Raw genomic sequence first — 454,322 nt, 5'->3', positions numbered from 1 at the left:
AAGAAAAACTGGTGGAGATGAGCAATGGCTGCATTTGCTGCACCTTGCGTGAAGACTTGCTTGAAGAGGTGGGAAAACTCGCCAAAGAAGGTCGTTTCGATTACCTGCTGATCGAATCCACCGGTATTTCCGAACCTTTGCCCGTGGCCGAAACCTTCACGTTTCGCGATGAAAACGAGCAAAGCCTAGCCGACATTGCACGCCTGGACACCATGGTCACTGTGGTCGACGGTATGAATTTCCTGCTCGACTACCAGGCTGCAGAAAGCCTGGCTTCACGGGGCGAAACCCTCGGTGAGGAGGATGAACGTTCCATCACCGACCTGTTGATCGAACAGATCGAATTCGCCGACGTCATCCTGATCAGCAAGATCGACCTGATCAGCAGCCGCGAGCGCGAAGAACTGATGGCCATCCTCGAGCGCCTCAACGCCCAGGCGGAAATCATCCCGATGGTCATGGGCGAAGTGCCGCTGAACAAGATCCTCAACACTGGCCGTTTCGACTTCGAACGCGCCGCCCAGGCCCCGGGCTGGTTGCAGGAATTGCGCGGTGAGCATGTGCCGGAAACCGAAGAATACGGCATAGCGTCCACGGCTTACCGTGCGCGCCGGCCTTTCCATCCACAGCGGTTTTTCGACTTTATCGACCGCCCCTGGGTCAACGGCAAGCTGTTGCGCTCCAAGGGTTTCTTCTGGTTGGCGAGCAAACATCAGGATGCGGGCAGTTGGTCCCAGGCGGGCGGGCTGATGCGTCATGGGTTTGCCGGGCGTTGGTGGCGGTTTGTGCCGAAAAGCCAGTGGCCTCAGGACGAAGAAAGCGTGGCGGCGATCATGACTAACTGGCAGTTGAGCACGGGTGACTGCCGTCAGGAACTGGTGTTTATCGGGCAAAACATCGATTTTGTCCAGATGCGTACCGAGTTGGACGCCTGCTTGCTCAACGATGAAGAAATGGCCCTGGGCGTCGAAGGTTGGCGCCAGTTGCCCGACCCGTTTGGCCCTTGGTATGAGCAGGTCGCCTGATGCTGGCCCCGGTCATTCCCCTGCGCCCCGTCATCCGCCAGACACATGGGGAAACGCCGCTGGCGCTGTCCGATATCCTCAATGACGGCGTCAACCTGGCCATCTGGCAGCGCCAACTGCCCCTGCATATCGCTGAGTTTGGCGCTTTGCTGGTGGCGCTCAATGAACCGTTGGCCGAGTCTTTGGTGGTCGAGTTGGTTAGCGAAGACTGCGTGCCGAACTTGCAAGGTTTGGCGTCCAGTTGTCACGATCTTGAAGGCTATGATGGGTTTATCGCCGATGTGTCGTGGCTGGTCAGTGCATTCGCCTGTCTGCTGGGCGCCAAGCGCATCGGCGTGCGTTTACGGCTATTGGACAAGGCCATGTGCCCGCGCTTTCACGTCGATCACGTGCCGGTTCGGCTGATCACCACCTACGCCGGTATCGGTAGCCAATGGTTGCGTGAAGGCGTCATGGACCGGCGCACATTGGGCCAGGCGGATGCCGAGCCCACTGAGCGCATCGAGCAGATCCACTGCGGTGAAGTGGCGCTGCTCAAAGGCACCAAATGGCACGGCAATGAAGGGCACGGCCTGATCCATCGTTCGCCGGCGCTCAAGGCCGATGAGCGACGGTTGATCCTGACGCTGGATTGGCTGGCATAACCGCGTAGGATCAAACGCTCTAAACGGCCTGAACCATGCCTCTTATGCTGCAGAACATTCCTACCCATGTGATTGCCGGGCCATTGGGCGCCGGCAAGACCAGCCTGATCAAGCACCTGCTTGCCCAGCGCCCGGCCAACGAGCGCTGGGCGGTGCTGATCAACGAGTTCGGCCAGATCGGCCTGGATGCAGCCTTACTCACCCAAGACGATGACGGTATCGCCCTGGGCGAGGTGGCAGGCGGCTGTTTGTGTTGTGTGAACGGCGCACCGTTCCAGGTAGGGCTGGGCCGCTTGTTGCGTAAGGCTAAGCCGGACCGGCTGTTTATTGAACCCTCAGGCCTGGGCCATCCGGCGCAATTGCTCAAGCAACTGCGGCAGGCGCCATGGCAAAACGTGCTGGCCGTGCAGCCTTGTGTGCTGGTACTCGATGCCCAGGCGTTGGCGGCGGGCAGGCCGTTGCCCCAGGCACAGCAGGAGGCGTTGACCAGTGCCGGCCTGCTGGTGCTGAACAAGGACGAGACGCTGACTGCCACGCAACGTCAGGCGATCGAAGCGCAATTACCCGATTGCCCGCGCCATTGGACACGCCAGGCGCAATTGCCACTCGACCGGTTGCCCGGTTTGAAAGCACAGGCCCAAAGCGCTGTGGATAACTTTGCGGTGCCTGAAGCAGTGGGGCAAATGCCGGCGATCTGGAGCGACCCTGGGCTGCCGATCTGTTTGAGCCAGAGCCAGGATGGCGGCTGGAGTATCGGCTGGCGCTGGCACCCAAGCCAGCGATTCGATGTTAGCCGTCTGCATCAGTGGCTATCGAGTTTGGGCTGGTGCCGGGCCAAATTGGTTATCCACAGCATTGACGGCTGGGTGTCCGCCAACGCTGTGGATAACAGCCCACTGCACTGGCAACCCAGCGCTTGGCGGCGCGATTCACGTGTTGAGTTGATCTTCAGCGCACCACAGGACGTGGCCGCATTGCAAAGCGCCCTGGCAGCCTGCCGTTACTGATGTTTCTTGCTGGCGTGGTCCTGGCGCCACTGGCTCAATTCGATGATCTCGGCGCTGGGCAGCGGCTCCTTGGTTTCGAACGGGTAGGGCGCCAGTTCGATCTGCGCGCTGTGGGCGCCGAATTGGGTGATGACCCCGGCGTGCCGGGTTTCGCCGGTCACCGTAAACTCGAAATTATAGATGCGCGCCAGGCGTCGGCGGCCATTGGCATCCTTGACGAAACCGATGCGTTTGAGCGCCACGGCACCGTCGAGCAGCTCGATATCGAGCTTGGCGCAATGCTGCTTGACCCGCGCCAACGCCCGTTCACGCAAGCCGTGGTTGTGCCAAACCCAGGCGGCGCCGGTGGCCAGCAGCATCAAGACGAAGATGTTTCCCAGGGTCAGCATTCCATGAACTCCAACAAAGTGAGCGCAGCTTAACTGTGTCGCCGGTCTGTCGTACAGGCTGCGTTTAGTCGCATACTGCTCGGCCAGAAATTCAACGGTTTTACGGAAATCTCCCGCATGAAACGTACACCTCACCTGCTTGCGATCCAGTCTCATGTGGTCTTCGGCCACGCCGGAAACAGCGCCGCCGTGTTCGCCATGCAGCGGGTCGGGGTGAATGTCTGGCCGCTCAACACGGTGCAGTTTTCCAACCACACACAGTATGGACAGTGGGCGGGCGAAGTGTTGGCGCCGCTGCAAATTCCTGCGCTGGTGGAGGGTATTGCCGCGATTGGCGAGCTGGGCAACTGTGATGCGGTGCTGTCCGGATACCTGGGCAGTGCAGACCAGGGCCGTGCCATCCTCAGCGGTGTGGCACGCATCAAGGCGATCAACCCCAAGGCGCTGTACCTGTGCGACCCGGTGATGGGCCACCCGGAAAAGGGTTGCATCGTGCCGCAGGAGGTCAGCGATTTCCTCTTGGATGAGGCTGCCGCCATGGCGGACTTCCTGTGCCCCAACCAACTGGAGCTGGACAGTTTTGCCGGGCGCAAGCCGCAATCGCTGTTCGATTGCCTGGCGATGGCCAAGGCCTTGCTGGCGCGCGGGCCCAAGGCTGTGTTGGTCAAGCACCTGGATTACCCAGGCAAACTGCCAGAAGGGTTTGAAATGCTGTTGGTGACGGCCGACGGCAGTTGGCACTTGCGTCGGCCCCTGCTGGCGTTTCCGCGTCAGCCAGTGGGCGTGGGCGACCTGACGTCCGGGCTGTTCCTGGCGCGGGTACTGTTGGGGGATAGCCTGGTGGCCGCTTTTGAGTTCACCGCTGCGGCCGTGCATGAAGTGCTGCTGGAAACCCAGGCCTGCGCCAGTTATGAACTGGAACTGGTGCGGGCCCAGGACCGTATTGCCCACCCTCGTGTGCGCTTCGAAGCCACACCGATCAGCCTGTAAGCACACAAAACCCAATGTGGGAGCGGGCTTGCCCGCGATGGCGGTATCTCAGTCAAAGCGATGTCGACTGAACCACTGCTATCGCGGGCAAGCCCGCTCCCACATTTTTTTGAGTTGATTCGCCGCTTGGAGTTTACGGCGCGTCGGCTTTGATTTCCCGGTAGCGCTTTTCCAGTTCCTGGCGAATCTGCCGACGTTGCTGAGCCTGCACAAAGCGGCGCTTGTCCTCGCTGTTCTGCGGCTGCAAGGGCGGTACGGCGGCAGGTTTGCGCTGGTCGTCCACGGCCACCATGGTGAAGAAGCAGCTGTTGGTATGGCGCACCGAGCGTTCGCGGATATTCTCGGTCACCACCTTGATGCCCACTTCCATCGACGTATTGCCGGTGTAGTTGACTGACGCCAGGAAGGTCACCAGCTCACCGACATGAATCGGCTCGCGAAAAATCACCTGGTCCACCGACAGCGTGACCACATAACGACCGGCATAACGGCTGGCGCAGGCGTAGGCCACTTCGTCGAGGTACTTGAGCAGCGTGCCGCCGTGCACATTGCCAGAGAAGTTGGCCATGTCAGGGGTCATCAGTACCGTCATCGACAGCTGGGCGTTTCCGGGTTCCATAGCACACTCACGGGTTGTAGGCATTGGTTGAGGGGAGGCACCTCTGCGGGTACTCAAAGTCTTTGCAGCGCCATCCCTAACGGGACGCCGTCAGGCGGCTTGCCGTCACGCGCGCAGCGATCTGTTTCCATATATTGCACCGGCTTTCCAGCAGAAGTCGCGGTGTTACCCTTCAAAAGCCCTTCTCAGGGCTTTTCTTACGATCAAGGCAGACTTTTCCGATCCTTCAAAGGCGCGGCCGGAAGTGGGAAAAGCGCCGGCACCCTCAAGGAGCCCCTCGCCATGCACGCCATCAGCTTTATCCAGGACTTGGCCGTGATCATGCTGGTGGCAGGGGTGGTCACTATCCTGTTTCACCGCTTCAAGCAGCCGGTGGTGCTGGGCTACATCGTTGCCGGCTTCATTATCGGCCCCCACACCCCGCCGTTTGGCCTGATCCACGATGAAGACACGATCAAGACCCTGGCGGAGCTGGGGGTCATCTTCCTGATGTTCTGCCTGGGCCTGGAATTCAGCCTGCGCAAGCTTTTCAAGGTAGGGGCCACGGCGTTTATCGCGGCGTTCCTGGAAATCGTGTTGATGATCTGGATCGGCTACGAGATCGGCCGCTGGTTCGACTGGAGCACTATGGACTCGCTGTTCCTCGGCGCGATCCTGGCAATCTCCTCGACCACCATTATCGTCAAGGCCCTCAACGACCTGAAGATGAAAGACCAGCGGTTCGCCCAGCTGATTTTCGGCGTGCTGATTGTGGAGGACATCCTGGGTATCGGCATCATTGCGTTGCTGTCGAGCATTGCGGTGAGTGGCACGGTCAGCTCCGGCGAGGTGTTCTCCACGGTCGGCAAGCTCTCGCTGTTCATGATTGTCGCCCTGGTGATTGGTATTTTGCTGGTGCCGCGCCTGCTGGCTTATGTGGCCAAGTTTGAAAGCAACGAGATGCTGCTGATCACTGTATTGGGGCTGTGCTTCGGTTTCTGCCTGTTGGTGGTGAAGTTGGAATACAGCATGGTGCTCGGGGCCTTTTTGATCGGCGCAATCATGGCTGAATCCCGCCAGTTGATTAAGATCGAGGGCCTGATCGAGCCCGTTCGCGACATGTTCAGCGCAATTTTCTTCGTGGCGATTGGCTTGATGATCGACCCGCAGATTCTGCTGCAATACGCCTGGCCCATTGCGGTGATCACCGTGGCCGTGGTGCTGGGCAAGATGCTGTCGTGCGGGCTGGGCGCGTTTATCGCCGGCAACGATGGTCGCACCTCGCTGCGGGTTGGTATGGGGCTGTCACAAATTGGCGAGTTTTCTTTCATCATCGCGGCGCTGGGGATGACCCTGCAGGTCACCAGCGACTTTCTGTATCCCGTGGCGGTGGCCGTTTCGGCGATCACTACACTGCTGACGCCCTACCTGATTCGCGGGGCCGACCCGCTATCATTGAAGATCGCCGCACTGATGCCCACGCGAATGAGCCGAGTGTTCGGCATGTATGGAGAATGGTTGCGCAGCATTCAGCCCCAGGGCGAGGGGGCGATGTTGGCCGCGATGATCCGCAAGATCATCCTGCAAGTCGGGGTAAACCTGGCATTGGTGATCGCAATCTTCTTTGCCGGCAGCTTTTTCGCAGGGCGCATCGGTGGGTATCTGGAAGGCTGGGTCAGCGATCAAAGCTGGCAGAAGGCGTTGATCTGGGGCGGGGCGCTGCTAGTGTCGTTGCCGTTTCTGATTGCGGCGTATCGCAAGCTCAAGGCGCTGTCGATGCTGCTGGCGGAGATGAGCGTGAAGCCAGAGATGGCCGGGCGTCATACCCAGCGTGTGCGAAGGGTGATTGCGGAGCTGATCCCCCTCTTGTCGCTGCTGGTGATCTTCCTGCTATTGGCAGCCTTGTCGGCCAGTATTCTGCCGACCAACAAGTTGCTGGTGTTGATTGCCGTGGTCACGGCGGCGGTGGCTGCAGTGCTCTGGCGCTGGTTTATCCGTGTGCATACGCGGATGCAGGTTGCGTTGCTGGAGACGCTGGACAACCACAAGGATACGGAACACTGACTGGCGTTGGCGGGGGCTGCTTTGCAGCCCAGCGGGAGCAAGCTCCCTCGCCACAAAAGCTATCAAGTATCAGCTTTCCAGCCAGACGTCCCGTGCCCAGTGCCACACCGATTCCCAGGTTTCTTCGGTGACCAATTCTTCTTCGGCGGACCACAACACCACGGTGCCGTCTTCTTCGACGCAGTAGTAGTCGTCGCCGTCCTGGCAGATCGGGATCAGGCTGCGATCAACACCGGCATCCCAGGCGTTGGCCGCAACGTCCGGCAGGTAAGTGTGGGACTGCGGGTCGGTGACGGTCACTGGCTCCAGGCTGCCATAGACTACGTCGCTGACGGTCAGCAAGAATTCACGGAAGACAAAGGGGATGTCGATGAACAGTTGTTCCTCGATTTCCACCAGCAGGTCTTCGTCAGGTAGCTCCAAAGGAACCGGGACCGGTTCGTTGGCTTCACGCAGTTGTTCGATGATTTCTTCCACGGCCGGGATCCTCTTGCTAGATGGCGCGGTTTATAGGGGCGTTTTATACAGTAGCTCGCTATAAGTGCAACCGTGAAATAGAAAACCCCGGACATGTCCGGGGTTTTTGTTACCGCTTGCTCAAACGCGCAGGTATTAGCCGTTCTGGCGGATACCGGCGACCAGCCATGGCTGGTCGTCGCCCTGGGCGCGTTCCATGTTCCAGCTTTCGCTGAACACTTCGCCCTGGTCGAAACGCGAGGACTTCGACACACCGCTGAAGGTCAGGGTGGCGATGGTCTTGTCGGCACGATCGTCCACGCCATCGAGCTGTACGCGCAGGTCGTCGATGTAGGTCGACTGGAAGGCGTCACCGATCTCGGCACGTTCGCGCTTGAGGAACTCCAGCAGTTGCGGGGTCACGAACTCGGAGATCTTGTCCATTTCGTTGGCATCCCAGTGCTGCTGCAGGGACTGGAAGTGGCTGCGGGCCGCTTCGACGAAACGCTCTTCGTTGAACCAGGCCGGTGCGTTGATCACCGGACGGGCGGCAGGGGCTGCCGAACCACCGAAGATCGAACCCATGGCAGGCTTCTGTTCGAACGCTTCACGCTGCATCGGCGCGCCGGCTGGAGCCAGGTGCTCCTGCTGCTTGCGGCGACGGGCGGCGATAAAGCGGAAGACCAAAAAGGCGATGACGCCCATGATCAGGATGTCGAAGATCTGCATGCCCTGGAAGCCGTCGCCCATGAACATGGACGCGAGCAGGCCACCGGCGGCGATGCCGGCCAGTGGGCCCAGCCAGCGCGAAGCACCGCCGGCCTTGGCAGCAGCGCCAGCGGCACCGGCTGCGCCTGCAGTAGCCGCAGCACCGCCCGCACCGGCGGATGGAGCCATTTGGCTGGTCTGGTGAGTCGGTGCCGCGCCCGAGCTTTTGCCGCCACCGAAGCGTTTGGCGTTGGCGTCGAGGCTCATCGTCAGGCCGATGCACAACGCCATGGCGATGCTAAGAAAACGTTTCATATAGGGAATTCCCATTTGTGGATTGCACGCGCGCCATGTTGCACAGGTGTCGTGGCAGTGGCTAGCGGCATAATGTTTCGGGCTTTTGCGTAAGACCAAATCCGAAGGGTCTGTAGGACTAATTACAGATATTGGCCCGCACGCCTCTAAAACAAGGGAGGGCCAATAATCTTCATGTTACGCAGTGTTTCATGATGGTGGGCTTATTGTGGCCAGCTCAGACCGCTTCGAGCTTGGCGTAACCCATCATCAGCCACTTGCTGCCCTCGGCGAAGTTCACCTGCACCCGGGCCTGGGCGCCGGCGCCTTCGAAGTTGAGGATCACGCCTTCGCCGAAGATCGCATGCTTGACCTGCTGGCCCAGGCTGAACGGGGTTTCCGGTATTTCGGAACCGGCAAACATGCTGCTGGAGTTCTGTTGCTGGCCACCGCCGAACGGGCGGCTGACGCTGTTGGACAAGCGCACTTCCTGGATCAGCCCCTTGGGCACCTCACGTACGAAGCGCGACACCTTATTGTAGGTTTCGCTACCGTACAGGCGTCGGGTCTCGGCGTAGGTCATCACCAGGTTCTGCATCGCCCGGGTAATGCCCACGTAGGCCAGGCGGCGTTCTTCTTCAAGGCGGCCGGGTTCTTCCAGGCTCATCTTGTGAGGGAACAGGCCTTCTTCCATGCCCACCAGGAACACGTAAGGGAATTCCAGGCCTTTGGCGCTGTGCAAGGTCATCAGCTGGATGCTGTCTTCATGCTCGTCGGCCTGGGTATCGCCGGCTTCCAGCGAGGCGTGGCCCAGGAAGGCGGCGAGCGGCGTCAGCTCTTCGTCGTCCTCGGTGTTTTCGAACGCACGAGCAGCGCTGACCAGTTCCTCAAGGTTTTCTACCCGGGCCTGGCCTTTCTCGCCTTTTTCCGCTTCGTGATAGGCGATCAGCCCGGACTGCTCGATCACGGTCTGAGTCATCAGGTGCAGTGGCATCTCTGCGCACTTGGCGGCCAGGTTCTCGATCAGCTCGACAAACACCCCCAACGCCCCGGCAGCACGGCCAGTCAGGCCTTTGTTGGCGATCAGCAAGCGCATGGCTTCCCACATCGACACATCGGCATGGCGCGCATGGTCGCGGATCGCTTCAACGGTTTTCTCGCCAATGCCACGCGCCGGGATATTGATCACCCGCTCCAGCGCCGCATCGTTACCACGGCCCTCAAGCAAACGCAGGTAGGCCATGGCGTTCTTGATTTCGGCACGTTCGAAGAAGCGCTGGCCGCCATAGATGCGGTAGGGGATGCGCTCGCGCAGCAACGCTTCTTCCAGCACCCGCGATTGGGCGTTGGAACGGTACAGAATCGCGATATCGCTACGGGCCAGGCCGGTTTTCAGTGCGCTTTCGATGGTTTCCACCACATAGCGCGCTTCATCGTGCTCATTGAACGCCGCGTACAGGTTGATCGCTTCGCCTTCCCCGCCGTCGGTCCACAACTCTTTGCCCAGGCGCCCGGTGTTGTTGGCGATCAAGGCGTTGGCCGCCTTGAGGATCCCGGCGGTGGAGCGGTAATTCTGCTCCAGGCGGATGGTCACCGCGTCCGGGAAGTCTTCGGAATACTGGTAGATGTTCTCGATTTTCGCGCCGCGCCAGCCGTAGATCGACTGGTCGTCATCGCCCACCACCATCAGGCTGTCGCCGCCCTTGGCCAGCAGGCGCAACCAGGCGTACTGCACGGCGTTGGTGTCCTGGAACTCGTCCACCAGGATATGGCGGAAGCGTTTCTGGTAATGGGCCAGCAAACCGGGGTTGTCGCGCCACAGGTCGAGGGCACGCAGCAGCAGTTCGGAGAAGTCGATGACGCCGGCGCGCACGCAGGCCGCTTCATAGGCCTCATAAATGCTGCGCATGGTGGCCAGGAACAGGTCGCCGCTGGCCTGGATATGTTGCGGGCGCAGGCCCTCGTCTTTCTGGCCGTTGATAAACCACTGCGCCTGACGCGCCGGCCAGCGTTGTTCGTCCAGGCCCAGTTCGCGGATCACGCGCTTGACCAGGCGTTGCTGGTCGTCGCTGTCGAGAATCTGGAAGGTCTGGCTCAGCCCCGCTTCCTGCCAATGCGCCCGCAACAGGCGGTGTGCCAGGCCGTGGAAAGTGCCTACCCACATGCCGGCCGGGCTGATGCCCATCAACTGCTCGATGCGATGACGCATCTCGGCAGCGGCCTTGTTGGTGAAGGTCACCGACAGGATGGAATGCGGGGACGCGTTTTCGACCTGGATCAACCAGGCGATACGGTGCACCAGCACTCGGGTTTTACCGGAGCCAGCACCGGCCAGGACCAACTGACGGCCAACGGGGGCCGCTACGGCCTGGCGTTGGGCATCGTTGAGGGAGTTCAGCAAAAGAGAGAGATCATCGCGCATCGACGCATTCTATGGGCCTTGGGGGGCCTGGGCAAATCCCAATGCCGGATGGTCGGTGCAAAACGCCTGCAGGCTAGCGACGCGGCGAACATTCTGACGGGGGTGATGACCGGTTGGTCATCGGCCGCAACCCGTGCCGTGTCTTGCTCAAGCGGTCTGGACCAAAGGTTTGCGGCCAATCGCAGCAGGTTTTTTATGACTTGTAGCAGTTTGGCCCAGGCGCTTGCTTGTGTATGCTCCGTCGACGTTTCGGGCTCACCATTATAAGAACACCGCCTATGACCCTTAGCACCGACCTGTTTGGCCCCTCGCCGGCCCCAGCACAGGTCATCCGTAAACACTATGCAACCCAAATCGCGGTTGAGCGCACGCGCCTGCTCTATCAGGGCTCGTTGCTGCCGACGCTGCTGATGCTGGTCAACGGCCTGGTCTGCGCCTGGTTGCTGTGGAACCCCAATCAATACCTGCTGGACAGCGTCTGGCTGCTCTGGCTGCTGGCCCTGGTGGCGATGCGCGTGATTCAAGTAGCGGCCTTTGACTCGGCCATGCCCAGCCGGCAGGCCCAGCCCGTGTGGCGCCGTATGTTCATGCTCGGCTCGGCGGTCAGTGGCCTGACCCTCTCGGCTGCGGCCATTGCCCTGGTGCCCACGGACAGTTTCATGCATCAAGCCTGGGTGTTTGGCCTGATCGGCGCCGCCACCTTGTCGGCCAGCGTTGCCTATGCCGTGAGCTTTTGGGCCTACCTGTCGTTTGCCTTGCCGTGCCTGGTGCCGGCCATCGTCTACCTATTCTGGAATGGCACACCGCAGCAACAAGGCTGGGGCGTGCTCGGGCTGATCCTGCTGGCGTCCCTGAGCCTGGTGGCGTGGCAGGTCAACCGCCTGATCCAGCGCGGGTTGTTGCGCCGTTTCCAGAACCAGGCCCTGATCGAGCATTTACAGCAGGCGCAGCAACGCAGTGAGCAGTTGAACCAAGACCTGGTGCGCGAAGTCGAGCAGCGCCGCGAGGTGGAGCAGAACTTGCGTGAAGCCCAAGTCGGCTTGCAAGACCGTGTGGCGCAACGCAGCCAGCAATTGGATGCTGCCAGCCTCGCCTTGAGTAAAAGCGAAGCGCGCCTGGCCATGGCCCTGCAAGCCAGTGAACTGGGCCTGTGGGACTGGAACCTGCAAACCGACGAGGTCCACCACACGCAACTCAAGGAGTTGTTTGGCCTGGAGCCCGAATACGTCACGGCGATGCTCAGCCACCTCAAACCGCGCTTGCACCCCGACGATCTGCCACTGCTCAAGCACGCGCTGGTAGAGCACCTCAAGGGTCGCAGCGAGGACTATCAGGTGGAATACCGGATACGTCATGGCGATGGGCATTGGGTGTGGATCGAAGACCGCGGGCGCGCCGTGGAGCGCACGCCCAGTGGCCGCGTTATCCGTATGCTGGGCACGCGTCGCGATATCAGTGCCAGCAAGGCCGTAGAAGAGCAGCAACGCCTGGCTTCGACGGTGTTCGAGGCGGCCAGCGAAGGCATTGTGATCCTCGACCCGAACTACGCGCTGATCGCCGTGAACCAGGCGTTCAGCCGCGTCACCGGCTTTGACATCGACGACATGCTTGGCCGCAACGTCGTGGAACTGCCCTGCAGTCGCGATGCGCGGCGCCACTTCCCGCTGATCCGCCAGGCATTGCTCAGCCACGGCACCTGGCAGGGCGAATTGGTGGAGACGCGCAAGAACGGCGAACTGTACCCGCAGTGGCTACAACTGAACGTGGTGCGCGATGTGCGGGGAAACGTCAGTCATATCGTAGGCTTCTTCGCCGATCTGTCCGCCCGGCGCGAGTCGGAGGAGCGCATGCGCTACCTCACCCACTATGACGAGTTGACGGGCCTGGCCAACCGTTCGCTGTTTCGCGAACGGCTGCGCGAGGCTCACCAGCGCGTGCGCCAAGGCGGTCGCAGCCTTGCGCTGCTGCATATCAACCTCGACCGCTTCAAATTGCTCAATGACAGCCTGGGCCATGAAGTGGCCGACCAACTGCTGCAGAAAATGGCGCGGCGCTTGATCAACGCGCTGCCGGAGGCCGACACCATTGCGCGCCTGTCCGGTGATGAATTCGCCGTGTTGTTTGACGCCTATGGCAACCTATCGAGCCTGGCGCGGGTGGCGACCCGGCTGCTGGCGAAATTGCGCGTGCCGGTGAATGTGGAGGGGCATGAACTGGTGGTCAGCGCCTCGATGGGCGTCAGCCTGTTGCCGGATAACGCACGGGAAATTTCTGCACTGGTCAGCCAGGCGAATATGGCGATGCAGCACGCCAAGCATTTGGGCGGGAATAATTTCCAGTTCTTCACCGACAGCCTGCAAGCCAGCACCCTGGAGCGTTTGCAGCTGGAAAACCACCTGCGCAAAGCCATCGACGAGCGTCAGCTCACGGTGTTTTACCAACCCAAGCTGTGCCTGGCGACGGGAAAGCTGAAGGCTGCCGAGGCGTTGGTCCGCTGGGAGCATCCGCAGTGGGGCATGGTGCCGCCGAGCGACTTTATCGGTTTGGCGGAAGAAACCGGCTTGATCGTGCCGTTGGGTGAATTTGTGCTGCGCCAGGCCTGCTGGCAGGCCTGCGAATGGCAGCGTCAAGGGCTGGCGCCGATTCGCGTGTCGGTCAACTTGTCGGTGCATCAGTTGCGCCAGGGCAAGCTGGTCAGCCTGGTGCGCCAAGTGCTGGAAGAAACCGCACTGGACCCGCAATACCTGGAGCTGGAACTGACCGAAAGCCAGTTGCTCGACAGCGTTGAACACATCATCGCCACCTTCCAGCAACTGCGTGACCTGGGGGTGAAGCTGGCCATCGACGACTTTGGCACCGGTTACTCATCCCTCAGCTACCTCAAACGTATCCCGGTGGACTACGTAAAGATCGACCAGGCCTTTATTCGCGGGCTTGGCCAGGGGCGCGAGGATGCGGCAATCACCCGTGCGATCATCGCCATGGCCCACGGGTTGGCGCTCAAGGTAGTGGCCGAAGGCGTGGAGGATCAGCAGCAGCTGGATTTCCTGCGCGGCGAGCAGTGTGACGAGGTACAGGGTTACCTGATCAGCCCGCCCATGCGGGCCGAGGGGCTGGCAGATTTGTTACGTAAAAATGCAGATTTTTCTTAGCGCAGCGTAGGCCGCCTTTATGGCTACATAGCGCCTGCCCGCTGAATCAGGGGGGAGCAGGGCGATTTAGTGATGCATCACACGGGCAAAACGACAATTCTTGTAGTATAACTACAAGCTTGCTACATCCCTGGCGCCTGCCAATAACAAGAGTCCTGCCCTTTGAACCTGTTGCAACATATCGCCCAGTCGCGCCACCTGTTACGCAAATCGGAACTCAAGGTTGCCGATCATGTGCTGCTTGACCCTGCGGCCGTGATGCACAGTTCCATGGCCGACCTGGCCCACAGCGTGGGCATCAGTGAGCCGACCATCGTGCGCTTCTGTCGCGCCATTGGGTGCTCCGGGTTTCAGGATCTGAAACTCAAGCTGGCGCAAAGCCTGGCTGCTGGTGCGAGCTTCGGCCAGTTTGCAATCCATGAAGACGACTCCGTCGCCGACTACAGCCTGAAAATCTTTGACACCACCTTGCACACCTTGATGGAAGTGCGCGAGAAGCTCGACCCGGTGGAGCTGCAAAAGGCCGTGACCGCGATGTCCCAGGCCCAGCGCGTCGAGTTCTACGGCTTCGGTGCGTCCGGCGCGGTGGCGGCCGATGCCCAGCACAAGTTCTTCCGCCTGCTGCTGACCGCCGCGGCCTACAGCGACCCGCACATGCAGGCGATGTCGGCGGTGACCTTGAAGCCCACAGACGTGGCCATCTGCATTTCCCAATCAGGTCGTTCCAAAGACCTGCTGATCACCGCCAACCTGGTGCGTGAAAGCGGCGCTTCGCTGATCACCCTGTGCCCAAGCCAGACGCCATTGGCGGAGCTCTCCACGGTGAACCTGGCGATCGACGTGCATGAAGACACCGAAATCTACACGCCGCTGACCTCGCGTATTGCCCATCTGGTGGTCATCGACGTGTTGGCGATGGGCGTGGCCATGGCCCGTGGCCCGAGCCTGGTCAACCACCTCAAGAGCGTGAAGCGCAGTTTGCGCAGCCTTCGCCTCTCGCCAAAATCCGTCAAAGCCCTCGACGACTGAGGGTCTGTGGGAGCTGGCTTGCCTGCGATAGCGGTCTGCCAGTTACCCTCTTCATTGCCTGATACACCGCCATCGCAGGCAAGCCAGCTCCCACATGGATTTGCGCCAGCTTCGCAAGATTCATCATCCTGTAACCCCCGCGCCGCCAAACCGTCATCCCCCGCGCCCATCCTGTACTCCCCGTACTCGCATTGGGAGACTCCAAATGACCCGGCCCTACGAAGACAGCAACAGCACCGTCAAGACCCGTCGTCAGCAGGAAGACCAGCGCCGCATGGCGTTCCGTCGCGCCATCGAAGATCGTTGCGAGGAGCGCCAGTTGCTCCAGAGCATCAGTGACTACCCGGAACTGCATTGGCAGGCACCCGTGGCTGCCCAGCGAAACGCTCAGCCAACGCGCTGATCTGCACCCGTTCGCTGCGAATAAAGCCCAGGAACGCATGGGCCACCGGTGACAGGCGTTTAGCCTTGGCCTGCACCAGGCACCAACTGCGGTACAGCGGCAGTTCTTCCACCGGCAGCTCCTTGAGCCCGCCGGTGGCCAGCTCCAGGTTCAAGGCGTGGCGCGTCAGCAGGGCCACGCCCAACCCTGCCGCCACACACTCACGCTGCGCCTCCGCCGAGGCCACTTCTACCGTTTGGGTGAAGTGCACGCGTTTTTCCTTGAAGTATTCTTCGCAGGCCAGCCGCGTGCCAGAGCCCGGTTCGCGGATGAGCAGGGTATAAGGCTCCAGGTCTTGCAGGCGCAGCGGCCCTTGCAGGCTCAAGGGATGATCCGGCAATGCCACGGCCACAATCGGGTTGTTGAGAAACGGCAGGAACTCCAGGCCCATGTCCTGGGGCACCATGGACATGATCACCAGGTCATCACGGTTGTCCGAGAGCCGGCGGATTACCTGGGCACGGTTGACCACCGTGAGCTGCAATTGCACTTCCGGATGCTGGCGCTTGAAGGCGGCGAACAGGTGCGGCACGAAATACTTGGCGCTGGACTCCACCGCCAGTTTCAGTTGGCCTTGCAGTGAACCCTGCATGTCCGACAGCTGCATATCGAGGTTTTCCAGGCGCCCGAAAATATCGCGGCTGGCCCGTTGCAAGGCTTCGGCGGCCTCGGTCATGTAGAGTTTTTTGCCGACATAGTCGAACAGCGGCTGGCCGACCAGTTCTTCCAGCTGGCGAATTTGCAGGCTGACCGCCGGTTGGGTGAGTGACATTTCCTCGGCGGCACGGCTGTAGGAACGCAAATCACACACTTCATTGAAGATCTGCAATTGACGCAATGTCATACGCATCAATGACTTACGCATTTTATAAGCCCTTAGCTCTCCGGTCGTCCGGCCAACTATAAGTCTTTACTTATACACAACCCAATAATTATTGATTTTTGTTAATTCTCCTGTGCGCATAGTGTGTGTCTCGCGACTGTCATGAAACATTTGGTCACGCGCCGACCCGCCTCAAGCGGGTCGAAGAACGCAGCAATCGGCTCAAGGGAATTTCCAAGTGATAAAAAAGATCCTGATCGCCAACCGTGGTGAAATTGCCGTACGAATCGTGCGTGCCTGCGCCGAGATGGGCATTCGCTCGGTCGCGGTTTATTCGGACGCCGACCGCCACGCGTTGCACGTCAAGCGTGCCGACGAAGCCCACAGCATCGGTGCCGAGCCACTGGCCGGTTACCTGAACCCGCGCAAGCTGGTGAACCTGGCGGTGGAAACCGGCTGCGATGCGCTACACCCCGGCTACGGCTTCCTGTCGGAAAACGCCGAATTGGCAGATATCTGTGCCGAGCGCGGCATCAAGTTCATCGGCCCGTCGGCAGAAGTGATTCGCCGCATGGGCGACAAGACCGAAGCGCGCCGCAGCATGATCAAGGCCGGTGTGCCAGTCACGCCGGGCACCGAAGGCAACGTTGCCGACATCCATGAAGCCCTCACCGAAGGCGACCGTATCGGTTACCCGGTGATGCTCAAGGCCACCTCCGGTGGTGGCGGCCGTGGCATTCGTCGTTGCAACAGTCGCGAAGAACTCGAGCAAGCCTTCCCCCGCGTGATTTCCGAAGCCACCAAGGCCTTCGGTTCGGCGGAAGTGTTCCTGGAAAAATGCATCGTCAATCCCAAGCACATCGAGGCGCAGATCCTCGGTGACAGCTTTGGCAACGTGGTGCACCTGTTCGAGCGTGATTGCTCGATCCAGCGTCGCAACCAGAAGCTGATCGAAATTGCCCCCAGCCCACAGCTGACCCCCGAACAGCGCGCCTACATCGGCGACCTGTCGGTGCGCGCGGCCAAGGCTGTGGGCTACGAGAACGCCGGTACCGTGGAGTTCCTGCTCGCCGAGGGCGAGGTGTACTTCATGGAGATGAACACGCGGGTGCAGGTGGAACACACCATCACCGAAGAAATCACCGGCATCGATATCGTTCGCGAGCAAATCCGCATCGCCTCCGGCCTGCCGTTGTCGGTCAAGCAGGAAGACATCCAGCACCGGGGTTTCGCGTTGCAGTTTCGTATCAACGCCGAAGACCCGAAGAACAACTTCCTCCCAAGCTTCGGCAAGATCACCCGTTACTACGCCCCCGGCGGTCCCGGCGTGCGAACTGACACGGCGATCTACACCGGTTACACCATCCCGCCGTTCTACGACTCCATGTGCCTGAAACTGGTGGTGTGGGCGTTGACCTGGGAAGAAGCCATGGACCGCGGCCTGCGTGCCCTGGACGACATGCGCCTGCAAGGCGTGAAGACGACCGCCGCCTACTACCAGGAAATCTTGCGCAACCCGGAATTCCGTAGCGGCCAGTTCAATACAAGCTTTGTGGAAAGCCACCCTGAGCTGACCAACTACTCGATCAAGCGCAAACCCGAAGAGCTGGCCCTGGCCATCGCCGCCGCCATCGCCGCCCACGCAGGCCTGTGAGGAATATAACAATGAGCAAGAAGATCTTCGTAACCGACACCATCCTGCGCGACGCCCACCAATCGTTGCTGGCCACCCGCATGCGCACCGACGACATGCTGCCGATCTGCGACAAGCTCGACAAAGTCGGCTACTGGTCCCTGGAAGTCTGGGGCGGCGCAACCTTCGACGCCTGTGTGCGCTTCCTCAAGGAAGACCCGTGGGAGCGCCTGCGCCAACTGCGCGCCGCACTGCCTAACACGCGCCTGCAAATGCTGCTGCGCGGCCAGAACCTGCTGGGCTACCGCCATTACAGCGACGACGTGGTCAAGGCCTTCGTGGCCAAGGCGGCGGTCAACGGTATCGACGTGTTCCGCATTTTCGATGCGATGAACGATGTGCGTAACCTGCGCGTGGCCATTGAAGCGGTCAAGGCCGCTGGCAAACATGCACAAGGCACCATCGCCTACACCACCAGCCCAGTGCATACCGTGGAAGCGTTCGTGGCCCAGGCCAAGCAATTGGAAGCCATGGGCTGCGACTCCATCGCGATCAAGGACATGGCCGGCCTGCTCACGCCCTACGCCACTGGCGAACTGGTCAAGGCACTCAAAGCCGAGCAGAATCTGCCGATCTTCATCCACTCCCACGACACCGCCGGTCTGGCCGCGATGTGCCAACTCAAGGCCATCGAAAACGGTGCCGACCATATCGACACGGCCATCTCCAGCTTTGCCTGGGGCACCAGCCATCCGGGCACCGAGTCGATGGTAGCGGCCCTTAAAGGCAGCGAGTTCGACACCGGCCTCGACCTGGAACTGCTGCAAGAGATCGGCCTGTACTTCTACGCCGTGCGCAAGAAGTACCACCAGTTCGAGAGCGAATTCACCGCCGTCGACACCCGTGTGCAAGTCAACCAGGTGCCGGGCGGGATGATCTCCAACCTGGCCAACCAGCTCAAAGAGCAGGGCGCTCTTAACCGCATGAGTGAAGTGTTGGCCGAGATTCCACGAGTGCGTGAAGACCTTGGCTTCCCGCCGCTGGTAACGCCGACCTCGCAGATCGTCGGTACCCAGGCGTTCTTCAACGTGCTGGCCGGTGAGCGCTACAAGACCATCACCAACGAAGTGAAGCTCTATCTGCAAGGCGGTTACGGCAAGGCGCCTGGCACGGTGAACGAAAAACTGCGCCGCCAGGCCATCGGCAGCGAAGACGTGATCGACGTGCGCCCGGCGGATTTGCTCAAGCCGGAAATGACCAAGCTGCGCGGTGAAATCGGCGCATTGGCCAAGTCCGAAGAAGACGTGCTGACCTACGCCATGTTCCCGGACATCGGGCGCAAGTTCCTCGAAGAGCGCGACGCCGGCACCTTGGCTCCTGAAGTGCTGTTGCCGATCCCTGAAGCGGGCGGCGTGGCCCGTGCTGGCGGCGAAGGCGTACCGACCGAATTCGTTATCGACGTGCACGGCGAAAGCTACCGCGTGGATATCACCGGTGTCGGCGTGAAGGCCGAAGGCAAGCGTCACTTCTACCTGTCCATCGACGGCATGCCGGAAGAAGTGGTGTTCGAACCGCTCAACGAGTTTGTCAGCAGCGGCGGCAGCAAGCGCAAGCATGCCACCGAACCGGGCCATGTCAGCACGGCGATGCCGGGCAATATCGTCGATGTGCTGGTCAAGGTCGGCGACGTGGTCAAGGCCGGCCAGGCCGTGCTGATTACCGAAGCCATGAAGATGGAAACCGAAGTGCAGGCAGCGATTGCCGGCAAGGTGAGCGCTGTACATGTGGCCAAGGGCGACCGGGTGAATCCTGGCGAAATCCTGATTGAGATCGAAGGCTGATCACAGCCTTCGAGACTGACGTTTAATCCTCGGGGGGGGCAGGTGCTCCCCTTTTTTTTCGCCTGAAATTCAGGCGTTCCCGGGCTTAGAAGCTCATTTTCCACTGGCCCATCAGGCCTTGTTCGTGGCCATGGTTGCCGGCTTGGCTGGTATAGGTCAGGCCGACGCTGTGTTGGGTGGACAAGGCAAGGTCCAGGCCTGCTTGCAAGTCAAAGCTATCGCGGTCCAGGGCGGTGCCAGTGATGGTGTAACCGTCGATCAGGCCTGGCGCATAGCGCGAGGTTTGGCGGACCTGGCTATTGACGTCGCCATACAGGTGCTTCCAGCTCGTACTTAGGTGAGGCGTGAGGCTCATGTTGTTGTCGAAGCGATACAGCGTTGCCAGGCGCAGGCCAAAGGTGCTGTTCAAGTTTCGCTGGGTTTGTGGGCCGACGTTCAATGCGGTTACGCCGCCGCTCTCTTTGAAACGGTCGCGCTGATAGCGTTGGTAGCCGAGGCCGACGAAGGGTTCGACAGTGGAATCACCGCTGCCCAATTGATAGCCGAGTTCGGAGAACAGTGTCTGGCTGCTGGCGTTGTATTTGCTTTTGAGCGAGTCGTGGTAATTGAGCAGGCTGACGCTGCGTTTGTTCTGCCCGGCATGGTTGCTGTAGATCGCCCCCAGGCGCAGGGCGAAGGGGCCGTCCTGGCGCACGGCGTAGCCGCCCAAGTGCCAGCTGTCCAGGTTGGCGGCATAACGCGGGGCATCGAAGTGGCTGGAGGTCTTGGCGCCCATGACACCCACCCGCCAGGCATGGTCGAGCGCCCAGTCGGCGCCCAGCAACAGGCCTTGGGTATCGTGCTTCAAGCCGGCGCTGCCGTGTTGTGCGTCTAGGCTGCCGCCGTTGCCCAGGCCTTGCACCCAGAAGTGGCCGTCGTCGTCAGTAGGCAGTGTGCGCAGGGTGGCGAGCAATTGGCGGCTCAGGTGCTGGGTGGTGGCCTGGGTTGCGGTGGCCAGGTTGGCGTTTTGGCTGGCGGCCAGTTGCTCAAGGGCTGCGCCGATCCCTCCGGGTTGCTTGCTCAATTGCTCAAGTGATTTTTGCAGCTCCTTGAGGTCTTCCGAGTCCAACTCGCCGGAGGCCACCAGTTGAATCACTGCCGGCTCCAGCACCTTGGCGACCTGCAGGCCGTTGTGCGAAGTGGCCTGCTGGGTGAGGAATCCGTCGAAGGGCGGTGGAATGGGCGGCGCTTCGAACTTGGGTATAAACGCCCCGCTATAGTCGGTGGCGTCGTAGGGATGGTTCTCATAGGGCTTGTATTCGATATCGCCTCGCGCGTGGGCGGGCTGAAAACTCGCGGCCACTGCCAGGCCGATGACGATTGCGGTTCTTTGAAGTGTAAAGGGCATGAATTCCCAACCTCTGATGAATGAGGCCGGGAATTTAGGCGAGGTGCGGGGGGATAACTGTCAGGCTATCGACCACCGTTTTGCGGGAGTTGTCTCTAGTACGGTGCGATTAAAAACTCATCTGCCATTGGCCGGTCAGCGCATGGTTGCGGCTGTTGCTGCCCACTTCGCCGGTATAGCCCAGGCCCAGGCGATGACGGACGGATAAGCCTACGTCCAGGCCCGCTTCGAGCAACAGGCTGTCCCGATCCAGCGCACTGCCTTGCACATTGAAGACGGTGCCACCGGCCAGGAAAGCCTGGCGTGTGGTGCTGTCGACATCGCCATAGGTGTGCTTCCAGCCAACGCTGGCACGAGGTGTGAGGCTGACGCCGTTGTCCAGCTGGCTCAGGTGCGCCAGGCGAAGGCCGAAGGTGCTGCTGAAGTTGTCCTGGGTCTGGCCCTCGACATGCAACGCAGCGGCGCCGCCTTTTTCGTTATAGCCGTCGCGTTGGTAGCGCTGGTAGCCGAGGTTGGCGAACGGTTCTGCGCTCAAGCGGCCACTACCCATGGCGTAGCCCAGTTCAGCGAAAGCCTGCTGGCTGTTGGCGTCATAGTCGCCCTTGGGGCGGTCGTTAAAACCGTTGAAGGCCACCGTGCGTTTACTGTCGCCCTGATGCCCGCTGTAGGCCGCACCCAGGCGCAAGGCCAGTGGGCCGCTCTGGCGCAGGGCATAGACGCCGGCGTGCCAGCTGTCGACGCTGCCGTCCACACCGGTGGTGTCCAGGTCGGTCTTGGAGTAACCGCCCAGCACACCCAGGCGCCAGTCACTATCCAGCGCCCAATCGGCGCCGAGCACTGTACCTTTGGTGCGTTGGGTCAAGCCGTTACTGCCGTGCTCGCCATCGAGCTTGCCGTAGCTGCCGATGCCTTGCAGCCACAGGCGGCCGCGCGCGTTCGGGTCATTGAGGTTGCGCACCTCGGCGGGCACGCCGGTGGCGGCCAGTACCGGCGTATCTTGGTCATTGAGCCCCACCAGCAGTCCCGCACCGCCACCCACCTGGTGCATGGCGGCGAGCATGCTGTGGCCCACTTGCGCACTGGCATTGAGGGTGGCGCTGGTGAGGTTGGCGGTGCTACTGCCCGCCAGTTGCTCGATGGCTGCCCCGGCTGTGGCGCTGGTGGTATTGAGCAGGGCGTTGTACAGCGGGTTGTTCGTGCCCAGGCCTGCCAGGCTGTTGGCGGCGCTGGCGCCATTGCCGGTGCTGGCGAATTGGTTGAAGGCGATGTCGTTACGGGTGTATGTAAGGCCGACCTGAGTGGCGCTGTAATCCAGGGTTGGGGTCAGGAAGGCGTAGTCGCTGGTGACCTTGCCAAACGTGCCATTGATGCTGCCGGCTTGCAGCACGCTGTAATGGCTTTGCCAGGGGTAGGTGCCTTCGCCGGGGTTGACCGCCAGGGTCGCGCCATTGAGGTAAGCGGTGCCGCCGACCTTGATCGGCGCGCTGCTGCCGTCGGCGTTGACGCCATAGGCCAGGGTCGAGCCGCTGCCCATGCGCAAGTCGCGGTTGATGGTGGCGGTGCCCAACGCGGTGTTGGTCTGCAGGGTGCCGTTCACCACCAGGCTGCCCACCGAGCCGCCGCCGGCATACACACCGCCTGTGTCGACCGTCACGTTACCGGTAATCCCGCCTTGGTTGACCAGCTTGGCACCGGTGGAAATCTTGCCGCCGTCGCTGAAATCACCCTGGCCGGTCAACGTCCAGGTACCTTGCTTGACCTCCAGCCATTCAAGGTTGCGGCTGTCGCCAAAACTGCCCCCTGCGACGTCGTCCAGGGTCAGTCGGTCGTAACCACTGCCGCCGTCCACCGTGCCGATAAAGCGGCTGCCGTTGCGCAAGATCAGCTGGTCATCGCCGCCGCCCAAATCCAGGGCCAGGCCATTACTGCCGCTGATCGTGCCGCTATTGATAACCGTGTCGGCATAGTTGCCGACGAACTTCACGCCAAAGCCATCCAGGCCCTGAATCGTGCCGTGGTTCTCCAGGATGGTAGCCGCGAGCCCCGGCCCGTCGCTGCCGTCGTCCACCAGGATGGCATTGTTGGCACCACTGACCAACGCGCCTTTGGCGTTGTAGAGAGAGCCACCGCCCAGGGCGATCCCTTCGCTGCCGTTGGCAAAGCCGTTCTTGTCGACACCCCCGGCGCCGACACCCTGGATGACGCCGTAGTTTTCGATATGGGCGATCTTGTCGATGTCCACGCCGTCACCGTCGCCATCCGGTTGCAGCCCGGAGAACGCGCCGGTGATGGTGCCGTGGTTGATCACAGTGCCGTCGCCATCGGAACCAAAGCCCGAGCCGTTGCGGCCGATCACCGTGCCGTAGTTGGTCAGCGTGGCGCCCTCGTCCGTGGTGATGCCATGGCGGCCACCGGAAATCAGGCCATAGTTGGTCACCGTCACGCCGCTGGCGGAGTCGATGTCCACGCCATCGAACTTGTCATCGCGGGAGAAGGTGTTGCCGGTGGAGATCTCACCGTAGTTAGTGATAGAGGCGTTGGCGCCAGTCTTCATGCCGTCGCTGGCCTCCCCGCGAATCAAGCCACCGGCACGGTTGATGATCGTGGTGGTGACGTTGCTGCTGCGCAGCGCATCCAGGTCCAGCCCTTGGCCGGTGGCCGAGCGAAGGGTGCCGCTGTTGTCGATCAGCACGCTGCCGCTGACAACGTTACTGTTGATGCGCAACGCATCATTGGCACCTTGAATCACCCCACCGGCAAGGTTGTAAACGCTGTACCTGCGCTCCCCGCTGACGTTCCCCGAACTGTCGATACCCCGACCGCCACTGGAGACCAGCTTGCCCGCGTTAGTCACCACCACCCCCGCACCGCGGGTGCCGTCCTTGAGCGTCACCGCCACCCCGGAGGTTGTAATGCTGCCAGGCGCCGACGTGGTCAACGTATCACTGCCACCCAGGGTTTGCCCCTGTGTCGTAGGCGTGTCGATCTGCAGGGTCTTGGCTGCGGCTGCTTCAATGAAACTGCCGCTGGCCAACAGGGTGATGGCGAGCGCGAGGCATTGTGGACACGGGGGCATGCTGGGCGACCTTGTTATGGCAAGCGAGTCGACTGGTATAGCGCAAGGTCGTTGCAGAAATGTGTCGCAGTGATGACGGTCAAGTCGTATGAATTAAATTGCATATCTCCAGGTCTTTCCCCTCCATATCTGCATTTTAATGCATATATAAAGACACTCTATGAGTGAGAAATGCACTATATTGCATGTGTTGCTCTCATCACTGCTTAGCAGGTGCACTAAATTGCAGAAAGACACCGCTTACTCTTTGACGCTGCAAATTTTCACCGCCGGGCACTGGCATGATGCTATGCGGCTTGAATTTCCTGAACCGCAACGGGGTTTTGTCGGGCCCTGCAGGTTTCATTACCGCCAGGATTATCTGGCCGATCACCTCGAAGAGATCCAGCAGCCTTTTTGCTACGCGGCCAGTGCCCGGTTCCCGCTGGATTGGGACGTTACGGTGCTCAAGTCAGCCCCCGCTTTTTTGCACGATATCGCGCCAGCCGGCGCGGCCAAGCGCTTTTTGATGCAGCGTCTTGGTCGTGAGAAACCCCAGGCCATCGATGACGACTTGTTCTTGCTGGGGCGCAGTACGTCGGCGCCGATTGGCAACATGCGGATCAAGGAGTCCATCCAAGCCCTGGGCGGTGAAACCCCGATGGGGTTTGCACGACATGAGGTCGTCAGTCGCGATAGCCGTTTCCTGGAATATGCCTATGAACAAGGTGCTGCCATCGGCGGTGCTACCGGAGCAGGGGGCGAGGCACCGAAATTGTTGATGACCCAAGGCGTAGATGGCTTGCTGTATCCAGACGCGATCCTGAATGACGCTGACGTCGCTCAGCACTGGTTCATCAAGTTCGCGCGCAACCAGGCTACGCAGACTGATCAAGATATCCTGCGAAGTGAGTACCACTATTACCGGGCGCTTGAGTCTCTTGGCATCGAAACGGTCGCCACCCAAGGGCTGGCGCTGGAAGAGGCGACAAAACCCAGCCTGTGGATGCATCGTTTTGATCGCAGGCTGGGTGAGGGCGGTGTTGAACGGCTGGCCGTCGAGTCGATCTATTCCTTGGCCGGTGTGACCACCCCTGGCAGCTACATGGATCATCTGGAGGTGGTGAGGCTGTTGGTCGATCAATGGCGAGCAGTGGGACAAGAGGACCACGTCGCAGATCTGGTCGCAGAGTACCTGCGCCGGGATTTGCTGAATAAAGTGCTGGGTAATTCGGATAACCACGGCCGCAATACATCGATCATCCGCGAGCCCAAGGCGCTGCGCCTGGCCCCCATTTATGATTTGGCACCCATGGTAATGGACGCTGAAGCCGTCACTCGAACCACCAAATGGCCCAAACCCTTGGAAATCGCCGGGGATATCAATTGGCGAGCGGTATGCGAGGCTCTGGCCGACCTCGTCGACCCCGAGCAAAGCTTTGAACGCCTGCGACAAACAGCCGAGCACCTGCGTGCATTACCGGATCTTCTGGTGGCCAGTGGCGTGCCCGCTGTGACCTTGAATCACCCAAGCATCCCATTAGGGAAACTGGACCTGCGTCTCAGGCAGTGGGGGTTGAGATGACGATTAGCATGGATGCTCGTGCGTTGTTGATCGACAGCGTCGAACAAGGCTTGGCCGGTGGCTCGCTTGAGCTGGGCTCCGCCGTACGCCGCCTGCGCATCGAAGTGACCGGCCTGCACCAAAGCCAGTTCGCCAGAATGTGCAAAATTTCGGTGCGTACCCTGGTGCATATCGAACATGGCGATGGCAACCCAACCCTGAAATCGCTGAATGCCGTGTTTCGGCCCTTCGGTTTGCAGATGGGCGTGGTCAAGGTGCGGCGCAACAGGCCCTGACCGTCAACCGCGCCGCACGTAGCCCTTGCCGAAATGCCGCTCCATCCGCGCCTGGATCAATTCCAGCCCCAGGGACATCACCCAATAAATGATCGCCGCCGTCGTGAGCATCTCGATATAGCGGTAGCTTGAGCGGCCATAGGACTGCGCCAGAAACATCACTTCCCACACGCCCATCACCGAGATCAGGGAGGAGTCCTTGAGCATCGAGATGAACTGGTTGGTGGCCGGCGGGATGATGGTGCGCATGGCCTGGGGCAGGGTCACGTGCCAGAAGATCGCCCTGTCGCGCATGCCCAGGGCCAGCGCGGCCTCGCGTTGGCCGTGGGGCACGCCGAGGATGCCGGCGCGGAAAATCTCGCTCAGGTAGGCGCCGTAATTCAGTGACAACGCGATGATCCCGGCGACGATGGCGCCTGGCACCAGCCCCAATTGCGGCAGGCCCAGGTAGATCAACAGGATCTGGATCAGCAGCGGCGTGCCGCGAAAGAACGAGGCGTAGAAACTGGCGATGCCGAACGCCACGGCACTTTTGGACAGGCGCCCCAACGCGGTGATAAAGCCCAGCACCGACGACGCGACAATGGCGCACAGGCACAAGAACAGCGTCAGCGCCGCGCCTTGCAGGAAGCCGTTGGGCGCAAGGTGCAGGCCGACCAGGTTGGGCAGCTTGTCGAGGATGATCGAGAACTTCAGGTCAAAGCTCAGGAAGAAACTCGCAAACAGCGCGAACAGCGCCGCCCAGGTCAGGTAAAGCCGTAGGCGAAAACTCATCGGCTGATATCGGCGCCGATCCATTTTTGCGACAGCGCGCTCAAGGTTCCGTCCTGCTTGAGCTGGGCGAAGACCTCACGCACTTTGCTGTCCCACTGCGGGTCGCCTTTCTCGATGGCCACCGAATTGGGCTCCGAGTACAGCGGCACACCGGCGAGCTTGAAACGCTTGTCCTGGCTCAGGCGCGGCTGTGCGGTGACCAGGTTGGTGAGGATCGCATCCAGGCGCACGCCAGCGCCCAGGCCCAGATCCTGGAACGCCACGTTGTCGGTGTCGTACGGGGCGATCTGCACCTCCTCGAACGGGTACTGCAACTGCGTGTCTTCGGCGCCTTCGATCACCAGGTTCTTGTTCAGGTAGCTTTCGTAGCTAGAGGCGCTAGTGAGGCCGACTTTCTTGCCGCTCAGGTCCCGGGCTTCGTGGATGCGGTCGTCCTTGGCATTGACCACAATCACGGCGGGCGAGGCGTAGTACTCCACCGGGAAGTCGAACACCTCGGCGCGTGCCTTGCTTGGGGTCATGGAACAGATGCAGATGTCGTAGCGCCCGCTCCAGCGGCCGGCGGCGATCACGTCCCAGGACGGAGTTTCCAGGCGCAACTTCACGCCCAGTTTTTGTGCCACGGCCTTGGCCACGTCCACGTCGAAACCGTCGAGCTGGTTCTGGTCATTGAGAAATGAAAACGGTGGATAGCTTTCCATCAGCACGCCGACCAGCTCTTTCTTCTGCTCGACACGATCCAGCGTGGCACCGCCAAAGGCTTGGGTTGAAGCAGCCAACATCGTCAGGCCCAGGGCCAACAGCGGTCTGAATTTCAAAATCGAACACCTGAATAAAAAAGAGGTTGTTATTAACCGAACGGTACGCATTAAATAGTTATAAGAACGACTCTCATAGTGAGTTATTTTCATAAGCATATGAGTAAAAAGCATATGGGCGCAGTAAGCACAGTAATTCTCGATGGTGGCATGGGCCGTGAACTGCAACGCCGTGGGGCGCCGTTCCGTCAGCCGGAATGGTCGGCACTGGCCTTGAGCGAAGCGCCGCAAGCGGTGGAGGCGGTGCACGCGGCCTACATCGACAGCGGCGCCAATGTGATCACCAGCAACAGTTACGCGGTGGTGCCGTTCCATATCGGCGAAGCGCGGTTCGCCCAAGAAGGGCAGGCGCTCGCCGCCCTGGCCGGTGAGTTGGCGCGACGGGCGGTGCAGGCCTCCGGTAAAGCCGTGCAGGTAGCCGGCTCACTGCCGCCGCTATTTGGCTCTTATCGCCCAGATCTGTTCCAGGCCGAGCGCGTCAGTGAGTTGCTCACCCCCTTGGTGAACGGCCTGGCCCCGCATGTCGATCTGTGGCTGGCGGAAACCCAGAGCTCAATCGCTGAAGCACGGGCGATCCATGCCGGGCTGCCTAAGGATGGCAAGCCGTTCTGGCTGTCGTTTACCTTGAAAGACGAAGACACCGACGAGGTGCCGCGCCTGCGCTCCGGCGAACCGGTGGCGGACGCAGCCGAGGCGGCGGCGCAACTGGGGGTGCAGGTATTGCTGTTCAACTGCAGCCAGCCGGAAGTGATCGGCGCGGCGATTGACGCTGCCCGCCAGACCTTCGACCGTTTGGGTGTAGCGATTCAGATCGGCGCCTACGCCAACGCTTTCCCGCCGCAACCCAAGGAAGCCACGGCCAACGATGGCCTGGACCCGTTGCGCGATGACCTCGACCCACCCGGCTACTTGCAATGGGCGGCCGATTGGCAAGCGCGCGGCGCTAGCCATCTGGGTGGATGCTGCGGCATCGGACCGGAGCATATTGCGGTGCTGGCGCAGCGCCTGACCGACTGATTCACCGCTAGTCAAACCTGTGGGAGCTGGCTTGCCTGCGATGGCATCAACTGGTTTTGCCTGATACACCGAGGTGTCTGTATCGCAGGCAAGCCAGCTCCCACACATGTGAGTATTAACCCCGGCACTCTGTGAGTGTCTTCAACTGGCCCGACCCACTCTGGTTCGCCTGCGACAACCACGCCTCAAACCCGGCACCGACCTTCGGCCATTCCGAATTCAGGATCGAATACCACGCCGTATCGCGGTTCTGCCCTTTGACCACCATGTGCTGGCGGAACACTCCTTCAAAACTGAACCCCAAGCGCTCGGCTGCGTACTTGGACCGCGCGTTGCCGTTGTTGCACTTCCACTCCAGCCGACGGTAGCCCTGCTCGAACGCATATTTGGCCAGCAGGTACACCGCTTCGGTGCTTTTCGGCGAGCGCTGCATCGGTGCGCCGAAGGTGACGTGGCCGATTTCGATACGGCCTTGCGCCGGGACGATGGACATCAGGCTGAGGATGCCCTGAACCTGGCCCGTTGCGCGGTCGATCACGCTGAAAAAGTACGGGTCGCTGTGGGCGGCGTGGTTGTTCAACCAGGCGTCGAAGGCACTGCGTTCGGTGAACGGGCCGTAGGGCAAGTAATCCCACAGCTTCGGGTCGGCCCCTGGGCCTTCAAGGGCTTGCCACAGTTGATCGGCATGGCGCGCCGGGTCGAGCTTTTCCAAGTGGATAAAACGCCCTTCAAGCAGTTGCGCAGTCGGCGCCGGGACGCCTTTCCAATCAGCGAGGGAAGTGATCATGCTGTGCTCCTTAAAGACCTTTGCGAAATTGGATGAAGCCTGGGCGTTCGGCGATGCGCTCGTAGAGTTGGATCGCGGTGGCGTTGGTCTCGTGGGTCAACCAGTGCACTTTGCAGCAGCCATCGGCCTTGGCGGTGGCGGAGACGAATTCGATCAGCTTGCGACCTACGCCCGTGCCACGTTGGGTCGGGTCCACCAGCAAATCCTGCAGGTAGCAGGAGTTCTCGATGCTCCAGTTGGAGCGATGGTAGATGAAGTTGACCATGCCCACCGCCTTGCCGTCCTGCCAGGCCAGTGCCGAATGGGTCGGCTCGCGGGGGTCGATCAGGCGTTGCCAGGTGCTTTGGCTGACGGCGTCCGGCAGTTCGGTGTTGTAGAACGCCAAGTAGGCCTGCCACAGCGGCAGCCAGGCGGCTTGGTCGGCGGCTGTAACCTGGCGAATGTCGATCAAGCTCATTCTGAAACTCCTTGGGGAATAAAGCGGGCGAGGGTCTGGTCACGTACATCGGCACTGGCGGCCAGGCCGTCACGCACACCGGCCATGTCGGCGGCGCTGCGGTTCTGGCTGAGCTTGCGTTTGCCCACCAGGCGCTCGATCGGCAGGGCAAAGCCGACGATGGCCTTGAGCATGCCGTCAATGTAGTCCGCCGGTGCGTCGCTGACACGCCAGGGTTGGGCGCGGCCGCTTTCATGGCGGTCGGTGAGGGCGGTGACCACCTTGAGCAAGCGCTCGGCGTCGCTGAATACCGCAGGCGTGCCATAGGCGTGCACGGCGATGTAGTTCCAGGTCGGGACCACTTTGCCGTGCTCGGCCTTGGCGGGGTAAAACGCCGGGCTGATATAGGCGTCGGCACCGGCGAAGATCACCAGCGCTTCACCGCCATTTTGCAGCTCGCGCCATTGCGGGTTGGCTTTGGCCAAGTGACCGTACAGCGTGCCATTGGGCCCTTCATCGGGGTTGAGCAGCAAGGGCAAGTGGCTGGCTTGCAGGCCGTTTTCACCCACGGTTACCAACTGCGCCAGACGGGTGTGCTGGATCAGTTGCTGGATTTCGGGCAAGTCATCGAGAGCAAAGGCGCGGGGTGTGTACATGGAGATTTTCCTTGGCGAATGCCTGCATCCTAGGCAGGCTATTGGTTCGTTGTAAGAGCCATCTAGCGCTATTTTTATAGGTCCAATATGCCGTCTGTTTCGCCACCGTTGTCCTTCAACCCCGCCGGTATCGAGCTAGACCGCCGCCAGGGCCTCACGCGCCAGCTGTATGAGGCCCTGCGCCAGCGGGTATTGGATGGGCGATTGGTCAGTGGCACGCGGCTGCCCGCTACCCGTGATCTGGCGGCGGCCTTGTCGATTTCCCGCAACAGCGTGGTGCGCGCCTACGATCAGCTGTACGCGGAGGGGTTTATCGAAAGCCGGGTCGGTGATGGCACCTATGTTGCCCAATTGCCGATGGCCGAAAAACTATCCACAAAAGTATCCACAGGGTTGTCAACAAGCTTATCCCCAGGCTTATCCACAAAATGGGCGAATATGCCCGAGGATTTAGATGACGAAGTTATCCACAGCGCCGGTTTGGCACGGGTAAAAGACCATCATCTGCCTCAGCCGCCGTTGGGACCGCCCCGGGCATTTCGCGTGGGCGTACCCGCCTTCGATCTGTTCCCGTTTGAGGTATGGGCCAAGCTGAATGGGGCGTTCTGGCGCAAACCCGACCTGGAACAGCTGTGCTATGGCGACCCGGCCGGTGACGGTCGCCTGCGCGGTTTGATCGCCGCGTACCTGCGCAGCTCGCGCGGCATGCAATGCACGGCTGAACAAATTGTGATCACCAGCGGCGCACAGCAGGCCATTAGCCTTTGTGCACAGTTGCTGGTGGAGCCTGGGGATGGCGTGGCGGTGGAAAACCCTGGCTATCGCGCGGCCGGCCATGCATTCGCTTTGGCCGGCGGGCGACTGCATGGCGTGCCGGTCGACGGCGAGGGCATGGATTGCCAGGTGCTCAGTACCCTCAATGATTGCCGCGTGGCGTATGTCACGCCTTCCCATCAGTACCCGCTGGGCGTGGTGATGAGCCTGGCTCGGCGCCTGGAATTGCTGGCCTGGGCCGAACGTTCAGGCGGTTGGATCGTGGAAGACGATTACGACGGCGAGTACCGCTACAGCGGCGCGCCGCTGTCACCGTTGGCCGCGCTGGATCGCAGTGGCCGCGTGCTGTATGTGGGCACCTTCGGCAAGGTGGCGTTCCCGGCGTTGCGCCTGGGTTATCTGGTGTTGCCACCGGGCCTGGTGCAAGCCTTCACCCGGCGCCGCGCCGTGGACGTGCGTCACTCCGAAGTCAGCACCCAGGCGGTGATGGCCGAGTTCATGGCGGCGGGGCACTTCCAGCGCCACATTCGTCGGATGCGTCGCGCCGCGCTCAGCCGGCGCAATGCGTTGTTGGCCGGATGGCCCACCGGGTTGCCCGGGGTCGGCGCGTTGCCAAATGCCGCGGCGGGTTTGCACATCACGGTGCGGGTGGACAGCCTGGCCCGGGAGCAGGCGTTGCTCGCTCAGGCCCGTGCAGTGGATGTCGAGATCAATGGTTTGAGCAGCTATTGGCTGGCTGGCACACGCCCGCCACCGGACCAGCATGCTGGCCTGGTGATGGGGTTTGCCGCCGTGCCGGAGGCGGCCATTGCGCAGGCGCTGGCGCGTTTGCGTCAAGCGTGGAAGGCGTAGCCGATCAGTTCTTGAAGAACAGCGACTTGGCCAGTTGCTCACCGATACTGCGGAGGTGGATTTCTATGATGTCCCAGTCACTGGGCCCGGTACGTTGGTGGGCGCCGCCGAGCCGATGTTGTTCGCGGGTCTTGAGATGATCCTTGGTGAAATTCCCCAATGCAGCGTTCTTGGTTTCATAGTGAAAGTGCGCGTACCACAGCGCCGTGCCATTCTCGTTATCGCGAATCTCGTACTCGTCCAGAAAGTCCTTTCTGGGCCCCTTGAGGGCACGCCGAGTGATGACCTTGACGATGGTGATCAGCCCCTGGCTGTGCAGCCAGTTCACCCGTTCCGCGGTTGGGGGCTGGCGCTTGATCATGTCGATGTAGGTTTCTTTGCCCTGCCGATAGAAACGTTGTGCCGCGTCTTTGAGATGACGATTGGTCACAGCAGCGGAGGTATGTTCGCTTTCTGTGAGATTGCGCTGGGTCAGCGCTTCTTCGATGTTCTTTGACGCGTCTTCCAGCGTCTTCGCATAGTCATCGAACATATCTTGAATGTCTTGCGGAGCATGCCAGGGCTTTGTTGAGAAACCCTTGTATTTGCGAATTTCGGCGTGTTCGCCCTCCAATAGCGTTTGCCCAGCGTTGATGCTGGTGTCCAGGTCCACCGAAACAGGCACGGGTGGGTGCAGCGCAGTTTTGTGCCGTGTGACCCACACCCCTGGCGACTTTTCATGGAATGTGGCGATCACCTTGCCGGTCATGCCGGCCCTGACGTCTACCAGGGAACTGTCGGTTTCACGCGGTTCACCCATTACCAAGCCGTGATGGCGTGTTTTGATTACTTTGCGCCGCGGGCGGGGCTCGGTCTTCGAGCTGCCGGGCTTGGGCTCCAGGGCTTTCTTCGTTCGCAGCAATTGCGCCAGGTCGTGCACGGCCCTTTGGCTGAACTCGCCAATCTGTTGGCGGAAACTTTCCAGGCGGCTTTTGTGCAAGTGTTGTGGGTAATCGGCGTGAAGATCGAGCAGGCGCTGGTCGGCACTGGAAAATTGCTCTACCAGGCTGTTGAGTACATCGATGCGCTCATCCAGCGATGCGCCATTACCGCGTTCCACAATCTCATTGAAACTCTCGACGTTCAGTTCGGCGCTATCGACGATCTGGCCCATCCGCTCGCGCAGCGTGGCGGGGATCTGGCGTTGCTCTTCATCGATACACAAGTAGCGGCCCAGGATGATCTCCAGGGATTTGAGTTCAGTGAGGGTCAGCTGTGGCAACTCCCCGATGGTTTTACGAATGACGGCTGCACCCTCATCTCCCAATGCTCTGAGATCGTTGAAACGGTCGTTGATGAACTGCAGGCGCTTGATGATTGCCTGGTTCAGGGTGGACAGGTCTTGGGCGCTGCGAGCCTGGTTTTTATAGTCGATGTCCACCTCGGCGTCGAGGATTGGGGACGACGACTTCAGGGCCTCCCTATAACTCACCACTTGTTGCTCCAAAGCGATCTGAGTCAGTTGCAATTGCTGTTTCAGGTAACCGCTCATAGTGCTCTGGTAGGTGGGCACCGTGTCGATGATGCTCAAGGACTTCAGTTGGCTGATCGCTTCGTCATACGCCGCCAGCCGGCTGTCGACTTTACCGATGAACGTTGTACGTCGCAGGTCCGTGGACGGGCCAGGGGCAGCGTCCAGCGCAGGCTTTGCCTCAAGCACGTCCAGCTGTTGGCGGGCGGCGACCGCGTCGAAGGCGTTGAGTTGAGTCATAAGTGCCGCAATGCGCGCCGGCTGATCGATCTTGACCGCACGCCGCCGGTTTCGAAGACCGCCGCCGCGTAGCCGCAAACGGACATCGACAAACCATTGCCCCGCGAGGTTGCCGATCAGCGGTGGGCCGGTACGCGAAGGTTCCTTCGGGTCGATGATGACGACGCTGTCGTTGTCATCCACCGTGACCTCGAACCAACGCTCGCTGACCGGTGCGTACCACTTATCTGCAAGCGGATAGAGATTGAGATGGTGACCGGGGTTTTTATTTTGTTCACCGAGTTTTTCGGGCTTGGCGACCTTGAAGCTGTCGAGCGTCTTGGCCAGTCCGAGGCGGCTGTGACTGAGGGCTCCGCGAGTGTGCATGGGGCCTTGATGCTTGGCTGAAAGTTGGCTGTCGGAAATAGTGGCCTGTTGGACTGAAGTAAATGTCTTCTCGGTAACGGACGGCCTGCCTACCGTTTCAATCGTCGTTTTCGTGGGTTCAGTGCCGACCCTGGGGGAAGCGGATCGCTTGGACGCTCGAGGGTGGCGCAGGGCGATGTGCAGCGTTAGGGCCATGCCGAGGTTGAGGAAGACATCCACCAACGCTGTCCAGGAGGCGGGCTGGTCACTCTTGTTCACGGCCTCCTCAGCGGCCTGCAGGTCGTCCATGATTTGCCAGACCCAAGCGGCGATGCCAAGGGTGCGGCCCAGGAAGGGCAGGGCGGCGTTGAAAATTTGCCAGCCGGCCTGTCGAAAGGTCGCCCAGCGTTTCTGTACGTTGGACACCGACTGGCGTGTCGCCAACTCGACCATGGCATTGGCGTTGGCCTTGAACAGCGTGGCAAAAATGTCATTGCCCATTTCTTCATCGCTCAACGTCACCGGGCCACTCATGTACAGCACGGTGAGCGGTTCGACCAGTGCGCGCACCACGGTCCAGGGCGAAGGAAGGGTGTCGGGGAAAACGTATTGGGCGTAGTTGAATCTTTGCGGTTCAGGTAGCCAGGCCAACACCGACTCGCGCAAGGAGCGCTCATGTTTGATGGCATAGAGCAGGTTTTGCCGCGACGCAAATTGCATCAGGGCCGGCTCCAGCAATGGCCGATAGAGTACGCAGGGACCGTTGCCGGAATGCTTCGGGCCAATCACGAACATATTGGTGACCACGTCTTGCTCAGGCCCGGGGCGCAGACTGGGCACGAAGGCCAGGCGGCGGATGACAATGGGGTGCCCGTCGACACGGCGCGCATGTTCATCGGGATGCATGACGGCGGCGACGTAGCGATAACCCAGCTCATCGAAGCCGCCCTGGCTGCGGATTTTCATCTGCAGGGCCAGCAACGGCAGTTGAATCTGCAGGTGGCGGATGTAGAGCTGTTGGCGGTGACTCGACTGGGTGGGGTCATCGAGCAGTTGCTGTTTGACCAGCGCGGGGTAGCGCTGACCGATGTCGATGTCCTCGATCACGTCTTTCAGGTAGCTGTAGGTCAGCCATGCGGGCACGTCACCGCCCCTGCCGTTGTAGTGCACTGTCACGTTGCCGGTGGGCAGGCCGGTGAGGTTTTCCAAGGCCAGGTCGATCAGGCTGCGTCGTGTGGTGTCCACGGCTCCGGGGACGATAAACGTGCCCCACAGCACTGGGCTCTCGATAACGATTTCGATGTTATCCAGGTTCAGGCGCGCCCCCGCTTGGGGGGAGCGGATAAGGTTTTGCAGCTGTGTCCGGGCGTAGTCACGAATGGCTGGAATGCCGTCCTGAAACGTTTCGCCGTGATAATGGCTGTGCAGTTGGGCCAGGTTGATCATATAGCGGCCGTAGGCGGCGATATCGGAGTCCGTTGCCGAAGCCAGCCAGTCTGGAAGTTGTCGGTGAATATCGCGGATATTCGACAGCTGGTGATCGCTCATTTCTTCGATACTGGGCACGATGCGGGCAACCGTGGTCGCGGGCACCTTTGCTTCGGCCAGGTTACTCAGGCCGGATTCGCCATAACTGCCTATGGCGTAGATTTGCAACGAGATCAGATTGCAGGCCAGCGTATCGAAGAAGTTGCCGTCGGGTTCATACAAGCGCCATTGCAAGGTGGCGTCGCTGGCGGGCGCACTCATTCGCGCAGGCAGCGCGGCACCCAATTGTGCCAGTGACTCGAACGTTTCATACCCGCTCACCAACGAGTGCGTCAGGATCATCGGGCGATTGGCGTGCTCGCCCACCAATACGGTGATATCCAGGAAGCTGGCATGGGTGGACCGGCCGGCTTCAAGAATGTCCACGTCGACCAGGTACGCGTGGGTCTTGTAAGGGTCTTTCAGCGAGCGTCTGGCCAGGTCGGGTTCCTGGAAAAATGCACGTGCCATCGCGCTTTCGTGCTCACTCAGGCCTTGCTCTTCGGTGATGTTCCACACCTTCCTCAGTGTGCTGGATAAGGATTGCCAGCGCGGACCGGTGGTGCCATTGGACGCGTTCCAGAAGTCCAGTTGCTGTTCCTGGAATGCAGTGAACAGCAGGTCGGATAGCTCGTTGATCAGGCGTGCGATGGCATCGATTTTCACTGCCAGATGCACAGGAATCAGAGCGTACGGCTGCAAGGTGAGGAAATGTTGGCCGTCGATATAGGTCACTCTCTCGCTGGACAGTGCCTGGCGGGCCAGCACTGAGGTGAGCGATTCGACAGTGGCCGGCGCACGCACGACGTCGTTGCCGACCACCACCCATTGAGGGCTGACGACCATGGCCAGGTCGGGTTCGATATCCAGCGTGGGATATAGCGCCTTGATAGCTGAGCGCAATGCCGTTGCGGCCACTTCGCGGATAGTGGGGCCACTGGTTAACTGGGTCAGCAGTTCATAGGTAGTAGGTGGACGGTGATTGTTGACAGTGTCATTGGGCATGCGCAGCTCCTTTGCATTCAATGGCCCGTACGGGCTTTAAGGAACGCGCAAGGTAGCGAGCGACGTTACCGCAGGGGTGGTAGATACGTCGCGCTGCGGCTGGCTGCGGTCATGAGTCGAGGGCGCGAACGCCCCCGCCTCAGGGGGAGTCATTTCACCGTGAAAAACAACCGCCGGGCCTGGTCTAGATTGATGTCACTGAGATACACCGCGGTTTTCTGCTTCTCGCCAAGGCCGTTGAGGGTGTCGGACTCCGCGCCACGGGCGTGCTCCTGCGGGGTTTTCAGGCGCGCGCGCAGGAATGCCTTGGCGGGCACCCAGTCGGTTGAGTAATGAAAGTGGGCATACCACAGCACGCTATGGTCTTCGCGGTTGTGGATGGTGTACTCGTCCAGATAGTCCTTCTCCGGGCCTTTGAGCCGTCGCCGCGTGACGGTTTTCTTGATGACGACCTCTTGGTTTTTCAGCAGCCATTCCAGAGCATGCACGGTGGGTGGATGCTTTTTGAACAACAACGACTTGTAGCGTGAAGCCTCCTTGTAGAGGGCTTGGGCCGCCTCGTTGAGCTTTCTGTCCACAAGCGCAGCCGAGTCCTTGTGGCTCTCGGTTGCGTTGCCTTGGGTGAGGGCCTCTTTAATATTCGAAGACGCCTGTTCCAGCGCCAATGCGTGCTGGTGAAACAACGTTTCTATGCCGATGGCCGTGCGCTCCGGCTTGGCCGCTTGTTCGGCGGTCCGCTGCTTGAAAGTCTCCAGTGCATCCAACAGGTCCTGTGCCTGTTTGATGCGGGTGGCAACGTCCACGACAACACTGGGTTGTGTTTCGGCGGGCGTTACGCGCTGTACCCAGACGCCTGCGGGCTTTTCGTGGAAGGTCGCCATGATGTCCTGAGTCAGTGGAGATCTGATATCTACCAGACCGGTTTCCTCGCCTGTTGCTGACAGGCGTGGGTCACCGACCAGCACACCGTTGTAACGCGTATAAATGACTTTTTTCCTGGCTTTAGGCGGGGTCGGCGGCGGAGTTGGCCGGTTTCTGATGGCGTCCCGGTCACTGTGCAGCAGCTCCAGGTGGCCAACGGTTTCGTTGTAGAAGCTGCGGATTTTTTCACGCAGGCGCGTAAGGGGGGTGGTCAGTGCAACGTTGGTAAATTCCGCTGGAAAGTCCTGCAGGCGTTCATCAAGGACATTGAACTGTTCGACCAGGCTGCCCACGGTTTCGATGCGTTCGTCCAGACGCGACTCGCTGCGTTCGAACAGGGTTTCACGCAAGGTCTGAATCGACAGATTGGCGCTGTCGACAATACGGTCGATGGCGTTCCAGGCATCCGGAGCCGTGGTCATGCTGTTTTCGTCCACGCACAGATTGCGCGCCAGGGTCACTTGCAGGAACCTGAGGTCGCGGGCCGTGTAAATCGGCAAGCTTTTGCGGTGTTGGCAGATAGCCTTGAAGCCGGATCGCCCCATCGTTCTAAGTTGAGCGAACCGCGACTCTGTGTAGTTCAGGCGTGCGATCATGTCCTGGCTCATCTCGGTCGAGGTTTGGGCGTCCTCGATATGACGCTCCTCGGGATGGCTGGCCTGGCGCTCAATCTGGTCCAGCACGGTTTTAAGCTTCGGTGTGAACGTGACTTGAGCTTCGCGTATACCGGTTTCCGTCAGGTCCAACTGGGCGCCGACGTAGCGCACGACTTGCTCTTGATAATTCGCAGTCGGGGCAAACACATTCAAGATCTTGAGTTGTTGCAGCGCCGTTTCGTAGTTATTTCGCTGGGCCTCGAGCTTTTGCAGGTAGATCTCACGGCGGGCATCGGCCGAAGTGCTGGCCTGGGGGTCCTCCATCTCAGCGCGGGCCGCCTGTATCTCCAATTGCGTGGCGCTCTTGTCTCGCTCAAATTCTGACAATCGCCGCTGGGCTTCCACTGTCTTGACGTCCGCTTCGGATTTGGACCTTTGCTGTTGTTTTTTCGGGCCGCCGCCGCGCAGACGCAGACGCGTGTCGATGAACCATTGGCCCTGGGCGTTGTGAATCAACGTCGGGCCTGTGCGCTCCGGTTGCTTGGGGTCGATGATGACCACTGTTTCATCGTCATCGGTGTTCACCTCAAACCAGCGCTCCCCCACGGGGGCGTAGTAGCGCTGTGCATGCCGGAATAGGTGCTGGTGCTGGCCTGCCGCGCTTTCAGCGGGACCCAGGCCGTCGGGCTTATTGATTTTGAAGCTGTCGAGCAGGGTGGCAAGTTCGCCAGGGGCGCGCTTGATTGCGCCACTGATGTGCAAGTGAGGTGAATGTTTGGACGCCAACGCCTGGGTCAGGGACGGCTGTTGTTTGACGGTGACGTCCGTGGCGCTTGTCGGCTGCGGCAGGGTTGGCTGGGCCTTACGTGGGTAGCCTGGACGGTGGCTGCGGCTGGCGACATGCAGGGTGATGGCCATGCCAAGGTTGAGCAGGACATCGCTGAGCGCCGACCACTCGGCTTGCTGCTCACCGTGCTCCTGGGCCTCGATAAAGTTCTGCAGTTGATCGACCACCTGCCAGATCCACACCGCCGTGCCCACGGTACGACCGAGAAAGGGCAGCACGGCGTTGAATATCAGCCAGCCGGCTTGCTTGAACGTGGCCCAACGGTTTTCGGCATTGGAAACCGATTGCCGATCCGACAGTTCGATCAAGGCATTGGCGTTGGCTTTGAACAGAGTGGAAAATCGGTCGCCGTTAAGCACTTGTTCACCCAGCGCCATGGGGCCGCTCATGGTCCATAGTTTGTCAGGCTCGATCAGGTAATCGGCCACCTGCCAAGGCGTAGGCAGTGCGCCGGGGAATACGTAATTGGCGTAGTCGTTACGCACCGCATCCGGTAGCCAGGCCAGTACCGACTCGCGCAGGGTGCTCGATTGCGAAATCCCATAGATCAGATTGGCCGGAGTCGGGAACTGCATCAGGGGCGGTGTGAACATCGGTCGATACAACAGGCATGGGCCGGCCGTCAGGTCCTCGGGGCCGATCACGTACATGTTGGCAACGGTGTCCAATGTCGCTTCCGCGCGCCGCAGGGGCCGAAACGCCAATGGCCTGAGCACAATGGTTTGCCCGTCAACCTGGCGGTCAGTGGCCTCGTCTTGTAACACCGCCGCCACATAGCGGTAGCCTCGCTCGTCAATGCCTTCTTGCTGGCGAATCTTGGCTTGCAAGGCCTGCATAGGCAGTTGGATACGCAGGTGCTGGCTATAGAGGGTTTTACGGCGTAATGACTCCTGCGGGTCGTCCAGCAGTTTTTGTTTGATCAACGCGGGATAGGCACTGCCGATATCGGCATCGGTGACCAAGTCTACAAAATAGCCTGAGGTCATCCATCCAGGCAGGCTGAACCCCTTATCGATCTCGACAGATCGATTGCCGGTCGGCAGCGCAATCAGGTTTTGCAAGGCCAGTTCTACCACGCTCAAAGAGGTGGTTTCGAACTGACCCGGCACCACGAAGGTGCCCCAGATGACCGGGCTTTTCACCGTCAGGCGGATTTTATCCAAGGGAACGTTGGCGCTGGCAGGATGATCCTTGATCATTTGCGCCTTGATCACCTTCAACGCGTAAGCCTCGATGGAGGGAACGTCGTCGAGGTAAGAGCGGCCGGCGTTCTGGTTGTGCAGGGCGGCGAGGTCCTTCAAGTGCCGGGCAAAGAAGTTCTGGTCGGCGACGGACGCCTTCGTCAGCCAGTCGGGCAACTGGTTCTGATACCAGGCAAGCCCTGGGCCCTTTTCAGGGGCAAGCGGGGCGATGGCTGGCGGCGTGCCGAGGACGACATCGGCGTTATGGGTCTGGCGCAGGTCCGAGAAGTCGATTGCACCCACGGCCTCGACCAGCACGGACACCATTGCGCAGGCCTGATGATCAAAAAAGTCGCCATCAGGCTCGAACAGCCGCCAATGAATTTCCTGGTTCGAAGCAGAGGCTGGCAGGTGCAACGACAATGAATTGCCCAGGTGCTCCAGCGAAGAAAATTTTTCATAGCCCTTGAGCAGTGAATACATGAGGATCGAACGCTGCCCTTCATGTTCGCCGAGCAGTACCGCGATCACCACTTCATTCTGGTGCGTCACGTGGTCAGCGTCGACGCGGTCGATATCGATCAGGCAGGCCTTGAGGTTGTAAGGGTCTTTGCCCTTCCTGTCGGCTTTATCGGGGTGGGTGAACAGGGTGCGCGCCATGGCGCACTCGGTGGCGCTCCAGTCGTCTGCGGTCTCGACATTCCAGACTGCCCGCAACATGCTCGACAACTCGTGCCAATGGGGGCCGCTGCCGTTGGTTTGATTCCAGTAGGCGACCAACTGTTGCTGGAAGGCCCGCAGCATGACAGGAGCCAGCAGGTTGAGGGTTTTGGCGATTTCACAGATACGCACGGGCAAGTGAACCGTCGGCTCGACGATCGGTTGCTGGGTGAGAAAGTGTTCGCCCTCGATGTACAGGGTCGGCACTGACAGAACTGCCTGTTGAGCGAGGATGTCGCTGAGTGCCTGATATTCCGTGGGCCCCGCGACAATCTCGTCGTCAATCAGTCGCCAGGTCGGCGTGCCGACCATGGCGATGTCCGGGTTGATATCCAGCGTCGGGTACTGTTCCCGAAGTGACTGGCGCAACAGAGCCGATGCGGTCTCCCTGAATGAAGGGCCGACATAGAGTTGGGTGAACAGCGCTGAGCGCTCATCCAGCCGTTTGGCGTTCGTGTGGTTATTTGCAGCGGGTGAGGTCATAGAGTGGCTTCCCTGTCTGACCGGTTGATGGAGATAGCCCGAGGTATAGGTTCGGAATTTCCATGCTAGGGCTCGGCCAGACAGGTAGGCGGTGCTTACATAGGCCTGCTGTTAAATGCACGTACGCCAGTACAGCGCTTCACCTCCCGGACTTAATCTTGGTCCAGGCCCTTGTCCTGGCGCGTTCGGCTTTGCTGTCCAGGGGTTTGAGGGTGTAGAGCGTGGTCATGGCCGTGTCGGTCGGGTACAGGTTGGGGTTGTTGCGTATGGCCGGGTCGACCCGCTCGGTAGCGTCCTTGTTCGGGTTGGGATAACCGACAAAATCGCTGACCGGTGCGATGACGTCGGGTTGCAACAAATAGTTGATGAAGGTGTAGGCGTCGCCCGGATTTTTAGCGCCCTTGGGAATGGCGAGCATGTCGAACCAGATCGGCGCGCCTTCCTTGGGCAAGCGCATATCCACGGTCACGCCATTCTTGGCTTCCTTGGCGCGGTTGGCGGCCTGGGAAAAACTGCCGGAGTAGCCCACCGCCACGCAGATATCGCCATTGGCGATGTCCGCCATGTATTTGGAAGAGTGAAAGTAGGTGATGTACGGGCGGATCTTCATCAACAGCGCTTCGGCCTTGTCGTAGTCCTTGGGGTTGCTGCTGTTGGGGTCCAGGCCCAGGTGCTGCAACGCCAGGGGCAGGATCTCCGAGGGCGAGTCCAGCAGCGCGACGCCGCATTGCTTGAGCTTGCTGATGTTCTCTTCCTTGAAGATCAGGTCCCAGCTGTCCACGGGGGCGTTGTCGCCCAGGGCCGCCTTGACCTTGGCTGGGTTGAAGCCGATCAGGATGGTGCCGTACATGTAGGGCACGGCGTATTGATTGCCGGGGTCGTTGGCCTCGATCAGCTTCATCAGCTTGGGATCGAGGTGGTTCCAGTTGGGCAGTTGGCTGCGGTCCAGGGGCTGGAACACGCCGGCTTCGATCTGTTTGGCCAGGAACACGTTGGAGGGTACCACCACGTCATAGCCGGAGTTGCCGGTGAGCAGTTTGGCTTCCAGGGCTTCGTTGGTGTCGAAGATGTCGTACACCAGCTTGATCGACGGGTGCTGGGCCTTGAAGTCTTCCAGCGCCTTGGGCGTGATGTAGTCGAACCAGTTGTAGACCTTCAGGGTTTTTTCTTCGGCCTGGGCTGCGCCGCTGACAACCACGGCGCACAGGGCGAGCGACTTGAGTATGTTCATTGGGCTGCTTCCTCGAAACCTTCCAGCACGTTGACGGCGTTGATGCCGATTTCCTCCACCGCGTAGCCGCCTTCCATCACGAACAGCGTGGGCTTGCCCAGACGGGCAATGCGCGCGCCCATGGCCAGGTAGTCCGGGCTGTCGAGCTTGAACTGCGAGATAGGGTCGTCCTTGAACGTGTCCACGCCCAGGGACACCACGATGATATCGGCGGCGTAGCGCTCGATCTCGGCGCAGGCCTGTTCCAGCGCCGCGCTCCAGGCCTGCCAGCCGGACCCGGCCGGCAACGGATAGTTGAAGTTGAAACCAACGCCGGCGCCCTCGCCATGCTCATCGGCGTAGCCAAGGAAGAACGGAAATTCTGCCTCCGGATGGCCGTGAATCGAGGTGAACAGCACGTCGCTGCGCGCATAAAAAATCGACTGCGTGCCGTTACCGTGGTGGTAGTCCACGTCGAGGATCGCGACCTTTTTGCAGCCTTGACCAAGGAATGCCTGGGCTGCGATGGCCGCGTTGTTGAGGTAGCAATAACCTCCCATCAAATCGCTGGCGGCGTGATGCCCCGGCGGGCGGCACAGGGCGAAGGCACTGTGGGCGCCTTGCGCGATGGCGGCCTGCGCGGTAAGGGCCACTTGCGCCGCGCTGTAGGCCGCTTGCCAGGTGCCGGCGGTGATCGGCGCGCCACCATCGAAACTGTAATAGCCCAATTGGCCGTGCAGGCTGGTGGGAAGCACACGGCGCAACGTACGAGCGGGCCAGGTGTAGGGCAACAGGTCGCCGTCCTGGCCGTACTCGGTCCAGCGTTGCCAGGCGCCTTTGAAGAAGTCGAGATAGTCACGGCTGTGAATACGTTGCAGCGGCGCCAGGCCGAAGTCCTGAGGGGCCTGCACGGGGCCCAGTTCACGGTCCTTGACCCGTTGCAGCACGTGATCGGCACGCGAGGGCATTTCGAAGCAGGGCATCAGTTGCCCGTCCATCAGTTCACAGCGGCCATGGTGCAGGTGGTGATCGTCCGAGTAGATCGTCAGCATTTGTTGTTCTCCGCAGGCTGTATTCGTGAGTGCAGTCTTGCGGCGCACGCGCTTTATGAGAACGACAGGAGCGGCCAAAAGGAGATAAATATGGCCAAAGTGTGTGTCCGCAATTCGCCCCTTATTGGCGCGTCATGCTCGAAATTGGCTCGGCGTGACGCCGCTCCAGCGCACGAACGCATGCCTGAAGCTCGCCGTTTCGCTGAACCCCAGCGTCTCGGCAATCCGGTGGATCGGCCACAGGTCGTTAGCCAACAACTGTTTGGCGCGTTCGAAGCGCAGCTCATCGAGCAGTTCCTGATAGCTGCAACCCAGGTTGTGCAGGTGCCGGCGCAGGGTGCGCGCCGAACAGTTCATCTGCTGGGCCAGGCCATCGAGCCCAGGTGCGGCGTGCAATTGTGCAGCCAGCAACTGGCGGATTCGCCCCAGCCAGGCCTCGCGCCCGGTGAATTCGGTGTTCTGTTTGCGACAACGTTCGACCATGGCCTGGTGGGTGACCGCGTCGGCCAGGGGCAAAGGTTGGGCGAGCCAGCGTTTATCAAAGGCGAACGCGTTGGCTATAGCCTGAAACTGGAGCGGGCAGTCGAAGCTCTCGGCGTAGCGGGCCTGATAATCCGGCGCCTCGTGCTCGAACCGAGCGCCCAACAACGGCAGGGGATGGCCGAGCAGGTCGTCGCAAATGACCTTCAGTGATCCCAGGCACAGCTCGACATTGAAGGCAGTCAGTGCCGGGTTTTCGCGGTAGTCGCCGGCCGTGAACCAGATGCGTTCGCCGTCTTCGTCCAGGCTCAGTTCAAAGAGTGTTCCCAACAGCGCCGGATACCGCAGGGCCAGGCGCAAAGCGTCACCGAAAGTGGCACTGGTGAGCAGGGCATAGCCCAGTAGGCCGTACGAGGAAACATGCATACGCCGCCCAACGATCAAGCCGATATCACGCTGATGGGCCACGGCATTGGCGCACACTTGCATCTCCTGATGTGTGGCGATACGCGTGTCGGCGCGGCTCAAATCCGCCGCACAGATGCCGCTGCCGGCCAGCAATGCTTCATGGGGCAAGCCTTCGGCCTCGAAGGTACGCAGCACCAGGGACACGGCATTGAGGGTGGTGAGGTGGGAATGCAGCATGGGAACTTCCAGCCAGGGGATGGCTGGAAGTGGAGCAATTTACATGCCGGTCAGCTCAGCTCGCCGCACAGGTCCAATTCCACCAGGCGGCGGATTTCTTCGCTGTCCAGCCCCGCGCCGATCAAGGCGTTGAGCTTGCCGAAGGCTGCTTCTCGGGTCATGCCGCCGCCGGACAGTACACCCACGCTGCGCAGGCGGCTGCCGGCTTCGTAGACATCCAGTTCCACGCCGCCTTCATGGCATTGGGTGATTGCAACCACTACCACCTCTTGATCCTGCGCACGTTGCAGGCTGGCGAGGAAGGCCGGATTTTCACTTGGCCCGGTGCCGCTGCCGAAGCATTCGAGTACCAATGCCTGGATGCCGCTGTCGATCAATGCATCCAGTTGCGCGGCAGCAATGCCCGGAACGAGCGGCAGGACGCCAACGTTGGCCGGGGCCTTGTCGTTGCGGTAGGCCAGCGCGGCGGGAAGCCTGTCTGCCAGGGCGACACCGCCGTTGCGCTGCAGTGCGGCAAACGGGTTGCGCCCAAAACTGCGAATCTTCGCGCAGCGAGTCGGCGCCATCAGCGCGCCGTGGAAGTACAGGTGCACACCCGGCTTCAGGCCTTCGCCCAAGGCCGTCAACGCACCGCTGACGTTTTCCCAGGCATCGCTGTCGGGCACACCGGCCGGCAGCATCGAACCGGTGAACACCACCGGCGCCGGGAGGCCCAGCAGCTGGAAGCTCATGGCCGCTGCGCTGTAGGCCAGGGTGTCGGTGCCGTGCAGGATCAGTACGGCATCGCAGCCGGCGTCTACCGCCTCGACCACGGCGCTGCGCAGGCGTTGCCAGTAGGCGGGGTTCATGTTGGCGCTGTCGATCAGTGGTGACATTTCCCGGAAGCGCCACGCGGGCAGGTCTGCGTCGGCAAACTGTTCTCGCATACGCACTTCAAAACCAGACGCGGGCGCCAGGCCATTGGCGCTGGCCTGCATGCCGATGGTGCCACCGGTGTAGAGCACCATGACGTTGTTAGCTGATTGCATCGAAAATCTCCTGAACGAAAAACGCCGCCGGGCCCAGAGCATGCCCAAGGCCGGGCGGCGTGTCATCTAGCCGTGATTAACGTTGCGCTTGAGCGCTCAGTTCAGCTGCCGGAGCCGCCTCGGTTTTCACCGGGTTGGCTGGCCATGCCTTGCGGTCCAGGTCCAGGTCGGGGAACTGGCTGGAGTCGAACACCGGGGTCTTGATGCCCGCTGCGCGCTGGTTGTCGTAGTCATTGAGGATGCGCATGGCAATCTTGAACAGGAACGCCAGGGCAAACAGGTTGACGAACGCGAGCATGGTCATGGTGATGTCGGCGAAGGCGAACACGGTGCTCAGGTTCTCGATCGAGCCCCAGAAAATCAGCACCAGCACCAAGGCGCGATAGCCCATCAGCACCTTGCGGTTATTGCCGACCAGAAAGCGCAGGTTGCTCTCGCCCAGGTAGTAGTTGTACATGATCGAGGTGAACACGAACAACGCCAGGGCCACCGAGATGAACATGCGGCCCCAGTCACCCACCACCGCCGCCAGGGAGTTCTGGGTCAGGGCAATGCCGTCGCCTTCAAAGCCTGGGGTGTAGAAACCCGACAGCAGGATCAGCAACGCAGTACAGGTGCAGATCACGAAGGTGTCGAGGAACACGCTGAACGCTTGCACCACGCCTTGGGCGATAGGGTGTTCTACCGACGCCACTGCCGCCACGTTAGGCGCACTGCCCAAGCCTGCTTCGTTGGCGAACACGCCGCGTTTTACACCCATGATGATCGCGCTGCCCACCAGGCCACCGAAGGCTTGGTCGAGGCCGAACGCGCTCTTGACGATGGTCGCGAGCATGGCCGGTACGTGGTCGAATTGCAGCACGATCACGTACAGGGTCACGGCGATGTACACCAGAGTCTTGACCGGTACCAGCAGGTCGGCAATCGAGGCAATACGCTTGATCCCGCCAATGAACACCAGGCCCAGCAACACCGCCAGCGCCAGGCCGGTGTAGGTGGTGTCGAGGCCAAACGCGTTATTCAACGAGTGCGTTACAGCGTGGGCTTGCAGGCCATTGAAGGCAAAGCCGAAGGTCACCAGCAGCAGGAACGCCATGACCATCCCCAGCCAGCGTTTCTGCAGGCCGTGCTGGATGTAATACGCCGGGCCGCCACGGTAGGTGCCTTCAGCGTCGGTGCGCTTGTACAACTGGCCGAGGGAGCACTCGATAAAGCTCGAAGACATGCCCACCAGCGCGGTGACCCACATCCAGAACACGGCACCCGGGCCACCCAACGTCACGGCAATGCCGACTCCGGCGATGTTACCGGCACCCACCCGGCCGGCCAGGCTGAGCATCAGCGCCTGGAACGAGCTGAGTTGGCCGGCGCTGCTCTTGAGGCTGTCTTTAAACACCGAGAACATGTGGAAAAAGTGACGCAACTGCACGAAACGCGAGCGGATCGTGAAATAACCGCCGAGCCCGACTATGAGCACGATCAGTACTTTCCCTGAGAGGAAGTCGTTGATGACTTCGAGCATGGAGTGTTCCTCGCTGATTTTTCTAATGGCAAACGCAGGACGGTCCGACGCATCGCTCGGCACCAGGCAGTGCACGACGCTCGATCCCCATCCTTTTGCGGGTGTTGTTATTCATGCGCTTTCGCGTGGTTCCCGGGCCTCGTTACCGACAGCCGCAGACGCGAAGAGGGGCGGCACTATACCTAGGCGAGCGTGATCCGTCTGCACGGGGCGATTAAAGGTTTCAGCGCGGTCGCGCAAGGCGAGGAAGGTTTGCGGTGCGATATTAGATTTTTTATGGGCGTCATGGAGCAACCTCAAGGCAAAAAAAAGGGCCTGAAGAACGAGCCTTCAGGCCCTCAAAAGGTGAGAGGTGTCTAGTCCCTCAACCTGGTGAGCGGTGCAACAAACGCTTAGGCCTTCAGCGGGACCAAACGTGGGGCAATCATGTTTTCCGGGCGCAGGATGTCGTCGAGCATGGCGTCGTCGAGCAAGCCTTCTTCACGCACCAGTTCCAGCACGCCGCGCCCGCTTTCCAGAGCGATACGCGCAATGCGGGTGGCGTTTTCATAGCCGATGTACGGGTTCAGCGCGGTGACCAGGCCGATGGAATGCTCCACCAGTTCGCGGCAGCGCGCTTCGTTGGCGGTGATGCCGACGATGCAGTGCTCGCGCAGCATGTCCATGGCGCGTTGCAGCAGGCGGATCGAGTCGAAGATCTTGAAGGCGATCAGCGGCTCCATCACGTTCAACTGCAGTTGGCCGCCTTCGGCTGCCATGGTCAGGGCCAGGTCGTTACCGATGACCTGGAACGCTACCTGGTTGACCGCTTCCGGGATTACCGGGTTGACCTTGCCGGGCATGATCGAGCTGCCTGGCTGGCGAGCCGGCAGGTTGATCTCGTTGATGCCGGTGCGTGGGCCGCTGGACAGCAGGCGCAAGTCGTTGCAGATCTTCGACAGCTTCACGGCGGTACGCTTGAGCATGCCGGAGAACAGTACAAAGGCGCCCATGTCGGAGGTGGCTTCGATCAAGTCGGCCGCCGGTACCAGCGGCTGGCCGCTGATGGTGGCCAGGCGTTGTACGGCCAGGGCCTGGTAGCGTGGGTCGGCGTTGATGCCGGTACCGATGGCGGTGCCGCCCAGGTTCACTTCGGTCAGCAGCTCCGGTGCCAGGGTTTTCAGGCGGGCCAGGTCTTCACCCAAAGTAGTGGCGAAGGCGCGGAATTCCTGGCCGAGGGTCATCGGCACGGCGTCTTGCAACTGGGTGCGGCCCATTTTCAGCACATGGCTGAACTCGGCGCCTTTGGCGGCGAACGCCTGGATCAGGCTGTCGAGGCTGGCCAGCAGCGCGTCATGGCCCAACAGCAGACCCAGGCGGATCGCGGTCGGGTAGGCGTCGTTGGTCGACTGCGCCATGTTCACGTCGTTGTTGGGGTGCAGGTACTGGTATTCGCCTTTCTGGTGACCCATGGCCTCCAGCGCGATGTTGGCGATGACTTCGTTGGCATTCATGTTGGTTGAAGTGCCGGCGCCGCCTTGAATCATGTCCACCACGAACTCTTCGTGGAAATCGCCGCGGATCAGACGCGCACAGGCTTCGCTGATGGCAGCGTGCTTGGCTTCGCTGAGCTGGCCCAACTCGCGGTTGGCGTCAGCGGCCGCTTGCTTGACCATTGCCAGACCGACCACCAATTTCGGGTAATGCGAAATCGGAACGCCCGAGAGGCGGAAGTTATTCACCGCTCGCAGGGTCTGGATGCCGTAATACGCTTGAGCCGGTACTTCGAGTACGCCAAGCAGGTCTTTTTCGGTACGGAATGATGCAGCAGAGGACATGACGGAAATCATCTCAATATGGACCCGGAACTGGCCGGAACGCTGCGAATGCTAGGCTTGTAGAACTTTTTGGGCCAATGCTGTTAAACACTGGCCTATGCACAAACGGCATAATGTGGATGTGACCCGGTTATCTTGGCGGGCGTGTGTGCCAAAATGGTGCATTCCGTGGGAGGCAGTGATGAACCTTGAGAGCAAGTGGTTGGAAGACTTCAGCGCCCTGGCGGCGACGCGTAGTTTTTCCCAGGCGGCTGAGCGGCGCTTTGTCACCCAGCCGGCGTTCAGTCGGCGTATCCGCAGCCTGGAAGCCGCGTTGGGGCTGACGTTGGTCAACCGTTCACGCACGCCGGTGGAACTGACAGCGGCCGGGCAGTTGTTTCTGGTGACGGCGCGCACCGTGGTCGAACAGCTCGGTGAAGTACTGCGCCATTTGCATCACCTGGAAGGCGGGCAGGGCGAAGTCATGCAAGTGGCGGCCGCCCACTCCCTGGCCTTGGGGTTCTTCCCGCGCTGGATCGCGCAGTTGCGCAACGAGGGCTTGAATATCGCCACGCGGCTGGTGGCCACCAACGTCGGCGACGCCGTGCACGCCCTGCGCGAAGGCGGTTGCGACCTGATGCTGGCGTTCTACGACCCGGACGCGGCGATGCAAATGGACGCCGAGATTTTCCCGTCGCTGCACCTGGGCAACACCGAAATGCTCCCGGTGTGCGCCGCCGATGCCGAGGGCAAGCCGCTGTTCGACCTGGAGGGCGAGGGCAGCGTGCCGCTGCTGGCCTACAGCGCCGGCGCGTTCCTTGGCCGCTCGGTGAATTTGCTGCTGCGCCAGAGGGCTCTGCGCTTTACCACCATCTATGAAACCGCCATGGCCGACAGCCTCAAGAGCATGGCGCTCGAAGGCTTGGGAATCGCCTGGGTACCGCAGTTGAGCGTACGTGCAGAGTTGGCGCGCGGCGAACTGGTGGTGTGTGGCGGGCCGCAATGGCACGTGCCGCTGGAGATTCGTCTGTATCGCTGCGCGTTGGTGCGCAAGGCGAATGTGCGGTTGTTGTGGAGGAAGCTTGAAGGTGGGGCGGCGCAAAGCGCTTGAGCCCAGCGCAGAACACATGTGGGAGCTGGCTTGCCTGCGATAGCGGTGTGTCAGCCAACCTATTTTGCGCTGATCCACTGCTATCGCAGGCAAGCCAGCTCCCACAGGATTTCGTGGTGTTTTCGCTGACTCTTAAGTCAATAAAACCGCCACTTTGCGCCGCTAGACAGATGGTCATCCCAGGGGCTGTTTATCTGGATTATTACGGTATACTGCGCGGCCTTCGGCCGGTCCAACCGGCCTTAATTCGTACACCAAGCCACGCCGGTCTCCCGCGTGGCTTGTTGTTTTTTGACGCGCCTGCGGGCGCCCAGAGAGAAGAGGCACGACGATGAGTGCATTGGTTGGCGTGATCATGGGCTCCAAGTCCGATTGGTCCACCCTTAGCCACACCGCCGATATGCTGGAAAAACTCGGCATTCCGTACGAAGTGAAGGTGGTCTCCGCCCACCGCACCCCGGATTTGCTGTTCCAGTATGCCGATGAAGCAGAATCCCGTGGCATCGAGGTGATCATCGCCGGTGCCGGCGGCGCGGCGCACTTGCCTGGCATGTGCGCGGCCAAGACTCACCTGCCCGTGCTTGGCGTGCCGGTGCAGTCGTCGATGCTCTCGGGCGTGGATTCGCTGTTGTCCATCGTGCAGATGCCGGCTGGCATTCCGGTGGCAACCCTGGCGATCGGCAAGGCCGGCGCGATCAACGCAGCCTTGCTGTCCGCCAGCATCCTGGGCGCCAAGCACCCGCAGTTTCATGCGGTGCTGAAAAAATTCCGTGCTGAGCAGACAGACAGCGTGCTGGACAATCCAGACCCACGCATCGCCTGAGGTTGTTATTGATGAAAATCGGTGTAATCGGTGGCGGCCAACTGGGCCGCATGCTGGCTTTGGCGGGTACGCCGCTGGGGATGAACTTCGCTTTCCTGGACCCGGCGCCGGACGCCTGCGCTGCGGCCCTGGGTGAACACCTGCGCGCTGACTACAGCGACCCGGACCACCTGCGCCAACTGGCCGATGAAGTCGACCTGGTGACCTTCGAATTCGAAAGCGTCCCGGCCGAAACCGTGGCCTTCCTGTCGCAGTTCGTGCCGGTGTACCCGAGCGCCGAAGCCTTGCGCATCGCTCGCGACCGCTGGTTCGAAAAGAGCATGTTCAAGGACCTGGGCATTCCGACGCCGGCCTTCGCCGACATCCAGTCCCAGGCAGACCTGGACGCCGCGGTCGCCAGCATCGGCCTGCCGGCGGTGTTGAAAACCCGCACCCTGGGTTACGACGGCAAGGGTCAGAAAGTCCTGCGTACCGCGGCCGATGTGGTCGGCACTTTTGCCGAGCTGGGCAGCGTTGCCTGCCTGCTGGAAGGCTTCGTGCCGTTTACTGGCGAAGTCTCGCTGATTGCCGTACGCGCCCGTGATGGCGAAACCCGCTTTTACCCGTTGGTGCACAACACTCACGTCAACGGCATCCTGAAAGTGTCGGTAGCCAGCACTGACCACCCGCTGCAGGCCCTGGCCGAAGACTATTCCAGCCGTGTGCTCAAGCAGCTGGATTATGTTGGCGTGATGGCGTTCGAGTTCTTTGAAGTCGACGGTGGCCTCAAGGCCAATGAAATCGCCCCGCGCGTCCACAACTCCGGACACTGGACCACTGAAGGCGCCGAGTGCAGCCAGTTCGAAAACCACCTGCGGGCGGTGGCGGGCTTGCCGTTGGGCTCCACGGCCAAGGTCGGCGAGAGCGCCATGCTCAACTTCATCGGCTCTGTACCGCCGGTGGAGCGTGTGATGGCGATCGACGATTGCCACGTGCACCACTACGGCAAGGCCTTCAAGGCCGGGCGCAAGGTCGGCCACGTCAACCTGCGTTGCAAGGATCGTGCGACGCTGCAGGCGCAGATCCTCAAGGTTGAAGCACTGATCGCCGAACAATAAGCCTGGCCACGGCGGGAACCATTGGGGTTCTGCGTCTCTCTGATTGCAGGATGCCAAAGCCTGACTAGGCTTTGGCATGACTCATACCAATCAGAGGGAAATGCCATGGGTATCATCGGAACCATCTTTATCGGCTTGATCGTCGGCCTTCTGGCGCGCTTCCTCAAGCCTGGCGACGACAGCATGGGCTGGATCATGACCATCCTGCTGGGTATCGCCGGTTCCCTGGCCGCGACCTACGGCGGTCAGGCCCTGGGGATCTACCAGGCAGGCCAGGGCGCAGGTTTCATCGGCGCGCTGGTGGGTGCCATCGTGTTGCTGGTGATCTACGGCCTGATCAAAAAGAAGTAATCAGCCGACAAAGTCCTCTGCGCTGCGCAGGCGCAGAGGGCTAGAATGCTCGGCACTTGTATTTGCCGAGCCTCTCCATGCGCCGTCTTCTGTTAACGCTTCTTCTGCTGGGCTCTGGCCTGGCGCACGCTGGCGAACTGCCGGAAACCGACTGGCTCGACCTGATGCCGCTGTCGGATCAGAAAGCTCTCGAAGCCATGCCCGAGATCGACCATAACTCTCCCGAAGCTCAAGGCACGTTCACCGAAAAGGGTGGCTTGAAGCAGAGCAAGGGCCTGCCTGCGGTGATGTATTCCACCAAGACCGTCGCAGCCATGAACGGCAAAAATATCCGCATTGGCGGCTATCCGGTGCCGCTTGAAACGGACGCCAAGGGCCGCAGCACATTGTTCTTCCTGGTGCCTTACCCGGGCGCCTGCATACACGTGCCACCACCGCCGCCTAATCAACTGGTGCTGGTGCGCTATCCCAAGGGGTTGAAGCTGGATGATATCTACACGCCGCTGTGGGTCACGGGCACGTTGAAGGTGGAGAAGGTCAATAACGACTTGGCAGATGCCGCGTACGCGCTGGAGGCCGGGAAGGTACGGGTGGTGCAGGAGTCTGATCTCTAAAGCCCAAAGCATAACCCCTGTGGAAGCTGGCTTGCCTGCGATAGCAGCGCCTCGGTGTTCCTGATACACCCAGTTGCCTGCATCGCAGGCAAGCCAGCTCCCACATTGGGTTGGGTTTACAAGGCCTGGGCCGTGATGCTCACGCCCAAGGTGTGGCTTTCCCCGGGCGCCAGGTTCACCACATCGTCCAGCACGTTGGCCGTCTCGATGCACAACATACCCTGCCAGCCGTCATCGGCCATATCGTCGAAAGCCTTGGCGCGTTCGGTCCAGGGGTTCCAGACCACGGTGGATTTCGAGCCTTCGCTGGTGAGCTGGATACGGCGCTGCCAATCGCTATCGACGATATTCAGCTGTGCCGGCGTATTCAGGTAAATGCGGTCTGTTTCGGCGCTGAAGTGCAGCAGCCCGGCTTGCTGTTTCTCGGCCCACCCGTCGGCGGTATCGATGTAAGCCACGCCATCCAGGCCCTCGACCTGAACCTTGCGCACATCGCTCACGGCGAAGTAGGTGTGCAATGCCTGGCTGAGGGTCACGATGTCGGCGCCGCGGTTGTGGCTGGTCAGGCGGATGTGCAGTTGGTCATCCAACAGCAGGCTCAGCGTCAGGTCTACCTGATGGGGCCAGCCTGGAAAGCCGCCAGCCGGCACCGGCAAAACCAGGTCCACTCGCAGCGTCTGGCCGTCGAGTTCGGTGGTGGCCAATTCCCAGCGGGCGGTGCGCACAAAACCGTGGGCGCCGGCAGGCTGATTACTCTGACGCATGGCTTTGACGCTTTGCGGGTTGCGGTCGAACACCCCGAACCACGGCCAGCACACCGGTACGCCAGTACGAATGCCTTTGCCCTGCTTGAACACGGCCTCAGGGTTCGGCCAGATCAGCGGCTGTTCGCCCTCGCGCTGGTAACTGAAGATATGCGCACCCTGTTGGGCCACCATCAACTCGGCGCCGTTGTGGCGGATGCGCCAGCAGTCCAGCTCGTCGATTTTTACCGTCTCAACGTGGGGCGTAGGCATGACAAAGCTCTCTTAGTGGCAGGCAATGGGGCAATTGACCGTTAAAACCCGGCGAGGTTTAACGCGCCCGTGACGGTACCGAGCGCGTGCGGCCGCTGCCATCGATGGCGACGAACACAAATACGGCTTCGGTCACCTTGCGCCATTCGCTGGACAACGGATCGTCGCTCCACACTTCGACCATCATCTGGATCGAGCTGCGGCCGATTTCCAGGGCCTGGGTATAGAAGGAAAGCTGCGCGCCCACGGCTACCGGCACCAGGAACGCCATGCGATCAATGGCCACGGTGGCCACGCGCCCACCGGCGACCTTGCTGGCCATTGCCGTGCCGGCCAGGTCCATCTGCGCGACCAGCCAGCCGCCGAAGATATCGCCAAAACCGTTGGTTTCACGCGGAAGCGCGGTGATTTGCAGGGCGAGATCGCCTTGCGGGATAGGATCTTCTTGTTCGAGTTCGATCATGCCGAGGGTGCCTCTGACCCGTGACGCTTCATGGGTATTTCAAGTGGATAGCCGTCTTCTCAGAAAAACGTTTCAGCACCAACATACACCGCTCGATGCGTTTCTCGTAAGGCGAACTAAAGGGAAACTCTGCCAAATCGGCTGGATGGTACCCAACAGCGTTTTGGCACAGCAGCCCCTCAAGACAGCGGGTCTGGCGCTTGCACCGGCGAGTATATCGAGACCCTGGCGCCACGACGACCTTCCGACGCTCATTTGGTCGGTAAATAGACGCTGTATTGGGGCTTTTGCGCGCAACTGTGCTCCTGGCGCTGTGCTTTTTCAGGCGATTTGCTATCTTGCCAAACCCGCCGCAAGTCACGGGCGTGCAGTCCTTTACGATGATTACTATAAGAGAAGCCTTGCCATGTCCTCCGTGCCTGCAAGCAGTGCGCAACCCTCGCGCCCGCTGACCCGCAACGACTACAAAACCCTGTCGCTGTCTGCCTTGGGCGGGGCGCTGGAGTTCTACGACTTCATCATCTTTGTGTTTTTCGCCACCGTGGTCGGGAAACTGTTCTTCCCCGTCGACATGCCCGAATGGCTGCGCATGATGCAGACCTTCGGCATCTTCGCCGCCGGCTACCTGGCCCGCCCCTTGGGCGGCATCATCATGGCGCACTTTGGTGACCTGCTGGGCCGCAAGAAAATGTTCACCTTGAGCATCTTCATGATGGCCGTGCCCACCCTGATCATGGGCTTGCTTCCGACCTACGCGCAGATCGGCCTGTGGGCGCCGGTCCTGTTGCTGCTGATGCGCATCATCCAGGGCGCTGCGATTGGCGGCGAAGTACCGGGCGCCTGGGTGTTCGTCTCCGAGCACGTGCCGCCGCGCCACATCGGCTACGCCTGCGGCACCCTGACCAGCGGCCTCACCGCCGGTATTCTGCTGGGCTCGTTGGTGGCTACCGCCATCAATAGCGCCTATACACCGGAACAGGTCTCTGATTACGCCTGGCGGATTCCTTTCCTACTCGGCGGCGTATTCGGCCTGCTGTCGGTGTATCTGCGTCGTTGGCTGCATGAAACCCCGATCTTCGCCGAGATGCAGCAACGCAAGAGCCTGGCCGCTGAACTGCCCTTGCGCGCCGTATTGCGCGATCACCGTGGCGCCATTGTGCTGTCGATGCTGTTGACCTGGCTGCTGTCGGCCGGCGTGGTGGTAGTCATCCTGATGACCCCGACCGTGTTGCAAACTATCTATCACTTCAGCCCCACGGTGGCACTGCAGGCCAACAGCCTGGCCATCGTGACCTTGAGCCTGGGTTGCATCGCCGCAGGCGCGCTGGCCGACCGTTTTGGCGCCGGTCGCGTGCTGGTCACCGGTTGCGCACTGTTGCTGGCGACCTCCTGGACGCTGTATCACAGCCTGATGGCCCACCCGGACTGGCTGTTCCCGTTGTATGCCCTGACCGGCTTGTTTGTCGGCACCATCGGCGTGGTGCCCTACGTGATGGTCAAAGCCTTCCCGCCGGTGGTGCGCTTCAGCGGTCTGTCGTTCTCCTACAACGTTGCTTATGCCGTGTTCGGCGGGTTGACGCCATTGGCGGTGTCGCTGCTGATGAAGGAGAGCCCGATGGGCCCGGCTTACTATGTGGCCGTCCTGTGTGTGATGGGGATGCTGGTGGGCGGGTATCTGTGGAAACGCGGTCGCTGAAGCCTGCACATTCAGATAGTGGCCTTTCATCTAATTGTCATATTTCAGACATAGAGTGTTCACACGGCCTGCCGATACTTGGCCCCGATCCAATTATCCCTATCTGCTAGGAGCAAGGCATGAAACTGAAACGTTTGATGGCGGCAATGACTTTTGTCGCTGCTGGCGTTGCGACCGCCAACGCGGTGGCCGCTGGTGTTGATCCGGCAATCCCGGCTTACGTCAAGACCACTGGTGTGTCGGGCAACCTGTCCAGCGTCGGTTCCGATACCCTGGCTAACCTGATGACCCTGTGGGCCGAGGGTTACAAAAAGGAATACCCGAACGTCAACATCCAGATTCAAGCTGCCGGCTCTGCCACTGCGCCACCTGCGTTGACTGAAGGCACCTCCAACCTGGGCCCGATGAGCCGCAAGATGAAGGACACCGAACTGGCGGCCTTCGAGCAGAAGTACGGCTACAAGCCAACGGCAATCCCGGTTGCGGTGGATGCCCTGGCGGTATTTGTGCACAAGGACAACCCGATCCAGCACCTGACCATGGAACAGGTCGATGCGATCTTCTCCTCGACGCGTCTGTGCGGCGCCAAAGCCGATGTGAAAACCTGGGGTGACCTGGGCGTGACCGGCGACCTGGCCAACAAGCCAGTGCAACTGTTCGGGCGTAACTCGGTATCCGGCACCTACGGCTACTTCAAGGAAGAAGCCCTGTGCAAAGGTGACTACAAGCCAAACGTGAACGAACAACCGGGCTCGGCTTCGGTCGTGCAGTCGATCAGCTCCTCGCTGAACGGCATCGGTTACTCGGGCATCGGCTACAAGACCGCCAGCGTGAAGACCGTGCCATTGGCCAAGAAAGGCAGCACTGACTACATCGAAGACTCCGAAGAGAACGCCCTGAACGGCAAGTATCCGCTGTCGCGTTTCCTCTACGTGTATGTCAACAAAGCCCCGAACAAGCCACTGGCACCGCTGGAAGCTGAGTTCGTGAAACTGGTGCTGTCCAAGCAGGGCCAGGAAGTGGTGGTCAAAGACGGCTACATCCCGCTGCCAGCCAAAGTCGCCGCCAAGGCCCTGGCTGACCTGGGTCTGAAAGAAGGCAACTAAGCCTGCGATACCTGATGTAGACGCATGCTTTTCTGTGGGAGCGGGCTTGCCCGCGATGCTGGCGACGCGGTTTAGCGTTGAAATCGTGTTGATGCCATCGCGGGCAAGCCCGCTCCCACATAAGCAGTCTGCATCCCTAATTTTTTATCCGCTGCCAGCCCTGCTTCGCGGCGGATTTGTTGCGTCACTGCACTGTCATCTTTCTGTCATACAGGATCACTAGGGTGTGCGCATGAATGATCTGGCCAATTCCACCATGACGACGACTTCCCCTCCCAAGCGCATTGATTTCAATACGCCTGAGCTGCAACGCAAGCGCCGCATCCGCGCGCTCAAGGATCGCTTCACCCGTTGGTATGTGCTGGTCGGCGGCCTCGCCGTGCTGGCCGCCATTACCCTGATCTTCTTCTTCCTCGCCTATGTGGTTGCGCCATTGTTCCAGGGCGCCTCGTTGACCAAGGAAGACGCGTTGACGCCCGCTTGGATGCAGGACGCCGGCAAGCCGTTGATGATCTCCCTCGAAGAACAGAACCAGGTCGCCATGCGGGTTTCCGACAAGGGCCAGGCGCTGTTCTTTGCCGTGGACACCGGTGCCGAGCTCAAGCGTGTCGACCTGCCGATTCCGGCCGGTACCAGTGTTGCTTCCATTGGTGAAGATCAGCCGGGCAGCCCGCTGGTGATTCTCGGCTTGTCCAATGGCCAGTCTTTGGTGTTCCGCCACACCTATAAGGTGTCGTACCCCGACGGCAAGAAAACCATCACCCCAGCGATCGAGTACCCCTACGGCGAAACGCCGATCGTGCTGGATGACGCCGGTCGCCCGCTGGAGCACGTCGCGCTCAACGCCACCGACACCTCCCTGGTGGTGGCAGGTTCCGCCGGTTCGCACTTGAACGTGCTGACCCTGAGCCGCGAAGAAAACATGATGACCGGTGAGGTCACCAGCGAGCAGAAGCGTGTCGAGCTGCCGCAGATGACCGAGCCGGTGAAGGCGATCTTCATCGACCCACGCCAGCAGTGGCTGTACGTGATCAACGGCCGTGCCCTGGCCGACGTGTTCAGCCTGCGCGACAAGAGCCTCAACGGGCGCTACAAGCTGCTGGAAGACGCCGACACGGAAATCACCGCCAGCACCCAGTTGGTCGGCGGCATCTCGCTGATCCTGGGTAACTCCAAAGGCGGTCTGGCCCAGTGGTTCATGGCCCGTGACCCGGATGGCGAGCAACGCCTGAAGCAGATCCGCACCTTCCAGATGGGCACTGCACCCATCGTCGAAATCAGCGCTGAAGAGCGCCGCAAAGGCTTCACCGCCCTGGATGCTGCTGGCCAGTTCGGCGTGTTCCACAGCACCGCCCATCGCACCTTGCTGGTGGACCCGGTGGTCGATGGCCAGGGCCTGTTCGGCATGTCGCCACGGGCCAACCGTGTGATCGTCGAGGCGGGTGGCAAGCTGCAACCGTTGTTGCTCGACAACCCGCACCCGGAAGTGTCGTGGAGCGCGTTGTGGAGCAAGGTCTGGTACGAGAACTACGACGAGCCTAAATACGTCTGGCAATCCACGGCCGCCAACACCGATTTTGAACCCAAGATGAGCCTGGCCCCGCTGACCTTCGGCACCTTGAAGGCCGCGTTCTACGCCATGTTGCTGGCGGCGCCACTGGCGGTTGCTGCAGCGATCTACACCGCTTACTTCATGGCGCCGAGCCTGCGCCGCAAGGTCAAGCCGGTGATCGAACTGATGGAAGCCATGCCGACGGTGATCCTCGGATTCTTCGCCGGCCTGTTCCTGGCGCCGTATGTGGAAGGGCATCTGCCGGGCATTTTCAGCCTGTTGATGCTGTTGCCGATTGGCATCCTGGTCGCCGGCTTTGTCTTCAGCCGCTTGCCTGAGTCGATCCGCCTGCGCGTTCCCGATGGCTGGGAAAGCGCGATCCTGATTCCGGTGATCCTGTTCGTGGGTTGGCTCTCGCTGTACATGAGCCCGTACCTGGAAACCTGGTTTTTCGGCGGTGACATGCGCATGTGGATCTCCCACGATCTGGGCATTACCTACGACCAGCGCAACGCGTTGGTGGTCGGCCTGGCCATGGGTTTTGCCGTGATCCCGAACATCTACTCCATCGCCGAAGACGCCGTGTTCAGCGTGCCACGCGGCCTGACCCTGGGGTCCCTGGCACTGGGCGCCACGCCGTGGCAGACCATGACCCGCGTGGTCATCCTCACCGCCAGCCCGGGCATCTTCTCGGCGCTGATGATCGGCATGGGCCGCGCCGTGGGCGAGACCATGATCGTACTGATGGCCACCGGTAACACCCCGGTGATGGAGATGAACCTGTTCGAGGGCCTGCGCACCCTGGCGGCCAACGTTGCGGTGGAGATGCCCGAGTCGGAAGTGGGCGGCAGTCATTACCGCGTGCTGTTCCTCTCGGCGCTGGTGCTGCTGTTGTTCACCTTCATCATGAACACCCTCGCCGAGCTGATTCGTCAGCGTCTGCGCAAGAAATACTCGTCGCTTTAAGAAAGGTAGAAGTCTGTGAAACAGAACTCCCTGAATGGATGGTTCAAGAGCGGCGCCCCCGGCGTCTGGATCAGCGGTGGCGCGGTGTCCATCGCGGTCATCATGACCATTGGTTTGCTGGCTGTGATTGCGGTGCGGGGCCTGGGCCATTTCTGGCCGGCCGACCTGATCCAGGCCAACTACAACGTGCCAGGCCAGGCCAACCACATCGTCATCGGCGAAGTGGTCCAGAAAGAAGAAGTGCCGCGTGAGCGTCTGAAAAGCGCGGGCCTGCCAGTGCCGGACCAAGGCCCGGAATTCATGACCCGTGAGCTGATCAAGGTCGGCAATCGCGACCTGAACGGCAACGACTTCACCTGGATTGTCGGCGAGTGGCTGAAGGACCAGAGCAAGCCTGCGAACCTGATGGCCATCGAGCGTCGTGAGTGGGGCAACTTCTACGGCACCCTGGTCAACGTCAAGCAGGACGGCAAGGTGATTGCCGAAGGCGAGGCCGCGTGGCCGGAGCTGCAAGCTCGCGTGGACCGCGTGAACAAGCTGGCCGCTCAGCTCAAGAGCCTGGAAAAAACCGATATTGGCGCGATCAACGCCGGGTTGGAGCGCATCCGCCTGCACGGTCGCAAACTGGAACTGGAAGGCAAGCTCGACGCTGCCGCCCAGGCCGACATGGACGCCGACCGCGCCGAGCTGAATGCGCGCTACCAGGACATCGAAGCGCGCCTGGCCGACCTGCATGCCCAATTCAACCGCGACGCCCTGACGGCGCGTGACGGCAACGGCAAGGAAGTGGAAATCGGCATCGGCAAAGTGGTGCACGCCTACCAGCCGAACGCCATGGGCACGATGACCAAGATCGGTTTCTACTTCAGCAAGGTCTGGGAATTCCTCAGCGATGACCCACGGGAAGCCAACACCGAAGGCGGGATCTTCCCGGCCATCTTCGGCACCGTGATGATGACCCTGATCATGGCAATGATCGTGACCCCGTTTGGCGTACTGGCCGCGGTGTACCTGCGTGAATACGCCAAGCAGAACACCTTGACGCGCATCATCCGCATCGCCGTGAACAACCTGGCCGGTGTACCGGCGATCGTCTACGGCGTGTTCGGCCTTGGCTTCTTCGTGTATGTATTGGGGGGCTCGGTCGATCGTCTGTTCTTCGCTGAAGCGCTGCCTGCGCCGACCTTCGGTACGCCGGGGCTGCTCTGGGCTTCGCTGACCCTGGCGCTGCTGGCGGTGCCGGTGGTGATCGTGGCCACCGAAGAGGGCCTGGCGCGGATCCCTCGAACCGTGCGTGAAGGCTCCTTGGCACTGGGCGCGACCAAGGCGGAAACGCTGTGGAAGATCGTGCTGCCGATGGCCAGCCCGGCCATGATGACCGGCATGATCCTCGCCGTGGCCCGCGCCGCCGGTGAAGTGGCGCCGCTGATGCTGGTGGGTGTGGTGAAACTGGCGCCGTCGCTGCCGCTGGACGGCAACTACCCGTACCTGCACCTGGATCAGAAGATCATGCACCTGGGCTTCCATATTTATGACGTCGGCTTCCAGAGCCCCAACGTCGAAGCGGCACGGCCTTTGGTGTACGCCACCGCGTTGCTGCTGGTGCTGGTGATCGCCACGCTCAACCTGTCGGCAGTGTGGATTCGTAACCACCTGCGCGAAAAATACAAAGCGCTGGACAGCTAATGCGATCCAATGTGGGAGCTGGCTTGCCTGCGATGCAGACGACGCGGTGTATCAGTAAGACCGCAGTGATGCCATCGCAGGCAAGCCAGCTCCCACAGACACAGAATTTGAGTAAGCCGCCCCGGCGGTTCAACGAATGAATTGGTAGCACAGGGAGCATCCCATGCAACACGAAACCCAATCCCACGGCATCAACATGTCTGCCCTGGGTCGCGACAAGCAGAGCCTGAGCCTGGCCCAGGAAACCGTGGCCATCGAAGTACCGGGCCTGAGTCTGTACTACGGTGACAAGCAGGCGCTGTTCGACGTCAGCATGAACATCCCAAAACAGCGTGTGACCGCCTTTATCGGCCCGTCGGGCTGCGGCAAGTCGACGTTGTTGCGTACCTTCAACCGCATGAATGACCTGGTGGACGGTTGCCGTGTGGAAGGCGCGATCAACCTCTACGGCACCAATATCTACCGCAAGGGCGAGGACGTGGCCGAGCTGCGTCGCCGCGTGGGCATGGTGTTCCAGAAGCCCAACCCGTTCCCCAAGACCATCTACGAAAACGTGGTCTACGGCCTGCGTATCCAGGGTATCAACAAGAAACGCATCCTCGATGAAGCCGTTGAGTGGGCGCTCAAGGGCGCGGCATTGTGGGACGAGGTCAAGGACCGCCTGCACGAATCGGCACTCGGCTTGTCCGGCGGCCAGCAGCAGCGTCTGGTGATCGCCCGTACCATCGCCGTAGAGCCGGAAGTGCTGCTGCTCGACGAACCGTGCTCGGCCCTCGACCCGATCTCCACCCTGAAAGTCGAAGAGCTGATCTACGAGCTCAAGTCCAAGTTCACCATCGTCATCGTGACCCACAACATGCAACAGGCGGCGCGGGTTTCCGACTACACCGCGTTTATGTACATGGGCAAGCTGGTGGAGTTCGGCGACACCGACACCCTGTTCACCAATCCGGCGAAGAAGCAGACCGAAGACTACATCACCGGTCGCTACGGCTAGGAAGCTGTGGTTCTGATTGCACTGACGCTGCGGTTTTCCGCACCTTACCGGACGCTCCAAGGACGCCAACATGATTAGCAAAGAAGGCCTTACCCACCACATCTCCGCGCAGTTCAATGCCGAGCTTGAGGAAGTGCGCAGCCACCTCCTGGCGATGGGCGGGCTGGTGGAGAAGCAAGTCAATGATGCGGTCACCGCGCTGATCGAGGCCGACTCGGGCCTGGCCCAGCAAGTGCGTGAGATTGATGAGCAGATCAACCAGATGGAACGCAATATCGACGAAGAGTGCCTGCGCATTCTCGCCCGTCGCCAGCCGGCGGCCTCGGACCTGCGTTTGATCATCAGCATTTCCAAGTCGGTGATCGACCTGGAACGCATCGGTGACGAAGCCACCAAGATTGCCCGCCGCGCCATCCAGCTGTGCGAAGAGGGTGAAGCCCCCCGTGGCTACGTGGAGGTGCGCCATATCGGCGATCAGGTGCGCAACATGGTGCGCGATGCCCTCGACGCCTTCGCCCGCTTTGACGCCGAACTGGCGTTGTCGGTGGCCCAGTACGACAAGATCATCGACCGCGAATACAAGACCGCGCTGCGCGAGTTGGCCACTTACATGATGGAAGACCCGCGCTCGATCTCGCGGGTCTTGAACATTATCTGGGTGCTGCGTTCCCTGGAGCGTATCGGCGACCACGCGCGCAATATCTCGGAATTGGTGATTTATCTGGTGCGCGGCACCGATGTGCGGCACATGGGCCTCAAGCGCATGAAAGCCGAAGTTGAAGGGACTGCTGATCTAATCCCTAATGTTTCGGGCGAATCTGACGATAAGTAAGGTTGCCCGAGAAATTAACGCCCGGCCTCTGGCCGGGCGTTTTCGTTTGTGGCATCTGAATTTTTTGCACAGCAGGCGCCATAAAGTCCTTCTGTGACCCGCGAGTTTTGGCAAAATGCCATCAGTCAGGCGTTTTGCAGACGTTTTTATAGGATGAAGGGTCGATGAGTAAAGTCAGTGTGTTGGTGGTGGATGACGCCTCGTTTATTCGCGACCTGGTGAAGAAGTGCCTGCGCAATTACTTCCCCGGAATCAAGATCGAAGATGCGGTGAACGGCAAAAAGGCGCAATCCATCCTGATGCGCGAAACCTTCGACCTGGTGCTGTGTGACTGGGAAATGCCGGAAATGTCCGGTATTGAGCTGTTGACCTGGTGCCGCGAGCAAGCGCACCTGAAGGCCATGCCGTTCGTGATGGTGACCAGCCGTGGCGACAAGGAAAACGTGGTGCAGGCCATCCAGGCGGGCGTTTCCGGCTACGTGAGTAAGCCGTTCACCAACGAGCAGTTGCTGAACAAGGTCAAGCAAGCCCTGCACAAGATCGGTCGCCTCGATGCGCTGATAGCCAGCGCGCCGACCAAGATGAACTCAGCCTTTGGCAACGACTCCCTGAGCGCCCTGACCGGCGGCAAACCCGAAGCGGTCAAGCCGGCCGCGGTGGCGGCGCCCAGCAAAGGTTTGCTCAATACACCGCCAGTCAAGGCCACCGCCGCAGCGGCGCCGGCTGGCAGTCGCGGTCAGGGCCAATTGCGCCTCGCAAGCGGCACCCAGCAATGCGTGATCAAGGCCCTGAGCATCAAGGAAGCGTTGCTGGTGGTAAAGCGTGGCGAGGTCCTGCCTCAGGTGCTGGAAAGCGCCGTGCTCGACCTTGAACAGGGCGACAACGCCGAAGTCGCACGGCTCAACGGCTACCTGCACGCCATCGTCGCCTACGAGCCCAAGCCCGACAGCGACTGGTTGCAGCTGACCTTCCGCTTTATCGACCAGGATGCGCAGAAGCTGGACTACATTTCCCGCCTGATCGCCCGTGGCACGGCGCAGAAGCATTTCGTGCCGGGTGCGTGACCCTTCAAGGCGACGCTTAGTCCATGTGGGAGCGGGCTTGCCCGCGATAGCAATCTCTCAGTCAACGATGCGCTGGCTGACCCACCGCTATCGCGGGCAAGCCCGCTCCCACACACAGCACTGCGCTTGCAGTCAGTCCAGCAGCAAGACCTTGGCCAACACGATCTTCGGCCCTTTCATCTTCTTGATGATGATCCGCAAGCCTTCAACTTCCAGCACTTCTTCTTCTTCCGGCACGCGCTTGAGCGTGTCGTAGATCAGGCCGGCCAGGGTTTCGGCTTCGATGTGGTCCAGGTCGACGCCCAGCAGGCGTTCCACCTTGAACAACGGCGTGTCCCCACGCACCAGCAGTTTGCCGGGCTGGTAGGCGAGGATGCCGCGCTCGGCCTTGCGGTGTTCGTCCTGGATATCGCCCACCAGCACTTCCAGCACGTCTTCCATGGTCAGGTAACCGATAATCTTGCCGTCGGCCTCTTCCACCAGGGCGAAGTGCGCGCCGCCTTTGCGGAACTGCTCCAGCAGTTGCGACAACGGCATATGTCGCGATACGCGTTCCAATGGGCGGGTCAATTCGGCCAGGTTGAACGATTCGGGGATATGGTCCAGGGCCGCCAGTTCCAGCAGCAAATCCTTGATGTGCAGCAAGCCGACGAACTCGTTGCGCACCGCGTCATACACCGGGTAACGGCTGAATTTGTGACGACGGAACAGCGCGAGGATTTCCTTGAGCGGGGCGTTGAAGTCCAGGGTCACCAGGTCTTCCCGGGAGTTGGCCCAGTCCACTACTTCCAGCTCGCCCATTTCCACGGCGGAGGCCAGTACACGCATGCCTTGGTCGCTGGGGTCCTGGCCGCGGCTGGAGTGCAGGATCAGCTTGAGTTCTTCGCGGCTGTAATGGTGCTCATGGTGGGGGCCAGGCTCGCCTTGGCCCGCGATACGCAGGATCGCGTTGGCACTGGCGTTGAGCAGGTAGATAGCCGGGTACATCGCCCAGTAGAACAGGTACAGCGGCACGGCCGTCCATAGCGACAGCAGCTCGGGTTTGCGAATCGCCCAGGATTTGGGCGCCAGTTCACCGACCACGATGTGCAGGTAGGAAATCACGAAGAAGGCGGCAAAGAACGACACGCCCTTGATCACTTCCGGCGACTGCACGCCGACCGCGCCCAGCATCGGCTCGAGGATGTGCGCAAAGGCCGGTTCACCGACCCAGCCCAGGCCCAGGGACGCCAGGGTGATACCCAGCTGGCAAGCCGACAGGTAGGCGTCGAGCTGGCTGTGCACGGTACGCAGGATCTGCCCGCGCCAGCCGTTCTTATGGGCAATGGCCTCGACGCGGGTAGCGCGCAGTTTGACCATGGCAAATTCCGCCGCAACGAAGAAACCGTTGAGCAGTACCAGGATCAGTGCAAAAAGAATCATGCCGAAATCGGCGAAGAGTGTCGCGAGGGTGATGCCAGGGGAAGGGTCCATGATGGGGTTTTGCAGGTTCCGTGTGTTCAATAAGGGGTGACAGGTGGGCCTGAAAGGCAGGCACAAGTCGGCCAATGTAGCGGCTGACGGGGCGCTTGCCTAGTGCCCGCTGCCGGGCGGGGCTGCAAAGTCGTGTCGCAGAACCCGTGTGGGAGCTGGCTTGCCTGCGATGGCGGTCTGCCTGCTACCGATAATTTGGCTGACCCGCCGCCATCGCAGGCAAGCCAGCTCCCACAGTGGGCCGTGCTCACTTCCACTTAATCATCGGCCTCGACCGCTCGCGAACGGTTTACCTGCGCCGGCGGAAAGTGACAGGTAAAGGTACTGCCATGCCCCAGCACGCTGCTGATTTCCAGGCGGGCCCGATGGCGCAACAGCACATGTTTGACGATGGCCAGGCCCAGCCCGGTGCCGCCGGTATTGGAGTTACGGCTGGAATCGACACGGTAGAAGCGCTCGGTCAGGCGCGGCAGGTGCTTGGCGTCGATACCGATACCCGAGTCCTGCACACTCAGGTGTGCGCCATGCTCGTCGGCCCACCAGCGAATGCGGATATTGCCCTTGTCCTGGGTGTACTTCACCGCGTTGAACACCAGGTTGGAGAAGGCGCTGCGTAGTTCGCCTTCACTGCCCTTGAGCAATACGGTTGGGTCGGCCTCCAGCGTGATCTGCTGCCCGCGTTCGCCTGAGAGCGCCTGGGCATCGTTCTTGATCGTCTGCAACAGGCTCTGCACCGCCACGGGGTGGTTATCCGAGGGGTAGTCCGTGGCTTCAAGCTTGGCCAGCAACAGCAGGTCGTTGAGCAGGGTTTGCATGCGTGAGCCTTGTTGCTGCATCTGCTGCAGGGCGCGGCTCCAGCGCGGGTTGATCTCATCGACATTGTCCAGCAACGTCTCCAGGTAGCCGCAGATCACCGTCAAGGGCGTGCGCAACTCGTGGGAGACGTTGGCGACGAAGTCCTTGCGCATCTGTTCCAGCTGGTGGATACGGGTCACGTCACGTACCAGCATCAAGTGTTCGTTGTTGCCGTAGCGGGTCAGGTACAGCTGGATGCGCACGCGGTCGTTGGTGGGCGAGGGGATTTCCAGGGCTTCTTCGTAGTTGTCCTGCTCGAAGTACTCCTTGAAGCGCGGGTGGCGCACCAGGTTGGTCACCGGCTGGCCGCTGTCCTGGGGCGTCTTGAGGCCCAGCAGAGTCTCGGCGGCGCGGTTCCACCATTCGAGGTTGCCGTCGCTGTCGAGCATGATCACCGCGTCCTTGAGTGCGGCGGTGGACTCCTGCACCCGGTCGATCACCGCTTGCAGGCGCCCGCGTACCCGTTGGTCGCGGCGTTGCAGGTGGTAGATGCTGTCGAACACCTCGCCCCACAGGCCATAGCCATCGGGCGGTGCTTCGTCGGGTTTGTGCTGGCGCAGCCATTCATGCAGGCGCAGCAATTGTTTGAGGGTCCAGCCCAGGTACAACGCGATGCCGGCGGCCAGGCTCCAGCCGTAATAGCCACTGATCAGCCCGACCAGCAGGCAGGCAGTGATCAACAGAAGCATGTGGCGGATCAGGGTGCCGTGCCAGTTCTGGTTCACTTAAACATGCGTCCTTGTCAGCTGTTTAGGGAGGAAGGGACTGGCTCAGCCTTTGGTAGAAAACCGATAGCCGGTGCCGCGCACGGTTTGTACCAGATTCTCGTACGCATCGCCCAAGGCTTTGCGCAGGCGGCGGATATGCACATCCACAGTGCGCTCTTCCACATAGACGTTGCCGCCCCATACCTGGTCGAGCAGTTGGCCACGGGTGTAGGCACGCTCCTGGTGGGTCATGAAGAACTGCAGCAGGCGGTATTCGGTCGGTCCCATCTCGGCAGGCTTGCCGTCGATGGTCACGCGGTGGCTGATCGGGTCCAGGATCAAGCCGTCGACTTCGATAGGCGCTTCGCCATCGGTCGGGCCGGCGCGGCGCAGCACGGCTTTGAGGCGCGCCACCAGTTCCCGTGGGGAGAACGGCTTGGTGATGTAGTCATCGGCGCCGACTTCCAGGCCCTGGATCTTGTTGTCCTCTTCGCCCTTGGCGGTGAGCATGATGATCGGGATGTCCCCGGTCAGCTCGTCACGCTTGAGACGGCGGGCCAACTCGATGCCTGAGGTGCCGGGCAGCATCCAGTCGAGCAGGATCAGGTCCGGCTTGCGGTCGACGATAATGGCGTGGGCCTGCTGGGAGTTCTCCGCCTCCAGGCAGTCATAGCCGGCCATTTCCAACGCGACGGCGATCATTTCGCGAATGGGCGCTTCGTCGTCAACGATCAGAATGCTCCTGCCAACCATGCTCAATCCTCTTGTCATTTAACTGTCTTGCGCCGCATTAGATAACGGAATTATTGCAGTCGTGTGACAGTAATTTAGTCGCTTGGGCAATTAACGGCACTCTGGACTACCCTTTGGGTCCGAATCCTGACAACCACAAAGGAAGGTTCCGATGACTTACAGCACTGTTTCCTGGAAAGCCCTGCTGGTATCTGCGGTGTTGACGCTGCCAGGCCTGGCGTTTGCGGCAGAGCCGGCGATGACCCAAGACGGGATGTTAGTGGATCACAAGGGGATGACGCTCTATACCTTCGACAAGGACGCTGATGGCAAATCAGTGTGCAAGGACCAGTGCGCGACCAACTGGCCACCGCTGAAGGCAGAGTCCACTGACACCAAGACCGGCGATTGGACGGTGATCACCCGCGACGACCAGACCAGCCAGTGGGCCTACAAAGGCAAGCCTGTCTACACCTACAAGGACGACAAGAAAGCCGGTGACAAGACCGGTGATGGCAAGGGTAGCGTCTGGCACATCATCAAGCCTTAAGTCTGCGGCGCTGCTGAATCCATCGGGGGCAAGCCCCTCCCAATTTTTTGATCTGCGAATACAGTCAAAATGTGGGAGCTGGCTTGCCTGCGATGGCGTCCCAACAGCCACCACAGAATCCTCAGCGAACCGCGTAATCCACCACGATCCCGACAAAAATCGCCAACCCCGCCCAGTGGTTATGCAAGAACGCCTTGAAGCACTTCATGCGGTCCCTGTCACGCGTGTACCAGAACTCCCAGACAAAGCAGCCCGCTGCCGCCAGCAACCCCAGGTGGAACCACCCGCCCAACTCGAACCGCGCGCCGGCCAGCAACAGGCATGCCAGCGCCAGGCCTTGCAGGGTGAGGATGATCACGCGGTCAGCGTCACCGAACAGAATGGCGGTGGATTTCACCCCGATCTTCAAGTCGTCATCGCGGTCGGTCATGGCGTAATAGGTGTCGTAGCCCACCGTCCACAACAGGTTGGCGATGTACAGCAGCCACGCGGTGGCAGGCAAATGGCCGGTCTCGGCGGTAAACGCCATCGGCATGCCCCAGGAAAACGCTGCGCCCAGCACCACTTGGGGGTAATAGGTGTAGCGCTTCATGAACGGGTAGCTCGCCGCCAGAGCCAGGCCGCCCAGGGAGAGCAGGATGGTGCTGGCGTTGGTCAGCAGCACCAGCAGGAAACTGATGCCCATCAGCACGGCAAAAAACACCAGCGCTTCTTTCGAACTGATCTTGCCGCTCACCAGCGGGCGTTGCTCGGTGCGTTTCACATGGCCATCGACCTTGCGGTCGGCCCAGTCGTTGATCACGCAGCCGCCGGCCCGGGTGAGCACCACGCCCAGCACGAAAATCACGATATTGATCAGCGACGGCGAACCCTTGCCGGCGATCCACAGGGCCCACAGCGTCGGCCACAGCAGCAGGTAGATGCCGATGGGCTTGTCCATGCGCGTCAACTGAATGAAATCCCAGGCCCTGGGGTTCAGGCGGTTCAAGGACTTGAGCAGACGTTGGTACATCAGCAGTTCTCCGGATGATCGTGCAACGCGCGCCAGAAACCTGGCAAAAAGACTTCCGCCACCAGCACGCTCAGCGCTCCGCGGTCGAAGCGCGAGCGGCGTGCCCACAGATTATCGGCCTGGTCCGCTGTCGGCAGCCAGGCACGAGGGTAGTGACACACTTCAATGGCCTGGCGGGTGAAGGCGCGGTCGCAGAACAGCAACTCGCCCAGCGAACGGCTGCCCAGCTCGTCCATGTGCAGGCCATCGCCCTGCAAAGCACTGCGGGCCGCCACGCTGCGGGCGAACACCCAAGGCAGGCCGTGCCCGCGCAAATACACCTCGCGTACCCAGCCGATACTGGCCGGCGGCAGGTCCAGGGCGGCGCATTCATCATCGCGCAACGGTTGCCAGCCTTCGAACAGCGGCGTCACGCTGAAAGCCTCGTTGGACAGCCACGTCAGCCGTCGCGTCAGCGAGCCTTCGTCAAATAGCCAGTTGAGGGTCAAGGGCGTGGGCAAGGGGCTCAGAAGGCTCTGGGTCAGCCATTGGCAAGCATCGGGAAGGGCGATTGAGTGCGGCACGGTGAGTCAGTATTGGCAGCAAAAGAGGCGGCGAGCTTACCATGGCACCCTGAACTTTTGCCGCGCCAAACCGGCCGTTTGCGTCGAACGTGCTTGCATCTGCCGGCCCCGATCAGTACAAAACGCCCTGAGCCGCGCGGCAACGCTGGATCCATCGACCGCCGGCCAACACGCCTGAACCTGAGGAAGCACGTAATGAAGAAGTGGCAATGTATCGTCTGTGGCCTTATTTACAACGAAGCGGACGGCTGGCCGGATGACGGTATTGCACCAGGCACTCTGTGGCAGGACGTCCCGGAAGACTGGCTGTGCCCGGACTGCGGCGTGGGTAAGTCGGACTTCGAAATGATCGAAATCGCGTAATCCCGAATTTAAGAAACGTACTACAAGGAGAAAGGAATGAACGCACCTGTCGTGATCATCGGCACAGGATTGGCCGGTTACAACGTCGCCCGGGAGTTTCGCAAGCTCGACAGCGAGACCCCATTGCTGCTGATCACTGCCGATGACGGACGCTCCTACTCCAAGCCCATGCTCTCCACCGGCTTTGGCAAGAACAAGGAAGCCGATGGCCTGAGCATGGCCGAACCCGGCGCCATGGCCGAGCAGCTCAAGGCCCAGGTGCGCACCCATACGCGTATCAGCGGCATCGACCCAGGCCACAAGCGTCTGTGGATCGGCGAGGAAGCGGTGACCTATCGCGACCTGGTCCTGGCCTGGGGCGCAGAAACCGTGCGCGTACCGGTCGAAGGCGATGCGGCTGATTTGATTTTCCCGATCAACGACCTGGAAGACTACGCACGCTTTCGTGCCGCTGCTGCTGGCAAACGGCGCGTGCTGCTGCTCGGCGCCGGCCTGATCGGCTGCGAATTTGCCAACGACCTGATCCTGGGCGGCTATGAAATCGACCTGGTCGCGCCCTGTGAGCAAGTCATGCCGACCCTGCTGCACCCGGCGGCGGCCGCCGCGGTGCAAGCCGGGCTCGAAGGCATCGGCGCGCGCTTTCACCTGGGCCCGGTGCTCAATCGCCTGCAACGCGCCGCTGATGGCCTTGAAGCGCACCTCTCGGACGGCGAAGTGATCCACTGTGACCTGGTGGTGTCCGCCATCGGCCTGCGCCCACGCGTAGACCTGGCCGCAGCCGCTGGCCTGCAAATCAACCGCGGAATCATGGTGGACCGTCACCTCAAGACCTCCCACGCTAATATCTACGCCTTGGGCGACTGCGCCGAGGTCGATGGCCTGAACCTGTTGTACGTGATGCCGCTGATGAGCTGCGCTCGCGCCCTGGCACAAACCTTGGCTGGCAATGCCACGGCGGTGAGCTATGGGCCGATGCCCATCACCGTGAAAACCCCGGTCTGCCCGCTGGTGGTGTCACCTGCGCCACGAGGCACCGAAGGCGTCTGGAGCGTCGAAGGGCAGGGTGCCGACATCAAGGCCCTGTGCCGCGATGCCAGCGGCCGTCTGCTGGGTTATGCACTGACCGGCAGCGCTGTCATGGAAAAACTGGCGCTGAACAAAGAACTTCCGCCGTTACTGGCGTAAATACCACCCGTTCTGTCGCAAACATCACGTTCATACCCCGAGAAAGGCCGCCGCGAGACTGGCGCGGCGCCCGAGGGCGTGCCATCCTCACTCCCGTCTGCCGCAGAGTAGAGCCTGCGGCGCCTTGGCGCTGCTCCACCAGAGAGCAGCACGGACATAACAACAAAAAACCGTCAAAGAGGCTTCACATATGCGTAAACCAGATCTCGCAGCCGCCATCGCTGAAAAAGCCGATCTCACCAAAGAACAGGCCAACCGCGTCCTCAATGCCGTCCTCGAAGAAATCACCGGCGCCCTGCACCGCAAGGACAGCGTCACCCTGGTCGGCTTCGGCACTTTCCTGCAACGCCACCGCGGCGCCCGCACCGGCAAAAACCCGCAAACCGGTGAGCCAGTGAAAATCAAGGCGAGCAACACCGTAGCGTTCAAGCCGGGCAAGTCGCTCAAAGACAGCGTCAACCCGTAAGTTAAGCGGTACCGTCTCGAAGGGAGGCGGGGCGGTAAAGAAGATGGGCACGCCGACTGGGTCGGGTGCCCATTTTTATTGTGCGAGAGAAGCATTTTTGCCACCACAACAGACGTTGCCTCTTGCGTAGATATAAGTGAGTACAGTAGCCATTGATCGAATCGATGTTATAGAGTTTCTATATTGACTCAGTGTGGAACTACATCCAAACGACAGGACACATATAGCGCGAGACTGCAGGGAGCGCTCTCTAAACTCATTTAGAGGTGTATATATGAAAGTTCTTGATCTGCCTTTTGTTCCACCTGTCCAATTACCCCACGAGAAAAAAGTAGAAGCGAAGGCTCCGTCGGCGTCGGGTGCTGCCGGAGCAGCCACCGCTAACGTTGAGGGCGTTTCGAGTGGCGCGGACGAGCAGGTATTTAAATGCATAGCAGCGACCCCGGAGGAGATCGCTGCTAAAAAAAGGCAAATGGGTGCTGCGATTGCTAATAATTTGGGACCCGATCAATTAGACCTTCCTGCCCCCGAAGATCTTAAATTCAAACCTGGCGCTCCAGGCAAACCTCACACTCCAGGCAAACCTAGAACTGGCGGAACTAATGGTGGATCTTCCCCTGCCGTGTCCACACCTAAGCCAACTGTGAAGCCTAAGCCAACGGTAACACCTAAGCCAACTGTGAAGCCTAAGCCAATCACACCTACTCCAACAAAACCAACGGCTGTGCCGAACACTCCGAGTGGTGTAGTGAGCACCGCGCAAAACATTGTGAGTCAGCCCCAGAACTTGCCGCCGGCCCCTCCATCAGTAGCGGCCAGTGTGCGTAATGCTTTTATAACGGCCAGTGCAAACAACATAATCAGCAGCCCCTTCACTGTCGGCCAGCAATTCACGTCTAACTACTTCCATAATAAATTTACAGCGCAAAGTCAGATGCCAGGAGCGCCAGTACAGAATGCAGATGGCACGATTGGAACCGTAGACCCTGCCGCGACGAAAGAGCAAAAAATGGAGGCTCGCCTCACCGGTGCTGAAATAAAAAATGAGGCAACGGCCAACCTGTTTATTTTTCTCAACTTAGGAGCAGAAGCAAATGCGGTGCAGCCGAGCGATCAAGCGCCTAAGGACACAGATGGGCGCCTGAAGAACCTTGAGGCGTCGATGGATGCAATCGAAGAGCAAATGCCGGAGCTCGCTAAACGTTTCAAACTTCTTTACGAACCGTACGAAGCGGCCGAATCATCAGTGGCGCCGACTGAAGAATCTCGTATGGACAATATTGAAAAACGTCAGGAACACATAAATGAAATGATCAATTTATTGAAGATTGTTCAGAATCAGAGATCGCAGAAAACACCAGGCGTGTAAGGGAGATATAGTGTTTATTTAACAAGTGGGGCAGGCAATGCGACGAGCGTTATTGGCTTAAATAACGTTGTCTCTTTTTATGGGCAAGAGCACCAATGAAGGTGACAGGTTTATCTGACTTTTGTGTCGACTTTGATCTGAGTGATCTGCCCATTTTTAGCGTCCTGTCATTAATTTTGGCTCCGATCATCAGAACTTTTAATTCAGGATTGCCCCTCTGTTTTTAAGTGCCCTGAAGAAACTCGATAAATTGTTTGGTGAATTCCGGCCCTTCGTACTCTTCAAGATTCTTGATATTGAAGAGTGCGCCTCGTTGCGTTGTGAGCTTTTGCAGACGGCGTTTCAATAACTTATTGATCGGGTTTTCTGGCTCAGAGATAATCAATGCGAGCGCTTTGCGGGCGCGAACAGACACGTCTTTGAAAAAAATGTGCTGGGGATCTGCAGGAGGAATGATCTGCTCAAGATCACAGTCTGTAAACGTTACCCAATCCAGTTTGCACAATTCAAAATCAACAAGAAGGGGGGTGTTGGGCGGTTCGGATATGAAACTTACCTCTTGTAATTTTCCCGAAAACTTGAGGTTTTTTATTTTGCTGGCATTGAACGAGTTGTCAATGATCTTGCACTGGGTAAATATGCAGTTGCTGAATTCGCAATCTTTCAAAGACGCTTCTCGAAAGTTGCACTTTATGAAAGTGCAGTTCTCGAATTTGCTGTTGCTGAAGCCTGAAGCCTGAAAGTCAACCGTCTTGAAGTGACAATGGGCTAATAAGGTCTTATTGAAAAATCTTGAACCGGAAAAATCACTTTTCTCAAAGCTGCAGCTTTCCAATATACACTGATCGAAAATCGGATCGGAGAGCTTCGCATCTTTTAATTTACAATCGATAACACGTTCTTTTTCAAAACGCGTTTTTTTAGGTAACACAAGCCCGTCTTGCTGTATGCCTGACAGTACGAATGATGGCATTTTGTCATTCACCATAATATTCCTTCATAACCATTGCCCCAGTCCCCATAACGCCGCTGATGCGTGCCTCTTTTCCAATCAGCCTTAGTCGTGAGGTCCCACCAGGTTTTAGTTTTAGTTTCATACACATCGGGAAGACGCTGCCCTGATTTCGATACCTCCAGGTGTCCCAATGATGGATCATTTTTTACTCTGGTTTTGAAGTTTGCATCAATTCTCTGCCCTACATACCTGCGATAGCGAGAACGTGCTTGTCCGAGATCGCCTCTATCATAGGCTCGTTTCACCGCTGCTCTTTGCCTCGGGGTCAATGACCTTTGGGGGTTACTGTAGACAGCCTTCTTCGCTGCATTGGCATGCGCTTGAAGCTTAGCAGTGGTTGAGCCGCACGGTGCCCATCCCAACGGATCGATCCATCCCGAGGGGTTAGGAGAATACTGATAAAGGTTAAAACCTCCTGCTAGCCCGACAGGGTCCGGCGTTGTAAAACGCCCCACGTCGGGATCATAAAACCGGAATGTATTAAAATGCAGCCCCGTCTCCCGATCCAGATACTGCCCTTGGAATCGTAGATTTTGCTCTTCAATGTAATGTGGCTCCCGCACCTCTTCCAAGGTATTGCCCCACACCTGATAAGTCGCACGCCAGGTAATTTGCCCATCGGCCTCGGTCAGTCGCTCCGGCAGTCCGTTAAGATCATTGTGGTAGTAGCGGGTTTTTTGCAGTGGGCCGATGCCGTCAATCCTGGCCAGGGGCACGTAGCTTTCACCTTCGTATAGATACAGACTGGTCTGGCTGTGTTTGAACTCCTGCAACAGACGTAAACCATCCCAGGTGAAGCTCGTCTGGCCCAACGGGCGGCCATTGTAATCATGTTCGGTTTTTTCGATCCGCCGCCCTAGGGGGTCATAGGTCATCCTGACCACGTGGCCGCTCTCATTTCGCACTTCAACCAGCCGGCTTTCCGCATCGTAGGCAAAGCGCTGCAAGCCACGAGCAGAGCTGCGTTTTTCGATCATTCTTCCTAAAGCATCATAGGCATACCGTATGTCTTGATAGACGAGCAGGCGATTATGTCGTATGAGACCACCTTGATTTGGGCGGTCCAGTAGATTGGCCGCAGCGTCATAGGCGTATGTTTCGGTCCGGCCAACTTGGTGGCTTAAAAGGATTCGGTCGGTGCTGTCGTAACCCAGATGTTCTTGATGATCATGTTGGTGGTTTATACGACGTCGCCCGATCAGGTTGTCACTGGGGTCGAAGCTATAGTCCGTCTCGACCAGGGGAGGCAACTGCCAAGGCTGGTCAATGCTGCGACGCTGTCGTGAGCGAACCCTGCCACTTCGGTCGTATGCGGTACTCGTTTTGAGTTGGCCCTGGGTACGCTGTACTTCGCGATGCAAGCGATCACGCTCAAAGTCGCTGATGACTTTTCCATCGATGTTCAACTGATGCAGGTGGCCGCTACCGTAGTACAGCCTGTTCAACCATCGACCGTCGGGCAAGCCGGTTTGAACCAGGTTTCCCAGCTCGTCGTAACGATGCTGCACAGACCCTGCCGAGCTTTGCTCCTCAAGCAGTTGCCCCAGCGCGTCATAGCTGAAACCGAGTAGCTGCTGGCGGCCATCAAGGGCGGTGAAGGTGACACCGACCAACTGGTCGTTCAGGTCGTGTTCATAGACCGTGGTGCCGTCCGCGGTGGTTTTACTGACCAGGCGGCCAACAGGATCGCGCTGAAACTGGTGCGACAACGGCGCTACCGGCTCGCCCTCTGTTCCCGGTAGATAGTCCACGGCAACAATATCGTCCAGTGAATCGTAGGTGTAGCAGCGTCGGCTTTGATCCAGATCCTGCTGCTGGACCATGCGGTCGGCTGCGTCCCACTCAAAGCGATAGCTCTCGCCATTCTCGTTGGTCAGCTTGCGGAGTCGTCCGTAGGCATCATGATCGAACATCACCGAACGGTTATGCGCATCCCGGCGTTGTTTGACCAAGCCACGAACGTCATAGTCATAGCGTGTGGTGCTGCCGGCAGGGTCAACGTGGGCAGTCAGATAACCATTTGCGCTGCGCTGGAACAGTTCGACGCGGCCATCTGGAAGCTGGCATTCCAGTAGTAGCCCCTGAGGACCGTACCGATAGCGCACCGATTCACCCTCGGCATTGGTCTGCACCACCAAATTGCCGAAGGCGTCGTACTGATAGCGAGTGGGATAACCCGAGCAGTCCACTTCTTCGACCAGTTGGCTCCATTCGTTCCAATGCAATGTTCTGGTTTTTTCGGTCGCATCGATGATGCGTACCGGCTGGCCGAAACCGTCATAGACATAGCGCGTACGGTTGCCCAGGGGGTTGATTTCCTCGATGCAGTTACCACGCTGGTCGTAGCGATAATGCCAGCTGTGGCCCGCAGTATCGGTTTCCACCTCGGGCAATGCCCAATGCGCCAGCCACTGCGTGCTGCTGGTTCTGGACAGTGGATCGATGACGGCGCTCAGGTTGCCGCACGCGTCATAGTTGAAACGCCACTGGCCGTTTTGCGGGTCAATCGCACCGAGCAGTTGGCGATCTTCGCTCCATTCAAACTGCCACGTATGGCCGAGGTTATCGATGTAGCGAGTGATCTGGAACTGCGGATTCCAATGCCGAGTGCTGACGCGCCTCAACCCGTCGGTGACGCGCGTAATGCCCGCATCCAAGTCGTAGTCGAAGGTGTATTCATCACCCGCATCTGTCCAGTGCCGACTGACGCGCCATTCCGAGCCGTCTGGGCCAGGTACTTGAGCCCATTGGTAGAAGCAGCGCATGCCACTCGGCAATCGGTGCACGGTCATGCGCCTGCCGCTGTCGTAGGCAAAGCTGCGAAGGGTCGTGCCCTGGGCGTCCAAGACTTCGGCAAGATCGCCGTTGCTGTCATAGCGATAGCTGACGAGCACGTCGCAGCGCCCATCGAAATGGTCTTGGCGCAGGTAACGGCGTTCGATATGGCTTACACGCCCAGGATGCTCTGCGGTGTAGCTTAGGTCGACGTGCATCAAGTCATGGGTGTCGCGCAGGCGGCACAGCCGTCCTTGGGCATCGTAATCAAGGAAGATCCGCCCTTCATTGCGATCACCTAGCAGTTGCAGGCGCATTCGAGAGTGGTTCTGCGGGTCGAGTTCGAACAGCCGATACAGGCCGTCGGTACTCTCGATCAAGACCGCTGCGTCACCACTGCGCCTGACCGCAAGACCTTCGACTGGGTCGAATGCTCCGCCGGACGCAGGGATGTAACCGATCTCCAAGCGCCTTCCCTGTTCATCGATATAAAACAAGTTTTCGTCTTTATCGATCTCGACCGATACCTCATAGGCAACGCTCCAGCCCGCCCCAAAGAGACCGTCGGTCCGTGCGTCGAGGCTGCTGTAGAAACGCTGCCAATCGATGGGAAACAGCCCAGGAAGCACGAAATCCAGTTCATCCTCATCACCTAGAATCTTAGCGCCGGTCGCACTGTGCACGGGGTTGGGGGAGCCGTTCATGGCGCTCTTGAGCGCAGAGGTTATTTTGCTGGTGCCATAGGAGACTCCAGCCCCTACCACCACACTGCCGAACAGGCAGGGCAGTTTGCTCCAAAAGCACTTCACATTGCCGCGTAGCATCAACAAGGCAGTAATCGCCAGCCCCACCCCCGGCGTTTTCCCGCTACGAATCTCCTGCACCACAATGGTCTCACCACCAATGCGCACATCCGGCGAAATCAGGCCCTCAGCCGTCCCAATCTTGGCGTCACAGGTACTGCGATCACCGCTGCGTGCCGCAGGCTGCCCGTTGATGAACACCGAGCTGGAACCTTCGGCAATAAACTGCAGGGGCATGGGCGGATGCTTGTTGCACGCCACGGTGTCCAGCGGGCACGGCTCGGTGCCGGGGGCGGGCGAGGCGACGGTCGGGCGCCACATCTGCGAGAAAAACTCCCCGGCCATATCCAGGAAGCTCGGCGCTGCCGGCTCGCTGGGCGCGACCGGTACAGCCGTCATCTTGCCTGCGGCGCGGGCGGCCTTTTTGCCATTGATGAACACGTTGTGCGAACCGCTGGTGATGAAGGCATCGATCACCGGCGGGAACACCCAGTTGGCGGCGGACTCGCACCAACTGGATATCTTCAAGTCCGCCCCCGTGAGGCCAGCGGTAATACCGACGACCGCGCCCACCACCAACACCAGGGCTACACCGCCGGTGGCGATGGTTGCACCCGTCGCGAGGAACACCGCCCCGGCAACGGCCAGGCAGCCCACGGTGGTGAGCGCCGCATAGGCGGCCACTTCCAGCACGCCGCCGAGAATATCGGCCATCACCGAGGTGTGCAGCAGTGCGTCGCCTTCGCGGGCCGCCCAAAGATCCTCACTCATTGCTCAGACTCGACTCAGGGCGTGGCGAGGAAGTGGAGTGTGTTTTTCAGCGTTGCCCAGTGTGCCGCTTCGGCAGGGCCCAGGGGCTGGGTCTTGACGTAGCTCAGGGCAATCAGATTGCGGGTGCCAGGTATCTGCATCGCCAGCTGATACTGGTAAATGTTGTCGCTGCCTTTGTTGAAGTGGTTCTGCACTTCAAACGCATCGATGTCCTGCGCTGGGCCGACCTTGACCGCTTGTGCAGGGCTATAGCGCAGATCTTTGACCTGCTGCTCGAGTTTTTTCAGCTGGCCTTCAAAATTGCTTTGCAGGCTTTCGCCGTCCGCCAACGGGCTGCGGCTCACCACCAGGGTGGTGCCCAGCTTGGCGAACTTGAGGATATTGATGGAGGTGTCCTGTACCTCGGCGTCGGGAAGGGTGAATTGGGCTTCGTTGATCAGGTAGTTCATGGTGACAAAATCTCGTTATTGACCAGCACCGGGCTTACCGGGGAATTTTGACTCGACGGCGGACTTGATCGTGCTTTGCACGCCCTGGGCACCCGGCGAAGTGCCTTTGTCGCTGCCCAGGTTGATGTCCAGCTTGCCCTTCGTCTGGATCTTGCTGCTGCCGGTGGAAAACAGGTTGAACGAGCCACAGGTCAGGTTGATGTCGCCGCCAGCCTTGAGCTCAATCACGCTGTCGCCGCACACCAGGCGAAGACTCTCGCCGGCCTCGATGGTGTAACTCGTGGCGGCGCTGTCGGACTTGGCACCGCCCACGATCACCGTGTCGTTATTGCGCACAACCCGCAGGCGGTTACTGCCAATGGTCACCGTCTCGTTATGCCCAATATTCTTGTTGCGGTCATGCCCCACCGAGTGGCTTTCATCCACCTCCACCACGATGTCCTGGTTACGCTCGGCATGGATATACAACTGCTCCAAGCCCTTCTTGTCCTCCATGCGGATTTCATTGAAGTTGGCCGGCGTGCCGCCTTTGCTGGAGCGACTTTTCATGCCGCTCTGGGTGGCGTTCTCCGGCAAGTCGTAGGGCACCGTCTGCTCAGCGTTGTAGACCCGCCCGGTGATGATCGGTCGGTCGGGGTCGCCTTCGAGGAAGCTGACGATCACCTCTTGGCCGATGCGCGGAATCTGCATCGAGCCCCAGTTCTTGCCGGCCCAGGATTGCGACACACGAATCCAGCACGAGCTGTTCTCGTTGGATTGGTCGTGGCGGTCCCAGTAGAAATGCACCTTCACGCGGCCGTACTGGTCGGTCCAGATCTCCTCGCCCTTGGGGCCTACCACCAAGGCGGTCTGCGGGCCTTTGACGATGGGGCGGTGAGTATTGGCCAGCGGGCGGAAACTCTGTTGGGCGTCGATGCAGGTCAGGCTGCTTTCAAACTGCGCCGAGCCTGAACCGCCACCGCTTTCCAGGCTTTCTTGCACGATGAAGTAGCGGCAACCGACGATCAGGTACTCGCGGTTCTGGTCCTGGCGACTGAAACCGGTGAGGCTGAACAGATGGCCCGAGCCCAGCCCGCGCGCATTGCCGCTGAACTCAATCTGTTCATGCAGGGTTTGCAGGGCCTCGATGCGGGTGCGCGCATAGTGTTCGCCGTCGGCGCTTTGCACGTAGGTACCGGGGTAGTCGTACAGCGGGTAGTCGCCGGCGGTGTGCGGGCGCGGCATGGCCGAGCGCACGTCGATGCTCGCGCTGGGGCGCTGGAAGTCGTAGTCGTTCAGCTCCAGCGAGCCCGGCTGCACCTCCTGCGCCAGGTGCCAATTGTGCATATGGTCGCGTTCGCGCTGCTGCTCGTCCTTGGGGTAGTAGGGGATCGACGCGTAGCCGGGCACGCTGGTGTGGGCGCCATAGGCGTCGGCCAGCACCAGCACATGGCGGTCCTGTTCATGGCGGAAGAAGTAGTAGATGCCTTCCTGTTCCATCAGTCGGCTGACGAAATCGAAGCTGGTCTCGCGGTACTGCACGCAGTACTCCCACTCGCGATACGGCCGGCTGAGGGCGTCTTCAAAGTCGGAAAAACCCAGGTCACGGAACACCTGCTTGATGATCTGCGGGATGCTCAGGTTCTGGAAAATCCGGCAGTCGGAGGTGCGGCTGAGCAACCACAGCCAAGGGCGCAGGGTGACTTGGTAACTGGCGAACTGGCCTTTGTCGATGTTCTGGCTGCACCGGGCAACGATCCCGTGGAAATGCCGCTCGCCGCCGTCCGCCAGTTGCAGGCCGACGCTCATCGGTTTACCCAGCAATTGGTTCAGGTCGATGTTGGCGTCCAGGGACGTCAGTTGCAGCTCATAGTTGAACAGCCGGCCCAACTCTTCACCGCCGCCCATTTCGTTGAGCAGCAGCACATCCGGCCCGAGGGGGCTGTTGATCTTGGCCAGGCGTGAGGCTTGGTTGAATAGCATCGGTAGTCCCGTAAATACCGTCATCACTGACGGAACCGGATCAACTGTGGGAGCTGGCTTGCCTGCGATAGCGGTGGATCAGTCAACATCAATGCTGAATGTCAGACCGCTATCGCAGGCAAGCCAGCTCCCACACTGACCGTATTCCAACAATAGTTATTCGGTGTCGCTGAAGTCGTAGTGCAGTTCATTATCCCGACTACTGATCCGCACCCCCGCCAGTGCCTTGCCTTCCAACATGCGCGTGAGGAACTCGCGGCTCATGTCCGGCAGCAGGCTGTTGGTCAGGATGGTGTCGATCATGCGCCCGCCGCTTTCGGTCTCGGTGCAGCGCGAGACGATCAGGTCGACCACTGCGTCGTCATACTCGAACGCGACTTTATGGGTGTTCTCCACGCGCTTCTTGATTCGGTTCAGTTGCAGGCGCGTGATCGCTTTGAGCATCTCGTCGCTCAGCGGGTAGTAAGGGATGGTCACCAGGCGACCGAGCAAGGCCGGCGGGAAAATCTCCAGCAGTGGCTGGCGCAGGGCCTTGGCGATTTCCTCGGGCTCGGGGATGTTCGCCGGGTCTTTGCACACCTGTGATATCAGCTCTGTCCCGGCATTGGTGGTCAGCAGGATCAGGGTGTTCTTGAAGTCGATCACCCGGCCCTCGCCGTCCTCCATCACGCCCTTGTCGAACACCTGGAAGAAAATCTCGTGCACGTCCGGGTGAGCTTTCTCCACCTCATCGAGCAGCACCACGCTGTAGGGTTTGCGCCGTACCGCTTCGGTCAGCACACCGCCTTCGCCGTAGCCGATATAGCCCGGAGGTGCGCCCTTGAGCGTGGACACGGTGTGGGCTTCCTGGAACTCGCTCATGTTGATGGTGATGACGTTCTGCTCACCGCCATACATGGCTTCGGCCAGGGCCAGGGCGGTTTCGGTCTTGCCCACACCCGAGGTGCCGGCCAGCATGAACACGCCAATCGGCTTGCTCGGGTTGTCGAGGCCGGCGCGGGAGGTCTGGATGCGCTTGGCGATCATCTGCAGGGCATGGTTCTGGCCGATGATGCGTTTCTTCAGGTGCTGGTCGAGGTTGAGCACAGTCTCCAGCTCATTGCGCGCCATGCGGCCCACCGGGATGCCGGTCCAGTCGGCGACCACCGAGGCCACGGCCTGATAATCCACGGTCGGCAGGATCAACGGGGTTTCGCCTTGCAGGGCGGTGAGGCGCTGTTGCAGGTCGACCAATTGCGCACGCAACTCATCGTTGCCGCTGTCCACCACACCGGCTTTCTCGCGCAAGGTTGCCCGGGTGGCGAGCAGTTCATCCACCAAGGCTTTCTCTTCAGCCCAGCGGCTTTCCAGCGTGGCCAGACGCTCACGCTCGGCGGTCAGCAGCGCTTCGCTATTGGTTTGACGCGCACCAATGGCAATGCCGATCGCATGCTCACGGGCGATGATTTGCAACTCGGTTTCCAGGGCCTCGATACGCCGACGGCTGTCGTCCACTTCCGCGGGTACCGCGTGCAAGCTGATGGCGACGCGGGCGCAGGCGGTGTCGAGCAGGCTCACGGATTTGTCCGGCAACTGGCGCGCCGGAATGTAGCGGTGGGAGAGCTTCACTGAGGCTTCCAGAGCTTCGTCGAGGATCTGCACCTGATGGTGTTTTTCCATGGTGGAAGCCACGCCGCGCATCATCAGCAGGGCCTTGTCTTCCGACGGTTCGGCAACCTGTACCACTTGGAAGCGGCGGGTCAGGGCCGGGTCTTTCTCGATGTGCTTTTTGTACTCGGCCCAGGTGGTGGCAGCCACGGTACGCAAGGTGCCACGGGCCAGGGCAGGCTTGAGCAGGTTGGCTGCGTCACCGGTGCCGGCAGCGCCACCGGCACCCACCAGGGTATGGGCTTCGTCGATAAACAGGATGATCGGCTTGGGCGAGGCCTGCACGTCTTCGATGACCTGGCGCAGGCGCTGTTCGAACTCGCCTTTCATGCTGGCGCCGGCTTGCAGCAAGCCCACGTCGAGGCTGCGCAGCTCCACGTCTTTCAAGGCGGGCGGCACGTCACCGGCGACGATGCGCAGGGCGAAACCTTCGACCACGGCGGTCTTGCCCACCCCGGCTTCACCGGTGAGGATCGGGTTGTTCTGGCGCCGACGCATGAGGATGTCCACCAGTTGGCGAATCTCCTCGTCACGGCCCACGATTGGGTCGAGCTTGCCGCTGCGGGCCTGTTCGGTCAGGTCCACAGTGAAACGCTTGAGCGCTTCCTGCTTGCCCAGCGCGCTGGGCGCCATGGCACCGCTGGCCTCGCCTGGCACACCGGCATTGAAACCGTCGCTGGCGCTCAAGGCATTTTCCGGCGAGTCACCGACGTATTCGTCAAAGCGCTCGCTCAAGGCCTCGGCCTTGATCTTGTCGAACTCGCCGGACAGGCCCAGCAGCGCATGGCGCAGGCTCGGTGTCTTCAAGATGCCCAGCACCAGATAACCGGTGCGAACCTGGCTTTCACCGAACATCAGGCTGCCATACACCCAGCCGCGTTCCACGGCTTCTTCCACATGGGAGGACAGGTCGGTGATCGACGTCGAGCCACGCGGCAGGCGATCCAGGGCTTCGGTGAGGTCGCGGGCCAGGCGCGCCGGCTCCACGTTGAACTGACGGATGATGCGGTGCAGGTCCGAGTCCTGCAGTTGCAGCAACTGGTGAAACCAGTGGGCCAGTTCCACATACGGATTGCCCCGTAATTTGCAGAACACGGTGGCGGCTTCGATGGCTTTGTAGGCCACGCTGTTGAGTTTGCCGAACAGTGCGGCGCGACTGATTTCACCCATGCTCTGGATTCCTTGAGGTGGTGGCGTGGTCGGCGTAATGCCGGGCCAGGATTAGGTCGTTGGCGTCATGCGCAGGTTGGCCGAGCCAGGTGTTGAAGCCCAGGCGGAACTGGCCGTTGAGTTGCAGCGCCGGTACTTCGGGTTGTTGCAAAACCAGGTTCAAGTCCCAGTCCAATTCATGGCCCAGGTACTCGGCCACCCACGCCACCAGCTCGTTGAACGGCTGTTGGCCGGGCAGCATGCCCATGTAGTTATCCAGCGTGAGCGGGCCCAGGCGGATGCGGAATTTGTGCTGGCGGTCCCATACGTGGCTGCCCAGGCAGAAGTCCACGCCCAACTGGTTGGCGCTGACCCCCACGCGGCTGCGTTCGGGCAGTTCCAGCCATTGGCCGACGTATTCCTCGATCTCTACCGGCAGGCCGAAGTACTCGCTGAGGATCGCTTTCAAGCCATCCGGGTAACGGGTTTGCGCCGACAGATGGCCGCTGTAATGCAGCTTCGCGGTATCGGGGATCAGCCCTTGATTGAGCAGGCTCGGCATCCCGCGGCCACTCAGGGCGGCGAGGCGGGCGGACCAGTAGTCATCGTCCGGGCGGTCATGGCTGACCGTTGGCCGCGCCTCGGCCCAGGCCCGATAGAACAGGGTCAACAAGCGATGGTGGAACACATCCAGGAACTGCTTGCTGGTGCTGTCGGCGTTGTTGCGTTGGCGCTCGCGCACGTACTCGGTGATGTGCAGCGGCAGCGGCCCGTTGGGGCCGCCGAGGCCGAAGAAGAACTGCTCCAACCGCGCCGGCTTGCCGTCGCCACCGGGGGCGACCGAGGCGAGGGTGGCGGGTGCGAAGATGCAATCGGCCTGCTGCCCCAGGCGCAGCGGATCATCGGCCAGGCGCAGGGAATGGCCCAGGCGTGGCAGCTCGGGCGTTTCGCACTCGATGCGCCGCAATGCCTGGAAGAAGTCATATTCCCAGGGCTCCTGGTGCATCGCATCCAGGGTTCTCACAGGGTCGGACGCCGTCCGGGCTTGGCTTTCCATCGCATGATCTCGCCGCGTTCGGTGGTACGGATCACCGTCTCGGTAAAGCTGTTGATCGACACGTAGCGTGCCAGGAAGCGCTCCAGCACTGCACCGAGCAGGAACACGCCGGTGCCGCGAAACGCGTTTTCATCGAACTCCAGGGTGATTTCCAGGCCGCGGCCAAACACAATCGGGCCAGGCATCGGCAGGCGTCGGGTCACCGCCTTGCTGCTGACTTCGCGCAGGCCTTCGATCTGCAATTGCAGGGCGGCGTCATTGCTGTCGCCGTACAGGCGCAGCAATTCGCGCAAGGCGCCGGCGCCCTGGCCCTGTTCGCTCAAGGAGAGGTAGTTGAGCGACAACTGGCTGATCAGGCGCCAGGCCTTGGCGTCATGTGCGTGGCTGGCACGCGGGCGGCTTGGCCCGGCGACGCATCGCACGGCCAGTACCGGCGCGCTGTCGGCCAGGGTGAAGTCGGTCTTGCCGTTGCCCACGCTCATGAACAGCGGCAGGTCCCGGTTGGTGCACAGCGCCGTCACGCCCAGTTGGCGCAGGTCATGGCGATACGGCGCCTGGCGGCTGTCCACCAGGCTGACGAAGGTTTCACTGCCCACATAAGTGGAGCGTGGGCCATTGCGGCGTTGGTCGCTGGACAGCACCCGTGGCTCGCGGCGCACGCTGTAATACGCCTGGTCGCGGCCATAGCGCGACGGATCGCGCACTGCGTAGAACGGCAAGAACGGCTGCTCCGGTCCGGTGCCATGGCCGGTAATGCCGCTCAAGGAGTGAATCTCGAAATCCATCGGCCGCGTACGGTCGGCGATCACATGGTGTTCATTGACCCGGTCGGACAAGTGGATGCGGTCCACGCGCTTGGGGAACAGGTTGATGGCGGGCGTGCAGAACGGCAAGAACTGCGCCGCGCCGACACTGCCTTCCAGGCTCGGTTCGTGGCGGTCGAACAACACGATCAGTTCCAGCTCCTGGCCGTCACACCGCTTGACCGCGCGTCTCAACTCGGCGAACTCAACGAACAGGAAGCGATGGGGCAGGGCGAAGTACTCCTGCAACAGGCGATAGCCCTGGAACGCCCGCGCCACCACCGGCATGGCCGCATCGGCATCATCGAACCCCCGCGAGCGCAACGCGCCCTGGGGCAGGCGCTCGACCCAATCGCCACCGGGCTGGCGCGCAAACACCGCGCAGGCATTGCCCAGCAGTTGTTCGTAGAGGCGAAACGGTTGTTCATCAGCGCCGCTCAGGTACAGCGGCAAGGTATCCAGGTCGAGGCTGTTGAACGGCAGCTCGGCACCGGTGCGCAGGGTCAGGCGCAGGCCGGCCTTGGCTTTCGGTTCGCTGGCGGCCAGGCGTCCGAGCACGGCGGCGGGGTTGCCGAAATATTCGGCGTTGCTGACCTGCAACGGCCACAGCGTCACCGGGTGCGCGGTGCGGTACTCGCAGCAGGTCTGGGTTTCACGGCCCAGGGCGGCACGCAGCACCGTGTCCCGGGGCAGCGGGAAACCGCCGGCCAGGGAGCCTTCATCGGGGTCGGTCTGCAATTGCACTACGGTCATCGACGGCGTCGGTGCCAAGTAGTGCGGGTAGGCGATTTCCAGCAAGTTGTGGGTGAAGGTCGGGTACTCGGCGTCGAGCTTGAGCTGCACGCGGGCCGTGAGATAGGCGAAGCCTTCAAGCAAACGTTCGACGTACGGGTCGGCGCAGTCCATGCCGGACAGGGTCAGCCGACTGGCGATCTTCGGGTATTCCTTGGCGAACTCGGCGGCGCTTTCGCGCACGTGGTGCAATTCCTGGTTGTACAGCTCCAGCAGGCGCGGGTTCATGGGCGTCTCCGCTGGTCGGCATTGAGCACGCGCACATGGCCGGACTCCAGGTCCACGTCGGTCTGCAACAGCAAACGTAACGGCACCGGCTGTGCCCACAGGTCGCCTTCAATCTCGAAACTCAGAGCGTTGTGATTCATCTCGCCATGGCCCATGCGCGCCTTGACCCGCAATGTGTGGCGCAAAATACGCGGCTCGAAAGTGGCGATGGCCTGGTAAATCAAGGCTTCCAGGGCTTTGATATCGACGCTCGACGCGCTGTTGCCCGCCAGTGCTGGCAGGCCGTAATTGACCACCGAAGTGCCGGCCGGGGTGTGCAGCGTGGCATCGGTATCGAGTAACGAGGTGGTGTTAAGCAACCACGCCAGGTCACGCAGCACCGAGGCCTTCAATTGGGTCAGGGACAGCACGCGTTTGTCGGCGCTTTCCTTGGGGTTGGTCGGGTCGTCGTCGGTCAACCGGTCCAGCAGGGACGGTTGCAGACGGTCGCGGGAAGCGATTTCAGTTACCACCAAAGCAGCTCCACGGACGGGTTGCGAGAGGGACACAATGGCCGTGGCACCGGGCCACGGCCACAAGGGCTATCAGCGTTTGGTGTTGGAACGGATGTTCCAGCCAAACTTGATGGCGCCGCCGTCTTTGGTGCCGTCGGCTTTCTGCGGCTGGTAGTCGACCATCACTTGGGCGAAGTTCAGGGTGACGTTTTCGGTCAGGCGATCATCGCTGCCCGAACCGCCGGTGCTCAAGGAGGTGACCAGCACTTCTTCCAGGTTGATCACCATGTACTCGACCTGGCTCTCGCCACCGGCCTTGCGCACGGTCAGCTTGACCTTGTCGATGTGCTTGCCGCTGGCGCAGTGCATCATCAGGTTGGGCGAAGCCTTGTCGACGTACTTGGTCAGCGACAGGTCCTGGATATTCACCTTGCCCGCACCACCGCCACCGCCGACGTGCATGTTGCCGGACTGGGACATGCCCCAGCTCCAGTTCAACACATCGATTTCGTCCTTGTGGGCCTTGTCCATGGACTCGCCCTTGATGTCGCCGATCTTGATGAAAATATCAACAGCCATGTTTTCTCCCTGTGTGGCCCATGCCACTTGATTGGGTGATCGTTCCCACGCTCTGCGTGGTAACGCATCCTGTGACGCTACGCGTCACCGGGACGCAGAGCGTCCCGGGCGGCATTCCCACGCGGAGCGTGGGAACGAGCTAGCTCAATCGTTACTTATGCGCTTTTTGCCGAAGGCAGTTTCGATACCAGGCGCAACGACACCGTCAGCCCTTCAAGCTGATAGTGCGGGCGCAGGTAGAACTTGGAGTTGTAATACCCCGGGTTGCCTTCGACTTCTTCCACGATCACTTCGGCCGCCGCCAACGGGTGCTGGGCCTTGGTGGTTTCGGTGGAGTGCGCCGGGTCGCCGTCGACGTAGTTGAGGATCCAGTCCTGCAACCAGCGCTGCATTTCGTCCTTCTCTTTGAAGGAGCCGACCTTGTCGCGCACGATGCACTTCAAGTAGTGGGCGAAACGGCAGGTGGCGAACAGGTACGGCAGGCGTGCGGCCAGGTTGGCGTTGGCGGTGGCGTCCGGGTCGTCGTATTCGGCAGGCTTTTGCAGCGACTGGGCGCCAATGAACGCGGCGAAGTCGGTGTTTTTCTTGTGCAGCAGCGGCATGAAACCGTTCTTCGCCAGTTCCGCTTCACGGCGGTCACTGATGGCGATTTCGGTCGGGCACTTCATGTCCACGCCACCGTCATCGGTAGGGAACGTGTGGGCCGGCAGGTTTTCCACTTCACCACCAGACTCGATACCGCGGATGCGCGAGCACCAGCCGTAGTGCTTGAACGAACGGTTGATGTTCACTGCCATGGCGTAGGCGGCGTTGGCCCAGGTGTACTTGGAGCTGTCGGCGCCGTCGGTGTTTTCTTCGAAGGCGAAGGCTTCTACCGGGTCGGTCTTGGCGCCGTACGGCAGGCGTGCCAGGAAGCGCGGCATGGTCAGGCCGATGTAGCGCGAGTCTTCCGATTCACGCAGCGAGCGCCAGCCGGCGTATTCCGGGGTGGTGAAGATCTTGGTCAGGTCGCGTGGGTTCGACAGTTCCTGCCACGAACCCATGCCCATCACGGTCGGCGAGGCCGCAGCGATGAAAGGCGAGTGCATGGCGGCGCAGACTTTTGACAGCTCGCCCAGCAGTTCCACGTCGGGCGGCGACTGGTCGAAGTAGTAGTCACCCACCAGGCAGCCGTAAGGTTCGCCACCGAACTGGCCGTATTCTTCTTCGTACATCTTCTTGAAGATCGGGCTCTGGTCCCACGCGGTGCCCTTGAATTTCTTCAGGGTCTTGTGCAGGTCTGGCTTGGAGATGTTGAGCACGCGAATCTTCAGTTGCTCATCGCTCTCGGTGTTATTGACCAGGTAATGCAGGCCACGCCAGGCGCTTTCCAGTTGTTGGAAATCCTGGTGGTGGATGATCTGGTTGACCTGGGCGGTGAGCTTGGCGTCGATGGCGGCGATGATCGATTCGATCGACTTGATCGCGTCGTTGGACACCAGGTCGGTTTGCGCCAGGGCCTGTTCAGCCAGGGTGCGCACCGCGGTTTCAACGGCTTCGCGGGCACGCTCGGTCTTGGGTTTGAATTCTTGCAGCAGCAGGTTCGCGAACTCGCTGGCTTCTTCGGTGGTACCCAGGATCTGGCTGCCTTCGCGGGCGGTATTGTCCGTCATGATTACTGCTCCCCTGCAGGCTTGGGCGCGCTGGCAAGTGCCTGAAGCAATGCCGGGTCCTTGATCGCCTTCATGATGATTTCTTCAGCGCCAGTCTTGCCGTCCATGTAGGTCAGCAGGTTGGCCAATTGGGTGCGGGCTTCGAGCAGCTGATTCAGGGAGTCGACCTTGCGGGCCACGGCGGCCGGGCTGAAGTCGTCCATGCTTTCGAAGGTGATGTCCAGGCTCAGGTTGCCTTCGCCTGTCAGCTCATTGGGTACGTGGAACGCGACGCGTGGCTGCATGGCCTTGAGGCGTGAGTCGAAGTTGTCGACGTCCACCTCAAGGAACTTGCGGTCGGCCACGGGGGCCAGCGGCTCGGCAGGCTTGCCGGCGAGGTCGGCCATCACGCCCATCACGAAGGGCAGCTGGACCTTTTTCTCGGCGCCGTAAAGCTCGACGTCGTACTCGATCTGCACTCGAGGCGCACGGTTGCGCGCGATGAATTTCTGAGAACTTTGCTTCGCCACGTTGCTGCTCCTGGTCGCTTGAGCGACGGTGTTGTTACTGCACGGTCCGGCGGCTTACTCGCTTTCGGGGCCGCGCAGGTTTTCAAATTGGGACATGCCATCGGGAATCAGATTGCGCACGATGGCCGCAAAGTCGGCATGTACCAGATTCTTGGCTCGGTTCAACAGCACCGGCAGCGGGCTCGAAGGCTCGTGGCGGGTGTAGTACGCAAGGATCTTGTCGAGGCTGCGCAGCACATCGTCGCGGGTGGCGATGTCGCCAGAAGGGCGAGGAGCTGCGGGCGCGGCGGCGTTATCGACCGAGGGGGCATTGTCTTCACTGACGGCCTCGGGATCGCTGCTGCTGTCGGTGCCTGGCACCGCTTGGTTGAGTAGTTGCAGGGCCTGTTTGAGCGGCTGCTTCAAGGCGCTGAGGTCCACGCCCTGGGCGGAACCGACTTGGTCATTGACCTGTTGCTCAATGGCCTCGCACGCCGCACGCGCCGCGCTCAAGGCGTCACGGGTGGCTTGCAGTTGTTCGGGGTCGCTGTCCAGGAACGCGGCGTTGAGTTGCTGGTTGCCCAACTGCTCATCGGCAAAACTCTGCAGGCCGCTGGCGTTGAGCGCTGCGCGCAGGGTCACGGGCCCGAAGGTGCGCGAGCGCGTCAGGATGCTTTCGCGCAGCAGACGAATATTGGTCTCGCAGGTCAGGCCGGTAAGGGCGTTGATGCGCACGGTGGGGTCGTTGTCATCGTCGGCATCCAGGCGCGGGTGCAGATCGGCCCAGTATTGGCGCAGCAAGGCGTCGATCAGCGTGAGGACTTCGGCCAGCCCGGCCACACCCTGGAGGGCGAGGGTGCTTTGCAGCAGAAAGTGGGTGATGCGCAGGTCTTTGCTGCGCTGCAACAGGTCGAGGCTTTGCTGCTGGATGCTGCGCCACTCGGGCGGCTCAGCGGGCAGGATCGAGTCGCCCATGCTGCGTTCGGGTTGGCCCTTGGCATCACGTTCCAATTGCAGAAATTGCGCGTCATATTCCATGTCCTCGCCACAGGGCGACGTCGCGGAAACGGCGGTGAGCAGCAACGGCACATCCACTGAATTCGATCTCCTTATCGGCCCGCTGGATGGCGGGCAACGCATGCATTAGTTGCGTAATGAACTTTGCATGTTTTCTTGGTCATATACTCAGCGTGCCACTACTGCGCCATCACTGATGTTCAAGAAGTTGTGCATTTTTGGTGTAGTACTTATGGCTTGTCAAGGTAAGCTATTCGCCCTCTGTGACAGATGTGCGGTGTTTAACAACCTGCGCGACTGGCGAGTCGAAAGGCGCGCCCAGAGCGGATTTTTGTCATGGAAGCCAGTTAAGATCAGCGATCATGCTGGTAAAAGCAGATTTTGGCGGTCGTTTGTACGACAGGACGGGACTCTCCAGGGCGGTGCTGCCTCCTGGGTAGACTGCGCGCGATGTATCAGCAAGGAGGCAAGATGTCGCTGTGTTTGACTATCACTAGTTATCACAAGATCACACCTGGGCAATGCCCCGAAAAGTCCATGGATCAGGGCGTGATGGCGATTGGCCGCAGTTCTGACAATGACTGGGTATTGCCCGACCCTGAGCGTCTCGTCTCTTCGCAACATTGCGTTATTCAATACAAAGATGGCCGTTATTATTTGACCGATAACAGCACCAATGGTGTGGAGTTGGTCAAGGCGGGTATTCGTATGCGTCGGGGTAACAGCGAGCCGTTGCAAGACGGTGAATTGATCCGCATCGGCGATTACGAAATCCAGGCGCGTATCGACTTCAACGTGCAGGCCATCGACAGCCAGCCATTTGCCGGTGACTCACCCAATAGCTTTGAAGCGCTGATGGGCGCCGTGGCGAGCCAACCTGCGCCCACGCCGATGATCGCGCCGCAGTTCCAGGGCGCCTCGGCCATGGAAACTTTGCCAGACCTGTTCGACTTCCTCAGCCCCACCGCCGTGCCGCCGCCCACCGTGGCGGACCATGTGCCGTCCGAGCAACACGATTTTCGCCCCCCGGCCCCAGTGGCCGTACCGGCGCCCGAAAAGCCATTGGTGCAAGGCTCGGTGATTCCCGAAGACTGGGACCTGTTCGGCGACGCGCCCGCGCCCGTGGTCAATGCTGCGCCCGCCCCAGACTCGATCATCCCGCCGCCACCTGTGGTCGAGCCTGTTGCGCTCCCCGTGGCCAATGCCGAGCCACAACCGGACCTCCTGCAAGCCTTTCTGCGCGGTGCGGGCCTGGACCAGTTGCGCCTGGACAAAGCCGACGCTTGCGCGCAGATGGAAAGCATCGGCCGCAGCTACCGGCTGATGGTCGAGGGCCTGATCGACGTACTGCGCGCCCGTGCCAGCCTCAAGGGCGAGTTTCGCATGCAGCAGACGATGATCCGCCCCGCCGAAAACAACCCGTTGAAATTCGCCCCGAATGCCGATGAAGCGTTACTGCTGTTGCTGCGTCATGGCAACCAGGCGTTTATGGCGCCGGACCTCGCCGTACGTGACAGTTTCGACGACCTGCGCGCCCACCAGTTGGCCGTGATGGCTGGCGTGGAAGCGGCGATCAAACACCTGCTCACGCGCTTTGAACCGGCGCAATTGGAGGAGCGCATGGGCAAACCCGGCGGCCTCTCGAGTCTGTTCAACGGTTCGCGCCAGGCCCAGTACTGGCAGCAGTTCACCGAGCTCTACAGCAACATTTCCCGCGAGGCCCAGGACGATTTCCAGGACCTGTTCGGTCGCGAATTCAGCCGGGCCTACGAAGAACACAGTGCACGACAGCGACGCTGAAAACGCCTCGCACTAATGGATAAAACGGATAGCTAAATACGTCATTGAGGACGCAGGATGATTCCCAGGTTTTTACTCGCAGCCGCCACCGCGCTGCTGCTGACGGCGTGTGCCAACGACACTGCCAAACCCCAGGCGGCTGCCGAGGCCGAAGCTGACACGGCCGCCGTTGAGCTGCATTTTCATGCGATTGCCGGGCTTAACCCCGGTGCCAACGGCCAGGCCGCGCCGGTGCGGGTGCGCATTTTCGAATTGAAAAACGCCGCGACCTTTTCACGCTCCGATTACTTCGCCCTGGCGGACCGTGCGCAATCGACCCTCGGCCTCGACCTGCTGGACCAGGACGAAGTGATGGTGCAGCCCGGCCAACAACTGAGCCTGCAGCGCGATCTCGACCCGTCCACGCGCCAGATCGGCTTGCTGGTGGGCTACCGCGAGTTGGACCGTGCGCAATGGCGCACGGTCATCAACGTGCCGCCGCGCCAATACAGCGAATACCAGATCAGCCTCGACGTGCATGCCGTGCGCGCCGACGTCGTGGCTTCCCCATCCAGCCCAGCCCAATAACAAGCAATCGGAGCCCCCATGTCCTGGAACAATCGCGTGGTCTGGTCGGAAGGCATGTTCATCGGAACGCAGCACTTCCAGCAGCATGACCGTTACCTGGAAAACCTGATCGATGCCCGCAGCCGTCCGTTGTCAGCGGGTGCCTGGGGGTTCTCCGAACTGCTGATCGACCAGGGCCTGCTGGCCCAGGGCAAGCTGGCGATTGTGTCGGCCCGCGGCCTGCTGCCCGATGGCACGCCGTTCAATATTCCCCAGGACGACCTGGCGCCGAGCCCGTTGAACATCGACGACAACCTGCGCGACGGCCTGGTGTACCTGGCCCTGCCGCTCAAGCGCGCCGGCGCCCGTGACACGGTGGACGAGGGTGAAGCCCTGGAAGCGGCGCGCTACGTGAGCCAGGTGCGTGAAGTGCGCGACGACAACGCCCCGTTCGAAAACCGTGCACCGGTTGCGGTGGGGTCGCGGGCATTGCGCCTGCTGACGGCGCAGGACGGCATCAGCGACTACGCCGCCATCGGCCTGGTACGCATCAAGGAAAAGCGTGCCGACCGTGCGTTGGTGCTCGATGACACTTACATCCCGCCCGTGCTGGACGTGGCCGCAAGCAAGCCGCTGACGGCCTTTCGCAGCGAACTGCTGGGCCTGTTGCACCAGCGTGGCGAAGCCCTGGCCGGCCGCGTGGTGGCCTCGGGTGCCGGGGGTGCCTCTGAGATCGCCGACTTCATGCTGTTGCAACTGGTCAACCGCGCCCAGCCGCTGATCCAGCACTTCAGCCAGTTGAGCCCGTTGCACCCGGAGCGCTTCTTCAGCGAACTGGTCAGCCTGGCCGGTGAGTTTTCCACCTTCTCAACCTCCAGCCGCCGTCCACACGAATACCCGCAGTACCAGCACGACGACCTGGCCCTGAGCTTCATGCCGGTAATGGCGGCCCTGCGTGAAGCGCTGTCGATGCTCATCGACAGCAAGGCCACGCCGATCCCCATTGTGGAGAAAGCCTACGGCATCCATGTGGCGATGTTGGCCGACAAGACCCTGCTCGACAACGCCAGTTTCATCCTCGTGGTACGCGCCGATGTGCCCGGCGAAACCCTGCGTGCGCGTTTCGGCCAGCAGAGCAAGGTCGGCTCGGTGGAGCACATCCGCGACATGGTCAACCTGCAACTGCCGGGCATCGGCCTGCTGCCGTTGCCGGTGGCGCCACGCCAGTTGCCTTACCACGCTGGCAGCACCTACTACGAGCTGGACCGTGGCAGCGAGCACTGGCAGCAGCTGAATAATTCCGGCGGTTTCGCCTTCCATATCGCCGGGCAGTTCCCGGGCTTGAACCTGGCCTTCTGGGCGATCCGAGGATAATTGGCGATGCATCCCAATGATGATGACCGCACCCAGTTCATGCCGCGCCCGGGTGGCCGAGAACCTGCACCCGCGCGTGCCGAACCTGCGCCGCTGTCGATGCCGGCTGCGCCGATCCTCACCGGCAAGAGCCAGGGCCTCAACCCGCTCGAAAGTGCCGCCGGCCCGTTGCTGGCGTTGTTGACGCGGTTGCGCAACACCATTGCCCATCCCGCGCCGGCCAGCCTGCGTGCGCAGTTGCTGGCGTACCTGCGCCAGTTCGAAGAGCGCGCCGAAGCCGCCGGTGTGGCACGCAATGAAGTGCTGTTGGCCCGTTACGCGCTGTGCACTGCCTTGGATGAGGCGGTGCTGAGCACGCCGTGGGGCAGCACCAGTGACTGGGGTAAGCAGAGCCTGCTGATCACCGTGCACAACGAAGCCTGGGGTGGCGAAAAGGTTTTCCAGTTGCTTGACCACTGTCTGCAAAGCCCACGGGAACGCCTGTACCTGCTGGAGCTGTTGTACCTGTGCATGTGCCTGGGTTTTGAAGGGCGTTACCGCGTGATGACCGACGGGCGCAGCCAGTTGGAAGCCTTGCGTGAACGCACCGCCGCAGCGATACGCAGCGCCCGTGGCGAGCACGAGCGTGAGCTGTCGCCGCACTGGCGCGGTGTAACCGTGGCCCGTGATCGCCTGGCGCAATTCATGCCGCCATGGATTGCCGTGGCGATTGGCTTGGCGCTGCTGTTGGCGTTGCTGTTCGGCCTGCGCCTGAAGCTGGCCTCGGACGCCGAGCCGGTGTTCAAGAATATTCATGCCCTGGGCGAGATCCCGGTGCAGGCCATCGACCGTCCGGTGGCGCAGCCCAAAGTGATTGAGCGCCCGCGCTTGGCCGGGTTCCTGGCCGACGACATCAAGGCCGGCCGCGTGGCGGTGGAAGACAAGGTCGACCGCTCTGTCGTGACCATTCGTGGCGATGAGCTGTTCGCCTCGGCCAGCTCCAGCATCGTCGATGACTACCAGCCGCTGATGCTGCGCATCGCTGACGCCATTCGCAAGGTCAAGGGCCAGGTGCGTGTCACCGGGCACAGCGACAACCGCCCGATTGCCACGTTGCGTTTCCCGTCCAACTGGGCGTTGTCCGAAGCCCGGGCCAAGTCGGTGCTGGCGATTCTCGCGGCCAAGACCGGCCAGGCCGAACGCTTCAGCGCCGAAGGCCGCAGCGACACCGAGCCGTTGGCCACCAACAGTACTGCCGAAGGCCGTGCCCGCAATCGTCGGGTTGAAATCACCGTATTGGCGGAGGGCGTCGAGTGAAGGCGTTTTTCAGTTTCATGATTCGCTGGGTGATCCCCGTGCTGGGCCTGATTGCCCTGAGCCTGATCATCTGGTTTGTTGGCCCGCTGCTGGACGTGCTGGTGCCCGAAGGGCGCCGTTGGGCGCTGATCGTGCTGGTGTTTGCGCTGTGGGTGGCCTACCGCGTGTTCCGCATCATCCAGGCCCGTCGCCAGGCCGCCGAAGTGATGCGCAGCCTGGCCGCAGAAACCCCGGTCGACCCCAACAGCGTTGCGACCGCCGAAGAGCTGTCCACGCTGCGCCAGCGCATGGACGAAGCCCTGGCACTCCTGAAAAAGGCCAAGCTGGGCGGCGATGAGCGCCGCAACCTCTACGAGTTGCCGTGGTATGTGATCATCGGCCCGCCGGGCTCGGGCAAGACGACCGCGCTGGTCAATTCCGGGCTGCATTTCCCACTGGCGGCGCAATTGGGCGCCGGTGCGGTGCGGGGCGTGGGGGGGACGCGCAACTGCGACTGGTGGTTTACCGACCAGGCCGTATTGCTCGACACCGCTGGCCGCTATACCACCCAGGACAGCAACTCCACGGTGGACAAAGCCGCCTGGCTGGGCTTTCTCGACTTGCTGAAAAAGCAGCGTGCGCGCCGGCCTATCGACGGTGCCTTTATCGCCATCAGCCTCTCGGATCTGCTGCTGGGCACCGACGCCGAGCGCGCAGCCCATGCTGCCGCGATTCGCCTGCGCATCCAGGAGCTGTATACGCAACTGGGCGTGCGTTTCCCCATCTACCTGATGCTCACCAAGCTCGACCTGGTGCCGGGCTTCATGGAGTTCTTCGACAACCTGAGCAAGGAAGAGCGCGCCCAGGTGTGGGGCATGACCTTTGCCCTGGACGACGGCAAAAACAGCGACAGCCCGCTGGCGCACCTGCAAAGCGAATTCGCCGGCCTGGAGCAGCGCCTCAACGAACGCCTGGTCGAGCGTCTGCAACAGGAGCGTGACCCGGCACGACGCGACCTGATCTACGGCTTCCCGCAGCAGTTCGGCGCGTTGAAAGATTGCCTGCAAAACTTCCTCGAAGGCGTGTTCAAACCCAACGCCTTTGAAGAGCGCGTGTTGCTGCGTGGCGTGTACTTCACCAGCGGCACCCAGGAAGGCAGCCCGATTGACCGCCTGATCGGTGCCATGGCCCAGAGCATGAACCTGGACCGCCAGCACCTGGCGCGCCAGAGCGGCACCGGGCGCAGTTACTTCATCGAAAAACTCTTCACCGCCGTGGCCTTTGCCGAGCGTGGTTTGGTGGGTGTGAACCCGAAGGTCGAACGCCGTCGCAAGTGGATCGCCCGTGGCGTACTGGCGACCACCGTCGCGCTGGTGGTGGTGGTCAGCAGCCTGTGGTGGGTGAGCTATCGCGCCAACCAGGCGTATATCGCCCAGGTCGATCAGAAGGTCGCGCCCCTGGGCCAGACCGTACAGAACCTGAGTCCGGCACAACGGGAAGTGCTCGCCGTGCTGCCGTTGCTCAACGCGGTGAAGAACCTGGCGGGGGATTCGCCGAGCTGGTCCGAAGGGCTGGGGCTGTACCAGGGCGATATGCTCGAAGCCGAGTCCGCCAGCGTGTACCGCAAACTGTTGATCGCCGTGTTCGCGCCACGCCTGGTGACGCGTATCGAAGAGCAACTGCACGGCGGCGGTAACTCGGACTTTCTCTACGAGGGCCTCAAGGCTTACCTGATGCTCGCCGACACCGAGCATTACGACCCGGACTTCATCAAGGCCTGGATCGCCCTGGACTGGGACCGCAACCTGCCCCGCGACCTGCCGGCCGACCAGCGTCAGGCCCTGGCCGGGCACTTGCAGGCGCTGTTCGAACGCCACCCGCCGAGCGCACGCCTGGACCCACGGCTGATCGACGATTTGCGTCGGCAGTTGCAGCAATTGCCGGTAGCCCAGCGCGTGTACGACCGCGTCAAGCGCCAGAAACTGCCCGAAGGTATCCCGGACTTTCGCCTCAACGAAGCCGCCGGTCGCGATGCCGCGCTAGTGTTCAGCCGCAAGAGCGGCAAGCCGTTGGGTGAGCCGTTGAGTGGTTTCTTTACCGCCAAAGGCTATCGCCAGGCGTTCTTGCTCAGCAGCTTGAACCAGACCGGCACCCTGGCCGAAGAGCAATGGGTGCTGGGCCATGAACAGGCCGACCAGCAGAACGTGGTGAGCCTGGCCGCCGACGTGCGCCGTTTGTACTTCCAGGATTACCAGCGCCAGTGGGACGCGTTGCTCGCCGACATCGACTTTGTGCCGATCACCAGCGTGGCACAGGCCGCCGATGTGCTGCGGGTGATTTCCGGTCCCACCTCGCCGCTGAAAAAGCTGCTGGTGGCGGTTGCCAGGGAAACCGACCTGCAAGCCGAAGAACGCCAACTGGCCGCCAAAGGCGTGCCGGTGGAAGGCGGCGTGGACAAGCTCAAGGAGCGCCTCGGCAGTTTGCTGGGCGAGGCGCAACCGACGGCGAATGCACCGGCACCGGCGGATGATCCCGTGACCGCGCACTTTGCCGAACTCAACAGCATCGTCAGCAAAAACGAAGGTGAACCGGCGGCCATCGACGGCCTGCTGTCGGACATGAATGCACTGTATGTGCAGGTCAGTGCCATGGTCGGTGCCAGCGGCGATGCCTTGCTCGGTGAGGCCAAGAACCAGGCGGCGGCTGCGGCCACGCGGGTCAGCCTGAACGCCGAGCGTCAGCCGCCGCTGGTGCAGGGCATGGTCAAGTCGGTGGTCAATTCCACCACCAACAGCATGATGGGCGGGGTGCGTAACCAGCTGAACGCGGCCTGGGTCAGTGAGGTGGTCAACGTGTATCGCCAGTCGTTGGCCGGGCGTTACCCGATGTCGCCGGGCAGTGCGCGGGACGCCACCCTGGATGACTTCGGCCAGTTCTTCGGCGTGGGCGGGGTGATGGACAACTACTTCCGCAAATACCTGCAGCCCTATGTGGACACATCGGCACAGACCTGGCGCTGGCAACCTGGGGCGGCGCAGAAGCTGGGGATTGCTCCTGGCGTGCTGCAAACCTTCCAGCGTGCGGCGTCGATTCGGGACGCGTTCTTCCGCTCCGGTGGCACCCAACCCATCGTGCGTTTCGAACTCAAGCCGGTGTCGATGGACCCTACCATCACTCAGTTTCTGCTTGACCTGGACGGCCAGCAATTGAGCTACGACCACGGCCCGAGCCGGCCGGTGGCGATGCAATGGCCGAACCCGGGCAGCATTGGCGTGGTGCGTATTTCCATCATGCCCCCGTCGGCCAGTGGTCGCTCCGGCATCACTCTGGACGGCCCGTGGGCCTGGTTCCGTCTGCTGGAGCAATCAGACCTCACCGCAGGCAACTCGCCGGATCGTTTCAACCTGCGCCTGCGAGTCGATGGCGCGAGCATCGCCTACGAGTTGCGCGCCAACAGTGCCTTCAACCCGTTCAAGAGCCGCGTGCTCAGTGGCTTCAGCCTGCCGGAGCGGCTATGACGGCCCTGGGTTTCTACGGCAAGTTGGCCAGCCGCGGGGACTTCGTCAGCCGCGCCTTGCCGCAGAGCTTTATCGGCCCGTGGGACAGCTGGCTGGCGGCGGGTTTGCTCGCCAGCCAGAACAGCCTCGGCGCTGACTGGCTGAATGCGTACCTGGTCAGCCCGTTGTGGCGCTTTGTGCTGGCCCCGGGCGTGTGCGGGCCGGACGCGGCGGCGGGCGTGGTGATGCCGAGCATTGACCGGGTCGGGCGTTACTTTCCGCTGGCGGTGGTGACCTTGCTGGATCACGACACCAACCCGGCGTCGCTGGTGGGCGGTTCGGACGCCTGGTTCGAGCAGGCTGAAACCTTGTTGCTCAGCACCCTCGACAGCGGCGCGACCTTCGAAAGCTTCAACGCCGGGCTCGACGAGTTGGGTGTGCCGGCCAGCGAGCCGCGGGCGGTGGACAGCCGTTTCGCCGGCCTGCAAAGGGTGGCAGCCACCGTGCCGCACCAGCGTATGACCGCACTGGCCGAACAGGCGTGCGAGGGCGCAAGCCTGTGGTGGGGGCGAGGCTCGCAGCGTATCTCCCCCGGTTTATTACGGTGCCAGGGCCTGCCTGCCGCCAGCGATTTTGCGCAGTTTTTGCTCGGACAAGAAGGTGTGGTGTAGATGGGCGTGACGTACGAATCCGCGAGCAAAAGCCATGTGGGCATGGTTCGCCAAGTCAACGAAGATGCCTTTCTGGATCTGCCGGAAAACCGCCTGTGGGTGGTGGCCGATGGCATGGGCGGGCACGCGGCGGGCGACTATGTCAGCAGCTTGATCGTCGACAGCCTGCGCCATGTGCCGCTGGGCCGCTCTCTGGATGAATACTCGGCGGCGCTGCGCAATGACCTGCTGCGCATCAACGCGGCCGTGCGCGAAGAAACCGCCAACCGTGGCGTGACCATGATGGGCAGCACCGTGGTGGTGTTTGCCGCGCGCGGCTTGCGCGGGGTGTGCCTGTGGGCCGGCGACAGCCGCCTGTACCGCTTGCGCGACGGCGTGCTGGAAAGCATTTCCCGCGACCACAGCTACGTGCAAGACCTGCAAGACAGCGGCCTGCTCAGCGAAGCCGACGCCCGCACCCACCCGCGCTCCAATATCGTCACCCGCGCCATTGGCGTTGAGGCCCAGTTGGACGTCGCCTCGGTGGACCTGTTGATCGCTCCCGGCGACAGCTATTTGCTGTGCAGCGATGGCCTCAACAAAACCGTCGAAGACCACGAAATCCGCGAGGTGCTCAGCCATGACGCACCGGATGAAATCGTGCGCAGCCTGGTGCACTTGGGCCTAAATCGCGGCGCACCGGACAACATCACCACCCTCGTCGTGAAGGTCTCGTCATGAACATCGTCATCCCAGGTTATGACATCGAAGGCGAGATTGGCGAAGGCGCCATGGCCAGCGTGTACCTGGCGACCCAGCGCTCGTTGGAGCGCAAGGTGGCGTTGAAGGTGATGGCGGCGGCGCTGGCGGCCGACCCGAGTTTCTGCGAACGCTTCCTGCGCGAGGGCAAGACCCTGGCGCGCTTGTCGCACCCGCACACGGTGACCATCCATGACATCGGCAACGTCGGTGAGCTGTATTACATGGCCATGGAATACCTGCCCAACGGCACGCTCAAGGAGCGCATCGCTGCTGGGCTGACCCCGGAGCAGGGCGTGACGCTGATCCGCCAGATTGCCTCGGCCCTGGGCTATGCCCATGCCCAAGGGCTGGTGCACCGCGACGTCAAGCCGGCGAACATTCTGTTTCGCGCCGATGGCACGGCAGTGTTGTCGGACTTCGGGATTGCCAAGTCGCTGGACGATCGCACCCAGTTCACCCAGGCCGGGTTTGCCGTGGGCACGCCGAGCTACATGAGCCCGGAGCAGGCGCGGGGCCAGGAGATCGATGGCCGCGCCGACCTCTACGCGCTGGGCGTGGTGCTGTATGAAATCCTCGTCGGCAAGCTGCCTTATAACGGCACCGATGCGCTTTCCACGGCGCTGGCGCACCTGACCGAACCCTTGCCGGAATTGCCTGTGCACCATGGGCGCTATCAGGGCGTGCTGCGCAAGTTGTTGGCCAAGGACCCGGCGGAACGTTATCCGGATGCGGCAGCGTTGTTGTTGGCGCTGGATCAACTGCCGGCTGATGAATCGGATGCCACGCTGGTGCGGCCGCTGCCGATTCCATTGAGCTTTGATCTGGCGGGTATGACCCCTGTCACCATCGACATTCCGACGGATAAACCGCAGCCGCAGCCAATAGTGCGTCAACCGGTGGTGACGCCGACGCAGCACAATGCCCCGTCCGAGCAGCGCCGTGGGCCGGTATTGGCTTTGGCCGCCGTGGCAGTCGCCGTCGCGTTGGCCATTGGTGGCGCCAGCTACTGGTGGTTGAGCGGCGGCGATGAACCGGCCAAGCCGCCAGCCGCCGTGGTGCCCAAGGTGACGCCGCCCGTGGCTGTCGCTGAAGTGGATGGCGGTCAGCGCCCGTTGCTGATGGCAGGCAAGAAAACCTTGTTCCAGCGTGTACTCAGCAAACCCGGCGCCCAGCTTTCAGCGGACGCCGGGAGTACGCCGGGTAAAGCGCTGCCGGCGTTTTCCGTGCTCTACGTGTACCAGCGCAAAGAGGTCGATGGCAGCCAGTGGGTACGCGTCGGCGCGGCCACTGATGGTCGCAGCGACGGTTGGCTGCCAGCCTCCCAGGTCAGCGACTGGAAACAAAGCCTGGTGCTCAAGTTCACCGAGCGCTCCGGCCGGGCTCCCGTGATGTTCCTGCGCCAGCCCGGTGAGGTGGAAAAACTGCTGGCCGACCCTGCCGCAGCGAAAAGCGCCTTGGCCAAGGCGCAGAACAACCGTGAAGACAACCAGCAAGTCCTGGCCCTGGAACCCACCGCCAGCGCGGTGCCGCAGAACCAGTTCTACCTGTTGCCGATCTTCGATTCCAAGGAGAGCTTCGACGACAACGGCCAGCCGGTGCAGTTGCTCAACGTGGCCTCCATCGACCCAGGCAGCCGCGCCGCTGCCAGACCCGCCAGCCCGACGCTCAGCGCCAATGCCGACGCGTTCCGCACGGCGGTGGTGCTGGTGGTGGACACCACCGTGTCGATGCAGCCCTACATCGACCAGATTCGCGACGTGGTGCATGAGCTGCAAACCCGCATTGCTGAGCGTGGCGAGTTGGACAGCGTCAGCTTCGGCATGGTCGGCTTTCGCAGCAGCATCCAGAAAACGCCGGGCCTTGAGTATGTCGCCAAGACCCTGATCAGCCTCGACCAAGGCCGCGACCCGCAGCGCTTTCTGGATATGGCGCGCCAGGTCAAAGCGTCGACGGTGTCCAGCCACTCGTTCAACGAAGATGCGTTTGCCGGGGTGATGCAGGCAGTGGACGGCATGGATTGGTCCGGCTACGGCGGGCGCATCATCCTGCTGGTCTCCGATGCCGGCGCGCTGCGCAAGAACGACCCGTTCGCCGCCACCCAGATGAACGAAGCGGAAGTGCGCCAGGCGGCGCTGGGCAAGCAGATCAAGATCTACGCGCTGCACCTGCGCACCGATGCCGGCAAGAAAACCCATGCCGGCGCCGAGAGCCAGTATCGCGTCCTCACCGCCGACGCCAACCCGCAGATCGGCGACCTGTACACGCCGGTGCCAGGGGGCGATGTGCGCAAGCTGGGTGAGCGCGTCGATGAGATCGGCACGGTGTTCGCCAACCTGGTGCATCAGGTGCGCAGCAACACGCCGCAGCCCGTGCCGTTGCTCAGTGCCGCGCCGAGCCTGGCGGACAAGTCCGCCGCCGTCGGCTATGCCATGCACATGGACTTTCTCGGGCGCAAGACCGCGAGCCAGGCACCGCAATTGGTCAGCGCCTGGACCGCTGATCGTGACCTGACCAACCCGGCGCTGCCAGCGTTCCAGGTGTGCGTGATGTTGACCAAGCTGCAACTCAACGATCTGCAACAATCGTTGAAGTTGATCGTGGATGCGGCGCGCAAGACCCAAAGCTCGCCCAAGGATTTCTTCCAGGAAATCGCCAGCGCCTCGGCCTATATGAGCCGCGACCCGCAGGCCCTGCGCAAGGGCGGCAACCTGGCTGACGGCGGCCTGCTCGGTGAATACCTGGAGGGCCTGCCGTACCGCAGCAAGTCGCTGAACATGACCCAGGACCTGTGGTTGTCATTGAGCGTGGCCGAGCAGGAAGACTTTATCGACGAGCTGGATTCGAAAATCCGTCTGTATGAAACCTTCCATAACGACGTGGCCAACTGGGTCCGTTTCGGCGATGCCGAACCGGGCGATGCGTTGTATCGCGTGCCGCTGTCGACGCTGCCGTAATGTTGAACCTGAGCGCGGTGCACAAGAGCCGGGGCGTCGGTAGCCAGCGCTACAGCCTGGTGATCCCTGCGTTGCAGCTGGGCGCGGGTGAACAACTGGCAATTGTCGGCCCCAGTGGTTGCGGCAAGAGCACCTTGCTCGACCTGCTGGCGCTGGTGTTGGCGCCGGATCAGGTGGGGCAGTTTGCATTCAACCAACACGACGTCGGCGCGCTGTGGCGTGCCGACCGGCAATCGGCGCTGGCCGCGTTACGCAGCCAGCACTTGGGCTATGTGCCGCAGACCGGGGGGTTGCTGGGGTTTCTGGACGTGCGCGGCAATATCGCGCTGTCGCGCCAACTGCTGGGCTTGCAGGATGACGGCCGCGTGGCGCGCCTGGCTGAGCAGTTGCAGATCAGCGATCAGTTGGCCAAGCGCCCGGCGGCGTTGTCGGTGGGCCAACGCCAGCGGGTCAGCTGTGCACGGGCCCTGGCCCATGGGCCGCAACTGGTGCTGGCTGATGAGCCGACGGCGTCCCTGGACCCGCTCAACGCCGAACGCGTGATGCAGGCGCTGCTGGCCCAGGCCCGCGAACACCGTACGGCCTGTGTGATCGCCACCCATGATGAACCGCTGGCCCGCGCCAGTGGCTTGCAGGTGCGGCGTATCAGTTGCCAGCGCGATCCAGACGGCGGCGTCACCGCAACCCTCGGGGAGGCGTGCTAATGCGCATCGGCCTGGTTGCTTCGCTTGCGTGGCAGGACTACCGCAACGATGGGTGGTTGTCGGCCTGTTCTGTGTTGGCATTGGTGGCGGTTATCGCGCCATTGCTGGTGTTATTCGGGCTGAAATTTGGACTGGTTAGCAGTTTGACCGAACGCTTGGAGACCGACCCCGCCAGCCGTGAAATCATCCCATTGGGCGGTGGTCGATTCAGCGCGGCGTTTATCGCGCAACTGGGTGAGCGCAGCGAGGTGGCGTTTGCTGTGCCGCGCACACGGCAAATTGCCGCCACGGCGCAGGTGGGCACCCTGACCCTGGAAATGCTGCCGACTGCCGCAGGCGACCCGTTGTTGGCAGGCTTGCCGATGCCCCACGGCCTGGACCAGATCGTGCTCAGCCATACCGCCGCCGAAAAGCTCGCGGCAAGGCCCGGTGACTGGCTGGAAACCAGCTTTGCGCGGCAAGTGGCGGGGCGCGTCGAGGCCCAGCGCACGCGGTTGCAGGTGCTGGCGGTGTTGCCGCTGGAGGCCTTCGTTCGCGAGGGCCTGTTTGCCGATCTGGCGTTGTTGGAGGCAGCGGAAGATTATCGCGATGGCCGTGCGGTGCCGGCGTTGGGTTGGGCCGGTGAAGCGGCGAGCGTGAGCGAACAGCGTATCTACCCGGCGTTTCGCCTGTACGCGCGCAGCCTCAGTGATGTGGAACCGTTGCGGGTGTATTTCGCCGGGCAGAACCTGTTGGTTTCAACCCAGGCGCACACCATCGCTCAAGTGCAATCGTTGAGCCGCAACCTGTCGATTGTGTTCTGGATCATCGCCGGGTTGGCGTTGGCCGGGGCGTTTGCGGCGATTTTCGCGGGCACCCTGGCGGCGGTAGCGCGTAAGCACCGTGAACTCTCGGTGTTGCGCCTGTTGGGGTTTTCCACCGCCGCCTTGTTGCTGTTTGTGCTGCTGCAAGCGCTATACAGCGCGGGTTTTGCCGCTGTGCTCAGCGTTGGGCTGTATGGCCTGGCTGAGGCGGCGTTGAACAAGCTTTTTGTGCAGGTGCCGGGCGAGTACGCCAGCCACCTGTTGGCGCGCCATTATGGCCTGGCCCTGGTGGCGGTGCTCGGTGTCAGTGCCGTGGCGGCCGCCTGTGGTGGTTGGCGGGTGGCACGTATCCAGGCTTCTGAAGGAATCAGAGATGTATAAATTACTGGGCGCCTGCGTGGCGCTGAGCCTGGCCTCGCTGGCCTGGGCCGATGAGGCAAGTGACAAGCTCGACAACCCCAAGCCGTTGCCGGACGACGTGAGCCTGCCGCTGCCCTGCGAAGGTAACATGGTATTCCGCTACGCCTACATTCTGGCCCAGGGCACCCTGGATGACCGTGAAATCAACCTGGGCTACCCCTTTGCCGAAGGCGAGGCGGGTTATCAGCAGTCGTTTATTTCCGGCTACCGGCGCGACTTCATCAACGGCCAGTTCACCCTCAAGGACTTGCCCAAGGACTGGAGCAAGGTCATCGCGCCGCAGATGCCGAAGACCGACGCCAAGACCCCGCTCAAGCCCATGCTGTACTTTATCGGCAAATACGAAGTGACTGCTCGCCAGTACGCCCAGGTGATGGCCCAGGCGCAATCCCTGGCCAGCGGAGAACCGGCTCCCGCATGTGAGGCGCCCAGCGGCATGGCCGGGCGTTTGCCCAAGGTGAAACTGTCGCGCTTTGAAGCCGAGCGTTTCTCGGCGGTGTACAGCGCCTGGCTGATGAAATACCACCGCGAACTGCTGCCGGTAAGCGGGCGCGGTGCGTCGGCCGAAGACGGCGGCCTGGGTTTTGTGCGCCTGCCCACCGAAGTGGAGTGGGAGTACGCCGCACGCGGCGGCCAGGCGGTGAGCCGCCAGGACCTCGAAGGCCGTCTGTATCCACGGCGCGCCGAGGGCAGTGAAAGCGATGGTCCGCTGGCCGATTACGCGGTGTTCAACCAAGTGGCCGGCGGCACCGGCCAGGCGGCGCGGTTGATGCCCATCGGTACCAAGTTGCCCAACCCCATTGGCATGTTCGACGTGATCGGCAACGCCGCGGAAATGGTCCAGGAATCCTTCCAGCTGGTACACGCTGGCCGCCGCCAGGGCACCTACGGCGGCTTTGTGGTCAAGGGCGGCAACTACCTGGAAGGCGAGGGCACGTTGTTCACCGGCATGCGCCGCGAATACCCGTTGTTTGCCGCTGATGGCACCGAGCAAAGCAACGAGACCACCGGCTTTCGCGTGGCGATTGGCGCGTTGTCGGCGCCGCGCTCGCGCTACAAGGAATTGTTTGCCCAATGGCAGAAGGAAGGCCGTCTGGCCGCGCTGACCGATGCCATCGACGACGCCCAGGACCCGACCAAGCGCCTGGACAGCATCATCGCCGCCAGTGTCGATCCCAAGCTTCAAGCCGAGCTGGGCCTGGTCAACGAAGAGCTCAAGCGCAACGTGTCGCTGATCGCCCAGCAACGCGAAGAAGCCGCGGGCAATTTGATCCAGTCGGCGGCGTTGGTGGCCGAGACCATCAGCAACTACAACATCCGCCTGGCCAACCTGCAGAAGAGTCGCCAGCAGGCGGTGGACAGCAAGGACGAGGCCAGCGCGCAGCTGTTTGACATGGCCATTACCAATGGACGCAGCGCGTTGGACGGCGCGGTGGCGATTTACATCGACAACCTGGCCACCGGCACGCGCTACACCGATGCGGTGATCCAGGCGCAGTTTCAACGGATCAAGGAAGAGTTGGATCGCAAGCCAGTGCTCGGCAAGAGCCTGGTGACGCGCGCGACACTGTTCGTTCGCCATGTCGGCAACTACCGCAAGCAACAGCGGGCCGACCCGGCAACGATCTTGAAGGAATTGCTCGCAGCGAGCGGTCAGCGGTCTTGATCGTTGGCTGTCTAGCGAGCTTGGAAGGGACTCAGGCGGCGGTGGGCCGTGCTGGGCAAGTCAAACTTAACAGAGATCACATCTATGCTTTTTTCCCGTAAGGCGGTTTCCAAGCGTCACCTGCTGCTGATCGCAGCTGGTTTCAGTACCGTGTTGACTGGTTGCGCTACGTCGCCTGCGTCCAAGGTGGCGTCGAGCACCAAGGTCGAGTACTACCCCAACTGCTACGAGCCGGTGCAGCACCTGCGCGCCACCGATTCGGACATGACCAAGTCGGTCGTCACCGGTGCCGCGATCGGCGCGGCCGGCGGTGCCCTGCTGGGCGCGCTGACCGGCGACAAGGACAGCCGTGGCCGCAATGCCGCGATCGGTGCCGCAGGCGGCGCCCTGGCTGGCGGTGCGGCGGGTTACTACACCGAGCGCCAGAAACAGATCACCGATGACAACCAGCGCATCGCGTCCTACTCCACCGACTTCAACAAAAGCGCCTCGGACATCGACCGCAGCACCGCCTATGCCAAGGCCTCGCAGCAGTGCTACCAGAGCGCATTCACCAAGCTGGTGGCTGATCGCAAGGCCAAGACCGTCAACGACACCGAAGGCCGCAAGCGCCTGGCGGAAATCGTCGCGGGTCTGAAGGAATCCAATGACCTGATCGTGACGGTCAACGGCAAGGCCAGCGAAGACCTGAACAACTACACCCAGGCGTACGAGAAAGACCTGCAACAGGTCGGCGTACAGCGCAGCGATGTGGTGACCGTGGCCACCGCCGATACCACGCCAGTGGTCGCTCCGGCCAAGGGCAAGAAAGCCGTCAAGCCAGCCAAGAAGCCGGTGCTGCCGACAGTGCCGAAAGAAGCGGTAACCACCGAACGTAGCATCCAGACCGTGCAGGCCAAGCAAGCTGAAAGCAAGCAGGTCGCCAGTGCGGGCAAGACCCAGATCGAAGCAACCTGCCGCAATCCAAACCTGGCCGATTGGGCGCCAGTGCCATGTCCTAACGTTTAAGTACTTGTTGCTATAAGCGTTAAACGCCAACCGATCTGCGCCTAAAGCGCGAGATCGGTGGCGTTCTTTTTGCAAATCGTTACACTGCTGCGGCCACTCCAATAAATACACCGAGGCCGTGTGCATGAAATTTCGTCTTCTCCTGTGGGTGCTGGGCCTGATGATGGGCAAAGCCAGCCGCACCAACCCCGCCTTCCAGCAGCAACTGGGTGACAAAGACCTGGCCTTCCAGCTGCAGACCCTCGACGGCAAGGTTGCCCGTCACTTCATCGTCAAAGACCAGCGCATCACCAGCCGCTCAGGTGTCCACCCGGCGCCGGCCTTCGCCATTGCCTTCAAGGATGCCGCCTACGGCTTCGCCACGATGCAGGCGAAGAACAAGCAACTGGCGTTCATGACGGGGATTCAGGACAAGTCGATCCAGATCAAGGGCAACCCGGCACTGGTGATCTGGTTCCAGGGCCTGACCAAGTATTTGAAGCCGAAGAAAAAGAAGTAGGCGGTCAGGTAGACCGAGTTGAATTCATCGCAGGCAAGCCAGCTCCCACAGTGACCGCGTTCCAACTTGGAAATACGGTCAACTGTGGGAGCTGGCTTGCCTGCGATAGCGGTTTAACAGGCGGTGGGCTTACCCCTGGCTGAACTGCGAAGCCAATTCGCGCAACAGCACTTCGGCATCCAGCACTTTACCCACCACGTCCTCGGCCTTCTCGCGGCTCAAGCCCAGGCGCTCAAGCAGTGCGTCCGGAATGGATTCATCCGGCCCGGAGCCAATCCCCCGGCTGCGCAACAGGCGCACCGCCAGGCACACCAGGTTCGGATACTCGGCGTATTGCCCGTCGTACGTCGGGTCGTGCTGGAAGCGCAGGGCGGTGCACAGTTCGTCCGGCATGTCCCAGTAGCGCATCAGCCAGGCGCCGATCTGTTCGCGGCTGATGCCCAGCAAATGTTGCTCGACGTAGCTGTGGCACAGGTGCGGGTTGACCTCCAGGTGCCGGCAGATCAGCGAGAAGTGCGGCGGAAACACGTGGGCCAGCAGCAGGTAGCCGAAGTTGTGCAGCAAACCTGCCAGGTAGGTCAGGCCGGCTTCCGGGCGCTGGGCGCGGGGCATGGCGCGGGTCAGGCCTTCAATCACGGCGGCGGTGTAGATCGACTGGTGCCAGTACGGCGTGGACAGGTGCGGGCGGTCCTTGGGCAGGCTCAGGGTTTTGCCCAGGGCCAGGCCCAGCGCCAGGTTGATCACAAGATCAAAGCCCAGCACGCGCACGATGGCGTCTTCGACTGAGCGGATCTTGCCCGGCGAAGCGTAGTAGGGCGACGCGGCCCAGCTTACGACCTGGGCGGCGAGGGCCGGGTCGGTTTCCACCACGCCGGTGATGTCGTCGATGGTGGCATTGGGATCGACGCGCAGCTTGATGATCTTCTGCGCGGTGTCGGCCAGCGGTGGAATCTCGATGGTCGCTTCCAGGCGCTGCTGAATACGACGCGCGGTGAAGGCTTGCATCGCCTGGGTGATTTCCTCACGGTCATCATTGGGGCGGTCGAGATTCGGGCGGATGTTGCTCAAGGGTTCCCCGAACTGCGCGGCGCTGGCCTTGGTGAGCAGGCTCTTGAAGGCGTCGCTGGGGATTTCCAGCAACAGCCCGGCTTCGCCCGAATGCACCAGCAGGCTCGGCTCATTGAGCAAGCGGCCTTCGTACAGGCACGGCGAACTGGTCAGGGGCGGCAAACCCGGCAGCAGGCTCAGGTCATGCTTGCCCAGCATGCGCTCGACACGCTCGGGGGCGACGGCCGTGAGGCGGCGACCGGTGAGTTCGGCGAGGCGGTTGAGGTCCAGCAACTGGCTTTGGGGGAACAGCACCATGAGCGCGCCAACCGCATCTTCAAGCAACACCGCCTGGACCTTTTGTGCAGGGTTCAGGCCAGGCTGTTCGATGACTTCCGTGTAGGGGATGGCGAGCTTTGCGAGCAGCGCCCGAATGACCGGCGGGGCGGTCAGTGGGGCTGTGGCGAGGGCAACTTCTGACATGGCCTGATCCAATTTCTTACATTCATTGGAGTATAACCAGCTTGATACGGGTGTTGGTCGGATAAGTGCGTCAGGCGTCACACTTGGCCGTATTGCTGGCCGTGCCGCAGCCAGCGGTTGAGCAAGGGGCTGACGTGATCGGGCCAACGTTCGAGCAATGCTTGCGCAGCATCGCGCACGGCGGGCAGCAGGTCGGCATCGCGCATCAGGTCGGCGACCTTGAATTGCAGCAGGCCGGTCTGGCGCGTGCCGAGCATTTCACCGGGGCCGCGCAGTTCGAGGTCTTTTTCGGCGATAACAAAACCGTCGTTGGTTTCGCGCATGATGCCCAGTCGCTGGCGACCGATCTGCGACAGTGGCGGGTGATAGAGCAGCACGCAGTGGCTGGCGGCACTGCCCCGGCCAACCCGCCCGCGCAGCTGGTGCAGCTGCGCCAGGCCCAGGCGTTCGGGGTTTTCGATGATCATCAGGCTGGCGTTGGGGACGTCCACGCCCACTTCAATCACGGTGGTAGCCACCAGCAATTGCAGGTTGCCGGCCTTGAACTCGGCCATTACCGCGGCTTTTTCCGCCGGTTTCATACGGCCATGGATCAACCCCACCTTGAGCTCACCCAAGGCACTGGTGAGGTCTTCATAAGTGGTTTCGGCGGCCTGGCAGGTCAGTTCTTCGGACTCTTCGATCAGGGTACACACCCAGTACGCCTGGCGGCCTTCGGCGCAGGCACCGCGCACGCGCTCGATCACTTCGACACGTCGGGTGTCGGCGACCAGCACGGTGTTGACCGGCGTACGCCCCGGCGGCAGTTCGTCGAGGATCGAGGTGTCGAGGTCGGCGTAGGCGCTCATGGCCAGGGTGCGTGGGATCGGCGTGGCGGTCATGATCAACTGGTGCGGGTTCATGCGCCCGCCCACGCCTTTCTGGCGCAGGGCCAGGCGCTGTTGCACGCCAAATCGGTGCTGTTCGTCGATGATCACTAGCGCAAGGTTCTTGAACTGCACTTCGTCCTGGAACAGCGCATGGGTGCCCACCACCATCGGTGCTCCGGCGGCGATCTGCTCCAGGGCGGCCACGCGGTTTTTGCCTTTGAGCTTGCCAGCCAGCCACGCCACCTCCAGGCCCAGCGGTTCGAGCCAGCGCTTGAAGGTGATGAAGTGTTGTTCGGCGAGGATTTCCGTCGGTGCCATCAGCGCCACTTGATAGCCAGCTTCCAGGGCTTGCAGGGCGGCGAGGGCAGCGACCACGGTCTTGCCGGCGCCTACGTCACCCTGGATCAACCGCAGCATCGGTTCTTGCTGGCTGAGGTCGTAGGCGATTTCATTGCCCACGCGCTGTTGCGCGCCGGTCGGCGCAAAGCCGAGGTTGGCCAGGTATTGCGCAGGCAGCCGCGTGGCCTTGGGCATCGCCGGGGCGCGCAGGGAACGCATGCTTTCGCGCAGGCGTTGCTGGGACAGCTGGTGCGTGAGCAGTTCTTCAAAGGCCAGGCGATGCTGGGCCCAGTGATGACCGAGGGCGAGTTCGTCCACATCGGCATCGGCGGGCGGGTGATGCAAATACCGGATCGCATCGGCCAGGGGCGCCAGCTGATAGTCGCGGGCCAGCTCCAGGGGCAGCCAATCGGGCAGGCTTTGCGGGCCGAGCATGGTCAGGGTCTGCATGCACAACTGGCGCAGGCGTTGCTGGGTCAGGCCCTCGGTCAGCGGGTAGATCGGCGTGAGCGTGGTGTCCACCGGTGGCGGCTCATCGCCGGTAATGGCGCGGTATTCCGGGTGGTAGATTTCCAGGCCCGATGCGCCTGGGCGTGCCTCGCCATAGCAGCGCACGCGGGTGCCACGCTTGAGCCCTTCCTTCTGCGCGTTGCTGAAGTGGTAGAAGCGCAAGCTCAAGCCGCCAGTGCCGTCCTGCAGGCGCACCACCAGGCTGCGGCGCTTGCCCATCACCACGTCGGCGCCACTGACGGTGCCTTCGATCACCGCGTCTTGCCCAGGGCGCAAATGGCCGATGGGCACCACGCGGGTGCGGTCCTGGTAGCGCAGGGGCAGGTGGAACAGCACGTCCTGAAGGTTCTCCAGGCCGACCTTGGCCAGCTTCTCGGCCATGGCCTCACCGACACCCTTGAGTGCCGTCACCGACACCTGCGACAGCTCAGTCATACCGTGGCTTAGCTCGCAACGGGCGGCTTGGCCACCGAACACAGACGGATCGAGTCCGCGAGGATCTCAATCGCTTTGGGGCGCGGGAAGCTGGCGCGCCAGGCAATCGCCACGGTACGGAACGGCACCGGCGGCGTGAGTGGGCGAACTTCGATCACGCCCTGGGCGTAGTGATGGCTGTCTACCGCAGACAGCGGCAGGATCGAAATGCCCAGGCCGGAAGCGACCATATGGCGAATGGTTTCCAGGGAGCTGGATTCCACCGTGGTGTGCTTGGCGCCGTCGTTGCCCTTGGTCAGGGTCGGGCAGGCTTCCAGCACCTGGTCGCGGAAGCAGTGGCCTTCACCGAGCAGCAGCAGGCTCTTGTCGTTGAGCAGGCCGGCGTCGATGGTGTCCTTCTTGGTCCACGGGTGAGAGGCTGGCATCAGCACATAGAACGGCTCGTCGTAGAGCGGCAGGGTCAGCACGTCCGCTTCGTTGAAGGGCAGGGCGATGATGATCGCGTCCAGCTCGCCGTTGCGCAGTTTGTCGCGCAGCACGTGGGTGAAGTTTTCTTCGATATACAGCGGCATCTGCGGCGCGACGCGATGCAGTTGCGGGATCAGGTGCGGGAACAGGTAGGGGCCGACCGTATAGATCGCGCCGACCTTGAGCGGCGCGGTCAGCTGGTTCTTGCCGGCCTGGGCCAATTCGCGAATGCTTTGCGCCTGTTCCAGGACCTTCTGCGCCTGGGCAACGATGCCTTCGCCCACCGGGGTGAGGCGAACGGCGCTCTTGCTGCGCTCGAAAATCAGCACACCGAGTTCGTCTTCAAGCTTTTTCACACCCACCGACAGCGTCGGCTGGCTGACGTGGCAACGCTCGGCTGCATGGCCGAAGTGCTGTTCTTGGGCGAGGGTCACGATGTAGCGTAATTCTGTGAGAGTCATAGCGGGCGTCCATGAGGTTGCGGGCCAAGCATACCGGCTGCAATCGATAGACGCACGTTATCAGAACTTTGCTGGGGATTGAGTGGGGAGTGTCGGAATTTTGCTGAGGTAATAAAGCGAATGTGGGAGGGCACCAGTCCCTCCCACAGTGCTCTGTCAGCGGCGACGCTTGTCGATGTTGTAGACGAACGGCGCGACCAGTTCGACGCTGCCGTTTTTCAACAGGTCTGCCGGTGGCTTGGGTAGCGGCTGAGCCTTGCGGATCATCTCAAGCGTTGCACGGTCCAGGTCGGCGTTGCCGGAGCGGCCTTCCAGTTCGTAGGACAGCACATTGCCTTCGCCATCGACCACGAAGCGCAAGCGGTTCATACCTTCCTTGCCACTGCGTTGGGCGCCGGGCGGGTACTTCTTGTATTTCTGCAGGTGCGCCAGCAACGTGCTTTGCCAGGATGCCTGGGCGGCCAGCTGCTGTGCGGACGGGCCCGGTGTAGGCTGGGCGGACTTCTGCGCAGGTGCGTTGCTCGGCGGCGTTTCGCTCGGTGGCTCCTCGGAAGGTTTCTCCTTGGGCGGCTCGGGCTTCTTCTCCACCGGCTTTGGCGGTTGTGGCTTAGGCTTGGGCTTGACCGGCTTGGGCACCTGGATCGTTGGCTTGGGCGCCTCGGCCAGCTTCGGCAGGGGCAGCTCTTCGACCGGTGGTGGCGGCGGCGCAACGACCTTGGGCGGTGCTGGAGGCGGCGGTGGCGCTGGCAGCGGCGCCAGGTCGATGACCATGGCGGCGGGTGGCAGCTGGATCGCCTGCGGCGCGGACCATTGGAGCGCGATGATGATCGCGACGGCATGCACGCCCAGCACGACGGCGAGGCTGGTGCCATAACGCGTCAGTTTGTGGCGCGTCGTGATCATTTCTTGGCTGCCGTCTCAAGTCCGACCAGGCCTACCTTGAGGTAGCCGGCTGCCCGCAGGGCATCCATCACGCTCATCAGGTCGCCATAGTCCACGCCTTTGTCGGCCTGGAAGAAGATCGTCGTGTCTTTCTTGCCTTGGGTCTTGGCATCCAGCACCGGCCCCAGGGTTTCAGCCTTGACCTCTTCTTCGCCCAGGAACAGGCGTTGGTCCGCCTTGACGCTGAGGAATATCGGTTTCTCTGGCCGCGGCGCCGGCTTGGCGCTGGACGCGGGCAGGTCCACTTTGATGTCCACGGTCGCCAGCGGTGCCGCCACCATGAAGATGATCAGCAGCACCAGCATCACGTCGATAAACGGCGTGACGTTGATTTCGTGGTTCTCGACGAGTTCGTCGTCGCCTTGATTCAAATGCAGGCCCATGGCCGATTACCCCACTTTCACCATGTGCGGTTGCGAGCTGCGCTCGGTAGGCAGGTGATCGAGGTCACGGCTGACCAGCAACAGGACTTCAGCCGATGCATCCGATACCTGAGCCTTGTAGCCGGCAATCGAACGGGCGAAGACGTTGTAGATCACCACCGCAGGAATCGCGGCAACCAGGCCCAGGGCGGTCGCCAGCAGGGCTTCGGCGATGCCGGGGGCAACGACGGCGAGGTTGGTGGTCTGGGTTTTGGCGATGCCGATGAAGCTGTTCATGATGCCCCACACGGTACCGAACAGGCCGACGAAGGGCGCGGTGGAACCGATGGTGGCGAGTACGCCGGTGCCGCTGCTCATGTTGCGGCCACAGGCGGCAACCAGGCGCTCCAGGCGGAAGCTGACGCGTTCCTTGATGCCTTCTTTTTCGCGAGTGTTGGCCGACAGGCGCATTTCTTCCAGCGCGTCGTGCACCAGCAGGTTGGCCAGGGTGCCCTTCTTGGTCGCGGTTTCGCTCGCTTCCTTGAGGGTGGTGGCTTTTTTCAGGTGGACGATTTCAGCACGCAGACGACGCTTGGCGCCCAACAGCTCGAAGCCTTTGGCAATCCAGATGGTCCAGGTGATGATCGAGGCGATGGCCAGGCCGATCATGACGGCTTTCACCACCACGTCAGCATTCTGGTACATGCCCCATGGCGACAAGTCGTGGGCCATGCCCAGGGTGTTGTCTTCCTCAAGCACCACGCCGGTTTCGTCGGCAGGTGCGGCGGCGCCGGCGGCCTGGGCCGGGTCGGTGGCCACTGGCGCGACGGCAGGCGTTGCCGCAGTAGCGGCATTTTGCTCGGCAGCTGCCGGAGCGGCGGGGGCAGTGGCGTCAGCGAATGCGGCGGTCGGTGCCAGCAATACGCTGAACAGCATCGCAGCAATCGCACGCCAGGCGCGGGAGGGGCTGTGAAGCTTGGTTGGCGAAGCGGGGTTTGTATGACGTGTCATGCTGGCCGGACCTGAGAGAAAAAATGGGTGATCGTCCTTCCAGACCATTTCGGGTCGAGGACAAATGGGCGGTTATTATTGCAAGTAATTCTTGTTAACTAAAGTGGCACTGTTACTTTATTTCGCTTTTTACTGGCCGTTGATCCACTCGCGCGGCTAATCTGCGCCTTTGAGAATGGAGTTTTGTGATGTCTGTGCCTTCTGTTGTGATTGCCGGTTGCGGTGATGTGGGTAGTCGGCTGGCTAGCCAATTGCTGGCCTCGGAATGGGAGGTTCACGGCCTGCGCCGCGATATTTCGCGCCTGCCCGACGGGGTGATCGGCATCGCCGGCGACCTGTTCAAAAAGGACTGCCCTGACACCTGGCCCATCGGCGGGGTGGATTACCTGGTGTACTGCGCCGCTGCCACTGACCACGACGAAGCCGGCTATCGCGCCGCCTACGTGCAAGGGTTGCTGCATGTGCTGGAGTGGCTGGAAGACTACGGCCAGACGCCCAAGCATTTGCTGTTTGTCTCCAGCAGCAGTGTGTATGGGCAGCAAAACGGCGAGTGGGTCGACGAAACGTCCGAGACGCAAGCGAAGGGCTATTCCGGGCAGGTGATGCTGGAGGCTGAACAGGTGGCGCTCAACAGCGGTATTCCAGCGACCATCGTGCGACTGACCGGGATTTACGGCCCGGGTCGTGAATGGCTGCTCACTCAGGTTCGCCAAGGCTATCGCGTAGCGGTTGACCCGCCGTTGTATGGCAACCGTATCCACGCCGATGACGCCGCGGGCCTGCTCGCCTTTTTGCTGCGGCATGTGGAAAAGGGCGGTTCGCTGGACAAGGTCTACATCGGCGTTGACGATGCGCCGGCACCACTGGCCGAGGTGGTGGCCTGGTTGCGCGAGTACCTGGGTGTGACCGAGTGGGCTGAAGATGCAAGTGTGCGCCGTGCTGGCAGCAAACAATGCAGTAATGCGCGTATCAAGGCGCTTGGCTGGATGCCGACATACCCGACTTACCGGGAAGGCTATGCGGCGATTCTGAAAGGCTGAAGCGCGCAAAAAATGTGGGAGCTGGCTTGCCTGCGATAGCGGTATATCAATCACATCTTTGTTGGATGTAATACCGTCATCGCAGGCAAGCCAGCTCCCACATTTGGATTTGGGTGAGGCTTTTATTACTTTTCAAGCAACCATTGGCGAGGGCCTGGCGTAAACGAAGGCACTTCATCGGCCTGTGCGGTATTGATCGCCTGGAAGATCTCCAGTTGCTCACCCTTGCGCGCGAAGATCCAAGGGTTGCCCTGGCCGTTCAGTTGCAGCCAGATGCTGTCATAGCCGCCGCTCATGGAGGCGCAATCGCCTGCCAGGCAGAGTGAATAACGATCAACCCCCAGTAGGCCGGCGACCTTGCCGTCTGCCTGGAACTGCACCGTGGCGCCGCTGCCGGTGCCGTCGCTGATCTTCCAGTCGCCGCCCATATAGGCCGCGTACAGCGCGCGTTCGAAATTGGCGCCCAGTGGCGCGCCTTCTGGGGCCGGGTCTTTGGCGCGGGCAAACAGCTGCTCGGGCTCGTTGTCGTTGGCCACTTGCAGCAGTTGCTTGCCTTTGCGCTTGAGTTCAGTGGCAGAGCTGCCATAGAAATCCACGTTCCATGCGCCGGGCTCTTCACCCGACAACTTGCCTTCCGCCACTTCAAAACCGTTGTAGTAGCGGGCCTGCAAGGCCTTGGTGTTGACCTCCCACTCAAGGTTGGGGCCATAAGACTGCAGGGCTTCACGCAAAGGGCCGCCCTTGGCCGCCGCGTCGATGGCGGCCTGGTTGATCCAGGTACCGCTTACATCCAGGTCGGCGGGGTTACTGGCACAGCCACCGAGCAACAGGGCGAGCAACGAAGAGGCTACAAGCGCTTTGCGCATTACGAAATCCTTCTGAAACGAAGTCGGCGCAGCCTTTTGGGGCTGCGCCGGGTGTTTTACTCGATGACCAGAATGGCGTCCATCTCAACCTGTGCACCCTTTGGCAGGGCGGCCACGCCGATGGCGGCGCGGGCTGGGTAAGGTTGTTCGAAGTACTTGCCCATGATCTCGTTGACCTTGGCGAAGTGGCTGAGGTCGGTGAGGAAGATGTTCAGCTTGACGATGTCCTTGAACGAACCACCGGCAGCTTCAGCCACGGACTTGAGGTTTTCAAAGACCTGTACGGTCTGGGCTTCGAAGCCTTCAACCAGTTCCATGGTCTTTGGGTCCAGCGGGATCTGGCCGGACATGTAGACGGTGTTGCCCGCCTTGATCGCCTGGGAATAAGTGCCGATGGCGGCTGGAGCTTTATCGCTGGTGATAACTGTCTTGGTCATGAATGACTCCTTGTAATGGATCGGTTATGCACGCATGCGGGTGATGCGGATCACACCGGTCAAGGCGCGCAACTTTTTGATCACGCGGGCCAGGTGCACACGGTCGTGCACGCTGACCACCAGTTGGACCACGCTGATGCGACCATCGCGTTCGTCCATGCTGATTTTCTCGATATTGCCGTCGGCGGCGTTGACGCTGCTGGCCAGCAGGGCGATGAGGCCGCGCTGGTGTTCCAGCTCAACCCGCAGCTCGACGTTGAATTCGCCGGTGACATCCTTGGCCCACGAGAGCTGGATGCATTTTTCCGGGTTGTGGCGGATTTCGGTGATGTTGCGGCAGTTGTCCAGGTGCACCACCATGCCTTTGCCGGCGGACAAGTGGCCGACAATCGGGTCACCCGGGATCGGCGTGCAACATTTGGCGTAGCTGAGCACCAGGCCCTCGGTGCCGCGAATTGCCAGCGGGCCTTCAGGGCTCGGCAACTGTTCACCTTCGCCTAACAGGCGGCGCGCAACCACGTAGGCCATGCGGTTGCCCAGGCCGATATCTTCCAACAGGTCTTCGATGGTTTCCTGGCGGTACTCATGGAGCATCGCTTGCACGCGCTCTTGCGGGATCTTGTCCAGGGCGCTGTCGAAGCCGTTGAGTACCTTGTTCAGCAGGCGTTCGCCCAGGCTGATGGATTCGGAGCGGCGCTGCAATTTCAGCGCGTGGCGAATATGCGTACGTGCCTTGCCGGTGACCACAAAGTTGAGCCAGGCCGGGTTGGGGCGAGCGCCCGGTGCGCTGACGATCTCCACCGTGGAACCGCTTTGCAGTGGTTCGGACAGCGGGGCCAGGCGCCGGTTGATGCGACAGGCGATGCAGCTGTTGCCGACATCGGTGTGCACTGCGTAGGCAAAATCGACCGCCGTGGAGCCTTTGGGCAGCTCCATGATCCGGCCTTTGGGCGTGAACACGTAGACCTCGTCCGGGAACAGGTCGATCTTCACGCTTTCGATAAATTCCAGGGAGTTGCCGGCACGTTGCTGCATTTCCAGCACGCCCTTGACCCATTGGCGCGCGCGAGCATGGGTGCCTTTGGGCTGCTCGTCGCCGCTGGACTTGTACAGCCAGTGGGCGGCAATGCCGTTGTTGGCCATTTCTTCCATTTCGCGGGTGCGGATCTGGATCTCGATCGGCACGCCGTGCATGCCAAACAGGGTGGTATGCAGCGACTGGTAGCCGTTGGCCTTGGGAATTGCGATGTAGTCCTTGAAGCGGCCCGGCAGCGGCTTGTACAAATTATGTACAGCGCCCAGCACGCGGTAGCAGGTATCGACCTTGTCGACGATAATCCGGAACGCGTACACGTCCATGATCTCGTTGAAGGCCCGGCGCTTGCCGCGCATCTTCTTGTAGATGCCGTAAATGTGCTTTTGCCGACCGCTGACCTCGCCCTCGATCTCGTCGATCGCCAGGCAATGGCTCAGGGACTCTTCGATCTTGTTGACGATTTCCTTGCGATTGCCCCGTGCGCGCTTGACCGCCTGGTAGATGCGCGCCGAACGCATGGGGTGCATGGCTTTAAAGCCGAGGTCTTCGAATTCGATACGAATGGCGTGCATGCCCAGCCGGTTGGCGATGGGCGCATAGATTTCCAGGGTTTCCTTGGCGATGCGTCGGCGCTTTTCGCCGGACAGCACTTCCAGCGTGCGCATGTTGTGCAGCCGGTCGGCCAGCTTGACCAGGATCACCCGAATGTCTCGGGCCATGGCCATGGCCATCTTCTGGAAGTTTTCCGCCTGGGCTTCGGCCTTGGTCTCGAAGTTCATCTGGGTCAGCTTGCTGACCCCATCGACCAGTTCGGCCACGGTTTCGCCAAATTGCGCACTGAGCGCTTCCTTGGCAATGCCGGTGTCTTCGATCACGTCATGCAGCATCGCGGCCATAAGGCTCTGATGGTCCATGTGCATGTCGGCAAGAATATTGGCCACCGCAAGAGGATGGGTGACATACGCCTCGCCACTGCGGCGGCGCTGGCCGTCGTGGGCTTGTTCGGCATAGAAATACGCTCGGCGAACCAGGTTGACCTGGTCGGCGCCGAGGTAGGCCGATAAGCGATCGGCGAGGGCGTCTATGCTCGGCAAAGTGTGAACTCCTGCCGATGGCTGTGACCCCGCGCCGTGCTACGTCGACCAGGCATAGGCTTAGACGTCCTCGTTGGACTCGCCTTCGAACGCTGCAAACAGCGGTTCGTCTTCAACGATTTCGGCGTTGGCGATGAACTCGTAGCTCATCAGGCCTTCAGCGATTTCACGCAGGGCTACAACGGTAGGCTTGTCGTTTTCCCACTGGACCAGGGGCTCTTTGCCGCCAGTGGCCAGTTGACGGGCACGCTTGGTAGAGAGCATGACCAGCTCAAAGCGGTTATCCACGTGTTCTAGGCAGTCTTCAACGGTTACGCGGGCCATGGTATTCCTCGGAGCGAATGCAAGATGCGCGCTGCCCGGTTGGGCGAGCGGACTGAGCAGTTTAAAAAATCACCAGCGTTTAGGGAAGCGCTGATTTTTCGCAGGCCTTCGCAAAACCGCTACAAGTGCCAATGTAAGGCCCTTGCAGCTGTTTTGGGAAGCGCCAATCAACCGAGCAATTCGGCGAGTAATTTGCCGAAACGCTGCTGTTGGCGCTTTTGCTGCAGTTGGTTGGCGCGGAAAATCGCCTTCAAATCGTCCAATGCGTGGGTGAAGTCGTCATTGATGATCAGGTAGTCGTAGTCGACGTAGTGGCTCATTTCGCTGACGGCCTCACGCATGCGACCTTCGATGATCTCGTCGCTGTCCTGGCCACGGTTGGTCAGACGCTGGTGCAGGGCTTGGAGCGAGGGCGGCAGGATGAAGATGGAGCGCGCCTTGGGCATCAGCTGGCGCACTTGCTCGGCGCCCTGCCAGTCGATCTCCAGAATCAGGTCGTGGCCTTCGTCCAGGGTCTGTTGCAGGTGGCTCTGCGAGGTGCCGTAGAGGTTGCCGAACACTTCGGCGCGCTCCAGGAAGTCACCGTGTTCGATCATCTTGACGAACTCGGTACGCTCGACGAAGTGATAGTGCACGCCGTCTACCTCGCCCGGGCGCATGGCGCGGGTGGTGTGCGAGACCGAAATGCGGATCTGCTCGTCAGCGTCGGTCAAGGCCTTGACCAGGCTGCTCTTGCCCGCGCCCGAAGGGGCGGAAATGATGTAAAGGGTGCCGGTGCTGTGGGTCATGGAGGTTGCCTTACTCAATATTCTGTACTTGTTCGCGCATTTGCTCGATCAACACTTTGAGGTTGACCGCCGCCGTGGTGCTGCGCGGGTCGAACGCCTTGGAGCCCAGTGTATTGGCTTCGCGGTTGAGTTCCTGCATCAGGAAGTCCAGGCGCCGACCGGCGGCACCGCCCGACTTGAGTACGCGGCGCACTTCAAGGATATGGGTACTCAGGCGGTCGAGTTCTTCGGCCACGTCGCTCTTCTGTGCGAGCAGGACCATTTCCTGTTCCAGGCGCGTCGGGTCGAGGTCGGCCTTCATGTCGGTGAAGCGGTCGAGGACCTTCTGGCGCTGGGTGGCGAGCATCTGCGGTACCAGTTCACGCAGGGTCACTACGTCGGCTTCGATCGACGTCAGCCGCTCGCTGATCAGGCGCGCCAGTTCGGTGCCTTCGCGCTCACGGCCGGCCTTGAGTTCCTTCAGGCCCTGGTTGAACAGGGCGAGGGCTTCGGCATTCAGGGCCTGTGGGTCAGCCGCGTCGGCCACCAGCACGCCGGGCCAGGCCAATACTTCCAGAGGGTTCAATGCGGCCGGCTGCTTGATCAGGCCGGCGATGGTTTCGGCAGCGGCCACCAGTTGGGCGGCGCGGTCGCGGTCGACCTGCAGCGGCTTGCCGGTGGTTTCTTCGGTAAAGCGCAGGGTGCATTCCAGCTTGCCACGGGAAATGCCCTGGCGCAGCGCTTCACGCACGGCGCCTTCGAGGTCGCGGAACGACTCTGGCAGGCGCAGGTGCGGCTCCAGGTAACGGCTGTTGACCGAGCGCAGTTCCCAGCTGAGGGTGCCTTGGGTCCCGGCTTTTTCGACACGGGCGAAGGCGGTCATGCTGTGCACCATGGAGGTACCTCGCGTTGGATAAATAGAAATTGGCCAGGCCGACCTGTAGGAGCGAGCTTGCTCGCGAAGAACGCAAGGCGCCGCGCTGAATCAGGAAGCCCCCGTAATTGTTGGCGTTTTTCGCGAGCAAGCTCGCTCCTACAGTCTGGAGGCGCAGGATTGTAGCGCAGTGGGAGGTAGGCGCCCAAACCCGGGCATTGGTAACCGGATTTTTTAGAAGTGCCCCGAACCGGCTTGCGGCTCTATAATGCTCGGCAGTTTTTCGTCCTCAGTACAGGTATCCCCTATGAAACGTCCAAGTGGTCGCGCTGCCGATCAGCTCCGCTCGATCCGCATCACCCGCAACTACACCAAACACGCCGAGGGATCCGTACTGGTCGAGTTTGGCGATACCAAGGTCATCTGCACTGTCAGCGTCGAAAACGGCGTGCCGCGCTTCCTCAAGGGCCAGGGCCAGGGTTGGTTGACCGCTGAATACGGCATGCTGCCGCGCGCGACTGGCGAGCGTAACCAGCGTGAAGCCAGCCGTGGCAAGCAAGGCGGGCGTACCCTGGAAATCCAGCGCTTGATCGGCCGTTCCCTGCGTGCTGCCCTGGATATGTCCAAGCTGGGTGACGTGACCCTCTACGTCGACTGCGACGTGATCCAGGCAGATGGCGGCACCCGCACGGCGTCCATCACCGGCGCCATGGTGGCCCTGGTCGACGCACTGAAAGTGATCAAGAAGCGTGGCGGCCTGAAAGCGGGTGACCCGCTCAAGCAGATGATCGCCGCTGTGTCGGTTGGCATGTACCAGGGCGAGCCTGTGTTGGACCTGGACTACCTGGAAGACTCGGCCGCCGAGACCGACCTCAACGTGGTCATGACCAGCACCGGTGGTTTCATCGAAGTGCAGGGCACTGCCGAAGGCGCGCCATTCCAGCCGGCTGAGCTGAACGCCATGCTGGCCTTGGCCCAGAAAGGCATGACCGAAATCTTTGAATTGCAGAACGCCGCGCTGGCTGACTGAGCCGGCCCCAAGGAGAAGCGCCATGAATGACAGCCAGTTGCCGGTCCCGGCCCCGTCCAAGGAAGTACGCCAGTGGGCAATGTTGTGTCATTTTGCGGCATTCCTGGGGTTGGTATTCCCCTTCGGCAGCTTGCTGGGGCCGTTGATCCTGTGGCAATTCAAGAAGGACATGGACCCGCTCATCGATGACCAGGGCAAGGAGGCGCTGAATTTCCAGATCACCGTGGCGATCGCCTGGCTGGTGTGCCTCTTGTTGGGCTTCGTGGTTGTTGGCTTCTTGCTGATGACCGTGCTGGTGATCGGGGCGTTGATACTGACGATCATCGCCGGTATCAAGGCCAACAAAGGCATTGCCTATCGCTATCCGTGGACCTGGCGCCTGGTCAAGTAACCGAACGGCCACAAAAAAACCGACATCAGTGTCGGTTTTTTTGTGCCTGGAAAACGACCTCAGATGGTCAATGTCCAGTCGTAGTCCACGATCAGCGGCGCGTGCTGCGAGAAGCGCGGCTGGCGCGGCAGGCGTGCACTGCGTACGAACCGGCGCAGGCCTGGGGTCAGCAGCTGGTAGTCGAAACGCCAGCCCAGGTTGAGCATCTCAGCCTGTTCGTTATCTGGCCACCAGCTGTACTGGTCGCCTTCGCGGCTGACTTCGCGCAGGGCATCGACATAGCCCATGTTGCCGACAATCTCGTCCATCCAGGCGCGTTCCGGCGCCAGGAAGCCTGGGGATTGCTGGCTGTCGCGCCAGTTCTTGATATCCAGCTTCTGTTGCGCCACGTACAGCGAGCCACAATAAATGTACTCGCGACGTTTACGTCGCTGTTTATCCAAGTAACGGGCGAAATCGTCCATTAGCTTGAATTTCTGGTTCAAGTCTTCATCGCCGTTCTGCCCGGAAGGAAGCAGCAAGGTCGCGATGCTGACCTTGTCGAAATCGGCTTGCAGGTAACGCCCGTAGCGGTCGGCTGTCTCGAAGCCGAGGCCGCTGATGACCGCCTTGGGTTGCAACCGCGAGTACAAAGCCACGCCACCTTGGGTGGGCACTTCGGCATCGCAGGCATAAAGGAAGTAGCCATCCAGTTGGAAGGCTGGGTCGTCCAGTTCAAAGGCGGAGGCACGGGTGTCCTGCAGGCAGATGACGTCGGCATTCTGTGCTTGCAGCCAACTGAGCAAACCACGCTCGACTGCAGCCTGAATACCATTAACGTTCACACTGATGATCCGCATAAATGGCCCCAAAAATCGCGTGCGTGTATGATACACGCCGTCCACCCAATTAGCTAAATCCGTGGTATCTGAGGCTTTTTTCATGCAGGCGTATCAGCGCGATTTCATTCGTTTTGCCATCGATCGCGGCGTTTTACGCTTCGGTGAGTTCACCCTCAAGTCCGGGCGCACCAGCCCGTACTTCTTCAATGCGGGCCTGTTCAACTCAGGTTCGGCCCTGGCTCAGCTGGGCCGTTTCTATGCGGCAGCCATCGTTGAGAGCGGTATTTCCTTCGACGTACTCTTTGGCCCGGCCTACAAGGGTATTCCCCTGGCAGCGGCGACGGCGGTAGCGCTGGCGGAGCATCACGGGCAGGACTTGCCGTGGTGTTTCAACCGTAAGGAAGCCAAGGCCCATGGTGAAGGTGGCAGCCTGGTCGGCGCGCCATTGACCGGCGAGGTGCTGATCATCGATGACGTGATCACCGCGGGTACTGCTATCCGTGAAGTGATGCAGATCATCGCTTCCCAGGACGGCGCCAAGGCTGCCGGTGTACTGATCGCCTTGAACCGCCAGGAGCGCGGCAACGGTGAGTTGTCGGCGATCCAGGAAGTGGAGCGTGACTTCGGCATTCCGGTGGTGAGCATCGTGTCGTTGAACCAGGTGTTGCAGTTCCTGGAAGATGACCCGCAGCTCAAGCAGCATTTGCCGGCGGTGCGTGCCTACCGCGAGCAGTTCGGCGTCTGACACTGAATCCTGTGGGAGCGGGCTTGCCCGCGATAGCGGTGTGTCAGGCGGTGCATTTTAGAATGTACTGCCGTCATCGCAGGCAAGCCAGCGCCCACATTTGAACTGTGTACAAACAAAAAGCCCCGCTCAATTCGATTGAGCGGGGCTTTTTGCTTTGCAGCGGTTAAGGACGCTTGCGGTTACTGATCAGCGTGCCCACACCAGTATCGGTGAAGATTTCCAGCAGGATTGCATTTGGCACGCGGCCATCCAGGATCAGCGAGCTGCCGACGCCGCCCTGCACCGCTTCCAGTGCGCAACGGATCTTCGGCAACATGCCGCCGTAGATGGTGCCGTCGGCGATCAGGTCGTCTACCTGCTGGGTAGTCAAGCCGGTCAGTACCTTGCCTTCCTTGTCCATCAAGCCGGCGATGTTGGTCAGCAGCATCAGCTTTTCAGCCTTCAGTGCTTCCGCCACCTTACCGGCTACCAGATCGGCGTTGATGTTATAGGACTCGCCATTAGCACCCACGCCGATCGGCGCAATTACCGGGATGAAGTCGCCCTTGACCAGCAGGTTGAGCAAATCGGTGTTGATGCCGATGACTTCGCCCACCTGGCCGATGTCGATGATTTCCGGCTGGGTCATCTCCGGCGTCTTGCGGGTCACGGTCAGTTTCTTGGCGCGGATCAGTTCCGCATCCTTGCCGGTCAGGCCGATGGCGCTGCCGCCGTGGCGGTTGATCAGGTTGACGATGTCTTTGTTGACCTGGCCGCCGAGGACCATTTCCACCACGTCCATGGTTTGCGCGTCAGTGACGCGCATGCCATCGATGAAGTGACTCTCGATGGACAACCGCTTGAGCAGGTCGCCGATTTGCGGGCCGCCGCCGTGGACGACCACGGGGTTGATCCCTACGGCCTTCATCAGCACGATGTCGCGCGCAAAGCCGGTTTTCAGCTCATCGCTTTCCATGGCATTGCCGCCGTACTTGATCACCAGCGTCTTGCCGACGTAGCGTCGAATATAAGGCAACGCTTCGGACAGGACCTTGGCGGTGTTGGCAGCGGCTTCGCGTTCGAGGGTCATTCAGGGCTCCGGGCAAAAAATCAGAACGGTAATTGGAGATCAGGGGCAACACGTTTCAACTGGGCGTGGAACACGTCCTTGATGCGCTGCAACTCAGCCTCGGTATCCGCCTCGAAACGCAGGACCAGCACCGGTGTGGTGTTGGACGCGCGAACCAGGCCCCAGCCTTTGGCGTAATCGACTCGCACACCATCAATGGTGGTCAGGTTGGCGCCTTCACCCCATTGCGCATCGTGCAATGCGTCAATGATGCTGAATTTGCTCTCCTCGGTCACATGGATATTGATTTCTGGCGTAGAAATATCATTCGGGAAGGTCTGAAACAGCTCTTCGGCCGTGGATTTCTCCTTGCTGAGGATCTCCAGCAGGCGAGCGGCGCTGTAAATACCATCATCAAACCCGAACCAGCGCTCCTTGAAGAACACGTGGCCGCTCATTTCACCGGCCAACAGCGCGCCGGTTTCCTTCATTTTCTTTTTGATCAACGAGTGACCGGTCTTCCACATTAGCGGGCGACCGCCGTACTCCTTGATCAATGGCGTCAGGCGACGCGTGCATTTCACGTCGAAGATGATCTCGGCGTTGGCATTGCGCGCAACCACGTCGCGGGCAAACAGCATCAACAGGCGGTCCGGGAACACGATCTCGCCGGTTTCGGTCACCACGCCCACACGGTCCCCGTCGCCATCGAAGGCCAGGCCGACGTCGGCGCCCACTTCCTTGACCTTGGCGATCAGGTCCACCAGGTTTTCCGGCTTGCCTGGGTCTGGGTGATGGTTGGGGAAGTTGCCGTCCACTTCGCAGAACAGTGGGATCACTTCGCAGTTCAGGGCTTCGAGCAATTGCGGGGCAATCACACCCGCTGCGCCGTTGCCGCAGTCCACCACGACTTTCAAGCGGCGGGCGAGCTTGACGTCGCGAGTGATTTCATCGGAGTAGCGCTGGAGGATATCGACCTTGGTGATGCTGCCGGTGCCGCTGGTCAAGTCGTTGGTCTTCAGGCGGGTGTGCAGGGCCTGGATCTGTTCATTGGCGAGGGTGTCGCCAGCGATGACGATCTTGAAGCCGTTGTAATCCGACGGATTGTGGCTGCCGGTGAGCATGACCCCGGATTTGCCCGCCAGTACGTTGGCGGCGTAGTACAGCGCGGGGGTTGGCACCAGGCCGACGTCGCTGACATGGCAGCCGCTGTCAGCCAGGCCCTGGATCAGTTGCTCGACCAGCTCCGGGCCAGACAAGCGGCCGTCACGGCCTACCGAGACGTTGGGTTCGCCTTGGGCCAGACTCTGGGAGCCGATGGCGCGGCCGATCCAGTAGGCGGTTTCGGCGGTCAGGGTCTTGGGGACCACACCACGGATGTCATAGGCGCGAAAAATGCTGTCGGGAAAGGTCGGGGCTACGCGGGCTGCGGTACTCATCGCGGGGGAAACTCCATCTGAAAGGGGGCAAGGCGGGCCTGATGTGGCTGGCCGGCAGGCTCAAACTGAAGGGTATGACGGCGTTTTCGGCAGAGAGTTCGTGGTGTAAAAATGCCATCGGCGCTTCGGCGCTAGCATTATTTTTACGTAGTCCTTTGATTTCATTAGAGAAATCTCGATGATTATTTCCGCGCATTCTTCATCCTGAAAAGCCGGGCGGTGGCGCGTGGCCGGACGATTGCATCCGGCCACGTTCAGCTTAGTCAGTGACTGCCGGAATGCCCAAAACCGCCTGCGCCGCGTTGGGTTTCATCGAATTCCTGCACCAATTCAAAATGCGCCTGCACCACCGGCACCAATACCAGTTGGGCGATGCGCTCGCCGACGGCGATGTTGAAAGCAGTCTGGCCACGGTTCCAGCACGACACCATCAACTCGCCCTGGTAGTCGGAGTCGATCAGGCCGACCAAGTTGCCGAGCACGATGCCATGTTTGTGACCCAGGCCGGAGCGCGGCAGGATCAGCGCCGCCAAGCCAGGATCGCCGACATAGATCGACAGGCCAGTGGGAATCAGGATGGTTTGGCCCGGCTCAAGGACGGTGTCCTCCTTGAGCATGGCGCGCAGGTCCAGGCCGGCGGAACCCGGCGTGGCGTACGCCGGCAGAGGGAATTCGTTGCCGAGGCGTGGGTCGAGAATCTTGGCTTGCAAAGCGTGCATGGACATTAAACCTGGTTCAGCCGTTGGGCGATAAAAGAGATCAGTTGGCGGGCAATCTTGCCCTTGCTGGTCTGGGCGAAAAGGGTGGCGTGCAGTTCGCGGTCGATCACGCTGCACGCATTTTCCTCGCTGTTGAAGCCGATGCTCGGGTTGGCGACATCATTGGCAACGATCAGGTCGAGGTTTTTGTCTTTCAGTTTGCGTGCGGCGTAGTCCAGCAGGTGCTCGGTCTCGGCAGCGAAACCGACGCTGAACGGACGGTCTGGACGGGTTGCGATGGTGGCCAGGATGTCCGGGTTACGCACCATTTGCAGGAGCAGGCCGTCGCCGCTCGTAGGGTCTTTCTTGAGCTTCTGCGGGGCCACGACCTCCGGGCGGTAATCCGCAACCGCTGCCGAGGCGATAAACAGGTCGCAGGGAATGGCGGCTTCGCAGGCCGCCAACATGTCCCGGGCGCTGACTACGTCGATCCGCGTGACGCGATCAGGGGTGGGCAGATGCACGGGACCTGTGATCAGTGTGACCCGTGCGCCTGCCTCGACCGCGGCTTCTGCCAACGCGAAGCCCATTTTTCCTGAGCTATGGTTGGTGATGTAGCGGACCGGGTCGATGTTTTCCTGGGTTGGGCCAGCGGTGATCAGCACGTGCTTGCCGGTCAGGGCCAGGTGCTGGAAGCACTCGGCGGCGCATTGTGCGAGGTCCGTGGCTTCGAGCATGCGGCCCAGGCCGACGTCGCCGCAGGCTTGGCTGCCGGATGCCGGGCCGAACACCTTGAGGCCGCGGGTTTGCAGGAGTTGGGTATTGGCTTGGGTGGCCGGGTCGCGCCACATGGCCTGGTTCATGGCCGGAGCGATAGCGACGGTGGCGTCGGTGGCCAATACCAGGGTGGTGAGCAGGTCATCGGCAATGCCCTGGGCCAGGCGGGCGATCAGGTCGGCAGTGGCCGGGGCGATCAGCACCAGGTCGGCCCATTTGGCCAGTTCGATATGGCCCATGGCGGCTTCTGCGGCCGGGTCCAGCAGGTCGAGGTGAACCGGGTGGCCGGACAGGGCTTGCATGGTCAGCGGGGTGATGAACTCACTGCCACCACGGGTCATGACCACGCGCACTTCGGCGCCCTGGTCCAGGAGCCTGCGAACCAACTCTGCGCTCTTGTAGGCGGCAATGCCGCCGCCGACGCCGAGAACGATGCGTTTCCGATACAGACGCTGCATTGGTTTGCCTTTCCAGTTCAGTGATGCCAGTTCAGTGACGCCTGCGATGACCCCTCCCCAGGTGAAATCGCCGGCAAAAAAGAGGGCCCTACGATAACACAGCGCCCGCCGGGCAACAGCGGAGCAGATACAGGGAGGTGGGATGAGTATTCGTGATTGGCCCGTGGCGGAGCGTCCGCGGGAGAAATTATTGGAAGGCGGCGCAGCGAGCCTGTCCGATGCCGAGCTGTTGGCGATTTTCCTGCGTACGGGGGTTGCCGGCCGAAGTGCGGTGGATCTGGCGCGCCATCTGTTGGCGCAATTCGGTGGCCTGCGCCCGTTACTGGAGGCCAGCCAGACGTTGTTCAGCCAGCATCTGGGGCTGGGGCCGGCGAAGTTTGCCCAACTGCAGGCGGTGCTGGAAATGTCCCGGCGCCACTTGGCTGAGCGCTTGCGGGCTGACTCGGTGCTGGAGAGCCCGTTGGCCGTGCGCGAGTACCTCAAGGCGCTGCTGCGCCATGAGCCCCATGAGATATTCGGCTGCCTGTTTCTGGACTCCAAGCATCGGGTGCTGGGGTTCGAGGTCATTTCCCAGGGCACCATCGACGCTGCGATTGTCTATCCGCGACAAGTGGTCAAGCGCGCCTTGGCGTACAACGCGGCGGCGTTGATCCTGTGCCACAACCACCCGTCGGGGAGCGCGGAGCCCAGCGCGGCTGATCGAAAATTGACCAAGCTGCTGCAAAAGGCGCTGGACGTGGTGGATGTGCGGGTGCTGGACCATATCATCGTGGGCGATGGCGACCCGCTGTCGATGGCTGAATACGGTTGGCTGTAACGGTCCTGCCTCTGTAGGAGCGAGCAAGTTCGCTCCTACAGGTGGGAGTGTGCCTTAGGGCTTGAGGCTGACTTTCGAATAGTCCTGGCGCCCGAACGGGCTTACCTGGTACCCCTGGATGTTCTTGCGGGTCAAGGCAAACGCCGTCGGATGCGCCAGTGGCAGCCACAGCGCCTGTTGCTGGATCTGCGCCTGGGCCTGCTGATACAGCTTGCTGCGCACACCTTGCTCACTGGTGGTTTTGCCCGCGCTGATCAACTTATCCAGGGTGGGGTCGCAATAGCGGGCAAAGTTGGTGCCGGACTTCACCGCTGCGCATGAGAACTGCGGCGTCAGGAAGTTATCCGGGTCGCCGTTGTCGCCGGCCCAGCCCATGAACAGCAAGTCGTGCTCGCCGGCCTTGGCGCGGCGGATCAACTCGCCCCATTCGATCACGCGAATCTCGGCCTGGATGCCAACCTTGGCCAGGTCGGCCTGCAACAGTTGGGCGCCGAGGTTCGGGTTGGGGTTCAGCAGGCTGCCCGTAGGGCGGGTCCATATTGTGGTCTTGAAGCCGTCCTTGAGCCCGGCGCGGCCCAGCAGCGCCTTGGCTTTGGCGAGGTCCTGCGGGTAGCCTGGCAACTCCTTGGCATAGCTCCAGGTGTTCGGCGGGTAGACACCGTTGGCTGCTTCGGCGGTGCCTTCGAACACGGCCTTGAGGTAGCTGCCCTTATCAAAGGCCAGGTTGATCGCCTGGCGCACTTCGGGCTTGTCCAGCGGTGGGTGCTGGCTGTTGATGGCGACGAACGCGGTCATGAAGGCGGCGGTTTTTTCCACCTTCAGCGCCGAGTCTTTTTCGGCCTCGCCCACATCCAGGGGCTTGGGTGACAGGGCGATCTGGCATTCATCGCGGTGCAGCTTCTGCAGGCGTACATTGGCGTCCGGGGTGATGGCGAAAATCAGGTTATCCACCGCCGGTTTGCCGGCGAAGTAGTCCGGGTTGGCCTTGTAACGCACCACGGCATCTTTCTGGAAACGCACGAACACAAACGGGCCGGTGCCGATTGGCTGGCTGTTGAGCTTCTCGGGTGTGCCAGCCTTGAGCAATTTATCGGCATATTCAGCCGGATAGATCGAGGCAAAGCCCATGCTCAGTGCTGGTAAGAAGGTGGAGTCGGCATGGTCGAGGGTGAAGCGCACGGTCAGTGGGTCAAGGGCGTCGATTTTCTTGACCAGTGTGGGCAATTGCAGGGATTGGGCGTGAGGAAAGCCGCTCTGGGCGATCTTGTGCCACGGGTTGGCCGGGTCGAGCATGCGCTCGAAGCTGAAGCGCACGTCTTCGGCGGTCAAGGTGCGGCTTGGGCTGAAATAACTGGTGCGATGGAATTTCACATCGGGGTGCAGTTTGAAGGTGTACGTCAGCCCATCGGGCGACACTTCCCAGCTGTCTGCAAGGCTCGGTACCAACTTGCCACTGGCCGCGTCGAATTCCACTAAACGGTTCATCAGCACGTCGGCCGAGGCGTTGGTGGTGGTCAGTGAGTTGTACTGCACCACATCGAAGCCTTCGGGGCTGGCCTCGGTGCATACGCTCAAGTTGGTGGCCGCAACGGCCATCGGCGCAATAAAGAGAGGGGCAAGCAATAGCGGTAGGGCAGCGAGGCGCATATTCGGTTTCCTGTGCAGATCGAAGGCCCATCTGCGAGTGCAGTCTGGAAAAAGCCTACCGTAGAGGTCTGATTGATAAATGACTAGCCCATTTTTGCCTGTGCTTTTGGCCAAAATGCTGTTTTGATGGCGCCTCAGCGTGTTTCGCCGTGCACTTCCCTGTGACCGCAGGCGTTGTAAATCATTCTGTGCGACGAGCGGTCGGCTGTTACAGCGGCCCCTCCTGGCAGCGGTTCAGGCACTTGTGGCCAAGATTTACGCTGCTAAAAGTACACAGGTTGTTGTTGCACTGGGGTCTTTCTGGTATAAAGCAGCGCTCTTTTCTAGGGGCCCGGTTCCTTCACTGTAGGTGTAGCCGGTAAGACCCTAAAGAAACGCGGCGCCTGGCGCCAAATGACTGAGAGATTAAGCGGCCAACCCATGCCGGGTTGGGCATGTGGTTTTAGAGGGCTGAGGCATGTCGAGAGTCTGTCAAGTTACCGGTAAGGGTCCGGTGACTGGGAATAACATTTCCCACGCAAATAACAAAACCCGTCGTCGTTTCCTGCCGAACCTGCAGCATCACCGCTTCTGGGTTGAAGAAGAGAAACGTTTCGTGCGTCTGCGCGTATCTGCTAAAGGCATGCGTATTATCGACAAGCGTGGCATCACTGTCGTGCTGGCCGAAATCCGCGCCGCTGGCAAGATCTAAGGAGCTCTATCATGCGTGAATTGATTCGAATGATCTCTAGCGCCGGTACTGGTCACTTCTACACTACCGACAAGAACAAGCGTACTACCCCGGACAAGCTCGAAAAGAAAATGTTCGACCCGCGCGTTCGCAAGCACGTGATCTACAAAGAAGGCAAAATCAAGTAATTGATTTTCCTCCTTGTGAAAAAAAGCCCGTATCTCACGATGCGGGCTTTTTTTTGCCTGATCGTTCCCACGCTCTGCTGATCGTTCCCACGCTCTGCGTGGGAATGCCGTCTCGGACGCTCAGCGTCCCGTTGTCGATCAACCAATGATCAGGCTTTCTCTTCAAACACCACGTAGATCTTGCGGCACGCTTCCAGCACTTCCCAGGTACCGCTGAAACCGGCAGGGATCACAAAGCGATCGCCTGCCCGCAGGGTCTTGGCATTCCCCTCGGCATCACGCAACACCGACACGCCTTGCACGATCTCGCAGTACTCATGCTCGGTGTAGTTGACCTTCCACTGGCCCACTTCACCTTCCCAGACGCCGGCGTTCATCTGGCCGCATGGGCTGTTGTAGTGGTTGTAGAGTGTCTGCTCGGGATCGCCCTTGAGGATTTTCTCGGCGGCAGGGCGGTAGCGTTCGGGGGCGGTGTTGGCTTGGCTGAAATCGACGATGTCCTGGATGCTCATGTGCATTTCCCGTCTGGCCTGCGGTTGGAGAGTCCAAAGTCTATGTTTATTAAAATGAACATCGCAAGGGCGTTTGCCGCCGTTATGTCAAATATATTGAAACATCCCCAGCCGCTGGTTTAGGGTGGCAGCTGCCTTGAGCCGAACAGCAGGCTGGTCGGGCAAGCATTCGTGATGGCGCCGGGATAAACCTCCCAGGCCCTTGTATTCAATAAGAGGAGGACACTCGCATGACCACCCTGACCCGTGCCGACTGGGAACAACGCGCCAAGGCTCTGAAAATCGAAGGCCGCGCCTATATCAATGGCGAATACACCGCCGCCGTTTCCGGTGACACCTTCGAATGCATCAGCCCGGTGGATGGGCGCTTGCTGGCCACTGTCGCCAGCTGTGATGCCAGCGATGCCCAGCGCGCCGTGGAAAATGCGCGTGCCACTTTCAATTCCGGCGTGTGGTCGCGCCTGGCACCGGCCAAGCGCAAGTCCGTCATGATCCGTTTCGCCGCGCTGCTCAAGGCTAACGCCGAAGAGCTGGCGCTGCTTGAAACCCTGGATATGGGCAAGCCCATCAGCGATTCCCTGAACATCGACGTCCCCGGCGCGGCGCAAGCCCTGAGCTGGAGCGGCGAGGCGATCGACAAGATCTACGACGAAGTCGCCGCCACGCCCCACGATCAACTGGGCCTGGTGACCCGCGAGCCCGTCGGTGTTGTTGGCGCCATCGTGCCGTGGAACTTCCCGTTGATGATGGCGTGCTGGAAACTCGGCCCGGCGCTGTCCACCGGCAACTCTGTCATCCTGAAGCCGTCCGAAAAATCCCCGCTCACCGCCATCCGCATCGCCGCGTTGGCCGTTGAGGCTGGTATTCCAAAAGGCGTGTTCAACGTGCTGCCTGGCTATGGCCACACCGTGGGTAACGCCCTGGCGGTGCACATGGACGTCGATACCCTGGTGTTCACGGGCTCCACCAAGATCGCCAAGCAACTGTTGATCCGCTCCGGCGAGTCGAACATGAAGCGTGTATGGCTGGAAGCCGGTGGCAAGAGCCCGAACATCGTGTTTGCCGACGCGCCGAACCTGCAAGCGGCGGCCGAATCCGCCGCCAGCGCCATTGCCTTCAACCAGGGCGAAGTCTGCACTGCCGGCTCGCGCCTGCTGGTCGAGCGTTCGATCAAAGACACCTTCCTGCCGCTGGTGATCGAGGCCCTCAAGGGCTGGAAACCCGGCAATCCACTGGACCCAGCCACCACTGTGGGTGCATTGGTGGATACGCAACAGATGAACACCGTGCTTTCGTACATTGAAGCCGGCCACGCCGACGGCGCCAAGCTGGTCGCGGGTGGCAAGCGCACCCTGGAAGAGTCCGGCGGCACCTACGTCGAGCCGACGATTTTCGACGGCGTGACCAATGCCATGAAGATCGCCCAGGAAGAGATCTTTGGCCCGGTCCTGTCGGTGATCACTTTCGACAGCGCCGAAGAAGCCATCGCCATCGCCAACGACACCCAATACGGCCTGGCTGCGGCGGTGTGGACGGCGGATATCTCCAAGGCACACCTGACGGCCAAGGCTCTGCGCGCCGGCAGCGTGTGGGTTAACCAGTACGACGGCGGCGACATGACCGCTCCGTTCGGTGGTTTCAAGCAGTCGGGTAATGGCCGCGACAAGTCGCTGCATGCATTCGACAAGTACACCGAGCTGAAGGCGACCTGGATCAAGCTCTAAGCAACACTGCTGATCCCCTGTAGGAGCGAGCCTGTGTGGGAACTGGCTTGCCTGCGATAGCATCACTGAGGTGTGGCTGACACACCGAGGCGTCTGTATCGCAGGCAAGCCAGCTCCCACACAGGCTCGCTCCTACAGTTCGTTTTGCGAAGCAGAATTATCCACAGGAGCGTGGCAATGCGTTGGGCGACATATTTCGCCGTGCTGGCCTCGGTACTCAGCGTTGGCCTGGCCCTGGGTGTCAGCATGCCGTTGGTATCCCTGCGTCTTGAAGGTTGGGGTTATGGCAGTTTCGCCATTGGCGTGATGGCGGCGATGCCGGCATTCGGCGTACTGCTGGGCGCCAAGATCTCCAGCCGCATGGCGTCCTGGCTCGGCACTGCCAACCTGATGCGCCTGTGCCTGTGGGCCGGTGCGGTGTCCATCGGCTTGCTGGCGATCCTGCCCAGCTACCCGGTGTGGCTGGTGCTCAGGCTGATGATCGGGGTGATCCTGACCATCGTATTTATCCTGGGTGAAAGCTGGATCAACCAATTGGTGGTCGAGCAGTGGCGTGGCCGCCTGGTGGCGCTCTACGGCTGCAGTTATGCCTTGAGCCAACTGTCGGGGCCGTTGCTGTTGGGCCTGATTGGCACCGACCATGACTACGGCTTCTGGGTCGGCGCGGGCCTTTTAGTGGTGGCGCCGTTACTGTTGCTAGGACGTACCGGGGCGCCGACAGCGGATTCGTTCAGCGTGACCTTTGGCGACCTGTGGCGCTTTTGCCTAGGCCTGCCGGCGATTGCCTGGGCCGTGGCGTTGTTTGCTGCCTTCGAAGCGATGATTCTGACGTTGTTGCCGGTGTACTGCCTGCAACAGGGTTTTACCGCTGAGATCGCCTTGGCGATGGTCAGCACGGTGGTGGTGGGCGATGCGTTGCTGCAATTGCCCATTGGCGCGCTGGCCGACTATCTGCCGCGACGCACTCTGTTTCTGGCCTGTGCACTGCTGTTGCTGGCGTCGAGCCTGGCGGTGCCGTTATTGATGCACACCTTGCTGATCTGGCCGGTGTGGGTGCTGTTCGGCGCCAGTGCCGGCGGGTTGTTCACCTTGTCGCTGATTTTGATTGGCGAGCGCTACCGCGACGATGCGTTGGTGCGTGCCAACGCTCACGTGGCGCAGCTGTGGGGCATTGGCTGCCTGATCGGGCCGCTGGTGGCAGGAGCGGGCAGCCAGTGGATCAGCGGGCATGCGCTGCCGCTGCTGATGGCCGCCGGGGCGCTGGGTTTGGTGGTGCTGTTGCTGCGCCAGGGGGCTTTCGGCGCTACGCAGCCGGCCTGACCTTTAAACGCGGCCAATGTGGGAGCTGGCTTGCCTGCGATGACGGTTTGTCAGCCAGCTGATTTGTTGTCTGGCACACCGCTATCGCGGGCAAGCCCGGCTCCCACAGGTGATCCGCAGGGGTTTTAGAGCATGCGTTCCAGGCCAACACTGGTGGCGAACCAGGCGTTGAACCGCCGCCACCAACTGCCCGGTTCGCGCGTCAGAGTGTGCATCTGGCCGTTGTCTTCTGTCACCCACACCACTTGGCCGTCCTGCAGTTTGGCCTCATAGCTCAACGCTGGCGCCATACCTTCCAGCGCCAGGTTGCGCACGTGTTCGGCCAGTTCGGGGCTGTCCACCAGTACGCCGACTTCGGTGTTCCACAGCACTGAGCGCGGGTCGAAATTGAATGAGCCGATAAACGACTTTTCTCGATCGAAAATCATCGCCTTGCTGTGCAGGCTGGAGTCCGAGCCGCGCCAGCTGCCATGCCGAAACAGGTGCGGGCCGCTGCTTGCGCTGGGGTCGCCCGGCTGCCGGCGCAGCTCATAGAGCTTCACCCCGTGCTCCAGCAGTGCCTTGCGATACGGCGCATAACCGCCGTGCACGGCCGGTACGTCGGTGGCTTCGAGGGCGTTGGTCAGCAGGCGCACCGAAACACCCGCATCGGCACGCCCTGTGAGGTAGACCAGCCCAGGTTGGCCCGGTACGAAGTAAGCCGAAATCATGATCAGCTCATGGCTGACCCCCGCCAGCTCTGGCGCCAGCTGGGTGGTCAGCAACAGTCGCGGGTCGGGGTCGGCCTTGGCCAGTACCTTGCTCGGTGCGTCCCACAGCGCCTGGTTCCAGGCCCAGATCAACTCGCGGCGCCAGATGTCCATGCGGGGCTGGGTCTGGTACGTGCGCAGGCGGTTATACAGCGCATGGTTCTGCTGACGGGACTGAGCCAGGGAGGCTTCAAGGCGCCCGCGGGCGACGGCGAGGTCGACCTTGGACGGTTTGTTCGAGACGAAGTCATCGATAGGCTTGCTCAGGGCGCTGTTCCAGTACTGGTCGAAGCTGTGACCCAATTGCTCGGCTACCGGCCCGACGCTGAGCATGTCGATGTCGGTGAAATTCAGGTTGGGTTCGGCGTCGAAATACTCGTCGCCCAGGTTGCGCCCGCCAACGATGGCCACGCTGTTATCGGCCAGCCACAGCTTGTTATGCATGCGCCGGTGTTGCAGCGACAGGTTGAATACACGGCCCATGGCGCGTGTAACGCCGGTGCTGCGCCCCAGGTGCAGCGGGTTGAACAGGCGTATCTGCACCTTGGGATGGGCGGCGAGGGTGGCGATGATCTGGTCGAGGCCATCGCTGGTGGTGTCGTCCAGTAGAATGCGTACGCGCACCCCGCGGTCGGCGGCCTTGAGCAGTTCGTCCACAAGCATGCGTGTGCTGATGCCGTCGTGCACGATGTAGTACTGCAAGTCGAGGCTGGTCTGGGCGTTGCGGATCAACTCGGCGCGGGCCATGAAGGCTTCACTGCTGTTGGGCAGCAAACGAAAGCCCGAGCGCCCTTGGTAGGGGGCGGCCTGGGCCTGGATCGAGCGACCGAACGAGGAGTCCTTCGCCGGCAGGGCATCGCTGGGGATGCGCGGGGTGTCGACCGTGGCGCAGCCGCCCAGGGCCAGGGCGGCCAGCAGGCAAAACGGTAAAAGCCGTCGAATCATCAAGGAAACTGCTTCCAGGTCAGGGCGGTTGTGGCATATGACGGCAATTGCTCGGGAAAGGTCAGTCCGCCGTCTCTTCCAGCATCTTGCCAGCGGCAGCACCTACCTTGCGCACGGCCTCTTCAATCTGCGCCGTTGGCTTGGCAGCGTAGTTCATGCGCAAGCAGTTACGGTACTTGCCGGAAGCGGAGAAGATACTGCCTACTGCCACCTGTACGCCTTGTTCCACCAGCACGCGGTTGAGCTTCAAGGTGTCGAAGCCCTCCGGCAGCTCGATCCATAACATAAAGCTGCCCTGGGGCCGGCTGGCGCGCGTGCCAGCGGGGAAATAGCGGCTGACCCAATCCAGCATCAAGTCGCGATTACGTTGGTATTGGGTGCGCATCCTGCGTAAATGCGGCTCGAAATGCCCGCCTTTGAGGAATTCGGCAATGGCAATCTGCGGCTGTGTAGCCGTAGAACCGGTGCTGATGTATTTCATGTGCAGCACCCGTTCCAGATAGCGTCCCGGTGCGACCCAGCCAATGCGCAGACCGGGCGCCAGGGTTTTGGAGAACGAGCTGCACAGCAGCACACGCCCGTCTTCATCGAAGGATTTGATGGTGCGCGGGCGTGGGTAGCTGTAGGCCAGCTCGCCATACACATCGTCTTCGATAATCGCCACGTCAAAGCGCTGGGCCAGGGTCAGCAAGGCGCGTTTGCGCGCTTCCGGCATGATGTAGCCCAAGGGGTTGTTGCAGTTTGGGGTGAGCTGGATGACTTTGATCGGCCACTGCTCCAGCGCCAGCTCCAGGGCCTCCAGGCTGATGCCGGTGAGCGGGTCGGTGGGGATTTCCAGGGCTTTCATGCCCAGGCCCTTGAGGGTCTGCATGGCACCGTGGAAGCTGGGCGAATCCACCGCGACGATATCGCCGGGCTCACAAATGGCGTGAATGCTGGCGGAGAGGGCTTCGTGGCAACCGGTGGTGATCACGATGTCTTCGGCGCTCAGTTGGCAACCGGAGTCCAATGAAAGCCGGGCGATTTGCTCACGCAGTTCCATACAGCCGAGGATATTGTCGTAATACAGCCCCGGCAGGTCTTGGCGCCGGCTGACACGGGCGAGGCTACGCAGCAGCGGCTTCAAGGTGGGCGACAATACATCCGGCATGCCCCGACCCATCTGTATGACGTCTTTGCGCGGCACCGCACGAATCAGTTCCAGCACCAGGTCCCACTGGGAGATTTCCACTGGCCGTTGGGCCGGGCGGCCAATCTCGGGCAGTGCCGGCAGTTCACGGCCCACCGGAACAAAATAGCCCGACTTGGGCTTGGGCATCGCCAGGCCGTTGTCTTCGAGCAACCGATACGCCTGCTGCACGGTGCTCAGGCTCACCCCATGTTCCACACTCAAGGCCCGCACCGAGGGCAGTCGATCGCCCGGACGATAGAAGCCCTGTTCAATGCGGGTGCCGAGCAATTCGGCGAGGTTGACGTAAAGAGTCATGGTGGTCGCTCCCGAGGGACCAGTACAGATAAAGGGAAAATACAGGATTCAGCCACGCATAGGGAGTATCTGTATGGATCTAATAAAAGTTGCCTGAATCTGTAATGGTTCTGGCCGCCCGCGCATGCTGGTCACTCAAGGCAACAGGCCAATGAGGGGCAGTCAAATGAGCGGCATGAGCGATGTACGGCTGGCGTTACGCAGTCAGGAACTGGAAGCGGGGCAGGAGCAGGCGCTCACTGCCCCGGCGCCTGGCCGCTGGCATCTGTTCTGGCGCCGTCGCCATACGCGCAAGGCCCTGCTGGACCTGAGCCGCGAGCAGTTACGCGACATCGGGCTGACCGCCGAGCAGGCGCGCCGTGAGGGTTTGAAACCCTTCTGGCGCGATTGATCAGAGCAGTTCTTTGAGGCGGTGCCAGAGCATCCCCAGGGCCAGCAACGGCGAACGCAGGTGTTTGCCGCCGGGGAAGGTGATGTGTGGCACCTGAGCGAACAGATCGAAGCGCCCCTGTTGCTGGCCGCTGATGGCCTCGGCCAGCAGCTTGCCCGCCAGGTGCGTGGCGTTGAGGCCATGGCCGGCATAGGCCTGGGCGTAATACACGTTAGGTTGATCGGCCAGGCGGCCAATCTGCGGCAGGCGGTTGGCGCCGATGCCGATCATGCCGCCCCATTGGTAGTCGATTTTCACGTCTGCCAATTGGGGGAATACCTGCAGCATCTTCGGCCGCATGTAGGCGCCGATGTCCTTGGGGTCTCGACCGGAGTAGTGGCAGGCGCCGCCGAACAACAGGCGACGGTCGGCGGACAGGCGGAAGTAATCCACCGTCACGCGCTGGTCACACACGGCCATGTTCTGCGGTAACAGGCTGGTGGCTTGCGCCTCGCTCAAGGGCTCGGTGGCAATGATGTAGCTGCCGGCGGGCAACACCTTGCCGCTCAGTTGCGGGTTGAGCCCGTTCAGGTAGGCGTTGCAGGCCAGTACCAGGGTCTTGGCGCGCACAGTGCCTTGGGCGGTGTGCACCTTGACCTCATGGCCATAGTCGATACGGGTCACTTGGGATTGCTCGTACAGCGCCACGCCCAACTGCTGGGCAACGGCAGCCTCACCCAGTGCCAGGTTCAGCGGGTGCAGATGGCCGGAACCCATATCGATCATGCCGCCTACATAGCGCTCAGAGCCGATTACGGTGCCCATCTCGCTGGCTTGCAACAGGCGCACTTCGTGGCGGTAACCCAGGCTGCGCAGCTCTTCGGCATCCTCGGCCAGGCCCTGCAGGTCGCGGGGTTTGTTGGCCAGGTCGCAGTAGCCCCAAGTCAGGTCACAGGGGATCTGGAAGCGCTCCACACGCTCGCGCACGATCTCCACGGCTTCCAGGCCCATCAGCTTCATTTGGCGCACGCCGTCGCTGCCGATCACCTGGGTGAACTGATCCAGCCCGTGGCCGACACCGCGAATCAACTGGCCGCCATTGCGCCCGCTGGCGCCCCAACCGATTTTGCGCGCCTCCAGCAACACCACGCGAAAGCCGCGCTCGGCCAATTCCAAGGCGGTGTTGAGCCCGGAGAACCCCCCGCCGATCACACAGACATCGGCGTTTACCTCACCGGTCAGCGTCGGGTAATCCGGTTGCGGCACGCTGCTGGCGGCGTAGTAGGAAGCGGTGTGCCGGGCGCTGGCGGTCATGGGGAACCTCCCTGTCTGGAAAATTTGACGCAGGATACAGTGGTCGCACGACGCTGTCTGCGCGGGGCGTTTTGCGTCAGAATCCACGTCTATTCGCCGTTCGGTATGGGTTTCGATGAGTTGCAACAGTCAGAAAATCAGCGCGCTGCGTCGCCAGATCCCTTCGTTCGAGTGCGTCCCCGGTTGCCACGACTGCTGTGGGCCGGTGACCACCTCGCCCGAGGAAATGTCGCGCCTGCCGCGCAAGACCGCTGCCGAGCAAGAGGCGGCGATGGACGAGCTGAACTGCGTGCACCTGGGGCCCAAGGGTTGCACGGTGTATGACGAGCGGCCGCTGATCTGTCGCCTGTTCGGCACCACCAAGACCTTGCCGTGCCCTAATGGCCGCCGGCCAGTGGAGCTGATTCATCCGCGGGTGGAGAAGCAGATTCATGAGTACATGGCGAGTACCCGGCAGGTGTTGGTCTAGCGGATGTATTCGGTTAAAACCAAGGGAGCAGGCAAGCCAGCTCCCACATTTGACCGTGTTGTGTCAGTGGGTCAGTCAGGGATCGGCAGGTTCAGGCTTTCTTTCACCTCTTCCATCACGATATAGCTCTTGGATTCGCGCACATGGGGGAGTTTGAGCAGGATATCGCCCAGCAATTTGCGGTACGAAGCCATCTCCGAGATTCGCGCTTTCACCAGGTAGTCGAAATCACCCGACACTAGATGGCACTCCAGCACGTGAGGCAGTTTCAGCACGGCTCGGCGAAATTCTTCAAAGGTGTCACCCGACTTGTAATCCAGGCTGATCTCGACAAATACCAGCAAACTTCCCTTCAAATGCTGGGGATTGAGCCGTGCGTTGTAGCCCATGATGATCCCTTCGCGCTCCAGGCGCCGCACGCGCTCGGTGCAGGGCGTGGTGGACAGCCCGACCTTTTCCCCCAGCTCCGTGAACGAGATGCGCCCGTCGGTTTGCAGGATGCGCAGGATATTGCGGTCGATCTTGTCCAGCTCCCGTTTGGTCTGGGTGTTGGTACGCATAGGGGATACGCCTCTGTCAAAAGGGTTTTTGCCAAGAATTGTCGCCAAATATAGGCATTTATATAGTGAAATGCACTGTCGATTGTTTTTTACACTGCGCTCATCATTGCTCGAATAACACACGTCAGCGGCCAAGCCCGCGATGAGGATATAAAAATGCGCGTTCTGGTCTTGGGTAGCGGCGTCATTGGGGTGACCAGTGCCTATTATTTGGCGCGGGCCGGCTTTGATGTCGTGGTGGTTGATCGTCAGCCTGCCGCTGCCATGGAAACCAGTTTCGCCAACGCCGGCCAGGTCTCCCCTGGGTATGCTTCGCCCTGGGCCGCGCCGGGTGTGCCACTCAAGGCGATCAAGTGGCTGTTGCAACGCCACGCGCCGTTGGCAATCAAGGCCACTGCTGATATCGACCAATACCTGTGGATGGCGCAGATGCTGCGCAACTGCACGGCCAGCCGCTACGCGGTGAACAAGGAGCGCATGGTGCGCCTGTCCGAGTACAGCCGCGACTGCCTCGACGAATTGCGCGCCGAGACCGGCATTGCCTACGAAGGGCGCAGCCTCGGGACTACCCAACTGTTCCGCACCCAGGCCCAACTCGATGGTGCCGCCAAGGACATCGCCGTGCTGAAAGAGTCCGGCGTGCCATTCGAATTGCTCGACCGCGCCGGCATTGCCCGGGTTGAACCGGCTCTGGGCAGCGTCACCGATATCCTCGCGGGTGCCTTGCGCTTGCCCAACGACCAGACGGGCGATTGCCAGATATTCACCACGCGCCTGGTCGACATGTGCAAACAATTGGGCGTGGAATTCCGCTTCGAACAAGACATCCAGCGCCTGGACTACGCAGGCGACCGCATCAATGGTGTGCTGATCGACGGCAAGCTGGAAACCGCCGACCGCTATGTACTGGCCCTCGGCAGTTACTCGCCCAAGTTACTCAAGCCATTGGGCATCAAGGCGCCGGTGTACCCGCTCAAGGGCTACTCGCTGACCGTGCCGATCACTAACCCGGCAATGGCGCCGACCTCGACCATTCTCGATGAAACCTACAAAGTCGCGATCACCCGTTTCGACAACCGTATTCGCGTCGGTGGCATGGCTGAAATAGCCGGTTTTGACCTGTCGCTGAACCCGCGGCGACGTGAAACCCTGGAGATGATCGTCAACGACCTTTATCCTCAGGGCGGCGATCTGGCCCAAGCCAGTTTCTGGACCGGCCTGCGCCCGACCACCCCAGACGGCACGCCGATTGTGGGTGCCACGCCGTTCAAGAACCTGTTCCTGAATACAGGCCACGGTACCCTCGGTTGGACCATGGCCTGTGGTTCGGGTCGCTTGCTGGCCGACCTGATGGCGAAGAAAACGCCGCAGATCAGCGCCGCAGGCCTCGATATTTCCCGTTATGGCAACCACCAGGAGTCCGCACAACATGTCAATCCAGCGCCAGCTCACCAATGAGCGCATGAGCCAGATCGTTGTCCACAGCGGTACCGTGTACCTGGCAGGGCAGGTAGGCGACGACATGAGCGCCGGGATTGAACAGCAAACCCGTGAAACCCTGGTCAATATCGAGCGCTTGCTGGACTTGGCCGGTACCGACAAGTCCAGGTTGCTGTCGGTGACGATCTACCTGAAAGACATCGACGCCGACTTCGCCGGCATGAACGCGGTGTGGGACAAGTGGCTGCCCAAAGGCGTCGCCCCGGCCCGCGCCACTGTGCAAGCCAAGCTGTGCGAACCCGAGATACTGGTAGAGCTGTCTGTCGTGGCTGCGCTGCCTTAACAAAGATCCCTCTCCCGGTGCCGACGTCGTTGGTCTGCACCGGTTTTTTTATTGACTTTGCTGCCTAGAAGCCTGCCGACATGCGTCCAGCCCGTGCCCTGATCGATCTCCAAGCCCTGCGCCATAACTACCAATTGGCCCGAGAAGTCACCGGGGCCAAGGCCCTTGCCGTGATCAAGGCGGATGCCTACGGTCATGGCGCGGTGCCCGTGGCCCAGGCACTGGAGGCGCAAACCGACGGGTTTGCCGTGGCGTGCATCGAGGAAGCGCTGGAACTGCGCGCCGCCGGCATTCGTGCGCCGGTGTTGCTGCTTGAAGGTTTTTTCGAAGCCGACGAGTTGCCGCTGATCATCGAGCAGGATTTGTGGTGCGTGGTGCATTCGTTGTGGCAGTTGGAAGCCATCGAGCAAGCTCGTTTGAGCAAGCCGCTGACAGTGTGGCTGAAGCTGGACTCGGGCATGCACCGTGTGGGCCTGCACCCCAAGGATTACCAGGAAGCGTATCAGCGCCTGCTGGCGAGTGGCAAAGTGGCGAAAATCGTGCTGATGAGTCATTTTGCCCGCGCCGATGAGCTCGATTGCGTCAGCAGCAACGAACAAGTAACGGTGTTTGAGGCGGCGCGTCAGGGGCTGGCGGCTGAGGTCAGCCTGCGCAACTCACCGTCTGTATTGGGCTGGCCGAGCGTGTCCAGCGACTGGGTGCGCCCCGGTATCATGCTTTACGGCGCAACGCCCTTTGGCGAAGACCAGGCCATTGCGGCGCGCTTGCAGCCGGTGATGACCCTGGAATCCAAAGTCATCTGCGTGCGCGAGTTGCCAGCCGGTGAGCCGGTGGGCTATGGCGCCAGGTTCGTCACGCCCAAGCCGATGCGCATCGGCGTGGTTGCCATGGGCTATGCCGACGGTTATCCGCGCCATGCGCCTACCGGCACACCGGTGCTGGTCGCTGGCCAGCGCAGCCGGCTGCTGGGGCGCGTGTCCATGGACATGCTGTGTGTCGACCTCACCGACTTGCCCCAGGCGGGCCTTGGTTCCACCGTAGAGCTGTGGGGCAAGCACATCCTCGCCAGCGATGTGGCCGTGGCCGCCGAGACCATCCCTTATCAGATTTTCTGCAATCTGCGCCGAGTGCCAAGGCTCTATAGCGGCGCTTAGCCGCCGGCAACGAACCGAGCACGCCGGGATTTAGGCCCAAGTGTTGTAAATACTGAACGCTGTCGCCATGATAACGCTCAATTACAACAAAGCCTGAATCCTAGGAGGCTCCTGCATTGGACGTCGGCGAACGACTGCAATCCATCCGTAAACTCAAAGGTCTTTCCCAGCGTGAGCTCGCCAAGCGTGCGGGCGTCACCAACAGCACCATTTCGATGATCGAGAAAAACAGCGTCAGCCCCTCGATCAGCTCCCTGCGCAAGGTGCTGGGCGGTATCCCCATGTCCATGGTCGAGTTCTTTTCCGAAGAAGTCCTCCAGGAAATACCGACGCAGATCGTCTATAAAGCCAATGAGCTGATCGACATCTCTGACGGTGCCGTCACCATGAAACTGGTGGGCCGGGCGCGCCCAAGCCGGGCCATCGCATTTCTCAATGAAATCTACCCTCCGGGTGCCGACACGGGCGAAGAAATGCTCACTCATGAAGGCGAAGAAACCGGAATTCTGGTGGAAGGGCGCCTGGAATTGGTGGTCGGCCTTGAAACTTTTGTGCTCGAAGCGGGCGATAGCTACTACTTTGAAAGCACCAGGCCTCATCGTTTTCGCAATCCGTTCGACGTGCCGGCGCGACTAATCAGCGCAGCCACACCCGCGAACTTTTAAGAATAGAGGCGCCCTGCCAGCGTTGCAGAGGTTCCCGCAGCTGTACACCGTGAGGCCGAATCTCCCTTTATTTAATAGGGTTGTTTCGGCCAGGCGGGCTAACCGTTATACTTTCGCCGCCTGCGAAACCGTGGCCGCAGGCGTGAATAGCCACCATTGAGGGTGAACGCGTGAACCTAATTATGAAAATGCTGGCTGCACCAGCAACCGTACTGGCCCTATGGGCTGTCAGCGCTCAAGCTGCGACCAATGATGACATTGCCAAGCGCCTGGAGCCTGTGGGCCAGGTTTGCGTCCAGGGCCAGGAATGCAAGGGCATGGAAGTTGCCGTGGCAGCCGGCGGCGGCGGCGCGAAAACCCCCGATGATATCATCGCCAAGCACTGTAACGCGTGCCACGGCAGCGGCCTTTTGGGTGCGCCAAAGATTGGCGACACCGCCGCATGGAAAGAACGCGCCGACCATCAAGGTGGCCTCGATGGCATCCTGGCAAAGGCCATCACCGGTATCAACGCCATGCCGCCCAAAGGCACCTGCGCTGATTGCTCGGACGACGACCTCAAGGGTGCGATCAAGAAGATGTCCGGGCTGTAATCGGTCGATCTTCGTCAAAAATGCCGCTTACGAGCGGCTTTTTTGTGCCCGCGATTTGGTATTCAGGCTGTTCATTGCAGCAAAGACCCGGCAAGCTCGGTCCAACCCCTAATTCATGGAATGTTCGGGAGCAGTCGGATGGTGCAGTTGTGTTCAATCGAGCAAGCAGTTGACGACGTACTGGAGCGCCTGCCGGCGCATATCCACATGGGCATGCCGCTGGGGCTGGGCAAGCCCAACCTGTTCGTCAACGCCCTGTACCGGCGTATCGCAAAGTTGCCCGAACGGGCGCTGACGCTTTATACCGCGCTGAGCCTGGGTCGGCCTACGCAGGGTGATGGTCTTCAAAAGCGCTTTCTCGAACCCTTCATCGAACGGGTGTTTGGCGACTACCCCGAACTGGATTTCCTCGCGGACCTGCACAGGGGCAGCCTGCCGAAGAATATCCGTGTGCAGCAATTCTTCATGCAGCCCGGTAGCCTGCTCCACAGCGCCGCGGCGCAGCAGGATTACGTCAGCAGCAACTACAGCCATGCGGCCCGCGACATCAATGCCGCCGGCCTGAACCTGGTGGCGCAATTGGTTGCCAGTAGCAGCGAGCATCCCGACCGCCTGAGCCTGAGCTGCAACCCGGATATCACTCTCGACCTGCTGCCCATGATCGCCAAGCGCCGCGCGGCCGGGGAGACCATCCTGGTCGTCGGCCAGGTCCATAGCGATTTGCCCTACATGCCTGGCGATGCCGAGTTGGGCATGGATGAGTTCGACTACCTGCTGGATGAAAAAGACAGCACCACGTTGTTCTCCACCCCGAATATGCCGGTGGGCTTTCAGGATCATTTTATCGGCCTGCATGCCAGCACCCTGGTGCGTGATGGCGGTACGTTGCAGATTGGCATCGGCTCCATGGGCGATGCCCTGACGGCTGCCCTGCTGGCGCGCCAGGCCGACAACGAAGCCTATCGCCTGTTGCTCACCGACTTGGATGTGTACCAGTGGGCACCGTTGATCAGCCGCGAAGGCGGCGTTGAGCCGTTTGCCCGTGGCCTTTACGGTTGCAGCGAGATGTTCGTCAACGGCCTGCTGGTATTGGCCGATGCCGGGATCGTGCGGCGCAAGGTCTACCCGGATGTGGCGACCCAGATGCAGGCCAACGCGGGCACCCTGGACGACGCGGCGCAACCTGATGGCGTGTCGATTCATGGCGGTTTCTTCCTGGGACCGCGCAGTTTTTACCAGCGCCTGCAGGAAATGACCCATGCCAAGCGCCAGGCATTCAACATGACCCGCATCAGCTACATCAACGAGCTGTACGGGCAGGAAGAACTCAAGCGCCTGCAGCGCCTGGATGCTCGGTTTATCAACAGCGCCATCATGGTCACCTTGCTCGGTGCTGGCGTGGCTGATCAGTTGGAAGACGGTCGCGTGCTCAGTGGTGTGGGCGGGCAATACAATTTCGTGGCCCAGGGGCATGCGCTGGAAGGTGCACGCTCAATCCTGATTTTGCGCAGCTGGCGTGAGTCGGCGGGTGAGGTCAGTTCCAATATTGTCTGGGAGTACGGCCACTGCACCATTCCCCGGCACCTGCGGGATATCGTCATTACCGAATACGGTATTGCCGACTTGCGCGGTCAGACGGATGCCAAGGTGATCGAAGCGTTGCTGAACATCACTGACTCAAGGTTCCAGCACGACTTGATTGAGCAGGCGCAAAAGGCCGGCAAACTGCCCAAGGATTTCCAGTTGGATCCGCGTTTTGCCGACAACACGCCAGAGCGGCTTCAGGCGATTCAGGCCAGGCATCGTCGCCTGTTCCCGGAATACCCCCTGGGCAGCGACTTCACGAATGAAGAGCGGGATTTGTTACGAGCGCTGAACTGGCTCAAGAGCAAATTCAAGCTCACGGAAATTCTGGAGTTGGGCAAGGCGGCACTCGACGCGCCGGAGCCGGAGGCGTTTCCCGAGCATTTGCAGCGGATGCGCTTGGATAAGCCGGAGGGCATCAAGGAAGACCTGTATCAACGCTTGCTGCTGGCCGGACTGCAGGCCACCGCCCACTGACAGCGCAACGCAAAACCTAATGTGGGAGCTGGCTTGCCTGCGATGAGGGCCTGTCAGTCGACATCTCTGTCGACTGACACATCGCTATCGCAGGCAAGCCAGCTCCCACACAGTGATTACTCGATAAAGGTCACGACACCACCGGCCAGCGACTTCACCCGCGCCAGCGACTCAACCCGATAACCCTGTGCATCCAGTTCTGCACGCCCACCCTGGAACGACTTCTCGATCACAATGCCCAAACCGGCGACGGTCGCGCCGGCCTGCTTGATGATCGAGATCAGCGCCTGGGACGCCTTGCCGTTGGCCAAAAAGTCATCGATCACCAGCACGCGGTCGCTGCTGGTCAGGTGGCGCGGGGAGATCGCCACGGTGCTTTCGGTTTTCTTGGTGAAGGAATACACCGTGGCCGACAGCAGGTTTTCCGTGAGGGTCAACGACTGCTGCTTGCGGGCGAAGATCACCGGCACACCCAGGTTCAGCCCGGTCATGATCGCCGGGGCAATGCCCGACGCTTCGATGGTGACGATCTTGGTGATGCCCGAATCCTTGAACAGTGCGGCGAACTCGTCGCCGATCAGTTTCATCAGTGCCGGGTCGATCTGGTGGTTCAGAAAGGCGTCAACCTTGAGGACCTGATCGGAAAGCACGATGCCTTCTTCGCGAATTTTCTTGTGCAGTGCTTCCACGGAAAGCTTCCTCTAATGGCGCGTTGTGCGCCGAAAGTAGATTAAAAAGTAGTCGATTCTAGCGCTTTAACATCGCGCGTATGTCCGCCAAGGCGGTGTTGCCGCGAACGGCCTTCACCTCGGTGGGCGTGTCGTCATTGCCTTCCCAGGCCAGATCGTCCGGCGGCAGTTCATCCAGGAACCGGCTGGGGGCACAATCGATGATTTCACCGTATTGCTTGCGCTTGGCGGCAAAGGTGAAGGCCAGGGTCTGACGTGCGCGGGTAATGCCCACGTAGGCCAGGCGGCGTTCTTCCTCGATGGTGTCGGCTTCGATGCTGGAGCGGTGCGGGAGGATTTCCTCTTCCATGCCCATGATGAACACGTAGGGAAATTCCAGGCCCTTGGAGGCATGCAAGGTCATCATCTGCACGCCTTCGGCACCGTCTTCCTCTTCTTGCTGGCGCTCGAGCATGTCGCGCAACACCAGCTTGCCGATGGCGTCCTCGACGGTCATCTCGCCGTCTTCGTCTTTTTCCAGGGTGTTCTTCAGCGCTTCAATCAGGAACCAGACGTTGCCCATGCGGTAATCCGCGGCCTTGTCGCTGGAACTGTTGGTGCGCAGCCAATTTTCATAGTCGATGTCCATGACCATGCTGCGCAAGGCGCTGATCGGGTCTTCGCCGGCGCACTGCTCGCGCACCTTGTCCATGAAACGCTTGAAGCGCGACAGGCGATCGGTGAAGCGCGTATCCAGGTGTTCGCCCAGGCCTATTTCGTCGGTGGCGGCATACATGGAAATCTTGCGTTCGGTGGCGTAGTTACCGAGCTTTTCCAGGGTGGTGGAGCCGATTTCCCGGCGTGGCACGTTGATCACGCGCAGGAAGGCGTTGTCGTCGTCCGGGTTCACGATCAGCCGGAAGTAGGCCATCAGGTCTTTGACTTCCTGGCGTCCGAAAAAGCTGTTGCCGCCCGACAGGCGATACGGCACCTGGTGATGCTGCAATTTCAGCTCGATCAGCTTGGCCTGGTAGTTGCCGCGATACAGGATCGCAAAGTCGCTGTAGGGCCGGTCGGTGCGCAAGTGCAGGCTGAGGATTTCCACGGCCACGCGCTCGGCTTCGGCGTCTTCGTTGCGGCAGCGGATCACACGGATCTCGTCGCCATGGCCCATCTCGCTCCACAGTTGTTTTTCAAACTCGTGGGGGTTGTTGGAGATCAGCACGTTGGCGCAGCGCAGGATGCGGCTGGTGGAGCGGTAGTTCTGCTCCAGCATCACCACTTTCAAGGAGGGGTAGTCTTCCTTGAGCAGCATCAGGTTTTCCGGGCGGGCGCCGCGCCAAGCGTAGATCGACTGGTCGTCGTCGCCCACTACGGTGAACTGGTTGCGCGTACCGATCAGCAACTTCACCAGCAGGTATTGGCTGGCGTTAGTGTCCTGATATTCGTCCACCAGCAGGTAGCGCACCTTGTTTTGCCACTTCTCCAGGATGTCCTTGTGCTCTTGGAACAGCTTGACCGGCAGCAGGATCAGGTCGTCGAAGTCCACCGCGTTGAACGCCTTGAGCGTACGCTGATAGTGGGTGTAGACGATGGCGGCGGTCTGCTCCTTGGGGTTGCGTGCGGCCTCCAGGGCTTCGGCGGGCAGGATCAGGTCGTTTTTCCACGAGCCGATCATGTTCTTGATTTCGTCTACGCCGTCGTCGCCCGCGTATTCCTTCTGCATGATGTCGGTCATCAGGGCCTTGACGTCGGTCTCGTCGAAGATCGAGAAGCCGGGCTTGTAGCCCAGTCGCACATGCTCCTTGCGGATGATGTTCAGGCCCAGGTTGTGGAAGGTGCACACGGTGAGGCCGCGGCCTTCGCCGCCTTTGAGCAGGGTGCCGACCCGCTCTTTCATTTCCCGTGCCGCCTTGTTGGTGAAGGTCATGGCGACGATGTACTGGGCGCGGATGCCGCAGTTCTGGATCAAGTGCGCGATCTTGCGCGTGATCACGCTGGTCTTGCCGGAGCCTGCACCGGCGAGCACCAATAGAGGGCCGCCGACGTAGTTCACGGCTTCTTGCTGCCGGGGATTGAGTCGGGACATACGGAATTTTAGGGGTCGTTGTTCAAAAGGGCGGGCATTTTAACAGGCTGGAAAGATTCTGCTGCCATAGAACGACGGTGTGACGTACCACTCGATCTAAATTTGCCGGTTTTGCTACTTTGCCGCAGGATGTGGAGGAATATCCGAGACGATTATTTACAGTCTGCGTATTTGATAACACCTATCATTTGTCATCCTTTGTCATTGTCAGGCCGCACGTCATAATGGCACCGCTAATGAAATTTTGCAGAGTCTAGGGAGTTAGCGTGTCTACGCCTGTCGAACCCTTGCGTTTGCTGCTGCTGGCCGATGAGCCTGAGTGGGCAGCGTTGTTGCGCGAGTGCCTGGCGCCGATGGGCGAAGGGGCTGTGCTGATCAGTGCGCCCAACTGGGACTCGGTAAGCCGCCTGTTCGATGACGACCAGGGTGCTGTGTTATTGACCACGCCCAGCCTGCAGCCAGGCCCTGGCCGGTGCAGCCTGCCGTGTGTATTGCTGCTGGAGCAGGAGCCACTGGTGTCGCCGCTGGGTGTCAGCGATTGGTTGGTGTTGGATGCATTGGACGCCGACACATTGCGCCGCTGCCTGCGCCATGTGCGCGAGCGCGGCGTGCTGGAGAATACCTTGCAGCGCCTGGCCGAGCAGGACCCGCTCACCGGTATTGCCAACCGTCAGGGCTTCCAGACCTTGCTCGCTGCACGCTTGGCGGACAATGACGGCCGTGGCCTGGCCCTCGGTCATCTGGACCTGGACAATTTTCGTCATGCCAACGATGCTCTCGGCCATCAGGCGGGCGACCGGTTGATCCTGCAAGTGGTGTCGCGGCTCAAGAGCCAGCTCGAAGCCGGGGACCAACTGGCGCGCCTGGGCAGCGATGAGTTTGCCTTGTTGATCGATACCCGCCGGGCGCCTCAGCGCGCCGAGTGGATGGCTGAGCGCATCACCGAAGTGATGGCCGAGCCCTACTGGGTGGATGGTGAAAGCTTGTTGATTGGTTGCAGCCTGGGTATGGCCCATGCTCGAGCCCGCGCTGGCGCCGACCCGTTGATGTGGCATGCCCATATCGCCATGCAGCAGGCCAAAAGTACCCAGGGCTGCACCTTCCATATCTTCAATGAGCGCATCAACCGCAACGCCCGCAGCCTGGCCGACCTGGAAAGTGAACTGCGCCGGGCTTTGCGTCGCGATGAGTTGGAGCTGCATTACCAGCCGCGCCTGGACCTGGACGACGGTCATATCGTTGGCCTCGAAGCCCTGGTGCGCTGGCGTCACGGCGAGCGCGGCTTGTTGCCGCCCAGCGAGTTCGTGCCGCTGGCCGAACAGAGTGGCTTGATCGTGCCATTGGGCTACTGGGTGATCTCCCGAGCCCTGCGCGACATGCAAGACCTGCGTGAACGCGGCCTGCCGCCGCTGCACATGGCGGTCAACCTGTCGTTTCGCCAGTTCCAGGACAGTCAGTTGCTGTCTACCCTCAGCCGCCTGATTGCCGAGCGCGGCGTGGAAGCGCAATGGCTGGAGTTCGAATTGACCGAAACCGCCGTGATGCGCCGCAGCGACCTGGTCAAGCAGACCATGGACGCCCTTGGCCGGCTGGGTGTGCGGTTTTCCCTGGATGACTTCGGCACCGGTTTTTCGTCGTTTGTGCACCTCAACAGCCTGCCGATTGCCTTGTTGAAGATCGACAAGAGCTTTGTCGGCGGCATGGAAGAGCGCGAAGAAAACCGCAAGCTGGTGCACGCCATGATCAACCTGGCCCACAACCTCAACCTGGAAGTGGTCGCCGAAGGCGTGGAAACCCCTGAGCAACTTGAACTTTTGCGCTTGTTTGGGTGCGATCAGGTCCAGGGTTACCTGATCAGCAAGCCGTTGCCGTTGCCGGAGCTGGTGGAATACCTGCTGTTTGGTCAAAGCCAGCAGGCGCTGTTGGGCTAAGCCTTCAAAGTGGTTCAAATGTGGGAGCAGGCAAGCCAGCTCCCACATGGACCGCGTGTACTCGCTAGTCAGGCAGTGCCGCTTGGAAACCAACAGGAGCATCTGGCTCCTGCCGAATCATCCGCTTCATCTTCGCCTCAAACGCCCAGGTCAGGCTCACCGCCGCACACGCCAGGCCCAGTGCCAGGCCCCACCAGACGCCGGTGGGCCCCCAGCCCAGGGTGAACGCCATCAACCAGGCTGACGGTGCGCCAATCAGCCAATAGCAACCCAGGCCCACCAGGAAGGTGGTCTTGGCGTCCTTCAGGCCACGGATACAACCCATGGCGATGGTCTGCACGCCATCGAACAATTCGAACCAGGCGGCGACGGCCAGCAGGCTCACCGCCAGGACGATGACGTCATGGAACGCCGGGTCGTCATGGTCGAGGAACAGTCCGATCAGCGGGTCGGAAAACAGCCACAGTACCGCCGCAAACCCCAACATCACCATGGCCCCGAATCCTATGCCCACTCGCCCGGCCAGGCGTGCCATCAGCAACTGCCCGGCGCCGTAATGCTGGCCGATGCGCATGGTCACCGCGTAGGACATCCCCGCCGGCACCATGAAGGCCACCGAGACAATCTGCAGGGCGATCTGGTGCGCCGCCAACTGCGTGCTGCCCATGGTGCCCATGCACAACGCCGCAAAGGCAAACAACCCGACCTCTACCGCATAGGTGCCGCCAATCGGCAGGCCCAGGCGCCACAGCTCGCGCAGGTAATGGGTATTCAGGCGCAGCAGGCCGGTGCCCAGCGGGTAAGCGGCGTAGGCCCGGTTGCTGCGGATGTACCACATCAATGCCAGCGCCATGCCGTTGGCGACGATGGCAGTCACCAGGCCGATGCCCATCAGGCCCAGTTTCGGCAGGCCGAACATGCCTTCGATCAAGGCATGGTTGAGCAGGTAGTTGACCACGGTGCCGCACAGGCTGATCACCATCACCGGAGTGGCCTTGCCGATGGCGCTGGTAAAGCCGCGCAGAGCCATGAAGCTCAGGTAGCCGGGCAGGGCAAAGGGCAGGATCGTCAGAAATTGCCCGGCTGCTTGCACGTTGGTTTCGGTCTGGCCAAACATCAGCAGTACCGGCTTCAAGTTCCATAACAGCAACGCCGCCGCCAGCGCCATCAACCACGCCAGCCACAGCCCGGCCTGGGTCAGGCGGGTGGCGCCGTCGATATCGCCCGCGCCATGGCGAATGGCGACCAGGGTGCCCACGGCTGCGATCACGCCGATGCAGAAGATCGCCACGAACGAATAGCTCGCCGCGCCCAGGCCGCCGCCTGCCAAGGCCTCGGGGCTCAGGCGCGCCATCATCAGGGTGTCGGTCAGCACCATCAGCATGTGCGCCAACTGTGAGGCAATCAACGGCCCCGACAGCCGCAGAATGGCCCAGAGTTCGGTACGTGCCGGATGTTGCATGATCATCACACTCGAATAATCAGGAAGGTGGGGAAGGGTTGATTCTCGGCGCATTCAGCGCATTGCACAAAAGGATAAAAGCGATCGTTGGCATGATTAAAACTCATGCTTGAGCGATTCTGGTAGGGTTTCCAGATTGCGCAGTCGGAGCTTTCAGAATGTCCCGTCGTCTTCCTCCTCTTTATGCCTTGCGGGCATTTGAAGCCGCCTCCCGGCACCACTCCTTTACCCGCGCGGCTGAGGAGTTGTCGATTACCCAAAGTGCGATCAGCCGGCATATCCGTACGCTCGAAGATTATTTCGCCTGCCGATTGTTCCAGCGCAGCGGTCGCACATTGCAGCTCACGGAAGCGGCGCGGTTGTTGCTGCCTGGCGTACGGGAAGGCTTCGCTGCCCTGGAGCGTGCTTGCCATACCTTGAATGCCGAAGATGACATCCTGCGTATGAAGGCGCCGTCCACCTTGACCATGCGCTGGCTGCTGGCGCGGTTGAGTCGCTTCCGCGCATTGCAGCCGGGCAATGAGGTACAGCTCACCAGTGCGTGGATGAGCATCGATGAAGTGGACTTTAACCAAGAGCCGTTCGACTGTGCAGTGTTGCTCAGCAACGGGCACTTTCCGGCGGACTGGGAGGCCAGTTATCTGTTTGCGGAAATGCTGATCCCGGTGGGAGCGCCGAATCTGTTGGACGACGGTCCCTGGGACGTGACGCGGCTGGCAACCGCCGAACTGCTGCACCCGACCCCGGACCGCCGCGACTGGCGTTACTGGCTGCAGCGCATGGGGTTGTCATCTCACGTTTCACTCAAGGGTGGGCAGGTGTTCGACACGCTCGAGCTGGGCATGATCGCTGCCGCCCGTGGCTATGGCGTCTCCATGGGTGACTTGCTGATGGTGGCCGAAGACGTGGCGCAGGGACGCTTGAGCCTGCCGTGGCCCACGGCGGTCGCCAGTGGGGAAAGCTACTACCTGGTGTGGCCGAAAACTCGCCCGGGCGGGGAGCGTTTGCGACGGCTGGCGGAATTTCTTCAGGGCGAAGTCAAGGCGATGGAATTGCCCCAGGTTGAACGCCTCGATTGAGTAGGGCCGGACCGGGTGTGCAATCGTTTGCGGGATACCCCTGTGATTCGCTCAAGTATTGCCAAATGCCGCCGAAGAAGGAGGTTGGAACCATCGTGCATCAACGTTTCCCACTAGATAATTTGCCGAGCAGCGCTATGAGATCAGGATGATCCTGGCCTCGGCCAGGAGCTGTCATGTCTCAACCTCGTGCCCGGATTGCCTCCCAGTTAGGCCTTGCACTCGCCGTGATTCTCGCTGTCGTCATCAGCGGCAGTACGGTCTTTGCCTTGCGTACCCTCGACTCCGCCAACCTCGCCACCCGCGAGGAACACCTGGCCAGCGAGGCGCGTCTGCTCGCCGACCAACTCAACACCTTCCACAGCACCTTGCGCGAAAGCACCCAGCGTTTGAGCGGGCTGTTTGAAAAGCGCTTCGGCGCCGGCTTGAGTGTACGTGCGGACCAGCCCGTGGCCGTGGCCGGCGTGCAGACGCCAAGCCTTTACCTGGGCAACGAGGTATTGAATAACAACTTCGAAGAGGTGGATGAGTTCAAGCAGATGTCCGGCGGCGTGGCCACGGTATTCGTGCGCAGCGGCGACGACTTTATCCGCGTCAGCACCTCCCTGACCAAGCAGGATGGCAATCGCGCCATTGGCACCGTGCTCGACCGTCAGGGCGCGGCCTACCAGCGCGTTGTGGGCGGCCAGACCTACATCGGCCGTGCCGTGTTGTTCGACCGCTCCTACATGACCCAATACAGCCCCGTGCGTGACAGCAGTGGCCAGGTCATCGCCGTGCTGTTCATCGGTTTCGATTACACCGATGCTCAGAACGCCCAGTTTGAAAACCTCAAGCGCTTCCGCATTGGCCAGACCGGCTCCCTCGCGCTGCTCGATGAGCAAAAGCACTGGCTGGTGCCGCCGGCTGGCGTGCAAGCGCCGGATCAGGCGATTGCCGTGATGCTCGACCTGGCGAAAAAGCCGGGCGCAGGCCGTTTCTGGAGCGACAAGAACGAAGATTTCTACAGCGTATCGGTGCCGTTCGAAGGCGGCCCTTGGGCGGTGGTAGCGAGCATGCCCAAGGCTGAGATTCGCGCAGTGACCTGGGAAGTCGGCATCCGCCTGGTGATCGGCAGTGTGTTGGCGATGTTGCTGGCAGTGGGCGCCACGGTGTGGCTGTTGCGCAGCAAGCTGGCGCCATTGAGCGAGCTGGTGCGCCAGGCCCAGGCGCTGGGCGCGGGCGATTTGAGTGCGCGCCTCAACGTTTCCAGCCATGACGAAATCGGCCAGTTGGCGCGCAGTTTCAACCAGATGGGTGAAGCGCTGTCGACCATGGTGTCGCATATCCGTACCGCGGCCGAACAGGTCAACAGCCGCGCACAGGCGTTGTCGGGCCTATCCGGTGGTGCCTACGAAGGCATGGAGCAGCAGTCCGGCGAGATCACCAGCATGGCCGGTGCGGTGGAAGAGTTCAGTGCTACCTCGCTGAACATTGCCGACAACATGGGCAACACCGAGCGCCTGGCCCAAGAGAATGCCCAGCAAACCCGTATCGGCCGCACCTCGATGCAAGAAGCGTCATCGTCCCTGGAACATATCGCCACTGCGCTGAACAGCACCGCTGCAGTGATCAACACCCTGGGCCAGCGTTCCCAGGAAATCGGCGGGATCGTCGGCGTGATTACCGCCATCGCCGAACAGACCAACCTGCTGGCGCTCAACGCCGCCATCGAAGCCGCCCGCGCCGGTGAGCAAGGCCGTGGTTTTGCCGTGGTCGCCGACGAAGTGCGCAATTTGGCTTCGCGCACCCGCCAGGCCACCGATGAAATCTCCGGCATGATCCAGAGCATCCAGCAGGAAACCGGCAACGCCATCAGCACCATGGAACACGGCAATGCGCTGATGCAGGAAGGCTTGTCGCGCAACGCTGACGTGGCCTCGGCCCTGGCGCGTATCGACGAGCAAAGCCGCTCGGCCGGTCAGCAGTTCGCGGCGATCACCACCGCCACCCAGGAACAGAGCAGTACCGCGACCTTGCTCAGCAGCAACCTGCAGAGCATTGCGCTGGCCAACAGCGAGCAGCGTGAAGTGGTGTCCAACCTGGCGGTTACCGCCAAGGAGCTGGAGACCTTGGCGGCAGGCTTGCGTCATGAGGTGGATCGGTTTCGTTGAGGCACCGCCAATCAAATTGTGGGAGGCTCAACTGAGAGATGCTGGGCGGTATTGCAAGGCCTCCTTCAGATGATCACGGGTGATGGCGTCCATCTGGTCCAGGTCCGCCAAGGTGCGCGCCACCTTCAGCAGCCGATGGGCCGCCCGCAGTGACAGTGTCAGTCGCTCGCAGGCGGTCTCTAGCCAACCCTCGTCGACCTTTGGCAGCTTGCAGTGCTGGCGCAGCCCCGGCAGGTCCAGAAAAGCATTGGCACACCCCTGGCGTTGCTGTTGACGCTCGCGTGCTTCGGCTACCCGCACCGAGGCATCGGCCGTTGTATCGCCCGCCGGTTGAGTGGGGCTCAGCGCAGTGGCCTCCCGCGCGACGGTCAGGTGCAAATCAATCCGGTCCAGCAAAGGGCCGGATAGCTTGTTGCGATAACGCTGGATCTGCTCCGGCGTACACCGGCAACGCCCGCTGGGTTCGCCCATGTAGCCGCAGGGGCAGGGATTCATCGCCGCGACCAGTTGAAAGCGAGCCGGGAAGCGCACTCGGTCACGGGCGCGGGATATCACGATATGCCCCGACTCCAATGGCTCGCGCAGCACCTCCAGTACCTTGCGATCGAACTCTGGCAGCTCATCCAGGAACAGCACCCCGTGATGGGCCAGGGTGATTTCCCCCGGTTGTGGCTTCGAGCCGCCCCCCACCAGCGCCGGCCCGGATGCCGAGTGGTGTGGCTGACGGAACGGGCGGTTTGGCCAATGGCTCAGCGGTGCCAGGCTGACCACGGACTGGATCGCGGCCACTTCCAGTGCTTCCTGCTCGCTCAACGGCGGCAGCAAGCCCGGTAGCCGGCTGGCCAATAACGTCTTGCCGGTGCCCGGTGGCCCGCTGAAAAGCAGGTTATGCGCGCCCGCCGCCGCGATCAGCAATGCTCGCTTGGCCGCGAGTTGGCCCTGCACTTCACGCAGGTCTGGGTAAGGCTTGTTCACGTACAGCAAGCCGTCGGACCTGTAGGGCTCAATCGGCACGTGCCCATTCAGGTGCGCCACCACTTGCAGCAGGTGGTCCACCGCAATCACCTTCAACCCCGATGCCAGGCACGCCTCTTCGGCGTTGGCGCGCGGCACTATCACGGTGCGCCCGGCCTTGCGCGCCGCCAGCGCGGCCGGCAATACCCCCTTCACCGCGCGCACCTCGCCGGACAGGGCCAATTCCCCAAGGCACTCCACGTCATCGAGCATCAAGGCCGGCACTTGCACACTGGCCGCCAGGATGCCCAGGGCAATCGCCAGATCAAAACGCCCGCCGTCCTTGGGCAGGTCGGCGGGCGCGAGGTTGAGCGTGATGCGCCGGGCCGGATATTGCAGCGCCGAGTTGAGGATGGCACTGCGCACGCGGTCCTTGCTTTCCTTCACTGCGGTTTCGGGCAAACCCACCAAGGTGAGAGACGGTAGGCCATTGGCCATATGCACTTCGACAGTGACGGCTGGGGCTTCCACACCGACCTGGGCGCGGCTGTGGACAATGGCGAGGGACATGCTCGTTCCTTGAATGGGAGGGCCGCTTCCTGCGGTTTTTTCAAGGGTAGACGAGGTGGGATGGAGCGGGGCGGGGGAGGTTTTACAGAACGTATCCGGGCGGCAACGCAAAACAAGTGTGGGAGCAGGCAAGCCAGCTCCCACAACAATCGCGTTCACTCAGCAGAAGGTGGCGTCAACCGGGCTTCAAGTTCAGCCACCTTCGCCTCCAGGCTCTCCAGCCGCGCACGTGTGCGGGCCAGCACCACCATCTGGCTGTCAAACTCTTCCCGGCTGACCAGGTCGAGCTTGCTGAAACCACTCTGTAGCAAAGCCTTGAACTGGCTTTCGATTTCATTGCGGGGCAGCGGCGTGTCGCCGCTGAACAGGCGAGAGGCGTGGCCGCTCAGGGCGTCTAGGAAGTCTTTGGGCGCGAGCATTGGACATATTCCGGAAAACAGTTGGCCGGCAGTGTATCACGCAGCGCCTATAGTCATTTTCAGGCCCCGTTGCGCACGGTTTTCGCGCATTGGGGCGGGCGGCCTCGCACTGTTTTGATGCGCATTGCGGCCGCGCAGGCGCCCCGTAGGTGGGCACAAGCGGGTAAAGGATTGATTTCGGTGGTTTTTACGGAGCTGGCAAGGTTTCTGCTTAGACGATCATGACCCATGCACTGATGCAGTCGCTGTGACGAATGCAGTGCGCCGACGGATCCGGGGTACAGGGCTCGTCACCAGTGGTTCGCTGGCGTCGCGACGGCAAATGCCGAGGCGACGATGCGTTACAAAGCCAGGCACTGCGCTTAGACTTGAGACGGGTTTGTTTTCCTGGGGCAAGTCCACCAAATTCGGGAGAGAGTTTTCATGAAGCTAGTCACTGCCATCATCAAGCCGTTCAAGTTGGACGATGTTCGCGAGTCACTGTCCGAGATCGGCGTGCAGGGCATTACCGTTACTGAGGTCAAGGGCTTCGGTCGGCAGAAGGGTCATACCGAGCTGTATCGCGGCGCGGAATACGTGGTCGATTTCCTGCCGAAGGTGAAGATCGATGTCGCCATTGACGACAAGGATCTTGACCGGGTTATCGAGGCGATAACCAAGGCGGCCAACACCGGCAAGATCGGTGACGGCAAGATCTTCGTGGTCAATCTGGAACAGGCTATTCGCATCCGTACCGGCGAAACCGATACCGACGCAATCTAAGCCGCCAAACCCCAACGCCCCAGGAGAAAACAATATGACTCTGCGTAAATTCGCAGGGCTCGGAGCCCTGCTGTCCATCGTAATGCCAAGCCTGGCCATGGCGGCAGATGAAGCGGCTGCTCCAGTCCTCAATTCCGGCGACACCGCCTGGATGCTTACCGCCACCGCGCTGGTGCTGTTCATGACCATCCCTGGCCTAGCGCTGTTCTACGGCGGCATGGTCCGCTCCAAGAATATTCTGTCGGTGATGATGCAGTGCTTCGCCATCACTGGCCTGATCAGCATCCTCTGGGTCGTCTACGGCTACAGCATCGCGTTCGATACCACCGGTATGGAACAAGGCGTGGTCAACTTCAATTCCTTCTTCGGCGGCATGGGCAAGGCGTTCCTGGCGGGTGTTACCCCGGCCAGCATCACCGGGCCGGCGGCGCTGTTTCCGGAAGCCGTGTTCATCACCTTCCAGATGACCTTTGCCATCATTACCCCGGCGCTGATCGTCGGTGCTTTCGCTGAGCGTATGAAGTTCTCCGCAATGCTGATCTTCATGGCTATCTGGTTCACCTTGGTCTACGCGCCGATTGCGCACATGGTCTGGAGCGGCAACGGCGGCCTGATGTGGGACTGGGGCGTGCTGGACTTCGCTGGCGGCACCGTTGTGCACATCAACGCGGGTGTGGCTGGCCTGGTGGCGTGCATCGTGCTCGGCAAGCGCAAAGGCTTCCCGACCACCCCGATGGCACCGCATAACCTGGGCTATACCCTGGTGGGCGCGGCCATGCTGTGGATCGGCTGGTTTGGCTTCAACGCCGGTTCCGCCGCGGCGGCCAACGGCACCGCGGGCATGGCGATGCTGGTAACTCAAATCGCTACAGCAGCTGCGGCCCTGGGCTGGATGTTTGCCGAGTGGATCACCCACGGCAAGCCCAGCGCACTGGGTATCGCCTCGGGCGTGGTCGCCGGCCTCGTCGCCGTGACGCCTGCGGCGGGCACCGTGGGCCCGATGGGCGCCCTGGTGATTGGCCTGGTCGCCGGTGTGGTGTGCTTCTTCTGTGCTACCAGCCTCAAGCGCAAGCTGGGTTATGACGACTCCCTGGACGCTTTCGGCGTGCACGGTATCGGCGGCATCGTCGGTGCGATCCTTACCGGTGTGTTCGCTGCCCCGGCGCTGGGCGGCTTCGGCACCGTGACCGACATCGCAGCCCAAGTCTGGATCCAGTGCAAAGGCGTGGGCTTCACCGTGATCTACACGGCGATCGTGACCTACGTCATCCTCAAGGTGCTCGACATGGTCATGGGCCTGCGTGTCACCGAAGAAGAAGAGGCGGTTGGCCTCGACCTGGCGCAACACAACGAGCGCGGCTACAACTTGTAACTACGCGAAAAAAACATGCCCGGCTTGCCGGGCATTTTTTTGTCTGGTGTTTGTCTTTGGCTAAAGGTGTATGGGTTTTTTATCAACTTTGTGATGGGATCCACACGGCACTTTTCAGAGTGCAAATGTCTTACAGGCATGAAGGCGTATTCGGCACTTTGTTTTTTCCCAGAGCGCGCTAGAATGCGCGCCGATGGGCGGAGAACTGTATGTGGCAACAGACCCTGATTACCCTGCGGGCCAAGCCCCGGGGCTTTCACTTGGTAACGGACGAGTTGCTTGCCGGCTTGCCTGAGTTGAAGGCGTGCCGTGTGGGCCTGTTGCATCTGTGGCTGCAGCACACCTCGGCCTCGTTGACCGTCAACGAGAATGCCGACCCGGCGGTTCGCCGTGACTTCGAGCGTTTTTTCAACCTGCTGGTGCCACAGGGTCGCGCAGGGTTTGAACATAACGACGAAGGTCCGGATGATCTGCCGGCTCACTTCAAGGCCAGTCTGCTGGGCTGCCAGTTGAGTTTGCCGGTCAAGGCCGGCCGCTTGGCGATAGGGACCTGGCAAGGTGTTTATCTGGGCGAGCACCGTGATCATGGCGGTGCTCGTAAAGTCCTCGCCACCTTGCACGGTGAAGGGGCATAAGCCACTGGTTATCTGGTGGATGTTGATTTTTTTCCGGCGACCTCGACAGAGGGTGAAGCTGGGCTATAACTAATCTGCTTTTCGCAAGTCATGAGGTAGAACATGAGCGACGATGATCTGGAACAAGACGACCTCGAAGTAGGTGATGAAGACGACACCGAAGACGGTCTTGAAGTTGCGGCCGAAGACGTTGCTGAGGACGTCGATGACAGTGTTGGCGATGACGCGGCTCCCAAAGCCAAAGGCAAAGCCAAGGCGGCTGTGTCGGTAGACGAGTTGCCGAGCGTTGAAGCCAAGAACAAAGAGCGCGATGCCCTGGCCCGTGCGATGGAAGAATTCCTCGCTAAAGGCGGCAAAGTGCAGGAAGTCGAGGCCAACGTGGTGGCTGATCCACCGAAGAAGCCGGATAACAAGTACGGAAGCCGACCTATCTGAGGTCTGCCTTCTGCTTGTAAGAAAAAGCCCGCCGTCGCTGCGGGCTTTTTCATGCCTGGAGCAATTTACCGGTTTGCTGCAATACCCTGTGGGAGCAGGCAAGCCAGCTCCCACATTGGGGCCAGTGTTAGCTCCAGCGACTCAGCAGTGGCGGCAACTCCGTCAGGCTGCGAATCTGCGCATCCGGGCGCTTGTCACCCTCCCAGGCCTTGCCCGTGGGGTTGAACCACACTGCCCGCAGTCCCGCCTGCTGCGCGCCGGCGATGTCATCCCCAGGATGATCGCCCACATGCACTGCCGCGCTGGCGTCCACACCGCCACGTTGCAGTGCTTCATGAAACAGCCGTGCGTCCGGCTTGGCGATGCCGATATCTTCAGCGCGCAGGGCAAAGTGAAAGTAGTCCGCCAGGCCCACACGCTGCACATCGGCATTGCCATTGGTGATCACGCCGAGCAGGAAGTGCTGGCGCAGCGCCTTGAGCATCGGCTCGGCTTCCGGAAACACGGTGAGTTGGTGGCGTGCGTGGATGAACGCTTCGAAGCAGACATCCGCCATCTCTGTGGCCTCAGGTTGGGGATAACCGGCCTCCTCGAACGCATGCATCAACACGCGGTGGCGCAGCAGGCTGATACGGTGTTTGAGTTCGGGATGACGCTGCAGCACCTGCTGGCGCAGGCTGGCAAAATGCTCAAGGGGCAGGTCGCCGACCTTGGACGCGTGGGTCGCCAGCCATTCACGCATCGACGCTTCGGCGCTGATGATGACAGGTACGTTGTCCCAGAGGGTGTCGTCCAGGTCGAAGGTGATCAGCTTGATACTCATGAGTCGCCGCCCTTGATGCGTTTGGCCCGTGGATGGGCGCTGTCGTACACCGTTGCCAGGTGCTGGAAGTCGAGGTGGGTGTAGATTTGCGTGGTCTTGATATCCGAGTGCCCGAGCAGCTCCTGCACGGCGCGCAGGTCCTGGGAGGATTCGAGCAGGTGGCTGGCAAAGGAATGACGCAACATGTGCGGGTGCAGATTCTGCCCCAGCTCGCGCTCGCCGGCAGCCTTGACCCGCAGTTGAATCGCCCGCGGCCCCAGGCGCCGGCCTTGCTGGCTGACAAACACGGCATCGTCTGCCGGGTTGGTCAGAAGGCGTAGCGGCAGCCATAGCTGCAAGGCTTCGCGGGCTTTCCTGCCCACGGGCAGTACGCGCGTCTTGCTGCCTTTGCCGAGCACTTGCACCAGGCCATCGGCGAGGTCCAACTGGTCGAGGTTCAGGCCCGTCAGCTCCGACAGGCGCAGGCCCGAGGAATAGAACAGCTCGAGGATTGCCTGGTCGCGATGGGCCAGGAAGTCATCCTCGACGGCACCGTCGAGCAATTGCAGGGCTCGGTCTGTGTCCAGGGTCTTGGGCAGGCGCCGTTCGCCTTTGGGCGGTGACAGGCCATTGGCCGGGTCGTGGTCGCACAGCCCTTCGCGATTGAGGTAGTGATAGAGGCCGCGCACCGCCGACAGCAGGCGAGACAGGCTGCGGGAGGATTGGCCCTGTTGGTGCAACCGGGCGATCAGGCTGCGCAGGGCCTGGATATCCAGGGCCTTCCAGCTGCTGACGTGCTGCTTTTCGCAATAGGCCAGGACCTTGTTCAAGTCCCGCCGATAAGCTTCCAGCGTGTGGGACGACACCTGGCGCTCATTGCGCAGGTGAGCGCAGTAAGCGTCCAGTTGCCGCTCCATGATCAGCGCACCGCGCGCAGGGTGGTGGTGTGGCGTGGCAGGACGCGGCCCAGCACTTCGGCGATATAGGTCAGGAACAACGTGCCCACCGAGCTTTTGTAGTGCGCCGGGTCGCGGCTGGCGATGGCCAGTACCCCGTGCAAGCCTTGATGGCTGAGGGCGATGACGGCCGTAGAGCCGATCTGCTTGCGCTGTTCGGCGCCAAACAGGAAGTCCAGCTCATGCTCGCGCAAGGTGCCGCTGACGGTCTTGCCTTCGGACAGCAGGCCGCCGATGGCCGTCTGCGCTTCGCCACCTGTGACCCAGCGGCCCACCGGCATCGGGTTGTCGCTGAACAGGATCAGGCTGACGAAGGGCACCTGGAAATCCTCACGCAGGCTGTCTTCCACGGCGATCACCGTTTCTTCCAGGCTGGTGGCATCCATCAGGGTCAGAATCAGGCGGCGGGTCTTGTCGAACAAGCGGTCGTTGTCGCGGGCCACGTCCATCAGATGCGAGAGCCGGTGGCGCATTTCAATATTACGCTCGCGCAGGATCTTCATCTGCCGCTCCACCAGCGATACGGTATCGCCGCGCTGGTGAGGGATGCGCAGGGCCGGCAGCAGTTCTTCGTGCTCGACGAAGAAGTCCGGGTTAGCCTCAAGGTACGCCGCGACAGCAGCGGCCTCCAGGCTTTCACTCGGGGTAGCGTGTGCGGGTACTTGAGGCTTATCGGTCATTAGCTTGGCTCACTCATAGACGGACCTGTCCTTCGTATACGCGCGAGGCCGGCCCGGTCATCATCACCGGGTGGCCAGGGCCTGCCCATTCGATGGACAAACGTCCGCCGGGCAGGTCGATCAACAGCGGCGAATCCATCCACCCCTGGCTGATCGCAGCCACGGCAGCGGCGCAAGCACCGGTGCCGCAAGCCTGGGTTTCGCCGACGCCGCGTTCCCATACGCGCAATTGCGCACGGTTGCGGTCGATCACCTGCAGGAAGCCCACATTGGCCCTTGCCGGAAAGCGCGGGTGATGTTCGATCTTCGGCCCCAGTTCATGCACGGGGGCGTTATTGATGTCGGTGACCCGCAGCACTGCATGAGGGTTGCCCATGGACACGGCGGCGATGTCGACGGTCTTGCCGTCTACATCCAGTGCATAACTGGTGGCCTGCTCGCTGGCCTGGAACGGAATATCCGCCGGCACCAGGCGTGGGGCGCCCATGTTGACGCTGATCTGGCCATCGTTGCGGATGTCCAGTTCGATCACGCCGCCTTTGGTTTCGACGCGAATCTGGCGTTTGGCAGTCAGACGCTTGTCGAGCACAAAGCGCGCAAAGCAGCGCGCGCCGTTGCCGCACTGTTCCACTTCGGAACCGTCGGAGTTGAAGATCCGGTAGCGGAAATCCACCTCCGGGTTGCTCGGCGCCTCGACCAGCAGCAACTGGTCGAAACCGATCCCGGTGTGGCGATCACCCCACTGTTTGGCGTGCTTGGGCAGGATGTGCGCGTGCTGGCTGACCAGGTCGAGGACCATGAAATCATTACCCAGCCCGTGCATCTTGGTAAAACGCAGCAGCATGGCTTACTCCGGCAGCAGGCTTTCGCCAGCATACAACTCGGCTACCGTCTCGCGGCGACGCACTTCAAATGCTTGATCACCGTCCACCAGCACCTCGGCGGTACGCCCGCGGGTGTTGTAGTTGGAACTCATGACAAACCCGTAGGCACCGGCCGAATGCACGGCCAGCAGATCACCTTCCTCAAGCGTCAACTCACGATCCTTGGCGAGGAAGTCGCCGGTCTCGCAGATGGGCCCGACGATGTCATAGGCGCGGGCTTCGCTTGTGCGCGGCGTCACGGCGGTGACATCCATCCAGGCCTGGTACAGCGCCGGGCGGATCAGGTCGTTCATCGCCGCATCGACGATGGCGAAATCCTTGTGTTCGGTATGCTTGAGGTACTCGACCTGGGTCAGCAACACGCCAGCGTTGGCGACGATGTAGCGGCCCGGCTCGAACATCAGCGTCAGGTCGCGGCCTTCGATGCGTTCGCGCACGGCCTGGATATAGTCGGCAATCAGTGGCGGCTCTTCATCGCGATAACGCACGCCCACGCCACCACCGAGGTCGATGTGGTGCAGGTAGATGCCGCACTCGCCGAGGCGGTCGATCAAGGCCAGCAGGCGGTCGAGGGCATCCAGGAACGGTGGCAGGGTGGTCAGTTGCGAGCCGATATGGCAGTCGACGCCCAGCACTTCCAGGTTCGGCAGTTGGGCTGCGCGGATGTACACGTCCTCGGCGTCGGCGATGGCAATGCCGAACTTGTTCTCTTTGAGACCGGTGGAGATGTACGGGTGGGTGCCGGCGTCGACATCCGGGTTGACGCGCAGGGAGATCGGCGCGCGAACGCCCATTTCGGCGGCAACGACTTGCAGGCGCTCCAGTTCGTCGGTGGATTCGACGTTGAAGCAATGCACGCCGACTTCCAGGGCGCGGCGCATGTCTTCGCGGCTCTTGCCGACGCCGGAGAAGACGATTTTGTCCGCCTGGCCGCCGGCGGCCAGTACGCGTTCCAGCTCGCCACGGGACACGATGTCAAAACCAGCGCCAAGACGCGCCAGGACATTGAGTACACCCAGGTTGGAGTTGGCCTTGACTGCGTAGCACACCAGGTGCGGCACGCCGTCGAGGGCGTCGGTGAACGAGCGGTATTGGGCTTCGATATGCGCACGCGAGTACACATAGGTCGGGGTGCCGAAGCGCTGGGCAATCGCGGACAAGGCCACGCCTTCCGCGAACAGCTCGCCGTCCCGGTAGTTAAAAGCGTCCATAAGTTTCCCTTAACTTAGTAGGTGTCGTGCTTATGGGCTTTTGACGGCTTTTGCGACGATTGCGCCTGTTCGTTTGGATCTTTGCTGTCATCCGGCAGGTACAACGGGCCTTTCTGGCCACAGGCACTAACGAGGCAAGCGACCGCGACGAGCGCAGCAAGGGAAGAGATCAGGCGCTTCATGGCGAAATCCTTGAATATGCATTAATTGCGCCCGAGTATACCGACCACCCGCCAGCTTGCCTATGCGCCGCAACACCCGTCCGGCGGGGGTTTGCCGAGACAGTAGGGAAGCAGGCTACGATGCCTGGGGATATTTCGTACCGTCATCCGTGATCAAATCAGTATCCTTTGCAATCGGCGAGGCTCGCCCGTATCGTGCGGCGCTTGAGCAAAACCAGACACTTTTGAGGTTGCCACAATGAGTTTGACCGAAGCCCGTTTTCACGACCTGGTGGATGCCACCCAGGAGAAGCTGGAAGATATTTTCGACGACAGCGACCTGGATGTGGATCTGGAAAACTCGGCCGGTGTGCTGACCGTCAAGTTCGAGACTGGCCCGCAATTGATCTTCAGTCGCCAGGAGCCTCTGCGTCAGCTGTGGCTGGCGGCGCGTTCCGGTGGCGTTCACTTCGACTACGATGAAGAAAGCGGCAAATGGCAGTGCGACAAGAGTGAAGAGTTGCTGGGTGAGATGCTCACCCGACTGGTCCAGGAATACACCGGCGTCGAGCTGGATTTCGACGAGGTCTGATGGTGAGTGAGCCTGCAACCGTACGCCCGCCCAAGCCGCTGTTTAGCAATGTCAGCCCGGCAGTGCCGTCACCTTGTATCAGTTTGTGTCGCCTGGACGAGCAGAAAGTCTGCCTGGGCTGCTTCCGCCACGTGGAAGACATCCGGGAATGGCGCTCTGCCGACGATGCGCGGCGCCGGGTGATCTGCGCCGAGGCTGAACAGCGCAAGGCGAGCGCCTGACGGCGTCTTGTTTATTTGTGTCGCTGTGGTAGTGTCCGGATACACCTCCATTCATCGAGGTCCGTGAGAACCCCGCCTTTTCCTGGCGGGGTTTTGCTTTTTTGTGCAGAAAAAAGGAGTCTGCCTGAATCATGACCACCGCACCGTCCATCATTCTTACCCGTCTTGACGTGCAGCGTCTGGAGCAACTGATCGACCGCTTGGGCGACGAGTTTCCCGGCGCCCGAGCGTTGCAAGCCGAACTCGACCGCGCCGAAGACGTGGTTGGTCACGATGAAGTGCCTGCGGGTGTCGTGACCATGAACTCCAGCGTGCATTGCCGTGAGCAAAGCAGCGGCAAGGACTATCACCTGACGCTGGTCTACCCCAAGCACGCGAACGCCGACGAAGGCAAGATTTCGATCATGGCACCCGTGGGCAGCGCATTGCTCGGCCTGCAAGTGGGCCAGCACATCGACTGGCCGGCGCCAGGCGGCAAGACCTTGAAGCTGGAATTGCTCAGCGTCGAAGGCCAGCCCAAAGATGGCGGCGCCTTCCCGCTCTAAACCTGATTCAAGGCCGCATTGAGTGACTGTTCCAGTTCGGCTTTATAGCGCAGGTACAGATTGCTTGGGCTTTGCACATCACCGAGCAGCCCCGACAGATCCAGATCAGTGATATAGCAGCGGTAACGCTCGGTTTCCCGACGTTGCCCGACGATCTCCCGGGCGACCACCGTAAACAGCTGGTCGCCAAATTCCAGTTCGCAAAACTCCCGCTGATTGCAGTACAGGGTGATCCCTACGTGGCCTGGCGTGCCTTTGCCGATAATGGCCTGCACGTCATAAAACGCCTTGTTGGCCGGGTCTTGCGGGGCCGGCCTTGGCTCAACGCCCCGCGCACGGCCGCTGCCCGATGGCAACAGTTGGTAATACAGGATCTGTATCTCGCCCGCGGGTTGCTGGGTGTCCAGGGACGATAGTGCTTCGCGGCGATACAGGATCGATTGCAAAAAGCGCTGCAACGGCGCCAACAGGCTTTGCTCATCATGAAATGGCAAGCGCTGTTGCCAGAGCGCGTTGAATTCGTCGAGCACGTAGACGTCGGCGAAGCCTTCATTAACGCGGTAGAACACCTGCACACACTCGGCTTGGCCCATGGGCAGCAGCAGCGCCAGGTCGTGGTCTTCCAAGGCCATGGCGTCCAGGTGCCACGGGCTATAGCTGACCAGCTCCTCGCTGAGGTAGGCGATCAGCGCGTCCTGGGTCGGCAGTGACACATGGGTGGCCTGGCCCGGTACCAGTTCCATGACGTGATAATGCTGCTGCACCTGGAGCAGGTAGCGATGATTGCCCTGGCCGAGCAGCAGATGCTGCGCGGTGTCGAATACCTCTTCCACCCGCTGGGCAATGAACTGTGCCCGGTTGTGACAAAAACAACGCACTCGCAGGCGTGGCAGATGGTTCGAGGGCAGTTGGTTGAGGTAGTCGCGCAGGCAGTCGAGCAGGGCGTGGGGGCCGTCATAGCGGCTGACCATCACTTCGTTCCAGCTGTTGAGCGTGACCTGGTCCAGGGTCAGCACCAGATTGTCGCGCACGCCGGCATAGCTCAGGGAGTCGGTGCGCTCTGTGGTCATCAGGATATTCAGGTCGCGATGATGTTTGAGCGGGTCAACCCCAACGTTGATCAACAGCAGCACCTCTTCCGGCACTGCCGGGCGCAGCAAGCGGCTCTCATCGACACTGGACAGGGGCAGGGCGATGGTCTGTTGCAGGCTGCCCAATAGGTTGAACAGCTCGAACTCGGTCATGTCGCTGGTGCCGGGGTGCAGCGCCAGGCGGGTGCTGCTGTCGATCACGCCGTTGCGATGGCACCAGGTGAGCATTTCCAGCAGGTCGCGGCTGCGTTTGATCGGGGCGAAGTGTTCCCACTCCAGAGCGGTAAGGTTGCCGTTATACAGGCCCCAATGGTGCTGGCCCGGCTCCTTGCGGTTGGGCGACTGCACCAGGGTCAAAGTGTCTTCGGCCAGGTCCGGGGCGATGCCGGGGTTGATGAACTCGACCTTGCCGGCCTTGCGCTCGAACGCCGCATACAAGCGGCGGCCCAGTACATTGAGTTCGCGTTTATTGACCGCGCTGGCGGTGTGTTCGCTGCGGGTGAACTGGGTGAGGAAGCGGTAGCTGTAGTTCAACTCATTGACCAGAGCACGGCGCTCGGAGGCGACCTGGCGCACTTTCCATTGGCTGCGGCTGTCCAGCAGGGCCAGTTGGCGCGTGTCCCAGCCCCACTCATGCGCCAGGCGTTCCAGCAGCTGCCGTTGCCAACCGGCGGTGCGCTGGCCGGCGCTGAGCTTGCGGTTGACCTTCAGGTACAGGCTGCGGCGCACCAGTTCCAGGCGCTCCAGCTCGTTGCGGGCCTTGAGGTATTCCTCGATGCGGCGGTAGACCATGATGTACGGGTCCAGCTCATCCAGGTCTACCTGATGGCTGAACACCGCCTGTTTGAAGCGCAGGCTCAGGCATTGCACCTTCGGGTGTTCGCTGGCGTAGACCTCGGTCAGCAGCAGCTTGAGCACCGATTTATAGGGCGACTCGATGCCCTTGAACAGTTGCCACAGCCCGGCGCCAATAAACTCCCCCGGAGGAATATGAGCCAGATGGCCGAGGTCGAGGGTTTCATCGGCGCGGATGAAGCGCTTGGACACCAGGGCGTGAGTAAATTCGGCGTAGCGGTTTTCTTCGTAGACCGGTACCAGCCACCAGATGGGGGTGCGCCCGGCCAGCCAGATCGCGGTGCGATAGAACTCATCCAGCAGCAGGTAGTGCTGGGTGGTGCCGCAGTCGTCGGAACTCAGTGGCGTATCGCGATCACCCAACACAAAGCGCGTCGGGTCGATCAGGAAGAAATGCGCCTCGGCACCCATGCTCAAGGCCCAGGTTTCCAGCAGTTGGCACTTTTTGCGCAGCTCGGCCAGCTCGGTCTCGCTCAGGTCGGGAGCGTGGCATACCCACACGTCCATATCGCTTTGATCGGCCTGCGCCAGCGTGCCAAGGCTGCCCATCAGGAACAAACCGTGGATCGGCGTAGGCGGGTTGCCATGGCGCGGTTTATAGGAGAACGAGCGGGTCAGGCGTTGGGCATCGGCCAAGGCCTGGGCGTCCGGTTCGAAATTCGACAGGCCAGCCGGTGTGTTACTGGAGACATAGCCCGGCAACAGCGGATGATTGACGTGGAAAAACAGCGGCAACAAAGCCAGCACGCTTTGCTGGCGTGGCGTCAGCCCCTCGACGGCCCGGACCATGCGGCCTTGATTGAGGGTCATGAAACGCGCGCGCAGTTGGGTCAGCACCTTACGGTCGATGCCTTCGTCCAGATCGGGGCGGATTTCATGGGTGCGGGTCATGTCGAACTCGGTGGCTCGCAGCCCGACGCGGGCGGCCATGCAGGAGTTTACAGACAGTAGCGTAGGAGTTTTAGAGGGAAGTGGCTTTTTGGCGTCAGAATTTCGTATGCCGCGCAGCACCACCCGCGGAATCCGCAGGCGGCGGACTCCATGGGCGGTATCAAGTATCAGGCGGCTTCTTTGGTGTTGGCAGTGGTCAGGATGGTCAGCAGGGTTTGGGCTTGCTCGGCAGCGTCCCGGCCAAGGCTCGTCAGGTAGCCCCCGTCCGGTTGGTCAATCAGCCCTTTGGCATGGAGGCGCTTGGCAGCGGCGATGGCAGTAGGGGCGGCAGTCTGATGGACTTTCAAGCCTTCCTTGGTGCTGTCCAAGGGGAAGAGTACAAGGATTTCCAGTTCGGCAACCAACTCAGGGGTATACGACATAAGGACTCCAGACTTTCTAAAATTTATTAGAGGCTAGCAGGCCATAAGGTGAACGCACTTTGCCGAACTGTCCAGCGTGTTGCTGCGTGCCGGGGTTATTCCTTTTCCGGCGGCAGCTCGGGCAGTGCCCGCAGTGCCGTTTCATACCACTCGGTATTGAAGGCGCGGTCATCTTCGAGCATGGCGTCGATCTCGAACGCCAGCACGTGAGCCATCAGATTCAGGATATCTTCGCGCTCGTAACCCACCAGGGTCAGTTTGTTGAACGTAGCCTTGGCCGCTGGCGGGTTATCGCTCTCGATCTGGTTCTCGATGGCTTCGATCAGCGTGGTCTCGGTGAATTCTTCTTCGTCGTTGTCGATATCGGTCGGCTCGCTCATGGCAGGCTCCTCAAGGAAAGGGCGTCAGTCTACCCCCATTCAGGTGGGTGATGCTGCTGGTCAGGGTGCCCTCGAGGATCTATAACTCTTGCAGCCAACCCCACACCCGGCCTGGAGGCTTTGCGATGCTCAAGCTTTACGGATTTTCGGTCAGCAACTACTACAACATGGTCAAGCTGGCGCTATTGGAGAAAGGACTGCCCTTCGAAGAGGTGCCTTTTTATGCTGGGCAAACTCCCGAAGCCTTGGCGGTAAGCCCCCGCGGCAAAGTGCCGGTGCTGGGTGTGAAGCAGGGGTTCATCAACGAAACCAGCGTCATTCTCGAATACCTCGAACAGACCCAGGAAGGTCCGGCGCTGTTGCCCGCCGACCCGTTTGCGCGGGCTCAGGTGCTGGCGCTGTGCCGTGAGATCGAGCTGTACATCGAACTGCCTGCGCGGGCGTGTTTCGCCGAGGCTTTTTTCGGCATGGCGGTGCCGGAGGCGATCAAGGAGAAGTCCAGGGCCGAGCTGCTGCTTGGAGTAGGTACCTTAGGCCGGCACGGGAAGTTCGCGCCTTATGTGGCGGGGGAGAGCTTCACCCTTGCGGACCTGTATTTCATGTACAGCCTGAACCTGGCCTGCGGTGTGGGCGAGAAGCTGTTTGGGCTGGATCTGCTGGAGCCGTTGCCGAAGGCGAAAGCCTTGTTGGCGCGCCTGAATGGGATGCCCAATGCGCAGAAGGTAGAGGCGGACAGGCAGGCGGCGATGCCGGCATTCATGGCGATGATTGCGGCCAAGAAATAACCAATGTGGGAGGGGGCTTGCTCCCGAAGGCGGTGGGTCAGCTAAGATTTTCTTGTCTGATACACCGTCTTCGGGAGCAAGCCCCCTCCCACAATTTTAGCGGCTGGCGAGCAATTGCTGGCCGCGCACGACCGCCGCCTTGACCTGTGCCGGCGCAGTGCCGCCCACATGATTACGGGCATTCACCGAGCCTTCCAGGGTCAGCACGGCAAACACATCCTGCTCGATCTGGTCGCTGAACTGGCGCAGTTCTTCCAGGCTCATTTCCGCCAAGTCCTTGCCGGTGTCCACACCGTACTTCACGGCGTGGCCGACAATTTCGTGGCAGTCACGGAACGGCAGGCCCCGGCGCACCAGGTAGTCCGCCAGGTCGGTCGCGGTAGAGAACCCGCGCAGGGCCGCTTCACGCATGATCGTATGCTTGGGCTTGATCGCCGGAATCATGTCGGCAAAGGCACGCAACGAGTCGCGCAGGGTGTCGGCGGCGTCGAAGAGCGGTTCCTTGTCTTCCTGGTTGTCCTTGTTGTAGGCCAATGGTTGGCCTTTCATCAGGGTCAGCAGGCCCATCAGTGCACCAAATACACGGCCGCTCTTGCCACGCACCAACTCTGGCACGTCGGGGTTTTTCTTTTGCGGCATGATCGAGCTGCCGGTGCAGAAACGGTCCGGCAGGTCTATGAACTGGAATTGCGCGCTGGTCCATAGCACCAGCTCTTCGGAGAAGCGCGACAGATGCATCATCGCGATGCTGGCGGCGGCGCAGAATTCGATGGCGAAGTCCCGGTCCGACACGCCGTCCAGGGAGTTGCCGCCCACGGCGTCAAAGCCCAGCAGTTGTGCGGTGTACTCACGGTCGATCGGGTAGGTGGTGCCGGCCAGTGCCGCGCTGCCCAGCGGCATGCGGTTGGCACGCTTGCGGCAATCGACCAGGCGCTCGTAGTCGCGGCTGAGCATTTCGAACCAGGCCAGCAGGTGGTGGCCGAAGGTCACGGGCTGTGCGGTCTGCAGGTGAGTGAAGCCGGGCATGATGGTGTCCGATTCACGCTCGGCCTGCTCCAGCAAACCTTTTTGCAGGCGGGTGATTTCGCCCAGGATCAGGTCGATCTCATCGCGCAGCCACAGGCGGATATCGGTGGCGACCTGATCGTTACGGCTACGGCCAGTGTGCAATTTTTTGCCGGTCACGCCGATGCGATCGGTCAGGCGTGCCTCGATGTTCATGTGCACGTCTTCCAGGTCGACGCGCCAGTCGAACGTCCCTGCCTCGATCTCACCACGGATGGTGGTCAGGCCGTCGATGATGCTGTCACGCTCGGCGTCGGTCAGCACGCCGACCTTGGCCAGCATCGTGGCGTGGGCGATGGAGCCCATGATGTCGTGGCGGTACAGGCGTTGATCGAAGGTGACGGAGGCGGTGAAGCGCGCGACGAAGGCGTCGACGGGTTCACTGAAGCGGCCGCCCCAGGACTGGTTGGTCTTGTCGGTGCTCATGGATTCGCTCGTGATCTGCTTAAAAGAGGCATGAAGGTGTGCCGGCGATCATAACAGGGTTGCCCGTGGAGGCGGTGCTGCGGGTGATCGGCAATTTTATTTGTGTAAGAGATGGCTAAGTGCCTTGCCGCCGACCGCATCCGGGACGAGACTGGGGGCAGGTACTTATTGAAACGATATTTGACGATTGAGCAATGTCGCCTCAGTGAGCGTCTACAGTTGGACTGATAGTGTGTGAATGCACCAAAGTCGGGTGATGCGGTCATAACCAGACTATCCATTAAACAGGGGGGTATTCGGATTGTTTATCAGTGAACCCTACGACGATGCCCGAAGGCAGCGGGTCTTGGGCGCTATTGAACAGGTCCGGGTAAATTTGGGTGCCATTCTCAGGGCACTTTTTGCCGCTCGCGCTAGTCTTAGCGTGGATCGCTGTGACGTCAGTCACCGCACCTGTCTACGCTATCCTTGTGCGAGACTCACGCAGGAATCCAGCGCAATATGAATGTCCTGATCGTTGATGACGAACCCCAAGCCCGCGAGCGACTGAGCCGTCTGGTCAGTGAACTCGAGGGTTATACAGTCCTTGAACCGAGCGCCACCAGCGGCGAAGAGGCGTTGACGCTGATCGACAGCCACAAGCCGGATGTAGTGCTGCTCGATATCCGCATGCCGGGCTTTGATGGCCTGCAGGTCGCCGCCCGCTTGAGCGAACGCGAATCGCCGCCCGCCGTGGTGTTGTGTGCGGCGCAGGATGAGTTTTCTGCACAAGCGCTGGAAGACAGCGGTGTCAGTTTTCTCGTCAAGCCGGCCACTGCCGAAGCCTTGCTCAAAGCCTTGAAAAAAGCCGAGCGTCCCAGCCGCGCCCAACTGGCTGCCTTGACGCAACCGGCTGCGCAAAGTGGTAACGGGCCACGCAGCCATATCAGCGCACGTACCCGCAAGGGCATCGAGCTGATCCCACTCGGCCAGGTGGTTTACTTTATTGCCGATCACAAATACGTGACCTTGCGCCACGAGACCGGTGAAGTGTTGCTTGATGAACCGCTCAAGGCGCTTGAAGACGAGTTTGGCGAGCGTTTCGTGCGCATTCATCGCAACGCGCTGGTCGCCCGTGAACGCATCGAGCGCCTGCAGCGCACGCCCCTGGGGCACTTTCAGCTATTCCTGAAGGGGCTCAATGGCGATGCGTTGATCGTCAGCCGACGCCATGTCGCTGGCGTGCGCAAGATGATGCAGCAGCTTTAGCCCAAGGGTTGCGGCGCGGTCTGCATTCCTTATCCCGGTGCGACGTGGCCAGGGAGGCCCCGCACTTGCTGATTCAAATCAAAGCGTATTTGCCTGAGCTGTTATTATCCGCCGTATCTATTCAGTACGGATTGATCCATGTCCTCTCGCGAAATCCGCATCGCCACCCGTAAAAGCGCCTTGGCCTTGTGGCAGGCCGAATACGTCAAAGCACGCCTTGAACAGGCCCATCCCGGCCTCAAGGTCTCCCTGGTGCCCATGGTCAGTCGCGGCGACAAGCTGCTGGACTCGCCATTGTCGAAAATCGGCGGCAAGGGCCTGTTCGTCAAGGAGTTGGAAACTGCGCTGCTGGACAACGAAGCCGACATCGCCGTGCATTCGATGAAAGACGTGCCCATGGACTTCCCTGAAGGCCTGGGCCTTTTTTGTATCTGCGAGCGCGAAGACCCGCGCGACGCCTTCGTTTCCAACACCTTCGCGTCCCTGGACGAATTGCCGCTGGGCAGTATCGTTGGCACCTCCAGCCTGCGTCGCCAGGCCCAGTTGCTGACGCGGCGTCCCGACCTGCAGATCCGCTTTTTGCGTGGCAACGTCAACACGCGCCTGGCCAAGCTCGACGCCGGCGAATACGACGCGATCATCCTCGCCGCTGCCGGCTTGATCCGCCTGGGCTTTGAAGACCGCATCACCTCGGCCATCAGCGTCGAAGACAGCCTGCCCGCTGGCGGGCAGGGCGCAGTCGGAATCGAATGCCGCACCGCCGACAGCGAAATTCATGCGCTGCTAAAACCTCTCGATCACGCAGACACCGAAGTGCGCGTCACCGCCGAGCGTGCCTTGAACAAACACCTCAACGGTGGCTGCCAGGTGCCCATCGCCTGCTATGCCGTACTCGAGGGTGAGAACCTGTGGCTGCGTGGCCTGGTTGGTGATCCGGACGGCGGTAACCTGCTGACCGCCGAGGTACGTGGGCCGCAACGTGATGCCACGGCCTTGGGGATTCAGGTCGCCGAAGCGTTGCTGGAAAAAGGCGCGGGTACCATTTTGCAAAAAGTCTATGGCGAGGCCGGCCCGCAGTGACCGACTGGCGAGTGCTGCTGACGCGGCCTGCCGAGGAGTCGACGGCCCTGGCGGCGTTATTAGCCCAGAGCGGTATTCACAGCAACTGCCTGCCTTTGCTGGAGACTGAAGCCTTGCCGGTGACCGCAGAGCAACACGCGGTGTTCGGCGCGCTGCCGCGCTATCGCGCCGTCATCGTGGTGAGCAAGCCGGCTGCGCGCCTGGCGTTGCTGCGGTTGGGGGGCAGTGTGCCGCCAATGCCCTGGTTCAGTGTCGGCGCGGCCACGGCCCAGATATTGGCCGATCATGGCCTCAACGTTCACTTTCCCGCCACGGGCGATGACAGCGAGGCCTTGCTTGAACTGCCCGCCTTGCGCGAGGCTATTGCAGCGCCGGGTGCCCGGGTGTTGATCCTGCGCGGCGAGGGCGGGCGTGAGTTGCTGGCAGAGCGTTTACGCGAGCAAGGTGCTAGTGTCGATTACCTGGAATTGTATCGGCGTTTTCTTCCGGTGTATGAGAAGGGCGCGTTGATGCAACGCATCCAGTTGGAACGCTTGAACGGCCTGGTGGTCAGCAGTGGGCAGGGTTTTTTACACCTGCACGCGTTAGCCGGCCCCGATTGGCCAGAGGTGGCACAGCTGCCGTTGTTCGTGCCCAGCCCGCGTGTATATGAAATGGCGCGGGCCGCGGGTGCAGAAAAAGTTGTGGATTGTCGCGGCGCGAGTGCCGCGGCTTTGTTAGTGGCGTTAGGGAGCTATCCCGTTCCCACTCTCTGATACGCAAAGGACGGATACGTGAGCGAAACAGCCTTGCCTAAAGATGAAGCTCAGCCCGCGCTTGATGCGCCGGTCGAGACACCGGTCAGCGCGCCACGCCGTGGCAATGGCCTGGCAGTCGTCGCCTTGCTGTTGGGCGCTGCGGGCGTAGCCGCCGGCGGCTGGGGGATCTGGCAGGTCCGTGCCCTGCAAGCCAGCAGCCAGCACCAACTGGGCCAGGTGCAGACCCTGGATGACCAGTCCCAGAGCCTCAAGCAAGGCCAGCAACAGCTGGCCGCCCGCCTGGCGCAGTTGCCGGGTGCGGATGAGCTGGAAGAGCGTCGCCGCCTGGTCACTCAGTTGCAGGGTGATCAGCAGCGTCTCAACCAGCGTCTGGAAACCGTGTTGGGTGCCAGCCGCAAGGACTGGCGCCTGGCAGAGGCCGAGCATCTGATCCGTCTGGCCAGCTTGCGTTTGTCCGCCTTGCAAGACATCAACAGCGCCCAGTCGCTGGTGCAGGGGGCCGACGAAATTCTTCGCGAGCAGAGCGACCCAGGGGCTTTCGCTGCACGGGAGCAATTGGCCAAGAGCCTGGCCGCTCTGCGCAGCACCGAGCAACCGGACCGTACCGGCCTGTACCTGCAATTGGCTGCCTTGCGTGACCAGGTGGTGCAACTGGCGGCGATTGCCCCGGAGTATCAGCTCACGGAGCCTGCTTCCCAGGGGCGTCCCACCAGCGATACGCAGAACCAGTTGAGCCAGTGGTGGGAGCAGATCTCCCGTTATTTCCGCATCGACTTCAACCCGGATGACAACATCCGTCCCTTGTTGGCAGGCCAAGGCCTGAACCAAGTGCGGCTGGCCTTGAGCCTGGCGCTGGAGCAAGCCCAATGGGCTGCGCTTAACGGCGAGGCGGCGGTGTACAGCCGCTCGTTGGGAGAAGCGCGCAGCGTATTGCAGGACAACTTCAACCAGGACAACCCGCAGAGCAAGGCGATGCTGGCGCGTATTGCCGAGCTTGAGCCCAAGGCGGTGTCGGTGGTCACGCCTGACTTGGCTGCGAGCCTGGCTGCTGTGCAGGCGTACCTTGAACGCCGTCATCAGTCTGCCGACGAAGCCAAGGCTTCGGCTGGCAAACCGGCGACCCAGGAGTAGAGCTGATGAAGCGTTTCTATGTGATCCTGGTGCTCGCGATTGCGCTCGCGCTGGCCCTGGGTGTGGGCATTTCGAAACACACCGGCTACGTGTTGATTACTTATCCTCACCTGCTGCATTACGAATCAAGCCTGTGGGCGACATTGGTGGCGGTGTTCGCCATTGGCCTGGCGATTTACCTGATCCGCGTGTTATGGAGCCTGGTCAGCACATCCGGTGGCGTGGTCAACCCCTGGTCACGACGCAACCGCAGCCGTCGTGTGCAGATCGCTATCGAGCAAGGCCAGATGGACCTCGCCGAGGGCCGCTGGGCCAGCGCCGAACGCCACCTGCACCGCGCCGCCGAAGCAGAGCGCCAACCCCTGCTGTATTACATCGGTGCCGCCCGTGCGGCCAATGAACAGGGCCGTTATGAGGAATCCGACGGCTTGCTGGAGCGTGCGTTGGAACGCCAGCCCCAGGCCGAACTGGCCATTGCACTGAGCCATGCGCAGTTGCAGATGGACCGTGGCGATACGGAAGGCGCACTGGTCACCCTTCAGGCGATGCATGAGCGTCACCCGCACAACGCGCAAGTACTGCGACAGTTGCAACGTCTGCATCAGCAGCGTGGCGATTGGTCGTCTGTGATTCGCCTGCTGCCTGAGCTGCGCAAGGACAAAGTCTTGCCCGCCAATGAGCTGGCCGAGCTGGAGCGTCGCGCCTGGGGTGAGAATCTGAGCCTGGCGGCCCAGCGTGAAGAGCAAGGCGAAGCAGGGTTGCAGTCTCTGGAGCGCGCATGGGAGCAACTGACCGCAGCCCAGCGCCAACAGCCACAACTGGTATTGGCGTATGCCGACCAACTGCGTCGATTGGGCGCAGATGCAAAGGCCGAGGAAGTGCTGCGTGGCGCCCTTAAACGCGGTTATGACAGTCACCTGATCCGGTTGTATGGCCTGCTGCGCGGCAGTGATCCTGCGCGGCAACTGAAGTTTGCCGAAGGCTGGCTCAAGGACCATCCAGGCGATGCCAGCCTGCTGCTGACGCTGGGTCGTCTGTGCCTGCAAAACAGTCTGTGGGGCAAGGCGCGGGATTATCTGGAAAGCAGCCTGCAAGTACAGCGCAATCCCGAAGCCTGCGCCGAATTGGCTCGCCTGCTGGCCCAATTGGGCGATACCGAGCGCAGCAACCAGCTGTTTCAGGAGGGCTTGGGGTTGCTCGACAATCGTCTGCTGTCCTCGCCGCTGCCAGTGCCTGCGCGAGTTTGAAGTAGGAAAGGGTGGATGGGTTGGCTAGGACCGATCTGACACCCAACCCTTCAAACCCTGCAACCCCTCGGCTTAACTGGCTTTGTTACTAATTCCTACTTGTCTTGGCTGATTTTCCTCGGGCCCGTGGCGGGATGTCCTTATGTTTTCGAGGAAAAGTCCGCTCTAGGGCGTATTGAAAGGGGTCGGGCCTTTCCTCTACCGTAGCGACCTATCTCTTGCAGTGCGGATAAACAATGTCTCTGGCCCCTTTACGCTCTTTGTTTTTCCTGGCGTTCATGGCGGGTGCGCTGACGTTGGGCGCGTCTTACTACCTTCAATACGGTGCGCTGCTACGACCTTGTTTTCTATGCCAGGTACAACGCCTGTTCCTCGCCTCTTTTGCCTTGATCAACCTGATTGCCGCGCTTCACAAACCTGGGCGTTCCGGCCTTTGTCTTTATGGGTTGGCGAGCATGGGCTGTGCGTTGCTGGGCGCCATCACCGCAGGCCGGCAAGTCCTGTTGCAGAACAGGCCGGCAAGCCAGGTGGGGGATTGCTGGCCCAGCCTGCAGGACATGCTTGAAAACCTGTCTGTCTGGCAGGCAATGCGCTCGGTGTTCAATGGCACGGTCGATTGCGTTGAAATCAACTGGACGCTGTTTGACTTGAGCCTGCCTGAGTGGAGCCTGCTGTTTTTTGTGGCGATGCTGATCCTGGGGTTCATGCAGGTGTCACGGCTGTTGTTCGGCAGGCATTTGCGCCTCGCAACACATTGAAAACGAGACTCAGGTTGTAGGAGCGGATTAAACACTTGTATGAACATTCTCTCCTGCGTACCTTGAAGCCATAGTCATGCGGGCATAATCTGGCCCGCACGCGTTATCCAAACCGCTTGTCAGACGCGGCCTTGTCCGTCTGCTGCTTCATCCTTGAAGTGTTGCGCAGGTACAGAGCTGCGGCGCCCCAATAGGGAAGAGAGATCATCATGTTGGAAAGTTGTCAGAATGCTCAGGAACGCTGGGGTGGGGTGCACAAGCTGATCGACAGCTGGTTGAAGGCACGTCACGAACTGGTTCGGGCCTTTGATGCTCTCGGCGCCAAGCCCGAAGCGTTGGGCGAGAATCGCAAGCCGTTGCAGGAGTTCTGTGAGGTGTTGGTGGACTACGTGTCTGCCGGCCATTTCGGCGTCTACGAGCAACTGACCAAGGAGGCCGAAGCCTTCGATGATCAGCGTGGCCTGGAGTTGGCTGAGACGCTTTATCCGCGCATCGATGTGATCACTGAAAAGCTGCTGGCGTTCACCGACCTGTGTGATGCCGGGAAATGTGTCGCGGAAAAATTCAAAGAGTTGGGGGCGCTGTTGCATGAGCGTTTCGAGCTGGAAGATTGCTTGATCGAAGTGCTGCACAACGCTCATAAGGAAGAACCCGCCACCCAGGCTTGAAGCTGGTGGCGAGGTAAGAAAAACGGTGCGCATGTCGCACCGTTTTTTTATGGGTCAGTGGCGAGTGCCGATTAGTTCGATCTCGAACACCAGCGGCGTATAGGGGGGGATCAACTCACCTGCGCCGTCTGCGCCATAGGCCTGGGCTGAAGGAATCACCAGACGCCATTTCGCACCCACCGGCATCTGTTGTAATGCACTGCTCCAACCGCTGATCACGCTGTTGAGGCGAAACCATTGCGGTTGCGTACTTTTGTCGAAGACAGTTCCATCAGGCAGTCGGCCCACGTATTTAACCTGCACTTCATCGCTGGCCAACGGCTTGTTGCCAGTGCCGGGTGTCAGCTCGGTGAGCAGGATCCCATCGGCCAACTGACGAACGCCGGCTGCGGCTTTTTCCCTTGAGAGAAATTGCTGCTCGGCAGCGAGTGCTTTTTCGCTTTGAGGTCGTTGGGCGTCGGCGGCGTTCTGCGTTTCGTGCTGCGCGAGGATCTGTTCGATGCGCGCGTTATCCAGCGCCAGTGGCTTGCCTTGGTAGGCTTGCTTGAGTCCGTCGAGCAGGGCCTGTATCTGCAGGTCGGGGACTTCCTGGCGCAACCGTTCGCCAAGGCTTGCGCCCAGGCTATAGGCAAGATCGTGCGGGGTTGCGGCGGTGGTGTTTGACGAGGGTTGCTCGCTTGCATCGGCCACGCAGATCGCCAAGCCGAACACTAGAAAAAGGTAACGCGACATGGGCATTCTCCCGGCGAAAGTGCGACGGATTATGCCAGTGCGAGTGCGTAAAAAGTGGCGCGGTTTTCCGTTATATCGATAAGAATTTTCGCACGCTGCAACGCAACGCAAAGGATACTGTCAACATGCCCTAGCGGCGGTAAGAGCAGAGGGCTAGTATGAGCCGCACCCACGTCAGCCAGGAGGTAAACCATGTCGGCCAAACAGAAGCCTGTAAATACCCCGTTGCACTTGCTCCAACAACTTTCGGGCAGCCTGCTCGAACATCTGGAAAGCGCGTGCTCCCAAGCCTTGGCTGATGCAGAAAAGCTGCTCGCCAAACTGGAAAAGCAACGCGGTAAAGCGCAAGAAAAGCTGCACAAATCCCGCACCAAACTGCAAGACGCCGCCACTGCCGGCAAGTCCAAGGCACAAGCCAAAGCCAAAGGCGCGGTCAAAGAACTTGAAGAGCTGCTGGATGCTCTCAAGGATCGCCAAGCCGAAACCCGCAGCTACATTTCCCAACTCAAAAAAGACGCTCAAGAAAGCCTGAAACTGGCCCAAGGTGTTGGCCGTGTGAAGGAAGCCGTAGCTAAAGCACTGGGTGCTCGTACGCCTGCAAAAGTAGCCGCCAAGCCAACTGCTAAAACTGCTGCTGCCAAACCAGCTGCCAAGCCAGCCGCTAAAACCGCTGCTGCCAAACCAGCCGCCAAGCCAACTGCTAAAACTGCTGCTGCCAAACCAGCTGCCAAGCCAGCCGCTAAAACCGCTGCTGCCAAACCAGCCGCGAAGCCAGCTGCTAAAGCTGCTGCCGCCAAACCAGCTGCCAAGCCAGTCGCTAAAACCGCTGCTGCCAAACCAGCTGCCAAGCCAGTCGCTAAAACCGCTGCTGCCAAACCAGCCGCGAAGCCAACTGCTAGAACGGCTGCTGCCAAACCAGCCGCGAAGCCAGCTGCTAAAACTGCTGCTGCCAAACCAGCGGCGAAGCCAGCTGCTAAAACTGCTGCCGCCAAACCAGCCGCGAAGCCAGCTGCTAAAACTGCTGCTGCCAAACCAGCCGCGAAGCCAGCCGCTAAACCTGCTGCTGCCAAACCAGCTGCCAAGCCAGTCGCTAAAACCGCTGCTGCCAAACCAGCCGCTAAAACCGCTGCTGTCAAACCGGCTGCCAAGCCAGCCGCTAAACCTGCTGCTGCCAAACCAGCCGCGAAGCCAGCCGCTAAACCTGCTGCTGCCAAACCAGCTGCCAAGCCAGTCGCTAAAACCGCTGCTGCCAAACCAGCCGCTAAAACCGCTGCTGTCAAACCGGCTGCCAAGCCAGCCGCTAAACCTGCGGCTGCTAAACCAGCCGTGAAGCCAGCCGCCAAGCCAGCGCCCGCAAAGCCAGCCGCTCCAGCAGCACCCACTGCCACCCCGGCAGCAGCCACCGCTCCAACTGCATCGGCCAGCAGCACCCCTGCACCGGTAGCGCCAAGCACCACCCCAACCAGCGCTTCCTAAGTGTTGGTGGCCATGACGCGCAATTGCAGCAGCGCGTCGTGGTCAAGGTTGGCGGCTTCGGTCGCCAGGCCTTCAAGCCAGTCTTGCTGATCCACCACCTCATTGATCGGCCATGTCTGCGCCAGCGCTTCCAAGCGCGCCAGCAACGTTCTTTCGGCCTCCAGCTCCAGTGTCTTGATCTGCTCGCGTAGCGATGCCAATTGCGCATCCTGCTGGGCCAAGGCTCGCCATTGCACGCGCACTTGTCGTAGCGGTTCGACTACCTGCACCCGCCACGGATGAGCCATCTGTTGCAGTGCCTGAACGCGTTCGGGCTTGTACGCCACACCTCGTTGCTCCAGCCAAGCACCACACAACAACAGGCACACGTCTGCCCCCTGCTCCTGCAAGCGCAGGCACGCGGCCTCCACGCCTGGGCGGGCATAGGTCGAAAGGGCAAAGCTCCACAGGTCAGCGCACATATTCACACCCAAGCCAGCGGCCAACGAAGCTGGTAGACTCCGCCGCCATTATGATCCGACTTCAAAGCCTAACATTACAGCGTGGCCCGCAACGTCTTCTTGAAGACGCCGAGCTGACCCTGCACGCCGGTCACAAAGCCGGCCTGATCGGTGCCAACGGCGCCGGCAAATCCACGTTGTTCGCCCTGTTGCTGGGGGAGCTGACCCCGGATTCCGGGGACTGCCTGCTGCCTGCCGACTGGCGCATTGCCCATATGCGCCAGGAGATCGACACCCTGGACCGTATCGCCATCGACTACGTGCTCGATGGCGACCTGCGCCTGCGCCAGGTGCAACACGACCTGGCTGAGGCCGAAAAAGCCCAGGACGGTGCCGCCCAGGCGCGCCTGCACTCGGAGCTGGACAGCGCCGACGGCTACACGGCCGACGCTCGCGCTCGCAAGATGCTCGCTGGCCTTGGGTTTACCAACGAACAGATGGACCGCCCGGTCGCCGACTTCTCCGGTGGCTGGCGCATGCGCCTGAACCTGGCTCAAGCGCTGATGTGCCCCTCTGACCTGCTGCTGCTCGACGAACCGACCAACCACTTGGACCTCGATGCGATCCTGTGGCTGGAAGATTTCCTCAAGAGTTACCAGGGCACCTTGCTGCTGATCTCCCACGACCGGGATTTCCTCGACGCCGTGGTCGATAACATCGCCCATGTCGAACAAAAGAAAATCACCCTTTACCGTGGCGGCTATACCGCGTTCGAACGCGCCCGCGCCGAACGCCTGGCCCAGCAGCAACAGGCCTTTGAAAAGCAACAGGCGCAACGTGCGCACATGGAAAGTTACATCGCAAGGTTCAAGGCCCAGGCTACCAAGGCCCGCCAGGCCCAGAGCCGGATCAAGGCCCTGGAACGCATGGAAGAGCTGTCGGCGGCCCACGTCGATTCGCCGTTCGACTTTGTCTTCCGTGAGTCGGTGAAGATCTCCAGCCCGCTGTTGGACCTCTCGGACGCTCGCCTTGGCTATGGCGACAAAACCATCCTTGAGAAGGTCAAGCTGCAGCTCACGCCGGGCGCACGCATCGGTTTGCTCGGCCCGAACGGCGCAGGCAAGTCGACACTGATCAAGAACCTTTCGGGTGAGCTTGAGCCGCTGGCCGGTCGCCTCACTCGTGGCGAGAACACGGTGGTGGGTTACTTCGCCCAGCATCAACTGGACTCGCTGGACGCCAAGGCAAGCCCGTTGTTGCACCTGCAACGCCTGGCGCCGACCGAGCGCGAGCAGTCCCTGCGCGACTTCCTTGGCGGTTTCGACTTCCGTGGCGCGCGCATTGACGAACCTGTGCTGAATTTCTCCGGTGGCGAAAAAGCCCGACTGGCCCTGGCCCTGATCGCGTGGGATCGCCCGAACCTGTTGCTGCTCGACGAGCCGACCAACCACTTGGACCTGGAAATGCGCCTGGCGCTGACCATGGCCCTGCAGGAGTTCAGCGGTGCGGTATTGGTGGTGTCTCACGACCGTCACCTGCTCAAGAGCACCACCGACAACTTCCTGCTGGTGGCCGACGGTAAGGTCGAAGAGTTTGATGGCGACCTGGACGACTACGCGCGCTGGCTGACGGAGTACCGCCTGCGCAATGCGCCGGCCAGCAACACGCCGGTCAACCCGGACAAGACCGACAAGAAAGCCCAGCGCCAGGCCGCCGCCGCGCTGCGCCAGCAGTTGGCGCCGCACAAGCGTGAGGCCGACAAGCTGGAAGCCGAACTGGGCAAGGTGCATGAGCGCTTGGCCAAGATCGAAGCCAGCCTGGGCGACAGCGCCGTGTACGAGGCGGCGCGCAAGGACGAGCTGCGTGACCTGCTGGCCGAACAGGCCAAGCTCAAGGTGCGCGAGGGGCAGTTGGAGGAAACCTGGATGGAGGCCCTCGAATTGCTCGAAACCCTGCAAGCGGAGCTGGAGGCGCTGTCCTGATGGAGGCGTTGCAATTACCGGTACCGGTGCAATGGATCGAACCCATCTGGATCGGCGTGCAAATCCTGCTGATCCTGCTGGCTGGCTACCTGGCTCAGCGCTTCGTCGCAAAAGGCCTTACGCGCCTGGGTGAGCGCTACCCGTTCCCGCCGCAATTGCTGATGCCCCTGCGGGGCGGCTTGCGCTGGCTGATCATGGGCAGTGCGCTGATCTTTGTGCTGGGCCGCCTGGGTGTGTCTGCCACGGTGTTGTGGACGGCCCTGTCAGGCTTTGTCGCGGTGGCGGCCGTGGCGTTCTTCGCCATGTGGTCGGTGCTGTCGAACCTGCTGTGCGCGATCCTGATCTTCACGGTCGGGCCGTTTCGCCTCGGTGATATCGTCGAGTTGGTGGACACCGTCGACAAACCGGGCGTGAAGGGCCGGGTCGTGGCGATCAACTTGCTCTACACCACGCTGATCGAAGTCGAGGAAGCCGGGACCAACAGCGCGATGGTGCAGGTGCCCAATAGTCTGTTCTTCCAGCGTTCGGTACGCCGTTGGCCCGGCTCTGGCACTAATATCCTGTAGGCGCGAGCAAGCTCGCTCCTACAGAAATCTATAGCCAGCCTTTGGTCGCTGGAGTTAGCTTAAGGCACAACCGCTAACTCCCTTACGAGGTGTGCAATGGCTCTCGATACATGGCTGGCCTTTTTCCTGGCCAGTTGGATCATCTCCCTTTCTCCTGGCGCCGGTGCCATCGCCTCGATGTCCAGCGGCCTGCAATACGGTTTTGTGCGTGGCTACTGGAACGCCATCGGTCTGCAACTGGGCCTGGCGATGCAGATTGCGGTGGTCGCCGGTGGTTTGGGTGCCATTCTGGCGGCCTCGTCTACTGCGTTCTATGCGATCAAATGGTTTGGCGTGGCCTACCTCGTGTATCTGGCCATCAAACAATGGCGTGCCCTGCCCATGGACATGACCGATGACGCCGCCGTGCGCCCGATCGGCAAACCGATGGCGATGATGTTCCGCGGCTTCCTGGTTAACGCCAGCAATCCCAAGGCGCTGGTGTTTATGCTGGCGGTGCTGCCGCAGTTCGTGAACCCGCAGGCGCCGTTGTTGATCCAGTACCTGATCCTCGGTGCCACTATGATCAGCGTCGATATGATCGTGATGGCGGGCTACACAGGGTTGGCGTCGAAAGTCTTGCGCCTGTTGCGTACGCCCAAACAACAGAAACGCGTAAACCGCACCTTTGCTGGCTTGTTTGTCGGCGCTGCCGGTTTCCTGGCGAGCCTGCATCGCGCCACGGCCTGACCAAGCGACTGGCTCAAAAATGTGGGAGCGGGCTTGCTCGCGAATACGGTATCAGTCAAAGAAAATAGTGACTGAAGCACCGCGTTCGCGAGCAAGCCCGCTCCCACATTGGTTTTAGGGTGATATGAAATAACACCTTGAGTCGAATCCATTAAAGCTCAACAATAGTGTTACTTCGTATTTCCACTTGAGATTCATTCATGACCGCCCCTTTCCGCTTTCTCGCCTGGCTGCTGTTGCCGGCGTTGCTGTCGTGCAGCTTCAATCTGTTGGCCGCGACCGCCGAGGGCGCGCCGCAAGCCCTGCATTTGCTGGACTACATTGGCGCCGACTACCCACCCACGGTGGAGGCGGGCAAGGTGGTGGATGACTCGGAATACCGTGAACAAGTGGAATTTCTCGGGGTGTTGCAGGGGCTGGTGGCGGATTTGCCAGACAAACCCGAGCGCGCCGAGCTGATAAAGGGCGTTGATGAACTGCTGGCCGCGGTCACTGCCCACCAGGATGGCGCAAGCGTTGCCCGCCAGGCCCGCCAATTGGGTGCCAAGCTGGCCGTGGCGTATGAAGTCAGCCAGGCCCCGGCCATCACGCCGGACCCGACGCGCGGCGCGCCGCTCTACGCCCAGCATTGTTCGGTGTGCCACGGCACAGCAGGTGCCGGCGATGGCCCCGCAGGCATGGGCATGACGCCACCACCCGCTAACCTGCGCGATGCCACGCGCCTGGATCGCCTGAGCCTCTACGCGATCTACAACACCCTCGGCCTGGGCGTGGAGGGCACCGACATGCCGTCGTTCGCTGACCAATTGGACGACCGCCAGCGCTGGGACCTGGCAACCTATATCGCCGGCTTCACGGCCGACCCGGCCGCCGCCAAAGGCGAGCAGACATTCAACCTTGCCGACCTGGCCCGCCAGACCCCCAATGAAGTGCTCGCCGCTGACGGCCCTGGCGCTGCCGCGACATTCCGCGCTCAACGTGCCCAACCGCCGCAGGTTCAGCGTGGCCCCGCGCAGTTGCTCGACTACACCGCCGCCACCCTGGACAAGAGCCTCGCGGCCTTCCGCAACGGCGACCATGAGCAGGCTTACGATCTATCCGTCGCGGCCTATCTGGAAGGCTTCGAACTGGTGGAAAGCTCCCTGGATAACGTCGATGCCAATGTGCGCAAAGACACCGAGAAGGCCCTGATGGCCTATCGGCAATCGTTGCAGGACGGCTTGCCTATCGAGCAGGTGCAGCAGCGCTTGGACTTGGCCAAAGGCAAGCTCACTGAATCGGCCGGTTTGCTGGGCGGCGATGGCCTGAGCTGGTCGTTGAGCTATATCTCCGGCTTGCTGATCCTGCTGCGCGAAGGCCTGGAAGCGATTCTGGTGCTGGCAGCGATCCTCGCCTTTCTGCGTAACACCGGCCAGCAATCGGCGGTGCGCAGCGTCAACGTCGGCTGGGGCCTGGCGCTGTTGGCAGGCTTGGGTACCTGGGCTTTGGCGGCCTATGTCATTGACGTCAGCGGTGCCCAGCGTGAGTTGCTTGAAGGCTGCACGGCGTTGTTCGCCAGTGTGATGGTGCTGTGGCTCGGCGTGTGGATGCACGACCGGCGTCACGCGGCAGCCTGGCAGGACTACATCAAGAGCAGCCTGGTGGGCGGCGGTGGGCGTTTCGGTTTTGCCGTGCTGGCGTTCTTCTCGGTGTACCGCGAACTGTTCGAAGTCATCCTGTTCTACGAAACCCTGTGGCTGCAAGCCGGCCCTGCCGGGCACAACGCGGTGCTGGCCGGTGGTGCCACGGCGTTGGTGCTGCTGGTGGGCCTGGCCTGGGTGATCCTGCGCGGTTCGGCGAAGTTGCCCCTGGCGCTGTTCTTCGGCATCAACGCCGCGCTGCTGTGTGCGCTGTCGGTGGTGTTTGCCGGGCACGGTGTGAAAGCCTTGCAGGAAGCAGGCATCTTCGGCACGCGGCCGGTGGCGTTCTTTGACTTCGACTGGCTGGGCATCCACGCCGATGCGTACTCGTTGGGGGCACAGGCCGTGGCGATCCTGGCGATTGTGGTGTTGTATGGCCGTAGCCGCCTGACCGAAAAGCGCCGGGTGGCGGCGTAGCATGCGCGTGTGGATCGACGCCGACGCCTGCCCTCGGGCGGCCAAGGACCAAGTGGTGAAGTTCGCCCTCAAGCGCCAGTTTGAGGTAGTGCTGGTGGCAGGGCAAAGCCAGATCAAACCGAGCTTTGCCTGTGTGAAGCTGATCGTGGTGCCCAGCGGGCCGGATGCCGCCGATGATTACCTGGTGGAGCACGCCGTGCCCGGCGAACTGGTGATTTGCAGCGACGTGCCCTTGGCCGACCGCCTGGTGAAGAAGGGCGTGACGGCCCTTGACCCGCGTGGCAAGGAATTCAGCCCAGCGAACATGAGCGAGAGGTTGGCGGTGCGTAACCTGTTTACCGACCTGCGCGAGCAAGGCCAGATGGGCGGCGGCCCACCGCCTCACAGCGAAAAGGACAAGCAGGCGTTTGCCAATGCGCTGGACCGAATCCTTACCCGCTTGATGAAACCACTGTAGGAGCGAGCAAGCTCGCTCCTACAGAAAGAGGGCGTCAGTCGTTCTCGTGAGTCAACTCTAACACCCGATCCACCAGCTTGTTGATGCCTGACGCCACCTCGCTGATGTTCTTGCCCAGCATGTAGGCCGGCGTACTCACCAGCTTGCGCGCCTGGTCTTCGACGATGTCCTCCACGCTGCATTCGAGGTGGGTGGCGCCCATCTTGTCCAGGGCTGCCGCGGTGTCGGCATCGTTGCCGATGGTACAGGTCACGCCAGGGCCGTAGATCTTGGCGGCCAGGGCCGGCGAAATGCAGATCAACCCCACCGGCTTGCCCGCTTCGGCAAAGGCTTCAGCCAGTGCCAGCACCTGGGGGTTGATGCTGCAACCGGCGCCTTCCACGGCAAAGTTCGACAGGTTCTTGGCCGCACCAAACCCGCCCGGCACGATCAGCGCGTCAAAGTCTGCGGCGTTGGCTTGGCCAATATCCTTCACGGCGCCGCGGGCAATGCGCGCCGATTCCACCAGCACATTGCGCGACTCGGGCATTTCTTCGCCCGTGAGGTGGTTGATCACGTGCAACTGCGCAACGTCGGGTGCAAAGCATTCCACTTGAGCGCCGCGCTGGTCCAGGCGCAGCAGGGTGATCACGCTTTCATGGATCTCTGCGCCGTCGTAGACGCCACAGCCGGAAAGGATCACTGCAATCTTTTTGCTCATGGGCATTTCTCCTGATTCATGGCGTTAAATGTCTACTAATTTGTAACCTGTTGCCAATGGGATCTCACGTCGCTGCACCTAATCTTGATGTAACAAAAATAGACCGGACTAGCCCATGGACTTCGTGCCTTACGCAGTACCGTTTTTTATCGCCCTGATTGTGGTGGAGTTGCTGGCCGACCGTTGGCGCGGCGCGCGCAACTACCGAGTGGCGGATGCCATCAACAGCCTCAGCACCGGTGTGCTGTCTACCACCACCGGCTTGCTCACCAAGGGTGTGGGCCTGCTGACCTACGCCTTCGCCCTCAAGCACCTGGCGTTGTTCGAGCTGCCGACCCAGAGCGCCTGGACCTGGGTATTCGCCTTTGTATTTTATGATTTCTGCTACTACTGGCTGCATCGCATGGGGCATGAACGCAACATCCTGTGGGCCGCGCATTCGGTGCATCACCAGAGCGAGGACTACAACCTCAGCACTGCCTTGCGCCAGACCAGCACCGGTTTCCTGCTGAGTTGGATCTTCTACTTGCCCCTGGCGGTGGTTGGTGTGCCGCTGGTGGTGTTTATCAGCGTAGCGTCGCTCAACCTGCTGTATCAATTCTGGGTCCATACACGCCATGTTCCCAAGCTCGGCTGGGTCGAATGGTTTTTCGTCACACCGTCCAATCATCGGGCCCACCATGCACAGAACGCTCTCTACATGGATCGCAACTACGGCGGGGTGTTCATTATTTGGGACCGGCTGTTCGACACCTTCCAAGAGGAAGACGATAACGAACCGGTGATTTTCGGCGTAACCACACCCCTGGCCAGTTGGAATCCGCTGTGGGCCAACCTGCAGTTTTATGCGCAGCTCTGGAGCGACGCCAGGCGTACTGAGCGTTGGTGGGACAAGCTGCGCATCTGGTTCATGCGCACCGGTTGGCGGCCGGCGGACGTCAAGGCCAAGTACCCGATGGCCAAGCCGGACCTGAGCCAGTTCCGCAAATTCGAGGTGCCGCTGGACGTGCGCCACCAGGTCTACATCGCCTTGCAGTTTGCGGCTTATGTGGGGTTTGGCAGCTATCTGATGAATGTGGGTGAGGGCTCGCCCACCTCGGCGCTGGTCCTCGGTTGGGGCGCGATGGCACTGGGATTGTTTACCCTGGGGGTTGCGCTGGAGAATCGCCCATGGGCACTGAAGGCCGAGCTGGCGCGCCTGGTGCTGAATGTTCCCTTGGTATGGCTGGCGCCGCTGGCAGGGTTGTGGCCCGCCAGCAACCTGGGCCGGCTGGGCCTGGCGAGCTACAGCCTGCTCAGCCTCATCGGCCTCTACTGTTGCAGAAGCCGGCTTACTCGGTGGGTGTCTTAGGCGTTTCGATCGGGGCTGGCTCGTTAGCCAGCCGAGCCTTGGCCTCGGCACAGGCTTGGCGGGCGATGCGGGCATTCTTGAAGCGACGGCGCAGCCACAGGCCAAAGCCCAGCACCAGCAAGGCGCCCAGTACCCACAGCTCGTATTTCTTGACGCTGCCGAGCATCCCTTCCAGCACCGCGCCAAAGTGGTAGGCCGCCGCCCCCAGTGCCGCGGCCCAGATCGCCGCGCCAATACCGTTGAGGACCAGGTAGCGCAACGGTGGATAGCCGGACAGGCCAATCGCCACGGGCATCACCGTGCGCAAGCCGTAGACGAAGCGGAAACTCAATACCCAGATATCCGGATGCTTGCGGATATGTTCCAGCGCCTTGTCGCCCATCAATTGCCAGCGCGGCTTGCGCGCCAGCAACTTGCGGCCGTGCTTGCGCCCCATGTAGTACCAGAGCTGGTCGCCGGCGTAGCTGCCAAAAAAGGCAACGACCACCACCAGGTTGATATCCATGTAGCCACGGAACGCCAGGAAGCCTGCGAGTACAAGGATGGTCTCGCCTTCGAAGAACGTGCCGAGAAAGAGGGCAAAGTAGCCGAAGTCATGCAGAAATTGTTGAAGCATGGTCTAGGGTGCTGGCGAAATGAACGCGCAGCCTACGCCTTCACGAAGATTCATGAAAGTATCGAGATGTGTCACGAAGTGAACAATTCCTATGCAAATGACGAATGGGACTACAGGTCGCGTCGATAAGCACAACTGTCATTCATTCGTCATAATGGCCGCTTATAACTGCAACGCTCGCCCGTAAACACGGGCTCAGGAGTCTGTCGTGAGCTTTACCCCTGCCAATCGCCTGTTCCCTGCCACCCGTCTGCGTCGCAATCGTCGTGATGATTTTTCTCGTCGCCTGGTACGTGAAAATGTACTGACCACGAATGATCTGATCCTGCCGGTTTTCGTGCTCGACGGCGAAAATCGCCGGGAAGCGGTGGCGTCGATGCCGGGTGTGGAGCGTCTGACCATTGATTTGTTGCTTGAAGAAGCGGCGAATTGGGTCGAGTTGGGCATTCCGGCGCTGGCGCTGTTTCCGGTGACCCCGGCGGAACTCAAGTCCCTGGACGCCGCTGAAGCCTGGAACCCCGACGGGATCGCCCAGCGCGCCACCCGTGCCTTGCGCGAGCGCTTCCCGGAACTGGGGGTGATCACCGACGTGGCCCTGGACCCGTTCACCACCCACGGCCAGGATGGCATTCTTGACGAAGACGGTTATGTGCAGAACGACATCACCGTCGATGCACTGGTCAAGCAGGCGTTATCACACGCGGCTGCGGGCGCCCAGGTGGTTGCACCGTCGGACATGATGGACGGGCGCATCCAGGCGATTCGCGAAGCCCTTGAGCTGGCCGGTCACGTCAATGTGCGGATCATGGCCTACTCGGCCAAATACGCCAGCGCCTACTACGGCCCATTCCGCGATGCGGTAGGCTCGGCGCTGAACCTGGGCAAGGCCAACAAGGCCTCGTATCAGATGGACCCGGCCAACAGCCAGGAAGCCCTGCACGAGGTGGCTGCCGACCTGGCCGAAGGCGCCGATATGGTGATGGTCAAGCCGGGGATGCCCTACCTTGACATTCTTTACCGGGTCAAAGAGGAATTCAAAGTGCCGACCTTTGTCTATCAGGTCAGCGGTGAATACGCCATGCACATGGCGGCCATCCAGAATGGTTGGTTGAGTGAAGGGGTGATCCTCGAATCCCTGACTGCCTTTAAACGTGCCGGCGCTGATGGCATTCTGACCTACTTCGCCGCCCGCGCCGCCCAATTGCTTAGAGAGCAACAATAGCCCTCACAGGAACACTCGATGAATACCGAAGGACTCTCAGAAGTTGCCGTAAAAGACGCTCACCCGGTGGTTGAACAAGTCGCCCAGACCCCGCCGGAGCTGGAGCCCGCACCGCCTGCGGTGGTGGCCGAAGCGCCTGCGCCGGCGCCGGTGGCCGTGGTCACCAACCTGGATGACAGCAGCCTGTACATCCACCGCGAGTTGTCACAACTGCAATTCAACATCCGCGTGCTTGAGCAGGCGCTGGATGAGTCCTACCCCTTGCTGGAGCGGCTGAAATTCCTGCTGATCTTCTCCAGTAACCTGGACGAGTTCTTCGAGATCCGTGTTGCCGGCCTCAAGAAGCAGATCACCTTTGCCCGTGAACAAGCCGGTGCCGATGGCCTGCAACCGCACCAGGCCCTGGCGCGTATCAGTGAGCTGGTGCACGGCCATGTAGACCGCCAGTATGCGATCCTCAACGACATCCTGCTGCCGGAGCTGGAAAAGCACCAAGTCCGCTTCATTCGTCGTCGTCACTGGACCGCCAAGATCAAGACCTGGGTGCGCCGTTACTTCCGGGACGAGATTTCGCCGATCATCACGCCTATCGGCCTCGACCCGACGCACCCGTTCCCCTTGCTGGTGAACAAGAGCCTCAACTTCATCGTCGAACTCGAAGGTATCGACGCTTTCGGCCGCGATTCGGGCCTGGCGATCATCCCGGCGCCGCGTCTGTTGCCTCGGATCATCAAGGTACCGGAAGAGGTAGGGGGCGCTGGCGACAACTATGTATTCCTGTCATCGATGATTCACGCGCACGCCGACGACCTGTTCCAGGGCATGAAGGTCAAGGGCTGCTACCAGTTCCGCCTGACCCGTAACGCCGACCTGGCGCTGGACTCCGAAGACGTTGAAGACCTGGCACGTGCCCTGCGCGGCGAACTGTTCTCACGGCGCTATGGCGATGCGGTGCGCCTGGAAGTGGCGGACACCTGCCCGAAACATCTGTCGGACTACCTGCTCAAGCAGTTCAACTTGGCAGAATCGGAGCTGTACCAGGTCAACGGCCCTGTGAACCTCACGCGCCTGTTCAGCATTACCGGCCTGGACAGCCACCCGGAGCTGCAATACAAGCCGTTCACGCCGCAGATCCCGAAACTTTTGCAAAACAGCGAGAACATCTTCAGCGTGGTGAGCAAGCAGGACATCCTGCTGCTGCACCCTTTCGAGTCGTTCACCCCGGTGGTCGACCTGCTGCGCCAGGCTGCCAAGGACCCGCACGTCCTGGCCGTGCGCCAGACCCTGTACCGCAGCGGCGCGAACTCGGAAATCGTCGATGCGCTGGTGGATGCGGCGCGTAATGGCAAAGAAGTCACTGCGGTGATCGAGTTGCGTGCGCGTTTCGACGAAGAGTCCAACCTGCAACTGGCCAGCCGTCTGCAAGCGGCCGGTGCGGTGGTGATCTACGGCGTGGTCGGCTTCAAGACCCACGCCAAGATGATGCTGATCCTGCGCCGTGAAGCCGGTGAGATCGTGCGCTACGCCCACTTGGGTACCGGTAACTATCACGCCGGCAACGCCAAGCTCTACACCGACTACAGCTTGCTGACGTCCGACGACGCGCTGTGCGAAGACGTCGGCAAGTTGTTCAGCCAGTTGATCGGCATGGGCAAGACCCTACGCATGAAGAAGCTGTTGCACGCGCCGTTCACGCTCAAGAAGGGCATGCTCGACATGATTGCCCGCGAGACCCAGTTTGCCCTCGATGGCAAGCCGGCGCACATCATCGCCAAGTTCAACTCGCTGACCGATCCGAAGATCATCCGTGCTCTGTACAAGGCCAGCCAGTCCGGTGTGCGCATCGACCTGGTGGTACGTGGCATGTGCTGCCTGCGCCCCGGCATTGTGGGCGTGTCGCATAACATCCATGTGCGCTCGATCATCGGCCGCTTCCTGGAGCACACCCGCGTGTTCTACTTCCTTAACGGCGGCGAAGAACAGATGTTCCTCTCCAGTGCCGACTGGATGGAGCGCAACCTCGACAAGCGCGTGGAGACCTGCTTCCCGGTGGAAGGCAAGAAGCTGATCATGCGGGTCAAGAAGGAGCTGGAAAGCTACCTCACCGACAACACCCACAGCTGGAGCCTGCAGTCGGATGGTCGCTACGTGCGTAACACCCCGACCGGCAACCAGAACCCGCGCAGCGCGCAGGCGACATTATTGGAGAAGTTGGGTAGCCCGATTCTGACGGTGAACTAGCCCAGGCATACGCAACTCCATGTGGGAGCGGGCTTGCTCGCGAATGCGGTGTGTCAGTCAATGCATCTGGTGACTGATCCACTGCATTCGCGGGCAAGCCCGCTCCCACATTTGTTTTGCAGTGGGCTTTAGCGCAGGTTCAGGCTGAACCCCACCCGTGTCAGCCATTCCGCTTCCTGGGCGAAGTCCGCCTGGGTCAGCTGATTTTCATCCAGCCAGCCTTTGGGGAACATCACTTCCAGGCTATCGCCATCGGCGTGCAGTTTGACCTGGGGCATTTCCTGGGTGCCGCGGATGTGGTGGAACAGGATCGCAAAGCGCAGCAGCGCGCACAGGCGGATCAGCTTGATGCCGTCTTTACCGAATTCGGCAAACTTGTCCTTGGGAATATTACGGCGATGGCCGCGTACCAGCAGCGCGAGCATCTGTTGGTCTTCCCGGGAGAAACCGGCCAGGTCCGAGTGTTCGATCAGGTAGGCGCCGTGCTTGTGATAATGGTAGTGGGCGATGTCCAGGCCGACTTCATGCACCTTGGCTGCCCAGCCGAGTAACTCGCGCCAGACGCCGTCTTCCAGGTCCCAGTCCTCGGCCACCTGGTCGAACGCGTGCAGGGCTTTGCGCTCAACGCGTGCGGCTTGTTCCAGGTCAACGTGATAACGCTCCATCAGCGAGCTGAGGGTGCGCTCGCGCACGTCTTCGTGGTGGTGCCGGCCCAGCAGGTCGTAGAGCACGCCTTCGCGCAGGGCGCCGTCACAGTGGTCCATGCGTTGCAGTTCGAGGGCGTCGAAGATGGCTTCGAGAATTGCCAGGCCCGCAGGGAAAATCGCACGGCGGTCGGGCTTGATGCCATCGAAGTCGATTTTCTCTGCATCCCCCAGCTTGAACAACTTGCGCTTGAGCCACGCCAAGCCCTCGGCGTTCACCTCGCCGGTGCCATGGCCACCGGCTTTCAAGGCCAGGCCGATGGCACGGATGGTGCCGGACGAGCCGATGGCTTCATCCCAGGTCAGTCGGTGCAAGGCGTGTTCGATGCTCATGATTTCCAGACGCGCTGCGGTGTAGGCCTGGGCATAGCGCGCCGGAGTGATCTTGCCATCCTTGAAATAACGCTGGGTGAAACTCACGCATCCCATCTGCAGGCTTTCACGCAGCAGCGGTTCGAAACGCTGGCCGATGATGAACTCGGTGCTACCGCCGCCAATGTCTGCCACCAGGCGTTTGCCGGGCGTATCGGCCAGTGTGTGTGACACGCCGAGGTAGATCAGGCGAGCCTCTTCACGGCCCGAGATGACCTCCACCGGATGCCCGAGGATTTCCTCGGCGCGATGGATGAACTCGTTGCGGTTGCGGGCCTCGCGCAAGGCATTGGTGCCAACGATACGCACTGCGCCAGGGGGCATGCCGTTGATCAGTTGCGCAAAACGCTTGAGGCAATCGAGGCCGCGCTGCATGGATTCTTCATTGAGCTTGCGCTCGTCGTCGATCCCGGCGGCCAGTTGCACTTTTTCGCCGAGCCGCTCAAGGATGCGGATCTCACCGTTCTGGGCCTTGGCCACGACCATATGAAAGCTGTTGGAGCCCAGGTCGATGGCGGCGATCAAGGACAGATTCTTGGCTTGGGATTGCGGCATGGTTTGAGGATCTCGGTCGATAACCTTGCCATCGTGCCACGATCGACCGCTGACGCCAACGCGTTGTGCTTCGGTAATTGGACCGATGCTGTCTGTAGGGAAATCTCTGGGAAGTGCAGGGCAGCTTCGCAAGCTTTAAACGAATAGGCAATCCGATACCGTAAGACGTTTTAACTGTATGTCGTCGTAAGTTGTGTATGACATTGCTTACAGTGATCGGGGCTGTAGATCATGCGATTTCAGTCAGAGGACTACTTTGCTGATCGATTAAAGCCGTTGCCTAATTTAATACGGCCCACAGCAAATACCGTGTTGTCTGATTTTTTTGCCAGGCACCAAGGCGCCAGACTGTCATTCGGCAATTCTGCCTGGGTGTTATTTATTTATAGTTTTGTGTTACGGAAGATAAAGCGTTGAGCGACGGAGTCGCTAAAACCAAAATAAAGAACGCCTGTTAATTCCTAATGACAGGACGAGCATGAAAAAAATTATTGGATTAACCGTCGGTATGGTGTGCCTGGCTGCAACCCTCAATGCCCAGGCAACCACCAGTGCGCAGTTGGTCGTCAGGGGCACCATTACACCTGCTGCCTGCAACCTCAGCCTGGCGGGCAGTGGCATCATCGACTACGGCACGATTCGCTCGGGCGAATTGTCCCAAACAGCGTTTAACCCGCGCGAAGAGAGGACCACTTCGCTGGTGATCAATTGCGGCACCACGCCTGCCAGGTTCGGGCTCACGTTTACCGACCTGCAAGCGGGCAGCAAGGTGACGGGCATCCTCGGCGCGGGCTTCACCGAAGCACAGAACTATGGTTTGGGTATGGTGGGCGCCCGGCGTACCGGTGGCTATTCGGTGACTCTCAAGGACCTCAGGTCCTCCGGCACAACGCTGTTTCCGATCATGCGCAGCGGCCTGGGGGCCTGGTACAACAGCGATGGCAAAGTGGCCCAGTCGCCGAGCCAGTACTCCTGGCGTAATGGCACGACGATTACCCCTGCCGCTATCAGCCAATTGACCGGTACGCTCGCGGTGAAAGCGGTAATCAACAAGGCTCGGGATCTGGATTTAAGCCGCGACATTTCCATTGATGGGCGCGCCACGCTTGTATTGAGTTACATCTAAATAACTGAAAGCAGCCGATCAAGAAACTAACCCTTTCTTATTGGCTGTTTTTCTATGGCTGCGCGATTGCCAATCGTCAATGGCATGAGTTGAGGGGAATACTGAGTGCGTGGTTTTTTAATAAGTTGTGTATGGCTGTGGCATCTTTTTTTTAGTGCTGTTGCCACCGCCGACGGTATGTTGCCGGAAACAACAGTGGTGGTGCTTTATGAAGAGGACGGCGAAGCCACCCTGAGTATCAAGAACACCGATGCGGGGCCCGCGCTGCTGCATTCCGTAGTTGAGAATGTGCCTGAAGACCTGGAGCCGCTACTGATTGTCACACCGCCAGTTACCCGTGTGGAGGCAGGCGACACCCAGCTGGTGCGTTTTATCAGCACCCTGAAACAGCCGCTCAAGACCCAGCGGCTCAAGCGCGTGTCGTTTGAGGGCATCCCCCAGGCGCGGGCTGCGGGTGGTGCAACCATTGGCATCACCCTGCGGCAGAATTTGCCGCTGATCCTGCACCCCCAAGGCCTGCCGCGACACCATACGCCGTGGGAATTGTTGACGTGGAAGCGCGTCGGGGACCGGCTCAGCGTCCATAACGACAGCGCCTATGTGGTGCGCCTGGCGCCAGATGTGCAGCTGCTGCCACAAGGCACACTGGCGACATTGCCGCGCACTTACATCTTGCCGGGTGAGGCATTGGTGGCGAAGGGCGAAGGTACTCTGGGCAATGTGGCTCAAGTAGAGATCCAGCCCGCCACGGTCTACGGGTTTTCGGTAGACAGCTACCGAGCGCCGGTCATCACCGATGAAGGTTGATCGGTTCATGAGGCTTCCTTCGAGGCGCGACATTGCCGGTACTGCCTGGCCCGGTCGATCCACGTTATCCATCGGCTTTGCGGCGCTCTGGAGTCTGCCTGGTATGGCGACCGCGCTGGAACTCGGGGAAGGGTTTGACCTGGCGGCCCTCACAACCCACGGCATAGACCCCAAGGTTGCCGATTACTTTCGCAGTGCGGCGCGCTTTCGCGAAGGTGTCCAGGTGGTGGGGTTGCGGGTCAATGGCAACCCGCTTGGGCGGGTGGATGCCCGGTTTGGTTCGCAGGGTGAGTTGTGTTTCACCCCAGGTTTACTTGAGAAGGCCGGGCTGGTTAAACCCGGCACAATCCTGCAGCCCGGCGCCAGGCCCGACCAGGCCTGCCATGACTTTCTCGGCGCATTCCCGGCGACGATGGTGCGGCTGCGCCCCGGTAACGACGAAGTGGTACTGGTGGTGCCGACACAGGCCTTGCGCGAATCCCAGTGGGAAAGCGGGAATTTTTCCCACGGTGGCGCGGCAGCGTTGTTCAACTATGACGTGCTGGGTTACGACAGCCATTTGCGCAGTGGGCCCAGCCGGTTCGTGTCGGCTTATACAGAGGCGGGCTTCAACCTCGACGACTGGATTGTCCGCAGCCGCCAGTTCTATGTGTCTGACAACGGCCAGACCCGTACCGAACACTTGCACGCTTATGCCCAGCGGGATATCGCCGGGTTGCAGTCGACGTTCCAGGCAGGCCAGATCTCCAGCAATAACCCGTTGTTTGGCGGGATCCAACTGTCGGGCGTGCAGTTCTCCCCCGATGGGCAGGCCAGAACACCCGCAGGCGGCAATAACGCAGTGGTCGAGGGGTTGGCCCAAAGCCAATCGCGGGTCGAAATACGCCAGTCCGGTGTGTTGGTCCACAGTACGTTGGTGCCTGAAGGACCGTTCCGGCTGACGGGCTTGCCCCTGCTTAACACCACCAGCGACCTTGAGGTCAGTGTGATTGACGTGCGGGGTGCCAAGCGCAGTTTCGTGGTGCCGGCGGCATCGTTCGCGGGGGCTACCCCGGCGGCGCCTGGATACTATTTGTCGGTGGGCGAGTTGCGCAGAACGGCGGGTGAGGAAGGGCCTTCACCGGTGATCGCCATGGGCAGTGGTACCTGGGGGCTGGGGAGCCACTCGTCTGCGGGTTTTGGCTTGTTGAGTACCGATGACTATTGGGCGGCAGGGGGCACCCTGAGCAGCGTGTTTTTCCAGCGGGTTTCTGTCAACGCACGCCATAACCTGTCCCGGGACAGCCAGAAAGCCGTGTCCGGCTCACGCAGCAGCCTGTCACTGAGCAGCCCGGTCGGGGCCAATATCGACGTCAACCTCAGCGCCACTACCCAGACGCGTGGTTACCGTGAAGTCACTGAAGTGGGCCAGTCGCTCAGGGCCGATGATCTCGATTCCCACTTTAAAAACCAGTACACCGCGGGCGTGAGCTGGGCCGACCCCACGCTGGGCGTATTTTCTTTGAATTACACCCGCAGCGCTCAATTTGGCGGGCAAACCAGCGAGCATGTGTTTGCCTCATGGAACAAGTCGTTTGGCCATGCCGATGTGGCGCTGATCGCTGATTCACAGGTAGGGGGTTCACGGGCTGGCCGTGACGCCACCTATACAGGCAGCCGGCGTGATCGTGCCGTGGATAACGATGTGTCCCTGCGGTTGCAGGTCAGCGTGCCGCTGGGCGGCGATCGCCGTGTGAGCAGCTACACCAGCCGCCGTGGGGAGCAATTTACCGCGGGCACTGCACTGAGCGAGCGGGTCAACGAGTATATGAACTACGAAGTGGGAGTTGAGCGTGACATGCGGGCCAGGGAGCAATCGTTGCGTGGGCAAGTGGACTTGTTGCCACGCTATACGCGAGTGGGCCTGGGCGTTAGCCGTGACCCGCTGGGCACCAGCTACACCGGCCAATGGCAGGGTGGTGCGGTGGCTCACGAAGGCGGGCTGACCTTTTCGCCCTACAGCGTGCAGGACACGTTCGGCATCGTCTCGGTCGGCGATATCGGCTCGGCGAAAGTCGAGACGCCACAAGGCCCGGTATGGACCGACTTCAGCGGCCAGGCGGTAATCGCCGGCTTGCCGGCCTACACCAACAGCCGCGTCCAGGTGCAGACCCCTTCCTTGCCCAAACGGGTGGACCTGAAAAACGGCACCCAGGTCCTTGCGGCAGGCCGAGGCTCGTTCAATAACGTGGATTTTGACGTGGTGAAAGTACGCCGGATGCTGGTAACCGCCAACGATCAGCACGGCCGACCATTGCCTCAGGGCGCCTCGGTCTTGGGCAAGGGCAATCGCTTCATCACCAGTGTGGTGGGCGAGGGCATGATTTTCCTCAACGACGTCTCCGAGTCGCAAAGCCTGAAAGTTTCATTGCCGGACTCTTCCACTTGCCTGTTGCACATCGACCCCGAGGCCAAGCCTGACAATGACAAATTCTATGAAGCGGTATCGGCTGTGTGCCAGGGTAGTTAAGCGTGCAAGCCTGCCCTTGGCCCTGTTATGCATGTTGCTGGCAGCACTTGATGCGCAAGCTGAAAACTGTCGGCTATCGCTGAGCCAGTCGCGCATCGACTATGGGCCGATATACCGGGATGCAGTGGTTGAAAATGCCGCTGTGGTGCTGGCTACCCGCACGTTCAGCATGACCGTGCTCTGCGCGGAGCCGGCGGCAATGGCCCTGCGTTTTGTCGCAGCGCCTGCCGATGGGCAAGGGTTTCGGTTTGGTCGTGAGGGGCGTTTGCGCTTGCGTCTCAAGCATGCCCAGGTCGACGGGCGAGCAGTCGGCTGGTCGTCTGCTCAAGCACCTGATGAGTCGGCCAGCGGCCAGTTGTTACCCGGCCAGGCCTTGATTGCGCGAGTCTCAGGTGTGCCGGTGACAGGGCGCAGGCTCACCGCCCAGGTCGATATCGACACCGAACTGCCCTTCGACGCGTTGATGGTACGCACGCAGGCCCACCTTGAAGGGCAGGGCCGTTTCGAACTGGTTAGCCCGGCTGTTCCACCGAGCCAATGAAGTTAGCCAGCTCGGCCGTTTTCGGGTTGGCGAACAATACCTTCGGGTCACCGGTTTCATGTACCTTGCCCTGGTGCATGAACACGAGCTTGTCGCCGACCTCACGGGCAAAACGCATTTCGTGAGTCACCATGATCAGGGTCATGCCGTCCTGAGCCAGTTGGCGCACCACGCTCAGCACTTCATTGACCAGTTCGGGGTCCAGGGCTGAAGTGATCTCGTCGCACAGCAGCACCTTGGGCGACATGGCCAGGGCGCGGGCAATGGCGACGCGTTGTTGCTGGCCGCCGGACAGGCGATCGGGAAAGGCGTCGAATTTTTCGCCCAGCCCGACCCGGTCCAGCATCTGCCTGGCCAGTTGGGCGGCCTTGGCCTTGGGCACTTTCTGCACCACTTGCGGCGCCAGCATCACGTTCTCGCCCACGGTCAGGTGCGGGAACAGATTGAATTGCTGGAACACCATGCCGACCTTCTGCCGCAGGCTGCGCAGGTCGGCGCGGGCCGCGTCGAGGTATTCGCCATCGACTTCGATTACACCGTCGTTGATCGACTCCAGGCCATTGAGGGTGCGCAGCAAGGTGGACTTGCCCGAGCCGCTGCGGCCGATGATCGCGACCACCTGGCCTTCGTCCACCGTCAAGTCGATGCCCTTGAGTACGTGGTGATCGCCGTAATACTTATGCAGGGCAGAAATTCTAAGCAGAGGCATGCAGTCTCCTTTCCAGGTAGCGCGCACTGAGGGACAAGGGGTAACAGAGCAAAAAGTAACCGAGGGCCACCAGGCCGTAGACCATGAAGGGTTCAAAGGTGGCGTTGGCGAGCATGCCGCCCGTCTTGGTCAGTTCGGTGAAGCCGATGATCGAGGTCACGGCGGTGCCTTTGACCACCTGCACCGAAAAGCCCACCGTCGGCGCGACAGCAATGCGCAGCGCCTGGGGCAGGATCACATAGCGCAGTTGTTCAAGCGGGTTGAGGGCCAGGCTGGCCGAGGCTTCCCATTGGCCGTGGGCAATGGAATCGACGCAACCGCGCCATATTTCAGCCAGGTAGGCACTGGTAAACAGGGTCAAGGCAATTGCCGCTGCCAGCCAGGGCGATATGTCCACGCCAAGCAGGGCAACGCCGAAAAACACCAGGAACAGCTGCATCAGCAGTGGCGTGCCCTGGAACAGTTCGATATAGGTGCGGGCCATATTGCGTGAGAACGCTTTGCGGCTGATGCGCAGGGTCATCACCAATAAGCCGATCAGGCCGCCGCCCACAAACGCCACCAATGACAGCAACAGCGTCCATTGCAGGCCGGTCAGCAGGTTGCGCACAATGTCCCAGAACGAAAAATCACTCATCGGCTGTTCCTCATGACAAACCGTCGGCCGATCCAGTTGAGCAATTGGCGAATCATCAGCGCCATGCACAGGTACACCAGGGTGGTCAGGGCATAGGTTTCAAAGGCACGGAAATTACGCGACTGGATAAAGTTGGCGGCAAAGCTCAATTCTTCAGTCGCAATCTGCGAACACACCGCCGAACCGAGCATCACGATGATGATCTGGCTGCTCAGGGCGGGCCACACCTTGCCCAGGGCCGGCAGCAGCACCACATGGCGAAACGCTTCAAAGCGCGTCATTGCCAGTGCCGCGGCCGCCTCCAGTTGCCCCCGTGGGATGGCCTGGATGCCGGCACGGATGATCTCGGTGGAGTAGGCCCCCAGGTTGATCACCATCGCCAGCACGGCGGCTTGCCACTCGGTAATTTTCAACCCGAGGGATGGCAGGCCGAAGAAGATGAAGAACAGTTGCACCAGGAACGGCGTGTTGCGGATCAACTCGACATACACACCAAAGACCCACGCAAACGGTTGGATCTTCCACGCCCGTACCACGGCGCCGACAGTGCCCAGGGCCACGCCGAGGATGGCGCCAATGGCCGTCAGCTCAAGGGTGAACAGCGCGCCACGCAGGAGCAGGTCGGTATTGGCCAGCACCGGCACAAAGTCGAATTGATAGGCCATCTTTGAGCTCCGCGTCAGAGGTCGGCAGGCAGCGGTTCTTTGAGCCACTGCATCGCGTTTTTCCCAAGGCTGCCGTCAGCCTTGGCTGCCACCAGGATCTGGTTGACCTTTTCCAGCAGCGCCGGCTCGTTCTTGTTCACGCCTACGTACACCGGCGAATCCTTGAGTTTCACCTTCAGTGCCGGTACGCGCTTGGGGTTGCGTTCGCTGATGGCCACCATGACCACGTTGCCACTGGCGATCAGGTCGACCTGGCCGGCCAGGTAGGCGGCGATGGTGGAGTTGTTGTCTTCAAAACGCTTGATCGTGGCTTCCTTGGGCGCTACCGCGGTCAGCTCGATGTCTTCGATGGCGCCACGGGTCACGCTGATGGTCTTGCCCTTGAGGTCGTCGAGGCTGGCGATGGCGGCATCAGGCGGCCCAAACACGGCAAGGTAGAACGGCGCGTAGGCGTTGGAGAAGTCGATGACCTTTGCGCGCTCGGGGTTCTTGCCCAGGCTGGAAATAACCAGGTCGACTTTGCCAGTGGTGAGGAACGGTATGCGGTTGGTGCTGTTGACCGGCGTCAGTTCCAGCTTGACCTTGAGTTGGTCGGCCAGCAGCTTGGCGGTGTCGATGTCCAGGCCCCGGGGTTGCATGTCAGGGCCGACCGAACCAAACGGCGGGAAGTCCTGGGGGACGGCAACCTTCAGGGTGCCACGGGCGACGATGTCATCCAGACCACTCGCCTGGGCGGGTGCCTGGCTCAGCATCAGGCTGGCAAACAGGGCAGTGAGCAGGGCGCTGTAGCGCTTGGTCATGGCAACTCTCCGAAAAAGGCGAAGGAATTTTCTGAGTTTGCCCAGTGCACAGCCCATGCCAGCACCGTTCGGATCGTCTGCAAGGCTGATGTTTGTTGAGGTGCAGTGGTCTTACTGGTCTGAACAGTGGTCAGATTTCCCGCACCCTTTTCGAGCGTTTGCAAAAAGCCGCGAGCGCCTTTGGGGCGTGGCTTGCAGCCAGCTATGAATAGTTTTACAACGGGTCACACACGCTATCGGGAACCCTGAGCTTTTTATGAATTCCATTGCCCAAGCCGTACCGGAAGCGGCCTTGCAGGCCATCCGCAAACTGATCAAGGAGCAAGGCTTTGGGCCGGGCGACGCGCTGCCATCCCAGCGCGACCTGGCCCTGCAATTGGGGGTGAGCCGGGCGTCGTTGCGTGAGGCGCTGTCGTCCCTCAGCGCTTTGGGCGTGGTCAACGTGCAGCCGGGCAAGGGCGTGTTCGTGCAGGACGTGCAAGAGGCACCGGGGTTCGCCTGGCCCTTCGCGGCGCAGGCCACGCCGCCGGATATCTTCCAGCTGCGCTACGCCTTGGAGGGGTTTGCGGCGGGGTTGGCAGCAGTGACACTGACCCTCGATGCACTGGACAGCCTGCAAGACAACGTCCAAGCCATGCGCAAAGTGCTCAAGGCGGGCGACTTCGAAGCGGCCGCCCGCCTGGACTTCGAATTTCATCAGCGTATTCTGCTGGCCAGCGGTAACCAGGCCATGGTGAGCATCCTGAGCGCCAGCGCCGAGGTGTTTCTGGAAAGTCAGAAGCTACCGTTCATCCGGCCGGAACGGGCCATGGAAACCTGGCAGGAACATCGCAGAATCCTGCGCGCCCTGGCCCGCCGCAACAGTACGGCGGCGCAGAAAACCATGCAGGAACATATACGTAATGCAGCGTTGCGCACGGGCATTGCGTTCATGACGCCCGCCACGCCGTGACAGAGTCATACCCACGCTCATTCAACCTCATAGCAAGACTCAATCAGACGCGGCTTCCTGAACAGGGGAAGGGCGGCTATGATGGGCAACGTTTTTTTTGCTTACAATCCGGAGACATCCATGAGCAGCGATCTTATCAAGCACGTCACCGACGCGACCTTTGAAGCCGAAGTCCTCAAGGCTGACGGCCCGGTGCTGGTTGACTACTGGGCTGAATGGTGCGGCCCTTGCAAAATGATCGCTCCGGTCCTGGACGACATTGCAACCACCTACGCAGGCAAGCTGACCATTGCCAAGCTGAACATCGACGAGAACCAGGACACCCCGGCCAAGCATGGCGTGCGTGGTATCCCGACCCTGATGCTGTTCAAGAACGGCAATGTCGAAGCGACTAAAGTGGGTGCTCTGTCGAAGTCCCAGTTGCAAGCTTTCCTCGACGCGAGCCTCTAAGCGTCGTCAAAAAAGCCCCGCAAATTGCGGGGCTTTTTCGTAAAACAGGGCTAGACGCTCCGAAATCCAGGTGGTACATTCGGCCCCGCAGTGGTTTCTCCACTGCCCCCTGCAAGCCGTCGCCGACGCATTCCTTTTCGATTAGTACGCGATCCTGTCGCCTTCTCTGCGGCGCGGCCTCATTAAGCCAAAAGCTTAATTTCCCCCCTCCATAAATGATTACGTCATTCCTATATGAATCTGACTGAACTCAAGCAAAAGCCGATTACCGACCTGCTCCAACTGGCCGAAGAAATGGGCATAGAAAATATGGCCCGTTCGCGCAAGCAGGACGTGATTTTCTCCCTGCTCAAGAAGCACGCGAAAAGCGGCGAGGAAATCTCCGGTGATGGCGTGCTGGAGATTCTCCAGGACGGCTTCGGCTTCCTCCGCTCTGCAGATGCGTCCTATCTCGCCGGCCCAGATGATATCTACGTCTCGCCGAGCCAGATCCGTCGCTTCAACTTGCGCACCGGTGACACCATCGTTGGCAAGATCCGTCCTCCGAAGGAAGGCGAGCGTTACTTCGCCCTGCTCAAGGTCGACACGATCAACTTCGATCGCCCCGAGAACGCGAAAAACAAGATTCTCTTCGAGAACCTGACGCCGCTGTTCCCGACCGTGCGCATGAAGATGGAAGCCGGTAACGGCTCCACCGAAGACTTGACCGGTCGTGTGATTGACCTCTGCGCTCCAATCGGCAAAGGCCAGCGTGGCCTGATCGTCGCACCGCCGAAAGCCGGTAAAACGATCATGCTGCAGAACATTGCAGCGAACATCGCACGTAACAACCCTGAAGTTCACCTGATCGTACTGTTGATCGATGAGCGTCCGGAAGAAGTGACCGAGATGCAGCGCACCGTGCGCGGCGAAGTGGTTGCCTCGACGTTCGATGAGCCGCCAACCCGCCACGTGCAGGTTGCCGAAATGGTGATCGAGAAGGCCAAGCGCCTGGTCGAACACAAGAAAGACGTGGTGATCCTGCTCGACTCCATCACCCGTCTGGCCCGCGCCTATAACACCGTGATCCCGAGCTCCGGCAAGGTGCTGACCGGTGGTGTCGATGCCCACGCCCTGGAAAAACCAAAGCGTTTCTTCGGCGCTGCGCGCAACATCGAAGAAGGCGGCTCGCTGACCATTATCGCCACCGCGCTGGTTGAAACCGGCTCGAAGATGGACGAAGTGATCTACGAAGAGTTCAAGGGTACCGGCAACATGGAACTGCCTTTGGACCGTCGCATCGCTGAAAAGCGTGTGTTCCCTGCGATCAACATCAACCGCTCCGGCACCCGCCGCGAAGAGCTGCTGACCGCAGACGACGAACTGCAGCGTATGTGGATCCTGCGCAAGCTGCTGCACCCGATGGACGAAGTCGCTGCCATCGAGTTTCTGATCGACAAGCTGAAAACCACCAAGACCAACGACGAGTTCTTCCTGTCGATGAAACGCAAGTAATACAGCGTTTCAGGTCCAAAAAAATGGCGCCCTTAATGGGGGGCCATTTTTTTTGCGTCGAGATTCTGCGATTTTTGTGGCATAAGTATCCGTTAAGTAACAAAAATTGACGCGTGACTTCGCTCATCCCTTTCGTCGCAGACTGACCACATTCTTATGACCACCCTTGCTTACCGCAGAGACATCGATGGCCTGCGTGCCATCGCTGTCCTTGCAGTCGTGTTGTTCCACTTTGGTGTCCCTGGCATTACTGGCGGTTTTGTTGGCGTTGACGTCTTCTTCGTCATCTCAGGTTTCCTGATCACGTCAATTATCTGGCGTGAGCGTCAAGCTGGACGCTTCAGCTTCATCGACTTCTGGGCTCGTAGAGCCCGGCGTATCTTGCCTGCGCTGTTTGTGATGATCGCCGCGACACTGGCAGTGGGTTGGTTTCTGTTGGCGCCCAAGGACTATGAAGAGTTAGGGCGGTCTGCGCACTATCAGGTGACCTTTACGTCGAACCTGTTGTTCTCGCGCCAGCATGGCTACTTTGATGCCTCATCCGACATCAAGCCCTTGCTGCATACCTGGTCGCTCGCAGTAGAAGAGCAGTTCTATATTTTCTTCCCATTGCTGTTGACCTTGCTTTCCAGCCGTTTGAAGCACTGGCGCCTGGCATTGTTCGCGGTGCTGCTGGCGTCGTTTGGCATGAGCGTCTGGGCGGTTCAGCATGAGCCACAGAAAGCTTTCTTCCTGTTGCATCTGCGGGCCTGGGAGCTACTGGCCGGTGCGATGCTGGCGGTGCAGCCCAAGCGTGAGTGGCGCGCGTCGCGGGCCTTGGCGCAAGGGATCAGCCTGGCTTCCCTGGCATTGATCCTCATCGCTGTGCTGGGCTACGACGCGAAAACGCCGTTCCCAGGCGCGACTGCGTTGTTGCCTGTGCTGGGTGTGGTCGGGTTGATCTGGGCCAACGGCCAGCAACAGACTTGGGTCGCTCGCCTGTTGGGCACGCGGATCATGGTGGGTATCGGGCTGATCTCTTATTCCTGGTACCTCTGGCACTGGCCGGTATTCGTGTACGCCAACTACGCCGCGGTGGATGGCTTGAGCGCGCTGGAACTGGGGGGGCTGATGCTGCTTTCGCTGGTGCTGGGCTATCTGTCCTGGCGCTTCGTGGAAACGCCGTTCCGGGAAAAACGTTTGCTGGCTTCGCGTAAGGCGATTCTGGCGTCAGCCATGGTCGGCATTCTGGGGCTGGGCTTCACTGGCCTTGCGATACGCGAAGCTGACGGCGTGCCTTCGCGCTTGTCCGAACAGGCGTTGCGTTTTGCCCAGGCCAAGAAGTGGAGCCCTGACCTGCTGGCGTGCATGGCCGACAAAGATACGCCCGATGAACGCTTGTTCTGCCATTTCGGCCCGAAAGACCAATCGGTTTCGGCGTTGGTATGGGGTGACAGTCACGCTACCGCGCTGATACCGGCACTCAAAGAGGGCGCTGATCGTCACGATATCAGCCTGGTCGAAGCCAGTTTTGCCGGCTGTATTCCCCTCGATGGCCTGGAAAATATTGCCCGCTGCGCGCATTTCAACCGGCGCGTCGAGAAGGCCATGGCCGAGCAGACGTTCAGCGATGTGGTGTTGGCCGCCCGCTGGAGCCTGTATGTGTATGGGCAAATGTCCGGTGACAAGGAGCATGCACTCAAAGATCCTGGCACCGGCCAGTATGTGCGTGCCGTCGCCGAACAACGCTTTGCCCAGGGCCTGCGCGAGCGCATTCGGGACTTGCGCGCTGCCGGCCACAAGGTCTGGTTGGTCAAGGAAGTGCCGCTGCAGGAAATCATTGTGCCTTACCGTCTCAGCCGCCTGGCCATGATGAACCGGCCCGTGGACGGTGAAGGGCTCGCCGTGGCCGAGCATGTGAAGCGCCAGGCCTTTATCACGCAATTGTTTGATGAATTGGCGGCTGCCGACAGCGGTGTCGCGGTGCTGGACCCCGCGCCATTACTGTGCGGCGCCGATGGGGTGTGCCGGGTCGAACTCAATGGCCGCGCGTTGTATACCGACGATAACCATCTTTCGGACGTCGGCGCGCGACACATCGAAGCCTTCCTGGAACCGTTGTTCAGTTCGTTGCAATCACGTGGATTGACGGCCAATTAAGCTGCCAGCCGCCCTCAGAGCAGGTAGGATGTACGCCTATTTTACGGGTGGCATGGTTAATGAAATTCAAGGATCTTCGGGATTTCGTGCAGCAACTTGAGCAGCGCGGAGAGTTGAAACGTATCCAGATGCCGATTTCTCCGGTGCTGGAAATGACTGAGATTTGCGACCGCACCTTGCGCAACAAGGGCCCGGCGCTGTTGTTCGAAAACCCGACCGGCTTTGATATCCCGGTGCTGGGCAACCTGTTCGGTACTCCCGAGCGCGTGGCCTTTGGCATGGGCGCCGAGTCTGTCAGCGAACTGCGCGAGATCGGCAAGCTGCTGGCCTTTCTCAAGGAGCCCGAGCCGCCCAAGGGCTTGAAGGACGCCTGGTCCAAACTGCCGATCTTCCGCAAGATCATCGCCATGGCCCCCAAGGTGGTCAAGGACGCGGTGTGCCAGGAAGTGGTCATTGAAGGCGATGATGTCGACCTGGCCATGCTCCCGGTGCAAACCTGCTGGCCCGGCGACGTCGGCCCGTTGATCACCTGGGGCCTGACTGTCACCAAGGGCCCGAACAAGGATCGCCAGAACCTCGGTATCTACCGTCAGCAAGTCATTGGCCGTAACAAAGTGATCATGCGCTGGCTCAGCCACCGTGGCGGCGCCCTCGACTTTCGTGAGTGGTGCGAGAAGCATCCCGGCAAGCCGTTCCCGGTGTCCGTGGCCCTGGGTGCCGACCCGGCGACCATTCTCGGTGCCGTCACTCCCGTACCTGACAGCCTCTCCGAATACGCCTTCGCCGGCTTGTTGCGCGGTAATCGCACGGAGCTGGTGAAGTGCCGCGGTAACGACCTGCAAGTGCCGGCTACCGCCGAAATCATCCTTGAAGGCGTGATTCACCCTGGTGAAATGGCCGATGAAGGCCCGTACGGCGACCACACCGGTTACTACAACGAAGTCGACAGCTTCCCGGTGTTCACCGTCGAGCGCATCACCCATCGGGTCAAGCCGATCTACCACAGTACCTACACAGGCCGTCCGCCCGATGAGCCGGCCATCCTCGGTGTGGCGCTCAACGAAGTGTTCGTGCCGATCCTGCAAAAGCAATTCCCGGAGATCACCGACTTCTACCTGCCGCCCGAGGGCTGTTCGTATCGCATGGCCATCGTCACCATGAAGAAGTCGTATCCGGGGCATGCCAAGCGGGTAATGCTCGGTGTGTGGTCGTTTTTGCGACAGTTCATGTACACCAAGTTCGTTATCGTCACCGACGACGACATCAATGCCCGGGACTGGAACGACGTGATCTGGGCCATCACCACGCGCATGGATCCCAAGCGCGACACGGTGATGATCGACAACACGCCTATCGACTACCTCGACTTCGCGTCGCCGGTATCGGGCCTTGGCTCAAAGATGGGCCTGGATGCCACGCACAAATGGCCGGGCGAAACCACGCGTGAGTGGGGCCGGGTGATCGTCAAGGATGAAGCCGTCACGGCGCGGGTCGATGCGATCTGGAAAGAATTGGGAATAGATTGATGCGTGTAACCCTGCAACCTTCCGGTGCTGTGCTGGAACTGGCCCCTGGCGAGCGAATCCTCGAGGGCGCCCGTCGCCTGGGCTATGAGTGCCCTCAGGCCTGTCGCAATGGCGTGTGCCATGTCTGCGCGGCGTTGCTGGTGGAGGGCCGGGTACGCCAAGCCGGGGAAGTGCGCGATCATGGTGAGTTCTACACCTGCATCGCCGAGCCCCTGGAAGACTGCATTGTGTTGTGGGATGGCGTACTGGCGCCAGGAGAGTTGCCGTTGCGCAAATTGTCATGCCAATTGATCGAGTGCGTGGAAGTCGGCGGCGATGTCTGGCGTGTGCGCCTGCGCGCCCCGGCCGGTAAGGCGGTGCGTTACCACGCCGGGCAATACTTGATGCTCGAACGGGAGAACGGCGAAAAGTCGGCGTTTTCTCTGGCTTCTGCGCCCCATGCCGGGCGTGAGTTGGAGCTGCATGTGCTGGTGCGCGAAGACAGTGCGCGCAACCTGATCGAACAATTGCAGCGCAACCAGATGGCTCGTGTGGAACTGCCGTTCGGTGACACCCACCTGGCCGAGTTGCCGGACGGGCCGCTGGTGCTGATGGCCGCCGGTACCGGTATGGCGCAGATGCACAGCCTGATCGAGCACTGCCGCGCTTCGGGCTTCAAGCACCCGGTGCACCTGTATTGGGGCGTACGGCGCCCGGAAGATTTCTACCAGATCGAGCACTGGGATCAGTGGCTGCAATTGCCCAATCTGTTCCTGCACAAAGTGGTCAGCGACCTGTGTGGCTGGGAAGGGCGCTGCGGTTTGCTGCATGAGGTGGTGTGCGAAGACATTGCCGACCTCAATAGCGTGCACGTCTACGCCAGCGGTTCGCCGGCGATGATCTACGGCACCTTGGACGCACTGGTCAACGCCGGCATGGATGCGCACCGGATGCGCGCCGATGTCTTCGCCTATGCCCCACGGCCCTAAGACCTTGCGCTGCAAAATGTGGGAGCTGGCTTGCCTGCGATAGCGGTGGGTCAGCGCCTCATTTGCCGCCTGGCACACCGCTATCGCAGGCAAGCCAGCTCCCACCCAGGACCGTGCTGTGTCAGAAGCGCACGCCAGTCGTCACCATTGCTGCGTTGAACCCGAGCAGCACCAGCTCCGCCGCCACCGGCCCGTAATGCGTTCCCACCGATGGAATGATCACTGGCGCTACGCCAAAACGATTCAATGGGATCTTGTCGCGATACTCGCCGCGATAGCCCTGGATCAGCCCGCCGGTCAACTTCGCATACACCGGATAGTCGGCCATGTCATAGCGCTTGCCCGCATAGGCGTAGTACGAGCGTTGGCGGAACGAGTTGCGAAAGGTCACCCCGCCATACACCAGGCCCGACGCCTCATTGCGCTCCAGGCCGATCAAGTCCTGTTTGTTGTTGTGTTGCGGGTCGGGTGCAAAGTGCCGGGTGTAGATGCTGGTCTGGGCGTACCAGAAGCCTTTGTCGTCAGTGACCGTTGGCGTTTCGCTAGCCAGTGCTGTGGTGGCCTGGGCAAGCAATAGCAGGCCAGGCAATCGGAATTTTTTCATGGGCGACCTCGGTAGTCGATTTGATGAGCGGCTAAGTGGGTCGTTATAGGCGCGTCAGTTTGACGGCTTGGCACCCGCCCAGGCTGAACCGGGGCTGAAAGTACCGGGATTAGCCGCGTGGATCCTGACGAATGGGCGAGTGTGCTTATGCTTTCGCTTATTCTTTTAAGGTATTTATTCTGGTTGATGAATATCTTTAAGCTATATCGCAACGGACTACCGACTTCACCGACCATAACCAGATACTGACCGCCACCGCCCGCCAGCCGGATCGATCGTACGAACTTCGCGCATTGCAGTTCTATTTTTGATTCAAAGGGGAGCGGTATGGGCAGCGACAGGAAACACGCGCTATACACGGCGATTTTGTCGGCAAATTTGCTGACCGTTGTGGGATTCAATCCAGTTCTGGCAGACGAAACTTCTGCGGTTGATGCACCTAAACTCGACACCGTGATCGTCACCGGCACCCGCGCCCAAGAGCGCACCGCCAGTGCATCGCTGTCGCCAATCGACGTAATCTCCGGTGAAACCCTGCGCAGCACCGGCTCCGATGAGCTGGGTGCCGTATTAGCGCGCCTGATTCCGTCGATCAACTTCCCCCGACCAAGCCTGGTGGACGGCGCCGAACTCGTGCGTCCGGCGCAGTTGCGCGGCTTGTCGCCGGACCAGGTATTGGTACTGGTCAACGGCAAGCGTCGCCATACCAGTGCCTTTGTCAATCTGGGCGGTGCGGTTGGGCGCGGTTCGGCTCCGGCAGACTTGAATGCCATCCCGCTGTCGGCGGTGGACCATATCGAGGTGCTGCGCGACGGCGCTTCTGCCCGTTACGGCTCCGATGCGATCGCCGGGGTGATCAACGTGATCCTCAAGCACGCCGACCATGGCGGCTCGGTTTCCAGCAAGTTTGGCGAGTACAAAAAGGGTGACGGCATCCAGCGTAATGTCAGCGGTAATACGGGCCTGGCATTGGGCGGCAATGGCTTTATCAACCTGTCTGCCGAAGGCGCCGACAACGATTACACCAACCGCGCCGGCAACGACTACCGCCCCGGCAGCATCGGCTCTACTACTTACGGCCAGCGTGTGTTCCGCCAAGGTGAGCCGGCCACCAATGAAGGCAAATTCCAGTTCAACTCGGAGTATGCCTTCAACGATGCCGCCGAGTTCTACACCTTCGGTGGCTACAGCAAGCGGCGCGGTGAAACGGCAGCCTTCTACCGGGCAAGCAACGCGTCCAACAACATCAAGGCGCTCAACCCCAACGGCTACCTGCCACTGATCAAAGGCAACCTGGAAGACACCTCGCTGGTAGTGGGCTTGCGCGGCCTGCTGGCCTACGACTGGCATTACGACTTGTCGGCCAACTACGGCAAGAACCAGTACGAATTGGGGACTGAAACCATCAACACCTCACTGGGCCTCGCGACGCCGCGTAAATTCAATAACGGCACACTGAGCAACGATCAGAAGCAAGTCAGCCTGGACCTGTCCCGTGAATTCGATGTGGGCTTTCTGCCGTATCCGGTCTCTGTGGCGTTCGGCGGTGAGTACCTGCATCAGGGCTATGAAATCGAGGCGGGCGAGCCCGCGTCCTATTACCAGACCGGCAGCTCCGGCCTGGGTGGTTTCCGCGATGCCGATGCCGGTACCAGCACGCGGCATAACTGGGCGCAGTATCTGGACCTGGAAACCAACTTCACCGAAAAGCTCAGCGCCTCGGCTGCCGTGCGCCATGAGGATTACAGTGACTTTGGTTCCAACGTCAGCGGCTCGCTGTCGGCCCGCTACGACTTCACCCCCCAGGTGGCCGTGCGCGGCAGCATCTCCAACGGTTTCCGTGCGCCGTCCCTTGCCCAGCAGAATTTTGCCTACACCTCATCGCAGTTGATCGGTAGCACCATCCAGGAAGCCGGCACCTTCCCGGCCAACAGTCAGGTCGCGCGCCTGCTGGGTGCCGAGGACCTCAAGGCCGAAAAGTCGCGCAACTACAGCCTCGGCCTGGTGCTCGAGCCGGCCGATGACCTGACCGTCACGCTCGATGTGTACCGCATCGACATCCGCGACCGCATCAGTCTGTCGTCCAACCTCAATCTCAACCCGGCCACGGTGGCCTACCTGCAAGCCAATGGCGTCGGCAATATCAACTACACCACGGCCCGTTACTTTACCAACGCCACGGACACCAGCACCGATGGCGTCGATCTGGTAGCCAACTATCGCTACCAGCTCGATAACGGCATTCGCTGGAACAGTACCGTGGGCTACAACTACAACCACACCAAAGTCACCGACGTGAAAGCCAACCCCGCGATTCTCGACAGCCTGGGGGCCAACCTGGTGCGGGTGGACCGCCGCGAGCGTATCGGTTTGCTGGGCGATACCACGCCCCAGCACAAGCTGAGCCTGGGCAATGACTTCACCTTCGGTAATTGGGCGCTGCACACTAACCTGGTGCGCTATGGTGAGTTCACCAGTTATCAGACGGACAAGGTCAACGATCAGACCTTCAAGGCCGCCTGGGTGCTGGACCTGTCAGCGGATTACAAGTTGAAGAACTGGACCTTCACCCTGGGTGGCGACAACGTCACCGATAAGTACCCGGAGAAGGTTAACGCCTTCGCCAGCAGCGGCGGCAACCTCGCCTACAGCACTTTTTCGCCGTACGGTTACAGCGGCGCGTTCTATTACGGTAAAGTCGCTTACAACTGGTAACACACAGGAGGCGCACCGCTTTTCGCCATGACCGCCATTGAAACCGATCTTCTGCAATTGGCTTACCCTCCGCGGCTCGATCTGGGGCCGCAACTCACTCACGAACAATTGATGAGCTCGATGCAAGCCACCATGGCTCGGCACAAGGGTGGGCCGGTGTGGCTGTTTGCGTATGGTTCGCTGATCTGGCGCCCTGAATGCTCGTCGACCGAGCGGGTGCGTGCACGGGTTCACGGTTATCACCGTGGCTTGTATTTGTGGTCACACGAGCATCGCGGTACGCCGGAGCTGCCGGGGCTGGTGTTTGGGTTGGATCGCGGTGGTTCCTGCAGCGGGTTTGCCTACCGCTTGCCGGAGGACCAGTTGGAGGCCTCGCTTTACGCCCTGTGGCAGCGTGAGATGCCTTACCCCTCGTACCGGCCGCACTGGCTCAGTTGCCGATTGGAAGATGGCAGCACCGTCCAGGCGTTGGGGTTTGTGTTGGAGCGGCATTTGCCCAGCTATGCCGGCAACTTGCCCGATATCGTGCTTAATCATGTACTGCAAAGCGCTTGCGGGCGTTACGGTACGACTCGCGATTATGTCGAGCAGACCGTGAACGCCCTGCGTAGCCACGCCATGCCAGATAAAAACCTGGAGGCGCGGCTCAAGCGTTGTGCCAAGGATTGCCTGGGCGGTTAACGCGCCGAGCTGACACTGTTGGTGTGCCACAGCGTAGGGATCAGGAACGCGATCGCCAGTACGCAGGCGCTGATCAGCAGTACAAAGCCGCCGTCCCAGCCGAAATGGTCAACCGTATAGCCCATGGCGGCACTTGCCGCTACCGAACCGCCCAGGTAACCGAACAAGCCGGTGAAGCCCGCTGCGGTACCGGCGGCCTTCTTCGGAGCCAGTTCCAGTGCCTGCAGGCCGATCAGCATCACCGGGCCGTAGATCAGGAAGCCGATGGAGAACAGCGCAATCATGTCGATCATCGGGTTGCCCGGCGGGTTGAGCCAGTAAACCAGGGTTGCCACTGTCACCAGGGCCATGAACACGATGCCGGTCAGGCCGCGGTTGCCACGGAAGATCTTGTCCGACATCCAGCCGCATAGCAGCGTACCCGGGATACCTGCCCACTCGTAGAAGAAGTACGCCCAGGACGACTTATCGACCGTGAAGTGCTTGGCTTCTTTCAAGTAGGTCGGCGCCCAGTCCAGTACGCCGTAACGCAACAGATAGACGAACACGTTGGCGAAGGCGATGTACCAGAGCATTTTGTTGCGCAGCACGTACTTGACGAAGATTTCCTTGGCGCTGAATTCGTCTTCGTGGCTGGCGTCGTAACCTTCCGGATAGTCGTTCTTGTACTGCTCGATAGGCGGCAGGCCCACCGATTGCGGGGTGTCGCGCATGGTGATGAAGGCAAACGCCGCCACCGCCAGGGCCACGGTGGCCGGCACGTAGAACGCCGCATGCCAGTCGTTGAACCACGCCATGCCGAGCAGGAACAGCGGGCCGATCAAGCCACCCCCGACGTTATGCGCCACGTTCCACACGGACACCACGCCGCCGCGTTCTTTCTGCGACCACCAGTGCACCATGGTCCGCCCACTTGGCGGCCAGCCCATGCCCTGGGCCCAGCCGTTGATGAACAGCAAAATGAACATCATGGTCACGCTGGAGGTTGCCCAAGGCGCGAAACCGAAAATGAACATCACCCCCGCCGAAACCAGCAGGCCGAAGGGCAGGAAGTAACGTGGGTTGGAGCGGTCGGACACCAGGCCCATCAGGAACTTGGACAAGCCGTAGGCAATCGCGATCGCCGACATCGCCAGGCCCAGTTCACCGCGGGTGTAACCCTCGTCGATCAGGTAGGGCATGGCCAGGGAGAAGTTTTTACGCAGCAGGTAGTAGCCGGCGTAACCAAAGAAAATACCCGCGAAGATCTGCCAGCGCAGCCGTCGGTAGGTACTGTCTATTTTTTCTTCAGGCAGGGGCGCCTGGTGTGCGGCAGGACGAAAGAAAGCAAACATTCAAGAGCTCCAAATTTCTTGTTTTGACTGCGGATGCGAATGTTACAGTTTCGTTACCGAAAATAGCATCGCCTCTTATCCGCAAACACAGGAAACGAGAGCAATTGCATGTTCTTTTACGAACATGTCGCCTATAGATAAGTGATGGTCGTGGTTAGGTCCTAAGACCGCGAAGTAACTACTGTGGGAGCTGGCTTGCCTGCGATAGCGGTGGGTCAGCTTCATCTGTAGCAGCTGACCCACCGCTATCGCAGGCAAGCCAGCTCCCACATGGATTGCATTTCAGGTGTGTTATCGGGTTTGGACAACTATTTTACCCACCGCCTTGCGCTGTCCCAGATCATTGATCGCCTGGGCGGCCTGTTCCAGCGGATACACCTGCGACACCAACGGCTTGAGCTTGCCCTCGCCATACCAGGTGAACAGCTGCTGGAAATTCGCTGCATTGTCCTGCGGTTGGCGCTGGGCAAACGAACCCCAGAACACCCCGACCACCGCTGCGCCCTTGAGCAACGCCAGGTTCACCGGCAGTTCAGGAATACGCCCGCTGGCGAAACCCACCACCAACAGGCGCCCATTCCAGGCGATCGAACGAATGGCCTGGTCAAACAGGTCACCCCCCACCGGGTCGTAAATCACGTCAGCGCCATTGCCATCGGTCAGGCGCTTGACCTCATCCTTGAGGCTGGCTTCGCTGTAGTTGATCAGCTCATCGGCGCCGGCCGCCTTGGCCACTGCGAGCTTGTCGGCGCTGCTGGCGGCGGCAATCACCCGGGCGCCCATGGCCTTGCCGATCTCCACGGCGGCCAGGCCCACGCCGCCGGACGCGCCAAGCACCAGCAGGGTCTCGCCAGGTTGCAGGTTGGCGCGTTGTTTCAGCGCATGCATGGAGGTGCCGTAGGTCATGCTGAAGGCGGCGGCGGTGTTGAAATCCATGCTCGGCGGGATCGGCAGCACGTTATAGCCGGGCACCGCGACCTGCTCGGCAAAGCTGCCCCAGCCGGTCAGCGCCATCACACGGTCACCGACTTTCAGATGGCTGACTTTCTCACCCACTTCACTGACCACGCCTGCCGCTTCACCACCGGGTGAGAACGGAAAGGGCGGCTTGAACTGGTATTTGCCTTCGATGATCAGCGTGTCCGGGAAATTCACCCCGGCCGCGTGCACGTCCAACAGGATTTCGTTCTTCTTGATCGCGGGGCTGGCGATCTCTTCCAGCACCAGGGTTTCGGCGGGGCCGAAGGCTTTGCACAGCACAGCTTTCATCGGACTATTCCTTTTGGCGTCGTGGCCGATAAGTGTAGGAGGGTACGCCCGTGGGTCAACGAGCATGCCCGCGCCTGATAAGCCCCCATAAGCTTGTGCTCAGCCTTGCTAGCGTTATGCTACCCGGCAACCGAATTCGAGGAATGAACTGTGAAAGCGTGGATCCTGTTGATGCTGGCCCTGACCTTGCCGATGGCAGCCCAGGCCGAAGAGGCCAAAGAGGGCGAGGCGCCGAAGGTCAGCTATATCAGCCTGAGCCCGCCGTTCGTGGGCAATTACGGCCTGGATGGCACCGCCAAGCTCAAGGTCTACAAGGCCGACATTGCACTGCGCGTGACCGGTGATGAGGCGGCGAAGTTGGTCAAGGCCAACGACCCGTTGATTCGCAACCAACTGGTGGCGCTGTTTACCCAGCAGACCAACGAGACCATGAGCAGTGTGGAAGGCAAGGAAAAGCTGCGTCAGGAAGCGTTGAAGCAAACGCAGCAGGTGATGAATGATGAAACCGGCAAGCCAGTGGTAGAAGACCTGCTGTTCAACAACCTCATCATCCAGTAAGTCGCTGCGCGACTATCGCGGGCAAGCCCGCTCCCAGAGGGGTTCGCATTTCCAGTGTGGGAGCGGGCTTGCCCGCGAAGAGGCCCTGACAGGCACCGCAAGAAGCCAGTTTCAATTAAAGCAACTGGAGGACCGCTGCCCACTGCTCCGGTGTGACCGCCATGACCGAAAGCCGACTGCCCTTTTGCACCAGCGGCATTTCAGCCAGTGCAGTTTGCTGTTTTAGATAGCCGAGCCCCAGCACCTTGGAGAAGGTTTGCACATGTGCGACATCGATCGCGCTCCACGGGTTTTTCTCCGGGGTGGCCTTGGCGTCGAAATAGTGGCTTTCTGGTTCCAGCGCAGTGGGGTCCGGATAGGCGGCCCGGATGATTTTGCCGATGCCGGCAATCCCTGGCTCCGGGCAACTGGAGTGATAGAAAAAAAACTCGTCGCCCACGGCCATGGCGCGCAAAAAGTTGCGCGCCTGATAGTTGCGTACCCCGTCCCAGCGCGCTTCGCCGAGCTTTTCCAGGCCGTTGATGGAGAGTTCGTCGGGCTCGGATTTCATCAGCCAGTAGGCCATGGTTGGGCTCCTGAAAAAGGCATTGGGTAAGTTGTCGGGCAATTGCATGACAAACCGACAGTCGGTTGGCGTCAAGGTTTGCGTGTTGGTTCACGTTACCGCAGAATGCGCGCTTTTAAGCTTGACGCAGCTGCAACGGACTACTTTGGAACGTTGTTGTCATCGTGTACGAGGTGCCTGAAAGGGGGGCAATCGATGCAACGTAAGCCGGATTTACTATGGATTTTGGTTATTTTGTTTGGTCTGGGCGTCGTGACCACCGGTTATGCCCAGAGCCTGTGGTCGAACAAGACCGATGCACCGGTTGAACTGGCTCAGCAGCAGCCACAACCGTTCAAGCGTTAACTCAAGCATTCACCAAGGCGCCGCTGTTTCCAGCGGCGTTTGTGCGACATACCACTGCTTATCAGTCACCGTCCCCGCCAACGGCACATCCCAGCTTGCCTGCGCCAGGCGTTCGACTTTCTGGCATTCATGGGCCAGCCCCAGCAGCGTTGGCTTGCGCCAGCTCTGGCGGCGGGCAAGATAGGCCAGGCTGCGATCGTAGAACCCGCCGCCCATGCCCAGGCGCCCACCCACATCATCGAACCCCACCAACGGCAACAATACCAGGTCCAGCGCCCAGACTTGGCGCTGGTGATGGGCATTGACCCGTGGCTCAAGGATGCGAAAGCGGTTGGGCAACAACCTATCCCCAGGGCGTACGCGCTGGAACACCATCTTGGTGCGCGGCCAGGCGCTGAGCACCGGCAGGTAAGTGGCTTTGCCGCGACGCTGGGCCGCACGCAGCAGCAGGCGCGGATCGATTTCACCGTCCGTGGGCAGATATAAAGAGATATGTTTGGCCCGGCGAAACAGCGGGTGCTGTGCCAGTTGCCGGTACAGACCCTGAGCGGCCTGGCGCTGCTCGCTTGGCGTGAGCGCGCGGCGGGCCTTGCGCAACATGCGTCGAAGTTGCGGACGGGAAAGCGGCGCAGGTTCGGTCATGATTTTTCGGCTCATAAAACAATGCCAGTCCGGGGACTGGCATTGAGTTTGGGAATTCAGGCTCCCCGACAGAGCCGCTGTCGACTTAGCCCTTGAACCCGAAAGTTCAAGGTGGAAGAAGCAGTAGGCTTTAAGGCTTTCCGTCTAGCGGACATGCACACCAGCCCAACGTGCAACTTCCAGGGTAGTGCGAATCGGCTCAGGGACATCGCCGACTGGCAAACACGCCAGGGAGTGGGGCGAGTATACCTTAAACCTGCTCGGCAATCAGCCCTTGGGTGTGTCTGAATCGGTGGAAAGCACCAGATCCACGCGATCGAGCAGGTCACGCACCTGCTCGCGCGTCGAGCCGCTGGCCTGTACGTCAGGGCGCTCCTGCTTATGCAGCAGGTCATGGGTGATATTCAGCGCGGCCATCACGGCGATGCGGTCGGCGCCGATCACTTTGCCGCTGCTGCGGATTTCGCGCATCTTGCCGTCCAGGTAGCGGGCAGCGCTCACCAGGTTGCTGCGTTCTTCCTGGGGGCAGATGATCGAATATTCTTTGTCGAGGATCTGCACGGTAACGCTATTGCTTGAACTCATGAGTCTTGCTCCAGGGCCTTCAGGCGCGAAATCATCGATTCGACCTTACGCCGGGCGATTTCGTTTTTTTCAATGAGGTGAGCGCGTTCCTCGCGCCAGGTCTTTTCCTGAGCTAATAGGAGTCCGTTTTGACTCTTAAGTTGCTCGACCCGATCAATTAGCAGTTCGAGTCTGGCCATCAGCGCTTGCAGGTCGGTGTCTTCCATTGGGTTCCACTGGATTTGTCTGATGAATGGCAACTGCAGGATAAACGATCTGACGCCCTCGATAGTCTTGGTGCGTCTGCCGGTGCTAGGATACAGCGCTCCATTCTAGACATTGCGCCGTCTGGCGCCTAGCTCACCATGCCCATTCAGAACTCCCCGTACGATGCTTTTTCCAAACTGCTGAGCGCCAGCGGCCATCCATGCTCGCCTGCTGAACTGCACGGCGTGCTGTTGGGCCGCAGTTGCACCGGTGTCGGCTTTGATGCCGACAACTGGCTGGCCGATGTGGCCGAGCTGCTGGAAACCGAACCCACCGACAATGTGCGCAACGCATTGATCGGCCTGCAAGAAATGGTCAAGGGCGAACTGACCGGTGATGACGTCACCGTGGTCCTGCTGCTGCCCACCGACGACGCCCCGCTGGCCGATCGCGCTGCCGCGCTGGGCCAATGGTGCCAGGGTTTCCTCCACGGTTTCGGCGTGAATGCCGGCGGCCTGGAGCTGAGCACCGACGCCAAGGAAGTGCTGCAGGACCTGGCGGCCATCTCCCAGGTGCAAGATGCCCTGGAAGAATCCGAAGACGGCGAAGGCGACTACATGGAAGTCATGGAGTACCTGCGCGTCGCGCCGCTGCTGCTGTTCACCGAGACCCGCAAGTCCGCTGAGCCCGCTGCTCCCAAGCCGTCGTTGCACTGAGAAAGGACACCCATCTGCCCATGATCCATATCCCCAAAGCGGAATACACCCGGCGCCGCAAAGCGCTCATGGCGCAGATGGAACCCAACAGCATCGCGATCCTGCCGGCCGCCGCCGTGGCCATCCGCAACCGCGATGTCGAGCATGTTTACCGCCAGGACAGCGATTTTCAGTACCTGAGCGGTTTCCCCGAGCCCGAAGCGGTGATCGTGCTGATGCCCGGTCGCCAGCACGGCGAGTACGTGCTGTTCTGCCGCGAGCGCAATGCCGAGCGCGAATTGTGGGACGGCCTGCGTGCGGGCACCGAGGGCGCGATTCGTGACTTTGGCGCGGATGACGCCTTCCCCATTACCGATATCGACGACATCCTGCCCGGCCTGATCGAAGGTCGCGACCGCGTGTACTCGGCCATGGGCAGCAATGCCGAGTTCGACCGGCACGTGATGGAGTGGATCAACGTGATCCGTTCCAAAGCACACCTGGGCGCCCAGCCGCCGAACGAATTCGTTGCCCTGGATCATTTGCTCCACGATATGCGCCTGTATAAATCGGCGGCAGAAGTGAAGGTGATGCGCGAGGCGGCGCGAATTTCCTGTGCGGCCCATGTGCGGGCGATGCAGGCCAGTCGTGCCGGCCTGCATGAGTTCAGCCTGGAAGCCGAGCTGGATTACGAGTTTCGCAAAGGCGGCGCGAAGATGCCGGCCTATGGCTCCATCGTCGCTGCTGGGCGCAACAGCTGCATCCTGCATTACCAGCAGAATGACGCGGTGCTCAAGGACGGCGACCTGGTGCTGATCGACGCCGGGTGTGAGATCGATTGCTACGCCAGCGATATCACCCGTACCTGGCCGGTCAACGGCAAGTTTTCGCCCGAGCAAAAGGCGATCTACGAGATTGTGCTGGCCTCCCAGGAAGCCGCCTTCAAGCAGATCGCGCCGAACAAACATTGGAACCAGGCCCACGAGGCGACCGTGCAGGTCATCACCGCCGGCCTGGTGAAGCTGGGGTTGTTGCAAGGTGACGTTGACGAACTGATCGCCAGCGAAGCCTACCGCGCCTTCTACATGCACCGTGCCGGCCACTGGCTGGGCATGGATGTGCATGATGTGGGCGAGTACAAAGTGGGCGGTGAATGGCGCGTGCTGGAAGTGGGCATGGCCTTGACCGTGGAGCCGGGTATCTATATTTCCCCGGACAACCAGACTGTGGCAAAGAAATGGCGTGGCATTGGCGTGCGCATCGAGGACGACGTGGTAGTGACCAAGCAAGGCTGTGAAATCCTGACCGGCGGTGTGCCCAAGACCGTTGCCGAGATCGAAGCGTTGATGGCGGCTGCCCGATGAGCCGGGTCAACCTGGCGATTGTCGGCGGCGGCCTGGTGGGGGCCAGCCTGGCCCTGGCATTGCAAGCCGGGGCCAAGGCTCGGGGTTGGAAGATCGTACTGATCGAACCCTTTGCACCGGGCGACAGCTACCAGCCGAGCTACGATGCGCGATCTTCCGCGCTGTCGTTTGGCGCGCGCCAGATTTACCAGCGTCTGGGCCTGTGGCAGGCCATTTCCCGACGGGCGGAGCCGATCAAGCAGATCCATGTATCGGACCGTGGGCGCTTCTCCACCGCGCGTTTGTCCGCGATGGAGGAGGGCGTGCCAGCCCTGGGTTATGTGGTGGAAAACGCCTGGCTCGGCCAATGCCTATGGCAAGGCTTGGACAAGGACGTGGTGATCTGGCGTTGCCCGGCAGAAGTCACGCGCATGGAGCCTCTGCCCGATGGCTATCGCCTGATCCTCAACGATGAAACCGTGCTGGAATGCGACCTTGCGGTACTGGCCGATGGCGGCCGTTCCGGCTTGCGTGAGCAGCTGGGCATCGGCGTGAAAACCCGGCCCTACAACCAGAGCGCGCTGATCGCCAACATCACGCCGAGCGAAGCGCACAATGGCGAGGCGTTCGAGCGCTTTACCGATGAAGGCCCCATGGCCTTGCTGCCGCTGCCGGACAACCGTTGCGCGCTGGTCTGGACCCGCATCGGCATGGACGCCCAGCGCTTGGCCAGCCTCGACGAGCGTAGCTTCCTGAGCGAACTTCAGGGTGTGTTCGGGTATCGCCTGGGCACCCTCAAGCAAGTGGGCGCCCGCCACCTGTACCCGTTGACCCTGGTGGAAGCCGAAGAGCAAGTGCGTTCGCACCTGGTGGTCCTCGGCAATGCCGCCCACAGCCTGCACCCGATTGCCGGGCAGGGGTTCAACCTGTCCCTGCGCGATGCCAATGCCTTGGCCGAAGCCCTGTTGGCCGGGCCTGCTGTGCCGGGTGACCTGGCGACCTTGCAAGGCTATCGCGAGCGCCAGCGCCTGGACCAGCAACTCACCGTAGGCTTCTCCGACCAGGTCACGCGCCTGTTTGGCAGTGCCCAACCGTTGATGGCGCTGGGCCGCAATATGGGCTTGCTTGGCCTCGACCTGTTACCACCGGCCAAACGCTGGTTCGCCCGTCAGGCCATGGGCCTGGGTACGCGTTCCGATGCGTAAGTGGCTAACCCAACGCGTGGGCAAGGCGCGGCTGTTGCGCTGGTTCCTCACCCTGTACCCGCCGTACCTCGGCGCCGGGGTGCGGGTGCAGGCATTGAGTGCCGATTTCCGACATGCCAAGGTGCGCATGGGCCTGGGTTGGTACAACCGCAATTACGTCGGTACGCAATTTGGCGGCAGCCTGTATTCGATGGTCGATCCGTTCTACATGTTGCTGTTGATCGAGAACCTGGGCCGCGACTACATCGTGTGGGACAAGGCTGCGAGTATCGACTTCATCTCGCCGGGCAAAGGCCCGGTGTATGCCGAATTCTCCATCGACGACGCTTTGCTCGATCAGATCCGGCGCCAGACTGAAGGTGGCGAGAAATATCTGCCCCACCTCAAAGTCGAGATTCATGACGGCTCCGGCACTCTGGTGGCGCGGGTCGACAAAACCCTTTATGTGCGGCGCAAGCCGCCAGCGAGACAGGCTTGAATATGGACATGCGCGCAGATGTGCTGATTGTCGGGGCCGGAATGGTCGGAAGCGCCCTGGCGCTGGCGTTGCAGGGCAGTGGCTTGCAAGTACTGCTGCTCGACGGCAGCCCGTTGAGCGTCAAGCCATTTGACCCGGCTGCGGCGTTTGAACCGCGGGTGAGCGCGTTGTCGGCGGCCAGCCAGCGCATTCTTGAGCGCCTGGGCGTGTGGGACGGTATCGTAGAGCGGCGTGCCAGCCCCTATGGCGAAATGCAGGTATGGGACGGCAGCGGCACCGGGCAGATCCACTTCTCGGCGGCCAGTGTGCATGCCGAGGTGCTTGGGCATATCGTCGAGAACCGCGTGGTGCAGGATGCCTTGCTCGATCGCCTGCATGACTGCGACCTCGGCCTGCTGGCCAGTGCGCGCCTGGAACAGATGCGCCGCTCCGGCGATGACTGGTTGCTGACCCTGGCCGACGGCCGCAAGCTGCGCGCGCCGCTGGTGGTGGCTGCCGACGGTGCCAACTCCGCCGTACGCCGCCTGACCGGTACACCTACCCGTGAATGGGATTACCTGCATAACGCCATCGTCACCAGCGTGCGCAGCAGTCAGCCGCACCAGCGTACCGCGTGGCAACGCTTCACCGACACCGGTCCGCTGGCGTTCCTGCCGCTGGTGCGCGATGGGCAGGAAGACTGGTGTTCGATAGTCTGGTCGACCACGCCCGCCGAATCCGAGCGTTTGATGGCGCTGGATGACGAAGGCTTCTGCCGTGAGCTGGAGCGTGCTTTCGAGGGGCGCCTGGGCACCGTGCTCAGTGCTGACCCGCGTGTGTGCGTACCGTTGCGCCAGCGCCATGCCAAACGCTATGTGGCCGAAGGCCTGGCATTGATCGGCGACGCCGCTCACGTCATCCACCCGTTGGCGGGGCAGGGCGTCAACCTGGGTTTGCTCGATGCAGCCGTGCTGGCCGAAGTGCTGTTGGCGGCGACCGAGCGCGGCGAGCGCCTGGCCGATGTGAAAGTGCTGAGCCGTTACGAGCGGCGCCGCATGCCCCATAACCTGGCGCTGATGGCGGCGATGGAAGGCTTTGAGCGCTTGTTCCAGGCCGATCAACTGCCGCTGCGCTGGTTGCGCAACGCGGGTTTGAAAATCGTCGACCAGATGCCCGAAGCCAAAGCCGTGTTTGTGCGCCAGGCACTCGGATTGACTGGCGATCTCCCCGAACTCGCCAAACCCTGAACTGACAATACAACCCTCTGTGGGAGCCGGGCTTGCCCGCGATGAGGCCGTCAGCTCCGGCGCATATTCTGGCTGTGCAACATCTGGTAACGCCTCCACCAAGCGTTACCAAATGTGAGTCCTTATCATTTGCCCTCCATTTGCAAATGAGAGACCGCACCCATGTTGGCACCCAAGCGCCTCCTGACTGCCCTGGCACTCACCCTGATCGGCAGCACCACCGTGCAGGCGGCCGACGAAGTCGTGGTCTACTCCTCGCGTATCGACGAACTGATCAAGCCTGTGTTCGACGCCTACACCAAAAAGACCGGCGTACAGGTCAAGTTCATCACCGACAAGGAAGCCCCGTTGATGCAGCGCATCAAGGCCGAGGGCGAGAACGCCACCGCCGACCTGCTGCTCACCGTTGACGCCGGCAACCTCTGGCAGGCCGAGCAGATGGGCATCCTGCAACCGTTCACCTCTCCTGTGATCGACAAGAATATTCCTCTGCAATACCGCTCATCGGCCCACGCCTGGACCGGTTTGAGCCTGCGGGCGCGAACGATCGCCTATTCCACCGACCGGGTAAAACCGGGCGACCTGACCACCTACGAAGCCCTGGCCGACAAGCAGTGGGAAGGCCGCCTGTGCCTGCGCACGGCGAAAAAAGTTTACAACCAGTCGCTGACCGCCACGTTGATCGAGACCCATGGCGCGGCCAAGACCGAAGAAATCATCAAGGGTTGGGTGAATAACCTCTCCACCGACGTGTTCTCCGATGACATCGCCGTGCTGGAGGCCATCAACGCCGGGCAATGCGACGTGGGTATCGTCAACACCTATTACTACGGTCGCCTGCACAAGCAGAAGCCAGACCTGGCAGTGAAGTTGTTCTGGCCGAACCAGGGCGACCGCGGCGTGCATGTGAACCTCTCCGGCATCGGCCTGACCCAGCACGCACCACACCCGGAAGCGGCCAAGGCGCTGGTGGAGTGGATGACCACGCCTGAGGCGCAGAAGATCTTCGCCGACGTCAACCAGGAGTTCCCGGCCAACCCGGCGGTACCGCCATCGGCGGAAGTGGCGACCTGGGGCAAGTTCGTGGCCGATACCTTGCCAGTGGAAGTGGCAGGCAAGCGCCAGGCCGAAGCGATTCGCCTGATGGATCGCGCTGGCTGGAACTGAAGCTGCGCCGCTCGACTGTGGGAGCTGGCTTGCCCGCGATTGCATCACGTCGGTATCACTGATACACCGGGGTGCTTGTATCGCAGGCAAGCTAGCTCCCACATTGGTTAGTGGCCGCTTCAACATCTTTATTTTTCTGAGAGCTTTTCCTTGGCCCACCCCGCCCAACGTCGCTGGTACCTGCCGGTTTTCAGCGTCGCCGCCTTGGTGCTGTTGCCGCTGAGCGTGCTGCTGCTGTCCTGGCAAAGCATCGACCCGCAGATCTGGTCGCACCTCTGGGACACTCAGATGCCCCGCTTGCTGGGCAACACCTTGACCCTGGTGCTCGGTGTCGGCCTGGGCGTGACGCTGCTGGGCGTCAGCCTGGCCTGGCTGACCAGCCTGTGCGAGTTCCCCGGGCGGCGCTGGCTCGACTGGGCACTGATGTTGCCCTTTGCAATCCCTGCCTATGTGCTGGCCTTCGTGTTTGTGGGCCTGCTGGATTTCGCCGGCCCGGTGCAAACCCTGCTGCGCGAGTGGTTCGGCACCGGGTTGCGCTTGCCGCGGGTACGCTCTACCAGCGGCGTGGTCATCGTGTTGGTGCTGGTGTTCTATCCCTATGTCTACCTGCTGGCGCGCAGCGCGTTCCTGGCTCAGGGCAAAGGCTTGATGGAAGCGGCCCGGGTGCTGGGGCAATCGCCATGGCAAGCGTTCTGGCGTGTGGCATTGCCAATGGCGCGGCCAGCGATTGGTGCCGGTGTGGCCTTGGCGTTGATGGAGACACTCGCGGATTTTGGCGCGGTCTCAGTGTTCAATTTCGACACCTTCACCACCGCTATCTATAAAACCTGGTACGGCTTTTTCAGCCTGTCCAGTGCCGCGCAACTGGCGAGTCTGCTGCTGCTGGTAGTGATGTTGGTGCTGTATGGCGAGCGACGTGCGCGCGGGGCCAGTCGACCGAGCAATGAGCGCCCGCGGGGCAAGGCGTTGTACCACTTGCGCGGGTTCAAAGCCGTGGCGGCCAGTGCGTGGTGCAGCCTGGTCTTCGCCTGTGCGTTCGTGATTCCGATGCTGCAACTGGTGGCGTGGTTCTGGCAGCGTGGCCGCTTCGACCTGGATGAACGTTACACCGGGCTGATCGTGCATACCCTCTACCTGGGCGGTATCGCAGCCCTGATCACCGTCAGCGTCGCGCTGATACTGGCCTTTGCCAACCGTCTGGCGCCCACCCGGGCGATTCGCTCCGGTATCAGCCTGGCCAATGTCGGCTATGCCTTGCCAGGCTCGGTGCTGGCGGTGTCGATCATGCTGGCGTTCAGTTACCTGGACCGCGAGTTGGTGGTGCCGCTCTCCGGATGGCTGGGCGGGGCGGGCAAGCCTTTGCTGCTGGGCAGCCTGTCGGCACTGGTGCTGGCGTATCTGGTGCGGTTCCTGGCGGTGGCCTACGGGCCGCTGGAAAACAGCCTGGCGCGAATCCGTCCGTCTTTGCCCGAAGCGGCACGCAGCCTTGGGGTGAGCGGCCCACGACTGTTTTGCAAAGTGTATCTGCCGTTATTGCTGCCGGGCGCGTTGAGCGCAGCGCTGCTGGTGTTCGTGGATGTGCTCAAGGAAATGCCGGCCACCTTGTTGATGCGCCCGTTTGGCTGGGACACCCTGGCGGTCCGCATCTTTGAAATGACCAGTGAAGGCGAATGGGCACGGGCGTCTTTGCCGGCGCTGACCCTTGTGCTGGTCGGCTTGTTGCCGGTCATCGGGCTGATTCGTCGCTCGGCTCGGCAAATCGGTTAGGTGCCAGTCCTACGGCTTGAGGCTACAATGCGCGGCATTCGGTGCGCTCCGTCTTTCGGATCGACCTGCTGTATGTGGCTGCGGGCCTTGTAGTACAAGGTGTTCGGCGCACGTGGCAGCTCTGCGCGCCTTCGCCAAGCCCGGAAGGAGAAACCCATGGGACAGCGTACGCCTCTGTATGACCTGCATCTCGCCCTCGGCGCGAAAATGGTCGATTTTGGCGGTTGGGATATGCCTTTGCATTACGGCTCGCAAGTTGAAGAACACCACCAGGTGCGACGCGACTGCGGGGTCTTCGATGTATCTCATATGACCGTGATCGATGTCACCGGCCCCCAGGCCAAGGAATGGCTCCAGTACCTGCTGGCCAATGATGTCGACCGACTGCACGGCTGTGGCCGTGCGTTATACAGCGCCATGCTCAACGAGCAGGGCGGGGTGGTGGACGACATGATCGTCTACCGCACCGAAACCGGTTACCGCCTGGTGGTCAACGCCGCCACGCGCGATCAGGACATGGCCTGGATGCAGGCGCAACTGGGCAGCTACTCAGTGCAACTGCATGAGCGCTCCGAGCTGGCCATGCTCGCCATCCAAGGCCCCCACGCCCGGCAGAAAATCGCCGAACTGGTGACCCAGTCCCGTGGCATCCTGATCCATCAGCTCAAACCGTTCGAAGGCCGGGCCGATGGCGACTGGTATATCGCCCGCACCGGCTATACCGGCGAAGACGGCCTCGAAATCGTGCTGCCGGCCGATCAGGCACCGGGCTTTTTCAACGACCTGGTGGGCGCTGGCATTTCCCCCATCGGCCTCGGTGCGCGCGATACCTTGCGCCTGGAGGCCGGCATGAACCTGTATGGCCAGGATATTCACCAGGCCGTCTCGCCGCTGGCGGCCAACATGGCCTGGAGCATCGCCTGGGAACCTGTCGAGCGTAACTTCATTGGCCGCGCTGCGCTGGAAGCAGAAAAAGCAGCCGGCGTGCAGTTCAAACTGGTCGGGCTCGTCCTTGAAGAGCGTGGTGTGCTGCGTGCTCACCAAGTGGTTCGTATCGCCAATGTTGGCGAAGGAGAGATCACCAGTGGTAGTTTCTCGCCTACGCTAAGCAAATCCATTGCGCTGGCGCGTGTGCCGACGGCGACTGCCGACCGGGCCGAAGTGGAAATCCGCGGCAAGTGGTATCCGGTTCGAGTGGTCAAGCCGACCTTCGTGCGTCATGGCAAAACCCTGATCTAACCAATTCCGGCAGGCCAATGGCCGCTGACATTTCATCTTGAGGACACAGACTATGAGCAATATCCCTGCCGACCTGCGTTTTGCCGAAAGTCACGAATGGGCCCGTCTGGAAGCTGACGGCACCGTGACCGTCGGGATCTCCGACCATGCACAGGAAGCTTTGGGTGATGTGGTGTTTGTTGAACTGACCGAAGTGGGCAAGGTGTTTGCCGCTCAAGACCAGGCGGGCGTGGTGGAGTCGGTCAAGGCCGCTTCGGATATTTACTCGCCGATTGCGGGCGAAGTGCTTGCCGTCAACGAAGAATTGGGTGGCAGTCCTGAGCTGTTGAACTCTGACCCGTACGGCGCCTGGATCTTCAAGCTCAAGCCAAGCGACAAGGCCGAGCTGGACAAACTGCTGGATGCCGCCGGCTACAAAGCCGCGATCGGCGAATAAACGCAACAGCTGCAACAGCACACCTCAATGTGGGAGCTGGCTTGCCTGCGATTGGATCACCCGGGTATCACCGATACACCGAGGTGCCAGCATCGCAGGCAAGCCAGCTCCCACAGTTGATTTGTTGTGATCAGCCTTTTTTCAGTACGGCTTTAACCGCCGCTACAGCCCGCTCCACATCCGCCTCTGTCATCGCCGTGAACATCGGCAACGACACGATCAAACGCCCAACACGTTCGGCCACCGGGAACATGCCTTCCTTGAAACCCTGTGCCCGATAGAGGCTCAGCAGGTGGATCGGCGGGTAGTGATAGCCGATACCCACGCCGTGGGCCTGCATCTGCTCCATGAACGTCGCACGGGCTGGCAGGCCATCCTGGCGCTCCGGCAATACCAGTTGGAACAGGTGCCAGTTGCTGTTTTCGAAGTCGGCCGGCGGCAGTTGCGCGCCGTATTGGGCTTCGAAATTGCTGCCGAAGCATTTGAAGTAGTGCCGTGCCAGGTTCTGACGATGGGCGGTGATTTTCTCGATGTGCGCAAATTGCCCCAGGCCGATGGCGGCGGCAATGTCGGTCATGTTGAACTTGCCACCCAGCACATCCACATCCAGGCCATCGAAGCCGCTGCGGGTGACGCCTTGCAGGCGGTACTTCTCTGCCAGACGGGCCTCCTCGGCATTGTTCAACACCAGGCAGCCGCCTTCGGACGACGTAATGTTCTTGTTCGCCTGGAAGCTGAAGGACACGAAGTCGCCAGTTGCGCCGATGCGTTCTCCATCCCAGCTGGACCCCAGGGCCTGGGCAGCATCTTCGACAATGCGCAGGTTGTACTTGTTGGCCAGCGCGTAGAGCATCGGCATATCCAGGGGCAAGCCGGCCAGGTACACCGGGATGATCGCCTTGGTGCGCGGAGTAATGGCGGCTTCCACCTGGGCCAGGTCGATATTGCGCGTCACCGGGTCGATGTCGGCGAAGACGGGAGTGGCGCCCACTTCGAGAATCACGTTGGCCGTGGCAACCCAGGAGATTGGCGTGGTGATGACTTCATCCCCAGGCCCGATCCCGGCGATGCGCAAGGCGATCTCCATGGTGCAGGTGCCCGAGTTGAAGGTGCGCACCGGACGTCCGCCAAAATAGTCTGACAACTGTGCTTCGAACGCCTGCACCTTTGGCCCGCTGGTGATCCAGCCGGAACGCAGAACATCGCCGACCGCCGCGATGGTGGCTTCATCAATGGTCGGTTTGGAAAACGGCAGGAAGGGCTGTTGGCTCATGACGAAGAAGGCATCCGTTTCAGGTAGGCAATGAAAAATAGACGTGTCAGTAGGGCATGGTTGCACGCTGAGACTGAATATAGCCTGTCATCCATGAACGATTCGTCATGCAGCAGGCAAAAAAATGCCGCTTGAAAAAGCGGCATTTTTTATGAGGGCAGTTGTTACTCGGTTACAGCATTCTTCGCCAGGATGGCGTTAGCCAGTTCCATGTCGGTGGCTTGGAGGCCAGGGTTGTCGGCGCGGACCTTCTGCATGGCCGCTTCCAGGTACGGGCCGCGAATGCCGCCGTCGCTGGCGACGAAGCTGCCTGCGTCGTCCTGGGCGGCGACCACCAGCTTGTGGTCCTTGAACGTCAGGTAAGTCGAGCCAGTGGTGGCGCCCGACGAGATGACATTACGCCAGAAGCTATCGGCCATGGCTGAGCCGACAGGTAGGGAAAGCACAGCGAGGGTTGCGACAGCATATTTGAGACGCATGATGGGTGACTCCGGTGGGTTATCTGTACGTTTTGATTGTAGTTAACCCGATCCAGTTCCATCACTGACTAAACAGTTTCAACCTTCAAAATCACCCCATCCTGCCCAACCACGCGGACTTGAGCGCCCACGGGGGCGTCGGCACCGGTGACCATCCACACGCCATCGCCGACTTTGACCTTGCCGCGGCCATCCACTATGGCTTGATGCACCACGAAAGTGCGCCCGACCAACTCTGAACCGCGCTCGTTCAACCCCGGTTGATCGCTGGCCTTGGCACTGCTGCGTTGGCGTTTCCACCAGTACACGGCGGTCAGTATCGACAACACCGCAAACAGCAGCAGTTGCCATTCCAGCCCCAGCGGCGGGAACAGGAACTTGATCACGCCCACGGCTGCGGCGGCGATGCCCATCCAGAGCAGGTAGCCTCCGGCACCGAACACCTCGAGAATCAACAGCACGGTGCCTAGGGCTAACCAGTCCCAAAACGACAAATGCAGCAAAAAGTCCCACATGGTGTTGGCCTCAGCCTTTCTGGTTGCCGAAGGTTGCCTTGACGATTTCGCCGATACCGCCCACGGCGCCAATCACCTGGCTGGCTTCCAGCGGCATCAGGATGACCTTGCTGTTGTTGGCAGACGCAAGCTTGCCCAGGGCGTCGATGTATTTTTGCGCGACGAAGTAGTTCACCGCCTGCACGTTGCCCGACGCAATGGCTTCGGACACCACTTGTGTCGCCCGCGCTTCGGCTTCGGCCTGGCGCTCGCGGGCCTCGGACTCCAGGAACGCTGCCTGGCGGCTGCCTTCGGCTTCAAGGATTTGCGCCTGCTTTTTGCCTTCCGCTGTCAGGATCGCCGACGCCCGCAGGCCTTCGGCTTCGAGGATCTGTGCGCGCTTGATCCGTTCGGCTTTCATTTGGCCGGACATGGCGGCCATCAGGTCGGCAGGCGGGCTGATATCCTTGATCTCGATACGGGTGATCTTGATGCCCCATGGCGCAGTGGCTTCATCCACGGTGCGCAGGAGTTTTTCGTTGATGCCGTCGCGCTGGCTCAGCATGGCGTCCAGTTCCATGGAGCCGAGTACGGTACGGATATTGGTCTGCAGCAGGTTGCGGATAGCATGTTCGAGGTTGTTGACCTCATAGGCGGCCTGGGCGGTGTTGACGACCTGGAAGAAGCACACGGCATCGATCTGCACGGTGGCATTGTCGGCGGTGATGACTTCTTGAGGCGGGATATCCAGCACGCTTTCCATCACGTTGATCTTGCGACCGATGCGGTCCATGACCGGGATGATGATATTCAGGCCGGGCTTGAGGGTGTTGGTGTAGCGGCCGAAACGCTCGACGGTCCATTGGTAGCCCTGGGGCACCACTTTGAACCCCATGAACAGGATGGCGATGGCCAAGCCCACGAAAAGAAGCAGTACGGTTCCGATCTGCATAGCGATTCCCTATCTGAAGGTGTCAGTGAATGACATTAGGCCGATTGTAACGGTCTGGTCACGGATAAGGACGGTTTCATGGCCCAACAAAAAAAGGATTTGTTTCTGAATCCCCTGGCGTGACCCGCAACACCTCCGTCATCGTGGTCAGCCCGGCCTTCACTTTCTCGATGCCGGCCATGCGCAGGCTGCTCATGCCCTGCGCCAGTGCCCCACGGCGCAGGGCTTGTACGTCCGCGCCTGGAGTGACCAGCGCCTGGAGTGCCGAGTCCATGAGCATGATTTCATACAGTCCGGCCCGGCCTCGATAACCGCTGTCACGGCAGTGTGCACAGCCGACAGCTTCGTAGCCGCCATCGTCCTCCAGGCCCGCGGGGTGCTTGCAGTGGCTGCACAGAAGCCGCACCAGGCGCTGCGCCATCACACCTATGAGCGTGGCTTTGATCAAATAGTGAGCAATGCCCAGTTCCTGCAGACGGCTGATGGCACTGGGTGCATCGTTGGTGTGCAGGGTCGAGAGCACCAGGTGCCCGGTCAGCGCGGCCTGGATAGCCATCTCTGCGGTTTCCTGGTCGCGGATTTCGCCGATCATGATGATGTCCGGGTCCTGGCGCAGCAGGGCGCGGATGCCGCTGGCGAAGGTGAGGTCGATGTTGTGCTGGACCTGCATCTGGTTGAAGGCCGGCTCGACCATTTCAATCGGGTCTTCCACCGTGCACAGGTTGACCTCGCGGGTCGCCAGTTGCCTGAGGGTGGTGTAGAGGGTGCTGGTCTTGCCTGAGCCGGTCGGGCCTGTGACGAGGATGATGCCGTGGGTGCGTCGCGTCATGGCGTGCCAGCGTTGCTGGTCGGCGCTGGACAAACCCAACTGGTCGAAATCCTTGAGCAGCACCTGTGGGTCGAAAATTCGCATCACCAGTTTTTCGCCGAATGCCGTGGGGAGGGTGGAAAGCCGCAATTCCACTTCGACACCCGCAGGGTTCCTGGTCTTGACGCGGCCATCCTGGGGCTTGCGTTTTTCGGCCACGTTCATTCGCCCCAGGCTTTTCAGGCGGCTGACCACGGCCATGGTGACCTGCGGGGGAAATTGATAGACGTCATGCAGCAGCCCATCAATGCGAAAGCGCACCCGACCCTGGTCGCGGCAGGGCTCGATATGGATGTCGCTGGCTCGTTGGCCAAAGGCGTATTGCAGCAGCCAGTCGACGATGTTGACGATATGCGCGTCGTTGGCGTCCGGCTCCTTGTCGCTGGCGCCGAGGCTGAGCAAGTCGACATTGCCAGGCGCCGTCATTTTTTGATCCGCACCGCTGACGGACTTGGCCAAGCGGTAAAACTCGTTGATACAGCGCTGAATATCCTGAGGGTTGGCAACCACGCGCTTGATCGTGCGTTTGAGTACCTGGGACAGCCCGGCTTCCCAAGTGGTGATATGGGGTTGGGCACTGGCGACCGTCACGCTGTGGGCATCCACCGCGACTGCAAGAATGCCGTGGCGCTGAGCAAAGGCGTGGGACATCAAGGGCACCACGGCCGCCACATCAATCTTCAATGGGTCGATGCGCAGGTAAGGCTGGCCGACCTGCCGGGCCAGCCATTGAATCAAGGTCTCCAGACAAGGGCCCTGGGCTGCGATGCATTCCAAGGGATGCTGGCTGCCGGACGCTGGCGCTACCTTTTGCGCCGCCTGCGCCGTGATCAACCCTTGCTCGACCAGCGCCGGCAACAATTGCTGCAGTTCCAAGAGGTGATCGTGAGCGGCGACGGGCATGCAGGTTTTCCTGGGGCGTGGGGGTAATCCCAGGCTAGCCAGCCGCTGAAGGTCCTGCTGGCGCGTGTGTTGCCGGTTTTTACTGCGCCATCGCCGCCAGCGCTTGAGGCCGCTCGGAATCAGCCGACCACAGCTCCAGGGTGCAGACGCTGATCAGGTTTCGAATCTTTTCACCGATCACCTGGGCGCGGTGCCAGCTCAGGCCGGTCATCACGATATCGATGCTCAGCAGGTCGGCTTCCCGGTTCATGCTGACCTGGGTGGGCGTGAGCAATTGCAGCGCGAAGTAGTTCAGTACCCGGCACAGCACGTCCGGTTCAGCCTCGGCGACGATGCGATAGTGCGCCTGGCAGTGGCTGCTATTGGCGGCCCACGCATCGACGCGGGTGGCGGGGTAGGCGGTTTCGACGGCATGCATGCTGACTCTCCAGTTTAGACTGGAGAAATTTTTACATTCGCCTCGGGAGATTTCTTATCTAAAATAAGCCTGTTTGGCGATAAATCGACCAGAACAATTCAAGATAAGCCTATTCAGGGGTGCGTTTATGCACAGTGAGTTGGACGCCTACGACCGCCGTATCCTGGCCTTGCTGCAAGAGGATGCCTCGCTCTCCAGTGCACAGATTGCCGAACAGGTCGGCCTGTCGCAGTCGCCATGCTGGCGGCGTATTCAGCGGCTCAAGGAGGAGGGGGTGATCCGCGGCCAGGTCACCCTGCTGGACCGCAAGAAAATCGGGCTCAACACGCAGATTTTCGCCGAGGTCAAACTCAACGCCCACGGTCGCTCCAATTTCACTGAGTTCACCGAGGCGATTCGCGGTTTTCCGGAAGTGTTGGAGTGCTACGTGCTGATGGGGGCGGTGGATTTTCTGCTGCGTATCGTCACCTCGGATATCGAGGCGTACGAGCGGTTTTTCTTCGAGAAGTTGTCGATGGTGCCGGGGATCCAGGAGGTCAACTCGATTGTGGCGCTGTCGGAGATCAAGTCCACCACCAGCCTGCCAGTCTTGCGCTGACAGGGAGGGCCTCATCGCGGGCAAGCCCGCTCCCACAGCAAATGTGGGAGCGGGCTTGCCCGCGATAGCGATTACAGGCGCAGAAGGGTCTTCCAGGCACGATTCTGATACACCGCAATCGCCTGATGCATACGCGCATCCAGGGATTCATCGGTAATCGGCTGGTTGGCCAGGTGCGCCAGCTTGTTCAGTTCGCCGTACAAACGGTCCAGCTCAGGAATGTCCACCACATGGCGCGCATGGTGCAGCCAGGCCTGAATGCGTTCGATGCGCGGCAGTTGCTCGGCCAGATCTTCCGGCTGTTGCTGGTAGCGCTGCAGTTGCAGGGCGACGGCGTCGTCGGCCAGCAGGCGTGGCAGCCAATTGGTGATTTGCGCAGCGCCCTGGCGGTTGCCACGCACATTACGCTCGGCCGTCCAGGTGCGGGCCAGCAGCCAGCGCGAGAGATTGAGTGAGAACAGGCCCCAGCGCACGTCTTGCAGCTCTTCGATGAACTGTTCCGGCGCGGCTTTGCGAATGTCTTCATCGTCGTCACCGGCCTGGACCAGCGGGCGCCAGTCTTCCAGCAACGCATCCAGGGCGCTGCGCAGTTCGCTGGTGGATTGGCGCGGCGCGGCCTGACCGAGGCTGCCGATCAGGGCGCGCAACTCGCCGAGGTTCTCGACCCAGTCCTGCAACAGGCGCCAGTGGCCATTGAAGCGGTATTGCTCAGCCAGGCGCTGGCTGCTGCCCAGCAGGTGCCACAGGATCGCGGCGAAGGCGTCGTCCAATGGCATTTCGGCGTGGATCTGTGGCGCCGGCAGGCTCAGGGAGTAGCTGCTGGCGTCATACAGGCGATAGCCGCGTTCGGCCTTGCTGATGTCGCACGGCATCAGGGCCAGGGTTGCGGCCAGCTCGGCGGCCAGTTCCAGCAGGGCCGACGGTTCGCCTTCGCGCAGTTCCAGTTCCAGCTCGCAGATTTCTTCTTTCTGCTTGCCGACCACCACATGGCCCAGGTCCAGGGCGGCTTCGATCACCACCTTGGCCTTGCCACGGCCCCAGGCGATCTCGGCGCGTTCACGCACGAAGTCGGTGGTGAAGATCGGCTTGAGGGTCTTTTTGTCCAGCTCGGCCAGTTGCTCGGGCCAGCACTCGCCATCGAGTTTCTTCACGTCGAGCTTGGCTTTGGGCAGGTCCCAGTTGTATTCGTTGCGTTCCGACAGGCCGGCGACGCTTTGGCCGCGGGTCTTGAGGGTCTGGATGATGTCGTCACCGTCCTTGCGCAGGCGCAGGGCAACCTTGGCCTGGGCCAGGTCACGCTCGGGGGTGTCGAAGTACTGGTTCATCAACTCACGGCGTTCCCAGCCACTTTTGTTGCGTTTTTTCAGTAACGGGTGCTCACGCAGCGCGGCGAGTGTTTCGCGGCTGACGCGTAGCTTGATTTCGGTTTCTTTCTGCATGGCCGGAAAATCCAGGATCGGGAGCGCAGCCGGGGAAAAGTGTGGCTGCCAAGGTCGTGCAGTGTACAGGACTGAGCCCGGCAACGTGCCGCAACGGTTTATTGTGTTGCGCAGATGCCTCTATAGTGAGGTTCATCCGGGAAGTTGGGAGACCGCGCATGCCGTTACCGTCCATGAAAGAGCAGTTCGCCGCCTTGATCGCCGCGCCGTCGGTGAGCTGCACCCAGGCGTCTCTCGACCAGAGCAATCGCCCGGTGATCGACCTGCTCGCCGCTTGGCTGGGCGACCTGGGCTTTGCCATCGATATCCAACCAGTCAGCCCCGGCAAGTTCAACCTGTTGGCCAGTTTCGGCAGCGGCCCCGGTGGCTTGGTGTTGGCGGGGCATAGCGATACCGTGCCGTATGACGCGGCGCTGTGGAAGACCGACCCGCTCAAGCTGACGGAAGTCGATGGTCGCTGGGTAGGGCTGGGCAGTTGTGACATGAAGGGGTTCTTCGCACTGGTTATCGACGCGGTGTTGCCGCTGCTGGACCAACCCTTCAAGCAACCGCTGTTGATCCTTGCCACCTGTGATGAGGAAAGCTCTATGTCCGGTGCCCGTGCGCTGGCCGAGGCGGGGCGCCCATTAGGTCGTGCAGCTGTGATCGGCGAGCCGACCGGGCTCAAGCCTATCCGCTTGCACAAAGGCGTGATGATGGAGCGCATCGAGATCCTCGGGCGCAGCGGCCACTCGTCGGACCCCAGCCTGGGCCACAGCGCCCTGGAAGCCATGCATGACGCCATCGGCGAACTGCGCGGCCTGCGCCTGGCGTGGCAGCGCGAGTACCGTAACGCGCAATTCAGCGTGCCGCAGCCGACGATGAACTTCGGCTGCATTCACGGCGGCGACAACCCCAATCGCATCTGCGGCCAGTGCTCCCTGGAGTTCGACCTGCGCCCCCTGCCGGGCATGGACCCCGAGGTGCTGCGCGCCGCGATTCGCCAGAAGCTCGAACCCGTGGCCGAGCGGCATAAGGTCAAGATCGACTACGCGCCGTTGTTCCCCGAAGTCCCCCCCTTTGAGCAGCCCGAAGACGCCGAGCTGGTGCGGGTGGCGGAACGTTTGACCGGTCATCGTGCCGAAGCAGTAGCGTTCGGCACCGAAGCGCCTTATCTTCAGCGCCTCGGTTGCGAAACCCTGGTGCTCGGGCCTGGCGACATCGCCTGCGCTCACCAGCCGGGCGAATACCTTGAAATGTCACGCTTGACGCCTACAGTGCGTCTATTGCGGGAACTGATCGAACACTACTGCCTGAAACCTGCATAAATTTGCCCTTGCCCATTCGTACATAAGGAGAGTGAGCGTGTCGCCAAGCCTGTTCCGACGATAACCATCAGCCGCTGTGCGCTTTCACGATTGATCCTTTATTTGGCTGCTTTTTATTACAGGCCCAGGTGTTATGCCCGAATACGTCAATTGGCTTCGTCACGCTTCGCCCTACATCAACGCCCACCGCGACTGCACCTTTGTGGTCATGCTGCCCGGCGATGGTGTGGACCACCCCAACTTCGGCAATATCGTCCACGACCTGGTGCTGCTTCACAGCCTGGGTGTGCGCCTGGTGCTGGTGCATGGCTCGCGCCCGCAAATCGAAACCCGCCTTCAAGCACGCGGCCTTACCCCGGCTTACCACGAAGGCTTGCGCATCACCGATGCTGCGACGCTGGAGTGTGTGATCGACGCGGTGGGCCATCTGCGTATTGCCATCGAGGCGCGCTTGTCCATGGACATGGCGTCCTCGCCGATGCAGGGCTCGCGCCTGCGCGTGGCCAGCGGCAACCTGGTCACCGCACGGCCAATCGGCGTGCTTGAAGGCGTGGACTACCACCACACCGGCGAAGTGCGCCGGGTCGACCGCAAGGGCATCAACCGCCTGTTGGATGAGCGCTCTATCGTGCTGCTGTCGCCGTTGGGGTATTCGCCCACCGGCGAGATCTTCAACCTGGCCTGCGAAGACGTCGCCACCCGCGCCGCCATCGACCTGGGCGCCGACAAATTGCTGCTGTTCGGCGCCGATCCCGGTCTGATCGATGAGAACGGCCGCCTGGTGCGTGAATTGCGCCCACAACAAGTACCCGCGCACCTGCAACGCCTGGGCAGCAACTATCAAGCCGAACTGCTCGATGCCGCTGCCGAAGCCTGCCGGGGTGGAGTAGGGCGCAGCCATATCGTCAGCTACGCCGAAGATGGCGCCTTGCTCACCGAGCTGTTTACCCGCGACGGCGGCGGTACGCTGGTGGCCCAGGAGCAATTCGAACTGGTGCGCGAAGCGGCGATCGAAGACGTCGGCGGTTTGCTGGACCTGATCAGCCCGCTGGAAGAGCAGGGCATTCTGGTGCGCCGTTCGCGGGAAGTGCTGGAGCGGGAGATCGAACAGTTCAGCGTGGTCGAGCGCGAAGGCATGATCATCGCCTGCGCGGCGCTGTATCAGATCGCGGATTCGGATGCGGGGGAGTTGGCGTGCCTGGCAGTGAACCCGGAGTACCGCCACGGCGCGCGAGGCGATGTATTGCTCGAACGCATCCAGACCCGGGCACGCGCCCAGGGCTTGAAAACCCTCTTTGTACTCACCACCCGTACGGCCCACTGGTTCCGCGAACGCGGTTTTGTACCCAGCAGCGTGGACCGCCTGCCGTCGGCGCGGGCGTCGCTGTACAACTATCAGCGCAACTCCAAGATCTTTGAAAAGGCCCTGTAAAAGAGTACGGCTCTGTGTGGGAGCTGGCTTGCCTGCGATAGCGGCGCCTCGGTTTAACTGCAGGACCGAGTTGCTGGCATCGCAGGCAAGCCAGCTCCCACCAAAGACTGTATTTATTGTGGGATGAATTTATCGGTCACATAGGCCGAATAATCCGGCAGCACCGTCTCCACCTTCCCCTGTTCCTTCAGGAACTTCGCCGTCTCCCCAATCGCCTTCGCCGTGCCGCCCTTGAGCAGCGCAGCGGTTTGCTGTGCCTGCGCATCCGGAAACGTCGTACCGGCCAACAGTTCCGGAATGTCGTCGGCATTTGAACCTGTCAATTTGGCGATTTTCTGCACTGGCTCGGAATCCACCGTCCAGCTGTCTTTGTGGGCGGCATAGTTGGCAAAGGCATCCAGGGTAACTTTGGCGAACTTGGCCACTACGTCAGGATGTTTTTGCGCAAAATCCTTGCGCGCCACCCACACCTCAAACGTCGGCGCGCCCCATTGGCCCACCTGCGCCGCGTCTGTCAGGGTTTTTCCGGTCTTGCGGATTTCGCCCAGGGCCGGTGACCACACAAAAGCCCCATCAATATCGCCACGCTTCCAGGCGGCGGCGATTTCGGCCGGTTGCAGGTTCACCACTTTGACTTGTTTGGTGTCCAGCCCCCAGTGTTTCAGCGCGCCGAGCAGGCTGTAATGGGAGGTGGAGACGAAGGGCGTGGCGATGGTTTTACCAATCAAGTCCTGGGGGGTGTCGATGCCACTGCCGTTGCGCACCACCAGGGCTTCAGAAGCGTTGATCTGTGCCGATACGATAAACGCCACAATCGGCAGGTTGCGCGAGGCCGCCGCCGCGAGCGGGCTGGAGCCGAGGTTGCCGATTTGTACATCACCGGAAGCGATGGCCGTGACTACCTCTGGCCCGCTGTTGAAGCGGCGCCAGGCGATTTTTTCGCCGATGGCTTTTTCGTACAGGCCGTCGGCCTGGGGAACCTTGCTGGGATCGATGCCGGTCTGGTAGCCCACCGTCAGGTCGGCGGCGTTGACACCAAAAGAAAGTAATAGCGATACAAAAACTGTAACAAATTGACGGGAGGATGTGCGTTTGGCCATGATGGCGTCGCCTTTTTGATCGTGAGTGACGTATGCAACCGTACGGCAACACTAATCGATCTAAAAAAGCACCAGTAAATACCCTTTAGGAATTAGCTTATGGAGCGGCGCGTCTATCCTGACCGACCAGCTTCACGGAAAGTCTTATTCCTGGATCGTATGAAAAAGAATGAAATAATTCTTTTTGGGTGTATGAAAAACTCATTACCCTGCAGGGACCAAATCAACTGCGATTAGACGAAGGTAGTAGACACACAAGGTTACGATTGACTTGGTGGTCACTATCTGGCGCTAATCGCGCATCTGTGGATCGAGGGCGTCAGACCCGAGACCAAAGAAATACAAAAATTAGAAATGAGAGGAGCGGTACATGAAGAAGTCCACCTTGGCTGTGGCTGTAACGTTGGGCGCAATCGCCCAGCAAGCAGGCGCTGCCGGTTTCATCGAAGACAGCAAGGCCACACTGGGCCTGCGTAACTTCTACATCAACACCGATAACCGCGAAGGCACGGCCAACCCGAGCAAGAACGAAGAATGGGGCCAAGGCTTCGATCTGCGTTTCATCTCCGGTTACACCCAAGGCACTGTTGGCTTCGGTCTCGACGCTATCGGCCTGTTGGGTGTTCGCCTGGATTCCGGCGGCGGCACCAACGGTGCGACTGCCAGCTCTTACGGCGGCACTATCTTCCCGAGCAAGTCCAATGGCGAAGCCGTTGATAACTACTCGAGCCTGGGCCTGACCGCCAAGGCCAAGATCTCCCAGACCGAACTGAAGCTGGGTACCTTGCAGCCCAAGCTGCCGGTCATCGTCACCAACGATGGTCGTATGCTGCCGCAGACCTTCCAGGGTGGCCAGATCACCTCCAGCGACATCAAGGACCTGACCCTGGTCGCCGGCCAGATCGAAAAAGCCAAGGGCCGTAACTCCAGCAACAACGAAAGCCTGTCCATCTCCGGCGCCAACAGCCGTGGTGTGAACTGGCGTTCGAGCAACAAGTTCTACTACGCCGGTGGCGACTACAAGATCACCAAGGATCTGACCGCCCAGTACTACTACGGCAACCTGGAAGATTTCTACAAGCAACACTTCCTGGGCCTGACCCACAACTGGGCCATTGGTCCAGGCGTGCTGAAGTCTGACCTGCGCTACTTCAACAGCTCCGACGATGGTAACAACGGCAACCAGTCCGCTTACTTCTCGACGGGCAACTACAGCGGCGTGAACTCCGGCCGTGGCAAAGTCGACAACAACCTGTACAGCGGCCTGTTCCTGTACTCGGTTGCCGGCCACACCTTCGGTGGCGGTTACCAGGTCAGCAACGGCAGCAGCGACTTCCCTTGGCTGAACCAGGGTGACGGCTCGTCGGCTTACATCACCACCGACATGCAGATCCAGAAGTTCGCCCGTGCCGGCGAGCGCACCTGGCAAGCTCGCTACTCCTACGACTTCGCCAAGGTGGGCGTACCTGGCCTGACCGCGGGTGTGGTTTACCTGAAAGGTGATCATATCGACACCGTCGCCAGCAACCGTACCGAGTTCACCGGCCAGTCCGAGTGGGAACGTGACATCACTGTTGCCTACGTCGTACCGGAAGGTCCGCTGAAAAACGTCGGCGTGGCGTGGAAAAACGCTATGTGGCGCAGCGACATCGCCAACGCACGTAACCAGGACGAAAACCGCCTGATCGTCAGCTACTCGATCCCGCTGTTGTAAGACTGTAAAACCTTGCCCGGCGCAATGCCGGGCAAGGTGTCTTGCTGTTCAAGTCGGGCTCAACCCCCGCAAGCCCTTCCTGAGTTCCTCTTTTTTGCAGCGTCTCAAGGCCTTCTCGAACCTTGTAAGCGATGTTGGCCTCAGGCCGTTCCCAAGTCCAATGAACTGATTTTTAATATTCCTTTATCGTCTAGATAAATCGATATTTATTCTTTTTAAATCAGCAAAAATCCATGCACAGTGGGCTCCATAAGCACTCATCAGGAGCCACACCATGAGCCTAAGACTGGGCGACATCGCCCCCGACTTCGAACAGGATTCCAGCGCCGGCAAGATTCGCTTCCACGAATGGCTGGGCGACAGCTGGGGTGTGCTGTTTTCCCACCCGGCGGACTTCACGCCGGTGTGCACCACCGAACTGGGTTTCACCGCCAAGCTCAAGGACGAATTCGCCAAGCGTGGGGTCAAGGCCATCGCCCTGTCGGTAGACCCAGTGGACTCGCACCACAAGTGGATCGAAGACATCAACGAGACCCAGAACACCGTGGTCAACTTCCCGATCCTGGCCGACGCCGACCGCAAGGTCTCGGACCTCTACGACCTGATCCACCCGAATGCCAGCGATACCCTCACCGTGCGCTCCTTATTCGTGATCGACCCGAACAAGAAGATCCGCCTGACCATCACCTACCCGGCCAGTACCGGGCGTAACTTCCATGAAATCCTGCGGGTGATCGACTCGCTGCAACTGACCGACAACCACAAGGTGGCGACGCCGGCCAACTGGCAGGATGGGGATGAAGTGGTGATCGTGCCGTCACTCAAGGACGAGGAAGAGATCAAGAAACGCTTTCCCAAGGGCTATCGCGCGGTGAAGCCGTACCTGCGTCTTACCCCACAACCCAATCGTTAAGGCTGATATCGCCATCGCGGGCAAACCCGGCTCCCACAGTTGACCGCATTCCCCTGTGGGAGCCGGGCTTGCCCGCGATGGCGGCCTCATGAACAGCACAGGCTTCAAGTTGCAAACCGTCTCACACAGCAGGGGTTTTCAGGCCGTTTCGACGGCCTTTTTTTTCGCCTGGCGATTGGTTAAACGCTTATGTATTTATGGAATAAACAAATGAATAAATAAGATTTATAGATATATAAATCTGCTGATAAGGTCTATCCCATCTTGGCGCCATCGCCGCACAGCGAACCGCCGACACTTGCTCAAGGAATCTCCTGCATGCTGGTCGTAACACTTGGAGGCAGTCCCAGCCAGCGTTCCCGCTCTGGGGTCTTGCTGGATAAAACCCGTCAGTGGCTGCAACAGCAGGGCGTGGAAGTGGTGAGTTACCAGGTACGGGACTTCCCGGCTGAAGACTTGCTGCACGCACGCTTCGACAGCCCCAAGGTCATCGACCTGCTGCAACAAGTCGCCAATGCTGACGGGCTGGTGATCGCCACGCCGGTGTACAAGGCGTCGTTTTCCGGGGCGTTGAAAACCGTACTGGACCTGCTGCCGGAGCGTGCGCTGGCCCATAAGGTGGTGCTGCCGATGGCGACCGGCGGCAGCATCGCCCACATGCTGGCGGTGGACTACGCCCTGAAGCCGGTGCTGTCGGCCCTCAAGGCGCAGGAATTGCTCCACGGTATTTTTGCCGAAGACAGCCAGATCGCCTATGGCGAAGGCAGTGTTCAGGCGCAACTGGTGCCGGTACTTGAACAGCGTCTGCACGAAGCCCTGGAGCAGCTCTACAGCGCCATGGCGCGACGGCCAAAACCTTTGGACCCTGACGTATTGAATGAACGTTTGTTGAGTGCTCGCTGGAGCATCTGAGCCTCACCCCGAAAAGCTGGAAACCCTCACCTTACTCAGCCGACAACGGCCAAGCAGGTGCAGCCAAAACCCTAATCGCACAGTTGGAGAGAGCGCCATGCGCACTGTCATCTTGCGTCGTGGTCTGGTCGCACTCTTTGCTGCGGCTGTGTCCTTCGGCGCCATCGTTCAAGCCCAAGCCGCCGAGACCTTGCGGATCGGTTATCAGAAGTACGGCACCCTGGTGCTGCTCAAGGCCAAGGGCACCCTGGAAAAACGCCTGGCCGACCAAGGCGTGCAGGTGCAGTGGACCGAGTTCCCCGGTGGCCCGCAATTGCTCGAGGGCCTGAACGTCGGCTCCATCGACTTCGGCGTTACCGGCGAAACCCCACCGGTGTTTGCCCAGGCGGCTGGCGCCGATCTGCTCTACGTCGCCTACGAACCACCCGCGCCTACCAGCGAAGCGATCCTGGTGCCCAAGGACTCGCCGATCAAATCGGTGGCCGAGCTCAAGGGTAAAAAGGTCGTGCTCAACAAAGGCTCCAACGTGCACTACCTGCTGGTGCGTGCCCTGGAAGATGCCGGCCTCAACTACACCGACGTAAAGACCGTGTTCCTGCCCCCCGCCGATGCCCGTGCCGCATTCGAGCGTGGCAGCGTGGACGCCTGGGTAATCTGGGACCCGTACCAGGCCGCCGCCGAGAAGCAACTGCAAGCGCGCACCCTGCGAGACGGCACCGCAATTGCCGACAACCATCAGTTTTACCTGGCCACCAAATCCTACGCCGAACAGCACCCGCAAGTGATCAAGGCGTTGGTGGAAGAGGTGCGTGCGGTAGGCGAATGGTCCAAGGCCAACCCGCAGGAAGTGACTGAGCAGGTCGCCCCACTGCTCGGCCTGCCGGCAGATATCACCCTCACATCGGTGAAACGCCAGGGCTACGGCGCGCTGTTCCTGACCCCGGAAGTGGTCGCCGCCCAGCAGAAAATCGCAGACACCTTCTACCAACTCAAATTGATCCCCAAGCCCTTGAGCATCAAGGACGTGATCTGGACGCCACCCGCCGCGGTTGCCAAAGCGCCGTAATCCGACTTCATTTAGGAGACAACTCCATGAGCCTCAATATTTTCTGGTTCCTGCCCACCCACGGCGACGGTCATTACCTTGGCACCGCCGAAGGCGCCCGCGCTGTCGACCACGGTTACCTGCAACAAGTGGCCCAGGCTGCCGACCGCCTGGGTTTCGGCGGGGTGTTGATCCCTACGGGCCGCTCTTGCGAAGACTCGTGGTTGGTGGCCGCCTCGCTGATCCCCGTGACCCAGCGCTTGAAATTCCTGGTTGCCCTGCGCCCTGGGATCATCTCCCCGACCGTGGCCGCGCGTCAGGCCGCGACCCTGGATCGCCTGTCTGGTGGCCGTGCGCTGTTCAACCTGGTCACCGGTGGCGATCCGGAAGAACTGGCTGGCGACGGATTGTTCTTGAGCCATGAAGAACGCTACCAGGCGTCGGTGGAATTCACCCGCATCTGGCGCCGTGTGCTGGAAGGCGAGACCGTGGACTACGACGGCGAGCACATCAGCGTCAAAGGCGCCAAATTGCTCTACCCACCGATCCAGCAGCCACGCCCGCCGCTGTATTTCGGCGGTTCCTCCGAGGCCGCCCAGGACTTGGCGGCCGAACAGGTGGAGATGGTGCTGACCTGGGGCGAGCCGCCGGCAGCCGTTGCGGAAAAGATCGCGCAGGTACGCGCCAAGGCTGCAAAACTGGGACGCACGGTGCGCTTTGGCATTCGCTTGCATGTGATCGTGCGCGAAACCAACGACGAAGCCTGGAAAGCCGCCGACAAACTGATCTCCCACCTGGACGACGAGACCATCGCCCGCGCCCAGGCGTCCTTGGCGCGCTTCGATTCGGTGGGCCAGCAACGCATGGCAGCCTTGCACGGCGGTAGCCGTGACAACCTGGAAGTCAGCCCCAACCTGTGGGCCGGCGTCGGCCTGGTACGTGGCGGCGCAGGGACGGCGCTGGTGGGCGATGGCCCCACGGTTGCGGCGCGGGTCAAGGAGTACGCGGACCTGGGTATCGATACCTTTATCTTCTCCGGTTATCCACATCTGGAAGAGTCGTATCGGGTCGCCGAGCTGTTGTTCCCGCACCTGGATATCGAACGTCCCGAGCTGCCAAAAAGCGCCGGCTACGTCAGTCCGTTTGGCGAGATGGTGGCCAACGACATCCTTCCCAAAGCTGCGTCACAGAGCTGAGGCGCCGTTATGGACTTAGAAAAAATCAGCCATCGCGTGGCGCCCTGGGTGCTGCCGATCTTATTGCTGGCGGTGTGGCAGTTGTCGGTGTCGGCGGGTTGGTTGTCGACGCGCATTCTGCCAGCGCCGAGTGCAGTGATCGAAGCCGGGGTGAACCTGGTGGTCAGCGGCGAAATCTGGACGCACCTGGCCATCAGCGGCTGGCGCGCCGGCCTGGGCTTTGTGATCGGAGGCAGCATCGGTCTGGCCCTGGGCTTTATCACCGGCTTGTCGAAGTGGGGCGAGCGCTTGCTCGACAGCTCCGTGCAGATGATCCGCAACGTGCCGCACCTGGCGCTGATTCCGCTGGTGATCCTGTGGTTCGGCATTGATGAGACCGCGAAAATTTTCCTGGTGGCCCTGGGGACCTTGTTCCCGATCTACCTGAACACTTACCACGGCATTCGCAATGTCGACCCGGCATTGGTGGAGATGTCGCGCAGCTATGGCTTGTCCGGTTTCAGCCTGTTCTGGCAAGTGATTCTGCCGGGCGCGCTGCCGTCGATCCTGGTGGGGGTGCGCTTCGCCCTGGGCTTCATGTGGCTGACGCTGATCGTGGCGGAAACCATTTCGGCAAGTTCCGGCATCGGTTACCTGGCGATGAATGCCCGTGAATTCCTGCAAACCGACGTGGTGGTGCTGGCCATCGTCATGTACGCCATCCTCGGCAAGCTGGCCGACCTGGCAGCCCGTGGGCTGGAACGTGTGTGGCTGCGCTGGCACCCGGCGTATCAAGTCAAAGGAGGTGCAGCATGACGGCCCAACAACCTCCGCGTCTGTTGAAGGGCATCCCGCTGGCAGTGCGCAAATTGCGCAAGGCCTTTGGTACCCGCGAAGTGCTCAAAGAGATTGACCTGCATATTCCCGCGGGGCAGTTCGTGGCTGTGGTCGGCCGCAGCGGTTGCGGCAAAAGTACCTTGCTGCGCCTGTTGGCGGGGCTGGACAAAGCCAGTGGCGGCGAGCTGCTGGCCGGCTCCGCGCCACTGCACGAAGCGATTGAAGATACACGGTTGATGTTCCAGGAAGCGCGTTTGCTGCCCTGGAAAAAGATCATCGATAACGTCGGCCTGGGCCTCAAGGGCGACTGGCGGCCCAAAGCGCTGGATGCGCTGGAAGCGGTTGGCCTGGCCGAGCGCGCCAATGAATGGCCGGCGGCGTTGTCCGGTGGCCAGAAACAGCGCGTGGCACTCGCCCGGGCGTTGATCCATCAGCCGCGCCTGTTGCTGCTCGATGAGCCGCTGGGCGCACTGGATGCCCTGACCCGCATCGAGATGCAGCAACTGATCGAAAACCTGTGGCGCAAGCACGGTTTCACGGTGTTGCTGGTGACCCACGACGTCAGCGAAGCCGTGGCGATTGCCGACCGCGTGATTCTGATTGAAAACGGCGAAATCGGCCTCGACCTGAACATCGACCTGCCACGCCCACGGGCCCGTGGCTCACACCGCCTGGCCGCGCTGGAAGCCGAAGTGCTCAACCGCGTGCTGTTGCTACCCGGTTCCCCACCGGAACCCGAACCTGTTTCACCGCTGCCGACGCAATTGCGTTGGGCTCAATAACTCACACAGGAAAAACACCATGACTATTAAAGCCATCAACGTGCGTAACCAGTTCAAAGGCACCATCAAGGAAATCGTGGTTGGCGACGTGCTGTCGGAAATTGACGTGCAGACCGCGTCCGGCATTGTCACCTCGGTGATCACCACCCGTTCGGTCAAGGAGTTGGAGCTGGTGATCGGCAGTGAAGTGATTGCCTTTGTGAAATCCACTGAGGTGTCGATTGCCAAGTTGTGATAACGCCACTGATCGTTCCCACGCTCTGCGTGGGAATGCCGCCTGGGGCGCTCCGCGCCCCGCTGTGCCAAAGGTGACGCAGAGCGCCACGGGATGTATTCCCACGCAGAGCGTGGGAACGATCAGCGCTTAGGCAGATAGGCCGGCAAATAAAGCCCCACATACGCGTCAAACACCCGCATCCCTTCCTCCGCCATGCGCGGCGTAATCAGCCCATGCTGATGCACCGAGCGCGCGTACACGCGGTCGCTCAACTCCAATGCCAGGGCAAACACGTCCACATCGCTCGGTAGCGTTGGCACTTCAAAGTGGCGATTGAACACCGCCAGCATCAAGTCGCCCAATTCCAGATCATGCTGGCGATCGGCCTGGGTCACTTCGGCCAACCCGTGCTGAGCGAGGATCAACTGGCGTGCCGCGGCATCGTTGCTGTAGATGCTGAGCATGCGTTGTTCAACGATGTAGGACAGGTCGCGCCAATGCTTGAGCGATTCATGCTCGATGGGTGCCTGGATGGCGGCGCGAAAGGCTGCGTGAACGTCAGCGGTCAACGCCTCCAGCAACGCCGGCACACTGGCGAAAAAGTGGTACACCGACGACGGTGGAATCTGTGCTCGTTCGGCCACGCTGTAGATCGACAAACTGGCCACACCTTCGGCGGCCAGCAAGGTGCGGGCGGCGTCGAGGATCGCATCGATCCGGGCCTGGCTGCGGGCGCGGGGTTTGCGAACAGTGGCGGGGCGGGTGGTCATGGATGTCTCCTACAAGGCAGCGGGCATTGTATGAGCAGGAAGGTGTGTTGTCTGCCAGGCCGCTATCGCAGCGATGCGGCGACCCGACAAGCCAGCTCCCACAATGGAACGCATTTGAAGGTTGGAACGCGATCAAATGTGGGAGCTGGCTTGCCTGCGATGAGGCCAACCCGGTTTCCAAAATAAACCCATAAAAAAACGCCACTGACCAAAATCAGCGGCGTTCTTTTATTGCAGCAACCGCTTACACGGTATGCAGGTACCAGTTGTACTCAAGGTCGGAGATGGAGTGTTCAAACTCCTCCAGCTCACTTTCCTTACAGGCGACGAAGATATCGATGTATTTAGGATCGATGTACTTGGCCATTACCTCGCTGTCGTCCAGCTCACGCAGGGCATCGCGCAGGTTGTTCGGCAGGCTCTGCTCGTTCTGCTCGTAGCTGTTGCCTTCCACCGGAGCGTTCGGCTCGATCTTGTTGGTCAGGCCGTGGTGCACGCCCGCCAATACCGAGGCCATCAGCAGGTAAGGGTTGGCATCGGCGCCAGCCACACGGTGTTCGATACGCACGGCATCGGACGAGCCGGTGGGTACGCGAATCGCCACGGTGCGGTTATCCAGGCCCCAGCACGGCGAGTTCGGCACGTAGAACTGTGCGCCGAAACGACGGTAGGAGTTGACGTTGGGGCACAGGAACGCCATCTGGGCGGGCAGGGTCTCCAGCACACCGCCGATCGCGTGACGCAATGCGGCGTTCTGCTCGGGATCCTCGCTGGCAAAGATGTTCTTGCCGTCCTTGTCCAGAATGGAGATGTGCACGTGCAAACCGTTGCCTGCCTGGCCTGGGTAAGGCTTGGCCATGAAGGTGGTGTCCATCTCATGGTCATAGGCGATGTTCTTGATCAGGCGCTTGAGCAGTACCGCGTAATCGCAGGCCTTGATCGGGTCGGCAACGTGGTGCAGGTTCACTTCGAACTGCGCCGGGGCACTTTCCTTGACGATGGCGTCCGCCGGGATGCCTTGCTCCTTGGCACCTTCCAGAATGTCCTGGAGGCAGTCGACGTATTCGTCGAGGTCGTCGATCAGGTAGACCTGTGTCGAGTGCGGGCGTTTGCCGGAGATCGGTGAGCGGGGCGGTTGTGGCCGGCCGTTCACGTTCTCCTGGTCGATCAGGTAGAACTCAAGCTCGAAGGCGGCGCAGATGGTCAGACCGAGGTCGTCAAACTTGGTAACAACTTGGCGGAGCACTTCGCGCGGATCGGCGAAGAAAGGTTCACCTTCAAGTTCGTGCATGGTCATCAGCAGTTGCGCGGTAGGGCGCTTTTGCCAGGGTTCATTGCACAGGGTGTCGGGGATTGGATAACAGATTCGGTCAGCATCACCGATGTCCAGGCCCAGGCCGGTGCTTTCCACCGTAGAGCCGTTGATATCCAGGGCAAATAAAGAGGCAGGCAGGTTAATGCCCTTCTCGTAAACCTTGTGGAGGCTGGTGCGTTCGATGCGCTTACCGCGCACCACACCATTCATATCCGCAATTAGAAGGTCTACGTACAGAACCTCAGGATGATCCTTAAGGAACGCGTTCGCTTCGTTAAGCTGAACGGCACGCGGGGGTACCGACATGATGCAACACCTTTGTTGTTAAAAATATCAATCATTGATCTTTTCTGGTTTCAGTCAACCCGAACGGCCTGCCGAAGTCAAGCGAGGCATTTTTTGCCCTAAAAAAGCGCCATGGAGCCTTTTTTGCGGGGTTTTGGGGCGGTTTTTTGGGTTTTAGGGGCTTGGGACCTGCAGGCTTGAGCGGGCCGTGTAGGATTTTTTACGGGGGTGTTGTGTAAAAAAATGAACAAGGCTAAGCTCGATTCAAACCCATAACAGCAATAATACCGGGGTGCTTCATGTTTCACCTGCCGCCAATCGGCGTCTGCGCCTGCTCCAGCCAGGCTTTGTCCGCAGCTCGTTCGCCCCGTGTGAATGCCCAGGCACCGGCCAATATTCTTGACGGCCCGGCCGATCTCCTTTTTGCCATCTCCGACGCCACTGAGCGACCCTCATCCGCCGTGCCGATCATAATTGCGCACAACTTTGGCCTGAGGAATGCAACCTGCGGGCAAATGGCAGGTAAGCTCCTACCCTGAATGAAAAAACGACGCGGATGCTGCGTCAACCAACGCCTGGCCTTTAATGGATGCCAGGAAACCCAGCCCAGAGGCATTTATGAGTAACAACCTCGACCAGCTCACCGATTGGTTGAAAGACCACAAGATCACAGAAGTCGAATGCATGATTGGCGACCTCACAGGCATTACCCGGGGCAAGATCTCGCCGACCAACAAGTTCATTGCCGAAAAAGGCATGCGCCTGCCCGAGAGCGTTCTGTTGCAGACCGTGACCGGCGACTATGTCGAAGACGACATCTATTACGAATTGCTCGACCCGGCCGACATCGACATGATCTGCCGCCCCGACCAGAACGCGGTATTCCTGGTGCCCTGGGCCATCGAACCGACCGCCCAGGTGATCCACGACACCTACGACAAGCAAGGCAACCCGATCGAGCTGTCGCCGCGCAACGTGCTCAAGAAAGTCCTCAAACTCTACTCCGACCGCGGCTGGCAGCCCATCGTGGCGCCGGAGATGGAGTTCTACCTGACCAAGCGCTGCGAAGACCCGGACTTCCCGCTGCAACCGCCGATTGGCCGCTCCGGCCGCCCGGAAACCGGTCGCCAGTCCTTTTCTATAGAAGCAGCCAACGAATTCGACCCGCTGTTCGAAGACGTCTACGACTGGTGCGAACTGCAGGAGCTGGACCTCGACACCCTGATTCACGAGGACGGCACCGCGCAGATGGAAATCAACTTCCGTCACGGCGATGCCCTGTCCCTGGCCGACCAGATCCTGGTGTTCAAGCGCACCATGCGTGAAGCCGCGCTCAAGCACGACGTGGCCGCCACCTTCATGGCCAAGCCCATGACCGGCGAGCCCGGCAGCGCGATGCACCTGCACCAGAGCATCATCGACATTGCCACCGGCAAGAACGTCTTCTCCAATGAAGACGGGACCATGAGCCAGCTGTTCCTCAACCACATCGGCGGTCTGCAGAAGTTCATTCCTGAATTGCTGCCTTTATTCGCCCCCAACGTGAACTCGTTCCGCCGCTTCCTGCCCGATACCTCGGCGCCGGTGAACGTGGAATGGGGCGAAGAAAACCGCACCGTCGGCCTGCGCGTACCGGATGCCGGCCCGCAGAACCGCCGCGTGGAAAACCGCCTGCCGGGCGCCGACGCCAACCCGTATCTGGCGATTGCCGCCAGCTTGTTGTGCGGCTACATCGGCATGGTCGAAGGCCATAACCCGAGCGCGCCGGTGGTGGGCCGTGGTTATGAGCGGCGCAACCTGCGCCTGCCGTTGACCATCGAAGACGCTCTGGAACGCATGGAAAACAGCAAGACCATCGAGAAATACCTGGGGCAAAAATTCATCACGGGCTACGTCGCGGTCAAGCGGGCCGAGCATGAAAACTTCAAGCGCGTGATCAGTTCGTGGGAGCGGGAATTCTTGCTCTTCGCCGTCTGATGCGCCGGGCGCGCCTTTTAAATGGCGCGCCTTCACTGAAAAGTCTAGGAGATTGGTATGTCCAGCAACAACCCGCAAACCCGTGAATGGCAAGCCTTGAGCAATGATCACCACCTGGCGCCGTTCAGCGACTTCAAGCAATTGAAAGAGAAAGGCCCAAGGATCATCACCAAAGCCCACGGTGTTTACCTGTGGGACAGCGAAGGCAACAAGATCCTCGACGGCATGGCCGGCCTGTGGTGCGTGGCGATCGGTTACGGTCGCGATGAACTGGCCGATGCCGCCGCCAAGCAGATGAAAGAACTGCCGTACTACAACCTGTTCTTCCAGACCGCACACCCGCCGGTATTGGAGTTGGCCAAGGTCATTTCCGATGTCGCGCCGGCAGGCATGAATCACGTGTTCTTCACCGGCTCCGGCTCCGAAGGCAACGACACCATGTTGCGCATGGTCCGCCACTACTGGGCGATCAAGGGCCAGCCCAACAAGAAAACCATCATTGCCCGCAAGAATGGCTACCACGGCTCTACCGTGGCCGGCGCCAGCCTGGGCGGCATGACCTATATGCACGAGCAGGGCGACTTGCCGATCCCGGGCATTACCCACATCGCGCAGCCGTACTGGTTTGGCGAAGGCGGCGACATGAGCCCCGAGGAATTCGGTGTGTGGGCCGCCAACCAGTTGGAAGAGAAAATCCTGGAGCTGGGCGTGGACAACGTCGGCGCCTTTATTGCCGAGCCGATCCAGGGCGCCGGTGGCGTGATCGTGCCGCCTGCCACGTACTGGCCGCGCATCAAGGAAATCCTCGCCAAGTACGACATCCTGTTTGTCGCCGACGAAGTAATCTGCGGCTTCGGCCGTACCGGTGAGTGGTTCGGTAGCGATTTCTACGACCTCAAGCCGCACATGATGACCATCGCCAAGGGCCTGACCTCGGGCTACGTGCCCATGGGCGGCCTGATCGTGCGTGACGAAGTGGTGGCGGTGCTCAACGAAGGGGGCGATTTCAACCACGGCTTTACCTACTCCGGCCACCCGGTGGCCGCGGCCGTGGCGCTGGAAAACATCCGCATCCTGCGCGATGAAAAAATCGTTAACCGTGTGCACGACGAAACGGCACCGTATTTGCAGAAACGTCTGAGGGAACTGGGCGATCATCCGCTGGTGGGTGAAGTACGCGGCGTCGGTATGCTCGGTGCGATCGAGCTGGTGCAGGACAAGGCGACGCGCAAGCGTCACGAAGGCAAAGGCGCCGGCATGATCTGCCGAACCTTCTGCTTTGAAAATGGCCTGATCATGCGCGCCGTGGGCGACACCATGATCATTTCGCCGCCACTGGTCATCAGCAAGGCTGAAATCGACGAGCTGGTCACCAAGGCCCGCCATTGCCTGGACCTGACTTTGGCTGCCTTGCAGGGCTAAGTGCTAGGCTCAGTGCGCGGTGCACTGGGCAGTTAAAAAGGCAGGGGCTTTGGTTGAAAGCCAGCCCCTGAACTTGCCAGACTGTCGCCCTGTTTTGTTGCCCTTCGGTTGGGCCGTAAAACATACAACGCTTGTGGCCCAAAAAAGAAAAAATTGGAGCATCACCAAATGAAGGCATTAGGTTTGAAGAACGCTGGCAAGACTCTCCTCGCCTTGTCCCTGATGGGCGCAATGGCGGGCGCGGCCCAGGCAGACAATAAAGTGCTGCACGTTTATAACTGGTCCGACTACATTGCACCGGACACCATCGCCAACTTTGAAAAAGAGTCGGGCATCAAAGTGGTGTACGACGTTTTTGACAGCAACGAAACCCTGGAAGCCAAGTTGCTGGCAGGCAAGTCCGGCTACGACATTGTCGTGCCGTCGAACAGCTTCCTCGCCAAGCAGATCAAGGCCGGTGTCTACCAGGAGCTGGACAAGTCCAAGCTGTCCAACTACGGCAACCTGAACAAATCCCTGCTCAAGGCCGTATCGGTCAGCGACCCGGACAACAAGCACGCCTTCCCGTACATGTGGGGCTCGATGGGCATCGGCTACAACCCGGAGAAGGTCAAGGCCGCACTGGGCGTGGACAAGATCGACTCGTGGGACGTACTGATGAAGCCGGAAAACATCGCCAAGCTGAAAAGCTGCGGCGTGAGCTTCCTCGATTCGCCAACCGAAATGCTGCCGGTAGCGCTGCATTACCTGGGCCTGCCGACCGACACTACGAAGAAGGCTGATCTGAAACAGGCCGAAGACCTGTTCATGAAAATCCGTCCTTCGATCGGCTACTTCCACTCCTCCAAGTACATCTCCGACCTGGCCAACGGCAACATCTGCGTGGCTGTGGGCTACTCGGGTGACATCGAACAGGCCAAAACCCGCGCGGCTGAAGCCGGTGGCAAGGTCAAGATCGCCTATGACATTCCCAAGGAAGGTGCTGGCAGCTTCTTCGACATGGTCGCCATTCCCAAGGATGCCGAAAACGTCGAGGCTGCCTACGCATTCATGAACTACCTGCTCAAGCCAGACGTCATGGCCGCGATCACCAACAGTGTGCGTTTCCCGAACGGTAACGAGAAAGCCACTGCCCTGGTCGATAAAGACATCACCAGCGACCCGGGTATTTATCCGTCGGCCGAAGTGCAATCCAAGCTCTACGCCATTGCCGACATGCCGGCGGCTACTCAGCGTGAAATGACCCGTAGCTGGACCAAGATCAAATCGGGCAAGTAAGCCTCAAAACCTGTGGGAGGGGGCTTGCCCCCGATGACGGAGTGTCAGTCGGCGATTCTCTCGGATGGTGCATCGCCATCGGGGGCAAGCCCCCTCCCACAAATTAGATCAAAGAAAGTTTTGCCGGATCGGTTTATCGACGGTAAGTTGCGCGCCGGTTTTGTTGCCGGGCAACAACTTCAAGGCCCCCAACTATTCAAGAGGACCTCCACTTGCCAATTTCTTTATTTCGCAAAGCCATGCTGGTGGGTGCAGGTATCACGCTGGCTGCCAGCGTACAGGCCGCACCGACGGTGCATATTTATAACTGGTCGGACTACATCGGCCCCGACACCCTGGCCAACTTCGAAAAGGCCAGCGGTATCAAGCCTGTGTATGACGTGTTTGACTCCAACGAAACCCTGGAAGGCAAGTTGCTCGCCGGGCGCACCGGCTACGACGTGGTGGTGCCGTCCAACCATTTCCTGGGCAAGCAGATCAAGGCCGGGGCATTCCAGAAGCTCGACAAGTCACTGCTGACAAACTACGCCAACCTCGACCCGGTGCTGCTCAAGCGCCTGGAAAAGAACGACCCGGGCAATCAGTATGCGGTGCCGTACCTGTGGGGCACCAATGGCATTGGCTACAACGTCGACAAGGTCAAGGAAGTGCTGGGGGTCGACAAGATCGACTCCTGGGCCGTGTTGTTCGAACCGGAAAACATGAAGAAATTGGCCACTTGCGGCGTGTCGTTCATGGACTCGGCCGATGAAATGCTGCCCGCAGTACTCAACTACATGGGCCTGGACCCCAACAGCACCAACCCGGCCGACTACAAGAAGGCCGAGGAAAAACTGCTGAAAGTGCGGCCCTACGTGACCTACTTCCATTCCTCCAAATACATTTCGGACCTGGCCAACGGCAACATCTGCGTGGCGGCCGGTTTCTCCGGCGATGTGTTCCAGGCCAAGGCCCGTGCGACGGAGGCGGGCAAAGGCGTGAACATCGCCTACACGATTCCCAAAGAAGGCGGCAACCTGTGGTTCGACGTGCTGGCGATTCCCAAGGATGCCAGCAACGTCAAGGAAGCCCACGCCTTCATCAACTATTTGCTGCAGCCTGAGGTGATCGCTCAGGTCAGCGATCAAGTCGGTTACGCCAACCCTAACCCAGGGGCGGACAAACTGATGGAGCAATCGATACGCACCGACGCAGCGGTTTACCCACCGCAGGCGGTTCTCGAGCGGACATTCGTCAACTTTGAGCTACCCCCGAAAGTGCAGCGTTTAATGACCCGTAGCTGGACCAAGGTCAAGACGGGCAAGTAAGGCTCAAACTATCCAAGGCTGGCCCGCATTGGGCCGGCTGCACAGTTTTTTTTGGGAGTTTCGTAAATGGCAGTTGCCTCCGGCGCCTATAAGAAAGCCCTCGAGGGCGACCAGACACCGAAAAAGGTGTTGGTCAAAATCGACCGGGTCACGAAGAAGTTCGACGAGACGATTGCCGTGGACGATGTGTCCCTGGAAATCAAGAAAGGCGAGATCTTCGCCTTGCTCGGCGGTTCGGGTTCGGGCAAATCCACCTTGCTGCGCATGCTTGCAGGTTTCGAGCGCCCAACCGAAGGTCGCATCTACCTCGACGGTGTGGACATCACCGACATGCCGCCCTACGAGCGGCCGATCAACATGATGTTCCAGTCCTACGCCTTGTTCCCGCACATGACCGTGGCGCAGAACATCGCCTTCGGCCTGCAACAGGACAAGATCCCCAAGGCTGAAGTCGACGCACGCGTGGCCGAGATGCTCAAGCTGGTGCAGATGAGCCAGTACGCCAAGCGCAAGCCGCACCAATTGTCCGGCGGCCAGCGCCAGCGTGTGGCCTTGGCCCGCTCCCTGGCCAAGCGCCCGAAACTGCTGCTGCTCGATGAGCCGATGGGCGCCCTGGACAAGAAGCTGCGCTCGCAGATGCAACTGGAGTTGGTGGAAATCATCGAGCGCGTCGGCGTGACCTGCGTGATGGTGACCCACGACCAGGAAGAAGCCATGACCATGGCCGAACGCATCGCGATCATGCACCTGGGCTGGATCGCCCAGATCGGCAGCCCCATCGATATCTACGAAACGCCCACCAGCCGCCTGGTGTGCGAGTTCATTGGCAACGTCAACATTTTCGACACCCAAGTGGTGGACGACGCTGAAGGCCACGCGGTGCTCAAGTGCCCGGACCTGGACCGCGACATCTACGTGGGCTACGGCATCGCCACCTCGGTGGAAGACAAGTCGGTGACCTACGCGATTCGCCCGGAAAAGCTGCTGGTGACCACTGAAATGCCAACCTGCGAGCACAACTGGTCCAGCGGCAAGGTGCACGACATCGCCTACCTGGGCGGCCACTCGGTGTTCTACGTGGAGCTGCCGAGCGGCAAGCTGGTGCAGTCTTTCGTCGCCAACGCCGAACGCCGTGGCCAGCGCCCAACCTGGGGTGACCAGGTGTACGTGTGGTGGGAAGACGACAGCGGCGTGGTACTTCGCTCATGAACATGAAGAAATTCAAGCGGCGCTTGGATCGCATCGTGCCCAATGGCAAGCAGGTGGTCATCGGGATTCCTTTCCTCTGGCTGTTCCTGTTTTTCGCACTGCCGTTTTTCATCGTGCTGAAAATCAGCTTTGCCGAAGCCGATGTGGCGATCCCGCCCTATACCGAGATCTATACCTACGTTGAGCAAAAGCTGGAGGTGGTGCTGAACCTGGCCAACTACAGCTTGCTGGCGGGCGACGAGTTGTACATCGCCGCCTACCTGGGCTCGCTGAAGATGGCGTTTTTCAGCACGCTGCTGTGCCTGCTGATCGGCTACCCTATGGCCTACGCCATTGCCACCGCGCGCAAAGAGATGCAGACCGTGCTGGTGCTGCTGATCATGATGCCCACCTGGACCGCGATCCTGATCCGGGTGTATGCGTGGATGGGCATCCTCAGCAACAACGGCCTGCTCAATGGCTTCCTGATGTCCATGGGCTTGATCAACGAGCCGCTGCAGATCCTCAACACCAACATCGCGGTGTACATCGGCGTGGTCTATTCGTACCTGCCGTTCATGATCCTGCCCCTGTACGCCAACCTGGTGAAGCACGACCAGAGCCTGCTGGAAGCTGCTTCGGACCTCGGTTCGAGTACCTTCAACAGCTTCTGGAAAATCACCGTGCCGCTGTCCAAGAACGGCATCATCGCCGGTTGCATGCTGGTGTTTATCCCGGTGGTGGGCGAGTTCGTGATTCCTGAACTGCTCGGCGGCCCGGAAACCCTGATGATCGGTAAGGTGTTGTGGCAAGAGTTCTTCAACAACCGTGACTGGCCGGTGGCGTCTGCCCTGGCGGTGGTGATGCTGGCGATCCTGATCGTGCCGATCATCCTGTTCAACCGCAGCCAGGCCAAAGAGCTGGAGGGCAAGATATGAAGCGCTTTCGTTTCTCCAGCTTCATGCTGGTCGCAGGCCTGTTGTTCATCTACCTGCCAATGTTGATCCTGGTGATCTACTCGTTCAACGAATCCAAGCTGGTGACAGTGTGGGGCGGTTGGTCGATCAAATGGTACGTGGGCCTGTTGGACAACACCCAGTTGATGGGCTCGGTGGCCCGCTCCCTGGAAATTGCCTGCTACACGGCGGTGGCGGCGGTGGCGTTGGGTACCCTGGCGGCCTTCGTGCTGACGCGCATCAGCCAGTTCAAGGGCCGCACGCTGTTCGGTGGCCTGGTGACGGCACCGTTGGTGATGCCCGAAGTGATCACCGGTCTGTCGCTGTTGCTGCTATTCGTGGCCATGGCGCAGATGATCGGCTGGCCCCAGGAACGTGGCATCGTCACCATCTGGATCGCCCACACCACCTTCTGTGCGGCGTATGTGGCGGTGGTGGTGTCGGCGCGCTTGCGTGAGCTGGACCTGTCGATCGAAGAAGCGGCGATGGACTTGGGCGCACGGCCATGGAAGGTGTTCTTCCTGATCACCATCCCGATGATCGCGCCATCGCTGGCAGCGGGCGGCATGATGTCGTTCGCGCTATCGCTGGACGACCTGGTACTGGCCAGCTTCGTGTCGGGCCCTGGTTCCACCACCTTGCCGATGGAAGTGTTCTCGGCGGTGCGTCTGGGGGTTAAACCCGAGATCAACGCCGTGGCGAGCCTGATTCTGTTGGCGGTGTCGCTGGTGACCTTCCTGGTGTGGTTCTTCAGCCGTCGGGCCGAAGAGCATCGCAAGAAGGCTATTCAGCAAGCGATTGAAGAAGCCGCAGCGGATGGCTGGCAGCAGCCGGACAAGCGCCGGGCGCCAGCGCCGGTCTGACTGCCGGAGCAGGGTGAAAATGTGGGAGCTGGCTTGCCTGCGATGGCGGTGTATCAGTCACTTATAAGGTGCTGACTCACCGTCATCGCAGGCAAGCCAGCTCCCACAGTAGTTTTGCGGTGCTTATAACATCGGGTTTCAGTCAGCCCACGGCGACGTGCGGATCACCTGCACAAAATTCATCGGCGTGAACCCCGGCTCCTGGTCCACCAGCACGTCGGTCTTAACATTGCCAAACGTGGTCTGCGGGCGATGGCGCAAGCCGTCGGCGAACGCGCAGATGATGCACTCCTTGAACCCTTCACCCCGTGGATGCGCGTGCACCACCGCTTCGCGCTGCGCGCTGCTGAACGCGGCGTAGTCCATGCCCAGCACATCCATCTCCACACCAGCGGTCACCAGCGCTACGGTGGGACGCAAGTGTTTCGGCACGCCCGGCGTGGTGTGCAGTGCGATGGACAACCACACTTGTTCGATATCGTCATCGCTCAACCCATAGGGCTTGAGAAATGCGGCGGCGGCGTTGGCGCCGTCCACTTCGAAGCGCTCGTCGTCACTGCGGTGGCCTTCCACCAGCCCCAGGTCATGGAACATCGCGCCGACGTAGAGCAACTCTGGGTCGTAGGCCAATTGCTTGCGCTCACCGCTCAAGGCGCCGAACAGGAAGACTCGGCGCGAATGGTGGTAGAGCAGGTCCGATTCGACGTCACGGATGTATTCGGTGGTGGCTCTGGCCAAGGCGCTGTCAGGGATCTGGATACCGGCTATGGTGGTGCTCATGGTGGATCTCCTCTGGAAAGATTCCAGTCTGGTCCCATGACCCTGAAGCGGCTATCGCCACAGGGAGGCGATCCCGGCCAATGTGCCGCCACATCGTGCCAAGCATGTAGGCGATCCCCTGTGGGAGCTGGCTTGCCTGCGATAGCATCACCTCGGTGTACCTGAGGTACCGAGTCGTCTGCATCGCAGGCAAGCCAGCTCCCACAAGGGGGTCGCGTTTATCCAGTTGGAAAAAGGTGTTTGTGACCATGGGCAAAACCGTCGCGATCCTGATCTTCCCCGGTGTCCAGTCGCTGGACGTGACCGGGCCGATGGATGTGTTCTGCGAGGCCAACCGCTTCCTGGCGCCCGAGGATCACTATCGGCTGGAAGTACTCGGCTTTGGCCACGGCGCCATGGCGGCCTCCAACGGTTTGTCACTGCAGGCGCACAAGCACTACAGCGAAGCCCGGCAACCCTATGACCTGTTGCTGGTCGCCGGTGGCCCGCAGTTACCCTTCGAGGATTTCGGCTTCGAGTTTGACGCTTGGCTGCGCGCGGCCGCCGCGAAGGCGCAGCGCTTCGGCTCGATCTGCAATGGCGCCTTCATGCTGGCCCGCGCAGGTCTGTTGGACGGCAAGACCGTCACTACCCATTGGAACGATGCCGCCAGCCTGGCGCGCCTGTGCCCCTCGGCCCAGGTCGAAGCCGACCGTCTCTATGTGCAGGACGGCAAGCTCTACACCTCCGCCGGGGTCACGGCAGGTATCGACCTGTCGTTGTACTTGCTGGCCCAGGATCACGGCCCGGAAGTGGCCCTGAGCGTGGCCAAGCGCCTGGTGGTGTTCACCCAGCGCTCGGGCGGGCAATCGCAGTTCAGCCCGTTCCTCACGCCCCATGCCGAAACCACCTCGGCGGTGGCGCTGGTGCAGCTGTACGTGCTGGCCAACCTGACGGGAGACTTGACCATTGCCGACCTGGCCAAGGCGGCCAATATGAGTGCGCGCAATTTCTCCCGGGTGTTTGCGCGTGAAGCGCGGATTACGCCAGCGGAATTTGTCGAGAGGGCGCGCGTGGATGCGGCGCGGGTGATGCTTGAAAGCAGCCACGCACCGCTTAAGACCGTGGCCTATCAATGCGGCTTTCGCGACGCCCAGCATATGCGCAGTGTGTTCAACCGCCGGCTGGGCGTCACGCCGCAACAGTTCAGGCTTAACTTTGCAGCGCCGGTTTGAGCGTGCGTGATCGTTCCCACGCTCTGCCTGGTAACGCCTCTTGGGACGCTCTGCGTCCCGATTCTAAGGGCGGACGCGGAGCGTCCATGGCTGCATTCCCACGCGGAGCGTGGGAACGATCATCGGGCGGGCAGCAGTTTCAAGGTGCCGCGGGTATTGGCCGTCACTTCCTCCTCACTGAAGTGCGCCTGCTCATACCTGCCCTCGATATAGCTCTGCGCCTGGTCGCCATAGTGCGTATCAAAGGGCACACCGCTTTGCCCCACCGGGTTGATGGTGAGGGCGTGGGCCGGGTCGGCGAAGTCGATCAGGCGTCGTGTCGACGGGCCGTAGGTTACCGGCCACGGTGCTGGGCCAATCGGAGAGGTCTGGTTGTTCGGAACCTCATGGCTGCCCGGTGCCGGGAACGGGCCGACGTTGAAGATTTTATCCAGCGGTTTTTGCAGGCCCAGCGGGTGACCGTGGGTCAGGGTGTGCGCCTTGCCCCACTGCCACTGCGCCGGGTCATCGCCGAACGTCGCCTTGAGGTGGGTCAGGCTGTTGTCCCAGGCGAGCTTGACGGTGTCGGCCCGATTGCCGTTCCACCAGGGTGAGTCTGCCGATGCGGCCAGGCGTGGCAAGGCGGCGTCGATCACGCGGGTGCCGAGCAGGGTCTTGAACAAGGCATCGCCGAGTTTGGGGTGAAAGGTCGCGTCGCTAAGGTTGAACAGCAACTGGTTGAACAGCGTGGCACTGGTGGAATCCAGCGGGTAGTCACCCTTCCAGCTGGCAAGCTGTTCCACCAGTTTGAGTTGCGCCGGGTCCTTGACCAACTCGCGCAGCACCGGCAACAGCGGCGCCAGCAGGCGTGGGCCGTAGGCGGTGGTGGTGCCCAGTTGCAGGGCCTGGCTGTTGGTCACATCCCACTTCACGCTTGTGTCGCTCAACTGCGCGTTCAACTGCTGGCCGCGGTCAGCCAGGTTGTAATAGCCGGGAATCGGCATGCCGGTGGGCGATGCCGGCTGGGCATTGGCGGACACCACATAGCCGCGCGACGGATTTTCTTCCTGGGGGTTGGCACTGAAGGGGTAGAAACCCAGCTTGTCGGCCTGGGTAGTACTGCCGTCGAGGATGAACGCAGGGTTAACGCCGGCCGGGCGGATCGGCAACTGCGCCGCTGCCCACCAACCGATATCGCCCTTGGCATTGGCCCACACGATGTTCAGGCCCGGTGCCGAGACCTTGGCGGCTGCGGCACGTGCCTTGGCCAGGGTGTCGGCACGGTTGAGCTGGTAGAAACCATCCAGGATCGGGTTTTCACTGTCGAGGAACGCCCACCACATGGCAATCGGTGTGCTGCCGGCGTTCTCACCGAGCACGTCGTTGATGATCGGGCCGTGGGGCGAGCGGCGCAGGGTGAGGGTCACCGGCGCCTGGCCCTTGACCTGGATCTGCTGCTCGCTGCTGCTCATGTCCACCCATTGGCCGTGATACCAGACCTGGTTGGGGTTGTCCGGGTTGACCTTCTCGGCGACCAGGTCGAGGTCGTCGTTCTGGAACATGGTCAGGCTCCAGCCGAAGTCCAGGTTGTGCCCCAGAAACGCCACCGGTACCAGCGCGTTGTGGTAACCGTACAACTCGAAGCCTGGCGCCGACAGCTGCGCTTCGTACCACACCGAAGGCACCGAGAAGCGGATATGAGGGTCACCCGCCAGCAATGGTTTGCCGCTTTGGGTATGGCTGCCGCTGACGGCCCAGGCATTGCTGCCTTCGAACTGCGGCAGGCCGTTGTCGGCCAGGGCCTGTTCGCTCAGGGCGGCGATGGCGCCAAGGGTCTGCCAATCGCTGGCGGCCAGGTTGAGAGCGCCCTTGGGTTGCCAGTCGAGATCGAAGACGTTCAGGTAGGCGCTGCCCAGTCGGTCGCGCACATAGGTCAGTACCGGCTCGGTGCGAAAGGCTGCGGCAAAGCTGTAGGCCATGTACCCGGCGACGCTGATGCTGTCTTCGGCGGTAAACGGGCGCTTGGCGATGCCCAGCACATCGAACTCCATGGGGCTGGCGTGGCTGTCCTGATACTGGTTGATCCCGTCCAGGTAGGCTTGCAGGGCCTTGGACGAGGCCGAGTCAGGGTCCATGTGCTCCACATAGCTCAAGGCACGCTCGCGAATGCGCAGGCTGCGAAACAGTTTGTCGGTCTCCAGCAGCTTGGGCCCCAGTACCTCGGCCAGTTCGCCACGGGCCAGGCGCCGCATGATCTCCATCTGGAACAACCGGTCCTGGGCATGCACATAGCCCAGGGCGCGGTACAGATCGGCCTCATTCTCGGCGCGGATATGCGGTACGCCACGGTCGTCGTAGCGCACCGTGACCGAACCTTGCAGGTGCGCCAGCGTCACCGTGCCCTGGCGCGTGGGTTGTTTGCTGTAGACGTACCAACCGGCGCCCAGGGCGACCAGCACAATCAGCACCGCAAAAAACTGCAGGACGCGCTTCATGAACATTCCTTACCAAAGTGGACGGGCTACAGATCCTTAGGCCACGAACAATAGCAGCCTACCGCGAGGGTGTGAGTGGCATTCACTTCGCGTCCGGTTCCAAGCGCCTTGAGGATCGGCTCGATAAAGCTGTTGCTGGCGTTGCACGTCAGGCCTTCGCTGTAGGGGCCGAAATACGCCAGCTTGCCGGTGCGATCCCAAATGCCCACGGCCGGGCTGGCGGGGATCTGGTCCGCGCCGGGCAGGGCATCGAGGACTTTCATGTGGCGCAGATTCTCGGGCAACTGGCCGTGGCTGCCGGGTTTTTGCAGGGCATAGAACTCCACCCCTTGGGGCGCGTACTGCTCGATCAACTCGCCCAGGTGCTGCTGGTTACCGACATTGCACGGGCAGGCCGGGTCCCAGAAGTGCACCAGGCGAATCGGGCCCGGGCCACTGAGGACGGCGGGCAGTTGCAGCGCATCGCCGGAAAATACCGCGGTGTGTTCGCTGAAGGCACGCAGGTAGCGGCCTTGGAACCAGTCATAGGCCGCCCACAGCACCCCGGCGCAGATAACCAGGATCAGGCTGGCGAACAGGGCGTTACGGTAGGGCGGTCGCATTGGATGTATCCTCGCAGGTCGCGTAGCTTGCCATGCTTGTCCTGACAGATGAATATCGCAGCTCGATATTCATCTTCACCGCAAGTCTGGAAGCCTTTATGCCCGTCACCTTTGACCCTGATCATCTGCGCGAAAGCTTGCGCCCCCTGGTGGATGCGCAGCCGCTGTCAGCCGAGGCGAGGGTTTACCAGCGTTTCTACGGGCTCGACCTGGCCGCACGTCAGGTGCCGGCGGTGAGCCGCCTGGGGCGCTTGCAGGTGGATGGGTTCGAGGTGGTGGCCCAGGTCTGGTGGCCGCCAGCGCCGGTCGCGACCATGTTCCTGTTCCACGGTTTCTACGATCACATGGGGCTGTATCTCCATGTGGTGGATTGGGCGTTGGACCAGGGCTTCGTGGTGATCGCCTGCGACCTGCCTGGCCATGGCTTGTCCAGCGGCGTGCGCGCCAGCATCGATGACTTTGCGGTGTACCAGAGCGTGGTGCAGGCGTTGTTCGTCGAGGCCAAGGCGCTGCAATTGCCGCAACCCTGGCACCTGTTCGGGCAAAGCACCGGCGGCGCCATCGTGGTGGACCATCTGCTCCACCACGGCGCCCAGAGTCCGGCCCAGGGCAAGACTTTCCTGCTGTCGCCTTTGGTGCGGCCGCGTGCCTGGGGTTGGTCCCAGGTCAGCTATTACCTGCTGCGCCCGTTCGTCAAAGGCATCGCCCGGCGTTTCAGCGATAACTCCAACGACCCTGCGTTCAAGCCGTTCCTGGAAGCCGACCCGCTACAGCCTCGCCAGCTGCCTACCGCCTGGGTGGGGTCGCTGGCGCGCTGGATCAAACGCATCGAAGCCGCACCACGCAGCCCCCGGCGCCCGGTGATCGTGCAGGGTGAGGAAGATATGACGGTGGACTGGCAGCACAATTTGCAGGTGTTGCGGGGTAAGTTCGACCGGCCTGAGGTGTTGATGCTCAAGCGGGGTCGGCATCACTTGGCCAATGAAATTCCGCAGATTCGCGAAGCATACTTTAACTTCCTCACGGATCACCTGAAATAACGCGGTTCAAATGTGGGAGCTGGCTTGCCTGCGATAGCGGTGTCACTGACAGATCGCAATCGCAGGCCAGCTCCCACAGGGTTTACTGCGTCAGGCTTGAGGTGCTTTGGCCGACAGCCAGCCCTGCGCGAATGGCCGCCAGGGCAGCCTGGTAATACGCCTTGCCCTCCGGCGACTCGGCAAAGGTGGCGAACTCTTCCAGCTCAGGGTCGGACAAATCCCGATAGACATACAGCAAGGTATTGTTCAAATCCTTGTCGATCTGCTGCATCAACCGCTCGCGCTGGCCATTCAACATTCCTTGCGCCTGGCCACCGCCGAGCAGGCCGGGGATCATCTGGCTCAAGCTGTCGGCCGCCACGCCTGCAATCGCCAGGCTGACCTCGGCACCGGCCTCGCGGGCGGGCAGGGCCTGGGCCAGGTGGCCGATGATCAGGCTGCGGGTGGCATCGGCTTCGAGTTTGGGCAGGCCCTGTGCGTTTTTCGCCAGTTGATCGCGGCGCGTGGCCAGCAACTCAGCGGCGACGATCTTGCGGCCCAGGGGCGACTGGAAAAACGCCAGGGCAGGTTTCGGGTCGGGCAAGTGCTTGCGCAGTTGCGCCTCGGCACGCTGGTCCATGGCCTGGGCGGCAAAGCGTTTATTGCTGTTGTCCACCAGCGCCTGGTACACCACCGGCGGCAGGCTATTGCGGTAGCGCTGCTGGGCGGCACTGAGGGCGTCATTGAAGTGCGCACGTTGTTCGGCCCAGCCGGCGACCTTGTACAACTGGTCATGGCCGTCTGCCCAGGCGGGCAAAACGCAGAACATCAACACAGAAAAAAACAAACGACGCATAAGGACTCCTGTCAGTCGGCCACTATTGTCCGTGTCGGGCGTAGGATTTGTCGAGAAGTCCTATCAGTCACCTGACTAAAGTGCATTCAGACGCTCAACGGCGCTGTCGGATTTTCAGGCGTATGGATACTATGCGCGCCATGCAAATACCCCTCGATCACCCGCTGCTGCAACGCATCGTCGACGACTTGGCCGAAAAAGGCTGGTCGCAGCAAAATGGCTTCCTGCCCCAGGCTCTGACCCTGGAGCTGGCGGCTGAGTGCCGTAAACGTGCGGCGCAGGGTGAACTGGCGCCCGCAGCGGTAGGGCGTGGGCCGGCCCAGGAGATTCGCGAAGGCATTCGCGGCGACCATATCCAGTGGTTGGAGGAGGGGGACGCGCCAATCTGCGACACCTACATGGGCGTCATGGACGGCCTGCGCCTGGCGATGAATCGCAGCCTGTTCCTGGGCCTGGAAGATTTCGAAAGCCACTTCGCGATGTACCCGCCGGGCGCGTTTTACCTCAAGCATGTAGACCGTTTTCGCGACGATGACCGGCGCATGGTCTCGGCGGTGATCTACTTGAACGACGCCTGGCTGCCCGAGCATGGCGGCCAACTGCGCATGTACCTCAAGGGCGGTGTCGAATACGACGTGGTGCCCACCGGGGGTTGCCTGGTGGTATTCCTGTCGGGCGAGGTGCCTCACGAAGTCCTGCCCGCTACGCGCGAACGCCTGTCCTTGACGGGCTGGTTTCGCCGGCGGGGCAACGAGCCGTTTTAAACATGGAAAAGATTCTGGTCAGCCGCTGCCTGCTCGGGCACAAGGTGCGCTATGACGGCGGGGCCAGCGGCCCATTCGACCCACTGGCAGCGTGGCAAGCTGAAGGCCGCGTGGTTGCCATCTGCCCGGAAGTGGCGGGGGGCTTGCCCACACCGCGCCCGCCGGCCGAAATCCCAGGCGGGCAGGGGATCGACGTGTGGGAAGGCCGCGCCCAGGTGCTGACGGCCGAGGGCGAAGACTTCACCAGCGCCTTTCTCGACGGTGCCCGCCAAGCCTTGGCGCTGGTGCAACGCCATCACATCCGCATCGCCATTCTCAAGGCCAACAGCCCATCCTGCGGCAATCTGTTGACCCATGACGGCACCTTCAGCGGGGTGAAGGTCAGTGGCGAAGGCGTCACGGCGGCGCTGCTCAAGCGCCATGGTGTGCAGGTGTTCAGTGAGTTGGAGTTGCCACAGGCGGCAATTGCCCTCACGCAGCTTTAAGAAGTTTAAACAGATCAAGTGTGGGAGCTGGCTTGCCTGCGATAGCGGTGTATCAGCACCTTATGTGTAACTGACAGACCGCTATCGCAGGCAAGCCAGCTCCCACATTTTATTGCGCCTTGAGCCATTTCTGCGACAGCGCCTTCAACCGGCCATCGTCCTTAACCCGCTTCAACGCCCCGTTCAAACTGGTCTTGAACGCCGGGTTGCCCTTCTGGAGCGGGATCGCCAATGCCGGCTTCTGGTGGTAAGGCTCACTGAAATCGAAACGATCCTCAAGCTCGGCAGTCATAGCCATATGGTTAATGGCCACGTCGTACTTGCCGGTTTCCACACCGGACAGCAGGTCCGCGTTATCGGTGGTAATAAACGAGGAGCGCACCTCCATTTCCTTGGCCAGCAGTTCACCCAGCTCCACTTCAAAGCCTGCGAGTTTGTCGCCCTCTTTGAAATTGTACGGCGGGGTGTTGGCTTCCAGGGCGATGCGCAGTTCACCGCGATCATTGACGTCGTCAATCAGTTCGGCATGAGCCAAGGGGCTCAGAAGAGGAAGCAACAGCAACAGGCCAGGCGAAAAGCGCATGGTCACTCCTAAAGAATTCGTACAGGCGAGACGCCGTTCAGCAACGTTTTGTTATGGTGTCGGGTGCCTTGGACCGCAATTTATCGCGAAGTTGTCATAACCCTACAGATTTCACCGAAAAACTGGAGAAGCGAATGAAAGCCCTTTTGTCCCGTGCAACGATTGCCAGCCTTTTGCTGGGTACCTCGATGTTGGCCAGTGCCGCAGACCTTCCTCGTACACCTGCGCCTGAAGGTGCCGAAGTGTTCATCGTCTCGCCGAAAGATGGCGCCACCGTTGATAAAACCTTCACCGTCAAATTCGGCGTCAAGAAGCTGGACCTGGAACCGATCGACAAACAAGTGCCTAACGCCGGGCACCACCACCTGTTGGTAGACCAGAAGGTGGAGTCGCTCAACGCCAATGAGGCGATCCCGGCCACGCCTACTTCGATTCACTTCGGCAAGGCGCAGACCGAAACCGAGCTGACCCTGACGCCAGGCAAGCACACCCTGCAACTGGTGGCCGGCGACAACGTGCATCGCCAGTTCGAACCCACAGTCGCCTCGAAAGTGATCACCATTAACGTCAAATAAGCGTTATTCGGGCAAAAAAAATGGGAGACCCCTGCGGGTCTCCCATTTTTTATCCAGCGCTTGAAGCCTTAGAACAACACGCGGCTACGAATAGTGCCGTTGATGTGCTGCAGCTTCTCTTGCGCCAGGTCCGAGTACTCGGCGTCGACGTCGATCACCACGTAGCCGACCTTCTCGTTGGTCTGCAGGAACTGACCGGAGATGTTGATGCCGTTTTCCGCGAAGACCTTGTTGATCTCCATCATCACGCCAGGGATGTTCTGGTGGATGTGCAGCAGACGGTGCTTGCCCGGGTGAGCCGGCAGGGCCACTTCCGGGAAGTTGACCGACGATACCGAGGTACCGTTGTCGCTGTACTTGACCAGTTTTTCCGAGACTTCCAGGCCGATGTTGGCTTGGGCTTCAGCGGTGGAGCCGCCGATGTGCGGGGTCAGGATCACGTTGTCCAGGCCACGCAGCGGGCTTTCGAAGATGTCATCGTTGGAGCGCGGCTCCACCGGGAACACGTCGATGGCAGCGCCGATCAGGTGCTTGTCCTTGATCGCGTCGGCCAGGGCATCCAGCTCGACCACGGTGCCGCGAGCGGCGTTGATCAGGATCCCGCCTTTCTTGATCGCGCGGATTTCCTTCTCACCGATCATCCACTGGGTCTCGGCCGTTTCCGGAACGTGCAGGGTGACGATGTCGGACATGCCCAGCAGCTCGGTCAGGCTGGCCACTTGGGTGGCGTTGCCCAATGGCAGCTTGGTCAGGGTGTCGTAGAAGAACACCTGCATGCCCAGGCCTTCAGCCAACACCGACAGTTGCGTGCCGATCGAGCCGTAGCCGACGATACCCAGCTTCTTGCCGCGGATTTCGAAGGAGTTGGCCGCGCTCTTGATCCAGCCGCCACGGTGGCAGGAAGCGTTCTTCTCAGGGATACCGCGCAGCAGCAGGATGGCCTCGGCCAGCACCAGCTCCGCCACGGAACGGGTGTTGGAGTACGGTGCGTTGAACACCGCGATGCCGCGCTCGCGCGCTGCATTGAGGTCGACCTGGTTGGTGCCGATGCAGAAACAGCCGACAGCCACGAGTTTCTTGGCGTGGTCGAAGATCTCTTCGGTCAGCTGAGTGCGGGAGCGAATGCCGATAAAGTGCGCGTCGGCGATCTTTTCCTTGAGCTGGGCTTCCGGCAGAGAACTGGTGATGTACTCAATGCTGGTGTACCCGGCGGCTTTCAGAACGTCGACAGCCGATGGGTGGACGCCTTCCAGAAGAAGGAACTTGATCTTGCTCTTATCGAGAGAAGTCTTGCTCATCTGCGTAAACCTGTATCCCGGAGAAAATTGGCAGGGAGTCGAGCAGCGCAAGCTGACCCGGACGGCAGGAAAGCCGTCACCGCAGAAACGCCCTTTGGGTCTGTCCTGCGGGGGCGGTATGCTAGCATACGCACCCCGCTAAACACCTATTCCTGCGACGTGAAGCGTTCTCAGGATGACCATGAATTGTTCGAGAGTTCTGTCGATGACCCATCCTGCCCTGATTGATGAGCTAAAGACCCTGGTTGAGCCCGGCAAAGTGCTGACCGACGCCGACTCCCTGGAGGCTTACGGCAAGGATTGGACCAAGCACTTCGCTCCCGCACCTAGCGCCATCGTGTTCCCCAAGACTACCGAGCAGGTACAGGCCATCGTGCGGTGGGCCAATGAGCACAAGGTGGCGCTGGTGCCCTCGGGCGGGCGCACCGGTCTGTCGGCTGCTGCCGTTGCCGCCAATGGCGAAGTGGTGGTGTCGTTCGACTATATGAACCAGATCCTCGACGTGAACCTCACCGACCGCACCGCCGTGTGCCAGCCGGGTGTGGTGACCAAGCAACTGCAGAACGTCGCTGAAGAAAACGGCCTGTATTATCCGGTGGACTTCGCCTCGTCCGGTTCCAGCCAGATTGGCGGCAATATCGGCACCAATGCCGGCGGGATCAAAGTAATTCGCTACGGTATGACCCGCAACTGGGTGGCCGGCATGAAGGTCGTCACCGGCAAAGGCGATGTGCTGGAACTGAACCGCGACCTGATCAAAAACGCCACCGGCTACGACATGCGCCAGCTGTTTATCGGCGCCGAAGGCACCCTGGGCTTTGTGGTCGAAGCCACCATGCGCCTGGACCGCGCGCCAAAGAACCTCACGGCAATGGTGCTCGGCACGACTGATTTCGACTCGATCATGCCGGTGCTGCACGCCTTCCAGAGCAAACTGGACCTGACCGCCTTCGAATTCTTCTCGGACAAAGCCCTGGCCAAAGTCCTTGGTCGTGGCGACGTGCCGGCGCCGTTCGAAACCGAGTGCCCGTTCTACGCCCTGCTGGAATTCGAAGCCACCACCGAAGAAGTCGCCAACCACGCCCTGGAAACGTTCGAACATTGCGTGGAGCAGGGCTGGGTGCTGGATGGCGTGATGAGCCAGAGCGAAACCCAGCTGCACAACCTGTGGAAACTGCGCGAGTACATCTCCGAAACCATTTCCCACTGGACGCCGTACAAGAACGACATCTCGGTGTCCGTGTCGAAAGTGCCAGCGTTCCTGAGCGAAATTGACGCGATCGTCGGTGAACACTACCCGGACTTCGAAATCGTCTGGTTCGGCCATATCGGTGACGGCAACCTGCACCTGAACATCCTCAAGCCGGAAAACCTGAGCAAGGATGAGTTTTTCGCCAAGTGCGCCACCGTTAACAAGTGGGTATTCGAGACCGTCGCCAAGTACAACGGCTCGATCTCCGCCGAACACGGCGTGGGCATGACCAAGCGCGATTACCTGACCTACAGCCGTTCACCGGTTGAAATCGAATACATGAAGGCCGTCAAAGCCGTGTTCGACCCTAACGGGATCATGAACCCCGGCAAGATCTTCGCTGTTTAACCGCACCTGAAGGAGTCGTTCCATGAGCTACCAGCACAAGTATGTCGACGGCACCAACATCCACTTCCCGGTGGGTAAAGTGGTGTGCATCGGGCGTAACTACGCCGAACACGCCAAGGAACTGGACAACCCGGTACCCACCGAGCCGCTGCTGTTCATCAAGCCGGGCAGCTGCGTGGTGCCGTTGGAAGGTGGCTTTGCCATTCCGACCGAGCGTGGTTCGGTGCACTACGAAGCGGAAATCGCCGTATTGATCGGCAAGCCTTTGTCCGCCAAGCCGAGCCGGGAAGAAGTGCTGGACGCCATCTCCGGCTTCGCTCCGGCCCTGGACCTGACCCTGCGCGACAAACAGGCCGAGCTCAAAGCCAAGGGCTTGCCGTGGGAAATCGCCAAGTCTTTCGATGGCGCGGCGGTGATTGCCCCCTTCGTGGTCAGCAGTACCTTTGCGGACGTGACCGATATCGGCATTCGCCTGAGCATCAACGGCGAATTGCGCCAGGACGGCAACAGCGCGCAGATGCTTAACCCGATTGTGCCGATGATTCAGTACATGGCGGGTTGCTTCTCCCTCCAAGCGGGCGACGTGATCCTGACCGGCACCCCGGCGGGCGTTGGCCCGTTGAATGTGGGGGATGAAGTGGTGTTGGAGCTGGCGGGTGTCAATCGCTTCGAAAGCGTTGTGCGCTAAATCACTGCCAAACTGCGATCAAACTGTGGGAGCGGGCTTGCCCGCGATGGCGGTGTGACAGTCACTGAATAGTTGACTGAACGCCCTTAATCGCGGGCAAGCCCGCTCCCACAGTTGTTTGTGTACATCTGCAGGATCCAGCGTTTTGCATTTTTTTCACACACTATCCGGATAATTCCCTGCTCTTGCGCGCGGGTCCTTGAATCCTGTGCTATCCCCTACAGCTGACTTTCCGGAAAAGCGCTCAATGGTCGTGCCTCTGCCCACTTCGAAAACCTCGCTTCGCTCTCGCTTGTCCATGCGCTGGTATTCCTGGGTATTTTTGGCTGGTGCCATTTTGTATGGCATCGCCTGGGCCATGCACTGGGATGATCGCGGCCTGCTGTGGGTGCTGGAGCGTTTCGAGAGTTCGGCCGAACGCCGGGAAAGTGTGTGGCTGCCGGACTATCACGCGGTGATCGACGCCAAGTTGCTGCCCGGTATGGAGAAGGACGAGGCATCAGACCTGTCCTATAACCCGCAGACCAAAACCCTGTTTTCAGTGATGGGCAAGAATCCCTTCCTGGTCGAACTGAGCCTGCAAGGCGATGTGTTGCGCAAAATGCCGCTCAACGGTTGGAACAATCCGGAAGGCGTGGCAGTGATGGAAAACGGCTTGATGGCGGTGGTCGATGAACGCGATCACAGCCTGACCGTGGTCAAGGTCGACGCCGGCACTACGGCGCTGAACAAGGCCGATTTCCCCAGTTATGACCTGGGCCCGTCCAAAGATCAGAACAAAGCCTTTGAGGCCGTTACCTGGGACAAGCGCAACCAGCAGTTGGTGCTGGGCGAAGAACGTCCCCCGGCCCTGTTCACCTGGAAAAGCGATGGCAATACGCTGACCGGCGACAAGCAAAAACTGGCCAGCACCGAACTGGATGTGCGCAACCTGTCGGCCCTGTCCATCGACCCACGTACCGGGCATTTGCTGGTGCTGTCCGCCGATTCCCACCTGCTGCTGGAACTGGATGAAACGGGCGAGCAAGTCAGCTTCATGACCTTGCTTGGCGGCTTCAATGGCCTGAAAGACACGATCCCCCGTGCCGAAGGCGTGACCATGGACGAGAGCGGCAACCTGTACATGGTCAGTGAGCCAAACCTGTTCTATCGCTTTGAAAAGCAGAAATAACTGACGAATTACGTCAGAGTTTTCTTTATAAACGGCATTCGCCAGGCAGTCCGGTGCGTTTAAGTTTAAATTCAGGTGACCTTGATATCTATTCGCCAGTTTTTTCTCTGAGCCCGCCCCGATGCGTCGACTTGCCCGCCCTAAACCTGCTGTTTTTATCCTGCTGTTGCTCGCCCTGGTCACTGCCGGGCTGGTGGCACAGCAGTTCCGTCTGTTCGAACGCGCCTGGTTCAACTGGCAGGTGTGGTACCAGCCTGCGGATGAGCGCGCCATTGGCCTGGCGGATTATCGCGTCACCCTCGAAGGCCAGGTGATCGAAGGGCTCGACGACGATGTCTCGGCCCTGACCTACGACCCCGTGCGCAAAAGCCTGTTTACTGTCACCAATAAAAACGCCGAACTGGTCGAGTTGTCGCTGGAGGGCAAGATCCTGCGGCGCATTCCGCTGGTGGGCTTTGGCGATGCCGAAGCGGTGGAATTTATCAGCGACAACATCTACGTCATCAGCGATGAGCGCCAGCAGCGCTTGATCAAAGTGCATGTGGACGATGACACCAAGTTCCTCGACGCCGCCGATGCGGAGCAAATGACCCTGGGCGTGCACGTCGGCGGCAACAAGGGCTTTGAAGGGTTGGCCTACGACTCGGTGGGCAAGCGCTTGTTCGTGGCCAAGGAACGCGACCCCATGCTGATCTACGAGGTGCACGGGTTTCCCCATTTCAAGCCGGAAAAAACCTATTCGGTACATGTGATCAACAACCCCAAGCGCGATGCCGGCCTGTTTGTGCGCGACCTGTCGAGCCTGCAATACGACGAGCGCAGTGGCCATCTGTTGGCGCTGTCGGATGAGTCGTTCCTGGTCTTGGAGCTGGATATTGATGGTCGCCCTCTAAGCAGTCTGTCGTTGCTTAAAGGGCGCCATGGCCTGAGCAAGCGCGTGCCCCAGGCCGAAGGGATCGCCATGGATGACGACGGCACGCTGTACATGGTCAGCGAGCCCAACCTGTTTTACGTGTTCAAGAAACCCTGATCAGAACATCCATTGCACACCCAGCGAATAACCGGTCTGGCTGCCTTCAGCATGCCCGAGGCGGCCATTGACCTCGGCAAACACGCCCAACTGTGGGGTGATCGCCAGTTGGCTGCCCAGTTGTGCGCGAGCGAAGCTCTTATCCACTGAGCCCAGCCTGGCGGTGCGGGCCTGGCCATCGGCGCGTGCGGTGAGTTGCAGGTCGTCCAGGCGGCCGTCGGCCAATTCCTTGACCCAGGCGATGTCGCCGTAGGGCATCAGGTTCAGGCCATAGGGCAGGGCAACAGCGCCGCGCACGCGCCAGCCGAGGCTGGCTTCCAGGGAGTCGAAAGACTGCTCTTCGTACTCTAGGGCCGTGCGCAGGTTCTGCTTTTCGTGGAACTTGTCGATGCGGTAATGGCTGTAGTCCAGGCCGGCGAACGGCCCGCTCTTGATCGCGCCAAAGTCAAAGTCATAGCCACCCAGCACCCGTGCGCCCAACGCCAGGGCATCGGTATCGCCCGTCAGTTGCTGGTTGAGCAGGATCGGCCCGCCATTGGCCTGGATGACCAGGTTGCGCTTGGAGTCGAAGCGCGTGTGGCCCACGCTCAGGTCACCGGCCAGCCAGCGTGGCCCGCCATCGTTGAGCAGTGCATAGACGGCTGCCTGCCAGGTGTCGCTGTCGAGCTTGCCGCGATGCTCCAGTTTGTCGCGCCCATTGAGGTAGCTGAGGCTGGCGCCGATATTCAGGCTTGAAGTCAGTTGGTAGTCGCCGAGGGCATGCAGGCCCACGCGCCGGGCTTCGGGGTTGGGGGCCGTGTCGAAGCCGCTGTCCGGGTTGTATTCGCCATCCACGCCGATCTCGCCATCGAAGCTGCCGACCCCGCGGCTGCCCGCTTGCAGGGTCAGCCAACGGCGATCATGCAGGCGCACCAGGGCCTGATGCTGGCGCTGCAGGTTGTCTTGCATATTGCGCGCAACGGCACCGCCAGAAGCGGTCGAGGCCATCAGGTCGGCGTTGGTCAGTTCCAGCACCAGGCGGCTGAGCAGGCGTGAATAGTCGCGCAGGCGCTGGTCGATGCGCGCCTGGCCGAATGCATCGGTCAGCACGGCTTTGTTGTCTTCGTTCGGGTCGTGCCAGGTCGAGCCGCCGGGGATTTTCGGGTTGTCGGTCTGGGTGTAGCCGTCCAGGTCGCCCAGTTCCCAGTTGGTGGCCTCTATATAAAGGATCGGGATATTCAGCGGTTCAAACGCTTCACCATCGCTGCAGCAGCCGGTGCCCTTCGGGTACTGCGGGTCCAGGCCGGGGTTGCTGAATAAGGGGATGTTCAATTCCCTGGCGATCTGGAAGGTGTGCTCGCGCAAGGAGGCCAAGGCCGGGTTGGCGGTGCTGTTCTGGCCGGCGTGGGCGTACATCATGTCGCCGGTGATCAGGCTGTCGAGGTTGATCATCGCGAGCATGTTGGCGCGCTGGCTGGTGTTGAGTGAGTCGACAAAGGCACGGGAGCCGCGCAGGCCTTCTTCTTCGGCGCCGAAGCCCACTACCTGCAGGCCATTTTCCAGTGACAGGCCGCTGAGGTTCTTCGCCACCTCGGTCAGCACGCTGGCGCCGGAACCGTTGTCATCCAGGCCTTGCAGGGTCGGGCGGCCGAAGTAAGTGTCGAAATGCGCGCCAATCACCACGTACTGGGCCTTGGTACCAGCGGCAGAGGCCACCACGTTTTGCGAAGCCCGGCTGCCGTTGTTCCAGGTGAAGTCCTGACGGCTGATGCTATAGGCCGTGCCCATCTGGCTCTGCATCCAGTCGGCTGCCCCGGCAAAATTTGCCGTGCCGCGATATCGGCCAGGGTAGTCGTTGATCAGTTTTTCCAGGGTGGTGTTGGCGTGCTGGCCGTAATCGTAGGCCTGGGTAGGCGTGGACAGCAGGGCACCGGCAACGCTGATGGCGAAGGCTAGAGGCTTTATCACAAGGTCTTCCTTGAGGTGATGGGAATGTGCAAGCCCAGACCCTTTGCACAATGCGCGCCTCATTCCATGGGCGGCTGCGAATTGGCGCATTGTTAAACGCGTGGGTCGCGTGGCTGTAATTTGTAACGGATTGGATACCAGGCGGGGCAGGGGGTGCCATGACAGAGCGCACGGTTTTGGCGAGGAGTGCTGCGAAAAGTAGCGTTTTTGTTACATCGCTCTAGAGTCGAGCGCAAACACATGTGGGAGCTGGCTTGCCTGCGATGGCATCGCCTCGGTATTCATTGATACACCGAGTCGTCTGCATCGCGGGCAAGCCCGGCTCCCACAGGGTCAGGCCTTGAGGGTTTTCACGCCTTCCGGGGTACCCAGCAGCAATACATCCGCCGGGCGCGCCGCGAACAGGCCGTTGGTGACCACACCCACAATGGCGTTGATCTGCGTCTCAAGCTCCACCGGGTTGGTGATCTGCATATTGAACACGTCGAGGATGATGTTGCCGTTGTCGGTCAACACACCTTCGCGGTACACCGGGTCGCCGCCCAGTTTCACCAGCTCGCGGGCCACATGGCTGCGGGCCATGGGGATGACTTCCACCGGCAGTGGGAACGTGCCCAGCACGGGTACCAGCTTGCTCGCGTCGGCGATGCAAATGAAGGTCTTGGCCACGGCCGCGACAATCTTCTCGCGGGTCAGGGCCGCGCCGCCGCCTTTGATCAGGTTCAGGTGCTCGTCGCTTTCATCGGCGCCGTCGACGTAGAACTCCAGGTCGCTCACGGTGTTGAGCTCGTACACCGGAATGCCATGGCCCTTGAGACGGGCGGCGGTGGCTTCGGAACTGGCCACGGCGCCGTCGAACGCGCCCTTGTGCTGGGCCAGTGCGTCGATGAAGCAGTTGGCGGTGGAACCGGTGCCGACACCGACGATGCTCTTGTCGTCGAGTTTAGGAAGGATTAAATCGACAGCGGCCTGGGCCACTGCCTGTTTGAGTTGATCCTGGGTCATGCGGGCTCCGGAACGGGCGGGGAATTAACGAGGGCGGCGAGTATAACCCAACAAAACCTCGGGATTCGTGTGGTCGCCCGGCCAAACGCTGGGTTAGACTCCTTGGCCCTGCCCAACCCGTGAAGTAGATGCCTGCCGATGCTTGAACACTACGTCAAAAAAATCCTCACCTCGCGTGTTTACGACATCGCCGTGGAAACCCCCTTGCAGACTGCCCGCCAGCTCTCCGAGCGGCTGGGTAACAAGATTTGGCTCAAGCGCGAAGACTTGCAGCCGGTGTTCTCGTTCAAGATTCGCGGCGCCTACAACAAGCTGACCCAGCTCAGTGCCGAAGAACGTGCACGCGGCGTCGTCACCGCGTCGGCCGGCAACCATGCCCAGGGCCTGGCCCTGGCGGCCAAGGTGCTGGGGGTGAAAGCCACCATCGTGATGCCCAAGACCACCCCGGAGATCAAGGTCGAAGGCGTGCGCTCCCGGGGCGGCAAAGTGGTGCTGCACGGTGATTCCTTTCCGGAAGCCCTGGCCTACTCGCTCAAGCTGGTCGACGAAAAAGGCTACGTGTACATCCACCCCTACGATGATCCGCACACCATTGCCGGGCAGGGCACCGTGGCGATGGAAATCCTGCGCCAGCACCCAGGGCCTCTGGACGCGATTTTCGTACCGGTGGGCGGCGGCGGTCTGATCGCCGGGATTGCGGCGTACGTGAAATACCTGCGCCCGGAGATCAAGATCATCGGCGTGGAGCCGGACGATTCCAACTGCCTGCAAGCCGCCATGGCGGCGGGCGAGCGCGTGGTATTGCCGACCGTGGGCATCTTCGCCGACGGCGTGGCGGTGGCGCAGATCGGCCAGCACACCTTCGACATTTGCAAAGACTACGTGGATGAAGTGATCACCGTCAGCACCGATGAAATCTGTGCGGCGATCAAGGACATCTACGATGACACTCGCTCCATCACCGAGCCGGCCGGCGCGCTGGGCGTGGCCGGGATCAAAAAATACGTCGAGACCCGCGGTGTCAGCGGCCAGACCTTTGTCGCCATTGACTCGGGCGCCAACGTCAACTTCGACCGTTTGCGCCATGTGGCCGAGCGCGCCGAACTGGGTGAAGGCCGTGAAGCCATTATCGCGGTGACCATCCCCGAGCGGCCGGGCAGCTTCAAGGCCTTCTGCGAAGCGGTGGGCAAACGCCAGATCACCGAATTCAATTACCGCTACCACTCCGGCAGCGAAGCGCACATTTTCGTCGGCGTGCAGACCCACCCGGAGAACGACCCGCGCAGCGCGTTGGTGGCCAGTTTGACCAGCCAGGGTTTCCCGGTGCTGGACCTTACCGAGAACGAACTGGCCAAGTTGCACATTCGCCATATGGTCGGCGGGCATGCGGCCAAAGTCAGCGACGAGTTGGTGTTTCGCTTCGAATTCCCGGAGCGGCCGGGGGCGTTGTTCAACTTTCTCCACAAGCTCGGCGGGCGCTGGAATATCTCGATGTTCCACTACCGCAACCACGGCGCGGCTGACGGCCGAGTGGTGGCGGGCTTGCAAGTACCGGCGGACGAGCGCCACTTGGTGCCTGCCGCGTTGGCGCAAATCGGTTACCCGTACTGGGATGAAAGCGAAAACCCGGCTTACCAGCTGTTCCTCGGTTGAGCGACTACGCTGACTGAGCGGCCTATAAGGAATAGAGACCATGGAAACGCTGACCACCCTCAAGGTGATCCACATCACCGCCACCGTATTGCTGCTGCTCAGCGGCCTGGGCCTGGCGGTATTGGCGTGGCGTAAACGCAGCGCCGGCCCGGCCGCGACCGTGCAGCGCCCCTGGGCATTTGTATGGCTGCTGATGGGGATTTGCCTGGTGAGCATGCCCTTCACCGGCTGGTGGCTGGTGCACCTGCTCGGCTGGCCATTGGGGCAAACCTGGATCTTGGGCTCCAGCATCCTCTACACCGTGGCGGCGCTGGCCTGGTTCTGGCTGGTGGCGCGGCTCAATCGGCTGCGCAAGGGCGAGGGCGGGAGCCTGAATTTCACCCTGGTGCTGGCGGTGGTCAGCCTGGTGGGGTTTGTGGCGATTGCCGGGCTTATGGGCGCCAAGCCGGTTTAAAGCGTTAGACCGCGTCGCGTTCATCGCAGGCAAGCCAGCTCCCACAGGGGAATGCATTCCAAATGTGGGAGCTGGCTTGCCTGCGATAGCGTCATCAGCTGCGCAGTGTAATCACCGGCCAACCACGCTTTTCAGCCTCGGCGCGCAAATTCTGATCCGGATCCACTGCCACCGGGTGCGTCACCTGCTCCAGCAACGGCAAATCATTCATCGAATCGCTGTAGAAGTAGCTGTCTTCCAGGCTATGCCCGGTTTCTTCCAACCAGCGGTTCAAACGCGTCACCTTGCCTTCACGAAAGCACGGCACATCGGTGCTGCGCCCGGTATAGCGGCCATCCACCATTTCGCATTCGGTGGCGATCAGGGTCTCGACGCCCAGGCGGGCGGCAATCGGCGCGGTGACGAAGCGGTTGGTGGCGGTGATGATCACCAGCTTGTCACCGGCGACGCGGTGCCTGGCCAGCAGTTCAACGGCCTTCGGGAGCATGATGGGCTCGATGCAGTCGCGCATGTAGTCGTTGTGCCACGCGTCCAGCTGGGCCATCTCGGTGCGGCCGAGGATTTCCAGGCAGAAGTTCAAGTAGGCGGCGTTATCCAGCCGGCCGGCCAGGTAGTCCTGGTAGAACTCGTCGTTGCGGGCCTTGTAGGCTACCGCGTCGAGAATTCCGCGTTCACACAGGTAATCGCCCCAGGCGTGATCGCTGTCACCGCCCAGAAGGGTATTGTCCAAGTCGAATAAAGCCAGGCGCATTGCAGTTACTCGCTGAAAAGTCTGTAAAAAGGCGTCCAGAATACGGTCTTTTCACAAGAGTGCACATAAGGTAAGAAGCCTCGTTGCCGCTGGAACAACCTTTGTGGAACAATGCGGCGACATGCGTTTGCGAGGTTGTTGCCGTGATCGACCCCGATGGTTTCCGTCCTAATGTCGGCATTATTCTGACGAATGATGCCGGACAGGTGCTATGGGCTCGCCGAATCAACCAAGATGCCTGGCAGTTTCCTCAAGGTGGAATCAACCCCGACGAAACCCCTGAAGACGCCTTGTACCGTGAGTTGAACGAAGAAGTCGGCCTTGAGCGCGAAGATGTACAAATTCTGGCCTGTACCCGTGGCTGGTTGCGCTATCGTTTGCCGCAACGCCTGGTGCGTACCCACAGCCAACCGCTGTGCATCGGCCAGAAGCAGAAATGGTTTCTTTTGCGCCTGATCTCCAACGAGCAGCGGGTGCGGATGGATTTGACCGGTAAACCGGAGTTCGATGGCTGGCGCTGGGTCAGCTATTGGTATCCGTTGGGCCAGGTGGTGACATTCAAGCGCGAGGTTTATCGTCGCGCTCTCAAAGAGCTTGCCCCGCGCCTTTTAGCGCGCGACTGACGACGGAGTTCGACCCCGAGCCATGCTCAATACGCTGCGCAAGATCGTCCAGGAAGTTAACTCCGCCAAGGATCTCAAGGCGGCGTTGGGGATTATTGTGTTGCGCGTCAAGGAAGCCATGGGCAGCCAGGTCTGCTCGGTTTACCTGCTGGACCCCGAGACCAACCGTTTTGTGCTGATGGCCACGGAGGGCTTGAACAAGCGCTCCATCGGCAAGGTCAGCATGGCGCCCAATGAAGGTCTGGTGGGCCTGGTGGGGACGCGTGAAGAACCCCTGAACCTCGAGAACGCGGCCGATCACCCGCGTTATCGCTACTTTGCCGAAACCGGCGAAGAGCGCTACGCCTCGTTCCTTGGTGCGCCGATCATTCACCACCGCCGCGTTGTCGGCGTGTTGGTTATCCAGCAAAAAGAGCGTCGCCAGTTCGACGAAGGCGAAGAAGCCTTCCTGGTGACCATGAGCGCGCAACTGGCCGGGGTTATCGCCCACGCCGAAGCGACCGGCTCGATTCGCGGCCTGGGGCGCCAGGGCAAGGGTATCCAGGAAGCCAAGTTCGTCGGTGTACCGGGTTCGCCAGGCGCTGCGGTGGGTACCGCGGTGGTCATGCTGCCGCCCGCCGACCTCGATGTGGTGCCGGACAAGAGCGTCAGTGACATCGACGCCGAGATCAAACTGTTCAAGACCGCCCTCGAAGGCGTGCGCGCCGACATGCGCAACCTGTCGACCAAGCTGGCGACCCAGCTGCGCCCCGAAGAGCGTGCGCTGTTCGACGTGTACCAGATGATGCTCGACGACGCGTCCCTGGGTAACGAAGTCAAGACCGTGATCAAGACCGGCCAGTGGGCCCAGGGCGCGTTGCGCCAGGTGGTCACCGATCACGTCAACCGTTTCGAAATGATGGACGACGCCTACCTGCGCGAGCGGGCGTCGGATGTGCGCGACCTGGGTCGCCGTCTGTTGGCGTATTTGCAGGAAGACCGCAGCACCAACATGGTCTTCCCCGATAACACCATTTTAGTCAGTGAAGAATTGACCGCCACCCAGCTTGGCGAAGTGCCTGAAGGCAAGCTGGTGGGCCTGGTGTCGGTATTGGGTTCGGGTAACTCCCACGTGGCGATCCTGGCCCGGGCCATGGGTATCCCGACGGTGATGGGCCTGGTAGACCTGCCGTATTCCAAGGTCGACGGCATCGACATGATCGTCGATGGGCATCGCGGCGAGGTGTTCACCAACCCCAGCGACGTGCTGCGCAAGCAATACGCCGAGGTGGTGGAAGAAGAGAAGCAACTGGCCCAGGGCCTGGATTCGCTGCGCGAGCTGCCGTGTGTCACCCCCGATGGCCACCGCGTACCGCTGCTGGTCAACACCGGCCTGCTTGCGGATGTAGCCCGTGCGCAACAGCGCGGCGCCGAAGGGGTGGGTCTGTACCGCACCGAAGTGCCGTTCATGATCAACCAGCGTTTCCCGAGCGAGAAGGAGCAGCTGGCGATTTATCGCGAGCAATTGCAAGCCTTCCACCCGTTACCGGTGACGATGCGCAGCCTGGATATTGGCGGCGATAAGTCACTGTCCTATTTCCCCATCAAGGAAGACAACCCCTTCCTTGGCTGGCGCGGTATTCGCGTTACCCTCGACCATCCCGAAATCTTCCTCGTCCAGACCCGCGCCATGCTCAAGGCCAGCGAGGGCTTGAACAACCTGCGCATCCTGCTGCCGATGATCTCCGGCACCCATGAGCTGGAAGAAGCCCTGCACCTGATCCACCGTGCCTGGGGCGAAGTGCGCGATGAAGGCGCCGATGTGCCGATGCCGCCGATTGGCGTGATGATCGAAATACCGGCGGCGGTGTACCAGGCCAAGGAACTGGCGCGGCAGGTGGACTTCCTGTCGGTAGGCTCCAACGACCTGACCCAGTACCTGCTGGCCGTGGATCGTAACAACCCACGGGTGGCCGACCTCTACGACTACCTGCACCCGGCGGTGCTGCAAGCGCTGCAACACGTGGTGCGCGACGCCCATGCCGAAGGTAAACCGGTGAGTATCTGCGGCGAAATGGCCGGCGACCCGGCGGCGGCGGTGCTGTTGATGGCGATGGGCTTTGACAGCCTGTCGATGAACGCCACCAACTTGCCGAAAGTGAAGTGGATGCTGCGCCAGGTGGAATTGAGCAGGGCCAAGGATTTGCTCGCCGAGTTGATGACCATCGACAACCCGCAAGTTATCCACAGCTCGCTGCAATTGGCGCTGAAAAACCTGGGGTTGACCCGGATGATCAACCCGGCCTCGGCCAAAACCCTGTAGGAGCGAGCTTCTAGCAGATCGTTCCCGCGCTCTGCGTGGGAAGGCAGCCCTGGACGCTCCGCGTCGGCTTTTAGAGCGTGACGCAGAGCGTCACAAGAGGCGTTTCCCACGCAGAGCGTGGGAACGATCAAAGACCGAGGCGCCTTCATCGCAGGCAAGCCAGCTCCCACCTGTGGAATGCATTCCCCTGTGGGAGCTGGCTTGCCTGCGATAGCGGTGGTCCAAGCAGCGCTAAAACATCAGGTCCACCTCACCCAGCCGCCCCCCGTGCGGGCCAAAGCTGCGCTCCAGCATCCGCCGCGTCCCATCGGCATTCACGATCAGCGCTGTGCTCGCCCGTGTCCCATAACTGGGGCTGGCGATAAACACGCTCGACAGCAGGCTTTCGGTCGCCAGGCCTACGCCGGTGTCCGGCAGCTCAGCAAACGGCGCGGTCTGCGGGTCGCTGAGAATCCCCAGCAGTGCCTCAGGCTCGGGGTTCTCCAGCACGGCGCTGAACGCTGCTTTGGCCTTCACCAGCTTCGGCCATGGCGTATCCAGCCCGGCATTGGATAACCCGTACACCCCCGCCTTCAACCGCGTCGGCTCGGTATCATTGGCGTTGTAGTGCCACAGCTCATCCTGCGTGCCCACCAGCAGGTTGAACCCGGCATATTCAATCGAGCGGCCATTTACATCGGCCAAATAATCGTCGATCGGCAGCGAACCGCTGAGAAACCGCGCAACCAGTTCGCCGCGAGACTTGCGTGCCGGTGGCTGGTGCGGGTCGCGGATGTTGGTCAAGGCGGCAAAGCGCCCATCCGCGTTCACCCCCAGCCAGGTGCCCCCGGCCTCCTGATCGCGACCGGCATAGACCTGGGGCGCATCCGCCCACTGGGCCAGCGGCAGGCTGGGGCGGGCGTAGAACTCATCGCGGTTGGCCGCGACGATCAGCGGCAGGGCATGGCCCGGTCGCCAGGCGAAAACAATCAGGCACATTGGGTGACCCCTTTTGTGTTTTTGCCACTCTACCCACAGACGCGCCGGTGTTCCATCGTCTCGAAGTTGGGCCGTGCACCTCTGATCCGTTAACATGCCGGGCTATTTGGCGTGTATGTGAACTTCTTAATTTGATCTCGCCGCTGTAACGCAGGCTTAATCGCACATCGGCATGGTCCGGTGCGTCATGACTAAATGTTTTAACGAGGAGTCGCAATGCTGCCTTACCCGCAGATCGACCCGGTGGCCCTGGCCATCGGTCCGCTGAAAATCCATTGGTACGGGTTGATGTACCTGATCGGCATCGGCGGCGCCTGGCTGTTGGCTTCCCGGCGCCTGAACCGTTTCGACCCGACCTGGACCAAGGAGAAGCTCTCCGACATGGTGTTCTGGATGTCGATGGGGGTGATCGTCGGCGGGCGCCTGGGGTATGTGCTGTTCTACGACCTGTCTGCGTATCTCGCCAACCCGACCCTGATCTTCGAAGTGTGGAAGGGCGGCATGGCGTTCCACGGCGGGTTTATCGGCGTGATGATCGCCGCCTGGTGGTTTGGCCGGCGCAATGGCAAGTCGTTCTTCCAGCTGATGGACTTCGTCGCCCCCTTCGTGCCGATCGGCCTGGGTGCCGGGCGCATTGGTAACTTTATCAACGCCGAGCTGTGGGGCAAGCCGACCGACGTGCCGTGGGCGATGGTGTTCCCGCCGTTCAGCGACCCGGCGCAACTGCCGCGCCACCCGTCGCAGCTGTACCAGTTCGCATTGGAAGGTGTGGCGCTGTTCCTTATTCTCTATATCTTCTCGCGCAAGCCACGCCCAACCATGGCCGTGTCGGGTATGTTCGCGCTGTTCTACGGGATTTTCCGCTTTATCGTCGAATTCGTACGGGTACCGGATGCGCAGTTGGGCTACCTGGCATGGGGCTGGCTGACCATGGGTCAGGTGCTTAGCTTGCCAATGATCCTGGCGGGCCTGGGCATGCTGTGGTGGGCGTACAATCGCCCGCAGCCGCTGAAGAACGCCGCGCTTTAAATTCGAATGCCAAGACCAGGAGGTCTTGGCTTCAACGATACGGGTAAAAACATGAAGCAATATCTCGAACTGCTGCAGGACGTCGTGACCAATGGCCTGACCAAGGGCGACCGCACGGGCACCGGCACCAAGGCTGTGTTTGCGCGTCAGTATCGGCATAACCTGGCCGACGGCTTCCCGCTGCTGACCACCAAGAAGCTGCACTTCAAAAGCATCGCCAACGAACTGATCTGGATGTTGAGCGGCAACACCAACATCAAGTGGCTCAACGAAAATGGCGTGAAGATCTGGGATGAGTGGGCCACCGAAGACGGCGACCTGGGTCCCGTGTACGGCGAGCAGTGGACCGCCTGGCCGACCAAGGACGGCAGCACGATCAACCAGATCGACTACATGGTGCACACGCTCAAAACCAACCCCAACAGCCGCCGCATCCTGTTCCACGGCTGGAACGTCGAATACCTGCCGGACGAAACCCAGAGCCCGCAGGAAAACGCGCGTAACGGCAAGCAAGCCCTGCCGCCGTGCCATTTGCTGTACCAGGCGTTCGTGCATGACGGCCATCTGTCGATGCAGCTGTATATCCGCAGCTCCGACGTATTCCTGGGGCTGCCGTACAACACTGCCGCGCTGGCGTTGCTGACCCACATGCTGGCCCAGCAGTGCGACCTGATCCCCCACGAGATCATCGTCACCACGGGCGACACCCACGCCTACAGCAACCACATGGAACAGATCCAGACCCAGTTGGCGCGTACGCCGAAAAAACTGCCGGAACTGGTGATCAAGCGCAAGCCTGCGTCGATCTACGACTACAAGTTCGAAGATTTTGAGATTGTGGGCTACGACGCCGACCCAAGCATCAAGGCCGACGTAGCTATCTAAAGCCTTACTCGGTGAAAAACTGTGGGAGCTGGCTTGCCTGCGATAGCGCAGTGTCAGGCGACATCAATGTCGCGGGCCCGCCGCTATCGCAGGCAAGCCAGCTCCCACATAGGTTTGGTGTTCGCTTGAGTTAATGGCCGTGGCTTCTGCCCACATGCGAAGGCTCGGCCTCGCTGGCCGCAATCCCGCCGCTGACTTCCAACTGCTGCAAGATCCCGCACTGGTTCCCACCGCCGCAACGTTGGCGCAGGTCCAGCAGTTGTTCCTGCAAGGCCAACAACCCGTCGATCCGCGCTTTCACATGGTGGATATGCTCGTCGATCAAGGCATTCACGCTTTCGCATTGGTCCTGGGGACTGTCGCGCAGACCCAGCAGGCTGCGGATTTCTTCGAGGGTCATGTCCAGGCTGCGGCAGTTGCGAATAAAGGTCAGCCGCTCGGTGTGCGCCTGGGTGTACACGCGGTAGTTGCCGTCGGTGCGTGCCGGGGGCGGCAGCAGGTTTTCCTTCTCGTAATAACGGATGGTTTCCACCGGGCAATCGGTGAGTTTGGCCAGTTCGCCGATCTTCATCGCAGCAATCTCCAAATGGGCGCTTGACCCTATAGTGGCTACAGGGTCTTTACTTGGCAACAGGCACCTTTACGGACGCGACCTGATGAGCCACTCCATTCATACCCCGCACAAGCACGACCACAAGCATGATCACGATCACGATCACGATCACGATCACGGTCATGATCACAAACATGACCATGGGCCCGCCAAACTCACGCCTGTGGATAACCACGGCCATTCCGGCTCCTGCTGCTCCGGCGCTGCCGGGCCTGCCATCGTGACCCTGAGCGAGGCGCCCACCGCCGGCTCGCGCCTGAGCACCTTCCGCATCGAAGCCATGGACTGCCCTACCGAGCAGACGCTGATCCAGAACAAGCTGGGCAAGCTCGCTGGCGTGCAGCAACTGGAATTCAACCTGATCAACCGCATCCTCGGCGTCACCCATGACCTGCCGAACACCGCGCCGATCATTGAGGCAATCAAGTCCATCGGCATGCAGGCCGACCCTATCGAAGAAGGCAGCCCTGCCGCCGCGCCGCCCGCCAAGAAACATTGGTGGCCGCTGGCGGTGTCGGGCGTGGGTGCCCTGGGGGCCGAGGTGCTGCACTTCACTGGTGTGGCGCCCACCTGGGTAATCGCGCTGGTGGCGTTGGTGTCGATTCTCAGCGGCGGCCTTACCACCTACAAGAAGGGCTGGATTGCCCTGAAGAACTTCAACCTCAATATCAATGCCTTGATGAGCATCGCGGTGACGGGCGCGATCCTGATTGGCCAGTGGCCCGAAGCGGCGATGGTGATGTTCCTGTTCACCGTGGCCGAGTTGATCGAGGCCAAGTCCCTGGACCGTGCGCGCAACGCCATCAGCGGCCTGATGCAGATGACTCCGGAACAGGCCACGGTGCGCCAGGCTGACGGTTCCTGGCTGGAACAAGAGGTCAAGAGCATTGATCTTGGGGCGATTGTGCGGGTAAAGCCTGGCGAGCGCATCGGGCTCGACGGGGAAGTCACGGCCGGCCAGTCCACCATCGACCAGGCACCGATCACCGGGGAAAGCCTGCCGATAGAAAAAACCGTGGGCGATAAAGTGTTTGCCGGCACCATCAACCAGGCCGGCGCCCTGGAGTACAAGGTCACCGCCGCGGCCAACAACTCCACGCTGGCGCGGATCATTCACGCCGTGGAACAGGCCCAAGGGGCACGGGCGCCAACCCAGCGCTTTGTTGACAGTTTCTCCAAGGTCTACACCCCGGCTGTCTTCCTGTTTGCCCTCGGTGTGGCGGTGATTCCGCCGCTGTTCATGGCGGGCGTGTGGTTTGACTGGATCTACCGCGCCCTCGTGCTGCTGGTGGTGGCCTGCCCTTGTGCCTTGGTGATCTCCACCCCGGTGACCATTGTCAGCGGCCTGGCGGCAGCGGCGCGCAAAGGCATCCTGATCAAGGGCGGCGTGTACCTGGAGGGCGGCTACAAGCTCGACTACCTAGCCCTCGACAAGACCGGCACCATCACCCACGGCAAACCGGTGCAAACCGACTACCTGCCGCTGTTCCCGAACATCGAAGACAGCGCGCCGGCCCTGGCGGCCAGCTTGGCATCGCGCTCCGATCACCCGGTGTCCCTGGCGATTGCCAACGCAGCTGTGGATAAAAACCTGTCGACTCACGCTGTGGATAACTTCGAAGCCCTGGCCGGGCGCGGTGTGCGGGGTGATATCAACGGCCAGACCTATCACCTGGGTAACCACCGCCTGGTGGAAGACCTGGGCTTGTGCTCAGAGGCGTTGGAAGAAAAACTCTTCGCCCTGGAAAAACAAGGCAAGTCCGTGGTGTTGCTGTTGGACAAGTCTGGCCCGCTGGCGCTGTTTGCCGTGGCCGACACGGTCAAGGAGAGCAGCCGCGAAGCCATTCAGCAGTTGCACGACCTGGGCATCAAGACCCTGATGCTCACCGGCGACAACACCCACACTGCCAAGGCCATTGCGGCCCAGGTGGGTATCGACCAGGCCCAGGGCGACCTGTTGCCCACCGACAAACTGCAAGCCATCGAAACCCTCTACGGCCAGGGCCGTCGGGTGGGCATGGTCGGTGACGGTATCAACGACGCCCCGGCCCTGGCCCGTGCCGAGATCGGCTTCGCCATGGCCGCGGCGGGCACCGACACCGCTATCGAGACCGCCGACGTGGCGCTGATGGACGATGATTTGCGCAAGATTCCGGCTTTCATTCGGTTGTCGCGGCAAACGTCGAGTATCCTCAAGCAGAACATCGCCCTGGCGCTGGTGATCAAGGCGATCTTCCTGGCCGTCACGTTCATGGGCATGGCGACCATGTGGATGGCGGTCTTCGCCGACATGGGCGTGAGCCTGCTCGTGGTGTTCAATGGCCTGCGCCTGGTGCGCAAATAGCGGATGAGAGGGTGGTGTGCTGAGTGCTGAGTTAAAGGCGTTTTTCATGGTCGCCCGCCTGGGCAGCATTACCCAGGCGGCGAAGAAACTCGGCTTGAGCCAGCCCACGGTGACCACCCAGATTCGCAACCTCGAAGGCCACTACGGCGTCGAGTTGTTCTACCGTGGCGGCCGCCGCCTCACCGTCAGCGACGAAGGCGCGCGGCTGTTGCCGATGGTCAAGGCGCTGTTGCAGCAGGAAGCGGATATCGAGTTTTTCCTGCGCAACAACGGCCAGGTCCAGGGTGCGCTGAGAATTGCAGCAACGGCGCCGTATTACATCCTCGATCTGGTCAAAGCTTTTCGTGAGCGACTGCCCCAGGTGGAAGTCTCGGTGGAAATCGGCAATTCCCAACAGGTGCTTGAGGCGTTGGACGATTACCGCGTCGATGTCGCGGCCTCATCGCAATTGCTGGAAGATGCCCGTCTGATCCGCCGCGTGCTGGGCACGGACCCGCTGGTGCTGGCGGTGCACCGCAATCACCCGTTGGCCAAGCTCGATCACGTACCGTTGAGCGCGCTTATCGGGCACACCTTGCTGATGCGTGAAGCGGGCTCCACCACCCGCCGGCTGACGGAAGAAATGTTGAAGAACGCCGGCGTGGGGTACGGGCCGTTGCTGGAGATTGGCAGCCGTGAGTCGATTCGCGAGGCGGTGCTGCGCAACATCGGCATTAGCATCATCGCCCGCCAGGAAGTGCCCCATGACCCGCAGTTGCGCGTGCTGACCATCGAGAATGCACCGCAGATTCCGGAGTATCTGTATTGCCTCAAGGAGCGCAAAGGGGCGCGGTTGCCGGCGGCGTTTCTTGGTTTGGCTCAGGAAATGTCACCCCTCTGAACATGGATGGCGGCTTTTAAATGGCCATCGCAGGCAAGCCAGCTCCCACATTTTGATGTGTGAACCTATTCAAGTGTGGGAGCTGGCTTGCCTGCGATAGCGGACCATGAGTCACCCATCTCCTTGAGTCCTACACAAATCCACCAATACCACTATCACCTCCTTTTGCCTTCCTGCCACACCCGCTACGCATTCCCTCCCTAGCATGGCCTTCATCCGTTCGATGAGGTGCCACCATGCACACAGCCCTAACCCAACCCGGCGCACCGATGAAAGTGCGCGCAATCCAGAAACGCTTTGGCGCCTTCACCGCGCTGGACAACGTCTCCCTAGACGTCGCCGCCGGCGAGCTGGTGTGCCTGCTGGGCCCGTCCGGCTGCGGCAAGACCACACTGCTGCGTTGCATCGCCGGCCTGGAGCGCCAGGACAGCGGTGAGCTTTACCTGGGCGAGCGGGACGTGTCCCTGCTGCCACCCCAGGCGCGGGACTACGGCATCCTGTTCCAGTCCTATGCGTTGTTTCCCAACCTCAGCGTTGAAGCGAACATCGGCTACGGCCTTACGGGCAGCGGCCGCGATGAAGTGCGCAAGCGGGTCGCGCAGATGCTTGAGCTGGTGGGCCTGGTGGGCAGCGAAAAGAAGTACCCCGGCCAACTCTCCGGCGGCCAGCAACAGCGCGTCGCCCTGGCCCGCGCACTGGCGCCGGCGCCGTCGTTATTGCTGTTGGATGAGCCGATGTCGGCCCTCGATGCCCGCGTGCGCGAGCACCTGTGCACCGAACTGCGCCAACTGCAGCGGCGCCTGGGCATCACCACCTTGATGGTGACCCACAACCAGGACGAAGCCATGTTGATGGCCGACCGCATTGCCGTGATGAACAACGGTAAGGTCGAGCAGTACGCCACGCCCCAGGAAATCTACGACCGCCCGGCCACGCCGTTCGTGGCGGAGTTTGTCGGCCAGGGCAACTGGTTGCCGTTCAGCCGTAACAGCGCCAGCCATGCCCAGGTGGGTGGGCTGAACATGCGCCTGGCTGAGGACGCGGGTGTCGCCCAATCGGGCCGCTTGTTCTGCCGCCCGGAAGCGATCTGCGTCAACCCGCCGGTGCATGAAGAAAACCTGTTCCCGGCCAAGGTTCGCGAGATCACCTTCCTCGGCAACCGCTGCCGCATGAGCTTTGAGCTGGAGCAGTTGCCAGGCCATCCGTTGCTGGCTGAACTGGCGCCGGAAGCCATGCCGCGCCTGGGCGCCCAGGACATCTGGGTGGCGTTGCCGCCGCGCAGCCTGCAGGTGTTTGCCTGAGATGGGGGCGGTGATGACATTGCCGGTACCGCGCCAGGTGTCCCGCGCCGAGTGGGGCGACCGCCTCTTCGTGGTCGGCGGCAAGTGGCTCTGGCTGGGCCTGTTAGTGGTGGCGGTGCTGTTGCCGCTGTTGGCGATCTTCTGGCGCGGCTTCAGCAGCGAAGCCGGGCAGGGCGGTGGCCTGGTAGCCGCTCGCGAACTGCTGAGCAGCGCCAACTTCCACTGGTTGCTGGGCAATAGCCTGAAAGTTTCCCTCAGCGTGGCGGCCATCGTCGTGCCGCTGGCCTACTTGTTTGCCTATGCCCTGCAACGCACGCTGATCCCCGGCAAGTCCATCTGGCGTGGCCTGTCATTGCTGCCATTGATGGCGCCGTCGATGCTGCCGGGCATTGCCCTGGTCTATTTGTTCGGCAACCAGGGCCTCCTGCGCGGCTTGTTCTCGGAGAATATCTATGGGTTCTGGGGCATTGTGCTCGGTGAGGTGATTTACACCTTTCCCCATGCCTTGATGATTTTGCTGTCGGCGTTGTCCCTGGCGGATGCGCGTTTGTTCGACGCCGCTTCGAGCATGGGCGCCAGCCCGGCCCGGGCGTTTCGCAGCATTACCTGGCCGGCCACGCGCCAGGCGGTGTTCGCCGCGTTTTGCCTGGTGTTCACCCTGACCATCACCGACTTCGGGGTACCGGTGGTGGTGGGCGGCGATTACCAGGTGCTGGCGCTGGAGGCCTACAAGGCCGTGGTGGGCCAGCAACAGTTCGGTCGCGGCGCGTTGATCGGCATGGTGTTGCTGCTGCCGGCGCTGTTCAGCTTTGGCGTGGATGCGTGGTTGCGCCGTCGGCATGGCGACGCGATGAGCGGCCGCGCCCAGGTGTTCCAGCCAGCGCCATCGCGGCTGCGCGACGGCTGCTACCTGGCCATCGTGCTGCTGATCTGCGCGGCGTTGCTGCTGGTGTTCGGCATGGCGGTGTACTCCTCGCTGGTGAAATTCTGGCCGTACAACCTGTCGCTGTCGCTCAACCACTACCAGTTCGAAGACACCGCCGGCGGCGGCTGGTTGGCCTATCGCAACAGCCTGACCATGGCGCTGTGCACCGCGTTGATCGGCAGCGTGCTGATTTTCACCGGCGCCTACCTGATGGAAAAGACCAAGGGCCAGAAGAACCTCAACCTGGCGCTGCGCATGCTCAGCTTCGTGCCGATGGCCGTGCCGGGCCTGGTCCTGGGGCTGGGCTACGTGTTCTTCTTCAACCTCAACGGCAACCCGCTGCATGTGTTGTACGGCAGCATGGCGTTGCTGGTGGTGTGCACCATTGCGCACTACCTGACCACCGCGCAGATGACTGCAACCACCGCCTTGCGCCAGTTGGACGCCGAGTTCGAAGCCGCCGCGTTGTCCCTCAAGGCACCGTTGTACCGCCATTATCTGCGCGTCACGGTGCCGATCTGTCTGCCGGCGCTGCTGGACATCCTGCGCTACCTGTTTGTCTCGGCGATGACCACCGTGTCCGCCGCGATTTTCCTCTACAGCCCCGACACCATCCTCGCCGCCGTCGCCGTGCTGAACATGGACGACGCCGGCAATGTGGGCGGTGCGGCGGCCATGTCGACCCTGATCTTGTTCACTTCGGCCAGCGTCTCGCTGCTGCTGGCGTGGGCCTCACGTGGCGCGCTGCGCCGCTCCCAAGCCTGGCGCCAGCGCGCACCTGGCCAATAAAACATCCCTGAAGGAGGTGCTCCATGTTCAAGCCCCTGGCGCTGGTCGCTGCAGTCCTCACGGCATTCAGCCTGAATGCTTTGGCCAAGACCGAGTTGACGGTGTACACGGCCCTTGAAGCCGAGCAATTGAAGACCTACAAAAAAGCTTTCGAACAGGCCAACCCCGACGTCGAGATCAAGTGGGTGCGCGACTCCACCGGCATCATCACCGCCAAACTGCTGGCCGAGAAAGACCGCCCCCAGGCTGACGTGGTGTGGGGCCTGGCCGCCTCCAGCCTGGCGATCCTCGATCAGCAAGGCATGCTCGACAACTACGCGCCCAAGGACTTGGACAAGATCGGCAAAAACTACCGCGACGCCGCCAACCCTCCGGCCTGGGTCGGCATGGACGTGTGGGCCGCCACCCTCTGCTTCAACACCGTCGAAGCCGAGAAGCAGGGCCTCACCAAACCGGTGAGCTGGCAGGACCTGACCAAGCCTGAATACAAGGGCAAGATCGTGATGCCTAACCCGGCGTCTTCAGGCACCGGCTTCCTGGATGTCAGCGCCTGGCTCCAGACCTTCGGCGAGAAGCAAGGCTGGCAGTACATGGACGACTTGCACCAGAACATCGGCCAGTACGTTCACTCCGGCTCCAAGCCGTGCAAGTTGGCGGCGTCCGGTGAGTTTCCGATTGGTATTTCCTTCGAATACCCGGCGGTTCAGCTCAAACGCCAGGGCGCGCCGCTGGAGATCATCCTGCCCAAAGAGGGCCTGGGCTGGGAGATCGAAGCCACCGCCGTGATCAAGGGCACTGCCCATGCCGACGCGGCGAAAAAACTCGCTGACTTCTCCGCCAGCACCGCGGCGATGGATCTGTACAAGGACAACTTCGCCGTGCTCGCCCAACCGGGAATCGCCAAGCCGCAGACCGAATTACCGGCGGACTATGAGCAACGGTTGATCAAGAACGACTTTGTCTTGGCTTCCAAGAACCGTGACAGCATCTTGGCCGAATGGCGTAAGCGTTATGACGGCAAGTCGGAAAAACAGTAACCGATCGTTCCCACGCTCCGCGTGGTAACGCCGCTCTGGACGCTCCGCGTCCGCTTTTAAAGGTCGTGACGCGGAGCGTCACCGGATGAATTCCCACGCGGAGCGCGGGAACCAGAGGACAGTATGAGTAGTGATCTGTTAGTCGTCGGCGCCGGCGTTCTCGGTCTCTCCCACGCCTATGCCGCCGCCATGCGCGGCCTCAAGGTCAAGGTGTTCGAGCGCAGCGCCACGCCATTGGGCGCCTCAGTGCGCAACTTCGGCCAGGCGCTGGTCACCGGTCAACCACCAGGGCCAATGCTCGACCTGGCGCGAGAAAGCCGCGAAATATGGGGCCAGTGGGCGCAAGCGGCGGGCCTGGCGCTTAAACGCAATGGCTCGTACCTGTTCGCCCGCACCGAAGCCGAAGAGCATCTGCTCGAAGCCTTCTGCGCCGGGCGCGCGCGGGAGCACGGCTACAACGTCCAGCTGCTGCAAGGCGCTGCAATGAACGACCTGTACGCCGGCCAGTTCCGCCATCACCGCGCCGCCCTGCATGGCAAGGATGACCAGCAGTTGTACTCCCGCGAGGCGATCCCGGCGCTGATCCATTACCTGAGCCAGGCGCTTAACGTGGAGTTTCACTTCTCTACCTTGGTGCGCGAGGTTGAACCGGGCCAGTTGCACAGCACGGCAGGCCGCTTTCGCGGCGAGCAGATCATTGTTTGCTCCGGCCATGACTATCAAACCCTGCTGGCCGACGCCATCGCCGCGCTCAACCCGCAAACCTGTCGCCTGCAAATGCTGCGCGCCCGGCCGGTGCTCAACCTGAACCTGCAACATGCCTTACTCACCGGCTTGAGCTGCGTGCACTACGGCGCCTTTGCCGACCTGCCGGAAGCGGCCGCGGTGCAGGCGCAGATCTTGCGCGAAACGCCGTACCTGCACGAGCACGGCATTCACCTGTTGATCAGCCCTACGCCCCATGGCGAGTTGATCATCGGTGACTCCCACCATTACGACAGCGATCCGTCGCCCTTCAACGCCGAGCAGGTGGATGACTGGCTGATCGAACTGGCGCAACAGACCCTGGGTTGCAAGGTCCAGGTGGTGGAGCGCTGGCAGGGCGTCTACGGTTCGCGCGGGCCTGGGCCTTTTTCGTTTGTTCAGGCGGCACCTGGCGTCAGCGCTGCCTTGATGCACACCGGCGTAGGGATGAGCGTGGGGCCGGCGATGGCCGAGCGTAATATCAGCACACTGTGGGGCGCGACGCGATGAGCCCGGAACAGGCGATTGACCAGGTGTTTGGCTTGTACGAGCAACATGGCACGGCTGACTACATCGGGGAGCCGGTGTCGCAAATCGAGCACATGTCCCAGGCCGCGCAATTGGCCATGGCCGAAGGTTTTGACGACGAGGTGGTGCTGGCGGCGTTTTTCCACGACATCGGCCATCTCTGCGGCCAGGGCGGCGCGAACATGGGCGGTTATGGCGTGGTCAGCCACGAGCGGCTGGGCGCCGATTACCTGCGCCGAGCAGGCTTCAGCGAACGCCTGGCCAGGCTGGTGGAATACCACGTCCAGGCCAAGCGTTACCTGACCTTCAGCCAACCGGACTATTTCGCCCGCTTGAGCGAAGCCAGCCGTCGCACTCTGGCTTACCAAGGCGGCGTCATGAGCGCAGAAGAGGCTCGGACCTTTGAGCAAGACCCGTTGTATGCCGTGAGCTTGCGTATGCGCCACTGGGACGAGCAGGCCAAGCAAATGCAGGTGCCGGTGCTGGACCTTGAGGTGCTTAAGGCCAAGGCCCGGCAGGTGCTGATGACTGCTTAGGTCTCGTCGAGGCGCATGGCAAGGGCTTCGACCTGTTCTTGACGCTCGGCCTGGCTTAGTTTGGCGTGGGGATTGAGGGACGACCATTGCGGATAGGCGCGGGCCTTGTTCAAGGCGTCAGGCAGTTTGCCCTCGCGCCAGGTTTTGTCCTGGGGCGTGTCGACCTTGATGCTGTGCATTGCCGCATGGCCGCGCAGGTTCAGGGCCTTGAGCAACTGGCGCTGGCGCAGGGCGAGCAGGCGCAGCACGCTGTCATCGACGGTGAGTTCGCGTTGGCCCTTGATCTTGCCCATCAGGCGGCTGCCGTAGCTGCGCGCGGTTTGCAGCGCACCGCCGGCAATCGCGCCCGCCAGGGCAGCAGCGCCCAGCGTCAGGCCGCCGACCAGGAGGTCCACGCCCGCACCGGCGGCTGCGCCGGCGGCGATCCCGCCACCCACCCGCACGCCCAGTTGCTTGAGGGTTTCGGGGTTGAACAGGTCGTCGCCCCAGCGCCCATCCAGTAGCGGCAGGTCGCTGGCCGCCGCGTCCTGTGGGCGAAAGCCGTACAGCTTGAGCAGGGCATCAACACACTTTTGTTCCCGTTGGCGCACCGCTTTGCGCAGATCGCCGATGGCTTGCTGCTCATCTTCGGTGAGGACACTGCGACGGCAGGCCGCGCAGTCGATCAACAGTTCGGCGATCAAGCGGGCGGCGCTTTGCTGGCGAGCCTGGCGCTGGGCTTCTTGATCGAGGATCAGGCGTTCCAACTGCGGCCGTGAGTTTTCCAGCAGCAGGGCCAGGCTTTCATACAGCCGGCGTTCGCCGTCTTCGGGCGGTGCCACGCTGTCGAAACGCACCAGCGCATGCAGGCCGAGGCGGGCCAGGGCTTCGCGCCAGTCCGGTTCGCGGTGGTCGCTGCTGCTGACAAAGTTGAGCACCGGCAACAACGGTTTGCCACAACTGGCCAGCACTTGCAGCTCGTCACGGTACTTGGCCAGCACCGGCTCGCGAGCGTCGATCACGTACAGGCCGGCATCGGAGGCCAGCAACTGGCGCAACACCTTGGCTTCCTGTTCGAAACGCTGGCGCGCCTCGCTGCCTTCCAGGAAACGCGCCAGCCGCGCAGGGCCATCCAGGCGTTCGCCGGGGCGGTCGAGGCGCTCCAGGTAATCGAGCAGGGCGATGGCGTCTTCCAGGCCGGGGGTGTCGTACAGCTCCAGCAAGGCTTCGCCATCTACCGATAGGCGCGCACCTTCCACATGTCGCGTGGTACTGGGGCGATGGGACACTTCGCCAAAGCCGACATCGCGGGTGAGGGTGCGCAGCAGTGAGGTTTTGCCCACGTTGGTATGGCCGACCACGGCGAGTTTCAGCGGTTTAGTCATGACCGGTCTCCAGCCAGCTCAGCGGCGCACAATCGGCAAACGACACTTCAAGCTGTTGCAACGCGGCATGCCAGTCGCCCAGGCGCTCGGCGTCCAGCGCCTGGCCCGGTGGTGCCTGCAGCAGCCATACGCGGGTGTCGGTGGCGCTGCGTGCCAGCTCGGCGATCAGCGCCAGGCTGCCACGGTCGGGCGAGCGGCGCGGGTCACAGGCGATGGCCAGGCGCGCGGGTGGGAAACGGCTGAGTTGCTCCAGCAGTTTGTGGCGTGATTCGCGGCTGTCGAGGATGCCGGCGTTCTTGACGTTGGCAGGCAGTTTAGGGGGCCAAGGGTGCTGGTCGTCGAGTTCGATGGCGACCAGCAAGGCGCCATCACTCTGCAGCTCACTTGCGCCGCCGCTGATCGGGTGCAGGTGTTCGGGCGCCACATCGTTGACCCCCAGGCGCTCGCTGCTGGGCATCAGGCGTTCGCGCAGTTGGGCGTAGCCGGGCAGGTTGAGGTCCAGGCGCAACGCTGCGCGCCCGCGTTTCCATCGCCACAGGCACAGCAAGGCAAGGATCAACCGCGGCAGCAGGCCGTAGACCAGCAACACGCCCACCAGCCAGGCCGCCCAGGCCTGGCGGGCGCTTTCGATATTCAGCGCGGAGTCGCCGCTGGCGCGGATCATCTCCACGGTGGGCACATTGAAACCGAGCAGCGCCGGGAGTGTGCCAAGGGCCTGGGTCACGGCGACAAAGGTATCGGCGCCGAGAATGGTGGTTTCCCACACAAACCCGTAGCGGCGGGTGGCGAGCAGGGTCAGTAGGATCACCAGGGCGCTGAGCAAGGCCAGCAACCACAAGCTGTTGACCAGCACACCCACCGCCCAGCGATTGAGTTTTTGCCGTTGCAGCAACAGCAACAGCGCCGGGGCCAGTTGCGCGGCCTTGGCGTCACGCGCCAGTTTCTCGCTGAGCCACAACCACAGCCGGCCAAGGCTGGCGCTGTGTTCACCGGCAAACAGCAGGCCCAGGGCCCAACTGATCAGCAAGATCAGGTTCAGGCCGAGCAGGCTGCCCAAGGCCCAAAACACATTCACCGGGGCCAGGCCATTGCCCAGCGCGGCGAACGCCAAACCGGCGCCACTGATGACGGCGACCACCGCCAGTAACACCAGGGCCAGGCGTGCGCCTTGCAGCCAGCGGCTGAGCGCGGCGGCCAAACCATCGCGCTCGGCCAGGTGCAGCGCACGCTGCTGGATGCGCGAGGGCAGGTCGCCCCCGGCGGTGCGGGCCAGGCGGTTGGCTTCCAGGTCTTCCAGGGGGCCGGCGTGTTCTTCCCGCAGGCGCACGGTTTCTGTCAGCCAAAGTCTGTGCAGCGGGTTCAGTGCAGTCACGCGCCGTCCTGTCGAGTTGATGAGGTTGGAGCATAACCGCTGGCTCGCCGCTCTGGTATTCTCGTCGCCATGAAAAAAACTCTCCCTTTAAGCCTGATCGCAGCCCTCGGTGAAAACCGTGTGATCGGCGTCGACAACAGCATGCCCTGGCATTTGCCGGGGGATTTCAAATATTTCAAGGCCACCACCCTTGGCAAGCCGATCATCATGGGGCGCAAGACCTGGGACTCCCTGGGCCGACCGCTGCCGGGGCGCTTGAACCTGGTGGTCAGCCGTCAGACCGATCTTGTGCTGGAAGGTGCGCAAGTGTTTCCGTCACTGGACGCGGCGGTAGAGCGGGCTGAGGAGTGGGCCAAGGCGCAAGGCGTAGACGAGCTGATGCTGATCGGCGGCGCGCAGTTGTATGCGCAGGGGCTGGAACAGGCCGATCGCTTGTACCTGACCCGCGTGGCGCTGAGCCCGGAAGGGGATGCGTGGTTTCCAGAGTTTGATATGAACCAGTGGAAGCTGGTGTCGAATGTCGAGAATCCGGCTGAAGGTGATAAGCCGGCCTACAACTTCGAAGTGTGGGAAAAAGCCTAAAAGCATCGCAGGCAAGCCAGCGCCCACAGTTTGATGTGTGAATACATTCAAATGTGGGAGCTGGCCTGCCTGCTATAGCGGTCTATCAGACCTGCGCTAACTCGGCATGCTCATCGGCATCCAGCAAGGCCTTATCCGTCTGACCCATGATCTGGCTGGTAATCGCCCCCGCCGTCATCGAACCATTGACGTTCAACGCCGTGCGGCCCATGTCGATCAGCGGTTCCACGGAAATCAACAGCGCCACCAGTGACACCGGCAAGCCCATGGCGGGCAGCACGATCAGCGCGGCAAAGGTCGCACCGCCGCCTACGCCGGCAACGCCCGCCGAACTCAAGGTCACAATGGCTACCAGGGTCGCGATCCACAGCGGGTCCAGCGGGTTGATGCCCACGGTTGGCGCAACCATCACCGCCAACATCGCAGGGTAAAGACCGGCACAACCGTTCTGGCCGATGGTCGCGCCAAACGAGGCGGCGAAGCCGGCGATGGATTGCGGGATGCCCAGGCGACGGGTCTGCGCTTCAATGCTCAGCGGGATGCTTGCAGCGCTGGAGCGGCTGGTAAAGGCAAAGGTCAGTACCGGCCACACCTTGCGGAAGAAGCGCAGCGGGTTGATCCCGGCCAGGGACAGCAGCAGGCCGTGCACCACGAACATCAGGCCCAGGGCCAGGTACGACACCACCACGAAACTGCCCAGCTTGATGATGTCTTGCAGGTTGGAACCGGCGACCACTTTGGTCATCAGCGCCAGCACGCCGTAGGGGGTCAGCTTCATCACCAGGCGCACCAGGCGCATCACCCAGGCTTGCAGGGTGTCGATGGCGTTAAGGACTTTCTGGCCTTTTTCCACGTCGTCCTTGAGCAGTTGCAGCGCGGCAACCCCAAGGAACGCGGCGAAAATCACCACGCTGATGATCGACGTCGGCTTGGCCCGGGCCAGGTCGGCGAACGGGTTGGCCGGCACGAACGACAGCAGCAACTGCGGGATATTCAGGTCGGCAACCTTGCCAGCGTAATCACTCTGGATCACTTGCAGGCGCGCCATTTCCTGGGTGCCGGCCACCAGGCCTTCGGCGGTGAGGCCGAACAGGTTGGTCAGGCCGATGCCGATCAGCGCCGCGATGACCGTGGTGAACAGCAGCGTGCCGATGGTCAGGAAGCTGATCTTGCCCAGGGACGAGGCGTTGTGCAGGCGCGCCACGGCACTGAGGATCGAGGCGAACACCAGCGGGATCACGATCATTTGCAGCAGCTGCACATAGCCGTTGCCGACCAGGTCAAACCAGCCGATGGAGGCTTTGAGCACCGGATTGCCGTCGCCATAGATCGTGTGCAACGCCGCGCCGAACAGCACGCCCAGCACCAGGGCGAACAGCACCTTCTTGGCCAGGCTCCAGTTAGTACGGCGAGTTTGTGCCAGGCCCAGCAACAGGGCCACGAACACCAATAAATTGAGAATCAGGGGCAGATTCATTGAAGCTCCGTTGAGAAAGCAGCCAATCGCGTGAGCCTGCGATTGCGAACCGGGAAGCCTAACAGCTTGAAATATATTGATTTAATACCGATATGGAATGGGGACTGTCGTTTTTGGAATAAGCATTTGACGCTCAGGCGTATGCCCTTGGCGTGATCACGACGTCCCTGGTCGCGCTCGGGCGATAACTGTCATACGGATTTGTTAGCGTCGATGTCTTTCACTTGAGGGAGACAACGCCTATGAAGCTCGCGCCGAAACTATTGGTATCCGCCGCCTTTTGCCTCGGGCTCGCCAGCCAGGCGTTTGCCGCCACCGAGTTGAAACACTGGCCGGCACCTGCCGCCAAACAACTCAACGAAATGATCGCCGCCAATGCCAACAAGGGTAACTACGCGGTGTTCGACATGGACAACACCAGCTACCGCTATGACCTTGAAGAGTCCTTGCTGCCGTTCATGGAAAACAAGGGCCTGATCACCCGCGAAACCATGGACCCTTCGCTCAAGCTTATCCCCTTCAAAGACACCGCCGACCATAAGGAAAGTCTGTTCAGCTACTACTATCGCCTGTGCGAAGTCGACGACATGGTCTGCTACCCGTGGGTTGCGCAGATTTTTTCCGGCTTTACCCTCAAGGAACTCAAAGTGCAGGTCGACGAGCTGATGGCCTCCGGCAAGCCCGTGCCGGTCAGCTATTTCGAAGGCGACGTGGTGAAAAAATCCGAGATACAGCCGCCGAAAGTCTTCACCGGCCAGGCCGAGCTGTACAACAAACTGATGGAAAACGGCATCGAGGTCTATGTGATGACCGCCGCGTCCGAGGAGCTGGTGCGCATGGTCGCGGCTGATCCGAAGTACGGCTACAACGTCAAACCCGAGAACGTTATCGGCGTGACCACGATGCTCAAGGACCGCAAGACCGGCGAGCTGACCACCGCACGCAAACAGATCACTGCCGGCAAGTATGACGAGAATAGCAACCTCGGCCTGGAACTGACTCCCTACCTGTGGACCCCGGCGACCTGGATGGCCGGTAAGCACGCGGCGATCCTCACCTACATCGACGAATGGAAAAAACCAGTGATTGTCGGCGGTGACACACCGACCAGCGATGGCTACATGCTGTTCCACGATGTGGACGTGGCCAAGGGCGGCGTCCACCTGTGGATCAACCGCAAAGACAAGTACATGACCCAACTCAACGGCATGATCGCCAAGCACGCGGCGGCGCAAGCCAAGGAAGGGTTGCCGGTGACGGCGGACAAGAACTGGGTGATCGTGAAACCGGAGGAGATTCAGTAAAGAGCCTTAAGTCGAAGTGCAGTCACTGTGGGAGCTGGCTTGCCTGCGATGCAGACACCTCGGTACTTCATGTACTCCGAGGTGATGCAATCGCAGGCAAGCCAGCTCCCGCATTTGATCTCCAATGTCTTGGGGTTTTTCTGCAGACAAAAAAAGCCCCGCACCTGGCGGGGCTTTTTTATGCGCGGGGCTTACAGGCCGTCGAGCATGGCTTTGTTGCGCACCGCACCCTTGTCGGCGCTGGTGGCCAACAACGCGTAGGCCTTCAACGCGGTGGTGACTTTGCGCGGGCGCTTCTCCACCGGCTTCCAGCCTTTCTTGTCCTGCTCAACCCGGCGTGCTGCCAGTTCTTCATCGCTGATCAACAGGTTGATCGAGCGGTTCGGAATGTCGATCAGCACCTTGTCGCCATCCTGCACCAGGCCAATCGCGCCGCCGGCAGCGGCTTCCGGGGAAGCGTGGCCGATGGACAGGCCCGACGTGCCGCCGGAGAAACGGCCGTCGGTCAGCAGGGCGCAGGCTTTGCCCAGGCCTTTGGATTTCAGATAGGACGTGGGGTAAAGCATCTCCTGCATACCCGGGCCGCCTTTAGGGCCTTCGTAGCGGATGATCACGATATCGCCTTCCTTGACTTCGTCCGCGAGGATGCCGCGTACCGAGCTGTCCTGGCTTTCGTAGATCTTGGCGCGGCCTTCGAAAACGTGGATGGATTCATCCACACCTGCCGTTTTCACCACACAGCCGTCGAGGGCGATGTTGCCGTACAGCACGGCCAGGCCGCCTTCTTGCGAGTAGGCGTGCTCGACACTGCGGATGCAGCCGTTTTCACGGTCGTCGTCCAGGGTGTCCCAGCGGGTCGACTGGCTGAACGCGGTCTGGGTGGGGATACCGGCCGGGCCGGCCTTGAAGAAGGTGTGCACGGCTTCGTCGTCAGTCTGGGTGATGTCCCATTTGGCGATGCCTTCGGCGATGGACTTGCTGTGCACGGTTGGCAGGTCGGTGTGCAGCAGGCCGCCACGGGCCAGGGAGCCGAGGATTGAGAAGATCCCGCCGGCGCGGTGCACGTCTTCCATGTGGTACTTCTGGATGTTCGGCGCGACCTTGCACAGCTGTGGCACGTGACGGGACAGGCGGTCGATGTCGCGCAGGTCAAAGTCGATCTCGGCTTCCTGGGCGGCAGCCAGCAAATGCAGAATGGTGTTGGTGGAACCGCCCATGGCGATGTCCAGGGTCATGGCGTTTTCGAACGCCTTGAAGTTGGCGATATTGCGCGGCAACACCGACTCATCGTTCTCGCCGTAGTAGCGCTTGCACAGCTCGACGATGGTACGGCCGGCCTGCAGGAACAACTGCTCGCGGTCGCTGTGAGTGGCCAATGTGGAACCGTTGCCCGGCAAGGCGAGGCCCAGGGCTTCCACCAGGCAGTTCATCGAGTTGGCGGTGAACATGCCGGAGCACGAACCGCAGGTCGGGCAGGCGCTGCGCTCGTATTCGGCGACCTTCTCGTCAGAAGCGCTGGAATCGGCGGCGATTACCATGGCGTCGACGAGGTCGAGGCCGTGGGAGGCGAGTTTGGTCTTGCCGGCTTCCATCGGCCCGCCGGAGACGAAGATCACCGGGATGTTCAGGCGCAAGGCAGCCATCAACATGCCGGGGGTGATCTTGTCGCAGTTGGAGATGCACACAATGGCGTCGGCGCAGTGGGCGTTGACCATGTACTCCACGGAGTCAGCGATGATCTCGCGGCTCGGCAGGGAATACAGCATGCCGTCATGGCCCATGGCGATGCCGTCGTCCACGGCGATGGTGTTGAATTCTTTAGCCACGCCACCGGCGCGTTCGATCTCGCGGGCGACCAGTTGGCCCAGGTCCTTGAGATGGACATGGCCCGGCACGAACTGGGTGAACGAGTTGGCAATCGCGATGATCGGCTTCTTGAAGTCGTCATCTTTCATCCCCGTGGCACGCCACAGCGCGCGCGCGCCGGCCATGTTGCGGCCGTGGGTGGATGTTTTCGAGCGGTAATCAGGCATTGGAGCACTCCGGGCGGCTAATCAAGTACTAAAGGGGAGTGAGCTTCTAATTGACGACTGGAACACTCAGAAAATGGCCGTGTGTCCGGAAGTTGCCACTCGCGTCGCGGGATCGCCGCGTGCTTGGGCCTCGAGCTCATAAACCCGCCGGGGGATGACTGGCGATGAATAGGGCCGATTCTACACCGCTGGCGGCTGGAGGGAATGGGCGCAACCTTGAAGTTAGCCGCTACAGGACGTGCGGGCGCCGCCGTGCCCATGAGTTCAACGCAAGGGCGGCAAGGCTCAGGATCAGAAAACACAAGCCAAGCGCAGTACTCAACTGGTGGGTAAAGGTGCTGATAAATGCACTGATACAGCCGCCAGCAATGAACAGCGCTGCCGCAACGGCGGAAGCTGCGGCTCCCGCATTGTCTGGAAACAGGCTCATGGCCTTGGAGTTGGAAATGGGCCGGGTGATGGTGGTGCCCGCCGTGCAGAGCAGCATGGGCACCAACACTGTCGGGGTTGATAAGCCGAACAGGTAGGCCAACAGCAGCATGACTACGCCAGAGATAGCGATCAGAACCAGCCCGACTGCCATCTGGGTAGCCGCCGCCAGCCGTTTGTGCAGGACGCCGGCACAGAGGCCTCCCACTACGTAGGCGGCGCCGTAGAGAAGCAAGGTCAATGAGTACTCATGGGGTGACAGCTTTAACTGGTCCATGAAAATGAGCGGTGACACAACGATGAATGAGAAATGACAGGCGAAGGTGATCGCGGAGATCGTGGCGTAGCTGGCGAAATGTCTGTTGGCGAAAACCTTGGCGTAGGCCCTGAAAATACCCCGCTCGCTTGGCGCGGTTGGAGGGAAGCCGCCATGCAGTAATCGGTGAGCCATAAACCACGTTGCGGCACAGAGGGCGATAAACGCGTAGAAGCTGGCTTTCCATCCCCAGTGCAATTGCAGCCATGCGCCCAGCACTGGGGAAATCGAGATGAAAATGCCTCCGGCCGTGGCCATTGCTATGCGCAACCGCTCCTGTTCCCTGCCGAAAAAAAGGTCCTGCACCAGCGCTTGGGACAGTATGAAACCACCGCAGCCTATGGCCTGAATGACTCGAAAGAACAGGAATTGGGGCGTGTTTCTGGCGGCCAGACACCCGACTGCACCCAGGATGGCTACTACCATACTGGCCAGGAGTAGCTTCTTGCGACCGATTCTGTCGGACAGCGGGCCGATCAGCAGCATTGAGCAGGAAAATCCAATGGCGAACAGGCTGACGGATCGAGCGATATGGGTGGTCGAGGTATGGAAGTGTTCAGCCAGGGCGGGAAAGGAGGGCAGTACGACGTCAAGGGGGAAGACGCCCAGCAAAGTCATGGTCATCAGCCAGAAAACCAAGAGCGGTTTTTCAGCCTGTGTAATTGCCTTCGACATGCGCGAGCCTCGGTTCCATGAGAGGGGCGAGGATCGAGTCTGCGCTACGGAAAGTCAAAGCCTGGGGCAGTACGACATTTCCTAAAAACCTGTAGGAACCCGCAAGTCCCTACAGGGGAACAGCATCAGCTATTGGGTAGCAACCGGCAGGTAATGCTCTTGATGTAGCGCGTCTCGACAATCGCCGGATGCACCGGGTGGTCCGGGCCTTGGCCGCCGCGTTCGAGCATCTGGATGTTGCGGTCCAGATGGCGGGCGCTGGTGAGCAGGATGTTTTGCAGGTCGTCTTCCGGCAGGTGCATGGAGCACGAGGCGCTGACGAGGATGCCGTCTTTGCTGAGCAGGCGCATGGCTTGCTCGTTGAGGCGGCGGTAGGCGCCTTCGCCGTTTTTCATGTCTTTTTTGCGCTTGATGAAGGCCGGTGGGTCGGCGACGATCACGTCGAAGCGCTCTTCGCTGGCTTTCAGTTCTTTCAACGCCTCAAAGACGTCGCCTTCGATGCAGGTCATCTTCTCGGCAAAGCCGTTCAGCGCGGCGTTGCGCTCTACGCCGTCGAGGGCGAAGGCCGAAGCGTCGACGCAGAACACTTCACTGGCGCCAAAGGCTGCAGCTTGCACGCCCCAGCCGCCGATGTAGCTGTACAGGTCCAGTACACGCTTGCCCTTGGCATACGGGGCCAGGCGGGCGCGGTTCATGCGGTGGTCGTAGAACCAGCCGGTTTTCTGGCCCTGGATCACCGGGGCTTCGAACTTGACGCCGTTCTCTTCCAGCGCCACCCACTCCGGCACTAGGCCGAATACGGTTTCGACGTAGCGGTTGAGGCCTTCGGCGTCGCGCGCGGCGGAGTCGTTCTTGAACAGGATGCCGCTGGGCTTGAGCACTTGGGTCAGCGCGGCGATCACATCTTCTTTATGCGCTTCCATGGTCGCCGAGGCGATCTGTACCACCAGGATGTCGCCGAAACGGTCGACCACCAGGCCCGGCAGCAGGTCGGAATCACCGTAGACCAGGCGGTAGAACGGCTTGTCGAACAGGCGGTTACGCAGGGACAGCGCGACGTTGAGGCGGTGCACCAGCAGCGACTTGTCCAGCGGCAACTTGATGTCGCGCGACAGCAGGCGGGCGCAGATCAGGTTGTTCGGGCTCATGGCCACGATGCCCAGGGTCTTGCCGCCGGCCGCTTCCAGGATAGCCTGGTCGCCTGCCTGGAAGCCGTGGAGTGGGGTGGCGGCCACGTCGATTTCGTTGCTGTAGACCCACAGGTGGCCGTTGCGCAAACGACGATCGGCGTTGGCTTTGAGACGCAGGCTTGGCAGGGACATGACGTCGCTCCGGAAAAAAGAGCGGGAGTATACCCTTTGCGCACTCTTTCATGTGGGAGCTGGCTTGCCTGCGATGCGGGCGGCGCGGTGTATCAGACGTACGGTGGTGATGCTATCGCAGGCAAGCCAGCTCCCACATTCGATCGGGTTTCACTTGGGTTTTTGGGTGTCGGCCACATCGGCATAAGGGGTAGAATTCGCGCCTAGCCCAGAGTGTGTACTTATGTCCCAAGAGCTTTCCCCCGAGCAGATCCAACAGGCCCTGCAAGGCATCAGCGTGCCGCCTCAACCGCAAATCATGGTGGATTTGCAGATGGAGCAGTACATGCCCGATCCGGACCTGGAAGTGATTGCGCGGCTGATCTCCCAGGACCCGGGCTTGTCCGGTGCACTGCTCAAGATCGTCAATTCGCCGTATTACGGCCTGAGCAACAAAATCGCTTCGATCCAGCGTGCGGTGAACCTGCTGGGCAGCCGTTCGATCATCAATTTGATCAACGCGCAGTCGATCAAGGGTGAGATGTGCGACGACACCATCGTCACCCTCAACCGCTTCTGGGACACCGCCCAGGATGTGGCCATGACCTGCCTCACCCTGGCCAAGCGCACCGGTTCCCAGGCCGTGGACGAAGCCTATGCCTTGGGCCTGTTCCATGATTGTGGCGTGCCGCTGATGCTCAAGCGCTTTCCCAATTACATGGCGGTGCTGGAAGAGGCCTACGCCAATGCCGCCCCGGATTGCCGCGTGGTCGACACCGAAAACAAAGCGTTCCACACCAACCATGCGGTAGTCGGCTACTACACCGCCAAGTCCTGGCGCCTGCCGGAGCATGTCACCGACGCCATCGCCAATCACCATAACGCCCTGGCGATTTTCAGCGATGAGACGTCGCGCAACCCACAGCTCAAGAACCTGCTGGCCATTTTGAAGATGGCCGAGCATATCTGTTCGTCCTATCGCGTACTGGGCAATCAGCCAGTGGATCATGAGTGGAACGCCATTGGCCATCTGGTGCTGGATTACGTGGGCCTGTCGGACTACGACTTCGAGAGCCTGAAGTTGTCGATCCGCGAACTGGGCGCGCACTGACCCGTCATTCAAGAGGTACATATGCCCGAGTTACCAGAAGTCGAAACCACCCGACGCGGCATTGCCCCGCACCTGGAAGGCCAGCGCGTCAGCCGCGTGGTAGTGCGTGAGCGGCGCCTGCGCTGGCCGATTCCGGAAGACCTGGATGTGCGCCTGTCAGGGCAGCGCATCGTGCTGGTGGAGCGCCGGGCCAAATACCTGTTGATCAATGCCGAAGTGGGCACCTTGATCAGCCACCTGGGCATGTCGGGCAACTTGCGCCTGGTGGAAGTCGGCATGCCCGCGGCCAAGCATGAGCACGTGGATATCGAGCTGGAATCGGGCATGGCCCTGCGCTACACCGACCCGCGGCGCTTCGGTGCGATGCTCTGGAGCCACGACCCGCACAACCATGAGCTGCTGATGCGGCTGGGGCCGGAGCCGTTGACCGACCTGTTTGATGGCGAGCGCTTGTTCCAGCTGTCTCGCGGTAAGTCCATGGCGGTGAAGCCGTTCATCATGGACAACGCGGTGGTGGTGGGCGTGGGCAATATCTATGCGACCGAGGCGCTGTTTGCAGCGGGGATTGACCCACGCCGCGCCGCCGGGGGTATTTCACGCGGGCGTTATCTGAAGCTGGCGATTGAAATCAAGCGGGTGCTGGCTGCTGCCATCGAGCGGGGCGGCACCACGTTGCGGGACTTTATCGGCGGCGATGGGCAGCCGGGGTATTTCCAGCAGGAACTGTTCGTGTATGGCCGGGGCGGCGAGGCATGCAAGGTCTGCGGCACTGAGCTGCGCAATGTGGTGCTGGGGCAGCGGGCGAGTGTGTTTTGCCCCAGGTGTCAGAGCTGATTGCTGGGTGAAGGCTGATATTGCTATCGCAGGCAAGCCAGCTCCCACATTTGAATGTATTCATATATCCAAGTGTGGGAGCTGGCTTGCCTGCGAGGAGGCCCTTAGGGGCAATGAAGAGGTTTAGGCCTTACCGGTAATCTTGCGGTACTTCTCCATCAACTGCTCTTCCGTCTCAGGGTGTGCCTCGTCCAGCGGAATGCAATCCACCGGGCATACCTGCTGGCACTGCGGTTCGTCGTAGTGACCGACGCACTGGGTGCACAGGTTAGGGTCGATCACGTAGATCTCTTCGCCCTGGGAAATGGCGGCGTTCGGGCACTCGGGTTCGCAGACGTCGCAGTTGATGCAATCGTCGGTGATGATCAGGGACATGGAAACTCCTGCCAGGGCACTCTGCCAAGGCATCTGAAAACTAATGCGCGCAATTGTGCCGCATTGGCGCCCGCAGTGCGAGCAGGCACCGACCGAGCAGCCTTACTTCTTGAAGCGCAGCGTCAGCGCATCGGCCACGGCTGGATGCACGAATTTGGTGATATCTCCGCCCAAAGCGGCGATTTCACGAACCAACGTCGAGGAAATGAACGAATAACGCTCCGACGGCGTCAGGAACAGGCTTTCCACGTCCGGCGCCAATTGGCGGTTCATGTTGGCCAGCTGGAATTCGTATTCGAAGTCCGACACCGCACGCAGGCCACGCAGGAACACATTGGCGTTCTGCTCCTTGGCGAAATGCGCCAGCAATGTCGAAAAGCCCACTACTTCCACATTCGGCAGGTGCTTGGTGACCTCTTGCGCCAGCTCCACACGTTGTTCCAGGGGAAACAGCGGGTTTTTCTTGGGGCTGGCCGCGACCGCGATGATCACATGGTCGAACAGGCGAGAGGCGCGTTCGACCAGATCGCCATGGCCTTTGGTAATCGGGTCGAAGGTACCTGGGTACAACACTCGGTTCATCGCGTCGTCCTGGCGGAGTCCGTTGGGGAACCGGATGGTATCGCAGCATTACCGGTGGGCCAAGTCGACTTATGTAGATAGATACCGTGAATACCCTGTCTTTTCATGCCGTTTTCAGACGTTCGGCCAATGCGCTCGCCAGTTGCGCGGTCAGTCCGTACACCGACAATTGCGGGTTGGCGCCAATGCTGGTGGGGAACAGCGAGCCATCGTGAATCGACAGGTTGCGCAACTGATGATGGCGACCCAGGCTGTCGGCAACGGCATTTTTTGGGTCTTCACCCATGGCGCAACCGCCCATCACGTGGGCGCTGCCCAGGGTGGTGCGATGCAGTTCCAGGTTCAGACCGTCGATCACGCTGCGGGCTTCGGCCAAGTTGTTCACAAAGCGCGCGTCGTGATGCAGGGGCTTGACCGATTTGGCCCCCGCCGCGAACTGAATCTCGGCCATGCTGTGGAAGGCCCGGCGCAGGCCGTCCCAGGCGTAGGGCGAGACCTGATAGTCGAGCACTGGGGTGCCGTCACCGCGTAACTCCACCGTGCCGCCTGGGCTGTCGGGGTGAAAGCCGTCGCGCAGCAGGGCGAGCATGGCGTGAGTGTGGGGTAATTGGTTCATGTCCAGGGCGTTCTGGTTGCCATAGCCACCAAACAGGGTGCTCGCCAGGCCTGGATGCAGGGGCGGTGCTTCCAGTTTGTAGGACATTTTTCCGGTAGTGCCGTCCTGCCATTGGAAATGGTCGGAGTAGATGGATTGCGGCGCACCGTAGAAGGGGTTGATCACCTCGTCGAACAGCCCGGCGGAGAAATTGACCAGGTGCAGGAAGGTGCGCTTGCCCAGCCGCGAGTGTGGGTCGGGCGCGTCGGAGCGCATCAGCAGGGCCGGGCTGTTGATGCCGCCGCCCGCCAGCACATAGTGCTTGGCTTTCACGCTGATCTTGCGCCCGGTGGGCGCTACGCAGCGTTCGTCCATGGCCACGCATTCGAGGCTGCTGATGGTGTCGCCGCTGTATTTCAGCCGTTCGGCGCGGGCCAGGTAAAGCAGTTCGCCACCTTTTTCCAGAGTGGACGGGATGGTGGTCACCAGCATTGACTGCTTGGCGTTGACCGGGCAGCCCATGCCGCAATACCCCAGGTTGAAGCAACCGCGCACATTGCGCGGGATCACATGCCAGCTGTAGCCGAGCTTTTCGCAGCCTTTGCGGATCACATCGTTGTTGGCATTCGGCGGCAGCGCCCACGGCGCGATGCCCAGGCGCTGCTCCATTTTTTCGAACCAGGGCGCCATTTCGGCGCTGCTGTGGCCTTTGACCGCATATTCGCTGGCCCAATGCGCGAGGGTAGCGTCAGGGGTGCGAAAGCTGGAGGTCCAGTTGATCAAGGTGGTACCGCCCACAGCCCGGCCCTGCAGGATGGTGATAGCGCCGTCCTTACTCATCCGCCCGATGCCTTCCTGGTAAAGGCTGGCGTAGGCTTCGTCTTCCAGCAGTTTGAAATCACTACTGGTCTTGAGCGGGCCTTCTTCGATCAGCAACACTTTGTAGCCGGCGGCGCTGAGGATTTCAGCCGTGGTACCGCCCCCGGCGCCGCTGCCGATGATGGCGACATCCGCTTCCAGGGTCAGGTCGTTATCCAGGGCGGCGCCATTGTGGGTTTTCCAGCCACGGGCCAGGCCGTCGCGGAACAGATCGGGTACGGGCATAGGTGTGCTCTCTTATTCTTGTAGGAAGATGCAATCTTGGGGGATGGCCCAGGCTAGATCTTGGGCGGGCCGGGGTAGCCGCAATGGGCCCAGGACTCGGTCCGGAAGTACCAGGCCATGATCACTAGCTTGAGCAACGAGCCCTGGCCCATGCGCAAAAGGTTCAGGTAACTGTTTTCCCAGCGGTGCAGGAAATTGCGGATCTGTTCGCTGCTGGCGTTTTCCCAACTGCCCCAGATACCGGTCAGCGGGCCGCGGGTAATGCCCATGCCCAGTACGTCGAATAATTGCTGGGTGAGCTTGAACATCTCGGGGGACAAGTGCTGCAGGCTGTAATCGAGCTTTTTCAGGGTGCCCTCAATACCGGCAAGCACTTGTTCGGCACTGGCCGCGCCTTCCAGCAGCACCGGGATTACCGCCCGCAAGAATGGCAAGTCGCTGGTGCGCAACATCGCAAAGCCGCTGGCCGGCGTACTGCTGGAGCAACCGCTGAGGCTGGCGCCCAACCCGGCGGTGGCGAGGAAGGCGCTGGCACACAGGCCGATTTTCAAGACGCCGCGCCGTGACAGCGCGGGTGAATCAGTCAGGCTGGGGTTCATTGTTTTTATAGTCCCGAAGGTGGCGGTTATCAGCGGATAAACAGCTTCTGGATCAGCTTCTGGATCGACTTGCCATAAGGCGGGTAGATCAACTTCGCTGCGTTCAGGCGCTGTTTGACCAGCACACCCTTGGCCTTGCTGAACGTCAGGAAACCTTCGTGACCGTGGTAATGGCCCATGCCTGACGGGCCGATGCCACCGAACGGCATATCGTCCTGAGCGACGTGCAGCAAGGTATCGTTCAGGCACACGCCACCGGAGTGGGTTTCGTGGAGCACCCGCGCTTGTTCGCCTTTGTTGTAGCCGAAGTAATACAAGGCCAGTGGGCGAGGTCGCTGGTTGATGTAGGCAAAGGCTTGGTCAAGGCCGCGATACGGCACGATGGGCAGGAGCGGGCCGAAGATTTCGTCCTGCATCACGGTCATGTCGTCGCTGACATTCAACAGCAGGCTGTGGACCATTCGCCGCGCCTGGCCCTGCTCGTACAGCGGGATCAAGGTGGCGCCTTTGTCGGTGGCGTCCTTGGCGTAGGCATTGAGCCGGGCCAGTTGGCGTTCGTTGATGATGGCGGTGTAGTCCGGGTTGTCGACCAGCGTCGGATAAAACCCGCGCACGGCTTTGGAATAGGCCTCGACAAAGCCTTCCACGCGATCTTCCGGTACTAGCACATAATCTGGCGCCACGCAGGTTTGCCCGGCGTTCAAGGTTTTGCCGAAGGCGATGCGTTCGGCGGCGTCCTTGAGTGGCACATCGGCCGAGACAATGGCTGGCGATTTGCCGCCTAGCTCCAGAGTCACCGGCGTGAGGTTTTCGGCCGCCGCACGCATCACGTGCTTGCCTATGCTGGTAGCGCCGGTGAACAGCAGGTGATCGAAGCGCAACTTGGAAAACGCCATGCCCACGTCAGCTTCGCCCAGCACGACGCACACCAGGTCCTCGGGGAAGATCTTGGCCAGCAACGCCTTGAGCAGCTCACCGGTGGCCGGCGTGGACTCGCTGAGCTTGAGCATCACTCGGTTACCGGCCGCCAATGCCCCAACCAGCGGGCCGATGGCCAGGTAAAGCGGGTAGTTCCACGGCACGATGACGCCGACGACGCCCAGTGGCTGGTAAATGACTTTGGCTGAGGCGGGCTGGAAGGCAATGCCTACAGCGCGGCGGGAAGGTTTCATCCAGCCCTTGAGGTGTTTGCTCGCGTAGTGAATGCCATGCAGGCTAGGCATCAATTCGGCAAACAGGGTTTCGTCGGCGCTGCGATGGCTGAAATCCTGGCTGATCGCATAGATCAGCGCCTGGCGTTCGTCGCTCAGCAGATCCCGCAAAGCCTTGAGCCATTGCTGGCGCTGCCCGGCCGGCGGCATCGGGTTGGCGACGAAGGCGCGGCGTTGGGCGTTGAACAGGTTCTGGAGCTGATCCAGCGCCTGGGAATCTTGCAGGTAGGCAACGTTGGCAGACATGGCGCGGCACCGATTGTTATTGGTCTGCCTGGATTTTTAGAGTCATTGCTCTAAATTGTCAAATAACATTGCAGTAACATCCAGATTTATCCTGGCCGGGTTAGGCCGTAAGATGCCCCATCCCGTGTATAGAAGCTGATCCCCTATGGCACCACGAGTAAAGACCAGCGAGCGCATTGTGCAAACCAGCCTGGAGCTTTTTAACCAGCAGGGCGAGCGCAGTGTCAGTACCAACCACATTGCCGCCCACATGGAAATTTCCCCGGGCAACTTGTACTACCACTTCCCTAACAAGCAGGCGATCATCGCCGTGCTGTTCCGCGAATATGAAGCGCTGGTAGACAGTTTCCTGCGCCCACCACAGGGACGCACGATGGTGGTGGAGGATAAACGCTTTTATCTGCAAGCCGTATTGGCCGGCATGTGGCGTTATCGCTTCCTGCACCGCGACCTCGAACACCTGCTGGAGAGCGACCCGGAACTGGCGACTGGCTACCGGCGGTTTTCCCAGCGTTGCCTGATCCAGGGCGGCGCGATCTACCAAGGCTTTGTCGATGCCGGCATTCTCAATATGGACCCGGTGCAAACCGAAGCCCTGACCCTGAATGCGTGGATCATCCTTACCTCGTGGGTGCGTTTTTTGTGTACCACCAATGAAAAATCCACCCACCTGAGCGCCGAGGCGATCAAGCGCGGGGTGTACCAGGTGCTGGTGCTGGAGGCGGGGTTCGTTACGCCACAGGCTAAAGAGGCGGTGGATGCCTTGTTCAAAGAGTTTTACGTGCCGTTGAATCAGGCACTGGAAGAAGTGAAGTAAGACCTTTCCCCTTTGTATGCACAGGAGTCAGTCATGCCGCTTGCCCAACTGATCAGCCCCCCGCAATTGGCCGAGCGCCAACAGTCGAGCGGGTGGGTGATCCTGGATTGCCGCTTTGCCCTGGAAGACCCGGACTACGGCTTGTGCAGTTACGCCGAAGGGCATATCGAGGGCGCGCAATACGCCGACCTTGAGCGCCACCTGAGCGGCCCGGTGACCAAGGGCGTGACCGGTCGTCATCCTTTGCCGGCGGCGGACACGTTCGCCAGGCAACTGCGGGCCTGGGGCATCAGTGCCGACACCGATGTGGTGCTGTATGACGACGGCCCCGGTGCCTACGCCGCCCGTGCCTGGTGGCTGCTGGCCTGGCTGGGCAAGCGTGATGGCGTGTTTATTCTGGATGGTGGCCTCAAGGCCTGGCATGCCGCCGGTTTCCCCTTGAGCCTGGACGCGCCTGTGGTTGCGCCAGGTACCTTCGACGGTACGCCGGATAATCGTCTGTTGCTGGATGCCGAACACCTGCAAAAACGCCTGGGCCAACCTGGCCTGACCTTGATCGACGCCCGCGCCCAGCCGCGCTTTCGTGGCGAAGTGGAGCCCATCGATCCGATTGCCGGGCATATCCCTGGTGCGCAATGTGCGGCGTTCAGTGAAAACCTGGGCAGTGATGGTCGTTTCTTGCCGGCTGATCAGCTCAAGCAACGCTTTGCCGCGCAGTTGCAAGGGCGCCCGGCTCAGGAGCTGGTGGCGTATTGCGGGTCTGGGGTGACGGCGTGCCATAACCTGTTTGCGTTGAGCCTGGCGGGGTACCCGTTGGGCAAGTTGTATGCGGGGTCGTGGAGTGAGTGGATTACCGATCCAGCCCGGGAAATTGCGAAGGGCGACTAAACGATAGGTGTGAGCACTTCATGAAGGTGTGGGAGCTGGCTTGCCTGCGATAGCAGAGTGTCAGCCACCTCAACGTTGGCTGGCCCACCGCTATCGCAGGCAAGCCAGCTCCCACACTATTGACCGTATTGGGTCTGGAGCCATTGCGGGATCCGGCGCTCCAGATAGTAACCAGGACGCTTCAGCGAACCCTCCACAAACCCCACATGCCCGCCCTTGGCCAGCAACTCGAACTCGGTGCAGGCCGACAGCTCACTGGCGTCAGGCAAGCTGTGCGCAAACACAAACGGATCATCAGCCGCCTGGATAATCAGCGTCGGCGTGCGGATACCGCCCAGGTAATAGCGACTGGAAGCGCGGCGATAGTAATCCTCGGCACTCAAGAAACCGTGCAGCGGCGCGGTTACCCGCCCGTCGAAGTCCCAGAACGTGCGCATCTTTTCCAGGGAGCCAAGGGCCTCGAGGGTTTTGAGCCCATCCTCACGACCGTCCTGCAGGAACTGGCGTTGCTTGACGCGGATGTACGCCAGCATCTCGCGCATGAAGTGCTTCTGATACACCCGCGAGAACCCCAGGCCGATGCGATCGGCGCATTGATCCAGGCGAAACGGCACCGATACCGCCGCCGCGCCCTGCAGACCCGAGGCCTTGCCGGTTTCCCCCAGATGCTTGAGCAACACATTGCCACCCAGGGAATAACCCACCGCATACAAGGGCGCCAACGGCCGCTTGGCGCGCAGATGAGCAATCGCCGCCGCCAGGTCTTCGCTGGCGCCGGAGTGATAACTGCGAGCCAGCAGGTTGGGCTCGCCCGAGCAGCCGCGCCAGTTCAACGCGGCACTGGCCCAGCCTTGGGCCGCGAGGACTTTTTGCAGGCCGGCCACATAGGGTGAATTGGACGAACCGGTCAGCCCATGCAGCACCAGCACCAAGGGCGCTTGCACGTCATGGGGGCCATGCCAGTCGAGATCGAGGAAGTCGCCATCCTCCAGCCACAGGCGCTCACGCTGACGCTCGATGTGGGTGGTCGGCCGCCACAGCGGCCCCCACAGTGTCTGCAAGTGGGGGTTGCCGAGGCCGAAGGCGGGTTTGAATAAATCGGAAGAGGGGGTCATGAAACTCTCGGTAGCCAGTGAGCTCGCCGTGGCAAGCTCCCCAGCCACAGGTTAAGCGGCGTTTTCGACCAAACGATGCCACAACGCGTAATACACCCGCCCGGACTTCTGCTCCCGGTGCAGGCGCCAGCCACTTGGCAGGCCGAGCGTGGAGGGCGCGGTCTCGCTCTCAGTGTAGATCCAGGCATCCGGTGCCAGCCACTGGCGTTCTTCCAGCAGAGTGCAGACGGCCGGTAGCAGGTTCTGGTTGAACGGTGGGTCGAGGAACACTACATCGTATTCAGTCGCCGCCTGGGTTTCCAGGTAGCACAGCGCGTCGGCCGTCTGCACCTGGCCGGTGGTGCAACGCAGCGTGCCCAGGTGCTCCTTGAGGCTGGACACCGCCACATTGCTGGCGTCCAGCGCCTGGCCCTGGGCCGCGCCACGGGACAGCGCCTCCAGGAACAGCGCGCCGCTGCCGGCGAACGGGTCCAGCACTTTGGCCCCGCCTATGTACGGCGCGAGCCAGTTGAACAGGGTTTCACGCACGCGATCAGGCGTCGGGCGCAGGCCCACAACGTCGGGGAAGCTCAGCTTGCGGCTGCCCCATTCACCGCCAATGATGCGCAGTTGGCCCACACCGTTATGCACGTTGTGGACAGGTTTTTTCGGGCGAGATGAACTGGCCATTAATGCTCCGGAACCCCGAGCGGCTGCTCGGCAGGTTTATCAGTGGGGGGCGGTAGTGGCTTTTGCGCAATCGTCGGGCCGGCGGTCACGATGACCATCTTGTCGGCGCTCAAGTGTTTGTTCATTGCAGCCTTGACCTGATCGACGGTCAGGGCCTGGGATTGTTTCATGAAATCTTCCAGATAGCTCAGCGGCAGGTTGTAGAAACCCATGGCACCCAACTGCCCGACGATATCGGCGTTGCTTGCGGTGGACAGCGGGAAGCTGCCGGCCAGCTCGCGCTTGGCGTCATCCAGTTCCTTTTGCGTCGGGCCGGTCTTGAGGTAGTCAGCCAATACGTCCTCCACCAGGCGCAAGGTGCCACCGCTCATTTCGGCGCGGGTCTGCAGGTTGATCATGAACGGGCCGCGCACCTGCATCGGTGAGAAACCGGAATACACGCCGTAGGTCAGGCCGCGCTTTTCACGCACTTCGCTCATCAAGCGAGTGCCGAAGCCACCGCCGCCGAGGATCTGGTTACCCAGGGACAAGGCTGCGTAATCCGGGTCGGCACGGTCGATGCCCAACTGCGCAAACAGCAGGTGGGTTTGCTTGGACGGGAACTCGATACGGCTCAGGCCGGCTTTTGGCTCGGTCGGCTGGGCGATCTTGGCCATCGCCGGGCCCTTGGGCAGCGAGGCGGACACCTTGGCCGTCATGGCTTCGGCTTCGGCGCGGGTCAGGTCGCCCACTACTGCAATTACCGCGTTACCCGCCGCATAGGCCTTGGCGTGGAACGCCTGCAACTGCGCCAGGGTAATCTTCGGCACGCTCTCGGGGGTGCCTTCGCTCGGGTGCGCGTAAGGGTGGTCGCCGTACAGGCGCTTGAACAGCTCGATGCTCGCCAGTTTGCCGGGGTTCTGCTTCTGGTACTCGAAACCGGCCAGGATCTGGTTCTTGATGCGTGCCAGCGAGTCTGCCGGGAATGTCGGCTGGCCGATCACCTGGTTGAACAGTGACAGGGCGGCGTCGCGCTTGGCGCTGTCGCTCAGGCTGCGCAGGGTCACCAGCGCCATGTCGCGGTAGGCGCCGTTGCCAAAGTCGGCCCCCAGGCCTTCGAACCCGCTGGCGATCTGGCTGACATCCTTGCCCGGCACGCCTTCGTTGAGCATGGCGTTGGTCATCAGTGCCAGGCCTGGCACGTCGCCATCCTGGCTGCTGCCGGCGGCGAACAGCAGGCGCATGTCGAACATCGGCAGTTCATGGGCTTCGACGAACAGCACCTTGGCGCCTTCGGTGGTGGTCCAGGTTTGTACGTCGAGCTTGCGGTTGGTCGGTGCCTTGCCATCCAGTTCCGCCAGGGATTGCAGGGTGCTGGCCGTTTGAGCCTTGTCCAGGGCCTGGCTGGCGACCGACTCGCTGGGGCGCAAGAAGTAAACGGCGCTGGCCGCCATCAGGGTGACGGCGATCAGGCCGGGCAGGATCAGGCGGCTGTTTTTGCGATCACTCATGAGCGGTCTCCTCAGGCAAAACATGGGCGACGCTCAGACGTTCGCGGGTGAAATAAGTGCGTGCGGCTTTCTGGATGTCTTCCGGGGTCACGCTTTGCAGGTCGGCAAGCTCGGTGTCCATGAGTTTCCAGGACAGGCCGACCGTTTCCAGGGAGCCGATGGCCGTGGCCTGGCTGGTGATGGAATCACGCTGGTACACCAGGCCAGCAATCACCTGGGCACGGATGCGCTCCAATTCTTCGGCGGTCGGCGGCTTGGCCTTCAACTCATCGAGCAGGCGCCACAGGCCGGCTTCGGCCTGGGCCACGGTTTTCTTCTTCTGCTGGTTCGGCGTGGCCGAGAGGGTAAACAGGCTGTCGCCACGGGTGTAGGCGTCGTAGTTGGTGGAAGCCGCGGACACCAGTTCCTCACCGCGTTGCAGTTGCTCGGAGATCCGTGCACTGTAGCCGCCGTCCAGCAGGGCCGAGATCAGGCGCAGGGCCTGCACCGAACGTTTGTCTTCAGCGGTGGCCAGGCCGGGCACGTTGAAGCCCAGGATCACACTCGGAAGTTGGGTCTGCACGTGCAGGGTCAGCAGGCGCTCGCCGGGCTCGGCCAGTTCCATCGGGATTTTTGCCGGCGGCACGTCACGCTTGGGGATCGGGCCGAAGTAACGTTGGGCGAGGTTTTTCACCTCGTCCGGGGTCACGTCGCCGACCACCACCAGGGTGGCGTTGTTCGGCACGTACCAGGATTGGTACCAGTGGCGCAGTTCCTCGACCTTCATGCGGTCCAGGTCGGCCATCCAGCCAATGGTCGGCGTGTGGTAGCCACTGGCCGGGAACGCCATGGCCTTGAAGCGCTCGAACGCCTTGGACATGGGGTTATCGTCGGTGCGCAGGCGGCGTTCTTCTTTGATTACCTCGATTTCACGGCTGAACTCGTCGGCCGGCAGGCGCAGGCTGGCCATGCGGTCGGCTTCCAGCTCAAAGGCCACGCCCAGGCGGTCACGGGCCAATACCTGGTAATACGCGGTGTAGTCGTCGCTGGTGAACGCATTTTCTTCGGCGCCCAGGTCGCGCAGGATCAGCGAGGCTTCGCCGGGGCCGACCTTGGCGCTGCCCTTGAACATCATGTGTTCCAGGGCGTGGGACAAACCGGTCTGGCCCGGGGTTTCGTAGCTTGAGCCAACCTTGTACCAGACCTGGGAAACCACCACCGGCGCGCGATGATCTTCGCGCACGACCACTTTAAGGCCGTTATCGAGGGTGAATTCATGGGTGGGTTGTGGATCGGCAGCCAAAGCTGAGAGAGGCAGACAAACTGTGCTGAACAGCAGGCCTGCGGCGCGGCGGGCTAGAGCATTCATTCGTTTTTAAACCTGTTGGGCTGCCCGCTTGGTCTTAGCGTCGGCGGGCGAGGAGGTGCTAGGATACTGGTCCGACTTAAGGACGGCCACTGCGGCTGTCTTGTGAAGGCCCTATTTAGGCCTTACAAAATGTTGCGCATGAACGAGCTGGCTAAAAAACAGTCTGTTACGCATCGAATTTTATTTACCGGCGCGCCCTGTGGCGCGTCGCTACCTTGAGATAGCCGTCTCCATGTTTGGTTCCAACGACGACAAGAAGACCCCAGCTGCGGCTGGCGAGAAGAAAGGCCTGTTCGGATGGCTGCGCAAAAAGCCGCAGGAAACCGTCGTCGAACAGCCACAGGTTCACGCTGAACCGACCCCTGAACCCGTAATAGAAGCCGAACCGGTTGCCGAGACGCCAGTTCCGGTGGTGTTACCGATGGCTGAGCCGGTGTTGCAGCCGGTCGTTGAGGCCGAGCCGGAACCTGAGCCTGAGCACAAGCCCTGGTTAGAGCTGCCGGTGGCCGAAGAACCCGTGGCATTGGTTGAGGATGTTCAGGCCGAGCACGTCGTGCCGCCGATTCCTGCAGTGGTTGAGCCGGCGCCGGTAGAGGCTGTGGCTGAAATACCGCCCGTCGTTGAAGTGCCTGCACCGGTTGTCGCTGCACCTGCCGTTATCGAGCCAGAGCCTGTCGTCGCCACCACCGAAACCAGCAAAACCGGATTCTTTGCACGCCTCAAGCAGGGCCTGAGCAAGACCAGCGCCAGTATTGGCGAAGGCATGGCCAGCCTGTTCCTGGGCAAGAAAGTCATTGATGACGAGCTGCTCGAAGACATCGAGACCCGCCTGCTCACCGCCGACGTGGGCGTCGAAGCCACCGCCGTGATCATTCAGAGCCTGACGCAGAAGGTCGCGCGCAAGCAGTTGACCGACGCCGATGCGCTGTACAAATCCCTGCAGGCTGAGCTGGCCGCCATGCTCAAACCGGTTGAAGCGCCGCTGGTGATCACGCCGAAAAAGCCGTTCGTCATCCTCGTTGTAGGGGTTAATGGCGCTGGCAAGACCACCACCATCGGCAAGCTGGCCAAGAAGCTGCAAGGTGAAGGCAAGAAAGTCATGCTCGCCGCCGGTGACACCTTCCGTGCCGCCGCCGTCGAGCAGTTGCAGGTGTGGGGCGAGCGCAACAAGATCCCGGTGATCGCCCAGCACACCGGCGCCGACTCGGCTTCGGTGATCTTCGATGCCGTGCAGGCCGCCAAGGCCCGTAACATTGACGTGCTGATCGCCGACACCGCCGGTCGCCTGCACACCAAAGACAACTTGATGGAAGAACTGAAGAAAGTGCGCCGCGTGATCGGCAAGCTCGACGCCGATGCACCCCATGAAGTCCTGCTGGTGCTCGACGCCGGTACTGGCCAGAACGCCATCAGCCAGGCCAAGCAATTCAACCAGACGGTGCAGCTGACCGGCTTGGCATTGACTAAGCTCGACGGCACGGCCAAGGGCGGTGTGATTTTCGCCCTGGCCAAACAGTTCGGGTTGCCGATTCGCTATATCGGCGTCGGTGAAGGCATCGACGACCTGCGCACCTTTGAAGCCGAACCCTTTGTACAGGCACTGTTTGCCGAGCGGGAGCGTTCATGATTCGATTCGAACAGGTCGGTAAACGCTATGCCAACGGGCATGTGGGCTTGCATGAGCTGAGCTTTCGAGTGCGTCGCGGCGAATTCTTGTTTGTCACCGGCCATTCGGGCGCGGGCAAAAGTACGCTGTTGCGCCTGCTGCTGGCCATGGAACGCCCGACGACCGGCAAGTTGCTGCTGGCGGGCCAGGACCTGGCCACTATCAGCAATGCGCAAATTCCATTCCTGCGCCGCCAGATCGGCGTGGTGTTCCAGAACCACCAGTTGCTGTTCGACCGTACGGTGTTCAACAACGTGGCCCTGCCGTTGCAGATCCTCGGGTTGTCCAAGGCCGAGATCGTCAAGCGCGTGGACTCGGCCCTGGAGCGCGTGGCGTTGTCGGACAAGACCGACCTCTTTCCCGGCGACCTGTCCACCGGCCAGCAGCAGCGTGTCGGTATCGCCCGCGCCATCGTCCATCGCCCGGCTTTGCTGCTGGCGGACGAACCCACCGGTAACCTCGACCCGCGCCTGGCGGCCGAGATCATGGGGGTGTTCGAAGACATCAACCGCCTGGGCACCAGCGTCTTGATCGCCAGCCACGACCTGGCCCTGATTGCCCGTATGCGCCATCGCATGCTGACCCTGCAACGCGGCCGCCTGATCGGCGACGGGGAGGCTGGCGTATGAGTGCTACACGCAGCCCTAAAGTATCCGAACGGGTGGCTCCGAAGCCGGCCGACCCGCAACCGAAAAAGAAAAAACACGACGAAGACGACGGCCCGGACTTCGGCACCCTGGTGCACGCCTGGATCGAAAGCCACCGCGCCAGCCTGCTGGACAGCCTGCGTCGCCTGGGCAAGCAGCCGATCGGCAGCTTTTTCACCTGCCTGGTCATGGCCGTGGCCTTGAGCCTGCCGATGGGCTTGTCGCTGTTGCTTAATAACGTGGAGCGCCTGGGCGGTTCCTGGCAGCGGGCGGCGCAGATTTCGCTGTACCTGAACCTGGACACCAGCAGCAAGGAGGGCGAAGCGCTGCGTGACGACATCAAGAACATCCCGGGGGTAGCCGAGGCCGAGTACATCAGCCGCGACCAGGCTCTCGAAGAGTTCCAGCAGCAATCGGGCCTGGGCGAGGCGCTCAAGGAGCTGCCGCAGAACCCGCTGCCGGGCGTGGTGCTGGTAACGCCGAACGAGGTCGACAAGCCGGCGCTGGAAGCCCTGCGACAAAAACTCGCAGGGATGCCGAAGGTGCAACAGGCCCAACTTGATCTAGTCTGGGTAGAGCGCCTGGCCGCGATCCTCAAGCTGGGCGACCGCTTTGTGTTCGGCCTGACGGTGTTATTAGTGTCTGCATTACTTTTGGTGATAGGTAATACCATTCGTCTTCATATTGAAAACCGTCGCACCGAGATAGAAGTGATTAAACTGGTGGGCGGCACAGACAGCTATGTGCGTCGGCCTTTCCTGTACATGGGCGCGCTGTATGGCCTGGGTGCGGGGGTCTTGTCCTGGGGCGTACTGGCGTTTGGCCTGGATTGGTTGAACGACGCGGTTGTCGGCCTGGCGGGGCTCTACGGCAGTGATTTCGCTCTGGCCGGTGTGCCGGTAGCCGATGGTCTGAGTCTCTTGCTTGGCGCGGTGTTGTTGGGGTATATCGGTGCGTGGATTGCGGTGGCACGGCATTTACGTGAGCTGGCGCCGAAGTAGTTAATGCCAGATTAATGTGGTTTCGTTTGTATTGACCGTATCAGCGGTTTAGGGAACTTGTCCTACGGTTCCCAGGTCAATTTTCGCAGTGCTGAACTGCACGAGTTATGTGAGTCGGAGGTTTTTTCGTATGACCACTTCTTTGCAACCTGCTTATGCCTTGGTCCCGGGTGCGAACCTGGAAGCCTATGTGCACACGGTCAACAGCATTCCATTGCTGACGCCCGAGCAGGAGCGTGAACTGGCCGAGAGTCTCTACTATGAGCAGGATTTGGGGGCGGCTCGGCAGATGGTGCTCGCCCACCTGCGTTTTGTCGTACATATCGCCCGTAGCTATAGCGGTTACGGTCTGGCCCAGGCCGACCTGATTCAGGAAGGCAACGTAGGCCTGATGAAGGCTGTGAAGCGCTTCAACCCTGAAATGGGCGTGCGCCTGGTGTCGTTTGCCGTGCACTGGATCAAGGCGGAAATCCACGAGTTCATCCTGCGCAACTGGCGCATCGTGAAAGTGGCCACCACCAAGGCCCAGCGCAAGCTGTTCTTCAACCTGCGCAGCCAGAAAAAACGCCTGGCGTGGCTGAACAACGAAGAAGTCCACCGCGTGGCCGAAAGCCTCGGTGTGGAGCCCCGTGAAGTGCGCGAGATGGAAAGCCGCCTGACCGGCCATGACATGGCCTTCGACCCAGCCGCCGAAGCGGATGACGACAGCGCCTTCCAATCGCCGGCCAACTATCTGGAAGACCACCGGTACGATCCGGCGCGTCAACTGGAGGACGCCGACTGGAGCGACAACTCCAACCACAACCTGCACGAAGCGCTGGAAGTGCTGGACGACCGCAGCCGTGACATTCTCTACCAGCGTTGGCTGGCAGAAGAAAAAGCCACGCTGCACGACCTGGCGCAAAAGTACAACGTGTCGGCAGAGCGGATTCGTCAGCTTGAGAAAAGCGCGATGAACAAGCTGAAGTTGTCGATCGCCGCTTAAAACGCAGCGAACAAAAAATGCCCCTGTCGAAAGATCGGGGCATTTTTGTATGTGTTCGAAAAGTCTCAAGTACAACTCGGTTTAATGTGGGAGCTGGCTTGCCTGCGATGAGGCCGTGTCAGATGAAGCATGGGTTACTGACCCACCGCTATCGCAGGCAAGCCAGCTCCCACAGGTCTCGTATTGTGTCAGTCGGACCAGGGTGCCTTTCGAGAGTTGTTCAGCTCCACCAGGTAACCCTCCCCACCCAACTGGCTCATCTGCTGGCGAATCCACGCCGCTCGCCGTGCCACATAGGCGGTCGGATGACTGGCACTCCACACCCGTGGATTGGGCAACACCGCCGCCAGGTAACTGGCCTGCTGCCGCGAAAGCCCCTTGGCACTCACGCCAAAATGGTGCCGCGCCGCCGCTTCTGCGCCAAACACACCTTCATCCCATTCCACACTGTTGAGGTACACCTCAAGAATCCGCTGCTTGGGCCATAACACTTCGATCAAACCGGTAAACCACGCCTCCAGGCCTTTGCGCAAATAGCTGCGCCCGGCCCACAGGAACAGGTTTTTCGACACCTGTTGGCTCAAGGTGCTGGCACCGCGAATCGAGCCGCCGCGTTCGTTGTGCAGAATCGCCGCCTGGATCGCGCCGAAATCAAAACCCCAATGTTGCGGGAAGCGCTGGTCTTCACCGGCCATCACCGCCACTTTAAGGTCGTCGGAGATTTCATCCCACGGCACCCAGCTGCGTTGCAGGTCGATAGGCTCACCGTCAACCCAGGACTCGACCTTGCGCTCCACCATCAGCGCAGTGAACGGTGGCGGCACCACACGAAACAGCAGCACCAGCAACACACTGCCGATGGCAAACCATTTCACGACGTTGAGAAAGCGTTTGAAGAGGACACGCAGCATAGAGATGGCTTGGCCGAACCCGTTGAGCGGGCCATTATACAGACCCTGCCCGATGAGTCTGACTGGAGTTCCCCATGCTGCGTAGCTTTCTGATGCTGGCTGCCTTTTTCGGCTTTACCGGCGTTGCGCTGGGCGCTTTCGCCGCCCACGGCCTGAAAAACCGCCTGAGCGCCGACTACCTGGCGATCTTCCATACCGGCGTGACCTACCAGTTGGTGCATGCCCTGGCACTGTTCGGCGTGGCCTTGCTGGCGGCGCATATTCCGGGCCGGTTGGTCACCTGGGCGGGTATTTCGTTTACCGTCGGTATCCTGCTGTTCTCGGGCAGCCTGTATGTGCTGACGATGACCGGCATCAGTAAACTGGGGATCATCACGCCGTTTGGCGGGCTGGCGTTCCTGCTCGGCTGGTTCTTCCTGGGCCTGGCGGCGTGGCGTTTGCAGCTTTGACCGCTTGACGCTTGGAGCTGACCTTCAGGTTCCAATCGCGCTAGAATGCGGGCCCCTAAAAACGATGGCGGCCCGTGGCATGCGCATTCAGTTGAACGGCGAACCCTTTGAACTGCCCGACGGCGAAACCGTTGCGGCCCTGCTGACCCGTCTGGACCTGACCGGGCGTCGCGTCGCAGTGGAGCTCAACCTGGATATCGTCCCGCGTAGCCAGCACGCCGAGACTGTGCTCACCGAAGGTGACCAGATCGAAGTGGTCCACGCCATCGGCGGCGGCTAGCCCGCCACGGCCGCAACGCATTCTGCAGAACCTCATCCAACCAGAGGATTTCCCATGAGCATCGTTCGTAGCGACAAGCCTTTCGTCCTGGCCGGTCGTACCTACCAGTCCCGTCTGCTGGTCGGCACCGGCAAGTACCGCGACATGGAAGAAACCCGCCTGGCCATCGAAGCCTCGGGTGCCGAGATCGTCACCTTCGCCGTACGCCGCACCAACCTCGGCCAGATCGAGGGCGAGCCGAACTTGCTCGAAGTGCTGTCGCCGGAGCGCTACACCTTTTTGCCAAACACTGCTGGCTGCTACGACGCCATCGAAGCCGTGCGCACCTGCCGCCTGGCCCGTGAGCTGCTCGACGGCCACAACCTGGTGAAGCTGGAAGTGCTGGCCGACCAGAAAACCCTGTTCCCCAATGTGATCGAAACCCTCAAGGCCGCCGATACCTTGGTCAAGGAAGGCTTCGACGTGATGGTCTACACCAGCGATGACCCGATCATCGCCCGTCAGTTGGCAGAAATCGGCTGCATCGCGGTGATGCCGCTGGCTGGTCTGATCGGTTCCGGCCTGGGCATCTGCAATCCGTATAACCTGCAGATCATCCTCGAAGAAGCCAAGATCCCGGTATTGGTGGATGCGGGCGTGGGCACTGCCTCCGACGCGACCATCGCCATGGAACTGGGCTGCGACGCGGTGCTGATGAACTCGGCCATTGCCCATGCCCAGCAACCAATCATGATGGCCCAAGCCATGAACCACGCCATCGTCGCGGGCCGCCTGGCCTACCTCGCCGGGCGCATGCCGAAAAAACTCTATGCCAGCGCCTCTTCGCCGCTGGATGGTCTGATCAAGTAAGAGCTATTGATGACTGAATCAAACGAAACGCCGAACACCGTGGAAGAGGGCGACGAGTCCAAGCACCGCCGCATCAAGAGTTTTGTGATGCGCGCCGGCCGCATGACCGAAGGCCAGCAAAAGGGCCTGGAACAGGGCACGCCGCTGTTCGTACTGCCCCTGGCCGACGCGCCGGTGGACTATGACCAAGTGTTCGGCCGTTCAGCCCCACGCTCCCTGGAAATCGGTTTCGGCATGGGCCATTCTCTGCTGGAAATGGCCGCAGCCGCGCCGGAGCAGGATTTCATCGGTGTGGAAGTGCACCGCCCAGGCGTCGGCGCACTGCTCAACGGTGTGCTGACCCAAGGCCTGAAAAACCTGCGGGTCTACGACTGCGACGCGATTGAAGTGCTCAACCGCTGCATCGCCGACAACAGCCTCGACCGCCTGATGCTGTTCTTCCCCGACCCATGGCACAAGGCTCGTCACCACAAGCGCCGTATCGTCCAGGCCTCCTTCGCGGAGCTGGTGCGCAGCAAGCTGAAAGTTGGCGGCATCCTGCACATGGCCACCGACTGGGAACCGTACGCGGAATACATGCTGGAAGTGATGAACGTCGCACCTGGCTACTGCAACCTGGCCGAAGACGGCAAATGCGTGCCACGCCCGGCCGAGCGGCCGATCACCAAGTTCGAACGCCGTGGCGAGCGGTTGGGGCATGGGGTGTGGGATTTGAAGTTCGAGAAGCTGGCTTAAACAGTCATCCGCTTGAAACGCAATCAAATGTGGGAGCTGGCTTGCCTGCGATAACATCACCTCGGTATCACTGATACACCTAGGTGTCTGTATCGCAGGCAAGCCAGCTCCCACATGTGTTTTGTAGTGCCTGCTGGGTCAGCGGCGGTCTGCTACCACGCCAATCAACACCAGCACCACGATCAACACCGGCGCCAGGCTGTAGTTATTGAACTGGCTCAATCCCCGCACAATCCACGGCGTAGCGTAGATCAACGCCGCACCACTGCCGATCAGGCACAGCAGGGCCATCAAGGGTACGCGCAAGGCGCCGGCGATGCTGCCCAGGCGTGCTTCGACCCAGCCCTTGATGTCGGCGCCGAACAGCACCAGCAAACAGCCCACAAGGGCCAACGAGATTTCCGACAGGTTGCTACGGCTCCAGCGGGATACGGTGGCGAGCAGGTCGAGTACCAGATCCATTCGATTTCCTTAAGAGCTATCAGCTCAAAAACTTCTGCAACAGGTCATTGAGAAAGAGTTGCCCGCGGTCGGTGGCCGCCAGGCGTGACGGTTCGACCTGCATTAATCCACTTTGTTCTGCGTCGCGGCGGCCTTCATCGAGGCTCGCCAGGTCAAGGCCGGTGCGCTCGGCGTAGAGGTTGGCATCAACCCCTTCGGTGAGGCGCAGCGCGTTCATCAGGAACTCGAACGGCAGTTCATCGTTGGTCAGTTCTTTCGCGCCGGCCTGGAAGCTTTTGGCCGGGTTGAGGTAGTCCTTCGGTGCACGGGTTTTCCAGGTGCGGATGATGCGCCCGTCCGGGTGGCTGAGCTTGCCGTGGGCGCCGGCGCCTATGCCGATAAAGTCGCCAAAGCTCCAGTAATTGAGGTTATGCCGCGCCGGCCGCCCCGGTTGGGCGTAGGCCGAGACTTCATATTGTGCGTAACCGTGTTCGGCGAGCAGTGCCTGGCCGGCTTCCTGGATATCCCACAGCGTGTCGTCTTCCGGCAGCGCGGGTGGCTGGTTCCAGAACACGGTGTTGGGTTCCAGGGTCAGTTGGTACCAGGACAGGTGCGTCGGCTTGAGTGCAATGGCCTGGCGCAGGTCGCCCAAGGCGTCCTCCAGGGACTGGTTGGGCAGGCCGTGCATCAAGTCCAGGTTGAAGTTGTCGAACCCGGCCTGGCGCGCCATGCCGGCTGCGCGCACGGCTTCATCGCCATTGTGGATGCGGCCCAGGGCTTCGAGCTTCTCTTGCTGGAAGCTCTGGATGCCGATGGACAGGCGATTGATCCCCAGTTTGCGGTACGCCACGAACTTCTCTTGTTCGAACGTACCGGGGTTGGCTTCCAGGGTGATCTCGATATCGTCGGTAAACGGGATACGCGTTTGAACGCCCTTGAGCAGGCGGCCCAGTGCAGCAGCGCTGAACAGGCTGGGCGTGCCGCCGCCAAAGAAGATCGAACTCAGTTTACGGCCATACACGGCGTGCAGGTCTTGGTCCAGGTCGGCCAGCAGGGCGTCCACGTACTCTTCTTCCGGCAGCACTTTGCTGGCGGTGTGGGAGTTGAAGTCGCAATACGGGCATTTGCGCACGCACCACGGGATATGGATGTACAGCGCCAGGGGCGGCAGATGGGGCAGGGCCGCCCGTGGTGTTTGCGCGCCACCGTGGATCAGCGGCTGCGCAGAGGTGTTCTGGGTCATTTCAAGCCCAGGCGCTGGCGCAGCAACGCCATGGCGCGGGCGCGGTGGCTGATCTGGTTCTTGTCGGCCGGGCTCAGTTCGGCGCTGGAGACATTGCGCTCCGGCACCCAGAACAGCGGGTCATAGCCAAACCCATGCTCACCGCTGGCGGCTTGCAGGATGCGCCCGTGCCACAGGCCTTCGCACAGAATCGGCAACGGGTCATCGGCATGCCGCACCAGGGCCAGCACGCAGACGAACTGCGCACCACGCTCGGCCTCCGGCACGTCCTTGAGGGCGTCGAGCAGCTTGGCGTTGTTGGCTGCGTCGCCCTTGCCGTCGGCGTAACGGGCGGAGTAGATGCCAGGGGCGCCGCCGAGGAAGTCCACGGCCAGGCCCGAATCATCCGCCAGGGCCGGCAGGCCAGAGATACGCGCAGCATTGCGGGCCTTGAGGATGGCATTCTCGACGAACGACAGGCCGGTCTCTTCCGGTTCGACCTGGCTGAACTCGCCAATCGAACGCAGGTGCACAGACTCACCGAGCATGGCTTGCAGTTCTTTGAGTTTGCCGGCGTTGTGGCTGGCGAGTACGAGTTGGGTAAGGTTCATCATTCGGCCGGGAACAGTTCTTGGTTGAATTGGAAACCGTGGGCCTTGCCGCCGGTTTCAACGTTGATGGTAAACGTCTTGTATTCCCGCTGGGTCACCGAGTAGGGCGCGAGGTAGCTGATGCCGCTTTTCTCTTCGATCTGCTTGAACGTCAGGATCTCGCTCTTGCCGCCCAAATCCTTGACCGTGCCAGTGACTTGCGCGGCCACCGGGCTTACGCCCTTGATCACGGTCACGTTGATCAACCCCTTCTCCTTGCTGCGCACCACACCGACTTTTTGGGCGGTCTCAGCGGGCAGGAAGCTTGAAGTGAAGGTGTTGTAATGAACGGTGATATCGCCGAAGTCCTTTTTGCGATTAGCGTCGATAGCGTCGGCGGCCATGGCGCTGGCGCCCAGGCATGCGGTCAATAGAAAAATAGCCAAACGACTCATGAACGTCCCTCTTGAAGATGATTAGACGGCAACTTTGTGGTCGGTCAGGCCAGGGCTGCTGACCCGGTAAATACCAATTTCGCCCAACAGGTTGGGCCATAGCTTACTCGCCCAGCCGTGGCGGTGCTGTTGATCGACGGCAAGGCGGTTGATCACCTTGGCTTCACGCTCGCCACACAGGGCTTCGAAGTCTTCGAAGGTGCAGAAGTGGATGTTCGGCGTGTTGTACCAGGTGTACGGCAGGAAGTCGGAGACCGGCATGCGCCCCTTGGTGGCCAGGTACCAGCGGCAGCGCCAGTGGCCAAAGTTGGGAAAGGTGATGATGCATTGGCGGCCCACGCGCAGCATTTCGTCAAGGATGCGGTCCGGGTAGTGCACCGCTTGCAGGGCCTGGGTCATCACCACGATATCGAAGCTGTTGCTGGCAAAGTTGCCCAGGCCCTTGTCCAGGTCCTGCTCGATCACGTTGATGCCCTTGGCCACGCACTGGGCGATGTTGTCCGGGTCGTTTTCCAGGCCGTAGCCGGTGACTTGCTTGTGGTCGCGCAGCCAGCTCAGCAGTTCGCCGTCGCCGCAGCCCAGGTCGAGCACGCGGCTGCCGGCGGGGATCCAGTCTTGGATGATTTCCAGGTCGGCTCTCATGGCGTTCTCACAAGCGAAATACGGTTCATGTAGTTACTGAACGCCTGCAGGTAGCGTGGGATCGGAATCAGGAAGGCGTCGTGGCCTTGCGGTGCATCGATCTCCAGGTAGCAGACGTCTTTCTTGGCGGCCATCAGGGCATCCACCAGTTCGCGGGAGCGTGCCGGCGAAAAGCGCCAGTCGGTGGTGAACGACATCACGCAGAACTTGGCCGTGGCGTGCTCGAAGGTTTTTGCCAGGTCGTCATCGTGGTTGGCGGCCGGGTCGAAGTAGTCCAGAGCCTTGGTCATCAGTAGGTAGGTGTTGGCGTCAAAGCGCCCTGAGAATTCCTCGCCCTGATAACGCAGGTAGCTTTCCACCTGGAACTCGACGCTGTGGAAGTCGTAGTTGAGCTTCTCGCTCTTGAGGCCTCGGCCGAATTTCTCGCCCATGGAATCGTCGGACAGGTAGGTAATGTGGCCGACCATCCGCGCCAGCATCAGGCCGCGCTTGGGGATCACGCCCGCTTCCTGGAACGAACCGCCGTGGAACTCGGGGTCGGTGAGGATCGCCTGGCGCGCCACTTCGTTGAAGGCGATGTTCTGCGCCGACAACTTGGGCGCCGAGGCGATGGCCAGGCAATGACGCACGCGGTCCGGATAGGTGATGGTCCATTGCAGGGCCTGCATGCCGCCCAGGCTGCCGCCAATCACGGCGGCCCACTGGCTGATGCCCAGCAGGTCGGCCAGGCGTGCCTGGCTGTGCACCCAGTCTTCCACGGTCAGCACTGGGAAGTCGGCGCCGAACGGTTTGCCAGTTTCCGGGTTGAGGCTGCTGGGGCCGGTGGAGCCGTTGCAGCCGCCGAGGTTGTTCAGGCTGACCACAAAGAACTTATTGGTGTCGATGGGCTTGCCGGGGCCGATGCAACTGTCCCACCAGCCGGGCTTGCGGTCGTCAACGCTATGGAAGCCGGCGGCGTGATGATGGCCGGATAAGGCATGGCAGATCAGCACGGCGTTGCTCGCCGTGGCGTTCAGTTGGCCATAGGTTTCGTAGATCAGGTCGTAGGCTGGCAACGAACGGCCGCAGGCCAGGGCCAGGGGTTCGCTGAAATGCGCCACTTGTGGCACGACCAGTCCAACAGAATCGGGGGGGAAGGCAGCTGGCATCGACCCTGCTCTCGTTTAAATGAGGCGTAAGTCTAAAGAGCGGGGACCCTAGCGGCAAGCAATGGTCGGGGGTTAGCGTGATCGTTCCCACGCTCCGCGTGGGAATGCCTCTTGGGACGCTCTGCGTCCTGCCCTGGTGACGCGGAGCGTCACGGCTGCATTCCCACGCAGAGCGTGGGAACGATCAGCACAAGCCATGCTATCGCAGGCAAGCCAGCTCCCATAGGGGCTACGGCATTCAGATCAGGCCAAACAACTCTTTTGGCATGTAAGCAAAGTAGGCCAGGCGCGGAATCACCCAGCTTTGCAGCAACTGAATCACGATAAACGCGAAGATCGGCGAGATATCCAGGCCGCCCAGGTTCGGAATCAGGCGACGGAAGGGTGCCAGCACGGGCTCGGTGATCTGAGCCACCAATTCGGCACCTGGGCTACGGCTGCCCGGTGCGACCCAGGAGAGGATCACGCTGATGATCATCGACCAGAAAATGATCTTCAGGAACAGCGAGAAAATCCCGATCAGGCCCCATGGCAACAGCAGGACGGTGAAGGCCTGGTAGCCATTGAGCATCAGGATCACCACGAACAGCAGGATTTGCAGCAGCAACGCCAGCACCAGCGACGACATGTCCAGGCCGAACAGGCTCGGGATCACTCGGCGCAGCGGCTTGAGCAGTGGTTGGGTGGCCTTCACCACGAACTGGCACAGCGGGTTGTAGAAGTTTGCACGCACCAGTTGCAGGATAAAGCGCATCAGCACGATCAGCAGGTACAAGCTGCCCAGGGTCTGGATGATGAAAATGGCAGCGTCATTGATTCCGAGCATGTTTGATTACCTTGGTAAGGGACGACTATTTGCCCAGTTGCTCAGCCATCTCGGCTGAACGATGTGCGGCGGCACCCAGTGCTGTTTCCACCAGGGCTTCAAAGCCCCCGGCCTGGAACGACTCGATAGCCGCTTGTGTGGTGCCACCTGGCGAGGTGACGCGACGGCGCAGTTCGGCGGCATTCACCTCGCTGCCGACCGCCATTTTCGCGGCGCCCAGGGCGGTTTGCTCCGCCAGTTGCTCGGCCACGTCGTGGGGCAGGCCCAGCTTGACACCGGCGGCGGTCATGGCCTCGATCAGCAGGAAGAAGTAGGCCGGGCCACTACCGGAAACGGCGGTAACCGCATCCAGTTGCTGTTCCTGCTCCAGCCACACGGCGATGCCCACCGCAGACAGCAGTTCCTGGGCCTGGTCACGTTGCTGCGCGGTGACTTCGCCGGTGGCATACAAACCGGTGACGCCCTGGCGCAGCAGCGCCGGGGTGTTGGGCATGCAGCGCACGATGGGCTGGGCGCCGAGCCAGTTGGTCATGCTGGCGCAGGTGATGCCAGCGGCAATCGACACCACCAGTTGGTGAGGTTGCAGGCTCGGGCGCAGGCTCTCGCACACAGCCTTCATGGCCTGGGGCTTGACCGCCAGTACGATCACATCGACGCCGTGGATGGCCTCGGCATTATCAGCGAAGGTCTGGATGCCGTGTTCGGCGCTGACGCGCTCGCGGGTCTCGGCGCCCGGGTCGCTGGCGCGGATCTGCTCGGCGTCCAGGCCCTTGGCCCGCAGGCCACCGATCAGGCTGGCCGCCATGTTACCGGCGCCGATAAAGGCAATACGCGTGTTGCTCATGACAGGTCCTTATTTTCGAGGGATGTCAGCCATTTCACGGCTGGCCGTAGTCGCGGGCGCCAAACAGCGCGGTACCGATCCGCACCCAGGTGGCGCCTTGGGCAATGGCCGACTCAAGGTCGTGGCTCATGCCCATGGAAAGTGTGTCCAGCGCCAGGTTCAAGCTGGCTTGCAGGTCGCGCACCGTGGCAAACGCCGCATCCTGCTCTGCCCGATCTTCAGTCGGCTCGGGAATCGCCATCAAGCCCCGCAGCTTCAAGCGCGGCAGGGCGCTGATCGCCGTGGCCAGGGCCGGCAGGTCGGCGGGTGTGCAGCCGGACTTGCTGGCTTCGCCACTGACATTGACCTGAATGCAGATATTGAGCGGCGGCAGGTCGGCCGGGCGTTGTTCGGACAGGCGTTGTGCGATTTTCAGGCGGTCCACGGAATGCACCCAAGCGAAGTGCTCGGCGATGGCGCGAGTCTTGTTCGATTGAATGGGGCCGATGAAGTGCCAACTCAAGGGCAGGTCGGTTAATTCCGCCTGTTTGCCCAGGGCTTCCTGCAGGTAGTTTTCACCAAAGTCGCGCAGCCCGGCGGCATAGGCTTCGCGCACTGCCTGCGCGGGTTTGGTCTTGCTCACGGCCAGCAGGTGGATGCTGCTTGCGTCACGTTGCACGGCGTCGGCTGCGGCGCGGATGCGCTGGCTAACCAGGCCGATGTTGTCTGCTATCGTCGACATTCAAGATGCGCCCGTGGATATGGAGTCCGCGGCATTCTACTGGAAATGGAAAGCCCTATGGATATCACGCAATTGCTGACGGCCAGCGTAAGCCGAGGCGCCTCAGACCTGCATCTGTCAGCCGGCCTGGCACCGATGCTGCGCATTGATGGCGAGGTTTGGCCGCTGGATGGGCCAGCGCTGGACGCTACCCAAGTGGTCGACTTATTGAGCCCGTTGCTGAATAAACATCAACAAAAGGATTTCGAAACATCTCTTGAAACGGATTTTGCCTTCGAATTGCCAGGCGTCGCCCGGTTCCGGGCGAACGTGTTCCGCCAGGATCGCGGCGTGGGTGCAGTGTTCCGGGCTATTGCGACTGAGGTCCAGAGCCTGGAGGCGCTGGGATTGGGCGAGGTGTTCCAGCGTATCGCCCGCCTTCCTCGCGGCCTGGTGCTGGTGACCGGGCCCACCGGTTCTGGCAAGTCCACGACCCTGGCGGCGATGATCGACGACCTCAACCGGCATCGACGCCAGCATATCCTCACGCTGGAAGACCCCATCGAGTTTATCCACAGGCCGAAACTGGCGCTGGTCAACCAGCGCCAGGTGCATCGTGACACCCACAGTTTCTCGGTGGCCCTGCGTTCAGCCCTGCGAGAAGACCCGGATGTGATCCTGGTGGGTGAATTGCGCGATCTGGAAACCATCCGCCTTGCGCTGACGGCGGCAGAGACCGGGCACCTGGTGTTCGGCACTCTGCACACCTCGTCGGCGGCAAAGACGATAGACCGGCTGGTGGACGTCTTCCCGGCCGGGGAAAAGGCCATGGTCCGCTCGATGCTGTCGGAGTCGTTGCAGGCGGTGGTCTCTCAGGTGTTGGTGAAGAAGGTGGGCGGTGGGCGTGTGGCCGCCCATGAAATCATGCTGGGTACGCCGGCGATTCGTAACTTGATCCGTGAGGACAAGGTGGCGCAGATGGTTTCGGCAATTCAGACCGGTGGGGCGTTGGGGATGAAGACCCTGGATATGAGTTTGAAGGCGTTGGTGGGCGCGGGCCTGGTCAGTCGGGAAGAGGCGCGGGAGAAGGCGAGGGTGCCGGCAGATATCTAAAACGCACAGATACACAATGTGGGAGCTGGCTTGCCTGCGATAGCGGACTGTCAGGCACTCTCTCTGCCAACTGACACACCGTCATCGCAGGCAAGCCAGCTCCCACATTTGATTGCATTTCAAAGGGGGAGCTTCAGTGGTGCCTGGCTTAGCGCTGCACGATCCGCAGGTTGCTGTTCTGCTCTTTAGGCAGTACCCGCTTGGCAATCACGTAGTTCTTGTCCCAGAACGGCTTTTTCAGCGTGTCGATGCTCACCGACTTGCCACGGCGCGGTGCGTGAATAAAGCGGTCATTGCCCAGGTAGATGGCAACGTGGTTCACCTGGCGGCTCTTCAACTTGAAGAACAACAGATCGCCCGGCTTCAGGTCTTTGCGGTCAACCTTCAACCCATGGCCGGCCGCCATGGCGTTGGAGGTGCGTGGCAGGTCCACCGCTTTTACATCGTTAAATGCATATTTCACCAGCCCGCTGCAGTCGAACCCTTTACTTGGGCTGCTGCCGCCCCAACGATAAGGTGTACCGAGCACGTTGACGGCACGGCTCAAGACGTTGCTGCTTTGCTTGGTGTTCACGGCCAGCTGGGTGGAAAGCACTTTGCCGTGGGCCTTGCTCAGTTGAGTCGGGCGGCTGACGGTCGGCTTTGCCGCTTTGGCAGTGCTGGGCGTGCTATGGACTTTAGGGGTGAAACCGTTAACGTTCGGAAGTCGTTGCTCACGATTGGTGGCGTGGGCGGCCAGTGGCATTAATAGGCAAATGGTTAGCCATGTCTTGAAAAATGGTCGCATTAGGCGTGGCTCTTATGGGTTTGCGCGCAACTTTATAACAGCTTTTTGTGCTGTTCTCAGGCCGTTTGTCGACTGAACCTTGGGGTCAAATTCAGGAAAAACGCGACGATTCGCCGCAATTGTCCTACACAAGGCAGGCGGTACAAGGCTTTGAGGGCAGGAAGATACCATTTACCGTACGTCGGGCGCCCGTAAAAAAGTCACAAAGAAAATGAAAAAATTTATCTATCGACGCAAAAGAGGTCCTTCATGAACACCTATCAACAGGTTGGTCAGCAGCACGACACCCACAGTAAGGCGATTGGTTACCTACTGTGGATTTTCGGTTTTACCGGGGCTCATCGCTTCTATTACGGCAAGCCGGTGACCGGTACGATCTGGTTTTTCACCTTTGGCTTGCTGGGTATTGGCTGGCTGATCGACTTGTTCCTGATCCCGGCCATGGACCGTGAAGCCGACCTGCGTTTTACCGCTGGGCCCATTGAATACAACGTGGCCTGGATTCTGTTGGCATTCCTGGGCGTGTTTGGTGTGCACCGTATGTATCAGGGCAAATGGATCACCGGCCTGATCTACCTGCTGACCGGTGGTTTGTTCTTGGTTGGGGTGCTGTATGACTTCTGGACGCTGAACACGCAGATCTCGATCCGCAATGCCGAGCGCAACAGCGGCCGCTGAGCACTGATCGTTCCCACGCAGAGCGTGGGAACGAGCTTGCGCGTCAAGCCTGGTAGCTGATCCGCCCATCCATCAAGGTGTACCGCACCGTCGCCGGCAGGCTGTGGCCGATGAACGGGCAGTTTTCGCCCTTGGACAACCAACGCTCACCAGCCACCGTCGAGCTTGCCAGGTCGAACAGCACCAGGTCCGCCGGTGAACCCACCGCCAACTGGCCCGCTGGCAAGCGCAGGGCTTCGGCCGGGCCGGCGCTCAGGCGCGACAGTAGTGTCGGCAGGTCCAGCAAGCCGTCTTCTACAAGCGTCATCGCCAGTGGCAACAACAACTCCACGCTGCTGATGCCCGGCTCGGTCGCGCCAAACGGTGCCAGCTTGGCGTCTCGCTCGTGAGGTTGGTGATGGCTGGAAATCGCCGACACCACACCCGACTTCACCGCCGCACGCAAACCGTCACGGTCTGCCTTGGTGCGCAGCGGGGGCTGTACGTGGTAAAGGCTGGAGAAGTCGATCAGCGCCTCATCCGTCAGGATCAGCTGGTACAGGGCGACATCCGCAGTTACCCGCAAGCCACGGGCCTGGGCCTGGGCGATCAGAGCCACGCCCCGGGCGCTGGTCAACTGGCTGAAATGCGCACGCACGCCGCTTTGTTCCACCAGCAACAGGTCACGGGCGAGGGCCACGGTTTCTGCGGTTTCCGGAATGCCCGGCAGGCCGAGGAAGCTCGCCACTGCGCCTTCATGGGCCAGGCCGCCTTCGGCCAGGTCGTGGTCTTGGGAATGGAAGATCACCGTCAAGTCGAACGTGGCCGCGTATTCCAGGGCGCGGCACAAGGTGCGCGTGCTGCGAAAGCTTTCTAGGCCATTGCCGAAGGCCACGCAACCGGCGTCACGCAGGGCGATCAATTCGGCGAGTTGTTCGCCATCCAGGCCCTTGCTCAAGGCGCCAATGGGAAACACTTTGCAATTGCCGGCTTCGCGGGCGCGGTCGAGGATCAGCTCGGTCACAGCAGAAGTGTCCAGTACCGGCTTGGTATTGGGCGGGCAACACAGGCTGGTCACGCCACCGGCTGCCGCGGCCTGGGTTTCGCTGGCGATGTTGCCTTTGCGACTGTAGCCCGGTTCACGCAGGGCGACATTCAAGTCCACCAGCCCAGGTGCGGCCACCAGGCCCTTGGCGTCAATGCTCTGGCCGGCGTTGAAGCCGGCGGGGGCGGCGCCGATGGCGACGATCTTGCCGGCGTCCAGGTGTAGATCGGTAACTTGGTCCAGGCCGCTGGCCGGGTCGATGACTCGGGCGCCGAGAATGCTGAGCTTCACTGGGCCTGCTCCTGCTCGAATTGACGTTGCGCGGTTTGTCCGCTCATGGCCATGGACAGCACGGCCATGCGCACGGCGATGCCGTAGGTCACTTGGTTGAGAATCACCGATTGTGGGCCGTCGGCCACCGCCGACTCAATTTCCACGCCGCGGTTGATTGGCCCCGGGTGCATCACGATGGCATCCGGCTTGGCCTTGGCCAGGCGTGCGGTGGTCAGGCCGAACAGGCGGTAGAACTCACCTTCGCTGGGCAACAAGCCCCCGGCCATGCGCTCGCGTTGCAGGCGCAGCATGATCACCACGTCCACATCCTTGAGGCCTTCGGCCATGTCGGTGTAGACCTTCACGCCATACTGTTCGATGCCGATGGGCAATAGGGTCTTGGGCGCGATCACGCGGATATCCGGGCAACCCAGGGCCTTGAGAGCCAGCATGTTCGAACGTGCCACCCGCGAATGCAGGATGTCGCCGACGATGGCTACCGAGAGGTTTTCAAAGCTGCCCTTGTGCCGACGAATGGTGAGCATGTCGAGCATGCCCTGGGTCGGGTGCGCGTGACGGCCGTCGCCGCCATTGATGATCGCCACGTTCGGGCACACATGCTCGGCGATGAAATGCGCAGCGCCGGAGTCGCCGTGGCGTACCACGAACATGTCGGCGGCCATGGCTTCCAGGTTGCGCAAGGTATCGAGCAGGGTTTCGCCCTTGCTCGCCGACGAGGTGGACACGTTCAGCGTGATCACATCGGCCGACAGCCGCTGGGCCGCCAGTTCAAAGGTGGTGCGGGTGCGGGTGGAGTTTTCGAAGAACACGTTGCAGATGGTTTTGCCGCGCAACAGCGGGACTTTCTTCACTGCCCGGCCACCGACTTCCAGGAACGAGTCGGCGGTGTCGAGGATTTCGGTGAGCAGTTCGCGGGGCAAACCGTCGAGGGACAAGAAGTGTTGCAACTGGCCCTGAGCATTGAGCTGCAGCGGGCGCTTGGCATCTAGAGGCGTCATCGCGGGGACTCTTTACAAGGCGGTTTAAAGGGCAAGGTCTTGCAGTTCGAGTTCGAGCGGCGTAGGACCGGACAATTTTACCCGCTGCTGGGGTGCAAGCGACAGGGTTGCACCCACGACGTCCGGGCTGATCGGCAGTTCGCCAGCATCCAGGTCCAGCAGGCACACCAGGGTCACGCTGGCAGGGCGGCCATAGTCGAACAATTCGTTCATGGCGGCGCGGATGGTGCGGCCGCTCATCAGCACGTCGTCGATCAATACCAGGTGCTGGCCTTCGATCTCGAAGGGCAGGGCCGATGGGCGCACTTGTGGATGCAGGCCGTTCTGGCTGAAGTCGTCGCGGTAGAAGGACACGTCCAGGGTGCCCAGAGGCGAATCGCTGCCCAGTGCTTCCAGCAATGCCTGGGCTACCCACACGCCACCGGTGCGTATGCCGATAAAACGCGGTTCGCTGATGGCACGGTGTTCCAGGTGCGCCTTGAGGCGTATCGCCATCTGGCTGATCAGTTCGGCAGGGTTCGGCAAGCTCATAGTGGCTCCTTATCAAGTGTGTAGGAGCGAGCTTGCTCGCGAAAAACTCATGGGCACCGCGTTCATCCAGCCTTCTCGCGGTATCGTTAACGTTCTTCGCGGGCAAGCCCGCTCCTACAGGATCGCGGCGGGTCAGGATTCAAATAAAGCGGTGTTTTCATCCAGCCAGCCCTGCAACAGCAAGGCCGCGGCGATAGCGTCTACCGGGTTGTCGCGGTAACTGCCCTTTTGCCCGCCACGGTCGCGGCGCTCTCCCTTGGCTTCGAAGGTGGTGAGGCGTTCGTCGTGGGTATAGAAGGGCAGGTTGTAGCGGCCATTGAGGCGGCGCGCGAACTTCTCGGCGCGCAGGCACATGTCACTGGGGGTGCCATCCATGTTCAGGGGCAGGCCGACCACCACTGCGTCAGGCTTCCACTCTTTAATCAGGGCTTCGACCTGGTTCCAGTCCGGCACGCCGTTCTGGGCCTTGAGGGTGCACAGTTCGCGGGCCTGGCCGGTGATGACCTGGCCAACCGCTACGCCGATCTGTTTGGTGCCGTAGTCAAAACCGAGGATCAGACGCAAGGCCATCAGGCGTGCCCCGCCTGGCTGGTCAGCAGGCTGAGGTTGACCCGCAGCTTGGCTGCTGCCGCTTCCAGGCGCAATTCGCTGGCGGTGTTGAACAAAATGTCAGCGTCGAACGGGCAGGTCAGCCAGGCATTGCTGGCCAGTTCGGCCTCCAGTTGCCCGGCTTCCCAACCGGCGTAGCCCAGGGTGATCACACTCTGCTCGGGGCCGATGCCGTCGGCGATGGCGAACAGCACATCCTGGGATGTGGACAGTGACACCCCATCAAGGTCTACCGTGGCCTGGAACGTCGGCCCGGTGGGGTGCAGTACAAAACCGCGATCGGTCTGCACCGGCCCGCCGAAGTAGATCGGTACGCCCTGGCAGCGCGCTGGCGGGTCGATTTCCGGGCGCAGTTGCTCAAGGATATCGGCCAGGTTCAGCTCCTGCGGGCGGTTGACCACCAACCCCATGGCACCATTGGCCGTGTGCTCGACGATGTAGGTCAAGGTCTGCGCAAAGTTCGGGTCGGCCATATGGGGCATGGCGATCAGGAATTGGTGCTTGAGGTAAGTCGGGCTGACGTTTTTCATGTCCGCTAGTGTGGCGTTGGAGGGACGAACTGACAAGTGCGGGCGCGAGCCTGGTCGCTGATCGTTCCCATGCTTTGCGTCGGAATGCATCCCGGGGCGCTCCGCGTCCCAAGAGCAGACGCAGAGCGTCCATGGCGGCATTCCCACGCGGAGCGTGGGAACGATCTGTGCGATCAGTTGCTGGACAACCGGTCGCCCTTGGCGAACCGCCAGGTGCGGATGATTTCCAGGCGGTCCACGTCGTTCAAGTCGCCGCTGAACGGCGCAAAGGGCGCGGCCAGGCGCACGATGCGTTGCGCGGCCTGGTCCAGCAGCGGCTGGCCGGAGGACTCCAGCACCTGCACTTCATACAGCGAGCCGTCACGGTTGATCGACACCAGCAAGCGCAAGTTGCCATAAATCTGCTGGCGCCGTGCCTCGTCCGGGTAGTTGAGGTTGCCGATGCGTTCGACCTTCTTGCGCCACTCGTCCTTATACCAGGCGCCTTTGTCGCGCATGGTCGAGGCCGCGTTCAGGCGGTAGATGCGCGGGCGCTTGGCATACAGCTGTTGTTCATGGGCCAGTTCGGCTTCGAGGCTGGAAATTTCGTCGGACAGCGTCGAACTGTCGAACGTCGGCGCAGGTTTCACTGGCTCGGGCTTGGGTTCGGTCTTGGCCTTTTCGCGCTGGGTCGGGGCTTTTTGCGGCTTGGGCGCGACGGTGGCTACCGCAGCCTTGGGCGTGGCCTGCTTGACCTCGGGCTTTGGCGCCGGCGGTGGGGTGACCTTCTTGACCTGGTTGTCGTGGAAGGGCGCCACTTCGGTGGTCTTGGGCACGGCTTTCTTGTCGAGGGTGCCGCTGCCTTGCTGGTTTTCCTGGGCGAGAAAGTCAGCCTTTTCGGGCTTCTTTTCGCTCTTGAACGTAGCAAGTGTGATTTCCAGGGTCTTGGTGATCTGCTTGGGTTCCACCAGGGTGAACCCCACGCCCAGGAGCAGGGCGAGGTGAATCAGCGCAGCGAGAAACAGGGTAAAACCGAGACGATCAGCCGGGCGCACGCCGCTATGGGTGAATTCGGGGGGCAGATCGGACGGGAGTGTCATGACAAGAAAACCAACATCGCGCGTTTCACAGGTGGCGCATGATAACGCAATGTTGGTATGTGTCCGGCTGTTCTATGTCACTTGGCTTTTAGCTTGCGCTCAATGGCGGCCATCAGCATTTCGCCGATGTTCGTACCAAATGCATTGTCGATCTCGCGAATACAGGTCGGGCTGGTGACGTTGATTTCAGTGAGGTTCTCACCAATTACGTCCAGTCCGACAAACAGCAGGCCTTTTTCCCGCAGGGTCGGACCGACTTGAGCGGCGATCCAGCGGTCCTTGTCCGACAACGGCCGCGCTTCACCGCGACCACCGGCGGCCAGGTTGCCACGGGTCTCGCCGGCTGCCGGGATGCGCGCCAGGCAGTAATCCACCGGCTCGCCGTCGATCATCAGGATGCGCTTGTCACCGTCCTTGATCGCCGGCAGGTAGGCCTGGCCCATGATCTGCTGGGTGCCCAGGGCGGTCAGGGTTTCGAGGATCACCGACAGGTTCGGGTCGCCGGCGCGGTGACGGAAGATCGAGGTGCCGCCCATGCCGTCCAGCGGCTTGAGGATCACGTCGCCATGCTTGGCGGCGAATTCACGCAGTACATCGGCGCGGCGGCTGACCACGGTCGGTGGCGTGCACTGCGGGAACAGGGTGGCGAACAGTTTTTCATTACAGTCGCGCAGGCTTTGCGGCTTGTTGACGATCAACACGCCCGCGCGTTCGGCCTGCTCCAGCAGGTAGGTGGAGTACACAAATTCCATGTCGAACGGCGGATCCTTGCGCATCAGGATCACGTCGAGGTCGCTAAGGGGGCTGTCGATTTCGTCAGAAAGCTCGAACCACTTCTCGGGGTTGGCGAACACCTGCAGCGGGCGCATGCGTGCGCGGGCCTCGCCGTCACCCTGGTAAAGGTCGCGCTGCTCCATATAGAACAAGGTCCAGCCGCGGGCCTGGGCGGCCAGGAGCATGGCCAGCGAACTGTCCTTTTTATAGGAAATGCTGGCAATAGGGTCCATGACAATGCCGACGCGAACGCTCATGGGGGATTTCCTCTAGCAAATTGGGGCGCATAAAAGTGGCGTCAGAGTGGCGCTGCGGCTGTTGTGGGTCAAGGAAAAACCACTGGGTGGGTGCCTCGATAGATTGCGCTTGGAGACTGTGCTAAAAAGGCTGGCACGGCGCAGCAGCCCTTGAATTCCAAGGCTTGCGGCGTTCATCCTGTGCAACATCAGGCAGTACACACCGAAAACCGATTCGCTGTGGCGATGGTAGAGCAGATATGGAACAGCATTCCAACGCCTTGAAGGTGATGGTGATCGACGATTCGAAAACGATCCGCCGCACCGCCGAGACGCTGTTGAAGAACATGGGGTGCGAGGTCATCACGGCGATCGACGGTTTCGACGCCCTGGCTCGTATTGTCGATCATCACCCGCACATTATCTTTGTCGACATCATGATGCCGCGCCTGGATGGCTACCAGACCTGCGCCCTGGTGAAGAACAACCCGGCGTTCAAGTCGATCCCGGTGATCATGCTGTCCTCCAAGGACGGCCTGTTCGACAAGGCCAAGGGGCGCATCGTGGGTGTCGATCAATTTTTGACCAAGCCTTTCAGCAAGGAAGAACTGCTGGGGGCGATCAAGGCCTATGTGCCTGGGTTCGCCGCAGTAGAACAAGCACACTGACGCCGCCTCACGAGGGCCGGCGCCGACCAATGTAGCGGGGAAAACCATGGCACGTGTTCTGATCGTCGACGATTCGCCGACTGAAATGTACAAACTCACCGGCATGCTGGAAAAGCATGGCCACCAGGTGCTCAAGGCCGAAAACGGCGCGGACGGCGTGGCCCTGGCCCGCCAGGAAAAGCCCGACGCGGTGCTGATGGATATCGTGATGCCCGGCCTCAACGGCTTCCAGGCCACGCGCCAGTTGTCCAAGGAGCCAGAAACCAACGGTATCCCGATTATCATCATCACCACCAAGGACCAGGAAACCGACAAGATCTGGGGCGCACGCCAGGGCGCCAAGGATTACCTGACCAAGCCAGTGGATGAAGAGACCCTGATTGCCACCCTGAACAAGGTGCTGGCCGGCTAAGGCTTGCGATCATGACCGAGTCGCAAACCGCCTTTGAGCTGTTGCTGGACATCGACCGCCGCTGCCGCTTGCTGGCCGCGGACCTGCCGTCCCAGGAAACGCGCCTGCAACGCTGGAGCGGCATCGCCTTCCGCGTAGGGCCAAACGCCTACGTGGCGCCCATGGGCGAAGTCGCCGAGGTGTTGCATGAGCCGCGCTGCACCTTGATGCCGGGGGTCAAACCCTGGGTCAAGGGCGTGGCCAACCTGCGCGGGCGCTTGCTGCCGGTGATGGACCTGGGCGGTTTCCTGGGCCTTGAGTTGTCCAGGGCGCGCAAGCAACGGCGGGTGCTGGTGGTGGAGTTCAACGACCTGTTTGTCGGGCTGCTGGTAGACGAGGTGGTAGGCATGCAGCATTTCCCATTGGACGCCTGGGTGGCGAGCACCGCCTCGAGCGCCCCGTTTATCCAGGGCCAGTTCGACGGCGAGCCGCAATGGCAAGTCTTCAGCCCCTTCGCCCTGGCCCAGGCCCCTGGCTTCATGGATGTTGCCGCATGAGTACCGCTACCGCGCCCAAACCCCAGGCCGCTTCGCGCAGCCGTTCGCAGATCATCGTGCTGTTTATCGCCTTGATCGTGTTCATCATGTTGCTGTTCGCCAACTTCGCGTACCTCAACACCCAGTCCACCTACGATAAACAGTACATCGGCCACGCCGGTGAGCTGCGCGTGCTGTCCCAGCGCATTGCCAAGAACGCCACCGAGGCCGCTGCCGGGAAAGCGGCGGCGTTCAAGCTGCTGGGCGATGCGCGCAACGATTTTGCCCAGCGCTGGGGTTACCTGAAAAAAGGTGACCCGCAAACTGGCTTGCCGGCGGCGCCCAGTGCGGTGCGCGCCGAAATGCGGGCGGTGCAGACCGACTGGGAGGCGCTGCTCAAAAACACCGACGCCATCCTGGCCAGCGAGCAGACCGTATTGTCGTTGCACCAGGTGGCGGCGACCCTAGCCGAAACCGTGCCGCAACTGCAGATCGAGTCGGAAAAGGTCGTGGATATCCTGCTGCAACGCGGCGCCCCGGCCAGCCAAGTTGCCTTGGCCCAACGCCAGTCGCTGCTGGCCGAACGTATCCTGGGGGCGGTCAACACGGTGCTGGCGGGGGATGAAACCGCCGTGCAGGCCGCCGATGCCTTTGGCCGCGATGCCAACCGTTTTGGCGTGGTGCTCAATGGCATGCTTAACGGCAACCCGGGCCTGCGTATCACCCAGGTCGAAGACCCGGACGCCCGTGCGCGGCTGGCGGACATCGCCGAGCTGTTCGAATTTGTCTCCGGCTCCGTGGATGAAATTCTCGAGACCTCGCCACAGTTGTTCCAGGTGCGCGCCTCGGCGAGCAATATTTTTAACCTGTCGCAAACCTTGCTCGATGAAGCCTCGCACCTGGCCACGGGTTTTGAAAACCTCGCCAGCGGGCGCAGCTTCGACACCATCGGTGGTTACGTGCTGGGCTTGCTGGCGCTGGCCTCGATCATCCTGATCGGCCTGGTCATGGTGCGCGAGACCAACCGCCAACTGCATGAAACCGCGCAGAAGAACGAGCGCAACCAGAACGCGATCATGCGCCTGCTGGATGAAATCGAAGACCTGGCCGACGGCGACCTTACCGTCACCGCCTCGGTCACCGAAGACTTCACTGGCACCATCGCAGACTCCATCAACTATTCCGTGGACCAACTGCGCGACCTGGTCGCCACCATCAACCTCACTGCCGGGCAGGTCGCCGGTGCGGTGCAGGACACCCAGGCCACCGCCATGCACCTGGCCCAGGCATCGGAGCATCAGGCCCAGCAGATTGCCGAAGCGTCCACGGCGATCAACCAGATGGCGCAGTCCATTGACCAGGTATCGGCCAACGCGGCCGAATCCTCGGCGGTAGCTGAACGTTCGGTAGAGATCGCCAACAAAGGCAACGAGGTGGTGCACAACACCATCCACGGCATGGACAACATTCGCGAGCAGATCCAGGACACCGCCAAGCGCATCAAGCGTTTGGGCGAGTCGTCCCAGGAAATTGGCGACATCATCAGCCTGATCGACGATATCGCCGACCAGACCAATATCCTCGCCCTCAATGCCGCGATCCAGGCCAGCATGGCCGGTGACGCCGGGCGCGGTTTTGCGGTGGTGGCCGATGAAGTGCAACGGTTGGCCGAACGCTCCTCGGCGGCCACCCGGCAGATCGAAACCCTGGTGCGCACCATCCAGGCCGACACCAACGAAGCGGTGATCTCCATGGAACAGACCACCACGGAAGTGGTGCGCGGCGCGCGCCTGGCCCAGGACGCCGGGGTGGCGCTGGAAGAGATCGAAGGCGTGTCCAAAACCCTGGCGGCGCTGATCCAGAGTATTTCCAACGCGGCGCAGCAACAGACCTCATCGGCGGGGCAGATTTCCCTGACCATGAACGTGATCCAGCAGATCACCACCCAGACGTCGTCGGGTTCCACCGCCACCGCCGAAAGCATTGGTAACCTGGCGAAGATGGCCAGCCAGTTGCGCAGGTCGGTATCGGGTTTCACCTTGCCGCCGCCCAAGCAGGTCGATGATTGAAATACGACCTGAAGAACACCACAGTCCAACTGTGGGAGCTGGCTTGCCTGCGATAGCGGTCTGTCAGATACAGATATAGTGCTGACCCACCGCTATCGCAGGCAAGCCAGCTCCCACATCGAATCTCCATTGTTTGTGAGATACCAGCAACTCATGAATTCTAAGCGGAGCAGTTATGGTTGATCGGCACGACTACGTGGCCCTCGAATGGGTCAAGGGCGATATTGCCGAAACCCTGAAACAGGCCCGGTCGGCGCTGGACGCGTACGTTGAAACCCTTGACGACGACGCCCTCAACCAATGCCTGGCCGGTATCCACCAGGTGCATGGCGCGCTGCAAATGGTCGAGTTCTACGGCGCGGCGCTGCTGGCCGAAGAGATCGAAGAACTGGCCCTTGCGCTCCAGGCCGGGCACGTCGGCCAGCGCGATGAAAGTATCCGCCTGCTGCAACAAGCCCTCGGCCAATTGCCGCTGTACCTCGACCGCGTGCACAGTGCCCGCCGCGACCTGCCACTGGTGGTGCTGCCGCTGCTCAACGACCTGCGCAGCGCCCGTGGTGAAAGCCTGCTATCGGAAACCAGCCTGTTCAGCCCGCAACTGCTGTCGATCGAGCCGTTGCCTGAGCAAGCCCTGGCCCAACGGGCCACGCCGGATCTGCATGAGCAGTTGCGCCAATGGCGCCACCTGCTGCAACAAGCCCTCGCCGGGTTGCTGCGTGAAGACCACGGCCCCAGCAACCTGGAAGACATGGCGCGGGTGTTCGCACGCCTTGAAGCGCTGTGCCAGGGTGCGCCGCTGCTGCCGTTGTGGCAGGTCACCTCGGCGCTGGTCGAAGGCATGCTCACCGGCGTGGTCGCCAACAGCCCGGCGCTGCGCAGCCTGCTCAAGGCCAGCGACAAGCAACTCAAGCGCTTGCTGGTTCAAGGCATCAATGGTATCAACCAGCCGGCGCCGGACGAGTTGCTCAAGAGCCTGTTGTTCTACGTCGCCAAAGTCACCCGGCCGACGCCGCGCATGCAAAGCCTGAAGGAACGCTACGGCTTGGACGAAGCCTTGCCCGACAGCGCCGTGGTCGACGCTGAACGTGCACGGCTGGCCGGGCCGGATCGCAATGCCATGGGCTCGGTGCTCGGCGCGTTGTGTGAGGAGCTGGTGCGGGTCAAGGAGCGCCTGGATCTGTTCGTGCGCAGTGATCGCCAGCACACCCAGGACCTCGACCCCTTGCTGGCGCCGCTGCGGCAGATCGCCGATACCCTTGCGGTACTGGGTTTCGGCCAGCCGCGCAAAGTGATCATCGACCAACTCGCTGTGGTGTTGAGCCTGGTCCAGGGGCAGCGCGAACCCAATGACGCGGTGTTGATGGATGTGGCCGGCGCGTTGTTGTATGTCGAAGCGACGTTGGCCGGGATGATCGGCACCGTCGAACCGCAAAGCCGTGAAGACAGCCGCTTGCCCACCACCGACCTGACTCAGATCCATCAGTTGGTGATTCGTGAGTCGTGCCAGTGCCTGCGCCAAGCCAAGGAGCTGGTGATCGACTGCATTGAGGCTGATTGGGATCGTCAGCGCCTGGAGTCCTTGCCCGAGCTGCTGAGCCAGGTACGTGGTGCCCTGGCGATGATTCCCTTGCCGCGTGCGGCGAGCCTGATGCGCGGTTGCACCGACTACGTCGATGAGCAGTTGATGGTCAATGAAGCCGCCCCTTCGGCGACACAACTGGCGCATTTTGCCGAGGTGGTCAGTAGCCTGGAGTACTACCTCGAACGCATGCTTCAAGACCCTGACGCGGCAGGGGAAAAAGTGCTGGAGTTGGCCACCCAGGGCTTGAATGCATTGGGCTACCTGCCGGTGGAAAAACCCTGGCGTCAGGCCCTGGTCGCGCCCGAGGGGGCACTGTCCTCCGAGGCCGTATCAAACCAATCCCAATTCGATGCCTTGGCCAGCCCTGCATCACGTCTCAACCCTCCGGCCTTGCAGCGTCCAGGCAGCCTGTTGCCGCCGCCGGCCGGCGAGGAACCGATTGACGATGAATTGCGCGAAGTCTTCCTTGAAGAAACCGATGAAGTCCTCGACGTGTTGCATCGCTACCTGCCCGACAGCGCGGACAAAGCCGCCCAGGGCGAAATGCGCCGCGCCTTCCATACCCTCAAGGGTAGCGGCCGCATGGTGCGCGCCCTGGTGCTGGCCGAGCTGGCCTGGGCCGTGGAGAACCTGCTCAATCGCGTGCTGGAACGCAGCTTAGTCCTTGGCCCTGAGGTGCAGCAGGTGTTGGATGAGACCGTGGCCCTGCTGCCGGAGCTGATCGCCGATTTTGCCAGCGACGATCAACGCCAGCGCGATGAAGCCGACGCCTTGGCCGCCCGTGCCCATGCCCTGGCCAGTGGCGCTGCAACGTCGACCACCGAGCCCCATGACCCAATGCTGCTGGAGATCTTCCGCAACGAAGCCCAGGGCCATCTGGACAGCCTCGGCCACTTCCTGCAACAGGCCGCCGAGCAGGTGCCGCTGCAGGTCAGCGATGAACTGCAACGCGCCTTGCACACCCTCAAGGGCAGCGCCTACATGGCTGGCGTGTTGCCCATCGCCGAACTGGCGCGCCCGCTGGATCACCTCACCCGTGAGTACAAGGCCCACCGCCTGCCGCTGGACAAGGACGAAGTGGCGTTGTTGCTTGAGGCACAGGGGCTGTTCCAGCGCGGGGTGCGTGACCTGGACAACAATCCCCTGGCACCGATCCACGGTGCGGCCAGCGTGATCAGCCGCACCCAACACCTGCTGGAGCATCAACTTGCCGCCTTGCTCGACGCGCCCACGACCGGCCTGCGCGTCAAGCGTGACCCGCACTTGATCACCAACTTCCTGGCCCAGGGCATGGACATCCTGCTCGACGCCGAAAGCCTGCTGCGCCGCTGGCAGCAGCACCCCGGCGACCGTCAGGAGCTCACGGCATTGCTGGACGAGCTGACTACGTTGGGCGAGGGCGCTCACCTTGCCGACCTGCACCCTATCGACGCGTTGTGCGAGGCCTTGCTCGACCTGTATGGCGCGGTAGAAGAAAGCAGCCTGGCGGTCAGCGCCCGGTTCTTCCACGAGGCCGAACAGGCCCACGACGCGCTGATCAACATGCTCGACCAGTTGGCCGCCGGCCAGGAAGTCAGCCCCGCGCCCGCACGGCTGCAGGCGTTGCGCGAGTTGCTGGACGAAGCCTTGGACCCGTCCGCCACGGGCCTGATCAAAAGCGACGGCAGCCGCGCCCTGAGTATCTCCGAGTTGGGCGCGGCTACTGCGCAGTTGGATCACGCCACCGCGATGGACGACGAGATTGTCGAGATCTTTCTTGAAGAGGCCGTAGACATCCTCGACAGCGCCGGGCAGTCGCTCAAGCGCTGGTTGCTGGAACCCGAAAACGCCGCGCCCTTGTCCTCGTTGCAGCGGGACCTGCACACCCTCAAGGGCGGCGCACGCATGGCCGAAATCGACCCGGTGGGCGACTTGGCCCATGAGCTCGAATGCGTTTATGAGGGGCTGGTGGATCGCCGCTACAGTTATTGCGTGGAGCTGTCCCAGGCACTGATGGCCAGCCACGAACGCTTGGCCCAACAGTTGGACGAACTGCAACAGCAGCAACCCTTGAGTGACGGCGTCGAGCTGGTCGAAAGGTTGCGGGAGTTGCGCCAGGCCAGCAGCCCGGCAGCGCCGGCTGCGGTGGCAGCCGCCTCGGGTGCCGACCCGGAATTGCTGGATATCTTCCTCGAAGAAGCCACCGATATCCTCGACAGCTCAGGCAGCGCGTTAGTGCGCTGGCAGGGCGAGCCGGGCAATCGCCAAGAAGTGGAAACCCTGCTGCGGGACCTGCACACCCTCAAGGGCGGTGCGCGTATGGTCGAGATCGGGCCAATCGGCGATCTGGCCCATGAGCTGGAATTTCTTTACGAAGGGCTGTCCGCCGGTTTGCTCGCGCCGACCCCTGAGTTGTTCGCACTGCTGCAAGGCTGCCATGACCGCCTGGCGCAGATGATCGACGCCGTGGCCGAGGGTCTGCCGGTGGGTTCGGTGGATAAACTCATCGAGCGCATCAAGAGCCTGGTGCACCCCAGTGATGAGCCGGTCACACCGGTGGCGCTGCCGGCTGGCAAGGCCGAAGCGGTCGCCGATCCGGCTGCCGACATGGTGAAAATCTCTGCCGACTTGCTCGATGACCTGGTCAACCTCGCCGGCGAAACCTCGATCTTCCGTGGGCGGATCGAGCAGCAAGTCAAGGATGCGCGCATTGCCTTGAGTGAGATGGAAACCACCATCGAGCGCATGCGCGACCAGCTGCGCCGGCTCGACAGCGAAACCCAGGGCCGCCTCCTGAGCCGCCAGCAAGCCGAGGCCGAACGCCTGGGCTACGAAGAATTCGATCCGCTGGAAATGGACCGCCATTCGCAGCTGCAACAGCTGGCCCGTGCGCTGTCCGAATCTGCCTCCGACCTGCTCGACCTCAAGGACACCCTTGAGCGCCGCAACCAGGATGCCCACAACCTGCTGCAGCAACAGGCGCGTATCAACACCGAGTTGCAGGAAGGCCTGATGCGCACGCGCATGGTGCCTTTCGAGCGCATGTTGCCACGCCTCAAGCGCATCGTGCGGCAAGTGGCGGGCGAGTTGGGCAAGGACGTGGAGTTTATCGTCGGCAATGCCGAAGGCGAGATGGACCGCAATGTGCTGGAGCGCATGGCGGCACCCTTGGAGCATATGCTGCGCAACGCCGTCGACCACGGCCTGGAGTCGCGCGAAGTGCGGCTGGCGGCGGGCAAACGGGAGAAGGGCCGCATCACCCTGGATCTGACCCACGAAGGCGGCGACATCGTCTTCGACATGCGCGACGACGGCGCCGGCGTGCCCCTTGAAGCGGTGCGACGCAAGGCGATCAAGCGCGGCCTGCTCGCGCCCCATCAAGAGATCAGCGACCGTGACGTGTTGCAGTTCATCCTGCAGCCGGGCTTTTCCACCGCCGAAAAAATCACCCAGATTTCCGGGCGCGGCGTGGGCATGGACGTGGTGCATGAAGAAGTGCGCCAGCTCGGCGGCTCCATGGTGATCGACTCGACGCCGGGCATGGGCGTGCATTTTCGCATTCGCCTGCCGTTTACCGTGTCGGTCAATCGTGCGCTGATGGTGCACTGCGCGGACGACCAATACGCGATTCCCCTCAACACCATCGAAGGCCTGGTGCGCGTGCTGCCCCACGAGTTGGCGGGGCACTACCAGCAAGACCCGGCGCACTATGAATATGGCGGCCAGCGCTACGAGTTGTTCTACCTCGGCGACCTGCTGCACACCGCCAGCCGCCCGAAACTGCTGGGCCAGTACCAGCCTGTGCCGGTGCTGCTGGTGCATTGCAATGAACGCCGCGTGGCGGTGCACGTGGATGCCATGGCCGGTACCCGCGAGATCGTGGTCAAGGGCTTGGGGCCGCAATTCTCCGGGGTGCAGGGCGTGACCGGCGCGACCATCCTGGGCGACGGCCATGTGGTGCTGATCATCGACCTGCTGGCGCACATCCGCGCTCGGCAACCTGCCTTGCCGGCCCAGGCAGTGGATGCGCCGCTGGTCCTCAACGACCCACTGAAAAAACGCCCGCTGCTGGTGCTGGTGGTGGACGACTCGGTCACCGTGCGCAAAGTCACCAGCCGCCTGCTGGAGCGCAACGGCATGAACGTGCTCACCGCCAAGGACGGTATCGACGCCCTCGCCATCCTGGAAGAACACACCCCGGACCTGATGCTGCTCGACATCGAAATGCCGCGCATGGACGGCTTCGAAGTGGCCATTCAAATACGCAACGACCCACGCCTGATGCGCTTGCCGATCATCATGATCACCTCACGCACCGGCCAGAAACACCGCGACCGCGCCATGGCCATTGGCGTCAACGACTACCTCGGCAAGCCGTACCAAGAGTCGGTGCTGCTGGAGAGCATCGCCTACTGGAGCAAGTCCCATGCTTGAGCACCGCACCAGCCAACTCACCGGCCTGCTGCTGCCCCTGGCCGACCGCCACCTGGTGCTGCCCAACGTCGCCGTCGCCGAGCTGATCGACTTCCAGCGCGGCGAACCGGCCAGCGATGCGCCGCCGTGGTATCTGCGGCAGGTCACGTGGCGCGATCGACAGATTCCGCTGATCAGCTTTGAAGCGGCCTGCGGCGAAGCCAGCATGACGGGCGAACGCTCGCGCATCGTGGTGTTGAATGCACTGGGCGGGCGGCCGACCTTGAAGTTCATTGCTCTGGTGATCCAGGGCATTCCCCGCTCGTACAAGCTCGATAGCGAATTGAGCTACGTGGACGTGCCCCTGTGCCCGCTGGAACTGGCGGCGGTGCAAGTGGGCGAGCAGGTGGCGAAGGTGCCGGACTTGATGGGGCTTGAAGCGCTGCTGGTAGAGTCCGGCCTGGCCTGATCCTGAGCCCTATGAAGATCTACTGTGGGAGCTGGCTTGCCTGCGATAGCGGTGTTTCTGTCACTGCATCAAGCACTGACCCACCGCCATCGCAGGCAAGCCAGCTCCCACACTGAGCTGCGCTCATCTCCAGGTCTCAATCAATCCGCGCAAACCGTTCAATCACTGGCTGCTCCCGGTGCTCGGCCTGCCATAAGTCGTAGGCACTTTGCATCGACAACCATAACTGGGCTTTACTCACGCCAGCCCGTTCCAACCGAACGGCAAGGTCCGGGCTGACCGGGGCGTGGCCATGCAGGATCCTTGAAAAAGTCTGACGGGCGAAACCAAGGCGTCGCGCCATCTCGGTAATGGTGATACCCAAGGCTGGGATAACGTCCTCAAGTAAAATTTCACCTGGGTGAGGTGGGTTGTGCATCGGCATGTTGGTGCGTCCTTCGACTATGGGCATTCAACCGCGAAGGCTAGAAGGACCAGTTCCAAGCAACAACCCCAAAACGCTGTATGAAACTTCCTGCATGCCCTTCGACATAAAAGGCTTCGGATTTTTCCTGCAAGATTTTGGGCCGTGCATGAACTAGTGGTGAGAGGTCCGCACGCCTAGTCTTCGTCCCGTCATCGCAAAAAACGCTGACACGGACGTGCAGGTCCGGTTACATGTCGGCGCACCAACGCCCATAGCCATTCAACGGGCGTTTTTTATGCCTGCTGTACTCGTTATGGCGGCTGTGCGTGGGAGATTCTTCGGAGTCTGCCGGGGTCCGATATGCCCGGTCTTGCACACCTGCGTACAGCTGCCACCTTGAGTCGCGTGCAAGCGGAAGAGGGTAGCTCCATCACATATCGGAGCTGTAAGTCATGGTCAAACCTACGCCCAATCCACCCCTTTTCACCGTAAACCCCCACCAAGACAACGAAACCCTGCTGGTCAATGCCAGCGAAACCCTGTCCTCGCTCAATGCGCTCACCTGCAACCTGGCCTTCGACCTGGACACTTCCCAGCGCGCCATCATGCTGGGGATCCAGCAAATGGCCGAGTTGGGGCAGTTGCTGATCGAGAGCGCATTGGAGCAAGTCAGCCCGTCCCCAGCTTCTTGAAACGGCCCCAATCAGGGACCGCTATCTAACCAACACCACCGACCCATGTGGGAGCTGGCTTGCCTGCGATAGCGGCCTGTCAGTCAACATCTCAGTAGCTGACCTACAGCTATCGCAGGCAAGCCAGCTCCCACAGTTTGATCTTCGTTACTCCAGGCGTAACGGTTCGTCCTCCAGCTTGATTGATGCCTTTGCGCTTCACTCCTAAGGTTAGCCCCACGACAGCAACCCCCCGTGGAGCGACCATGACAACAACCATCACCCCCGACTCGCGCTGGACGCGGCGGCGCGACGAGAAGCAGCGGCGGCTCGGGCTGGTCAAACAGTATGCAGACGGGGCGGTGTTGCCCAGTGACAAGATCGTCGAGGCCCTTGAAGCCTTGATCCTTCCCGGCGACCGCGTGGTGCTGGAGGGCAACAACCAGAAGCAGGCCGACTTCCTTTCGCGCTCCCTGGCCAAGGCCGACCCGGCCAAGCTCCACGATTTGCACATGATCATGCCCAGCGTCGGGCGTTCCGAGCACTTGGACCTGTTTGAAAAGGGCATCGCTCGCAAGCTCGATTTCTCCTTCGCCGGCACCCAATCCCTGCGCATCAGCCAGTTGCTGGAAGACGGCCTGCTGGAAATCGGCGCGATCCACACCTACATCGAACTTTACGCCCGGCTGGTGGTGGACCTGATCCCCAACGTGGTGCTTTCTGCCGGCTTCATGGCTGACCGCGCCGGCAATATCTACACCGGCGCCAGCACCGAAGACACCCCGGCGCTGATCGAACCCGCTGCCTTCAGCGATGGCATCGTCATCGTGCAGGTCAACCAGTTGGTGGACGACGTTACCGACTTGCCTCGCGTCGACATTCCCGCCAGTTGGGTGGATTTCGTGGTGGTGGCCGACAAGCCGTTCTACATCGAGCCGCTGTTCACCCGCGACCCGCGCCATATCAAGCCGGTGCATGTGTTGATGGCGATGATGGCGATCCGTGGCATCTACGAAAAACACAATGTGCAGTCGCTCAACCATGGCATCGGCTTCAACACTGCTGCCATCGAATTGATCCTGCCCACCTACGGCGAATCCCTGGGTCTGAAAGGCAAGATCTGCCGCAACTGGACCCTCAACCCGCACCCCACATTGATCCCGGCGATTGAAAGCGGTTGGGTGGAGAGTGTGCATTGCTTCGGCACCGAACTGGGCATGGAAAACTACATTGCCGCACGCCCGGATGTGTTCTTCACCGGCCGCGATGGCTCCATGCGCTCCAACCGCATGTTCTGCCAACTCGCCGGCCAATACGCCGTGGACCTGTTTATCGGCGCCACCCTGCAAGTGGATGGCGACGGGCATTCCAGCACCGTGACCCGTGGCCGCCTCGCCGGTTTCGGTGGCGCGCCGAACATGGGCCACGACCCACGCGGCCGCCGTCATGGCACACCGGCCTGGCTGGATATGCGCCACGACGATGCCCCCGAAGCCTTGCTTGAACGCGGCAAAAAACTCGTGGTGCAAATGGTCGAGACCTTCCAGGAAGGCGGCAAACCGACCTTTGTCGACACCTTGGACGCAGTGGAAGTGGCCCGCAAAAGCGGCATGCCCCTGGCGCCCATCATGATCTACGGCGACGACGTCACCCACTTGCTCACCGAAGAAGGCATCGCCTACCTGTACAAGGCGCGCTCCCTGGAAGAACGCCAGGCAATGATCGCCGCCGTCGCCGGGGTGACCGCCATCGGTATGCGCCACAACCCCAAGGACACTGCGCGTATGCGCCGCGAAGGCTTGATTGCCTTGCCCGAAGACTTGGGTATTCGCCGCACCGACGCCACCCGCGAGTTGTTGGCCGCCAAGAGCGTGGCCGACCTGGTGGACTGGTCTGGTGGCCTCTACAACCCGCCCGCCAAATTCAGGAGCTGGTAAATGCGCGCGCTCAAACAGCATGAACTGAGCCTGACCGATCGCCTGGCGGATATGGCCGTGGATGCGCTGATCGACGAAGCGGATTTGTCGCCCAAACCCGCTCTGGTAGACCGGCGCGGCAACGGCGCCCACAGCGATTTGCACCTGGGGCTGATGCACGCCTCGGCGCTGTCGCTGTGGCCGATGTTCAAGGAAATGGCCGAGGCCGCGCTCGACATCGGCGAAGTCGGCCTGCCCCTGCGCGAGGCGCTCGGGCGTATTGGCCGGGAAGGCGAGCAGGCCATGCTCGCCACTACCCAGGGCGTGAACACCCATCGCGGTGCGATCTGGGCGCTGGGGTTGCTCGCCGCTGCGGCGGCCTTGGAGCCCCGTGCCATAACCCTGACCGCCGCCAAGCTGGCCCTGCTCAACGACCGCTTCGCCCCGCAGCCCATGAGCCATGGGGCCCAGGTTGCGCAGCGCTACGGCGCACGCGGTGCCCGTGAAGAAGCCCAGCTCGGCTTCCCTTCGGTGATTCAACGCGGCCTGCCGCAACTGCACAAGAGCCGCCGCGAAAACGCCGGTGAGCAGAACGCCCGCCTGGATGCTTTGCTGGCGATCATGACGGACCTGGCAGACACCTGCGTGCTCTACCGCGCCGGTACCGAAGGCCTGGCCACCATGCAACAGGGCGCCCAGGCCGTGCTCGACGCCGGTGGCAGCGCAACCCTGGCCGGACGCCGCCAACTGCATGAGCTGGACCTGCAACTGCTGGCCTTGAATGCCTCCCCCGGTGGCGCCGCCGACCTGTTGGCCGCCTGCCTGTTTATCGACCGCCTCGACGGAGCGTTGTGATGGAAACCTTGTCCTTTGAATTCCCCGCCGGGCAGCCCCCCAAAGGCCGTGCGCTGGTGGGTTGCGTCGGCTCGGGCGACCTGGAAGTGCTGCTGGAGCCGGGCACGCCCGGCACCTTGACCATCCAGGTGCAAACCTCGGTCAATGGCGCGCAGCAACGCTGGCAGCACCTGTTCGAACGCATCTTCCAGGAGCAGACGCCACCGGCCCTGAACATTGATATCCACGACTTCGGTGCCACACCCGGTGTGGTGCGCTTGCGCCTGGAGCAAGGTTTCGAGGAGATCGGCCATGACTGACCTACTCGCTAAACACAGCTTTGTGGAACTCGGTGCCCGCCAGCGCGCCAAGGCGCTGTTGGATGCAGGCACCTTCCGCGAGTTGATCGACCCGTTCCAGCGGGTCATGTCGCCGTGGCTCAGCCGCCAAGGCGTGGTGTCCCAGGCCGATGACGGTGTGGTGATCGCCAAGGGCAGCATCGGCGCCAAGCCTGTGGTGATTGCCGCGATCGAAGGTAATTTCCAGGGCGGCAGCCTGGGTGAAGTTGGCGGTGCGAAAATCGCGGGCGCCTTGGAGCTGGCCGCCGAAGACAACCGCAACGGCATCCCCACCTGCGCCGTGTTGCTGTTGGAAACCGGTGGGGTGCGCTTGCAGGAAGCCAACCTGGGCCTGGCCGCCATTGCCGACATTCACGCGGCGATTGTCGACCTGCGCCAGTATCAGCCAGTGATCGGCGTGGTGGCCGGCAGTGTCGGTTGCTTTGGGGGCATGTCCATTGCGGCTGGCTTGTGCAGCTACCTGGTGGTCACTCGCGAAGCACGCCTGGGCTTGAATGGCCCGCAGGTGATTGAGCAGGAGGCTGGCCTGGAGGAATACGACTCCCGTGACCGCCCCTTTATCTGGAGCCTTACCGGTGGCGAGCAACGCTTCAACAGCGGCTTGGCCGACCGTTATGTGGCGGACGATGTGGCGCAGATCCAGCAGACCGTCAGCACACTGTTGCAGCAAGGTGTACCCGCACAACCGCGTAGCCGGCGCGCTGATTTTTACCTGGCACGCCTGGCCGAACTGGACGCGAGCGCGCAAATCGAGCCGGCCACTGTTCGCGCGCTGTATGAGGGAGAACGCTCATGAGAGGCTTGCAGTGGTTCAACGCGTTGAGCGCCAACGCAACGCCGGTGGAAGGTTTGCCGGGCTCATTGAAAGTGGCGGATGGAGTATTGGGTGAACAGGCGGTGCGCTATATCGCCGTGGTTCCCGACCCGCACAACCGCTTCCCCCGCGCCCGCAATGGCGAAGTCGGCCTGCTGGAAGGCTGGGGCTTGGCCAAGGTGGTGGACGAAGCCATCGCCCGGGGTGACAAGCGTCCTATCATCGCTATCGTCGACGTACCCAGCCAAGCCTATGGCCGCCGCGAAGAAGCCCTGGGCATTCATCAGGCCCTGGCCGCCGCGGCTGACAGCTACGCACGCGCTCGGCTTGCCGGCCACCCGGTGATCGCCCTGCTGGTGGGCAAGGCCATGTCGGGGGCGTTCCTCGCCCACGGCTACCAGGCCAATCGCCTGATTGCCCTGCGCGACCCCGGCGTGATGGTGCATGCCATGGGCAAAGCCTCGGCCGCCCGGGTGACCTTGCGCAGCGTCGAAGAATTGGAAACCCTGGCCGCCAGCGTGCCGCCGATGGCCTATGACATCGACAGCTATGCCAGCCTGGGATTGCTGTGGGAGACGTTGTCAGTCACCCGGATTGAACAACCCACGGCGGATGACGTGGCGCGGGTCAGCGATTGCCTGGTGCAGGCGGTCAAGGATATCGGCAGTACCGACTTGAGTTCACGCCTCGGCGCCACCAACCGAGCCGCCTCCAGCCATGTGCGCCAGCTGTTGCGGGAGCAATGGTGAACGCCCACGACTTGCTCTGGGGCATGACCCTGGCGCATCTGCCTGCCGATGCCCCGGTCTGGGTGCGGGAGGCGATCCGTGCCGGGCATCCGGTGGTGGTGCGGCGTGCCATCGCCGAGCCGGACCATGTGGCGGTCGGTGTGCGTGGGCGTTTGCGTGAGCAGCGTTTTGCCGCCCGGATGCCCGTGGCGGCGGTGCATCGGCGGGTGGTACCGCAAGCCTTGCGCGAGGTGCTCTCACCACGGGATTTACCGGCGCTGCGGGCCCTCGATCAACTGCGGCCGGTGCTGGCGCAGCAAGACTGGGGCGTCAGCGGCAGTGCCGGGTTTGAATTGGCCAGTGGCATTGAAGCGCTGCATGCCAACAGTGACCTGGATTTGATTCTGTGCACGCCCAATCCTTTAGGTCGTAGCGAGGCGCAAGCGTTGTTGGCGATCCTGGACACCGCGCCCTGCGCCGTCGACCTGCAACTGCAAACCCCGTTCGGCGCCGTCGCCTTGCGCGAATGGGCCGGGCCCTCACGCCGTGTACTGCTCAAGACCGTCAGCGGTGCGCACCTTGTGCTCGACCCTTGGCAGACCGTGGCATGAGCAGCCTTCTGGTGTTTCCGGGGCAGGGCGCCCAACGCAGCGGCATGCTCCAGGGGCTGCCGGCCGACATTCTGCAAGAGGCCAGTGATGCCCTGGGTGAAGACGTTCGTCTGCTCGACTCGGCGCAGGCGCTGGAATCGACGCGGGCTGTGCAACTGTGCCTGTTGATCGCCGGCGTGGCCCATGCCCGGCAATTGGCGTGCACGCCGGATTACGTGGCGGGCCTGTCCATCGGCGCCTACCCGGCTGCGGTGATCGCCGGCTCCCTGGGTTTTGCTGATGCGATAAAACTGGTCAGCCTGCGTGGCGAGTTGATGCAGCAGGCTTATCCACAGGGCTATGGCATGACGGCGCTGATCGGCCCTGATCTCTCCAGTGTCGAAGCGCTGCTGGCGGATATCCACAACGCGCAAACGCCGGTGTACCTGGCCAATATCAATGCCGATAACCAGACCGTCATCGCCGGCAGCAACGAGGGGATGAAGCGGGTTGCCGAGCGCATCAAAGGCAACGGCATCGCCAAGCGCCTGGCGGTCAGCGTGCCGTCTCACTGCCCGTTGCTGGAGCAACCCGCCCAGGCACTGTTCCAAGCCTTCGTCCCACTCAAGGCGCCGCGCATCACTTACCTGAGCAGCACCCGCGCGCGACCTATCCACAACCCCGAACAACTGCGTGACGACCTGGCCTTCAATATGTGCCGCGTTGTCGATTGGCGCGGCACGGTGCAGAGCGCCTACGAGCGCGGTGTGCGACTGCAAATCGAACTGCCTCCGGGCGCGGTGCTCACCGGTCTGTCACGCCGTGTTTTTGAACAAGGCACGGTGATCGCCTGCGAAGGCGCCCGCCTGGACACCTTGCAGGCCCTGCTGCAAGAGGAGGAGCGCCGCCACCGATAACGCAGTACCCGAGGCTTTCGAAGCACAAAAACAACAATTTCGAACGAGCACTTTGAGGACAACAACCATGATTATCTACGGTGTGGCTTTTTTGGCGTTCTGCACGTTGGCAGGGCTGTTGGTGGGTGAACTGCTGGGCAAGCTGTTGGGTATCCCGGCCAACGTCGGCGGGGTGGGTATTGCCATGCTGCTGTTGATCGGCCTGGGCAGCTACCTGAGCAAACGCGGCCTGTTTACCGGCAAGTCAGAGCAAGGCGTGAGTTTCTGGGCGGCGGTGTATATCCCGATTGTGGTGGCGATGGCTGCCCAGCAAAACGTGTATGGCGCCATCAGCGGTGGGCCTATGGCGATTCTGGCCGGGACCCTCGCCGTGGTGCTCGGCTTTGCCCTGGTGCCCGTGCTGGTGCGTATCGGTAACCGCGAGCCGGTTGCTCCTGTTCCCACCAAAGAAGCCGGGTGATCGCCATGTACGAATCGATGATGAAAGTGATCACCGGCTACGGCTTGATCAGTGGTTTTGCCGTGATCGGCCTGACCATGTGGGTGTCTTATTGGATCTCCGATACCTTCACCAAGGGCCGCCTGCATGGTTCGGCTATTGCCATTCTGCTGGGGTTGGCGCTGTCGTATGTGGGCGGTGCGTTTACCGGTGGTTCCAAGGGCGTGGTGGATATTCCATTGTTGTCAGGCATCGGCCTGCTCGGTGGTGCGATGTTGCGGGACTTTGCCATTGTCGCCACGGCGTTTGGTGTGAGTGTCGATGAGCTCAAACGCGCCGGCTACGTGGGTGTACTGGCGCTGTTTGTCGGCGTGGGCTCGTCGTTCGTTGCAGGGGTCGGGGTGGCGATGGCGTTCGGGTACACCGATGCGGTGAGCCTCACCACCATCGGTGCCGGGGCCGTGACCTATATCGTCGGCCCGGTGACCGGTGCGGCGATTGGGGCCAGCTCCGAGGTGATGGCGCTGTCCATTGCCGCGGGGTTGATCAAGGCCATTCTGGTGATGGTGATGACGCCGTTCGTAGCGCCGCTGATCGGGCTGAACAACCCACGCAGTGCGGTGATCTTCGGTGGCTTGATGGGCACCTCCAGCGGTGTGGCGGGCGGCCTGGCGGCGACTGATCCGAAGCTGGTGCCTTATGGGTGTTTGACGGCGGCGTTCTATACGGCGCTGGGGTGTTTGTTGGGGCCGTCGTTGTTGTTTTTGCTGATGCGTGGGTTGGTGGGCTGACGGGGGATGATTGTTCCCACGCTCCGCGTGGGAACGCCTCTTGTGACGCTCTGCGTCACGGTCAAAAAGCGGACGCGGAGCGTCCTAAGCTGCGCTCCCACGCAGAGCGTGGGAGCAATCGTCCTCAGCTTTGGCGATTGGCATACATCCGACACTCTGCCAACAACGCCAGCAGGTTCGGGTCGCGCTCCTTGGCTTTCAAAAACACCACACCGATCTGCTGCTGCAACCGATACCTGGGTTGCAGCGGTATCAGCTTCACGCGGTTCTCATACACCGCTGCGATACGTCCTGGCAGCAGCGCATAACCCACCCCTGAACTGACCATGCTCAGCAAGGTAAAGATGTCGTTTACCTGCATCGCCACCTTCGGTTCGAACCCTGCCTGTTTAAACACCCGGTTGCCGTCCTGATGGGTGGCGAAGCCCTGGGTGAGGGTGATGAAGGTGGCATCCCGTACATCGGCCAGGTCGATTTCCTGATTGCGGTCCAAGGGGGAGTCGGCCGGCGTGGCAAGGAAGATGTCATCGCTGAACAGCGCGATCTGCGCACAATCCGAATCGGTGGCGTGATCGTCCAGGGAGATGAGGATCGCATCGACCTCCATGTTCTTGAGCTTGTAGAGCAGGTCGAAGTTGGAGCCCAGGATCAGGTCGATATTGAGTTCGCTGCGCCTGATTTTCAGACCCATGATCAACTGCGGCACGGTCTTGACCGTCAGCGAATACAGCGAGCCGAGCTTGAAGCGTTCGGCCGAGAACCCGGCGGCTTCGCGGGTCAGGCGCACGCTGTCGACCACATCAGCCACCAGTTTCTGCGCACGCTCTTCGAGCACGTAGGCGCTTTCCAGCGGGGTGAGGTTGCGCCCCTCGTGTTTGAACAGCGGGCAGCGCAGGGCACTTTCCAGGGAGTGAATGGCGCGGTGCACGCTGACATTGCTGGTTTGCAACTCGGCGGCCGCGCGGGCCAGGTTGCCGGTGCGCATGAACGCCAGGAAGATCTCCAGCTTCTTGAGGGTGAATTCTTCGTCGATCAGCATGGCCTTGGGCTCTTGTTCGATTGCGCTCGATTGTGCCTGCAAACGCGGCCCTCGTCGCTGGAACGTCACACGCCGCTTGCACTCTGATACGCAAGGCTGGAGGCTTGCCGACAGTCGTCAACGGTGAGGGGAGGTCAACGATAGATGTATCACGGGGAACGGTTCAACGCCTGGAGCCATTTGCTCGGTGCAGTCGCGGCGTGTATTGGCGCCGTATGGATGTTGGTAGTGGCAAGCCTGGACGGCAGTCCCTGGAAAATCGTCAGCGTGGCGATTTATGGCTTTACCCTGATGGTGCTGTACAGCGCGTCGACGGTGTACCACAGCGTGCGGGGGCGGCGAAAAGAGATCATGCAGAAGGTCGATCACTTCTCGATCTACCTGTTGATCGCCGGCAGCTACACACCGTTCTGCCTGGTAAGCCTGCGCGGGCCGTGGGGCTGGACGCTGTTCGGGATCGTGTGGGGGCTGGCGGTGATTGGCATCCTGCAAGAGATCAAGCCGCGCTCGGAGGCGCGGATTCTGTCCATCGTGATCTACGCGGTAATGGGCTGGATCGTGCTGGTGGCGGTCAAGCCGCTGATCGCGGCGCTGGGCACGGCAGGGTTTATCTGGTTGGCCGCGGGTGGGGTGTTGTACACCGTGGGCATCATCTTTTTTGCCTTGGAAGATCGCCTGCGTCATTCCCATGGCATCTGGCATTTGTTTGTGATTGGCGGCAGCCTCCTGCATTTTGTGGCGATCATGCATTACGTGCTGTGAATGCTGGTGGCTGCTCTTTAAAGGCGCTCGAGCAACTCACGGGCACGATTGCCGAAAATCTGCAGCAGCTTGGCCAGCATATGCGGCGGTGGCTCATCGCCGCGGGTCAGGGCGTAGAGGGTGATCGGCAGGGGGGGCGTGAGGGTGCGGATACAGGTGGTTGCCGTCGATGCGCCGAGGGCGGTAAAGGGGTCGATCACCGTCAAGCCGGCGCCGGACTCTACCATCGCCCGGGCCAGGGAATAGGTTTGCACCGAGATGGTCACCCGTGGCGGTGGATCAACGTTCTCCAGGTAGCTGTCCAGCTTGGTCGCCAGCGGATCGGCACTGGAGAGCCCGATCAATGGCGCGCCCGCCAGTTCGCTCAGCGGCAATGGCCGGTTGATTTCAGCCGCCGACCAATAGCCCTTGGACGCCAATGCAACCAGCACGCCATTGGACAGCACCTGTGTGGTCAACCCCGGATGGCCGGAAAAATTGAGGGTCAGCGCCAGGTCGATTTCGCGCATTAACAGCTTCTGGACCAGCTCACGGCTATGGTCGCTGGACAGCTCGCAAGCCATGTCGGGGTATTCGCGCTTCCATTCCAGAATCGCTGGAGGCAGCAGCGACAAGGCCAGCGCGGGTATCGCACCAATGCGTACGCTTTGCCCTGGGGCGCGGCGCAGGCTCTTGGCCAGGCGCCGTACACCTTGCAAGCTCTCGGTGACTTTCTCGACTTCGCGTTCCAGCGCCAGGGCTTCCGGCGTGGGTTGCAATTTGCCGCGTACACGCAGAAACAGCGCAAAGCCCAGCTGCAGTTCGGCGTGCTGCAACACTTTGGTCACCGCCGGTTGCGAGACGTGCAGCAACTGCGCGGCGGCACTGATCGAGCCAGTCTGGCGAATGGCCTGGAAGATTTCGATATGACGCAAGCGCATGGCAGGTCCATAACCTTTGTTTATAGGTGACCCATCTTTATTCATTGTCGGTGGCCTGTCACCTGCGCCTACGCTTGGCCTTCAGTTAATCAACGGTCGGGGGCTGGGATGGCGAGGCAGGTTTGCATCATCGGTGGTGGGGTCATCGGCCTGGCCAGTGCTTACGCACTGGTGCGGGCAGGCCACGAGGTCACGGTGATAGACGCCCGTGACACCCTGGGGAGCGAAACCAGTTTCGCCAACGGTGGGCAGCTGTCCTATCGCTATGTTGCACCGCTGGCCGACGCGGGCGTGCCGCTGCAGGCGATGGGGTGGCTGTTGCGTGGGGACTCTCCGCTCAAGCTGCGCCCTCAACTCGACCCCCGGCAATGGCGCTGGATGGCTGCATTCGTCGGCGCATGCCGGGGCTCGGTGAACAAGCGCAACGCTGCCCACTTGCTGCGGCTGGCGAGCCTGAGCCAAGGCACCTTGCAGCAATGGCGTGTCGACGATCGGCTGGACGGCTTCGACTGGCGGTGCAACGGCAAGCTGGTGACCTTCCGTAATGCCGGGACCTTTGAGCGTGCGCGCGCCAACGTCACAGACATCCTGCAGCAGCAGGTACTGTCGATGGCCGACTGCCAGCGCCTGGAACCTTCCTTGGCGGCGCGGGATTTTGTCGGAGGCATCTATACGCCCAGTGAAGAAGTTGCGGACTGTCATGCCTTTTGCCAACGCCTGGCCGCCAGGTTGGAAGCGTCCGGGCGTTGCACATTTTTGCTGGGGCGCAAGGTTACCGGGGTTCGTCACGCCGACGGTGCGGTGCAGGCCATCGAGTTGGGCCATGAAGTGATGCCGGTCGATCAACTGGTATTGGCTGCCGGGCATCGCAGTGCCGAGCTGGCATTGCCGCGCTTGTCGCTGGCGCTGTATCCGCTCAAGGGCTACAGCCTGAGCGTGCCGATCGGCGAGCAGCACAAAGCACCGAACGTAAGCATCACCGACTACGACCGCAAGATCGTCTATGCACGCATAGGTGAGCAACTGCGGATCGCGGCCATGGTGGATATTGTCGGCTTTGATGCGCGTCTTGAGCCCAAGCGCCTGGCGTTGATAAAGCGTCAGGCGCTGGAAACGTTTCCTTTGGCCGGTGACTACGCCCAGGCGGTCGAATGGGCCGGTATGCGCCCGGCAACACCGACGGGCGTGCCATTGATCGGCGCCAGCGCCTACCGCAATCTGTGGCTGAACCTGGGGCATGGCGCACTGGGCTTCACCCTGGCCTGCGGCAGCGGCCAACTGCTGGCCGAGCTAATCGACCAGCGCCCCCCTTCCATTGATATGCAGGGCCTGACGCCCCGCGCCGCTTGAGGATGCAGCCATGACCATTACCCGAATCAATAGCAACGAACGACTCAGCGGCGCCGTGACGTTCAAGGACCTGGTGTTCCTTTCGGGCCAGGTACCGGGCGACGGCCTGGATGTGGCTACTCAGACCCGGCAAGTGCTGGCCAGGATCGACGCGCTGTTGGCCGAGGCGGGCAGCGATAAGGATCACTTACTCAACGCCACGATTTACCTGAAGGACATCGGTGCCGGTTTTGCACCGATGAATGATGTCTGGTCCGCATGGCTCTCGCCAGGCATGGCGCCCACGCGCACTACCTTGCAAGCAGAGCTGGCGCGGCCGAGTGTGCTGGTGGAAATCAGCGTGATTGCAATACGTAAATAACCTCAAAGACCAACGGAGAATAACAATGAAAAAGATCCTGTTGACCGGCTGCACCCTGGGCTTTTTGTGGGGCGCGCAGGCGCATGCAACCGAAGCGCCGCTGGCGGGCACTTTGAGCAAGATCGCCAGCGCCAAGTCCATCACCCTGGGTTACCGCGATGCGTCGGTGCCGTTTTCCTACGTGGGGGATAGCAGTGGTAAACCGATGGGCTACTCGGTGGACCTGGCAAACAAGATTGTCGAGCGTATCCAGCAGAAAACCTCAGTGGGCGACCTCAAGGTGAAATACAACCTGGTGACGTCCCAAACCCGCATCCCGCTGGTGCAGAACGGCACTGTCGACCTGGAGTGCGGCTCCACTGGCGTGACGGCTGAGCGGCAGAAGCAGGTGGCATTCTCCTACGGGTTTATCTACGTAAAGGGCCAGTTGCTCACGGCCAAGGACAGCGGGATCAAAGGCTTTGCCGACCTAGCGGGCAAAAATGTGGTGACCACTGCCGGCACCACCAATGAGCGCTTCCTCAAAAGTTATAACGCTGAACACAAAGCCAATATGTTCGTGATCAGCGCCAAGGACCATGGCGAAGCGTTCAAGATGCTCGAGACTGGCCGGGCCGTAGCGTTTTATATGGACGACGCGTTGCTCTACGGCGAGCGTGCCAAGGCCAAGGACCCGCATCACTGGGTGGTGGTCGGCGAGGAGCAGTCGCGGGAGATCTACAGCTGCATGGTGCGCAAGGATGACCCGCAGTTTCTCGCGGTGGTCAACGAAACCCTGGGCGAGCTGTACCGCTCGGGAGAGATCAACGGGATTTACCAGCGCTGGTTCGAGCAGCCGATTCCGCCCAAGGGCTTGAACCTGGAGTTCCCGATGACCAGCGAGTTGAAAGCGATCATCGCCAAGCCGGTGAGTGACCCAGTGGAGTAAGCCTTGGGTAACCCGATAAAACTGTAGGAGCTGGCTTGCCTGCGATAGCGGTCTGTCAGTTGTAAATTAACTGCCTGAAACACCGCTATCGCAGGCAAGCCAGCTCCCACAGTTGATTGGGTTTACAGGGTGAGGTTAGAAGTCGCCCCAGAGTTGTTGGGCGACGGAGAGTGCGACGACGGGGGCGGTCTCGGTACGCAACACCCGCGGGCCGAGGCGAGCGGCGTGGTAGCCGGCGTCTTGGGCGGTCGCGACTTCATTATCGGTGAGCCCCCCTTCGGGACCGATCAAGAACGCCAGGCTCGATGGCTTGGCGTGGCTGATCATCGGCTCTGCCACCGGGTGCAGCACCAGCTTCAAGTCCGCCTCGGTTTGCTTGAGCCAGTCTGCCAGCAAGAGCGGAGGGTGAATCACCGGCATCGTTGAGCGCCCACATTGCTCGCACGCGCTGATTGCCACCTGGCGCCAGTGCAGCAAGCGCTTGTCGGCGCGTTCGTCCTTGAGGCGTACCTCGCAGCGGTCGCTGAAGATCGGTGTGATCGCGTTGACGCCCAATTCAGTGGCCTTCTGGATCGCCCAGTCCATGCGCTCGCCCCGGGACAGGCCCTGGCCGAGGTGAATATGCAGGGGCGATTCGGCTTGGCCGGCAAAGCTATCGGTGAGTTGCACGGTGACGCGTTTTTTACCGACTTCCAGCAAGGTGCCACTAAACTCCTGGCCAGAGCCGTCGAACAGTTGCACGGCATCGCCTTCACCCATGCGCAACACACGGCTGATGTAATGCGCCTGGGCTTCGGGCAGTTCGTGATCGCCGAGGCTCAGCGGGGTGTCGGTGAAAAAGCGGGACAGTCTCATTTCTGTTCTCTGAAGAAGTTTATATAGGCGCAGCGGCGCGCCTGGAATGCCTTCGCGAGCAAGCTCGCTCCTACAAGGATTTAGGCAATCAACCCGGATCACGGAAGCCTGGATGGAAATCTTTCGGCACCGCCACACTGACCTTGCTGTTGGTGGCGATATCGATCCCCTCGCTGGCCACCTCGGCCAGAAAGTCGATCTGCTCGGGGGTAATTACATAAGGCGGCAGGAAATACACCACGCTGCCCAACGGCCGCAGCAGCGCACCGCGCTCCAGCGCGTGCTCGAAGACCTTCAGGCCACGGCGCTCCTGCCACGGGTAGGCGGCCTTGGTGGCTTTGTCCTGCACCATCTCGATAGCCAGCACCATGCCGGTCTGGCGCACTTCCGACACGTGAGGATGGTCCACCAAGTGCGCGGTGGCGGTCGCCATGCGCTGGGCCAGGGCCTTGTTGTTCTCGATGACGTTGTCTTCTTCAAAGATATCCAGCGTTGCCAACGCCGCCGCACAGGCCAGCGGGTTGCCGGTGTAGCTGTGGGAGTGCAGGAAGGCGCGCAGTGTGGGGTAGTCATCGTAGAACGCGCTGTAGACGTCTTCCGTGGTAACCACCGCGGCCAGCGGCAGGTAACCGCCGGTAAGGGCCTTGGACAAGCACAGGAAGTCCGGGCGGATGCCGGCTTGTTCACAGGCAAACATACTGCCGGTGCGGCCGAAGCCCACGGCGATTTCGTCGTGGATCAGGTGCACGCCGTAGCGGTCGCAGGCTTCGCGCAGCAGCTTGAGGTACACCGGGTGGTACATGCGCATGCCACCGGCGCCCTGGATCAGCGGTTCGACAATGACGGCGGCAACGGTGTCGTGATGGTCGGCCAGGGTCTGTTCCATCGCCATGAACATGGTGCGCGAGTGTTCTTCCCAGCTCATGCCTTCGGGACGCAGGTAGCAGTCCGGGCTCGGCACCTTGATAGTGTCGAGCAGCAACGCCTTGTAGGTCTCGGTAAACAACGGCACGTCGCCCACCGACATCGCGGCGATGGTTTCGCCGTGGTAGCTGTTGGTGAGGGTGACGAAGCGCTTTTTGTTCGGCTGGCCGCGGTTGAGCCAGTAGTGGAAGCTCATCTTCAGCGCCACTTCGATGCAGGACGAACCGTTATCGGCGTAGAAGCAGCGGGTCAGCCCTTCGGGCGTCATCGCGACCAGGCGTTCGGACAGCTCGATCACCGGTTGATGGCTGAAACCGGCGAGGATCACGTGCTCCAGCTGATCGACCTGATCCTTGATACGCTGGTTGATCCGTGGGTTGGCGTGGCCGAATACGTTGACCCACCAGGAACTGACGGCATCGAGGTAGCGCTTGCCTTCGAAGTCTTCCAGCCATACGCCTTCACCGCGCTTGATGGGCACCAGCGGCAGTTGCTGGTGGTCTTTCATCTGGGTGCAGGGATGCCACAGCACCGCGAGGTCGCGTTGCATCCACTGGTTGTTCAAGCCCATCGGTGATCTCCTCGAAGCGGTCCTGCGGCGGGCACAGGCGAAACAATCGCGCAAGCCTATGCAATGGTGGCTCGGGTCACAAGCCATTGTGGGGAAATTCGCAGTAAATGCAGGACGGTCTGTCACGTTTCCCAGGGATAGTCTTAATCCCTTGTTAATTTATGATGCCTAGCCTCTTTATCGTATTTCTCGATATTTCAAAGCAAAATTTTCCGCTTTAATTCGATAGGTAAAGCGCTAGTCTTGGGCACAGTTCTTACGGGATTAAGTACATGCAGCTACGTAATTCGCCGGCCCGCTATGGTTGGGTCAGCATGGTTCTGCACTGGGGCGTAGCCCTGGTGGTGTTCGGTTTATTTGCCCTGGGCTTGTGGATGGTCGGTCTCGATTACTACAGCGCCTGGCGCAAAGATGCGCCCGACTTGCACAAGAGCATTGGCATCACGCTGTTCGCCATTATGCTGGTGCGGATCGTCTGGCGCCTGGTCAGCCCGCCGCCCCCACCGCTGGCCACCTATAGCCGCATGACGCGGATCGGCGCCGCGTTTGGGCACGCGTTCCTTTATGTCGGGCTGTTTGCCGTGATGATTGCCGGTTACCTGATTTCCACCGCAGACGGTGTCGGTATCCCGGTGTTTGGCCTGTTTGAAATTCCTGCCGTGGTTTCCGGTCTACCGGACCAGGCAGATACCGCGGGTTGGGTGCACCTGTACCTGGCCTGGGTGTTGGTGGTCTTCGCCGGCTTGCACGGCGTGGCGGCACTGAAACACCATTTTATCGATCGTGATGCGACCCTTGCGCGAATGCTGGGACGCAAAGCCTGATGTTCAACCTCGACTCACAAGGAATAGAAAGCATGTTGAAAAAAACACTCGCTGCGCTGGCAATCGGTTCTGCCCTGCTGTCCGCAGGTTCGGCGATGGCCGCTGACTACGTGATCGACAAGGAAGGCCAGCACGCCTTCGTCGATTTCAAAATCAGCCACCTGGGCTACAGCTACATCACCGGTACCTTCAAGGACCTGGATGGCAAGTTCAGCTTTGACGCCGCCAAGCCCGAAGACGCCAAGATTGAAGTCAACGTGCGTACTGCCAGCGTGTTCTCCAACCACGCCGAGCGCGACAAGCACGTCAACAGCAAGGACTTCCTGGAGTCGGGCAAATTCCCTGATGCCAAGTTCGTTTCCACCAGCGTCAAGCCAACTGGCAAAAATGCTGATGGCAAGCTGACTGCTGATGTGACCGGGGACCTGACCTTCCACGGCGTGACCAAGCCGATCCTGGTCAAAGCCACGTTCCTGGGCGAAGGCAAGGATCCATGGGGCGGCTACCGTGCCGGTTTCGAAGGCACCACCAACATCAGCCGCAAGGAATTCAACAAGGACGGCATGGACGTAGGTCCACAGTCTGACAACGTGCAGTTGTACATCACGTTTGAAGGTGTGAAAGCGAAGTAATGCTTCGTATGTAGGAGCGAGCTTGCTCGCGAAGGCCGCAAGGACACCGCGTTAAACCAGGATGCCCGCGTTATCGTTGACGACCTTCGCGAGCTAGCTCCTACAGGCAAAAAAACCCGTATCTCACGATACGGGTTTTTTTTATGCTTCGCGGTTGCGAGTCAGCAGCGCTGGTTTCTCACCACGAGGGCGGCCTGGCAGTTGATCCAACTGCTCAGGTGTCGGGAAGCGATCCGCTTTCGACTCCTTGTGGATGATCTTCGGCGCCGGGCCACCCCGTGGGTTTTGTACTGCAGGCTCGGACGAGCGAGGCTGATCGTCACGGGCAGGGCGGCGGTTGTTGCTGCGTGAATCTTCGCGACGGGCCTGGCCGTCACGCGGTGCGCCATTACGCGGGCCGCTGCGCTTGGCAGGCGGGGTGCCAGTGGTGCCGCCGCTGCTGTTGCGCGGGGCGTTCTGGCGACCGCCCTGTGGCTGGCCGCTACGTGGAGCGCCTGCGCCCTGGGCAGGAGCCCCTGGACGACGGCCACGGCCCTGGGCCGGTTTGGCCTGGGGCACGTAGTCGACGCGGTTACCGAAGTTATCGATATCGTCGTCAAGGAACTCGTCCGGGGCGCGGTCGGCCGCGGCGCGTGGTGGCTGGCTCGGCTGGCGCTGTTCGCGGGCCGGGGTGCCTTCACGGGGCTTCTGCTCACGGGCCGGGCGTTCGCCACGGCTGCTGCTCGCGGTTTTTTCCTTGCCCTTGTCCTTGCCTTTGTCGCGACGACCACCGCCACCACCGCCGCCGTTCGGGCCATCGCCCTTCGGACCACGTGGGTTGCGCGGGTTGCGCACGTCTGGACGCTCGCGCGCTTCTGGCTTCTCGGCCTCCACGGCGCTGGCATCAAAGCCCATCAGGTCGCCATCGGCGATTTTCTGCTTGGTCATGCGTTCGATGCTTTTCAGCAGCTTTTCTTCATCCGGCGCGACCAACGAAATGGCCTCGCCCGAACGACCGGCACGGCCGGTACGGCCGATACGGTGCACATAGTCTTCATCGACGTTTGGCAGCTCGAAGTTGACCACGTGTGGCAACTGGTCGATATCCAGGCCGCGTGCGGCGATATCGGTGGCCACCAAGATACGCACGCTGCCGGCCTTGAAGTCGGCCAGGGCTTTGGTGCGTGCGTTCTGGCTCTTGTTGCCGTGGATGGCGACGGCGGTGAGGCCGTGCTTGTCCAGGTACTCTGCCAGGCGGTTGGCGCCGTGCTTGGTACGGGTGAACACCAGCACCTGTTCCCACGCGCCGTGGGTGATCAGGTGCGCCAGCAGCGAGCGCTTGTGGCTGGCGGCCAGGCGGAACACGCGTTGCTCGATACGCTCGACCGTGGTGTTCGGCGGCGTGACTTCGATGCGTTCCGGGTTATGCAGCAGCTTGCCGGCCAGAGCGGTGATGTCCTGGGAGAACGTTGCCGAGAACAGCAGGTTCTGCCGTTTGGCCGGTAGGCGGGCGAGGACTTTTTTCACGTCATGGACAAAGCCCATGTCGAGCATGCGGTCGGCTTCGTCCAGCACGAGGATTTCCACGTGGGACAAATCGACGCTGCCTTGGCCGCACAGGTCGAGCAAGCGACCCGGGCAGGCTACGAGCACGTCGACACCACGGGACATGGCCTGAACCTGTGGGTTCATGCCGACGCCGCCGAAGATGCAGGCGCTGACGAACTTCAAGTCGCGGGCATACAGCTTGAAGCTGTCGTGCACTTGGGCTGCGAGTTCGCGGGTTGGGGTCAGGACCAGTACGCGCGGTTGGCGCGGGCCGTGACGTTGGGATTTGTCCGGGTGACCATTGGGAAACAACCGCTCCAGGATCGGGAGGGCGAAACCGCCGGTTTTACCAGTACCTGTCTGAGCCGCAACCATCAGGTCGCGACCTTGCAACACGGCGGGAATGGCCCGCTGTTGCACCGGAGTAGGCTCGGTATAGCCCGCTGCCTCGATGGCGCGGACTAAAGCCTCGGAGAGACCGAGGGAAGCAAAGGACATGAGTAATCCTGTTTTAGTTAGGGCTTGGCCCAAAGGGATAATCTTGCCGGGCGTGAATGGCGCTTAGGGGAGCGCAACCCCGTCCGGTCCTGCTGTGTCTGGCGGGCACTCCATCGGCTCGCGCGGGCTGCAAAGCTGCGCAGTAGCTGGGTTGGGTGCCGTTTTCAAGACCCGAGCGGCCGGGCGTAAGCCTGGCGGAAAGGCCGCAGTATAACAGAGCAATCACCGCGCGCTGCTTTCCTGCTGCTCAACGGCGTGTTCGGGGGCTGGTATGGGGGCTGTTTGCTCGTGCATCCGCCCATATTTGGCGCTCAATGTGGCATAGGCGGGCTCTTGCTTGAAGCGCTTGAGCTCGGCGGCAAAGCGTTGCACCAGCAGGTCCATGCCTGCGCCACGGCGTACCGCAAGAAATTGCTGCTGGCGGCTGACCACCACCGATGCCTGGCTGACTTTACCTTCCAGGCCCAGGGCCTTGAGCACGTGGTGCCCCACGCGCCGGTCAGTCACCACCATATCGACGCGCCCCAGCATGAGTTTGCCAAAGTTGGCTTCATGGCTGGGGGCGGGTTCGCGCTGGAAGGTGTTGGCCTCACTGAACGCGTCGCCATAAAGGTAACCAGGTGAAACGCCAACCGTCAGGCCGCGCAGGTCGTCGAGCGTGGCGGCGGGGTGAGGGCGTTCGTTGGCATAGAACAAAACGAATTCGACTTCCGACAACGGCTCGCTGGGATAGAGCAGCAACGCGTCGCGCTCCTGGCTGTGAAAGATATCCAGCGCGCCGTCGGCGTGGCCCTGGTCGAGCATCGCCAGGCAGCGCTTCCAGGGCAGGAACTGCCATTGCACCTCCACCCCCAGGCGCTGGAACACGATCACTGTGGTTTCATAATCCAGGCCGGCCATGGTGCCGTTGTCTTCGTAGACATAGGGCGCCCAGGGTTCGGTGACAATGCGCAGTTTCTCGCCATGAGCGGCTAGGCTCAGGCAAGAAAAAAACGCAGCGGTCAACAGCTTGAAGAGGACGGGCATAGCCTGAGGTTACGACGCTCCCCGAAGAAAGAGAAGCTCTGGCACGCGCATTGGCGGGCGGTCTTACTTCGCGGGAGCGTTCAGCAGGTGTTCGTGGATCGCGGCGCGGCGCTCGCCCAGAATCAGGCGCACCAGGGGGTTGGCAAACCAGTGTTCCAACTGGTGTGCATCAAGCGGGCGCTTCTGGCGTTCTTCCTGGTTTTGTCGGGCCTTGTCCCACCAGACCGGACCGCAGGCCTGGTCGAACTCGTTTTCGTGTTCGTAGCAGCCGTAAAGGATTTCGCGGATGAATTGTTGCTGGTGCTTGGGCAGCAGCAGGGTGATCAGCTTGTACATCAAGCGTTGCAAACGCGGCGGGCGCGGCAGGTGCGAGGAGACCTGACGCGTATCGGCCAGGGCCTGCGCACTGGTGGGGGCGCTCGCGTGCTTGGCGATCCACGCCTTGACCTTGGCCCGGAACAGCTGTTTGCGGCTCCAGTAATGGTGGATCAGGTCCGGGCACTCGCGCACCTTTACGGTACGGTAGGCGGCGATCGACAGGCAGAACTCTTCCAGGGTGTAGGCGCCTTGGGCATGGGGGAACAGTTCATCCATCAACTCGATGGAGCGGTCGAGGATGTGCGCATCCTGTTGGGTCAGGCCCATGACGCCGGAGTTGAGGGTCATCATGTCATCGTCGGCCACGCCCATGTCCAGCAGGCGCTGACGCAGGGCGGTGTAGAGGATGCTTTCGTGGTTGTCGCCGTACTTGGTGTAAAAGGCGTTGCACAGCAGGGTGCCGGGCTCTACGCGTTCGAACAGGGCCATGGGCGAATGATGGAAGAAGGTGTCAGTGTCGATCAGCAGCGCCACGGGGGATTCTTGCAGGACTTGGCGCAGCACCACGTGCTTGGTGCGAAAGTGATAACCGTGGGGCTCGCTCCAGCGTTTGCGGGTGGCTTCGTCCAGTGGGCGCACGCGCACCGGCAGCAAGCGATAGGGCTCGGGGTTGTCGCTGAATACCTGGATGTCGATGTTCGCATCCGGTGTGTCCTGCAGGAACGCCAGTGCGCTGGCGATGCTGAATACCGCTTCCTGATGGTAGGTGTCGGCGCCGAAGACCAGGTAAACCAGTTGCGGGCGGGACGTCGGGGGCACTGTATTCATGGACTGCGGGGTTCCGTGGGTAACGTAAAACGACAAAGGCCCTCGTCAGAACGAGGGCCTTGGTACAACCGGTCAAGCGTTAACGTGGCAGCTTGAGGTTGTTCCAGATGGCAAGGCTGGGTTCAGCCTGGTTCAGGGTATAGAAATGCAACCCTGGCGCACCACCTTGCAACAATTGCTCACACATCTCGGTGATAACCTGCTCGCCGAACGCTTGGATGCTTTTGACGTCATCGCCATAGGCTTCCAGTTGCTTGCGCACCCAGCGTGGGATCTCGGCGCCGCAGGCGTCGGAGAAGCGCGCCAACTTGCTGTAATTGGTGATCGGCATGATGCCCGGCACGATTGGGATGTTCACGCCCATCGCCCGTACTCGCTCGACAAAGTAGAAGTAGCTGTCGGCGTTGAAGAAATACTGGGTGATTGCGCTGTCGGCACCGGCATTGGCCTTGCGCACGAAATTCTGCAAATCGTCTTCGAAATTGCGCGCCTGGGGGTGCATCTCCGGGTAAGCGGCTACTTCGACATGGAAGTGATCGCCACTTTCTTCGCGGATGAAGCTCACCAGGTCGTTGGCGTAGCGCAGCTCACCGCTGGCCATGCCCATACCCGATGGCAGGTCGCCACGCAGGGCAACGATGCGCTTGATGCCGGCGGCTTTGTATTGGGTCAGCAGGCTACGCAGGTCGGCCTTGCTGTCGCCCACGCAGGACAGATGCGGAGCGGCGGGAACTTTGACTTCACTTTCCAGCTGCAACACGGTGTTGATCGTGCGATCACGGGTCGAACCGCCAGCGCCGTAGGTGCAGGAGAAGAAGTCAGGGTTGAAGCTGGCCAACTGCTTGGCAGTGGCCATCAGTTTTTCATGCCCAGCATCGGTCTTGGTCGGGAAGAACTCGAAGCTGTAGCGACGGTCTTGGGACATGGTAATACCCTTGGAAACTCGAAAGCCTGGAAGGCATACGCAATCGATGCGGGTGCCTGGCTTTCTGTGGGAGCTGGCTTGCCTGCGATAGCATCAGCTCGGTGTTACTGGAACACCGAGGCGTCTGCATCGCGGGCAAGCCCGGCTCCCACAGAAGAGCCGGCGCCAGCAAGGCCGATCAGTAGCGGTAAGCGTGCGGCTTGAACGGACCTTCAACCGTCACGCCGATGTAGTCGGCCTGGGTCTTGGTCAGTTGAGTCACGACGCCGCCGAAGCCGCGGACCATTTCCAGGGCCACTTCTTCGTCGAGTTTCTTGGGCAGTACTTCCACGGTCAGGCGCTCGGCTTTCTGGGCGGGCGACAGGTCGGCGTACTTCTGTTCGAACAGGAAGATCTGCGCCAGCACCTGGTTGGCGAACGAGCCATCCATGATGCGGCTTGGGTGACCAGTGGCGTTGCCCAGGTTCACCAGGCGGCCTTCGGCCAGCAGGATCAGGTAGTCGTCGTTCTGTGGGTCGAAATCACCAGCGCCGGTACGGTGAACCTTGTGTACCTGCGGCTTCACTTCTTCCCATGCCCAGTTCTTACGCATGAAAGCTGTGTCGATTTCATTGTCGAAGTGGCCGATGTTGCAGACAACGGCGCGCTTCTTCAGGGCCTTGAGCATGTTCGCATCGCACACATTCACGTTACCGGTGGTGGTGACGATCAGGTCGATCTTGCCCAGCAGGGCTGCGTCGATGCAGGCGGAGGTGCCGTCGTTCTGGCCGTTGATGAACGGCGAAACCACTTCGAAACCGTCCATGCAGGCTTGCATGGCGCAGATCGGGTCAACTTCGGAGACCTTGACGATCATGCCTTCCTGACGCAGGGACTGGGACGAACCCTTGCCCACGTCACCGTAGCCGATCACCAGGGCTTGCTTGCCCGACAGCAGGTGGTCGGTGCCGCGCTTGATCGCATCGTTCAGGCTGTGACGGCAGCCGTACTTGTTGTCGTTCTTGCTCTTGGTCACCGAGTCGTTGACGTTGATGGCCGGGATTTTCAGCTCGCCCTTGGCCAGCATGTCCAGCAGGCGGTGTACGCCGGTGGTGGTCTCTTCGGTCACGCCGTGGACACGGTCGAGGATCTGCGGGTATTTCTTGTGCAGCAACTCGGTGAGGTCGCCGCCGTCGTCCAGGATCATGTTGGCATCCCAAGGCGCGCCATCTTTGAGGATGGTTTGCTCCAGGCACCACTCGTACTCTTCTTCAGTCTCGCCTTTCCAGGCGAATACCGGGATACCGGCAGCAGCGATAGCGGCAGCGGCCTGGTCCTGAGTCGAGAAGATGTTGCACGACGACCAACGCACTTCGGCACCCAGGGCAACCAGGGTTTCGATCAGCACGGCAGTCTGGATGGTCATGTGGATGCAGCCGAGAATCTTGGCGCCCTTGAGCGGCTGCTCAGCGGCGTACTTGCGACGCAGGCCCATCAGGGCCGGCATTTCGGATTCGGCGATAAAGGTTTCGCGACGGCCCCAGGCAGCGAGGGACATATCGGCGACTTTGTAGTCATTGAAATCAGCAGGCGTCATTACAGCGCTCATAGAGAGCCTCCATTCGTAGTGTGCGAATGGGCGCCGTTGTGCGTTTAGTATCAGGCCAAGGCAACCAGGCCGGACAACGCCCCATCCGAGCCTGACAGGTTTAACCTGCTGCAGCGCCCCTCGGACAGGTGGCGGGAGAACGGTATCAATCGAAGATGACCGTTTTGAAACGGAGGCGATTATAGCCGTGTATGTGGCACTTCCCAAGCCTTTCTGTCGGTGGCAATGAAGATCGCGCATGGGGTTGATAGGCAATGGCTCATAGAGCTTGGGCCTGGGCTCTGCCATGATGTTGCCCATCATTTCGCAAGACGCTTTGGAGTGACCATGAACTTCCACACCCGCAAATGGGTAAAACCCGAAGACCTCAACCCCAACGGCACTCTGTTCGGCGGTAGCTTGCTGCGCTGGATCGACGAAGAAGCGGCCATCTACGCGATTGTCCAGCTCGGCAACCAGCGCGTGGTCACCAAGTACATCTCGGAAATCAACTTTGTCAGCGCTTCACGCCAGGGCGACATCATCGAACTGGGCATCACTGCCACCGAGTTCGGCCGCACCTCCATCACCCTGACCTGTGAAGTGCGCAACAAGATCACGCGCAAAAGCATCCTGACCGTGGAAAAAATGGTCTTCGTCAACCTGGGCGAAGACGGTTTGCCGGCGCCCCACGGCCGTACCGAAATCAAGTACGTGAAGGACCAGTTCAAGGACGACAGTCTTCCCGAGTAACAACCCCGCGGCCTGATTTGCTTTACCAAATCATTCCGCGTGGATCTATCTGAGGCTCTCTCATCACTCAGGCCTACATCCTGTAGAGAGAGCCTTGTGTATGAAAGTCTCCAGTTCTGTTGTAGAGAATCACCCCCCATCGCCGCAAATCAGCGACCAGGGCGCCAAGGTGCCCTTGGTCAAAGGTGTGGGCGAGCGCAACCTGAGTATTTATCGTCACAGCGATGGGCGTGTGGAGGTGGTGGTGTCACCGCCGCCGCCCGCTCACCTGGTGCTCAGTGGTGGTGGCGCCAAGGGCATCGCCTTTCCAGGCATGGTGCAAGCGCTTGAAGAGGCCGACAAACTCAAAGGCGTAAAAGTGGTTTCCGGCTCATCTGCCGGTGCGATTTGCGCAGCACTGCTCGCCAGCGGCATGGATGCCAAGGCCTTTACGCAACTGTCGAATAACCTAGACCTGCCCCGCTTGCTCAACAGCAAAGACCCTGTCACGGCTTGGTTGCAGGAAGCCAGTTCCGAGCTCGGCAAGCTCGTCAGAAGTCTGCCCGGGCCGGTTGGAAATATCTCTCAACTGCTGCTGACGTTGCTGCCGCGCCTGCAAACCGAGGGGCAGCCGCTGGAGGACTTGATCCGCAACGAATCGCGTCAATCGATTCTCGCCCATATCGCCGGTATGCCCCCAGCCAACCGTCCCCCGGAAGTTACAGCAATTGCCGAACGGCTCAGCGTTGGTGGTGGGGCGACTTTTCGCGACTTGGAAGTGTTGAGCCGGCATATTCCGGCGATCAAGCAACTGAACATCACCGGCACGGGCATGTTCGATGGCCGCCCGCAGTTGGTGGTGTTCAATGCCAACCTGACACCGGATATGGATATCGGCCGCGCCGCGCTTATTTCGGGCGCCCTGCCTGGGCTGTTCAAGAGCCCCACCGAGCAGGGTCACGGGTTCCAGGCGGCGTCGCAGGTCACGGCGTTTCAGGACGGCGGGTTGCTGCTCAATACCCCTGCGCCAGGTGTCATCGAGCGCTCGTTCCCGGAAAGCCCCCTGGGCAAGGACGAAGCGCTGATCGTCAAGTTCGAGTCTGACAAGGCATCAGCGCCGCCCAGGAGCGGTGGTTTTTTCAGCTTTCTGGCCGACACGTTCACCGGCACGCCACACACCGCCGCTGAAAGCTACCAGAATGACCGGCTCCAGGCGTTCTCGGAACAAACGGTCACGTTGCCGCTGAACTCGGACAAAGGCGACTTTCGCGGCCTGCTCGATGGTACCGTCAACTTCACCATGACCCCCGAGCAGAAACAGCATTTGCAGGCCCAGGCTCGCCAGACGGTGTCAGGGCATCTGCAACAGCGTGAGCTGGAGCGTGAGCGTCATGAGTTCCCCTCGCTGAACGATGCCGTGATGGCGATGGATGATCAAATGCTCGCCAGCGTGCAAGTTGACCTGCAAAACGATGCGGCCGGCGCCGAGGCGTTGCGCTTTCGCAAAGACGCGCAGCAAGCGTTACAGGCGTTGGACACTGCGATTGCCGAGGCGAATCAAACCAGCACGTCGCTGGTGATCACGCCGAAATTAGCCTCGGCGCTGCGCAATCTGGATGCGCTCGCCCGTAGACCCGAGGATATCGAGTGGCTGGGCAAGCGCCTGAATGCGCCAGGCCAGCGTAATTTCCAGCAACTGCTGCAGGTGGGCACCAAGCAGGCGTCGAGCAATGGCTCAGGCCTGTCCAAAGTGTTGACCAGCGCCGTCGCGGAAATGCAAAAACGCGATATCGGCGTGAAGGCAGAGAATTTTATCCGCGAAGTCATTTACCCCTCGCTATACCGTCCTGGCCAACCGGCTGCCAACGTTGAGTTATTGCAACGTGCGGTGCGGGATTTGGGCGAGGCGACGACGCCAGCGGAGTTCAACCGTGTGCTTGATGGCATCGTCAAACATTACCGAGCGCGCAATAAACCCTGGAGTAAACCCTTCAGCTCTACCACCGTGGAGCAGGCCAAGGCCTGGCGTATTCCGGTTTAGTTGCGGTGCCACTGAACAGCCATCGTCGCGGCGTGTCGTAGCTACAGGCACCCCTTGGACTCAGGTACATCATGGCCACTCAAGCAGACGGCAAGACCCCCAACCTGTCGCAGGAAGAGCAGCAAAACGTTGACGAGAACCAGCCGCCTCGCGCGGCTGTATTACACGAAATTATCCGCACCCAGGGCGATCAGGAGCTAGAGCGCAGTGTGGCAGCGTTGTGGTGGTCGGCGCTGGCCGCTGGCCTGACCATGGGCTTGTCGCTAATGGGCATGGGCCTGCTCAATTCACGCCTGCCGGACGGTGATGAATTCAAGGTCATTGCCAGCTTTGGCTATTGCGCAGGCTTTCTCGCGGTGATTCTTGCTCGTCAGCAGTTGTTTACCGAAAACACCCTGACCGCCGTGCTGCCGGTGATGAGCAAACCGACTCTGGCCAACGCCGGGCGCTTGTTACGGCTGTGGACGGTGGTGCTGGTGGGCAACCTGTGCGGCACCTTGCTGGTGGCCTACGTGATGCTGCACCTACCGATCTTCGATACCAAGACCGACCTGGCCTTCCTCGAGATCGGGCGCAAGGTCATGGAGAACGACCCCGCGCAGATGTTCGCCAAGGGCATCGTCTCCGGTTGGATGATCGCCACCATGGTCTGGATGATTCCGTCGATGGAGAGTGCCAAGCTGTGGATTATCATCCTGATCACCTACTTCATGGCACTGGGCGACTTCACCCATATCGTCGTCGGTTCAGCGGAAGTGTCCTACCTGGTGTTTGCCGGCGAGTTGCCGTGGAAGGATTTCTGGCTGGTCTTCGCCGGGCCGACCCTGGCCGGCAACATCATCGGGGGTAGCTTCATCTTTGCGTTGATCAGCCATGCGCAGGTTCGCAGCGAGGCGTCCATGCCTGCTGTTGCTCAATCTCACACACAGGCGAAGCCCCGTCAGGATAAGGGCAAAGTCTGACAGTACCCTGGCTGACGCGTCAGGCCTTGAAGGGCACGCTGGGAGGTTCGCAGGCCAGCGTGCTGTCGGGTGCCTTGAGCTGACCTTCCCAGCGAGCAATTACCAGCGGGGCCAATGCGTTGCCCAGTACATTCAGGGCTGTGACGGGCATATCCATCAGACGATAGATGCCCGCGATGATTGCCACACCCTCCACGGGAAGCCCGGCCGCGGTCAACGTCGCGGTCAGGATGATAAACATGAAGCCTGGCACGCCCGCCGCGCCCTTTGATGTCAGCACCATGATCAAGACCAGCATGCCTTGATCCGCCAGGCTCAAGTCGATGCCATACGCTTGGGCGATGAACAGCGTGCCGAGTGCGGCAAACAGCGATGCACCATCCAGATTGAACGAGTACCCCAGTGGGATCACCATGCTGGTAATGGGTCGTGGCGCGCCATAGCGCTCCATCTTCTCGATCAGTTGAGGCATGACCGTCGCCGAGGCGGCACTGCTGAAGGCCAGCAGCAGTTCACTGCGTATTTCCCGCACCAGGTGAAAAAAGCCGACGCCGGCCAAGCGTGCCACTGCACCCAATACACACAGGGCAAATAAGAGCACCGCGACATAGGTCGTGCCGATCAGTTTGGCCAGCGGCAACAACGCACTGAGGCCAAAGCTGGCGACGGTGACCGCGATCAGGCCGAAAATACCTATCGGCGAGTAATGCATGACCAGATGGGTGACTTTGAACATGGTGTCGGAGACGCTTTGCATCACGCTGATCAAGGGCGCTTTGCGCTCCTCGGGCAACAACGACAAGGCACAACCGAACAGGATCGCGAAGAACAGCACCGACAGCAGTTTGCCCTGTGACATGGCCAGGACGATGTTATCCGGCACGATCGCCAGCAGTACCTGGCCCAGGTTCTGTGGGGTGCCACTGGAGGCCAGTCCCGTCGCCGGTGCCTGCAGCGTGCTGCCGAATTCGGCGCCCGAGCCGGGCTGCACCACATTGCCAACCAACAGCCCGAAGACGATGGCAATGCTGGTGATGGTGAAGAAGTACACGAAGGTCTTCAGGCCGACGCGACCCAGGGCAGACGGGTTGCCCATGCCGGCGATGCCGACGGTCATGCAGGCAAATACCAGGGGAACGACGATCATCTTCATCAGCTTGATAAACAGGTCGCCAGCCGGTTGCAGCAGATTGTCGATGAACCAGGTTTTTTGCTCGGGGAATTGATTGAGCAGGAGGCCGACGATTATCCCGGCAGCCAGGCCGATCATGATGCGAGTGATAAGACTGGTGGGTTTTCTAGTGGTCATGGGGGTGTCCCTTATTGTTGTGAGTGTCAGGGATTTACGGGGCGAACAACCCTTCGAAGTGCTTGAACCCTTTCACTTCGATGGGGTTGCCGCTGGGGTCGAGAAAAAACATCGTGCGCTGCTCGCCAGGTTCGCCGGCAAAGCGGGTCACGGGTGGAATCTCGAAGCGCGTGCCCAGGCGGGTGAGGCGCTCGGCAAGCGTCAGCCACTCATCAAGTGGCAGCACCACGCCCAGGTGTGGCATCAGTACCTGGTGCTCACCGACCAGGCCGGTGCGTGTGGTTGGGAAGGGCGTACCGAGGTGCAGTGAAAGTTGATTGCCGAAAAAGTCGAAGTCGATCCAGGTCTCGCTGCACCGGCCCTCGGTGCAACCCAAAACATCTCGATAAAAAATGCGCGCCTCGTCTAAGTCATAAACATGGTATGCAGCGTGAAAGGGTCTGTTCATGGCTGGTTCTCCAGATGGGGAACTGTCAGGTTAAACAGGCGATGCCGCCAGGGTAAAACGGGTTTGCCTTGGTCTGAGCGAAAGGAAAACTTATGGATGTTCGATTCCTGAGGAGCCTGGTCGCTGTCATTGAAACCGGGTCGATAGCCGCCGCTGCGCGCCGTGAAAATCGTAGTGCCGCGGCGATCAGCCTGCGGGTCAAGGCGCTTGAGCGCACGCTGGGTTGTACGCTGCTCATGCGCACGGCACATGCCGCTTGGCCTTCGGATCAATGCTTGCTGCTCTTGCCCAGAATCCAGGCAGTTATTGAACAGGCGCGCCAGCTGCAGGAGCATCTGAGCCAGGACGAGTTATCGGGGGAAATTAAAATCGGGGCCATTTCCACGGCGCTGACCGGCGTCTTGCCGGGTGTGATCGAGCGTCTGACAATGTCAGCACCCAAGCTGAGGCTGAAGATCACACCCGGCGACTCCAGAAGCCTTTATGAGAAGTTACTCAACCAGGAGTTGGATGCGGCGATACTGGTACGGCCGCCGTTTCAACCGCCCAAAGCCTTGTCGATGGCCTTGCTGCGTGCCGAACCCTTGATTCTGGTTGCGCCCGCCCAGTGGGGTGCGCAGGCGCTGGCTGCCTTGTTACGTGAACGCCCATTCATCCGCTATGACGCACGCTCCTGGGGCGGTCAGATTGCCCAGCGCTTTCTGGATGAACAGTCCTTCGACCCAGAGGTGCTATGTGAGCTGGATGCGCTGGAAACTATCCTGATGCTGGTCGCCCAAGGGATGGGGGTTTCGCTGGTGCCGCAGTGGGCGGGCATGCCCTCCAACGGCATCAGTGTGTTACCGGCCGGCAACCCGCAGTGCTATGCGCGCGAGCTGGTAGTCATGTACGGCTCGACACCGCGCCGTCCACTGGCGATGCGGCACCTACTTGAAGTGTTGCGCGGCGCGGTTACTGCGGCCCAGTAACGCGGCTGACAACGCGACCGATCGTCAACCCCTGCAACAGGATCGAAGACAGCACCACGATATAGGTGATGCTCAGCAACAAGTCACGCTCAGGGCCCAGGGGCAGGGCCAGGGCCAATGCCACCGAGACGCCGCCGCGCAGGCCGCCCCAGGTGAGGATGCGGATAGTGCCGCGTGGTACCGAGCGCCAACGGCGCAGCAACAGGATCGCCGGGGCCACGGTCAGCAGGCGCGAGAGCAGGATCGCCACCGCCAGCAGGCTGGCCGCGAACACGTGCAGCCAGTTGAATGGCAATAGCAGCAGCTCCATGCCGATCAGCGCAAACAGCAGCGCGTTGAGCATGTCATCGAGCAATTCCCAGAAACCATCCAGGTAGCGACGCGTCATGTCGTTCATCGCCAGCTTGCGTCCCAGGTTACCGATGATCAGCCCCGCAACCACCATCGCAATCGGTGCGGACACATGCAGCTCCGAAGCCATGGCCGAGCCGCCGATCACCAGGGCGAGGGTCAGCATGACTTCGATCTGGTGCTGTTCGATGCTCTTGATCATCAGGTACACGAGGTAGCCGATCAGCCCGCCAAACAGCACGCCGCCAATGGCTTCGTGGGCAAACAGCATGGCCGTGGCGCCCACGGTGGGTGTTTCACCCAACTGCGCGATGCCCAGCAGCACGGTAAACACCACCACGGCGGTGCCGTCATTGAACAGCGACTCGCCGACGATGGTGGTTTTCAGCGGTTTGGAGGCATTGGCGGTCCGCAGCACGCCGAGCACCGCAATGGGGTCGGTGGGGGAAATCAGCGCGCCGAACAGCAAGCAGTAAAGGAAGCTCACGTGCCAGCCAAACAGGGCGAAGATGTAGTACGCCAGGCTGCCGATCACCACGGTGGCGATCAACACGCCAAAGGTTGCCAGCAGGCCGATGGGCCAGCGGTAGCTGCGCAAGTCGTTCAAGTTGACGTGCAAGGCGCCGGCGAACAGCAGGAACGACAGCATCCAGTTCATCAGCAAATCGCCGAAGTCGATCTGGCCGATCAGCTGTTGGACGCGTTCCTCTAAGCCTGGGTAGCCGAGCACGCTCAGGCCTTGCAGGATCAGCGAGAACAGCAGTGCGGTGACCATCACGCCGATGGTGGGCGGCAGGCCGATAAAACGGAAGTTCACATAAGTGAGCAGGGTGGTGAGGCAGATGAAAGCGGCGACAAGTTCAAGCATCCGGGGTCCTTGGAGCAGGGAAATATAGGCGCACGGGGTGCGTCGAATCGGGGTTTAGTATAAACAGGTGCTGTTACATGACGTATCAATTAAGGAGGTTCTGGTGGTAGCGACAGCCCTGGTGCTGGTAGCGGCGCTGTTGCATGCGACGTGGAACACCTTGATCAAGTTCAGTGGCGAGCGCCTTTTAGTCATCGCTTGCATGGACAGTGTGGCGCTGCTGTTCGTGGTATTGGCGGTGGGGTTCGTGTCTTTGCCGCCGCTGGAACTCTGGCCGTGGCTCGTTGCCTCGGCGCTGTTTGAATTGCTCTATCGCTATTTGTTGATCCAGGCCTATCGGGTGGGTGACCTGGGCCTGGTATATCCGTTGATGCGCGGTTTGTCGCCGCTGGTGGTGCTGGTGCTGACCCTGGTGTTTGCCGGCGAAGTGCTGAGTAACCAGCAAATCCTGGGGATTCTGCTGATTCCGTTCGGTATGGTGTGCCTGTTGTGGCAGGGCGGCGGCGGTGACCGGTTGCCCTGGTCGATGCTACCCGTGGTGTTGCTGATCGGCCTGTGCATTGGCTGTTACACCTTTTTGGACGGGCAGGCGTTGCGGCGCTGGTCGCACCCGCTGGATTACCTGGTGTGGTTGACGCTGATCAGCGCCTGGCCGTTTCCGCTGCTGGCGCTGGTGCGCAAGCGTGCAGCCTTCAGCCTGTTCTGGCGCACCCAGTGGCGGTTGGGGTTGAGCGTGGGGTTATGCGTGTTGTTGAGCTACGCTTTGGTACTTTGGGCCATGCAGTTGGGCTCGATTGCCGAAGCCGCCGCGCTGCGCGAAGTCAGTGTGATTCTGGTGGTGCTGTTCGGTATGCGTTACTTGAAAGAACCTTTTGGCCGTCCACGGCTCATAGCCTGTGGGTTGGTGTTGATTGGCATGTTGGTGATGAAACTCTAACCGTCGGATAAAACTAAAAGGAATCGGTGATGACAGTCGCTTTATGGTGTGTGTTGATCGCAATCTTTCTGCCGTACATCTGCACCGGTGTGGCCAAGTTCAGTACAGGCAAGTTCGGGCCACGGGATAACCACGACCCGCGTGCCTTCCTCGAGAGCCTGGAAGGCGTCGCCAAGCGTGCTCATAGCGCGCAACTCAACAGTTTCGAAGTGACCCCGGCGTTTGCCGCCGCAGTCATCATTGCGCACCTGGCCGGCAACGCCGAACTGGTGACGATCAACGTGCTGGCAGTGCTGTTTATCACCAGCCGCCTGCTGTACATCATTTGCTACCTGGCGGACTGGGCGATCTTGCGTTCGCTGGTGTGGGCCGTGGGTATGGCGTTGATTGCGAGTTTCTTCTTCGTCTCGATCTGAGGGATGACGCCGTCGCTATGCGGGAGGGAGCAAGCCCTGCTGTTGATCAATTAAATGTGGGAGCTGGCTTGCCTGCGAAAGCGGTCGTGCAGTAACAGATGCAGTGACTGACACGCCGCCTTCGCGGGCAAGCCCGCTCCCACAGGGGATTTGCGATAACTGGCTGGGATCAGGGCAAGCCCCCACCCACATTGACTATCAGAGGTTGTCAGGTGCCGGCAGGCGCATCCGGCACCTGTGGCAACGCCACGCCTTTGGGCCACAGCATCCAGATCTGCCCTTGCTGTTTCATATTTCCCGCCAACTCGCCTGCGGCATTGCCTGTGCCCCAGAACAGATCTGCGCGCACTTCGCCGGTGATTGCGCCGCCGGTGTCCTGCGCGGCGACCGGGCGTGCCAGTGGCGTGCCGTCCGGCTTGGTGGTCGACAACCACAACAGGCTGCCCAGCGGAATCACCTTGCGATCCACCGCCACGCTGTAGCCGGCGGTCAATGGCACGTTCAGCGAACCGCGCGGGCCTTCGTTACTGTCGGGGCGGGCGCTGAAGAATACGTAGCTGGGGTTGCTCGCCAACAGTTCTGGAATGCGCTGCGGGTGGGCCTTGGCCCAGGCGCTGATGGCGGCCATGGTCACGTCTTCTTTTTTCAGTTCGCCTTGTTCCACCAGCCAACGGCCTATGGGGCGGTACGGGTAGCCGTTCTGGTCGCCGTAACCCACACGCAGTTGGCGCCCACCGGCCAGTTGAATACGCCCCGAGCCCTGGATCTGCAGGAATTGCAGGTCCATCGGGTCGGTCAGCCAGGCGATCGGCTTGGCGGTGGAGCCTTGGCTGTTGAGGGTGCTGGCGTCGTCATACGGCTTGAGCACACGACCTTCCAGGCGCCCGCGCAGGCGCTTGCCCTTGAGTTCCGGGTAGATGCTGTCGAGGTTGACGATGATCAGGTCGTCCGGCACGCCGTATACCGGCACGTGGGCGGTGGCGGTCTTGGTCAGGCTGCCGGGGTAGACCGGCTCGTAATAACCTGTGATCAAGCCGTTTGGCGTGTTGTCCGCCGAACGCAGGCCGAAGACATCCAGGTGTTCCTTGAGAAAGCCACGAACCGCCACGGCATCGCCCGGAACGCTGGTCGCTGTCGCGCAGGTCGGGCCCCAGATCGGGTCGGCCTTGAGGCGCTGGCAGGCGCTGCGCCAGGATTCGAAGCCGGCGAGCAAGTCGCTGTCGGAAACGCTCGGCAAGGCTTCCCACGGTGCGCTCACGTAGGTGGCAACGGCGTGAGGTTTGGTGGGTTCCTGGGCAGCTTCTTTGCCGGCGTCTTTACCGGCATCGCAGCCGGCCAGTAGCGCGAACATTGGCAGAGCCCACGCCAGGCGCCGGCCCCAGGGTTTGAAGGTGACATTCATGCAAGCAATTCCTGAAACGATTGCCCGTGCTTCACTGCATTCGGGCAACCCTTATTATTAATAGGGCTATTGGTCTTTGCGGGCGGTGCGAGGATACTGGCCGCCGTTTCCCGTGACCTTGAAGCCATGATGATGTTAAAAAAATTGACCGTTGTATTGCTGGCCTGCCTGGCAGTGTCTGCCTGTGGCGGTGTTGATCCCAATTCCCCCCTGGGCCAGCGCAAGGCGATCTTCAAGCAGATGCTCAAGACTGGTGAAGACCTGGGCGGGATGCTGCGCGGGCGTATCCCATTTGACGGCGCCAAGTTCGCCGAGGGTGCGGTCAAACTGGATGCGTTGTCCCATGAGCCGTGGAAGCATTTCCCGAGCGTGCGCGAAGAAGACCACACCAGTGCCAAAGATGATGTGTGGCAAAAACAGGCGCAGTTCCAACAATTGGCCCGCGATCTTGAGGCGGCCACCGGTGAATTGGTGATCGCCAGCCAAGTGCAGCCCTACAAGGCCAGCAGCCTGCAACCTGCGGTGCAAAAAGTTGAAGATGCCTGCAGCGCCTGCCATAAACAGTTCCGCGATCATTGACCGGTTTTACTGGTCAAGTTCTTCCACCGCGTCTTGCAGCTCTTTGCGCGAGTCGGCCAGCTTCTCCTTACGTTTGTTGATCTTGTCCGGGTCGCCTTTTTTCATAGCCTTGTCGAGGTCGGCCTGACGGCGGCTGACTTCGTGCTTGGCGTCGAGCACTTTGTTTTCACGTTCTTTCTTCAAGCCGGCATCGGTGCAGTGGGTAGTGACTTCGTCCAAGGCTTTTTCCAAACCGGCCTGCTGGGCGCGGTTACCGTGGGCCTTGGCCTGTTCGATCTGGCTGCTGATGGCCTGGCGCTTGGCGGCGCAGCCGGTGAGGGGTTGTACGTCTTCGGCGGCCAACAGTGGCGTGGCCATGAAGCTTGCGACGGTCAGCAAGGCAAAGGGGGCGAGAAATTTCATATAAAGCTCCAAGTTCGCAATCAGGTGGCCGGGGGTGTTCAAAACCCATCTATCCCGGCTACGCGTAATGTTTCAGCCAAGGCTTGTACCTGCGGGTCGCGAAAAAAAGCGCTGAGTTGCGCCGCGCGTCCCGGGCCAATGCCGTCTGAGGCCAGCCAGGCTTGGGGGTCTTTGGCGACCAGCGTCTGCCAGTTACCTTCCAGGTTGTTGCGCGCCGCTGGCGGTATGCCCAAGGCGCGGAGCCATTGTAAAAAAGGGCGTTGCCGGGCGCTTTGAATACTGTCGAGCACCCGCGCACGGGTCCGCTCGCCTAAGCCCTCAATGGTAGCAAGCTCGGCCGCATCCAGGGTCAACCAATCGAGAAAGCCTGCGATTAGACCGGCCTGAATCAATACGTTCCAGGTTTCACGGCCCATATGGGGTAAGGCCAGGCCGTGTTTGCCGCTCAGCCAGGTGAGGCGGGCGAGCAACTGATCTTCGCAGCCGGGGTCCAGTTGCCAGCAGCTCAAAGCGTGGAAGTCTTGAGGGTCGGGTACCTGCAGGTCCACGCGCGTCTCGTTGCGCAGGATCACCTCGTCCAGTCGCGGTATCACCTGGCCCGCCAGGCTGATCGACACATGATCGCCGGGGCGGATATCCAGGGCTTGCCAGCGTTTCAGGGAGCTGGCACTGACCCGGCTGATCTGCCGATCATCCAGCCGCACGGGTTCCAGTTCGAGGATTGGAGTAATGCGCCCGGTGCGCCCCACCCTGAAGTGGACATTGCGTACCAGGGCCAGGGCCTTGATGGCAGGGTACTTCCAGGCAACCGACCAATACGGCGCACTGGCTTGCCAGCGCTCGGCGGGCGCTCGCGCAGCCTGGTGCAGCACCACGCCATCGCTGGCGAAAGGCAATGCCGCGTTGTACCAGTGCGTGCGCCAATGCGCAGCTTCGCTAATGGAAGCGACGGGTTGGCTGTACTGCTGGCTGTCGCTAAACCCCCAGCGCGCCAGGGTGGCCAGGCGTTCGGTGAAGTCCTTCGGGCCGTCGGGCCATGCCCAGACGAACAGGCCGATCCCTGCCGCCTCGGCGTCGCTCAACTGGCGACGGTTCATCAGGCCAGCCACTTTACTGCGTGCATTGAGCCCGCCCTTGAGCGCTTGCACATGGTGGTTGAGGCGCCAATAGAGTTCGCCTTGCAGCACCACGTCAACGGCGTCGGGCAACTGTTGGACAATGCCGGGGATCTTGGCGGCGGAGGCTGACCAGTCGTGCCCCAGCAGGCCGTCGCCCCGACTGATGAGCTGGTGCAAGCGGCCTTGGCGATACACCAGGGTCACCGCGACGCCATCGACCTTGGGTTGGACCCATACATCCCGGCGTGTGCTAAGCCAGTCACTGACGGCAGGCTCGCCCGGCAGCTTTTGCAGGCCGGTGTGCGCGACCGGGTGACGTAGGGTGCCGCGCGCACTGGCTAGCGGGTTATCAGCCTTGGGGGGCTGCTGGCGGGCGCATTCTTGCCAATGCGCGAGGCGCTTGCGGGCCTGGTCGTAGAGTTCATCGCTGATCAGGGATTGGCCCTGCCGATGGTAGCTGTCGTCCCACTGCTGGATTTGCCTGGACAGGGTTTCCAACTGCAAGTGAACGTTATCCGGACAGGCTTCGGCCCAGGCCCAGGCTGGCAGGGCGCTTATGAGAGCAGCCAGTAATACGTGCATCATGAGCATCCTTGCTCGAAAAGGGCGCCCAGCCTAAGTGATCCACGCGCCCACAAAAAAGCCCCGACCGAGCGGGGCTTTTTACCGGGTATTTCTGTTTACTTGAACAGGCCGCCCAAGGCCTTCACAGCGTCGTTGTTTTCAGCCTTGGCCTGCTGTTTTTGCTGCTTGGCGTCGACTTTTGCCTGGCTGTCGGCGAGTTTGTTGCAAGCTTTGTTGACCTGCTCCAGCGCAGCCTCATATGCCCGCACTTTCAACAGATCGTTCTTGGCATTGGCCGCGTCGATCTTGGCTTGCAGGTCTTTGGGTTGCTGCTGGCAGTCGCCGGCGTTGCCGCCACCGAGCTGGGCACTCAGGGCGCCGCTCAGCGCGTTCAGGTCAGCGGCCTGGGCCGACAGGGTGAACAGGCTGAGCAGAAGGGCGGCAGGGGCGAGCGTGGAAATGCGCATGAAAACCTCAATGTTCGATTGCCTGCGCGCTTATCCATCCCGGGCGGGCGCAGTGCAATATCCAAATAAGGTGAAGGGCCCGAGAGGGCGCGGATTCTAGTGGGCCATCATTTTGCCTGCAAGCCTTGGATCCAAAAAAGCCCGAAGAGGCCCTGCAGGCAACAAAAAGCCCCGCCAGGCAGACCTGGCGGGGCTCTATTTACCGCGAACGATTACAGGCCGGCGGCGGTACGCAGGTCGTTGGCGCGGTCGGTTTTTTCCCAGGTGAAGGTACTGAAGGTGTCATCACCCACAGTCTTCTGCGCCGGGGTGCGGCCGAAGTGGCCGTAGGCTGCGGTTTCCTGGTACATCGGGTGCAGCAGGTCGAGCATGGTGGTGATCGCGTAAGGGCGCAGGTCGAAGATCTCACGCACCAGTTTGACGATCTTGTCATCGCTGATCTTGCCGGTGCCGAAGGTGTTCAGCGAGATCGACGTAGGCTGGGCGACGCCAATGGCGTAGGAAACCTGGATTTCGCAGCGCTCGGCCAGGCCGGCAGCCACGATGTTCTTGGCCACATAACGACCGGCGTAAGCCGCAGAGCGGTCAACCTTGGACGGGTCCTTGCCGGAGAATGCACCACCGCCGTGACGGGCCATGCCGCCGTAGCTGTCGACGATGATCTTGCGGCCGGTCAGGCCGCAGTCGCCCACGGGGCCACCGATGATGAACTGGCCGGTCGGGTTGATGTGGAACTGGGTATCCTTGGTCAGCAGTTCGGCAGGCAGTACGTGCTTGACGATCAGTTCCATCACGCCTTCACGCAGGTCGGCGTAGGACACATCCGGGTTGTGCTGGGTCGACAGTACGACGGCGTCGATGCCCACCACTTTGCCGCCTTCGTAGCGGCAGGTCACCTGGGACTTGGCGTCCGGGCGCAGCCATGGCAGTACGCCGGATTTGCGCGCCTCGGCCTGGCGTTGTACCAGCTGGTGCGAGAAGGTGATCGGCGCGGGCATCAGTACGTCGGTTTCGTTGCTGGCGTAGCCGAACATCAGGCCCTGGTCGCCGGCGCCCTGGTCTTCAGGTTTGGCCCGGTCAACGCCCTGGTTGATGTCTGGGGACTGCTTGCCGATGATGTTCATCACGCCGCAGGTTGCGCCGTCAAAGCCGACGTCGGAGCTGTTGTAGCCAATGTCGGTGATCACGTCACGCACGATCTGCTCCAGGTCGACCCAGGCAGTGGTGGTAACTTCGCCGGCGATGATCGCCACGCCCGTTTTCACCAGCGTCTCGCACGCCACACGGGCGAACTTGTCTTCAGCGATGATAGCGTCCAGCACCGCATCAGAAATCTGGTCGGCGATTTTGTCCGGATGCCCTTCAGACACGGACTCGGAGGTGAAAAGGGAGTATTCGCTCATCTCGATGTTTTCCTGATATTTACCGATGGTGAGTGTCGCCAGCCGGTCGCTGAAAATGGCGGACCTGAATCTGGAAACCATTACGTAAACCTACATAGAGGCTTTCCCCGGGAACGAGTCCCGCAGCGGTGGCCCAACGGGCCAGATCGTCCTGTTCAAAACCCAGCCAGAGATCACCGCAGGCCTCCTTGGCCCAATTCTGGTTGTGGCTGCATAAATCCGTAACCAGCAGGCTACCGCCGGGGTGCAGCAACCCGGCCATTTGCTTGAGAGCTTCTGCCGGGGCGGCGAAATGGTGCAAGACCATGTTCAGCACCACGCAATCGGCTCGCAGGCCGGTGTCACTCAGGGCGTCGGCCAACTGCAGGCGCACATTGCCCAAGGCTTCGCGCTCACAGAGTTGGCGCGCCAGTTCAAGCATCGCCGGGCTGTTATCCAGCGCGGTGACCTGCTCGAAGCGACGCGCCAGTTCGGGCAGGAAACCGCCGTCGCCAGGGCCGACTTCCAAGGCCGTGGCCTCTTCACTGAAGCTCAGCTTGTCCAGCAGCGCCAGTACGCTTTCGCGGTACTGGGCCAAGCCGGCGATCAGATCCTGCTGGGCGCGAAACTTGTCGGCCACCCGTGAGAAAAAATCCTGGCTGGCGGCGGCGCGTTGTCCGTGCACCTGGCCGATGCGCGATTGCACATCGCCGGGCAGGCACAAGTTATCCACTTCGTCGAGCAGGGCAGCGTGCAATTTTCCGCCAAGCAGTTCGGTATGGGGCAGGGCACGCCGGTAGAAAATCGCATTGCCTTCGCGACGGGTAGCCACCAGGTCGGCCTGGGCCAGCACCTTCAAATGGTGGCTCATGCCGGACTGGCCGATGGCGAAGATCTGCGCCAGCTCCAGTACCCCGAAAGAATCGTTGGCCAGTGCGCGCAGTACGTTCAAGCGCAACGGATCGCCAGCGGCCTTGCACAAGGCAGCCAGTTCATCGCCGTCGTCAGGACGCAGGGAGGGCACGGGTAGGTTCATAAGGCCAGCAGTCTAGTGACGGGTGTAGATCCCCGCAAGGCCAATATCAAAAAGTTTTGATATTGATCGATAAGTGGCGGTTATAAGCCATCGCTATAACCTTTAGACGAACCGGTTAAAGGTTTCTGCAAGGGATTGATGCCCAAAGCACAGGAAAAACGCCCACAAGTAACTATCTTTCATTGCCCGCAGGCGGTGGCTGAGGGAAAATGCCGGTCCTTTTTTCCGTTTCTTTATAAGCAAACTCCAGGAGATCAGCGATGCCCAGCCGTCGTGAGCGTGCCAACGCCATTCGTGCCCTCAGCATGGATGCCGTGCAAAAAGCCAACAGCGGCCATCCCGGTGCCCCGATGGGCATGGCGGATATCGCCGAGGTACTTTGGCGTGACTACCTGAAACACAACCCGAGCAACCCGTCGTTCGCCGACCGTGACCGCTTCGTGCTGTCCAACGGCCACGGCTCGATGCTGATTTATTCGCTGCTGCACCTGACCGGCTACGACGTCACCATTGACGACCTCAAGAGCTTCCGCCAGCTGCACAGCCGTACCCCGGGCCACCCGGAGTTCGGCTACACCCCAGGCGTGGAAACCACCACCGGCCCCCTGGGCCAAGGCCTGGCCAATGCGGTTGGTTTCGCCCTGGCGGAAAAAGTCCTGGGCGCGCAGTTCAACCGCCCTGGCCACGACATCGTTGACCACCACACCTACGTGTTCCTGGGTGATGGCTGCATGATGGAAGGCATTTCCCACGAAGTCGCCTCCCTGGCCGGTACCCTGGGCCTGGGCAAGCTGATTGCCTTCTACGATGACAACGGCATCTCCATCGACGGCGAAGTCGAAGGCTGGTTCACTGACGACACGCCTAAGCGTTTCGAAGCCTACAACTGGCAGGTGATCCGCAATGTCGACGGCCACGATCCGGAAGAGATCAAGACCGCTATCGACACCGCTCGCAAGAGCGCGCAGCCAACCCTGATCTGCTGCAAGACCACCATCGGTTTCGGCTCGCCGAACAAGCAGGGTAAAGAAGACTGCCACGGCGCCCCGCTGGGTGACGCGGAAATCGCCCTGACCCGCGAAGCACTGAAGTGGAACCACGGCCCGTTCGAAATCCCGGCCGATATCTACGCCGAATGGGATGCCAAGGAAAAAGGCCTGGCGGCTGAATCCGAGTGGGACCAGCGTTTCGCTGCGTACTCCGCCGAATTCCCGGAATTGGCCAACGAGCTGGTGCGCCGCCTGGCCGGTGACCTGCCTGCCGACTTCTCGGAAAAGGCCTCGGCCTACATCGCTGAAGTCGCGGCCAAGGGCGAGACCATCGCCAGCCGTAAAGCCAGCCAGAACACCCTGAACGCCTTTGGCCCGTTGCTGCCTGAGTTCCTCGGCGGTTCGGCTGACCTGGCCGGTTCCAACTTGACCCTGTGGAAGGGGTGCAAAGGTGTCTCTGCCGAAGACGCCAGCGGCAACTACATGTACTACGGCGTGCGCGAGTTCGGCATGAGCGCCATCATGAACGGCGTGTCCCTGCACGGCGGCCTGGTGCCTTACGGCGCGACCTTCCTGATGTTCATGGAATACGCACGTAACGCCGTACGTATGGCGGCGCTGATGAAGAAGCGCGTGATCCACGTCTACACCCACGACTCCATCGGCCTGGGCGAAGACGGCCCGACGCACCAGCCGGTCGAGCAACTGACCAGCCTGCGCACTACGCCGAACCTCGATTGCTGGCGCCCAGCCGATGCGGTGGAATCCGCTGTGGCCTGGAAGCACGCCATCGAGCGCAAGGATGGCCCTTCGGCGCTGATCTTCTCGCGTCAGAACCTGCAGCACCAGGTGCGTACCGACGCGCAGATCGCCGACATCAGCCGTGGCGGTTATGTGCTCAAGGACTGCATCGGCGAGCCGGAGCTGATCCTGATCTCCACCGGTTCCGAAGTGGGCCTGACCGTTCAGGCGTACGACAAGCTGACCGAGCAAGGCCGCAACGTGCGCGTTGTGTCCATGCCCTGCACCAGCGTGTTCGAAGCCCAAGACGCCGGTTACAAGCAATCGGTATTGCCGTTGCAGGTCAGTGCGCGTATCGCCATCGAAGCGGCTCACGCCGACTACTGGTACAAGTACGTGGGCCTGGAAGGCCGTGTGATCGGCATGACCACCTACGGTGAGTCGGCGCCGGCGCCAGCCTTGTTCGAAGAGTTCGGTTTCACCCTGGAAAACATCCTGGGTCAGGCTGAAGAGTTGCTGGAAGACTAAGTCAGTCTGCGTTGTCTGTATTGGCGCCATCGCGGGCAAGCCCGCTCCCACATTTGGATCGCGGTCCACTGTGGGAGCGGGCTTGCCCGCGATGGCGCCAGTACATTCATCACTGAACTAACCTTGATCGAGAACCCCATGCCCCAATCGCGTCCCTACAAAGTTGCACTCAACGGCTACGGCCGCATTGGTCGTTGCGTCTTGCGTGCTCTGTTCGAGCGAGGGGCGGCGGCCGGGTTTGAAATTGTTGCGATCAACGATCTGGCCGACATGGCCAGCATCGAATACCTGACACGCTTTGACTCCACCCACGGCCGTTTCCCTGGCGAAGTGCGGGTTGAAGGCGATTGTCTGCATATCAATGGCAACTGCGTGCAAGTGTTGCGCAGTGCCACCCCCGAAGGCATCGACTGGAAAGCACTGGGCGTCGACCTAGTGCTGGAATGCTCCGGTGTTTATCACACCCGTGCCGATGGCCAGCGTTTTCTCGACGCCGGCGCACCGCGTGTGCTGTTTTCCCAGCCGATGGCCAGCGAGGCGGATGTCGACGCCACCATCGTCTACGGCATCAACCAGGACTGCCTGACCGGCGATGAGCTGCTGGTGTCCAACGCGTCGTGTACCACCAACTGCAGCGTGCCGTTGCTGCGCCTGCTGGACCAGGCGATCGGCCTGGATTACGTGTCGATCACCACGATTCACTCAGCGATGAACGACCAGCCGGTCATCGACGCCTATCACCACGAAGACCTGCGGCGCACGCGTTCGGCGTTCCAGTCAGTGATTCCGGTGTCTACCGGCCTGGCGCGTGGCATCGAGCGACTGCTGCCGGAACTTGCCGGGCGAATCCAGGCCAAAGCCGTACGGGTGCCGACGGTGAATGTGTCTTGCCTGGATATCACCATGCAAACCGTCAGTGACACTGACGCGGCCGAAGTCAACCGGATCCTGCGCGACGCCGCCACCAGCGGCCCGCTCAAAGGTCTGTTGGCCTACACCGAGCTGCCCCACGCCAGTTGCGATTTCAATCATGACCCGCATTCGGCGATTGTCGATGCCAGCCAGACCCGCGTTTCCGGCCCTAGGCTTGTGAACATTCTGGCCTGGTTCGACAACGAATGGGGCTTTGCCAACCGCATGCTGGATGTTGCCGAACACTATCTGCACATCGCTTCTAAACAACCTCAACAGTAATTCAGGAACTGCGACCCATGACCGTGTTGAAGATGACCGACCTCGATCTGCAAGGTAAGCGCGTACTGATCCGCGAAGACCTCAACGTCCCCGTCAAGGACGGTGTTGTCACCAGCGATGCGCGAATCCTGGCCTCGCTGCCGACCATCAAGCTGGCCCTGGAAAAAGGCGCGGCCGTGATGGTCTGCTCCCACCTGGGTCGCCCGACCGAAGGTGAGTTCTCTGCCGAAAACAGCCTCAAGCCGGTCGCCGAGTACCTGAGCAAGGCCCTGGGCCGTGACGTGCCATTGGTCGCAGACTACCTGGGCGGCGTGGACGTGAAAGCCGGCGATATCGTGCTGTTCGAAAACGTGCGCTTCAACAAGGGCGAGAAAAAGAACAGCGACGAACTGGCCCAGCAATACGCCGCCCTGTGCGACGTGTTTGTGATGGACGCGTTCGGCACCGCCCACCGCGCCGAAGGTTCGACCCACGGCGTGGCCAAGTTCGCCAAGGTCGCCGCGGCGGGCCCGTTGTTGGCTGCCGAGCTGGATGCGCTGGGCAAGGCCCTGGGCGCTCCGGCCCAACCGATGGCGGCCATTGTTGCCGGCTCCAAGGTATCCACCAAGCTGGACGTGCTCAACAGCCTGAGCCAGATCTGCAACCAACTGATCGTCGGCGGCGGCATTGCCAACACCTTCCTGGCCGCTGCCGGCCACCCGGTGGGCAAGTCCCTGTACGAGCCAGACCTGCTCGACACCGCCCGCGCCATTGCTGCAAAGGTCAGCGTGCCGTTGCCGGTGGACGTGGTGGTTGCGAAGGAATTCGCGGAAAGCGCCGCGGCGACCGTCAAGCTCATCGCTGACGTGGCCGACGACGACATGATCCTGGACATCGGCCCGCAAACGGCAGCCAACTTCGCCGAGCTGCTCAAGGCATCCCAGACTATCCTGTGGAATGGCCCGGTGGGCGTATTCGAGTTCGACCAATTCGGCAACGGCACCAAAGTGCTGGCTAAGGCGATCGCTGAAAGCTCGGCGTTCTCCATCGCTGGCGGTGGCGATACCCTGGCGGCAATCGATAAATATGGTGTGGCTGATCAGATCTCCTACATTTCTACCGGTGGTGGCGCTTTCCTCGAGTTCGTCGAGGGCAAGGTGTTGCCAGCTGTGGAAGTGCTGGAAACCCGAGCCAAAGGTTAAGGCTCGCGTGATCAGGAAAAGGAGCGTTCCCATGATCAAGTCGTTGGCACTGGTGATCGCAGCGGGCCTGTTGGCCGGCTGCGGCAGCACACCCAGCGCGGCGCCGGAGGCGGATAACGCCAAGGCACCGTTGAGAAAAAGCTGTTACCAGGCTGACTGGCAAGCCGAGACCATGCCGGTGATCAACAAGCGCATCGGCAACGAACGGCTGGAGAAATACGACTCCGCGCCCAACGGTCAGGAACAGGGTTGCCCATGACGGGTCTGATCCACTAACCGACAGCAACGGCGGCCCATAGGCCTCCCTGCGAGGATTGGCAATGAAAGGCGTTTTCGCCCTGGCAGCTCTGGCCCTGTTGGCCGGCTGCAGCAGCATGAACCTGTTCAACAAGGCAGAGCCAGCCGACAAATGGACCACCTGGACCTGCGACAGCAAGGCCGAGGTCAACTGGCGCTTTGCCAACAAGGCCCGTTCCGAAGTGGATGTACGCCTCGGCGGTTCGGACCAGGTTTATCGGCTCAAGCAAGAGGTAGCCGCCTCCGGCGTGCTGTACAGCGACGGCCAGTTGGCGTTTCACACCAAAGGTGAGGAAGGCCTGGTTTACTGGGTAGCGACGGATGATTTGATTGGGCGCGGCTGCAAAGCCAACTGAACCCAACAGCAATAACGATTCAGCAGCACAAGGCTCAACCCCTTGATCTGCAATAACTTGAATAGCAGCCGCCGCTACGGCAGGCTTGCACGATTAACGACCCTCGACCGGGAGAGACAACACAATGGCACTTATCAGCATGCGTCAAATGCTGGACCACGCAGCCGAGTTCGGCTACGGCGTCCCAGCCTTTAACGTCAACAACCTTGAGCAGATGCGCGCCATCATGGAAGCCGCTGACAAGACCGACTCCCCAGTGATCGTCCAGGCTTCGGCCGGTGCGCGCAAATACGCTGGCGCCCCGTTCCTGCGTCACCTGATCCTTGCTGCCATCGAAGAATTCCCGCACATCCCGGTGTGCATGCACCAGGACCACGGTACCAGCCCTGACGTGTGCCAGCGCTCGATCCAACTGGGCTTCAGCTCGGTGATGATGGACGGCTCCCTCGGTGAAGACGGCAAAACCCCAACCGACTACGAGTACAACGTACGCGTGACCCAACAAACCGTGGCCATGGCCCACGCCTGCGGCGTTTCGGTTGAAGGCGAGCTGGGCTGCCTGGGTTCGCTTGAAACCGGCATGGCCGGCGAGGAAGACGGCATCGGCGCCGAAGGCGTGCTGGATCACAGCCAGATGCTGACCGACCCGGAAGAAGCGGCCGACTTCGTCAAGAAGACCCAGGTCGACGCCCTCGCCATCGCCATCGGCACCAGCCACGGCGCCTACAAGTTCACCAAGCCGCCTACCGGCGACGTGCTGGCCATCGACCGCATCAAGGAAATCCACAAGCGCATCCCCAACACCCACCTGGTGATGCACGGTTCTTCCTCGGTACCGCAAGAGTGGCTGGCGATCATCAACCAGTATGGCGGCGACATCAAAGAAACCTACGGCGTACCGGTTGAAGAAATCGTCGAAGGCATCAAGTACGGCGTGCGCAAGGTCAACATCGACACCGACCTGCGCCTGGCCTCCACCGGTGCGATGCGTCGCCTGATGGCCACCAACCCGAGCGAGTTCGACCCGCGTAAATTCTTCGGCGCCACCGTGACGGCGATGCGTGATGTGTGTATCGCACGTTATGAAGCGTTTGGTACGGCGGGTAATGCTTCTAAGATCAAGCCGATCTCACTGGAAGCGATGTACCAGCGGTATTTGAAAGGTGAGTTGAACGCTAAGGTGAACTGAGCCTCAAGTGTTAATAAAAAGCCCGCAGCGATGCGGGCTTTTTTATGGACACCATTTAATCAACTTGCAGATGAAGCGCCGAAACCACGGTGTTCAATGACCCGAAACACATCACTCACGTCCTGCACCAGAATGCGTGCGGTATTGGCCATGTTGTTCAGGTCGCGCTCGGCAAAATCCGGCAGGCTGGAGCAAGCCATCAGGTTCAGGTGTTCCAGAGCGGCGTTGAGGCGTTCGCGCAGGCAGGCGTGGAGGTCGAGCAGTGGGGCTTCGCTGTCGATCAGCAGCACGGGGTAGTCGGTGGCGGTTTCTGTGCAAGGAGTGAAGCGACGAAGTGGTAGTTGCTGGGTCATGGTGAACCCTTAACTCGAGAGAAGAATGACCACCGTTTGCTGCGAAACAAGTTGGGTGGCAGCTGTACGCGGGTTCGCAGACCGAGGAGTTAAGACCCGGCAGACCCGAAGGTCTCCCACGCACAGCCGCCATAACAAAGACGACCTTCGGCAAGGGTACCGGGGTTGTTTTGACGGGTGCGGTTTTAACTCTGTAGGGCTGCGAAACCCTATCGCCGATCAATGCCAGCGACGGGGCGAACTATAAGCGGCGATGTGGCTGGCCGCAACGGTGCTGTAGGACTCACACCGGACCTTGAAGTCGATGCATGGTCAATGTGGGAGCCGGGCTTGCCCGCGATGGCGGTGTGTCAGGCGCCTAGGATAGTGGCTGATGTGCCGCCATCGCGGGCAAGCCCGGCTCCCACAGGGGGCGGCGGTGTGTTTAAAGCTTTGGATTTATCTGGGAAAAATCCGGTGTCTCACGGGACGATTCACTCATGATCAATATCCAACTTCGCAAACGTCACCCGCGCGCCCTCATTGGTGTCGCCCGAATTGTCCTGCACGTACACCCCCGCCTTGAAGTACAACGGCTTGTCACCCCAGGCCGCGCCTATGCGTTCATTCCACTCACTGTCGGCGGCATACACGCTCAGCAGCCCGGCTTTGTTGAGGTTGATCACGTAGGTGAAGCTCTTCTGCAGCGGCACATTGGAGGCGACGATGATCACCTGGCTTTCGGCTTCGTCCGGGCGCATGCGCACTTTGGCGACGATGTTGCCGGTCTGGGTTTTCTCCTTGAATTGGTACTCCAGCTTGATCAACGGTTTCTGGCTGTCGTAGGCGTGGATCTGGCCGATCACGATCTTGCCGGAGGAGGGCACCTGGTTGACGGTGAGGGTGGCGCGCAGGAAGTTGTCGGCTTCGGGGTAGGTCCAGTTACGCAGGCGGCCGTCGGCGTAGGTTTCACGCAATTCGCTGCGTGGGTAGATGGCGTTTTCGGTGCGCGAGCCCGTCACAGGCGTCCAGAACTGCACATCGCTGCCTTCGGCCTGGAAGTATTGATCGTTGAAGCCGCTCATCAGCCTTGGCGTTTCAATGGTCGTGGGTGGGGAGCCGACCGGGATGCTCAGGTTCCAGGTGGAAAGGTCGATCATGGTGTTGGCCTTTTTACAGAGGGTGTAGGCATTGGCCCAAAGGGCCTTCCAGGTTCTTTATAGGCGGTGCGGGTGAGATTGTTAAACAATTGCTGGCAATTTATTGGCGTCAGAGGAATGCCAAAAAGCCATGTTGCCCGTGAACCGCGGGCTACAGGGCCTTACCGTTAGTCGGCTTCCTGGTCTTTGGCACAATGAGGGCACCCACGTCACTTCTGTTTTTTTGGCCGCGCGGCTAGAGTGAGCCCTCAGTGTTTATCCGGCCTTGGTAGCAAAAGTGACCGGTGCAGCTCCCTAAGGAAGAGACGTAGCATGGATGGCGCTCCGCAACACGACGATGCAATTTCGGTTCTGTTGGTGGTCGATGACTACCCGGAAAACCTCGTCAGCATGCGTGCGCTGTTGCAGCGTGACGACTGGCGGGTGATCACTGCTGCGTCTGGCCTGGAAGCCTTGGAGTTACTGCTGGCCCATGACGTCGACTTGGTGCTGCTGGACGTGCGCATGCCGGGCATGGACGGCTTTGAGGTCGCGCGCCTGATGCGGGGCAGCCAGCGCACGCGCATGACGCCGATTATCTTTCTGACCGCCACCGCCCATTCGCCCGACGCGGTGCTGGAAGGCTACGCCAGTGGGGCGATCGACTATCTGTTCAAGCCCTTTGACCCGCACATCCTCAAGCCCAAGGTGCAGGCGTTGCTCGAGCACCAGCGCAATCGCCGTGCCTTGCAGCGCCTGAGCCATGACCTGGAGTTGGCCCGCGCTTTTAATGCCTCGGTGCTGGATAACGCCGCCGAGGGCATTTTAGTGGTGAGCGAAAACAGTGTGATCGAGTACGCCAACCCGGCCATTTCCCGGCTGTTGAATGCGACGATGGCTGAGTTGCAGGGCGAGAGTTTCCTCAGTTTCCTGCAAAAGCCCCATGTGCCAGCCTGGTTGGGCTTCCCCATGTACGAGGCGTATCGCCGGGGCGAGACGTGGCGCCAACACGACGCCATTTTGCGTACCGGTCGGGGCCAGCAGGTGCCGGTAGCGTTGTCCTGCGCGCCCTTGCCTGTGGAGCAGAAGGCGATGGTGGTGACGGTGCTGGACATGTCCGAAGTACGGCATCTGCACCAGCAACTGGAGTTCCAGGCCGTGACCGACCCGTTGACCGGGCTGCTGAACCGGCGCGGTTTCCATCAGGCGATGGAGAATACGTTGCTGCGCAGCGAACGGAGCGAGCAGGCGCTGGTATTGCTGTACCTGGACCTGGATGGCTTCAAGCGGGTCAACGATACGTTGGGCCATGACGCCGGGGATCGCGTGCTGCGTTGGGTTTCGGAGCAAATGCAGGCGTGCCTGCGTTCCTACGACATTCTGGGGCGCATGGGCGGGGATGAATTCACCGCGTTGCTGGAGCTGGAGTTTCCCGAACAGGCGGCGAAGATCGCGGAAAAGCTCATCGAGCGGGTTTCTGTGTGCCAGCAGGTCGATGGGCTGGAGGTGATGCTTGGGGTCAGTATCGGCATCGCGACCTTCCCGGATTGCGGCTCGGACTTGAGCGGCCTGCTGCGGGCGGCGGATATTGCCATGTACGAAGCCAAGCGCGCCGGCCGTCAGCAGTATCGTTACTACGACCAGGAAATGAACGGCCGCGCCCGCTCGCGGTTGATGCTGGAAGACAGTGTGCGTACCGCCATTGCCAACAAGGACTTCACCTTGGTGTACCAGCCTCAGGTTTGCCTGGAAGACGGGCGTTTGCGCGGCGTCGAAGCGCTGTTGCGTTGGCAGCATCCCAGCGTCGGCGATGTGCCGCCGGGCCTGTTCTTGCCGCTGCTGGAAGAGGCGCGGTTGATCAACCAGTTGAGTGCCTGGATCTACCAGCAAGTCGCTGCCCAGCGCCAGGCCTGGCAAGCCACCTTCGACCCCGAACTGGTGTTGAGCGTGAGCCTGAGCAGCAGCCAGTTCAACATGCCCAACCTGGCCAACCAACTGCAGCAGATGCTGGAACGGCATGGGTTAGAGGGGCGGCAACTGGAGGTGGAAATCGGCGAGGACTGCTTGATGAGTAATCTTGCCGAGTCTACCAAGCAACTCCAGTTACTACGCCGGATCGGGGTGCGGATTGCCCTGGACGACTTTGGCTGCGGCCAGTGCTCCCTGGCCCATTTGCGCGACCTGGCATTCGATACCCTCAAGCTTGACCCTCAATTAGTGGCGCGCCTGCCTGGCTCGGCGCGGGATGGGGCGATGGCGCGCAGCATCATCCAACTGTGTGAGCATTTTGGTGTGCTGGTGATCGCCGAAGGCGTGGAGACCCTTGAGCAAACACAGTGGCTAAAGGCCAATGGCTGCGCGTATATCCAGGGGCCGTGGGCGGCGCTGCCGTTGATGGCCGAAGACGTTGCCGGCTGGTCTTACCCTCGCGCGCTTTGAATTCGCTACACTGGCGCCCGTCCCAATTGCGTTGCAGAGCCCATGACCGCGTTGAAATACCTCCAGGCCTATCCCGCCGCGCTCCAGGAGCAAGTGCGCCAACTGATCGCCAAGGACCAGTTGGGGGCTTACCTGGAACAGCGCTACCCCGAACGCCATGGGGTGCAGAGCGACAAGGCCCTGTACGCCTATGCCCTGGCCTTGAAGCAGGAGCACCTGCGTAACGCGCCGTCTATCGACAAGGTGCTGTTCGACAACCGCCTGGACCTGACCCATCGTGCCTTGGGTTTGCACACCACGATTTCCCGGGTGCAGGGCGGTAATCTCAAATCCAAGAAAGAGATTCGCATCGCGTCGCTGTTCAAGGAGGCGGCCCCGGAGTTTCTGCGCATGATCGTGGTACACGAGTTGGCTCACTTCAAGGAGTCGGACCACAACAAGGCGTTCTATAAACTCTGTCAATACATGATGCCGGGCTACCATCAGGTGGAATTCGACCTGCGTGTGTACCTCACCTGGCGCGATTTGCAGGGCAAGCCCTAACCCCAAGGCGACTGACCATGGATGTGAGCAAGACCAAAAGCAGCTTCTACCGCCGCCTGTACGTGGCGTACTTGATCGACAGCCAACTGGCCAGCAGCGTCCCGGCGCTGACCGAGGCCACCGGCATGCCTCGGCGTACCGCCCAGGACACCATTGCGGCGTTGGCCGACCTGGATATTGTGTGTGAGTTCGAGCAGGAGGACGGTGCGCGTCACCATGCCGGGCGCTATCGGATCCGGGACTGGGGGGCGATTGATCGGGGGTGGATCGAGGCTAATCTGGCGTCGATCAAGCAGGTGTTGGGCTATCCCTGAAGGTCGGCTTTGGCAGGACTGACGCTATCGCGGGCAAGCCCGGCTCCCACAGTTGAATGCGTTCCAATGTGGGAGCTGGCTTGCCTGCGATGGCGCGCTCAGAGGCGCCGCATACCAATATGTGGAATATCATCTTCCAGGTATTCCTCACCCGCCACCACAAACCCATACCGCCCGTAATACCCCTGCAAGTGCGCCTGGGCCGAGAGAAAAATCGGCGTTTGCGGCCAGATATCCTCAATACGCTCAAGCGCCTCTTCCAGCATTTGATGCCCCAGCCCGGTGCCCCGTGCCGCTGGCGAAACGATGACGCGGCCAATCACCACATCGCCGCCCTGGGTCTCCGGGTCCAGCAGCCGCAGGTAAGCCACCAGCTCGTTATCATTCCAGGCCATCAGGTGGTGGGTGTCCCCCGCCAGGTCCTGCCCGTCGATGTCCTGATACGCGCATTTCTGCTCGACGACGAATACCTCGCTGCGCAAGCGCAGGACGGCATACAGCTGGTCCTTGCCCAAGTCGTCGTGATGTTTGCAAACCCAATCAACCGTCATGATGTGTGCTCTTATAAAGACGTGCCTGGATAGTAAGCGTGACGGGCGCCGCTGTCTAAAATTGACAAATGTGTGAATGGCGTCAATTTGCCATCATTCAGTGCGTGCGCCGTTGGCTTCTTTGTGTAATCTGCAATGCAAGCTTATTGATGAGCTACTGTTATCAGGCCACCGCCTGCCCGCCAAGGACTTTGAGCATGCCGCGATTGACTCGTGCCGTTGCTTTGATCGCAGTGCTGCTACTGGCCCAACCAGTGCTGGCACAGCGTCTGCGTCTGGTGGCGGATGGCTGGCCGCCATTCACCGATGCCACCTTGATCAATGGCGGCTTGGCCACGGATATCGTCAGCACGGCCCTGGCCCGTGCGGGGTACGCGAGTGATTTTGAACAGGTGCCTTGGGCTCGTGCGCTCAAGGGCGTGGGCGATGGGCGCTACGATGTGCTGATCAACGCCTGGTACGACGAGGCCCGCACGCAGTTTGGCCAATTTTCTGCTGAGTACCTGCTTAACCGTGTGCGCTTTCTCAAGCGCAGCGACGATGACATCGTTTATCAGAACCTGGCCCGACTGCACGACGAGACCATCGCCGTGGTACGCGGTTACGCTTACTCGGCTGCGTTCGATCAAGACACCCAGCTACAGAAAGTACCGGTGCACAACTTCGCCATGGCGGTGCGCATGCTCGCGGCGCGGCGTGTGCGGTTGACGCTGGAAGACGAATACGTAGCGCGCTATTACCTGGCTCGGGAGTCGCCGCGGGTGCGCAATGCCGTGGCGTTTGTGGGCAAGCCGTTGAGCGAGAACAGCCTGCATATTCTGGTCAGTTTGAAGAACCCCGAGCATGCGCAAATCGTTGCCAGCTTTGATCGGGAGATTGCCAGGATGAAGGCTGATGGCAGTTATGCGCGCTTGATGAAGGCGCATGGGATGTAGCGTGCTTGCGGGCCTCATCGCGGGCCAGCCCGGCTCCCACATTTTGCCCGCATTCTTATATTGGAACTCGGTCAAATGTGGGAGCTGGCTTGCCTGCGATAGCGGTCTAAGCCGCGCCGGTCTCCTTGATCAGATGCGCCGCCAACGTACGCAACGGCCCCAACTGCCGGCAAATCAACGCCAACTGCGTCTGCACCAACCGCTGCGCCTCATCGATCTCATCGGGCATTTGCTCCAGCTCGGCCGCCAACCCTTCCTCGGCATCACTCTGGATCGCAATCGGCTGTTTATTGGCCAGGCCGGTGGCGATCTCATCGATGCTCGTCGCCAGGCTGTTGCCCGCGCCTTCGATCAAGTGCTCGCGTACGTCGGTCGGTAGCTGAGTATCGCGGTGTGCACCCAATCCGGATAAGTAGCTGAGCAAGGTGTGAGACAGCACCAGGAAGCGGAAGCCCACGTCGGCTTCCTTACGGAAGTGCCCCGGCTCCATCAGCATATTCGCCAGGGTGGTGGACAACGCGGCATCGGCGTTGTGGGCGTTGCGGCGGGCCAGGCGGTAAGCCAGGTCGTCACTCTTGCCGGCGGCGTATTGCTGCATGATCTGGCGCAGGTAGATGCTGTTGCAGGTCAGGGTGTTGGCCAGCACTTTGTTCAAGCGTCGGCCTTGCCAGTCCGGCAAAAACAGGAACACCGCCAGGCCCGCGATCAGGCTGCCGAGCAAGGTATCGAACAGGCGCGGCAGGAACAGCCCGTAGCCATCGCCCACTTGGTTGAAGCAGAACAGCACCATCAGGGTGATCGCCGCCGTCGCCAGTGTGTAGCGGGTGGTGCGGTTGATAAAGAACACCAGGCCTGCGGCGATAGCGAACATCGACTGCACCACTGGGTTGGGGAACAGATCAAACAGCGCCCAGGCCACGGTGAGGCCGATGGCGGTGCCGATGATCCGCTGGCCGAGTTTGCGCCGGGTGGCGCCGTAGCTAGGTTGGCACACGAACAGGGTGGTGAGGATGATCCAGTAGCCCTGAGACGCGTGAATGGCGTGCAGGGTGGCGTAGCCGACGGTCAACGCCAGGGACAGGCGCAGGGCGTGGCGAAACAGCAGCGAGGTGGGCGTCAGTTGGGTGCGCAGGCGCGTCCACATTTCCTTGAGGTTGCGCGGGGCGCGGTCCAGCAGGTTACTGTCGGTGGCGTCCGCCAGGGCATCGGGGTTGCTGGCGTCGCCCAGCAGGCGGTCGAGGGTGGACAGGTTGGCCGCCAGGGCGCGCAAGGAGCGCAGCAGGCCACGCCAGGCCGGGTTGCTCTGGATGCGCAGGTGCTCCAGGGACGCGTTGAGGTCGCCCAGGGCTTGGGCAAAGCTGTCGTCATAGATGAACGGTTGGCGCAGTTGGATCGACTCAGCCAGGGTCTGGCAGGCCTTGCCTTGCTGGCGCAGCAAGCGCTGGCAGCGAAACAGCACATCGCTATGGAAGAAGGCTTCAGTGAGGGCGTTGTAGGGGTAGTGGGAGGAACTGGCGCGCTCGTGGATGTCCTGGGCCAGGAAATACAGTTTCAGGTAGCGGCTGACCTTCGAGCCCGGTCGGCCATTGCCGACGCGGTGCAGGATGATTTCCTTCGCGGCATTCAGTGCAGCCACTACTCGGCCATTTTGCTGGGCCAATTCCAGGCGTCGCGCTTCCACATCCAGCTGCCGGATCGGTTCGAACAACGATGACTTGAGCTTGAGGTAACGCCCCAGCTCGCGGAACAACCGCGCCAGGCTCTGCTGCACCGGCTGGTTGGAAAACAGCGCCTGCCACAGCACGGACAGCACGCCGTACCAGGCGGCACCGGCGACCAGCAGCAACGGCTCATGCCAGAAATCCGTGACGGCGCCGCCGCGCTGGTCCACGCCGATCATGGTGTAGACCGACAGAATCAAGGTGGCCGAGGCAATCGCGCCATAGCGTTCGCCCAGTGCGCCGAGCATGGTCAGGCCGAAACTGGCCACGGCCAGGGCGACGGCAAATATCCAGGGGTAGGGGAACAGCAGTTCTACCGACAGCGCGGCGATGCTGAAACACACCAGTGTCACCGCCAGCGCATTGAGACGGCCTTGCCAGCTGTCATCGGTCTCGGCTAGGGCGCTGGCGATAATCCCCAGGAACAGCGGGATCAGCAGCGTCATTTCATCCTGGTACCAACACAATGCCATGCTGCCGGTGAGGGCGATGAACACCCGTACGCTGTAGCTGAATTTATCCAGCGCCCACAGGCGCCGCATGGACTGCTTGAACGAGGTCGATGACATGAAGTCTGGAGTCTTCCGGGACGTTGTCGCTAAATTGAGCCAGTAATGACGCCACGGCAAGCGTGGCGATCACATCGGACAGCAAAATTTTCAGGATCACTGCAAAACCAATGTGGGAGCTGGCTTGCCTGCGATAACGATGTGGGATTCACTGCCGCTATCGCAGGCAAGCCAGCTCCCACAGGGGGATTGCATCTCAAGGTGCACATCAGGCGTATTGCGCGGCCGCGTAGCCCGAGGCCCAGGCCCACTGGAAGTTGAACCCGCCCAGGTGGCCGGTCACATCCAGCACTTCGCCGATGAAGTACAGGCCGGGGCTTTTCAGCGATTCCATGGTCTTGGACGACACTTCCCGCGTATCCACCCCGCCCAATGTCACCTCGGCAGTGCGATAACCCTCGGTGCCGGCCGGTACCAGTTGCCAGCTCCCCAGCTTTTGCGCGATATCGGCCATTTCAGCGTGGGTGTACTGCTTCATCGGCTTGGATTCGAACCAGCTTTGGGCCAGCAGGTTGGCCATCTTCTTGGTGAAGATCTCGCCCAGCAGGGTTTTCAACTCGCTGTTGGGGTGTTCGGCCTGTTGCTGTTGCAGCCAGGCATGGGCGTCGTGGTCGGGCAGCAGGTTGATTTCCACCGTGTCGCCGGGGTGCCAATACGAGGAAATCTGCAAGATCGCCGGCCCGCTCAGGCCGCGATGGGTGAACAGGATGTTCTCGCGAAAACTCTGGCCGTTGCAGCTCACCAGGCAGTCGACCGAGGTGCCGGACAACTCGCCGCACAACTCCTTGAGCTGGTCGGTGATGGTGAACGGCACGAGCCCGGCGCGGGTTGGCAGCAGTTCATGGCCGAATTGCCTGGCCACTTGGTAACCGAAACCGGTGGCGCCCAGCGTCGGGATCGACAAACCGCCCGTGGCGATCACCAGGGATTCACAGCGCAGTTCACCCAGGGTGGTTTGCAGTTGATAGCCGCTTTCGAGCTTGGCGATTGCCTCGATGGAGGTGCCCAGGTGCAGGCTCACGCCGGTCTGGATGCACTCGTCGAGCAGCATGCCGAGGATGTCGCTGGACTTGTTGTCGCAGAACAGCTGGCCGAGTTTCTTCTCGTGGTACGGCACGCCGTGCTTGGCCACCAGCCCGATAAAATCCCACTGTGTATAACGGGCCAGGGCCGATTTGCAGAAGTGCGCGTTGTGCGAGAGGAAGTTGGCCGGCTCGGTGTACATGTTGGTGAAGTTGCAGCGGCCGCCACCGGACATCAGGATTTTCTTGCCGGCCTTGTTGGCGTGGTCGATCAACATCACCTTGCGCCCACGCCCGGCGGCGGTCAGCGCGCACATCAAGCCTGCGGCGCCGGCGCCAATGATCACAACTTCGGTCGAGCGCACAGCCATGTCCTCACAAAACTATTGATTTGAAATGCCATCAACCCTGTGGGAGCTGGCTTGCCTGCGATAGCGGTAGTGGATTCACCGTCGCTATCGCAGGCAAGCCAGCTCCCACATTCATTCGGTTCCTGTAATGGGAACTCGGTGTTATTACAAAATGCGCACGCGCAGCGAACGGCCTTTGATCTTGCCGTCATTCAAACGCTGCAACGCCTGCTTGGCGATGCCGCGTTCCACGGCCACGAAGGCCTGGAAATCAAAGATAGCGATCTTGCCGACCTGGGCACCCGGAATGCCGGCTTCACCGGTCAATGCGCCGAGGATGTCGCCTGGGCGAACCTTGTCCTTACGCCCGGCAGCGATGCACAGGGTGCTCATCTGCGGCAACAGCGGGCCACCGCTTTGCGGCTTGAGGTTGTCCAGTTGGTCCCAGTTCAGCGGCGACTTCTGCAGTTGCTCAATGGCCTGGGCGCGGTGGGCTTCGGACGGCGCCACCAGGCTGATGGCGATACCAGTCTCACCGGCACGGCCGGTACGGCCTACACGGTGGATGTGAATTTCCGAGTCGCGGGCCAGTTCGACGTTGATCACCATGTCCAGGGCGTCGATGTCCAGGCCACGGGCGGCGACGTCGGTGGCCACCAGCACCGAGGTGCTGCGGTTGGCAAACATCGCCAGTACCTGGTCACGGTCGCGCTGTTCCAGGTCACCATGCAGGCCAACAGCGGAAATGCCCTTGGACGTCAGGTGGTCGACGGTTTCCTGCACTTGCTGCTTGGTAAAGCAGAACGCCACGCACGAAGCCGGGCGGAAGTGCGCCAGCACCTTGGTCACGGCGTCCATGCGCTCTTCCGGGGAGATCTCGTAGAAGCGTTGTTCGATCTGGTCGTCGGAGTGGAACGCTTCGGCTTTCACTTGCTGAGGCGCACGCATGAACTTGGAGGCCAGTTGCTTGATGCTCACCGGGTAGGTGGCCGAGAACAGCAGGGTCTGGCGGCGCGGTGGGGTCTTGCTGATGATGTCTTCGATGGCGTCGTAGAAGCCCATGTCGAGCATGCGGTCGGCTTCGTCGAGAATCAGGGTGTTCAAGCCGTCCAGCACCAGAGAACCTTTACGCAGGTGCTGCTGGATGCGTCCCGGGGTGCCGACGATAACGTGGGCGCCATGCTCCAGGGAGGCGATCTGCGGGCCGAGGGACACGCCGCCGCACAGGGTCAGTACCTTGATGTTGTCTTCGGCACGGGCCAGGCGGCGGATTTCTTTGGCGACCTGGTCGGCCAGCTCACGGGTCGGGCACATCACCAGCGCCTGGCAACCGAAGTAGCGCGGGTTGATCGGGTTCAACAAGCCGATGCCGAAGGCGGCGGTCTTGCCGCTGCCGGTCTTGGCCTGGGCAATGAGGTCCAGCCCTTTGAGGATCACCGGCAAGCTTTGCGCCTGGATCTGCGTCATCTCGACGTAACCCAGCGAGTCGAGGTTAGCCAGCATGGCGGCGGACAGGGGCAAAGTATTAAAAGCGGTGGCGATGGTAGTCACGGGACTGGCTCTGCAAAACAAAATGTCGCGCAGTGTACCAGTCTCGTGGGATTTTCCTCGCAAGTTCTCGACGAGACGCCCGTTAGTGCTCGATATCGTGCTCGCGGCTGACCACCCGTTTGCCGTCTTTAGGCGACAGTTGCAGGAAGATCGCCGCCGCCAGCATCGCCATGATGCCCACGGTGAGGAAGGTCAGCTGGAACGCGCCGAGGACACTTTCCACACCGTCATTGCCGGCCTCGGCAGTAAACCCGCCAAGCAACGCGCCGGCACAGGCCACGCCGAGGCTGAGGGACAGCTGCGCCACCACCGACAGCAAGCTGTTGCCGCTGCTGGCCTGGGCGTCGTCGAGGTCGATCAGGGTGACGGTGTTCATCGCGGTAAATTGCAGGGAGTTGATGGCCCCCAGTACCGCCAGCATGGCCAACAGCAGCGGGTAGGGCGTTTGTTCGCTGACCAGGCCCATGCTCGCCAGCATCAGGCCCAGGGCCAGGGTGTTGCCGGTCAGGACGATGCGGTAGCCGAGGCGCTCGATAAGCGGGCGCGCGATGGATTTGGCGAACATTGCCGCCGCCGCCAGCGGCAGCATGCTCATGCCGGCTTCTGACGGCGAATAGCCCAGCGCCACTTGTAACAGCAGCGGCACCAGGAACGGCAAGGCGCCGCTGCCCAGGCGCGCAAACAGATTGCCCAGGATCCCCACGGCAAAGGTGCGCGTCTTGAACAGCACCGGCGAGAACAGCGGGTTATCGATATGCCCGGCGCGCAGCCAGTACGCCGCCAGGCAGGCGAACCCGCCGAACAGCAGCAATATCACGCGCAGGTGTGGCAGATGCAGTTCGCCCAGGCCCTCCATGGCGATAGTGATCAACACCATCGCCGCGCCGAACAGCAGAAAGCCCAGGCCGTCGAAGCGCGTGCGCTCGCTGCCGCGCAGGTCGGGGATGAATTTCCACACGGCGTAGCAGCCGATCATGCCCACCGGCAGGTTGATCAGGAAGATCCAGTGCCAGGTCAGGTATTGCACCATCCAGCCGCCCATTGTCGGGCCAAGCAAGGGGCCGAGCAGGCCTGGAATTGTGATGAAGCCCATGATCCGCACCAGCTCGGAGCGTGGATAAGCCCGTAGTACCACCAGCCGCCCGACCGGCAGCATCAGCGCACCGCCCAGGCCCTGGATCACCCGTGCGCCCACCAGCATGCTCAAGCTACTGGACAGCGCACACAGCAGCGACCCGATGCTGAACAGCATGATCGCGCCAAAGAAAATCTTCTTGGTGCCAAAGCGGTCAGCGATCCAGCCCGACGCCGGAATCAGCAAGGCAACGGTGAGCATGTAGGCGATCACCACCCCTTGCATGCGCAGCGGGTTTTCCGCGAGGTCCTGCGCCATGGCCGGTAGCGCGGTGTTGAGAATCGTCCCGTCCAGCGACTGCATGAAGAAGGCAATCGCTACCACCCAGGGGAGCCAGCGGGCGGTCTTGGCATCGAGAGGGGCACGATTCGGCATGGGATCCCTTTTAATTAGCAGGCTATGTGTCGGCGATTATGCGCCATCCGTCGCGCCTTTTCCCACCGGCGGTTCGTCTATAGCTGACAATGTCACATGTTCGCCCACCAGGAAATCCAGCAACGCCCGATGCACTGCCAGCGCGGATTCGCGGGACTCCAGGTCGAGCAGATGGCCGGTGTGTTCGGCCACCGCAAAGCTGCTGCGGCCTACGTAGTGTTTGAACAGCTGGGCCTCGTCGGCCGGCGTGTATTCGTCCAGTGCGCCGTTGAGAAAGTGCACCGGTGTTTCAATCTGCTTGAGCGCCGGCAGGTAATTGCCATCACCCAAGGCCAACACTTGATGGATATGAAAGCGCGCCTGGCGGTACTCGGTGGTGGCCATGGTCGACAGGTGCCGATGGTTGTTGCGCTTGAGGCGCGGCGACAGGTATTTGCCAACCGTTTCGTTGAGCAGATGGCCGACCGCCGACTTGTCATCGGCCTCGATCAGCACACGCACACGCTCGACATACTCCAGCATCGCCTGGTTGAGGTTGGGCGCCAGCGCCATCACCACCGAGCTTTCGATGGAGGGCGGGTTATGCGCCAGGGTCAACAGCGTGGAGATGCCGCCCCAGGAGGCCGAGACTAGATGGTTGACCTCAAAGCGATCCACCAAGGCACGCAGGATTTGCACCTCGTCGTCCTTGGTGACCAGGTCGAGTTCGGTGTTGTGCTCGCGTGACAAGCCAGAGAAGGGCAAGTCGAACAGCAGCACATTGAAGTGCTCGGCCAGGCATTTGCTGGTGCGGGCAAAGGAGCGCGTGGTGGATAACGCGCCATTGACCATCAGTACGGTTTTTCTATGTGGGTCGTTACCCAATTGCTCCACGTGAACGTTGTATTGCTTGAACAGTTTTTCTATGACGAAACTTCCATGGTTCATCTCAAGACTCCAGCTTGCCCAGTCCAGGCAAGGTCATGCATCACGTGCAGGTACGTGGGCGGGTGGCAAGATTTATAAGGTCAGGGTCAAACGCTTGATCAAGGCTCCCGGCAATAGATTGGAGGCAGTATTACGCTGGCTGTAGGTACTGGGCGACAGCAGCAGTTCTCGATCAGTGGTCAACGCTTCAAGCTGTGAGCCAAGCAGGCTGTAAACACTGTCATCAAAGCGCATGGTGCTGACCGGTGCCTTGATTTCGCCATTCTCCACCCAGAAGGTCGCAAAGCGCGTCATGCCGGTCAGGCGCGCTGCCGGCAGGTCGGAGTAGTTCAGGTACCAGAGGTTGCTGATATACAGCCCTGTGCCCAACTGCTTGAGAATATCGGCCTGGGCCAGGTTTCCTGCGGCCATTTGCAAGGCGCTGGGCGACTCGTCGCTGCTGGCGCCGTTGGTGCTCAAGCCGTATTCGGCGGCGCTGCGAGAGTTGATCAACTGGCCCTCGGCCTTGCCTGCGTTGATCAGGGTGACATCCTTGCGCGGGTAGCCTTCAGTGGAAAACGCCTGGCTCAGGGAGCCGCTGATCTGCTCATCCACCGTCACCAGCGGGCTCAGTGACTGATCACCCGCGTACAGGCGTTGCAACGAACTGCCTTTGCTCGCGATGGCCTGGGCCGAAAAACCACCCCAGGTGATGATGCTGATGATTTCTTCCAGCGCTGCCGGCGCAAGGTAGGCGCGGTATTGGCCGGGTGCCAGGGTGTGGAGCGGGCGACCGAGAAACGCCAGTTGCTCACGGGCCTGTTGGAAACGGGCGGCGAATTCGGCGCTGTTCCAGGTGTGCCCGGCGTAGCTGGCTTTTACCGCTTCGCCATTGGCGTGGAACAGGCTGAAGTCGAAATTGAAGCTGTTAGCCCGGTGCCAGCCGAACGCCCCCGATGAGCTGGCGAAACCGCGGCTGATCGGGCCGGCGGCGTAGAAGCCAACCAGGTCCACGCCATCGGCGGCCCGGCTGATATCGTCCAGCACTTGGGCCAGTTCCGGCAGCGGGCGCAGCTGTTCGTTATGGTTGTGCCAGGCGTCGGGGTTCAGCAGCAGGTACGGGTCAGGCGGCAACAGCGGCAAGGTTTCGCGCAGTTGTTGCAGGCCATTCGCCAGGCGCTGGCGATCCAGCTGCGCCTCGCCGGACAGGGTGATACCCAGGTCGGCGTGGCGCCCATCGTTGATCAGCTTGAGGTTCAGGCTGGCCTGCTGTACCTGGCCGGCCTGGCGTACCTGCGCGTGGTTGAAGCGCACGAACTCGGACGCCTCATCCGCGTAGCCGAGGTGAAAGTGTTCTTGATCGGTGACCGCCTGCTTGAGCCAGTCCACCAGTGCCTTGAAATGGTTCATCAGGCATCGCCCCCAAATACATCCACATTGCTGAATACACAGGCCGGCGACGCATGGCCGACACGGATCACCTGGTTGGGTTCGCCCTTGCCGCAGTTCGGCGTGCCCAAGACCTTGAAGGTGCTGGCGTCGCCTACCGCGCTGAGCTTGCGCCAGAACTGCGCAGAAATCGCCCGGTAGTTGGGGTTCTTCACCACGCCCTTGAGCTCGCCGTTTTCGATCAACTGGCCCCACTCGCAGCCGAACTGGAACTTGTTGCGCGCATCGTCGATGGACCACGAGCGGTTGGTCGACATCAGGATGCCGCTCTCAATGCCGCCCACCAATTGCGCGAGGCTTTTATCCCCAGGCTCGATATTCAGGTTGGCCATGCGGTCGATGGGTGCACGGTTCCAGCTGCAGGCGCGGCTGTTGGCGACGCCTGGCAGGTTGGCGCGAAATTGCGATAAGGCCCCGCCCAAGGGCTTGAGCAGCAGGCCTTCGCGAATCAGAAATTGCTTGCTGGCAGGCGTGCCGTCGTCGTCATGAGCGTAGCTGGCAAGCTGTTCGGGGATGTTCGGGTCGAAGGTGACGTTGAGCAGCGGCGAGCCATATTGCAGGTGGCCGAAATCGCTGGCTTTCACAAAACTGGTGCCGGCGTAATTGCGCTCGTCACCGAGGATGCGATCCAGCTCCAGCGGATGGCCGATGGACTCGTGGATCTGCAGGATCATCTGGTCGGGCATCAGCAGCAGGTCACGCGGGCCGTGGGGCGTATTCGGTGCGAGCAGCAATTGCAGGGCTTCGTCGGCCACCTTGCGGGCGGCGCCCACCAGGCCAAAACGCTGGATCACCCCGGCACTGCCTTGCTGGCCGAAGTTGGTACCGCCCAGGGTACGGGTCTGGCTGTCGTTGCCGTCGAAGGCGGTCACACTCAGGCCCGGAAAGACAAAGCGCTGGGCCTGACGCAATTGGGCGCCGGCGCTGTTGAGGTAGATCTGTTCAACCCGCGTGGTCCCCAGGCTGACTTCCCAGCTCACCAGGCGCTCATCCTTGGGCACGGCGGCGGACTCATCGCCGAGCAATTGGTAGCAGTCGCTCAGGGACGGGAAGGGCTGGTCGAGGTCGGGCGACAGGTAGTCGGCGACGTCGCTGGACACCGGTTGCTGGTGCAGGTCGAGCAGGGCGTGGGGCTTGATAAGCCTGGCTTGTTGTTCAGCGCGCTCAAGGGCGGCTTGCAGGCCGGCAAGGGAAATATCGTTGGTCGCGGCGTAGGCTTCCACGCCGTTGAGACGCACGGTAAGCATGGCGCCTTCGTCGTGGCCCAGGTGAGGCGGCTCGGCGACGTTCTTGCGTACCGACAGGTACTGGCCGGATTCGCGCACGTAGCGCAGGGAGAAAAATTCGGCGGTGGTGCGCAGGGCACCGAAGTGTTTCTTGAGCGTGGCGTGGTGTTCGAACATGGGGCCTTCCTTGTGGGCGGCTCGGCGCGGGCAGGCAAACAGAGTAGGCCTGGGCGAGGAGCTGATCAAGGAAAGTGTCGGCGGGTAATTTTGCGGTGTCTGGTCGGGCCTCATCGCGGGCAAGCCCGGCTCCCACAGTTGACCGAGTTGTTCAGGCGAACTCGGTCAACTGTGGGAGCTGGCTTGCCTGCGACGCAGGCGCCGCGGTGCTGGAGTTACTGCGCCAACGGCCCCACTTCACGCAACGGCTTGCCACGCACCGGCGCATCGCCTGCCACGTAGTAATCCGCAGTGCTGCGCGGCAGCGGCTTGCGGCCACGGATCTTGTCGGCGATTTTCTCGGCGATCATGATCGTTGGCGCGTTCAGGTTGCCGGTGGTGATGATCGGCATGATCGAGGCATCGACCACCCGCAAGCCCTGCATACCATGTACGCGGCCTTCGCCATCGACTACGGCCATCTCGTCGGTGCCCATCTTGCACGAGCAGGACGGGTGGAACGCGGTCTCGGCGTGCTCGCGGATGAACTTGTCCAACTGCTCATCGGTTTGCACTTCGATACCCGGGCTGATTTCGCGGCCACGGTACGGGTCCAGTGCCGGCTGCTGCATGATTTCACGGGTCAGGCGGATGCCGTCGCGGAACTCCTGCCAGTCCTGCTCGGTGGCCATGTAGTTGAAGAGGATGCTCGGGTAGTCCCGTGGGTTCTTCGACTTCAGCTGGATACGGCCACGGCTTGGCGAACGCATGGAGCCCATGTGCGCCTGGAAACCGTGCTCTTTCACACCGTTGCTGCCGTTGTAGTTAATCGCCACCGGCAGGAAGTGGTACTGGATGTTCGGCCACTCGAACTCTTCGCGGGTACGAATGAAACCGCCCGCTTCGAACTGGTTGCTGGCGCCGATGCCGGTGCCGTTGAACAGCCATTCGGCACCAATTGCCGGCTGGTTGTACCAGAGCAGCGACGGGTACAGCGACACTGGCTGGGTGCACGCGTATTGCAGGTACAGCTCAAGGTGGTCCTGCAGGTTTTCACCCACGCCCGGCAGGTCGTGGACCACCGGGATATCGAGGCTTTCCAGCAGTTTGGCCGGGCCGACACCGGAGCGTTGCAGCAGTTGCGGCGAAGCGATTGCGCCGCTGCACACCAGCACTTCTTTGCGCGCACGGGCTTCAACACGCTCTTCGGCGGCGCCGATCAGGTAACGCACACCGACCGCACGCTTGCCTTCGAACAACACTTTGTCAGTGAGGGCATGGGTGACGATGGTCAGGGTCGAACGCTTTTTAGCCGTGTCCAGGTAACCGCGTGCGGTGCTGGCGCGACGGCCGTTCGGCGTGACGGTACGGTCCATCGGGCCGAAGCCTTCTTGCTGGTAGCCGTTCAAGTCTTCGGTACGTGGGTAACCGGCCTGTACGCCCGCTTCAACCATGGCGTGGAACAGCGGGTTGTTGCCCGCTTTCGGCGTGGTCACGCTGACTGGGCCATCGCCACCGTGCCAATCGTTGGGGCCGATGTCGCGGGTTTCGGCTTTGCGGAAATACGGCAGGCAGTCCAGGTAGGTCCAGTCTTCCAGGCCCGGCAGCTTCGACCAGTTGTCGTAGTCCATGGCGTTGCCGCGGATGTAGCACATGCCGTTGATCAGGGAAGAGCCACCCAGGCCCTTGCCGCGCCCGCATTCCATCCGGCGGCCGTCCATGTGTGGCTCTGGATCGGTTTCGTAGGCCCAGTTGTAGCGGCGGCCTTGCAGCGGGAAGGCCAGGGCGGCTGGCATCTGGGTGCGGAAGTCGAGGCGGTAGTCGGGGCCACCGGCTTCCAGCAGCAAAACGGTGACGCCTTCGTCTTCGGTCAGACGGGTCGCCAGGGTGTTACCGGCAGAGCCGGCACCCACAATGATGTAATCGTATTCTTGGGACATGAATGTACCCTCTTTGAAGTGTGGTCAGGTCTGGCGAGTGCTTAGCACTCGATCGCAGGCAAACCAGCTCCCACATTTGATCGGGTTCACACAGAACAAATGTGGGAGCCGGGCTTGCCCGCGATGGCCTCACGGGCAATACAAGGCTCGGGTGTTAGAACACCGAGGCGTAATCGCCCAATTCAACCTGTACCGATTTGATGCGGGTGAAGTTGTTCAGCGAGCTGATGCCGTTCTCACGGCCCACGCCCGACTGCTTGTAGCCGCCAACCGGCATCTTCGCGTCGGACTCGCCCCAGGCGTTGATCCAGCAGATACCGGCTTCCAGTTGATGAATCACGCGGTGGGCGCGGTTCAGGTCCTTGGTGACCAGGCCAGCGGCCAGGCCGAAGTCGGTGTCGTTGGCGCGGCGGATCACTTCTTCTTCGGTTTCGTAGGTGAGGATGCTCATCACCGGGCCGAAGATTTCTTCACGCACGATCACCATGTCATCGGTGCAGTCGGTGAACACGGTCGGAGCCACGAAGGCGCCTTTGGCGAAGTCACCCTCGGTCAGGCGGTCGCCGCCGCACAGCAGACGGGCGCCTTGCTCTTTGCCTTTGGCGATGTAGCCCAGCACGCTTTCCATGTGGGCGAAGCTGACCAGCGGGCCGAAGTTGGTGTTTTCGTCTTCCGGGTTGCCGATGCGAATACGCGCCACACGCTCAACGATCTTGGCTTCGAACGCGGCTTGCAGGTGCTTGGGCACGAACACGCGGGTGCCGTTGGTGCAGACCTGACCGGAGCTGTAGAAGTTGGCCATCATGGCGGTGTCGGCGGCGCGGTCGAGGTCGGCATCGTCGAAAATGATCAGCGGGGACTTGCCGCCCAGCTCCATGGTCACGTCCTTGAGCGAGGAACTCGACGCGCTGGCCATGACTTTCTTGCCGGTGTCGGTGCCGCCGGTGAAGGAGACTTTTTCGATGCGTGGGTGCTCGGTCAGCCAGGTGCCGACTTCACGGCCGCTGCCGGTCAGTACGTTGAACACGCCCGCTGGAACGCCAGCCTCGGTGTAGATCTCGGCCAGTTTCAGAGTGGTCAGCGAGGTGACTTCGCTTGGCTTGAAGATCATCGCGTTACCGGCGGCCAGGGCCGGTGCGGATTTCCACAGGGCGATCTGGATCGGGTAGTTCCACGCGCCAATACCGGCAACCACGCCCAGTGGCTCGCGGCGGGTGTAGACAAACGAGGTATCGCGCAGTGGGATCTGCTCACCTTCGATGGCAGGTACCAGGCCGGCGTAGTATTCCAGCACGTCAGCGCCAGTGACGATGTCGACGTACTTGGTTTCGGAGAAGGCTTTACCGGTGTCCAGGGTTTCCAGGGCAGCCAGTTCATCGTTGCGCTCGCGCAGGATGTCCACGGCACGACGCAGGATGCGCGAACGCTCCATGGCGGTCATGGCGGCCCAGATTTTCTGGCCTTTTTCAGCGCTGACCACGGCACGTTCAACGTCATCTTTGGTGGCGCGTTGCACTTGGGCGAGAACTTCACCGTTAGCCGGGTTGATGGCTTCGAAGGTGGCATCGCTGCCAGCGTCGCTGTAGCCGCCGTCAATGTAGAGTTTTTGCAGGTCGAAACGGGCCATAAAGTCCTCGCAAGTGCATAAGTGGTTGGCGTTACCCGCCGAACAGTGGGCCATGGGGGTGTGGCAACACTGAGCGGCGGACGTTCAGGGGTTGAGCGGTTATGTGTGCTCTAACTCACCTGCTTGGCCAATTGGAAATCCATGTATTCGTAAGCGATCCGTTGCGCCTGCTCCGTGTCGAAAGCGTCTCCCGACAGGGCGCCGCGCAACCACAAACCGTCGATCAGGGCCGCCAGGCCTCGGGCTGCTTTGCGTGCGTGCGGCAGCGGCAGCACTCGGCGGAACTGGCAGCACAGGTTGGAATACAGACGTTGATCGTTGATCCGCTGCAACCTGTGCAATGACGGGTGGTGCATGCTGGTGGCCCAGAAGGCCAGCCAGGTTTTCATTGCCGGGCCATTGACCTGGCTGGCGTCGAAGTTGCCTTCGATGATCACCTGAAGGTGCGCCCGTGGGCTGTCATCCTTCAAGGCACGCCTGCGTTCTTGCACGTTCTCGATCAGCGCATTCATCAGGTAGCGCATCGTCGCTGCGATCAGGCCGTTCTTGTCCTGAAAGTAGTGGCTGATGATGCCGTTCGAGACGCCGGCCAGACGGGCGATCAGCGCAATGCTGGCATCTCCCATCCCGACCCGATCGATGGCCGTCAACGTGGCTTCGATCAACTGCTGGCGGCGTATGGGTTGCATACCGACCTTGGGCATGTAGCACCTCTCCTTAGGCCTGCCGATGGGCGATCCACGTCCGTCGGCTTGAGGGCCAGTCTATTTTGTTTTGATTGAACGTTCAATCAACAAAGAATAAGATCTGCGACAAATGGTCGCTGCCTACAGATGTTTCCTACCTGCGAGCCGCAACCTTCGACACCTGCAAAAACCCTTGAAACAGGCCACTTCAGAGCCTGATCACCGCTTAGGCGGGCTCAAGAATTTTGGGGTGTCTTTATAACACCCGTCCGTCGACTGCCGAAAAATCGATGTCCCGGGATAACCGTTGCCTTGTGTTTCTCTCTCGCACTGCCTGGAGCATCTGCGCCATGAGTTCTGCCTCTCTTATAAAGACCCCACCGGAAAAGGTCCGGGTCAACGGTTGGGTGTTCTACACCTCCACCGCGCTGATTTTGTTGTTGACCGCCATTCTGATCGTCGCCCCGCAGGAGGCCGGGCGCCTGCTCGGTGTCGCACAGGCCTGGCTGTCGAAAAGCTTTGGCTGGTACTACATGGTGGTCATCGCCGCCTACCTGGTGTTTGTGGTCGGCCTGGCGTTTTCGTCCTATGGGAAACTTAAGCTGGGTGCGAAGGACGATACCCCAGACTTCAGCTATGGCGCCTGGGCCGGCATGTTGTTCTCGTCCGGTATCGGCATCTCGCTGTTGTATTTCGGTGCGTCCGAGCCGTTGGACCACTACTTCAACCCGCCCGAAGGCGCTGCCGCCAGCAATGGCGCGGCACGCCAGGCGCTGCAACTGACCTTCCTGCACTGGGGCCTGCACGGCTGGGCGATCTATGCGCTGGTCGGCCTGGCCGTGGCGTACTTTGCGTACCGTCACAACCAACCGCTGGCACTGCGTTCGGCGCTGTACCCGCTGGTGGGCGAGCGTTGGGTGAAGGGCGCGGCGGGGCATGCTGTAGACGGTTTCGGCATGTTCGTGACCCTGCTGGGGCTGGTGACCAACCTGGGGATCGGCTCGATGCAGGTGTCGTCGGGGCTGGAAAACCTGTTCGGCATGGAGCACAGCAATACCAACCTGCTGATCGTGATCATCGTGATGAGCACCGTGGCGACCATCGCCGCCGTGTCGGGTGTGGAAAACGGTATTCGCCGCCTGTCCAACCTCAACATCGTGCTGTTCAGCGGTTTGCTGATCTTCGTGCTGTTGTTCGGCCCTACCTTGCACCTGCTCAATGGCCTGGTGCAGAACACCGGTGATTACCTCAACGGTATCGTGCTGAAAACCTTCGACCTGTATGTGTACGAAGGCGACGGTGCCAAGACCGAACGCTGGATGGGTCTGTGGACTCTGTTCTACTGGGCCTGGTGGATTTCCTGGGCGCCATTTGTGGGCATGTTCATCGCGCGTATTTCCCGTGGTCGTACCGTGCGCGAGCTGGTGGCTGGCGTATTGCTGATCCCGCTGGGCTTTACCCTGGCGTGGCTGTCGATCTTCGGCAACTCGGCCCTGGACCTGGTGTTGAACCATGGGGCGGTGGAGTTGGGCAAGACGGCGCTGGAACAACCGTCCATGGCCATCTACCAACTGCTTGAGCATTACCCGGCGTCGAAAGTGGTGATCGGCGTGTCGATCTTCGTGGGCTTTGTGCTGTTCCTGACCCCGGCGGATTCCGGCGCGGTGATGATGGCCAACCTGTCCTGCAAGGGCGGCAACGTGGATGAAGATGCGCCGCACTGGTTGCGTATCTTCTGGTCGGCGGTGATCACCCTGGTGACCATCGGTCTGCTGTTTGCCGGTAACTTCGAAGCCATGCAAACCATGGTGGTGCTGGCGGGGCTGCCGTTCTCGGTGGTGCTGGTGTTCTTTATGTTCGGTTTGCACAAGGCCATGCGCCAGGACGTGGCCATCGAACAGGAGCAGGCGCAATTGGCTGAACGCGGGCGTCGTGGTTTCAGCGAGCGCTTGAGCGCCCTGGACCTGCAACCGAGCCAGGCCACCGTGCAGCGCTTTATGGACAAGCACGTAACGCCGGCGTTGGAAGAGGCCGCGAGTGCGTTGCGTGATCAGGGCCTGGAAGTGCAGACCCTGCTGGGCAAATCCAAACGCTGCATCGGCGTGCGGATCGAGATGGACGAGGGTAACCCGTTTGTCTACGAAGTGAGCCTGGATGGCTACTCGGCGGCGCCGGCTGACCTGCCTGAAGAAGAGCGCACCCGTTACTACCGTGCCGAGGTGTACCTGCACAACGGGCCGCAGGAGTATGACCTGATGGGCTTCACCCAGGAACAGATCACCCGGGATGTGCTCGATCAGTTTGAAAGCCATCGGCAGCTCCTTGGCCGGGTCTATAGCTGATAATTGAGCTGGCGGCGCCCTCACTGGCGCCGCTGTTGCAAGCATTGAATGCGGTCGAATGTGGGAGCTGGCTTGCCTGCGATAGCAAGGGTGAATCCAACATAGCTATCGCAGGCAAGCCAGCTCCCACATTGACCGCATTCCTTCAGTTGGGGCCTTAGCCCAAGTTCTTGCCTAAGAGGGCATGGTAGAGCTCACTGTCCCCCAGTATCCCCACCACCTTGTTGTTGTCGTGCAGCACCAGCTTGTTGCCTGTCTGGTAGCGAATCTGCAGTGCATCGCGCATACCGATGTTCGAGTCCACCAGCGTCGGTACGCGGCCCAAGCCTTCCACGGCCTGCCCTGGCGCCCAGTTTTGCAGGTTCATCGCCACGCCATTCTGGCGTGCGCCCTGGATGGTGTTGCCTTCGGCCAGGTCCAGCCAGGAGTCGCCACCCGGATCAAGACACACCGAACCGTTCACCCGCTTGCAGTTGTCCAGCGTGCGCATCAGGCTACGTCCGCACAGCACGTTCAGCGGGTTGGTATGCGCGACGAAGGTGCGCACATAGTCGTCCGCCGGGTTCAGTACGATTTCTTCCGGCACGCTGTACTGGATGATCTTGCCGTCTTTCATGATCGCGATACGGCTGCCCAGTTTCAGCGCTTCATCCAGGTCGTGGCTGACGAACACGATGGTCTTGCTCAACTTGCGTTGCAGTTCCAGCAGTTCATCTTGCAAGCCTTGGCGGATCAGCGGGTCGAGGGCCGAGAAGGGTTCGTCCATCAGCAGGATATCGGCGTCCATCGCCAGGGCGCGGGCCAGGCCGACGCGCTGCTGCATGCCGCCGGACAACTCGTCGGGCTTCTTGTTGCGCCATTGGCTCAGGCCCACCAGTTCGAGTTTCTCGTCCACCAGCGTGCGCCGTTCTTTCTCCGGTCGGCCCTGCATTTCCAGGCCGAAGCTGATGTTCTCGCGCACCGTCAACCAAGGCATCAGGGCGAACTTCTGGAACACCATGGCGATGCGTTTGGTGCGCATCATTTTCAGCTCGGCGGGGGTGCAGGAGGCGATGTCGATCTGTCGCCCTTCATGCTCCACAAACAGCTGGCCACGGCTGACGGTATTGAGGCCGTTGATGCAGCGCAGCAAACTGGATTTGCCTGAGCCCGAGAGGCCCATCAGCACACAGATCTCGCCTTTCTCGATATCCAGGCTGGCGTTCTCGACGCCGACGATCTGCCCGGTCTTCTTCAGGATTTCGTTACGGCTCATGCCCTGGTCCAGCAGCTTGAGCGCTTCGCGTGGGTCTTTGGAAAAGATCACGTCGACTTTGTCGAATCGGATAATGCTCATGCATCACCCCCTACTTTAGCGTCGGGTTGTTTGCAGATACGGTCGAGCATGATGGCGAGCAACACAATGGCCAGGCCCGCTTCAAAGCCCAGGGCAATATCGGCGGTGTTGAGTGCGTTGACCACCGGCTTGCCGAGGCCGTCGGCGCCTACCAGGGCCGCGATCACCACCATCGACAACGACAGCATGATGCATTGGGTAATGCCGGCGGCGATGCTCGGCATGGCGTGGGGCAGTTCAATGCGCGAGAGCAACTGGCGGCGCGAGCAGCCAAAGGCCTTGCCGGCGTCCATCAATTCTTGCGGGACGTCGCGGATACCCAGGTAGGTCAGGCGGATCGGCGCGGCAATCGCGAACACCACCGTGGAAATCAACCCAGGCACCACACCCAGCCCGAAGAGGGTCAGGGTAGGGATGAGGTAGACGAAGGTCGGCACGGTCTGCATCAGATCGAGTACCGGCCGCATCATGGTGTAGAACATTGGTTTATGCGCGGCAACAATGCCCAGCGGCACACCGATGACCACGCAGACCAGGGTGGCGAACAGCACCTGTGCGAGGGTTTCCATGGTTTCCTGCCAGTACCCCAGGTTGAGGATCAGCAGGAAGGAGGCGATGACAAAAACAGTCAGTCCCCATTTACGTTGAATAAAGTGAGCCAGCAGCGCAATCAGACCGATCAATGCCAGTGGATTGAACCAGGTCAGCGCAAACGTCACGCCGTGGATCATCGTTTCCAGTGTCGATGCGATTGCGTCGAAGTAGTTGGCACCGTGTTGGGTCAACCAGTCGACGAAGGCAGCGATGTACTGGCCTAGTGGGATTTTCTGTTCAGTCAGCATGGTAGTGAATGTCCACATGCGAAGGGGAAAACATCCCAGGCCAGCGCACCGGCCTGGGGTCAGCGGGTGCTATTTGGCGAGGTAAGCTTTAACGGCATCGAGCCCTGGTTTGCCATCAACGGTGGTGACACCGGCGAGCCAGGTGTCGAGCACTTGCGGGTTCTTCTGCAACCAGGCCTTGGCGGCAGCGTCGGCCTTCATCTTGTCGTCCAGGACGTTCCCCATCAGGGTGCTTTCCATGTCGAGGGTGAACACCAGGTTTTTCAGCAACTGGCCGACGTTGCTGCATTCCTGGGTGTAGCCTTTGCGGGTGTTGGTGTAGATGGTGGCCTGGCCGTAATTGGGGCCGAACGAGTCGTCACCACCGGTCAGGTACTTCATCTTGAAGCGGGTGTTCATCGGGTGCGGTTCCCAGCCGAGGAACACGATGGCCTGGTTGCGCTTGGAAGCGCGTTCAACCTGGGAGAGCATGCCGGCTTCGCTGGATTCGACCACCTTGAAGCCGGCGGTTTTCAGGCCGAAGGCATCTTTGTCGATCAGTGTCTGGATGGTGCGGTTGCCATCGTTGCCCGGCTCGATGCCGTAGATCTTGCCGCCCAGCTCATCCTTGAATTTGGCGATGTCGGCGAAGTCTTTCAGGCCCTTCTCATACAGCGCCTCTGGGACCGCCAGGGTGTACTTGGCGTTCTCCAGGTTGGCGCGCACGGTTTCCACGGTGCCGGCATCACGGTACTGCTTGATGTCGTTTTCCATGGTCGGCATCCAGTTGCCGAGGAAAATGTCCATGTTCTTGCCGTCGGCCAGGGACTTGTAAGTCACAGGTACCGAAATCATCGTGGTGCGCGGCTTGTAGCCCAGGCCCTTGAGGATCTCGCTGGTGGTCGCGGTGGTGACGGTGATGTCGGTCCAGCCGACATCGGAGAAGTTGACGGTCTTGCACTGTTCCGGTTCTGCGGCGTATGCCACGACTGGCAGACTCAGCATGGCGGCCAACAACAACGAGGGTGAACCTTTCATGTGGGTAGACTCCTGTGTCTTTTCTGGCGGCATTCGCCGCGCTTTATAAGTGTTGCGGTTGGAGCGTGCGACAACAGCTCTGGCGCGGTGCCTTGCAAACGAGTCGAGACTGATCATGTACCAGTGAAAATCTGACGCCTACAGGGGGCGTCGTATCCAGTACAGGGAGGGTCGCATCCAGTACCGATGACGTCGCTTACAGGTTTTTCCTAAGGTAAAACTGCTGTTTTTACCCGTCTGCACCGCAAAAAACGGCCAAAACTGGCGTTCGCACGCGAGCGCCGCTGGTGAGCATGAGTGCGTCGGTGTGAGACGCCGTGATGACGAATAAAAGCTTGATGATGCCGCCATCTGGGCGATCTGAGCGTAGCACCTCGTTCAAGCCCGGCCCGTGCTTATCGAGGAGTTTCACGTCAATGGCTATCAGCGTTTTCGACCTGTTCAAGATCGGCATCGGGCCTTCGAGTTCGCACACCGTGGGGCCCATGCGCGCCGCGGCGTTGTTCGTTCAAGGGTTGCGTGAGCGTGGGTGGCTGGAACAGGTGCAGCGTGTCGAAGTGCAACTGTACGGCTCGCTGTCGGCCACCGGCATCGGCCACGGCAGCGACACCGCCACCATCATGGGCCTGATGGGCGAATGGCCAGACGCAATCGACCCCACGCAAATCGGCGCCCGCATTCACACCCTGCGCGAAACCGACACGCTGCTGCTGGACGGGCGTTTGCCGGTGCCCTTTGTGTGGGCGCGGGACATGCGCTTGCTCGACGAAAACCTGCCGTTCCATCCCAACGCCATGACCCTGGTGGTGTTTGGCGAAAACGGCGAGCTGCACCGCGACACCTATTACTCGGTGGGTGGCGGTTTCGTGGTGGATGAAGCCCAGGCCCAAAGCGGTGTGGCGGACATGGACCGTACCGAGCTGCCCTATGATTTTTCCAGTGCCGTGGAGCTGTTGCAGCTGTGCAAGACCCACAACCTGCGTGTTGCCGAACTGATGCTGGCGAATGAAAAAACCTGGCGCAGCGAAGAAGAAATCCGCAGCGGCCTGATGAAACTCTGGCGCGCCATGCAAGATTGCGTGGAGCAGGGCCTCAAGCACGAAGGTATCCTGCCCGGCGGCTTGAACGTGCGCCGTCGCGCTGCCAAGTTACACCGCAGCTTGCAGGAGCTGAACAAGCCCAATGTGATCGGCTCGACCTTGAGCGCCATGGAATGGGTCAACCTGTTCGCCCTGGCGGTCAACGAAGAAAACGCCGCCGGTGGGCGCATGGTCACGGCGCCCACCAATGGCGCAGCGGGAATCATCCCGGCGGTGTTGCACTACTTTATGAAGTTCAGCGAAGAAGTCACCGAAGCCAACGTGGTCGACTACCTGCTGGGCGCGGCGGCGGTGGGCATCCTGTGTAAAAAGAACGCCTCGATTTCCGGTGCCGAAGTCGGTTGCCAGGGCGAGGTCGGTTCCGCGTGCGCCATGGCAGCAGCCGGGTTGGCTGAAATCCTCGGCGCCACGCCGGAGCAACTGTGCAACGCCGCCGAAATCGGCCTGGAACATAACCTCGGCCTGACCTGCGACCCGGTGGGCGGCCTGGTGCAAGTGCCGTGTATCGAGCGCAACGCAATTGCGGCGGTGAAGGCGATCAATGCGGCGCAAATGGCGTTGCGGGGCGATGGCCAGCACTTCATCTCGTTGGACCGGGTGATCCGCACCATGCGTGATACCGGGGCCGATATGCATGACAAGTACAAAGAGACATCACGAGGTGGGTTGGCGGTGAGTGCGGTTGAATGTTGAGTCAGTGACATGATCGTTCCCACGCTCCGCGTGGGAATGCCGCCCCGGACGCTCCGCGTCCCAGGGGTGACGCAGAGCGTCACAGGATGCATGCCCACGCAGAGCGTGGGAACGAGCTGAACAGAGGAGCACCATTGCTCACAAAGTGAACACCCCAGCCAAAATCGCCACCTTTTAGCGCGTCGCAAATAGATAAGTAGCTTCCGAACGAATTTCTCCACGATCACACGCCTGATGTGCTTTGGGTGACAGACTTCTCCTAAGCCCGCAAAGCGCCTTCCCACAAGTGCTACCGATCTGCTCACACCCCTTGAACCTCGCCCGTTATGCGTCATATCCCGCACTTCACGCGTGGGCTCATATAGACGCATAAACAGGTCGTTTTCAGGAGTTCTTGAATAGCCATTCAATTTTAGGCATGGCATTTGCTCTATCAGTTTCAAAGCCTCGCCTTTCCAGGACGAGTGCAATAACAAGAGCCTCGCCTGAGGCCACCACCCGCTTTGTGTGATGTGAGGAGATACCGCGATGACGTCGACCAACTCCGGGGCCCAACCCCAGAACCGTGCGCCTCAATCCATCGGCTTTTTGCTGCTGGACAATTTCACGCTGATTTCCCTGGCGTCAGCCGTGGAGCCACTGCGCATGGCCAACCAGCTGTCCGGCCGCGAGCTGTATCGCTGGACAACCCTGAGTGTCGACGGCAACCAGGTGTGGGCCAGTGATGGCCTGCAAATCACACCCGATGCCTCCATGCACAAAGCCCCCGTCCTGGACACGGTCATCGTGTGCGGCGGCGTCGGTATCCAGCGCACCGTCACCCGTGAACATGTGTCGTGGCTGCAAAGCCAGGCACGCCAGTCTCGTCGCCTTGGCGCGGTGTGCACCGGCAGCTGGGCCCTGGCCTGCGCCGGCTTGCTCGATGGCTTTGATTGCAGCGTGCACTGGGAATGCCTGGCGTCGATGCAGGAAGCCTTCCCGCGGGTGGCCATGAGCACGCGTCTGTTCACCCTCGATCGCAACCGCTTCACCAGCTCCGGTGGCACCGCGCCCCTGGACATGATGTTGCACCTGATCAGCCGCGACCACGGCCGTGAATTGTCGGCCGCCATCTCCGAGATGTTCGTGTACGAACGCATCCGCAACGAACAGGATCACCAGCGTGTGCCGCTCAAGCACATGCTTGGCACCAACCAGCCGAAGCTGCAAGAAATCGTCGCGCTGATGGAAGCCAACCTCGAAGAGCCGATCGACCTGGACGAACTGGCGGTGTATGTCGCCGTGTCGCGCCGGCAGTTGGAGCGGCTGTTCCAGAAATACCTGCACTGCTCGCCGTCGCGTTATTACCTCAAGCTGCGCCTGATTCGTGCACGGCAACTGCTCAAGCAGACCCCCATGTCGATCATCGAGGTCGCCTCGGTGTGCGGGTTTGTGTCCACGCCGCACTTTTCCAAGTGCTACCGCGAATACTTCGGCATTCCGCCACGGGATGAACGCGTAGGCTCCAACACCACCCAGCAAGTGGCGATGATGCCGATTCCGCCGGCACTGGTGTTGTCACCGTTGTCGGGGCCGATGTCGGCGTTGAGCCAGGCGCGCAATGAGTCGACCTTTGCCAGTGTAAGGCTCTAGACCGAGCCGTCTGCATCGCAGGCAAGCCAGCTCCCACCTTGGAACGCGTTCCCCTGTGGGAGCTGGCTTGCCTGCGATAGCGGTATTTCAGGCGCCAGAGTTCTGTTTGAACTGCATCAGCGCCGGCAGCAACTGCTTGTCGATCGCCTGCCTCACCGCCGGCAAAATCGTCGCGCTGCCGCTGTACATCTGTTCCACCATGCCCTTGAGCGCCTTGGCCCGCGCTTCGCTCAACCCGCGCACCGCACATTCGCAAGCCTGCTCGGCGGTAGCGCCGCTGGACACGTCAAAACCCAGTGAGCGCAGTTGGCTCAGCAGGTCATCCTGGTCAATCAAATCCGCGTGCATCATGACGGTCATCCTGGTGTAGAAAGCGGGAATTGACTTGGATTCTGGTAGGCCCCAGGACTGGCGGCAAGGGCAGAATCCACCGATGGCTCGGATGGCTATGAACAGGTCGTTTTCGAGGTGCTTGACCCGGCCCGTAACGGGCACACTGAACCCAGGCACGCAGCTTGAAGGTTTGGTCACCCTCGAATGCACGGCTCACACAAAGCACTCTGCCCCGATCCCGTCACGGCTGGATCGGGGCTTTTTTTTGCGCGGGCAGCCCGATCACCCGGCCGAGTAGGGCTGGCCGGGGTAGATCGGCGTGTGCCTGGCTGAGAGCGATGAGTTTTTCCAGGGTCGCGCCGGCAAACGGCGCCGACTGCGGCCCGGCCAGATCGACATGCAGCAGCATCTGTTCGTTACCCGCCAACTCGCGCTCTTCGCCCACAAGGTGCAGGCTGTGATAGAGGTGCAGGCGCTTGGCGTCGTGGGCGATCAGTTGGGTATGCACCTCAACCTCGGCGCCGAGCTTTACCTCATGCAGGTAGTTCAGGTGCAACTCTAGGGTGAACAGCGAGTGGCCGCTGGCTTCGCGGTTTTCGCTGTCCAGCCCCAGGGTGTCCATCAGCGCATCGGTGGCGTAGCTGAAGATCAGCAGGTAGAACGCGTCACGCAGATGGCCGTTGTAGTCAACCCAGTCGGGCAGGATTTTGGTGGTGTAGGTGGTCAGTGCGGGCATGGCATGAATCCAATTTGGTATGCGGTCAAATGTGGGAGCTGGCTTGCCTGCGATAACAAGGGTGAGGCCACCGCCATCGCAGGCAAGCCAGCTCCCACGGGGTTATTCGGCGAAGCTCATGCCGTGCTTGGCCTTGGTTGTTTTTACGGCTTCCAGCACCGCCAGCAGGCAGTCATCACGATAGCGCTCCAGCGCCGAGATGCTGCGGTTACCCAACTGCTCAGCGGTGCCATCGACCACATCATCAATCAGCTTTTCAGTCAATTCAGGCGCCGGTAGATAAGTCCACGGCAACTGCAACGCCGGGCCGAACTGTGCCATGAAGTGGCGCATGCCGGCATCGCCACCCGCCAGCGTGTAAGTGAGGAAGGTGCCCATGAACGACCAGCGCAACCCGGCACCAAAACGAATGGCATCGTCGATTTCGCCGGTGGTCGCCACCCCGTCATTGACCAGGTGCAGCGCCTCTCGCCACAGCGCTTCCAGCAGGCGGTCAGCAATAAACCCAGGCACTTCCTTGCGTACATGCAGCGGGCGCATGCCGAGGGATTCATACACGCTGATTGCTGCCTGGATCGCCTCTGGCGCGGTGTTTTTACCGCCCACTACCTCTACCAACGGCAACAGGTAGACCGGGTTAAAGGGGTGGCCGACCACGCAGCGTTCCGGGTGGGTAGAGCCCTCATAGAACTCGCTGGGCAATAGCCCGGAGGTGCTCGAACCAATCAAGGCATTCGGCTTGGCCGCGGCGCTGATCTGGCTGTGCAATTGCAGCTTCAACTCCAGGCGTTCGGGAGCGCTTTCCTGGATGAAGTCGGCGTCTTTTACGCAGTCTTCGATGGTAGCGACAAAGCGCAGGCGGTCCTGGGAGGCGCCGGGCGCCAGGCCCTGTTGTTCAAGGGCGCCCCAGGCGTTGGCGACGCGTTTACGCAAGGCCGCCTCGGCACCGGGGGCGGGGTCCCAGGCCACTACATCCAGGCCATGGGCAAGAGCACGGGATACCCAGCCGCTGCCGATGACACCGCTGCCCAACGCAGCAAAGGTTTTGATTTCGGTGATAAAGCGCATGGCGACATTCCTGAAAAGTTCGGTAATTCCTTGTGGGAGCCGGGCTTGCTCCCACAGGGTTGTGTGGTGTCTGTGTTAGCCGCGTGGGGTCAGGCCCATCTTGATGCGGCCTTCGGCTGGGGTCAGGACCCGTGCGCCCAACCGGCTGAGAGTTTCACTGGCGCGTTCCACCAGTTGGCCATTGGTGGCGAGCACGCCCTTGTCCAGCCACAGGTTATCCTCCAGGCCCACCCGTACGTTGCCCCCCAACAGCACCGCTTGCGCGGCCATTGGCATTTGCATGCGACCAATCCCGAACCCTGCCCACACCGCGTCGGCGGGCAGGTTGTCGACCATGGCTTTCATGGTGGTGGTGTCGGCCGGTGCGCCCCAGGGAATGCCCAGGCACAGTTGGAACAGCGGGTTATCCAGCAGTCCTTCCTTGATCATCTGCTTGGCGAACCACAGGTGGCCGGTATCGAAAATTTCCAGCTCAGCCTTTACGCCCAATTCCTGGATACGTCTGGCGCCAGCCCGCAGTTGCGCCGGGGTGGACACGTAAATGGTGTCGCCATCGCCGAAGTTCAGCGTGCCGCAGTCCAGGGTGCAGATTTCCGGCAGCAGTTCTTCAACATGGGCCAGGCGGGTCAGCGGGCCGACCAGGTCGGTATTGGGCCCGAACTCCATGGGATTCTCGCCGCCACCGATCTCCAGGTCGCCACCCATGCCGGCGGTGAGGTTGACGATGATGTCGATGTCGGCCTCGCGGATGCGCTCCATCACTTCGCGGTACAGCGCGACGTCGCGACTGAACTTGCCGGTCTCGGGGTCGCGTACGTGGCAATGCACGACCGTGGCGCCGGCCTTGGCGGCCTCCACGGCAGCGGCGGCGATTTGTTTGGGTGTGACCGGCACGTGGGGGCTTCTGGCGGTCGTGTCGCCAGCACCGGTGAGTGCGCAGGTGATGATGACGTCGTGGTTCATGATGCGGTTCCTTACAGGCGGGTGATTTCAAGGCGCAGGGCGCCGTGTCGCGGCCTGGAGCGGCTGCGACACGGTGGTCCAAATAGGGTTATTTGCGGGTCAGTTGCAGGTTGGCAGCAGCCGGCTTGCCGTCGAAGGTGGTCACACCCTCCAGCCAGCGCGCCTGGTCTTGTGGGTGATCCTTGAGCCACTGCTTGGCGGACTCGATGGCGTCCTTGTGATCCAGCAGCGGTTGCATCATGCGGCTCTCGTCGGCGGCGGTGAACGTCAGGTTGGTCAGCAACTTATGCACGTTGGGGCACTGCTCGGCGTAGGCCGGCGCGGTCACGGTCCATACGGTGGCCATGCCTTCGTTCGGGCCCAGGGCATCTTCGCTGCCGGTGAGGTAAGTCATCGCCACATTGACGTTCATCGGGTGCGGCGCCCAACCAAAGAACACCACGGCTTCCTTGCGGCGCACGGCACGGTCCACGGCCGCCAACATGCCGGCTTCGCTGGACTCCACCAACTGGAACTTGCCCAGGCCGAACTGGTTCTTGGCGATCATCGCCTTGATCTGCGTATTGGCGCCCGAGCCCGGCTCGATGCCATAAATCTTGCCGCCCAGCTCTTTCTCGAACTTGGCGATGTCGGCAAAGGTTTTCAGGCCCTTGTCCGCCAGGTAGGTGGGTACTGCCAGGGTGGCGCGGGCGTCTTGCAGGCTGGGTTTTTCGAGGACCTTGACTTGCTTGGCGTCGACGAACGGTGTGATGGTCTGGGTCATCAGCGGGTTCCAGTAGCCAAGGAACAGGTCCAGGCGCTGATCACGTATACCGGCAAAGATGATTTGCTGGGACGCGCTGGTTTGTTTGGTTTTGTAGCCCAGGCCGTCGAGCAGTACTTGAGCCATGGCGCTGGTGGCGATGACGTCAGTCCAGTTCACCACGCCCATGCGCACGTTCTGGCAAGAAGCGGCGTCCGCTGCCATGACGGTGTTACTCAAGATGGCGCTGGCGCTGAGTGCGAGTGCGCAGCGGCTGATCAGTCGGTTCATGGGTGGAGCCCTCGGCAGGTCGTTATTGTGGGTGCCGGCGTCTTTGTGCGCCGTGGGATCACGTTACGCAGCTTGGCGCCCCGCAAAGCGCACGGCGGCGACCCGCTCTTGCACTGCAGCGACCTGTGCTCTTGAATGGCCGGTTGAACTGGCGTATCACAGTGACCACGCTGCCCGTCCGACGAGAGCGCCACCATGTTCCAGGATGTCTATTTCTTGCTGATGCCGGGTTTCTCGGCCCTCGGTTTTATCTCCGCGCTGGAACCGTTGCGCGTGGCCAATCGCTTTCGCGGCGAGCTGTACCGCTGGCACATCTTGAGTGCCGATGGCGGCGCGGTACTGGCGAGCAACGGCATGTCGGTCAACGCCGACGCCGCGCTTGAACCATTGAAAAAAGGCGCGACTTTACTGGTGGTGGCTGGCTTCGAACCCCTGCAGTTCGCCACGCCCGCCCTGGAGCATTGGCTGCGCCGCCTCGACCATGAGAGTGTGACTCTTGGTGCCATCGACACCGGCGCCTGCGTGTTGGCCGAAGCGGGCCTGCTTGACGGCCACCGCCTGACCTTGCACTGGGAAGCCATCGACGCCTTCAAGGAGGCCTATCCGCACCTGAGCGTGACCCAGGAACTGTTCGAAATCGACCGGCGCCGCATCACCTGCGCCGGCGGGACCGCGTCCATCGACTTGATGCTCGATCTCATCGCCCAGGCCCACGGCCCGGAGCTGGCGATCCAGGTTTCCGAGCAATTCGTACTTGGCCGCATCCGCCCCCGCAAGGACCACCAGCGCATGCAGATCGCCACGCGCTACGGCATCAATAACAAGAAACTGGTGCAGGTGATCGGCGAAATGGAACAGCACACCGAACCGCCCCTGAGCACCTTGGCCCTGGCCGAAACGATCAAGGTCACCCGACGCCAACTGGAGCGGCTGTTTCGCCTGCACCTGAATGACACCCCCAGTAATTTCTACCTGGGCCTGCGCCTGGAAAAAGCCCGAAAACTGCTGCGCCAGAGCGACATGAGCGTGCTGGAAGTGAGTATTGCGTGCGGGTTTGAGTCACCGTCGTATTTCACCAGGAGCTATCGCGCAAGGTTTGCCAAATGCCCGCGGGAGGATCGGCGACGGGAGGTGGTTTGACGGACAATTATAGTCAATTATACTCTTGGCTATAATTTATAGTCATTTCCATAATTGAGTATAAAACCATGTCCAAGCACAGCGGCTTTGTGTTTCGCCGCCCCACCCTGGCAAGCAGTATTGCCGATGGCCTGGTGGGGGCCGGTATTCAGGATTTCACCTCCGGCCTGTTTCTCGCGGCGCCCCGACGCACGGGCAAAAGCACTTTTCTGCGCGAAGACCTGATTCCGGAATGTCAGCTGCGGGGCTGGCTGGCGGTGTATGTCGACCTGTGGGCCGACAAGGAAAAAGACCCCGCCGAGCTGATCGCGAGTGCCATTGCGGGGGCATTGGTGCCGTTTGAAAAGGGTATTCGCAAACTGGCAAAAAACATTGGCATCGAGAAACTAAGCTTTCTGCGTACGCTTTCCTGGGACTTTACCAAGCCACAATTGCCTGTCGGTGCGACGCTGACCCAAGCGTTGGAATTGCTCCATAGGGCTGCAGAAAAACCCGTTGTACTGGTGATTGACGAAGCACAGCACGCATTAACCACCGAGTCAGGTATCAATGCGATGTTCGCGTTGAAGGCTGCCCGGGATCAGCTCAACCAAGGCCGTGACGAGGAGGGCAGCGGTTTGCGCCTGGTGTTTACCGGATCCAATCGCGACAAACTCGCCCATTTGGTATTGGGTAAAAGCCAGCCATTCTTCGGTTCCAGCATCACGCCGTTTCCGCTGCTGGGCAAAGCGTTCACCCAGGCCTACACCGTGCACCTCAACGCGCACCTGGCCCAGAACAACCAATTCAACGCGGCTGATATTGATGAGGCGTTTGAGCGGGTAGGTCGGCGTCCCGAGATGTTGCGCACGATCATCGGTGAAGTCGCATTGGAGTTGGGCGAGGCGAGCAATCTTGGCCAACTGCTGCACAGTCGCGCAGAATTGCTGCGCGCGGGTGTATGGACCGAGTTCGAAAGCGCCTGGAACGCCCTGACCATCCCGCAGCGCGCCGTGCTGGAGGTGATGGTGGAGCGTTCTCAAAACAACGAACCCTTCGCGCCATTCACCGATAGCACCCTCACGGCGGTCAGCAAGGCGCTGGAAAAGATGGGTAGCGACGTGGTGCCGGGTACCCAGACCATCCAAGCCTGCATCGATGCCCTGCGCGACAAGGAACTGGTGTGGAAGTCGAGCCGAGGCGGCTATGCCCTGGAGGACAACACCTTCGGTGACTGGCTGCAACACAAGAGCCTTACACCGCGCTAAAAGGCCGGCTTCTAACGAGAGCGGAGGTGGTTTATTTCTTTACCAGGGCCGAGCATGCCGCCTTGTAGGCTTCATGCTGATACTTGTTAAGCGTCGCTGGCAGATCAAAGGTGTGCTTTTTGTTCTGCGCATTGATGGTCTGCGGCGACAACAGCGTCACCTCCACCCCCTCCAGCAGTTGAAGCACCCCTTCAATCTTGAACGTCGTTGGGCCACCGGCGAATTCACCTTTTTTGCTGCGCTTCTTGATGGCGATGCGAGTGATGGCGTTGTCCTGCACAAACGCTTTCACCTGAGCGGCGAAGGCTTTGACGTTGGCCGCTTCATCGTCATCGTCGAGGGCGATTTTCTTGGTCGCCAGGGCGACGTGGGTCAGCGCCTGGTTGTCCAGGGCGGCGAGGGCGATGATGGCTTCGCTGCCTTTGATTTCGATGCCGCAAATAATCATGGCGTTGCCTTGAGCAGGAAAAGAGGGCACGGATGGTAACAGGCTCGGTTCGTTCGAGAGGAGCTGACCATCCGTCGGAGATAGTGCTGATACTGTCAGATCTGACAGTAGATCTTGATGGGTTCCCCAACTAGATTCGCAGCAGGGGCCGGTACGCGGTCCCATGTTTTTGCGACGAGGCGGGCGGGCAATGAATATTCGCAAGGAAATTCGAAAACTGAGCGGGCCTGAACGGCTAGCGTTTACCAATACGCTGTTGGCCCTTAAGGGTAATGGCGGATACGACAAGTATGTGCATTGGCATCACGCAGTGATGGTACCTACCGTTCACCCTGATGAACCCCAAGATCCCGACTATCGTAATGGCGCCCACTTGGGGCCGGCTTTTTTACCCTGGCATCGTGAAATGTTGTTGCAGTTGGAAGCCGACCTTCAGGCCATCACGCCCGGTATCACGCTGCCTTACTGGGATTGGACATTGGACGCGGCAGACCCGACGAATTCGCCGGTGTGGGAGCAAAGCCTGCTGGGGGGTGACGGTGACGCTGCCGATGAATTCAGGGTGCAGGATGGACCCTTCGCGTACCGATACGGCAATTGGCCGGTGCCTGCCTATCCGGAAGATGGGCTGCCGGGGGCGGGGTTGAAGCGCCAGTTCTCACGTTTGGTCAACTCGCTGCCGACGGCCGCGGACTTGCAGATGGCAATGAATGAAGAGCTGTATGACGAGCCGAACTACACGTCGAGTCCGTTCAATAGAGGCTTTAGAAACCGACTCGAAGGCTGGATCACTCAGAAGGGCGACCCGCAAGTCACCACCCCTGGTTCTCAATTGCACAACCGCGTCCATTTATGGATTGGCGGCAACATGCTGGCGATGACCTCGCCCGAAGATCCAGTATTTTTTCTGCATCATTGTTTCATCGACAAAATCTGGGCCGACTGGCAGGCGCAAATGATGCTGGATAAGCCCGCACTGGCGCCTCATTACTGCCCGATGCAGGATGGCCCCACCGGGCATAATTACGATGATGTGATCAAGCCCTGGACTCGTCGTATCCGTGAGGTGATGGATATCACCGCGCTGGGGTATGCCTACGAGCCAGCCTCACCCTTGACCAAAAGGCCGTTCAAGTCACCTTTCATGGCTTGAGCGTGGCGCAGCCCTTTGCGCGGCCTGGTCGCGTGAAGGGTGTTTACTCCTGCCCAATCGACTCCAAAAACTCCGACCGCTCATCACTCATCCGCGCCAGGCAGTCGTTGTGCGCAATCGCATAGGCCTTGGTGCCGGTGACTGCCGGGAAGGTGTCCACCGCACAATCGGCATCCCGCAGTTTTTCCCACTTTTGCTGCGCGTCCTTCAGACGGGCGGTAATGTCCGCCAGTTTGGTCTTGTCGCTGCCGTAGGTCGAACCCATGCGCTCCAGTAACCCCTGATAGTTATCCTTGAGCAATTGCTCGGCGGTGGTTTTGTTATAGGTGGCGCATTCCAGGGTTTGCTGGTCGTTCTCGATGCCGTCGCACGGCGTGCTGTCGGTGTCTTCGGCCGCGTGGGCGGTGGTTGCGATGAGTGCCAAAGCCAGGAAAATCGATTTCATTGCGCCGTCTCATATCACGTGATGCGCAATTCTGGCTCAAGCGTAAGACAAAGAACAGCCGCCAGTCAGGCATGTCTGCATAGCCTTTGTCGTGGATTGACGCTTTCGGCAATTCCCCTGTCGTTTTTGCACCCGGCTCCGTCGGTGCCTGGGCATATGCTGGCCCCAAAGCGCCGGCAGACGATTCGGCGCATGAATCGCCAATAAGGGGACGCCTGATGAGCCCAGCCGAGTTGCACGCCGACAGCATCGTTATCGACGGTCTGATTATTGCCAAGTGGAACCGCGACCTGTTCGAAGACATGCGCAAAGGTGGCCTCACCGCCGCCAACTGCACGGTGTCGGTGTGGGAAGGCTTCCAGGCCACGATCAATAACATTGTCGCCAGCCAGACCCTGATCCGTGAGAACAGCGACCTGGTGATCCCGGTGAAAACCACCGCTGACATCCGCCGCGCCAAGGAGCAGGGCAAGACTGGCATCATCTTCGGTTTCCAGAATGCCCATGCCTTTGAGGACCAGCTCGGCTATGTCGAGATCTTCAAGCAGCTCGGCGTTGGCGTGGTGCAGATGTGCTACAACACCCAGAATCTGGTGGGCACCGGTTGCTATGAGCGCGATGGCGGCCTGTCGGGTTTCGGTCGTGAGATTGTCGGCGAGATGAACCGCGTCGGCATCATGTGCGACCTGTCCCACGTGGGCTCCAAGACCAGCGAAGAGGTCATCCTCGAATCGAAAAAGCCAGTGTGCTACTCGCACTGCCTGCCGTCCGGGCTTAAAGAGCACCCGCGCAACAAGTCCGATGAAGAGCTGAAGTTCATCGCCGACCATGGCGGTTTTGTCGGCGTGACCATGTTTGCGCCGTTCCTGGCCAAGGGCATCGACTCGACCATCGACGACTACGCCGAAGCCATCGAATACACCATGAATATCGTCGGTGAAGACGCCATCGGCATTGGCACCGACTTCACCCAGGGCCATGGCCAGGATTTCTTCGAAATGCTCACCCATGACAAGGGCTACGCCCGCCGCTTGACCAGCTTCGGCAAGATCATCAACCCGCTTGGCATCCGCACCGTGGGTGAGTTCCCCAACCTCACCGAGACCCTGCTCAAGCGCGGCCACAGCGAGCGCGTGGTGCGCAAGATCATGGGCGAGAACTGGGTCAACGTGCTCAAGGACGTCTGGGGCGAATAAGCCACTGCTCGCTTAATCCTTCACCCGCCGCCATCCGCGTGGCGGGCATCAAAACGAATTTTCTGGAGTTAAGTTTCCATGGCCAAGATCGCCCCGCAATTGCCAATTGAAGTCGACAGCGAAACCGGTGTCTGGACCTCCGACGCCCTGCCGATGCTGTATGTGCCACGCCACTTCTTCGTCAACAACCACATGGGTATCGAAGAAGTGCTGGGCGCTGATGCCTACGCCGAGATCCTCTACAAGGCCGGCTACAAATCCGCCTGGCACTGGTGTGAAAAAGAAGCTGAATGCCACGGCCTGGAAGGCGTCGCAGTGTTCGAGCACTACATGAAGCGCCTGTCGCAACGCGGCTGGGGCCTGTTCAAGATCCAGGACATCGACCTGGATAAAGGCACCGCTAGCGTCAAGCTGGAACACTCGGCGTTCGTCTACGTGTACGGCAAGGTCGGCCGCAAGGTGGACTACATGTTCACCGGCTGGTTTGCCGGCGCCATGGACCAGATCCTTCAAGCGCGTGGCAGCAAGATTCGCACTGTCGCCGAACAAGTCTACGGAGGCTCCGAAGAGGGCCACGATGATGGTTTGTTCACCGTCAAACCGTTGTAAGCCGAGGACCGTGCCATGGCTTTCGAAGCAATGTTCCAGCCGATCCAGATCGGCAAACTGACCATCCGCAACCGCGTGCTCAGTACTGCGCATGCCGAGGTGTATGCCACCGACGGCGGCATGACCACCGACCGCTATGTGAAGTACTACGAAGAGAAAGCCAAGGGCGGTATTGGCCTGGCGATCTGCGGTGGCTCCTCCGTGGTGGCCATCGACAGCCCGCAGGAATGGTGGGCGTCGGTGAACCTGTCCACCGACCGCATCATCCCGCACTTCCAGAATCTGGCCGATGCCATGCACAAGCATGGCGCCAAGATCATGATCCAGATTACCCACATGGGCCGGCGTTCGCGTTGGGACGGCTTCAACTGGCCGACCCTGATGTCGCCGTCCGGCGTGCGTGAGCCGGTGCACCGTGCCACCTGCAAAACCATCGAGCCGGAAGAAATCTGGCGTGTGATTGGCAACTACGCCCAGGCTGCGCGTCGGGCCAAGGCCGGTGGCCTGGACGGGGTGGAGTTGTCGGCTGTGCACCAGCACATGATCGACCAGTTCTGGAGCCCGCGGGTCAACAAGCGTACCGACGAGTGGGGCGGCAGCTTCGAGGGCCGCATGAAGTTCGGCCTGGAAGTGTTGAAGGCCGTGCGTGCCGAAGTGGGGGATGACTTCTGCGTGGGCATGCGCCTGTGCGGCGACGAGTTCCACCCGGACGGCTTGTCCCACGAGGACATGAAGCAAATCGCCAAGTATTACGACGACACCGGCATGCTCGATTTCATCGGCGTGGTGGGCTCGGGTTGCGACACCCACAACACCCTGGCCAACGTCATCCCGAACATGAGCTACCCGCCGGAACCGTTCCTGCACCTGGCGGCCGGCATCAAGGAAGTGGTCAAGGTTCCGGTGCTGCACGCGCAGAACATCAAGGACCCGAACCAGGCCACGCGTATTCTGGAAGGCGGCTATGTGGACATGGTCGGCATGACCCGTGCGCACATCGCCGACCCGCACCTGATCGCCAAGATCAAGATGGGCCAGATCGACCAGATCAAGCAGTGCGTGGGCGCCAACTACTGCATCGACCGCCAGTACCAGGGCCTGGATGTGCTGTGCATCCAGAACGCTGCGACCTCCCGTGAATACATGGGCGTGCCGCACATCATCGAGAAGTCCACCGGGCCCAAGCGCAAGGTGGTTGTAGTGGGCGCCGGCCCGGCCGGGATGGAAGCCGCGCGCGTGGCGGCTGAACGTGGCCACGACGTGACGCTGTTCGAGAAAAAGGAGTTTATCGGCGGGCAAATCACCACGGCATCGAAAGCGCCGCAACGTGACCAGATCGCCGGTATCACTCGTTGGTATCAACTGGAGCTGGCGCGTTTGAAAGTCGACCTGCGCCTGGGTGTTGCAGCCGATGCCGAGACCATCCTGGACGTGCGTCCGGACGTGGTGGTGCTGGCGGTGGGCGGGCACCCGTTCATCGAGCAGAACGAACACTGGGGCGCCGCCGAAGGCTTGGTAGTGAGCAGTTGGGACGTGCTCGACGGCAAGGTGCTGCCTGGCAAGAACGTGCTGGTGTACGACACCATCTGTGAATTCACCGGGATGTCGGTGGCCGACTTCCTGGCCGACAAAGGCAGCCAGGTGGAGATCGTCACCGACGACATCAAGCCAGGCGTGGCAATCGGCGGTACGTCGTTCCCCACGTACTACCGCAGCATGTACCCCAAGGAAGTGATCATGACCGGCGACATGATGCTGGAAAAGGTCTACCGCGAGGGCGACAAGCTGGTGGCCGTGCTGGAAAACGAATACACCGGCGCCAAAGAGGAGCGGGTGGTGGACCAGGTGGTGGTGGAGAACGGCGTGCGTCCGGACGAGGCCATTTACTACGGGCTCAAGGAAGGTTCGCGCAACAAGGGCCAGATCGACGTTGAAGCGCTGTTTGCGATCAAGCCGCAGCCATGCTTGAGCGAGGCGGGCGAGGGGTACTTGCTGTTCCGCATTGGTGACTGTGTGGCCCAGCGCAACACCCACGCCGCCATCTATGACGCCCTGCGCTTGTGCAAGGATTTCTGACGCACCTGATCGTTCCCACGCTCTGCGTGGGAATGCCGCCCTGGACGCTCCGCGTCTGCTTTTAAGGTCGTGACGCAGAGCGTCACAGGATGCATGCCCACGCAGAGCGTGGGAACGATCTTAGTGGGAGCTTCACCATGCTGAATACCCTTCTTCCCATCCTGCTTTTTGCCGCCCTGGGCCTCGCCGTCCTCGGCGCCTTGCGCCGGGTGAACATGTGGCGCCGTGGCCGCTCGTCCAAAGTCGACCTGCTGGGCGGCCTTTTGGCCATGCCCAAGCGCTACATGGTCGACCTGCACCACGTGGTCGCCCGTGACAAATACATCGCCAACACCCACGTAGCCACGGCGCTCGGCTTTGTGCTGTCGGCGCTGCTGGCGATCCTGGTGCACGGCTTCGGCCTGCAGAGCCGCATTCTTGGCTATGCGCTGCTGCTGGCATCGACATTGATGTTTGTCGGCGCGATCTTCATGTACCTGCGCCGCCGCAATCCGCCTGCCCGCTTGTCCAAAGGCCCGTGGATGCGCCTACCGAAAAGCCTGATGGCGTTCTCGGTGAGCTTCTTCCTGGTGACCTTGCCGGTAGCCGGGATTCTGCCCGCCGATTTCGGCGGCTGGCTGCTCGCGGCTTTGCTGAGCGTGGGCGTGCTGTGGGGCGTGTTCGAAATGTTCTTCGGCATGACTTGGGGCGGGCCGATGAAACACGCCTTCGCCGGTGCCCTGCACCTGGCCTGGCACCGTCGCGCCGAGCGCTTTGGCGGTGGCCGCTCCACCGGTCTGAAGCCGCTGGACCTCAGTGATAAAACCGCGCCGCTGGGCGTAGAAAAACCCAAGGACTTCACCTGGAACCAACTGCTCGGCTTCGACGCCTGCGTGCAGTGCGGCAAGTGCGAAGCAGCATGCCCGGCGTTTGCCGCCGGCCAGCCATTGAACCCGAAAAAACTCATCCAGGACATGGTGGTCGGCCTGGCCGGTGGCACCGATGCCAAGTTCGCCGGCAGCCCGTACCCCGGCAAACCGGTGGGCGAACACGGCGGCAACCCGCACCAGCCGATCGTCAACGGCCTGGTGGACGCCGAGACCCTGTGGTCGTGCACCACCTGTCGCGCTTGCGTGGAAGAGTGCCCGATGATGATCGAGCACGTAGACGCCATCGTCGACATGCGTCGCCACCTCACCCTGGAGAAAGGCGCCACGCCGAACAAGGGCGCCGAAGTCCTGGAAAACCTGATCGCTACCGACAACCCCGGCGGTTTCGCACCCGGTGGTCGTCTGAACTGGGCGGCAGACCTGAACTTGCCGTTGCTCAGCGACAAAGGCAGTTGCGATGTGCTGTTCTGGGTCGGCGATGGCGCCTTCGACATGCGTAACCAACGTACCCTGCGCGCCTTCGTCAAAGTGCTCAAGGCCGCCAAGGTCGACTTCGCCGTGCTTGGCCTGGAAGAACGCGACAGCGGTGACGTGGCGCGGCGCCTCGGCGATGAGGCGACATTCCAGCTGCTGGCCACGCGCAATATTCAGACCCTGGCCAAGTACAGCTTCAAGCGCATCGTCACCTGCGACCCGCACAGTTTCCATGTGCTGAAAAACGAATACGGTGCCTTCAACGGCAACTACCGGGTGCAGCACCACAGCACCTTCATGGCCGAGCTGATTGGCGAGGGCGCGCTGAACCTGGGCCAGCACAAAGGCAACAGCGTGACCTACCACGACCCCTGCTACCTGGGCCGCTACAACGGTGAATACGAGGCGCCGCGCCAAGTGCTGCGGGCGTTGGGTATCGAGGTCAAGGAAATGCAACGCTCGGGCTTCCGTTCACGCTGTTGCGGTGGCGGTGGCGGCGCGCCGATCACAGATATCCCCGGCAAGCAACGTATCCCCGATATGCGCATGGACGACATCCGCGAGACTGGTGCCGAACTGGTGGCCGTGGGTTGCCCGCAATGCACCGCGATGCTTGAAGGCGTGGTCGAACCGCGCCCGTTGATCAAAGACATCGCCGAACTGGTAGCCGACGCGTTGCTTGAAGACGCCGCGCCGGCCAAAGTCCCCCTCAAGCGTGAACCTGCGGAGGTGCACTGATGAGCGATATTATCCGCCGCGACCCCCGGGCCGAATGGATCGCCCGTAACCGCCTGCACCCGTTGCACGCGGCGATGCAGCCGGTGCAACACAGCTGGATGGGGCCCAACGGTATCATTCGCAAAAACGTGCATGGTGTCGGTTTTATCGGGCCCAACGGCATCAAGCGCATCGACCGCAGCGGTGCCCAGCAGGGCGGCGCGGCCAAGCGCAGCGCGGCAGTGCAAGTGCAATTGCCGCTGCATCAGGTGCCGACCCCGGCGTTCTATATCAACGTGGTGCCGGACATGGTTGGTGGCCGTCTGAGCAGCCACGACCGTGACCTGCTTGGCCTGGCGCGCCAGTTGGCTGGCAGTGACGGCGCGGTATTGGCGGTGGTATTCGGTGAACACAAGGAAAGCGCCTTTGCCACGGCCGGCGTCGACCGTCTGCTGGTGCTGGAAGGGCATGAGTTCGAGGGTTATGCACCGGAGCAACGGGTGCAGGGCCTGCGCGCTGTGGATAACCAATTCAGCCCGCGCCACTGGTTGCTGCCAGATAGCCGCAGCGGTGGTGGCGAACTGGGGCGACGCTTTGCCGCCAGCCTCAAGGAACGCCCGGCGACGCGGGTGTGGCAGATCAAGGGCGAGGAGTGCATCGGCCGTGCCGGTGCCGGCCAGGAAGACCTGGCGCGACCGTTGCCCCGTCTGATCCTCGCCGCCGCCGAATGTGCCGATCCGGTCAGCGAAACCCGCCACGAAGTCTTGCCCGTGGAGTTATCCACAGGCCTGGCGCGCAGTTTGCCGCGTATCGAAGATCTCGGCGCGGTGGCGGTCGACCCGGCAGCGATTCCGATGGCCGAGGCAGAGTTCATTTTCTCCGGTGGCAACGGCGTAAAGGACTGGGCGCTATTCCACCAGACCGCCGCGGCCCTGGGCGCCACCGAAGGCGCCTCGCGGGTGGCAGTGGACGATGGCTTCATGGCGCGCGATCGCCAGGTCGGCGCCAGCGGCACCTGGGTCACTGCGCGGGTGTACGTGGCCGTCGGGATTTCCGGGGCGATCCAGCACCTGCAAGGCATCGGTGCCTGCGACAAGGTGGTGGCGATCAACCTCGACCCAGGGTGCGACATGATCAAGCGTGCCGACCTGTCGGTGATCGGCGAAAGCGCCGCGATACTGCACGCCTTGATCGCGGCGGTCGAGACCTACCGCAACGGCGCCAAGCGCGATGCAGCCTGAGGATATGACCATGACCAACACTGTATTCAGCCTGGTGTCCATCGGCGCTCACCCCACCTCCGGGCGTCCACGCCGTGCCGAGCAGGACGCGCGCGCGGTAGAGTTGGGGCTGCAACTGGCTGGGGATAAGTTGCAGGTGCTGCACGCGGGTGATGTCAGCGAGCCGACCCTGCGCAGCTACCTGGGCATGGGCCTGCCGCAACTGCAGGTACTCGAACAGCCGGCGGGCGCCGATGCGTTGCCGGTGCTCAGCGAGTATCTGCGCGACGCGGGCGCCCAAGTGGTACTGACCGGAAGCCAGGCAGAAACCGGCGAAGGTTCGGGGATGCTGCCGTTCCTGTTGGCCGAACAACTGGGCTGGCCGCTGATTGTGGGGCTGGCGCAGGTGGAGTCCATCGACGCCGGCGTAGCCCTGGTGCTGCAGGCGCTGCCTCGCGGCCAGCGGCGGCGCTTGAAGGTGCGCCTGCCGTTTCTTGCCACTGTGGATAACGCCGCGCCCAAACCACGCCAGAGCGCCTACGGCCCGGCGCAACGGGGTGAGTTGGCAGCCCATGACGTCGAGATTGAACAGGATGAGTTATTCACAGACGCACTGCTGCAACCGGCCAAACCGCGGCCCAAGCGCCTCAAGGTGATCAAGGCCAAGAGCGGCGCCGATCGTATGAAAGCTGCCACAGCCAAGGCCAGTGGGGGTGGGGGGCAGGTGCTCAAGGGCGTCAGCGCCGAAGAGGGCGCGCAGGCGATTCTCAAGTTGCTGATAGAGGAAGGCGTGGTTCGCTAAGCTCTTCTGAAAAGATAGCGAGGCAAACGCTGTATACACCACAGCGTTTGTCTCGCAACAGACATTTTACTTCTCAGTCTTTCTTATCCCACGCATCGTTCCATTGGCTGCCTACACCAGGTTCGTAATAGCTGGGTGATTGCGAGCACCAGCCGCTATTTGGGTAGGGTTTGCACACATAATTGGCGCCCTTGTTAGATACAACGTCACGTGGCTTGTAAGGGGGGCTCTTGTTCGGCACGTACGCGGGGTATTCCCCACCGCCCGCTTCGACTATCGCCATGGCCTTGGAGTAACCCTTGACCTGTACGAATACCGAATTGACCTGCGGATCAGCCGTGTTGAACACAATGTCATTGCCGTCTTTTTCCCCTACTTTGGCGATGCTTGAAGGGATTTGATTGGCCAGTTGCGGGCCCCATATCTTCGCGTCCAGATTGTTTGCGTCAATGGGCAGGGTAATGTCTACGACCTCTTTCGCTTGTGGCGTGTTGTCCAGAATACGGAAGTGAACGGCGTTTCCTGGGGTGAGGTCTTTCATGACGGCATCGATGAATTGCCCCAGATCAAACCACCGCTCGGGAACGCCTGCCCCGATAATATTGATATCACTGCAGTTGTAGAATCCTTCCCCGGCCGGGTCAATTCGTTGCCATTGCACGAAGAGGGTCGCGTTGCCGAATTGTTCTGCAGGGATAGGCACTGGAAATCTGAAGTACCCCGAAGACGAAATGGCAGGCGGCCTGGTGCCCCAGTCGGTTTGAGCGACTGTCAGTTGCTCGGTATGGATAAGGACCAAATCATTCCAGGTCAGCGGTGCTGTGGTCGGATCAAAGCCAGGTTTTGTCAGGAATACCTTTGCAAAACTGGGGACGTGAGGGGCCGTACCGATGATGCGAACGTTCATTTTACCGTCGTGAGGCGTGACGTCCGTCCGGTACCAATCATTTGACACCAAGTTAAGGCCGTCTTTCTTCTTGTCACCTGCTGAACATAGCTGCCCATCTGGAACTGCTTTTTTAACGATTTCCGGGTCGTTATACCCCGGGGCAGCAATTAAATGGGCAACTTCATTCCATTGCTGGCCTGGATACTGTCCGCTTGTTTTGGCTAACGCCGCGCATCCTGGATCGCTGGGGTTTCCCGACCAGAAATCTGGAAGCGCTTTGCAATGAACCTGGCGTGATACCGGCTCATCGACGGCACCGTGTGCCATGACCAACAGGGGGGCCAGAAGCACCGCTGCCAGCAGCCACTTGATGAGAACGTTCGTATGTTGCTGTAAATTATTCATGCTCTAGTCCACCTTCAATTCAGACAAACAAGTTCCGAACTGCTGGAACGCTCAGTGTGTTGTTAGCGTTTTGTAAGCATCGATGGCATAGCGAATGTCTCGCAGCGAACGCTGCAAGTCGAGTTCCCGAATGTGTTGACCCATCAGCGCCGTCAGCGGATAAGCCACTGTCGAAAGCGTGGCCAGTGAGGCCAGCGTCAGTAGTAATTCAATCAGCGTAAAACCTTTGGCGCGGTGATGGCTGGGATTGCCCTGCCACGTCACCGGTCTATCTCCTCTTTTGCGCCAAGGACTTCTGTACTCACCTGGGCCAATGGATATAACTGCAAGAAAGAGTGTAGATGAAGTTTAAATTTGAGCGTTTCCGCACAAGGAACGGACAAGCGGGCAATTACCCACAATCGCTGTGCACGTGCCTGTGGATAAGGTGTTTGTGTTTGTCCGCAGGGCACGTATTTAAAGGCCTGTGCGCTATTGGCTGAAAAATGATCAGGCTAAGTGGCGGTTTTCTCTAGGGTTTTGGTGTGGATAAAGCTAAGCGGATTTTATAACTTGCCCCCAAAGTCTGTTGGCGGATCTGTGGATAAGATGTTCGCTATCCGTTGTAGGCCAGGTAATACGAGGCCTACAGAGGGTTGGTTAAAAAATCACCAAAACACTGTATTTAACCCTTAAAACGTCTCATGACCCGCGGAAATAGCGACTTTAGGTGGTTTTCCACAGCCCAGACAAAGTTGCCCCCAAAGTCTGTTGGCGCATCTGTGGATAAGGTGTTCGCTTACCGCTGCAAGCCACGCCAAACAAGGCTCTTGGAGGTTTGATCAATAAATGATCAGCTTGAGCTGAAACCCGGAAGTTTGAATAAGTCACGGATTTTCTTGATTTAATTTTCGTCCACGACGCAATTGCCCACAATTGCTGTGGGTGGCTTTGTGGATAAGTTGTTGGGTAAAGGCTGGAGGGCAGGGTGGTAAAGGGCTGTATCAGAGCTGATCGAATTTTGAACAGCTAATCTGTCCTAATGTGGGAGCTGGCTTGCCTGCGATAGCGGTCTATCAGCCAATACAGACTTTGACAGACACCATGCCATCGCGGGCAAGCCCGCTCCCAAACAAGCGTTATTCGTGAGCAGCTACGCCTTTGAGATAAGGCGCCGGCGCCGCACCCAGGTTGCTCAGCATGCGCTCGCTGTACCAATCCACAAAATTCACCACGCCAAATTCATAGGTCTTGGAGTACGGGCCGGGTTGGTAAGCGGTGGAGTTGATCCCGCGCTGGTTCTCTTCGGCCAGGCGGCGGTCCTGGTCGTTGGTGGCGTCCCACACTTGGCGCATGCGTTCCACGTCGTAGTCCACGCCTTCCACGGCGTCCTTGTGCACGATCCACTTGGTGGTAACCATGGTTTCCTGGGCGCTGATGGGCCACACGGTGAACACAATGATGTGGTCGCCCATGCAGTGGTTCCAGGAGTGCGGCAGGTGCAGGATGCGCATCGAGCCCAGGTCCGGGTTCTTGATGCGGCCCATGAGCTTGGCACAACCTTGTTTGCCATCCAGGGTCATCGACACGGTGCCCTTGAGTAGCGGCATGCGCACAATCCGGTTACGCAGGCCGAAGCTGGCGTGGGCGTAAGGGATCTTCTCGGCATCCCAGGCGGCGGCGGAGGCGGCTACGTGGTCCTTGAACGCCTGGTCGGCACGTGGGTCGGTGACGTCGTCCCATTCCAGCAGGGTTTTGAGCAGCTCCGGGTGCGACGCGTTGCAGTGGTAGCACTCGCGGTTGTTTTCCAGCACCAGCTTCCAGTTGGCTTTTTCGAACAAGGTGGTCTGGATCGCCACCTTGGTGTTCTCCATGTCGTAGGGCTCCATGTAATGGCTGAGCGTCGACAGGAAGTCATCGATGGCCGGCGGGTTTTCGGCCAGGCTGATAAAGATATAGCCGCCAGCGGTCTTCACGTTCACCGGCTTCAAACCGTACTGCTTCATGTCGAAATCGGCGCCCATCTCGGTGCCGGCGAACAGCAGGCGGCCGTCCAGCTCGTAGGTCCACTGGTGGTAGTGGCAAACCAGCTTGGCGACCTTGCCCTTTTCGCTGGTGCACAAGCGCGAACCACGGTGGCGGCACACGTTGTGAAACGCATGCACCACGCCATCGGCACCCCGGATCACGATGATTGGGTTCTTGCCCACTTGCAGGGTCAGGTAGTTGCCCTTGGTAGGAATTTCGCAGGTCATGCCGGCGATCAACCACTCTTTCTGGAAGATCTCCTGCATGTCGATATCGAACAGCCGCTCATCAGAGTAGAACGGCTGCGGCAGCGAAAAAGTGCGCTCGCGCTCTTGCAGCATTTGCGCGGTGGCCTTGCGTGCGGGTTCCAGCGGATCGCCCAAGCTTAAGGTTGCGGTGACGTCCATCGTGTGTGTCCTCATGGCCATTCTGTGTGGCCGGCGAATAGTGGCTACGGTTGGTGCTGTGCAAGGCGTAAAGAACGCGTCTTTGTTGGGAGCGAGTGTGGGCCCGGCGTAACGTCGAACCTTATCCATGGGCGACATGGCCCAATCTGATCCCGACGCGCAAGCCCCTGTCTTTGGGGGCTGGTCGCCGTAAGTATGTGAATGTCGCAGATAGGTAAATGGGTGGTTCTCGCGTTACGCAGAATCGCCACCATAAGGCCGACGTCGGCGGTGGAGAACAACATGTCCAATAATTTCCTGAATCCGGTAACCACCCAGACCTGGGCCAATGGTCGGCACATCGTCCGCTGCGTCAAAGTCATCCAGGAAACCTGGGATGTGCGCACCTTCTGTTTTATGGCCGATCAGCCGATCCTGTTCTTTTTCAAGCCGGGGCAATTCGTCACCCTGGAGCTGGAAATCGAAGGCCAGCCGATCATGCGTTCGTACACCATTTCCAGCTCACCGTCGGTGCCTTACAGCTTCTCGGTGACCATCAAGCGCGTACCGGGCGGCCGGGTTTCCAATTGGCTGCACGACACTTTGCACGAA

The 454,322-nt window shown here is 61.0% G+C and carries 410 protein-coding genes, 1 other RNA gene, 4 pseudogenes and 1 riboswitch (2 of these 416 cut by a window edge); of the genes and pseudogenes, 221 read left to right on the top strand and 194 right to left on the bottom strand.

From position 1 onward, the window contains the following. The 3 genes in view from zigA to JMV15_RS07175 are tightly spaced (at most 44 nt apart) and all read left to right on the top strand, a layout consistent with a single transcriptional unit that may run on beyond the window. Positions 1-1,025: the 3' portion of a zinc metallochaperone GTPase ZigA gene (zigA, locus tag JMV15_RS07185; protein WP_019818158.1), read on the top strand. Its footprint begins 181 nt before the window's first position; only the last 1,025 of its 1,206 coding nucleotides appear in the window; its start codon lies off the left edge, out of view; its stop codon occupies positions 1,023-1,025. Continuing rightward, the gene (locus tag JMV15_RS07180) at positions 1,025-1,669 is read left to right on the top strand and encodes a DUF1826 domain-containing protein (RefSeq protein ID WP_014720559.1); all 645 of its coding nucleotides are present in this window, start codon (positions 1,025-1,027) and stop codon (positions 1,667-1,669) included. The genes zigA and JMV15_RS07180 overlap by 1 nt, the downstream gene beginning before the upstream one ends. 44 nt (positions 1,670-1,713) lie before the next feature. Further along, complete coding sequence (locus JMV15_RS07175) at positions 1,714-2,676, top strand: CobW family GTP-binding protein (RefSeq protein ID WP_014720558.1); 963 nt, start codon at positions 1,714-1,716, stop codon at positions 2,674-2,676. Here the strand turns inward: JMV15_RS07175 and JMV15_RS07170 are convergent. Beyond that, complete coding sequence (locus JMV15_RS07170) at positions 2,670-3,065, bottom strand: DUF3301 domain-containing protein (protein ID WP_003195752.1); 396 nt, start codon at positions 3,063-3,065, stop codon at positions 2,670-2,672. The genes JMV15_RS07175 and JMV15_RS07170 overlap by 7 nt on opposite strands. A gap of 117 nt (positions 3,066-3,182) precedes the next feature. Between JMV15_RS07170 and pdxY the strand changes: the two genes are divergently transcribed. Further along, on the top strand, positions 3,183-4,055 hold the full coding sequence (gene pdxY, locus JMV15_RS07165) for a pyridoxal kinase PdxY (RefSeq protein ID WP_038452032.1): 873 nt from the start codon (positions 3,183-3,185) through the stop codon (positions 4,053-4,055). Positions 4,056-4,188: 133 nt separating this feature from the next. On the opposite strand, the gene JMV15_RS07160 is transcribed toward pdxY, so the two are convergent. Then, positions 4,189-4,674 (bottom strand): acyl-CoA thioesterase, encoded by a 486-nt coding sequence (locus JMV15_RS07160; protein ID WP_003195747.1) that lies wholly within the window; start codon positions 4,672-4,674, stop codon positions 4,189-4,191. 282 nt (positions 4,675-4,956) lie between these two features. Between JMV15_RS07160 and JMV15_RS07155 the strand changes: the two genes are divergently transcribed. Next, the gene (locus tag JMV15_RS07155) at positions 4,957-6,717 is read left to right on the top strand and encodes a cation:proton antiporter (RefSeq protein ID WP_014720556.1); all 1,761 of its coding nucleotides are present in this window, start codon (positions 4,957-4,959) and stop codon (positions 6,715-6,717) included. Between the two features lie 69 nt (positions 6,718-6,786). Here JMV15_RS07155 and JMV15_RS07150 read toward each other — a convergent pair whose 3' ends face one another. The 3 genes from JMV15_RS07150 to uvrD all read right to left on the bottom strand — a co-directional run bounded on the left by JMV15_RS07150 (position 6,787) and on the right by uvrD (position 10,597). Next, positions 6,787-7,194, bottom strand: a complete 408-nt coding sequence (locus JMV15_RS07150) for an SMI1/KNR4 family protein (RefSeq protein WP_014720555.1) — start codon at positions 7,192-7,194, stop codon at positions 6,787-6,789. A gap of 135 nt (positions 7,195-7,329) precedes the next feature. Next, on the bottom strand, positions 7,330-8,196 hold the full coding sequence (locus JMV15_RS07145; protein ID WP_003195740.1) for a Tim44 domain-containing protein: 867 nt from the start codon (positions 8,194-8,196) through the stop codon (positions 7,330-7,332). 217 nt (positions 8,197-8,413) lie between these two features. Next, positions 8,414-10,597: a DNA helicase II gene (uvrD, locus tag JMV15_RS07140; RefSeq protein WP_014720554.1), complete on the bottom strand. Its 2,184-nt coding sequence runs from the start codon at positions 10,595-10,597 to the stop codon at positions 8,414-8,416. A 278-nt stretch (positions 10,598-10,875) separates the two neighbouring features. Between uvrD and JMV15_RS07135 the strand changes: the two genes are divergently transcribed. The 3 genes from JMV15_RS07135 to JMV15_RS07125 all read left to right on the top strand — a co-directional run bounded on the left by JMV15_RS07135 (position 10,876) and on the right by JMV15_RS07125 (position 15,181). Next, a complete protein-coding gene (locus tag JMV15_RS07135; protein WP_014720553.1) occupies positions 10,876-13,749 on the top strand; it encodes a putative bifunctional diguanylate cyclase/phosphodiesterase in 2,874 nt (957 codons plus the stop codon). Between the two features lie 162 nt (positions 13,750-13,911). Then, the gene (gene hexR / locus JMV15_RS07130) at positions 13,912-14,778 is read left to right on the top strand and encodes a transcriptional regulator HexR (RefSeq protein ID WP_003177007.1); all 867 of its coding nucleotides are present in this window, start codon (positions 13,912-13,914) and stop codon (positions 14,776-14,778) included. A 205-nt stretch (positions 14,779-14,983) separates the two neighbouring features. Further along, a complete protein-coding gene (locus tag JMV15_RS07125) occupies positions 14,984-15,181 on the top strand; it encodes a PA3496 family putative envelope integrity protein (RefSeq protein WP_020302818.1) in 198 nt (65 codons plus the stop codon). Here JMV15_RS07125 and JMV15_RS07120 read toward each other — a convergent pair. Continuing rightward, entirely contained in the window at positions 15,111-16,085 is a 975-nt protein-coding gene (locus tag JMV15_RS07120; protein ID WP_014720552.1) for a LysR family transcriptional regulator, read from the bottom strand. The genes JMV15_RS07125 and JMV15_RS07120 overlap by 71 nt on opposite strands. A 196-nt stretch (positions 16,086-16,281) precedes the next feature. On the opposite strand from JMV15_RS07120, the gene JMV15_RS07115 reads away from it, so the two are divergent. Both JMV15_RS07115 and oadA read left to right on the top strand, forming a co-directional pair. Next, positions 16,282-17,697: an acetyl-CoA carboxylase biotin carboxylase subunit gene (locus JMV15_RS07115; protein ID WP_003195732.1), complete on the top strand. Its 1,416-nt coding sequence runs from the start codon at positions 16,282-16,284 to the stop codon at positions 17,695-17,697. A gap of 11 nt (positions 17,698-17,708) precedes the next feature. Continuing rightward, a complete protein-coding gene (oadA, locus tag JMV15_RS07110; protein WP_003195730.1) occupies positions 17,709-19,517 on the top strand; it encodes a sodium-extruding oxaloacetate decarboxylase subunit alpha in 1,809 nt (602 codons plus the stop codon). Positions 19,518-19,602: 85 nt separating this feature from the next. Here the strand turns inward: oadA and JMV15_RS07105 are convergent, their stop codons facing one another. Together JMV15_RS07105 and JMV15_RS07100 are read right to left on the bottom strand one after the other, a co-directional pair. After that, positions 19,603-20,904 carry an autotransporter outer membrane beta-barrel domain-containing protein gene (locus JMV15_RS07105; RefSeq protein ID WP_014720551.1) on the bottom strand — a complete coding sequence of 434 codons (1,302 nt, stop codon included), beginning with the start codon at positions 20,902-20,904 and terminating at the stop codon, positions 19,603-19,605. 109 nt (positions 20,905-21,013) lie between these two features. After that, the gene (locus tag JMV15_RS07100; RefSeq protein WP_038452027.1) at positions 21,014-23,980 is read right to left on the bottom strand and encodes an autotransporter outer membrane beta-barrel domain-containing protein; all 2,967 of its coding nucleotides are present in this window, start codon (positions 23,978-23,980) and stop codon (positions 21,014-21,016) included. Between the two features lie 223 nt (positions 23,981-24,203). On the opposite strand from JMV15_RS07100, the gene JMV15_RS07095 reads away from it, so the two are divergent. Both JMV15_RS07095 and JMV15_RS07090 read left to right on the top strand, forming a co-directional pair. Further along, the gene (locus JMV15_RS07095) at positions 24,204-25,544 is read left to right on the top strand and encodes a type II toxin-antitoxin system HipA family toxin (protein ID WP_038452025.1); all 1,341 of its coding nucleotides are present in this window, start codon (positions 24,204-24,206) and stop codon (positions 25,542-25,544) included. Further along, positions 25,541-25,819, top strand: a complete 279-nt coding sequence (locus tag JMV15_RS07090; RefSeq protein ID WP_014720548.1) for a helix-turn-helix domain-containing protein — start codon at positions 25,541-25,543, stop codon at positions 25,817-25,819. Before JMV15_RS07095 ends, JMV15_RS07090 begins: the two co-directional genes overlap by 4 nt. Before the next feature lie 3 nt (positions 25,820-25,822). Here JMV15_RS07090 and JMV15_RS07085 read toward each other — a convergent pair whose 3' ends face one another. Together JMV15_RS07085 and JMV15_RS07080 are read right to left on the bottom strand one after the other, a co-directional pair. Further along, complete coding sequence (locus JMV15_RS07085) at positions 25,823-26,593, bottom strand: amino acid ABC transporter permease (RefSeq protein ID WP_014720547.1); 771 nt, start codon at positions 26,591-26,593, stop codon at positions 25,823-25,825. Then, a complete protein-coding gene (locus JMV15_RS07080) occupies positions 26,590-27,411 on the bottom strand; it encodes an ABC transporter substrate-binding protein (protein WP_019818152.1) in 822 nt (273 codons plus the stop codon). The genes JMV15_RS07085 and JMV15_RS07080 overlap by 4 nt, the downstream gene beginning before the upstream one ends. A 114-nt stretch (positions 27,412-27,525) precedes the next feature. Here JMV15_RS07080 and JMV15_RS07075 point away from each other — a divergent pair, with 114 nt between their 5' ends. Continuing rightward, positions 27,526-28,428, top strand: coding sequence for a homocysteine S-methyltransferase family protein (locus tag JMV15_RS07075; protein WP_014720545.1), 903 nt, complete (start codon positions 27,526-27,528; stop codon positions 28,426-28,428). Between the two features lie 115 nt (positions 28,429-28,543). Here the strand turns inward: JMV15_RS07075 and JMV15_RS07070 are convergent, their stop codons facing one another. The 3 genes from JMV15_RS07070 to JMV15_RS07060 are packed head-to-tail and all read right to left on the bottom strand — an operon-like array spanning position 28,544 to position 30,307. Next, a complete protein-coding gene (locus tag JMV15_RS07070; protein WP_038452023.1) occupies positions 28,544-29,215 on the bottom strand; it encodes a GNAT family N-acetyltransferase in 672 nt (223 codons plus the stop codon). A 10-nt stretch (positions 29,216-29,225) separates the two neighbouring features. Then, positions 29,226-29,672, bottom strand: a complete 447-nt coding sequence (locus JMV15_RS07065; protein WP_038452021.1) for a GNAT family N-acetyltransferase — start codon at positions 29,670-29,672, stop codon at positions 29,226-29,228. Next, complete coding sequence (locus tag JMV15_RS07060; RefSeq protein WP_019818148.1) at positions 29,669-30,307, bottom strand: FMN-binding negative transcriptional regulator; 639 nt, start codon at positions 30,305-30,307, stop codon at positions 29,669-29,671. Before JMV15_RS07060 ends, JMV15_RS07065 begins: the two co-directional genes overlap by 4 nt. A gap of 87 nt (positions 30,308-30,394) precedes the next feature. Here JMV15_RS07060 and pdxR point away from each other — a divergent pair, with 87 nt between their 5' ends. Next, on the top strand, positions 30,395-31,933 hold the full coding sequence (gene pdxR / locus JMV15_RS07055) for a MocR-like pyridoxine biosynthesis transcription factor PdxR (RefSeq protein WP_038452019.1): 1,539 nt from the start codon (positions 30,395-30,397) through the stop codon (positions 31,931-31,933). Between the two features lie 4 nt (positions 31,934-31,937). On the opposite strand, the gene JMV15_RS07050 is transcribed toward pdxR, so the two are convergent. The 8 genes from JMV15_RS07050 to aspA all read right to left on the bottom strand — a co-directional run bounded on the left by JMV15_RS07050 (position 31,938) and on the right by aspA (position 49,062). Further along, the gene (locus tag JMV15_RS07050) at positions 31,938-36,560 is read right to left on the bottom strand and encodes a dermonecrotic toxin domain-containing protein (RefSeq protein WP_201491325.1); all 4,623 of its coding nucleotides are present in this window, start codon (positions 36,558-36,560) and stop codon (positions 31,938-31,940) included. A 149-nt stretch (positions 36,561-36,709) separates the two neighbouring features. Next, positions 36,710-41,308: a dermonecrotic toxin domain-containing protein gene (locus tag JMV15_RS07045; RefSeq protein ID WP_038452016.1), complete on the bottom strand. Its 4,599-nt coding sequence runs from the start codon at positions 41,306-41,308 to the stop codon at positions 36,710-36,712. A gap of 139 nt (positions 41,309-41,447) precedes the next feature. Next, positions 41,448-42,539: a polyamine ABC transporter substrate-binding protein gene (locus tag JMV15_RS07040; RefSeq protein ID WP_019818144.1), complete on the bottom strand. Its 1,092-nt coding sequence runs from the start codon at positions 42,537-42,539 to the stop codon at positions 41,448-41,450. Further along, a complete protein-coding gene (locus tag JMV15_RS07035; protein ID WP_014720538.1) occupies positions 42,536-43,570 on the bottom strand; it encodes a histone deacetylase family protein in 1,035 nt (344 codons plus the stop codon). The genes JMV15_RS07040 and JMV15_RS07035 overlap by 4 nt, the downstream gene beginning before the upstream one ends. A 132-nt stretch (positions 43,571-43,702) precedes the next feature. After that, positions 43,703-44,695, bottom strand: a complete 993-nt coding sequence (locus JMV15_RS07030) for an AraC family transcriptional regulator (RefSeq protein ID WP_014720537.1) — start codon at positions 44,693-44,695, stop codon at positions 43,703-43,705. A 50-nt stretch (positions 44,696-44,745) separates the two neighbouring features. After that, entirely contained in the window at positions 44,746-45,723 is a 978-nt protein-coding gene (locus JMV15_RS07025; RefSeq protein WP_019818141.1) for an asparaginase, read from the bottom strand. 76 nt (positions 45,724-45,799) lie between these two features. Further along, positions 45,800-47,245, bottom strand: coding sequence for an alanine/glycine:cation symporter family protein (locus tag JMV15_RS07020; RefSeq protein ID WP_019818140.1), 1,446 nt, complete (start codon positions 47,243-47,245; stop codon positions 45,800-45,802). Between the two features lie 392 nt (positions 47,246-47,637). Further along, complete coding sequence (gene aspA / locus JMV15_RS07015) at positions 47,638-49,062, bottom strand: aspartate ammonia-lyase (protein ID WP_003195657.1); 1,425 nt, start codon at positions 49,060-49,062, stop codon at positions 47,638-47,640. Between the two features lie 181 nt (positions 49,063-49,243). On the opposite strand from aspA, the gene JMV15_RS07010 reads away from it, so the two are divergent. From JMV15_RS07010 to JMV15_RS06990, 5 genes are all read left to right on the top strand, one after another. Further along, the gene (locus JMV15_RS07010; RefSeq protein WP_019818139.1) at positions 49,244-50,152 is read left to right on the top strand and encodes a LysR substrate-binding domain-containing protein; all 909 of its coding nucleotides are present in this window, start codon (positions 49,244-49,246) and stop codon (positions 50,150-50,152) included. A gap of 331 nt (positions 50,153-50,483) precedes the next feature. Continuing rightward, the gene (gene purE, locus JMV15_RS07005) at positions 50,484-50,975 is read left to right on the top strand and encodes a 5-(carboxyamino)imidazole ribonucleotide mutase (protein WP_003195648.1); all 492 of its coding nucleotides are present in this window, start codon (positions 50,484-50,486) and stop codon (positions 50,973-50,975) included. Positions 50,976-50,986: 11 nt separating this feature from the next. After that, positions 50,987-52,072 carry a 5-(carboxyamino)imidazole ribonucleotide synthase gene (locus tag JMV15_RS07000; RefSeq protein ID WP_014720520.1) on the top strand — a complete coding sequence of 362 codons (1,086 nt, stop codon included), beginning with the start codon at positions 50,987-50,989 and terminating at the stop codon, positions 52,070-52,072. A 105-nt stretch (positions 52,073-52,177) separates the two neighbouring features. Then, positions 52,178-52,423 (top strand): GlsB/YeaQ/YmgE family stress response membrane protein, encoded by a 246-nt coding sequence (locus JMV15_RS06995; protein WP_005792540.1) that lies wholly within the window; start codon positions 52,178-52,180, stop codon positions 52,421-52,423. A gap of 77 nt (positions 52,424-52,500) precedes the next feature. Then, positions 52,501-53,037, top strand: coding sequence for a DUF3299 domain-containing protein (locus JMV15_RS06990; RefSeq protein WP_014720519.1), 537 nt, complete (start codon positions 52,501-52,503; stop codon positions 53,035-53,037). Positions 53,038-53,153: 116 nt separating this feature from the next. Here the strand turns inward: JMV15_RS06990 and JMV15_RS06985 are convergent, their stop codons facing one another. Together JMV15_RS06985 and JMV15_RS06980 are read right to left on the bottom strand one after the other, a co-directional pair. Then, on the bottom strand, positions 53,154-54,053 hold the full coding sequence (locus tag JMV15_RS06985; protein WP_019818138.1) for a D-hexose-6-phosphate mutarotase: 900 nt from the start codon (positions 54,051-54,053) through the stop codon (positions 53,154-53,156). Positions 54,054-54,111: 58 nt separating this feature from the next. After that, on the bottom strand, positions 54,112-54,516 hold the full coding sequence (locus tag JMV15_RS06980) for an acyl-CoA thioesterase (RefSeq protein WP_003176975.1): 405 nt from the start codon (positions 54,514-54,516) through the stop codon (positions 54,112-54,114). 406 nt (positions 54,517-54,922) lie between these two features. Between JMV15_RS06980 and JMV15_RS06975 the strand changes: the two genes are divergently transcribed. From JMV15_RS06975 to JMV15_RS06945, 7 genes are all read left to right on the top strand, one after another. After that, positions 54,923-56,212, top strand: a complete 1,290-nt coding sequence (locus tag JMV15_RS06975; RefSeq protein WP_014720517.1) for an MFS transporter — start codon at positions 54,923-54,925, stop codon at positions 56,210-56,212. A gap of 119 nt (positions 56,213-56,331) precedes the next feature. Then, entirely contained in the window at positions 56,332-57,318 is a 987-nt protein-coding gene (locus JMV15_RS06970) for a phosphate ABC transporter substrate-binding protein PstS (RefSeq protein ID WP_003195633.1), read from the top strand. 484 nt (positions 57,319-57,802) lie between these two features. Beyond that, positions 57,803-59,836, top strand: coding sequence for an ABC transporter permease subunit (locus JMV15_RS06965; RefSeq protein WP_172832677.1), 2,034 nt, complete (start codon positions 57,803-57,805; stop codon positions 59,834-59,836). Positions 59,837-59,851: 15 nt separating this feature from the next. After that, the gene (gene pstA, locus JMV15_RS06960) at positions 59,852-61,522 is read left to right on the top strand and encodes a phosphate ABC transporter permease PstA (RefSeq protein WP_014720515.1); all 1,671 of its coding nucleotides are present in this window, start codon (positions 59,852-59,854) and stop codon (positions 61,520-61,522) included. Between the two features lie 163 nt (positions 61,523-61,685). Then, positions 61,686-62,519, top strand: coding sequence for a phosphate ABC transporter ATP-binding protein PstB (pstB, locus tag JMV15_RS06955; protein WP_003195626.1), 834 nt, complete (start codon positions 61,686-61,688; stop codon positions 62,517-62,519). 70 nt (positions 62,520-62,589) lie between these two features. After that, positions 62,590-63,351 carry a phosphate signaling complex protein PhoU gene (gene phoU, locus JMV15_RS06950; protein ID WP_003195624.1) on the top strand — a complete coding sequence of 254 codons (762 nt, stop codon included), beginning with the start codon at positions 62,590-62,592 and terminating at the stop codon, positions 63,349-63,351. A gap of 164 nt (positions 63,352-63,515) precedes the next feature. Then, positions 63,516-64,415, top strand: coding sequence for a response regulator (locus JMV15_RS06945; protein WP_019818137.1), 900 nt, complete (start codon positions 63,516-63,518; stop codon positions 64,413-64,415). A gap of 132 nt (positions 64,416-64,547) precedes the next feature. On the opposite strand, the gene JMV15_RS06940 is transcribed toward JMV15_RS06945, so the two are convergent. From JMV15_RS06940 to phoB, 3 genes are all read right to left on the bottom strand, one after another. Further along, entirely contained in the window at positions 64,548-65,888 is a 1,341-nt protein-coding gene (locus tag JMV15_RS06940; protein WP_003195620.1) for a hemolysin family protein, read from the bottom strand. 257 nt (positions 65,889-66,145) lie between these two features. Then, positions 66,146-67,432, bottom strand: coding sequence for a phosphate regulon sensor histidine kinase PhoR (gene phoR / locus JMV15_RS06935; RefSeq protein ID WP_178123077.1), 1,287 nt, complete (start codon positions 67,430-67,432; stop codon positions 66,146-66,148). 81 nt (positions 67,433-67,513) lie between these two features. Continuing rightward, positions 67,514-68,203: a phosphate regulon transcriptional regulator PhoB gene (phoB, locus tag JMV15_RS06930; protein WP_003195617.1), complete on the bottom strand. Its 690-nt coding sequence runs from the start codon at positions 68,201-68,203 to the stop codon at positions 67,514-67,516. Positions 68,204-68,354: 151 nt separating this feature from the next. Here phoB and JMV15_RS06925 point away from each other — a divergent pair, with 151 nt between their 5' ends. Next, positions 68,355-68,732 (top strand): COG4315 family predicted lipoprotein, encoded by a 378-nt coding sequence (locus JMV15_RS06925; RefSeq protein ID WP_014720512.1) that lies wholly within the window; start codon positions 68,355-68,357, stop codon positions 68,730-68,732. Positions 68,733-68,853: 121 nt separating this feature from the next. Here the strand turns inward: JMV15_RS06925 and ubiA are convergent, their stop codons facing one another. Continuing rightward, positions 68,854-69,744: a 4-hydroxybenzoate octaprenyltransferase gene (gene ubiA, locus JMV15_RS06920; RefSeq protein ID WP_014720511.1), complete on the bottom strand. Its 891-nt coding sequence runs from the start codon at positions 69,742-69,744 to the stop codon at positions 68,854-68,856. Then, positions 69,744-70,307 (bottom strand): chorismate--pyruvate lyase family protein, encoded by a 564-nt coding sequence (locus JMV15_RS06915; protein ID WP_014720510.1) that lies wholly within the window; start codon positions 70,305-70,307, stop codon positions 69,744-69,746. The genes ubiA and JMV15_RS06915 overlap by 1 nt, the downstream gene beginning before the upstream one ends. A gap of 195 nt (positions 70,308-70,502) precedes the next feature. Here JMV15_RS06915 and JMV15_RS06910 point away from each other — a divergent pair, with 195 nt between their 5' ends. The 4 genes from JMV15_RS06910 to JMV15_RS06895 all read left to right on the top strand — a co-directional run bounded on the left by JMV15_RS06910 (position 70,503) and on the right by JMV15_RS06895 (position 73,690). Further along, positions 70,503-70,670, top strand: a complete 168-nt coding sequence (locus JMV15_RS06910; protein ID WP_014720509.1) for a rubredoxin — start codon at positions 70,503-70,505, stop codon at positions 70,668-70,670. 36 nt (positions 70,671-70,706) lie between these two features. Further along, positions 70,707-71,855, top strand: a complete 1,149-nt coding sequence (locus JMV15_RS06905; RefSeq protein WP_019818134.1) for an NAD(P)/FAD-dependent oxidoreductase — start codon at positions 70,707-70,709, stop codon at positions 71,853-71,855. 190 nt (positions 71,856-72,045) lie between these two features. Continuing rightward, positions 72,046-72,321, top strand: coding sequence for an HU family DNA-binding protein (locus tag JMV15_RS06900; RefSeq protein WP_003195589.1), 276 nt, complete (start codon positions 72,046-72,048; stop codon positions 72,319-72,321). A 274-nt stretch (positions 72,322-72,595) separates the two neighbouring features. Next, positions 72,596-73,690, top strand: coding sequence for a type III secretion effector protein (locus JMV15_RS06895; RefSeq protein WP_081339093.1), 1,095 nt, complete (start codon positions 72,596-72,598; stop codon positions 73,688-73,690). Between the two features lie 223 nt (positions 73,691-73,913). On the opposite strand, the gene JMV15_RS06890 is transcribed toward JMV15_RS06895, so the two are convergent. The 12 genes from JMV15_RS06890 to tssA form a co-directional block, all read right to left on the bottom strand. Further along, the gene (locus JMV15_RS06890) at positions 73,914-74,675 is read right to left on the bottom strand and encodes a pentapeptide repeat-containing protein (protein WP_169855613.1); all 762 of its coding nucleotides are present in this window, start codon (positions 74,673-74,675) and stop codon (positions 73,914-73,916) included. Beyond that, positions 74,672-79,054, bottom strand: coding sequence for an RHS repeat-associated core domain-containing protein (locus tag JMV15_RS06885; RefSeq protein ID WP_038452012.1), 4,383 nt, complete (start codon positions 79,052-79,054; stop codon positions 74,672-74,674). Before JMV15_RS06885 ends, JMV15_RS06890 begins: the two co-directional genes overlap by 4 nt. 14 nt (positions 79,055-79,068) lie before the next feature. After that, entirely contained in the window at positions 79,069-79,503 is a 435-nt protein-coding gene (locus tag JMV15_RS06880; protein ID WP_014720504.1) for a DcrB-related protein, read from the bottom strand. Between the two features lie 15 nt (positions 79,504-79,518). Then, complete coding sequence (locus JMV15_RS06875; protein WP_014720503.1) at positions 79,519-81,465, bottom strand: type VI secretion system Vgr family protein; 1,947 nt, start codon at positions 81,463-81,465, stop codon at positions 79,519-79,521. Positions 81,466-81,621: 156 nt separating this feature from the next. Beyond that, positions 81,622-84,282, bottom strand: a complete 2,661-nt coding sequence (gene tssH, locus JMV15_RS06870) for a type VI secretion system ATPase TssH (RefSeq protein WP_038452010.1) — start codon at positions 84,280-84,282, stop codon at positions 81,622-81,624. Beyond that, positions 84,275-85,318 (bottom strand): type VI secretion system baseplate subunit TssG, encoded by a 1,044-nt coding sequence (gene tssG / locus JMV15_RS06865; protein WP_038452008.1) that lies wholly within the window; start codon positions 85,316-85,318, stop codon positions 84,275-84,277. The genes tssH and tssG overlap by 8 nt, the downstream gene beginning before the upstream one ends. Continuing rightward, on the bottom strand, positions 85,282-87,141 hold the full coding sequence (tssF, locus tag JMV15_RS06860) for a type VI secretion system baseplate subunit TssF (protein ID WP_020302842.1): 1,860 nt from the start codon (positions 87,139-87,141) through the stop codon (positions 85,282-85,284). Before tssF ends, tssG begins: the two co-directional genes overlap by 37 nt. After that, positions 87,138-87,653, bottom strand: coding sequence for a type VI secretion system baseplate subunit TssE (tssE, locus tag JMV15_RS06855; protein ID WP_003195563.1), 516 nt, complete (start codon positions 87,651-87,653; stop codon positions 87,138-87,140). Before tssE ends, tssF begins: the two co-directional genes overlap by 4 nt. 72 nt (positions 87,654-87,725) lie before the next feature. Continuing rightward, positions 87,726-88,214, bottom strand: a complete 489-nt coding sequence (locus JMV15_RS06850; protein WP_003195562.1) for an Hcp family type VI secretion system effector — start codon at positions 88,212-88,214, stop codon at positions 87,726-87,728. A 155-nt stretch (positions 88,215-88,369) separates the two neighbouring features. Next, a complete protein-coding gene (gene tssC / locus JMV15_RS06845) occupies positions 88,370-89,866 on the bottom strand; it encodes a type VI secretion system contractile sheath large subunit (protein WP_003195559.1) in 1,497 nt (498 codons plus the stop codon). A 2-nt stretch (positions 89,867-89,868) separates the two neighbouring features. Beyond that, positions 89,869-90,375, bottom strand: a complete 507-nt coding sequence (gene tssB / locus JMV15_RS06840; protein ID WP_003195557.1) for a type VI secretion system contractile sheath small subunit — start codon at positions 90,373-90,375, stop codon at positions 89,869-89,871. Positions 90,376-90,429: 54 nt separating this feature from the next. Beyond that, positions 90,430-91,449, bottom strand: coding sequence for a type VI secretion system protein TssA (gene tssA, locus JMV15_RS06835; RefSeq protein ID WP_019818129.1), 1,020 nt, complete (start codon positions 91,447-91,449; stop codon positions 90,430-90,432). A 393-nt stretch (positions 91,450-91,842) separates the two neighbouring features. Here tssA and tagH point away from each other — a divergent pair, with 393 nt between their 5' ends. From tagH to JMV15_RS06770, 13 genes are all read left to right on the top strand, one after another. Next, entirely contained in the window at positions 91,843-93,171 is a 1,329-nt protein-coding gene (gene tagH, locus JMV15_RS06830; RefSeq protein ID WP_032901887.1) for a type VI secretion system-associated FHA domain protein TagH, read from the top strand. 57 nt (positions 93,172-93,228) lie between these two features. Then, positions 93,229-93,738 (top strand): type VI secretion system lipoprotein TssJ, encoded by a 510-nt coding sequence (gene tssJ, locus JMV15_RS06825; RefSeq protein WP_019818127.1) that lies wholly within the window; start codon positions 93,229-93,231, stop codon positions 93,736-93,738. 18 nt (positions 93,739-93,756) lie between these two features. Further along, the gene (gene tssK, locus JMV15_RS06820; protein WP_019818126.1) at positions 93,757-95,091 is read left to right on the top strand and encodes a type VI secretion system baseplate subunit TssK; all 1,335 of its coding nucleotides are present in this window, start codon (positions 93,757-93,759) and stop codon (positions 95,089-95,091) included. 6 nt (positions 95,092-95,097) lie between these two features. Then, positions 95,098-96,387 carry a DotU family type VI secretion system protein gene (locus JMV15_RS06815; protein WP_014720496.1) on the top strand — a complete coding sequence of 430 codons (1,290 nt, stop codon included), beginning with the start codon at positions 95,098-95,100 and terminating at the stop codon, positions 96,385-96,387. After that, complete coding sequence (gene tssM / locus JMV15_RS06810; protein WP_020302844.1) at positions 96,384-99,884, top strand: type VI secretion system membrane subunit TssM; 3,501 nt, start codon at positions 96,384-96,386, stop codon at positions 99,882-99,884. Before JMV15_RS06815 ends, tssM begins: the two co-directional genes overlap by 4 nt. Continuing rightward, positions 99,881-100,534 (top strand): type VI secretion system-associated protein TagF, encoded by a 654-nt coding sequence (gene tagF, locus JMV15_RS06805; protein WP_014720494.1) that lies wholly within the window; start codon positions 99,881-99,883, stop codon positions 100,532-100,534. The genes tssM and tagF overlap by 4 nt, the downstream gene beginning before the upstream one ends. Next, positions 100,535-101,254 carry a PP2C family protein-serine/threonine phosphatase gene (locus JMV15_RS06800; protein WP_003195541.1) on the top strand — a complete coding sequence of 240 codons (720 nt, stop codon included), beginning with the start codon at positions 100,535-100,537 and terminating at the stop codon, positions 101,252-101,254. After that, complete coding sequence (locus JMV15_RS06795) at positions 101,251-104,229, top strand: serine/threonine-protein kinase (RefSeq protein WP_019818124.1); 2,979 nt, start codon at positions 101,251-101,253, stop codon at positions 104,227-104,229. Before JMV15_RS06800 ends, JMV15_RS06795 begins: the two co-directional genes overlap by 4 nt. Beyond that, complete coding sequence (locus JMV15_RS06790; protein WP_019818123.1) at positions 104,229-104,933, top strand: ABC transporter ATP-binding protein; 705 nt, start codon at positions 104,229-104,231, stop codon at positions 104,931-104,933. Before JMV15_RS06795 ends, JMV15_RS06790 begins: the two co-directional genes overlap by 1 nt. Next, a complete protein-coding gene (locus JMV15_RS06785; RefSeq protein ID WP_019818122.1) occupies positions 104,933-106,117 on the top strand; it encodes an FtsX-like permease family protein in 1,185 nt (394 codons plus the stop codon). The genes JMV15_RS06790 and JMV15_RS06785 overlap by 1 nt, the downstream gene beginning before the upstream one ends. Beyond that, positions 106,110-107,822, top strand: coding sequence for a formylglycine-generating enzyme family protein (locus JMV15_RS06780; RefSeq protein WP_020302847.1), 1,713 nt, complete (start codon positions 106,110-106,112; stop codon positions 107,820-107,822). Before JMV15_RS06785 ends, JMV15_RS06780 begins: the two co-directional genes overlap by 8 nt. Before the next feature lie 84 nt (positions 107,823-107,906). Continuing rightward, positions 107,907-108,830 (top strand): type VI secretion system-associated lipoprotein TagQ, encoded by a 924-nt coding sequence (tagQ, locus tag JMV15_RS06775; protein WP_003195532.1) that lies wholly within the window; start codon positions 107,907-107,909, stop codon positions 108,828-108,830. Between the two features lie 124 nt (positions 108,831-108,954). Beyond that, on the top strand, positions 108,955-109,329 hold the full coding sequence (locus JMV15_RS06770) for a hypothetical protein (RefSeq protein WP_003195530.1): 375 nt from the start codon (positions 108,955-108,957) through the stop codon (positions 109,327-109,329). A gap of 129 nt (positions 109,330-109,458) precedes the next feature. On the opposite strand, the gene JMV15_RS06765 is transcribed toward JMV15_RS06770, so the two are convergent. The 6 genes from JMV15_RS06765 to exbB form a co-directional block, all read right to left on the bottom strand. Then, a complete protein-coding gene (locus tag JMV15_RS06765) occupies positions 109,459-110,859 on the bottom strand; it encodes an aminoacyl-tRNA deacylase and HDOD domain-containing protein (protein WP_014720489.1) in 1,401 nt (466 codons plus the stop codon). A gap of 77 nt (positions 110,860-110,936) precedes the next feature. Beyond that, entirely contained in the window at positions 110,937-113,012 is a 2,076-nt protein-coding gene (gene recG, locus JMV15_RS06760; protein ID WP_038452281.1) for an ATP-dependent DNA helicase RecG, read from the bottom strand. An 8-nt stretch (positions 113,013-113,020) separates the two neighbouring features. Next, positions 113,021-113,941 carry a hydrogen peroxide-inducible genes activator gene (locus tag JMV15_RS06755; protein WP_003195523.1) on the bottom strand — a complete coding sequence of 307 codons (921 nt, stop codon included), beginning with the start codon at positions 113,939-113,941 and terminating at the stop codon, positions 113,021-113,023. Between the two features lie 156 nt (positions 113,942-114,097). Beyond that, on the bottom strand, positions 114,098-114,844 hold the full coding sequence (locus tag JMV15_RS06750) for an energy transducer TonB family protein (protein ID WP_003195521.1): 747 nt from the start codon (positions 114,842-114,844) through the stop codon (positions 114,098-114,100). Beyond that, complete coding sequence (gene exbD / locus JMV15_RS06745; RefSeq protein WP_003195519.1) at positions 114,841-115,266, bottom strand: TonB system transport protein ExbD; 426 nt, start codon at positions 115,264-115,266, stop codon at positions 114,841-114,843. Before exbD ends, JMV15_RS06750 begins: the two co-directional genes overlap by 4 nt. 6 nt (positions 115,267-115,272) lie before the next feature. Next, the gene (gene exbB / locus JMV15_RS06740) at positions 115,273-116,256 is read right to left on the bottom strand and encodes a tonB-system energizer ExbB (protein ID WP_032873316.1); all 984 of its coding nucleotides are present in this window, start codon (positions 116,254-116,256) and stop codon (positions 115,273-115,275) included. A gap of 188 nt (positions 116,257-116,444) precedes the next feature. On the opposite strand from exbB, the gene JMV15_RS06735 reads away from it, so the two are divergent. Next, positions 116,445-117,296 (top strand): SDR family oxidoreductase, encoded by an 852-nt coding sequence (locus JMV15_RS06735; protein ID WP_014720486.1) that lies wholly within the window; start codon positions 116,445-116,447, stop codon positions 117,294-117,296. Between the two features lie 125 nt (positions 117,297-117,421). On the opposite strand, the gene JMV15_RS06730 is transcribed toward JMV15_RS06735, so the two are convergent. The 6 genes from JMV15_RS06730 to JMV15_RS06705 all read right to left on the bottom strand — a co-directional run bounded on the left by JMV15_RS06730 (position 117,422) and on the right by JMV15_RS06705 (position 122,715). Beyond that, positions 117,422-118,162: a hypothetical protein gene (locus tag JMV15_RS06730; RefSeq protein WP_201491324.1), complete on the bottom strand. Its 741-nt coding sequence runs from the start codon at positions 118,160-118,162 to the stop codon at positions 117,422-117,424. 56 nt (positions 118,163-118,218) lie between these two features. Beyond that, positions 118,219-118,599 carry a RidA family protein gene (locus JMV15_RS06725; protein ID WP_003176922.1) on the bottom strand — a complete coding sequence of 127 codons (381 nt, stop codon included), beginning with the start codon at positions 118,597-118,599 and terminating at the stop codon, positions 118,219-118,221. A gap of 24 nt (positions 118,600-118,623) precedes the next feature. After that, on the bottom strand, positions 118,624-120,729 hold the full coding sequence (spoT, locus tag JMV15_RS06720) for a bifunctional GTP diphosphokinase/guanosine-3',5'-bis pyrophosphate 3'-pyrophosphohydrolase (RefSeq protein ID WP_003195510.1): 2,106 nt from the start codon (positions 120,727-120,729) through the stop codon (positions 118,624-118,626). Between the two features lie 60 nt (positions 120,730-120,789). After that, positions 120,790-121,053, bottom strand: a complete 264-nt coding sequence (gene rpoZ / locus JMV15_RS06715; protein ID WP_003195508.1) for a DNA-directed RNA polymerase subunit omega — start codon at positions 121,051-121,053, stop codon at positions 120,790-120,792. Between the two features lie 167 nt (positions 121,054-121,220). Beyond that, on the bottom strand, positions 121,221-121,841 hold the full coding sequence (gmk, locus tag JMV15_RS06710; protein WP_019818119.1) for a guanylate kinase: 621 nt from the start codon (positions 121,839-121,841) through the stop codon (positions 121,221-121,223). A 10-nt stretch (positions 121,842-121,851) separates the two neighbouring features. Then, positions 121,852-122,715 carry a YicC/YloC family endoribonuclease gene (locus JMV15_RS06705; protein WP_014720484.1) on the bottom strand — a complete coding sequence of 288 codons (864 nt, stop codon included), beginning with the start codon at positions 122,713-122,715 and terminating at the stop codon, positions 121,852-121,854. Positions 122,716-123,001: 286 nt separating this feature from the next. On the opposite strand from JMV15_RS06705, the gene rph reads away from it, so the two are divergent. Then, positions 123,002-123,724, top strand: coding sequence for a ribonuclease PH (gene rph / locus JMV15_RS06700; protein ID WP_003195497.1), 723 nt, complete (start codon positions 123,002-123,004; stop codon positions 123,722-123,724). 22 nt (positions 123,725-123,746) lie between these two features. After that, a complete protein-coding gene (locus tag JMV15_RS06695) occupies positions 123,747-124,115 on the top strand; it encodes a DUF4870 domain-containing protein (RefSeq protein WP_003195495.1) in 369 nt (122 codons plus the stop codon). 59 nt (positions 124,116-124,174) lie between these two features. On the opposite strand, the gene JMV15_RS06690 is transcribed toward JMV15_RS06695, so the two are convergent. Then, positions 124,175-124,954 (bottom strand): exodeoxyribonuclease III, encoded by a 780-nt coding sequence (locus tag JMV15_RS06690; RefSeq protein ID WP_003195493.1) that lies wholly within the window; start codon positions 124,952-124,954, stop codon positions 124,175-124,177. 82 nt (positions 124,955-125,036) lie between these two features. Between JMV15_RS06690 and pyrE the strand changes: the two genes are divergently transcribed. Beyond that, a complete protein-coding gene (gene pyrE, locus JMV15_RS06685) occupies positions 125,037-125,681 on the top strand; it encodes an orotate phosphoribosyltransferase (RefSeq protein ID WP_014720483.1) in 645 nt (214 codons plus the stop codon). 166 nt (positions 125,682-125,847) lie between these two features. On the opposite strand, the gene argB is transcribed toward pyrE, so the two are convergent. The 4 genes and pseudogenes from argB to coaBC form a co-directional block, all read right to left on the bottom strand. Beyond that, the gene (gene argB / locus JMV15_RS06680; RefSeq protein ID WP_003213275.1) at positions 125,848-126,753 is read right to left on the bottom strand and encodes an acetylglutamate kinase; all 906 of its coding nucleotides are present in this window, start codon (positions 126,751-126,753) and stop codon (positions 125,848-125,850) included. A 20-nt stretch (positions 126,754-126,773) separates the two neighbouring features. Further along, positions 126,774-128,180 (bottom strand): annotated as a pseudogene (locus JMV15_RS06675) (phosphomannomutase/phosphoglucomutase); the annotation flags it as partial. A 254-nt stretch (positions 128,181-128,434) separates the two neighbouring features. Next, the gene (gene dut / locus JMV15_RS06670; RefSeq protein WP_014720481.1) at positions 128,435-128,890 is read right to left on the bottom strand and encodes a dUTP diphosphatase; all 456 of its coding nucleotides are present in this window, start codon (positions 128,888-128,890) and stop codon (positions 128,435-128,437) included. A 5-nt stretch (positions 128,891-128,895) separates the two neighbouring features. Then, positions 128,896-130,104, bottom strand: a complete 1,209-nt coding sequence (gene coaBC / locus JMV15_RS06665) for a bifunctional phosphopantothenoylcysteine decarboxylase/phosphopantothenate--cysteine ligase CoaBC (protein WP_003195481.1) — start codon at positions 130,102-130,104, stop codon at positions 128,896-128,898. Positions 130,105-130,246: 142 nt separating this feature from the next. On the opposite strand from coaBC, the gene radC reads away from it, so the two are divergent. Beyond that, the gene (gene radC, locus JMV15_RS06660; RefSeq protein WP_014720480.1) at positions 130,247-130,921 is read left to right on the top strand and encodes a RadC family protein; all 675 of its coding nucleotides are present in this window, start codon (positions 130,247-130,249) and stop codon (positions 130,919-130,921) included. A gap of 54 nt (positions 130,922-130,975) precedes the next feature. Here the strand turns inward: radC and JMV15_RS06655 are convergent, their stop codons facing one another. Continuing rightward, complete coding sequence (locus tag JMV15_RS06655; protein ID WP_014720479.1) at positions 130,976-132,568, bottom strand: ABC transporter substrate-binding protein; 1,593 nt, start codon at positions 132,566-132,568, stop codon at positions 130,976-130,978. Positions 132,569-133,025: 457 nt separating this feature from the next. Between JMV15_RS06655 and rpmB the strand changes: the two genes are divergently transcribed. Together rpmB and rpmG are read left to right on the top strand one after the other, a co-directional pair. Continuing rightward, entirely contained in the window at positions 133,026-133,259 is a 234-nt protein-coding gene (gene rpmB, locus JMV15_RS06650) for a 50S ribosomal protein L28 (protein ID WP_003176907.1), read from the top strand. 11 nt (positions 133,260-133,270) lie between these two features. Beyond that, positions 133,271-133,426 carry a 50S ribosomal protein L33 gene (gene rpmG, locus JMV15_RS06645; RefSeq protein WP_003176906.1) on the top strand — a complete coding sequence of 52 codons (156 nt, stop codon included), beginning with the start codon at positions 133,271-133,273 and terminating at the stop codon, positions 133,424-133,426. A 149-nt stretch (positions 133,427-133,575) separates the two neighbouring features. Here rpmG and JMV15_RS06640 read toward each other — a convergent pair whose 3' ends face one another. After that, a complete protein-coding gene (locus tag JMV15_RS06640; protein ID WP_014720478.1) occupies positions 133,576-133,938 on the bottom strand; it encodes a cupin domain-containing protein in 363 nt (120 codons plus the stop codon). A 230-nt stretch (positions 133,939-134,168) separates the two neighbouring features. On the opposite strand from JMV15_RS06640, the gene JMV15_RS06635 reads away from it, so the two are divergent. Next, complete coding sequence (locus tag JMV15_RS06635; protein WP_003195472.1) at positions 134,169-135,662, top strand: aldehyde dehydrogenase; 1,494 nt, start codon at positions 134,169-134,171, stop codon at positions 135,660-135,662. A 177-nt stretch (positions 135,663-135,839) separates the two neighbouring features. After that, positions 135,840-136,982: an MFS transporter gene (locus JMV15_RS06630; RefSeq protein ID WP_038452001.1), complete on the top strand. Its 1,143-nt coding sequence runs from the start codon at positions 135,840-135,842 to the stop codon at positions 136,980-136,982. A 125-nt stretch (positions 136,983-137,107) separates the two neighbouring features. On the opposite strand, the gene JMV15_RS06625 is transcribed toward JMV15_RS06630, so the two are convergent. Next, positions 137,108-138,676 (bottom strand): phospholipase D family protein, encoded by a 1,569-nt coding sequence (locus JMV15_RS06625; protein ID WP_038451999.1) that lies wholly within the window; start codon positions 138,674-138,676, stop codon positions 137,108-137,110. 61 nt (positions 138,677-138,737) lie between these two features. Beyond that, positions 138,738-140,162, bottom strand: coding sequence for an aminotransferase-like domain-containing protein (locus JMV15_RS06620; RefSeq protein WP_003195467.1), 1,425 nt, complete (start codon positions 140,160-140,162; stop codon positions 138,738-138,740). A 166-nt stretch (positions 140,163-140,328) separates the two neighbouring features. Here JMV15_RS06620 and JMV15_RS06615 point away from each other — a divergent pair, with 166 nt between their 5' ends. After that, on the top strand, positions 140,329-140,553 hold the full coding sequence (locus JMV15_RS06615; protein ID WP_032901894.1) for a DUF1127 domain-containing protein: 225 nt from the start codon (positions 140,329-140,331) through the stop codon (positions 140,551-140,553). Here the strand turns inward: JMV15_RS06615 and JMV15_RS06610 are convergent, their stop codons facing one another. Next, positions 140,554-141,846 (bottom strand): NAD(P)/FAD-dependent oxidoreductase, encoded by a 1,293-nt coding sequence (locus tag JMV15_RS06610; RefSeq protein WP_038451997.1) that lies wholly within the window; start codon positions 141,844-141,846, stop codon positions 140,554-140,556. 115 nt (positions 141,847-141,961) lie between these two features. On the opposite strand from JMV15_RS06610, the gene JMV15_RS06605 reads away from it, so the two are divergent. Further along, entirely contained in the window at positions 141,962-142,315 is a 354-nt protein-coding gene (locus tag JMV15_RS06605; protein ID WP_003195461.1) for a YkgJ family cysteine cluster protein, read from the top strand. 71 nt (positions 142,316-142,386) lie between these two features. Here JMV15_RS06605 and JMV15_RS06600 read toward each other — a convergent pair whose 3' ends face one another. After that, positions 142,387-142,875: an Lrp/AsnC ligand binding domain-containing protein gene (locus JMV15_RS06600; RefSeq protein WP_003176896.1), complete on the bottom strand. Its 489-nt coding sequence runs from the start codon at positions 142,873-142,875 to the stop codon at positions 142,387-142,389. A 156-nt stretch (positions 142,876-143,031) separates the two neighbouring features. Here JMV15_RS06600 and dadA point away from each other — a divergent pair, with 156 nt between their 5' ends. The 6 genes from dadA (at position 143,032) to JMV15_RS06570 (ending at position 149,131) form a co-directional block, all read left to right on the top strand. Continuing rightward, positions 143,032-144,333 carry a D-amino acid dehydrogenase gene (gene dadA, locus JMV15_RS06595; RefSeq protein ID WP_014720473.1) on the top strand — a complete coding sequence of 434 codons (1,302 nt, stop codon included), beginning with the start codon at positions 143,032-143,034 and terminating at the stop codon, positions 144,331-144,333. Then, a complete protein-coding gene (locus tag JMV15_RS06590; protein WP_014720472.1) occupies positions 144,305-144,658 on the top strand; it encodes a RidA family protein in 354 nt (117 codons plus the stop codon). Before dadA ends, JMV15_RS06590 begins: the two co-directional genes overlap by 29 nt. 80 nt (positions 144,659-144,738) lie before the next feature. Then, the gene (alr, locus tag JMV15_RS06585) at positions 144,739-145,812 is read left to right on the top strand and encodes an alanine racemase (protein ID WP_038451995.1); all 1,074 of its coding nucleotides are present in this window, start codon (positions 144,739-144,741) and stop codon (positions 145,810-145,812) included. A 116-nt stretch (positions 145,813-145,928) separates the two neighbouring features. Continuing rightward, positions 145,929-146,477: a cupin domain-containing protein gene (locus JMV15_RS06580; protein WP_014720470.1), complete on the top strand. Its 549-nt coding sequence runs from the start codon at positions 145,929-145,931 to the stop codon at positions 146,475-146,477. A 182-nt stretch (positions 146,478-146,659) separates the two neighbouring features. After that, complete coding sequence (locus tag JMV15_RS06575; RefSeq protein WP_019819811.1) at positions 146,660-147,070, top strand: c-type cytochrome; 411 nt, start codon at positions 146,660-146,662, stop codon at positions 147,068-147,070. A gap of 138 nt (positions 147,071-147,208) precedes the next feature. Next, positions 147,209-149,131 (top strand): acetyl-CoA hydrolase/transferase C-terminal domain-containing protein, encoded by a 1,923-nt coding sequence (locus tag JMV15_RS06570; protein ID WP_014720468.1) that lies wholly within the window; start codon positions 147,209-147,211, stop codon positions 149,129-149,131. Positions 149,132-149,247: 116 nt separating this feature from the next. Here JMV15_RS06570 and JMV15_RS06565 read toward each other — a convergent pair whose 3' ends face one another. Together JMV15_RS06565 and rep are read right to left on the bottom strand one after the other, a co-directional pair. Then, positions 149,248-149,820, bottom strand: coding sequence for a xanthine phosphoribosyltransferase (locus JMV15_RS06565; protein ID WP_003195447.1), 573 nt, complete (start codon positions 149,818-149,820; stop codon positions 149,248-149,250). A gap of 58 nt (positions 149,821-149,878) precedes the next feature. Further along, positions 149,879-151,888, bottom strand: a complete 2,010-nt coding sequence (gene rep, locus JMV15_RS06560; protein WP_005792464.1) for a DNA helicase Rep — start codon at positions 151,886-151,888, stop codon at positions 149,879-149,881. Positions 151,889-152,154: 266 nt separating this feature from the next. Between rep and JMV15_RS06555 the strand changes: the two genes are divergently transcribed. Next, positions 152,155-153,819 (top strand): putative bifunctional diguanylate cyclase/phosphodiesterase, encoded by a 1,665-nt coding sequence (locus JMV15_RS06555; RefSeq protein ID WP_014720467.1) that lies wholly within the window; start codon positions 152,155-152,157, stop codon positions 153,817-153,819. A gap of 64 nt (positions 153,820-153,883) precedes the next feature. Here the strand turns inward: JMV15_RS06555 and JMV15_RS06550 are convergent, their stop codons facing one another. Further along, positions 153,884-155,287, bottom strand: coding sequence for a NorM family multidrug efflux MATE transporter (locus JMV15_RS06550; RefSeq protein ID WP_019819813.1), 1,404 nt, complete (start codon positions 155,285-155,287; stop codon positions 153,884-153,886). Between the two features lie 152 nt (positions 155,288-155,439). Between JMV15_RS06550 and JMV15_RS06545 the strand changes: the two genes are divergently transcribed. The 3 genes and pseudogenes from JMV15_RS06545 (at position 155,440) to JMV15_RS28880 (ending at position 158,513) form a co-directional block, all read left to right on the top strand. After that, the gene (locus JMV15_RS06545) at positions 155,440-156,360 is read left to right on the top strand and encodes a LysR substrate-binding domain-containing protein (RefSeq protein ID WP_014720465.1); all 921 of its coding nucleotides are present in this window, start codon (positions 155,440-155,442) and stop codon (positions 156,358-156,360) included. Between the two features lie 176 nt (positions 156,361-156,536). Next, positions 156,537-157,610 (top strand): annotated as a pseudogene (locus JMV15_RS28885) (Cache 3/Cache 2 fusion domain-containing protein); the annotation flags it as partial. Positions 157,611-157,652: 42 nt separating this feature from the next. Further along, on the top strand, positions 157,653-158,513 hold the full coding sequence (locus JMV15_RS28880; RefSeq protein ID WP_425608145.1) for a methyl-accepting chemotaxis protein: 861 nt from the start codon (positions 157,653-157,655) through the stop codon (positions 158,511-158,513). Positions 158,514-158,540: 27 nt separating this feature from the next. On the opposite strand, the gene JMV15_RS06535 is transcribed toward JMV15_RS28880, so the two are convergent. Next, positions 158,541-160,037: a YifB family Mg chelatase-like AAA ATPase gene (locus JMV15_RS06535; protein WP_014720463.1), complete on the bottom strand. Its 1,497-nt coding sequence runs from the start codon at positions 160,035-160,037 to the stop codon at positions 158,541-158,543. Between the two features lie 155 nt (positions 160,038-160,192). Then, entirely contained in the window at positions 160,193-160,456 is a 264-nt protein-coding gene (locus tag JMV15_RS06530; RefSeq protein WP_003195432.1) for an accessory factor UbiK family protein, read from the bottom strand. Positions 160,457-160,879: 423 nt separating this feature from the next. Here JMV15_RS06530 and glnK point away from each other — a divergent pair, with 423 nt between their 5' ends. The 4 genes from glnK to sutA all read left to right on the top strand — a co-directional run bounded on the left by glnK (position 160,880) and on the right by sutA (position 163,660). Next, on the top strand, positions 160,880-161,218 hold the full coding sequence (glnK, locus tag JMV15_RS06525; protein WP_002555808.1) for a P-II family nitrogen regulator: 339 nt from the start codon (positions 160,880-160,882) through the stop codon (positions 161,216-161,218). A gap of 34 nt (positions 161,219-161,252) precedes the next feature. Then, on the top strand, positions 161,253-162,590 hold the full coding sequence (locus JMV15_RS06520; RefSeq protein WP_014720462.1) for an ammonium transporter: 1,338 nt from the start codon (positions 161,253-161,255) through the stop codon (positions 162,588-162,590). A 209-nt stretch (positions 162,591-162,799) separates the two neighbouring features. Continuing rightward, positions 162,800-163,225 carry a secondary thiamine-phosphate synthase enzyme YjbQ gene (locus JMV15_RS06515; RefSeq protein WP_003195429.1) on the top strand — a complete coding sequence of 142 codons (426 nt, stop codon included), beginning with the start codon at positions 162,800-162,802 and terminating at the stop codon, positions 163,223-163,225. 102 nt (positions 163,226-163,327) lie between these two features. After that, a complete protein-coding gene (sutA, locus tag JMV15_RS06510) occupies positions 163,328-163,660 on the top strand; it encodes a transcriptional regulator SutA (RefSeq protein ID WP_014720461.1) in 333 nt (110 codons plus the stop codon). A 127-nt stretch (positions 163,661-163,787) separates the two neighbouring features. Here sutA and JMV15_RS06505 read toward each other — a convergent pair whose 3' ends face one another. The 6 genes from JMV15_RS06505 to lptM are packed head-to-tail and all read right to left on the bottom strand — an operon-like array spanning position 163,788 to position 168,375. Next, on the bottom strand, positions 163,788-164,483 hold the full coding sequence (locus JMV15_RS06505; protein WP_014720460.1) for an HAD family hydrolase: 696 nt from the start codon (positions 164,481-164,483) through the stop codon (positions 163,788-163,790). Continuing rightward, complete coding sequence (gene xerC / locus JMV15_RS06500) at positions 164,480-165,379, bottom strand: tyrosine recombinase XerC (protein WP_014720459.1); 900 nt, start codon at positions 165,377-165,379, stop codon at positions 164,480-164,482. The genes JMV15_RS06505 and xerC overlap by 4 nt, the downstream gene beginning before the upstream one ends. A 2-nt stretch (positions 165,380-165,381) precedes the next feature. Next, positions 165,382-166,098 carry a DUF484 family protein gene (locus tag JMV15_RS06495; RefSeq protein WP_014720458.1) on the bottom strand — a complete coding sequence of 239 codons (717 nt, stop codon included), beginning with the start codon at positions 166,096-166,098 and terminating at the stop codon, positions 165,382-165,384. Positions 166,099-166,111: 13 nt separating this feature from the next. Beyond that, positions 166,112-166,942 (bottom strand): diaminopimelate epimerase, encoded by an 831-nt coding sequence (dapF, locus tag JMV15_RS06490; RefSeq protein WP_014720457.1) that lies wholly within the window; start codon positions 166,940-166,942, stop codon positions 166,112-166,114. Between the two features lie 3 nt (positions 166,943-166,945). Beyond that, a complete protein-coding gene (lysA, locus tag JMV15_RS06485) occupies positions 166,946-168,193 on the bottom strand; it encodes a diaminopimelate decarboxylase (protein ID WP_014720456.1) in 1,248 nt (415 codons plus the stop codon). 14 nt (positions 168,194-168,207) lie between these two features. Further along, complete coding sequence (gene lptM, locus JMV15_RS06480; protein ID WP_003195417.1) at positions 168,208-168,375, bottom strand: LPS translocon maturation chaperone LptM; 168 nt, start codon at positions 168,373-168,375, stop codon at positions 168,208-168,210. A 238-nt stretch (positions 168,376-168,613) separates the two neighbouring features. On the opposite strand from lptM, the gene cyaY reads away from it, so the two are divergent. From cyaY to rnk, 3 genes are all read left to right on the top strand, one after another. Continuing rightward, complete coding sequence (gene cyaY / locus JMV15_RS06475) at positions 168,614-168,946, top strand: iron donor protein CyaY (RefSeq protein WP_014720455.1); 333 nt, start codon at positions 168,614-168,616, stop codon at positions 168,944-168,946. A gap of 2 nt (positions 168,947-168,948) precedes the next feature. After that, the gene (locus tag JMV15_RS06470) at positions 168,949-169,167 is read left to right on the top strand and encodes a DUF1289 domain-containing protein (protein WP_032873896.1); all 219 of its coding nucleotides are present in this window, start codon (positions 168,949-168,951) and stop codon (positions 169,165-169,167) included. Positions 169,168-169,298: 131 nt separating this feature from the next. Further along, positions 169,299-169,712 carry a nucleoside diphosphate kinase regulator gene (gene rnk, locus JMV15_RS06465; RefSeq protein WP_014720453.1) on the top strand — a complete coding sequence of 138 codons (414 nt, stop codon included), beginning with the start codon at positions 169,299-169,301 and terminating at the stop codon, positions 169,710-169,712. Here the strand turns inward: rnk and JMV15_RS06460 are convergent. From JMV15_RS06460 to JMV15_RS06450, 3 genes are all read right to left on the bottom strand, one after another. Beyond that, entirely contained in the window at positions 169,709-172,549 is a 2,841-nt protein-coding gene (locus tag JMV15_RS06460) for a class I adenylate cyclase (protein WP_038452269.1), read from the bottom strand. The two genes, rnk and JMV15_RS06460, sit on opposite strands and share 4 nt — an antisense overlap. Before the next feature lie 167 nt (positions 172,550-172,716). Next, positions 172,717-172,971 carry a TIGR02647 family protein gene (locus JMV15_RS06455; RefSeq protein WP_014720451.1) on the bottom strand — a complete coding sequence of 85 codons (255 nt, stop codon included), beginning with the start codon at positions 172,969-172,971 and terminating at the stop codon, positions 172,717-172,719. Positions 172,972-173,066: 95 nt separating this feature from the next. Further along, on the bottom strand, positions 173,067-173,351 hold the full coding sequence (locus JMV15_RS06450; protein ID WP_014720450.1) for a hypothetical protein: 285 nt from the start codon (positions 173,349-173,351) through the stop codon (positions 173,067-173,069). Positions 173,352-173,476: 125 nt separating this feature from the next. On the opposite strand from JMV15_RS06450, the gene JMV15_RS06445 reads away from it, so the two are divergent. Next, a complete protein-coding gene (locus JMV15_RS06445; RefSeq protein WP_014720449.1) occupies positions 173,477-174,136 on the top strand; it encodes a glutathione S-transferase family protein in 660 nt (219 codons plus the stop codon). Positions 174,137-174,232: 96 nt separating this feature from the next. On the opposite strand, the gene argH is transcribed toward JMV15_RS06445, so the two are convergent. Further along, positions 174,233-175,627, bottom strand: coding sequence for an argininosuccinate lyase (gene argH, locus JMV15_RS06440; RefSeq protein ID WP_014720448.1), 1,395 nt, complete (start codon positions 175,625-175,627; stop codon positions 174,233-174,235). A gap of 501 nt (positions 175,628-176,128) precedes the next feature. Here argH and JMV15_RS06435 point away from each other — a divergent pair. The 7 genes from JMV15_RS06435 (at position 176,129) to JMV15_RS06410 (ending at position 182,517) form a co-directional block, all read left to right on the top strand. Further along, positions 176,129-176,875 (top strand): LytR/AlgR family response regulator transcription factor, encoded by a 747-nt coding sequence (locus JMV15_RS06435; RefSeq protein WP_003195394.1) that lies wholly within the window; start codon positions 176,129-176,131, stop codon positions 176,873-176,875. A gap of 138 nt (positions 176,876-177,013) precedes the next feature. Next, positions 177,014-177,955 (top strand): hydroxymethylbilane synthase, encoded by a 942-nt coding sequence (hemC, locus tag JMV15_RS06430; protein ID WP_019819816.1) that lies wholly within the window; start codon positions 177,014-177,016, stop codon positions 177,953-177,955. Next, the gene (locus tag JMV15_RS28275; protein ID WP_014720446.1) at positions 177,952-178,710 is read left to right on the top strand and encodes a uroporphyrinogen-III synthase; all 759 of its coding nucleotides are present in this window, start codon (positions 177,952-177,954) and stop codon (positions 178,708-178,710) included. The genes hemC and JMV15_RS28275 overlap by 4 nt, the downstream gene beginning before the upstream one ends. An 18-nt stretch (positions 178,711-178,728) precedes the next feature. Then, entirely contained in the window at positions 178,729-179,844 is a 1,116-nt protein-coding gene (locus JMV15_RS28270; RefSeq protein ID WP_014720445.1) for a uroporphyrinogen-III C-methyltransferase, read from the top strand. 5 nt (positions 179,845-179,849) lie between these two features. Next, positions 179,850-181,091 carry a heme biosynthesis protein HemY gene (locus JMV15_RS06420; RefSeq protein ID WP_032901898.1) on the top strand — a complete coding sequence of 414 codons (1,242 nt, stop codon included), beginning with the start codon at positions 179,850-179,852 and terminating at the stop codon, positions 181,089-181,091. Positions 181,092-181,327: 236 nt separating this feature from the next. Then, a complete protein-coding gene (locus JMV15_RS06415) occupies positions 181,328-181,849 on the top strand; it encodes a disulfide bond formation protein B (RefSeq protein WP_032901899.1) in 522 nt (173 codons plus the stop codon). A gap of 209 nt (positions 181,850-182,058) precedes the next feature. After that, positions 182,059-182,517, top strand: a complete 459-nt coding sequence (locus JMV15_RS06410; protein ID WP_014720442.1) for an Rsd/AlgQ family anti-sigma factor — start codon at positions 182,059-182,061, stop codon at positions 182,515-182,517. A 54-nt stretch (positions 182,518-182,571) separates the two neighbouring features. Here JMV15_RS06410 and JMV15_RS06405 read toward each other — a convergent pair whose 3' ends face one another. Next, the gene (locus tag JMV15_RS06405) at positions 182,572-183,249 is read right to left on the bottom strand and encodes an FKBP-type peptidyl-prolyl cis-trans isomerase (RefSeq protein ID WP_014720441.1); all 678 of its coding nucleotides are present in this window, start codon (positions 183,247-183,249) and stop codon (positions 182,572-182,574) included. Between the two features lie 192 nt (positions 183,250-183,441). On the opposite strand from JMV15_RS06405, the pseudogene JMV15_RS28875 reads away from it, so the two are divergent. Beyond that, positions 183,442-183,780 (top strand): annotated as a pseudogene (locus JMV15_RS28875) (AlgP family protein); the annotation flags it as partial. Between the two features lie 414 nt (positions 183,781-184,194). After that, positions 184,195-184,725: pseudogene (locus tag JMV15_RS28870) on the top strand (hypothetical protein); the annotation flags it as partial. Here JMV15_RS28870 and JMV15_RS06395 read toward each other — a convergent pair. Continuing rightward, positions 184,722-185,186 carry a TIGR02444 family protein gene (locus JMV15_RS06395; protein WP_019819821.1) on the bottom strand — a complete coding sequence of 155 codons (465 nt, stop codon included), beginning with the start codon at positions 185,184-185,186 and terminating at the stop codon, positions 184,722-184,724. The pseudogene JMV15_RS28870 and the gene JMV15_RS06395 sit on opposite strands and share 4 nt — an antisense overlap. Positions 185,187-185,236: 50 nt before the next feature. On the opposite strand from JMV15_RS06395, the gene abc-f reads away from it, so the two are divergent. The 5 genes from abc-f (at position 185,237) to JMV15_RS06370 (ending at position 190,995) form a co-directional block, all read left to right on the top strand. Beyond that, the gene (gene abc-f, locus JMV15_RS06390; protein WP_201491322.1) at positions 185,237-187,147 is read left to right on the top strand and encodes a ribosomal protection-like ABC-F family protein; all 1,911 of its coding nucleotides are present in this window, start codon (positions 185,237-185,239) and stop codon (positions 187,145-187,147) included. After that, entirely contained in the window at positions 187,147-187,713 is a 567-nt protein-coding gene (locus JMV15_RS06385) for a mechanosensitive ion channel family protein (protein WP_003195372.1), read from the top strand. Before abc-f ends, JMV15_RS06385 begins: the two co-directional genes overlap by 1 nt. Positions 187,714-187,809: 96 nt before the next feature. Further along, a complete protein-coding gene (locus JMV15_RS06380; RefSeq protein WP_005792425.1) occupies positions 187,810-188,442 on the top strand; it encodes a LysE family transporter in 633 nt (210 codons plus the stop codon). Positions 188,443-188,642: 200 nt separating this feature from the next. Beyond that, positions 188,643-190,538, top strand: a complete 1,896-nt coding sequence (locus JMV15_RS06375; RefSeq protein WP_014720437.1) for an FTR1 family protein — start codon at positions 188,643-188,645, stop codon at positions 190,536-190,538. A gap of 1 nt (position 190,539) precedes the next feature. After that, on the top strand, positions 190,540-190,995 hold the full coding sequence (locus JMV15_RS06370; RefSeq protein ID WP_014720436.1) for a YaiI/YqxD family protein: 456 nt from the start codon (positions 190,540-190,542) through the stop codon (positions 190,993-190,995). A 34-nt stretch (positions 190,996-191,029) separates the two neighbouring features. Here the strand turns inward: JMV15_RS06370 and elbB are convergent, their stop codons facing one another. Next, entirely contained in the window at positions 191,030-191,695 is a 666-nt protein-coding gene (elbB, locus tag JMV15_RS06365) for an isoprenoid biosynthesis glyoxalase ElbB (RefSeq protein ID WP_019819824.1), read from the bottom strand. Positions 191,696-191,810: 115 nt separating this feature from the next. Here elbB and JMV15_RS06360 point away from each other — a divergent pair, with 115 nt between their 5' ends. Next, positions 191,811-193,046 (top strand): sterol desaturase family protein, encoded by a 1,236-nt coding sequence (locus tag JMV15_RS06360; protein WP_038451947.1) that lies wholly within the window; start codon positions 191,811-191,813, stop codon positions 193,044-193,046. Here the strand turns inward: JMV15_RS06360 and JMV15_RS06355 are convergent. After that, entirely contained in the window at positions 193,027-193,662 is a 636-nt protein-coding gene (locus tag JMV15_RS06355) for a DedA family protein (RefSeq protein ID WP_014720433.1), read from the bottom strand. The genes JMV15_RS06360 and JMV15_RS06355 overlap by 20 nt on opposite strands. Before the next feature lie 208 nt (positions 193,663-193,870). Between JMV15_RS06355 and hemB the strand changes: the two genes are divergently transcribed. Then, positions 193,871-194,884: a porphobilinogen synthase gene (hemB, locus tag JMV15_RS06350; RefSeq protein ID WP_019819828.1), complete on the top strand. Its 1,014-nt coding sequence runs from the start codon at positions 193,871-193,873 to the stop codon at positions 194,882-194,884. An 18-nt stretch (positions 194,885-194,902) separates the two neighbouring features. After that, a complete protein-coding gene (ppk1, locus tag JMV15_RS06345; protein ID WP_014720431.1) occupies positions 194,903-197,125 on the top strand; it encodes a polyphosphate kinase 1 in 2,223 nt (740 codons plus the stop codon). 128 nt (positions 197,126-197,253) lie between these two features. On the opposite strand, the gene ppx is transcribed toward ppk1, so the two are convergent. Continuing rightward, positions 197,254-198,756: an exopolyphosphatase gene (gene ppx, locus JMV15_RS06340; RefSeq protein WP_003195352.1), complete on the bottom strand. Its 1,503-nt coding sequence runs from the start codon at positions 198,754-198,756 to the stop codon at positions 197,254-197,256. A gap of 478 nt (positions 198,757-199,234) precedes the next feature. Between ppx and JMV15_RS06335 the strand changes: the two genes are divergently transcribed. From JMV15_RS06335 to JMV15_RS06320, 4 genes are all read left to right on the top strand, one after another. Beyond that, entirely contained in the window at positions 199,235-199,882 is a 648-nt protein-coding gene (locus JMV15_RS06335; protein ID WP_014720430.1) for a DUF1120 domain-containing protein, read from the top strand. A gap of 120 nt (positions 199,883-200,002) precedes the next feature. After that, positions 200,003-200,689, top strand: a complete 687-nt coding sequence (locus tag JMV15_RS06330) for a fimbria/pilus chaperone family protein (protein WP_093114399.1) — start codon at positions 200,003-200,005, stop codon at positions 200,687-200,689. Between the two features lie 7 nt (positions 200,690-200,696). Further along, on the top strand, positions 200,697-203,198 hold the full coding sequence (locus tag JMV15_RS06325; RefSeq protein ID WP_172832659.1) for a fimbria/pilus outer membrane usher protein: 2,502 nt from the start codon (positions 200,697-200,699) through the stop codon (positions 203,196-203,198). Positions 203,199-203,229: 31 nt separating this feature from the next. Beyond that, complete coding sequence (locus tag JMV15_RS06320; protein WP_050587221.1) at positions 203,230-203,739, top strand: DUF1120 domain-containing protein; 510 nt, start codon at positions 203,230-203,232, stop codon at positions 203,737-203,739. Here JMV15_RS06320 and JMV15_RS06315 read toward each other — a convergent pair. The 4 genes from JMV15_RS06315 to JMV15_RS06300 are packed head-to-tail and all read right to left on the bottom strand — an operon-like array spanning position 203,711 to position 206,550. Next, positions 203,711-204,448, bottom strand: a complete 738-nt coding sequence (locus JMV15_RS06315; protein ID WP_032902243.1) for an amino acid ABC transporter ATP-binding protein — start codon at positions 204,446-204,448, stop codon at positions 203,711-203,713. The two genes, JMV15_RS06320 and JMV15_RS06315, sit on opposite strands and share 29 nt — an antisense overlap. Continuing rightward, complete coding sequence (locus JMV15_RS06310; RefSeq protein WP_020301810.1) at positions 204,435-205,085, bottom strand: amino acid ABC transporter permease; 651 nt, start codon at positions 205,083-205,085, stop codon at positions 204,435-204,437. Before JMV15_RS06310 ends, JMV15_RS06315 begins: the two co-directional genes overlap by 14 nt. Further along, positions 205,082-205,750, bottom strand: a complete 669-nt coding sequence (locus tag JMV15_RS06305) for an amino acid ABC transporter permease (RefSeq protein ID WP_014720424.1) — start codon at positions 205,748-205,750, stop codon at positions 205,082-205,084. Before JMV15_RS06305 ends, JMV15_RS06310 begins: the two co-directional genes overlap by 4 nt. Positions 205,751-205,764: 14 nt before the next feature. Continuing rightward, a complete protein-coding gene (locus JMV15_RS06300) occupies positions 205,765-206,550 on the bottom strand; it encodes a transporter substrate-binding domain-containing protein (RefSeq protein WP_014720423.1) in 786 nt (261 codons plus the stop codon). Between the two features lie 256 nt (positions 206,551-206,806). Between JMV15_RS06300 and JMV15_RS06295 the strand changes: the two genes are divergently transcribed. From JMV15_RS06295 to JMV15_RS06270, 6 genes are all read left to right on the top strand, one after another. Next, positions 206,807-207,502 carry a FadR/GntR family transcriptional regulator gene (locus JMV15_RS06295; RefSeq protein WP_014720422.1) on the top strand — a complete coding sequence of 232 codons (696 nt, stop codon included), beginning with the start codon at positions 206,807-206,809 and terminating at the stop codon, positions 207,500-207,502. 120 nt (positions 207,503-207,622) lie between these two features. Then, entirely contained in the window at positions 207,623-207,952 is a 330-nt protein-coding gene (gene trxA, locus JMV15_RS06290; protein WP_014720421.1) for a thioredoxin TrxA, read from the top strand. Positions 207,953-208,186: 234 nt separating this feature from the next. Next, positions 208,187-209,446, top strand: coding sequence for a transcription termination factor Rho (gene rho, locus JMV15_RS06285; protein WP_003176825.1), 1,260 nt, complete (start codon positions 208,187-208,189; stop codon positions 209,444-209,446). 156 nt (positions 209,447-209,602) lie between these two features. Further along, positions 209,603-211,585, top strand: a complete 1,983-nt coding sequence (locus JMV15_RS06280) for an acyltransferase family protein (protein WP_038451943.1) — start codon at positions 209,603-209,605, stop codon at positions 211,583-211,585. 59 nt (positions 211,586-211,644) lie between these two features. Further along, complete coding sequence (ubiD, locus tag JMV15_RS06275; RefSeq protein ID WP_003195329.1) at positions 211,645-213,111, top strand: 4-hydroxy-3-polyprenylbenzoate decarboxylase; 1,467 nt, start codon at positions 211,645-211,647, stop codon at positions 213,109-213,111. Further along, entirely contained in the window at positions 213,111-214,079 is a 969-nt protein-coding gene (locus JMV15_RS06270; protein ID WP_014720419.1) for a CDP-6-deoxy-delta-3,4-glucoseen reductase, read from the top strand. Before ubiD ends, JMV15_RS06270 begins: the two co-directional genes overlap by 1 nt. A gap of 121 nt (positions 214,080-214,200) precedes the next feature. On the opposite strand, the gene JMV15_RS06265 is transcribed toward JMV15_RS06270, so the two are convergent. Beyond that, positions 214,201-214,683 (bottom strand): serine/threonine-protein phosphatase 2A activator family protein, encoded by a 483-nt coding sequence (locus tag JMV15_RS06265; RefSeq protein ID WP_014720418.1) that lies wholly within the window; start codon positions 214,681-214,683, stop codon positions 214,201-214,203. Between the two features lie 327 nt (positions 214,684-215,010). On the opposite strand from JMV15_RS06265, the gene JMV15_RS06260 reads away from it, so the two are divergent. Next, positions 215,011-217,398, top strand: a complete 2,388-nt coding sequence (locus JMV15_RS06260; protein ID WP_038451941.1) for a TonB-dependent receptor plug domain-containing protein — start codon at positions 215,011-215,013, stop codon at positions 217,396-217,398. Positions 217,399-217,425: 27 nt separating this feature from the next. Further along, positions 217,426-218,079 (top strand): gamma-glutamylcyclotransferase, encoded by a 654-nt coding sequence (locus JMV15_RS06255; RefSeq protein ID WP_014720416.1) that lies wholly within the window; start codon positions 217,426-217,428, stop codon positions 218,077-218,079. On the opposite strand, the gene glpT is transcribed toward JMV15_RS06255, so the two are convergent. Both glpT and JMV15_RS06245 read right to left on the bottom strand, forming a co-directional pair. Beyond that, a complete protein-coding gene (glpT, locus tag JMV15_RS06250; protein ID WP_014720415.1) occupies positions 218,076-219,413 on the bottom strand; it encodes a glycerol-3-phosphate transporter in 1,338 nt (445 codons plus the stop codon). The two genes, JMV15_RS06255 and glpT, sit on opposite strands and share 4 nt — an antisense overlap. 291 nt (positions 219,414-219,704) lie before the next feature. After that, positions 219,705-220,682, bottom strand: a complete 978-nt coding sequence (locus JMV15_RS06245) for an NADPH:quinone oxidoreductase family protein (RefSeq protein WP_019817790.1) — start codon at positions 220,680-220,682, stop codon at positions 219,705-219,707. Between the two features lie 150 nt (positions 220,683-220,832). Between JMV15_RS06245 and JMV15_RS06240 the strand changes: the two genes are divergently transcribed. Continuing rightward, positions 220,833-221,240, top strand: a complete 408-nt coding sequence (locus tag JMV15_RS06240) for a flagellar basal body-associated protein FliL (RefSeq protein WP_014720413.1) — start codon at positions 220,833-220,835, stop codon at positions 221,238-221,240. 115 nt (positions 221,241-221,355) lie between these two features. On the opposite strand, the gene JMV15_RS06235 is transcribed toward JMV15_RS06240, so the two are convergent. Next, a complete protein-coding gene (locus JMV15_RS06235; protein WP_014720412.1) occupies positions 221,356-221,805 on the bottom strand; it encodes an EVE domain-containing protein in 450 nt (149 codons plus the stop codon). 195 nt (positions 221,806-222,000) lie between these two features. Here JMV15_RS06235 and JMV15_RS06230 point away from each other — a divergent pair, with 195 nt between their 5' ends. Further along, a complete protein-coding gene (locus JMV15_RS06230) occupies positions 222,001-222,150 on the top strand; it encodes a hypothetical protein (RefSeq protein WP_010207387.1) in 150 nt (49 codons plus the stop codon). A gap of 9 nt (positions 222,151-222,159) precedes the next feature. On the opposite strand, the gene JMV15_RS06225 is transcribed toward JMV15_RS06230, so the two are convergent. The 4 genes from JMV15_RS06225 to JMV15_RS06210 all read right to left on the bottom strand — a co-directional run bounded on the left by JMV15_RS06225 (position 222,160) and on the right by JMV15_RS06210 (position 223,583). Next, complete coding sequence (locus tag JMV15_RS06225; RefSeq protein WP_014720411.1) at positions 222,160-222,792, bottom strand: 5-formyltetrahydrofolate cyclo-ligase; 633 nt, start codon at positions 222,790-222,792, stop codon at positions 222,160-222,162. A 58-nt stretch (positions 222,793-222,850) separates the two neighbouring features. Next, positions 222,851-223,029, bottom strand: a non-coding RNA gene (gene ssrS / locus JMV15_RS06220) — 6S RNA. A gap of 30 nt (positions 223,030-223,059) precedes the next feature. Next, positions 223,060-223,377 (bottom strand): cell division protein ZapA, encoded by a 318-nt coding sequence (locus JMV15_RS06215; protein WP_014720410.1) that lies wholly within the window; start codon positions 223,375-223,377, stop codon positions 223,060-223,062. Then, positions 223,374-223,583, bottom strand: a complete 210-nt coding sequence (locus tag JMV15_RS06210) for a TIGR02449 family protein (protein WP_003177365.1) — start codon at positions 223,581-223,583, stop codon at positions 223,374-223,376. Before JMV15_RS06210 ends, JMV15_RS06215 begins: the two co-directional genes overlap by 4 nt. 138 nt (positions 223,584-223,721) lie before the next feature. On the opposite strand from JMV15_RS06210, the gene JMV15_RS06205 reads away from it, so the two are divergent. The 9 genes from JMV15_RS06205 (at position 223,722) to gcvH (ending at position 233,119) form a co-directional block, all read left to right on the top strand. Further along, positions 223,722-224,279, top strand: coding sequence for a YecA/YgfB family protein (locus JMV15_RS06205; protein WP_014720409.1), 558 nt, complete (start codon positions 223,722-223,724; stop codon positions 224,277-224,279). 20 nt (positions 224,280-224,299) lie between these two features. Continuing rightward, a complete protein-coding gene (gene pepP, locus JMV15_RS06200; protein WP_014720408.1) occupies positions 224,300-225,622 on the top strand; it encodes a Xaa-Pro aminopeptidase in 1,323 nt (440 codons plus the stop codon). Next, entirely contained in the window at positions 225,619-226,806 is a 1,188-nt protein-coding gene (ubiH, locus tag JMV15_RS06195; RefSeq protein ID WP_038451939.1) for a 2-octaprenyl-6-methoxyphenyl hydroxylase, read from the top strand. The genes pepP and ubiH overlap by 4 nt, the downstream gene beginning before the upstream one ends. Next, positions 226,799-227,284: a DUF4442 domain-containing protein gene (locus tag JMV15_RS06190; protein WP_019817788.1), complete on the top strand. Its 486-nt coding sequence runs from the start codon at positions 226,799-226,801 to the stop codon at positions 227,282-227,284. The genes ubiH and JMV15_RS06190 overlap by 8 nt, the downstream gene beginning before the upstream one ends. Positions 227,285-227,292: 8 nt before the next feature. Then, entirely contained in the window at positions 227,293-228,510 is a 1,218-nt protein-coding gene (locus tag JMV15_RS06185; RefSeq protein ID WP_019817787.1) for a 2-octaprenyl-3-methyl-6-methoxy-1,4-benzoquinol hydroxylase, read from the top strand. 162 nt (positions 228,511-228,672) lie between these two features. Then, on the top strand, positions 228,673-229,677 hold the full coding sequence (locus JMV15_RS06180; protein WP_014720404.1) for an extracellular solute-binding protein: 1,005 nt from the start codon (positions 228,673-228,675) through the stop codon (positions 229,675-229,677). Positions 229,678-229,827: 150 nt separating this feature from the next. Further along, a complete protein-coding gene (locus JMV15_RS06175) occupies positions 229,828-231,444 on the top strand; it encodes an ABC transporter permease (protein WP_038451937.1) in 1,617 nt (538 codons plus the stop codon). Positions 231,445-231,600: 156 nt separating this feature from the next. Then, positions 231,601-232,683 carry a glycine cleavage system aminomethyltransferase GcvT gene (gcvT, locus tag JMV15_RS06170; RefSeq protein ID WP_003195295.1) on the top strand — a complete coding sequence of 361 codons (1,083 nt, stop codon included), beginning with the start codon at positions 231,601-231,603 and terminating at the stop codon, positions 232,681-232,683. A 52-nt stretch (positions 232,684-232,735) separates the two neighbouring features. Continuing rightward, positions 232,736-233,119 carry a glycine cleavage system protein GcvH gene (gcvH, locus tag JMV15_RS06165; RefSeq protein ID WP_020301818.1) on the top strand — a complete coding sequence of 128 codons (384 nt, stop codon included), beginning with the start codon at positions 232,736-232,738 and terminating at the stop codon, positions 233,117-233,119. Between the two features lie 130 nt (positions 233,120-233,249). Here the strand turns inward: gcvH and JMV15_RS06160 are convergent, their stop codons facing one another. From JMV15_RS06160 to JMV15_RS06135, 6 genes are all read right to left on the bottom strand, one after another. Beyond that, entirely contained in the window at positions 233,250-234,392 is a 1,143-nt protein-coding gene (locus tag JMV15_RS06160; RefSeq protein ID WP_038451935.1) for a DegT/DnrJ/EryC1/StrS family aminotransferase, read from the bottom strand. A gap of 164 nt (positions 234,393-234,556) precedes the next feature. Beyond that, entirely contained in the window at positions 234,557-234,871 is a 315-nt protein-coding gene (locus tag JMV15_RS06155) for a DUF2388 domain-containing protein (RefSeq protein WP_003176799.1), read from the bottom strand. Between the two features lie 68 nt (positions 234,872-234,939). Continuing rightward, the gene (locus tag JMV15_RS06150; protein ID WP_014720400.1) at positions 234,940-235,386 is read right to left on the bottom strand and encodes an NfeD family protein; all 447 of its coding nucleotides are present in this window, start codon (positions 235,384-235,386) and stop codon (positions 234,940-234,942) included. 10 nt (positions 235,387-235,396) lie between these two features. Then, positions 235,397-236,317: an SPFH domain-containing protein gene (locus JMV15_RS06145; protein ID WP_003195285.1), complete on the bottom strand. Its 921-nt coding sequence runs from the start codon at positions 236,315-236,317 to the stop codon at positions 235,397-235,399. 76 nt (positions 236,318-236,393) lie between these two features. Next, positions 236,394-238,088 carry a GspE/PulE family protein gene (locus JMV15_RS06140; RefSeq protein ID WP_191949083.1) on the bottom strand — a complete coding sequence of 565 codons (1,695 nt, stop codon included), beginning with the start codon at positions 238,086-238,088 and terminating at the stop codon, positions 236,394-236,396. A 79-nt stretch (positions 238,089-238,167) separates the two neighbouring features. After that, a complete protein-coding gene (locus JMV15_RS06135) occupies positions 238,168-238,506 on the bottom strand; it encodes a hypothetical protein (RefSeq protein WP_014720398.1) in 339 nt (112 codons plus the stop codon). Between the two features lie 127 nt (positions 238,507-238,633). On the opposite strand from JMV15_RS06135, the gene JMV15_RS06130 reads away from it, so the two are divergent. Next, positions 238,634-239,104 carry an Lrp/AsnC family transcriptional regulator gene (locus JMV15_RS06130; RefSeq protein ID WP_003195279.1) on the top strand — a complete coding sequence of 157 codons (471 nt, stop codon included), beginning with the start codon at positions 238,634-238,636 and terminating at the stop codon, positions 239,102-239,104. 71 nt (positions 239,105-239,175) lie between these two features. Here the strand turns inward: JMV15_RS06130 and JMV15_RS06125 are convergent, their stop codons facing one another. Next, positions 239,176-240,543 carry a CYTH domain-containing protein gene (locus JMV15_RS06125; RefSeq protein WP_019817786.1) on the bottom strand — a complete coding sequence of 456 codons (1,368 nt, stop codon included), beginning with the start codon at positions 240,541-240,543 and terminating at the stop codon, positions 239,176-239,178. A 158-nt stretch (positions 240,544-240,701) separates the two neighbouring features. Here JMV15_RS06125 and argE point away from each other — a divergent pair, with 158 nt between their 5' ends. Both argE and argA read left to right on the top strand, forming a co-directional pair. After that, positions 240,702-241,850: an acetylornithine deacetylase gene (gene argE / locus JMV15_RS06120; protein ID WP_060766860.1), complete on the top strand. Its 1,149-nt coding sequence runs from the start codon at positions 240,702-240,704 to the stop codon at positions 241,848-241,850. A 133-nt stretch (positions 241,851-241,983) separates the two neighbouring features. Continuing rightward, positions 241,984-243,282 (top strand): amino-acid N-acetyltransferase, encoded by a 1,299-nt coding sequence (argA, locus tag JMV15_RS06115; protein WP_014720395.1) that lies wholly within the window; start codon positions 241,984-241,986, stop codon positions 243,280-243,282. A gap of 113 nt (positions 243,283-243,395) precedes the next feature. On the opposite strand, the gene tauA is transcribed toward argA, so the two are convergent. Next, a complete protein-coding gene (gene tauA / locus JMV15_RS06110) occupies positions 243,396-244,382 on the bottom strand; it encodes a taurine ABC transporter substrate-binding protein (protein WP_201491321.1) in 987 nt (328 codons plus the stop codon). A gap of 370 nt (positions 244,383-244,752) precedes the next feature. On the opposite strand from tauA, the gene JMV15_RS06105 reads away from it, so the two are divergent. The 8 genes from JMV15_RS06105 to JMV15_RS06070 all read left to right on the top strand — a co-directional run bounded on the left by JMV15_RS06105 (position 244,753) and on the right by JMV15_RS06070 (position 251,995). Continuing rightward, positions 244,753-246,096, top strand: coding sequence for an OprD family porin (locus JMV15_RS06105; RefSeq protein WP_014720393.1), 1,344 nt, complete (start codon positions 244,753-244,755; stop codon positions 246,094-246,096). A 274-nt stretch (positions 246,097-246,370) separates the two neighbouring features. Beyond that, positions 246,371-247,009: a peroxiredoxin gene (locus JMV15_RS06100; protein ID WP_003195267.1), complete on the top strand. Its 639-nt coding sequence runs from the start codon at positions 246,371-246,373 to the stop codon at positions 247,007-247,009. A 318-nt stretch (positions 247,010-247,327) separates the two neighbouring features. Continuing rightward, a complete protein-coding gene (ssuE, locus tag JMV15_RS06095; RefSeq protein ID WP_014720392.1) occupies positions 247,328-247,921 on the top strand; it encodes an NADPH-dependent FMN reductase in 594 nt (197 codons plus the stop codon). A gap of 97 nt (positions 247,922-248,018) precedes the next feature. Beyond that, complete coding sequence (locus JMV15_RS06090; protein ID WP_020301825.1) at positions 248,019-248,987, top strand: sulfonate ABC transporter substrate-binding protein; 969 nt, start codon at positions 248,019-248,021, stop codon at positions 248,985-248,987. A 26-nt stretch (positions 248,988-249,013) separates the two neighbouring features. Then, the gene (gene ssuD / locus JMV15_RS06085) at positions 249,014-250,162 is read left to right on the top strand and encodes an FMNH2-dependent alkanesulfonate monooxygenase (protein WP_003195260.1); all 1,149 of its coding nucleotides are present in this window, start codon (positions 249,014-249,016) and stop codon (positions 250,160-250,162) included. 9 nt (positions 250,163-250,171) lie between these two features. Then, positions 250,172-250,957, top strand: a complete 786-nt coding sequence (gene ssuC / locus JMV15_RS06080; RefSeq protein ID WP_003195258.1) for an aliphatic sulfonate ABC transporter permease SsuC — start codon at positions 250,172-250,174, stop codon at positions 250,955-250,957. Next, positions 250,954-251,760, top strand: coding sequence for an aliphatic sulfonates ABC transporter ATP-binding protein (gene ssuB, locus JMV15_RS06075; protein ID WP_201491320.1), 807 nt, complete (start codon positions 250,954-250,956; stop codon positions 251,758-251,760). Before ssuC ends, ssuB begins: the two co-directional genes overlap by 4 nt. A 19-nt stretch (positions 251,761-251,779) precedes the next feature. Then, positions 251,780-251,995 (top strand): TOBE domain-containing protein, encoded by a 216-nt coding sequence (locus tag JMV15_RS06070; RefSeq protein WP_003176783.1) that lies wholly within the window; start codon positions 251,780-251,782, stop codon positions 251,993-251,995. 122 nt (positions 251,996-252,117) lie between these two features. On the opposite strand, the gene JMV15_RS06065 is transcribed toward JMV15_RS06070, so the two are convergent. Together JMV15_RS06065 and JMV15_RS06060 are read right to left on the bottom strand one after the other, a co-directional pair. Then, a complete protein-coding gene (locus tag JMV15_RS06065) occupies positions 252,118-252,747 on the bottom strand; it encodes a TetR/AcrR family transcriptional regulator (protein ID WP_201491319.1) in 630 nt (209 codons plus the stop codon). 244 nt (positions 252,748-252,991) lie between these two features. Beyond that, on the bottom strand, positions 252,992-254,368 hold the full coding sequence (locus JMV15_RS06060) for a glutamine synthetase family protein (RefSeq protein WP_003195252.1): 1,377 nt from the start codon (positions 254,366-254,368) through the stop codon (positions 252,992-252,994). 597 nt (positions 254,369-254,965) lie between these two features. Here JMV15_RS06060 and JMV15_RS06055 point away from each other — a divergent pair. From JMV15_RS06055 to JMV15_RS06025, 7 genes are all read left to right on the top strand, one after another. Further along, positions 254,966-256,324: a glutamine synthetase family protein gene (locus JMV15_RS06055; RefSeq protein WP_003195249.1), complete on the top strand. Its 1,359-nt coding sequence runs from the start codon at positions 254,966-254,968 to the stop codon at positions 256,322-256,324. A 57-nt stretch (positions 256,325-256,381) separates the two neighbouring features. Continuing rightward, positions 256,382-257,746 carry an aspartate aminotransferase family protein gene (locus JMV15_RS06050; RefSeq protein WP_014720386.1) on the top strand — a complete coding sequence of 455 codons (1,365 nt, stop codon included), beginning with the start codon at positions 256,382-256,384 and terminating at the stop codon, positions 257,744-257,746. 183 nt (positions 257,747-257,929) lie between these two features. Beyond that, positions 257,930-259,024: a polyamine ABC transporter substrate-binding protein gene (locus JMV15_RS06045; RefSeq protein ID WP_019817783.1), complete on the top strand. Its 1,095-nt coding sequence runs from the start codon at positions 257,930-257,932 to the stop codon at positions 259,022-259,024. Positions 259,025-259,236: 212 nt separating this feature from the next. Next, complete coding sequence (locus JMV15_RS06040) at positions 259,237-260,331, top strand: polyamine ABC transporter substrate-binding protein (RefSeq protein WP_058410123.1); 1,095 nt, start codon at positions 259,237-259,239, stop codon at positions 260,329-260,331. Positions 260,332-260,397: 66 nt separating this feature from the next. Continuing rightward, positions 260,398-261,540: an ABC transporter ATP-binding protein gene (locus tag JMV15_RS06035; RefSeq protein ID WP_003195240.1), complete on the top strand. Its 1,143-nt coding sequence runs from the start codon at positions 260,398-260,400 to the stop codon at positions 261,538-261,540. After that, a complete protein-coding gene (locus JMV15_RS06030; protein ID WP_003195238.1) occupies positions 261,537-262,457 on the top strand; it encodes an ABC transporter permease subunit in 921 nt (306 codons plus the stop codon). The genes JMV15_RS06035 and JMV15_RS06030 overlap by 4 nt, the downstream gene beginning before the upstream one ends. Beyond that, positions 262,454-263,338 carry an ABC transporter permease subunit gene (locus tag JMV15_RS06025; protein WP_003195236.1) on the top strand — a complete coding sequence of 295 codons (885 nt, stop codon included), beginning with the start codon at positions 262,454-262,456 and terminating at the stop codon, positions 263,336-263,338. The genes JMV15_RS06030 and JMV15_RS06025 overlap by 4 nt, the downstream gene beginning before the upstream one ends. A gap of 138 nt (positions 263,339-263,476) precedes the next feature. Here JMV15_RS06025 and JMV15_RS06020 read toward each other — a convergent pair whose 3' ends face one another. Further along, positions 263,477-264,118, bottom strand: a complete 642-nt coding sequence (locus tag JMV15_RS06020; protein WP_019817782.1) for an HD domain-containing protein — start codon at positions 264,116-264,118, stop codon at positions 263,477-263,479. Positions 264,119-264,366: 248 nt separating this feature from the next. On the opposite strand from JMV15_RS06020, the gene JMV15_RS06015 reads away from it, so the two are divergent. Next, positions 264,367-265,332 (top strand): GlxA family transcriptional regulator, encoded by a 966-nt coding sequence (locus JMV15_RS06015; protein ID WP_014720381.1) that lies wholly within the window; start codon positions 264,367-264,369, stop codon positions 265,330-265,332. Positions 265,333-265,451: 119 nt separating this feature from the next. On the opposite strand, the gene JMV15_RS06010 is transcribed toward JMV15_RS06015, so the two are convergent. After that, positions 265,452-267,806, bottom strand: a complete 2,355-nt coding sequence (locus JMV15_RS06010) for a penicillin acylase family protein (RefSeq protein ID WP_019817780.1) — start codon at positions 267,804-267,806, stop codon at positions 265,452-265,454. 26 nt (positions 267,807-267,832) lie between these two features. After that, positions 267,833-268,408 carry a DUF6436 domain-containing protein gene (locus JMV15_RS06005; RefSeq protein WP_019817779.1) on the bottom strand — a complete coding sequence of 192 codons (576 nt, stop codon included), beginning with the start codon at positions 268,406-268,408 and terminating at the stop codon, positions 267,833-267,835. Between the two features lie 98 nt (positions 268,409-268,506). Here JMV15_RS06005 and JMV15_RS06000 point away from each other — a divergent pair, with 98 nt between their 5' ends. Beyond that, entirely contained in the window at positions 268,507-269,448 is a 942-nt protein-coding gene (locus JMV15_RS06000; protein WP_032872973.1) for a phospholipase BipL, read from the top strand. An 82-nt stretch (positions 269,449-269,530) separates the two neighbouring features. On the opposite strand, the gene JMV15_RS05995 is transcribed toward JMV15_RS06000, so the two are convergent. Then, positions 269,531-270,283 carry a DUF2059 domain-containing protein gene (locus tag JMV15_RS05995; protein WP_003195224.1) on the bottom strand — a complete coding sequence of 251 codons (753 nt, stop codon included), beginning with the start codon at positions 270,281-270,283 and terminating at the stop codon, positions 269,531-269,533. Positions 270,284-270,414: 131 nt separating this feature from the next. Here JMV15_RS05995 and JMV15_RS05990 point away from each other — a divergent pair, with 131 nt between their 5' ends. Both JMV15_RS05990 and JMV15_RS05985 read left to right on the top strand, forming a co-directional pair. Further along, entirely contained in the window at positions 270,415-271,047 is a 633-nt protein-coding gene (locus tag JMV15_RS05990; protein ID WP_003195222.1) for a 2OG-Fe(II) oxygenase, read from the top strand. Positions 271,048-271,049: 2 nt separating this feature from the next. After that, positions 271,050-271,532, top strand: a complete 483-nt coding sequence (locus tag JMV15_RS05985; protein ID WP_019817777.1) for a DUF523 domain-containing protein — start codon at positions 271,050-271,052, stop codon at positions 271,530-271,532. Positions 271,533-271,641: 109 nt separating this feature from the next. Here the strand turns inward: JMV15_RS05985 and JMV15_RS05980 are convergent, their stop codons facing one another. Next, positions 271,642-272,115, bottom strand: a complete 474-nt coding sequence (locus JMV15_RS05980) for a transporter substrate-binding domain-containing protein (protein ID WP_014720374.1) — start codon at positions 272,113-272,115, stop codon at positions 271,642-271,644. A 134-nt stretch (positions 272,116-272,249) separates the two neighbouring features. Between JMV15_RS05980 and JMV15_RS05975 the strand changes: the two genes are divergently transcribed. After that, entirely contained in the window at positions 272,250-272,690 is a 441-nt protein-coding gene (locus tag JMV15_RS05975; protein ID WP_014720373.1) for a DUF4399 domain-containing protein, read from the top strand. A gap of 68 nt (positions 272,691-272,758) precedes the next feature. Here the strand turns inward: JMV15_RS05975 and serA are convergent, their stop codons facing one another. Then, positions 272,759-273,988, bottom strand: a complete 1,230-nt coding sequence (gene serA, locus JMV15_RS05970; RefSeq protein WP_003195214.1) for a phosphoglycerate dehydrogenase — start codon at positions 273,986-273,988, stop codon at positions 272,759-272,761. A 205-nt stretch (positions 273,989-274,193) separates the two neighbouring features. Here serA and JMV15_RS05965 point away from each other — a divergent pair, with 205 nt between their 5' ends. The 4 genes from JMV15_RS05965 to JMV15_RS05950 all read left to right on the top strand — a co-directional run bounded on the left by JMV15_RS05965 (position 274,194) and on the right by JMV15_RS05950 (position 278,477). Continuing rightward, entirely contained in the window at positions 274,194-275,588 is a 1,395-nt protein-coding gene (locus JMV15_RS05965) for an FAD-binding oxidoreductase (RefSeq protein WP_014720372.1), read from the top strand. A gap of 22 nt (positions 275,589-275,610) precedes the next feature. Continuing rightward, complete coding sequence (locus JMV15_RS05960) at positions 275,611-276,276, top strand: fumarylacetoacetate hydrolase family protein (protein ID WP_014720371.1); 666 nt, start codon at positions 275,611-275,613, stop codon at positions 276,274-276,276. Between the two features lie 247 nt (positions 276,277-276,523). Continuing rightward, positions 276,524-277,447, top strand: coding sequence for an SdiA-regulated domain-containing protein (locus tag JMV15_RS05955; protein ID WP_014720370.1), 924 nt, complete (start codon positions 276,524-276,526; stop codon positions 277,445-277,447). A gap of 121 nt (positions 277,448-277,568) precedes the next feature. Next, positions 277,569-278,477 carry an SdiA-regulated domain-containing protein gene (locus JMV15_RS05950; protein WP_014720369.1) on the top strand — a complete coding sequence of 303 codons (909 nt, stop codon included), beginning with the start codon at positions 277,569-277,571 and terminating at the stop codon, positions 278,475-278,477. Here JMV15_RS05950 and JMV15_RS05945 read toward each other — a convergent pair whose 3' ends face one another. Both JMV15_RS05945 and rpiA read right to left on the bottom strand, forming a co-directional pair. Further along, positions 278,478-280,424, bottom strand: a complete 1,947-nt coding sequence (locus JMV15_RS05945; RefSeq protein WP_014720368.1) for an autotransporter domain-containing protein — start codon at positions 280,422-280,424, stop codon at positions 278,478-278,480. Between the two features lie 333 nt (positions 280,425-280,757). After that, positions 280,758-281,429, bottom strand: a complete 672-nt coding sequence (gene rpiA, locus JMV15_RS05940) for a ribose-5-phosphate isomerase RpiA (RefSeq protein WP_003195201.1) — start codon at positions 281,427-281,429, stop codon at positions 280,758-280,760. A 138-nt stretch (positions 281,430-281,567) separates the two neighbouring features. On the opposite strand from rpiA, the gene ilvA reads away from it, so the two are divergent. Beyond that, positions 281,568-283,082: a threonine ammonia-lyase, biosynthetic gene (ilvA, locus tag JMV15_RS05935; protein ID WP_014720367.1), complete on the top strand. Its 1,515-nt coding sequence runs from the start codon at positions 281,568-281,570 to the stop codon at positions 283,080-283,082. Between the two features lie 40 nt (positions 283,083-283,122). Next, positions 283,123-283,536, top strand: coding sequence for a DUF2269 family protein (locus JMV15_RS05930; protein WP_014720366.1), 414 nt, complete (start codon positions 283,123-283,125; stop codon positions 283,534-283,536). 94 nt (positions 283,537-283,630) lie between these two features. On the opposite strand, the gene JMV15_RS05925 is transcribed toward JMV15_RS05930, so the two are convergent. Next, entirely contained in the window at positions 283,631-284,287 is a 657-nt protein-coding gene (locus JMV15_RS05925; RefSeq protein ID WP_014720365.1) for a histidinol-phosphatase, read from the bottom strand. A 143-nt stretch (positions 284,288-284,430) separates the two neighbouring features. Here JMV15_RS05925 and JMV15_RS05920 point away from each other — a divergent pair, with 143 nt between their 5' ends. Together JMV15_RS05920 and ptsP are read left to right on the top strand one after the other, a co-directional pair. Continuing rightward, entirely contained in the window at positions 284,431-284,910 is a 480-nt protein-coding gene (locus JMV15_RS05920; RefSeq protein WP_003176750.1) for an RNA pyrophosphohydrolase, read from the top strand. Between the two features lie 22 nt (positions 284,911-284,932). Next, positions 284,933-287,212 carry a phosphoenolpyruvate--protein phosphotransferase gene (gene ptsP, locus JMV15_RS05915; RefSeq protein ID WP_003195193.1) on the top strand — a complete coding sequence of 760 codons (2,280 nt, stop codon included), beginning with the start codon at positions 284,933-284,935 and terminating at the stop codon, positions 287,210-287,212. A 231-nt stretch (positions 287,213-287,443) separates the two neighbouring features. Here ptsP and JMV15_RS05910 read toward each other — a convergent pair whose 3' ends face one another. Further along, on the bottom strand, positions 287,444-288,190 hold the full coding sequence (locus JMV15_RS05910) for an NRDE family protein (protein ID WP_201491318.1): 747 nt from the start codon (positions 288,188-288,190) through the stop codon (positions 287,444-287,446). 216 nt (positions 288,191-288,406) lie between these two features. Between JMV15_RS05910 and lgt the strand changes: the two genes are divergently transcribed. After that, a complete protein-coding gene (gene lgt, locus JMV15_RS05905; RefSeq protein ID WP_003195189.1) occupies positions 288,407-289,219 on the top strand; it encodes a prolipoprotein diacylglyceryl transferase in 813 nt (270 codons plus the stop codon). A gap of 51 nt (positions 289,220-289,270) precedes the next feature. After that, positions 289,271-290,104 (top strand): thymidylate synthase, encoded by an 834-nt coding sequence (locus JMV15_RS05900; protein WP_038451888.1) that lies wholly within the window; start codon positions 289,271-289,273, stop codon positions 290,102-290,104. Positions 290,105-290,234: 130 nt separating this feature from the next. Here the strand turns inward: JMV15_RS05900 and cadR are convergent, their stop codons facing one another. Further along, positions 290,235-290,675 carry a Cd(II)/Pb(II)-responsive transcriptional regulator gene (cadR, locus tag JMV15_RS05895; protein WP_003195185.1) on the bottom strand — a complete coding sequence of 147 codons (441 nt, stop codon included), beginning with the start codon at positions 290,673-290,675 and terminating at the stop codon, positions 290,235-290,237. A gap of 85 nt (positions 290,676-290,760) precedes the next feature. On the opposite strand from cadR, the gene JMV15_RS05890 reads away from it, so the two are divergent. From JMV15_RS05890 to JMV15_RS05860, 7 genes are all read left to right on the top strand, one after another. Beyond that, positions 290,761-293,061, top strand: a complete 2,301-nt coding sequence (locus JMV15_RS05890) for a heavy metal translocating P-type ATPase (protein ID WP_201491317.1) — start codon at positions 290,761-290,763, stop codon at positions 293,059-293,061. A gap of 16 nt (positions 293,062-293,077) precedes the next feature. Beyond that, positions 293,078-293,941, top strand: coding sequence for a LysR family transcriptional regulator (locus JMV15_RS05885; RefSeq protein WP_038451885.1), 864 nt, complete (start codon positions 293,078-293,080; stop codon positions 293,939-293,941). A gap of 236 nt (positions 293,942-294,177) precedes the next feature. Then, positions 294,178-295,242: a putative 2-aminoethylphosphonate ABC transporter ATP-binding protein gene (locus JMV15_RS05880; RefSeq protein WP_003195180.1), complete on the top strand. Its 1,065-nt coding sequence runs from the start codon at positions 294,178-294,180 to the stop codon at positions 295,240-295,242. A 1-nt stretch (position 295,243) separates the two neighbouring features. Beyond that, positions 295,244-296,956 (top strand): putative 2-aminoethylphosphonate ABC transporter permease subunit, encoded by a 1,713-nt coding sequence (locus tag JMV15_RS05875; RefSeq protein WP_014720359.1) that lies wholly within the window; start codon positions 295,244-295,246, stop codon positions 296,954-296,956. Between the two features lie 23 nt (positions 296,957-296,979). Continuing rightward, positions 296,980-297,993: a putative 2-aminoethylphosphonate ABC transporter substrate-binding protein gene (locus JMV15_RS05870; RefSeq protein ID WP_201491316.1), complete on the top strand. Its 1,014-nt coding sequence runs from the start codon at positions 296,980-296,982 to the stop codon at positions 297,991-297,993. 123 nt (positions 297,994-298,116) lie between these two features. Next, positions 298,117-299,247, top strand: coding sequence for a TIGR03364 family FAD-dependent oxidoreductase (locus JMV15_RS05865; protein WP_201491315.1), 1,131 nt, complete (start codon positions 298,117-298,119; stop codon positions 299,245-299,247). Then, entirely contained in the window at positions 299,244-299,801 is a 558-nt protein-coding gene (locus JMV15_RS05860; RefSeq protein WP_038451874.1) for a phosphonate degradation HD-domain oxygenase, read from the top strand. Before JMV15_RS05865 ends, JMV15_RS05860 begins: the two co-directional genes overlap by 4 nt. On the opposite strand, the gene JMV15_RS05855 is transcribed toward JMV15_RS05860, so the two are convergent. Both JMV15_RS05855 and JMV15_RS05850 read right to left on the bottom strand, forming a co-directional pair. Next, positions 299,798-301,165: a DUF3482 domain-containing protein gene (locus tag JMV15_RS05855; RefSeq protein ID WP_019817769.1), complete on the bottom strand. Its 1,368-nt coding sequence runs from the start codon at positions 301,163-301,165 to the stop codon at positions 299,798-299,800. The genes JMV15_RS05860 and JMV15_RS05855 overlap by 4 nt on opposite strands. Next, positions 301,158-302,537: a DUF2868 domain-containing protein gene (locus tag JMV15_RS05850; RefSeq protein WP_014720354.1), complete on the bottom strand. Its 1,380-nt coding sequence runs from the start codon at positions 302,535-302,537 to the stop codon at positions 301,158-301,160. Before JMV15_RS05850 ends, JMV15_RS05855 begins: the two co-directional genes overlap by 8 nt. Before the next feature lie 69 nt (positions 302,538-302,606). On the opposite strand from JMV15_RS05850, the gene JMV15_RS05845 reads away from it, so the two are divergent. After that, entirely contained in the window at positions 302,607-303,119 is a 513-nt protein-coding gene (locus JMV15_RS05845) for a dihydrofolate reductase (protein ID WP_019817767.1), read from the top strand. A gap of 85 nt (positions 303,120-303,204) precedes the next feature. Here the strand turns inward: JMV15_RS05845 and JMV15_RS05840 are convergent, their stop codons facing one another. After that, the gene (locus JMV15_RS05840; protein WP_201491314.1) at positions 303,205-304,596 is read right to left on the bottom strand and encodes an L-cystine transporter; all 1,392 of its coding nucleotides are present in this window, start codon (positions 304,594-304,596) and stop codon (positions 303,205-303,207) included. 242 nt (positions 304,597-304,838) lie between these two features. On the opposite strand from JMV15_RS05840, the gene JMV15_RS05835 reads away from it, so the two are divergent. Beyond that, a complete protein-coding gene (locus tag JMV15_RS05835; RefSeq protein WP_038451868.1) occupies positions 304,839-305,900 on the top strand; it encodes an HAD family hydrolase in 1,062 nt (353 codons plus the stop codon). A gap of 191 nt (positions 305,901-306,091) precedes the next feature. On the opposite strand, the gene ilvD is transcribed toward JMV15_RS05835, so the two are convergent. From ilvD to JMV15_RS05820, 3 genes are all read right to left on the bottom strand, one after another. Next, positions 306,092-307,933 carry a dihydroxy-acid dehydratase gene (gene ilvD, locus JMV15_RS05830; protein ID WP_003195159.1) on the bottom strand — a complete coding sequence of 614 codons (1,842 nt, stop codon included), beginning with the start codon at positions 307,931-307,933 and terminating at the stop codon, positions 306,092-306,094. 229 nt (positions 307,934-308,162) lie between these two features. Then, a complete protein-coding gene (locus JMV15_RS05825) occupies positions 308,163-309,353 on the bottom strand; it encodes an MFS transporter (RefSeq protein ID WP_019817765.1) in 1,191 nt (396 codons plus the stop codon). 125 nt (positions 309,354-309,478) lie between these two features. Then, positions 309,479-310,675, bottom strand: coding sequence for a class I SAM-dependent rRNA methyltransferase (locus JMV15_RS05820; RefSeq protein WP_038451865.1), 1,197 nt, complete (start codon positions 310,673-310,675; stop codon positions 309,479-309,481). 277 nt (positions 310,676-310,952) lie between these two features. On the opposite strand from JMV15_RS05820, the gene JMV15_RS05815 reads away from it, so the two are divergent. Both JMV15_RS05815 and mutM read left to right on the top strand, forming a co-directional pair. Beyond that, positions 310,953-311,765 (top strand): HDOD domain-containing protein, encoded by an 813-nt coding sequence (locus JMV15_RS05815; RefSeq protein ID WP_172832678.1) that lies wholly within the window; start codon positions 310,953-310,955, stop codon positions 311,763-311,765. A 21-nt stretch (positions 311,766-311,786) separates the two neighbouring features. Beyond that, positions 311,787-312,599: a bifunctional DNA-formamidopyrimidine glycosylase/DNA-(apurinic or apyrimidinic site) lyase gene (gene mutM / locus JMV15_RS05810; RefSeq protein WP_014720348.1), complete on the top strand. Its 813-nt coding sequence runs from the start codon at positions 311,787-311,789 to the stop codon at positions 312,597-312,599. 123 nt (positions 312,600-312,722) lie between these two features. Here mutM and JMV15_RS05805 read toward each other — a convergent pair whose 3' ends face one another. From JMV15_RS05805 to JMV15_RS05785, 5 genes are all read right to left on the bottom strand, one after another. Then, entirely contained in the window at positions 312,723-312,974 is a 252-nt protein-coding gene (locus JMV15_RS05805; RefSeq protein WP_003195146.1) for a YfhL family 4Fe-4S dicluster ferredoxin, read from the bottom strand. A 102-nt stretch (positions 312,975-313,076) separates the two neighbouring features. Further along, positions 313,077-313,556: a pantetheine-phosphate adenylyltransferase gene (gene coaD, locus JMV15_RS05800; protein WP_003195136.1), complete on the bottom strand. Its 480-nt coding sequence runs from the start codon at positions 313,554-313,556 to the stop codon at positions 313,077-313,079. Positions 313,557-313,659: 103 nt separating this feature from the next. After that, positions 313,660-315,255, bottom strand: coding sequence for a GMC family oxidoreductase (locus tag JMV15_RS05795; RefSeq protein WP_014720347.1), 1,596 nt, complete (start codon positions 315,253-315,255; stop codon positions 313,660-313,662). A 53-nt stretch (positions 315,256-315,308) separates the two neighbouring features. After that, the gene (locus JMV15_RS05790; protein ID WP_038451862.1) at positions 315,309-315,854 is read right to left on the bottom strand and encodes a hypothetical protein; all 546 of its coding nucleotides are present in this window, start codon (positions 315,852-315,854) and stop codon (positions 315,309-315,311) included. A 29-nt stretch (positions 315,855-315,883) separates the two neighbouring features. After that, positions 315,884-317,311, bottom strand: coding sequence for a coniferyl aldehyde dehydrogenase (locus JMV15_RS05785; RefSeq protein ID WP_019817763.1), 1,428 nt, complete (start codon positions 317,309-317,311; stop codon positions 315,884-315,886). Positions 317,312-317,456: 145 nt separating this feature from the next. Between JMV15_RS05785 and JMV15_RS05780 the strand changes: the two genes are divergently transcribed. Next, positions 317,457-318,128: a TetR/AcrR family transcriptional regulator gene (locus JMV15_RS05780; protein WP_005792294.1), complete on the top strand. Its 672-nt coding sequence runs from the start codon at positions 317,457-317,459 to the stop codon at positions 318,126-318,128. Between the two features lie 33 nt (positions 318,129-318,161). After that, positions 318,162-319,016, top strand: a complete 855-nt coding sequence (locus JMV15_RS05775; RefSeq protein ID WP_019817762.1) for a sulfurtransferase — start codon at positions 318,162-318,164, stop codon at positions 319,014-319,016. 116 nt (positions 319,017-319,132) lie between these two features. On the opposite strand, the gene JMV15_RS05770 is transcribed toward JMV15_RS05775, so the two are convergent. The 4 genes from JMV15_RS05770 to JMV15_RS05755 are packed head-to-tail and all read right to left on the bottom strand — an operon-like array spanning position 319,133 to position 323,638. Beyond that, on the bottom strand, positions 319,133-320,131 hold the full coding sequence (locus JMV15_RS05770; protein WP_014720343.1) for a hydrolase: 999 nt from the start codon (positions 320,129-320,131) through the stop codon (positions 319,133-319,135). Between the two features lie 51 nt (positions 320,132-320,182). Continuing rightward, the gene (gene rsmD / locus JMV15_RS05765; RefSeq protein WP_038451859.1) at positions 320,183-320,800 is read right to left on the bottom strand and encodes a 16S rRNA (guanine(966)-N(2))-methyltransferase RsmD; all 618 of its coding nucleotides are present in this window, start codon (positions 320,798-320,800) and stop codon (positions 320,183-320,185) included. Beyond that, positions 320,800-322,290, bottom strand: coding sequence for a M16 family metallopeptidase (locus tag JMV15_RS05760; protein WP_019817760.1), 1,491 nt, complete (start codon positions 322,288-322,290; stop codon positions 320,800-320,802). The genes rsmD and JMV15_RS05760 overlap by 1 nt, the downstream gene beginning before the upstream one ends. After that, positions 322,283-323,638: a M16 family metallopeptidase gene (locus tag JMV15_RS05755; protein ID WP_038451856.1), complete on the bottom strand. Its 1,356-nt coding sequence runs from the start codon at positions 323,636-323,638 to the stop codon at positions 322,283-322,285. The genes JMV15_RS05760 and JMV15_RS05755 overlap by 8 nt, the downstream gene beginning before the upstream one ends. A gap of 232 nt (positions 323,639-323,870) precedes the next feature. Between JMV15_RS05755 and ftsY the strand changes: the two genes are divergently transcribed. From ftsY to rpoH, 4 genes are all read left to right on the top strand, one after another. Further along, positions 323,871-325,265 (top strand): signal recognition particle-docking protein FtsY, encoded by a 1,395-nt coding sequence (ftsY, locus tag JMV15_RS05750; RefSeq protein ID WP_020301927.1) that lies wholly within the window; start codon positions 323,871-323,873, stop codon positions 325,263-325,265. Beyond that, a complete protein-coding gene (gene ftsE / locus JMV15_RS05745) occupies positions 325,262-325,933 on the top strand; it encodes a cell division ATP-binding protein FtsE (RefSeq protein WP_003195112.1) in 672 nt (223 codons plus the stop codon). Before ftsY ends, ftsE begins: the two co-directional genes overlap by 4 nt. Then, positions 325,930-326,952 carry a permease-like cell division protein FtsX gene (ftsX, locus tag JMV15_RS05740; protein ID WP_014720338.1) on the top strand — a complete coding sequence of 341 codons (1,023 nt, stop codon included), beginning with the start codon at positions 325,930-325,932 and terminating at the stop codon, positions 326,950-326,952. The genes ftsE and ftsX overlap by 4 nt, the downstream gene beginning before the upstream one ends. 130 nt (positions 326,953-327,082) lie before the next feature. Further along, positions 327,083-327,937, top strand: coding sequence for an RNA polymerase sigma factor RpoH (rpoH, locus tag JMV15_RS05735; RefSeq protein WP_003176698.1), 855 nt, complete (start codon positions 327,083-327,085; stop codon positions 327,935-327,937). Between the two features lie 188 nt (positions 327,938-328,125). On the opposite strand, the gene mtgA is transcribed toward rpoH, so the two are convergent. Continuing rightward, the gene (gene mtgA / locus JMV15_RS05730; RefSeq protein ID WP_014720337.1) at positions 328,126-328,848 is read right to left on the bottom strand and encodes a monofunctional biosynthetic peptidoglycan transglycosylase; all 723 of its coding nucleotides are present in this window, start codon (positions 328,846-328,848) and stop codon (positions 328,126-328,128) included. Positions 328,849-328,922: 74 nt separating this feature from the next. Between mtgA and JMV15_RS05725 the strand changes: the two genes are divergently transcribed. The 4 genes from JMV15_RS05725 (at position 328,923) to trmB (ending at position 331,161) form a co-directional block, all read left to right on the top strand. Then, on the top strand, positions 328,923-329,297 hold the full coding sequence (locus tag JMV15_RS05725) for a DUF423 domain-containing protein (RefSeq protein WP_014720336.1): 375 nt from the start codon (positions 328,923-328,925) through the stop codon (positions 329,295-329,297). Positions 329,298-329,376: 79 nt separating this feature from the next. Then, positions 329,377-329,577, top strand: coding sequence for a sulfur carrier protein ThiS (gene thiS / locus JMV15_RS05720; protein ID WP_019817757.1), 201 nt, complete (start codon positions 329,377-329,379; stop codon positions 329,575-329,577). 54 nt (positions 329,578-329,631) lie between these two features. After that, positions 329,632-330,426, top strand: a complete 795-nt coding sequence (locus JMV15_RS05715; RefSeq protein ID WP_201491313.1) for a thiazole synthase — start codon at positions 329,632-329,634, stop codon at positions 330,424-330,426. A gap of 9 nt (positions 330,427-330,435) precedes the next feature. Further along, positions 330,436-331,161, top strand: a complete 726-nt coding sequence (gene trmB / locus JMV15_RS05710; protein WP_014720333.1) for a tRNA (guanosine(46)-N7)-methyltransferase TrmB — start codon at positions 330,436-330,438, stop codon at positions 331,159-331,161. A 138-nt stretch (positions 331,162-331,299) separates the two neighbouring features. Here trmB and JMV15_RS05705 read toward each other — a convergent pair whose 3' ends face one another. The 9 genes from JMV15_RS05705 to JMV15_RS05665 all read right to left on the bottom strand — a co-directional run bounded on the left by JMV15_RS05705 (position 331,300) and on the right by JMV15_RS05665 (position 338,050). Next, a complete protein-coding gene (locus tag JMV15_RS05705; RefSeq protein WP_003195099.1) occupies positions 331,300-331,623 on the bottom strand; it encodes a DUF3392 domain-containing protein in 324 nt (107 codons plus the stop codon). A gap of 19 nt (positions 331,624-331,642) precedes the next feature. Then, positions 331,643-332,845: a radical SAM family heme chaperone HemW gene (hemW, locus tag JMV15_RS05700; RefSeq protein WP_038451852.1), complete on the bottom strand. Its 1,203-nt coding sequence runs from the start codon at positions 332,843-332,845 to the stop codon at positions 331,643-331,645. Next, positions 332,842-333,438 carry an RdgB/HAM1 family non-canonical purine NTP pyrophosphatase gene (gene rdgB, locus JMV15_RS05695; RefSeq protein WP_003195095.1) on the bottom strand — a complete coding sequence of 199 codons (597 nt, stop codon included), beginning with the start codon at positions 333,436-333,438 and terminating at the stop codon, positions 332,842-332,844. Before rdgB ends, hemW begins: the two co-directional genes overlap by 4 nt. Then, positions 333,435-333,869, bottom strand: coding sequence for a DUF4426 domain-containing protein (locus tag JMV15_RS05690; protein ID WP_014720331.1), 435 nt, complete (start codon positions 333,867-333,869; stop codon positions 333,435-333,437). The genes rdgB and JMV15_RS05690 overlap by 4 nt, the downstream gene beginning before the upstream one ends. Positions 333,870-333,890: 21 nt before the next feature. After that, positions 333,891-334,511 (bottom strand): methionine biosynthesis protein MetW, encoded by a 621-nt coding sequence (metW, locus tag JMV15_RS05685; protein ID WP_003195091.1) that lies wholly within the window; start codon positions 334,509-334,511, stop codon positions 333,891-333,893. Then, complete coding sequence (gene metX / locus JMV15_RS05680) at positions 334,508-335,659, bottom strand: homoserine O-succinyltransferase MetX (RefSeq protein ID WP_034128945.1); 1,152 nt, start codon at positions 335,657-335,659, stop codon at positions 334,508-334,510. Before metX ends, metW begins: the two co-directional genes overlap by 4 nt. A gap of 238 nt (positions 335,660-335,897) precedes the next feature. Continuing rightward, the gene (locus tag JMV15_RS05675) at positions 335,898-336,485 is read right to left on the bottom strand and encodes a YggT family protein (RefSeq protein ID WP_003195087.1); all 588 of its coding nucleotides are present in this window, start codon (positions 336,483-336,485) and stop codon (positions 335,898-335,900) included. 25 nt (positions 336,486-336,510) lie between these two features. Continuing rightward, positions 336,511-337,329, bottom strand: coding sequence for a pyrroline-5-carboxylate reductase (gene proC, locus JMV15_RS05670; RefSeq protein WP_038451849.1), 819 nt, complete (start codon positions 337,327-337,329; stop codon positions 336,511-336,513). 34 nt (positions 337,330-337,363) lie between these two features. Next, a complete protein-coding gene (locus JMV15_RS05665) occupies positions 337,364-338,050 on the bottom strand; it encodes a YggS family pyridoxal phosphate-dependent enzyme (protein ID WP_032894716.1) in 687 nt (228 codons plus the stop codon). A gap of 57 nt (positions 338,051-338,107) precedes the next feature. On the opposite strand from JMV15_RS05665, the gene JMV15_RS05660 reads away from it, so the two are divergent. Beyond that, entirely contained in the window at positions 338,108-339,142 is a 1,035-nt protein-coding gene (locus tag JMV15_RS05660) for a type IV pilus twitching motility protein PilT (protein ID WP_014720327.1), read from the top strand. Positions 339,143-339,290: 148 nt separating this feature from the next. Here the strand turns inward: JMV15_RS05660 and JMV15_RS05655 are convergent, their stop codons facing one another. Further along, the gene (locus JMV15_RS05655) at positions 339,291-339,929 is read right to left on the bottom strand and encodes a C40 family peptidase (RefSeq protein WP_003195078.1); all 639 of its coding nucleotides are present in this window, start codon (positions 339,927-339,929) and stop codon (positions 339,291-339,293) included. Positions 339,930-340,178: 249 nt separating this feature from the next. On the opposite strand from JMV15_RS05655, the gene JMV15_RS05650 reads away from it, so the two are divergent. Further along, the gene (locus tag JMV15_RS05650; RefSeq protein ID WP_003195076.1) at positions 340,179-340,607 is read left to right on the top strand and encodes an NINE protein; all 429 of its coding nucleotides are present in this window, start codon (positions 340,179-340,181) and stop codon (positions 340,605-340,607) included. Between the two features lie 43 nt (positions 340,608-340,650). Here JMV15_RS05650 and JMV15_RS05645 read toward each other — a convergent pair whose 3' ends face one another. From JMV15_RS05645 to gshB, 7 genes are all read right to left on the bottom strand, one after another. Then, a complete protein-coding gene (locus JMV15_RS05645) occupies positions 340,651-341,922 on the bottom strand; it encodes a dihydroorotase (protein ID WP_038451845.1) in 1,272 nt (423 codons plus the stop codon). After that, positions 341,919-342,923, bottom strand: coding sequence for an aspartate carbamoyltransferase catalytic subunit (locus JMV15_RS05640; protein WP_014720325.1), 1,005 nt, complete (start codon positions 342,921-342,923; stop codon positions 341,919-341,921). Before JMV15_RS05640 ends, JMV15_RS05645 begins: the two co-directional genes overlap by 4 nt. A gap of 24 nt (positions 342,924-342,947) precedes the next feature. Beyond that, complete coding sequence (gene pyrR, locus JMV15_RS05635; protein WP_019817751.1) at positions 342,948-343,454, bottom strand: bifunctional pyr operon transcriptional regulator/uracil phosphoribosyltransferase PyrR; 507 nt, start codon at positions 343,452-343,454, stop codon at positions 342,948-342,950. Between the two features lie 132 nt (positions 343,455-343,586). Further along, entirely contained in the window at positions 343,587-344,024 is a 438-nt protein-coding gene (gene ruvX / locus JMV15_RS05630; RefSeq protein WP_003195067.1) for a Holliday junction resolvase RuvX, read from the bottom strand. Beyond that, positions 344,024-344,593, bottom strand: coding sequence for a YqgE/AlgH family protein (locus JMV15_RS05625; protein WP_019817750.1), 570 nt, complete (start codon positions 344,591-344,593; stop codon positions 344,024-344,026). Before JMV15_RS05625 ends, ruvX begins: the two co-directional genes overlap by 1 nt. Positions 344,594-344,766: 173 nt before the next feature. Continuing rightward, positions 344,767-345,672, bottom strand: a complete 906-nt coding sequence (locus tag JMV15_RS05620; protein ID WP_014720322.1) for an energy transducer TonB — start codon at positions 345,670-345,672, stop codon at positions 344,767-344,769. Between the two features lie 77 nt (positions 345,673-345,749). After that, entirely contained in the window at positions 345,750-346,703 is a 954-nt protein-coding gene (gshB, locus tag JMV15_RS05615; RefSeq protein WP_003195061.1) for a glutathione synthase, read from the bottom strand. 239 nt (positions 346,704-346,942) lie between these two features. On the opposite strand from gshB, the gene pilG reads away from it, so the two are divergent. From pilG to JMV15_RS05585, 6 genes are all read left to right on the top strand, one after another. Beyond that, positions 346,943-347,350 carry a twitching motility response regulator PilG gene (gene pilG / locus JMV15_RS05610; protein ID WP_014720321.1) on the top strand — a complete coding sequence of 136 codons (408 nt, stop codon included), beginning with the start codon at positions 346,943-346,945 and terminating at the stop codon, positions 347,348-347,350. A 46-nt stretch (positions 347,351-347,396) separates the two neighbouring features. Further along, positions 347,397-347,762 (top strand): twitching motility response regulator PilH, encoded by a 366-nt coding sequence (pilH, locus tag JMV15_RS05605; protein ID WP_014720320.1) that lies wholly within the window; start codon positions 347,397-347,399, stop codon positions 347,760-347,762. Between the two features lie 11 nt (positions 347,763-347,773). Further along, the gene (locus JMV15_RS05600) at positions 347,774-348,298 is read left to right on the top strand and encodes a chemotaxis protein CheW (protein WP_020301917.1); all 525 of its coding nucleotides are present in this window, start codon (positions 347,774-347,776) and stop codon (positions 348,296-348,298) included. Next, positions 348,295-350,346: a methyl-accepting chemotaxis protein gene (locus tag JMV15_RS05595; protein ID WP_020301916.1), complete on the top strand. Its 2,052-nt coding sequence runs from the start codon at positions 348,295-348,297 to the stop codon at positions 350,344-350,346. Before JMV15_RS05600 ends, JMV15_RS05595 begins: the two co-directional genes overlap by 4 nt. A gap of 175 nt (positions 350,347-350,521) precedes the next feature. After that, positions 350,522-356,341 (top strand): Hpt domain-containing protein, encoded by a 5,820-nt coding sequence (locus JMV15_RS05590; protein WP_201491312.1) that lies wholly within the window; start codon positions 350,522-350,524, stop codon positions 356,339-356,341. Next, entirely contained in the window at positions 356,334-356,789 is a 456-nt protein-coding gene (locus JMV15_RS05585) for a chemotaxis protein CheW (RefSeq protein WP_003195048.1), read from the top strand. The genes JMV15_RS05590 and JMV15_RS05585 overlap by 8 nt, the downstream gene beginning before the upstream one ends. 136 nt (positions 356,790-356,925) lie before the next feature. On the opposite strand, the gene JMV15_RS05580 is transcribed toward JMV15_RS05585, so the two are convergent. Then, complete coding sequence (locus tag JMV15_RS05580) at positions 356,926-357,213, bottom strand: HigA family addiction module antitoxin (RefSeq protein WP_014720316.1); 288 nt, start codon at positions 357,211-357,213, stop codon at positions 356,926-356,928. Positions 357,214-357,647: 434 nt separating this feature from the next. On the opposite strand from JMV15_RS05580, the gene JMV15_RS05575 reads away from it, so the two are divergent. The 10 genes from JMV15_RS05575 to madM all read left to right on the top strand — a co-directional run bounded on the left by JMV15_RS05575 (position 357,648) and on the right by madM (position 365,254). Continuing rightward, positions 357,648-357,887 carry a DUF6124 family protein gene (locus tag JMV15_RS05575; RefSeq protein ID WP_014720315.1) on the top strand — a complete coding sequence of 80 codons (240 nt, stop codon included), beginning with the start codon at positions 357,648-357,650 and terminating at the stop codon, positions 357,885-357,887. 245 nt (positions 357,888-358,132) lie between these two features. Continuing rightward, positions 358,133-359,803 (top strand): malonate decarboxylase subunit alpha, encoded by a 1,671-nt coding sequence (mdcA, locus tag JMV15_RS05570; RefSeq protein ID WP_019817746.1) that lies wholly within the window; start codon positions 358,133-358,135, stop codon positions 359,801-359,803. After that, complete coding sequence (locus JMV15_RS05565; RefSeq protein WP_014720313.1) at positions 359,804-360,637, top strand: triphosphoribosyl-dephospho-CoA synthase; 834 nt, start codon at positions 359,804-359,806, stop codon at positions 360,635-360,637. Continuing rightward, a complete protein-coding gene (locus JMV15_RS05560) occupies positions 360,637-360,936 on the top strand; it encodes a malonate decarboxylase subunit delta (protein ID WP_014720312.1) in 300 nt (99 codons plus the stop codon). The genes JMV15_RS05565 and JMV15_RS05560 overlap by 1 nt, the downstream gene beginning before the upstream one ends. Further along, on the top strand, positions 360,929-361,771 hold the full coding sequence (locus JMV15_RS05555; protein WP_014720311.1) for a biotin-independent malonate decarboxylase subunit beta: 843 nt from the start codon (positions 360,929-360,931) through the stop codon (positions 361,769-361,771). The genes JMV15_RS05560 and JMV15_RS05555 overlap by 8 nt, the downstream gene beginning before the upstream one ends. Next, positions 361,768-362,538 (top strand): biotin-independent malonate decarboxylase subunit gamma, encoded by a 771-nt coding sequence (gene mdcE / locus JMV15_RS05550; RefSeq protein ID WP_038451835.1) that lies wholly within the window; start codon positions 361,768-361,770, stop codon positions 362,536-362,538. Before JMV15_RS05555 ends, mdcE begins: the two co-directional genes overlap by 4 nt. Further along, on the top strand, positions 362,532-363,128 hold the full coding sequence (locus JMV15_RS05545; protein WP_019817743.1) for a malonate decarboxylase holo-ACP synthase: 597 nt from the start codon (positions 362,532-362,534) through the stop codon (positions 363,126-363,128). Before mdcE ends, JMV15_RS05545 begins: the two co-directional genes overlap by 7 nt. Continuing rightward, positions 363,125-364,024 (top strand): malonate decarboxylase subunit epsilon, encoded by a 900-nt coding sequence (gene mdcH / locus JMV15_RS05540; RefSeq protein ID WP_038451832.1) that lies wholly within the window; start codon positions 363,125-363,127, stop codon positions 364,022-364,024. The genes JMV15_RS05545 and mdcH overlap by 4 nt, the downstream gene beginning before the upstream one ends. Before the next feature lie 67 nt (positions 364,025-364,091). Further along, positions 364,092-364,484, top strand: a complete 393-nt coding sequence (gene madL / locus JMV15_RS05535) for a malonate transporter subunit MadL (protein WP_019817741.1) — start codon at positions 364,092-364,094, stop codon at positions 364,482-364,484. 5 nt (positions 364,485-364,489) lie between these two features. After that, complete coding sequence (madM, locus tag JMV15_RS05530; RefSeq protein ID WP_003195023.1) at positions 364,490-365,254, top strand: malonate transporter subunit MadM; 765 nt, start codon at positions 364,490-364,492, stop codon at positions 365,252-365,254. A 124-nt stretch (positions 365,255-365,378) separates the two neighbouring features. Here the strand turns inward: madM and JMV15_RS05525 are convergent, their stop codons facing one another. Next, complete coding sequence (locus tag JMV15_RS05525; RefSeq protein WP_038451829.1) at positions 365,379-366,293, bottom strand: LysR family transcriptional regulator; 915 nt, start codon at positions 366,291-366,293, stop codon at positions 365,379-365,381. A gap of 144 nt (positions 366,294-366,437) precedes the next feature. Here JMV15_RS05525 and trhA point away from each other — a divergent pair, with 144 nt between their 5' ends. After that, positions 366,438-367,055: a PAQR family membrane homeostasis protein TrhA gene (trhA, locus tag JMV15_RS05520; protein WP_020301905.1), complete on the top strand. Its 618-nt coding sequence runs from the start codon at positions 366,438-366,440 to the stop codon at positions 367,053-367,055. A gap of 17 nt (positions 367,056-367,072) precedes the next feature. Here trhA and JMV15_RS05515 read toward each other — a convergent pair whose 3' ends face one another. Beyond that, positions 367,073-367,975 carry a LysR family transcriptional regulator gene (locus JMV15_RS05515; RefSeq protein ID WP_038451826.1) on the bottom strand — a complete coding sequence of 301 codons (903 nt, stop codon included), beginning with the start codon at positions 367,973-367,975 and terminating at the stop codon, positions 367,073-367,075. A gap of 108 nt (positions 367,976-368,083) precedes the next feature. Between JMV15_RS05515 and JMV15_RS05510 the strand changes: the two genes are divergently transcribed. Genes JMV15_RS05510 through JMV15_RS05500 form a run of 3 tightly spaced genes read left to right on the top strand, consistent with a single transcriptional unit; the run spans position 368,084 to position 370,614 of the window. After that, positions 368,084-369,325, top strand: coding sequence for a D-amino acid dehydrogenase (locus tag JMV15_RS05510; protein WP_038451823.1), 1,242 nt, complete (start codon positions 368,084-368,086; stop codon positions 369,323-369,325). Between the two features lie 10 nt (positions 369,326-369,335). Beyond that, a complete protein-coding gene (locus JMV15_RS05505) occupies positions 369,336-369,686 on the top strand; it encodes a RidA family protein (RefSeq protein ID WP_020301903.1) in 351 nt (116 codons plus the stop codon). A 25-nt stretch (positions 369,687-369,711) separates the two neighbouring features. Beyond that, complete coding sequence (locus JMV15_RS05500; RefSeq protein WP_019817737.1) at positions 369,712-370,614, top strand: transporter substrate-binding domain-containing protein; 903 nt, start codon at positions 369,712-369,714, stop codon at positions 370,612-370,614. A 135-nt stretch (positions 370,615-370,749) separates the two neighbouring features. On the opposite strand, the gene JMV15_RS05495 is transcribed toward JMV15_RS05500, so the two are convergent. Further along, a complete protein-coding gene (locus JMV15_RS05495; protein WP_038451820.1) occupies positions 370,750-371,469 on the bottom strand; it encodes a 16S rRNA (uracil(1498)-N(3))-methyltransferase in 720 nt (239 codons plus the stop codon). Positions 371,470-371,557: 88 nt separating this feature from the next. Then, positions 371,558-372,964, bottom strand: coding sequence for an adenosylmethionine--8-amino-7-oxononanoate transaminase (locus JMV15_RS05490; protein ID WP_038451818.1), 1,407 nt, complete (start codon positions 372,962-372,964; stop codon positions 371,558-371,560). A gap of 272 nt (positions 372,965-373,236) precedes the next feature. Here JMV15_RS05490 and JMV15_RS05485 point away from each other — a divergent pair, with 272 nt between their 5' ends. Next, positions 373,237-373,788 carry a cytochrome b gene (locus JMV15_RS05485; RefSeq protein ID WP_019817734.1) on the top strand — a complete coding sequence of 184 codons (552 nt, stop codon included), beginning with the start codon at positions 373,237-373,239 and terminating at the stop codon, positions 373,786-373,788. A gap of 32 nt (positions 373,789-373,820) precedes the next feature. Further along, entirely contained in the window at positions 373,821-374,420 is a 600-nt protein-coding gene (locus tag JMV15_RS05480) for a YceI family protein (RefSeq protein ID WP_014720298.1), read from the top strand. A gap of 141 nt (positions 374,421-374,561) precedes the next feature. Here JMV15_RS05480 and JMV15_RS05475 read toward each other — a convergent pair whose 3' ends face one another. From JMV15_RS05475 to ahcY, 5 genes are all read right to left on the bottom strand, one after another. Continuing rightward, entirely contained in the window at positions 374,562-376,445 is a 1,884-nt protein-coding gene (locus tag JMV15_RS05475) for a DEAD/DEAH box helicase (protein ID WP_014720297.1), read from the bottom strand. A gap of 222 nt (positions 376,446-376,667) precedes the next feature. Continuing rightward, positions 376,668-377,471: a substrate-binding periplasmic protein gene (locus JMV15_RS05470; RefSeq protein WP_038451815.1), complete on the bottom strand. Its 804-nt coding sequence runs from the start codon at positions 377,469-377,471 to the stop codon at positions 376,668-376,670. Between the two features lie 63 nt (positions 377,472-377,534). Continuing rightward, a complete protein-coding gene (locus tag JMV15_RS05465) occupies positions 377,535-378,617 on the bottom strand; it encodes a hypothetical protein (RefSeq protein ID WP_019817436.1) in 1,083 nt (360 codons plus the stop codon). 79 nt (positions 378,618-378,696) lie between these two features. After that, entirely contained in the window at positions 378,697-379,542 is an 846-nt protein-coding gene (gene metF, locus JMV15_RS05460; RefSeq protein WP_014720294.1) for a methylenetetrahydrofolate reductase [NAD(P)H], read from the bottom strand. A gap of 178 nt (positions 379,543-379,720) precedes the next feature. Further along, positions 379,721-381,130, bottom strand: a complete 1,410-nt coding sequence (gene ahcY / locus JMV15_RS05455) for an adenosylhomocysteinase (protein WP_003194990.1) — start codon at positions 381,128-381,130, stop codon at positions 379,721-379,723. A gap of 21 nt (positions 381,131-381,151) precedes the next feature. Continuing rightward, positions 381,152-381,258: riboswitch (S-adenosyl-L-homocysteine riboswitch) on the bottom strand. A 199-nt stretch (positions 381,259-381,457) separates the two neighbouring features. Here ahcY and JMV15_RS05450 point away from each other — a divergent pair. The 3 genes from JMV15_RS05450 (at position 381,458) to JMV15_RS05440 (ending at position 384,844) form a co-directional block, all read left to right on the top strand. Next, positions 381,458-381,862, top strand: coding sequence for an acyl-CoA thioesterase (locus JMV15_RS05450; protein ID WP_003194988.1), 405 nt, complete (start codon positions 381,458-381,460; stop codon positions 381,860-381,862). Positions 381,863-381,962: 100 nt separating this feature from the next. Then, positions 381,963-383,882: a patatin-like phospholipase family protein gene (locus tag JMV15_RS05445; RefSeq protein WP_038451812.1), complete on the top strand. Its 1,920-nt coding sequence runs from the start codon at positions 381,963-381,965 to the stop codon at positions 383,880-383,882. Positions 383,883-383,953: 71 nt separating this feature from the next. Beyond that, positions 383,954-384,844, top strand: a complete 891-nt coding sequence (locus JMV15_RS05440; protein WP_014720292.1) for a formate/nitrite transporter family protein — start codon at positions 383,954-383,956, stop codon at positions 384,842-384,844. A gap of 19 nt (positions 384,845-384,863) precedes the next feature. Here the strand turns inward: JMV15_RS05440 and JMV15_RS05435 are convergent, their stop codons facing one another. Beyond that, positions 384,864-386,153, bottom strand: a complete 1,290-nt coding sequence (locus JMV15_RS05435; RefSeq protein WP_231125692.1) for a cation:dicarboxylate symporter family transporter — start codon at positions 386,151-386,153, stop codon at positions 384,864-384,866. Positions 386,154-386,187: 34 nt separating this feature from the next. Then, on the bottom strand, positions 386,188-386,601 hold the full coding sequence (locus JMV15_RS05430; RefSeq protein ID WP_014720290.1) for a VOC family protein: 414 nt from the start codon (positions 386,599-386,601) through the stop codon (positions 386,188-386,190). Positions 386,602-386,693: 92 nt separating this feature from the next. Here JMV15_RS05430 and JMV15_RS05425 point away from each other — a divergent pair, with 92 nt between their 5' ends. Continuing rightward, on the top strand, positions 386,694-387,569 hold the full coding sequence (locus JMV15_RS05425; RefSeq protein ID WP_014720289.1) for a LysR substrate-binding domain-containing protein: 876 nt from the start codon (positions 386,694-386,696) through the stop codon (positions 387,567-387,569). On the opposite strand, the gene JMV15_RS05420 is transcribed toward JMV15_RS05425, so the two are convergent. Next, the gene (locus tag JMV15_RS05420; RefSeq protein ID WP_014720288.1) at positions 387,553-388,788 is read right to left on the bottom strand and encodes a cation:proton antiporter; all 1,236 of its coding nucleotides are present in this window, start codon (positions 388,786-388,788) and stop codon (positions 387,553-387,555) included. The genes JMV15_RS05425 and JMV15_RS05420 overlap by 17 nt on opposite strands. A gap of 103 nt (positions 388,789-388,891) precedes the next feature. Here JMV15_RS05420 and JMV15_RS05415 point away from each other — a divergent pair, with 103 nt between their 5' ends. Both JMV15_RS05415 and JMV15_RS05410 read left to right on the top strand, forming a co-directional pair. Continuing rightward, positions 388,892-389,725, top strand: coding sequence for an EamA family transporter (locus tag JMV15_RS05415; protein WP_019817441.1), 834 nt, complete (start codon positions 388,892-388,894; stop codon positions 389,723-389,725). A gap of 29 nt (positions 389,726-389,754) precedes the next feature. Beyond that, positions 389,755-390,141: an MAPEG family protein gene (locus JMV15_RS05410; protein ID WP_014720286.1), complete on the top strand. Its 387-nt coding sequence runs from the start codon at positions 389,755-389,757 to the stop codon at positions 390,139-390,141. 208 nt (positions 390,142-390,349) lie between these two features. Here JMV15_RS05410 and mltA read toward each other — a convergent pair whose 3' ends face one another. Further along, positions 390,350-391,543 (bottom strand): murein transglycosylase A, encoded by a 1,194-nt coding sequence (gene mltA, locus JMV15_RS05405; RefSeq protein WP_019817442.1) that lies wholly within the window; start codon positions 391,541-391,543, stop codon positions 390,350-390,352. Positions 391,544-391,672: 129 nt separating this feature from the next. On the opposite strand from mltA, the gene JMV15_RS05400 reads away from it, so the two are divergent. Further along, positions 391,673-392,122, top strand: coding sequence for a c-type cytochrome (locus tag JMV15_RS05400; RefSeq protein ID WP_019817443.1), 450 nt, complete (start codon positions 391,673-391,675; stop codon positions 392,120-392,122). 6 nt (positions 392,123-392,128) lie between these two features. On the opposite strand, the gene JMV15_RS05395 is transcribed toward JMV15_RS05400, so the two are convergent. The 5 genes from JMV15_RS05395 to JMV15_RS05375 form a co-directional block, all read right to left on the bottom strand. Continuing rightward, positions 392,129-392,524, bottom strand: coding sequence for a DUF1090 domain-containing protein (locus JMV15_RS05395; protein ID WP_014720283.1), 396 nt, complete (start codon positions 392,522-392,524; stop codon positions 392,129-392,131). A 38-nt stretch (positions 392,525-392,562) separates the two neighbouring features. Then, positions 392,563-394,227: an NAD-dependent DNA ligase LigB gene (ligB, locus tag JMV15_RS05390; RefSeq protein WP_038451802.1), complete on the bottom strand. Its 1,665-nt coding sequence runs from the start codon at positions 394,225-394,227 to the stop codon at positions 392,563-392,565. Between the two features lie 95 nt (positions 394,228-394,322). Next, positions 394,323-394,673, bottom strand: a complete 351-nt coding sequence (locus JMV15_RS05385) for a DUF1090 family protein (protein WP_014720281.1) — start codon at positions 394,671-394,673, stop codon at positions 394,323-394,325. 212 nt (positions 394,674-394,885) lie between these two features. Then, complete coding sequence (gene metK / locus JMV15_RS05380; RefSeq protein WP_003194964.1) at positions 394,886-396,076, bottom strand: methionine adenosyltransferase; 1,191 nt, start codon at positions 396,074-396,076, stop codon at positions 394,886-394,888. Between the two features lie 19 nt (positions 396,077-396,095). Continuing rightward, positions 396,096-397,091, bottom strand: a complete 996-nt coding sequence (locus JMV15_RS05375) for an ArsR/SmtB family transcription factor (protein ID WP_003194962.1) — start codon at positions 397,089-397,091, stop codon at positions 396,096-396,098. Between the two features lie 260 nt (positions 397,092-397,351). On the opposite strand from JMV15_RS05375, the gene tkt reads away from it, so the two are divergent. The 6 genes from tkt (at position 397,352) to fba (ending at position 403,566) form a co-directional block, all read left to right on the top strand. Continuing rightward, positions 397,352-399,349, top strand: coding sequence for a transketolase (gene tkt / locus JMV15_RS05370; RefSeq protein WP_019817446.1), 1,998 nt, complete (start codon positions 397,352-397,354; stop codon positions 399,347-399,349). A 138-nt stretch (positions 399,350-399,487) separates the two neighbouring features. Then, positions 399,488-400,543: an erythrose-4-phosphate dehydrogenase gene (gene epd, locus JMV15_RS05365; protein ID WP_201491311.1), complete on the top strand. Its 1,056-nt coding sequence runs from the start codon at positions 399,488-399,490 to the stop codon at positions 400,541-400,543. 17 nt (positions 400,544-400,560) lie between these two features. Beyond that, a complete protein-coding gene (locus JMV15_RS05360; protein ID WP_003194956.1) occupies positions 400,561-401,724 on the top strand; it encodes a phosphoglycerate kinase in 1,164 nt (387 codons plus the stop codon). A 31-nt stretch (positions 401,725-401,755) separates the two neighbouring features. Next, positions 401,756-401,983, top strand: a complete 228-nt coding sequence (locus JMV15_RS05355) for a hypothetical protein (RefSeq protein WP_003194953.1) — start codon at positions 401,756-401,758, stop codon at positions 401,981-401,983. Between the two features lie 61 nt (positions 401,984-402,044). Then, positions 402,045-402,377: an MliC family protein gene (locus JMV15_RS05350; protein WP_069868815.1), complete on the top strand. Its 333-nt coding sequence runs from the start codon at positions 402,045-402,047 to the stop codon at positions 402,375-402,377. A 124-nt stretch (positions 402,378-402,501) separates the two neighbouring features. Continuing rightward, positions 402,502-403,566: a class II fructose-bisphosphate aldolase gene (fba, locus tag JMV15_RS05345; protein ID WP_003177554.1), complete on the top strand. Its 1,065-nt coding sequence runs from the start codon at positions 402,502-402,504 to the stop codon at positions 403,564-403,566. A gap of 59 nt (positions 403,567-403,625) precedes the next feature. Here the strand turns inward: fba and JMV15_RS05340 are convergent, their stop codons facing one another. Then, on the bottom strand, positions 403,626-403,919 hold the full coding sequence (locus JMV15_RS05340) for a hypothetical protein (RefSeq protein WP_038451799.1): 294 nt from the start codon (positions 403,917-403,919) through the stop codon (positions 403,626-403,628). Between the two features lie 473 nt (positions 403,920-404,392). Continuing rightward, a complete protein-coding gene (locus JMV15_RS05335) occupies positions 404,393-405,058 on the bottom strand; it encodes a polysaccharide lyase family 7 protein (protein WP_014720275.1) in 666 nt (221 codons plus the stop codon). 312 nt (positions 405,059-405,370) lie between these two features. Between JMV15_RS05335 and JMV15_RS05330 the strand changes: the two genes are divergently transcribed. From JMV15_RS05330 to JMV15_RS05320, 3 genes are read left to right on the top strand one after another with little or no spacing between them, the layout of a single operon-like run. After that, positions 405,371-407,476, top strand: a complete 2,106-nt coding sequence (locus JMV15_RS05330; RefSeq protein WP_014720274.1) for a putative bifunctional diguanylate cyclase/phosphodiesterase — start codon at positions 405,371-405,373, stop codon at positions 407,474-407,476. Between the two features lie 42 nt (positions 407,477-407,518). Further along, positions 407,519-408,019 (top strand): M48 metallopeptidase family protein, encoded by a 501-nt coding sequence (locus JMV15_RS05325; RefSeq protein WP_014720273.1) that lies wholly within the window; start codon positions 407,519-407,521, stop codon positions 408,017-408,019. A 17-nt stretch (positions 408,020-408,036) separates the two neighbouring features. Beyond that, a complete protein-coding gene (locus JMV15_RS05320) occupies positions 408,037-408,333 on the top strand; it encodes a winged helix-turn-helix domain-containing protein (protein ID WP_014720272.1) in 297 nt (98 codons plus the stop codon). Between the two features lie 98 nt (positions 408,334-408,431). Here the strand turns inward: JMV15_RS05320 and JMV15_RS05315 are convergent, their stop codons facing one another. Then, positions 408,432-408,884 carry a GNAT family N-acetyltransferase gene (locus JMV15_RS05315; protein ID WP_014720271.1) on the bottom strand — a complete coding sequence of 151 codons (453 nt, stop codon included), beginning with the start codon at positions 408,882-408,884 and terminating at the stop codon, positions 408,432-408,434. A 197-nt stretch (positions 408,885-409,081) separates the two neighbouring features. Here JMV15_RS05315 and JMV15_RS05310 point away from each other — a divergent pair, with 197 nt between their 5' ends. Further along, positions 409,082-409,819: a substrate-binding periplasmic protein gene (locus JMV15_RS05310; protein ID WP_014720270.1), complete on the top strand. Its 738-nt coding sequence runs from the start codon at positions 409,082-409,084 to the stop codon at positions 409,817-409,819. Positions 409,820-409,925: 106 nt separating this feature from the next. Here JMV15_RS05310 and yccS read toward each other — a convergent pair whose 3' ends face one another. The 10 genes from yccS to betI all read right to left on the bottom strand — a co-directional run bounded on the left by yccS (position 409,926) and on the right by betI (position 424,550). Continuing rightward, a complete protein-coding gene (yccS, locus tag JMV15_RS05305) occupies positions 409,926-412,109 on the bottom strand; it encodes a YccS family putative transporter (protein WP_019817463.1) in 2,184 nt (727 codons plus the stop codon). Between the two features lie 208 nt (positions 412,110-412,317). Continuing rightward, a complete protein-coding gene (locus tag JMV15_RS05300; RefSeq protein WP_038452265.1) occupies positions 412,318-413,496 on the bottom strand; it encodes a BaiN/RdsA family NAD(P)/FAD-dependent oxidoreductase in 1,179 nt (392 codons plus the stop codon). 150 nt (positions 413,497-413,646) lie between these two features. After that, positions 413,647-414,984 (bottom strand): ATP-dependent RNA helicase DbpA, encoded by a 1,338-nt coding sequence (dbpA, locus tag JMV15_RS05295; protein ID WP_229999345.1) that lies wholly within the window; start codon positions 414,982-414,984, stop codon positions 413,647-413,649. 130 nt (positions 414,985-415,114) lie between these two features. Next, a complete protein-coding gene (gene mdtD, locus JMV15_RS05290; protein WP_014720266.1) occupies positions 415,115-416,542 on the bottom strand; it encodes a multidrug transporter subunit MdtD in 1,428 nt (475 codons plus the stop codon). Between the two features lie 36 nt (positions 416,543-416,578). Next, positions 416,579-417,469 (bottom strand): alpha/beta fold hydrolase, encoded by an 891-nt coding sequence (locus tag JMV15_RS05285; protein ID WP_014720265.1) that lies wholly within the window; start codon positions 417,467-417,469, stop codon positions 416,579-416,581. A gap of 72 nt (positions 417,470-417,541) precedes the next feature. Beyond that, complete coding sequence (locus JMV15_RS05280; protein ID WP_014720264.1) at positions 417,542-418,858, bottom strand: TldD/PmbA family protein; 1,317 nt, start codon at positions 418,856-418,858, stop codon at positions 417,542-417,544. Continuing rightward, the gene (locus tag JMV15_RS05275) at positions 418,858-420,300 is read right to left on the bottom strand and encodes a TldD/PmbA family protein (protein ID WP_014720263.1); all 1,443 of its coding nucleotides are present in this window, start codon (positions 420,298-420,300) and stop codon (positions 418,858-418,860) included. The genes JMV15_RS05280 and JMV15_RS05275 overlap by 1 nt, the downstream gene beginning before the upstream one ends. Positions 420,301-420,515: 215 nt before the next feature. Further along, positions 420,516-422,219 carry a choline dehydrogenase gene (gene betA / locus JMV15_RS05270; protein ID WP_014720262.1) on the bottom strand — a complete coding sequence of 568 codons (1,704 nt, stop codon included), beginning with the start codon at positions 422,217-422,219 and terminating at the stop codon, positions 420,516-420,518. A 154-nt stretch (positions 422,220-422,373) separates the two neighbouring features. After that, positions 422,374-423,846 carry a betaine-aldehyde dehydrogenase gene (betB, locus tag JMV15_RS05265; protein WP_014720261.1) on the bottom strand — a complete coding sequence of 491 codons (1,473 nt, stop codon included), beginning with the start codon at positions 423,844-423,846 and terminating at the stop codon, positions 422,374-422,376. A 110-nt stretch (positions 423,847-423,956) separates the two neighbouring features. Then, on the bottom strand, positions 423,957-424,550 hold the full coding sequence (betI, locus tag JMV15_RS05260) for a transcriptional regulator BetI (protein ID WP_003194919.1): 594 nt from the start codon (positions 424,548-424,550) through the stop codon (positions 423,957-423,959). A 389-nt stretch (positions 424,551-424,939) separates the two neighbouring features. On the opposite strand from betI, the gene JMV15_RS05255 reads away from it, so the two are divergent. After that, a complete protein-coding gene (locus JMV15_RS05255; protein WP_224796996.1) occupies positions 424,940-426,874 on the top strand; it encodes a BCCT family transporter in 1,935 nt (644 codons plus the stop codon). A gap of 157 nt (positions 426,875-427,031) precedes the next feature. Here JMV15_RS05255 and choV read toward each other — a convergent pair whose 3' ends face one another. The 3 genes from choV to JMV15_RS05240 form a co-directional block, all read right to left on the bottom strand. Further along, complete coding sequence (gene choV, locus JMV15_RS05250) at positions 427,032-428,210, bottom strand: choline ABC transporter ATP-binding protein (protein ID WP_014720259.1); 1,179 nt, start codon at positions 428,208-428,210, stop codon at positions 427,032-427,034. Continuing rightward, complete coding sequence (gene choW / locus JMV15_RS05245) at positions 428,207-429,052, bottom strand: choline ABC transporter permease subunit (protein WP_003194913.1); 846 nt, start codon at positions 429,050-429,052, stop codon at positions 428,207-428,209. The genes choV and choW overlap by 4 nt, the downstream gene beginning before the upstream one ends. A gap of 69 nt (positions 429,053-429,121) precedes the next feature. Further along, positions 429,122-430,069 (bottom strand): choline ABC transporter substrate-binding protein, encoded by a 948-nt coding sequence (locus JMV15_RS05240; RefSeq protein WP_019817457.1) that lies wholly within the window; start codon positions 430,067-430,069, stop codon positions 429,122-429,124. A 416-nt stretch (positions 430,070-430,485) separates the two neighbouring features. On the opposite strand from JMV15_RS05240, the gene JMV15_RS05235 reads away from it, so the two are divergent. Together JMV15_RS05235 and gbdR are read left to right on the top strand one after the other, a co-directional pair. Then, positions 430,486-431,862 carry an L-serine ammonia-lyase gene (locus JMV15_RS05235; protein WP_014720257.1) on the top strand — a complete coding sequence of 459 codons (1,377 nt, stop codon included), beginning with the start codon at positions 430,486-430,488 and terminating at the stop codon, positions 431,860-431,862. A 528-nt stretch (positions 431,863-432,390) separates the two neighbouring features. After that, positions 432,391-433,494, top strand: a complete 1,104-nt coding sequence (gene gbdR / locus JMV15_RS05230) for a choline metabolism transcriptional regulator GbdR (RefSeq protein ID WP_003194907.1) — start codon at positions 432,391-432,393, stop codon at positions 433,492-433,494. An 87-nt stretch (positions 433,495-433,581) separates the two neighbouring features. On the opposite strand, the gene JMV15_RS05225 is transcribed toward gbdR, so the two are convergent. The 5 genes from JMV15_RS05225 to JMV15_RS05205 all read right to left on the bottom strand — a co-directional run bounded on the left by JMV15_RS05225 (position 433,582) and on the right by JMV15_RS05205 (position 437,627). Continuing rightward, positions 433,582-433,845: a hypothetical protein gene (locus JMV15_RS05225; RefSeq protein ID WP_014720256.1), complete on the bottom strand. Its 264-nt coding sequence runs from the start codon at positions 433,843-433,845 to the stop codon at positions 433,582-433,584. 223 nt (positions 433,846-434,068) lie between these two features. Beyond that, on the bottom strand, positions 434,069-434,563 hold the full coding sequence (locus JMV15_RS05220) for a thioesterase family protein (protein WP_014720255.1): 495 nt from the start codon (positions 434,561-434,563) through the stop codon (positions 434,069-434,071). A gap of 102 nt (positions 434,564-434,665) precedes the next feature. After that, positions 434,666-435,631, bottom strand: a complete 966-nt coding sequence (locus JMV15_RS05215; RefSeq protein ID WP_014720254.1) for an L-carnitine dehydrogenase — start codon at positions 435,629-435,631, stop codon at positions 434,666-434,668. 75 nt (positions 435,632-435,706) lie between these two features. Then, positions 435,707-436,594, bottom strand: coding sequence for a BKACE family enzyme (locus JMV15_RS05210; protein WP_038451795.1), 888 nt, complete (start codon positions 436,592-436,594; stop codon positions 435,707-435,709). A gap of 88 nt (positions 436,595-436,682) precedes the next feature. After that, positions 436,683-437,627 carry a choline ABC transporter substrate-binding protein gene (locus JMV15_RS05205; protein ID WP_032902304.1) on the bottom strand — a complete coding sequence of 315 codons (945 nt, stop codon included), beginning with the start codon at positions 437,625-437,627 and terminating at the stop codon, positions 436,683-436,685. A 195-nt stretch (positions 437,628-437,822) separates the two neighbouring features. Here JMV15_RS05205 and JMV15_RS05200 point away from each other — a divergent pair, with 195 nt between their 5' ends. Both JMV15_RS05200 and JMV15_RS05195 read left to right on the top strand, forming a co-directional pair. Further along, on the top strand, positions 437,823-438,767 hold the full coding sequence (locus JMV15_RS05200) for a GlxA family transcriptional regulator (protein ID WP_032902306.1): 945 nt from the start codon (positions 437,823-437,825) through the stop codon (positions 438,765-438,767). Between the two features lie 68 nt (positions 438,768-438,835). Then, positions 438,836-440,014 (top strand): AAA family ATPase, encoded by a 1,179-nt coding sequence (locus JMV15_RS05195; RefSeq protein WP_038451791.1) that lies wholly within the window; start codon positions 438,836-438,838, stop codon positions 440,012-440,014. A gap of 31 nt (positions 440,015-440,045) precedes the next feature. Here the strand turns inward: JMV15_RS05195 and JMV15_RS05190 are convergent, their stop codons facing one another. After that, positions 440,046-440,462 carry a DUF3010 family protein gene (locus JMV15_RS05190; protein ID WP_014720249.1) on the bottom strand — a complete coding sequence of 139 codons (417 nt, stop codon included), beginning with the start codon at positions 440,460-440,462 and terminating at the stop codon, positions 440,046-440,048. Between the two features lie 190 nt (positions 440,463-440,652). Between JMV15_RS05190 and JMV15_RS05185 the strand changes: the two genes are divergently transcribed. Further along, positions 440,653-441,615 (top strand): tyrosinase family protein, encoded by a 963-nt coding sequence (locus tag JMV15_RS05185; RefSeq protein ID WP_032902308.1) that lies wholly within the window; start codon positions 440,653-440,655, stop codon positions 441,613-441,615. A 43-nt stretch (positions 441,616-441,658) separates the two neighbouring features. On the opposite strand, the gene JMV15_RS05180 is transcribed toward JMV15_RS05185, so the two are convergent. Beyond that, positions 441,659-442,060 carry a lysozyme inhibitor LprI family protein gene (locus JMV15_RS05180; protein ID WP_014720247.1) on the bottom strand — a complete coding sequence of 134 codons (402 nt, stop codon included), beginning with the start codon at positions 442,058-442,060 and terminating at the stop codon, positions 441,659-441,661. Between the two features lie 218 nt (positions 442,061-442,278). On the opposite strand from JMV15_RS05180, the gene JMV15_RS05175 reads away from it, so the two are divergent. The 6 genes from JMV15_RS05175 (at position 442,279) to etfB (ending at position 450,023) form a co-directional block, all read left to right on the top strand. Then, the gene (locus tag JMV15_RS05175) at positions 442,279-443,256 is read left to right on the top strand and encodes a dipeptidase (RefSeq protein WP_014720245.1); all 978 of its coding nucleotides are present in this window, start codon (positions 442,279-442,281) and stop codon (positions 443,254-443,256) included. A gap of 78 nt (positions 443,257-443,334) precedes the next feature. Further along, entirely contained in the window at positions 443,335-443,865 is a 531-nt protein-coding gene (locus tag JMV15_RS05170) for a DUF5943 domain-containing protein (protein WP_008033249.1), read from the top strand. A gap of 15 nt (positions 443,866-443,880) precedes the next feature. Continuing rightward, positions 443,881-445,941 (top strand): dimethylglycine demethylation protein DgcA, encoded by a 2,061-nt coding sequence (gene dgcA, locus JMV15_RS05165; protein ID WP_003194876.1) that lies wholly within the window; start codon positions 443,881-443,883, stop codon positions 445,939-445,941. Positions 445,942-446,078: 137 nt separating this feature from the next. Then, positions 446,079-448,022, top strand: coding sequence for a dimethylglycine demethylation protein DgcB (gene dgcB / locus JMV15_RS05160; protein ID WP_058410793.1), 1,944 nt, complete (start codon positions 446,079-446,081; stop codon positions 448,020-448,022). Next, positions 448,022-449,242, top strand: a complete 1,221-nt coding sequence (gene etfA, locus JMV15_RS05155; protein ID WP_014720242.1) for an electron transfer flavoprotein subunit alpha — start codon at positions 448,022-448,024, stop codon at positions 449,240-449,242. Before dgcB ends, etfA begins: the two co-directional genes overlap by 1 nt. A gap of 4 nt (positions 449,243-449,246) precedes the next feature. After that, complete coding sequence (etfB, locus tag JMV15_RS05150) at positions 449,247-450,023, top strand: electron transfer flavoprotein subunit beta (RefSeq protein ID WP_165901703.1); 777 nt, start codon at positions 449,247-449,249, stop codon at positions 450,021-450,023. Between the two features lie 73 nt (positions 450,024-450,096). Here the strand turns inward: etfB and JMV15_RS05145 are convergent, their stop codons facing one another. The 3 genes from JMV15_RS05145 to gbcA form a co-directional block, all read right to left on the bottom strand. Next, entirely contained in the window at positions 450,097-451,317 is a 1,221-nt protein-coding gene (locus JMV15_RS05145; protein ID WP_038451788.1) for a lytic polysaccharide monooxygenase, read from the bottom strand. Between the two features lie 51 nt (positions 451,318-451,368). Then, positions 451,369-451,581 carry a prepilin-type N-terminal cleavage/methylation domain-containing protein gene (locus JMV15_RS05140; RefSeq protein WP_014720239.1) on the bottom strand — a complete coding sequence of 71 codons (213 nt, stop codon included), beginning with the start codon at positions 451,579-451,581 and terminating at the stop codon, positions 451,369-451,371. 854 nt (positions 451,582-452,435) lie between these two features. Further along, positions 452,436-453,731: a glycine-betaine demethylase subunit GbcA gene (gene gbcA, locus JMV15_RS05135; RefSeq protein WP_014720238.1), complete on the bottom strand. Its 1,296-nt coding sequence runs from the start codon at positions 453,729-453,731 to the stop codon at positions 452,436-452,438. A 282-nt stretch (positions 453,732-454,013) separates the two neighbouring features. Between gbcA and gbcB the strand changes: the two genes are divergently transcribed. After that, positions 454,014-454,322, top strand: partial view of a glycine-betaine demethylase subunit GbcB gene (gbcB, locus tag JMV15_RS05130; protein WP_014720237.1) — the beginning only. Its footprint extends 792 nt past the window's final position; 309 of the gene's 1,101 nt are visible here — the first part of the coding sequence; it begins with the start codon at positions 454,014-454,016; its stop codon lies beyond the right edge, outside the window.

The sequence above is a fragment of the Pseudomonas paracarnis genome, from assembly GCF_904063055.1.
GTDB classification, from domain to species: domain Bacteria; phylum Pseudomonadota; class Gammaproteobacteria; order Pseudomonadales; family Pseudomonadaceae; genus Aquipseudomonas; species Aquipseudomonas paracarnis.
Note: the sequence above shows the minus strand (reverse complement) of the source record. Positions and strands in the feature narration are given on the sequence as shown.

What these genes read in the sequence shown, in the direction of transcription:
- JMV15_RS07180 (WP_014720559.1), top strand. Translation starts at nt 1,025, where the DNA reads ATGCTGGCCCCGGTCATTCCCCTGCGCCCCGTCATCCGCCAGACACAT.
- JMV15_RS07175 (WP_014720558.1), top strand. Translation starts at nt 1,714, where the DNA reads ATGCTGCAGAACATTCCTACCCATGTGATTGCCGGGCCATTGGGCGCC.
- JMV15_RS07170 (WP_003195752.1), bottom strand. Translation starts at nt 3,065, where the DNA reads ATGCTGACCCTGGGAAACATCTTCGTCTTGATGCTGCTGGCCACCGGC.
- pdxY (WP_038452032.1), top strand. Translation starts at nt 3,183, where the DNA reads ATGAAACGTACACCTCACCTGCTTGCGATCCAGTCTCATGTGGTCTTC.
- JMV15_RS07160 (WP_003195747.1), bottom strand. Translation starts at nt 4,674, where the DNA reads ATGGAACCCGGAAACGCCCAGCTGTCGATGACGGTACTGATGACCCCT.
- JMV15_RS07155 (WP_014720556.1), top strand. Translation starts at nt 4,957, where the DNA reads ATGCACGCCATCAGCTTTATCCAGGACTTGGCCGTGATCATGCTGGTG.
- JMV15_RS07145 (WP_003195740.1), bottom strand. Translation starts at nt 8,196, where the DNA reads ATGAAACGTTTTCTTAGCATCGCCATGGCGTTGTGCATCGGCCTGACG.
- uvrD (WP_014720554.1), bottom strand. Translation starts at nt 10,597, where the DNA reads ATGCGCGATGATCTCTCTCTTTTGCTGAACTCCCTCAACGATGCCCAA.
- JMV15_RS07135 (WP_014720553.1), top strand. Translation starts at nt 10,876, where the DNA reads ATGACCCTTAGCACCGACCTGTTTGGCCCCTCGCCGGCCCCAGCACAG.
- JMV15_RS07125 (WP_020302818.1), top strand. Translation starts at nt 14,984, where the DNA reads ATGACCCGGCCCTACGAAGACAGCAACAGCACCGTCAAGACCCGTCGT.
- JMV15_RS07120 (WP_014720552.1), bottom strand. Translation starts at nt 16,085, where the DNA reads ATGCGTAAGTCATTGATGCGTATGACATTGCGTCAATTGCAGATCTTC.
- oadA (WP_003195730.1), top strand. Translation starts at nt 17,709, where the DNA reads ATGAGCAAGAAGATCTTCGTAACCGACACCATCCTGCGCGACGCCCAC.
- JMV15_RS07105 (WP_014720551.1), bottom strand. Translation starts at nt 20,904, where the DNA reads ATGCCCTTTACACTTCAAAGAACCGCAATCGTCATCGGCCTGGCAGTG.
- JMV15_RS07100 (WP_038452027.1), bottom strand. Translation starts at nt 23,980, where the DNA reads ATGCCCCCGTGTCCACAATGCCTCGCGCTCGCCATCACCCTGTTGGCC.
- JMV15_RS07090 (WP_014720548.1), top strand. Translation starts at nt 25,541, where the DNA reads ATGACGATTAGCATGGATGCTCGTGCGTTGTTGATCGACAGCGTCGAA.
- JMV15_RS07085 (WP_014720547.1), bottom strand. Translation starts at nt 26,593, where the DNA reads ATGAGTTTTCGCCTACGGCTTTACCTGACCTGGGCGGCGCTGTTCGCG.
- JMV15_RS07075 (WP_014720545.1), top strand. Translation starts at nt 27,526, where the DNA reads ATGGGCGCAGTAAGCACAGTAATTCTCGATGGTGGCATGGGCCGTGAA.
- JMV15_RS07070 (WP_038452023.1), bottom strand. Translation starts at nt 29,215, where the DNA reads ATGATCACTTCCCTCGCTGATTGGAAAGGCGTCCCGGCGCCGACTGCG.
- JMV15_RS07065 (WP_038452021.1), bottom strand. Translation starts at nt 29,672, where the DNA reads ATGAGCTTGATCGACATTCGCCAGGTTACAGCCGCCGACCAAGCCGCC.
- JMV15_RS07060 (WP_019818148.1), bottom strand. Translation starts at nt 30,307, where the DNA reads ATGTACACACCCCGCGCCTTTGCTCTCGATGACTTGCCCGAAATCCAG.
- pdxR (WP_038452019.1), top strand. Translation starts at nt 30,395, where the DNA reads ATGCCGTCTGTTTCGCCACCGTTGTCCTTCAACCCCGCCGGTATCGAG.
- JMV15_RS07050 (WP_201491325.1), bottom strand. Translation starts at nt 36,560, where the DNA reads ATGCCCAATGACACTGTCAACAATCACCGTCCACCTACTACCTATGAA.
- JMV15_RS07045 (WP_038452016.1), bottom strand. Translation starts at nt 41,308, where the DNA reads ATGACCTCACCCGCTGCAAATAACCACACGAACGCCAAACGGCTGGAT.
- JMV15_RS07040 (WP_019818144.1), bottom strand. Translation starts at nt 42,539, where the DNA reads ATGAACATACTCAAGTCGCTCGCCCTGTGCGCCGTGGTTGTCAGCGGC.
- JMV15_RS07035 (WP_014720538.1), bottom strand. Translation starts at nt 43,570, where the DNA reads ATGCTGACGATCTACTCGGACGATCACCACCTGCACCATGGCCGCTGT.
- JMV15_RS07030 (WP_014720537.1), bottom strand. Translation starts at nt 44,695, where the DNA reads ATGCTGCATTCCCACCTCACCACCCTCAATGCCGTGTCCCTGGTGCTG.
- JMV15_RS07025 (WP_019818141.1), bottom strand. Translation starts at nt 45,723, where the DNA reads ATGCAATCAGCTAACAACGTCATGGTGCTCTACACCGGTGGCACCATC.
- JMV15_RS07020 (WP_019818140.1), bottom strand. Translation starts at nt 47,245, where the DNA reads ATGCTCGAAGTCATCAACGACTTCCTCTCAGGGAAAGTACTGATCGTG.
- aspA (WP_003195657.1), bottom strand. Translation starts at nt 49,062, where the DNA reads ATGTCCTCTGCTGCATCATTCCGTACCGAAAAAGACCTGCTTGGCGTA.
- JMV15_RS07010 (WP_019818139.1), top strand. Translation starts at nt 49,244, where the DNA reads ATGAACCTTGAGAGCAAGTGGTTGGAAGACTTCAGCGCCCTGGCGGCG.
- purE (WP_003195648.1), top strand. Translation starts at nt 50,484, where the DNA reads ATGAGTGCATTGGTTGGCGTGATCATGGGCTCCAAGTCCGATTGGTCC.
- JMV15_RS07000 (WP_014720520.1), top strand. Translation starts at nt 50,987, where the DNA reads ATGAAAATCGGTGTAATCGGTGGCGGCCAACTGGGCCGCATGCTGGCT.
- JMV15_RS06995 (WP_005792540.1), top strand. Translation starts at nt 52,178, where the DNA reads ATGGGTATCATCGGAACCATCTTTATCGGCTTGATCGTCGGCCTTCTG.
- JMV15_RS06990 (WP_014720519.1), top strand. Translation starts at nt 52,501, where the DNA reads ATGCGCCGTCTTCTGTTAACGCTTCTTCTGCTGGGCTCTGGCCTGGCG.
- JMV15_RS06985 (WP_019818138.1), bottom strand. Translation starts at nt 54,053, where the DNA reads ATGCCTACGCCCCACGTTGAGACGGTAAAAATCGACGAGCTGGACTGC.
- JMV15_RS06980 (WP_003176975.1), bottom strand. Translation starts at nt 54,516, where the DNA reads ATGATCGAACTCGAACAAGAAGATCCTATCCCGCAAGGCGATCTCGCC.
- JMV15_RS06975 (WP_014720517.1), top strand. Translation starts at nt 54,923, where the DNA reads ATGTCCTCCGTGCCTGCAAGCAGTGCGCAACCCTCGCGCCCGCTGACC.
- JMV15_RS06970 (WP_003195633.1), top strand. Translation starts at nt 56,332, where the DNA reads ATGAAACTGAAACGTTTGATGGCGGCAATGACTTTTGTCGCTGCTGGC.
- JMV15_RS06965 (WP_172832677.1), top strand. Translation starts at nt 57,803, where the DNA reads ATGCAGGACGCCGGCAAGCCGTTGATGATCTCCCTCGAAGAACAGAAC.
- pstB (WP_003195626.1), top strand. Translation starts at nt 61,686, where the DNA reads ATGCAACACGAAACCCAATCCCACGGCATCAACATGTCTGCCCTGGGT.
- phoU (WP_003195624.1), top strand. Translation starts at nt 62,590, where the DNA reads ATGATTAGCAAAGAAGGCCTTACCCACCACATCTCCGCGCAGTTCAAT.
- JMV15_RS06945 (WP_019818137.1), top strand. Translation starts at nt 63,516, where the DNA reads ATGAGTAAAGTCAGTGTGTTGGTGGTGGATGACGCCTCGTTTATTCGC.
- JMV15_RS06940 (WP_003195620.1), bottom strand. Translation starts at nt 65,888, where the DNA reads ATGGACCCTTCCCCTGGCATCACCCTCGCGACACTCTTCGCCGATTTC.
- phoR (WP_178123077.1), bottom strand. Translation starts at nt 67,432, where the DNA reads ATGCTTCTGTTGATCACTGCCTGCCTGCTGGTCGGGCTGATCAGTGGC.
- phoB (WP_003195617.1), bottom strand. Translation starts at nt 68,203, where the DNA reads ATGGTTGGCAGGAGCATTCTGATCGTTGACGACGAAGCGCCCATTCGC.
- JMV15_RS06925 (WP_014720512.1), top strand. Translation starts at nt 68,355, where the DNA reads ATGACTTACAGCACTGTTTCCTGGAAAGCCCTGCTGGTATCTGCGGTG.
- ubiA (WP_014720511.1), bottom strand. Translation starts at nt 69,744, where the DNA reads ATGTACCAACGTCTGCTCAAGTCCTTGAACCGCCTGAACCCCAGGGCC.
- JMV15_RS06910 (WP_014720509.1), top strand. Translation starts at nt 70,503, where the DNA reads ATGAAGAAGTGGCAATGTATCGTCTGTGGCCTTATTTACAACGAAGCG.
- JMV15_RS06905 (WP_019818134.1), top strand. Translation starts at nt 70,707, where the DNA reads ATGAACGCACCTGTCGTGATCATCGGCACAGGATTGGCCGGTTACAAC.
- JMV15_RS06900 (WP_003195589.1), top strand. Translation starts at nt 72,046, where the DNA reads ATGCGTAAACCAGATCTCGCAGCCGCCATCGCTGAAAAAGCCGATCTC.
- JMV15_RS06895 (WP_081339093.1), top strand. Translation starts at nt 72,596, where the DNA reads ATGAAAGTTCTTGATCTGCCTTTTGTTCCACCTGTCCAATTACCCCAC.
- JMV15_RS06885 (WP_038452012.1), bottom strand. Translation starts at nt 79,054, where the DNA reads ATGAGTGAGGATCTTTGGGCGGCCCGCGAAGGCGACGCACTGCTGCAC.
- JMV15_RS06880 (WP_014720504.1), bottom strand. Translation starts at nt 79,503, where the DNA reads ATGAACTACCTGATCAACGAAGCCCAATTCACCCTTCCCGACGCCGAG.
- JMV15_RS06875 (WP_014720503.1), bottom strand. Translation starts at nt 81,465, where the DNA reads ATGCTATTCAACCAAGCCTCACGCCTGGCCAAGATCAACAGCCCCCTC.
- tssH (WP_038452010.1), bottom strand. Translation starts at nt 84,282, where the DNA reads ATGGGTGAAATCAGTCGCGCCGCACTGTTCGGCAAACTCAACAGCGTG.
- tssG (WP_038452008.1), bottom strand. Translation starts at nt 85,318, where the DNA reads ATGGAAAGCCAAGCCCGGACGGCGTCCGACCCTGTGAGAACCCTGGAT.
- tssF (WP_020302842.1), bottom strand. Translation starts at nt 87,141, where the DNA reads ATGAACCCGCGCCTGCTGGAGCTGTACAACCAGGAATTGCACCACGTG.
- JMV15_RS06850 (WP_003195562.1), bottom strand. Translation starts at nt 88,214, where the DNA reads ATGGCTGTTGATATTTTCATCAAGATCGGCGACATCAAGGGCGAGTCC.
- tssC (WP_003195559.1), bottom strand. Translation starts at nt 89,866, where the DNA reads ATGACGGACAATACCGCCCGCGAAGGCAGCCAGATCCTGGGTACCACC.
- tagH (WP_032901887.1), top strand. Translation starts at nt 91,843, where the DNA reads ATGTCGCTGTGTTTGACTATCACTAGTTATCACAAGATCACACCTGGG.
- tssJ (WP_019818127.1), top strand. Translation starts at nt 93,229, where the DNA reads ATGATTCCCAGGTTTTTACTCGCAGCCGCCACCGCGCTGCTGCTGACG.
- tssK (WP_019818126.1), top strand. Translation starts at nt 93,757, where the DNA reads ATGTCCTGGAACAATCGCGTGGTCTGGTCGGAAGGCATGTTCATCGGA.
- JMV15_RS06815 (WP_014720496.1), top strand. Translation starts at nt 95,098, where the DNA reads ATGCATCCCAATGATGATGACCGCACCCAGTTCATGCCGCGCCCGGGT.
- tagF (WP_014720494.1), top strand. Translation starts at nt 99,881, where the DNA reads ATGACGGCCCTGGGTTTCTACGGCAAGTTGGCCAGCCGCGGGGACTTC.
- JMV15_RS06800 (WP_003195541.1), top strand. Translation starts at nt 100,535, where the DNA reads ATGGGCGTGACGTACGAATCCGCGAGCAAAAGCCATGTGGGCATGGTT.
- JMV15_RS06795 (WP_019818124.1), top strand. Translation starts at nt 101,251, where the DNA reads ATGAACATCGTCATCCCAGGTTATGACATCGAAGGCGAGATTGGCGAA.
- JMV15_RS06790 (WP_019818123.1), top strand. Translation starts at nt 104,229, where the DNA reads ATGTTGAACCTGAGCGCGGTGCACAAGAGCCGGGGCGTCGGTAGCCAG.
- JMV15_RS06785 (WP_019818122.1), top strand. Translation starts at nt 104,933, where the DNA reads ATGCGCATCGGCCTGGTTGCTTCGCTTGCGTGGCAGGACTACCGCAAC.
- JMV15_RS06780 (WP_020302847.1), top strand. Translation starts at nt 106,110, where the DNA reads ATGTATAAATTACTGGGCGCCTGCGTGGCGCTGAGCCTGGCCTCGCTG.
- tagQ (WP_003195532.1), top strand. Translation starts at nt 107,907, where the DNA reads ATGCTTTTTTCCCGTAAGGCGGTTTCCAAGCGTCACCTGCTGCTGATC.
- JMV15_RS06770 (WP_003195530.1), top strand. Translation starts at nt 108,955, where the DNA reads ATGAAATTTCGTCTTCTCCTGTGGGTGCTGGGCCTGATGATGGGCAAA.
- JMV15_RS06765 (WP_014720489.1), bottom strand. Translation starts at nt 110,859, where the DNA reads ATGTCAGAAGTTGCCCTCGCCACAGCCCCACTGACCGCCCCGCCGGTC.
- recG (WP_038452281.1), bottom strand. Translation starts at nt 113,012, where the DNA reads ATGACTGAGCTGTCGCAGGTGTCGGTGACGGCACTCAAGGGTGTCGGT.
- JMV15_RS06755 (WP_003195523.1), bottom strand. Translation starts at nt 113,941, where the DNA reads ATGACTCTCACAGAATTACGCTACATCGTGACCCTCGCCCAAGAACAG.
- JMV15_RS06750 (WP_003195521.1), bottom strand. Translation starts at nt 114,844, where the DNA reads ATGATCACGACGCGCCACAAACTGACGCGTTATGGCACCAGCCTCGCC.
- exbD (WP_003195519.1), bottom strand. Translation starts at nt 115,266, where the DNA reads ATGGGCCTGCATTTGAATCAAGGCGACGACGAACTCGTCGAGAACCAC.
- exbB (WP_032873316.1), bottom strand. Translation starts at nt 116,256, where the DNA reads ATGACACGTCATACAAACCCCGCTTCGCCAACCAAGCTTCACAGCCCC.
- JMV15_RS06735 (WP_014720486.1), top strand. Translation starts at nt 116,445, where the DNA reads ATGTCTGTGCCTTCTGTTGTGATTGCCGGTTGCGGTGATGTGGGTAGT.
- JMV15_RS06730 (WP_201491324.1), bottom strand. Translation starts at nt 118,162, where the DNA reads ATGCGCAAAGCGCTTGTAGCCTCTTCGTTGCTCGCCCTGTTGCTCGGT.
- JMV15_RS06725 (WP_003176922.1), bottom strand. Translation starts at nt 118,599, where the DNA reads ATGACCAAGACAGTTATCACCAGCGATAAAGCTCCAGCCGCCATCGGC.
- rpoZ (WP_003195508.1), bottom strand. Translation starts at nt 121,053, where the DNA reads ATGGCCCGCGTAACCGTTGAAGACTGCCTAGAACACGTGGATAACCGC.
- gmk (WP_019818119.1), bottom strand. Translation starts at nt 121,841, where the DNA reads ATGACCCACAGCACCGGCACCCTTTACATCATTTCCGCCCCTTCGGGC.
- JMV15_RS06705 (WP_014720484.1), bottom strand. Translation starts at nt 122,715, where the DNA reads ATGGTGCACAGCATGACCGCCTTCGCCCGTGTCGAAAAAGCCGGGACC.
- rph (WP_003195497.1), top strand. Translation starts at nt 123,002, where the DNA reads ATGAAACGTCCAAGTGGTCGCGCTGCCGATCAGCTCCGCTCGATCCGC.
- JMV15_RS06695 (WP_003195495.1), top strand. Translation starts at nt 123,747, where the DNA reads ATGAATGACAGCCAGTTGCCGGTCCCGGCCCCGTCCAAGGAAGTACGC.
- JMV15_RS06690 (WP_003195493.1), bottom strand. Translation starts at nt 124,954, where the DNA reads ATGCGGATCATCAGTGTGAACGTTAATGGTATTCAGGCTGCAGTCGAG.
- pyrE (WP_014720483.1), top strand. Translation starts at nt 125,037, where the DNA reads ATGCAGGCGTATCAGCGCGATTTCATTCGTTTTGCCATCGATCGCGGC.
- argB (WP_003213275.1), bottom strand. Translation starts at nt 126,753, where the DNA reads ATGACCCTCGAACGCGAAGCCGCTGCCAACACCGCCAAGGTCCTGTCC.
- dut (WP_014720481.1), bottom strand. Translation starts at nt 128,890, where the DNA reads ATGCACGCTTTGCAAGCCAAGATTCTCGACCCACGCCTCGGCAACGAA.
- coaBC (WP_003195481.1), bottom strand. Translation starts at nt 130,104, where the DNA reads ATGCAGCGTCTGTATCGGAAACGCATCGTTCTCGGCGTCGGCGGCGGC.
- radC (WP_014720480.1), top strand. Translation starts at nt 130,247, where the DNA reads ATGAGTATTCGTGATTGGCCCGTGGCGGAGCGTCCGCGGGAGAAATTA.
- JMV15_RS06655 (WP_014720479.1), bottom strand. Translation starts at nt 132,568, where the DNA reads ATGCGCCTCGCTGCCCTACCGCTATTGCTTGCCCCTCTCTTTATTGCG.
- rpmB (WP_003176907.1), top strand. Translation starts at nt 133,026, where the DNA reads ATGTCGAGAGTCTGTCAAGTTACCGGTAAGGGTCCGGTGACTGGGAAT.
- rpmG (WP_003176906.1), top strand. Translation starts at nt 133,271, where the DNA reads ATGCGTGAATTGATTCGAATGATCTCTAGCGCCGGTACTGGTCACTTC.
- JMV15_RS06640 (WP_014720478.1), bottom strand. Translation starts at nt 133,938, where the DNA reads ATGAGCATCCAGGACATCGTCGATTTCAGCCAAGCCAACACCGCCCCC.
- JMV15_RS06635 (WP_003195472.1), top strand. Translation starts at nt 134,169, where the DNA reads ATGACCACCCTGACCCGTGCCGACTGGGAACAACGCGCCAAGGCTCTG.
- JMV15_RS06630 (WP_038452001.1), top strand. Translation starts at nt 135,840, where the DNA reads ATGCGTTGGGCGACATATTTCGCCGTGCTGGCCTCGGTACTCAGCGTT.
- JMV15_RS06625 (WP_038451999.1), bottom strand. Translation starts at nt 138,676, where the DNA reads ATGATTCGACGGCTTTTACCGTTTTGCCTGCTGGCCGCCCTGGCCCTG.
- JMV15_RS06620 (WP_003195467.1), bottom strand. Translation starts at nt 140,162, where the DNA reads ATGACTCTTTACGTCAACCTCGCCGAATTGCTCGGCACCCGCATTGAA.
- JMV15_RS06615 (WP_032901894.1), top strand. Translation starts at nt 140,329, where the DNA reads ATGAGCGGCATGAGCGATGTACGGCTGGCGTTACGCAGTCAGGAACTG.
- JMV15_RS06610 (WP_038451997.1), bottom strand. Translation starts at nt 141,846, where the DNA reads ATGACCGCCAGCGCCCGGCACACCGCTTCCTACTACGCCGCCAGCAGC.
- JMV15_RS06605 (WP_003195461.1), top strand. Translation starts at nt 141,962, where the DNA reads ATGAGTTGCAACAGTCAGAAAATCAGCGCGCTGCGTCGCCAGATCCCT.
- JMV15_RS06600 (WP_003176896.1), bottom strand. Translation starts at nt 142,875, where the DNA reads ATGCGTACCAACACCCAGACCAAACGGGAGCTGGACAAGATCGACCGC.
- dadA (WP_014720473.1), top strand. Translation starts at nt 143,032, where the DNA reads ATGCGCGTTCTGGTCTTGGGTAGCGGCGTCATTGGGGTGACCAGTGCC.
- JMV15_RS06590 (WP_014720472.1), top strand. Translation starts at nt 144,305, where the DNA reads ATGTCAATCCAGCGCCAGCTCACCAATGAGCGCATGAGCCAGATCGTT.
- alr (WP_038451995.1), top strand. Translation starts at nt 144,739, where the DNA reads ATGCGTCCAGCCCGTGCCCTGATCGATCTCCAAGCCCTGCGCCATAAC.
- JMV15_RS06575 (WP_019819811.1), top strand. Translation starts at nt 146,660, where the DNA reads ATGAAAATGCTGGCTGCACCAGCAACCGTACTGGCCCTATGGGCTGTC.
- JMV15_RS06570 (WP_014720468.1), top strand. Translation starts at nt 147,209, where the DNA reads ATGGTGCAGTTGTGTTCAATCGAGCAAGCAGTTGACGACGTACTGGAG.
- rep (WP_005792464.1), bottom strand. Translation starts at nt 151,888, where the DNA reads ATGTCCCGACTCAATCCCCGGCAGCAAGAAGCCGTGAACTACGTCGGC.
- JMV15_RS06550 (WP_019819813.1), bottom strand. Translation starts at nt 155,287, where the DNA reads ATGATCATGCAACATCCGGCACGTACCGAACTCTGGGCCATTCTGCGG.
- JMV15_RS06545 (WP_014720465.1), top strand. Translation starts at nt 155,440, where the DNA reads ATGTCCCGTCGTCTTCCTCCTCTTTATGCCTTGCGGGCATTTGAAGCC.
- JMV15_RS28880 (WP_425608145.1), top strand. Translation starts at nt 157,653, where the DNA reads ATGGGTGAAGCGCTGTCGACCATGGTGTCGCATATCCGTACCGCGGCC.
- JMV15_RS06535 (WP_014720463.1), bottom strand. Translation starts at nt 160,037, where the DNA reads ATGTCCCTCGCCATTGTCCACAGCCGCGCCCAGGTCGGTGTGGAAGCC.
- JMV15_RS06530 (WP_003195432.1), bottom strand. Translation starts at nt 160,456, where the DNA reads ATGCTCGCGCCCAAAGACTTCCTAGACGCCCTGAGCGGCCACGCCTCT.
- glnK (WP_002555808.1), top strand. Translation starts at nt 160,880, where the DNA reads ATGAAGCTAGTCACTGCCATCATCAAGCCGTTCAAGTTGGACGATGTT.
- JMV15_RS06520 (WP_014720462.1), top strand. Translation starts at nt 161,253, where the DNA reads ATGACTCTGCGTAAATTCGCAGGGCTCGGAGCCCTGCTGTCCATCGTA.
- JMV15_RS06515 (WP_003195429.1), top strand. Translation starts at nt 162,800, where the DNA reads ATGTGGCAACAGACCCTGATTACCCTGCGGGCCAAGCCCCGGGGCTTT.
- sutA (WP_014720461.1), top strand. Translation starts at nt 163,328, where the DNA reads ATGAGCGACGATGATCTGGAACAAGACGACCTCGAAGTAGGTGATGAA.
- JMV15_RS06505 (WP_014720460.1), bottom strand. Translation starts at nt 164,483, where the DNA reads ATGAGTATCAAGCTGATCACCTTCGACCTGGACGACACCCTCTGGGAC.
- xerC (WP_014720459.1), bottom strand. Translation starts at nt 165,379, where the DNA reads ATGGAGCGGCAACTGGACGCTTACTGCGCTCACCTGCGCAATGAGCGC.
- JMV15_RS06495 (WP_014720458.1), bottom strand. Translation starts at nt 166,098, where the DNA reads ATGACCGATAAGCCTCAAGTACCCGCACACGCTACCCCGAGTGAAAGC.
- dapF (WP_014720457.1), bottom strand. Translation starts at nt 166,942, where the DNA reads ATGCTGCTGCGTTTTACCAAGATGCACGGGCTGGGTAATGATTTCATG.
- lysA (WP_014720456.1), bottom strand. Translation starts at nt 168,193, where the DNA reads ATGGACGCTTTTAACTACCGGGACGGCGAGCTGTTCGCGGAAGGCGTG.
- lptM (WP_003195417.1), bottom strand. Translation starts at nt 168,375, where the DNA reads ATGAAGCGCCTGATCTCTTCCCTTGCTGCGCTCGTCGCGGTCGCTTGC.
- cyaY (WP_014720455.1), top strand. Translation starts at nt 168,614, where the DNA reads ATGAGTTTGACCGAAGCCCGTTTTCACGACCTGGTGGATGCCACCCAG.
- rnk (WP_014720453.1), top strand. Translation starts at nt 169,299, where the DNA reads ATGACCACCGCACCGTCCATCATTCTTACCCGTCTTGACGTGCAGCGT.
- JMV15_RS06460 (WP_038452269.1), bottom strand. Translation starts at nt 172,549, where the DNA reads ATGACCCGCACCCATGAAATCCGCCCCGATCTGGACGAAGGCATCGAC.
- JMV15_RS06455 (WP_014720451.1), bottom strand. Translation starts at nt 172,971, where the DNA reads ATGTCGTATACCCCTGAGTTGGTTGCCGAACTGGAAATCCTTGTACTC.
- JMV15_RS06450 (WP_014720450.1), bottom strand. Translation starts at nt 173,351, where the DNA reads ATGAGCGAGCCGACCGATATCGACAACGACGAAGAAGAATTCACCGAG.
- JMV15_RS06445 (WP_014720449.1), top strand. Translation starts at nt 173,477, where the DNA reads ATGCTCAAGCTTTACGGATTTTCGGTCAGCAACTACTACAACATGGTC.
- argH (WP_014720448.1), bottom strand. Translation starts at nt 175,627, where the DNA reads ATGAGCACCGACAAGACCAACCAGTCCTGGGGCGGCCGCTTCAGTGAA.
- JMV15_RS06435 (WP_003195394.1), top strand. Translation starts at nt 176,129, where the DNA reads ATGAATGTCCTGATCGTTGATGACGAACCCCAAGCCCGCGAGCGACTG.
- hemC (WP_019819816.1), top strand. Translation starts at nt 177,014, where the DNA reads ATGTCCTCTCGCGAAATCCGCATCGCCACCCGTAAAAGCGCCTTGGCC.
- JMV15_RS06420 (WP_032901898.1), top strand. Translation starts at nt 179,850, where the DNA reads ATGAAGCGTTTCTATGTGATCCTGGTGCTCGCGATTGCGCTCGCGCTG.
- JMV15_RS06415 (WP_032901899.1), top strand. Translation starts at nt 181,328, where the DNA reads ATGTCTCTGGCCCCTTTACGCTCTTTGTTTTTCCTGGCGTTCATGGCG.
- JMV15_RS06410 (WP_014720442.1), top strand. Translation starts at nt 182,059, where the DNA reads ATGTTGGAAAGTTGTCAGAATGCTCAGGAACGCTGGGGTGGGGTGCAC.
- JMV15_RS06405 (WP_014720441.1), bottom strand. Translation starts at nt 183,249, where the DNA reads ATGTCGCGTTACCTTTTTCTAGTGTTCGGCTTGGCGATCTGCGTGGCC.
- JMV15_RS06395 (WP_019819821.1), bottom strand. Translation starts at nt 185,186, where the DNA reads ATGTGCGCTGACCTGTGGAGCTTTGCCCTTTCGACCTATGCCCGCCCA.
- abc-f (WP_201491322.1), top strand. Translation starts at nt 185,237, where the DNA reads ATGATCCGACTTCAAAGCCTAACATTACAGCGTGGCCCGCAACGTCTT.
- JMV15_RS06385 (WP_003195372.1), top strand. Translation starts at nt 187,147, where the DNA reads ATGGAGGCGTTGCAATTACCGGTACCGGTGCAATGGATCGAACCCATC.
- JMV15_RS06380 (WP_005792425.1), top strand. Translation starts at nt 187,810, where the DNA reads ATGGCTCTCGATACATGGCTGGCCTTTTTCCTGGCCAGTTGGATCATC.
- JMV15_RS06375 (WP_014720437.1), top strand. Translation starts at nt 188,643, where the DNA reads ATGACCGCCCCTTTCCGCTTTCTCGCCTGGCTGCTGTTGCCGGCGTTG.
- JMV15_RS06370 (WP_014720436.1), top strand. Translation starts at nt 190,540, where the DNA reads ATGCGCGTGTGGATCGACGCCGACGCCTGCCCTCGGGCGGCCAAGGAC.
- elbB (WP_019819824.1), bottom strand. Translation starts at nt 191,695, where the DNA reads ATGAGCAAAAAGATTGCAGTGATCCTTTCCGGCTGTGGCGTCTACGAC.
- JMV15_RS06360 (WP_038451947.1), top strand. Translation starts at nt 191,811, where the DNA reads ATGGACTTCGTGCCTTACGCAGTACCGTTTTTTATCGCCCTGATTGTG.
- JMV15_RS06355 (WP_014720433.1), bottom strand. Translation starts at nt 193,662, where the DNA reads ATGCTTCAACAATTTCTGCATGACTTCGGCTACTTTGCCCTCTTTCTC.
- ppk1 (WP_014720431.1), top strand. Translation starts at nt 194,903, where the DNA reads ATGAATACCGAAGGACTCTCAGAAGTTGCCGTAAAAGACGCTCACCCG.
- ppx (WP_003195352.1), bottom strand. Translation starts at nt 198,756, where the DNA reads ATGCCGCAATCCCAAGCCAAGAATCTGTCCTTGATCGCCGCCATCGAC.
- JMV15_RS06335 (WP_014720430.1), top strand. Translation starts at nt 199,235, where the DNA reads ATGAAAAAAATTATTGGATTAACCGTCGGTATGGTGTGCCTGGCTGCA.
- JMV15_RS06325 (WP_172832659.1), top strand. Translation starts at nt 200,697, where the DNA reads ATGAGGCTTCCTTCGAGGCGCGACATTGCCGGTACTGCCTGGCCCGGT.
- JMV15_RS06320 (WP_050587221.1), top strand. Translation starts at nt 203,230, where the DNA reads ATGTTGCTGGCAGCACTTGATGCGCAAGCTGAAAACTGTCGGCTATCG.
- JMV15_RS06315 (WP_032902243.1), bottom strand. Translation starts at nt 204,448, where the DNA reads ATGCCTCTGCTTAGAATTTCTGCCCTGCATAAGTATTACGGCGATCAC.
- JMV15_RS06310 (WP_020301810.1), bottom strand. Translation starts at nt 205,085, where the DNA reads ATGAGTGATTTTTCGTTCTGGGACATTGTGCGCAACCTGCTGACCGGC.
- JMV15_RS06305 (WP_014720424.1), bottom strand. Translation starts at nt 205,750, where the DNA reads ATGGCCTATCAATTCGACTTTGTGCCGGTGCTGGCCAATACCGACCTG.
- JMV15_RS06300 (WP_014720423.1), bottom strand. Translation starts at nt 206,550, where the DNA reads ATGACCAAGCGCTACAGCGCCCTGCTCACTGCCCTGTTTGCCAGCCTG.
- JMV15_RS06295 (WP_014720422.1), top strand. Translation starts at nt 206,807, where the DNA reads ATGAATTCCATTGCCCAAGCCGTACCGGAAGCGGCCTTGCAGGCCATC.
- trxA (WP_014720421.1), top strand. Translation starts at nt 207,623, where the DNA reads ATGAGCAGCGATCTTATCAAGCACGTCACCGACGCGACCTTTGAAGCC.
- rho (WP_003176825.1), top strand. Translation starts at nt 208,187, where the DNA reads ATGAATCTGACTGAACTCAAGCAAAAGCCGATTACCGACCTGCTCCAA.
- JMV15_RS06280 (WP_038451943.1), top strand. Translation starts at nt 209,603, where the DNA reads ATGACCACCCTTGCTTACCGCAGAGACATCGATGGCCTGCGTGCCATC.
- ubiD (WP_003195329.1), top strand. Translation starts at nt 211,645, where the DNA reads ATGAAATTCAAGGATCTTCGGGATTTCGTGCAGCAACTTGAGCAGCGC.
- JMV15_RS06270 (WP_014720419.1), top strand. Translation starts at nt 213,111, where the DNA reads ATGCGTGTAACCCTGCAACCTTCCGGTGCTGTGCTGGAACTGGCCCCT.
- JMV15_RS06265 (WP_014720418.1), bottom strand. Translation starts at nt 214,683, where the DNA reads ATGAAAAAATTCCGATTGCCTGGCCTGCTATTGCTTGCCCAGGCCACC.
- JMV15_RS06260 (WP_038451941.1), top strand. Translation starts at nt 215,011, where the DNA reads ATGGGCAGCGACAGGAAACACGCGCTATACACGGCGATTTTGTCGGCA.
- JMV15_RS06255 (WP_014720416.1), top strand. Translation starts at nt 217,426, where the DNA reads ATGACCGCCATTGAAACCGATCTTCTGCAATTGGCTTACCCTCCGCGG.
- glpT (WP_014720415.1), bottom strand. Translation starts at nt 219,413, where the DNA reads ATGTTTGCTTTCTTTCGTCCTGCCGCACACCAGGCGCCCCTGCCTGAA.
- JMV15_RS06245 (WP_019817790.1), bottom strand. Translation starts at nt 220,682, where the DNA reads ATGAAAGCTGTGCTGTGCAAAGCCTTCGGCCCCGCCGAAACCCTGGTG.
- JMV15_RS06235 (WP_014720412.1), bottom strand. Translation starts at nt 221,805, where the DNA reads ATGGCCTACTGGCTGATGAAATCCGAGCCCGACGAACTCTCCATCAAC.
- JMV15_RS06230 (WP_010207387.1), top strand. Translation starts at nt 222,001, where the DNA reads ATGCAACGTAAGCCGGATTTACTATGGATTTTGGTTATTTTGTTTGGT.
- JMV15_RS06225 (WP_014720411.1), bottom strand. Translation starts at nt 222,792, where the DNA reads ATGACCGAACCTGCGCCGCTTTCCCGTCCGCAACTTCGACGCATGTTG.
- JMV15_RS06215 (WP_014720410.1), bottom strand. Translation starts at nt 223,377, where the DNA reads ATGAGTTCAAGCAATAGCGTTACCGTGCAGATCCTCGACAAAGAATAT.
- JMV15_RS06210 (WP_003177365.1), bottom strand. Translation starts at nt 223,583, where the DNA reads ATGGAAGACACCGACCTGCAAGCGCTGATGGCCAGACTCGAACTGCTA.
- JMV15_RS06205 (WP_014720409.1), top strand. Translation starts at nt 223,722, where the DNA reads ATGCCCATTCAGAACTCCCCGTACGATGCTTTTTCCAAACTGCTGAGC.
- pepP (WP_014720408.1), top strand. Translation starts at nt 224,300, where the DNA reads ATGATCCATATCCCCAAAGCGGAATACACCCGGCGCCGCAAAGCGCTC.
- ubiH (WP_038451939.1), top strand. Translation starts at nt 225,619, where the DNA reads ATGAGCCGGGTCAACCTGGCGATTGTCGGCGGCGGCCTGGTGGGGGCC.
- JMV15_RS06190 (WP_019817788.1), top strand. Translation starts at nt 226,799, where the DNA reads ATGCGTAAGTGGCTAACCCAACGCGTGGGCAAGGCGCGGCTGTTGCGC.
- JMV15_RS06185 (WP_019817787.1), top strand. Translation starts at nt 227,293, where the DNA reads ATGCGCGCAGATGTGCTGATTGTCGGGGCCGGAATGGTCGGAAGCGCC.
- JMV15_RS06180 (WP_014720404.1), top strand. Translation starts at nt 228,673, where the DNA reads ATGTTGGCACCCAAGCGCCTCCTGACTGCCCTGGCACTCACCCTGATC.
- gcvT (WP_003195295.1), top strand. Translation starts at nt 231,601, where the DNA reads ATGGGACAGCGTACGCCTCTGTATGACCTGCATCTCGCCCTCGGCGCG.
- gcvH (WP_020301818.1), top strand. Translation starts at nt 232,736, where the DNA reads ATGAGCAATATCCCTGCCGACCTGCGTTTTGCCGAAAGTCACGAATGG.
- JMV15_RS06160 (WP_038451935.1), bottom strand. Translation starts at nt 234,392, where the DNA reads ATGAGCCAACAGCCCTTCCTGCCGTTTTCCAAACCGACCATTGATGAA.
- JMV15_RS06155 (WP_003176799.1), bottom strand. Translation starts at nt 234,871, where the DNA reads ATGCGTCTCAAATATGCTGTCGCAACCCTCGCTGTGCTTTCCCTACCT.
- JMV15_RS06150 (WP_014720400.1), bottom strand. Translation starts at nt 235,386, where the DNA reads ATGTGGGACTTTTTGCTGCATTTGTCGTTTTGGGACTGGTTAGCCCTA.
- JMV15_RS06145 (WP_003195285.1), bottom strand. Translation starts at nt 236,317, where the DNA reads ATGCAGATCGGAACCGTACTGCTTCTTTTCGTGGGCTTGGCCATCGCC.
- JMV15_RS06140 (WP_191949083.1), bottom strand. Translation starts at nt 238,088, where the DNA reads ATGCCCGTCGCCGCTCACGATCACCTCTTGGAACTGCAGCAATTGTTG.
- JMV15_RS06135 (WP_014720398.1), bottom strand. Translation starts at nt 238,506, where the DNA reads ATGCATGCCGTCGAAACCGCCTACCCCGCCACCCGCGTCGATGCGTGG.
- JMV15_RS06130 (WP_003195279.1), top strand. Translation starts at nt 238,634, where the DNA reads ATGCACAGTGAGTTGGACGCCTACGACCGCCGTATCCTGGCCTTGCTG.
- JMV15_RS06125 (WP_019817786.1), bottom strand. Translation starts at nt 240,543, where the DNA reads ATGCAGAAAGAAACCGAAATCAAGCTACGCGTCAGCCGCGAAACACTC.
- argE (WP_060766860.1), top strand. Translation starts at nt 240,702, where the DNA reads ATGCCGTTACCGTCCATGAAAGAGCAGTTCGCCGCCTTGATCGCCGCG.
- argA (WP_014720395.1), top strand. Translation starts at nt 241,984, where the DNA reads ATGCCCGAATACGTCAATTGGCTTCGTCACGCTTCGCCCTACATCAAC.
- tauA (WP_201491321.1), bottom strand. Translation starts at nt 244,382, where the DNA reads ATGGCCAAACGCACATCCTCCCGTCAATTTGTTACAGTTTTTGTATCG.
- JMV15_RS06105 (WP_014720393.1), top strand. Translation starts at nt 244,753, where the DNA reads ATGAAGAAGTCCACCTTGGCTGTGGCTGTAACGTTGGGCGCAATCGCC.
- JMV15_RS06100 (WP_003195267.1), top strand. Translation starts at nt 246,371, where the DNA reads ATGAGCCTAAGACTGGGCGACATCGCCCCCGACTTCGAACAGGATTCC.
- ssuE (WP_014720392.1), top strand. Translation starts at nt 247,328, where the DNA reads ATGCTGGTCGTAACACTTGGAGGCAGTCCCAGCCAGCGTTCCCGCTCT.
- JMV15_RS06090 (WP_020301825.1), top strand. Translation starts at nt 248,019, where the DNA reads ATGCGCACTGTCATCTTGCGTCGTGGTCTGGTCGCACTCTTTGCTGCG.
- ssuD (WP_003195260.1), top strand. Translation starts at nt 249,014, where the DNA reads ATGAGCCTCAATATTTTCTGGTTCCTGCCCACCCACGGCGACGGTCAT.
- ssuC (WP_003195258.1), top strand. Translation starts at nt 250,172, where the DNA reads ATGGACTTAGAAAAAATCAGCCATCGCGTGGCGCCCTGGGTGCTGCCG.
- ssuB (WP_201491320.1), top strand. Translation starts at nt 250,954, where the DNA reads ATGACGGCCCAACAACCTCCGCGTCTGTTGAAGGGCATCCCGCTGGCA.
- JMV15_RS06070 (WP_003176783.1), top strand. Translation starts at nt 251,780, where the DNA reads ATGACTATTAAAGCCATCAACGTGCGTAACCAGTTCAAAGGCACCATC.
- JMV15_RS06065 (WP_201491319.1), bottom strand. Translation starts at nt 252,747, where the DNA reads ATGACCACCCGCCCCGCCACTGTTCGCAAACCCCGCGCCCGCAGCCAG.
- JMV15_RS06060 (WP_003195252.1), bottom strand. Translation starts at nt 254,368, where the DNA reads ATGTCGGTACCCCCGCGTGCCGTTCAGCTTAACGAAGCGAACGCGTTC.
- JMV15_RS06055 (WP_003195249.1), top strand. Translation starts at nt 254,966, where the DNA reads ATGAGTAACAACCTCGACCAGCTCACCGATTGGTTGAAAGACCACAAG.
- JMV15_RS06050 (WP_014720386.1), top strand. Translation starts at nt 256,382, where the DNA reads ATGTCCAGCAACAACCCGCAAACCCGTGAATGGCAAGCCTTGAGCAAT.
- JMV15_RS06035 (WP_003195240.1), top strand. Translation starts at nt 260,398, where the DNA reads ATGGCAGTTGCCTCCGGCGCCTATAAGAAAGCCCTCGAGGGCGACCAG.
- JMV15_RS06030 (WP_003195238.1), top strand. Translation starts at nt 261,537, where the DNA reads ATGAACATGAAGAAATTCAAGCGGCGCTTGGATCGCATCGTGCCCAAT.
- JMV15_RS06025 (WP_003195236.1), top strand. Translation starts at nt 262,454, where the DNA reads ATGAAGCGCTTTCGTTTCTCCAGCTTCATGCTGGTCGCAGGCCTGTTG.
- JMV15_RS06020 (WP_019817782.1), bottom strand. Translation starts at nt 264,118, where the DNA reads ATGAGCACCACCATAGCCGGTATCCAGATCCCTGACAGCGCCTTGGCC.
- JMV15_RS06015 (WP_014720381.1), top strand. Translation starts at nt 264,367, where the DNA reads ATGGGCAAAACCGTCGCGATCCTGATCTTCCCCGGTGTCCAGTCGCTG.
- JMV15_RS06010 (WP_019817780.1), bottom strand. Translation starts at nt 267,806, where the DNA reads ATGAAGCGCGTCCTGCAGTTTTTTGCGGTGCTGATTGTGCTGGTCGCC.
- JMV15_RS06005 (WP_019817779.1), bottom strand. Translation starts at nt 268,408, where the DNA reads ATGCGACCGCCCTACCGTAACGCCCTGTTCGCCAGCCTGATCCTGGTT.
- JMV15_RS06000 (WP_032872973.1), top strand. Translation starts at nt 268,507, where the DNA reads ATGCCCGTCACCTTTGACCCTGATCATCTGCGCGAAAGCTTGCGCCCC.
- JMV15_RS05995 (WP_003195224.1), bottom strand. Translation starts at nt 270,283, where the DNA reads ATGCGTCGTTTGTTTTTTTCTGTGTTGATGTTCTGCGTTTTGCCCGCC.
- JMV15_RS05990 (WP_003195222.1), top strand. Translation starts at nt 270,415, where the DNA reads ATGCGCGCCATGCAAATACCCCTCGATCACCCGCTGCTGCAACGCATC.
- JMV15_RS05985 (WP_019817777.1), top strand. Translation starts at nt 271,050, where the DNA reads ATGGAAAAGATTCTGGTCAGCCGCTGCCTGCTCGGGCACAAGGTGCGC.
- JMV15_RS05980 (WP_014720374.1), bottom strand. Translation starts at nt 272,115, where the DNA reads ATGCGCTTTTCGCCTGGCCTGTTGCTGTTGCTTCCTCTTCTGAGCCCC.
- JMV15_RS05975 (WP_014720373.1), top strand. Translation starts at nt 272,250, where the DNA reads ATGAAAGCCCTTTTGTCCCGTGCAACGATTGCCAGCCTTTTGCTGGGT.
- serA (WP_003195214.1), bottom strand. Translation starts at nt 273,988, where the DNA reads ATGAGCAAGACTTCTCTCGATAAGAGCAAGATCAAGTTCCTTCTTCTG.
- JMV15_RS05965 (WP_014720372.1), top strand. Translation starts at nt 274,194, where the DNA reads ATGACCCATCCTGCCCTGATTGATGAGCTAAAGACCCTGGTTGAGCCC.
- JMV15_RS05960 (WP_014720371.1), top strand. Translation starts at nt 275,611, where the DNA reads ATGAGCTACCAGCACAAGTATGTCGACGGCACCAACATCCACTTCCCG.
- JMV15_RS05955 (WP_014720370.1), top strand. Translation starts at nt 276,524, where the DNA reads ATGGTCGTGCCTCTGCCCACTTCGAAAACCTCGCTTCGCTCTCGCTTG.
- JMV15_RS05950 (WP_014720369.1), top strand. Translation starts at nt 277,569, where the DNA reads ATGCGTCGACTTGCCCGCCCTAAACCTGCTGTTTTTATCCTGCTGTTG.
- rpiA (WP_003195201.1), bottom strand. Translation starts at nt 281,429, where the DNA reads ATGACCCAGGATCAACTCAAACAGGCAGTGGCCCAGGCCGCTGTCGAT.
- ilvA (WP_014720367.1), top strand. Translation starts at nt 281,568, where the DNA reads ATGCTTGAACACTACGTCAAAAAAATCCTCACCTCGCGTGTTTACGAC.
- JMV15_RS05930 (WP_014720366.1), top strand. Translation starts at nt 283,123, where the DNA reads ATGGAAACGCTGACCACCCTCAAGGTGATCCACATCACCGCCACCGTA.
- JMV15_RS05925 (WP_014720365.1), bottom strand. Translation starts at nt 284,287, where the DNA reads ATGCGCCTGGCTTTATTCGACTTGGACAATACCCTTCTGGGCGGTGAC.
- ptsP (WP_003195193.1), top strand. Translation starts at nt 284,933, where the DNA reads ATGCTCAATACGCTGCGCAAGATCGTCCAGGAAGTTAACTCCGCCAAG.
- JMV15_RS05910 (WP_201491318.1), bottom strand. Translation starts at nt 288,190, where the DNA reads ATGTGCCTGATTGTTTTCGCCTGGCGACCGGGCCATGCCCTGCCGCTG.
- lgt (WP_003195189.1), top strand. Translation starts at nt 288,407, where the DNA reads ATGCTGCCTTACCCGCAGATCGACCCGGTGGCCCTGGCCATCGGTCCG.
- JMV15_RS05900 (WP_038451888.1), top strand. Translation starts at nt 289,271, where the DNA reads ATGAAGCAATATCTCGAACTGCTGCAGGACGTCGTGACCAATGGCCTG.
- cadR (WP_003195185.1), bottom strand. Translation starts at nt 290,675, where the DNA reads ATGAAGATCGGCGAACTGGCCAAACTCACCGATTGCCCGGTGGAAACC.
- JMV15_RS05890 (WP_201491317.1), top strand. Translation starts at nt 290,761, where the DNA reads ATGAGCCACTCCATTCATACCCCGCACAAGCACGACCACAAGCATGAT.
- JMV15_RS05880 (WP_003195180.1), top strand. Translation starts at nt 294,178, where the DNA reads ATGCACACAGCCCTAACCCAACCCGGCGCACCGATGAAAGTGCGCGCA.
- JMV15_RS05875 (WP_014720359.1), top strand. Translation starts at nt 295,244, where the DNA reads ATGGGGGCGGTGATGACATTGCCGGTACCGCGCCAGGTGTCCCGCGCC.
- JMV15_RS05870 (WP_201491316.1), top strand. Translation starts at nt 296,980, where the DNA reads ATGTTCAAGCCCCTGGCGCTGGTCGCTGCAGTCCTCACGGCATTCAGC.
- JMV15_RS05865 (WP_201491315.1), top strand. Translation starts at nt 298,117, where the DNA reads ATGAGTAGTGATCTGTTAGTCGTCGGCGCCGGCGTTCTCGGTCTCTCC.
- JMV15_RS05860 (WP_038451874.1), top strand. Translation starts at nt 299,244, where the DNA reads ATGAGCCCGGAACAGGCGATTGACCAGGTGTTTGGCTTGTACGAGCAA.
- JMV15_RS05855 (WP_019817769.1), bottom strand. Translation starts at nt 301,165, where the DNA reads ATGACTAAACCGCTGAAACTCGCCGTGGTCGGCCATACCAACGTGGGC.
- JMV15_RS05845 (WP_019817767.1), top strand. Translation starts at nt 302,607, where the DNA reads ATGAAAAAAACTCTCCCTTTAAGCCTGATCGCAGCCCTCGGTGAAAAC.
- JMV15_RS05840 (WP_201491314.1), bottom strand. Translation starts at nt 304,596, where the DNA reads ATGAATCTGCCCCTGATTCTCAATTTATTGGTGTTCGTGGCCCTGTTG.
- JMV15_RS05835 (WP_038451868.1), top strand. Translation starts at nt 304,839, where the DNA reads ATGAAGCTCGCGCCGAAACTATTGGTATCCGCCGCCTTTTGCCTCGGG.
- ilvD (WP_003195159.1), bottom strand. Translation starts at nt 307,933, where the DNA reads ATGCCTGATTACCGCTCGAAAACATCCACCCACGGCCGCAACATGGCC.
- JMV15_RS05825 (WP_019817765.1), bottom strand. Translation starts at nt 309,353, where the DNA reads ATGTCGAAGGCAATTACACAGGCTGAAAAACCGCTCTTGGTTTTCTGG.
- JMV15_RS05820 (WP_038451865.1), bottom strand. Translation starts at nt 310,675, where the DNA reads ATGTCCCTGCCAAGCCTGCGTCTCAAAGCCAACGCCGATCGTCGTTTG.
- mutM (WP_014720348.1), top strand. Translation starts at nt 311,787, where the DNA reads ATGCCCGAGTTACCAGAAGTCGAAACCACCCGACGCGGCATTGCCCCG.
- JMV15_RS05805 (WP_003195146.1), bottom strand. Translation starts at nt 312,974, where the DNA reads ATGTCCCTGATCATCACCGACGATTGCATCAACTGCGACGTCTGCGAA.
- coaD (WP_003195136.1), bottom strand. Translation starts at nt 313,556, where the DNA reads ATGAACCGAGTGTTGTACCCAGGTACCTTCGACCCGATTACCAAAGGC.
- JMV15_RS05795 (WP_014720347.1), bottom strand. Translation starts at nt 315,255, where the DNA reads ATGCCCGTACCCGATCTGTTCCGCGACGGCCTGGCCCGTGGCTGGAAA.
- JMV15_RS05790 (WP_038451862.1), bottom strand. Translation starts at nt 315,854, where the DNA reads ATGAACCCCAGCCTGACTGATTCACCCGCGCTGTCACGGCGCGGCGTC.
- JMV15_RS05785 (WP_019817763.1), bottom strand. Translation starts at nt 317,311, where the DNA reads ATGTCTGCCAACGTTGCCTACCTGCAAGATTCCCAGGCGCTGGATCAG.
- JMV15_RS05780 (WP_005792294.1), top strand. Translation starts at nt 317,457, where the DNA reads ATGGCACCACGAGTAAAGACCAGCGAGCGCATTGTGCAAACCAGCCTG.
- JMV15_RS05775 (WP_019817762.1), top strand. Translation starts at nt 318,162, where the DNA reads ATGCCGCTTGCCCAACTGATCAGCCCCCCGCAATTGGCCGAGCGCCAA.
- JMV15_RS05770 (WP_014720343.1), bottom strand. Translation starts at nt 320,131, where the DNA reads ATGACCCCCTCTTCCGATTTATTCAAACCCGCCTTCGGCCTCGGCAAC.
- rsmD (WP_038451859.1), bottom strand. Translation starts at nt 320,800, where the DNA reads ATGGCCAGTTCATCTCGCCCGAAAAAACCTGTCCACAACGTGCATAAC.
- JMV15_RS05760 (WP_019817760.1), bottom strand. Translation starts at nt 322,290, where the DNA reads ATGAGTGATCGCAAAAACAGCCGCCTGATCCTGCCCGGCCTGATCGCC.
- JMV15_RS05755 (WP_038451856.1), bottom strand. Translation starts at nt 323,638, where the DNA reads ATGAATGCTCTAGCCCGCCGCGCCGCAGGCCTGCTGTTCAGCACAGTT.
- ftsY (WP_020301927.1), top strand. Translation starts at nt 323,871, where the DNA reads ATGTTTGGTTCCAACGACGACAAGAAGACCCCAGCTGCGGCTGGCGAG.
- ftsE (WP_003195112.1), top strand. Translation starts at nt 325,262, where the DNA reads ATGATTCGATTCGAACAGGTCGGTAAACGCTATGCCAACGGGCATGTG.
- ftsX (WP_014720338.1), top strand. Translation starts at nt 325,930, where the DNA reads ATGAGTGCTACACGCAGCCCTAAAGTATCCGAACGGGTGGCTCCGAAG.
- rpoH (WP_003176698.1), top strand. Translation starts at nt 327,083, where the DNA reads ATGACCACTTCTTTGCAACCTGCTTATGCCTTGGTCCCGGGTGCGAAC.
- mtgA (WP_014720337.1), bottom strand. Translation starts at nt 328,848, where the DNA reads ATGCTGCGTGTCCTCTTCAAACGCTTTCTCAACGTCGTGAAATGGTTT.
- JMV15_RS05725 (WP_014720336.1), top strand. Translation starts at nt 328,923, where the DNA reads ATGCTGCGTAGCTTTCTGATGCTGGCTGCCTTTTTCGGCTTTACCGGC.
- thiS (WP_019817757.1), top strand. Translation starts at nt 329,377, where the DNA reads ATGCGCATTCAGTTGAACGGCGAACCCTTTGAACTGCCCGACGGCGAA.
- JMV15_RS05715 (WP_201491313.1), top strand. Translation starts at nt 329,632, where the DNA reads ATGAGCATCGTTCGTAGCGACAAGCCTTTCGTCCTGGCCGGTCGTACC.
- trmB (WP_014720333.1), top strand. Translation starts at nt 330,436, where the DNA reads ATGACTGAATCAAACGAAACGCCGAACACCGTGGAAGAGGGCGACGAG.
- JMV15_RS05705 (WP_003195099.1), bottom strand. Translation starts at nt 331,623, where the DNA reads ATGGATCTGGTACTCGACCTGCTCGCCACCGTATCCCGCTGGAGCCGT.
- hemW (WP_038451852.1), bottom strand. Translation starts at nt 332,845, where the DNA reads ATGACCCAGAACACCTCTGCGCAGCCGCTGATCCACGGTGGCGCGCAA.
- rdgB (WP_003195095.1), bottom strand. Translation starts at nt 333,438, where the DNA reads ATGATGAACCTTACCCAACTCGTACTCGCCAGCCACAACGCCGGCAAA.
- JMV15_RS05690 (WP_014720331.1), bottom strand. Translation starts at nt 333,869, where the DNA reads ATGAGTCGTTTGGCTATTTTTCTATTGACCGCATGCCTGGGCGCCAGC.
- metW (WP_003195091.1), bottom strand. Translation starts at nt 334,511, where the DNA reads ATGAGAGCCGACCTGGAAATCATCCAAGACTGGATCCCCGCCGGCAGC.
- metX (WP_034128945.1), bottom strand. Translation starts at nt 335,659, where the DNA reads ATGCCAGCTGCCTTCCCCCCCGATTCTGTTGGACTGGTCGTGCCACAA.
- JMV15_RS05675 (WP_003195087.1), bottom strand. Translation starts at nt 336,485, where the DNA reads ATGCTCGGAATCAATGACGCTGCCATTTTCATCATCCAGACCCTGGGC.
- proC (WP_038451849.1), bottom strand. Translation starts at nt 337,329, where the DNA reads ATGAGCAACACGCGTATTGCCTTTATCGGCGCCGGTAACATGGCGGCC.
- JMV15_RS05665 (WP_032894716.1), bottom strand. Translation starts at nt 338,050, where the DNA reads ATGTCGACGATAGCAGACAACATCGGCCTGGTTAGCCAGCGCATCCGC.
- JMV15_RS05660 (WP_014720327.1), top strand. Translation starts at nt 338,108, where the DNA reads ATGGATATCACGCAATTGCTGACGGCCAGCGTAAGCCGAGGCGCCTCA.
- JMV15_RS05655 (WP_003195078.1), bottom strand. Translation starts at nt 339,929, where the DNA reads ATGCGACCATTTTTCAAGACATGGCTAACCATTTGCCTATTAATGCCA.
- JMV15_RS05650 (WP_003195076.1), top strand. Translation starts at nt 340,179, where the DNA reads ATGAACACCTATCAACAGGTTGGTCAGCAGCACGACACCCACAGTAAG.
- JMV15_RS05640 (WP_014720325.1), bottom strand. Translation starts at nt 342,923, where the DNA reads ATGACGCCTCTAGATGCCAAGCGCCCGCTGCAGCTCAATGCTCAGGGC.
- pyrR (WP_019817751.1), bottom strand. Translation starts at nt 343,454, where the DNA reads ATGAGCTTGCCGAACCCTGCCGAACTGATCAGCCAGATGGCGATACGC.
- ruvX (WP_003195067.1), bottom strand. Translation starts at nt 344,024, where the DNA reads ATGGCCTTGCGTCTGATCCTCGGTTTTGACTACGGCACCAAACAGATC.
- JMV15_RS05625 (WP_019817750.1), bottom strand. Translation starts at nt 344,593, where the DNA reads ATGAAAAACGTCAGCCCGACTTACCTCAAGCACCAATTCCTGATCGCC.
- JMV15_RS05620 (WP_014720322.1), bottom strand. Translation starts at nt 345,672, where the DNA reads ATGACACTCCCGTCCGATCTGCCCCCCGAATTCACCCATAGCGGCGTG.
- gshB (WP_003195061.1), bottom strand. Translation starts at nt 346,703, where the DNA reads ATGAGCGTTCGCGTCGGCATTGTCATGGACCCTATTGCCAGCATTTCC.
- pilG (WP_014720321.1), top strand. Translation starts at nt 346,943, where the DNA reads ATGGAACAGCATTCCAACGCCTTGAAGGTGATGGTGATCGACGATTCG.
- pilH (WP_014720320.1), top strand. Translation starts at nt 347,397, where the DNA reads ATGGCACGTGTTCTGATCGTCGACGATTCGCCGACTGAAATGTACAAA.
- JMV15_RS05600 (WP_020301917.1), top strand. Translation starts at nt 347,774, where the DNA reads ATGACCGAGTCGCAAACCGCCTTTGAGCTGTTGCTGGACATCGACCGC.
- JMV15_RS05595 (WP_020301916.1), top strand. Translation starts at nt 348,295, where the DNA reads ATGAGTACCGCTACCGCGCCCAAACCCCAGGCCGCTTCGCGCAGCCGT.
- JMV15_RS05590 (WP_201491312.1), top strand. Translation starts at nt 350,522, where the DNA reads ATGGTTGATCGGCACGACTACGTGGCCCTCGAATGGGTCAAGGGCGAT.
- JMV15_RS05585 (WP_003195048.1), top strand. Translation starts at nt 356,334, where the DNA reads ATGCTTGAGCACCGCACCAGCCAACTCACCGGCCTGCTGCTGCCCCTG.
- JMV15_RS05580 (WP_014720316.1), bottom strand. Translation starts at nt 357,213, where the DNA reads ATGCCGATGCACAACCCACCTCACCCAGGTGAAATTTTACTTGAGGAC.
- JMV15_RS05575 (WP_014720315.1), top strand. Translation starts at nt 357,648, where the DNA reads ATGGTCAAACCTACGCCCAATCCACCCCTTTTCACCGTAAACCCCCAC.
- mdcA (WP_019817746.1), top strand. Translation starts at nt 358,133, where the DNA reads ATGACAACAACCATCACCCCCGACTCGCGCTGGACGCGGCGGCGCGAC.
- JMV15_RS05565 (WP_014720313.1), top strand. Translation starts at nt 359,804, where the DNA reads ATGCGCGCGCTCAAACAGCATGAACTGAGCCTGACCGATCGCCTGGCG.
- JMV15_RS05560 (WP_014720312.1), top strand. Translation starts at nt 360,637, where the DNA reads ATGGAAACCTTGTCCTTTGAATTCCCCGCCGGGCAGCCCCCCAAAGGC.
- JMV15_RS05555 (WP_014720311.1), top strand. Translation starts at nt 360,929, where the DNA reads ATGACTGACCTACTCGCTAAACACAGCTTTGTGGAACTCGGTGCCCGC.
- mdcE (WP_038451835.1), top strand. Translation starts at nt 361,768, where the DNA reads ATGAGAGGCTTGCAGTGGTTCAACGCGTTGAGCGCCAACGCAACGCCG.
- JMV15_RS05545 (WP_019817743.1), top strand. Translation starts at nt 362,532, where the DNA reads ATGGTGAACGCCCACGACTTGCTCTGGGGCATGACCCTGGCGCATCTG.
- mdcH (WP_038451832.1), top strand. Translation starts at nt 363,125, where the DNA reads ATGAGCAGCCTTCTGGTGTTTCCGGGGCAGGGCGCCCAACGCAGCGGC.
- madL (WP_019817741.1), top strand. Translation starts at nt 364,092, where the DNA reads ATGATTATCTACGGTGTGGCTTTTTTGGCGTTCTGCACGTTGGCAGGG.
- madM (WP_003195023.1), top strand. Translation starts at nt 364,490, where the DNA reads ATGTACGAATCGATGATGAAAGTGATCACCGGCTACGGCTTGATCAGT.
- JMV15_RS05525 (WP_038451829.1), bottom strand. Translation starts at nt 366,293, where the DNA reads ATGCTGATCGACGAAGAATTCACCCTCAAGAAGCTGGAGATCTTCCTG.
- trhA (WP_020301905.1), top strand. Translation starts at nt 366,438, where the DNA reads ATGTATCACGGGGAACGGTTCAACGCCTGGAGCCATTTGCTCGGTGCA.
- JMV15_RS05515 (WP_038451826.1), bottom strand. Translation starts at nt 367,975, where the DNA reads ATGCGCTTGCGTCATATCGAAATCTTCCAGGCCATTCGCCAGACTGGC.
- JMV15_RS05510 (WP_038451823.1), top strand. Translation starts at nt 368,084, where the DNA reads ATGGCGAGGCAGGTTTGCATCATCGGTGGTGGGGTCATCGGCCTGGCC.
- JMV15_RS05505 (WP_020301903.1), top strand. Translation starts at nt 369,336, where the DNA reads ATGACCATTACCCGAATCAATAGCAACGAACGACTCAGCGGCGCCGTG.
- JMV15_RS05500 (WP_019817737.1), top strand. Translation starts at nt 369,712, where the DNA reads ATGAAAAAGATCCTGTTGACCGGCTGCACCCTGGGCTTTTTGTGGGGC.
- JMV15_RS05495 (WP_038451820.1), bottom strand. Translation starts at nt 371,469, where the DNA reads ATGAGACTGTCCCGCTTTTTCACCGACACCCCGCTGAGCCTCGGCGAT.
- JMV15_RS05490 (WP_038451818.1), bottom strand. Translation starts at nt 372,964, where the DNA reads ATGGGCTTGAACAACCAGTGGATGCAACGCGACCTCGCGGTGCTGTGG.
- JMV15_RS05485 (WP_019817734.1), top strand. Translation starts at nt 373,237, where the DNA reads ATGCAGCTACGTAATTCGCCGGCCCGCTATGGTTGGGTCAGCATGGTT.
- JMV15_RS05480 (WP_014720298.1), top strand. Translation starts at nt 373,821, where the DNA reads ATGTTGAAAAAAACACTCGCTGCGCTGGCAATCGGTTCTGCCCTGCTG.
- JMV15_RS05475 (WP_014720297.1), bottom strand. Translation starts at nt 376,445, where the DNA reads ATGTCCTTTGCTTCCCTCGGTCTCTCCGAGGCTTTAGTCCGCGCCATC.
- JMV15_RS05470 (WP_038451815.1), bottom strand. Translation starts at nt 377,471, where the DNA reads ATGCCCGTCCTCTTCAAGCTGTTGACCGCTGCGTTTTTTTCTTGCCTG.
- JMV15_RS05465 (WP_019817436.1), bottom strand. Translation starts at nt 378,617, where the DNA reads ATGAATACAGTGCCCCCGACGTCCCGCCCGCAACTGGTTTACCTGGTC.
- metF (WP_014720294.1), bottom strand. Translation starts at nt 379,542, where the DNA reads ATGTCCCAAGACCGTCGCTACAGCTTCGAGTTCTTCCCGACCAAGACC.
- ahcY (WP_003194990.1), bottom strand. Translation starts at nt 381,130, where the DNA reads ATGAGCGCTGTAATGACGCCTGCTGATTTCAATGACTACAAAGTCGCC.
- JMV15_RS05450 (WP_003194988.1), top strand. Translation starts at nt 381,458, where the DNA reads ATGAACTTCCACACCCGCAAATGGGTAAAACCCGAAGACCTCAACCCC.
- JMV15_RS05445 (WP_038451812.1), top strand. Translation starts at nt 381,963, where the DNA reads ATGAAAGTCTCCAGTTCTGTTGTAGAGAATCACCCCCCATCGCCGCAA.
- JMV15_RS05440 (WP_014720292.1), top strand. Translation starts at nt 383,954, where the DNA reads ATGGCCACTCAAGCAGACGGCAAGACCCCCAACCTGTCGCAGGAAGAG.
- JMV15_RS05435 (WP_231125692.1), bottom strand. Translation starts at nt 386,153, where the DNA reads ATGACCACTAGAAAACCCACCAGTCTTATCACTCGCATCATGATCGGC.
- JMV15_RS05430 (WP_014720290.1), bottom strand. Translation starts at nt 386,601, where the DNA reads ATGAACAGACCCTTTCACGCTGCATACCATGTTTATGACTTAGACGAG.
- JMV15_RS05425 (WP_014720289.1), top strand. Translation starts at nt 386,694, where the DNA reads ATGGATGTTCGATTCCTGAGGAGCCTGGTCGCTGTCATTGAAACCGGG.
- JMV15_RS05420 (WP_014720288.1), bottom strand. Translation starts at nt 388,788, where the DNA reads ATGCTTGAACTTGTCGCCGCTTTCATCTGCCTCACCACCCTGCTCACT.
- JMV15_RS05410 (WP_014720286.1), top strand. Translation starts at nt 389,755, where the DNA reads ATGACAGTCGCTTTATGGTGTGTGTTGATCGCAATCTTTCTGCCGTAC.
- mltA (WP_019817442.1), bottom strand. Translation starts at nt 391,543, where the DNA reads ATGAATGTCACCTTCAAACCCTGGGGCCGGCGCCTGGCGTGGGCTCTG.
- JMV15_RS05400 (WP_019817443.1), top strand. Translation starts at nt 391,673, where the DNA reads ATGATGTTAAAAAAATTGACCGTTGTATTGCTGGCCTGCCTGGCAGTG.
- JMV15_RS05395 (WP_014720283.1), bottom strand. Translation starts at nt 392,524, where the DNA reads ATGAAATTTCTCGCCCCCTTTGCCTTGCTGACCGTCGCAAGCTTCATG.
- ligB (WP_038451802.1), bottom strand. Translation starts at nt 394,227, where the DNA reads ATGATGCACGTATTACTGGCTGCTCTCATAAGCGCCCTGCCAGCCTGG.
- JMV15_RS05385 (WP_014720281.1), bottom strand. Translation starts at nt 394,673, where the DNA reads ATGCGCATTTCCACGCTCGCCCCTGCCGCCCTTCTGCTCAGCCTGTTC.
- metK (WP_003194964.1), bottom strand. Translation starts at nt 396,076, where the DNA reads ATGAGCGAATACTCCCTTTTCACCTCCGAGTCCGTGTCTGAAGGGCAT.
- JMV15_RS05375 (WP_003194962.1), bottom strand. Translation starts at nt 397,091, where the DNA reads ATGAACCTACCCGTGCCCTCCCTGCGTCCTGACGACGGCGATGAACTG.
- tkt (WP_019817446.1), top strand. Translation starts at nt 397,352, where the DNA reads ATGCCCAGCCGTCGTGAGCGTGCCAACGCCATTCGTGCCCTCAGCATG.
- epd (WP_201491311.1), top strand. Translation starts at nt 399,488, where the DNA reads ATGCCCCAATCGCGTCCCTACAAAGTTGCACTCAACGGCTACGGCCGC.
- JMV15_RS05360 (WP_003194956.1), top strand. Translation starts at nt 400,561, where the DNA reads ATGACCGTGTTGAAGATGACCGACCTCGATCTGCAAGGTAAGCGCGTA.
- JMV15_RS05355 (WP_003194953.1), top strand. Translation starts at nt 401,756, where the DNA reads ATGATCAAGTCGTTGGCACTGGTGATCGCAGCGGGCCTGTTGGCCGGC.
- JMV15_RS05350 (WP_069868815.1), top strand. Translation starts at nt 402,045, where the DNA reads ATGAAAGGCGTTTTCGCCCTGGCAGCTCTGGCCCTGTTGGCCGGCTGC.
- fba (WP_003177554.1), top strand. Translation starts at nt 402,502, where the DNA reads ATGGCACTTATCAGCATGCGTCAAATGCTGGACCACGCAGCCGAGTTC.
- JMV15_RS05340 (WP_038451799.1), bottom strand. Translation starts at nt 403,919, where the DNA reads ATGACCCAGCAACTACCACTTCGTCGCTTCACTCCTTGCACAGAAACC.
- JMV15_RS05335 (WP_014720275.1), bottom strand. Translation starts at nt 405,058, where the DNA reads ATGATCGACCTTTCCACCTGGAACCTGAGCATCCCGGTCGGCTCCCCA.
- JMV15_RS05330 (WP_014720274.1), top strand. Translation starts at nt 405,371, where the DNA reads ATGGATGGCGCTCCGCAACACGACGATGCAATTTCGGTTCTGTTGGTG.
- JMV15_RS05325 (WP_014720273.1), top strand. Translation starts at nt 407,519, where the DNA reads ATGACCGCGTTGAAATACCTCCAGGCCTATCCCGCCGCGCTCCAGGAG.
- JMV15_RS05320 (WP_014720272.1), top strand. Translation starts at nt 408,037, where the DNA reads ATGGATGTGAGCAAGACCAAAAGCAGCTTCTACCGCCGCCTGTACGTG.
- JMV15_RS05315 (WP_014720271.1), bottom strand. Translation starts at nt 408,884, where the DNA reads ATGACGGTTGATTGGGTTTGCAAACATCACGACGACTTGGGCAAGGAC.
- JMV15_RS05310 (WP_014720270.1), top strand. Translation starts at nt 409,082, where the DNA reads ATGCCGCGATTGACTCGTGCCGTTGCTTTGATCGCAGTGCTGCTACTG.
- yccS (WP_019817463.1), bottom strand. Translation starts at nt 412,109, where the DNA reads ATGTCATCGACCTCGTTCAAGCAGTCCATGCGGCGCCTGTGGGCGCTG.
- dbpA (WP_229999345.1), bottom strand. Translation starts at nt 414,984, where the DNA reads ATGCTGGCTAACCTCGACTCGCTGGGTTACGTCGAGATGACGCAGATC.
- mdtD (WP_014720266.1), bottom strand. Translation starts at nt 416,542, where the DNA reads ATGCCGAATCGTGCCCCTCTCGATGCCAAGACCGCCCGCTGGCTCCCC.
- JMV15_RS05285 (WP_014720265.1), bottom strand. Translation starts at nt 417,469, where the DNA reads ATGAACCATGGAAGTTTCGTCATAGAAAAACTGTTCAAGCAATACAAC.
- JMV15_RS05280 (WP_014720264.1), bottom strand. Translation starts at nt 418,858, where the DNA reads ATGAACCATTTCAAGGCACTGGTGGACTGGCTCAAGCAGGCGGTCACC.
- JMV15_RS05275 (WP_014720263.1), bottom strand. Translation starts at nt 420,300, where the DNA reads ATGTTCGAACACCACGCCACGCTCAAGAAACACTTCGGTGCCCTGCGC.
- betA (WP_014720262.1), bottom strand. Translation starts at nt 422,219, where the DNA reads ATGTCCCAAGAATACGATTACATCATTGTGGGTGCCGGCTCTGCCGGT.
- betB (WP_014720261.1), bottom strand. Translation starts at nt 423,846, where the DNA reads ATGGCCCGTTTCGACCTGCAAAAACTCTACATTGACGGCGGCTACAGC.
- betI (WP_003194919.1), bottom strand. Translation starts at nt 424,550, where the DNA reads ATGCCCAAGGTCGGTATGCAACCCATACGCCGCCAGCAGTTGATCGAA.
- choV (WP_014720259.1), bottom strand. Translation starts at nt 428,210, where the DNA reads ATGAGCATTATCCGATTCGACAAAGTCGACGTGATCTTTTCCAAAGAC.
- choW (WP_003194913.1), bottom strand. Translation starts at nt 429,052, where the DNA reads ATGCTGACTGAACAGAAAATCCCACTAGGCCAGTACATCGCTGCCTTC.
- JMV15_RS05240 (WP_019817457.1), bottom strand. Translation starts at nt 430,069, where the DNA reads ATGAAAGGTTCACCCTCGTTGTTGTTGGCCGCCATGCTGAGTCTGCCA.
- JMV15_RS05235 (WP_014720257.1), top strand. Translation starts at nt 430,486, where the DNA reads ATGGCTATCAGCGTTTTCGACCTGTTCAAGATCGGCATCGGGCCTTCG.
- gbdR (WP_003194907.1), top strand. Translation starts at nt 432,391, where the DNA reads ATGACGTCGACCAACTCCGGGGCCCAACCCCAGAACCGTGCGCCTCAA.
- JMV15_RS05225 (WP_014720256.1), bottom strand. Translation starts at nt 433,845, where the DNA reads ATGATGCACGCGGATTTGATTGACCAGGATGACCTGCTGAGCCAACTG.
- JMV15_RS05220 (WP_014720255.1), bottom strand. Translation starts at nt 434,563, where the DNA reads ATGCCCGCACTGACCACCTACACCACCAAAATCCTGCCCGACTGGGTT.
- JMV15_RS05215 (WP_014720254.1), bottom strand. Translation starts at nt 435,631, where the DNA reads ATGCGCTTTATCACCGAAATCAAAACCTTTGCTGCGTTGGGCAGCGGT.
- JMV15_RS05210 (WP_038451795.1), bottom strand. Translation starts at nt 436,594, where the DNA reads ATGAACCACGACGTCATCATCACCTGCGCACTCACCGGTGCTGGCGAC.
- JMV15_RS05205 (WP_032902304.1), bottom strand. Translation starts at nt 437,627, where the DNA reads ATGAACCGACTGATCAGCCGCTGCGCACTCGCACTCAGCGCCAGCGCC.
- JMV15_RS05200 (WP_032902306.1), top strand. Translation starts at nt 437,823, where the DNA reads ATGTTCCAGGATGTCTATTTCTTGCTGATGCCGGGTTTCTCGGCCCTC.
- JMV15_RS05195 (WP_038451791.1), top strand. Translation starts at nt 438,836, where the DNA reads ATGTCCAAGCACAGCGGCTTTGTGTTTCGCCGCCCCACCCTGGCAAGC.
- JMV15_RS05190 (WP_014720249.1), bottom strand. Translation starts at nt 440,462, where the DNA reads ATGATTATTTGCGGCATCGAAATCAAAGGCAGCGAAGCCATCATCGCC.
- JMV15_RS05185 (WP_032902308.1), top strand. Translation starts at nt 440,653, where the DNA reads ATGAATATTCGCAAGGAAATTCGAAAACTGAGCGGGCCTGAACGGCTA.
- JMV15_RS05180 (WP_014720247.1), bottom strand. Translation starts at nt 442,060, where the DNA reads ATGAAATCGATTTTCCTGGCTTTGGCACTCATCGCAACCACCGCCCAC.
- JMV15_RS05175 (WP_014720245.1), top strand. Translation starts at nt 442,279, where the DNA reads ATGAGCCCAGCCGAGTTGCACGCCGACAGCATCGTTATCGACGGTCTG.
- JMV15_RS05170 (WP_008033249.1), top strand. Translation starts at nt 443,335, where the DNA reads ATGGCCAAGATCGCCCCGCAATTGCCAATTGAAGTCGACAGCGAAACC.
- dgcA (WP_003194876.1), top strand. Translation starts at nt 443,881, where the DNA reads ATGGCTTTCGAAGCAATGTTCCAGCCGATCCAGATCGGCAAACTGACC.
- dgcB (WP_058410793.1), top strand. Translation starts at nt 446,079, where the DNA reads ATGCTGAATACCCTTCTTCCCATCCTGCTTTTTGCCGCCCTGGGCCTC.
- etfA (WP_014720242.1), top strand. Translation starts at nt 448,022, where the DNA reads ATGAGCGATATTATCCGCCGCGACCCCCGGGCCGAATGGATCGCCCGT.
- etfB (WP_165901703.1), top strand. Translation starts at nt 449,247, where the DNA reads ATGACCATGACCAACACTGTATTCAGCCTGGTGTCCATCGGCGCTCAC.
- JMV15_RS05145 (WP_038451788.1), bottom strand. Translation starts at nt 451,317, where the DNA reads ATGAATAATTTACAGCAACATACGAACGTTCTCATCAAGTGGCTGCTG.
- gbcA (WP_014720238.1), bottom strand. Translation starts at nt 453,731, where the DNA reads ATGGACGTCACCGCAACCTTAAGCTTGGGCGATCCGCTGGAACCCGCA.